The 461373-nt window shown below is 68.3% G+C and carries 377 protein-coding genes, 4 tRNA genes, 6 pseudogenes and 1 riboswitch (2 of these 388 running past the window's edge); of the genes and pseudogenes, 196 read left to right on the top strand and 191 right to left on the bottom strand.

Going from position 1 to position 461373, the window contains the following annotated elements:
• Together cysI and ASE10_RS03505 are read right to left on the bottom strand one after the other, a co-directional pair.
• Positions 1 to 1349, bottom strand: the 5' portion of a protein-coding gene (gene cysI / locus ASE10_RS03510; protein WP_055903205.1) for an assimilatory sulfite reductase (NADPH) hemoprotein subunit. 406 nt of this gene lie to the left of the window's left edge; the window shows 1349 of its 1755 coding nt (coding positions 1–1349); its start codon is at positions 1347 to 1349; the stop codon falls past the left edge of the window.
• Position 1350: 1 nt separating this feature from the next.
• A complete protein-coding gene (locus ASE10_RS03505; protein ID WP_056305011.1) occupies positions 1351 to 3168 on the bottom strand; it encodes an assimilatory sulfite reductase (NADPH) flavoprotein subunit in 1818 nt (605 codons plus the stop codon).
• Positions 3169 to 3435: 267 nt separating this feature from the next.
• Between ASE10_RS03505 and cysD the strand changes: the two genes are divergently transcribed.
• Complete coding sequence (cysD, locus tag ASE10_RS03500; RefSeq protein ID WP_055903202.1) at positions 3436 to 4335, top strand: sulfate adenylyltransferase subunit CysD; 900 nt, start codon at positions 3436 to 3438, stop codon at positions 4333 to 4335.
• On the top strand, positions 4335 to 6206 hold the full coding sequence (cysN, locus tag ASE10_RS03495; RefSeq protein WP_055903199.1) for a sulfate adenylyltransferase subunit CysN: 1872 nt from the start codon (positions 4335 to 4337) through the stop codon (positions 6204 to 6206). Before cysD ends, cysN begins: the two co-directional genes overlap by 1 nt.
• Before the next feature lie 318 nt (positions 6207 to 6524).
• On the opposite strand, the gene ASE10_RS03490 is transcribed toward cysN, so the two are convergent.
• Together ASE10_RS03490 and ASE10_RS03485 are read right to left on the bottom strand one after the other, a co-directional pair.
• Positions 6525 to 6767 carry a GlsB/YeaQ/YmgE family stress response membrane protein gene (locus ASE10_RS03490; RefSeq protein ID WP_055903196.1) on the bottom strand — a complete coding sequence of 81 codons (243 nt, stop codon included), beginning with the start codon at positions 6765 to 6767 and terminating at the stop codon, positions 6525 to 6527.
• Positions 6768 to 7128: 361 nt separating this feature from the next.
• The gene (locus ASE10_RS03485; RefSeq protein WP_055903195.1) at positions 7129 to 8619 is read right to left on the bottom strand and encodes a M20 family metallopeptidase; all 1491 of its coding nucleotides are present in this window, start codon (positions 8617 to 8619) and stop codon (positions 7129 to 7131) included.
• 215 nt (positions 8620 to 8834) lie between these two features.
• Here ASE10_RS03485 and ASE10_RS03480 point away from each other — a divergent pair, with 215 nt between their 5' ends.
• Both ASE10_RS03480 and ASE10_RS03475 read left to right on the top strand, forming a co-directional pair.
• The gene (locus tag ASE10_RS03480; protein WP_055903193.1) at positions 8835 to 9182 is read left to right on the top strand and encodes a ComEA family DNA-binding protein; all 348 of its coding nucleotides are present in this window, start codon (positions 8835 to 8837) and stop codon (positions 9180 to 9182) included.
• Positions 9183 to 9417: 235 nt separating this feature from the next.
• The gene (locus ASE10_RS03475) at positions 9418 to 10089 is read left to right on the top strand and encodes a HutD family protein (protein ID WP_055903191.1); all 672 of its coding nucleotides are present in this window, start codon (positions 9418 to 9420) and stop codon (positions 10087 to 10089) included.
• A 205-nt stretch (positions 10090 to 10294) separates the two neighbouring features.
• On the opposite strand, the gene ASE10_RS03470 is transcribed toward ASE10_RS03475, so the two are convergent.
• The 14 genes from ASE10_RS03470 to ASE10_RS03405 form a co-directional block, all read right to left on the bottom strand.
• Complete coding sequence (locus tag ASE10_RS03470; RefSeq protein ID WP_055903189.1) at positions 10295 to 11923, bottom strand: sulfite reductase subunit alpha; 1629 nt, start codon at positions 11921 to 11923, stop codon at positions 10295 to 10297.
• 47 nt (positions 11924 to 11970) lie between these two features.
• Complete coding sequence (locus ASE10_RS03465) at positions 11971 to 13011, bottom strand: FAD:protein FMN transferase (protein ID WP_235565819.1); 1041 nt, start codon at positions 13009 to 13011, stop codon at positions 11971 to 11973.
• A 13-nt stretch (positions 13012 to 13024) separates the two neighbouring features.
• On the bottom strand, positions 13025 to 13831 hold the full coding sequence (locus ASE10_RS03460; RefSeq protein WP_055903185.1) for a DUF4198 domain-containing protein: 807 nt from the start codon (positions 13829 to 13831) through the stop codon (positions 13025 to 13027).
• A gap of 85 nt (positions 13832 to 13916) precedes the next feature.
• On the bottom strand, positions 13917 to 14438 hold the full coding sequence (locus tag ASE10_RS03455; RefSeq protein WP_055903183.1) for a DUF2271 domain-containing protein: 522 nt from the start codon (positions 14436 to 14438) through the stop codon (positions 13917 to 13919).
• A gap of 16 nt (positions 14439 to 14454) precedes the next feature.
• Positions 14455 to 15114, bottom strand: coding sequence for a PepSY-associated TM helix domain-containing protein (locus ASE10_RS03450; protein WP_055903180.1), 660 nt, complete (start codon positions 15112 to 15114; stop codon positions 14455 to 14457).
• Positions 15111 to 15797, bottom strand: a complete 687-nt coding sequence (locus ASE10_RS03445) for a Fe2+-dependent dioxygenase (protein WP_056305013.1) — start codon at positions 15795 to 15797, stop codon at positions 15111 to 15113. Before ASE10_RS03445 ends, ASE10_RS03450 begins: the two co-directional genes overlap by 4 nt.
• Before the next feature lie 78 nt (positions 15798 to 15875).
• Positions 15876 to 18197, bottom strand: a complete 2322-nt coding sequence (locus ASE10_RS03440; protein ID WP_055903177.1) for a TonB-dependent siderophore receptor — start codon at positions 18195 to 18197, stop codon at positions 15876 to 15878.
• A 358-nt stretch (positions 18198 to 18555) separates the two neighbouring features.
• Positions 18556 to 18879, bottom strand: a complete 324-nt coding sequence (locus ASE10_RS03435) for a non-heme iron oxygenase ferredoxin subunit (protein ID WP_055903174.1) — start codon at positions 18877 to 18879, stop codon at positions 18556 to 18558.
• A 70-nt stretch (positions 18880 to 18949) separates the two neighbouring features.
• Positions 18950 to 19498, bottom strand: coding sequence for a GNAT family N-acetyltransferase (locus tag ASE10_RS03430; protein WP_055903172.1), 549 nt, complete (start codon positions 19496 to 19498; stop codon positions 18950 to 18952).
• Complete coding sequence (locus tag ASE10_RS03425) at positions 19495 to 20727, bottom strand: cysteine desulfurase (protein ID WP_055903171.1); 1233 nt, start codon at positions 20725 to 20727, stop codon at positions 19495 to 19497. Before ASE10_RS03425 ends, ASE10_RS03430 begins: the two co-directional genes overlap by 4 nt.
• Entirely contained in the window at positions 20724 to 21929 is a 1206-nt protein-coding gene (gene sufD, locus ASE10_RS03420) for a Fe-S cluster assembly protein SufD (protein ID WP_235567537.1), read from the bottom strand. Before sufD ends, ASE10_RS03425 begins: the two co-directional genes overlap by 4 nt.
• 88 nt (positions 21930 to 22017) lie before the next feature.
• Complete coding sequence (gene sufC, locus ASE10_RS03415) at positions 22018 to 22782, bottom strand: Fe-S cluster assembly ATPase SufC (RefSeq protein ID WP_055903167.1); 765 nt, start codon at positions 22780 to 22782, stop codon at positions 22018 to 22020.
• A 219-nt stretch (positions 22783 to 23001) separates the two neighbouring features.
• Positions 23002 to 24504 carry a Fe-S cluster assembly protein SufB gene (sufB, locus tag ASE10_RS03410; RefSeq protein WP_055903165.1) on the bottom strand — a complete coding sequence of 501 codons (1503 nt, stop codon included), beginning with the start codon at positions 24502 to 24504 and terminating at the stop codon, positions 23002 to 23004.
• Positions 24505 to 24519: 15 nt separating this feature from the next.
• Positions 24520 to 24990 (bottom strand): SUF system Fe-S cluster assembly regulator, encoded by a 471-nt coding sequence (locus ASE10_RS03405; protein WP_055903164.1) that lies wholly within the window; start codon positions 24988 to 24990, stop codon positions 24520 to 24522.
• A 462-nt stretch (positions 24991 to 25452) separates the two neighbouring features.
• Between ASE10_RS03405 and ASE10_RS03400 the strand changes: the two are divergent.
• The 4 genes and pseudogenes from ASE10_RS03400 to ASE10_RS03385 form a co-directional block, all read left to right on the top strand.
• Positions 25453 to 25917, top strand: a pseudogene (locus ASE10_RS03400) (SET domain-containing protein-lysine N-methyltransferase); the annotation flags it as partial.
• A gap of 452 nt (positions 25918 to 26369) precedes the next feature.
• On the top strand, positions 26370 to 27155 hold the full coding sequence (locus ASE10_RS03395) for a 3-hydroxybutyrate dehydrogenase (protein WP_055903162.1): 786 nt from the start codon (positions 26370 to 26372) through the stop codon (positions 27153 to 27155).
• A gap of 9 nt (positions 27156 to 27164) precedes the next feature.
• Positions 27165 to 28385 carry a patatin-like phospholipase family protein gene (locus ASE10_RS03390; RefSeq protein ID WP_055903160.1) on the top strand — a complete coding sequence of 407 codons (1221 nt, stop codon included), beginning with the start codon at positions 27165 to 27167 and terminating at the stop codon, positions 28383 to 28385.
• A gap of 354 nt (positions 28386 to 28739) precedes the next feature.
• A complete protein-coding gene (locus ASE10_RS03385; protein ID WP_055903158.1) occupies positions 28740 to 30995 on the top strand; it encodes a DUF5916 domain-containing protein in 2256 nt (751 codons plus the stop codon).
• Positions 30996 to 31016: 21 nt separating this feature from the next.
• On the opposite strand, the gene ASE10_RS03380 is transcribed toward ASE10_RS03385, so the two are convergent.
• The 10 genes from ASE10_RS03380 to fusA all read right to left on the bottom strand — a co-directional run bounded on the left by ASE10_RS03380 (position 31017) and on the right by fusA (position 40038).
• The gene (locus tag ASE10_RS03380; RefSeq protein WP_055903156.1) at positions 31017 to 31976 is read right to left on the bottom strand and encodes a DMT family transporter; all 960 of its coding nucleotides are present in this window, start codon (positions 31974 to 31976) and stop codon (positions 31017 to 31019) included.
• Between the two features lie 82 nt (positions 31977 to 32058).
• Entirely contained in the window at positions 32059 to 32868 is an 810-nt protein-coding gene (locus ASE10_RS03375) for an AraC family transcriptional regulator (protein ID WP_235565818.1), read from the bottom strand.
• Between the two features lie 69 nt (positions 32869 to 32937).
• Positions 32938 to 33399 (bottom strand): PIN domain-containing protein, encoded by a 462-nt coding sequence (locus tag ASE10_RS03370; protein ID WP_055903154.1) that lies wholly within the window; start codon positions 33397 to 33399, stop codon positions 32938 to 32940.
• A 15-nt stretch (positions 33400 to 33414) separates the two neighbouring features.
• Positions 33415 to 34161: a hypothetical protein gene (locus ASE10_RS20685; RefSeq protein ID WP_055903152.1), complete on the bottom strand. Its 747-nt coding sequence runs from the start codon at positions 34159 to 34161 to the stop codon at positions 33415 to 33417.
• The gene (locus ASE10_RS03360; RefSeq protein WP_055903150.1) at positions 34158 to 34868 is read right to left on the bottom strand and encodes a hypothetical protein; all 711 of its coding nucleotides are present in this window, start codon (positions 34866 to 34868) and stop codon (positions 34158 to 34160) included. The genes ASE10_RS20685 and ASE10_RS03360 overlap by 4 nt, the downstream gene beginning before the upstream one ends.
• A gap of 1 nt (position 34869) precedes the next feature.
• On the bottom strand, positions 34870 to 35457 hold the full coding sequence (locus ASE10_RS03355; protein ID WP_055903148.1) for a DUF1439 domain-containing protein: 588 nt from the start codon (positions 35455 to 35457) through the stop codon (positions 34870 to 34872).
• Between the two features lie 201 nt (positions 35458 to 35658).
• Complete coding sequence (locus ASE10_RS03350; protein ID WP_055903145.1) at positions 35659 to 36387, bottom strand: tellurite resistance TerB family protein; 729 nt, start codon at positions 36385 to 36387, stop codon at positions 35659 to 35661.
• 112 nt (positions 36388 to 36499) lie between these two features.
• Complete coding sequence (locus tag ASE10_RS03345) at positions 36500 to 37144, bottom strand: LysE family translocator (protein ID WP_162250442.1); 645 nt, start codon at positions 37142 to 37144, stop codon at positions 36500 to 36502.
• A gap of 204 nt (positions 37145 to 37348) precedes the next feature.
• Positions 37349 to 37738, bottom strand: a complete 390-nt coding sequence (locus ASE10_RS03340; protein WP_055903142.1) for a thioredoxin family protein — start codon at positions 37736 to 37738, stop codon at positions 37349 to 37351.
• 224 nt (positions 37739 to 37962) lie between these two features.
• Positions 37963 to 40038: an elongation factor G gene (gene fusA, locus ASE10_RS03335; RefSeq protein ID WP_055903140.1), complete on the bottom strand. Its 2076-nt coding sequence runs from the start codon at positions 40036 to 40038 to the stop codon at positions 37963 to 37965.
• Between the two features lie 269 nt (positions 40039 to 40307).
• On the opposite strand from fusA, the gene ASE10_RS03330 reads away from it, so the two are divergent.
• The 3 genes from ASE10_RS03330 to ASE10_RS03320 all read left to right on the top strand — a co-directional run bounded on the left by ASE10_RS03330 (position 40308) and on the right by ASE10_RS03320 (position 42322).
• Complete coding sequence (locus ASE10_RS03330; RefSeq protein ID WP_055903137.1) at positions 40308 to 40739, top strand: OsmC family protein; 432 nt, start codon at positions 40308 to 40310, stop codon at positions 40737 to 40739.
• An 83-nt stretch (positions 40740 to 40822) separates the two neighbouring features.
• Entirely contained in the window at positions 40823 to 41521 is a 699-nt protein-coding gene (locus ASE10_RS03325) for an alpha/beta fold hydrolase (protein ID WP_055903136.1), read from the top strand.
• A gap of 102 nt (positions 41522 to 41623) precedes the next feature.
• Positions 41624 to 42322, top strand: coding sequence for a hypothetical protein (locus ASE10_RS03320; protein WP_055903133.1), 699 nt, complete (start codon positions 41624 to 41626; stop codon positions 42320 to 42322).
• A gap of 147 nt (positions 42323 to 42469) precedes the next feature.
• Here the strand turns inward: ASE10_RS03320 and ASE10_RS03315 are convergent, their stop codons facing one another.
• The 3 genes from ASE10_RS03315 to ASE10_RS03305 form a co-directional block, all read right to left on the bottom strand.
• The gene (locus ASE10_RS03315) at positions 42470 to 42763 is read right to left on the bottom strand and encodes a hypothetical protein (RefSeq protein WP_055903132.1); all 294 of its coding nucleotides are present in this window, start codon (positions 42761 to 42763) and stop codon (positions 42470 to 42472) included.
• A 70-nt stretch (positions 42764 to 42833) separates the two neighbouring features.
• A complete protein-coding gene (locus tag ASE10_RS03310; protein WP_055903130.1) occupies positions 42834 to 43712 on the bottom strand; it encodes a PhzF family phenazine biosynthesis protein in 879 nt (292 codons plus the stop codon).
• 40 nt (positions 43713 to 43752) lie between these two features.
• Positions 43753 to 44640 carry a PhzF family phenazine biosynthesis protein gene (locus ASE10_RS03305; RefSeq protein ID WP_056305016.1) on the bottom strand — a complete coding sequence of 296 codons (888 nt, stop codon included), beginning with the start codon at positions 44638 to 44640 and terminating at the stop codon, positions 43753 to 43755.
• Positions 44641 to 44932: 292 nt separating this feature from the next.
• Between ASE10_RS03305 and ASE10_RS03300 the strand changes: the two genes are divergently transcribed.
• From ASE10_RS03300 to ASE10_RS03280, 5 genes are all read left to right on the top strand, one after another.
• A complete protein-coding gene (locus ASE10_RS03300) occupies positions 44933 to 47548 on the top strand; it encodes a bifunctional aspartate kinase/diaminopimelate decarboxylase (protein ID WP_082586040.1) in 2616 nt (871 codons plus the stop codon).
• Positions 47548 to 48909: a UDP-N-acetyl-alpha-D-muramoyl-L-alanyl-L-glutamate epimerase gene (murL, locus tag ASE10_RS03295; protein ID WP_056305018.1), complete on the top strand. Its 1362-nt coding sequence runs from the start codon at positions 47548 to 47550 to the stop codon at positions 48907 to 48909. Before ASE10_RS03300 ends, murL begins: the two co-directional genes overlap by 1 nt.
• Positions 48890 to 50278: a UDP-N-acetylmuramoyl-L-alanine--D-glutamate ligase gene (gene murD / locus ASE10_RS03290; RefSeq protein ID WP_056305020.1), complete on the top strand. Its 1389-nt coding sequence runs from the start codon at positions 48890 to 48892 to the stop codon at positions 50276 to 50278. The genes murL and murD overlap by 20 nt, the downstream gene beginning before the upstream one ends.
• A 77-nt stretch (positions 50279 to 50355) precedes the next feature.
• Entirely contained in the window at positions 50356 to 51144 is a 789-nt protein-coding gene (locus ASE10_RS03285) for a dienelactone hydrolase family protein (protein WP_055903121.1), read from the top strand.
• Between the two features lie 52 nt (positions 51145 to 51196).
• Entirely contained in the window at positions 51197 to 51673 is a 477-nt protein-coding gene (locus ASE10_RS03280; protein WP_056305021.1) for an SRPBCC family protein, read from the top strand.
• Positions 51674 to 51718: 45 nt separating this feature from the next.
• On the opposite strand, the gene ASE10_RS03275 is transcribed toward ASE10_RS03280, so the two are convergent.
• Entirely contained in the window at positions 51719 to 52717 is a 999-nt protein-coding gene (locus ASE10_RS03275; RefSeq protein WP_055903117.1) for a polyprenyl synthetase family protein, read from the bottom strand.
• A gap of 565 nt (positions 52718 to 53282) precedes the next feature.
• Between ASE10_RS03275 and ASE10_RS03270 the strand changes: the two genes are divergently transcribed.
• The 5 genes and pseudogenes from ASE10_RS03270 to ASE10_RS03255 all read left to right on the top strand — a co-directional run bounded on the left by ASE10_RS03270 (position 53283) and on the right by ASE10_RS03255 (position 70294).
• Entirely contained in the window at positions 53283 to 54617 is a 1335-nt protein-coding gene (locus ASE10_RS03270; RefSeq protein WP_056305024.1) for a DUF11 domain-containing protein, read from the top strand.
• A gap of 1641 nt (positions 54618 to 56258) precedes the next feature.
• Positions 56259 to 60389, top strand: a pseudogene (locus tag ASE10_RS20910) (CARDB domain-containing protein); the annotation flags it as partial.
• A gap of 58 nt (positions 60390 to 60447) precedes the next feature.
• Positions 60448 to 66000, top strand: coding sequence for an Ig-like domain-containing protein (locus tag ASE10_RS03265; RefSeq protein WP_056306718.1), 5553 nt, complete (start codon positions 60448 to 60450; stop codon positions 65998 to 66000).
• A gap of 10 nt (positions 66001 to 66010) precedes the next feature.
• Positions 66011 to 69694, top strand: coding sequence for a hypothetical protein (locus ASE10_RS03260; RefSeq protein WP_200945837.1), 3684 nt, complete (start codon positions 66011 to 66013; stop codon positions 69692 to 69694).
• 189 nt (positions 69695 to 69883) lie between these two features.
• Positions 69884 to 70294, top strand: coding sequence for a tetratricopeptide repeat protein (locus tag ASE10_RS03255; RefSeq protein ID WP_162255240.1), 411 nt, complete (start codon positions 69884 to 69886; stop codon positions 70292 to 70294).
• Between the two features lie 366 nt (positions 70295 to 70660).
• On the opposite strand, the gene ASE10_RS19420 is transcribed toward ASE10_RS03255, so the two are convergent.
• The gene (locus ASE10_RS19420; RefSeq protein WP_082559673.1) at positions 70661 to 70831 is read right to left on the bottom strand and encodes a DUF1508 domain-containing protein; all 171 of its coding nucleotides are present in this window, start codon (positions 70829 to 70831) and stop codon (positions 70661 to 70663) included.
• Between the two features lie 347 nt (positions 70832 to 71178).
• Here ASE10_RS19420 and ASE10_RS03250 point away from each other — a divergent pair, with 347 nt between their 5' ends.
• The 4 genes from ASE10_RS03250 (at position 71179) to ASE10_RS03235 (ending at position 72892) form a co-directional block, all read left to right on the top strand.
• Positions 71179 to 71547 carry a DUF2277 domain-containing protein gene (locus tag ASE10_RS03250; RefSeq protein WP_327037116.1) on the top strand — a complete coding sequence of 123 codons (369 nt, stop codon included), beginning with the start codon at positions 71179 to 71181 and terminating at the stop codon, positions 71545 to 71547.
• A gap of 12 nt (positions 71548 to 71559) precedes the next feature.
• Positions 71560 to 71958 carry a hypothetical protein gene (locus ASE10_RS03245; protein ID WP_055903102.1) on the top strand — a complete coding sequence of 133 codons (399 nt, stop codon included), beginning with the start codon at positions 71560 to 71562 and terminating at the stop codon, positions 71956 to 71958.
• Between the two features lie 2 nt (positions 71959 to 71960).
• Positions 71961 to 72419 (top strand): hypothetical protein, encoded by a 459-nt coding sequence (locus ASE10_RS03240; RefSeq protein ID WP_055903100.1) that lies wholly within the window; start codon positions 71961 to 71963, stop codon positions 72417 to 72419.
• Positions 72420 to 72535: 116 nt separating this feature from the next.
• A complete protein-coding gene (locus ASE10_RS03235) occupies positions 72536 to 72892 on the top strand; it encodes a DUF2185 domain-containing protein (protein WP_055903098.1) in 357 nt (118 codons plus the stop codon).
• A 336-nt stretch (positions 72893 to 73228) separates the two neighbouring features.
• Here the strand turns inward: ASE10_RS03235 and ASE10_RS03230 are convergent, their stop codons facing one another.
• The 6 genes and pseudogenes from ASE10_RS03230 to ASE10_RS03210 all read right to left on the bottom strand — a co-directional run bounded on the left by ASE10_RS03230 (position 73229) and on the right by ASE10_RS03210 (position 76067).
• Positions 73229 to 73912, bottom strand: a complete 684-nt coding sequence (locus ASE10_RS03230) for an MIP/aquaporin family protein (protein ID WP_055903096.1) — start codon at positions 73910 to 73912, stop codon at positions 73229 to 73231.
• Positions 73909 to 74313, bottom strand: a complete 405-nt coding sequence (locus ASE10_RS03225) for an arsenate reductase ArsC (RefSeq protein WP_055903095.1) — start codon at positions 74311 to 74313, stop codon at positions 73909 to 73911. The genes ASE10_RS03230 and ASE10_RS03225 overlap by 4 nt, the downstream gene beginning before the upstream one ends.
• Positions 74310 to 74795, bottom strand: coding sequence for an arsenate reductase ArsC (locus ASE10_RS20905; protein ID WP_055904003.1), 486 nt, complete (start codon positions 74793 to 74795; stop codon positions 74310 to 74312). Before ASE10_RS20905 ends, ASE10_RS03225 begins: the two co-directional genes overlap by 4 nt.
• Positions 74796 to 74822: 27 nt before the next feature.
• A pseudogene (gene arsN2 / locus ASE10_RS20900) lies at positions 74823 to 75230 on the bottom strand (arsenic resistance N-acetyltransferase ArsN2); the annotation flags it as partial.
• A 10-nt stretch (positions 75231 to 75240) separates the two neighbouring features.
• The gene (locus ASE10_RS03215; protein WP_055903093.1) at positions 75241 to 75729 is read right to left on the bottom strand and encodes an ArsI/CadI family heavy metal resistance metalloenzyme; all 489 of its coding nucleotides are present in this window, start codon (positions 75727 to 75729) and stop codon (positions 75241 to 75243) included.
• Complete coding sequence (locus ASE10_RS03210) at positions 75726 to 76067, bottom strand: metalloregulator ArsR/SmtB family transcription factor (protein WP_055903091.1); 342 nt, start codon at positions 76065 to 76067, stop codon at positions 75726 to 75728. The genes ASE10_RS03215 and ASE10_RS03210 overlap by 4 nt, the downstream gene beginning before the upstream one ends.
• A gap of 279 nt (positions 76068 to 76346) precedes the next feature.
• Between ASE10_RS03210 and ASE10_RS03205 the strand changes: the two genes are divergently transcribed.
• Both ASE10_RS03205 and ASE10_RS03200 read left to right on the top strand, forming a co-directional pair.
• The gene (locus ASE10_RS03205; RefSeq protein WP_235565816.1) at positions 76347 to 77657 is read left to right on the top strand and encodes a serine hydrolase domain-containing protein; all 1311 of its coding nucleotides are present in this window, start codon (positions 76347 to 76349) and stop codon (positions 77655 to 77657) included.
• Between the two features lie 164 nt (positions 77658 to 77821).
• Positions 77822 to 78328: a nuclear transport factor 2 family protein gene (locus ASE10_RS03200; protein ID WP_082559670.1), complete on the top strand. Its 507-nt coding sequence runs from the start codon at positions 77822 to 77824 to the stop codon at positions 78326 to 78328.
• Positions 78329 to 78431: 103 nt separating this feature from the next.
• Here the strand turns inward: ASE10_RS03200 and ASE10_RS03195 are convergent, their stop codons facing one another.
• Positions 78432 to 79736 (bottom strand): PQQ-dependent sugar dehydrogenase, encoded by a 1305-nt coding sequence (locus ASE10_RS03195; protein ID WP_235567532.1) that lies wholly within the window; start codon positions 79734 to 79736, stop codon positions 78432 to 78434.
• 197 nt (positions 79737 to 79933) lie between these two features.
• On the opposite strand from ASE10_RS03195, the gene ASE10_RS03190 reads away from it, so the two are divergent.
• From ASE10_RS03190 to ASE10_RS03175, 4 genes are all read left to right on the top strand, one after another.
• Positions 79934 to 80404, top strand: a complete 471-nt coding sequence (locus tag ASE10_RS03190) for a group II truncated hemoglobin (protein WP_055903089.1) — start codon at positions 79934 to 79936, stop codon at positions 80402 to 80404.
• Between the two features lie 78 nt (positions 80405 to 80482).
• The gene (locus ASE10_RS03185) at positions 80483 to 80866 is read left to right on the top strand and encodes a DUF1801 domain-containing protein (RefSeq protein WP_055903087.1); all 384 of its coding nucleotides are present in this window, start codon (positions 80483 to 80485) and stop codon (positions 80864 to 80866) included.
• Positions 80867 to 81222: 356 nt separating this feature from the next.
• Complete coding sequence (locus tag ASE10_RS03180; protein ID WP_157488342.1) at positions 81223 to 81528, top strand: hypothetical protein; 306 nt, start codon at positions 81223 to 81225, stop codon at positions 81526 to 81528.
• Positions 81529 to 81725: 197 nt separating this feature from the next.
• Positions 81726 to 82178, top strand: a complete 453-nt coding sequence (locus tag ASE10_RS03175) for a hypothetical protein (RefSeq protein WP_055903082.1) — start codon at positions 81726 to 81728, stop codon at positions 82176 to 82178.
• 207 nt (positions 82179 to 82385) lie between these two features.
• On the opposite strand, the gene ASE10_RS03170 is transcribed toward ASE10_RS03175, so the two are convergent.
• From ASE10_RS03170 to ASE10_RS03060, 23 genes are all read right to left on the bottom strand, one after another.
• Entirely contained in the window at positions 82386 to 84899 is a 2514-nt protein-coding gene (locus tag ASE10_RS03170) for a vWA domain-containing protein (protein ID WP_082559669.1), read from the bottom strand.
• 16 nt (positions 84900 to 84915) lie between these two features.
• On the bottom strand, positions 84916 to 86643 hold the full coding sequence (locus tag ASE10_RS03165; RefSeq protein ID WP_055903079.1) for a DUF6519 domain-containing protein: 1728 nt from the start codon (positions 86641 to 86643) through the stop codon (positions 84916 to 84918).
• Positions 86644 to 86668: 25 nt separating this feature from the next.
• Positions 86669 to 87208, bottom strand: coding sequence for a hypothetical protein (locus tag ASE10_RS03160; RefSeq protein WP_055903077.1), 540 nt, complete (start codon positions 87206 to 87208; stop codon positions 86669 to 86671).
• 55 nt (positions 87209 to 87263) lie between these two features.
• Positions 87264 to 91349 (bottom strand): hypothetical protein, encoded by a 4086-nt coding sequence (locus tag ASE10_RS03155; protein WP_055903074.1) that lies wholly within the window; start codon positions 91347 to 91349, stop codon positions 87264 to 87266.
• Positions 91350 to 91359: 10 nt separating this feature from the next.
• The gene (locus ASE10_RS03150) at positions 91360 to 92964 is read right to left on the bottom strand and encodes a baseplate J/gp47 family protein (protein ID WP_055903072.1); all 1605 of its coding nucleotides are present in this window, start codon (positions 92962 to 92964) and stop codon (positions 91360 to 91362) included.
• A 15-nt stretch (positions 92965 to 92979) separates the two neighbouring features.
• Entirely contained in the window at positions 92980 to 93339 is a 360-nt protein-coding gene (locus tag ASE10_RS03145; protein ID WP_055903070.1) for a GPW/gp25 family protein, read from the bottom strand.
• Positions 93340 to 93353: 14 nt separating this feature from the next.
• Positions 93354 to 93599 carry a hypothetical protein gene (locus tag ASE10_RS03140; protein ID WP_055903068.1) on the bottom strand — a complete coding sequence of 82 codons (246 nt, stop codon included), beginning with the start codon at positions 93597 to 93599 and terminating at the stop codon, positions 93354 to 93356.
• Between the two features lie 4 nt (positions 93600 to 93603).
• On the bottom strand, positions 93604 to 93846 hold the full coding sequence (locus tag ASE10_RS19935; RefSeq protein ID WP_056099342.1) for a hypothetical protein: 243 nt from the start codon (positions 93844 to 93846) through the stop codon (positions 93604 to 93606).
• A gap of 13 nt (positions 93847 to 93859) precedes the next feature.
• Positions 93860 to 94657, bottom strand: a complete 798-nt coding sequence (locus ASE10_RS03130; RefSeq protein WP_055903064.1) for a phage baseplate assembly protein V — start codon at positions 94655 to 94657, stop codon at positions 93860 to 93862.
• A gap of 6 nt (positions 94658 to 94663) precedes the next feature.
• On the bottom strand, positions 94664 to 95785 hold the full coding sequence (locus tag ASE10_RS03125; RefSeq protein WP_055903062.1) for a hypothetical protein: 1122 nt from the start codon (positions 95783 to 95785) through the stop codon (positions 94664 to 94666).
• Between the two features lie 9 nt (positions 95786 to 95794).
• Positions 95795 to 96115 (bottom strand): hypothetical protein, encoded by a 321-nt coding sequence (locus ASE10_RS03120; RefSeq protein ID WP_156087603.1) that lies wholly within the window; start codon positions 96113 to 96115, stop codon positions 95795 to 95797.
• Positions 96116 to 96128: 13 nt separating this feature from the next.
• A complete protein-coding gene (locus tag ASE10_RS03115; RefSeq protein ID WP_055903058.1) occupies positions 96129 to 96875 on the bottom strand; it encodes a hypothetical protein in 747 nt (248 codons plus the stop codon).
• A 13-nt stretch (positions 96876 to 96888) separates the two neighbouring features.
• Positions 96889 to 98730, bottom strand: coding sequence for a hypothetical protein (locus ASE10_RS03110; protein WP_055903056.1), 1842 nt, complete (start codon positions 98728 to 98730; stop codon positions 96889 to 96891).
• Positions 98731 to 98733: 3 nt separating this feature from the next.
• Positions 98734 to 100707, bottom strand: a complete 1974-nt coding sequence (locus ASE10_RS03105; protein ID WP_055903053.1) for a hypothetical protein — start codon at positions 100705 to 100707, stop codon at positions 98734 to 98736.
• A 5-nt stretch (positions 100708 to 100712) separates the two neighbouring features.
• Positions 100713 to 102509: a hypothetical protein gene (locus ASE10_RS03100; RefSeq protein WP_157480868.1), complete on the bottom strand. Its 1797-nt coding sequence runs from the start codon at positions 102507 to 102509 to the stop codon at positions 100713 to 100715.
• Between the two features lie 211 nt (positions 102510 to 102720).
• A complete protein-coding gene (locus ASE10_RS03095; protein ID WP_055903050.1) occupies positions 102721 to 103542 on the bottom strand; it encodes a hypothetical protein in 822 nt (273 codons plus the stop codon).
• Positions 103539 to 104009, bottom strand: coding sequence for a phage tail protein (locus ASE10_RS03090; protein WP_055903048.1), 471 nt, complete (start codon positions 104007 to 104009; stop codon positions 103539 to 103541). The genes ASE10_RS03095 and ASE10_RS03090 overlap by 4 nt, the downstream gene beginning before the upstream one ends.
• 30 nt (positions 104010 to 104039) lie before the next feature.
• Positions 104040 to 106148 (bottom strand): phage tail sheath subtilisin-like domain-containing protein, encoded by a 2109-nt coding sequence (locus ASE10_RS03085; RefSeq protein ID WP_055903046.1) that lies wholly within the window; start codon positions 106146 to 106148, stop codon positions 104040 to 104042.
• Positions 106145 to 106453 (bottom strand): hypothetical protein, encoded by a 309-nt coding sequence (locus ASE10_RS03080; protein ID WP_055903044.1) that lies wholly within the window; start codon positions 106451 to 106453, stop codon positions 106145 to 106147. The genes ASE10_RS03085 and ASE10_RS03080 overlap by 4 nt, the downstream gene beginning before the upstream one ends.
• The gene (locus tag ASE10_RS03075; protein WP_055903042.1) at positions 106446 to 107477 is read right to left on the bottom strand and encodes a hypothetical protein; all 1032 of its coding nucleotides are present in this window, start codon (positions 107475 to 107477) and stop codon (positions 106446 to 106448) included. Before ASE10_RS03075 ends, ASE10_RS03080 begins: the two co-directional genes overlap by 8 nt.
• Before the next feature lie 34 nt (positions 107478 to 107511).
• The gene (locus ASE10_RS19925) at positions 107512 to 108117 is read right to left on the bottom strand and encodes a hypothetical protein (RefSeq protein ID WP_157480870.1); all 606 of its coding nucleotides are present in this window, start codon (positions 108115 to 108117) and stop codon (positions 107512 to 107514) included.
• Positions 108117 to 109145 (bottom strand): sigma-54 dependent transcriptional regulator, encoded by a 1029-nt coding sequence (locus tag ASE10_RS03065; RefSeq protein ID WP_055903037.1) that lies wholly within the window; start codon positions 109143 to 109145, stop codon positions 108117 to 108119. Before ASE10_RS03065 ends, ASE10_RS19925 begins: the two co-directional genes overlap by 1 nt.
• A 491-nt stretch (positions 109146 to 109636) precedes the next feature.
• Positions 109637 to 110362 carry a nuclear transport factor 2 family protein gene (locus ASE10_RS03060; protein WP_055903035.1) on the bottom strand — a complete coding sequence of 242 codons (726 nt, stop codon included), beginning with the start codon at positions 110360 to 110362 and terminating at the stop codon, positions 109637 to 109639.
• Positions 110363 to 110743: 381 nt separating this feature from the next.
• Between ASE10_RS03060 and ssb the strand changes: the two genes are divergently transcribed.
• On the top strand, positions 110744 to 111289 hold the full coding sequence (gene ssb, locus ASE10_RS03055) for a single-stranded DNA-binding protein (RefSeq protein ID WP_055903032.1): 546 nt from the start codon (positions 110744 to 110746) through the stop codon (positions 111287 to 111289).
• A 223-nt stretch (positions 111290 to 111512) separates the two neighbouring features.
• On the opposite strand, the gene ASE10_RS03050 is transcribed toward ssb, so the two are convergent.
• Entirely contained in the window at positions 111513 to 112421 is a 909-nt protein-coding gene (locus ASE10_RS03050) for a universal stress protein (protein WP_055903030.1), read from the bottom strand.
• Positions 112422 to 112517: 96 nt separating this feature from the next.
• Between ASE10_RS03050 and ASE10_RS03045 the strand changes: the two genes are divergently transcribed.
• Together ASE10_RS03045 and ASE10_RS03040 are read left to right on the top strand one after the other, a co-directional pair.
• On the top strand, positions 112518 to 113072 hold the full coding sequence (locus tag ASE10_RS03045; protein WP_235565814.1) for a GNAT family N-acetyltransferase: 555 nt from the start codon (positions 112518 to 112520) through the stop codon (positions 113070 to 113072).
• 56 nt (positions 113073 to 113128) lie between these two features.
• A complete protein-coding gene (locus tag ASE10_RS03040) occupies positions 113129 to 113500 on the top strand; it encodes a low affinity iron permease family protein (protein ID WP_055903028.1) in 372 nt (123 codons plus the stop codon).
• On the opposite strand, the gene ASE10_RS19405 is transcribed toward ASE10_RS03040, so the two are convergent.
• Both ASE10_RS19405 and ASE10_RS03035 read right to left on the bottom strand, forming a co-directional pair.
• Entirely contained in the window at positions 113464 to 114216 is a 753-nt protein-coding gene (locus tag ASE10_RS19405; protein WP_157480871.1) for a DUF4010 domain-containing protein, read from the bottom strand. The two genes, ASE10_RS03040 and ASE10_RS19405, sit on opposite strands and share 37 nt — an antisense overlap.
• Positions 114217 to 114362: 146 nt before the next feature.
• Positions 114363 to 115400, bottom strand: a complete 1038-nt coding sequence (locus ASE10_RS03035; protein WP_056305040.1) for a zinc-dependent alcohol dehydrogenase — start codon at positions 115398 to 115400, stop codon at positions 114363 to 114365.
• 138 nt (positions 115401 to 115538) lie between these two features.
• On the opposite strand from ASE10_RS03035, the gene ASE10_RS03030 reads away from it, so the two are divergent.
• Positions 115539 to 116294: a response regulator gene (locus tag ASE10_RS03030; RefSeq protein WP_235567531.1), complete on the top strand. Its 756-nt coding sequence runs from the start codon at positions 115539 to 115541 to the stop codon at positions 116292 to 116294.
• Complete coding sequence (locus tag ASE10_RS03025; protein ID WP_055903025.1) at positions 116291 to 118324, top strand: PAS domain S-box protein; 2034 nt, start codon at positions 116291 to 116293, stop codon at positions 118322 to 118324. Before ASE10_RS03030 ends, ASE10_RS03025 begins: the two co-directional genes overlap by 4 nt.
• Here ASE10_RS03025 and ASE10_RS03020 read toward each other — a convergent pair.
• A complete protein-coding gene (locus ASE10_RS03020) occupies positions 118318 to 119190 on the bottom strand; it encodes a helix-turn-helix domain-containing protein (protein ID WP_156087607.1) in 873 nt (290 codons plus the stop codon). The two genes, ASE10_RS03025 and ASE10_RS03020, sit on opposite strands and share 7 nt — an antisense overlap.
• A 68-nt stretch (positions 119191 to 119258) precedes the next feature.
• On the opposite strand from ASE10_RS03020, the gene ASE10_RS03015 reads away from it, so the two are divergent.
• Positions 119259 to 120155, top strand: a complete 897-nt coding sequence (locus ASE10_RS03015; protein WP_055903020.1) for a hypothetical protein — start codon at positions 119259 to 119261, stop codon at positions 120153 to 120155.
• A gap of 44 nt (positions 120156 to 120199) precedes the next feature.
• Here the strand turns inward: ASE10_RS03015 and ASE10_RS19920 are convergent, their stop codons facing one another.
• From ASE10_RS19920 to ASE10_RS03005, 3 genes are read right to left on the bottom strand one after another with little or no spacing between them, the layout of a single operon-like run.
• On the bottom strand, positions 120200 to 120448 hold the full coding sequence (locus ASE10_RS19920) for a hypothetical protein (protein WP_157480872.1): 249 nt from the start codon (positions 120446 to 120448) through the stop codon (positions 120200 to 120202).
• A 35-nt stretch (positions 120449 to 120483) separates the two neighbouring features.
• Complete coding sequence (locus ASE10_RS03010) at positions 120484 to 120813, bottom strand: hypothetical protein (RefSeq protein ID WP_157480873.1); 330 nt, start codon at positions 120811 to 120813, stop codon at positions 120484 to 120486.
• A 40-nt stretch (positions 120814 to 120853) separates the two neighbouring features.
• Positions 120854 to 121690: a universal stress protein gene (locus ASE10_RS03005; RefSeq protein WP_055903016.1), complete on the bottom strand. Its 837-nt coding sequence runs from the start codon at positions 121688 to 121690 to the stop codon at positions 120854 to 120856.
• 220 nt (positions 121691 to 121910) lie between these two features.
• On the opposite strand from ASE10_RS03005, the gene ASE10_RS03000 reads away from it, so the two are divergent.
• From ASE10_RS03000 to ASE10_RS02945, 13 genes are all read left to right on the top strand, one after another.
• A complete protein-coding gene (locus ASE10_RS03000) occupies positions 121911 to 122558 on the top strand; it encodes a BON domain-containing protein (protein WP_055903014.1) in 648 nt (215 codons plus the stop codon).
• The gene (gene cydP / locus ASE10_RS02995) at positions 122555 to 122761 is read left to right on the top strand and encodes a cytochrome oxidase putative small subunit CydP (protein WP_055903012.1); all 207 of its coding nucleotides are present in this window, start codon (positions 122555 to 122557) and stop codon (positions 122759 to 122761) included. The genes ASE10_RS03000 and cydP overlap by 4 nt, the downstream gene beginning before the upstream one ends.
• A gap of 6 nt (positions 122762 to 122767) precedes the next feature.
• Positions 122768 to 124345, top strand: coding sequence for a cytochrome ubiquinol oxidase subunit I (locus ASE10_RS02990; RefSeq protein ID WP_055903011.1), 1578 nt, complete (start codon positions 122768 to 122770; stop codon positions 124343 to 124345).
• On the top strand, positions 124345 to 125484 hold the full coding sequence (cydB, locus tag ASE10_RS02985; protein ID WP_055903985.1) for a cytochrome d ubiquinol oxidase subunit II: 1140 nt from the start codon (positions 124345 to 124347) through the stop codon (positions 125482 to 125484). Before ASE10_RS02990 ends, cydB begins: the two co-directional genes overlap by 1 nt.
• On the top strand, positions 125484 to 125609 hold the full coding sequence (cydX, locus tag ASE10_RS19400) for a cytochrome bd-I oxidase subunit CydX (protein ID WP_082559664.1): 126 nt from the start codon (positions 125484 to 125486) through the stop codon (positions 125607 to 125609). The genes cydB and cydX overlap by 1 nt, the downstream gene beginning before the upstream one ends.
• A complete protein-coding gene (locus ASE10_RS02980) occupies positions 125609 to 125863 on the top strand; it encodes a cyd operon YbgE family protein (RefSeq protein WP_055903009.1) in 255 nt (84 codons plus the stop codon). Before cydX ends, ASE10_RS02980 begins: the two co-directional genes overlap by 1 nt.
• Before the next feature lie 155 nt (positions 125864 to 126018).
• Positions 126019 to 126441: a universal stress protein gene (locus ASE10_RS20505; protein WP_055903007.1), complete on the top strand. Its 423-nt coding sequence runs from the start codon at positions 126019 to 126021 to the stop codon at positions 126439 to 126441.
• A 52-nt stretch (positions 126442 to 126493) separates the two neighbouring features.
• Complete coding sequence (locus ASE10_RS02970) at positions 126494 to 128173, top strand: AarF/UbiB family protein (RefSeq protein ID WP_056305043.1); 1680 nt, start codon at positions 126494 to 126496, stop codon at positions 128171 to 128173.
• A gap of 242 nt (positions 128174 to 128415) precedes the next feature.
• On the top strand, positions 128416 to 128772 hold the full coding sequence (locus ASE10_RS02965) for a hypothetical protein (RefSeq protein ID WP_055903002.1): 357 nt from the start codon (positions 128416 to 128418) through the stop codon (positions 128770 to 128772).
• A 133-nt stretch (positions 128773 to 128905) separates the two neighbouring features.
• Entirely contained in the window at positions 128906 to 130453 is a 1548-nt protein-coding gene (locus tag ASE10_RS02960; protein WP_055903000.1) for a thymidine phosphorylase family protein, read from the top strand.
• The gene (locus tag ASE10_RS02955) at positions 130450 to 131361 is read left to right on the top strand and encodes a ribose-phosphate diphosphokinase (RefSeq protein ID WP_055902999.1); all 912 of its coding nucleotides are present in this window, start codon (positions 130450 to 130452) and stop codon (positions 131359 to 131361) included. The genes ASE10_RS02960 and ASE10_RS02955 overlap by 4 nt, the downstream gene beginning before the upstream one ends.
• Entirely contained in the window at positions 131358 to 133850 is a 2493-nt protein-coding gene (locus ASE10_RS02950; RefSeq protein ID WP_082559662.1) for a xylulose 5-phosphate 3-epimerase, read from the top strand. Before ASE10_RS02955 ends, ASE10_RS02950 begins: the two co-directional genes overlap by 4 nt.
• Positions 133843 to 134967: a hypothetical protein gene (locus tag ASE10_RS02945; RefSeq protein WP_055902998.1), complete on the top strand. Its 1125-nt coding sequence runs from the start codon at positions 133843 to 133845 to the stop codon at positions 134965 to 134967. The genes ASE10_RS02950 and ASE10_RS02945 overlap by 8 nt, the downstream gene beginning before the upstream one ends.
• Positions 134968 to 134972: 5 nt before the next feature.
• Here the strand turns inward: ASE10_RS02945 and ASE10_RS02940 are convergent, their stop codons facing one another.
• The 3 genes from ASE10_RS02940 to ASE10_RS02930 all read right to left on the bottom strand — a co-directional run bounded on the left by ASE10_RS02940 (position 134973) and on the right by ASE10_RS02930 (position 138492).
• Positions 134973 to 137504: a cation-translocating P-type ATPase gene (locus ASE10_RS02940; RefSeq protein ID WP_055902997.1), complete on the bottom strand. Its 2532-nt coding sequence runs from the start codon at positions 137502 to 137504 to the stop codon at positions 134973 to 134975.
• A 169-nt stretch (positions 137505 to 137673) separates the two neighbouring features.
• Entirely contained in the window at positions 137674 to 137931 is a 258-nt protein-coding gene (locus tag ASE10_RS02935) for a DUF6868 family protein (protein ID WP_055902994.1), read from the bottom strand.
• Positions 137932 to 137940: 9 nt separating this feature from the next.
• Positions 137941 to 138492, bottom strand: coding sequence for a GNAT family N-acetyltransferase (locus tag ASE10_RS02930; protein WP_055902993.1), 552 nt, complete (start codon positions 138490 to 138492; stop codon positions 137941 to 137943).
• A gap of 144 nt (positions 138493 to 138636) precedes the next feature.
• Here ASE10_RS02930 and ASE10_RS02925 point away from each other — a divergent pair, with 144 nt between their 5' ends.
• Both ASE10_RS02925 and ASE10_RS02920 read left to right on the top strand, forming a co-directional pair.
• A complete protein-coding gene (locus ASE10_RS02925; RefSeq protein WP_162250440.1) occupies positions 138637 to 139470 on the top strand; it encodes a universal stress protein in 834 nt (277 codons plus the stop codon).
• Positions 139471 to 139516: 46 nt separating this feature from the next.
• Positions 139517 to 140971, top strand: coding sequence for an MBL fold metallo-hydrolase (locus ASE10_RS02920; protein ID WP_082559661.1), 1455 nt, complete (start codon positions 139517 to 139519; stop codon positions 140969 to 140971).
• A 666-nt stretch (positions 140972 to 141637) separates the two neighbouring features.
• Here the strand turns inward: ASE10_RS02920 and ASE10_RS02915 are convergent.
• From ASE10_RS02915 to ASE10_RS19910, 3 genes are all read right to left on the bottom strand, one after another.
• Positions 141638 to 141991 (bottom strand): YkgJ family cysteine cluster protein, encoded by a 354-nt coding sequence (locus ASE10_RS02915; protein ID WP_055903980.1) that lies wholly within the window; start codon positions 141989 to 141991, stop codon positions 141638 to 141640.
• A gap of 83 nt (positions 141992 to 142074) precedes the next feature.
• Positions 142075 to 142278, bottom strand: a complete 204-nt coding sequence (locus ASE10_RS19915; RefSeq protein WP_157480875.1) for a hypothetical protein — start codon at positions 142276 to 142278, stop codon at positions 142075 to 142077.
• Positions 142279 to 142330: 52 nt separating this feature from the next.
• Positions 142331 to 142588 carry a helix-turn-helix domain-containing protein gene (locus ASE10_RS19910; RefSeq protein ID WP_055902989.1) on the bottom strand — a complete coding sequence of 86 codons (258 nt, stop codon included), beginning with the start codon at positions 142586 to 142588 and terminating at the stop codon, positions 142331 to 142333.
• Between the two features lie 529 nt (positions 142589 to 143117).
• Here ASE10_RS19910 and ASE10_RS02900 point away from each other — a divergent pair.
• A complete protein-coding gene (locus ASE10_RS02900) occupies positions 143118 to 143612 on the top strand; it encodes a hypothetical protein (RefSeq protein ID WP_055902987.1) in 495 nt (164 codons plus the stop codon).
• Positions 143613 to 143642: 30 nt separating this feature from the next.
• Entirely contained in the window at positions 143643 to 145346 is a 1704-nt protein-coding gene (locus tag ASE10_RS02895) for a SulP family inorganic anion transporter (protein ID WP_055902985.1), read from the top strand.
• A 363-nt stretch (positions 145347 to 145709) separates the two neighbouring features.
• On the opposite strand, the gene ASE10_RS02890 is transcribed toward ASE10_RS02895, so the two are convergent.
• Positions 145710 to 146036 (bottom strand): DUF190 domain-containing protein, encoded by a 327-nt coding sequence (locus tag ASE10_RS02890; RefSeq protein WP_055902983.1) that lies wholly within the window; start codon positions 146034 to 146036, stop codon positions 145710 to 145712.
• Positions 146033 to 146434 (bottom strand): fluoride efflux transporter CrcB, encoded by a 402-nt coding sequence (gene crcB, locus ASE10_RS02885; RefSeq protein ID WP_055902981.1) that lies wholly within the window; start codon positions 146432 to 146434, stop codon positions 146033 to 146035. The genes ASE10_RS02890 and crcB overlap by 4 nt, the downstream gene beginning before the upstream one ends.
• A 73-nt stretch (positions 146435 to 146507) precedes the next feature.
• Positions 146508 to 146583, bottom strand: a riboswitch (Fluoride riboswitch).
• Between the two features lie 322 nt (positions 146584 to 146905).
• On the opposite strand from crcB, the gene ASE10_RS02880 reads away from it, so the two are divergent.
• Positions 146906 to 147679 carry a sulfite exporter TauE/SafE family protein gene (locus tag ASE10_RS02880; RefSeq protein WP_055902979.1) on the top strand — a complete coding sequence of 258 codons (774 nt, stop codon included), beginning with the start codon at positions 146906 to 146908 and terminating at the stop codon, positions 147677 to 147679.
• Between the two features lie 257 nt (positions 147680 to 147936).
• Here ASE10_RS02880 and ASE10_RS20500 read toward each other — a convergent pair whose 3' ends face one another.
• The 3 genes from ASE10_RS20500 to ASE10_RS02865 are packed head-to-tail and all read right to left on the bottom strand — an operon-like array spanning position 147937 to position 153190.
• Complete coding sequence (locus tag ASE10_RS20500) at positions 147937 to 149478, bottom strand: CHASE2 domain-containing protein (protein WP_162250439.1); 1542 nt, start codon at positions 149476 to 149478, stop codon at positions 147937 to 147939.
• Positions 149479 to 149516: 38 nt separating this feature from the next.
• Positions 149517 to 151109, bottom strand: a complete 1593-nt coding sequence (locus ASE10_RS02870; RefSeq protein ID WP_055902975.1) for a FecR domain-containing protein — start codon at positions 151107 to 151109, stop codon at positions 149517 to 149519.
• Between the two features lie 38 nt (positions 151110 to 151147).
• Complete coding sequence (locus ASE10_RS02865) at positions 151148 to 153190, bottom strand: sensor histidine kinase (protein ID WP_162255239.1); 2043 nt, start codon at positions 153188 to 153190, stop codon at positions 151148 to 151150.
• 197 nt (positions 153191 to 153387) lie between these two features.
• Here ASE10_RS02865 and ASE10_RS02860 point away from each other — a divergent pair, with 197 nt between their 5' ends.
• The 4 genes from ASE10_RS02860 to ASE10_RS02845 all read left to right on the top strand — a co-directional run bounded on the left by ASE10_RS02860 (position 153388) and on the right by ASE10_RS02845 (position 167242).
• Positions 153388 to 154065, top strand: a complete 678-nt coding sequence (locus tag ASE10_RS02860; protein ID WP_055902972.1) for a response regulator transcription factor — start codon at positions 153388 to 153390, stop codon at positions 154063 to 154065.
• A 362-nt stretch (positions 154066 to 154427) separates the two neighbouring features.
• The gene (locus ASE10_RS02855) at positions 154428 to 162854 is read left to right on the top strand and encodes an SdrD B-like domain-containing protein (RefSeq protein ID WP_055902970.1); all 8427 of its coding nucleotides are present in this window, start codon (positions 154428 to 154430) and stop codon (positions 162852 to 162854) included.
• Positions 162851 to 166231, top strand: a complete 3381-nt coding sequence (locus tag ASE10_RS02850) for a hypothetical protein (RefSeq protein WP_055902967.1) — start codon at positions 162851 to 162853, stop codon at positions 166229 to 166231. The genes ASE10_RS02855 and ASE10_RS02850 overlap by 4 nt, the downstream gene beginning before the upstream one ends.
• A 12-nt stretch (positions 166232 to 166243) precedes the next feature.
• Positions 166244 to 167242, top strand: coding sequence for an OmpA family protein (locus ASE10_RS02845; RefSeq protein WP_055902965.1), 999 nt, complete (start codon positions 166244 to 166246; stop codon positions 167240 to 167242).
• 129 nt (positions 167243 to 167371) lie between these two features.
• Here ASE10_RS02845 and ASE10_RS02840 read toward each other — a convergent pair whose 3' ends face one another.
• The 6 genes from ASE10_RS02840 to ASE10_RS02815 are packed head-to-tail and all read right to left on the bottom strand — an operon-like array spanning position 167372 to position 174002.
• Positions 167372 to 168616 (bottom strand): cation:dicarboxylase symporter family transporter, encoded by a 1245-nt coding sequence (locus ASE10_RS02840; protein ID WP_055902962.1) that lies wholly within the window; start codon positions 168614 to 168616, stop codon positions 167372 to 167374.
• Between the two features lie 39 nt (positions 168617 to 168655).
• The gene (locus tag ASE10_RS02835) at positions 168656 to 169417 is read right to left on the bottom strand and encodes a L,D-transpeptidase family protein (RefSeq protein ID WP_055902957.1); all 762 of its coding nucleotides are present in this window, start codon (positions 169415 to 169417) and stop codon (positions 168656 to 168658) included.
• Between the two features lie 18 nt (positions 169418 to 169435).
• A complete protein-coding gene (locus ASE10_RS02830) occupies positions 169436 to 170287 on the bottom strand; it encodes a MurR/RpiR family transcriptional regulator (RefSeq protein ID WP_055902955.1) in 852 nt (283 codons plus the stop codon).
• An 18-nt stretch (positions 170288 to 170305) separates the two neighbouring features.
• Positions 170306 to 171403 carry a dipeptide epimerase gene (locus tag ASE10_RS02825; protein ID WP_055902952.1) on the bottom strand — a complete coding sequence of 366 codons (1098 nt, stop codon included), beginning with the start codon at positions 171401 to 171403 and terminating at the stop codon, positions 170306 to 170308.
• A gap of 33 nt (positions 171404 to 171436) precedes the next feature.
• The gene (locus ASE10_RS02820) at positions 171437 to 172840 is read right to left on the bottom strand and encodes an SH3 domain-containing protein (RefSeq protein ID WP_055902949.1); all 1404 of its coding nucleotides are present in this window, start codon (positions 172838 to 172840) and stop codon (positions 171437 to 171439) included.
• A 4-nt stretch (positions 172841 to 172844) separates the two neighbouring features.
• Positions 172845 to 174002 carry a DUF819 family protein gene (locus ASE10_RS02815; RefSeq protein ID WP_055902944.1) on the bottom strand — a complete coding sequence of 386 codons (1158 nt, stop codon included), beginning with the start codon at positions 174000 to 174002 and terminating at the stop codon, positions 172845 to 172847.
• Positions 174003 to 174236: 234 nt separating this feature from the next.
• Between ASE10_RS02815 and ASE10_RS02810 the strand changes: the two genes are divergently transcribed.
• The 19 genes from ASE10_RS02810 (at position 174237) to ASE10_RS02720 (ending at position 204431) form a co-directional block, all read left to right on the top strand.
• Positions 174237 to 175655: a transglutaminase-like domain-containing protein gene (locus ASE10_RS02810; protein ID WP_235565832.1), complete on the top strand. Its 1419-nt coding sequence runs from the start codon at positions 174237 to 174239 to the stop codon at positions 175653 to 175655.
• A gap of 39 nt (positions 175656 to 175694) precedes the next feature.
• A complete protein-coding gene (locus tag ASE10_RS02805) occupies positions 175695 to 178646 on the top strand; it encodes a TonB-dependent receptor (RefSeq protein WP_055902942.1) in 2952 nt (983 codons plus the stop codon).
• A gap of 72 nt (positions 178647 to 178718) precedes the next feature.
• Positions 178719 to 179972: a diaminopimelate decarboxylase gene (gene lysA, locus ASE10_RS02800; RefSeq protein ID WP_055902939.1), complete on the top strand. Its 1254-nt coding sequence runs from the start codon at positions 178719 to 178721 to the stop codon at positions 179970 to 179972.
• The gene (locus tag ASE10_RS02795) at positions 179969 to 181528 is read left to right on the top strand and encodes a serine hydrolase (protein ID WP_082559657.1); all 1560 of its coding nucleotides are present in this window, start codon (positions 179969 to 179971) and stop codon (positions 181526 to 181528) included. Before lysA ends, ASE10_RS02795 begins: the two co-directional genes overlap by 4 nt.
• Before the next feature lie 184 nt (positions 181529 to 181712).
• On the top strand, positions 181713 to 182561 hold the full coding sequence (locus ASE10_RS02790) for a CoA ester lyase (protein ID WP_055902936.1): 849 nt from the start codon (positions 181713 to 181715) through the stop codon (positions 182559 to 182561).
• A complete protein-coding gene (locus ASE10_RS02785; RefSeq protein ID WP_082586037.1) occupies positions 182558 to 185062 on the top strand; it encodes a sodium:solute symporter in 2505 nt (834 codons plus the stop codon). Before ASE10_RS02790 ends, ASE10_RS02785 begins: the two co-directional genes overlap by 4 nt.
• Before the next feature lie 59 nt (positions 185063 to 185121).
• Entirely contained in the window at positions 185122 to 186003 is an 882-nt protein-coding gene (locus ASE10_RS02780; RefSeq protein WP_055902933.1) for a LysR family transcriptional regulator, read from the top strand.
• A gap of 306 nt (positions 186004 to 186309) precedes the next feature.
• The gene (locus tag ASE10_RS02775) at positions 186310 to 188586 is read left to right on the top strand and encodes a TonB-dependent receptor (protein ID WP_055902930.1); all 2277 of its coding nucleotides are present in this window, start codon (positions 186310 to 186312) and stop codon (positions 188584 to 188586) included.
• Between the two features lie 224 nt (positions 188587 to 188810).
• On the top strand, positions 188811 to 189950 hold the full coding sequence (locus ASE10_RS02770) for a serine hydrolase domain-containing protein (protein ID WP_056305052.1): 1140 nt from the start codon (positions 188811 to 188813) through the stop codon (positions 189948 to 189950).
• Complete coding sequence (locus ASE10_RS02765) at positions 189947 to 190864, top strand: ribokinase (protein ID WP_055902925.1); 918 nt, start codon at positions 189947 to 189949, stop codon at positions 190862 to 190864. Before ASE10_RS02770 ends, ASE10_RS02765 begins: the two co-directional genes overlap by 4 nt.
• Before the next feature lie 50 nt (positions 190865 to 190914).
• Positions 190915 to 193107 carry an SUMF1/EgtB/PvdO family nonheme iron enzyme gene (locus tag ASE10_RS02760; protein WP_055902922.1) on the top strand — a complete coding sequence of 731 codons (2193 nt, stop codon included), beginning with the start codon at positions 190915 to 190917 and terminating at the stop codon, positions 193105 to 193107.
• A 4-nt stretch (positions 193108 to 193111) separates the two neighbouring features.
• Positions 193112 to 194968 (top strand): beta-L-arabinofuranosidase domain-containing protein, encoded by a 1857-nt coding sequence (locus tag ASE10_RS02755; RefSeq protein WP_055902919.1) that lies wholly within the window; start codon positions 193112 to 193114, stop codon positions 194966 to 194968.
• Between the two features lie 114 nt (positions 194969 to 195082).
• Positions 195083 to 196282: a CoA transferase gene (locus tag ASE10_RS02750; RefSeq protein WP_235565813.1), complete on the top strand. Its 1200-nt coding sequence runs from the start codon at positions 195083 to 195085 to the stop codon at positions 196280 to 196282.
• Positions 196283 to 196827: 545 nt separating this feature from the next.
• A complete protein-coding gene (gene rfbB, locus ASE10_RS02745; RefSeq protein WP_056305055.1) occupies positions 196828 to 197880 on the top strand; it encodes a dTDP-glucose 4,6-dehydratase in 1053 nt (350 codons plus the stop codon).
• 8 nt (positions 197881 to 197888) lie between these two features.
• Positions 197889 to 198773 carry a glucose-1-phosphate thymidylyltransferase RfbA gene (rfbA, locus tag ASE10_RS02740; RefSeq protein ID WP_055902913.1) on the top strand — a complete coding sequence of 295 codons (885 nt, stop codon included), beginning with the start codon at positions 197889 to 197891 and terminating at the stop codon, positions 198771 to 198773.
• Positions 198770 to 199327: a dTDP-4-dehydrorhamnose 3,5-epimerase gene (rfbC, locus tag ASE10_RS02735; protein WP_055902911.1), complete on the top strand. Its 558-nt coding sequence runs from the start codon at positions 198770 to 198772 to the stop codon at positions 199325 to 199327. The genes rfbA and rfbC overlap by 4 nt, the downstream gene beginning before the upstream one ends.
• The gene (gene rfbD / locus ASE10_RS02730; protein ID WP_055902908.1) at positions 199324 to 200214 is read left to right on the top strand and encodes a dTDP-4-dehydrorhamnose reductase; all 891 of its coding nucleotides are present in this window, start codon (positions 199324 to 199326) and stop codon (positions 200212 to 200214) included. Before rfbC ends, rfbD begins: the two co-directional genes overlap by 4 nt.
• A 112-nt stretch (positions 200215 to 200326) precedes the next feature.
• On the top strand, positions 200327 to 202333 hold the full coding sequence (locus tag ASE10_RS02725) for a S9 family peptidase (protein ID WP_055902905.1): 2007 nt from the start codon (positions 200327 to 200329) through the stop codon (positions 202331 to 202333).
• Positions 202334 to 202442: 109 nt separating this feature from the next.
• Positions 202443 to 204431 (top strand): S9 family peptidase, encoded by a 1989-nt coding sequence (locus ASE10_RS02720; RefSeq protein WP_055902902.1) that lies wholly within the window; start codon positions 202443 to 202445, stop codon positions 204429 to 204431.
• 113 nt (positions 204432 to 204544) lie between these two features.
• Here the strand turns inward: ASE10_RS02720 and ASE10_RS02715 are convergent, their stop codons facing one another.
• Positions 204545 to 206272 (bottom strand): oligopeptide:H+ symporter, encoded by a 1728-nt coding sequence (locus tag ASE10_RS02715; protein WP_055902899.1) that lies wholly within the window; start codon positions 206270 to 206272, stop codon positions 204545 to 204547.
• 151 nt (positions 206273 to 206423) lie between these two features.
• On the opposite strand from ASE10_RS02715, the gene ASE10_RS02710 reads away from it, so the two are divergent.
• Positions 206424 to 208502: a S9 family peptidase gene (locus tag ASE10_RS02710; RefSeq protein ID WP_055902896.1), complete on the top strand. Its 2079-nt coding sequence runs from the start codon at positions 206424 to 206426 to the stop codon at positions 208500 to 208502.
• A gap of 116 nt (positions 208503 to 208618) precedes the next feature.
• Here ASE10_RS02710 and ASE10_RS02705 read toward each other — a convergent pair whose 3' ends face one another.
• The 6 genes from ASE10_RS02705 to ASE10_RS02675 form a co-directional block, all read right to left on the bottom strand.
• Positions 208619 to 208855 carry a YbdD/YjiX family protein gene (locus tag ASE10_RS02705; RefSeq protein ID WP_055902881.1) on the bottom strand — a complete coding sequence of 79 codons (237 nt, stop codon included), beginning with the start codon at positions 208853 to 208855 and terminating at the stop codon, positions 208619 to 208621.
• Positions 208827 to 210887, bottom strand: coding sequence for a carbon starvation CstA family protein (locus ASE10_RS02700; RefSeq protein WP_055902879.1), 2061 nt, complete (start codon positions 210885 to 210887; stop codon positions 208827 to 208829). Before ASE10_RS02700 ends, ASE10_RS02705 begins: the two co-directional genes overlap by 29 nt.
• 356 nt (positions 210888 to 211243) lie before the next feature.
• Entirely contained in the window at positions 211244 to 212236 is a 993-nt protein-coding gene (gene corA / locus ASE10_RS02695) for a magnesium/cobalt transporter CorA (RefSeq protein ID WP_235565812.1), read from the bottom strand.
• 47 nt (positions 212237 to 212283) lie between these two features.
• The gene (locus tag ASE10_RS02690; RefSeq protein WP_082559709.1) at positions 212284 to 213498 is read right to left on the bottom strand and encodes a DUF4105 domain-containing protein; all 1215 of its coding nucleotides are present in this window, start codon (positions 213496 to 213498) and stop codon (positions 212284 to 212286) included.
• 447 nt (positions 213499 to 213945) lie between these two features.
• Positions 213946 to 214806, bottom strand: a complete 861-nt coding sequence (locus ASE10_RS02680) for a transporter associated domain-containing protein (protein ID WP_055902869.1) — start codon at positions 214804 to 214806, stop codon at positions 213946 to 213948.
• 219 nt (positions 214807 to 215025) lie between these two features.
• The gene (locus ASE10_RS02675) at positions 215026 to 215559 is read right to left on the bottom strand and encodes a GspH/FimT family pseudopilin (RefSeq protein WP_055902866.1); all 534 of its coding nucleotides are present in this window, start codon (positions 215557 to 215559) and stop codon (positions 215026 to 215028) included.
• A gap of 263 nt (positions 215560 to 215822) precedes the next feature.
• On the opposite strand from ASE10_RS02675, the gene ASE10_RS02670 reads away from it, so the two are divergent.
• Positions 215823 to 216323 carry a hypothetical protein gene (locus ASE10_RS02670; protein ID WP_200945836.1) on the top strand — a complete coding sequence of 167 codons (501 nt, stop codon included), beginning with the start codon at positions 215823 to 215825 and terminating at the stop codon, positions 216321 to 216323.
• A gap of 335 nt (positions 216324 to 216658) precedes the next feature.
• Here the strand turns inward: ASE10_RS02670 and ybeY are convergent, their stop codons facing one another.
• The 3 genes from ybeY to ASE10_RS02655 form a co-directional block, all read right to left on the bottom strand.
• Complete coding sequence (gene ybeY / locus ASE10_RS02665; RefSeq protein WP_055902859.1) at positions 216659 to 217141, bottom strand: rRNA maturation RNase YbeY; 483 nt, start codon at positions 217139 to 217141, stop codon at positions 216659 to 216661.
• Between the two features lie 28 nt (positions 217142 to 217169).
• Positions 217170 to 218156 (bottom strand): PhoH family protein, encoded by a 987-nt coding sequence (locus ASE10_RS02660; protein ID WP_055902856.1) that lies wholly within the window; start codon positions 218154 to 218156, stop codon positions 217170 to 217172.
• A 101-nt stretch (positions 218157 to 218257) separates the two neighbouring features.
• Positions 218258 to 218491, bottom strand: coding sequence for a hypothetical protein (locus ASE10_RS02655; RefSeq protein ID WP_055902852.1), 234 nt, complete (start codon positions 218489 to 218491; stop codon positions 218258 to 218260).
• Between the two features lie 554 nt (positions 218492 to 219045).
• Between ASE10_RS02655 and ASE10_RS02650 the strand changes: the two genes are divergently transcribed.
• The 6 genes from ASE10_RS02650 to ASE10_RS02625 all read left to right on the top strand — a co-directional run bounded on the left by ASE10_RS02650 (position 219046) and on the right by ASE10_RS02625 (position 226218).
• A complete protein-coding gene (locus ASE10_RS02650; protein WP_055902850.1) occupies positions 219046 to 219726 on the top strand; it encodes a TetR/AcrR family transcriptional regulator in 681 nt (226 codons plus the stop codon).
• Between the two features lie 42 nt (positions 219727 to 219768).
• Positions 219769 to 220779 (top strand): HlyD family efflux transporter periplasmic adaptor subunit, encoded by a 1011-nt coding sequence (locus tag ASE10_RS02645; protein ID WP_157480878.1) that lies wholly within the window; start codon positions 219769 to 219771, stop codon positions 220777 to 220779.
• A 53-nt stretch (positions 220780 to 220832) separates the two neighbouring features.
• Complete coding sequence (locus tag ASE10_RS02640; RefSeq protein WP_055903963.1) at positions 220833 to 221768, top strand: ABC transporter ATP-binding protein; 936 nt, start codon at positions 220833 to 220835, stop codon at positions 221766 to 221768.
• The gene (locus ASE10_RS02635; RefSeq protein WP_055902845.1) at positions 221765 to 222880 is read left to right on the top strand and encodes an ABC transporter permease; all 1116 of its coding nucleotides are present in this window, start codon (positions 221765 to 221767) and stop codon (positions 222878 to 222880) included. The genes ASE10_RS02640 and ASE10_RS02635 overlap by 4 nt, the downstream gene beginning before the upstream one ends.
• A gap of 134 nt (positions 222881 to 223014) precedes the next feature.
• The gene (locus ASE10_RS02630) at positions 223015 to 224805 is read left to right on the top strand and encodes a DUF1800 family protein (RefSeq protein ID WP_162250435.1); all 1791 of its coding nucleotides are present in this window, start codon (positions 223015 to 223017) and stop codon (positions 224803 to 224805) included.
• Between the two features lie 18 nt (positions 224806 to 224823).
• Entirely contained in the window at positions 224824 to 226218 is a 1395-nt protein-coding gene (locus ASE10_RS02625) for a DUF1501 domain-containing protein (RefSeq protein WP_055902839.1), read from the top strand.
• A gap of 15 nt (positions 226219 to 226233) precedes the next feature.
• Here ASE10_RS02625 and ASE10_RS02620 read toward each other — a convergent pair whose 3' ends face one another.
• Both ASE10_RS02620 and miaB read right to left on the bottom strand, forming a co-directional pair.
• Positions 226234 to 226731 carry a GNAT family N-acetyltransferase gene (locus ASE10_RS02620; protein ID WP_055902834.1) on the bottom strand — a complete coding sequence of 166 codons (498 nt, stop codon included), beginning with the start codon at positions 226729 to 226731 and terminating at the stop codon, positions 226234 to 226236.
• An 18-nt stretch (positions 226732 to 226749) separates the two neighbouring features.
• Positions 226750 to 228195, bottom strand: coding sequence for a tRNA (N6-isopentenyl adenosine(37)-C2)-methylthiotransferase MiaB (gene miaB, locus ASE10_RS02615; RefSeq protein ID WP_055902831.1), 1446 nt, complete (start codon positions 228193 to 228195; stop codon positions 226750 to 226752).
• 139 nt (positions 228196 to 228334) lie between these two features.
• On the opposite strand from miaB, the gene ASE10_RS02610 reads away from it, so the two are divergent.
• The 6 genes from ASE10_RS02610 to ASE10_RS02585 all read left to right on the top strand — a co-directional run bounded on the left by ASE10_RS02610 (position 228335) and on the right by ASE10_RS02585 (position 233688).
• Positions 228335 to 229297, top strand: coding sequence for a lytic transglycosylase domain-containing protein (locus tag ASE10_RS02610; RefSeq protein ID WP_055902829.1), 963 nt, complete (start codon positions 228335 to 228337; stop codon positions 229295 to 229297).
• Between the two features lie 235 nt (positions 229298 to 229532).
• Positions 229533 to 230144: a ubiquinol-cytochrome c reductase iron-sulfur subunit gene (petA, locus tag ASE10_RS02605; protein ID WP_055902826.1), complete on the top strand. Its 612-nt coding sequence runs from the start codon at positions 229533 to 229535 to the stop codon at positions 230142 to 230144.
• Between the two features lie 3 nt (positions 230145 to 230147).
• Positions 230148 to 231407 carry a cytochrome bc complex cytochrome b subunit gene (locus tag ASE10_RS02600; RefSeq protein WP_055902823.1) on the top strand — a complete coding sequence of 420 codons (1260 nt, stop codon included), beginning with the start codon at positions 230148 to 230150 and terminating at the stop codon, positions 231405 to 231407.
• Entirely contained in the window at positions 231400 to 232245 is an 846-nt protein-coding gene (locus ASE10_RS02595) for a cytochrome c1 (protein ID WP_200945835.1), read from the top strand. The genes ASE10_RS02600 and ASE10_RS02595 overlap by 8 nt, the downstream gene beginning before the upstream one ends.
• Before the next feature lie 177 nt (positions 232246 to 232422).
• Positions 232423 to 233058, top strand: coding sequence for a glutathione S-transferase N-terminal domain-containing protein (locus tag ASE10_RS02590; RefSeq protein WP_055903960.1), 636 nt, complete (start codon positions 232423 to 232425; stop codon positions 233056 to 233058).
• Between the two features lie 126 nt (positions 233059 to 233184).
• Positions 233185 to 233688, top strand: a complete 504-nt coding sequence (locus ASE10_RS02585; RefSeq protein WP_082559648.1) for a ClpXP protease specificity-enhancing factor — start codon at positions 233185 to 233187, stop codon at positions 233686 to 233688.
• Positions 233689 to 233987: 299 nt separating this feature from the next.
• Here ASE10_RS02585 and ASE10_RS02580 read toward each other — a convergent pair whose 3' ends face one another.
• A complete protein-coding gene (locus tag ASE10_RS02580; RefSeq protein ID WP_055902819.1) occupies positions 233988 to 234311 on the bottom strand; it encodes a DUF3301 domain-containing protein in 324 nt (107 codons plus the stop codon).
• A gap of 79 nt (positions 234312 to 234390) precedes the next feature.
• On the opposite strand from ASE10_RS02580, the gene ASE10_RS02575 reads away from it, so the two are divergent.
• Positions 234391 to 235188: an FHA domain-containing protein gene (locus ASE10_RS02575; RefSeq protein ID WP_055902817.1), complete on the top strand. Its 798-nt coding sequence runs from the start codon at positions 234391 to 234393 to the stop codon at positions 235186 to 235188.
• A gap of 97 nt (positions 235189 to 235285) precedes the next feature.
• Here the strand turns inward: ASE10_RS02575 and nadC are convergent, their stop codons facing one another.
• Positions 235286 to 236161: a carboxylating nicotinate-nucleotide diphosphorylase gene (nadC, locus tag ASE10_RS02570; RefSeq protein ID WP_055902814.1), complete on the bottom strand. Its 876-nt coding sequence runs from the start codon at positions 236159 to 236161 to the stop codon at positions 235286 to 235288.
• Entirely contained in the window at positions 236158 to 236427 is a 270-nt protein-coding gene (locus ASE10_RS02565; protein WP_055902811.1) for a Trm112 family protein, read from the bottom strand. Before ASE10_RS02565 ends, nadC begins: the two co-directional genes overlap by 4 nt.
• A gap of 64 nt (positions 236428 to 236491) precedes the next feature.
• Here ASE10_RS02565 and purE point away from each other — a divergent pair, with 64 nt between their 5' ends.
• From purE to ASE10_RS02550, 3 genes are all read left to right on the top strand, one after another.
• A complete protein-coding gene (purE, locus tag ASE10_RS02560; protein ID WP_055902808.1) occupies positions 236492 to 237025 on the top strand; it encodes a 5-(carboxyamino)imidazole ribonucleotide mutase in 534 nt (177 codons plus the stop codon).
• Positions 237022 to 238170 (top strand): 5-(carboxyamino)imidazole ribonucleotide synthase, encoded by a 1149-nt coding sequence (locus ASE10_RS02555; protein ID WP_055902806.1) that lies wholly within the window; start codon positions 237022 to 237024, stop codon positions 238168 to 238170. The genes purE and ASE10_RS02555 overlap by 4 nt, the downstream gene beginning before the upstream one ends.
• A gap of 74 nt (positions 238171 to 238244) precedes the next feature.
• The gene (locus ASE10_RS02550; RefSeq protein ID WP_055902804.1) at positions 238245 to 238748 is read left to right on the top strand and encodes a DUF2314 domain-containing protein; all 504 of its coding nucleotides are present in this window, start codon (positions 238245 to 238247) and stop codon (positions 238746 to 238748) included.
• Between the two features lie 112 nt (positions 238749 to 238860).
• Here ASE10_RS02550 and sodB read toward each other — a convergent pair whose 3' ends face one another.
• Entirely contained in the window at positions 238861 to 239439 is a 579-nt protein-coding gene (gene sodB, locus ASE10_RS02545) for a superoxide dismutase [Fe] (RefSeq protein ID WP_055902801.1), read from the bottom strand.
• Positions 239440 to 239609: 170 nt separating this feature from the next.
• Between sodB and grxD the strand changes: the two genes are divergently transcribed.
• From grxD to ASE10_RS02485, 12 genes are all read left to right on the top strand, one after another.
• The gene (gene grxD / locus ASE10_RS02540) at positions 239610 to 239930 is read left to right on the top strand and encodes a Grx4 family monothiol glutaredoxin (protein WP_055902796.1); all 321 of its coding nucleotides are present in this window, start codon (positions 239610 to 239612) and stop codon (positions 239928 to 239930) included.
• Complete coding sequence (locus ASE10_RS02535; protein ID WP_055902793.1) at positions 239927 to 240685, top strand: SDR family oxidoreductase; 759 nt, start codon at positions 239927 to 239929, stop codon at positions 240683 to 240685. The genes grxD and ASE10_RS02535 overlap by 4 nt, the downstream gene beginning before the upstream one ends.
• Positions 240682 to 241278: a YhgN family NAAT transporter gene (locus tag ASE10_RS02530; protein WP_055902790.1), complete on the top strand. Its 597-nt coding sequence runs from the start codon at positions 240682 to 240684 to the stop codon at positions 241276 to 241278. Before ASE10_RS02535 ends, ASE10_RS02530 begins: the two co-directional genes overlap by 4 nt.
• Before the next feature lie 335 nt (positions 241279 to 241613).
• A complete protein-coding gene (locus ASE10_RS02525; protein ID WP_055902786.1) occupies positions 241614 to 244877 on the top strand; it encodes a TonB-dependent receptor in 3264 nt (1087 codons plus the stop codon).
• Between the two features lie 99 nt (positions 244878 to 244976).
• Positions 244977 to 246380 carry a nucleotide 5'-monophosphate nucleosidase PpnN gene (gene ppnN / locus ASE10_RS02520; RefSeq protein ID WP_200944132.1) on the top strand — a complete coding sequence of 468 codons (1404 nt, stop codon included), beginning with the start codon at positions 244977 to 244979 and terminating at the stop codon, positions 246378 to 246380.
• 326 nt (positions 246381 to 246706) lie between these two features.
• The gene (locus tag ASE10_RS02515; protein ID WP_082559645.1) at positions 246707 to 247243 is read left to right on the top strand and encodes a GspH/FimT family pseudopilin; all 537 of its coding nucleotides are present in this window, start codon (positions 246707 to 246709) and stop codon (positions 247241 to 247243) included.
• Positions 247240 to 247725: a type IV pilus modification protein PilV gene (gene pilV, locus ASE10_RS02510; RefSeq protein ID WP_082559644.1), complete on the top strand. Its 486-nt coding sequence runs from the start codon at positions 247240 to 247242 to the stop codon at positions 247723 to 247725. Before ASE10_RS02515 ends, pilV begins: the two co-directional genes overlap by 4 nt.
• Positions 247722 to 248981, top strand: a complete 1260-nt coding sequence (locus ASE10_RS02505; protein ID WP_056305057.1) for a PilW family protein — start codon at positions 247722 to 247724, stop codon at positions 248979 to 248981. Before pilV ends, ASE10_RS02505 begins: the two co-directional genes overlap by 4 nt.
• 12 nt (positions 248982 to 248993) lie before the next feature.
• A complete protein-coding gene (locus ASE10_RS02500; protein WP_055902770.1) occupies positions 248994 to 249467 on the top strand; it encodes a PilX N-terminal domain-containing pilus assembly protein in 474 nt (157 codons plus the stop codon).
• 11 nt (positions 249468 to 249478) lie between these two features.
• A complete protein-coding gene (locus ASE10_RS02495) occupies positions 249479 to 253348 on the top strand; it encodes a PilC/PilY family type IV pilus protein (RefSeq protein ID WP_056305058.1) in 3870 nt (1289 codons plus the stop codon).
• A 22-nt stretch (positions 253349 to 253370) separates the two neighbouring features.
• Entirely contained in the window at positions 253371 to 253781 is a 411-nt protein-coding gene (locus ASE10_RS02490) for a type IV pilin protein (protein WP_055902764.1), read from the top strand.
• Positions 253782 to 254193: 412 nt separating this feature from the next.
• Complete coding sequence (locus ASE10_RS02485) at positions 254194 to 254856, top strand: hypothetical protein (RefSeq protein WP_157488341.1); 663 nt, start codon at positions 254194 to 254196, stop codon at positions 254854 to 254856.
• A gap of 100 nt (positions 254857 to 254956) precedes the next feature.
• On the opposite strand, the gene ASE10_RS02480 is transcribed toward ASE10_RS02485, so the two are convergent.
• Together ASE10_RS02480 and ASE10_RS02475 are read right to left on the bottom strand one after the other, a co-directional pair.
• Positions 254957 to 255033 (bottom strand) — tRNA-Asn (locus ASE10_RS02480).
• 70 nt (positions 255034 to 255103) lie between these two features.
• On the bottom strand, positions 255104 to 255634 hold the full coding sequence (locus ASE10_RS02475; protein WP_055902757.1) for a GspH/FimT family pseudopilin: 531 nt from the start codon (positions 255632 to 255634) through the stop codon (positions 255104 to 255106).
• Positions 255635 to 255783: 149 nt separating this feature from the next.
• On the opposite strand from ASE10_RS02475, the gene uvrB reads away from it, so the two are divergent.
• From uvrB to ASE10_RS02410, 13 genes are all read left to right on the top strand, one after another.
• Positions 255784 to 257814: an excinuclease ABC subunit UvrB gene (gene uvrB, locus ASE10_RS02470; protein WP_056305284.1), complete on the top strand. Its 2031-nt coding sequence runs from the start codon at positions 255784 to 255786 to the stop codon at positions 257812 to 257814.
• 132 nt (positions 257815 to 257946) lie between these two features.
• A tRNA-Val gene (locus ASE10_RS02465) sits at positions 257947 to 258021 on the top strand.
• A gap of 469 nt (positions 258022 to 258490) precedes the next feature.
• Complete coding sequence (gene thrS, locus ASE10_RS02460) at positions 258491 to 260392, top strand: threonine--tRNA ligase (protein WP_055902753.1); 1902 nt, start codon at positions 258491 to 258493, stop codon at positions 260390 to 260392.
• Positions 260393 to 260480: 88 nt separating this feature from the next.
• Positions 260481 to 261005, top strand: a complete 525-nt coding sequence (infC, locus tag ASE10_RS02455) for a translation initiation factor IF-3 (protein WP_235565829.1) — start codon at positions 260481 to 260483, stop codon at positions 261003 to 261005.
• Positions 261006 to 261419: 414 nt separating this feature from the next.
• Entirely contained in the window at positions 261420 to 262094 is a 675-nt protein-coding gene (locus tag ASE10_RS02450; protein ID WP_055903951.1) for an ankyrin repeat domain-containing protein, read from the top strand.
• Positions 262095 to 262159: 65 nt separating this feature from the next.
• Positions 262160 to 263401 (top strand): XVIPCD domain-containing protein, encoded by a 1242-nt coding sequence (locus tag ASE10_RS02445; protein ID WP_055902750.1) that lies wholly within the window; start codon positions 262160 to 262162, stop codon positions 263399 to 263401.
• A gap of 218 nt (positions 263402 to 263619) precedes the next feature.
• Positions 263620 to 263817 (top strand): 50S ribosomal protein L35, encoded by a 198-nt coding sequence (gene rpmI / locus ASE10_RS02440; RefSeq protein WP_055902747.1) that lies wholly within the window; start codon positions 263620 to 263622, stop codon positions 263815 to 263817.
• 13 nt (positions 263818 to 263830) lie between these two features.
• On the top strand, positions 263831 to 264190 hold the full coding sequence (gene rplT, locus ASE10_RS02435; RefSeq protein WP_055902745.1) for a 50S ribosomal protein L20: 360 nt from the start codon (positions 263831 to 263833) through the stop codon (positions 264188 to 264190).
• Between the two features lie 158 nt (positions 264191 to 264348).
• Positions 264349 to 265374 carry a phenylalanine--tRNA ligase subunit alpha gene (gene pheS / locus ASE10_RS02430; RefSeq protein WP_055902743.1) on the top strand — a complete coding sequence of 342 codons (1026 nt, stop codon included), beginning with the start codon at positions 264349 to 264351 and terminating at the stop codon, positions 265372 to 265374.
• 97 nt (positions 265375 to 265471) lie between these two features.
• Complete coding sequence (gene pheT / locus ASE10_RS02425; protein WP_055902740.1) at positions 265472 to 267877, top strand: phenylalanine--tRNA ligase subunit beta; 2406 nt, start codon at positions 265472 to 265474, stop codon at positions 267875 to 267877.
• A gap of 35 nt (positions 267878 to 267912) precedes the next feature.
• The gene (gene ihfA / locus ASE10_RS02420; RefSeq protein ID WP_055902738.1) at positions 267913 to 268212 is read left to right on the top strand and encodes an integration host factor subunit alpha; all 300 of its coding nucleotides are present in this window, start codon (positions 267913 to 267915) and stop codon (positions 268210 to 268212) included.
• Positions 268193 to 268549, top strand: a complete 357-nt coding sequence (locus tag ASE10_RS02415) for a MerR family transcriptional regulator (protein WP_055902735.1) — start codon at positions 268193 to 268195, stop codon at positions 268547 to 268549. The genes ihfA and ASE10_RS02415 overlap by 20 nt, the downstream gene beginning before the upstream one ends.
• A 53-nt stretch (positions 268550 to 268602) precedes the next feature.
• Positions 268603 to 268679, top strand: a tRNA-Pro gene (locus tag ASE10_RS02410).
• A 60-nt stretch (positions 268680 to 268739) separates the two neighbouring features.
• On the opposite strand, the gene ASE10_RS02405 is transcribed toward ASE10_RS02410, so the two are convergent.
• From ASE10_RS02405 to ASE10_RS02350, 12 genes are all read right to left on the bottom strand, one after another.
• Complete coding sequence (locus tag ASE10_RS02405) at positions 268740 to 269750, bottom strand: TraB/GumN family protein (RefSeq protein ID WP_055902732.1); 1011 nt, start codon at positions 269748 to 269750, stop codon at positions 268740 to 268742.
• 451 nt (positions 269751 to 270201) lie between these two features.
• Positions 270202 to 270582: a hypothetical protein gene (locus tag ASE10_RS02400; RefSeq protein WP_157480880.1), complete on the bottom strand. Its 381-nt coding sequence runs from the start codon at positions 270580 to 270582 to the stop codon at positions 270202 to 270204.
• A gap of 7 nt (positions 270583 to 270589) precedes the next feature.
• A complete protein-coding gene (dxs, locus tag ASE10_RS02395; protein WP_055902729.1) occupies positions 270590 to 272497 on the bottom strand; it encodes a 1-deoxy-D-xylulose-5-phosphate synthase in 1908 nt (635 codons plus the stop codon).
• 118 nt (positions 272498 to 272615) lie between these two features.
• Positions 272616 to 273782, bottom strand: a complete 1167-nt coding sequence (locus ASE10_RS20495; protein ID WP_162255233.1) for a hypothetical protein — start codon at positions 273780 to 273782, stop codon at positions 272616 to 272618.
• 187 nt (positions 273783 to 273969) lie between these two features.
• Entirely contained in the window at positions 273970 to 274584 is a 615-nt protein-coding gene (locus tag ASE10_RS02385) for an HNH endonuclease (RefSeq protein WP_235565810.1), read from the bottom strand.
• A 193-nt stretch (positions 274585 to 274777) separates the two neighbouring features.
• Positions 274778 to 276568 (bottom strand): acyl-CoA dehydrogenase C-terminal domain-containing protein, encoded by a 1791-nt coding sequence (locus tag ASE10_RS02380; protein WP_055902720.1) that lies wholly within the window; start codon positions 276566 to 276568, stop codon positions 274778 to 274780.
• A 102-nt stretch (positions 276569 to 276670) separates the two neighbouring features.
• Positions 276671 to 277147, bottom strand: a complete 477-nt coding sequence (locus tag ASE10_RS02375; RefSeq protein ID WP_055903945.1) for an LEA type 2 family protein — start codon at positions 277145 to 277147, stop codon at positions 276671 to 276673.
• A gap of 284 nt (positions 277148 to 277431) precedes the next feature.
• Complete coding sequence (locus tag ASE10_RS02370; RefSeq protein ID WP_055902718.1) at positions 277432 to 278082, bottom strand: response regulator transcription factor; 651 nt, start codon at positions 278080 to 278082, stop codon at positions 277432 to 277434.
• 45 nt (positions 278083 to 278127) lie between these two features.
• A complete protein-coding gene (locus ASE10_RS02365) occupies positions 278128 to 278844 on the bottom strand; it encodes a sensor histidine kinase (protein WP_055902712.1) in 717 nt (238 codons plus the stop codon).
• Between the two features lie 9 nt (positions 278845 to 278853).
• Positions 278854 to 282177: a serine/threonine-protein kinase gene (locus ASE10_RS02360; RefSeq protein ID WP_082559641.1), complete on the bottom strand. Its 3324-nt coding sequence runs from the start codon at positions 282175 to 282177 to the stop codon at positions 278854 to 278856.
• Complete coding sequence (locus ASE10_RS02355; protein ID WP_055902710.1) at positions 282174 to 283049, bottom strand: FHA domain-containing protein; 876 nt, start codon at positions 283047 to 283049, stop codon at positions 282174 to 282176. The genes ASE10_RS02360 and ASE10_RS02355 overlap by 4 nt, the downstream gene beginning before the upstream one ends.
• 44 nt (positions 283050 to 283093) lie before the next feature.
• Positions 283094 to 283900, bottom strand: coding sequence for a DUF6689 family protein (locus ASE10_RS02350; RefSeq protein WP_327037115.1), 807 nt, complete (start codon positions 283898 to 283900; stop codon positions 283094 to 283096).
• Positions 283901 to 284158: 258 nt separating this feature from the next.
• Here ASE10_RS02350 and ASE10_RS02345 point away from each other — a divergent pair, with 258 nt between their 5' ends.
• Positions 284159 to 285550: a S8 family serine peptidase gene (locus ASE10_RS02345; RefSeq protein ID WP_055903942.1), complete on the top strand. Its 1392-nt coding sequence runs from the start codon at positions 284159 to 284161 to the stop codon at positions 285548 to 285550.
• A gap of 261 nt (positions 285551 to 285811) precedes the next feature.
• Here ASE10_RS02345 and ASE10_RS02340 read toward each other — a convergent pair whose 3' ends face one another.
• The 3 genes from ASE10_RS02340 to ASE10_RS02330 form a co-directional block, all read right to left on the bottom strand.
• Positions 285812 to 286579 carry an anti-sigma factor gene (locus tag ASE10_RS02340; protein ID WP_056305062.1) on the bottom strand — a complete coding sequence of 256 codons (768 nt, stop codon included), beginning with the start codon at positions 286577 to 286579 and terminating at the stop codon, positions 285812 to 285814.
• Complete coding sequence (locus tag ASE10_RS02335; protein WP_055902703.1) at positions 286576 to 287151, bottom strand: sigma-70 family RNA polymerase sigma factor; 576 nt, start codon at positions 287149 to 287151, stop codon at positions 286576 to 286578. The genes ASE10_RS02340 and ASE10_RS02335 overlap by 4 nt, the downstream gene beginning before the upstream one ends.
• A 444-nt stretch (positions 287152 to 287595) precedes the next feature.
• Positions 287596 to 287671: transfer RNA gene (locus tag ASE10_RS02330), tRNA-Phe, on the bottom strand.
• A gap of 169 nt (positions 287672 to 287840) precedes the next feature.
• Between ASE10_RS02330 and ASE10_RS02325 the strand changes: the two genes are divergently transcribed.
• Positions 287841 to 288329, top strand: coding sequence for a DUF6491 family protein (locus ASE10_RS02325; protein WP_055902697.1), 489 nt, complete (start codon positions 287841 to 287843; stop codon positions 288327 to 288329).
• A 20-nt stretch (positions 288330 to 288349) separates the two neighbouring features.
• Here the strand turns inward: ASE10_RS02325 and ASE10_RS02320 are convergent, their stop codons facing one another.
• The 4 genes from ASE10_RS02320 to ftsY all read right to left on the bottom strand — a co-directional run bounded on the left by ASE10_RS02320 (position 288350) and on the right by ftsY (position 292316).
• Positions 288350 to 288622: an oxidative damage protection protein gene (locus ASE10_RS02320; protein ID WP_055902695.1), complete on the bottom strand. Its 273-nt coding sequence runs from the start codon at positions 288620 to 288622 to the stop codon at positions 288350 to 288352.
• Positions 288623 to 288691: 69 nt separating this feature from the next.
• Complete coding sequence (gene mutY / locus ASE10_RS02315) at positions 288692 to 289726, bottom strand: A/G-specific adenine glycosylase (protein ID WP_055903939.1); 1035 nt, start codon at positions 289724 to 289726, stop codon at positions 288692 to 288694.
• An 86-nt stretch (positions 289727 to 289812) separates the two neighbouring features.
• Entirely contained in the window at positions 289813 to 291096 is a 1284-nt protein-coding gene (locus tag ASE10_RS02310) for a hypothetical protein (RefSeq protein WP_056305218.1), read from the bottom strand.
• 20 nt (positions 291097 to 291116) lie between these two features.
• Positions 291117 to 292316: a signal recognition particle-docking protein FtsY gene (gene ftsY / locus ASE10_RS02305; RefSeq protein WP_055902690.1), complete on the bottom strand. Its 1200-nt coding sequence runs from the start codon at positions 292314 to 292316 to the stop codon at positions 291117 to 291119.
• Between the two features lie 92 nt (positions 292317 to 292408).
• Between ftsY and rsmD the strand changes: the two genes are divergently transcribed.
• The 8 genes from rsmD to ASE10_RS02265 all read left to right on the top strand — a co-directional run bounded on the left by rsmD (position 292409) and on the right by ASE10_RS02265 (position 299116).
• Positions 292409 to 292984 carry a 16S rRNA (guanine(966)-N(2))-methyltransferase RsmD gene (rsmD, locus tag ASE10_RS02300; protein ID WP_055902687.1) on the top strand — a complete coding sequence of 192 codons (576 nt, stop codon included), beginning with the start codon at positions 292409 to 292411 and terminating at the stop codon, positions 292982 to 292984.
• Between the two features lie 207 nt (positions 292985 to 293191).
• A complete protein-coding gene (gene coaD, locus ASE10_RS02295) occupies positions 293192 to 293698 on the top strand; it encodes a pantetheine-phosphate adenylyltransferase (RefSeq protein WP_055902681.1) in 507 nt (168 codons plus the stop codon).
• A 22-nt stretch (positions 293699 to 293720) separates the two neighbouring features.
• Positions 293721 to 294224: a hypothetical protein gene (locus tag ASE10_RS02290; RefSeq protein ID WP_055902678.1), complete on the top strand. Its 504-nt coding sequence runs from the start codon at positions 293721 to 293723 to the stop codon at positions 294222 to 294224.
• A 240-nt stretch (positions 294225 to 294464) separates the two neighbouring features.
• Positions 294465 to 294713 (top strand): YfhL family 4Fe-4S dicluster ferredoxin, encoded by a 249-nt coding sequence (locus ASE10_RS02285; RefSeq protein ID WP_055902675.1) that lies wholly within the window; start codon positions 294465 to 294467, stop codon positions 294711 to 294713.
• Between the two features lie 9 nt (positions 294714 to 294722).
• Positions 294723 to 296432, top strand: a complete 1710-nt coding sequence (gene ggt / locus ASE10_RS02280; RefSeq protein WP_055903936.1) for a gamma-glutamyltransferase — start codon at positions 294723 to 294725, stop codon at positions 296430 to 296432.
• 103 nt (positions 296433 to 296535) lie between these two features.
• Entirely contained in the window at positions 296536 to 297138 is a 603-nt protein-coding gene (locus tag ASE10_RS02275; RefSeq protein ID WP_056306705.1) for a hypothetical protein, read from the top strand.
• Between the two features lie 320 nt (positions 297139 to 297458).
• Positions 297459 to 298349: an MBL fold metallo-hydrolase gene (locus ASE10_RS02270; RefSeq protein WP_055903933.1), complete on the top strand. Its 891-nt coding sequence runs from the start codon at positions 297459 to 297461 to the stop codon at positions 298347 to 298349.
• On the top strand, positions 298346 to 299116 hold the full coding sequence (locus tag ASE10_RS02265) for a TMEM43 family protein (RefSeq protein ID WP_055902669.1): 771 nt from the start codon (positions 298346 to 298348) through the stop codon (positions 299114 to 299116). The genes ASE10_RS02270 and ASE10_RS02265 overlap by 4 nt, the downstream gene beginning before the upstream one ends.
• Before the next feature lie 350 nt (positions 299117 to 299466).
• Here the strand turns inward: ASE10_RS02265 and upp are convergent, their stop codons facing one another.
• The 3 genes from upp to ASE10_RS02250 all read right to left on the bottom strand — a co-directional run bounded on the left by upp (position 299467) and on the right by ASE10_RS02250 (position 302181).
• Positions 299467 to 300102 carry a uracil phosphoribosyltransferase gene (gene upp, locus ASE10_RS02260; RefSeq protein WP_055902665.1) on the bottom strand — a complete coding sequence of 212 codons (636 nt, stop codon included), beginning with the start codon at positions 300100 to 300102 and terminating at the stop codon, positions 299467 to 299469.
• Between the two features lie 219 nt (positions 300103 to 300321).
• Complete coding sequence (locus ASE10_RS02255) at positions 300322 to 300633, bottom strand: hypothetical protein (protein ID WP_055902662.1); 312 nt, start codon at positions 300631 to 300633, stop codon at positions 300322 to 300324.
• A gap of 54 nt (positions 300634 to 300687) precedes the next feature.
• A complete protein-coding gene (locus ASE10_RS02250) occupies positions 300688 to 302181 on the bottom strand; it encodes an aminotransferase class III-fold pyridoxal phosphate-dependent enzyme (RefSeq protein ID WP_055902660.1) in 1494 nt (497 codons plus the stop codon).
• Positions 302182 to 302631: 450 nt separating this feature from the next.
• On the opposite strand from ASE10_RS02250, the gene ASE10_RS02245 reads away from it, so the two are divergent.
• The 8 genes from ASE10_RS02245 to secF all read left to right on the top strand — a co-directional run bounded on the left by ASE10_RS02245 (position 302632) and on the right by secF (position 312336).
• The gene (locus ASE10_RS02245) at positions 302632 to 304413 is read left to right on the top strand and encodes a CIA30 family protein (RefSeq protein ID WP_056305222.1); all 1782 of its coding nucleotides are present in this window, start codon (positions 302632 to 302634) and stop codon (positions 304411 to 304413) included.
• A gap of 133 nt (positions 304414 to 304546) precedes the next feature.
• Positions 304547 to 305716 (top strand): sensor histidine kinase, encoded by a 1170-nt coding sequence (locus ASE10_RS02240; protein WP_055902655.1) that lies wholly within the window; start codon positions 304547 to 304549, stop codon positions 305714 to 305716.
• Positions 305713 to 306315, top strand: a complete 603-nt coding sequence (locus tag ASE10_RS02235; RefSeq protein ID WP_055902652.1) for a response regulator transcription factor — start codon at positions 305713 to 305715, stop codon at positions 306313 to 306315. Before ASE10_RS02240 ends, ASE10_RS02235 begins: the two co-directional genes overlap by 4 nt.
• Before the next feature lie 256 nt (positions 306316 to 306571).
• A complete protein-coding gene (gene queA / locus ASE10_RS02230) occupies positions 306572 to 307648 on the top strand; it encodes a tRNA preQ1(34) S-adenosylmethionine ribosyltransferase-isomerase QueA (RefSeq protein WP_055902650.1) in 1077 nt (358 codons plus the stop codon).
• Positions 307649 to 307671: 23 nt separating this feature from the next.
• Complete coding sequence (gene tgt, locus ASE10_RS02225; protein WP_200945839.1) at positions 307672 to 308769, top strand: tRNA guanosine(34) transglycosylase Tgt; 1098 nt, start codon at positions 307672 to 307674, stop codon at positions 308767 to 308769.
• Positions 308770 to 309088: 319 nt separating this feature from the next.
• Positions 309089 to 309442 carry a preprotein translocase subunit YajC gene (yajC, locus tag ASE10_RS02220; RefSeq protein ID WP_055902644.1) on the top strand — a complete coding sequence of 118 codons (354 nt, stop codon included), beginning with the start codon at positions 309089 to 309091 and terminating at the stop codon, positions 309440 to 309442.
• 58 nt (positions 309443 to 309500) lie between these two features.
• Complete coding sequence (secD, locus tag ASE10_RS02215; RefSeq protein ID WP_055902642.1) at positions 309501 to 311369, top strand: protein translocase subunit SecD; 1869 nt, start codon at positions 309501 to 309503, stop codon at positions 311367 to 311369.
• A gap of 13 nt (positions 311370 to 311382) precedes the next feature.
• Entirely contained in the window at positions 311383 to 312336 is a 954-nt protein-coding gene (gene secF / locus ASE10_RS02210) for a protein translocase subunit SecF (protein WP_056305223.1), read from the top strand.
• Positions 312337 to 312725: 389 nt separating this feature from the next.
• Here secF and ASE10_RS02205 read toward each other — a convergent pair whose 3' ends face one another.
• Complete coding sequence (locus ASE10_RS02205) at positions 312726 to 313544, bottom strand: inositol monophosphatase family protein (RefSeq protein ID WP_055902636.1); 819 nt, start codon at positions 313542 to 313544, stop codon at positions 312726 to 312728.
• 121 nt (positions 313545 to 313665) lie between these two features.
• Between ASE10_RS02205 and ASE10_RS02200 the strand changes: the two genes are divergently transcribed.
• The 3 genes from ASE10_RS02200 to ASE10_RS02190 all read left to right on the top strand — a co-directional run bounded on the left by ASE10_RS02200 (position 313666) and on the right by ASE10_RS02190 (position 317583).
• Positions 313666 to 314412, top strand: coding sequence for an RNA methyltransferase (locus tag ASE10_RS02200; protein ID WP_056305290.1), 747 nt, complete (start codon positions 313666 to 313668; stop codon positions 314410 to 314412).
• Between the two features lie 154 nt (positions 314413 to 314566).
• The gene (locus tag ASE10_RS02195) at positions 314567 to 315454 is read left to right on the top strand and encodes a phosphate/phosphite/phosphonate ABC transporter substrate-binding protein (protein ID WP_055902633.1); all 888 of its coding nucleotides are present in this window, start codon (positions 314567 to 314569) and stop codon (positions 315452 to 315454) included.
• Complete coding sequence (locus tag ASE10_RS02190) at positions 315451 to 317583, top strand: EAL domain-containing protein (RefSeq protein ID WP_055902631.1); 2133 nt, start codon at positions 315451 to 315453, stop codon at positions 317581 to 317583. The genes ASE10_RS02195 and ASE10_RS02190 overlap by 4 nt, the downstream gene beginning before the upstream one ends.
• Positions 317584 to 317756: 173 nt before the next feature.
• Here ASE10_RS02190 and ASE10_RS02185 read toward each other — a convergent pair whose 3' ends face one another.
• Both ASE10_RS02185 and ASE10_RS02180 read right to left on the bottom strand, forming a co-directional pair.
• Positions 317757 to 318392 carry an exopolysaccharide biosynthesis protein gene (locus ASE10_RS02185; RefSeq protein ID WP_055902627.1) on the bottom strand — a complete coding sequence of 212 codons (636 nt, stop codon included), beginning with the start codon at positions 318390 to 318392 and terminating at the stop codon, positions 317757 to 317759.
• Positions 318376 to 319713, bottom strand: coding sequence for a hemolysin family protein (locus ASE10_RS02180; RefSeq protein WP_055902624.1), 1338 nt, complete (start codon positions 319711 to 319713; stop codon positions 318376 to 318378). Before ASE10_RS02180 ends, ASE10_RS02185 begins: the two co-directional genes overlap by 17 nt.
• Before the next feature lie 347 nt (positions 319714 to 320060).
• Between ASE10_RS02180 and ASE10_RS02175 the strand changes: the two genes are divergently transcribed.
• Together ASE10_RS02175 and ASE10_RS02170 are read left to right on the top strand one after the other, a co-directional pair.
• Positions 320061 to 320687, top strand: coding sequence for a DUF47 family protein (locus ASE10_RS02175; RefSeq protein WP_055902623.1), 627 nt, complete (start codon positions 320061 to 320063; stop codon positions 320685 to 320687).
• A gap of 10 nt (positions 320688 to 320697) precedes the next feature.
• Positions 320698 to 321825, top strand: coding sequence for an inorganic phosphate transporter (locus ASE10_RS02170; protein WP_055902620.1), 1128 nt, complete (start codon positions 320698 to 320700; stop codon positions 321823 to 321825).
• A 141-nt stretch (positions 321826 to 321966) separates the two neighbouring features.
• On the opposite strand, the gene ASE10_RS02165 is transcribed toward ASE10_RS02170, so the two are convergent.
• Complete coding sequence (locus ASE10_RS02165) at positions 321967 to 322374, bottom strand: hypothetical protein (protein WP_055902613.1); 408 nt, start codon at positions 322372 to 322374, stop codon at positions 321967 to 321969.
• A 53-nt stretch (positions 322375 to 322427) separates the two neighbouring features.
• Between ASE10_RS02165 and ASE10_RS02160 the strand changes: the two genes are divergently transcribed.
• Entirely contained in the window at positions 322428 to 322763 is a 336-nt protein-coding gene (locus ASE10_RS02160) for an MGMT family protein (protein WP_327037114.1), read from the top strand.
• An 82-nt stretch (positions 322764 to 322845) separates the two neighbouring features.
• Positions 322846 to 323502: a rhomboid family intramembrane serine protease gene (locus ASE10_RS02155; RefSeq protein WP_055902608.1), complete on the top strand. Its 657-nt coding sequence runs from the start codon at positions 322846 to 322848 to the stop codon at positions 323500 to 323502.
• Between the two features lie 77 nt (positions 323503 to 323579).
• Here ASE10_RS02155 and ASE10_RS02150 read toward each other — a convergent pair whose 3' ends face one another.
• Both ASE10_RS02150 and ASE10_RS02145 read right to left on the bottom strand, forming a co-directional pair.
• Complete coding sequence (locus ASE10_RS02150) at positions 323580 to 325601, bottom strand: M13 family metallopeptidase (protein ID WP_056305225.1); 2022 nt, start codon at positions 325599 to 325601, stop codon at positions 323580 to 323582.
• A gap of 353 nt (positions 325602 to 325954) precedes the next feature.
• Complete coding sequence (locus tag ASE10_RS02145) at positions 325955 to 328012, bottom strand: M13-type metalloendopeptidase (RefSeq protein ID WP_082559705.1); 2058 nt, start codon at positions 328010 to 328012, stop codon at positions 325955 to 325957.
• A 363-nt stretch (positions 328013 to 328375) separates the two neighbouring features.
• On the opposite strand from ASE10_RS02145, the gene ASE10_RS02140 reads away from it, so the two are divergent.
• The 3 genes from ASE10_RS02140 (at position 328376) to ASE10_RS02130 (ending at position 332169) form a co-directional block, all read left to right on the top strand.
• Positions 328376 to 329392 (top strand): hypothetical protein, encoded by a 1017-nt coding sequence (locus ASE10_RS02140; RefSeq protein WP_055902602.1) that lies wholly within the window; start codon positions 328376 to 328378, stop codon positions 329390 to 329392.
• Positions 329393 to 329695: 303 nt separating this feature from the next.
• Positions 329696 to 330682 (top strand): hypothetical protein, encoded by a 987-nt coding sequence (locus ASE10_RS02135; RefSeq protein ID WP_055902599.1) that lies wholly within the window; start codon positions 329696 to 329698, stop codon positions 330680 to 330682.
• 113 nt (positions 330683 to 330795) lie between these two features.
• On the top strand, positions 330796 to 332169 hold the full coding sequence (locus ASE10_RS02130; protein WP_055902597.1) for an MBL fold metallo-hydrolase: 1374 nt from the start codon (positions 330796 to 330798) through the stop codon (positions 332167 to 332169).
• A gap of 60 nt (positions 332170 to 332229) precedes the next feature.
• Here ASE10_RS02130 and ASE10_RS02125 read toward each other — a convergent pair whose 3' ends face one another.
• Positions 332230 to 333423 (bottom strand): low temperature requirement protein A, encoded by a 1194-nt coding sequence (locus ASE10_RS02125; RefSeq protein WP_055902594.1) that lies wholly within the window; start codon positions 333421 to 333423, stop codon positions 332230 to 332232.
• Positions 333424 to 333438: 15 nt separating this feature from the next.
• Positions 333439 to 333795 carry a DoxX family protein gene (locus ASE10_RS02120; RefSeq protein ID WP_056305227.1) on the bottom strand — a complete coding sequence of 119 codons (357 nt, stop codon included), beginning with the start codon at positions 333793 to 333795 and terminating at the stop codon, positions 333439 to 333441.
• 729 nt (positions 333796 to 334524) lie between these two features.
• Between ASE10_RS02120 and ASE10_RS02115 the strand changes: the two genes are divergently transcribed.
• The 4 genes from ASE10_RS02115 to ASE10_RS19900 all read left to right on the top strand — a co-directional run bounded on the left by ASE10_RS02115 (position 334525) and on the right by ASE10_RS19900 (position 337940).
• Positions 334525 to 335856 (top strand): DEAD/DEAH box helicase, encoded by a 1332-nt coding sequence (locus ASE10_RS02115; protein ID WP_055902587.1) that lies wholly within the window; start codon positions 334525 to 334527, stop codon positions 335854 to 335856.
• 121 nt (positions 335857 to 335977) lie between these two features.
• Positions 335978 to 336349: a hypothetical protein gene (locus ASE10_RS02110; RefSeq protein WP_055902584.1), complete on the top strand. Its 372-nt coding sequence runs from the start codon at positions 335978 to 335980 to the stop codon at positions 336347 to 336349.
• A 57-nt stretch (positions 336350 to 336406) separates the two neighbouring features.
• On the top strand, positions 336407 to 336721 hold the full coding sequence (locus ASE10_RS02105; protein ID WP_055902581.1) for a hypothetical protein: 315 nt from the start codon (positions 336407 to 336409) through the stop codon (positions 336719 to 336721).
• Between the two features lie 112 nt (positions 336722 to 336833).
• Positions 336834 to 337940, top strand: coding sequence for a hypothetical protein (locus tag ASE10_RS19900; RefSeq protein WP_156087621.1), 1107 nt, complete (start codon positions 336834 to 336836; stop codon positions 337938 to 337940).
• A 301-nt stretch (positions 337941 to 338241) separates the two neighbouring features.
• On the opposite strand, the gene ASE10_RS02095 is transcribed toward ASE10_RS19900, so the two are convergent.
• A complete protein-coding gene (locus ASE10_RS02095) occupies positions 338242 to 339099 on the bottom strand; it encodes a PA4780 family RIO1-like protein kinase (protein ID WP_055902576.1) in 858 nt (285 codons plus the stop codon).
• Positions 339100 to 339195: 96 nt separating this feature from the next.
• Here ASE10_RS02095 and ASE10_RS02090 point away from each other — a divergent pair, with 96 nt between their 5' ends.
• On the top strand, positions 339196 to 339906 hold the full coding sequence (locus ASE10_RS02090; protein WP_055902572.1) for an rRNA pseudouridine synthase: 711 nt from the start codon (positions 339196 to 339198) through the stop codon (positions 339904 to 339906).
• A 113-nt stretch (positions 339907 to 340019) separates the two neighbouring features.
• Positions 340020 to 341246, top strand: coding sequence for a WG repeat-containing protein (locus ASE10_RS02085; protein ID WP_162250434.1), 1227 nt, complete (start codon positions 340020 to 340022; stop codon positions 341244 to 341246).
• Positions 341247 to 341415: 169 nt separating this feature from the next.
• On the opposite strand, the gene ASE10_RS02080 is transcribed toward ASE10_RS02085, so the two are convergent.
• The 7 genes from ASE10_RS02080 to trxA all read right to left on the bottom strand — a co-directional run bounded on the left by ASE10_RS02080 (position 341416) and on the right by trxA (position 350091).
• Positions 341416 to 343221, bottom strand: coding sequence for a DUF885 family protein (locus ASE10_RS02080; RefSeq protein WP_055902566.1), 1806 nt, complete (start codon positions 343219 to 343221; stop codon positions 341416 to 341418).
• Between the two features lie 125 nt (positions 343222 to 343346).
• Positions 343347 to 344153, bottom strand: coding sequence for a queuosine precursor transporter (locus ASE10_RS02075; RefSeq protein ID WP_235565808.1), 807 nt, complete (start codon positions 344151 to 344153; stop codon positions 343347 to 343349).
• Entirely contained in the window at positions 344150 to 345355 is a 1206-nt protein-coding gene (locus ASE10_RS02070) for a PQQ-dependent sugar dehydrogenase (RefSeq protein ID WP_055902563.1), read from the bottom strand. The genes ASE10_RS02075 and ASE10_RS02070 overlap by 4 nt, the downstream gene beginning before the upstream one ends.
• Positions 345356 to 345360: 5 nt before the next feature.
• Positions 345361 to 346026: a DUF502 domain-containing protein gene (locus tag ASE10_RS02065; protein ID WP_055902560.1), complete on the bottom strand. Its 666-nt coding sequence runs from the start codon at positions 346024 to 346026 to the stop codon at positions 345361 to 345363.
• A 304-nt stretch (positions 346027 to 346330) separates the two neighbouring features.
• A complete protein-coding gene (locus tag ASE10_RS02060; protein ID WP_082586035.1) occupies positions 346331 to 348352 on the bottom strand; it encodes a bifunctional serine/threonine-protein kinase/formylglycine-generating enzyme family protein in 2022 nt (673 codons plus the stop codon).
• Between the two features lie 268 nt (positions 348353 to 348620).
• Complete coding sequence (locus ASE10_RS02055) at positions 348621 to 349073, bottom strand: DUF4442 domain-containing protein (protein ID WP_056099712.1); 453 nt, start codon at positions 349071 to 349073, stop codon at positions 348621 to 348623.
• A gap of 142 nt (positions 349074 to 349215) precedes the next feature.
• On the bottom strand, positions 349216 to 350091 hold the full coding sequence (gene trxA / locus ASE10_RS02050) for a thioredoxin (RefSeq protein ID WP_055902550.1): 876 nt from the start codon (positions 350089 to 350091) through the stop codon (positions 349216 to 349218).
• A gap of 132 nt (positions 350092 to 350223) precedes the next feature.
• Here trxA and ASE10_RS02045 point away from each other — a divergent pair, with 132 nt between their 5' ends.
• Genes ASE10_RS02045 through ASE10_RS02035 form a run of 3 tightly spaced genes read left to right on the top strand, consistent with a single transcriptional unit; the run spans position 350224 to position 351679 of the window.
• Positions 350224 to 350853, top strand: a complete 630-nt coding sequence (locus tag ASE10_RS02045) for a hypothetical protein (protein ID WP_056305233.1) — start codon at positions 350224 to 350226, stop codon at positions 350851 to 350853.
• A 23-nt stretch (positions 350854 to 350876) separates the two neighbouring features.
• On the top strand, positions 350877 to 351077 hold the full coding sequence (locus ASE10_RS02040) for a helix-turn-helix transcriptional regulator (protein WP_200944138.1): 201 nt from the start codon (positions 350877 to 350879) through the stop codon (positions 351075 to 351077).
• Entirely contained in the window at positions 351074 to 351679 is a 606-nt protein-coding gene (locus ASE10_RS02035; RefSeq protein WP_235566457.1) for a DUF998 domain-containing protein, read from the top strand. Before ASE10_RS02040 ends, ASE10_RS02035 begins: the two co-directional genes overlap by 4 nt.
• Before the next feature lie 30 nt (positions 351680 to 351709).
• On the opposite strand, the gene ASE10_RS02030 is transcribed toward ASE10_RS02035, so the two are convergent.
• Both ASE10_RS02030 and ASE10_RS02025 read right to left on the bottom strand, forming a co-directional pair.
• A complete protein-coding gene (locus ASE10_RS02030; RefSeq protein ID WP_157480894.1) occupies positions 351710 to 351961 on the bottom strand; it encodes a SemiSWEET transporter in 252 nt (83 codons plus the stop codon).
• Positions 351962 to 352073: 112 nt separating this feature from the next.
• A complete protein-coding gene (locus ASE10_RS02025) occupies positions 352074 to 353381 on the bottom strand; it encodes an amidohydrolase family protein (protein ID WP_055902537.1) in 1308 nt (435 codons plus the stop codon).
• A 177-nt stretch (positions 353382 to 353558) separates the two neighbouring features.
• On the opposite strand from ASE10_RS02025, the gene ASE10_RS19895 reads away from it, so the two are divergent.
• From ASE10_RS19895 to rsfS, 6 genes are all read left to right on the top strand, one after another.
• The gene (locus ASE10_RS19895) at positions 353559 to 353726 is read left to right on the top strand and encodes a hypothetical protein (protein WP_156087626.1); all 168 of its coding nucleotides are present in this window, start codon (positions 353559 to 353561) and stop codon (positions 353724 to 353726) included.
• Positions 353727 to 353904: 178 nt separating this feature from the next.
• Positions 353905 to 356664, top strand: coding sequence for a leucine--tRNA ligase (gene leuS, locus ASE10_RS02020; protein WP_055902535.1), 2760 nt, complete (start codon positions 353905 to 353907; stop codon positions 356662 to 356664).
• 259 nt (positions 356665 to 356923) lie between these two features.
• Positions 356924 to 357571 carry an LPS assembly lipoprotein LptE gene (lptE, locus tag ASE10_RS02015; protein ID WP_082559639.1) on the top strand — a complete coding sequence of 216 codons (648 nt, stop codon included), beginning with the start codon at positions 356924 to 356926 and terminating at the stop codon, positions 357569 to 357571.
• Positions 357572 to 357573: 2 nt separating this feature from the next.
• Positions 357574 to 358620: a DNA polymerase III subunit delta gene (holA, locus tag ASE10_RS02010; RefSeq protein ID WP_055902533.1), complete on the top strand. Its 1047-nt coding sequence runs from the start codon at positions 357574 to 357576 to the stop codon at positions 358618 to 358620.
• 49 nt (positions 358621 to 358669) lie between these two features.
• A complete protein-coding gene (gene nadD / locus ASE10_RS02005) occupies positions 358670 to 359335 on the top strand; it encodes a nicotinate-nucleotide adenylyltransferase (RefSeq protein ID WP_055902530.1) in 666 nt (221 codons plus the stop codon).
• Between the two features lie 40 nt (positions 359336 to 359375).
• Positions 359376 to 359801: a ribosome silencing factor gene (rsfS, locus tag ASE10_RS02000; RefSeq protein WP_055902527.1), complete on the top strand. Its 426-nt coding sequence runs from the start codon at positions 359376 to 359378 to the stop codon at positions 359799 to 359801.
• 246 nt (positions 359802 to 360047) lie between these two features.
• On the opposite strand, the gene ASE10_RS01995 is transcribed toward rsfS, so the two are convergent.
• A complete protein-coding gene (locus ASE10_RS01995; protein ID WP_055902525.1) occupies positions 360048 to 361595 on the bottom strand; it encodes an alkaline phosphatase PhoX in 1548 nt (515 codons plus the stop codon).
• Positions 361596 to 361737: 142 nt separating this feature from the next.
• On the opposite strand from ASE10_RS01995, the gene rlmH reads away from it, so the two are divergent.
• The gene (gene rlmH / locus ASE10_RS01990; RefSeq protein ID WP_055902522.1) at positions 361738 to 362208 is read left to right on the top strand and encodes a 23S rRNA (pseudouridine(1915)-N(3))-methyltransferase RlmH; all 471 of its coding nucleotides are present in this window, start codon (positions 361738 to 361740) and stop codon (positions 362206 to 362208) included.
• Positions 362209 to 362350: 142 nt separating this feature from the next.
• Here rlmH and ASE10_RS01985 read toward each other — a convergent pair whose 3' ends face one another.
• From ASE10_RS01985 to ASE10_RS01980, 3 genes are all read right to left on the bottom strand, one after another.
• Positions 362351 to 363022, bottom strand: a complete 672-nt coding sequence (locus tag ASE10_RS01985; protein WP_055902521.1) for an energy transducer TonB — start codon at positions 363020 to 363022, stop codon at positions 362351 to 362353.
• A 284-nt stretch (positions 363023 to 363306) separates the two neighbouring features.
• Positions 363307 to 363477: a hypothetical protein gene (locus ASE10_RS19890; RefSeq protein ID WP_156087627.1), complete on the bottom strand. Its 171-nt coding sequence runs from the start codon at positions 363475 to 363477 to the stop codon at positions 363307 to 363309.
• Positions 363474 to 364253, bottom strand: coding sequence for an SIMPL domain-containing protein (locus ASE10_RS01980; protein WP_055903916.1), 780 nt, complete (start codon positions 364251 to 364253; stop codon positions 363474 to 363476). The genes ASE10_RS19890 and ASE10_RS01980 overlap by 4 nt, the downstream gene beginning before the upstream one ends.
• Before the next feature lie 123 nt (positions 364254 to 364376).
• Here ASE10_RS01980 and ASE10_RS01975 point away from each other — a divergent pair, with 123 nt between their 5' ends.
• The 4 genes from ASE10_RS01975 (at position 364377) to tldD (ending at position 372233) form a co-directional block, all read left to right on the top strand.
• Positions 364377 to 364946: a Maf family nucleotide pyrophosphatase gene (locus ASE10_RS01975; RefSeq protein ID WP_055902520.1), complete on the top strand. Its 570-nt coding sequence runs from the start codon at positions 364377 to 364379 to the stop codon at positions 364944 to 364946.
• 66 nt (positions 364947 to 365012) lie between these two features.
• On the top strand, positions 365013 to 366500 hold the full coding sequence (rng, locus tag ASE10_RS01970) for a ribonuclease G (protein WP_055902519.1): 1488 nt from the start codon (positions 365013 to 365015) through the stop codon (positions 366498 to 366500).
• Between the two features lie 114 nt (positions 366501 to 366614).
• Complete coding sequence (locus ASE10_RS01965) at positions 366615 to 370484, top strand: YhdP family protein (RefSeq protein ID WP_055903914.1); 3870 nt, start codon at positions 366615 to 366617, stop codon at positions 370482 to 370484.
• A gap of 306 nt (positions 370485 to 370790) precedes the next feature.
• On the top strand, positions 370791 to 372233 hold the full coding sequence (gene tldD / locus ASE10_RS01960; RefSeq protein ID WP_055902517.1) for a metalloprotease TldD: 1443 nt from the start codon (positions 370791 to 370793) through the stop codon (positions 372231 to 372233).
• 331 nt (positions 372234 to 372564) lie between these two features.
• On the opposite strand, the gene yjgA is transcribed toward tldD, so the two are convergent.
• Complete coding sequence (yjgA, locus tag ASE10_RS01955; RefSeq protein WP_055902515.1) at positions 372565 to 373137, bottom strand: ribosome biogenesis factor YjgA; 573 nt, start codon at positions 373135 to 373137, stop codon at positions 372565 to 372567.
• A gap of 119 nt (positions 373138 to 373256) precedes the next feature.
• On the opposite strand from yjgA, the gene pmbA reads away from it, so the two are divergent.
• Positions 373257 to 374618, top strand: coding sequence for a metalloprotease PmbA (pmbA, locus tag ASE10_RS01950; RefSeq protein ID WP_157480916.1), 1362 nt, complete (start codon positions 373257 to 373259; stop codon positions 374616 to 374618).
• Between the two features lie 227 nt (positions 374619 to 374845).
• On the top strand, positions 374846 to 375208 hold the full coding sequence (locus ASE10_RS01945) for a DUF4870 domain-containing protein (RefSeq protein WP_055902510.1): 363 nt from the start codon (positions 374846 to 374848) through the stop codon (positions 375206 to 375208).
• Positions 375209 to 375930: 722 nt separating this feature from the next.
• On the opposite strand, the gene ASE10_RS01940 is transcribed toward ASE10_RS01945, so the two are convergent.
• Genes ASE10_RS01940 through tilS form a run of 3 tightly spaced genes read right to left on the bottom strand, consistent with a single transcriptional unit; the run spans position 375931 to position 378427 of the window.
• On the bottom strand, positions 375931 to 376812 hold the full coding sequence (locus ASE10_RS01940) for a farnesyl diphosphate synthase (RefSeq protein ID WP_055902508.1): 882 nt from the start codon (positions 376810 to 376812) through the stop codon (positions 375931 to 375933).
• Positions 376805 to 377071, bottom strand: a complete 267-nt coding sequence (locus ASE10_RS01935; protein ID WP_055902506.1) for an exodeoxyribonuclease VII small subunit — start codon at positions 377069 to 377071, stop codon at positions 376805 to 376807. Before ASE10_RS01935 ends, ASE10_RS01940 begins: the two co-directional genes overlap by 8 nt.
• A 57-nt stretch (positions 377072 to 377128) precedes the next feature.
• Positions 377129 to 378427 (bottom strand): tRNA lysidine(34) synthetase TilS, encoded by a 1299-nt coding sequence (tilS, locus tag ASE10_RS01930; protein ID WP_055902504.1) that lies wholly within the window; start codon positions 378425 to 378427, stop codon positions 377129 to 377131.
• 103 nt (positions 378428 to 378530) lie between these two features.
• Between tilS and ASE10_RS01925 the strand changes: the two genes are divergently transcribed.
• Positions 378531 to 379592, top strand: a complete 1062-nt coding sequence (locus ASE10_RS01925) for an NADH:flavin oxidoreductase/NADH oxidase (protein WP_055902502.1) — start codon at positions 378531 to 378533, stop codon at positions 379590 to 379592.
• Positions 379593 to 379614: 22 nt separating this feature from the next.
• Here the strand turns inward: ASE10_RS01925 and ASE10_RS01920 are convergent, their stop codons facing one another.
• The 18 genes and pseudogenes from ASE10_RS01920 to ASE10_RS01840 form a co-directional block, all read right to left on the bottom strand.
• Positions 379615 to 380115 (bottom strand): protein-tyrosine phosphatase family protein, encoded by a 501-nt coding sequence (locus tag ASE10_RS01920; RefSeq protein WP_055902501.1) that lies wholly within the window; start codon positions 380113 to 380115, stop codon positions 379615 to 379617.
• Between the two features lie 63 nt (positions 380116 to 380178).
• Entirely contained in the window at positions 380179 to 380868 is a 690-nt protein-coding gene (locus ASE10_RS01915; RefSeq protein WP_055902499.1) for a transglycosylase domain-containing protein, read from the bottom strand.
• A 13-nt stretch (positions 380869 to 380881) separates the two neighbouring features.
• The gene (locus ASE10_RS01910; RefSeq protein WP_055902497.1) at positions 380882 to 381841 is read right to left on the bottom strand and encodes an acetyl-CoA carboxylase carboxyltransferase subunit alpha; all 960 of its coding nucleotides are present in this window, start codon (positions 381839 to 381841) and stop codon (positions 380882 to 380884) included.
• Between the two features lie 130 nt (positions 381842 to 381971).
• The gene (dnaE, locus tag ASE10_RS01905; RefSeq protein WP_055902496.1) at positions 381972 to 385493 is read right to left on the bottom strand and encodes a DNA polymerase III subunit alpha; all 3522 of its coding nucleotides are present in this window, start codon (positions 385491 to 385493) and stop codon (positions 381972 to 381974) included.
• A 163-nt stretch (positions 385494 to 385656) separates the two neighbouring features.
• A complete protein-coding gene (locus ASE10_RS01900) occupies positions 385657 to 386286 on the bottom strand; it encodes a hypothetical protein (protein ID WP_056305235.1) in 630 nt (209 codons plus the stop codon).
• A 384-nt stretch (positions 386287 to 386670) separates the two neighbouring features.
• Positions 386671 to 387264: pseudogene (gene rnhB / locus ASE10_RS01895) on the bottom strand (ribonuclease HII); the annotation flags it as partial.
• A gap of 13 nt (positions 387265 to 387277) precedes the next feature.
• Entirely contained in the window at positions 387278 to 388501 is a 1224-nt protein-coding gene (gene lpxB / locus ASE10_RS01890; protein WP_055902489.1) for a lipid-A-disaccharide synthase, read from the bottom strand.
• Positions 388498 to 388986: a hypothetical protein gene (locus tag ASE10_RS01885; RefSeq protein WP_056305237.1), complete on the bottom strand. Its 489-nt coding sequence runs from the start codon at positions 388984 to 388986 to the stop codon at positions 388498 to 388500. The genes lpxB and ASE10_RS01885 overlap by 4 nt, the downstream gene beginning before the upstream one ends.
• A 2-nt stretch (positions 388987 to 388988) precedes the next feature.
• Entirely contained in the window at positions 388989 to 389786 is a 798-nt protein-coding gene (gene lpxA / locus ASE10_RS01880) for an acyl-ACP--UDP-N-acetylglucosamine O-acyltransferase (protein WP_055902484.1), read from the bottom strand.
• 19 nt (positions 389787 to 389805) lie between these two features.
• On the bottom strand, positions 389806 to 390261 hold the full coding sequence (gene fabZ, locus ASE10_RS01875; protein ID WP_055902482.1) for a 3-hydroxyacyl-ACP dehydratase FabZ: 456 nt from the start codon (positions 390259 to 390261) through the stop codon (positions 389806 to 389808).
• Positions 390258 to 391295 (bottom strand): UDP-3-O-(3-hydroxymyristoyl)glucosamine N-acyltransferase, encoded by a 1038-nt coding sequence (lpxD, locus tag ASE10_RS01870; protein ID WP_055902480.1) that lies wholly within the window; start codon positions 391293 to 391295, stop codon positions 390258 to 390260. The genes fabZ and lpxD overlap by 4 nt, the downstream gene beginning before the upstream one ends.
• Positions 391296 to 391323: 28 nt before the next feature.
• Positions 391324 to 393015 (bottom strand): annotated as a pseudogene (bamA, locus tag ASE10_RS01865) (outer membrane protein assembly factor BamA); the annotation flags it as partial.
• A 2-nt stretch (positions 393016 to 393017) separates the two neighbouring features.
• Positions 393018 to 394063 (bottom strand): annotated as a pseudogene (gene bamA / locus ASE10_RS01860) (outer membrane protein assembly factor BamA); the annotation flags it as partial.
• Position 394064: 1 nt separating this feature from the next.
• A partial coding sequence (locus tag ASE10_RS20895; protein ID WP_056305616.1) for a hypothetical protein occupies positions 394065 to 394341 on the bottom strand: 277 nt, incomplete at its 3' end.
• A complete protein-coding gene (locus ASE10_RS01855) occupies positions 394341 to 395468 on the bottom strand; it encodes a hypothetical protein (RefSeq protein ID WP_055900143.1) in 1128 nt (375 codons plus the stop codon). The genes ASE10_RS20895 and ASE10_RS01855, both read right to left, overlap by 1 nt.
• Positions 395469 to 395713: 245 nt before the next feature.
• Positions 395714 to 398812 (bottom strand): efflux RND transporter permease subunit, encoded by a 3099-nt coding sequence (locus tag ASE10_RS01850; protein WP_055900140.1) that lies wholly within the window; start codon positions 398810 to 398812, stop codon positions 395714 to 395716.
• Complete coding sequence (locus ASE10_RS01845) at positions 398809 to 399927, bottom strand: efflux RND transporter periplasmic adaptor subunit (protein WP_200945810.1); 1119 nt, start codon at positions 399925 to 399927, stop codon at positions 398809 to 398811. Before ASE10_RS01845 ends, ASE10_RS01850 begins: the two co-directional genes overlap by 4 nt.
• A 3-nt stretch (positions 399928 to 399930) precedes the next feature.
• Positions 399931 to 401373, bottom strand: coding sequence for an efflux transporter outer membrane subunit (locus ASE10_RS01840; protein ID WP_055900137.1), 1443 nt, complete (start codon positions 401371 to 401373; stop codon positions 399931 to 399933).
• A 132-nt stretch (positions 401374 to 401505) separates the two neighbouring features.
• Here ASE10_RS01840 and ASE10_RS01835 point away from each other — a divergent pair, with 132 nt between their 5' ends.
• The 4 genes from ASE10_RS01835 to ASE10_RS01820 all read left to right on the top strand — a co-directional run bounded on the left by ASE10_RS01835 (position 401506) and on the right by ASE10_RS01820 (position 404982).
• Positions 401506 to 402201 carry a response regulator transcription factor gene (locus ASE10_RS01835; protein ID WP_082559535.1) on the top strand — a complete coding sequence of 232 codons (696 nt, stop codon included), beginning with the start codon at positions 401506 to 401508 and terminating at the stop codon, positions 402199 to 402201.
• Position 402202: 1 nt separating this feature from the next.
• Positions 402203 to 403249, top strand: coding sequence for an ATP-binding protein (locus ASE10_RS01830; RefSeq protein ID WP_055900131.1), 1047 nt, complete (start codon positions 402203 to 402205; stop codon positions 403247 to 403249).
• Positions 403250 to 403407: 158 nt separating this feature from the next.
• On the top strand, positions 403408 to 403797 hold the full coding sequence (locus ASE10_RS01825) for a hypothetical protein (protein ID WP_157480963.1): 390 nt from the start codon (positions 403408 to 403410) through the stop codon (positions 403795 to 403797).
• Positions 403798 to 403857: 60 nt separating this feature from the next.
• Entirely contained in the window at positions 403858 to 404982 is a 1125-nt protein-coding gene (locus ASE10_RS01820) for a hypothetical protein (RefSeq protein ID WP_055900125.1), read from the top strand.
• A gap of 123 nt (positions 404983 to 405105) precedes the next feature.
• Here the strand turns inward: ASE10_RS01820 and ASE10_RS01815 are convergent, their stop codons facing one another.
• Complete coding sequence (locus ASE10_RS01815; RefSeq protein WP_055900122.1) at positions 405106 to 407973, bottom strand: type 2 lanthipeptide synthetase LanM family protein; 2868 nt, start codon at positions 407971 to 407973, stop codon at positions 405106 to 405108.
• A 97-nt stretch (positions 407974 to 408070) separates the two neighbouring features.
• On the bottom strand, positions 408071 to 408256 hold the full coding sequence (locus tag ASE10_RS01810) for a DUF6229 family protein (protein ID WP_055900119.1): 186 nt from the start codon (positions 408254 to 408256) through the stop codon (positions 408071 to 408073).
• Positions 408257 to 408886: 630 nt separating this feature from the next.
• Between ASE10_RS01810 and ASE10_RS01805 the strand changes: the two genes are divergently transcribed.
• From ASE10_RS01805 to radA, 3 genes are all read left to right on the top strand, one after another.
• Positions 408887 to 409192, top strand: coding sequence for a hypothetical protein (locus ASE10_RS01805; RefSeq protein ID WP_055900116.1), 306 nt, complete (start codon positions 408887 to 408889; stop codon positions 409190 to 409192).
• 181 nt (positions 409193 to 409373) lie between these two features.
• Positions 409374 to 409661, top strand: a complete 288-nt coding sequence (locus ASE10_RS01800; RefSeq protein WP_055900113.1) for a hypothetical protein — start codon at positions 409374 to 409376, stop codon at positions 409659 to 409661.
• Between the two features lie 178 nt (positions 409662 to 409839).
• Positions 409840 to 411249 (top strand): DNA repair protein RadA, encoded by a 1410-nt coding sequence (gene radA / locus ASE10_RS01795; protein WP_055900110.1) that lies wholly within the window; start codon positions 409840 to 409842, stop codon positions 411247 to 411249.
• A 35-nt stretch (positions 411250 to 411284) separates the two neighbouring features.
• Here the strand turns inward: radA and ASE10_RS01790 are convergent, their stop codons facing one another.
• Positions 411285 to 412280, bottom strand: coding sequence for an ankyrin repeat domain-containing protein (locus tag ASE10_RS01790; protein WP_055900107.1), 996 nt, complete (start codon positions 412278 to 412280; stop codon positions 411285 to 411287).
• 117 nt (positions 412281 to 412397) lie between these two features.
• Between ASE10_RS01790 and ASE10_RS01785 the strand changes: the two genes are divergently transcribed.
• A complete protein-coding gene (locus tag ASE10_RS01785) occupies positions 412398 to 414863 on the top strand; it encodes an XVIPCD domain-containing protein (protein WP_055900104.1) in 2466 nt (821 codons plus the stop codon).
• Positions 414864 to 415151: 288 nt separating this feature from the next.
• On the top strand, positions 415152 to 416858 hold the full coding sequence (locus ASE10_RS01780; RefSeq protein WP_200945809.1) for an enoyl-CoA hydratase-related protein: 1707 nt from the start codon (positions 415152 to 415154) through the stop codon (positions 416856 to 416858).
• A gap of 78 nt (positions 416859 to 416936) precedes the next feature.
• Here the strand turns inward: ASE10_RS01780 and ASE10_RS01775 are convergent, their stop codons facing one another.
• From ASE10_RS01775 to ccsA, 6 genes are all read right to left on the bottom strand, one after another.
• Entirely contained in the window at positions 416937 to 418499 is a 1563-nt protein-coding gene (locus ASE10_RS01775) for a DHA2 family efflux MFS transporter permease subunit (protein WP_055900101.1), read from the bottom strand.
• 148 nt (positions 418500 to 418647) lie between these two features.
• Positions 418648 to 419832, bottom strand: a complete 1185-nt coding sequence (locus tag ASE10_RS01770) for an efflux RND transporter periplasmic adaptor subunit (RefSeq protein WP_055900098.1) — start codon at positions 419830 to 419832, stop codon at positions 418648 to 418650.
• The gene (locus ASE10_RS01765) at positions 419829 to 421352 is read right to left on the bottom strand and encodes an efflux transporter outer membrane subunit (protein ID WP_055900095.1); all 1524 of its coding nucleotides are present in this window, start codon (positions 421350 to 421352) and stop codon (positions 419829 to 419831) included. The genes ASE10_RS01770 and ASE10_RS01765 overlap by 4 nt, the downstream gene beginning before the upstream one ends.
• Positions 421353 to 421355: 3 nt before the next feature.
• Entirely contained in the window at positions 421356 to 421811 is a 456-nt protein-coding gene (locus ASE10_RS01760) for a MarR family transcriptional regulator (protein WP_055900092.1), read from the bottom strand.
• A gap of 163 nt (positions 421812 to 421974) precedes the next feature.
• Positions 421975 to 422643, bottom strand: a complete 669-nt coding sequence (locus tag ASE10_RS01755; RefSeq protein WP_056305613.1) for a CPBP family intramembrane glutamic endopeptidase — start codon at positions 422641 to 422643, stop codon at positions 421975 to 421977.
• 26 nt (positions 422644 to 422669) lie between these two features.
• A complete protein-coding gene (gene ccsA, locus ASE10_RS01750; RefSeq protein ID WP_055900086.1) occupies positions 422670 to 423458 on the bottom strand; it encodes a cytochrome c biogenesis protein CcsA in 789 nt (262 codons plus the stop codon).
• Between the two features lie 152 nt (positions 423459 to 423610).
• On the opposite strand from ccsA, the gene ffh reads away from it, so the two are divergent.
• The 7 genes from ffh (at position 423611) to ASE10_RS01715 (ending at position 429945) form a co-directional block, all read left to right on the top strand.
• Positions 423611 to 424978, top strand: coding sequence for a signal recognition particle protein (gene ffh / locus ASE10_RS01745; RefSeq protein ID WP_055900082.1), 1368 nt, complete (start codon positions 423611 to 423613; stop codon positions 424976 to 424978).
• A gap of 695 nt (positions 424979 to 425673) precedes the next feature.
• Positions 425674 to 426573, top strand: coding sequence for a hypothetical protein (locus ASE10_RS01740; protein ID WP_056305611.1), 900 nt, complete (start codon positions 425674 to 425676; stop codon positions 426571 to 426573).
• Between the two features lie 376 nt (positions 426574 to 426949).
• A complete protein-coding gene (gene rpsP / locus ASE10_RS01735) occupies positions 426950 to 427207 on the top strand; it encodes a 30S ribosomal protein S16 (protein WP_055900076.1) in 258 nt (85 codons plus the stop codon).
• A 54-nt stretch (positions 427208 to 427261) separates the two neighbouring features.
• The gene (rimM, locus tag ASE10_RS01730) at positions 427262 to 427777 is read left to right on the top strand and encodes a ribosome maturation factor RimM (RefSeq protein WP_055900073.1); all 516 of its coding nucleotides are present in this window, start codon (positions 427262 to 427264) and stop codon (positions 427775 to 427777) included.
• 150 nt (positions 427778 to 427927) lie between these two features.
• Entirely contained in the window at positions 427928 to 428767 is an 840-nt protein-coding gene (trmD, locus tag ASE10_RS01725; protein ID WP_082559526.1) for a tRNA (guanosine(37)-N1)-methyltransferase TrmD, read from the top strand.
• 108 nt (positions 428768 to 428875) lie between these two features.
• Positions 428876 to 429268 carry a 50S ribosomal protein L19 gene (gene rplS, locus ASE10_RS01720; protein WP_055900070.1) on the top strand — a complete coding sequence of 131 codons (393 nt, stop codon included), beginning with the start codon at positions 428876 to 428878 and terminating at the stop codon, positions 429266 to 429268.
• 260 nt (positions 429269 to 429528) lie between these two features.
• A complete protein-coding gene (locus tag ASE10_RS01715) occupies positions 429529 to 429945 on the top strand; it encodes an RNA-binding S4 domain-containing protein (RefSeq protein ID WP_055900067.1) in 417 nt (138 codons plus the stop codon).
• A gap of 372 nt (positions 429946 to 430317) precedes the next feature.
• Here ASE10_RS01715 and ASE10_RS01710 read toward each other — a convergent pair whose 3' ends face one another.
• The 8 genes from ASE10_RS01710 to ASE10_RS19885 form a co-directional block, all read right to left on the bottom strand.
• Positions 430318 to 430944 carry a DUF937 domain-containing protein gene (locus tag ASE10_RS01710; RefSeq protein WP_055900064.1) on the bottom strand — a complete coding sequence of 209 codons (627 nt, stop codon included), beginning with the start codon at positions 430942 to 430944 and terminating at the stop codon, positions 430318 to 430320.
• Positions 430945 to 431440: 496 nt separating this feature from the next.
• Complete coding sequence (gene katG, locus ASE10_RS01705) at positions 431441 to 433621, bottom strand: catalase/peroxidase HPI (protein ID WP_055900061.1); 2181 nt, start codon at positions 433619 to 433621, stop codon at positions 431441 to 431443.
• 466 nt (positions 433622 to 434087) lie between these two features.
• Complete coding sequence (mutS, locus tag ASE10_RS01700) at positions 434088 to 436703, bottom strand: DNA mismatch repair protein MutS (protein ID WP_055900058.1); 2616 nt, start codon at positions 436701 to 436703, stop codon at positions 434088 to 434090.
• Positions 436704 to 437201: 498 nt separating this feature from the next.
• A complete protein-coding gene (locus tag ASE10_RS19370) occupies positions 437202 to 437483 on the bottom strand; it encodes a hypothetical protein (protein WP_235565764.1) in 282 nt (93 codons plus the stop codon).
• A 166-nt stretch (positions 437484 to 437649) separates the two neighbouring features.
• Positions 437650 to 438438 (bottom strand): His-Xaa-Ser repeat protein HxsA, encoded by a 789-nt coding sequence (gene hxsA / locus ASE10_RS20890; protein WP_082559524.1) that lies wholly within the window; start codon positions 438436 to 438438, stop codon positions 437650 to 437652.
• Positions 438423 to 439619: a His-Xaa-Ser system radical SAM maturase HxsC gene (gene hxsC / locus ASE10_RS01690; RefSeq protein WP_055900054.1), complete on the bottom strand. Its 1197-nt coding sequence runs from the start codon at positions 439617 to 439619 to the stop codon at positions 438423 to 438425. Before hxsC ends, hxsA begins: the two co-directional genes overlap by 16 nt.
• Positions 439619 to 441130 (bottom strand): His-Xaa-Ser system radical SAM maturase HxsB, encoded by a 1512-nt coding sequence (gene hxsB, locus ASE10_RS01685; RefSeq protein WP_235565763.1) that lies wholly within the window; start codon positions 441128 to 441130, stop codon positions 439619 to 439621. The genes hxsC and hxsB overlap by 1 nt, the downstream gene beginning before the upstream one ends.
• Positions 441127 to 441432 carry a hypothetical protein gene (locus ASE10_RS19885; RefSeq protein WP_156087736.1) on the bottom strand — a complete coding sequence of 102 codons (306 nt, stop codon included), beginning with the start codon at positions 441430 to 441432 and terminating at the stop codon, positions 441127 to 441129. Before ASE10_RS19885 ends, hxsB begins: the two co-directional genes overlap by 4 nt.
• A 446-nt stretch (positions 441433 to 441878) precedes the next feature.
• Here ASE10_RS19885 and ASE10_RS01680 point away from each other — a divergent pair, with 446 nt between their 5' ends.
• Positions 441879 to 442592 (top strand): hypothetical protein, encoded by a 714-nt coding sequence (locus ASE10_RS01680; protein WP_055900051.1) that lies wholly within the window; start codon positions 441879 to 441881, stop codon positions 442590 to 442592.
• Positions 442593 to 442956: 364 nt separating this feature from the next.
• Complete coding sequence (locus ASE10_RS01675; protein WP_056101815.1) at positions 442957 to 444351, top strand: TIGR03013 family XrtA/PEP-CTERM system glycosyltransferase; 1395 nt, start codon at positions 442957 to 442959, stop codon at positions 444349 to 444351.
• Between the two features lie 34 nt (positions 444352 to 444385).
• Here ASE10_RS01675 and ASE10_RS01670 read toward each other — a convergent pair whose 3' ends face one another.
• On the bottom strand, positions 444386 to 445126 hold the full coding sequence (locus ASE10_RS01670; protein WP_055900048.1) for a hypothetical protein: 741 nt from the start codon (positions 445124 to 445126) through the stop codon (positions 444386 to 444388).
• A gap of 144 nt (positions 445127 to 445270) precedes the next feature.
• On the bottom strand, positions 445271 to 445681 hold the full coding sequence (locus tag ASE10_RS01665) for a J domain-containing protein (protein ID WP_055900045.1): 411 nt from the start codon (positions 445679 to 445681) through the stop codon (positions 445271 to 445273).
• A 216-nt stretch (positions 445682 to 445897) separates the two neighbouring features.
• On the opposite strand from ASE10_RS01665, the gene ASE10_RS01660 reads away from it, so the two are divergent.
• The 6 genes from ASE10_RS01660 to ASE10_RS01635 are packed head-to-tail and all read left to right on the top strand — an operon-like array spanning position 445898 to position 460056.
• Positions 445898 to 454261, top strand: coding sequence for a hybrid non-ribosomal peptide synthetase/type I polyketide synthase (locus ASE10_RS01660; RefSeq protein WP_056305609.1), 8364 nt, complete (start codon positions 445898 to 445900; stop codon positions 454259 to 454261).
• 49 nt (positions 454262 to 454310) lie between these two features.
• Positions 454311 to 455114: a hypothetical protein gene (locus ASE10_RS01655; protein ID WP_056305607.1), complete on the top strand. Its 804-nt coding sequence runs from the start codon at positions 454311 to 454313 to the stop codon at positions 455112 to 455114.
• Positions 455111 to 455953 (top strand): hypothetical protein, encoded by an 843-nt coding sequence (locus ASE10_RS01650; RefSeq protein WP_055900036.1) that lies wholly within the window; start codon positions 455111 to 455113, stop codon positions 455951 to 455953. Before ASE10_RS01655 ends, ASE10_RS01650 begins: the two co-directional genes overlap by 4 nt.
• A complete protein-coding gene (locus ASE10_RS01645) occupies positions 455950 to 457731 on the top strand; it encodes a hypothetical protein (protein ID WP_156087733.1) in 1782 nt (593 codons plus the stop codon). The genes ASE10_RS01650 and ASE10_RS01645 overlap by 4 nt, the downstream gene beginning before the upstream one ends.
• A gap of 38 nt (positions 457732 to 457769) precedes the next feature.
• Positions 457770 to 459290 (top strand): oligosaccharide flippase family protein, encoded by a 1521-nt coding sequence (locus tag ASE10_RS01640; RefSeq protein WP_055900030.1) that lies wholly within the window; start codon positions 457770 to 457772, stop codon positions 459288 to 459290.
• A 1-nt stretch (position 459291) separates the two neighbouring features.
• A complete protein-coding gene (locus ASE10_RS01635) occupies positions 459292 to 460056 on the top strand; it encodes a YdcF family protein (RefSeq protein ID WP_157480962.1) in 765 nt (254 codons plus the stop codon).
• Positions 460057 to 460170: 114 nt separating this feature from the next.
• Here the strand turns inward: ASE10_RS01635 and ASE10_RS01630 are convergent, their stop codons facing one another.
• Positions 460171 to 461373: the 3' portion of a choice-of-anchor Q domain-containing protein gene (locus ASE10_RS01630; protein ID WP_162250418.1), read on the bottom strand. Its footprint extends 780 nt past the window's final position; only the last 1203 of its 1983 coding nucleotides appear in the window; its start codon lies off the right edge, out of view; its stop codon occupies positions 460171 to 460173.

Raw genomic sequence — 461373 nt, 5'->3', positions numbered from 1 at the left:
TCGGCCATGGCCAGGCCGCAGGTCGGCAGGGCGACGCAGGCCAGGGCGTTGCGACGCAAGGAGCTGGCCTCGCGATAGCCGTCGAGCGCGTACTGCGCGATCAGCGCGTCGACGCGCTCGCGCAGGCTGGGCGCGACCCCGGCCACGGTCAGGTTCTGGTTGGGCGTCATGCGGAATTCCGCGGTCGCGCCGTCGTCGTGTCCGCTCAGCAATTGCGCGAGTTCGCGCAGGCCGCTGAGGTGGCGCACCTGGCTGCCGTCGGCCGATTCGCCGTCGACGATGCGGCCGGCGGGGATGCGCAGGGTCAGGTGCGCGCGCCCGTCTTCGCCCTCGACCCAGCCGAAGCGGTCGCCGTTGTGGATGAAGGCGAACGGCCGCGCCGGGGAGAGAGGGAACCCGGCGCGGCGTTCGACTTCGGCCTGGAACCAGTCCAGCCCATGGTCGTCGATGGTGTACTTGAGGCGCGCGCGCTTGCGCACCGCGCGGTTGCCGTGATCGCGCTGGGCGGTGACCACCGCTACGCCGACCGCGACGACCTGGTCGGGCGTGACGAAGCCGATTACGTTGCCCAGGCGCGGATAGGTCTCCGGATCGCCGTGGGTCGCGCCCATGCCGCCGCCGACGCTGACGTTGTAGCCGAGCAGTTCGCCGGCCTCGTCGAGCACCGCGATGTAGCCCAGGTCCTGGGCGAACACGTCGACGTCGTTGTAAGGCGGTATCGCGAAGCCGATCTTGAACTTGCGCGGCAGGTAGGCGTTGCCGTAGATCGGCTCTTCCTCGCCGCCGCTGCCGGCGACGCGCTCCTCGTCCAGCCAGATCTCGTAGTAGGCGCGGGTGTTGGGCAGCAGGTGTTCGGACAACGCGGCGGCCTGCGCGTACACCGCCGCGTGCGCCTGCGAGCGCTGCGGATTGGCGGCGACCGCGACGTTGCGGTTGACGTCGCCGCACGCAGCCAGGGTGTCGATCAGCGTGGCGTTGATCGCCTGCATGGTCAGCTTGAGTTCGGTCTTGATCACGCCGTGGAACTGGAACGCCTGGCGCGTAGTGATGCGCAGGCCGCGTTCGGCGTAGGTGGTCGCGATGGCGTCCAGCTTCAGCCACTGCGCCGGGCTGACCACGCCGCCCGGGGTGCGGGTACGGATCATGAAACTGTAGGCCGGTTCCAGCTTGGCCAGGCGGCGTTCCTCGCGGATGTCGCGGTCGTCCTGCTGGTAGCTGCCGTGGTACTTGATCAGGGTCTGGTCGTCCTCGCGCAGGCTGCCCGTGACCGGGTCGGCCAGGCTGTCGAGCAGGCTGCCGCGCAGTCGCAAGCTTCCGCGCTTGATGTCTTCGACCGAATGCGCGGCCATATCAGTACACGTCCCGGGCGTAGCGGCCCTGTTGCTGCAAGGTGTTGAGGTAGTCTTCGGCGTCTTCGGCGCTCTTGCCGCCGTGTTCGGCGATGACCGCCAGCAGCGCGGCGTGCACGTCGCGGGCCATGCGCGTGGCATCGCCGCAGACGTACAGGTGGGCGCCGCCTTCGAGCCAGTCGTAGAGATCGCGGCCGGCCTGGCGAAGCCGGTCCTGGACGTAGATCTTGTGGGCCTGGTCGCGCGAGAACGCCAGGTCCAGGCGATGCAGCTGGCCGGACTTGAGCGCCGCCTGCCATTCGGTCTGATAGAGGAAGTCGCTGCGGAAATGCGGATTGCCGAACAGCAGCCAGTTGCGGCCGTCGGCGCCGTCGGCGGCGCGTTCCTGGACGAAGCCGCGGAACGGCGCGACGCCGGTCCCGGGGCCGATCATGATCACGTCGCGAGCGCCGTCGCGGGGCAGGCGGAAGCGTTCGTTGTGTTCGACGAAAACCGGCAGGCGCGCGCCTTCTTCGCTGCGAGCGAGCAGGTGCGAGGCGGCGCCCCAGCGAGTGCCGCCGGCTCTGGCGTATTCGACATGGGCGACGGTCAGGTGGACTTCGTCGCCGACCAGCTTCTGGCTGGACGCGATCGAGTACAGGCGCGGCGTCAGTGGACGCAGCGCGGCGACCAGTTCCTCGCCGGACCAATGGCCTTCGTAGCGCTGCAGCAGGTCGATGACCTGACTGTCGGCGAGCAGGCGGGTGAATGCGGCGGCGTTGTCCGGCGCCAGCAGGCGGTTGAGTTCGTCGCTGCGCGCATGGGCGGCGTGACTGGCGACGAAGGGCCGCGCCAGCTTGGTCAGTTCGCGCTTCTCGCCCAGCCACCGGCGCAGCGGCAGGCGCTGGCCGCCGTGTTCGACCTCGCCGTCGCCGTCCAGCTCGAGGCTGCGCAGCACCGCTTCGACCAGCGCCGGCGGATTGCGCGGCCACAGGCCGAGCGCATCGCCGGGCGCGTAGCTGAGGCCGGAGCCTTCCAGCGACAGCTCGATGTGGCGCACGTCCTTGTCGCTGCCGCCCACGGTCAGACGCTGGTTGACCAGCAGCTCGGCCGCGTACGGCGCCTCGCGGCTGTAGACCGGCGTGGCCGCCAGCGGGCGCAACGGCGTCACCGTGGCGCGCGGCGCGCTCGGCTTCAGCGCTTCCTTGGCCGCGGCCAGAGCGCTCTGCACCCAGGGCGTGGCGACGGTTTCGATGTCGAGGTCGGCATCGGCGCGGGCCAGCAGCCGGGTCGCGCCCAGTTCGGCCAGGCGCGCGTCGAGCTTGAGCCCGATCGCGCAGAACTGCGGATAGCTGGAGTCGCCCAGGCCGAGCACCGCGTAATGCAGTTGCTTGAGCTCGGGGGCGCGCCTGCCGGCGATGAACTCGACCAGGCCGCGTGCGTCGTCGGAGGGATCGCCGTCGCCCTGGGTGCTGACGACCAGGTAGAGGTGGCGCTCGTTCTTGAGTTCGCGGGTCGGGTAGGCGTCGGCGCGCAGCAGGCGCACCGACAGGCCGGCCTGTTCGGCTTGGGCCGCGAGCTGTTCGGCCAGGCGCTTGGCATTGCCGGTCTGGCTGCCGTAGACCACGGTCAGGCGCTCGCCGGTGCGGGCCTCGGGCGCGAGCGGGGACGGCGCCGGAGCGCCGCCGGCAGTGCGCGCGGCCAGGCCGGCGGCGTAGCCGGACAACCACCACAGGCCGTCGCGGTCGAGGCCGTCGGTCAGGCGCAGCAGCGCAGACTGCCGGTCCTCGGTCAGCGGGGAGGCTGGGTTGGCGAGTAGCGCGGACGCGGGCGCGGGCATGGCGGGGGCGGGCTCGGGGCAGGGAACGGCAAGGTTCGGAGCCTGCAGGCTAGGACCCGGGCGGCGCGCGCGGAAAGGATGCTCGGTTATGCGTTCATGCCCTGCGCTCATTTCCGGCCCAGGGGGGCGCGACCGCCTAATGGCAGCCCGTTCGCTGGTACGTCGTCCTCTGGCATGTCTCCCGATTCCCTTCTGTGGTCAGATAGTCCCGGTCGCGCCGGGCCCCGGCGCGGCGACTTCGCACGTCCCACAGCCACGAGCCCGACCTTGGATCTGAGCCATCTCGACCGCCTGGAAGCCGAGAGCATCCACATTCTTCGAGAGGTAGCGGCCGAGTTCCGCAACCCGGTGATGCTGTATTCGGTCGGCAAGGACAGCTCGGTGCTGCTGCACCTGCTGCTCAAGGCCTTCTACCCGGCGCGCCCGCCGATCCCGCTGCTGCACGTGGACACCGGCTGGAAGTTCCGCGAGATGATCGCCTTCCGCGACCGCCGCGCCGCCGAAACCGGCGTCGATCTGCGCGTGCACACCAATCCCGACGGCCTGGCCCGCGGCATCGGCCCGATCAGCCACGGCGCCAACGTCCACACCGACGTGATGAAAACCCAGGGCCTGAAGCAAGCCCTGGACGCGGCGCGCCACGACGCCGCGATCGGCGGCGCCCGCCGCGACGAGGAGAAGTCGCGCGCCAAGGAGCGGATCTTTTCGTTCCGCAACGAACAGCACCGTTGGGACCCGAAGAACCAGCGCCCGGAACTGTGGAACCTCTACAACACCCGCATCCGCAGCGGCGAGAGCGTGCGCGTGTTCCCGATCTCGAACTGGACCGAACTCGACGTCTGGCTCTACATCTACCGCGAGAGCATCCCGGTGCCGTCGCTGTACTTCGCCGCCGAGCGTCCGGTGGTCGAACGCGACGGCGCGCTGATCCTGGTCGACGACGAACGCCTGCCGCTCGAGCCGGGTGAACGCCCGCAACTGCGCCGGGTGCGCTTCCGCACGCTGGGCTGCTATCCGCTGACCGGCGCCATCGAATCCGAGGCCGACAACCTGGAGAAGATCATCGCCGAGATGCTGGTCGCGACCACCTCCGAGCGCCAGGGCCGGGTGATCGACCACGATCCCTCCGCGTCGATGGAGAAGAAGAAGCAGGAGGGCTATTTCTGATGGCCGCCGCCGAAGACATCGCCGCCTACCTGCATCTGCACGAATCCAAGGGCCTGCTGCGCTTCATCACCTGCGGCAGCGTCGACGACGGCAAGAGCACCCTGATCGGACGCCTGCTGCACGACACCCGCCTGCTGTTCGACGACCAGCTCGCCGCGCTCAGCGCCGACAGCCGTCGTCACGGCACTCAGAACGGCGAGATCGACTACGCGCTGCTGGTCGACGGCCTGGCCGCCGAGCGCGAGCAGGGCATCACCATCGACGTCGCCTACCGTTACTTCGGCACCGAGCGGCGCAAGTTCATCGTCGCCGACTGCCCGGGCCACGAGCAGTACACCCGCAACATGGCCACCGGCGCCTCCACCGCCGACCTGGCCGTGGTCCTGGTCGATGCGCGCAAGGGCCTGCTCACCCAGACCCGTCGCCACACCTATATCGCGGCCCTGCTCGGTATCCGCCACGTCCTGCTCGCGGTCAACAAGATGGATCTGGTCGGCTACGACCAGGGCGTGTTCGAAACCATCGCCGGCGAGTACCGCGAACTCGCGGCCCAGCGCGGCATCACCCAGGTGACCGCGATTCCGCTGTCGGCGCTGCGCGGCGACAACCTGCTGCAGCGCTCGCAAGCCATGCCCTGGTACCGCGGGATCAGCGTGCTCGAGCACCTGGAAACCGTCGACGTCGGCCGCGACGAAGCCGACATCGGTTTCCGCCTGCCGGTGCAGTGGGTCAACCGGCCGAACCAGAACTTCCGCGGCTTCGCCGGCACCGTCGCCGCGGGCGAAGTGCGGCCCGGCGACGAGATCGCGGTGCTGCCCTCGGGCCGGCGCTCCAGGGTCGCGCGCATCGTCGCCGCCGACGGCGACCTCGCCGTGGCCGGCGTCGGCCAGGCGATCACCCTGACCCTGGACGACGAACTCGACATCAGCCGCGGCGACGTGATCGCCTCGGCGGCCGCGCCGGCCCAGGTCGCCGACCAGTTCGCCGCGCACCTGCTGTGGATGGGCGAGAGCCCGCTGCTGCCCGGGCGGCCGTACTGGCTGAAGATCGGCACGCGCACGGTCAGCGCCACGGTCACCGAGATCAAGCACAAGATCGACGTCAACACCCAGGCGCAGCTCGCCGCCAAGCATCTGGAACTCAATGAGGTCGCCTACTGCAACCTCAACCTCGACCAGCCGGTCGCGTTCGAGGCCTACGGCGACAACCGCGCGCTCGGCGGCTTCATCCTGATCGATCGCGAAGACAACGCCACCGTCGCCGCTGGTACCCTCGATTTCGCATTGCGTCGCGCCGGCAATATCCATTGGCAGCACGTCGACGTCGACAAGGCCGCACGCGCGCGCAGCAAGGCGCAGACGCCGCGCTGCGTGTGGTTCACCGGCCTGTCGGGCTCGGGCAAGTCGACCATCGCCAACCTGGTCGAGAAGCGTCTGCACGCGCTCGGCCACCACACCTACATCCTCGACGGCGACAACGTCCGCCACGGCCTCAACAAGGATCTGGGCTTCACCGACGAGGACCGGGTCGAAAACATCCGCCGCGTCGCCGAAGTCGCGCGCTTGATGACCGACGCCGGCCTGATCGTGCTGGTCAGCTTCATCTCGCCGTTCCGCGCCGAGCGGCGCATGGCGCGCGAACTGTTCGGTCCGGACGAGTTCGTCGAGGTCTACGTCGACACGCCGTTGGCGGTGGCCGAGCAACGCGACGTCAAGGGCCTGTACGCCAAGGCCCGCGCCGGGCAGATTCCCAATTTCACCGGCATCGATTCGGCTTACGAAGCGCCGGAGTCGCCGGAGCTGGTGCTGAGCACGGTGGAGCAGGATGCCGAGGCATTGGCGCAGCGGGTGATTGATCGGTTGCTGGGGTGAGCGGGCGGCGCATGGCTCCGCGAGCCCGAGCCTCGCTCACCGCCGACTCTGCAATCGCGTGCTCCCTCTCGAACGATTGCGCACCTGAGCCCCTCTCCCGCTTGCGGGAGAGGGGTTGGGGTGAGGGCAGCGCCGCAAGTGCGCAGATCAACCTCGCCCCACCACCCTCATCCGCCCTCCGGGCAGCTTCTCAGCCTTGCACACCCTTCGGGCGCCGCTAGCGGGAGAAGGGGGCGCTGCAGCAGCGCGATAACTCCCCCCAAAAACGCAAACGCCCCGACCAAAGCCGGGGCGCCCGTATCGCCGCGCGAACCGCCGTCAGCGTTTCGCGGTCTTGCTGCGGATGATCTCGTAGAGGAACAGCAACACGATCGCGCAGATGATCGAGACGATGAAGCCGATCAGTCCGGCGCCGCCATAGAGCAGGCTGCCGATGTAGGCGCCGGCGATGCCGAGCAGGATGGTCAGGATCCAACCCATCGGGTCGGCGCCCGGTTTGAAGAAACGAGCCAGCACACCAATGACCGCACCGATGATGATCGTATAAACGATACCGCCCATAGCCTTCCCCTCCTCAGGGTCGTGGTGATGCCAGGCGATCCTAGCAGTCAGGAGGGTGAGCGCGGTGTCGCGGCGCGGCGCTTCGGGGGCGCGATCTCCGTGCGGGCACTACAAGCGTGCCTGTCGCCGGCGAGCTGCCTGGCGATCGGCCGTTCATCGGCACCAACCTGATGCCGCCAACGCCGGCCGCGTCGTCTCGCTCCACGACCGCAGCGGCGGGCCCGTGCAGTGACCCCGGTGCGCCGCGATCCATCGCAAGCCGACGCATACCGTGCACCGCTTCATCCGACCGCGCCGGACCTGTCGGCTCCGGCACGGCGCATCGCGCCGATCGGTGGTCTCCGGATCGGCGCTGTCGCGATCAGCAGCAGCCGTGATCGCCGTGCTGCTCGCCGCCGGCCACCGCGGCCACGCCGCTGGTTTCGCCGCGCTGGCTGGCCGCATGGTGCTCGGCGACCACGCGCGCGACGCAGGCGGTCACGCGCTTGCCCATCGGGATGTGCAGGAACTCGTTCGGGCCGTGCGCATTGGAATGCGGGCCGAGCACGCCGGTGATCATGAACTGCGCGCCCGGGAACTTCTCGCCGAGCATGCCCATGAACGGAATCGTGCCGCCTTCGCCCATGTACATCGCCGGCTGGCCGAAGAACTCGCGGCTGGAGGCGTCGATGGCGCGCGTCAGCCAGCCCGATTGCGCCGGCGCGTTCCAGCCGGTCGAGGCCTTCTCCAGCTCCATCGTCACCTGCGCGCCGTACGGCGGGTCGCGTTCCAGCACTTCCTTGAGCAGCTCGCCGGCGCGCTTGCCGTCCAGGGTCGGCGGCAGGCGCAGGCTGAGCTTGACCGAGGTGTGCGGGCGCAGCACGTTGCCGGCCGACGACAGCGGCGGCATGCCGTCCACGCCGGTGACCGACAGCGCCGGGCGCCAGGTGCGGTTGAGCACCAGTTCCGACAGCTCACTGGCCATCGGCTTCATGCCGGGCAGGAACGGGAACTTGTCGTAGACCGCGTTGCCCAGCACCTTGGCAGCCTGGCGCGCCTGCTCCAGGCGTTCCTCGGGCACGTCCACGTACAGGCCTTCGACCAGGATCTTGCCGCTGGTCTCGTCTTCCAGGCGCGACAGCAGCTGGCGCAGCAGACGGAAGCTCGACGGCACGATGCCGGACGCGTCGCCGGAGTGCACACCTTCGCTGAGCACCTTGACCGTGAAGTTGCCGCCGGCCAGGCCGCGCAGCGAGGTCGTGCACCACAGCTGCTCGTAGTTGCCGCAGCCCGAATCCAGGCACACCACCAAGGAGGGCTTGCCGATACGGTCGGCGAGGTGATCGACATAGGCCGGCAGGTCGTAGCTGCCGGATTCCTCGCAAGCCTCGATCAGGATCACGCAGCGCGCGTGCGGCAGCTGCTGTTCCTGCAGGGCCATGATCGCGGCCAGCGAACCGAAGATCGCATAGCCGTCGTCGGCGCCGCCGCGGCCGTACAGGCGGTCGCCCTTGATGACCGGGTTCCAGGGGCCGAGGTCGGCGTCCCAGCCGGTCATTTCCGGCTGCTTGTCGAGGTGGCCGTACAGCAGCACGCAATCCTCGTTGCTGCCGCCCTGGGAGGCCGGGATGTCGATGAAGATCAGCGGCGTGCGGCCTTCCAGGCGCACCACCTCGATCTGCATGCCCGGGATGGTCTGGGCGCGCGCCCAGGACTCCATCAGCTTGACCGCGTCGTCCATGTAGCCGTGCTTGACCCAGTCCGCATCGAACATCGGCGATTTGTTGGGAATACGAATGTATTCAACCAGTTGCGGGACGATTTCGTCGTCCCATTTTTCGCTGACGTAGCGGTCGACCTTGCTGGCGTCCATGGATAGCCTCGAGCTGGGGATTAGACCGGCAAGTTTACGCCTCCGCGCCGTGTAGGACTTTTCCTACCCTGCGGTGCGGCTTTCACTGGCTTTTTCGCGGCCGGTGCGGCGATACGCTGGCCCCGTCGAGTTGCGGAGACTGTTTCCACCGGCGGACACCTACGGAAAGCCCCGCCGGCACCGGAACGGAATCCCACCTCAAGGAGCTGAACAATATGAAATCTTTCGCAATCGCCGCCCGCTCGCTGGTCCTGTCCCTGCTGCTCGCCGGCAGCGCCTATGCCGCCGAACAGGTGAACATCAATAGCGCCGACGCCGCCACTCTGGACCGCGTCCTGCTGAACGTCGGCGCCTCCAAGGCCGAGGCCATCGTCGCCTACCGCAAGGCCAACGGCGCCTTCCGCAGTCCGGAACAGCTGGCCGAGGTCAAGGGCATCGGCCTGAAGACCGTCGAGAAGAACCGCGACCGCATCGTGGTCGGCGGCGCCGGCCCCGCTCCCAAGCCGGCCGCGCCTGCCGCCGCCGGTGGCGGCAACGCCCAGCGCGCGGCCAGCCGCCGCTGACGGACCGTCGGCCCCGCATGGATGCGCGGACCGGCAACGCACGGGCAGGGACGCCCGACGAATGCAGGGGGAGACCCTGGACAAGGATGTGAGCCGCCCGTTCGCGGAAGGATCCGCGGGCGGCGGCGCTTTTTTTGGGCATAGACAAAGGCCTGCCCCGCCAGGCCCCGCGCTCCGGCCTGCTGCGCGTGGCCATCGCTGGTTAGACTCTGGCCATCCCGGCAGACGAAGCGCCATGGCACAGAGCAACGAAGCGGACGGCGGCAGCCGTTCCTGGGTGATCCCCGCCAACGAGTACCGGCGCGAGCGTTGGCGCAACCAGCTCGGCTGGACCCGCGAGATCCTGCGCCTGGACGCCGCCGCGCGGCCCGCGGCCGGCGACGACTGGGACTGGCGGCTGTCGATCGCCGAGATCGAGCAGGATGCCGCGTTCTCCGCGTTTCCCGGGATCGAGCGCGAACTGGTGCTGCTCAGCGGCAACGGCCTGCGCCTGCGCTTCGACGACGGCGAACTGCACGAGCTGCATCCGCCGCACGACAAGCTGCGCTTCGCCGGCGAACGCGGCGTGCACGGCGAACTGGTCGATGGCACCACCCACGACTTCAACCTGATGTGGCGGCGCGAGCGCGTGCAGGCGCAGCTCTGGCACCGGCCGTTGGTCGGGCCGATGGTGATCTTCGCCGAGCCCGGCCAGACCTGGGCCGTGCACCTGATGGCCGGCCATGCGCGTTTCGCCGACGACACCGGTCTGCCGCCGCTGGCGGCGGGCGACACCGCGGTGCTGGCTGCGGGCGGGGAACGCCTGCGCGCGGTGCTGGAAGGCGGTGGCGAGGTGTTGCTGGTGCGGGTGGCTGCGGTCGCCGAACAGGCGGGGCCTCTCTCCGGCTTGAATCCCTTGCCCGCTTAGGCCCGCTTAGGCCTGCTCCCGCTCGCGGCTGCGGGTGTGGGTGAGCGCACGTCGCACGCGTGCGGACTCACCGGAATCGTGCCGCTCTCATCCACTCTTTGGGATCCGCGCTTCGGGCGCTTTCTCCCGCCAGCGGAGATGGAAGTCGACGTTAGCCTGTTGCGGGCATCTTCAACCGGTCCCACAGCCCGCGCAAAGTGCTCGCTCAGTACACGTCGCGCCGGTAACGCCCGTCCAACGCCATCGCTTCCAGCATTTCCAGGCCCACGGTTTCGCGCAGCACCGCATCGACCCCCGGCGCCATGCCTTCCAGGCTGCCGCAGACGTAGACCGCCGCGCCGGCGTCCAGCCATTCGCGCAGGCGTGCGCTCTGCTCGCGCAGGCGCTGCTGCACGTACACGCGCTCGGCGCTGTCGCGCGAGAACGCCAGGTCGATGCGCTCGATGCGGCCTTCGCGCAGCCAGCCCTCGAGCTCGTCGCGGTAGTGGAAATCGTGGGCCGCGCTGCGCTCGCCGAACAGCAACCAGTTGCGCGTATGACCGGCGGCGGCGCGGGTCTTGAGCAATGCGCGCAGGCCGGCGATGCCGGTGCCATTGCCGATCAGGATCATCGGCCGGGCGTCGGCGGGCGCATGGAAGGACGGGTTGCGGCGGATGCGCAGGTCGATGCGTTCGCCGTAGCCGGCGTGCGCGCTCAGCCAGCCGCTGCCGCTGCCCAGGCGTCCATCGGGCTGACGCATCTGCCGCACCAGCAATTGCAGACTGCCGTCGGCCGGCAGCGATGCGATCGAATACTCGCGATGCGGTAGCGGCTGCAGCGCCGCGACGATGGCCTGCGGCGACGATGCGCGCATCGTCGCCGGATCGGGCAGGCGCGAGCGCCGCAGCAGCGCGGCGAGCGTGTCGGTTTCATTGCCGATGCCGACCGCGGCCGCGCCGTCCTGGTTCGCCGCGAGCAACCATGCCGCCACGTCCGCCTCGCCGTTGCGTGGGCCGATCTCGGCGATGTCGCCGGCCAACCACTGCGGATCGGCCGCGTCTTCCGGTGTGAGCGCGACATGGAACGCGGGGCCGCCGGCGCTGCCCGCGTTGAGGTGCACGCGCTCGCTCAGCCGCCACGGCCGGTACGAGGGCGAGCTCCAGTCGGGCAGTTCGGTATGCCCGGCGAGCAGGCCCAGGTGGTGCTGCCAATGGCGCAGCGCGCCGGCGTCGCCGTCGTCGACTTCGACCAGGTCGAACATCGATTCGGCGCCGGCATGGCGCAGCCAATGATCGAGGCGGTGGCCGAAGCTGCAGAACTGTTCGTACTGGCGGTCGCCCAATGCCAGCACGCCATAGCGCAGGCCGGGCAGGGCGGCCGAGGCGCCCAGCACGACGCGCACGAAACGCGCAGCCGAGTCCGGCGCGTCGCCCTCGCCGGTGGTGCTGACCACGAACAGGACTTGGCGGTAGCGCGCGAGCGCGTTTGCGTCCAGCGCGCCCAGCATGAGGAGGTCGGCGCCGACGCCGCTGTCGGCCAGGGTCTGCCAGCTGCGGCGCGCCAGGAATTCGGCGTGCCCGGTCTGGCTGGCGAACGCGACCAGCCATTGGTTGGCGCCGTCGGCGGCCACGCGCGGCAGCGCCTGCGCGCGTCTGCGGCGTGCGCGCACCCAGGCGACGCCGCCGACGAAGCCGGCGTAGGCCGTCGCCAGTCCCGTCGCCCACAGCAGACGGTCGCGTCCCGGCGCGAGCCAGCGCACCGGTTCGGCCTGCCAATGCAGCAGCAGGTAGGCGAGCGCGATCAGCGCGAGCAGCACCACTGCGTTGCCGACGGTGCCGGCGTCGATGCGCCGCATGGCGGAGGAGGATTCGGACGCTTGCATCTGCGACGGTGCTCGCGTGCTCAGGCCGCGCGCTGGCGCGCGATGAAGGCCGGCGTCATCCGGGTCAGGAAGCCGTCGCCGTCGTGCAGCACGAACATCGCCGCGAGCTGGCGGCGGTTGGCGTAGGCCATGCCGGCCTGCGGCCCGAGCACGGCCAGCACGGTGGCCAGCCCGTCGGCCTGCATGCATTGCGGGTGCAAGACGCTGACCGAAGCCAGCGCGTGCGTCACCGGGCGACCGCTGCGCGGATCGACGGTATGCGAATAACGCCGGCCGTCGTGATCGAAGTAACGCCGGTAGTCGCCCGAGGTCGCGATCGCATAACCGTCCAGCGCCAGCACCGCGGCGCCGTCGTCGTCGCGCGCATCGCCCGCGGGGCGTTCGACCGCGATCCGCCAGGCGCTGCCGTCGGGTTTGCGGCCGCGTCCGTAAAGTTCGCCGCCGACTTCGACCAGGAATGCAGCGACACCGCGTTCGCCCAGCCACTCGGCCACGCGGTCCACACCGTAACCCTTGGCGATCGAGGAAAAATCCAGATAGAGGCCGCCGCTCTGGGTCGCGGTACGCGCGAGCGGATCGAAGCCCACCCGTTGCCAGCCCACGCGCGACTGCGCCTGCGCGATGGCTGCGTCCGACGGGGCCGCAGCGCGCGCGCCGTCGGGGCCGAAGCCCCACAGATTGACCAGCGGCCCGATCGTGGGGTCGTAGGCGCCGCCACTGTCGGCGGCGAGTTTCAGCGCCGCGTCCAGCACCGCGTAGAAGCCGTCGGGGAGCGCCTGCACCGTGCCGGCCTCGGCGCGGTTGTAGCGGCTGATCTCGGAGTCGGCTTCCCAGGGGCTCATCTGGGCGACGACTTCGTCCAGGCGGGCCTGGATGCCGCGCTCCAGTTCCGGCAGCGCGGCCGCGTCGGCGACCAGCTTCACCGACCATTGCGTGCCCATGCTGCGCCCGGCCAGCGCATGCACGCCGGTCGTGGCCGTGGCCGCCTGGGCTGCGGCGGGCTGGGGCGCGACGCCCCAGCTCGTGCCGCTCCATGTCATGCGGATGGTGGGCGGTTGCACGGCGTGTCGCGGCTTACTGCGCCAGCACTTCGAACACGGCGACGTAGCTCAGGCGACGCTGCTTGGCGTCCGGCAGCGTGGTCTTGGCGTCTTCGCTGGCGGTTTCCAGCCAGTACATGCCGGCCTGCGGCCAGGTCAGTTCGAACTTGCCGTCGGCGCCGGTGGTGAGCTGCATGTCGTTCTGCTGATCGCGGTAGCGGGTCGCGCCCGGCACCACTTCGATCTTCAGGCCCGCGGCCGGCTTGCCGTCGACCAGCAACTGGAACGTCGCCTTCTCGCCCGCGAACAGATCGTTCGGGTGAGTGACCGGGACCAGCTCGATGCCCTTGCCGCTGGTCTTGAACACGGTGGTGGTCGGCGAGCCGACCGTGGCGAAGGTCTCGACCCGGCCCAGGCTTTCCGACGCGCTGACTTCGGTGGCGCCGGCCGGGATGCCGGTCCTGAAATCCTCGGCCTTGCCGCGCCAACGCTTGGCTTCGCCGCCGAGCTTGTAGCTGGCGAACATGCCTTCGTTGACCATCGCGATCTTGTAGGTGCCTTCCTGCGCCAGCTCGACGTCGAACACGCTGCGCAGCTTGCCGGTGGACGCGTTCTGCGGCTGCACCGCACTGCCGTCCGGCGCGGTGATGCGCAGGCGTTCCAGCGGCAGCGGCACGTGGTTGAAGTAGAACAGGTCGTTGGACACGGCCGCATCGACCGTGAGCCAGGCGCCCTTGTCGGAGAACACGGTCTGCGACGGCTGCAGCCAGGCCTTGTGCGCCTGCGCGGAGGTGGCGAAGCCGAGCGCGGCGAGCGCGACGGCGGCGAGTTTGATCTTCATGGCGCAGCTCCTGAAATGGTGATGGTTCGTCGTAAGCGAAACAGGTGCGAGGCGGCGGCGCGGGCGCGCGCTGCCTCGCTGCGGATCAGGGCTTCACCGCCAGGCGCACCGCGCCCAGCTCGGTCTTGCCTTGCGCCGACAAGGTCTGCGCGCCGCCCTTGGCCGGCCACTGGAACGGGATGCTGAGCAGTTCGCGGCCGCCGACTTCGCGCGCGGCTTCGACCACCAGGGTGTACTGACCCGGCGCCAGCCCGGCCAGCGGCTTGCTGCCGCCCTTGAAGTTCAGGCTGTGCTGGCCGACCGCGCGGGTCGCGCCGCTGACGCCGTCGACCGGCATCTTCAGGCTGCGGCCGCTGCGTCGCCACCACTGGCGGATGTCCTTCAGCCATTTACTGCCTTCGCCGTTCTTCATGTCGACGTCGTACCAGACCGCGAGGTCGGCGGCGACGCTGTTGTCGGGGCGCTCGATCCAGGCCGCGACGTAGGGGCGGTGGTACTCGGCGACTTTCAGGCGCGGGATCTCGATGCTGAGCTCGAGGTCGGCGGCGATCGCCGCCACCGGCATCGCCAGGGCGACGATCAGTGCGGTACGGGGCAACAACTTCATCGCAGGCTCCAAAGGGTCAATGCATGAAAAGGACGATCAGCAGCGCCGGCAGCGCCAGGCCGGCCGCGACCAGCGGCCAGGTCTTGCCGCGCTGGCGCGCATGCAACTGCAGCAGCCACAGACCGGTCAGCGCGAACAGCAGGCAGGCGACCGCGAACAGGTCGATGAACCAGCGCCAGACCGCGCCGGTGTTGCGGCCCTTGTGCAGGTCGTTCAACCAGGCGATCCAGCCGCGGCGGGTGACTTCGTACTCGATGGCGCCGCTCTCGCGGTCGATGCTGAGCCAGGCGTCGCCGCCGGGACGCGGCAGCGAGACGTAGACCTCGCCGTCCGACCATTCCACGCTGCGGCCTTCGGTGTTCACGCCCAACTGCGTCGTGAGCCAGTCGCGCGCGCCGGCCGGCAGCGGCGCATCCGTCGCACGTTCGCCCTGCAGGCTGCGCAGAGCGCTCGCGGGCAGGGTGTCCTTGACCGTGACCACCTGCGGCTCGGCTTCGATCTGCGCGGCGTGGTTGAGGGTGATGCCGGTCGCGGCGAACACCAGCAGCGCGAACAGGCTCAGCGCGGCGCTGATCCAATGCCAGCGGTGCAGGGTCTTGAGCCAGTACGCGCGCCGGTTCGGATCGCCGGCCTGGCTCGCGGATTCGCGCGCGCGCGCGGCGTCGCTGGCGTTCAAGGCTCGCTCCAGCGCCGCAGCAGGTTGTGGTAGACGCCGGTCAGCTGCACCAGCGCGGGGTGCTCGGGCACATCCGCGGTCAGGCGCCGGATCGACACGTCGAGTTCGAACATCAGCCGGCGTTGCGCATCCTCGCGCAGCAGGCTCTGGATCCAGAAGAACGAAGCCAGGCGCGCGCCGCGGGTGACCGGGGTGACCTTGTGCAGGCTGGTGCCGGGGTACAGCACCAGATCGCCGGCGGGCAGCTTGATGCTGTGGCTGCCGTAGGTGTCCTCGATGACCAGCTCGCCGCCGTCGTAATCCTCCGGCGCGCTCAGGAACAAGGTCGCCGACAGATCGGTGCGCACCGTGTCCATGCCGCCGCGGCTGCGGTCGTAGCGGATCGCGTTGTCGACGTGGAAGCCGAACGCCTGGCCGCCTTCATAGCGGTTGAACAGCGGCGGGAACACGCGCTGGGGCAAGGCCGCGGAGAAGAGGGTCGGGTTCTTGGCCAGGGCGTCGAGGATGATCGCCCCGAGCTCGCGCGCGACCGGATCGTTCTCGGGCAGCTGCGCGTTGTCCTTGGCCTTGGCCGACTGGTAGCCGGCGGTGATCCGGCCGTCGGCCCAACCGGCCTGCGCCAGCCGTTCGCGGCAATGCGCGACCTGTTCGACGCTGAGGACTTTGGGCACGTGCAGCAGCATGGTTTTCCTCAATGCGGCCGCCCGGGAGGTCCCGGGCGGCGCGCGCGGACGGTGGGTCCGAGAGTATGACGTCCGGGATTAGAACGTGAAGTTGGCGCTCAATACCACCTGGCGCGTTTCGCCCGGCGTCGCCCAGCCGTTGTTGCGGATGCGGGTGTAGTACTCCTCGTCGGCCAGGTTGCTGACGTTGAGCTGCAGGGCGGCATTGCGGTTGATCTTGTAATTGACCATCGCGCGGTGGGTCCAGTAGCTGTCGGCCGTGACCAGGGCGCCGTTGGGGTTGGTCGCGCTGTGCTGGGTCAGCCAGATCTTGCCCTGGTAGGTCGCGCCGTAGCCGATCTGCCACTTCGGCGACAGGTCGTAGGTGGTCCACAGGCTGAAGGAATGCTCCGGCACGTTCAGGAGGCGGTCGCCCTTGGCGTAGTCCAGACCCAGGCCGGCCTGGCGGTCGGACACGCCCTGCAGCACTTCGCTGTCCAGGTAGGCGTAGTTGGCGTAGACCGCCCAACGATCGGTGATCAGGCCGGACACGCCGAGCATCGCGCCGTCGACGCGCGCGCGGCCGTCGAGCTGCTGTGTGCCGGTCGGATTGCTCGGGTTGCCCGGATCGGAGACCTTGTAGTTCTTACGGTCGTTGCGGAACAGCGAACCGGTCAGCGCCAGACGGCCGTCGAACAGATCCCACTTGGTGCCGATTTCGTAGTTGACCGCAGTTTCCGGATCGACCGTGCAGTTGGCGGTGCCGGTGGTGCTGGTGAGCGTGCACGAACCGTTGACCGAAGCCTTGGACGGCGTCTTCGAGTTGCCGTAGGCGGCGTACACGCTCACGTTCTCGACCGGCTTGTAGACCAGGCCGGCGCGGTAGGAGAACAGGTCGTCGGTGTTCTTGGCCGGTACGCCGTAGCCGGTGACGGTGCCGATCGGCTGCGCCGGCAGCGGCGCGCCCACGGTGGTCGGCGCCAGCACGACGGTGGCGGTGTTGGTCTTGCCTTCGTTGTGCTCGTAGCGCGCGCCCAGGCTCAGCAGCCACTGCTCGCTGAACTTGATGGTGTCGAAGACGTAGAGGGCCTGGTTGTCCAGTTCGCCTTCGGTGCGGCCGGTCAGGGTGCGGTTGATCGGGCCGCGGTAGACGTTGTCCGGATTGAACATGTCCATCGTCGGCAGGCCGGCGATGTACGGGTTGGTGCCGTCGGCGTTGCGGAAATCGCTGGTGGTATCGAGGTCGAAGCTCTCGTGCATCACCGAGAAACCCGCGACCAAGGTGTGCTGCACCGCGCCGGTGTTGAACTCGGTGGTCAGGTCGGTCTGGGTGTAGAGCGTGGTGTTGCGGGTGTCGCGGCCGAAACCGCGCGGACCGCTGGGCAGGTAACGGCCCGGACCCACGCCGGCCGGGCAGGCGACGCCGAGCGGGGTCAGGCCGTTGGGCATGCACCAGGTGCCCTGGACCGCGTCCACCAGCGAGAACTGGTCGACCTGCTGCCAGCGCGTCAGGTTGCGCACCTTCATGGTGTCGCTGAAGTTGTGCTCCAGGATCGAGGTCAGCGAGTCGTACTCGATTTCCTGCTTGTCGATGTTCTTGTAGCCGTAGTAGGTCGACGGATCGATGCCCGGCAGCGGACCGCCGTTGAAGAAGGGCACGCCGTACTCGGGGATGTTGTCGTCTTCCTGGTGGACGTAGTTCAGGGTCCAGGTGGTGTTGCTGCCCAGGCCGAAGCTCAGCGAGGGCGCGATGCCCCAGCGCTCGTTGCGCTCGACGTCGCGTCCCGGGATGTCGTTCTGGTGCGCCATCACGTTGATGCGGAACGCGCTGCTGTCGCCGATCAGGAAGTTGCTGTCGGCGGTGACGCGGGCGTAGCTGTCGGTGCCGGCGGCGATGCTGGCGCGGTTGAACTCGGTCGCGCCGGCCATCTTGCTGACCAGATTGATGGTGCCGGCGACCGAGCCCGCGCCCGAGTACACCGAGTTGGCGCCGTTGATGACCTCGACCGATTCCAGGTTGAACGGATCGGTGCGGCTGTACAGACCGCTGTCGCGCACGCCGTCGACGGTGATGTCGTTGCTGGCGTCGAAGCCGCGCAGGTTGATCTTGTCGCCGAAACCGCCGCCGCCTTCGCCGGCGCCGAAGGTGATGCCCGGCAGGGTAGCCATGATGTCCTGCAGCGACAGCAGGTTCTGGCCGTCGATGGTGCTGCGGTCGATCACGGTGATCGTCTGCGGCGTGTCGCGCAGCGGCGCGGTGTACTTGCCCGAGCTGGCCTTCTGGACCTTCACGCCGCGGACTTCGACGCCGTCGAGGTCCTTGGCCTGGGGGTCGGGCGCCGGTGCAGCGGCGGCGGGAAGGCTGAGAGCGAGAGCAAGTGCGCCGGCGAGCGGCGACACGACGAACTTCGTGGTCGACATGGGGGATTTCCGTGAACCGAGGGGTGCGGCGGCCTGGGCCGCGTCAACCGGGAATATTAATGAGATCGATTCGCATTTGCAACGGAAAGTGAACAGGCGGATCGCAGCGAGCGGAGCGGAATAGCTCGGGGAGCCGCGGTCCGGCATGGGGCCGCATTGGGGAGGTGCTCTGCCGACTGTCGGAGAGCTATCGCGACGAAGCCATTCGGCGAGCGGCCGTGGCTAAAACCCGACCTTGCGCGGACGCACGGCCGGCCGGATTGCGCGCCGTCGCGCGCCTCGCGCGTGGGCTAAGCGAGGTCAGGGTGCGAGCGGGCAGCCGCCGATCGGGAGACGGTGCCGGGGCCCGGGGAACGCATCAGGCGCGGTCGTCGCGGGTCCAGATCCCGTCGTTCTCGACCTTGACCGGGAACTTGGTCACCGGGCTGTAGGCCGGCGCGCATAGCGGGCGACCGTCGCGGATGTCGAACTTGGCTCCGTGCAGCACGCACTCGACCGTGGCTTCCTCGCCGTCGTAGTTGCCAGCCGAGAGTTCGAAGTCCTCATGCGAGCACTTGTCCTCCAGCGCGTAGTAGTCGCCGTCGTAGTTGCAGACCAGGATCGGCGTGTCGCCGTCCCAGGCCACGGTGGACTCGCCCGGCAGCAGCTGCGAGGTGGCGCAAACGAAAACCCAGTCGCCCATGGCGTGCTCTCGAAAATTGGGGATTCGGGATCGGCGGCGGACTCGCTCGGCGAATCCCGGCTCCCGACGCTTAGAAGGTTTTTTCCAGAACCTCGAAACGCAGATCGTCGCGCTTGGGCAGGCCGAAGCGCGTATCGCCGTACGGGAACGGCTTGATCTGGCCGGTGCGGCGGTAACCGCGGCGCTCGTAGTAGGCGATCAGTTCGCTGCGGATGTCGATCACGGTCATGCGCATCGCCGGCAGCTTCCAGTCCTCGCGCGCGATGCGTTCGGCCTCGTTGATGACGATCTTGCCGATGCCGCCGCCCTGCAGGTTCGGGCGCACCGAGAACATGCCGAAATAGCCGGCGCCGTCCTCGATCGCGACATGCGCGCAGGCCAGCAGTTCCGGCGCAGCGCCGTCGGCTCCCGGGCGCTCGGCGATCAGCAGCACGCTCTGCGGGCGATCGATGCACTCGGCGATATCGTCGGCGCCGGTGCGGCGGCCGTCGAGGTAGTCGGCTTCGGTGGTCCAGCCGGCGCGGCTGCTGTCGCCGCGGTAGGCGGACTCGACCAGCGCGACCAGGGCGTCGGTGTCGGCGTGGGTGGCGGGACGGAAACTCAGGGTCGTGTCGTTCATGCGAGCAGTTTGCGGACTTTGTTCAAGGCGGCGACGAAGGCATCGACCTCGTCGAAGGTGTTGTAGTACGCCAGCGAGGCGCGGCAGGTCGCGGGCACGCCGAAATGATGCATCAGCGGATGCGCGCAATGATGGCCGGAGCGGATCGCGACGCCTTCCAGGTCGAGCAGGGTCGCCAGATCGTGCGCGTGCGCGCCCTCGACCAGAAAGCTGATCACCGCGGCCTTGTCCGGAGCCTGGCCGAAGATGCGCAGGCCGGGCACTTGGGACAACGCGCGGGTGGCGTGGTCGAGCAGGGCCTGCTCGCGCGCTTCGACGTGGTGCATGCCCAGCGCCGACAGATAGTCGACCGCCGCGCCGAGGCCGATGAAGCCGGCGATGTTGGGCGTTCCGGCTTCGAACTTGTGCGGGGCGTCGTTGAACACGGTGCCTTCGAAGCGCACTTCCTTGATCATCTCGCCGCCGCCGAGGAAGGGCGGCATCTCGGCCAGGTGCTCGCGGCGCGCCCACAGCGCGCCGGTGCCGGTCGGGCCGCTCATCTTGTGGCCGGTGATGGCGTAGAAATCGCAGCCGATCGCGGCGATGTCGAGTGCACGGTGCGGCGCGGCCTGCGAGCCGTCGACCACGCTGACGATGCCGCGCTTGCGCGCTTCGCGGCAGATCTCGCGCACCGGATTGACCGTGCCCAGCACGTTGGAGACGTGGGTCAGGGCGAGCAGCTTCACTTCCGGGGTCAGCAATGAATACAGCTGCGCCAGGTCCAGCCGGCCGAGCTCGTCGATCTCGGCGACCTTGATGATGGCGCCGGTGCGCTGGGCGACCAACTGCCAGGGCACGATGTTGGCATGGTGCTCCATGCGGGTGAGCACGATCGCGTCGCCCGGCCGCAGCCGCGGCAGCGCCCAGGAATAGGCGACCAGGTTCAGGGCGAAGGTGGTGCCGCTGCACAGCACCAGCTCGTCGGCGCGCACGTTGAGGAACCTGGCGAGCTTGCCGCGCGCACCCTCGTAGGCCTCGGTGGCTTCGGTGCCTAGCGCGTGCACCGCGCGGCTGACGTTGGCGTTGTGGTGGCGGTAGAAATCGTCGACCGCGGCGATCACGGCCTCGGGCTTCTGTCCGGTATTGGCCGAATCCAGATACACCAGCGGCTTGCCGTGGACTTCGCGGCTCAGCAGCGGGAAGTCGGCGCGGACCGCGGCCCAGTCGATTGCGGCGGCTGGGGCGTTCATGCGCTTGCGACCTCTTCCAGCGCCGTCAGTGCGGCGTCGAGGCGCGCTTCCAGGGTCGCGCGCAATTGCGGTTCTTCGAACACGGACAGGGTTTCGCGGCAGAACGCGGCGGTCAGCAGCGCGCGCGCCTGCTCGGCGGGCAGGCCGCGCGAACGCAGATAGAACAGGGCATTGCCGTCGAGCTGGCCGACGGTGGCGCCGTGCGCGGCCTGGACTTCGTCGGCGTGGATCTCCAGGACCGGCTGGGTGTCGATCTCCGCGCCTTCGGACAACAGCAGGTTCTTGTTCGACAGCATCGCGGCGGTGCCGTCGGCGCCTTCGCGGATGAGGATGCCGCCGTGGAACGCGGCGCGCGAGCGGCCCGCGCCCATACCGCGCCAGACCAGATCGCAGCGGCTATCGCGGCCGACGTGGTCGATGCCAAGGCGGGTGTCGAGGTGGCGCTTGCCGGTCGCCAGCAGCACGCCGTTGGCGTGCAACTGCGCGGCCTCGCCGTGCAGGGCGACGTTGAGCTCGTGCCGCGACAGCGCGGCGCCCAGTTCCAGGTCGAGGCGGCGGTAGACCGATTCGCGCGACAGCACCGCGTCGGTGCGCGCGATCGCGACGGCGCTCGCGGCCTCGTCCTGCACGCGTGCGTGCGAGAGCGTCGCGCGCGGCGCCAGGTGCACGTGGCTGAGGCTGTTGCCGAGATGGCTGTGGCTGCCGGCACCGAGCGTATGCTCGATCAGGGTCAGGGCCGCGCCTTCCTGCAGTTCGATCAGGTTGCGCAGGTGCCAGGCGATGTCGCCCGCGACCGGCGCGCCGACGAAGACCAGGTGCACGGTGCCGGCCTGCACGCCGGCCTCGACCCGCAGCACCGCGCCGTCGTCGACGAGGGCGGCGTTGATCCGGGCGAAGATCTCTTCGGGACGCTCGAAGCGGCGCTCCAGGAAATTGGACGCGCGCGCGTCGTCGCCGGCCAGCAGCTGCGACAGCGGCCGCAGCGAAACACCGGCGGCGAGGCCGCCTAGGTCGGAATGCGCGGCGTCGTAGCGACCGTTGTTGAACACCAGCCGCGGCGCCGGGATCGTCGCCAGCAGCGCATCGTCGAAGGCGCCGGCCTGCGGCTGCGCGTAGCTGCGTCGCTCCAGATTGCGCAGAGGGGTGTACTTCCAGGCTTCGCTGCGCGCATGCGGCAGGCCGGCCTGGAGCGCGCTTTCCATCGCCTGCACGCGCGCAGGGCCGTGCAGGGGCTGGCGTTGCAGCAGCGGGTTCAGCGCTTCGGAGAAGGAATCGAGCAGTGCGCTCATGTCAGGCCACCGCGGTCGGCGCGATGCGGTCCTTGAGCCAGGCGTAGCCGTGCGCTTCCAGCTCCAGCGCCAGCTCCGGCCCGCCGCTCTCGACGATGCGGCCGTCGGCGAGCACGTGCACCACGTCGGGCTTGATGTAGTCCAGCAGGCGCTGGTAGTGGGTGATCACCAGGAACGCGCGGTCGGGCGCACGCAGGGCGTTGACGCCCTCGGCGACGTTCTTCAGCGCGTCGATGTCGAGACCGGAGTCGGTCTCGTCGAGGATCGCCAGCTTGGGTTCGAGCACGGCCATCTGGAAGATCTCGTTGCGCTTCTTCTCGCCGCCGCTGAAGCCTTCGTTGACGCCGCGGTTGAGCAGTTCGTCCTTCAGGTGCAGCACCGCCAGTTTTTCGCGCACCAGCTTCAGGAACTGCATCGAGTCCAGCTCGGCCTGGCCGCGCGCCTTGCGCTGGGCGTTGAGCGCGGCGCGCAGGAAGTAGGTGTTGTTGACGCCGGCGATCTCGACCGGGTACTGGAAGGCCAGGAACACGCCTTCGGCGGCGCGTTCTTCCGGCTCCAGCGCGAGCAGGTCGCGGCCCTGGAACGTCACCGAGCCCTCGACCACCTCGTAGCCTTCGCGCCCGGCGATGACGTTGCCCAGGGTCGACTTGCCGGCGCCGTTGGGCCCCATGACCGCGTGCACCTGGCCCGGCTGCAGTTCCAGCGAGAGGCCCTTGAGGATGTCCTTGCCGGCGACTCGGACGTGGAGGTTTTCGATCTTGAGCATCTTCTTCGTATCCAGTGGTGGAGCGGCATCCCGGTTGCCGGGAGCCGCTTTTGGCCCCTCTCCCGCGTGCGGGAGAGGGGTTGGGGTGAGGGTCGCGGCGGTCCGCTTGCCCTCATCCGCCCTTCGGGCACCTTCTCAGCCTTGCACACCCTTCGGGCGCCGCTCGCGGGAGAAGGGCAAAGCAAACTCCTGCTCGCGGGAGCAGGCACAGCAGAATCGTCAGCCGACCGAACCTTCGAGGCTGACTTCCAGCAACTTCTTGGCCTCGACCGCGAACTCCATCGGCAGTTCCTTGAACACCGACTTGCAGAAGCCGTCGACGATCATCGACACCGCGTCTTCCTGGCCGATGCCGCGGCTGCGGCAATAGAACAACTGGTCGTCGCTGATCTTGGAGGTGGTGGCCTCGTGCTCGACGGTGGCGTTGGGGTGGCGGACTTCGATGTAGGGGAAGGTGTGGGCGCCGCACTTCTTGCCGATCAGCAGGCTGTCGCACTGGGTGTGGTTGCGCGCGCCTTCGGCGCTGCGCTCGACCTTGACCAGGCCGCGGTAGGTGTTCTGGCCGCGGCCGGCGCTGATGCCCTTGCTGACGATCTTGGACTTGGTGCGCTTGCCGACGTGGATCATCTTGGTGCCGGTGTCGGCCTGCTGGCGGTGGTGGGTCAGGGCCACCGAATAGAACTCGCCGCTGGAGTCGTCGCCGATCAGCACGCAGGACGGATACTTCCAGGTGATCGCCGAACCGGTTTCGACCTGGGTCCAGCTGATCTTGCTGCGCGCGCCGCGGCATTCGCCGCGCTTGGTGACGAAGTTGTAGATGCCGCCGACGCCGTTCTCGTCGCCGGGGTACCAGTTCTGCACGGTCGAATACTTGATCTCGGCGTCTTCCAGCGCGACCAGCTCGACCACCGCCGCGTGCAGCTGGTTCTCGTCGCGCATCGGCGCGGTGCAGCCTTCGAGGTAGCTGACGTAGCTCTTGTCCTCGGCCACGATCAGGGTGCGCTCGAACTGGCCGGTGTTGAGGGCGTTGATGCGGAAGTAGGTGCTCAGCTCCATCGGGCAGCGCACGCCCTTGGGGATGAACACGAAGCTGCCGTCGGAGAACACCGCCGAATTGAGCGCGGCGAAGTAATTGTCGTGGGTCGGCACCACGCTGCCGAGATACTTCTGCACCAATTCGGGGTGCTCGCGGATCGCCTCGGACATCGAGCAGAAGATCACGCCCTTCTCGGCCAGTTCCTTGCGGAAGGTGGTGCCGACCGAAACCGAGTCGAACACCGCGTCGACCGCGACGCCGGCGAGCTTGGCGCGTTCGTGCAGCGGCACGCCGAGCTTGTCGTAGGTGTCGATCAGTTCCTGCGGCACCTCGTCCAGCGAGGCGTACTTGGCCTTGGGCGCGGAGTAGTAGCTCACGCCCTGGAAGTCGATCGGGGCGATGTTGAGCTTGGCCCAGTGCGGCATCGGCATGGTCAGCCAATGCCGGTACGCGGCCAGGCGCCAGTCCAGCATCCACTGCGGCTCTTCCTTCTTGGCCGAAAGCGCACGGATGATGTCTTCGCTGAGCCCGGGCGGCAGGCTGTCGGATTCGATGTCGGTGACGAAGCCGGCCTCGTAGCGGCGGCCGAGCTGCTCGTGGATCGCCTCGTTCTGGAGCGGGCGGTCGGCGAGGTCGGTGGCGGGCGCGGCGATGGGGGCGGTCTTTTCGATGATGTCGGTGGCCATGGGGCTGCCTACTGTCTATGCGTTGGCCAGGTGCAGTGCGATGCGCCTGGTTTCGGGTTCGGGCGGCGACGCGGGAGGCGCCAGCATCTGCGCCAGGGTCACGCTGCGCAGGGCTTCGACCACGACGTCGTTGATGCGGCGCCAGTTGGCGCGCACGCCGCACTGCTGCTCGATGCCGCAGTTGCCGGCGTGGACGCTGCACTCGGTCATGCCGAGCGGACCCTCCATGGCCTCGACGATTTCGATCAGGCCGATCTCCTGGGCCGGGCGCGCCAGGCGATAGCCGCCGTTGGCGCCGCGGAAGCCCTCGACCAGGCCGGCCTGGGCCAGCGGCTTGAGCAGCTTGCTCACGGTCGGCGTTTCCAGGCCGGCGCGCTCGGCCAGTTCCGAGGCGCTGAGCACGGCATCGGGCACGCCTTCCAATTGGGCGGCGAGCACGGTCAGGACGACCGTCGCGTAGTCGGTGAGTTTGGTGACGCGGAGCATCGGCGTGGGGTCGGTTTAATCCGTACCGGAATTGTACGGTTTAAGGCCGGCCAGGGCCAGCACCCGCATTCAGGTAGGGCGGGGCTGGCGAGCCTGGGCTGCGGGATCGTCCCGCTCAGGCGGCAGGTTGGGGTGGCCGGGTGCCAGGGATTCTCCGGGGCGGGCGTTCGACCCGGCCGGGAGGGGGCCGGTGTCGGTCGTGGCCGGCACTTATTGCGTGACCCGAGCCGAGGCGTCTGCGAGCGATGGGTCTCCTGCACAGGATTGCGTGTGTGGCGTGGCCGAACGGTGCGGGCATCGGCCCTTGGGCGATGCCGTGCACAGCACAGGCCCGCGGAGCAGGCGAGTTGCGCCGAGCGTCGCGACGAAAGCGGAACAGTCGTCGCGGCCGGTGCATGCGGGCGATGGCCGCGGACCTGCATTTGCGGTCAAAATGCCGGCTCGTCTCTTCTGGATTACCGCATGCCGCGCAAGATCGCCGCCCGCCGTTCCGCCATCCACGGTAACGGCGTCTTCGCCGTCAATCCGATCGCCAAGGGCGAACGCGTAATCGAATACAAGGGTAGCCGCCGTACCCACGAAGAGGTCGATGCGGGCGATTCCGGCGACACCGACTCCGGTCATACCTTCCTGTTCACGCTCAACGACGAGTACGTGATCGACGCCAACTTCGAAGGCAACAGCGCGCGCTGGATCAACCACAGCTGCGCGCCGAACTGCGAAGCCGTGCTGGACGAGGACGAGGGCGACGACCGCCGCAAGGACCGGGTCTTCATCGAGGCGATTCGCGCCATCGCGCCGGGCGAGGAGCTGTCCTACAACTACGGCATCACCCTGGCCGAGAAGCACACCAAGCGTCTGAAGAAGATCTGGGAATGCCGCTGCGGCGCGGAAAACTGCACCGGCACCATGCTGCAGCCGAAGAAGGACAAGAAAGACAAGAAGAATAAGAAGAAGGACAAGGACAAGAAGAAAAAGAAGGACAAGAAGAAGTCCAAGAAGGATTGAGGCCTCGCGCCCGTTAGCACGGGCGCGGCGGCTGGGATCGGACGGCTTTGGGGTAGGAGCGGCGTGAGCCGCGACCGCGCCCTCCGCTTGCGACGCCCTCTCGATGTCGCGATCGCGGCTCACGCCGCTCCCACAGGAAGCGATCGCGGCTCACGCCGCTCCTACAGGAAGCGTCCGCGGCTCACGCTGCTTTTGCAGGGGGCCGCCCCAGGGCCGGCTGGTACCAATGGCCGATGGCCGCCGCGGCTGCGCCCGCGGGACACTGCGGTCCCGCGCCGCAACACCGCGATAACGCACGGCGGCGACAATGGCCGCCCACGCGTCCGCAGCGGCCGCGTCCCCCCATCCGCATCGCATCCCCAGGAGTCGCCATGAGTTCGATCCAAGGCCAGGTCGCCGTCGTCACCGGAGCCGCCAGCGGCATCGGCAAGGAAATCGCCCACGAACTGGCCCGCGCCGGCGCCGCGATCGCGATCGCCGATCTCAACCAGGCCGGTGCCCAGGCCGTGGCCGACGAGATCGTCGCCGCAGGGGGCCGAGCGATCGGCGTGGCCATGGACGTCACCGACGAGGCCGCGGTCGACGCCGGCATCGCGCGCGTGGTGGCCGAGCTCGGCGGCATCGACATCCTGGTGTCCAACGCCGGCATCCAGATCGTCAATCCGATCGAGAACTACGCCTTCGGCGATTGGAAGAAGATGCTGGCGATCCACCTCGACGGCGCCTTCCTGACCACCAAGGCGGCGTTGCCGCATATGTACAAGGACAACAAGGGCGGCACCGTGATCTACATGGGCTCGGTGCATTCGCACGAGGCCTCGCCGCTGAAGTCGGCCTACGTCACCGCCAAGCACGGCCTGCTGGGCCTGTCGCGGGTGCTGGCCAAGGAAGGCGCCAAGCACGGCGTGCGCAGCCACGTGGTCTGCCCGGGCTTCGTGCGCACCCCGCTGGTCGACAAGCAGATTCCGGAGCAGGCCAAGGAACTGGGCATCAGCGAGGACGAGGTGATCCGCAAGGTGATGCTGGGCAACACCGTCGACGGCGTGTTCACCACGGTCGAAGACGTGGCCAAGACCGTGCGCTTCCTGTCCGAGTTCCCGAGCGCGGCCCTGACCGGGCAGAGCATCGTGGTCAGCCACGGCTGGTACATGCAGTAAGGTCGGGGCATGGCGACGACTCCCGGCAAGCGTGCTTCCTCCGCGCCGCGCAAGCGCGCGGCCGCGAAACCCAGGCCCGCGAAACCCGATCCCGCGGCGGTGCCGCCGCAGCAGCGCCGGCCCGAGCGCACCGCCCTGGTCCTGCAGGGCGGCGGCGCGCTCGGCGCCTACCAGGCCGGCGTCTACCAGGGCCTGGACGAAGCGGGGATCGCGCCGGACTGGCTGGCCGGCATCTCGATCGGCGCCTTCAATACCGCGATCGTGGCCGGCAACGCGCCCGGGCGCCGGGTCGAGGCCCTGCGCGAGTTCTGGGACACGATCTCGCAGCCGACCCTGCTGCCGGCGACCACGCTGGGGCAGGAAGCGCGCTATGCCGGCCTCGGCGACGACCTGCGCGCCTGGCTCGACACCTGGGAGGCCTGGCGCGCCCTGGTCGAGGGCCAGCGCGGCTTCTACCGACCGCGCGGCCTGGAGTCGCTGGCGCCCGGCCCCGGCGACTCCAGCTGGTACGACACCTCGCCGATGATCGCGACCCTGGAGCGCATGGTCGATTTCGATCGCCTCAACGACGGCGGCATCCGGGTCTCGGTCGGCGCGGTCAATGTGCGTACCGGCAACCTCGAATACTTCGACAACACCCAGATGCGCCTGGACGCACGCCATATCCTCGCCTCCGGCGCGCTGCCGCCGGCGTTCCCGGCGGTCGAGATCGACGGCGAGTACTACTGGGACGGAGGTCTGGTCTCGAACACGCCGCTGTCGCAGGTGTTGGCCAGCGAGCCACGCCGCGACACCTTGGTGTTCCAGGTCGACCTGTGGAGCGCGCGGGGCGAGCTGCCGCAGACCCTGCTGGACGTCGCCGAGCGCCAGAAGGAGATCCAGTACTCCAGCCGCACCCGACTGATCACCGAGACCCAGCGCGTGGCCCAGCATTACCGCCGGCTGCTGCGCGAGCTGCTCGAGGAAATCCCCGAGGACGTGCGCCGCAGCAATCCCTGGGCGCAGTACGCGGCGCAGTTGGCCTGCGACCGCCGCTACAGCGTGATCCACCTGATCTACCGCGATCGCGCCCGGATCGGGCACTTCAAGGACTACCAGTTCGGCCGGGTCGCGATGCGCGAGCACTGGCTGTCGGGCCGGGCCGACATCGCACGCGCGCTGGCCCATCCGGAATGGCTGGAACTGCCGACCGGCGAGGCGGCCTTCGTTTCGCACGACGCGACCGCCTGAGTCCCTGGCCTGCAATCTTCCCCGCCCCCCGCGGGAGCAGGGCGCGCGCAGCGCCGGATGAGGGCGGGGATGAAATTCCCCTGAACGCGATGCCGCGGATTTCCCGATCATGCGCGCGCGAATGCGCGGCAAAAACCCTGCCTGCAGCGGATGCGCAACGACTGCGAAGGGTTGCCATGACTTTTGCCATTCGGTAACTGCGTGCGCGCCGTCTAGGCTTCGCCACGCTCGGGCGCCGCGACCGCCGGGGCCCGCTCCACACGCAACCTTTCGGTCGGCGTTCGCATCCCACCGATGCCGAACGTCCGCGCGGCGGTTCGTGCCGACATCCCCATAAGTACCGAGGCACCCGCGATGCGCGCACCCCTGACTCTGTCCATCCTCGCCGCGCTTGCCGCCGCACCGCTCGCGCAGGCGGTCGAAATCGACGGCCGCATCGACCCGGCCGAATGGGAAGGCGCGCAACGCATCACCGACTTCCGCCTGACCCAGCCGCTGTCGCGGGCGCCGGCGCCGCAGCCGACCGAGGCCTTGGTGCTGGCCACGCAGCAGGGCCTGGCGATCGGCTTCCGCAATACCCAGGCGCAGAGCATTCCGCGCACGCGCCAGTTCGCCCAGCGCGATGAGGGCGGCCCGGTCGACCGGGTCAACCTGTACGTCGATTTCGACGGCGACGGCCGCAACGGCTACAACTTCACCGTGTTGCTGTCCAACAGCATCAACGACACCACGATCGGCAACGAGAACCAGTTCAACGACGACTGGGACGGCGACTGGCGCCACGCCACCAGCGAGGACGAGACGGGCTGGTACGTCGAGATGCTGATTCCCTGGCATATAGCGCCGATGCGCGCGGCCAGCGCCGACGGCAAGCGCACGCTGGGACTGTCGCTGGACCGGGTGATCGGCGCCACCGGCGAGCGCGCCTCATGGCCGGCGGTGAGCTTCAACGAAAGCCGCTTCCTGACCGCGCTCGAGCGCATCCAGGTGCCGGCCTACAGCCAGTCGCTGCTCGCGATCACGCCCTACGTATCCGGCATCTACGACGCGGTCGGCCGGGGCAGCGACTTCGACGGCGGCGTCGACTTGTTCTGGAAGCCGAACGGCCGTTTCCAGCTCAGTGCCACGCTCAACCCGGATTTCGGTCAGGTCGAGAGCGACGAACTTACGGTCAACTTCAGCGCCACCGAAACCTTCTTCAGCGACAAGCGCCCGTTCTTCACCGAGAACCAGGGCTTCTTCGACGTGCCCTTCGGCGCGCTCAACAACAACAGCCGCCTGATCTACACCCGCCGCGTCGGCGGCAGGAACGACGATGGTGTCGGTTCCGGAGACGTCACCGCCGCGGTCAAGGTCAACGGCAGCGCCGCCGGTTTCAACTACGGCGTATTCGCGGCCACCGAAGCCGACGACATCGGCCGCGACTTCTATGCCGTGCGCGCCAGCCGCGACTTCGCCGCGCAGGGCGTGGGCGCGATGGTCACCCGGGTAAACCGGCCGTTCCTGGACCGCGAGGCGACGGTGTACGAGTTCGACCACCGCTGGACCCCGAATTCGCAGTGGTCGATCCGCAGCACCCTGGTCGGTTCCGACGTCGACCAGGCCGGCCGCAGCAGCCGCGACAGCGGCGCCCAACTGCGCATGGACTACGACATGGGCAAAGGCTGGCGCCAGCAACTGTACGCGCTGCACCTGGGGCGCGACCTGCAGCTCAACGACTTCGGCTACCTCGAGCGCAACAACTTCAACTACCTGCGCTACGACCTCGGCCACCGAGTCACCGATCTGCCGGCCGACTCGGCCTACGCCGGCAAGGATTTCCACTACGCGGTTTCGCGCCGCTACAACGATCAGGGCGTACACATCGCCGACGCCTTCGCGATCAACCGCCGCAGCGATCTGCGCGACGGCGGCAACGAATTCGCCGAAATCGCGGCCTGGAGTTCCGGCCACGACGACCTGATCACCCGCGGCAACGGCGTGGTCGACGTGCCGTCCAAGCTGTACCTGTACTACGAACGTTTCCGCCCGCGCCAGAACGGCGGGCGCTGGGCGTTCTACGGCGAAGCCCAGTATGCGGCCGAAGGCCTGGGCGGCATGGACGAGGGCAAGTCGCGGCTGTACTTCGAGCCGCGCTACCACGTCAGCGACCGTCTGAGCTTCTTCAGCGGCATGGAGGTCTCGCACAACCCGGACTGGCTGCTGTGGCGCGGCGGCAACCTGCTCGGCAGCTTCCGCTCCGACATGATCACGCTCAACGCCGGTTCGGTGTGGCTGATCGACGACAAGCAGGAGCTGCGCGTGCGGCTGGAGGCGATCGGCCTGGACGCGCACAGCCGCCAGGCCTACCGCGTCGCCGCCGACGGCCGGCCGCTGAAGGTCGCCGAGTCGATTCCGGACTTCAATCTGCGCAACCTCGGTTTCCAGATCCGCTACCGCTACGAGCTGGCGCCGCTGTCGCACCTGTACATCGCCTACGTGCGCGGCGGCGATCTGTTCGAAGAAGGCCTGAACCAGGAAGGCAGCGCCGGGCGCGAGTTCCGCGACGCGTTCGATCTGCGCGACAGCGAACAGCTGCTGGTCAAGCTGTCGTATCGCTTCGAGATCTGAGCCGGCGCCCGGCGTCGGCGCTCAAGGCGCCGGTGCGACCGGCACCGGTTTCACCCGCAGCGCCCACAGCACGCCGGCGATCAGCAGGCCGATGCCCAGGAACGTCAGCGGACGCGGCATCGCGCCGCGCAGCATGAAGGCGTAGGCCAGCGCGAACAGGGTCTCGAATACGATCAGCTGCCCGGCCAGCGCGGTCGGCAGCCGCTGGCTGGCTTCGTTCCAGCACAGCGTGCCGACCCAGGACGCGAGCAGGCCGATGGCGGCCATCAGGCCGATGAAGAAACCTGGCCTGGGGCCGAACGGCATCGCGAATTCGCTGTCGCTAGCGGCCATGCCGGTCCACAGCACGGCGTAGCCCAGCAAGGCCAGCGGCAAGGTCGCCAGGCCCTGCGAGGTGGCCCAGGTGCGCGGGTTGCGGCCGGGATGCGCGCGCAGCCAGTCGGCGTTGCGCAGCGGGTACCAGGTCCAGCAGGCCAGGGCGCCGAGCGCGAGCAGGCCGCCGCTGAGGTAACGCCGCAGATCCGCCCGGCCGTCGCTGAGCAGCGCGTCGAGTTCGACCTGGTTGACGCAGGCGATGCCGGCGGCGATCAGCAGCAGCGACGGCGCCAGCCGCGCCCACGGCAGGCGGCCGTCGCGCCGGGCGTTGCGGCGGTTGGCGGCGATCGCGATCACCACCGGCAAGGTGCCGATGATCATGGTCGGCAGCGGTCCGCCGGCGCGTTGGATCGCGCTGGCCAGGCACAGGTAATAAAGCAGGTTGCCGATCGCGCACAGCTTGAGCGCCTCGATCCAGTCGGCGCGGCTCAACTGGCGCAGCGCCGCGCGGTCCAGCCAGGCCAGCGGCAAGGCGATCAGGCCGAAGGCGAGGTAGCGCGCGACCGACTGCAGCGCGGCGGGGTATTCGGGCAGCAGCAGCGGGCCGACGAAGACCAGGCCCCAGATCAGGCCGGCCAACAGCGCGTAGAGGGTTCCGATCAGCATGGCCGCAGGGTGCCGCAAGCGCGGCCGCGGTTCTTGTACGAGATTGCGATGCCGGTTTGCGGCTTGCGGCTCGCGGACCTGCTCAGCCGCGCAGCTGCTTGCGATAGCGCGCCGGAGTGACGCCGTAGCGGCGGGCGAAGGCGCGGGTGAGGTGGGCCTGATCGGCCAGCCCGGTCTCGGCCGCGACCTGCGCCGGCGCCATGCCCTGGGCGAGCCGGCGCTTGGCCTGGTGCAGGCGCAGCGCCATCAGCATCTGCTGCGGGGTGACGTGGTAGTGATCGCGGAAGCGGCGCAGGAAGTGGAACGGGCTGAGGCCGGCGACGGCCGCCAGTTGCTCCAGGCTGAGCCGTTCGGCCAGGTGCGCGCGCAGGTAGTCGAGCACCGGGGCGAAGCGCGGCTTCGCCTCGGCGCGATTGCGTTGGGGCACGCGGGCGTGGTCGCGGAATTCGTCCAGCAGCGCGGCGAGCTGGCTGTCGAAGGCCAGCGGTTCGCGCGCCTGCCATAGCGCATCCAGGCGCGCGCTGATCCGGCGCGCGCGCGCCGGATCGTGGCGCACCGCATCGTCGAACCACCAGCCGGACTCGCCGGTGACTTCCGCGGCCAGATCGGGATCGACGTAGGCCATGCGGTAGCGCCAGCCGCCCTCGGTTTCGGCGCGGCCGGTGTGCAGCACGTCGGGATTCATCATCACCAGCGAATCCGGAGGCGCGAGGTGATCGCTGCCGCGGTAACGGAAGCGCTCGACGCCCGATTCGATCGCGCCCAGGCCGTAGGCTTCGTGGGTGTGCGGCTCGAAGGCGTGGCGGACGATATGCGCGCGGTAGAGCTCGATGCCGCCGCGATGCGCGGGCTGCCGGAACTCGGCGGCGTCGTGGACGTGGGCGAATTGCACGGGTACGCCTTGCATGGAATCGAGTATCGCATGCGCTGCCACATCGCCAGATCGGCGGCCGGCGCGGGGTTAGGGATTGCCGTTGCGGAGCGCTTCCACGCTGGCCCAGGCCTGCGGCGTCATGATCTCGAACAGGCCGGCGCGCGCGCTGCGCCGGCCGAGCATGGTCAGGGCATGATCGCGGCTGAGCAGGCAGCTCGCGTCGGCGGCGTAGGCGAGTTCCAGGAATTTCTGATCGTCCGGATCGGCGCAGCGCGGTAGCGCGGTCTGCGGCGGCGGGCGGCGCTCGGCTTCCGGCAATACCGGCACGAGGGCGTCGTAGGCCTGCAGCGCCTGGGCCTGCGCCTGCGGGTCCAGGCCGAGCTGCGGATAGGCGAGCACGCGCTGCCACTCGTCGCGGCAGTCGCTGTCGCTGACCGCCCGGTAGCGCCCGCTCGCGAGCGCGTCGGCGAGCGCGCTCGCGCGCGGGTCGCGGAACACGAACAGGTCGAGGCAGACGTTGGTGTCCAGCACCAGCCGCGGCGTCGTCATCGCAGGCTCCGCCGCTTACAGATCGTCTTCGCCCGGAAACGACGCCGACAGCTCCGAGATCACGATCCACTTGCCTTGCTCGGGGTACTTGGGATCGTCGCTGGAATAGGTGCCTTCGCCGACCGGCGTCTTGCCCTGCGGAATGCCCTGGCCACCGTTGTCGAGCAGTCCCAGGCTGGCGCTGCGGCCGACCTGTTCGTCCTTGCGCGCGTCGAGCTTGCCGCCGTGGTAATCGACGATGGTGCCGCCGTAGTCCCACTCCAGGCCGTAGAACGAAATCGGTTTGCCGTTGAGCTCGACCATCTCGGCCAGCGGCATGCCCATACGCAGGCCGTTGTCGAGGGTCCACCTGGATTCGCGGTCGAGCACGCGCACCAGCGACAGGCCCTGCAGGGTCTGATCGTTCTGGAAGTACAGATAGGCGCGCCGGGTCGGATCGTCGGGGAACAGGATCACGCCCGGGAACTCCTCGCCCTCGGCGCCCGGCACCTTGCCCAGGCGCACGTTGGCGGCGCCGTAGCGCTTGCGCAGTTCGTCGGGGCTGGTGTCGGGAGCGAAATCGCCGGGCAGCACCAAGGCGGCAGTCGCCGGTGCGGCGACGTTGTCCGTCGCGGCCGGCGCAGCGGGCGCTGGCGTCGCGTTCCGTGGCGCGGTCGCGGCGGAGGGCGCCGGCGCCGGCGTGTCCGCGGTCGACGCGGAAGGCTCGCAGGCGCCCAGCGCCACGACGATCAACGAGGACGACACCAGCGCGCGCAGCTTCATGGCTTCACTTCCCTCAGGTCGGCGCTGCCGATGCGCCAGGCGCGCTGTTCCGGCGTCGCGCCGTCGACCACGGCGCGGCGCAGCACGTAGGCGCCGATGTATTTGCGCTGGCTGCCGTCGCGCTGGGTCGCGGTCAGCGCCACCGGCACTTCCAGGTAACGCGAGCCGGCGCCGGCATCGACCCGGCCCGGCGGCAGGATCTCGGCCGAGACGCCGTTGATATCGGCGAAGCCGTCGGCGAACTGCTGCGACGACTGGCCGCTGGCGCGGCCGCCGTCGGACCATAGCGCGTAGGCGCGGGCATACTGGCGGGCGTTGATCGCGGCGTAGTAGTCGCGCACGACCGCGACCGCGTCCTCCGGCGTGGGTTCGTCGGCCGGGGCTTGGGTTCCGTCTTCGACCGGCGCGGTACCGTCCTGGACGAGCGCCGCCTCGGTGCCGTCCTCGGGCGTGGCCGGCAGGATCGGATTGCCGTTCTCGTCCAGCGTCACTTCCGTCGACAGCTCGGCGCCGCTGGGCGGGCCGACCTGACCGGGACCGGGCTGCGTAGGCATGCCGGTGACGCCGCCGCTGGCGCCCTGCGGCGCTGGCAGCAGTTCGCCGGGCTCGCCGTTGGCGGCGCGCGCCTGCGGGTCGTCGTCCTTGCCGCAGGCGGCGAGCGCGAGCGCGGCGGCGAGCAGCAGGCTGGCGTGACGGAGCGTGCGCATGTCAGCGGTCGAGATGGACGACGACGCGGCCGTGTTCGATCTGGGTGCTGCCGATGCGGCGCGAACCCAGCTTGTCGAGCAGGCTGTTGTCGAAGCGGTAGACGGGTTCCTGGCGCGCGTAGTCGCTGAGCCAGGCATTGAGCAGTTCGCGCGAGGCGCCGGTCATCATGCCGCCCAGTTGCGGCACGTCGACGTAGTCGATGCGCGGATCGAGCAGGTGCAGGCCCTGGGTGGTCGCGTCGTAGCGCAGCGCGCTGGTCAGGGTGAAGCGTCCGGACGGACGCTGCGAGGAGCCGGCGCCGAGCGCGGCCAAGGCGATGTCGAAGTCCAGGCGCAGGCGCTCGCCACCATCGGGGATCGACAGGCGCGGGTTCATCAGGGTCACCGCGACCAGGCCGCCGAGCTTCTCGTAGCGCTTGGGGAAGTTGCGGCTCAGCGACTGCTGCAACTGCGGCGCGGTGAACGCGACCTCGTTGCCGAGGTAGGCGCTGACCGCGTTGAGGGTCGAGCAGGCCGCCAGCGCCAGCAGGGCGGCGGCCAGCAGCAGGGAGCGCAGCAGGGTGGAGCGAAAGCGCGGTCGGGCGGGCATCGGCAGGTTCCGTGGTCGATTCGCGCACGATACCCGGACCGTGTGAACGGCGACACAGGGGCGACGGCTTGCGCTGCGGCAGGGCGGCGTATGCCGCGGCCACTCACCTTAAGTCGCCGACGCAAACGACGCCGGTTTGCGCGGCTTGCGGTCGCGGCTTACGCCGCTCCTACCCCAAGGCAGGTCGCCGTGGGACGGGGCTCAGCCCTCGCGAGCGCCCTGCAACTGCGCTTCCAGGCGCGCCTTGAGCGCATCGTCGATCTTGAGCTGGCGCGCGAGCTCGTCCAGGTAGGCGCGCTCCATGAAGCTCTGCTCGTCGGCGGCGAGCAGGCTGGCCAGATACATCTCGGAGGCCATTTCCGGGGTGCTCGCCGCGCGCGCGACTTCGGCCGGGTCCAGGGGCTTTTCCAGTTCCGCGTGCAGCCATTGGCGCAGGGCCGGGTCGTTGTCGATGCGGGTGAACTCGCCTTCGATCACCTCGCGTTCGCGCTGATCGATATGGCCGTCGGCCTTGGCCGCGGCGACCAGGGCCTTGAGGATGGCCTGGCTGTGCAGTTCGGCCTGCGGCGGCGGCAGGCGGTCGACGGTCTGCGGCTCGGCGGCGCTGCCGTCCTGCTGCTTGCGGTACTCGCCGTAAGCCTTGTAGGCCAGCACGCCGACCGCGGCGACGCCGCCGTACAGGGCGAGCTTGCCGCCCATCTTGCGCATCTTCTTGTTGCCCAGCAGCAGGCCGAGCGCACCGCCGGCCAGCGCGCCCTTACCGAAATCTCCTCCGGGAAAGCCGGCGTCGAGCAGGCCGCGCTTTTCCTCTTTGCCTTCGTAGCGCGCCGGCGGTTTGCCGCCGCCCAGCAGTCCCTCGAGCCCGCCGGCGCCGCCTAGGCTGTTCTGGGCGGTTTTCAGCAATTGGTCGAGCAAACCCTGGGTCTTCATGCGCGCAACTCCGTGGATTAGGTCGTGAATCCACGAGTTGAGGGCGCGCGTGCCGGGCTTCAAGCGCGCCGGGCGAATGCGGCGCGGCTTCGGTTCACTTCGACGGATGCGCTCAGCCGCGCTGCTGCACCGCCAGACGCAGGCCCAGGGCGATGAACACGCTGCCGGTCACGCGTTGTTTCCAGCGTCCGGCGCCGGACGAGAAATGCCGGCCGAAGCGCCGGCCGAAGCGGCCGACCGCGAAGCTCAGCATCAGGCTGTGGCTGAAGCCGATCAGCGACAGCAGCGCGCCCAGCACCAGGAACTGCAGCCAGACGTAGCCGCGCTCGGGATGCACGAACTGCGGCAGGAAAGCCAGGAAGAACAGCGCGACCTTGGGGTTGAGCACGCCGGTGATCACCGAGCGCAGGTAGACGTCGGACGTGGCAACGGCCGGCGCGTCGGTTTCGGCGGCGGTCGGCGCGGCGTCCTCCTTGCTGCGCCAGGCCTTGATGCCCAGCCAGATCAGATAGGCGGCGCCGGCGTACTTGAGCACCTCGAAGGCCATCGCCGAGGTTGCCAGCAGCGCCGACAGGCCCAGGCCCGCGGCCAGGGCGTGGATCAGGGTCGCGGTCTCCAGGCCGAACGCGGCGAGCACCCCGCGCGCGGTGCCGCCGGTCGCGGCCTGGGTCACGATCCAGGCCGTGCCCGGGCCCGGAATCAGCACCAGCACGGCGGCGGCGACCAGATAGGCGGCGAGGGTGGCGGTGTCGAACATGGCGGCGTGGTCGGGGTTGCGGACTTGCAGTCTGCGCCGCGCATCCATGGGCGCCAAGTGCGCGAGGCGCTCCGATGCGGGATGCAGCGTTGCGCGCACCGCATTGCCTTGGGGTAGGAGCGGCGTGAGCCGCGACCGTGAACCCTCGCATCCCGTCGAAACATCGTCGGCCCGCGCAGCCGGCGGTCGCGGCTCACGCCGCTCCTACCCCAAAGCGGGGCTGGCGGGTTCGGCGGCGCGTAGTTTCTCGATCGCGGCGACGAAGGCGTCGCTGCCCGGCCATTGGCCGATCCGGCCCAGCTTTCTGGAACCGCGGAACACCAGGAAGGCGGGGATGCCGTGCAGGCCGAAGCGGGTGCCCATCTGCGCGTCTTCGTAGACGTTGTCGTGCAGCCATTCGACATCGGGCCAACGGAAACGCTCGGGCGCGAGCAGGATCTGGCCCTTGGCGATATCGCAGTTCGGGCAGTCCTTGCCCCACAGGAACAGGATCCGCAGCAAGCCGTCGTCGGGCAAGGCCTCGTCCAGCCTCGTCTCGCGCACCAGCCGCATCGGGAAGGTCCAGAAAAAGCGCGGGATGGTGGTGTCGCTCACGCGGCCATCCTACTCCCGCATTCGGGTTGTGCGTGGCGCCCCGGCGGCGACGCGGCGCGCTCAGGCGCCGCTACGTCGCCGTAGTCGGGCGGATGCGCAGCCCCGCTGGAGCGACGGCGGGAATGCCCCAGCCGGCGCCGGCCGCGACGGCGACCGGCGCTGCGCTCCGCATCGTCCGGCCCCGGCGGTCCGGCGCGGCAGGCCGTACCGCGCCGGCGCTGCGCTCAGTCTTCCTCGGCGCGCGGCTTGAAGGCCTCGACCAGTTTCTGCTGCACGTTCGCCGGCACCGGCTCGTAATGGCTGAAATCCAGCGAATAGCGGCCGCGGCCGGCGGTCACCGATTTCAACTCGGCGGCGTAGCCTTCCAGTTCCGACAGCGGCACCTGCGCCTTGACCACGATCTCGTGGCCACGCGCCGCGTCGGTGCCGTTGATGCGCGCGCGCTTGCTGGCCAGACCGCCGCTGATGTCGCCCATGTGCTGCTCGGGCGCGTTGACCTCCAGGTCGACGATCGGTTCCAGCACTTGCGGGCGAGCCTTGCTGATCGCGTCCAGGAAGGCCTTCTTGCCGGCGGCGACGAACGCGACCTCCTTGCTGTCGACCGGATGGTGCTTGCCGTCGTAGACGATCACCCGCACGTCCTGCATCGGGTAGCCGGCCAGGGCGCCGTGGTGCAGCACCTGGCGCACGCCTTTCTCCACCGCCGGCAGGAACTGGCCGGGGATGGTGCCGCCCTTGACCTCGTCGACGAACTCGAAGCCGCTGCCGCGCGGCAGCGGTTCGACGCGCAGGAACACTTCGCCGAACTGGCCGGCGCCGCCGGTCTGCTTCTTGTGGCGATGGTGGCCCTCGGCCTTGCCGCTGACGGTTTCCCGATACGCGATGCGCGGCGGCCGCGACGTCACCTCGACCCCGTACTTGTCGCGCAGGCGATCGATGTTGATCCGCAGGTGCAGGTCGGACAGGCCGCGCACCACGGTTTCGTTGGTCTCGGTCTCGTGCTCGACATGGAAGCAGGGATCTTCCTCGGACAGTTTGTACAGCGAGGTCGCCAGCTTCTGCTCCTGGCCCTTGCTGGCCGCTTCCACCGCCAGGCCGAACATCGGCTTGGGGAAGTTCAGGGGCGCCAGATGGATCTGATCCTCGTCGTGGCTGTCGTGCAGCACCGCGTCGAAGTGCAGATCCTCGACCTTGGCCACCGCGGCGATGTCGCCGGGTATGGCCTGATCGATCTCGATGTGGTCCTTGCCCTTGAGCTTGAACAGGTGGCCGACCTTGAACGGTTTCTTGCCGTCGTCGACGAACAGCTGAGTGTCGCGTTTGAGCGTGCCCTGATAGACGCGGAACACGCCGAGCTTGCCGACGAAGGGGTCGTTGATGATCTTGAATACGTCGGCGATCACGTGCGCCGCGGGATCGGGCGCGGCCACGATCGGCTGCGCGTCCTCGCCCACGCCCTTCACGAATGGCGGCGGGTTGGCCTCGGCCGGGTTCGGGAACAAAGCCTCGGCCGCGTCCAGCAGTTCCTTGACCCCGACCCCGCTGCGCGCCGAGCAGAACAGCACCGGCACCAGGTGGCCTTCGCGCAGGCATTGCTCGAACGCATCGTGCAGCTCGGCGCCGGACAGGCCGCTTTCGCCCAGGTCGAGGTAGTGCTCCATCACCGTTTCGTTGATCTCCACGACCTGATCGATGATCTTCTGATGCCAGTCGGCGACCGCACCCAGATCGCTGGTCTCGCTGCTGCCGGCGGCGGAGGCGCCGAAACAGTCGGCCACGCGCTGGCCGCCATCGGCGGGCAGGTTCAGCGGCAGGCATTCGGGGCCGAAGGTCTCGCGCAGGTCGTCGAGTACGCGCGCCGCGTCGGCGCCTTCGTGGTCGATCTTGTTGACCACCAGCACCCGGCAGAGATTGCGCGCCTTGGCGTGCTCCATCATGCGGCGGGTGCCGTATTCGACCCCGGTGTCGGCATCGACCACGATCGCGACCGTTTCCACCGCCGCCAGCGCCGACAGGGTCGGGCCGCGGAAGTCGGGGTAGCCGGGGGTGTCGATCAGGTTGACGTGGACATGCTTATCGGAGCCCGCAGCACGATCGATGCTGGCGATGGCGGCGTCGAGGGAATGGCCGCGCTGTTTTTCGATCGGGTCGAAATCGGAAACGGTGCTGCCGCGTTCGATGCTGCCTGCCGTCTGGAGTGCGCCGCCGGCTTGCAGCAGGGCTTCGAAGAGCGTGGTTTTGCCGGCGCCGGGGTGGCCTGCCAAGGCCACGTTGCGGATGGATTGTGTGCTGTAGGACATGAGCGGACTTCTCCCTGGGTGAGGGTGGGAAGGCCGTCATGGCTGTCCGCGCTGCGCGCCCGAGCGTGGAGCGCTCGGCGGGCGGTCATGGCGGGTGCCGGCGTTCGGGGGGCCGGGAGGCAAGACTCCCGCAGGCGTGCGGACGGGTCAAGCCCGGCGCGTCCGGGTTGCGGTGCAGCATCGCGTAATCGGGACGGCTGCCCGTTCGCGATGTGGAACTAACGAACCCGCGGTTACCCTGGGCGCCCCTCATCCACCGGAGTCAGGCCATGGGCATTTCGCGTCACGCCACCGCGCATTGGGAAGGCGACCTCAAGAGCGGGCAGGGCCGCCTCAGCACGCCCCAGAGCGGTGTGCTGGAGAACACGCGTTACGCCTTCAACAGCCGCTTCGGCGACGAGAAGGGCACCAACCCGGAAGAACTGATCGCGGCCGCGCATGCGGGCTGCTTCACCATGGCGCTGTCGGCCAAGCTGACCGAGGCCGGCCACCCGCCGGCGCGGCTGGACACCCGCGCCGAGGTCGACCTGTCGATGGAGGGCGGGCCCAGCCTTTCGCAGATCCGGCTCAAGGTGAGCGCGGAGGTGCCCGGCATCGACGCGGCCAAGTTCCAGGCGATCGCCGAGGACGCCAAGGCCAACTGCCCGGTATCCAAGGCGCTGAGCGCGGTGCCGATCAGTCTGGAGGCGACGCTGGCCTGAGCCGGCGTCGGGTTCCTCAAGCGGCCTGCCCGCGCGACGTCGCGGGCGGGCAGGACCACCTCGATCCGCTGGACTGCCTAGGTTTGCCTCCCGAGCGCGATACCCCGATCCGCCACGTCCTGCTGATCCACGGCGCGGGCGGTGGCGGCTGGGAATGGAACCTGTGGTGCGAACTGCTGCGCGCGCGCGGGCTGGCTGCGCACGCGCCCGACCTGCAGCCGGTCGCCGCCGGACTGGCCGCGACCGGTTTCGACGACTACGCCGCCCAGGTGCGCGCCGCGCTCGCAGCGCTGCCGCGACCGCGCGCGCTGATCGGCGCCAGCCTCGGCGGCTTGCTCGCGCTGCATTGCGCCGCTGCCGCCGACGCCTTGGTGCTGGTCAATCCGCTGCCGCCCGCGCCTTGGTCGACGCGCTTGCCGGCGCGCGACTGGCCGGCGCTGGTCCCCTGGCGCCGCGATGCGCGCCTGGCCTCGACCCGACGCGCGCTGCCCGACGTCGACGCCGCGACCGCGCTGTACGCCTACCGCCGCTGGCGCGACGAGTCCGGCGCGGTGCTGCGCGCCGCCCAGGCCGGCATCGCCGTCGCCGCGCCGGCCTGTCCGACCCTATGCGTGGCTTCGGCCCAGGACGAGGATGTGCCGCCCCAACTCTGCGCAGAACTGGCGCAGGCCTGGGACGCAGAGCTGTTGCGGGCGCCGTCGCCCAGCCATGTCGGCCCGCTGCTCGGGCGCGGCGCGGCCGAATTGGCGGGCCGGGTGGCCGACTGGCTGTCGGCCAGGTAAACGCCGCCAGCTCCGGCACCGAAACCCCGTCCCGATTCAGCCAGCGTTGACCGCTGCGATCCGAGGATGCGATCCACGCCATCCCGGCGTGTGGAGCCCGCCATGAAGCGCCTGTCCGTTACCGCCCTGAGCCTGGTTCTCGCCGCCGCCACCGGCGTCGCCTCGGCGCAGTCCTACCCGCAGAACGGTTACGGCTCGGCCTATCCGGATTCGTACCCGTCCAGTTCGGGCTCGCAATACGACTACGCGCGCGTGCTGCGTGTGGATCCGGTGTTCGATTCCTACGCCAACAACCAGTACGGCGGTCAGCGTTGCTACGAGCGCCCGACCTACGTCAACGGCGGCGACGACGGCTACTACGACGATCGCGGCTACAGCGACGGCTACGGCAGCGCTCGCCGCGACGACGGTTACTACGACCAGTACGGCAGCTACCGCCGTTCGGCCGGCACCGAAACCGGACGCACCGTGGCGACCGTGATCGGCGGCATCCTCGGCGCCGCGGTCGGCAGCCAGGTCGGCGGCGGCAGCGCGCGCTACGCGACCTCGGCGATCGGCTCGATGGTCGGCGGCATGGCCGGCCGCAGCGTGTACGAGCAGAACAAGCGCAACAGCAGCCGCGACCGCGTCGGCACGGTGCGCGTCTGCGACCCGGTGCAGAACACCGGCTACGGCGGCGACGACCGTGCGGTCAGCGCCTACGACGTGACCTACGAGTACGCCGGCCGCAGCTACCGCACCCGCACCAACTACCACCCCGGCGACAAGATCCGCGTGCGCGTGGACGTGCGTCCGGAGTAAGGCCGCCGCGACGGTCGGATGCGGCGACGCAGCTGCGACCGTTAAATCAGCTACAGAGCGAGGGCCAGCGCGAGCTGGCCCTTTTTCGTCCGCGGCGCGGATCCGCTACGCCGCTGCGTGTGCCGCTGCCTCGGATCGGGCGACAGGTCAGGCACCATATCGAACGCCCAGGACCAGGGCGAGGGCTGCCGTCAGACCCAGCAACGCGCCTGTGGTCTCCACGCGCACCTGCCGCCAGCGCGAGCCGAAGCACATGCCAAGGGCCAAGGCTGCAGCGGCGACGAGTATGCAAACGGCCGCAGCCATGCCGGCGCTTCCGTAAGAACCGCCGTTGTTTTGTAGCACGGTGATGGTTCGATCGCTGATAACCACCCAACCGAAGGCTCCCAACAGCGCGCCGAGAAAGCCAGCGAGTTTGCCGGGGCTGCGATTGCGGATCACGGCAGCGCTCTGTGCAGCCGATCGGGTCGTCGGCGTCCCCTCGGATGACCGACGGGAGCCTTGCGCCGACTCACCAATCGATATGCCCGCTCACGATCGGATGCACCTGGCCGCCGGACCAGACGTCGCCCTCGCTATCCACGTGCAGTTGCAGGCGCGCATCGAAGCCGACCTCGCGGCCCTGGCTGACGGTGTAGCGGCCGTCGCGGCCGGGCAGGGCGCCGTTGTGCTGCAGCCAGGCGGCGAGGGTGGCGTTGGCCGCGCCGGAAGCGGCGTCCTCGAACTGCGCCGGTGCGCCGACGAAGGCGCGCACCACCAGGTCGTAGTCGCGGCCGGCGTCGGCCCGCGCGAATGCGCACAGGCCCATGCTTTCTGTGGATTCGGCGAGCGCGCCGATCGCGGCCCAGTCCGGGCTGGCGTTGCGCAGCGCGGTTTCGTCGCGCAGTTCGGCCAGCCACCAGCGCCGGCCGCCGTCCATCAGGGCCGGAGGCAGGGCGCCCAGGGGCAGATCGCGCAAGGCCGCGGCCAGGCGCGGGTCGGCCGCCGTGGCGGTTTCCAGCACCCGTGCGCGCGGCGTGCGCACGGCGATGGTGCGCGCGGCGCCCACGCCGTCCACCGCCAGCGGCAGCAGGCCGGCCACGCCTTCCTGCAGCAGACGGCCGTCGACCGGCGCGGCCAGGCCGGCGTCCAGCACCACGTGCGCGGTGCCGACGCTGGGATGTCCCGCGAACGGCACCTCGCGGCGCGGGCTGAACATGCGGATGCGGTAGCTCGCGCCCGGTGCGTCCGGTGCGAACACGAAGGTGGTCTCGGGCAGGCGGGTCCAGCGCGCGATCGCCTGCATCGCGGCGTCGTCCAGGCCTTCGGCATCCAGCACGACCGCGAGCGGGTTGCCGGCGCCAGGCCGGTCGGCGAATACGTCCAGTTGCAGGTAGCGGCGTTTCATCATGAGATCGCGTCGCGGCGTGGGGTCCGCTGGGCCGCGCAGCTTACCAATCGGCGCGGCCGCGGATAACCGCCTGCACCCGCCCGCCGATCCAGATCTCGCCGTCGTCGTCGAGCGCGACCTCGACCCGGCCGTCGCGGCCGAGTTCGCGGCCCTGGCTGGCGACATAGCGCGACCCGCCGCCGGGCAGGCCGCCGCTGGCCGCCAATTGCGCGCCGATCGAGGCGTTGACGCTGCCGGTGACCGGGTCCTCGGGGATGTTGTCGGCCGGGCAGAACGCGCGCACGGCGAGTTGGTGGTCGCTCGCGTCGGCGGTCGCGTACACCGCCAGGCCGACGGCGTTGCAGGCGCGGCTCAGGGTAGCGATCGCGGGCAGGTCGGGGCTCAGCGAGCGGACCGCGGCGGCGTCGCTCAGCTCCAGCACCCACCAGCGCGCGCCGTTGTCCCACAGCGCCGGCGGCCGCCCGCCCAGGGGCAGCGGCGCGGTCACCGTGGCCAGGGCGGCCTCGACCGCGGCCGGATCGGCGAGGTCGGCGAGCTCGATGCGCTGCGAGCGCGGCGCCCGCACCGAAACCAGGGCGCGCGGACCGGTGCCGGCGACCTTGACCGGCAGCAGGCCGGCGGCGCAGTCCTGCACCAGGGCGCCCTCGCGCGGCGTGGCCAGGCCGGCATCGATCGCGGCCCAGGCGGCGCCGACGCTGGGGTGGCCGGCGAAGGCCAGCTCCTGGCGCGGGGTGAAGATCCGCACCCGGTAGTCCGCGCCCTCGACCGGCGGCAGCAGGAAGATGGTTTCCGAGAGGTTGGTCCAGGCCGCGAAGGCCTGCATCGCGGCCGAGTCCAGGCCGTCGGCGTTCAGCACCACGCCCAGCGGGTTGCCGGCGCCGGGCCGGTCGGCGAACACGTCCAGTTGCAGATAGCGGCGCAGCGTCATCGTGGCCTCGGGCGTGGGATGGGCGGGTCAGTAGAACCGTTCCGCTGCGGTGGTTCCAGTGTGGCGTAAGCGTGGCCGGCCTGCGCCGGTGCGATCCCGTTTGGACAATCCGTTTAGAATCGCAGCTTCATGCCCGCGATGCGGGCGAGCGCGAACTTCCCGACTCCGACCCAGTACGGCTGCCCTGGCACGCCCGCGGGCCCGGTCGTCGCGCCCGCCGGCCGCGGCATGGTCCCCAAAACACGCCCGGCGACCGCCGGGCATCGATCAAGAGCGACAACAACCGAGGATAGTGGCGGTGGCGGAAGCAACTCGTTGGGTAGTACTCAAGTTCGGCGGCACTTCGGTGTCCCGCCGCAACCGTTGGGACACCATCGGACGCCTCGCCTCCAAACGCATGCACGAGGACGGCGTTCGCGTCGTCGTCGTGGTCTCGGCCTTGTCGGGCGTAACCAACGAACTTCAGGCGATCGCCAGCGCGCCGCCGGGCGCCGAGGCCGACATCGCCGCACGCGTGCAGGCGCTGGTCGAACGCCACCGCGCCTTCTGCGCCGAACTCGACCTCGATCCCGACGTCGTGCTGGGCGCGCGTCTGGCGGCGCTGCAGGCGCTGGGCACGGATGCGCGCGCCGCGAGCCGCGCGCTGGATTGGCAGGCCGAAGTGCTGGCGCAGGGCGAACTGCTGTCCTCGACCATCGGCACCGCCTACCTGCGCAGCCAGGGGTACGACTTCGGCTGGTGCGACGCACGCGACTGGCTGGATGCGGTGTCGCTGCCCAACCAGAGCGCATGGGCGCGACGCCTGTCGGTGAACTGCCGGCGCGAGCCCGACCCGGAATTCGCCGCGCGCTTCGCGCAACAGCCGGCGCGCATGCTGCTGACCCAGGGCTTCATCGCCCGCCATGGCGACGGTGGCACCGCCGTCCTGGGGCGCGGCGGCTCGGATACTTCGGCCGCGTACTTCGGTGCGCTGCTCAAGGCTCAGCGCGTGGAGATCTGGACCGACGTGCCCGGCATGTTCAGCGCCAATCCGCGCGAAGTGCCGGACGCGCGCCTGCTCGCCCGCCTGGACTACGCCGAAGCCCAGGAAATCGCCACCACCGGCGCCAAGGTGCTGCATCCGCGTTCGATCGCGCCCTGCCGCGACGCCGGCGTGCCGATGGCGATCCTCGACACCGAGCGCTTCGACCTGCCCGGTACCCGCATCGACGCCAGCGCGGCGACCGTGCCCGGGGTCAAGGCGATCAGCCGCCGCAACGGCATCGTGCTGGTGTCGATGGAAAGCATCGGCATGTGGCAGCAGGTCGGCTTCCTGGCCGACGTGTTCGAGCGTTTCAAGCGCCACGGCCTGTCGATCGACCTGATCGGTTCCTCGGAGACCAACGTCACCGTGTCGCTGGACCCGAGCGAGAACCTGGTCAACAGCAACGTGCTCGAAGCGCTGTCGGCCGACCTGGCCGAAGTCTGCCGGGTCAAGGTGATCGCGCCCTGCGCGGCGATCACCCTGGTCGGCCGCGGCATGCGTTCGCTGCTGCACCGCCTGTCCGACATATGGGCCGCGTTCGGGCGCGAGCGCGTGCACCTGATCTCGCAGTCCTCCAACGACCTCAACCTGACCTTCGTGATCGACGAGGCCGACGCCGACGGCCTGCTGCCGCACCTGCACCACGAGCTGATCCGCAGCGGCGCGATGCCGGTGCGCGACGGCAGCGTGTTCGGCCCGAGCTGGCGGGAGATCGCGCACGGCAAGCCCACGCGTGCGCCGGCCTGGTGGCGCGGCGCACGCGAGCGCCTGCTCGAAGCCGCCGCGGCGGGCACCCCGCGTTACGTCTACGACCTGGCGACGGTGCGCGAACGCGCGCGTGCGCTGCGCGAGACGCCGGCGATCGATCGCTGCTACTACGCGATCAAGGCCAATTCGCATCCCGAAGTGCTGCGTACGATCGCCGGCGAAGGCTTCGGCCTGGAATGCGTGTCGCTGGGCGAGATCGAACGCGTGTTCGAGTCTCTGCCGCAGATCGAACCGGCGCGGGTGCTGTTCACGCCCAGCTTCGCTCCTCGCCGCGAGTACGAGGCCGCGTTCGCGCGCGGCGTCACCGTCACCCTCGACAATATCGAGGCGCTGCAGCGCTGGCCGGAGGTATTCCGCGGCCGCGCGATCTGGTTGCGCATCGACCTGGGTCACGGCGAAGGCCATCACGAAAAGGTCCGCACCGGCGGCGTCGCGGCCAAGTTCGGCCTGCCGATGTCGCGTTTCGATGCCTTCGTCGACCAGGCGCGCTGCCTGGGCGTGCGCATCGCCGGTCTGCACGCGCACCTGGGCAGCGGCATCGACGATCCGCAGCACTGGCGCGGCGTGTATGCGCAGCTGGCCGGGCTCGCCGACGGCATCGGCACCATCGAGACCATCGATATCGGCGGCGGCCTGCCGATCGCCTACACCCCGGAGGCGGCGGAGTTCGACCTCGCCGCCTGGCGTGCCGGCCTGGCCGAGATCAAGGCCGCGTATCCGCGTTACGGGCTGATCGTCGAGCCGGGCCGCTACCTGGTCGCCGAAAGCGGCGTGCTGCTGCTGACCACGACCCAGGTGGTTGAAAAGGACGGCGTGCGCCGGGTCGGCGGCGACGCCGGCATGAACGCGCTGATGCGTCCGGCCATGTACGAGGCCTACCACGGCATCCACAACCTCAGCCGCCTGGACGACGCCGACAGCGCCGTCTTCGATGTGGTCGGCCCGATCTGCGAGAGCAGCGACGTGCTCGGCCGCGGCCGTCCGCTGCCGCGCGCGACCGCCGAGGGCGACGTGCTGCTGGTCGCCGACGCCGGCGCCTACGGCATGGCGATGGCGCACACCTACAACCAGCGGGCGCTGCCCGCCGAGCAAGTTCTGCAAGAAGGTGATCTGTAATGACTGATTGGCGTTTCCAGCGCGATGCGATCCGCGCATTCCGTTTCGTGCGTTGCGGTTTCGACGCGGCGAGCGGCGTGGCGCAGCTGGTGTACGCGTTCGACGACGGCCCGGAACTGATCGAGACGATCACCGTGCCCGGCGCGCCGTTCGCGCTCGACGACGCGCGCGCGGCCGCGGTCGAACGCGCGCTGCGGCTGCTGCATCTGATCGCAGGCGTGAGCTACTACAAGGCCGCGGTGCCGGAGCAGATCCGCATCGATTCCTACGCGATCGACGCCGACACCGCTGCGCTGCTGGAACTGATCTACGTCAACGGCCTGGGCGAGTTCGCCTATCGCAACGGCTTGAACCTGCACGGCAAGATCCGCTTCCCGGTCGACGCTGCGGCGGACGCCGCCGCGCCCGCGCTCGGCCTGCACGAGCATGCCCTGGTCGCGATCGGCGGCGGCAAGGATTCGTTGGTCAGCATCGAAGCCCTGCGCGCGCTCGACGTCGCGCAGACCGTGACCTGGATCGGCGGCTCGCAGCTGATCGCCGCCTGCGCTCAGCGCACCGGCCTGCCCACCTTGAACCTCGGCCGCGCGCTGGCGCCGCAATTGTTCGACTACAACCGCGAAGGCGCCTGGAACGGCCATATCCCGGTCACGGTGGTGAACTCGGCGATCATGGCGCTGGCCGCGTTGCTGCACGGCGTCGATCAAGTGGTGTTCTCGAACGAGCGCTCGGCCAGTTACGGCAGCCTCATCGAAGGCACCGGCGAGGTGAATCACCAATGGTCGAAGGGCTGGGCCTGCGAGCAGGCGTTCGGCGACCATCTGCAACGCTATGTCGCGGCCGACCTGCGTTACTACTCGCTGCTGCGTCCCTTGAGCGAGCTCGCGGTGGCGCGCCAGTTCGCGCGCAGCGACCGCTACGACGCCCACTTCAGCAGCTGCAACCGCAACTTCCATATCCTCGGCGAGCGCCCGGCCAACCGTTGGTGCGGCGTTTGTCCGAAGTGCCACTTCGTGTTTCTGGCGCTGGCGCCGTTCATGCCCAAGCCGCGTCTGGTCGGCATCTTCGGCCGCAACCTGCTCGACGACGCCGGCCAGATCGGCGGCTACGACGCCTTGCTGGAATACCAGGACCACAAGCCGTTCGAATGCGTGGGCGAAGGCCGCGAGTCGCGCGCCGCGATGGCGGCGCTGACCGAGCGCCCCGAATGGCGCGAAGACACCCTGGTCGAGCGTTTCGCGCGCGAGATCCGGCCTCAGCTCGACGCCGCCGAGCTGCGCATCGAACCGCTGCTGGTGATCGACGACGAGCAACGCATTCCGCTCAAACTGTGGGAGCGCCTGCGTGCGTATCTCGCAGCTTGAGGGACGCCGCACCGCGCTGTGGGGCTGGGGCCGCGAAGGCCGCGCCGCCTACCGCGCGCTGCGTTCGGCGCTGCCGGAACAGACCCTGACCCTGTTCTGTTCGCACGACGAGGCCGCCGATGCGCGCGGGCTGGGCGATGCGCGCCTGCTGATCGAGACCGCGGCCAACGCCGAGCGCCTGGCCGCGTTCGAGTTCGTGATCAAGTCGCCCGGGATCAGCCCGTATCGCGCCGAGGCCATGGCCGCGGCGGAGCAGGGCACGCGTTTCCTCGGCGGCACCGCGCTGTGGTTCGGCGAGCATCCCGATGCGCGCACGGTCTGCGTGACCGGCACCAAGGGCAAGAGCACCACCACTTCGCTGCTCGCCCATCTGCTGCGCGCGGCCGGGCATCGCACCGCGCTGGCCGGCAACATCGGCCTGCCCTTGCTGGAGCTGATGGCGCCGCCGCAGCCGCCCGAGTTCTGGGCGATCGAGCTGTCCAGCTATCAGACCGGCGATGTCGCCGCCGGCGGCGTGCGGCCCGAGGTCGCGATCGCGCTCAACGTGTTTCCCGAACATCTGGACTGGCACGGTTCGCACGCGCGCTACGTCGAGGACAAGCTGCGCCTGCTGACCGAGGCCGAGCCGCGCATCGCCGTGCTCAACGCCAACGACGCGACCCTGGCCGCGCTGACGCTGCCCGGCAGCGAAGTGCGCTGGTTCGGTCGCGAGGACGGCTGGCACCTGCGCGGCGATCTGCTGTATCGCGGCGACGCGCCGATCATGGACACCGCCGCGCTGCCGCTGCCGGGCCGCCACAACCGCGGCAACCTGTGCGCCGTGCTGACCGCGATCGAAGCCTTGGGCCTGGACGCCGCGCCGCTCGCGGCGCACGTCGCCAGCTTCCGGCCGCTGCCGCACCGCCTGCAGCTCTTGGGCACGCGCGACGGCATCACCTACGTCAACGATTCGATCAGCACCACGCCGCACGCGAGCCTGGCGGCGCTGGACTGCTACGACGGCCGCCGCATCGCGATCCTGGTCGGCGGTCACGACCGCGGCGTGGAGTGGGGCGCCTTCGCCGATGCGATCCGGCGCAAACCGCCGCTGGCGATCGCGACCATGGGCGAGAACGGCCCGCGCATCCACGAGCTGCTGGCGCCGCTGGCAGCGCAGTCCGATTTCCGCCTGAGCGCGGCGCAGGACCTGGCCGAAGCGATGGCGCAGGCGCGCGCGGCCCTGGCCGGCGACGGCGTCGTGCTGTTGTCGCCGGGCGCGCCCAGCTTCGGCCCGTACCGCGACTACGTCGCCCGCGGCCGTCATTTCGCCGAGTTGGCCGGGTTCGACCCGGACGCGATCAGCTCGATCCCGGGGCTGGGCATCGCCTGAGCCGGCCGCGACCGCCTTCACATCTCGGCGTCATTCCCGCGGGGTAGGCTGCGCGCTTACCTCAGGGAGAATCCGTCATGCGCCGTCGTCTCGTAGCCGCGATCGTTCTCGTACTATGCGCCTCGCCCGCGTTCGCGGCGATGCAGGCCAAGCCGGTCACGTGGAAGATCGGCAAGGAATCCTTCACCGGCGTGCTGGTCTACGACGACGTCAATGCGATCAAGCGCCCGGGCCTGGTGATGGTGCCGAACTGGAAAGGCGTGTCGCCGGCCGCCGTCGAACGCGCCAAGCACATCGCCGGCGACGACTACGTGGTCCTGGTCGCGGACGTCTACGGCAGCAAGATCCGTCCCAAGGACGACAAGGCAGCCGGCAAGGTCGCAGCCCCGCTGCGCGCCGACCGGCCCAAGCTGCGCGCGCGCATCGAGGAGGCGGTCAAGGTGCTCAAGGCGCAGGCGGGCAAGGCGCCGGTGGACGCGTCCAGGATCGGCGCGCTGGGCTACTGCTTCGGCGGCAGCACGGTACTGGAACTGGTGCGCGGCGGCAGCGAGCTGGCCGGCGTGGTGACCTTCCACGGCGGCCTCGCGACCGATCTGCCGGCCCAGGACGACGGCGTGCGCACGCCGGTGCTGGTGCTCAACGGCGCCGACGACCGCGGTATCACCGACCAGGACATCGCCGACTTCGAGAAGGAAATGGACGCCGCCGGCGCCGACTGGCAGTTCGTCAATTTCAGCGGCGCGGTGCACTGCTTCGCCGAGCCGGAAGCGGCCAATCCGCCGGGCTGCGTCTACAACGAGCGTGCGGCCAAGCGCGCCGAGCGCATGATGCGCGACTTCTTCGCGGAACGGTTCGCGAGCCCGTAACCTCGATGGACGCGGCGCAGGCGCAAAACGATTTGCGTGTTTCGATCCCCGGGTGGGCGGGCCGGTGAGCGTGATCGAGCACAGCGAAACGCTGCCCGGTTCGGCGGAGGCCTTGTTCGATCTGACCCAGGACTACGCGGTGCGTCTGCGCTGGGATCCGTTTCCGCAGAGCTACCGCTTCCTCGCGCCGGCCACCGGCCCGGAGGTCGGTGCGGTCGTGGTGGTGCGCGCACACAACGGCCAGTCCATGACGGTGCGCTATGTCAGCTACAACCGCCCGCGCGCCGCCGCGATCGACATGGTCGATGGTCCCTGGTTCATTGCGGCGTTCGCCGGCGCCTGGTCGTTCAAGCGCGTTTCGGAACAGGAGACGTGCGTGAGCTTCAAGTACCGCGTCGTCGCCCGGCCGCGTGCGCTGGCCTGGCTGATCCAGCCGCTGTTGAACCGGTCGTTCCTCCGGCATGCCCGCAGGCGCCTGGGGGCGCTGCGGGCGTATGTCGCAGCTGGCGGTCTGGAGCGGCCGGCTTAGCCGGGTGCGGCTAGCTAGTGCCGTCGCCGCAACGCGCCGCTGCGATCAGTGATCGCGACTGACCGCGTAATGGGCCAGGCCGCGCAGCGCGGCGGTGTAGTCGTTCTCTTCCAGCCCATCCAGCGCGGCTTCGGCGGCGTTGGCGTAGTCGTGCGCGCGCTTGCGGCTGTACTCGAGCCCGCCGGTGGCGTGGATCGCCGCCATCACTTCCGGCATGGCGTCGGTGTCGCCGTGCTCGACCGCCGCGCGCAGGCGTGCACGGGTGACGTCGTCGCTGTGGGCGATGGCATGGATCAGCGGTAGCGTGGCCTTGCCTTCGGCGAGGTCGTCGCCGAGATTCTTGCCCAGGGTCTGCGCGTCGGAGGCGTAGTCGAGCACGTCGTCGGCGATCTGGAAGGCGTAGCCCAGGTTGAGGCCGCAGTCGTGCAGGCGCTGCTGGGTCGCGGCGTCGGCGCCGGACAGCAGTGCGCCCAGTCGGGTCGCGGCCGCGAACAGCACGGCGGTCTTGCGCTCGATCACGCGCAGGTAGGCGGCCTCGTCGGTGTCCGGGTTGCGCACGTGCAGCAACTGCAGGACTTCGCCCTCGGCGATCTGGTTGGTGGTGTCGGCGAGGATCTTCATCACTTCCATGCGGTCCAGTTCGACCATCAGCTGGAAGCCGCGCGAATACAGGAAGTCGCCGACCAGCACGCTGGCGGCGTTGCCCCAGACCGCGTTGGCGGTCTTGCGGCCGCGGCGCAGGTCGGACTCGTCCACCACGTCGTCGTGGAGCAGGGTGGCGGTGTGGATGAACTCGACCACGGCCGCCAGCTGGTGCGCATCCGGGCCGCGGTGGCCGAGGGCGCCGGCGGCCAGCAACAGCAGCATCGGGCGCAGGCGCTTGCCGCCGGCGCCGACGATGTATTCAGCGACCTGGTTGACCAGGACCACGTCCGAGGCCAGCCGGCGTCGGATCAGGGCATCGACCGCCGCCATGTCGTCTCGGGCCAGGGATTGGATGGTCGCCAGGTCTGGGACGGACAGGGATGCTGCGCTGGAAGGCATGGGACGGCCGGTACGGTGGGGGAAGAAAGTATAGGGCGAGGCCGCGCCGAGCCGAACGACCGGGCCGCCATGGGCCCGTCGCGGGCCATGGTCCTACGGCCGGATTATGGGTTCTCTATGCGCTTTATATGTGCGATTGACGCCCGCGTGCTCTACGCAATCGGTGGGATATGGGGGTATTCCCTGATTCAACGGAACACAAAGGTGACGTACAAGGACCGCATGTGACCCGAAAGCTCCCGAACGGGGCGCGTTTCGATTTGGGGCCCAGTTCTGGTCGGTAGTGTGCTGTTGGTTGCGCAAGTAATGTGATGGATGGCACACTATTTGCAAGAGACCTCCGAAGCCAAGGCTGACGGGGTCACGCAGTGCGGAAGGGGATCGAGGGAAAGGTCGCTAGCAGCGTCCGCGCGCTCCGTAGCTCGAACACAGGGTCGGGCACGGCGTTGGCATATGTGGGGCACCGGGTTGGTGCTCAGGGGATCAAGCAAAGGTCACACAGCTCGAGTACGCGCGACGGGAAGTCGGGCGTGGTCGGCGTGATGGCGCGCAGGTTCGAAATCGTATGACCCATACAGTGCTCACCGGCGCCGTCGCTCGCGAACGCGCCTATCGCCGTATCCGCCGGTTGATCGCGCTGTGCGCGTCGTCGGCGTTGTTGCTCGTCGCCGGTGGCGTTTCGGCCGCGACCACCGGCACCTGGACCACCACCGGCACGACCGTCACTTCGCCTGCGGTCGGGGTCACGGTGACCTGGTCGGGCGCAATCGGCGGCGCCAATCCGTATAGCAACGGCACGTTCAACACCACCAACTTCTGGAACAACCCCTACACGGGCACGGTCGCCGGCGCCAACGCGCTGAACATGACGATCCCGCCCAACACTTACACCATCACCGTCACCTTCAGCAAAGCCGTGGACAACCCGGTGCTGCATTTGGACCGCGTCGGCGGTTCTTCGGGCGGTCAGAACAACTCCTCGCTTTGGACCTTGAGCGGCAGCGTCTCCACCGGCGGCAGCGTCGGTCTGACCCGGCTCAGCGGAAACTCGGTCTTCATCGTCTCCGGCAACACCTTTCAGCGCACGACCGGTGGCGCTGCCGCGGGCAGCACCGAATGCAGCACCACGGCCGCCAACGGCACCGGTTGCGGTTCGATCCGCTTCGACGGTACCGGCATCACCAGCCTGACCTTCACCGTGACCGCCATCGATCCGGGCGGCGGCAGCGCCGGCGACGGCCTGGAAGCGATCTGGTCGCTCGCTGGTTCCGACCTGCGCATCGTCAAGCAGACCCTGGCCAATACCGGCAGCTTCCCGTTCGCCGGCAGCAACGGAGTGGGCCCGGCGACGCTCAACACCGCGACCCTCAATCCGGCGACGTCCGCGTTTTTCCCGATCGCCAATCACAGCCAGGCGATCACCGTCACCGAATCCGCGGTCACCGGTTTCGCGCTGCAGTCGGCGATCTGCCGCGACCAGAGCAACGCCGTCGTGACCTCGTCGCTGGCCGGCAACGCGCTGACCATCGCCGCGGCCAACTACCGCGCCAATCAGAACATCACCTGCACCTTCGTCAATGCGACCACGTCCGATCTGACGATCGCCAAGAGCGACGTCGCCGCCAGCTACACACCGGGCGGCGGCACCAGCTACACGCTGATCGCGCGCAACTTCGGCGCGGTCACGATCAGCGCCGCGCAGATCAGCGACGCGCTGCCCGCCGGCGCGACCTTGTCGGGCCCGTGGAGCTGCCTGGCCAGTGCCGGCTCCAGCTGCAGCGCCGCCAACGGCGGCGCCGTCGGCGGCAACACCGTTTCGCTCACCGTGAACCTGCTGGCGAACGGCACGGCCACCATCACCGTACCGGTGGCGTTCAACGCCAACGCCGGCGCTTACTGACCCTGTCTGGGCTTACGCATGAAGACCGTCAACACCCATCCGACCGCCCGCCCGCAGCAGAACTGCCGCGAGGAGCATGCCGGATCGCGTTTGTCCCGGACCGTGTCGCGTATCGCGCTGGCCGCGATGCTGATGCTCGCCGCGCCGCTGGCGCTGGCCCAGACATTTCCGCCTTCGCTGAGCAATACCGCGAGCATCTCGCCGCCCAGCGGCGTCACCAACAGCGGCGCCTCGTGCACCGGCGCCGGCCGCGTCTTCAGCGCCGGCGTCTGCTCCTCGACCGACACCAACACCCTGGCCGCTTCGTCCGATCTGGCGATCAGCAAGACCGGTACCGCCACCGTCAACCAGGGCGGCACCGTCACCTACACGATCCGCGCCTGGAACAACGGCCTGAGCAGCTCGCTCGGCGCGACCATCACCGACACCGTGCCGGCCAACCTGACTTCGGTCAGCTGGACCTGCGCCGGCACCGGCGCGGGTTCGACCTGTAGCGCCGCCAGCGGCACCGGCAACAGCATCAGCCTGACCGCGAACCTGCCGGTCGACACCGGCGCGGCCACCACGGCCGATACCGCGTTCGTGACCGTGACCGTGACCGGCACGGCGACCACGCCGGGCGCGATCACCAACACCGCTTCGATCGCGGTGCCCGCCGGCGCGACCGATCCGACCCCGGGCAACAACAGCAGCTCGGCCAACACCGCGATCACCGCGCTGGCCGATCTGGCGATCGCCAAGACCGGCACCGCGACCGTCAACCAGGGCGGTGCCGTCAGCTACACGATCCGGGTTTGGAACAACGGCCCGAGCGCGGTCGCCGGCGCGAGCATCGCCGACACCGTGCCGGCCAACCTGACCGCGGTCAGCTGGACCTGCGCCGGCACCGGTGCGGGTTCGACCTGCAGCGCGCCCAGCGGCACCGGCAACAGCATCGGCCTGACCGCGAACCTGCCGGTCGATACCGGCGCGACCACCAGCGCCGACACCAGCTTCGTCACAATCACCGTCACCGGCACGGCGACCACGCCGGGTGCGATCACCAACACCGCGACCGTTGCGGCGCCGGCCGGCACGACCGATCCGACTCCGGCCAACAACAGCAGTTCGGCCAACACCACGATTGCGGCGCAGGCCGACCTGGCGATCACCAAGGGCGTGTCGAATGCGACCCCGGCGGTGGGCACCAACGTCACCTTCACCCTGACGGTCACCAACAACGGCCCGTCGACTGCGGCAGCCGTGTCGGTCGCCGACCTGCTGCCGAACGGCTACACCTATGTCTCGGACAACGGCGCGGGCGCCTATGTGTCCGGCACCGGTGTGTGGACCATCGGCAGCCTGGCCAATGGCGCTTCGGTTTCGCTGCAGATCGTCGCCACCGTGCGCGCGACGGGCACCTACGCGAACACGGCGACGGTCAGCTCGACCACCGGTGATCCGACGCCGGGCAACAACACCAGCACCTCGACCCCGACGCCGGTGGCTTCGGCGGATCTGTCGATCGTCAAGGGCGTGTCGAACAGCACCCCGACCGTCGGTACCAATGTCACCTTCACCTTGACGGTCACCAACAACGGTCCCTCGGCCTCGGCCGGTGTCTCGGTCAACGACCTGCTGCCCAACGGCTACACCTACGTNACCAATGTCACCTTCACCTTGACGGTCACCAACAACGGTCCCTCGGCCTCGGCCGGTGTCTCGGTCAACGACCTGCTGCCCAACGGCTACACCTACGTCTCCGACAACGCTGGCGGCGCTTACGTGCCCGGCACCGGCGTGTGGACCATCGGCGCGCTGGCCAACGGCGCCTCGACCGCACTGCAAATCGTCGCGACTGTGCGCGCCACGGGCACCTACGCCAACACGGCGACGGTGACCTCGACCACCACCGATCCGACCCCGGGCAACAACACTTCGACCTCGACCCCGACCCCGGTGGCTTCGGCGGATCTGTCGATCGTGAAGGGCGTGTCGAACAGCACCCCGACCGTCGGTACCAATGTCACCTTCACCTTGACGGTCACCAACAACGGTCCCTCGGCCTCGGCCGGTGTCTCGGTCAACGACCTGCTGCCCAACGGCTACACCTACGTTTCGGATAACGGGGCGGGCGCCTACGTGTCTGGTACCGGCGTGTGGACCATCGGTGCTCTGGCCAACGGCGCTTCGACCGCACTGCAGATCGTCGCCACCGTGCGTGCGACCGGCACCTATGCCAACACGGCGACGGTGACCTCGACCACCACCGATCCGACCCCGGGCAACAACACCTCGACCTCGACCCCGACGCCGGTGGCTTCGGCGGATCTGTCGATCGTGAAGGGCGTGTCGAACAGCACTCCGACCGTCGGCACCAATGTCACCTTCACTCTGACCGTCACCAACAACGGTCCGTCGGCCTCGGCCGGTGTTTCGGTCGCCGACCTGTTGCCCAACGGCTACACCTACGTCTCCGACAACGCTGGCGGCGCTTACGTGCCCGGCACCGGCGTGTGGACCATCGGCGCGCTGGCCAATGGCGCTTCGACCGCACTGCAGATCGTTGCGACTGTGCGTGCGACCGGTACCTACGCCAACACGGCGACCGTCACCTCGACCACCAATGACCCGACCCCGGGCAACAACACTTCGACCTCGACCCCGACGCCGGTGGCTTCGGCCGACCTGGCGATCGTCAAGAGCGTGTCCAACGCGACCCCGGTCGTTGGCACCAATGTCACCTTCACCCTGACGGTGACCAACAACGGTCCGTCGGCCTCGGCTGGTGTCTCGGTCAACGACCTGCTGCCCAACGGCTACACCTACGTTTCGGATAACGGGGCGGGCGCCTACGTGTCTGGTACCGGCGTGTGGACCATCGGCGTCGCCACCGTGCGTGCGACCGGCACCTACGCCAACACGGCGACGGTGACCTCGACCACCACCGATCCGACCCCAGGCAACAACACTTCGACCTCTACGCCGACGCCGGTGGCTTCGGCCGACCTGTCGATCGTGAAGGGCGTGTCGAACAGCACTCCGACCGTCGGCACCAATGTCACCTTCACTCTGACGGTCACCAATAACGGTCCGTCGGCCTCGGCCGGTGTCTCGGTCAACGACTTGCTGCCTAACGGCTACACCTACGTCTCCGATAACAGTGCCGGCGCTTACGTGCCGGGCACCGGCGTGTGGACCATCGGTGCGCTGGCCAACGGCGCCTCGACCGCGCTGCAGATCGTCGCGACCGTGCGCGCGACCGGCACCTACGCGAACACGGCGACCGTCACCTCGACGACCACCGACCCGACGCAGGGCAACAACACCTCGACCTCGACGCCGACGCCGGCGGCTTCCGCCGACCTGGCGATCGTCAAGAGCGTGTCCAACCCGACCCCGGTCGTCGGCGGCAATGTCACCTTCACTCTGACGGTCACCAACAACGGCCCGTCGGCCGCGGCCGCGGTGTCGGTCGCCGACCTGCTGCCGAATGGCTACACCTACGTTTCGGATAACGGCGCGGGCGCCTACGTGCCCGGTACCGGCGTGTGGACCATCGGCAACCTCGCCAACGCGGCCTCGACCTCGCTGCAGATCTCCGCGACCGTCAACGCCACCGGCACCTACCTCAACACCGCGACGGTCAGCTCGACCACCACCGATCCGACCCCAGGCAACAACACCGGTACCGCGACCACCACGCCGACCGCTTCGGCGGATTTGGCGATCCAGAAGACCGGCCCCGCGACCGTCAATCAGGGCGACGCCGTCACCTACACGATCCGGGTCTGGAACAACGGCCTGAGCGAAGTCGCCAACGCGAGCGTCGAAGACACCGTACCGACCAATATCACCTCGGTCAGCTGGACCTGCGTCGGCACCGGCGGCGCGAACTGCGTCGCACCCTCGGGCACCGGCAACCTCAACATTGGCGTCGATCTGCCGGTCGATACCGGCGCGAGCACCAGCGCCGACACCAGCTTCGTCACCATCACCGTGACCGGCACGGCGACCACGCCGGGCACGATCACCAACACCGCCACGGTCGCGGTGCCGGCTGGCGCGATCGACCCGACCCCGGGCAACGACAGCAGCTCGGCCATCACCAATATCGTGGCGCAGGCCGACCTGGCGATCGTCAAGGGCGTGTCGAACGCGACCCCGATTATCGGCACCAACGTCGTCTTTACCCTGACCGTCACCAACAACGGTCCGTCGGCCGCGGCGGCGGTGTCGGTCGCCGACCTGTTGCCCAACGGCTACACCTACGTCTCCGACGACGGCGCCGGCGCCTACGTGCCGGGCACCGGCGTGTGGACCATCGGCAGTCTCGCCGACGCGGCCTCGACCTCGTTGCAGATCACCGCCACGGTCAACGCGACGGGTACCTACGCCAACACCGCCACGGTGTCGTCGACCACGAACGACCCGACGCCGGGCAACAACACTTCGACGTCGACCCCGACCCCGGTGGCTTCGGCCGACCTGGCGATCGTCAAGGGCGTGTCGAACGCCAACCCGAATGTCGGCGACAGCATCACCTTCACCCTGACCGTGACCAACAACGGCCCGTCGGCCGCGGCCGGCGTGTCCGTCGCCGACCTGTTGCCGGCCGGTTACACCTACGTGTCCGACAACAGCGCGGGTGCGTACGTGCCCGGTACTGGCGCCTGGACCATCGGCAACCTCGCCAGCGGCGCCAGCACCGCGCTGGACATCGTGGTGACCGTCAACGCTGCCGGCCCGTATGCGAACACCGCAACGGTCGGCTCGACCACCAACGATCCGAACCCGGGCAACAACACCTCGACCTCGACGCCGGGCCCGGTCCCGACGGCCGACCTGGCCATCGTCAAGGGCGTGTCGAACGCGAATCCGGTGGTCGGTACGAACGTCGTGTTCACGCTGACGGTCACCAATAACGGCCCGTCACCGGCGGCTGCGGTGTCGGTCGCGGACCTGCTGCCGAACGGCTACACCTACGTCTCTGACAACGGTGCGGGCGCTTACGCCTCGGGCACCGGCGTGTGGACCATCGGCAGCCTGGCCAACGCGGCTTCGACCTCGTTGCAGATCACCGCAACGGTCAATGCCACCGGTACCTACCTCAATACTGCGACCGTTTCGTCCAGCACCAACGATCCGACTCCGGGCAACAACACCGGCACGGCGACCACGACTCCGGTGGCTTCGGCCGATCTGGTCATGGCTAAGTCGGTCGACAACGCTTCCCCGGTCGTCGGCACTAACGTCGTCTTCACCCTGACGGTGACCAACAACGGTCCGTCCGCCTCGGCCGGCGTCTCGGTCGCGGACCTGCTGCCGAACGGCTACACCTACGTGTCCGACAACGGCGCGGGCGCCTACGTGTCCGGTACCGGCGTGTGGACCATCGGCAGCCTCGCCAACGCGGCCTCGACGTCGCTGCAGATCACCGCAACCGTCAACGCTACGGGCACCTACCTCAACACCGCCACGGTCAGTTCGGCCTCGACGTCGCTGCAGATCACCGCAACCGTCAACGCTACGGGCACCTACCTCAACACCGCGACGGTCAGCTCGACCACCAACGATCCGACTCCGGCCAACAACACCAGCACCGCGACTACGACCCCGGTGGCTTCGGCCGACCTGGTCATGGCGAAGTCGGTCGACAACGCGACCCCGGTCGTCGGCACGAGCGTCGTCTTCACCCTGACGGTGACCAACAACGGTCCGTCGGCCTCGGCCGGCGTCTCGGTCGCCGATCTGCTGCCGAACGGCTACACCTACGTGTCCGACAACGGCGCGGGCGCCTACGTGTCCGGTACCGGCGTGTGGACCATCGGCAGCCTCGCCAACGCGGCACGTGTCCGACAACGGCGCGGGCGCCTACGTGTCCGGTACCGGCGTGTGGACCATCGGCAGCCTCGCCAACGCGGCCTCGACGTCGCTGCAGATCACCGCRACCGTCAACGCTACGGGCACCTACCTCAACACCGCGACGGTCAGCTCGACCACCAACGATCCGACTCCGGCCAACAACACCAGCACCGCGACTACGACCCCGGTGGCTTCGGCCGACCTGGTCATGGCGAAGTCGGTCGACAATGCGAATCCGGTCGTCGGCACGAACGTCGTGTTCACGCTGACCGTGACCAACAACGGTCCGTCGGCCTCGGCCGGCGTCTCGGTCGCCGACCTGCTGCCGAACGGCTACACCTACGTTTCGGATAACAGTGCAGGCGCCTACGTGCCCGGCACCGGCGTGTGGACCATTGGCAGCCTCGCCAACGCGGCCTCGACCTCGCTGCAGATCACCGCAACCGTCAACGCCACGGGCACCTACCTCAACACCGCCACGGTCAGTTCCACGACTAACGATCCGACCCCGGCCAACAACACCGGCACTGCGACCACCACGCCGACCGCTTCGGCCGACCTGTCGATCGACAAGGACGACGCCGGCGCCTCGGTCGTGCCGGGCAACAACCTGGTCTACACGATCATCGTCGCCAACGCCGGCCCGTCCGCGGCGTCGAACGTCGTGGTCAGCGATCCGATCCCGGCCGGCCTCAACTTCGTCAGCGCCGCCGGCGCCGGCTGGGCCTGCGTCAACAACGCCGGTACCGTCGAGTGCTCGCGTCCGACCTTGGCCGCCGGCAGCAACGCGGCGATCGCCCTGACCCTGGCCGTGCCGGCCAATTACGCAGGCGCGTCCTCGATCAGCAACACCGCCAGCGTCGGCAGCGCCACCGCCGACCCGAACAGCGGCAACGACAGCGATACCGAGACCACCCCGGTGTCGATCTCGATCGATGCCGTCGACGATGCGGCCACCGTGCTGCCGTTCGCCGGCGGCACCGTGCCCAACGTCACCGTCAACGACACCACCAACGGCGTCGCCGTGGTCATCGGCGTCAATGCCACCGCGCCCAGCATCGTCAGCAACGGCGGCCTGACCGGCCTGATCGCCAACCCGGACGGCAGCTTCACCGTGCCGGCCGGCACGGCTCCGGGCGCGTACACCGTCGGCTATCGCATCTGCACGCTGCCGGCCACCACGCCGGCGACCTGCGACGACGCCAACGTGCCGGTCGTGGTCGGCCCGAACGCCGACGACGACAACGAGACCACGCCGCAGAACGTGGCCTTGAACGGCAACGCGTCGACCAACGACACCGCGTCCGCCGGCTCGGTCTACTCCCTGGTGTCCGGCCCGGCCAGCGGCACGTTGACCTTCAATGCCGACGGCAGCTACGTCTACACGCCGAACACCAACTTCAACGGCAGCGACAGCTTCAACTACCGCGTCTGCCTGCCGGCGCCGAACGGCACGGTCTGCGACACCGCGACGGTGAACATCACCATCACGGCCGCGACCATCGTTGCCGTGGACGACACCGCGGCCACGAACTTCAACACCCCGGTCGCGACCAACGCCGTCGGCAACGACACCACCAGCGGCGGCGTCATCGATCCGGCCTCGGTGGTTGCGACCAGCGGCGCCAACGGCAACGTGACCTGCGCGGCCGGCAGCTGCACCTACTCGCCGAACCCCGGTTTCGCGGGCGTCGACAGCTACGACTACACCGTCTGCCTGGCGGCGCCGAACGGCACCGTCTGCGATACCGCGACCGTGAACGTCGTGGTCGGCCCGAACGCCGGCGACGACAGCGAGACCACGCCGCAGAACACCGCGCTCAACGCCACCGTGACCGGCAACGACAGCGCACCGGCGGGTGCGGCCTACACCCTGGTCGGTGGTACCGCCAACGGCACGCTGACCTTCAACAGCGACGGCAGCTACGTCTACACGCCGAACGCCAACTACAGCGGTCCGGACAGCTTCAACTACAGCGTCTGCCTGCCGGCGCCGAACGGCACCGTCTGCGACACCGCGACCGTGACCATCACCGTCGGCGGAAATACCGTCACCGCGGTCGACGACAGCGCCAGCACGCCGCAGAACACACCGGTGGGCATCAGCGTGATCGGCAACGACACCACCACCGGCGCTCCGCTCAATCCGGCCTCGGTCAGCGTCGTCACTCCGCCGACCAGCGGCAGCGTGAGCTGCGACAGCGCCGGCTTGTGCACCTACACGCCGACCGCTGGTTTCAGCGGCAACACCAGCTTCGTCTACCGCGTCTGCGACGTCTCCACGCCGACGCCGGTGTGCGCGAACGCCACCGTCACCATCACCGTGGCGCAGGCGGTGATCGTCGCCAACGACGACGACTACAGCGGCTCGCCGGTCAACGGCACCAACGGCTCGGCCAATGTCGGCAACGCCCTGACCAATGACAGCCTCAACGGTGGCGCGATCGATCTGGCGTTCGTGACCCTCACCGTCAACGATCCGAACCCAGGCGATGGCGTTGCGGTCGCGTCCGACGGTACGGTTTCGGTCGCCGCGGGCACTCCGGCCGGCAGCTACGTGATTCCGTACCAGCTGTGCGAGACCTTGCATCCCAGCAACTGCGATCCGGCTACGATCACCGTGGTGGTCAATGCCGCGCCGATCGATGCGGTCGACGACCCGGTCGCCACGCCGGTCAACGGCAGCACCGGCGGCACGGGCGTGATCAACGTGTTCGGCAACGACACCCTCAACGGTGCTGCGGCTACCACCACCAACGTCGTCCTGACGCCGGTCAGCAACGGCCCGCTCACGGTCAACGCCAACGGCACGGTCGATGTCGCGCCCAACACCCCGGCCGGCGTCTACACCGTCAGCTACCGGATCTGCGAAGTGCTCAACCCGAGCAACTGCGACACCGCCCTAGTCACGGTCACGGTCAACGCCGCACCGATCGACGCCGTCGACGACGTGGTCGCCACGCCAGTCAACGGCAGCACCGGCGCGACCGCCGTGGTCAACGTGCTCGGCAACGACACGCTCAACGGCAGCACCGTGAACCCGGCCGACGTCACCCTGACGCCGGTCACTAGCGGCCCGCTGACGGTGAATGCCAACGGTACGGTCGATGTCGCGCCGAACACTCCGGCTGGCACCTACACCGTCACCTACCAGATCTGCGAGATGCTGAACCCGAGCAACTGCGACACCGCAGTGGCGACGGTCACCGTGGTCGCTCCTGCGATCACCGCGGTCGACGACCCGGTCGGCGGCGGTAACGGCGTCACCCCGCAGAACACCCCGCTGGTCACCAGCGTGCTGGGCAACGACACCCTCAACGGTGCGCCGATCGACCCGACCCTGATCAACATCACCATCGCCAGCAACCCGGCGAACGGCACGGTCACGGTCAACAGCAACGGCACCATCGTCTATACGCCCAACCCGAACTTCAGCGGCAACGACAGCTACACCTACACGATCTGCGAGAAGCTCAACCCGGCCAACTGCGCCACCGCCACCGTTTCGGTGCTGGTCCAGCCCAACCTGGTCGTGGCCACCGACGACGTCACCACCACCAACCAGCAGGTGCCGGTGACGATCAGCGTGCTCGGCAACGACACCGTGACCAGCGCGCCGCTGGACCCCGCCTCGGTCTTCGTGACCGTCGCTCCGGCCAACGGCACCGTGAACTGCGCCGCGGGCGTGTGCACCTACACGCCGAACCAGTTCTTCGCCGGTACCGACAGCTTCACCTACCGCGTCTGCGACACCTCGGTGCCGACCCCGGTCTGCGACATCGCCGTGGTCACCATCACCGTGGCCGCCAACGCCCCGGTGCTGCGCCTGAGCAAGCAGTCGGCCCAGCGCTCGGTCAAGATCGGCGACCTGGTCCGCTACACCGTGATCGCCGAGAACGTCGGCGACTCGCCGGCGCGCAACGCGACCCTGGTCGACACGCCGCCCGCGGGCTTCACCTACGTCGACGGCTCGCTCAGCGTGGACGACGAGGACGACGCGGCCAGCATCGGCGGCACCAACCCGCTGCGCATCAACGGCATCGACGTCGCCATCGGCCAGCGCGCCACCATCGTCTACTTCCTGCGCGTCGGCGCCGGCGTGGGCAAGGGCGTGCACAGCAACAGCGTCACCGCGCTCGACAGCAACGGCAGTTCGATCGGCAACGTCGCCACCGCCGATGTCGACATGGCCGGCGATCCGCTGCTCGAGGACAGCCTGATCATGGGCTCGGTCTACGACGACCGCGACGGCGACGGCTGGCAGGACCCGGCCAAGGCCGGCGGCGTGCGCGTGCAGGGCGGCTTCGCCCCGGGTGCTTACGTCGCCGGTTCGACCACGGTCGACCGCGGCACCGGCCCGCAACCGGAGCCCGACACCAGCGCACCGCTGCTGCACGGCATCGCGATCGGCGACATCGTCGGCCGCAGCTCCAGCGCCGACGACGCCCAGCGTCATCAGGTCGTGGTGCGCCAGACCCTGCGCTCGCTCGACTTCAGCGACGACTTCGTCCTGACCACCGACGAGGGCAGCTCCGTCCGCATGAACGCCGCCGGCCAGACCACGGTCGACCGCGTCCGCGGCGACGCCGCCAAGGGCCTGACCGCGCAGGACCTGCAGGTCACGCGCCAGGTCAGCCAGGTCGCCGACGGCTACGAGGTGTCCTACACCATCCGTAACGAAGGCATCGACGAGCGCGGCATCCCCGGCGTGCGTATCGCCTCGGTGGAAGGTCTGATCATGCAGACCGACGCCTACGGCCGTTACCACCTCGAGGGCATCTCGGGCGGCGACGCCGCACGCGGCCGCAACTTCATCCTCAAGGTCGACCAGGCCACGCTGCCGCCGGGCTCGGTGTTCACCACCGAAAACCCGCGCGTCCGCCGCGTGACCCAGGGCGTGCCGACCCGCTTCGACTTCGGCGTCAAGCTGCCGGCCGGCGAGATCCGCGGCGGCAGCAGCGAGACCGACGTCGAACTGGGCGAGGTGATGTTCGAAGCCGGCAGCGACCAGGTGAAGAGCGATTACGCGCCGATGTTCGGCAAGATCGCCCAGCGCCTGCGCGACGCCGACGGCGGCAGCGTCACCATCGCCGCCCAGGCCGAAGCCGAGGCCCTGGCCTTCGCCCGCGCCCATGCGGTGCGCGCGGCGCTGAGCAAGGAACTGGAGCCGGCGCTGGCCGCCAAGGTTCGCATCGACGTGGTCGCCGGCACCGACGCTTCGGCGCTGGTCAGCCTCGACCAGGCGATCAAGCTCGGCGAACTGCTGTTCGACACCGACCAGGACACGATCCGCCCGCAGTACCGCGGCCTGATCTCGGAAATCGCCAAGACCCTCAACCGCGAAGGCCGCGGTGTGATCGGTATCGTCGGCCGCGCCGATCCGCGCGGCGCCAACGCCTACAACGTCCAGCTCGGCCTGCGCCGCGCCAAGGCCGTATTCGAGGCGATATCGGCCGAACTCGAGCCGAAGGTGAAACAGAAGGTGCGTGTGGACATAACTGACGATACCAACGCCCCCGTCGGCGTGGGCGGGCGCTGAGGACATGGCCATGAAGATGAAGATGAAGCTTCTGGACATGACCCTGATCGGCCTGCTCTCGGCCGGCGCCGGCTCCGCGCTGGCCCAGGACGCGACGCCGAAATCCGGCGAAGGCGAGGGCAATGCGGCGCGTTGCGACGGCGGCGAATGCCGCAGCGACGAAGGCCTGCTGTTCCGCATCCGCACCCGCGGCGAGGAACGCCCGATCGCGCAAGGCGAAGACAGCGACGCCCTGCAGCGCAACCGCCGCGTCGATGTGGTGCGCGAGGACGTGCTGCCCGGCAGCGCCAAGATCGCCGGCCGCTTCAGCATCGACCTGCCCAACGGCGGCGTGATCTGGGCGACCGAAGATCCCACCCTCGGCCGTCCCGTGCTGGACGTGCAGGGCGGTTCGACCGTGCCCTTCGAGAACGGCCGCATCGCCAAGCCGCTGCGCTTCCACGGCTACACCAACTACGCCTCGTTCATCGACAAGATCGAAGTCACCGTGTACCGCGGCAGCGATGCCGACCTGGTCACGCCGCTGGCCAGGATCGAGCTGCCGGTGGCCAACGTCACCGACCAGGCGTGGGACGGCGCTCTGCCGGCCGACCTCAACCTGCAGCCGGGCGACGAATTGATCTACGTCACCCGCGCCTACGGCAAGGACGGCGCCTTCGACGAAACCGTCGGCAAGCGCGTGCAGCTGGTGCGTCCGGAAGACTACGAACGCGGCATCCAGGTGCTGCGCGACGAGAACCAGCGCACGCTCGGCAAAGTGCTGGACGGCGACGAAGCCGAATCGCAGGGCATCGAGAACGCGATCTACGGCCGCAGCTCGCTGCGCATCCAGAACATCCCGATCTACGGCTCGCGGGTGCGCATCTACGGCCGCGACATCCCGCGCGACACCCAGCTGACCATCAACGGCGAAACCTTCCCGATCGACCTCGAACGCAAGTTCGTGGCCGAGTTCCTGGAGCCGATCGGCCGCCACGGCTACGACGTGGCGATCGAGCCCCGCGGCGGCGCGCCGCTGCAGCACCGCCTCGACGTCGACGTCACCGGCAAGTACGCCTTCCTGGTCGCCCTGGCCGACGTCACCGTGTCGCAGAACAACGTCAGCGGCAACATCGAACCGCTGGCCGGCGACGAGCGCTACGACAAGGACTTCATCAGCGAGGGCCGGCTGGCGTTCTATTTGAAGGGCAAGGTCAAGGGCAAGTACCTGATCACCGCCCAGGCCGACACCCGCGAGCGCGAGATCAAGCAGCTGTTCAACGGCTTCTTCGACGCGGACGCCCAGGACGTGTTCCGCCGCCTCGACCCGGATCTGTACTACCCGGTCTACGGCGACGACTCCAGCACCTACCGCGACGTCGATACCCAGGGCCGCTTGTACGTGCGCGTGGACTGGGACCAGAACCAGGCGCTGTGGGGCAACTTCAACACCGGCATCACCGGCACCGAGTACGGCCAGTACGACCGCTCGCTGTACGGCGCGGCGCTGTCCTGGCGTTCGCGCGCCACCACCCAGCTCGGCGATCCGAAGAGCGAGGTGCGCGCGTTCGGCTCCGAAGCGCAGAGCGCCTACGGCCACACCGAGTTCCTCGGCACCGGCGGCAGCCTGTACTACCTCAAGCACACCGATGTGCTGCCGGGCTCGGACAAGGTCACCCTGGAAATCCGCGACCGCACCACCGGCCGCACCGAGAGCCGCGTGGACCTGCAGCGCGGTGCCGACTACGAGATCGACGAACTCCAGGGCCGCCTGATCCTGACCCGTCCGCTGGCCCAGGTCACGCGCGAGAACGTGCGCACCTTGACCCGCGACCAGCCGCTCGACGGCTACACCCAGCTGCTGCTGGTCGACTACGAATACGTGCCGGTCGGCTTCGACGCCGACGACGTCAGCGCCGGCTTCCGCGGCAAGCAGTGGTTCGGTGAGCACGTCGCGGTCGGCGGTACCTATATCGACGAGAACCGCCGCGGCGACGACTACAGCCTCAAGGGCGTCGACCTGACCCTGCAGGCCGGTCGCGGCACCTACCTCAAGCTCGAACAGACCCGCAGCGAGTCCACCGTCGCCCCGATCTTCTATTCGGACAACGGCGGCCTCAGCTTCGTCCAGCGCAACCCGGCCACCGCCGCGCGCAGCGGCGATGCGCGCGCGGTCGAAGCCCGCGCCAACTTCAAGGAACTGGGCTGGACCGAGCGCGACTGGAGCGTCGGCGCCTGGTGGCGCGATGTCGATGCCGGCTTCTCGGTCGCGCGCGCCGACACCGGCCTGGACATCGAAGAGTACGGCGCCGAGTTCCTCGGCTACTTCACCGAAAACTTCAGCCTGTACGGCAAGTACTCGCGCGCCGAGCGTGGCGCCGAGGCCTTGGAGCAGAGCCAGCTGACCGCCGACTGGCGCATCACCAACGACGCCCAGCTCGGCGCTGAACTGCGCCGCGTGCGCGAAGAGCGCCTCAGCGGCAGCGCCGATGCCTTGTTGGCGGCTGTGAGCTACCGCCGCCGCTTCGGCACTTCGCTGGAGCTGTACGGCGTCGGCCAGTTCACCGCCGACGACGACGGCGGCGCCTACGACCGCAACAACCTGGTCACCCTCGGCGCCAAGTACCTGTTCGGCGACCGTTCCAGCGTCGGCGCGGAAGTCAGCAGCGGCAGCCGCGGCCACGGCGGCAAGGTCGAGGCCGAATACCGCCTCAAGCCCGATCACACGATCTACGGCGCCTACAGCTACAGCACCGACACCACCGCCACCGACCCGCTGTTCAACCGCGATCTGCAGAACGGCTGGACCCTCGGCCAGCGCTGGCGCCTGACCAACCAGGTCAACCTGTTCAACGAAAGCCAGTTCCTCAAGGACCCGAGCGACAACAGTCAGGGCATCGTCCACACCTACGGCATGGACTTCTATCCGGCCGAAGGCTGGAACATCGGCTTCACGCTGATGGACGGCGAACTCGACGCCAGCACCGGCCGGGTCGACCGCCGCGCCTACAGCGTCAGCGGCGGCCGCACCGACGAAGTCGCCCAGTGGAACAGCAAGCTGGAGTACCGCAAGGACACCGGCGCCGAACAGCGCGAGCAGTGGGTCACCACCAACCGCCTGTTCTACAAGGTCAACGAAGACCTGCGCCTGGCCCTGCGCGCCAACTACGCCGATACCCAGGACGAGCTCAACCCGGCCGAAAGCGCCAAGCTGGCCGAAGCCAACCTCGGCTTCGCTTACCGCCCGCACGACAACACCCGCTGGGGCCTGTTCGGCAAGTACACCTACCTGTACGACCTGGCCACCCTCGGCCAGGACGGCGGCGCCACCTACGACCAGCGCTCGCAGGTGCTGTCGTTCGAAGGCGTCTACCGCCTCGACGACAAGTGGGAAGTGGCCGGCAAGCTCGCCAGCCGCTGGGGCGACTACCGCATCGGCCGCGGCGAAGGTCAGTGGCTGGACAGCCGCGCCGACTTCGTCGCCGGCCAGTTGCGCTATCACCTGATCGCCAAATGGGAAGGCCTGGCCGAGTACCGCTGGCTGCAGGTCAAGGACGGCGGCGACAAGCGCGGCTGGCTGATCGGCCTGGACCGCCAGATCGGCGACAACTTCAAGGTCGGCGTGGGCTACAACTTCACCGACTTCAGCGACGACCTGACCGATCTGAAGTACGACAACAAGGGCTGGTTCTTGAATCTGGCGGGTTATTACTAAGCCGCCGGACCTTGGAACTCACGAAAACGCCGCGGATTCCGCGGCGTTTTTTGTTTTGGGCGGGGCGGCATGCAGGCTGGCTGTCGTTCATTGACAAGGCCCCTTGCGCGCCCGAACATCCGCCGCAACGCCCCGAACCTGTGGGCGATCTCGGGGCAGAGGTCGACCTTGGAATCTGTTGAGCCACTGTTGCAACAACTCAGCGCCATCAAGTGGTTGCTGGTTTTCATTGCGGCCGGCGTCTTTCTGCTCGTGATGACCTTCGCCGTCCTTGCGGTGAACATGATCGCCATGGTGAAAGAGACCCGGCGAAGCAACAGCAGCCAGTCCAAACAGGCCGAACTGGAGGATCTTCTCGCCTCGGGCCAGAGCACCGCGGCCAAGTTCACTGCAATGGAATGGGTGCAGACCCAGCCCAGGCGCGCGGAGGCGCATTGGGCCTTGGCCAAGGCGCACTACCAGTTGGGGGAATTGTCCGAAGCCAAGCAGGTGCTGAAAGGCCTGACCAAAGTCGCGCCCGAGGAACACTATCGGGTGGACGCATGGCTGGAACTGCTGGAGTCGGAGTTCGCTCAAAAGCGCCCGAAACCGGTGGACTAGGGCGGGCCGATGGATGCCCATCAACCCAGGAAGCATCGCGTCTGGGCTGAGCGGTTGTGGGAGGTGGTTGCTTCCACATGTGCGCCCAAGCCATAGGCAATGATCCGGAAGGGATGGATCGGGCGAGCGAGTACGAGGACAGGACAGCACAGGCATGCACAGGCCCGCGCTTCCGTCCGATGGAAAAAGAAAAAACCGCTGGCTCGGCAGTGTAGTTGGCGACCAGCCATGTAGGCTGCGGTGAGCGCAACGAACCGCGCCGTCACGACAGCGATCATGCCCGCGATGTATCCCGCGCAGCGGATGCCCGAGCCGCGATTGAAGGTGGAAGGCGGGGCGCAGAGGTTTCTGTGCCCCGCCGTTCGATCACTCTTTGATGGGCGTCGATGCCGTAACCGACTTGACGAGATCGATGCCGTCCTCGCAGTCCGACTTGTTGTTGTAGCCCTCGGCCGAGTCGGCAATCTTTTTGTGGTTGGCGGCGTGCAGCGTCCAGCGCCAGTCGCCCTGTTTGTCTTCGTAGAGCTTGAAGTACATCGCGGTAGTCCTTTGCCGAGCGCCTGATTGGCGCGTGTTTAGTTCACCACGAGAGCGTTGAGCCGTTCTTACCGTTCGTCACTAGGGTGGCTGGCCCCCCACGCAGGTTCGGCTTTGGGGTAAGAACGGCGCAAGCCGCGACCGCGACCCTGCGGCGGCCATGCGGCCTTTCGCTAGGCGGCTGGAGGTTTTCGCCCTGCGAGGACGCAACGCCTTGCGTTCGAGGCGATTTCGCTGGTCGGCCCGGGCGTCTGTGCTGCGCAGGGCGGGCAGAGCTGGGCCATGCACAAAGGCAGGCCGTTGACAGCGCCGAAGCGGCCGCCCGACACTCCATCGCGACGCCCGGCATGCGCGGGCGGTTCGCAAGCGCTCGGACATCCGGGCTTGGAGGCGGTATGTGCCGAAACATTCGTACCTTGTACAACTTCGAGCCCCCGGCGACGGGCGACGAGATCCGCGCGTCGGCCTTGCAGTTCGTCCGCAAGCTCAGCGGCTTCAACGCGCCGTCCAAGGCCAATGAGGCGGCCTTCAATCTGGCCGTGAAGCAGGTCAGCGATGCGGCGACCATGCTCATCAATTCGCTGACCACGTTCACGCCGCCGAAGAATCGCGAACTCGAGCGCGTCAAGGCCGCCGAGCTTTCCGCCAAGCGTTTCGGCAAGCCGGGCCCTGCACCCAAGCCGAAAGCGAAGGCGTCACGCGCCCCGGTCCGATAGAGGCTTGCGGCAATGACGGAGCTGATGACAACCCCGAAGACCTTCCTGAGCCGATTCGCAGCCATGTTGCTGCTGGCGCTTACGGTCATGCATCTGGTCCTTGCGCTCGATCTGATCTTCGGCCTGTTCCAGAACTCCGCGGAGCTCGATGCCCTGCGGGCCGTTGCGGCTGGGGTAAAGGGGCTGTGGCTGGGCCTGTGCGCAGTGGGCGGGGCCGCCGTAGTCGCTCTGTACCGCCGCCCATGGTTGGGCTTTCTGCTGTCCGTCGTCTTCTGCGCGTGCTTGTACGTCGCGAGCCATCAGCTATGGGGCGAGGTCAAGGGCGGATTCTGGCTGGCCGTCGCCGCCAGCCTAATCGCGGCCGCGGGCGCCAGCACATCCAGTTCGCCTTCCAGTCGGACGCTTTCCTGACGATGGCGGTCCTTACCGGTCTGGCGTACCGCGACGAGCTCGCCGGCTTGATCCGACGGTCCGATCGGATCGTGGTCACCGAGCATTCCTACCTGTACGACGCCTACGACGCCGACGCCGGTAAATCGCTGATCCAGAACGAAGTCGTATACGGCAGCCATCCGCTCAGCCCGTCGCAGAAGGATTTCTTCCTGTCGACCGTAGAGGCGCTGGACCCGACGACGCAGGACGCCTTCGCCGCCTGCATTTTCGAGCCGCACCACCGGATCGAGTTTTACGCCTCGGGCGAGCGGATCAGCGCCATGGCGATCTGCTTCAAGTGCTCGCAGGTGAAGTGGGACGCAACGAGCGCAATCCCTCCTTGGTCCCTGTATCCCGGTCTTGCCGCACTCATGGAAGAGGTCGGATTCTCGTCCGAGCGGGATTGGGTTGCCTTGGCCAAGCAGCATCTGGGGAACTGACGTGCGGCCGGCCCTGCCGTGCCAGGACCTGCCTATGCGCCTTGCTCATCGCGTTCGCGGTAGGGTGGACGAATCGCGACCGGCATGCGGATCGCTTCGGTCGGAGGGTGTTTTGGATGGCTAAGAATTTTCGATTGTCCGCAACCGAGATCAAGCCATTGGTCGGGGGTTACGGCAGCTGCATCGCCACGGATCGCATCGTCGTGGAGGGGTATCCCGTCCGCTTCATGTATCGCGAGGCACCGGACAACGAGATCGATAGCGGCTGGCGCTTCATGTCCGGCTATGAAGACGACGAGTACATGGGCGACCCGGACAATCTGGGCATCTACGATGTCAACACCATCGCCAACTACGACCCCGGGATCATCGCTTTCCTCGACGCGAAGGAGGGCAGCGCCTTCGAGAAGACCCCCGAGTCCGAGCGATTCCTCGAAATAGTGGGTTGGTCTTTGCCGGATGAGCCCGAGTAGCGCCGGTGAATATAGCGGCGCAGCTGCCCGCATTCTTCTACGCATGGACGGGTGCGCCAGACAGGTCGGCGGTGTTGCTTCCACGCGAGCGGCTATGGAGTCGGCACGATCTGCTGCTGCGCGAAGCCAGCCTTGGGGTAGGAGCGGCGTGAGCCGCGACAGCGTTCCTCCGGCGGGTTGCGCAATCGCGGCTTACATCGCTGCCACGACAGCCGACGCTAGCTCGCTGCAGCAGCCCTCCGCTCTCTGTGGGAGCGGCGTGAGCCGCGATCGCGGATCCTCGCTGTGCTGCGCGGGTCGCGACTTACGTCGCTCCTACCCCAAAGCGGGCGGCTGTCAGTTGTCGGCGCCGTCCGCCGCTGCTGCAGATGGCGCCAGCAACTTCGGCGCTATCCACAATGCGACACCCGCGCCGGCCAGCTGCGCCAGCACGAAACCGCCTACGTCCGTCGGGCGAATGCCGGCGAAGGTCTGGGTCAGCGAGCGCGCCAGCGTCACCGCCGGATTGGCGAACGAAGTGCTGGCGGTGAACCAGTAGGCGGCGAAAATGTAGCCGGCCACCAGGGCCGGCACCGCGACGGGGCGGTGGCGCGCGCCGAGCAGGATGGTGAGCAGCAGGCCGAAGGTCGCCACCGCTTCGCTCAGCCATTGCGCCGCGCCGCTGCGCACGCGGGTGCCGGGCTGCCACAGCGGCAGGTCGAACATGGCGTGCGCGAGCAGCACGCCGGCGACGGCGGCGACGATCTGCACGGCGATGTAGGCGATCGCCTCGCGGGTGTCCAGCTCGCCGCGCAGCCGCATCGCCAGGGTCACGGCCGGGTTGAAGTGCGCGCCGGACACCGGGCCGAGTACAGCGATCAATACGTACAGGATGCCCGCGGTCGCGGCGGCATTGGCGAGCAAAGCGATGCCGTCGTTGCCTCCCGACAGGGCCACGCCCATGACGCCGGAGCCGACCACGGTGGCCAACAGCAGGGCGGTACCGACGAACTCGGCCAGTAGTTTGCGGCCCAGGGTCATTGCAGCGAGGCCAGCAGTGCGCGCACCCGCGTCGAGATTTCGTCGCGCACGGCGCGGTAGGCGTCGTCGTCCAGGTGCTTGGGATCGGGCAGTGCCCAGTCCTCGCGCAGTTGCGCAGGCACCCAGGGGCAATTGTCGCCGCAGCCCATGGTGATGACGGCATCGAATGCGCCGTCGATCTCGTCCAGCGACTTGGATGCGTGCGTGCTCAGGTCGTAACCCAGTTCGGCCATGTACTGGATGGCCTTGGGGTTGATGCGGCCCGACGGCGCCGAGCCGGCGCTGTGGGCCTCGACGCGGTCGCCGCCGTGGATGCGCGCGAAGGCTTCGGCCATCTGGCTGCGGTTGGAGTTTTCGACGCAGACGAATAGGACGCGCTTCTTGGGGGGTGTGGATGTCATGGGGTCTGGCCGATCTGATGGAGGTGTTGTTCGCGGGCAAGGCGGTCCAGCTTGTCCAAGGGCAAGGCCAGCAGCAGTTCGATGCGGCGACGCAAGGCCAGCCAGGCCTGCTTGAAGGCATTCGGATCGTCCGGGGTGCGCGCCGGGTCCGCCACGCCCCAGTGGGCCAGCGCAGGATGTCCCGGCCATAGCGGGCAGGTTTCGCCCGCGGCGTTGTCGCAAACGGTGATGACGATATCCATGGCCGGAGCATCCGGGACGGCAAACTCGTCCCAGGATTTGGGGCGTAGGGTATCGGTCGGATAGCCAAGGTCCGCGATGAGTTGCGCGGCGAGCGGTTGCACGTTCGGCGCGGGGTGGCTACCGGCGCTGTAGGCGCGGATGCGTCCCTTGCCCATGTCGTTGAGCAGGGCTTCGGCCATCTGACTGCGCGCCGAGTTGCCGGTGCATAGGAACAGAACGTTGTAGCTGCGTGCGTTCATGGACGGGTCCAGAGATTTGGTCAGACAGGCAGCGGACGCCGGGCACAGCGACAAGAACTCGGCACTGTTTTGCACGGCGACCGGTGCCTGGGTGCGGTCGATCGTGCGATAGCCTCGGCTGGCGAAATAATCCGCCGCCGTTTGTGTCAGTAGTACGAGTTGTCGCAGGCTGAGTGCCTGCGCTTCGCGTTCGATCGCGGCGACCAGGCGGCTGCCGGTGCCGCTGCGGCGATACTCGGCGCGCACCGCCAGCGAGCGCAGCAGGCCGATGTCGCCGAATACCTGCAGGCCGACCACGCCGGCGATGGGGCCGCCGTCGTCGGCCACCAGGAAGGCGACGACGGCGCTGTCCAGGTCCTGCACGGGCAGGTCGTTATCCGTCAGCAGTGCGCGGATGGCGGCGTGTTCGGACGGCAGGGCCAGGCGGATCGGCATGGTGCGTGCCTCAGCAGCAGGTCGAAGACGTGGCGCAGCAGGACGATGCGGCCGTTGGCTTCGCGACGATCTGCGGGCTGGGCGCGCAGGCGGCGGCGCCTTCGCCGGCGCAGCCGATCTCGGCGTCGTAGTAGGTGGTGGCATCGCCGAAGGTGTGGAACGACTCCCAGCGCGTGCCCTGCGGGTCAGCGGTCCACAGCTTGTCGGACTGCGCGTAGCAGCACACGGCCGCTTCCTCCGGCGCCACGGTGCCGCCGGCGGCGTCGAGGCGTCGGCCCAGCGCGGTGAGCTCTTCGCGGCTGTCGACCTGCAATCCCAAATGATCGACGCCCGGTGCGCGGCCGGTGTTGGAGATGGCGAAGTTGATGCGCGGGTCGTCCAGCATCCACTTGGCGTAGTCGGCCTTCTGCACGGTGGGCGGCATGGCGAACAACTCGTTGTAGAAGCGGATGCTGGACGCCAGGTCGGCGACGTTCAGATGTACGTGGAAACGGTTCATCGGCGGGCTCCTTTCGGGCGTGGAGTGCAAGCGGCGGTCGGTGCGCAGGCTTCGGCGCCGGCGCAGCAGTTCTCAGTGAGATAGGCGAGCAGGGCGTTCATCTGCAGGTAGTTGGCGCGCACCCGGATCACCCGGCCCTCGCGCTGGTCGCTCACCAGTGCGGCGCTGCGCAGCACGTTGAGGTGGGCGCTGAGCGTGGCCGGCGGCAGGTCCAGCCGTTCGCGCAGTTCGCCGACCGACATGCCCTGCGGGCCGGCCTGCACGAGCTGGCGGAACGCGGCCAGGCGGGATTCGTGGCTGAGGGCGCTGAGCGCGCCCAGGGCGGTTGATGTTTCCATAATTCCAGTATTTTGGAATTATTGGACCTTGTCAAGCGTTGCGACGGACCGCTGCTCCGGAGTTGTTTGCTTCACGCGCCATTTGGCTCGGCACGCCGCCTAGCCGTCGCCCGCGATTGAGACCGCCCGGTTCTCGGGCATCGGGATCGCAGCGCAATCGGACCCAGGGTCCGGCGGAATACCGACGCTGCGACCGCCTAAACCAAACCCACCGGCCGCGCATCCTAGCTGGGTCTGATCTTTGCATCGCACATGCGGTGCAGGCGCGGCGCCAGGGGGTTGGCCGCGGGACCGCCTTACTCAATCGCGTCGTTTCGTGTCCGCGCAGGCATCGCTCTCGCGGAGCGTTGCGCCGTATCCAAAACTTTTCAGCCAAGCCAGGACGCCATGCGCAACGGACACTCCGGATACATTCTCAACGGCGCGGCCAGCGCCGCATCGATCAAGCCGCTCGCAGTGCTGGCGCTGATGGGCGCGATTACGGTCGGTGCACAGGCTTCGGCGGCCACTCCCGCGCCTGCGCCTCCGTTCGCTAAGGTCATCGAGCGCGAAGTACCGGCCATCATGAAAGAGGCCAAGGTTCAGGGCGCGGCCGTGGGACTGATCGTCGACGGCAAATTGGTCTACGCCCGTGGCTTCGGCTATGCCGACCACGCCGGCAAGGTGCCGGTGACGCCCGACACGGTGTTCGTCGCGGCCTCGCTGTCCAAGCCGATCGCGAGCTGGGTGACGATGCGCCTGGCCGAGCAGGGGCGTATCCAACTGGACCAGCCGGTGGCCGACATGGTGTCGCCGTGGCCGCTGGCGCAGAACCAGTTCGATTATCGCCAGATCACGATCCGACGTTTGCTCTCGCACACCGCGGGCACGACCTTGGGCGGATACCAGGGCTGGCTCGATTTCAAGGAGCTGCCGACCCTGGAGGAATCGCTGGCCGGCAAGACCAACGGGCGCGGCGCGGTCGAGCTGTTCGCGCCGGTCGGGGCCAAGTTCCAGTATTCCGGCGGCGGCTACACGCTGATGCAGTTGGCGATCGAGCGGACCACGAAGCGCAAGTACTCTGACTTGGCGCGTGAGTTGGTGTTCAAACCCTTGGGCATGAAACACACCAGCGTCGCCATGACGCCGAAGGTGCTGGCCGGCGCTGCGCAGGGCCATGGCGACGACGGCGGGCCGGTGCCGATGCGCTACTACGTCGAGCAGGCGCCTTCGACCCTGACCACCACCGTCAACGACTTCGCTCGCTGGATGATAGCCGGCATGGCGAGCAGCCCCGGCGCGCATCCGCTGACGCAGGCGCAACTGACTCTGATGTACACGCCGACGGAGCTGAGCACGCCGCGCGCACCCGAGGACGCTGTCTACGGTATGGGCCATTTCATCGAGCGCCTGGCCGACGGCAGCACCGCCGTGGGCCATGACGGCCGCAATCAGGCCGGGTTCCGCGCCAAGTTCCTGATGCGTCCGCAATCCGGGGACGGCATCGTGTTCTTCAGCAACTCCCGCACGGGTCTGGCGCTGGATCGGATCGTCTGCCTGTGGGGCGCAGACGCGGCCAAGGCCGATCCGGCGGCGATCTGCAAGAAATAAGCTTCCTCTTTGCCCTGGGGCCGCGACGCGCAGCGTATGTTGTGCGCACGAACGCGGTCATTGTCCGGCAAAACGTTCCATCGGCATCCTGGTCTCCGCCACGCTGCGGCCAGGGGCCGGATCGATTCAAGCCCCATCTTCCATCGCGTTTCCTGGAGATCTGCATGAAGAAACTCACCCTGCTGACGGGCGCCATGCTCGCGTTCGCTGCGTTGGCGGCCTCCGCTGCGCCGCCCACCGGCACCCCGGCGACTGGCGACACGCCTGCCGCCGATGCTTTGTTCGACACCATTTCGGCGCTGGATGCGGCGGTGTTCGACGCTTTCAACCATTGCGACGCGCCGGGTCAGCTGGACAAGCACGCCGGCTACTTCTCGCCCGACGTCGAGTTCTATCACGACACCGGCGGCGTGACCTGGTCGCGCGACGATATGATCGCGAACACCAAAAAGTACGTATGCGGAAACTTCCGTCGCGAGCTGATCCCCGGCAGCCTGCGGGTGTATCCAATCAAGGACTTCGGCGCCATCGCCCAGGGCTCGCACCGCTTCTGCCAGTTTGCCAGCGGCAAGTGCGAGGGGCTGGCCGATTTCGCGATCGTGTGGCGCCTGCAGAACGGCAGCTGGCAGATCACGCGGGTGCTCAGCTACGGCCATCGGCCCAGCCCCTGAGTATTGCTGCCCGGCCGATCTGTGCGTGGCTGCGACTGCACGGGCCGCATGGGAAACGCCGCGCGCGCCGCGGCTTTTTTTGTTCCGATTAACCGGCGCGGCGTCAGTAAGGCGTCGGCGTCAGTTTCAAAAGACGCGCGTTGCCGCTGTCTTCCAGCACCCAGATCGCGCCGTCGGGCCCTTGCTCGACCTCGCGGATGCGCGCGCCCATCGGATAGCGCTTGTACTCGCGCGCGCTGGTGCCGTCGAACTGGATCCGCACCAATGCCTGCGAGGCCAATCCGCCGATGAAGCCCTGGCCGCGGAAGTAGGGGAATAGGTCGCCGGTGTAGATGATGAAACCGGCCGGCGCGATCACCGGATTCCACCAGGCTTCCGGTGCGTTGAATTCCGGGCGCGTCGGATGATCGGGGATGGGCGTGCCGTCGTAGTGGTCGCCGTTGGAGACGATCGGCCAGCCGTAGTTGGTGCCGCGTTCGATCAGGTTGAGTTCGTCGCCGCCGGCCGGGCCCATCTCATGGGTCCACAGGCGCCCGGCCGGATCGAAGGCGATGCCCAGCAGATTGCGATGGCCCAGTGTCCAGACCTGCGCGGCGACACCGCCGACACCGACGAAGGGATTGTCGGCAGGTATCGTGCCGTCGTCGTTGAGGCGGATCAGCTTGCCCAGGTTCTGCTGCATGTCCTGGGCCGGGTCGAATTTTTGCCGGTCGCCGGAGGTGATCCACAACTTGCCGTCGCCGCCGAAGGCGATGCGGTGGCTGTAGTGGCCTTCGCCGGTGACCTTGGGCGTCTGCCGCCACACCACCTGCAGGCCCGACAGACTGCCGCCGTTGCCGTCGGCATTGAGCGTCAGTTGCGCGCGCGCGACGGCGGCGCCGCGCGTGCTGTTGGCGCCGGCCTCGGCGTAGCTGAGGTAAACGTAGCGGTTGCTGGAAAATTGCGGGTGCAGGACCACGTCGCCCAAGCCGCCTTGTCCGCCGTAGGCGACCGCCGGCACGCCACTGATTTCGCTGGTTTGCTTGGTGGCGGTGTTGAACAGCCGCAGACGGCGGTTTTTCTCGGTCACCAGCAAACGGCCGTCGGGCAGGAAGGTCATCGCCCATGGCTCGTTGAAACGTCCGAACTCGGTGGCGACGAAAGGCGGATCGGGTTCGGCGGCGGCGGGATTGGGGCCGCCGGTTTGCATCGGAGGATCGGCCAGCGGCTGCACCGAGGCGGTGGCCTGCGGCGGCGTCGGTTGCGCGGCGGTAGGCGCTTCCGGCGTCGTTTTCGAGACGACGATGAACGTAGCCGGCGCGTCCCGACTCTCCGAGTCGTTCGACTGAGCGCCGGTGAGCTGGCCGGCGCCCGGGGTGCAGGCGACCAGCAGCGTGAGCGCGGACAACGTCGTCAGTGACCTGTTCATGGAGCGCCTCCAGCGAATCCGTCTCGGGTTTTAACGCAAGGTGGGCTACGAAGACGTGACGGATACGGCGGTTCCGGTTCGACGTGCGGGGCGCGGATCGGCAAGGCCTTCGCGGGCTCCTCTAGCGAACGCCGGCGAACCGCTGCACGATGTGCCGCCCATCGGCATCGACGCTTCCCACCCGAGACGGACCCACCATGCAGAATCCGAACGTTCCGACCCTCTACGAATGGCTGGGCGGCATCGATGCGCTCAACCGCCTGACCGCACGCTTCTACCAGCACGTTCGCGGCGACGCGTTGCTGGGGCCGGTGTTCGCGCACATGGGCGACGACCATCCCGCGCATGTCGCAGCCTTCCTGGCGGAAGTGCTCGGCGGGCCGGACGACTACTCCCGCCGGCATGGCGGTCATCCGCAGATGATCCAGCACCACCTCAACCGCCACCTGTCGCAGGAGCAGCGGCGGCGCTGGGTGAGCCTGTTGCTGGAAACGGCGGATGAGCTCGGCATGCCGGACGACCCGGAATTCCGCTCCGCACTGGTCGGTTATCTGGAGTGGGGTTCGCGTCTGGCGGTGATCAATTCGCAGCCGGGTGCCACCGTCGACCAGGACGCGCCGATGCCGAAGTGGGGCTGGGGCGAGGTCAAGGGGCCGTACGCGGGTTGAATCGCGCTCGCGGGACAAGCCGGGGCGGGCGTGTTTGCTAGGCTCACATTGGACCTAATCCCGTCTCTGGAGGTCGCCGTGCTGAAGACCCCGCCCGCCGCCAATCCCGACGCCTACGTCGCCGCGCTGGACGGCTGGCGACGCGACCTGGTCGAACATCTGCGTGCGAGCGTACTCGGCGCAGCGAAGCTGGAGGAAGTGGTGAAGTGGGGCCATCTGGTTTACTTCAGCAACGGCCCCGTGCTGCTGATCCGCGCCGAAGCGCAGCGGGTGCTGTTCGGCTTCTGGCGCGGCAAGCGCCTGCTCGAGATCGAGCCCCGGCTCAAGCCTGGCGGCAAGTACGAGTTGGCGACGCTGGATCTGCGCGAAGGCATGACGATCTCCGCCGCGACCGCGCGCAAGCTGGTCAAACAGGCGGTGTCGCTCAACGCAAGCGTGGGCGACCCCACGCGTGCCAGTTAGCGGGCATACGCGCCGACCAAACAACGACATCGATCCTTGGACGCCCTGAACGATCTGTTCTTGCTCAATCTGCAGATCGAACTCGGCCGTTCGGAATGCCGCCGCATCTGGCCGGCGGATTCGTCGCCCTCTAGGCCGCGGCCGTCGATCACGAAGCGGCCTTGATCCAGGCGCCCGAGCGATACGGCAGGGCGACAGCAGCGGGCGCGGTAAACTGTGCCCGCCATTCGATCCTCCCGCCGTAGCCGGGCCGGACCCGGCAGCCATCGGACCAGCGGGTCGAATCAGCGGAGAGCAACGCAGTGCGTCTTACCAAAATACTTTTCGGCTTGTCCGACCTGTGCGCGTGGATGCTGTTGACGGTCGCCGTGCTGGCCGCGGTGGCGGTCCTGTTCGTCGGGCCCGGGCCGGACGGCGCACGCAGCGAGCAATTGTCCTCGACGGCGGCGATGGGCTTGGCGGTGTTCTGGATGCTGGTCGGCGTCGGCGCCTATCTGCTCACGCGGCGGCGGCCGATCGGCCTGGCGCTGGTAGTGCTTCCGGCGATCCTCTGGGCCGTGCAGGGCGCGTTCGCGATGGCGGCGATCTATGCGGCCTTCGCGCTGCTGGTGTTCGCGACGCCGCTGATTCTGGTTTGGCGGGAAGTCCGTCGGGGCGTCTGACGCAGCGCAGGATTCGACCCTCGGGGTCCGACCTTTGCGGCCCGTTCACAGGCGCTAGCCGTGGATAAGCAGTCGTCGGCCACGCTGCCGACGAGCGGTATCGTCGCTGGCTGCGTTCTATGCTTGCCTTGGACGGCCGATGCCGCCCGCGTCCTGAGGCGCGCACTCGTGCGTATCCGCCCACAAGGAGGTCAGGGATGAAGGCGCAGACGAAGTCGCGAGCGACGCTGGCGATCTGGATCGGACTGACGATGCTGCTGGCGATGCCGCCGGCCACGGCCCAGCGCAGTTGCGCGGAGCTGGTCGATTGCGCAGAGGGCGCGATCGTGACCGGCGAGCCGCCGAATTGCGCTTGCGAGAAGGTGACGCCGCGGGTGCCGTTGACCTGCGAGAGCAACTTCGGTTGCGCCGACGGCAACCAGATCGGGGTCGGCGAGTGGCCCGAATGCGGCTGTCGCGACCTGAGCACGCCCGAACCGGCGCCCGGACGCACGCCGCCGCGTCCCGATCGCGACTCGGGGCCCATAGACAGTCTGGGCGGCGTGGACACCTGCAAGCAGTTCCTGCAATGCGCGCCGGGCTTCGAAATGCTGTTGTGGAACGGACGCTGCGTGTGCGGCGAAACCATGTTGCCGCCGCCGGTGCGCTGATGCGCCGCGCGTCGTTCCGGCATGCGATGCGTTGTCGCACGCGGGCTTGGAGCCCGCTTCCTGTGGGAGCGGCGTGAGCCGCGATTGCGCCACCACGTCCACAATCTAGACTTCGTTACCGATCTTCCACGCGAAAACGAAAACGCCGCGATAGCTCGCGGCGTCCTCGTATCCAGGTCCGGGGCGGAGATGCGCGCCCCAGACGGCTTACTTGCGCCGCATCAGCAGGATCAGGATCAGCAGCACCAGCAGCGCGATCAGCCAGACCCACCACTGTTGCCAGATCGGCTTGTCGCCGGTGAGCTTGCCGTCGCTCTTGCCGCCGGTGCCGACCGCGTCGGGCAGGGTCAGGGTCTGGCCATCGATGCGCAGCACCGGCGGGGCCATGCCCTTCTTGTTGTAACCGATCACCAGGGTATAGCTGCCGTCGAGGTTGTCGGTGACGTCGCCGACGATGCCGCCCTCGAAGGGCTGCACCAACTGGAAGCTCGCCGACTTGCCGGGTCCTACGCGATTGCCCTTGGCGTCGACCGGGGTCAGGCTCAGCTGCACGCAGCCGCCTGCGAAGGTCGAGGGGCAGGGGCGCGCGGGCTCGTGCTTGATGGTCTTGGCGGTGGCCTCGGCATCCGGCGCCACTTGCACGTAGTGGTCGGTGGTGTAGACGCGGGTGAAGGCGCCGTTGTCCGAACTGGTGCTGTCGATCCGGTAGCTGACCTGGTACACGCCTTCGGCCAGCGTCGCCGGGTATTCGCCGGTGTAGACGCCCGGGCTGGTTTCCTTGAGTTCGATGCCCTTCTCGGCACCGAGTTCCAGGGCCTTGAGGATCTGGTCGCGTTGCGCCGGGTCGGCCAGCATCGCCTGCACCTTCAAGCCTGCGGCGCTGAGCGGGTCGCCCTGCGGCGCATCGCCCGCCTTGCCCTTACCGTCCGAGAGGATATTGCCCAGGCTCAGCTCGGGGCCGGAGATGAAGGCGCGCACCGTGCCGGCGGGCAATCCCGCCAGCGGCTTGCCGCCTTCGGTCAGCGTGGCCTTGAGTTGCAGCGGTTCGCCGATGCCGGACTTGGTCTGGCTCACGCTGTAGCGCGAGACGATGCTGGCGTTGTCGCCTATCACGAACAGGTTCCAGTGGCCCAGGCCGCGCGGCAGGGTGCGGGCGACCTGCATCTTCCAGTCGCCGTCGCTGGACACGCACTTGCCGTTGACGCCGCAGAACGGCGCGCGCAGGGTCAGGGCGAGGTGGTCCTGGCCGCCGCTGACGGTGAAGCGCGGGTTGTGCAGCGGATCGAAGTCGACGCCGTCCTTGCTCAGCTTGATGTTGGGGCGGCCGTCGGCCTGGAAGGCCTGGTCCCAGCCCAGCAGGATGGTGAAGGCGAGGTCCTTCTTGCTGGTCTTGAAGCTCATGTCCAGCGGCGCGGGCGGCGCACCGGTGCCGGCCCCCGCGGCTTGCTCGCCCTTGGCGGCCTGGATCAGCTCCAGCTTGTCGCCGATCAGGGTGTCGGCCAGCACCTGCAGGAAATACTGGATCGCGCCGGCGGGCGGATTGTCCAGCGTGGTCTCGATGTTGAGCGCGCCGCAGCCGCTGTAGTTGGCGATGTTCTGCAGCAGCGAGCTGGAGTCCGGATCGCTGGGATCGTCCAGGCGCAAGCGGAACGGGCACAGACTCAGTTGCTTGCCGGCCGGACGCACCAGGGTGCCGCCGATCGGGCTGTTGGCGGCATTGAGGCGCAGGTCGGCGCCGTCCCAGACCAGGAACTTACTGGTGTTCTGGGCGCCGTCGGTGAACAGCAGCATGGTGTTGTTGAAGTTGGCGTTGTCGCCGCCGGTGACCGCGCCTTGCAGGTTCTCGATGCCGTCGCCGATCGACGTGCCGCCACCGGGCTGATGAGCCGGCTTGTCGATCTCGGTCAGCACCGCGTCCAGCGTGGGAGTGGTCATCGCGGCGAGGCCGCCGGTATTGGTGGCGTCGTTATCGAAGAACACCACGCCCAATTGATCGCTGGGCAACTGATAGGCCTTGGCGACCGAGATCATCTGCCCGGTCGCGCGCCGCAGCACCTTCCAGCGCTGGCAGTCGGGATTGGGCGAGTACAGCGCACCGCAGACCGGATCGCCATTGAGCTTGGACGACCAGGCCATGCTGCCGGACTTGTCGAACACCAGCACCAGGCGTGCCGGCAGGCGCGACAGCGGCGGGCCCGCGGCCGGCGTCGGCTTCGAACCCGGGATCACGTTGTCGCTGTTGTAGTCATCGACGGTATTGCCGCCGCTGGCGGTGATGCCGGTGGCGGTAAGGGTGATGTCGCCTGAGAGCAGGCCGAGATGGAACACCTCCAGGGTGTCGATCTGGCCGGCGGTGTTGGTCATGCGGAAGGTGCAGCTGCCGCCGTTGGTGCCGCTGAGCACCGGCACGCCGGCGTTGAAGGTGCAGTTGATGGGCGTGCCGCTGGTCTTGGGCCGCAGTTGCACGGTCGCGCCCGCGCCGTTGAGCGGATATACGGCCAGATCGTCGGACAGATAGAAGACCTTGATCGACTTGCTCGAGTTGGGGAAACCCAGTGCGTTGCTGAAGGGCGCCCAGGCGTCGCCGGCGCCGTTGAGTTTGGGTTCGGAAGTGCTGGCGGCGGTGACGTTCGGCGTCGCCGTCGCCGCGACGGCGTCGGCGCCGACGAGCAGGGCGAGTGTCATCGCCCAGGCCCGCAGTAGCGAGTGTTCGCGTTTCATGAGGAGCTCCTTTCGCTCAGATGTGCTGGACCAGGCTGACCTGCTGCAACAGGGCGCCGTTCTGGATGTAGAGGCCGGCGTTGCCGGCGGCGTCGACCGCGAGAGTGGGGAAGCGCGCGGTCTGTTGCGGCGGCAGCAGTTCGCGGGTTTCGGTCACCCCGAGCACCAGCCGGCGCGCGCGCAGGGTGCTGAAGCCCGGTGCGCTGACCGTGGAATAGAACACCCACAGCGAACCGTCGGCGGTGTAGCCCGCCGCCAGGTCGATGAACGTGGTGACCGGAATGGTCAGGGTCGTGTCGGTGAAGTTGGCTTCCCAGGCATTGGCGATGAAACGCTTGGTGAACACGCTCCAGTTCGGCCCCGGGTTCGGATCCTGCGCATAGACCAGTTGCGGCGCGCCGGTGGGATCGATCGTGATCGCATGGTCGCCGGGGCGCACCATGACGCCGGCGGCGGTGACCGCACCGGGCGCGCCGACCAGCGGATACCGCACCGTCTGTGCAGTGAACACGCCTGCGGTGTCGCGCATCCAAGTGGCAATGATGGTGCCGGCGGGGTCGGTGACCGCGCTGACGCGGGTGTTCTGATCGACCGCGTCGACGGCTTCCTCCACGCCCCAGGCACCGGTGAACAGGCGGCTGAAGATGCGGTTGGTGCCCGACAACGCCGAGTAGAACACCCGGATCGAACCATTGGGCTGGGCCGCGGCGGCGATGCTGCTGACGCTGAGCACGCCGGTGAACTGGAAGGCGTCGGCGGGCGCGGTCCACACGCCGGCGATGCGGCGGCTGAAGGACAGGAAGCGATTCGGTCCGGACACGCGTACCCAGAACACCCAGGGCACACCGCTGGAGTCGATCACCGCGGCGGGCGTGTTGTAGGGCCCGGCGTTGAGCACCGTGGTCGGGCCGACTGCGGCCGGGCGTTCGCGCAGCATCGCGTTGATGACATCGCGCATCGGATAGGGCAGCTGCGGCACGCCGCTGCCGTTGACCGCGTAGCCGCCGCCGAAGGTGTCCGCCAGTACCTGGTTGAAATCCATCTGCGAGGGCAGCGAGATGCCGCGGCGGCGACGGTCGACCACGGCCGGCGCATCGATGATGCCGGCCGAGGTCTGGGTGATCGTCGCCAGCGCGGCGTAGCTGTGGCCGGCGATGAAATCGGGATCGCCGTTGACCGGCGGCGCAGCGCCGGTGCGCACGCGCACCGCCCATTCGCGGCGCAGGCGCGAGCAGGTTTCGGTGCCCAGGCCCGGCAGTACCAGCGCCGGATCTTCGGCCAGCGTGACCAGGCGCTCCCAGACGTCGAGGTAGACGGTGAGCGTGCGCGTGGCCGGCGCGACCGGCGGCGCCGGCAAGGCGGCGATCACCGGCACGCCCCAGCTCGCGGCCAGCGCGGCGGCGCCGGCCTGGCCGGCGTGCAAGGCCTGTGCGCTGAAGCCGATGTCGGCGGTGATGAAGGCTTCCAGTCCGTCGACCAGCATGCGGCCGGCCTGCAGGGGCTGCGGACCGCCGCCGGCGACGATGGTGAAGCTGGTCGCGGAATTGATCGCGGCGATGCGGAAACCGTCGTTGCCGACCGGCACGCCGTCGCCGACGAACCAGCGCAGGAAGGCGCGCAGCTCGTAGCGGCGCATGTCGTCGCCTTCGTTCCAGTCGGCATCGGCCAGGGGCACGCCCTGGGCCAGACGCACGCTGACGTAACGGCGGATCGGATCGAAAGTGTTGGGTGAGATGATGGCCATGGCGTGTCCCCGTCGTGTGGTCGTGTCAGAACACGAGCCAGATGGTGCGTTCGAGCGTGCTGGCCGGGTCTTTGGCGACCACCGGATGGCGCACGAGATTGATCTGCATCGGCGCGCCGCCGAGTTGGCCGATCAGGCCGAACTCGCGCAGGTTGCCGGTGGCGTGGCTGCCGTTGGGCCAGGGCGGTACGTTGGGCCCGAGCGTGGCGACGATTTGCAGGCGATTGGTCGGCGTGACCGAGGGCACCGGACCGTTCATGAAGCTAAAGGCCAGCGCCGCGGCAGGTACCACGAACGGCGACGGATCGGTGAGTCCGGTTTCGTTGCCGGTCGGAGGTGGCGGCGGCACCTGATCCCAAGCCGCGAGGCCGGCGCCGACCGCCAGCCCCTGGATGCCGAGCGTTCCGCCCGGCGTGCCGCCCATGAAGGCGGCGAGCAATCGTCGGCAGTCGGTGAGGATCGCGTTCTTGGCCCAGCCGCGGTCCCAGATCACGCGCCCGTCGGCGTCGCGCAGCACGTCGCGGTACATGCCTTGCGGCAGGGGCATCCGGGTGTCCGTGTCCATAGTTCGATTCCTTCGATGAGCGTGGTTCGGTGAAAGACGTGCGGGCGGGCGCCGATCAGATCGGCGGCGGGAAGTACGTGCGTCGGCGCAGCGTGTTCAAGTTGGTCGGATCGGCGCTGACGCCGGCGACCTGGTTGCTGATCAGCACCACCCAGTCCGGCAAGGCGGCAGCGCTGGAATCGGCCAGGTCGAGGAAGTTTTCGACGAAGGGGTAGTCGTCCAGATAGGAATCGCCGAGATCCGCGCCCGGGGCGTACAGCACTTCGGTGGTCAGCGACGGCGACAGCACGATCACCGCGCGCATGTTGATCGGCAGGAACTCGGCCAGCAGTTGCTTCAGGCGCGCGGCGTTGGTCGCGGTCAGGGCCTGGCCGAAACGGCCGCGGGTGACGTAGAGGCCGAGCGTGCCGCGGGTGAAGAACTCGTTCGGCGACAGCGGCGGTTCGTCGTCGCCGCCCAGCGGCCGGTGCGGGGTGTAGGCGAGCAGATCGCCCCATTGGTGATGGCGGCTGTTGCGCGCGGTTTCGGCCATGCGCGGCGTGATCGTGTTGCAGTGCCGGCGCAGGGTCGCGGCCTCGGGTACGCGCGTGGGCGCGGCGGTCGCGGCTGCGCCGGCGAGGATCGGCGCGAGCTGGTCGAGCGCGAGCGAGGCATCGCAACGATGCAGCAGGGTGAGCCCGGCGACGGGCAGGATCAGCGGCAGCGGAGCGATGCGCGCGGTTTCGTTCCAGGGCAGTCCGATCGGCGCCGCCGCGACCAGGGCCGCGTTCAAGGACACTTCCCATAAACCGCGGCCGCCGTTGCGGTCGCTGCTGAAGAACACGCGGGCGCCGCCGCCGCCCAAGGCCAGTGCGGACGGCTGCACATCGGCCGCACCCTGTGCGGGCGCGGTGGTGACGTTCACCGTCGCGCCCCAGCTCAATGCGACCGGATCGTAGCGCCGCGCGCGCAGGGCACGCCGGTCTTCGCCGGCCGCGCCGGCCAGCCAGCGCGACCACAGCAGCAGGATGCTGCCGCCGGCTTCGCGCAGCAGGCAGGGATCGCGGTCGCCGCGATCGCCGCTGGCGACGCCGCCGTCGCTGATCGCGATCGCGCCCGACCACGGCGACGACCAGGCGCTGACATCGTCGCTGGGCAGGCCTTGCGCAGCGCGAACCGCGATGACCGCGTCGTTGCGGTCGATGCGTGCGGCGCCGGCGGCGGTGGCGACCCAGGCATTGCCGGCGCCATCGACGCCGATACGGCGCGCGTCGACGCTGGGCAGGCCGTCGGCCAGGGTCCAACCGCGCCAGCTGCCGTCGCCGGCGCGACGCCAGACGCCGCTGGCGGCGGCGATCCACAGTGCGTTGTCGGCGTAGGCGAGGCCGCGCACATCGTTGCCGATCGGCAACGGCGAGGTCACGGTCGACCAGGTGCCGCCCGCGCTGCGTTCGGCGATGCCGGCGGCGGTGGCGGCCCAGATGCGGCCATCGGCGGCCAGCGCGACATCGCGCACGTCGTCGCTGGGCAGGGTCGGCGCGAGCGTATTAGCGAAGCTGCCATCGCGGTCGAGACGGCTGAGCCCGCCCGCGGTCGCGATCCACAGCGAGCCGTCGGCGGCCAGGGCCAGCGCGCGCACGTCGTCGTCTGCGAGACCGTCGCCGCTGTCGAGCACGGTGATGCTGCCATTGGCCGCGATCCGCGACAGGCCGGCCGCGGTGGCGACCCAGACGCCGGCGTCGGTGTATTGCAGCAGCTGGCGGCAGTCGTCGCTGGACAGGCCGTCGCCGATGTCGAAACTCTGCCAGGTCAGATCGCCGCGGCGGCGTGCGACGCCGGCATCGGTGGCGACCCAGAGCGCGCCCAGCGCGTCGACGTGCGCATGGCGGACGTCGTCGCTGGGCAGGCCGTCGCCGGAATCGAGCACGCTGATCGCACCGTTCTCGCCGCGCAGCGCCAGACCGGCGGCGGTCGCGATCGCGTCCACCGCGCCCAGCCAGGCGCTGGCGCGCAGGCGCCAGCGGCCGTTCTCGTGCTCGCTCCACGCGAGCAGCGCGCCGTTGCCGGAGGCGAGCGCGCTCAGTTCGGTCGGGCGGCCTGGCGTGAGCGCGGGAATGGTTTGCGCCGCGGTGAGGTCCAGGGTGTCGTCCCAACTGCCGAAGCTCGGTGCGGTGGCATGGACGAAGCCGAGCGCGCGCGCGGTGCTCGACAGCGCCAGATCCACCGACAGGCGCGCGGTCGGGCCGAGCGCAGTGCTGGTCAGGCGGATCGATCCGTCGCCGGCGGGGCTGGCGACGGCCTGAGTGAATTGCGCGTTCATCGCAGTCACGACTTCGGCGGTCGTGGCCTGCGCCGGGTTGACGTAGTCGACGGCGTTGACCTGGAACACGTCGTTGCCGCCGGCGGTGCGCAGTGTGAGCCGGGTGCCGACGAGCAGACGGAAGCGCGGCAACTGCCGGCCCTGCAGCACGGCCGGCAGACGCGGACGCGAACTGCCCAGGCTCCAGCGCACGCGCGCGTTCGGGCTCTCGGCGGCTTCGATGCGGGCCAGGAACACGCGACCGTCGGCGAGCGTGGCCGCGGCCGGATGCGCGACTGCGGCATCGTCGGCCGGCCGGGTCGCCAGCAGGCGGGTCGCCCCACGCCATTGGCCGGAATCCCAGGTCTTGCAGACCAGGCCGCCGTAGGGCGCGCGTTCGCCTTCGCGCTGGTCGGGATCGGGTGTGGAGAAGGCATCGCTGGCGAATACGCGCACGCGGCCGAGCGCATCGGCCGCGGCGGTGAGGCGATCGCTGCCGGCCGCGTCCAGGGTCAGCGGTTCGCTTTCGCGCGCGGCCACGCTGATCTGCGATTCCGGACCGACGCTGCGCGTGCGCAGCCGCACCTGGCCACCGACCGCGTCGGCGACGATGTCGTTGGCGACCGCCGCGATCGCGGCCGCGACTTCGGCCGCGGTGGCCGCCGCCGGATTGGCGAACGACGACGAGCCCAGGCGCACGCGGAATGCGGCGCCGCCGTCGACGGCGATGCTGAGCTCGGCGCCGGCGAAGATCGCGTACGGCCCGGCGATGTTGCCGACCAGGGTCGCCGGCGCCGGACCGACGCCGAAGGCTTCGTCGTTGCCGCTGCCGAAGCCGAGCAGCGCGGCAGCGTCCAGCGGCGAGCGCCAGCCCGCGCCGGCCGGCACGCTGGCGTGCAGTTGATAGCGCGGCGCATGGTTGCTGCGCGCCAGGTGCTGGACGAATTCGGCGGTGCGCGTGGTCCAGCCGGTGTAGCGCGTGACCAGCGCGCCGACTGCGGTCACCGTGCCCACCGATTCGTACAGGCGCGGGGTGGCCTTGAGTTCGTTGCGCGCCAGCGGCAGGGCATCGGCGTCGCCCAGGCGCCAGCCCAGCCAGCCGGCCAGCAGCGGCAGGCGGCGGCCGTCGACGCGGTCGACGTCGTGCAGGGTCCACAGGTTCTCGGCGGAACTGCGCGCGCCGTCCATGGCCGCGCCGTAGACGTCGAGCAGGCGCCGCAGCTGGCCCGAACGCGCGGCCATTTCCGGAATCGCCTCCGAGCCCTGCGTGACCGGGCGCAGGTTGACGTCGAACTGGCGATGCACCGCCGGCAGCAAGTCGTACATGCTGCGGTTGAGGCCGTGCGGCGCCGCCGGCGTGGCGATCGCGCGATAGCGTTGCGCTTCGACCGGATCGAAGGCCGCGCTGAACAATTGGTAGTAGCAGGCGTCGCCCGGCGTCAGCGACAAGGGCGCGTCGCCGCCGTCGACGATCTCGATCCGCCGCCGCAGCGGCTGGCCGTCGGCGCCGTAGGTCGTGGCGACGATGCGGCGCATGCGTTCCAGCGGCTGGCCGCCGACATCCTGGGCCACGCAGATCGCTTCATGGACGATGCGCTCGGCGCCGTCGCGCTCTTCCCACGGCGGCAGGTCGATCACGCTGATGCCGCCGCCGGGAATCGGCGGGAACGCGGCGCTGTCGTAGACCAGGTAAGGGTCGGGCGCGAGCGGCGGCTGCGGGAATTCGAAGTCGCGGGTCTTGCGCCGCAGCGTCTGGCGCGGCGCGTCGGCCAGGGTCTCGCCCGGACCCGGCGTCAGCGTCCAGGCCACCCGCACGCGGCGGGCGACCAGGTCGGCGTCTGCGATGAAGCGGTCGATGATCACTCGGGCCCCCTCAACCGATCTGCAGGCTGAGTTCGAGCTGCGACAGCACCGGCAGCTCGTAGGGACCGACATCGACGCGGCTGGCGACGGCGGTGCGCGACAACAGGGCGTTGCGGATGAAGTCCGGCAGATCGGCCATCGACGGCAGGTCGTAGCGGCGCAGGTCGTCGTCCAGTGTCGAGGCGGGCTGGTCGGCGCGGTTGAAACGGTAGATGTCCAGCGACAGCACGCCCGGGATGGCTTCGATCAGCGCGAACAGGTCGCTTGGGTACAGCGCCTGACCGAAATCGACCGCGTCGTAGGCGAGGTAGCGCGCGACCGCATCGGCGATCTGTTGACGCAGCGGATCGGCCTGGTAGCGCGCGTCGTAGCGCACCGTCATCGCGATCGCGACCGGTGCGGGGCTGGCGTCGAGCACGCGCAACTGCGTGCCGGCCATGCGCTTGTCCTCGAAATAGGCCAGCAGCGCGGTGCGCAGGGCTTCGGGCACCGGACGCCAGCTGTCTCCTTGCGGGGCGACGATCAGGTCGATCTGGTTCCAGTTGCGGCTGCGCGCGCGCGCCTTGGCCACGCCGCCGGCGTGATAGGCCAGGGCGACGCAGTCGTCGGGCGTGACCGCGCGACGGCCGCTGCGGTAGACCATGGGTCCGTTGCGGACCGCGATCTCGCTGCTCTCCGAAGCGCTGCCGCCCGCGGCCGGGGCCGGGTTGGTCACCGCCAGCAGGTTCGGCAGCACGGTCACCGCGCGGGTGATGGTGTTGGCCGAGACGTTGGCGCGGGTGCCGCCGCCGACCCGGCAGGTCGCGCGCACGTTGTTGGTTCCGCGCGGCGGAATGCGCCCGAACACGTTGTCGCCGAACAGGATGCTGCACGCGTCGTTCTCGTCGAACTGGCAGATGTAGTCGCGCGAGTCGCGGGTGGACAGCAGGGTGCGGCCGTCGGGGCCGGTGCTGTAGAGGAAGTTGTCGCGCCGGTCCCAGCGCACCCAGCCGGCGCCTTCGTCGACCTCCACCACCAGGCTTTCCAGGATCGGCGGCTTGTGCGGCAGGCGGAAGCTCTGGTTGGGTTCGCCGCTGGAAGAACCGAGCAGGGTCGGCGGCAGGCTGCGGCTGTGCGACACCGGCAGCACGAACTGGGCCTGGCCGGCGACCGCGCCAGGCAGGACCTGATCCGAATGCAGATCGATCGACAGCGCCGGGCCGAGGTATTCGAAGGTCGGCGGGTCGTCGCTGGGCTGGCTGGCGATGAACTGCGCGCCGCTGGGGATCACGATCACCGCCGGGCCGACCGGAACCGAGAAGGTCAGCAGCAGGTCCGCGCGCGCCGGCAGCGGCGGCGTGGGTTCGTAGCCGATCAGGCGTAGCAGCTGCAGCACGCTGCGGCGTTCGCGCGCGGTGCCCGGAAACAACTCGCTGGCGATGCGATCCTGGTAGTACAGGATCACGTCGCCGGTGTAGGCGACCATGTCGGTCAGCACCACGCCCAGGTCGGACGGAGTGTGGTCGGTCCATTCCGGCAGGCGCAGGCGCGCCAGATCGAGCATGGCGCGACGCAAGGACGCGTAGTCCTTGTTGGTGTAATCGATCGCCGGCGGCAACGGATCGGTGACGGCCATGACGGCGCTCCTTGCTCAGGCCAACGGGACCAGCAGCGAATCCGTGCTGGGTTCGCTGGTGTGGGTGTAGTCGAGGCGCACGTACAGCTCGGCCTCGCGGCGTTCGAAGGTGACGTTGGTGACCAGCACGCGCGGCTCCCAGGCCAGCATGCATTCCTGCAGCTGGCGCTTGACCAGGGTGGCCATCGCCTCGTCGTTGGGGTCGTGCACCAGCGAGTGGATGCGGGTGCCGTACTCGCGCAGCATCACGCGCTCGCCGAAACGCGTGGCCAGCAGCGCGCGGATGTTCTGGCGGATCTTGTCCTGGCCGCTGGCGCGCTGGACGCCGCCGTCGGAGAGGGAGAAGGGAAAGGCGAAACCCATGACGTTGTCCATGTCGCTAGTGCTCCTCAGCTCAGTCCGACTTCGCCGGTTTGGGTGGCGGTTCCTATCGGCACGTTGCCGTTATCACGTACTTGCGACTGCACACCGGTCACGCGCGCGCCGCTGACGTAGGCGTGGACCACGTCGGCGATGGCCTTGGCCATTTCGTCGGCGGCGCGCTCCTCGTCCCACTCTTCGTCCACGCCCTTCTTGAAGTTGGTGCGCAGCGTGGTCGCCAGGCTCGATTCCATCGTGTTGCGGTCCAGGGACATGGCGTCAGTCCAGCGGGCAGGGTGGAAGGGTGGGCAATGCGGGCAACGCGGGCAGCGCAGGCGGGATCGGCAAGGGCGGCAACGGCGGCAAGGTGATSGCGATCGGCAGGGTCGGCAGCGTCAGTCCGGGCAGCGACGGCAAGGCCGGCAGCTCGGGCATCGCCGGCAACGACGGTGGCACCGGCAGCGGCGGCAACGGCGGCAGCGATAGCGGGATCGGCAGCTCGGGGAAGGTGCAGCGGCTCATCTGCGCGCGCTCCTCACTTGACCAGCACGGAGGCGGTCTGGTGGGTGGGCAACATCGCCAACGCAGGCGCGATCGGAGTCGGACCGGTCGGTCCCATCGCACTGGGATGCACGTGGGTGATGAACTGCGTCCACAGCAGTTCGAACTGCTTGGCCAGCAGGGTCGGCTCGCTGGCGCCGCTGCCGACCGACACCGTGGTGCCTTCGAGCAGGATGTTGGCCGCGGTGATGCGCACGGTGTCGCCGGTGAGATCGAGGCTGGCGCCGTCCTTGTTCATCAGCACCACGCCGTCGGCGTTCATCGCCATCACGTGGCCTTGTTCGGACATCAGCGAGGCTTCGCCCTTGTCGGCGTTGAGATAGAGCGTGGAGCCGGTCTTGTTGGAGACCACCACGCTGCCTTTGTCGTCGATGGCCAGGAAGGAATTGTCCTTGTGGCGGATCACGATCCGCGCGCTGCCGTCGGTGTCGTCGAGCTCGATGGTGTGGCCGCTGACGGTCTGGATCACCCGGTTGTCGGGCGGCGAGACCCGGCTCTCCTGCGGGGTCGCGGTCTTCGGGTACCAGGCGCCGACCCAGATCGCGAACTCGGGATCGCCGCCTTCGAACTCGACCCAGACCTTGGCGCCCACCGGCGGCACGAAGAAGTGGCCGTAGGGAAAGCACGGACGCGCGTTGACCGCGAGCTCGGCGCCGAAGATCGCCGGCACGTTGACCTTGACGCAGCCCTGCTGTTCCGGGTCTTCGTTGTCGGTGACGGTGCCGCTGTACTTTCCGTACCAGCGTTCGGCGTGGCGGTGGATGGCGTTCATGGCGTCCTAGCGGGTGAGTTCGAATTCGGAGGTGTAGCCCGGCGACATGCCGCCGCCGGAGGCGGTGCGCACCGTGTGCTTGACTTTGCGCACGTACCAGCGCCCGGCGCCCCAGCCGCTGATGCCGGTGACGTCGACCGCGCCCTTGGCGCGCAACATCACCGTGCCCACGCAGGCGCCGCGGGCGGTGAAGCCCAGCGCCATGGTCGGGTCCTGGGCGGCATCGCTGGTCGCGCGCGCGGGGCTGGAGGGCGTGCCCGGGGTGAAGGTCTCCGGGCGTTGGCTTTGCGGCGTTTCGGTGGCTTCGCCGGCGACGGCGAGCGCGCTGTCCAGCGGCGCGCCGCCGGCTTCGGCGACGGTCTCGCTGGGCGCGTGCGCGGGCTCGGCCGGTGCCGGCGGCGGCGTGGTGGTCACGGTGTCGCCGCTGATCGGATCCACCGTGGCGGTACTGCGTCGCGGCGAGGCGGCGCTGGCGGTGCGTTCGTAGGAGAAGCGGGTAATGCGTCCGGCCATGCCGGTGGCGGCCAGTGTGCCCATGGCCTCGCCCTCGGTCAGGCGCGCGAGCGGAATGAAGTAGAACTTCGAGGCGCCGCCGTTGTATTCGACGAAGGCGCGGCAGGAATAGCGCCGCGCCAGCAGCACGATGAAGTCCCAATCGTTCTGGGTGGTCTGGCGCAACGGCGCCGCCTCGGTGAACTCCGGGTCCGGGCTGGGTTCGATCTGGCCGACTTCGATGCCGGTGGTGGGCTCGCGGGTGACGATGCTGCGCAGGATCGTGCTCAGAGTGCCGACGTGGTGGGTGGCGCGGAACGGGCGCTTGCGGATCCGGTACGACAGGTCCAGCGCGGTGATGGTCAGTTGCTTGGGATTGCAGCCCGCCGCCGCGTTCGCGATCTGAGTGACTTCGCCCTCGAACAGCACCGCGTGGTTCTCGCCCCAGCCCAGGTCGACCAGCAGGGTGTTGCCCTCGCGCGGCGCTTCGCTGCCGCTGCCGCTGGGGTCGTTGAGAACCACCACCGCCTTGTCGATCAGGCGATCGTTGTCCTCGACCTCGGCACTGCGCACGTTGGCGCTGATGTCGATGCCCTGCAGGTGCACGCGCTTGTACGGCTGGCGGCTGTCGCTCATGGCGCGTCCTCAGAAGCGCCGGTCGCGCTCGACCAGGCCGGGAGCGCCGGTGCCGGAAGCGATGTCGAGTTTGTCGCCCGGGCGCCATTCCAGCGGAAAGCGCAGCGGGTTGGCGTCGGCCAGGCGCCACCAGGCTTCGCTGGAACCCTGATAGCGCCAGGCCAGGTATTCCAGCGATTCGGCGCCGGTGACCAGGTGCGCGTAACGCGCCGAGCTCGCCGGCACGCCCTCGTGGCGGCGGATCGGCAGCGCGGTGCGCACCACTCCGTCGGCGTCGGGGGCCTGCATCGGCGCCAGGCGGGCGTATCGCGATCGTGCGGAAACGGACATGCGCGCGGTGCTCCTAGAGATCGAAGATGTGTTTGATGACCGACGCGCCTGGCAGCACGTTGACGTAGTCCATGCCGTAGCCGGAGCGGCCCATGGTCCGGGCGACGTTGACGTAGCGCTCGATGGTTTCGACCAGCGGCGAGATCGCCTTGGTCTGCTGCTTCAGGCTGACGCTGATCTCCGCCCGCGAGGGCGAGGTGTCGGCGTTGAAGCGGGTGATCTTGATGCTGAGGTTCTCCATCACGCAGTCGGTGTTGATGCCGCCGTAAATCAGCGTGCACAGCGGCGGCGCGAAGGTCTTCTCGAAACCGCTGCTGATCCACTCGACCAAGCTGCCCACGTCGACGCCGGGATTGACGAAAGAACGCAGCAGGGCGAGATCGGGCGAGATGTCGCCGTCGTAAAGGTTGCCGACGTCGGCGGTGGCGCCTTCCGGACGCACCAGGCCGTCGAGCACGAAATCCAGGGCGAAGGTGCGCGGCTCGCCGCAGCCGGCTTCCAAGGGATGGGTGCGCACCAGCTGCGGGCCGAACTCCTTGAGGTCCTCGAGTGCGCCGGCCGGCGCGGTCGCCAGCTTCACGTACCAGGGCTGGCTGGCGCTCAGCGCCGCCGAAGTCTTGTCGAAGGCCCAATTACCGAAATTCTCGACGTCGGTGTACTTGTAGCCGCGCTTCTCGGTCAGCGACTCGGGATTGAACTGGAAGCGGAACACCAGCGGCGGCAGACTGTTCCAGCAGGCGAGGTATCCGTAGGCGGGCATGTCTCGTCTCCTGTCAGGCCGGCAGCAAGGTGGAATCGTCGGAACCGCGCTGGGCCAGTTCGCGCTGGTAGGCGAGCAGTTGCGCGTACATCAGTTCCGGCGACATCGGCATGGGTGCGCCACCGGGCGCGCCTTCTTCCGTCGCAGGCGGCGTGAGGTCGATGATCACTTCCTGGATCTCGATCGAAGCGCGCGGCCGGTCCACGGTCTCGCCGACGATGGCGCCAGGAATGGAGTCGGTGGCGGTGGGCGGGGTGGCGCGGAACAGGTCGGTGATCCGGCCCAGCAGGCCGCTGAGTCCGTCGCCGGACAGCCATTGTTCGTAGGCCTGCGCGATCGCCTCCAGGCCGGTGGCGGGGCGTTCGCGCACCGCGCGTTCGGCCTCGGCGAAGGCATTGGCGAATTCGGCCGAGCGCTCGCGCACCGCCTGCAAGTTGGCTGCGTAGTCGCTGCGGCTGCGATCCAGTTCGGTCGAGATCATCGAATCGAAGCGCGCCGAGAGCTGGGCGAAACCGGTGGCCACGCTGTTGCTGAGGTCGCCGACGCCGCGGACCAGTCCGTCGCGCAGGCTGTCCATCTGCGTGCGCAGGGTCGCCAGCGCCGAGGCCGGCATGGCCAGGTCGGCGACATCGGGCATGGCCGGCAGCAGCGACGAGGGCAGGGCTCCGGACGGGAACGCCGGGCCCGGCAGGGCCAGCGCGGCGGCATTGTCCAGCGCGGTCTGTTGCGTTGCGGTCAGCGGCGGGCTGCTGCCGCGGATCAGCTCGTACAGCGGCGGCAGCACCGCCGGCAATACCTGGATCAAGTGGGTGATCAGGCGGAAGATGCGCAGGTCGCCGAAGCGGGCCAGCACCACGAACAAGGTGTCCACCAGCCAGCGCAGCATGCCGTTGACCACGCGTTGCAATCCGCCGGCGAGGAATTGGAACACCGCCAGCGCGCCCTGCAGGACGGTGCCGGCGATGTCGAACAGGCTGGTCAGCAGGCCCTGCACCATCTGTCCCACCACTTGCACCAGGCCCGCGGCCAGGCGCGCGGCCACGCCGAGCAGGTCGAACACGGTGACCAGGACTACGCCGCGCAACAGCATCACGTTGCGCAGGATGAACTGGATCATCTCGACGAAGGCCAGCTTGATCGAATCCAGCTTGTCGATCAGCAGGGCCAGGCTGCCGATCAGCATGGGTACGAGAATGATCAAACCCTTGACGATCTGGGTGACGCCGCCGACCACGTTTTCGACCGAGCGCAGCATGCTCATCCAGCGCTCGTGTTGCGGCGTCACCGAACTCTCGAGGCGCTCCGGCGCGGGGCTGCCGTTGCCGGAGGCCTCGAACAGGCCGGTGATCAGGCTCAGGATCTCGCGGAACTCGCCGATCTGGTCGGTCAGCGACTGGCCGGCGACCGAGGCGGTAGGCGAGTCTTCGGGCTCGCGCGTGGCGCCGGGCTGAGCGGGCGTGGCGCCGCCGATGCCGAGCCGGTCGAGAATATTGCGCAGCGTGGTGACGATGGAGTCGACCTTCCAGATCATCACCGGCAAGGCGACGCCGGCAATGGTGCCGCCGATCAATCCGCCGAACAGGCCGCCGAAGAATCGGCCGATGCCGCCGAGCAGGCCTTCGAAGAAGCCGGCGATGCCACTGCTGGCGACCAGGTCGCGCAGGTTGTTGACGTGCACCAGCAGGGCGCCGCCGCGCATCGGCGGCGCGCCGAAACGGCCGCCGGGGGTGAACGCCTCGGCGAAGGCGAAGCCGGCGTAGCGTGCGGTCGCCTGCGCGACTTGGTCCAGCGTGCTGCGCACGCCGCGGATCTGGGTAAGCAGCAGGCCCATCTGGGTGACGATCTCTTCGCTCATGGCTCAGGCCGCTCCCGCGATCTGCGCCAGCTCGCGCTGGCCGTCGGAGTACGCCGTGCGTACGGCGTCGTGGAAATGCTGCGCCAGCTCGCGCACCAGCGCTTCGTCGTGGGCGCGGCCGTTGGCGCGCAGAGTCAGGCGCGGCACCCGCACCCGGCCCAGGCGCACGCGCCTGGCCAGGATGTGCGGCGAGGTCGGAGTGATCTCGACCATGGACTCTTCGCCCGCGCGCGCTTGCTCGCGCCACCAGGTGCGCATCTCGGCGATGTACAGCGGAATCGCGGCCTGGATGATGCGGAAGCCGTCGCCGGCCAGCCAGCGTTCGAACGCGCCGATCGGCTGCGCCTGGATGCGCTCGCCCAGGGTGCGGATCTGGTCGTCGTAGAGTTGGTTGGCGAGCCCGGCGGCGTCGCGGCCGAAACTCTCCATGCGTCCTGCCGGGCCGGTGCGGGCCAGGTCGGCGGCGGTACGCGAGAACACCTCGCCGAGATTGTGCAGCGTGCCCGATATGCGCTCGAACAGACCGCGCACGCTCAGGCCGAGGGCGCGGCCGAATCCGCGCACCTCGTTGGCCAGGTCGGCCGGCGGCGCGCCGAACAACTGGTCGTAGAGGTTCGGCATGGGCGTGATCGTCGGCCCTGCGGTTTCGACCATGGGCCCGCCGGTATCGCGGAACAGCGCGTCGACGATCTGCTCGACCAGGCCCAGCGCCCATAGCGCCTTGCGCCGGGCGCTGTTGATGTCGGATCCGACGAAGGGAATGAAGCGGCTGGGACCGGCAGCGCGCAGGGCGTTGCGTGCGGCGAAGATAGCGGTCTTGAGCGAGGCGTACAGGACGAAGTTGACCGTGCCGGTGCCGACGTCGATGAGGTCGTTGACGGTGAAGCGGATGCCGATCATGTCGATGACCATGCCGGCGACGCCCATGAACGGCTTGATCAGATCGAGAATGTCGAAGTTGAGGATGCTGTCGACCATCGCCAACACCCGGTTGATGGTGGCGATGAAGTCGTTGATGTAGGTGTAGATGCCGCGCACGAAGCGGGTCAGCGCGTCCACCGCGACCTCGAAGTAGATCCGCGCGACCAGCGCGAAGTACTGGATGCTCCACTGCAGCATGGTGGCGACCGCCGAGACCAGGGCGGGCACCTCGCGGAGCAGGCCGGGCAGGGTCTGCAGCATGAATTCCAGCACTTGCCGGCGCAGCTCGAACACGCGCCGCTCGAAGCCCTGGAAGGTATCCAGCAGCCAGTCGCGCCCGCGCAGCCAGGCTGCGTCGAACAGCGTGGAGATCCAATCGGGCAGAGTCGGCAGCAAGGCGATGGCCGCGGTCAGATAGCGCCCGACATCGCCCAGCGTGTCGCCGCCGCCCGACGCGGCAACGGCGTCGCCGCCGGGCGCGGCCGGGGCAGGGGTCACGGCGCTCGCGCCGCCGGGCGTGGCGAAGCGGTCGCGGGCCAGGCCGATGTCGCGCGCCAGCAGGCGCAACTGGCCGGTGCTGGTGGTCAGCCCGCGCCAGGCCATCGCCAGCAGGCCGAACACATCGGAGAAACGCGCGGTGTCGGGGTTGAAGGTGCTCGCGCGCGGCTCGATCAGGCGGTCGACAGAGTCGCGGACCAGGTCGAACACGCCTTCGATCGCGCCGATCAGGTTGGGCAGGATCAGTTCGTCCTCGACCGCCTGCGGAATGCGGGTGAAGCCGCGGCCGAAGGCGACGAACGGCGCCGCCCAGGCGGAACCGGCATTGGCGTAGGCGCGCAGCGCGCCGTGCTGCTGCGGGTCGATCGCCACCGACAACGCGCGGCCTTCGAAGGCGAAGATCGGAAACGCGCGGGTGCGGCGTTCCAGCTCGGCCATGCGGTCGTGGCGCTCGGTCAGCCAACGTTCGAGCAGGCCGGCCATGCCGATGATGCGGCGGCGGTGGACTTCGAAGGCGGTCAGCCAGGTGGCGGTGATCGGGAGCAGATCGATGGGCATGATCGTCAGCCCGCCGGCGCCAGGTAGGTCTGCTCGCGCAGCAGACGGGTCAGATCGGTGGCGATGTTGCGCAGCGAAACCTCGTCGCCGCCACCGGCCGAACGCACCACCAGCCGGCGCACCACCGGACGCAGGCGGCCGTTGTCGGGCAGGTCGCGGACCGGGAACTCGGGCATCCCCTCGGGCGTGTCGCTGCGATCGTAGACGTAGCGGTCGAGCGCGTTGAAAGCGCCCAGCAATTCCGGAATGCGCACGCGCGCCTGCGCCGGCAGCACACGCCCGACGATCGCATAGAGCAGATCGCGGTAGCGCAGCTCGTGGGTGCGCAACGCATCCAGCCCGGCTTCTACCGTGCGCCCGCCCAGCTCCTCGGAGATCGCGCGGCGCTCGCCGGCGAATACGCTGGTCGGCGGCTGGATCAGCTGGCGCGCGAGATCCGCGGTGGCCGGATCCAGTTCGAACGGCGCCGCCATCGCGGTGGTGTAGTCCGGGCCCCAGGGGCTGGTGATCGGCGCGCCGCCGGCGCGCGCTGCGGCGACCATGGCCTCGGCCGCGGCCAGGCTCGGTGGCGGCGGCTCGTTGAGCAGGCTGACGGCGAGCCCGGCCGGCGCCAGCGCGCTGGCGATGGCGCCACCGCTGGAACTGGGCGGCGGAGCCGGCGGTGCCACCGCGCTGGCGCCGCCGCTGAAGATCGAGCGGACCGCGGTCACCATGGCCGCGGCGCCCTGGAACATGCGGATCAGCGGGATATTGCCGATCAGCGCACTGGCGGCGCTGGCGACATGGCGCACATGGCCGGTGGCGGTATTGGAGATGCGCGTCAGCCCCTCGCTGAGCTGGCGACCGACCTCCGACAGCACCGCGTGCGCGCCGGCGACCATGGCCCCGGCCATGGCCATCACGTGGTCCAGCATCGACAACACGATCGCCCACGGCGAGGCGCGCTGGCCCTCGTCGCTGCGCCACAGCTGCGCCAGCGCGTCGAACGCGCCGTGCGCGATGCGCCCGATCAGATCGAAAGCGAACTCGCCCAATCGCTGCATCGCCTGGAATTCGATCGCGTTGCGCAGGATCAGCGGCCCGATCCGGGTCAAGATCCAGGCCGCCGCGCCGATCAGCTGGGCGAACAGAGCCACGACGGTGTCGAGCAGACGCAGGATGCCGCGCAACAGCGGATTGCGGATCGCCTCGCGCGGGCCGGTGAGCAGGTTGATGAAACGGGTCAGGCCCTGGATCACGCGGGCGAGGTCGCCGACCAGCTCGAACACCAGGACCATGCTGCTGTTGGGCCCGCCGGCCGCGGCGATGATCGCGGCTATGAAGCCGCCGATCAGCACGATCGGAAATGCGATCACCGCCACCGCCGTGCCCAGTCCGGTGATCTCGGCCAGAAAGATCGGGCTGTACAGCACGGTCAGCACGCTGGACAGGATCGCGCCCAGCGATTCGCGCAGGCACGCATACAGATACATGATCGCGCCGCTGGGGCTGATGAACATGCCGGCGGCCATGCCGGCCAGCCCCGCCACCGGTTCGAGCAGGTTGGGGCCGGTCTGGCCGCCCTTGGATTGGGCGCGCGCCTCGCGATAGCGCTCGCCCAGAGCGACGATATTGCTGATCACCACGCGCAGGCGGCCATCCAGGCGCGGCAGGCGCACGCCGAACCATTCCACCAGGAATGCACCGCGCGCGCGGTCCATCACCACGGCTTCCAGCCGCAGTACCGCGTTCCACCGCTCGAACGCCGTGGCCAGACCGGCCAACGGCGCAGAGAGCGATGTGAGTAGCAGCCCGATGGGCATTCAACGGCTCCAGTTTAACGACCTGCGATTCGACGGTCCGCGGTTCAACGGCCTCGGGACGATTCGATTTCGGCGTTTTCCCGCTCGATCTGCTCGATCAGCAGACGCGCGAAGCTGCGTCGGTCCTCGGTGGGCATGTCCATCAGCTCGCCGTGCGGCCAGTGAAGGTGGTACGCCAGAAAGAACACCTCGCGACGCAAATCCTCGAGCGTCAGTCCAATGCCAAAAAATGGGACAGATCCAGGCTGGCCTTGAACTCGTGGCCGCAGGCCGGGCATTCCAGCGCGCGGATCAGATCGACGCCGGGAGCGGCCGAATTGAGCGCCCGGTCGATCAGGCGCCGGTCGGTCATGGTCAGCTCGGCCAGCAGCTTCGGTCCGATCGCGTTGAGCCGGTGCTGCGGCACGTCGCCCAGCGACTTCATGCAGCGCGCAAGCAACGCGTTCTTGCCCAGCGAGGCGTTCTTGCGCATCTGCGGGGCGACCGCCGACTCGTCGGCGCCGGTCGGCAGACGCATCACCATCGCGTGGTGAGCCACGCCCTGGTTGTCGATGTAGCCATCCTCCAGGCGGATCCGGATTTCGCCGGCCGATTCCTCTTCGCCCATGCGCCGTACCGGCAGTGCGTCGAGTTCCTCGGTGACCTCGTGGCTGTGGCCGCAGGACGGGCACTTGTAGGTCGCCTGCAGTTCGTTGCCGAAGGTCGCGCCGCGCAGCCGCAGCAACAGATAGTTGCGGTCGGCCGAATACATCTCCGAGACCAGCGAAGGGCCGGTGGACTTGAGTTCGCCCAGGCCGACGATGCAGCTGGCCAGCAGTTCGGTGACCAGCTTGCCGCCGTTACGCTGGTTCTGCGGATCGGCCAGGATCGCCTCGTCGCGGCCGGTCATCTTGCGCAGCATGCCGTGGCGGTGCAGGCGGCCCTCGTCGTCGTAGACGCCGATAGGCAGTTCGAACTCGTAGGTGCGGTGGGTCGTCGACGCGGCCGGGGCCGGCATCGGGACCTCGCGCAGTGCGGTGGCTTCGGTTCTCATTCGACACGCTCCAGTCCTTCGTGTTCGAGGACGATGGTCTGCTTGAAGTGATTGGTGGACCCGGCTTCCAGGTCGGTGAATTTCGACGACTTCACCCAGGCACCGTAGAAGGCGAAGGTCAGCACGTCGGCGCCGTTATGGCGCTTGACGATCATCCCGTCGCGACGCGGCGTGGATGCGCCCTGGTCGTCGCGATTGAGCTTGAAGCACTCCTGGAACCAGTCCTTGAAGCGCTGGTCCTCGGGGCTGCCGTCGACGTAGCGCTCGATCGTGAGCGAGTCGAACTTGACCTTGCCGCCGGCGGTCTTGAACACGCGGAACGAGCCGCCGTGCGGCTGCTCCACGGTTTCCAGCTCGCCTTCGCTGAGCCCGCCGATCTTGCTGACCCCGGGGCTTTCGCGCCCGTCGATGATCAGCACGAACTCGCCGGCGCGATAGCTTTCCCAAATGTCTCCTACTTGTGGCATGACGCCCTCCTGCGTGCGCTAGTGATGAGTTCAGGCTTCGGCCGCCGAAGCCCCGGAGGGCTGCTGGCCGACGGTGATGACGATGGTTTCCGCCGGCTTGGACGGGTAGAAATAGACTTCGACGTTGAGCAGGCCCTGATCGACCTGGTCCGGCGGATTGTTCGAGGCGTCGCAGATGACGGTGAACACTTCCTCCGGCGAGCCGGTGCCGAACGCGCCCTGTCGCCACAGCCCGAGCAGGAACGGGTTCACCGCGTTGAACTTGACCGAGTTCCACAGCGACTGCCGGTTCGGTTCCTGACGCACCCAGCGCAGGCCGTTCTTCAGGCTGCTCTTGACGAAGTTGAAGAGCAGGCGCACGCCGACGTACATCCAGCGCGGGTCGGTGCTGAGCGTGCGCGAGGAATCGATCACGATGCCGGCGCGCGGAATCGCACGGATGCCGTTCACGCTGCCGTCCTTGACCAGCTGGGTGTGTTCGGCGTCGGTGAGGCGGTAAGTGACGTCGAGCACGCCGGCCAGGTTGGCCTCGTCGCCCGCGGGCGCCTTCCACACGCCGCGCGAGCGCTCGACGCGCGCGAACACGCCCAGCACGTGCCCGACCGGCGGCAGGTTGCGGCGCGGGTTGTCGCCGACGCCGGCCGGGTCGGCGATGGTGATCCACGGTGCGTACAAGGCACCGTAGGCTTTCTTGGCCTGGAACGACTGGCCGTAGGCGAGCGCCTGCCCGGCTTCGGTGAAGCCTTCCGGCACCGCGCCGACGTACATGCAGTCGCCGCGGTTCTCGCAGTAGGCCAGGGCGCCGGCGACGATCGCCGGATCGGTGCGTTCGCAGGTCAGCAGCTGGACGTCGTGCGGATCGAAAGCGAAGAAACCGCTGCGCGTCGAGGAGTCGCCGTTGAACTGGGCCGAAGTCGGAGTGCCGTCGCGTCCGGCCGCGAGCGGCGTCCAGGCCAGCACCGCGGGTCGGTCGAGGCCGACCAGGCTGGCGCTGAGCATGTCTTCGGCGACGATGTAGCGCGAGCCGCGGATCGTGTCGTTGATGCGCGCCGGCGCGTAGTTCGGCGTGTCGGCTTCCATCGACAGGTCGGACCAGGTCTCGCGCACGTTCTCGACTTCGGTGCCGCCCTCGGCGACGGTCACGGTGAAGCGCAGGTTGCGCACGCGGATGTTCTGCGCGGTCCAGCCGGCGATGCCGGCGATGGCCGGCGTCCAGGTCACCGCACCGGTCAGCGGGTTGCGCGACAGCAGCTTGACTGTGGCGGTGTTGGCCGGCACGGTCGGATCGAACACTTCGATCGCATCGCCGAGGTCGAAGTCCTCGGTGCGGCGCAGGGTCGCGCCGGTGGTGGCGACCGCGGTCGCGGTGCCCGGCACCGCCGCGGCGATGGCGAAGCCCAGGATGGCGTTGGCGGCGATGACCTGGATCGAGGTCCAGCCGTCGCTCATGCGCGCCACTTCGCCGGTCGAGGTCAACACCAGGTTGCCGGGGCCGGTCAGCGAGGCGACCACGCGGCTCTGGCGGCCGTTGACCGCATCGCGGATCTGTTGCGGAGTGGCATTCGCGGCGCCGCCGGGGAAGTCCGCCGGCAGGAAAGTGATCACGGTGTTGTCGGGCGAGCCGTCCACGCGCAGCGTCAGGCTGGGCAGGGTGCTCATGTCGACCGGTGCGACCATGGCCACCGTGCCGGTGATGGTCGCGGCCGCGGCTTCGCGCAGGCGGGTCGTGGTCGGCGTGGTGCGCGCCACCCTCACCTGCAGACCGTTGCCCCAACTGCCCGGATCTTCGGTGCCGCGGAAGCCGGCCGATACCCGCAGCGTGTCCGCCGGGCTGCCGTCGCGCAGCACCAGCGTTCCGGGTGCATGGCCGGTGGCGGGATCGTTGGAGATCACGCGGTTGACGTAGGCGACCTGGCCGCCGTTGTCGAAATAGCCTTTGACGAGATACGCGCCCAGGCCCCCGGGGAAGTAGCCGCCGAAGCGCTCGACGAAGCGAGCGTAGGAATCGACCATCACGGCCTGATTCGGCGTGCCGCGCCGAGTCAGCACGTTGAAACCCGCGATGGACGTGGGTGCGGCGGCCAGTACCGGCGCGCCCGTTCCGTCGACTTCCCGCACATTGATGCCGATGAAGCTCATGATCCTTTCTTCCTCTTGGGTGGTTGCGGGGGCCGCGCGGATGCTTGGGCGGCTCCCTGGCCGCGCCTGCGCGGAGTAATTGCGGTGCCGGAGGCGATCTCCGCCTCCGACGGCGTGACGGCTCGCAGCGCGAGCGCTTTGCGATCGAGCAGATAAGCCAGTTGCGGGGATGCAAGCTGCGCGGCGTCGAGCTCGATGCCCTGTCCGGCCGCGAGCACGTGCACCGACGAGCCCAGGTGCAGCTCGACCGGCTGCGAGCGCGTATTGATGAGGCGGACGCGGTCGCTCGCCTTGTCTTCAGCCATGGCCGGACTCCTTCCAGTCGATTTGGGTCACCAGTCCCTGCACCGGCCGCACCGACGACGGCGCGTCGTGGTCCTGCCAGGCGTACACGCGGCAATACAGCCGTTGACGCGGCGCGGGATGGAGGTTGGGGTCGTACTCGGATGCGGGCGCGCCGTGGGTCTCGATCGACCACGGCTGCGCCGCCACGCGCAGCGCGCCGCGCGGGCCGATCTGGCGCAGCAGGAAATCCATCAATGCGCCCTGGTCGATGCGGTCGGCGGCGACGGCTTCGATGGCGTAGCAGGCCTCGAACGCGGTCGGCGCCGGGCGCACGCGGTAGCCGTCGGCGACGAAATCGCAACGCTGCGCCGCGCCGGTGCTGCGTTCGGCGAGGTCGCGCACTTCCATCGGCACGATCGCGATGCAGGGCGTGGCGGCGGGCCAGGGCCCGCCGGCGGTCACCAGTTCGGCCGGGACCGGATTGCCGGCCAGGCTGGTCTGTTGGTGCAATCGCGCCAGCAGCGCCTGTTCGAGGTCGGCGAGCATGCTCGGCCGCACCGCCAGCACCTCATCGATGGCCAGGTGGAAGCCTTCGCCGGCGTCGATGCAGTGCAGTTGCGCGACCGTGACCGCGCCGCGCACCGCCGCCGGCAGGTCGGCGAGCGAGAACCGGACCACGTCCCAGCCGCTGCCGCCGGTCACCGGTACGCGCCGGTGCCAGGTGTTGCCGGGCGCGCCGATCGGCAGCGCGACGCTGCCCAGGCGAAGTTCGAGATAGAAGCCCGGCGCGGAGTTGCGATCGCCGCGCAGCACCAGGCGCAGTTCGTCGAAGTCGTCCAGGTCGGTGGCGGCCAGCGGGCGGCGCGCGATGTGGTCCTGCGAAGCCTGCGAATACGCCAGCGTGAGGCTGTGGCCGTCGCCGCTGGGCGTATCGCTGAGCACGTCCTCGCCGATCGCGATCGCCGCCGACGGCGTCACGCCGTCGGCCTGCAGCGCCTGCCAGCCGGCGAGTTGGGTGAAGGCGGCGAGCGTCAGCGACGGCACGAGCGATTCCCCTGCATCCTTGCGTGAGCGGGCGTCATGTCAGACGGCGCCTCGACAGTTCCTGCAGCACGCCGTCGAGTTCGTCCGGGCCGGCGATGCATCGGTAGCGATCGCCGGTGCTGCTGGCGCTGAGCATTTCGACCAGGCCGCGCTCGCGCATCCAATCCAGCGCGTCGAGCAGTGCGCGGCCGTCGACCACGGTCTGTTCGCGGAACCACCACATGGCGATTCCGTCAGCGGTATCTGAACTGTTCGGATTCGCCCGCAGGTAGCGGGCGAGCGCTCTTACGATCGCTAGCATTTCGGGGTAGTCGTCCATGCGTCCCAGCCTTGGACTGAAGAGCGCAAGTCGCATGCCAAGTGCGGATCTGTTGCAAGTGCTTGATTTGGTTGGCTCTAGCAAGCGTGCTTGACTACGCGACTGCTGTGCTTTGTCCTGCGCGCGCACGGCGGATACGGCGCGCGAGCCTGCTGCAACGCGCTGTGCGCGGCCGGGTGTTTTTGTCCATGCGCGCGGACGATTCCGACCGTGCGCGTCGCCGCCGGCCGCGTCCGTATGCGTCGCGAACGCGTGCGGGCCTTGCGCGGGGCGCAGCGCGATGCCGGCGCTGAGCGCCGTGAGGGTGTCGGAGGAGGTCATCAGGGGGCGTCGCTGAAGCGGCGGGTGTCGATATGGTGCTTGCGCACCAGCTCGAAGAACGCGCGCCGGTTTTTCTTGGCTGCGTGCGCGGCATGGGTGAGGTTGCCGTGGTGCAGGGCCAGCAGGGTCTCGATGTACTGGCGTTCGAAGCGGTCGACCACGCGCTTCTTGGCCGATTGGAACGATTCTGTGGACGGGTCGAGGCTATCGGCGCAGGCGCCCGGATCGGCGTCGAGGTCGGCATCGATGGCGATATCGTCGGCCTCGATGCGCTCGCCGACGGCCAGCAGCACCGAGCGCTCGATCACGTGGCGCAGTTCACGCACATTGCCGGGCCAGTCGTGCGCCAGCAGCTTCTGCAGTGCTTCGGCGGTGAGCCGGCGGCCGCTTCCGCCGCAGGCGCGACCCTGGTCGAACAACTGGACGAAATGGCCGGCCAGCAGGGCGATGTCCTCGCGCCGCTCGCGCAGCGGCGGCAGGCTGATCGGCAATACGTTCAGACGGAAATACAGATCCTGGCGGAAGCTGTTCTGGCGGGCCATGACGCGCAGATCGCGATTGCTGGCTGCGATCACGCGCACGTTCGAGCGCTGCACGGTATTGCAGCCGACCGGGCGGTATTCCTGCTGTTGCAGGAAGCGCAGCAGCTTGCCCTGCGCAAGCAGGGGCAGGCAGTCGATGTCGTCCAGGAACATCGTTCCGCCTTCGGCCTCCTTGACCAGACCGTGGCGCGAACTGTGGGCGGTGGTGAACGCGCCTTTGACGTGGCCGAACAGCTCGCTTTCGATCAGTTCGACCGGCACCGCCGCGCAATTCACCGCGACCCAGGGCCCGGCCGAACGCCGCGACAGGTAATGCAGCGCCTGGGCGCAGATTTCCTTGCCGGTGCCGGTTTCGCCGACGATCAGCACGCTGGAATCGCTGCCGGCGATCACCGGTAGGCGCTCGGCGATCTTCGCGCAGGCGTCGCTGGCGTAGATGAAGCCGCGTATGTGGGCTGATCGTCCTGTCGCTTCGCCGTGAGGCATGCGTAATTCCTTCCTTGGGATCGGCGAACGGGCCTGGCGCTGTCGCGGCGGCCTGCCTGGCCATCCGTGGCTCGGGGTACTGGGAGAAGAACGGCGATGGAACGCGTGACCGGACAGCGGATGCGATTTTTTCGCCGCGGCCGGTGCTTCGCACGGCTTGCGTTCCCGCGCGGCATGCGCACGCGAGGTCGCGCGTGAGACTCGCGTTGGCTTGAGATACGTGCGGCGCTGTCCGCTAACCTGTTAGCGTGCCGACGCGGAAACTCAGGCGCGAGCGGTGTCGCGGCCTGAGCGATGCCGTCGCGCGATTCGCCGCGACGCATGGTTCGCGCGACGGTGTCTTGCGCCGCGATGCTGTCGCTCTGCCTTGGGCTGTCGCGGCGCTAGCCGCGACACCATCGCCGCAAGCAGCGGACTCCCGCGCCCCTGCGCTGGCTTCGTTACCGTCGCGCTTCAGTACGACGAATGCGCGCAGCCCGTTCTTGCCGCATTCACTTCACCCGCGTCCAACGGATGTCCAGACCTTCGCGTCGATCCACGAAACCGACGATCCTGCCTTGCGCGTCGCGCTGGAATATCCGCCGCGTGCGCGGCTGTCCGGGCGCGAAGAAAACGTCGGCAATCTCGGCGCGGTAGCTGGTCGGCGCTCGGCCCTCGCGTTCGCCGATCAACACGCCGGTGTCGCAGCGCAGCGTGGCACGGATCTTGTCGGTCAGCCGATAGGTCCCGTTGTAGCCGCACAACTGCGCCGAAGTCAGCGCGACCGTCGGCGGGTCGGTCTGCAGCGCCAATACCTGTTCGCCGACCAGTTTCCAACCGTCGCCGCCGCGGACCCAGGTGTCGGTCTGGCGCCAGCGGCTGCGCAGGGTCTGGCCGTGGTAGTCCAGGGTTTCCAGATCCTCGTGGGTGACCGCCGCGGTGTCGCCCAGGTCGGTCACGGCGAAGCGGTCGATCGCCAGCGAGCCGCCCGGACCGGCCGGCAGCGGCTTGAGTTCCGCCAGGAAATCGGCCTTGTTGCGGGCGATGCCGTTCTCGTCGACGTGCACCAGGCGTTCGTGGGCGTTGCGCTGCCAGACCTCGACCCGGCCCGGCGCGATTGCGTCCAGGTTCTCCTGGGTCAGGCGGCGCAGTTCGGTTTCGGTGGATGTCTGCGCCGCGGCCGGGCTCAGGACGGTGGCGCAGGCGAGGGCGGCGAGCAGGCGCGGGGCGACGGGCATGGCGGGGCTCCGGAGCGGCGCGACGGCGCCGGCCAGCGATGATCGACGCGCCGCTCCTGGCCCAGCAGTGCGGAAGGCCACCCCGGGGCGGCGGGCCGACGGGCGGCGCGCCGCAGGGGCGTCGGATCGGGACGGAAGCGGCTGGCTGAACCGAATCGGAGCCAGTTGGAGCGCGCGAGCGCCCGCCGCGGTGTCGGGCGGCATCGCGCAAAGCCCGTCGCAGCAAGGTTTCCGGCTTTAACGTCCGCGGATCCGGCCCTACCCGCGGCAGCGGCATTCCCTGACAGGGGCCAGGGTCTTGGCCTGACGGTCCCGGACCGACGGGTATACTTAACTACCTATCGCCCGCTTTCGGCGACAACTTCAAGGACCCGCATCCTCATGGCACGTGGCATCAATAAGGTCATCCTGGTCGGCAACCTCGGCAACGACCCCGAAACCAAGTACACCCAGGGCGGCATGGCCGTGACCACGCTCAGCCTGGCCACGACCAGCGTGCGCAAGGACAAGGACGGCAACACCCAGGAGCGCACCGAGTGGCACCGGGTCAAGCTGTTCGGCAAGCTCGGCGAGATCGCCGGCGAGTACCTGCGCAAGGGCCGCCAGGTCTACATCGAAGGCTCGATCCGCTACGACAAATTCACCGGCCAGGACGGCGTCGAGAAGTACTTCACCGATATCGTCGCCGACGACATGCAGATGCTCGGCGGTCCGGGTGGCGAGGGCGGCGGCGGTGGTGGTGGTCGCGAATTCCGCGGCGGCGGTGGCGGTGGCGGCGGCGAGCGCGCCCCGCGTCAGGCCGGTGGTGGCGGTGGCGGGTACGGTGGTGGCGGCGGCCGCCAGGAATCGGCGCCGCGCCGCGATGCGCCCCCGGCCAAGTCCAACGATTTCGGCGACGACTTCGCCGACGACGACATCCCGTTCTAATATCGACCACAGACAAAAAACTTGGATTTAGTAAAAAAAGGCCCGCTTTTGCGGGCCTTTTCCTTTGCCAAGAAGTTGTTGCATGCAACGAGCAGGGCGTAGAGTTCCTGCTGCCACCTGAAGTGTTGGTACATATCCATGAGCCAGAAGTCGGGCCGTAGGATTTCGAGCATCCTGTTCGCGGACGGCGAGCGATATTATGAGCTGGCAGATCCTGACGTGCTCAATGGGAAAGCAGGGTCGGAACCGAAGCGTGCTCCATCAGGAAACGGGTCGCTCCTCCCAGCACTTGTTCCCGCAGTCGCGAATGGCTGTAGCCGCCCGCGACCAACAGATCCGCTCCGACTTCTTGCGCATGGATATCGATGATGGCCCCGACCTGCGCGGCCGGGGCCGAGCGTCTCACCAACTGCGCGCCGACTTGGTTCCGCTCCAGGTGCCCGATCAACATCGCATCCAGCGATTGTGCGTAGGACGATCGAGCGCCCTCGTCGACGATGAGCAGGTCGACCGAACTCATGCGCTGCAGCCAGGGCATCGCATCGTGCAACGCACGCGCCGACTCGCGGGACGACTTCCAGGCGATGACCGCCTTGCCGAACCCGGGCGCGGAATTGTACGACGCCGGGACCACTAACATCGGGCGGCCGGATGAGACCAGTACGCTCGAAGCCAGCCGCTCTCGGGCCTCGCGTTGGTCCCCAGCGATGGCACCGATGACGACGAGGTCGCTCTGTCGCGCCGGCTCGATGCAGATTTCCGCGGGTGTCGACCAGAATTCCTGCGACTGCCGGATCTGGAACGGCACCGATTCGGACTTGAGGCAGTCCGCGGTTGCGTCGGCCATCGCCTGGGTGGTGGCAGCCGCACAATCGCGCATGCTCTCGTAAACGCCCGCGGGATAGTACGCCCAGGTTTCGGCGATGGGCACGGTCTGGCTCACGCCCACGAGCGCGGTGACGTGCCCGCCGCTGATTCGGGCGAGGGCGCAGCCGGCGCGCAGCGCCGCGGACGGAATGTCGCCCATGAGCAGGGGCACGAGGATGTCTTTGAACACAGTGTCGTCCTCGGGTATCGGGTGTCGTGGATCGATACTGACGTGCGCGTCGGCGTCGGTGTTGACGCCGATCAAGAACCCGTGCGGACGGCGGCGCCGGGCTTGATATGGATCAAGGGGCGGAACATCCGAGCGCTTAGCCTGCAGTCGACATCCTCCCAGGAGCCCGCCATGAGGACCCCGTCGATGGCCTCATCCGCCTCGACGCCAGCCCGATCCCTGCGCTGGTCGCAGACGCTGCGCGATCGCAGCCAAGTTCTGATCCGGACGATCGTCCCGCAGGACCGGGCCGCCGAGCGCGCCTTCCTGGAAACGCTTTCGTCGGAGGCTCGGTGTTTCCGTTTTTTCGGCCAGGTCAGAAGCCCCAGCGAGCAGTTGATAGATCGCCTGACGGACCTTGATCCGCATAGCGAGGCTGCGTTCGTGGCGGTAATACCGGAAGGCAGCGCGGAACGCATCGTCGGCGCCGCTCGATACGGCGCTTCGGCCGACGGCGCCGCTTGCGAATGCGCGGTGACGGTGATCGATGAATGGCAGAACAAGGGTTTGGGCGGTGCGTTGATGAAGCATCTGATCGAGCTTGCGCGCGAGCGCGGCATCCATCGGATGTACTCGGTGGATCTGGCCGAAAATCTGCAGATGCGCGATCTGGCCCGCCACCTGGGCTTCCACGTGCGGGTAGATCCGGACGATGACCGCCAGGTCATTCACGAGCTGTCGCTGTAATGCCGCAAGCTTGCCTTCAGTGCCGCCTTTCGATGCCAGGACCGGGGAAAAATGCCGTGAACTCAGCACAAGCCTTCGATCGCTTCTCCAAGCTCGCGGCCCGCTTTGCCGGTCGTTCTGCGGCCTTCATCGCGGCGGTCGCGATCATCGCCGCCTGGCTGGTCAGCGGTCCTCTGTTCGGTTTCAGCGATACTTGGCAGTTGGTGATCAATACCGCGACCACGGTGATCACGTTTCTGATGGTGTTCCTGATTCAGAACACCCAGGGCCGCGATACCGAGGCGATCCAGATCAAGCTCGACGAGCTGATCCGTTCGTCGGGATCGGCCAGTAATGCGCTGATGGACGTAGAGGAACTGGACGACGCGACCCTCGACAGCCATCGCGCGCGTTACGAGCTGTTGGCGCGACAGTCGCGCGAGTCGTGACTGCCGTCGCCGCGACGACGCCCTCTCAGCCGAGCGAAGCGACCACCGCGAACGTCGCGGCCATCGCCAGGATTTCCGCAATCAACCGCTACGCAAAACCACGGCTGCCCTTGAAAGCGGCCGTCAGGCATATGACCAGCGAGTTTGCGATGAAGGAGCCGATCGGGCCTTGTTCGGCCAAGGCCATGTCGCTGGGCGCGCATCGCCGATTGTGCGGATGACGCCGCGCCGGCATGGACGTCGACCAGGCCCGAAGCGGCCAGCACCCAGGGCAGGCTGGCCTCGCCCAGATAGGTTTTGGCGATGGCCGTGGCCAACATGACTGTGGTGAGCAGCGCAACGAACCTTAGCGCAGAGATCGGCTCGAAGGGGCGTTTCGGCACGAGTTTTCGGGCCCTCGATCTGCAACGGCAACGGCCGCGGCAGCGACTGCGACGACGAGGCCCGACGCGATCAGCGCCGGGGCGAGCTTGCAGCATCGCAGGCGACAATGCTCCGATCACCACCGCGAGCCGCACCACCGTGGCTATGTTCGACATCAGCGCGGCGCTGCGCGCCGGGGCGACCAACTCGGGCACCGCGTGGGCGCGGTCAGCCATCGCCGCGACCATCGCCGTGACCAGCGCACTCAGAAATGAGCCGGCAGCCAACAGCGCCATCTGACCGAGGCTGGCCGCGACCGAACCGCTCAGGCCGTACAGGATGAAGCTGCGCACGCCGCCAGGCTCGCGCAAAGGCCGCCGCTCTTGGTGCGCTAGCGTTCCAGGCCGACTGACAGGCCGATGCCCAACGCGACGATCATTCCATTGACCTCGCGTGGGAACAGGTTCATGGCGGTGGACGTCCTCGACAAGACGTCATCTCAGGCCACCAGACTCATATCCAGCACGGCACGCCCTTCGACCTCGCCGACTCGCAGGCGGTCCAATACCACGTTGACCTGGTCCAGCGGATACGGCTCCACCATGGCCTGCACCTTGCCGCTGGCGGCTATCGCGATCGCTTCGGCCAGGTCCTGCCGGTTGCCGACGATCGAACCGCGCAGGGTGATGCGCTTGAGCACCACATCGAAGATCGGGGTCGCGAATTCTCCGGGCGGAAGTCCCACCATGCTGATGGTGCCCTTGCGCCGCACCATGCCCAGTGCCTGGGCGAAGGCGCCGGGCGAGACGGCGGTGACCAGCACGCCTTGCGCCCCGCCGCCGGTGCCGCTGCGTACGTCTTCCAGCGCGCCGAGGTCGTTGGAGTTGACGACGATCTCGGCGCCGAGCGAACGCGCCAGTTCGAGTTTGCTTTCGCGCACGTCGATCGCCGCCACGTGCAGCCCCATCGCCTGGGCGTACTGGATCGCCAGATGACCCAGTCCGCCTATGCCGGAAATGACGATCCACTCTCCAGGACGCACCTCGGTCTCGCGAATGCCCTTGTAGCTGGTGACGCCGGCGCAGAGAATCGGCGCCAAGCCGACGAAGTCGCAGCGGTCAGGCAGGGCAGCGACGTACGCCGCATCGGCGATCGCGTACTCGCCGAAAGTGCCATTTACGCTGTAGCCGCTGTTGCGCTGCTGCTCGCATAGCGTTTCCCAGCCGGTGATGCAATATTCGCAGCGGCCGCAAGCATGGTGGAGCCAAACGATACCGACCGAATCGCCCGGACGCAGGTGCTTCACTCCGGCGCCGATCTCGGCGACCGTACCCGCGCCTTCGTGCCCGGGAATGAAAGGCAACGCGGGCTTGACCGGCCAGTCGCCCTGCACCGCATGCAGGTCGGTGTGACAGACGCCGCTCGCGCGGATCCTGACGAGAATCTCGCCGGGGCCGGGCGTGGGAATGGGCAGGCGATCGACCATCAGCGGAACGCCCAGGCGGTGGGCGACCGCCGCTCGCATCGTGCCGTCCATCGAACGCACCTCGGACTGATTCGTTCTCGACTCTGGGCCTGGCGCGCCATCGGCGCCTTGATATGGATCAATCGACGCCAACCGAGCTTGCGGGCGGCGCCGGATCGGCCCATTCTTTCCCCGTTTCCTACGAGTCCAATGACCGCCATGCCATCGGAAGCAAAGGACGCGACCTCCACGGCGGGTCCCCTGCCCAGGCTGCTGATAATCGACGACGATGCCGACATCGTCGCTTTGTTGTCGCGATACTTCGGCGCGAACGGCTATCGGGTGGTCGGCGCTTCGAGCGCGGCCCGGGCGCGCGCGTTGGTCGCTTCGGAAACGATCGAGCTGATCCTGCTGGATCTCGGCCTTCCCGACGAGGACGGCCTGTCGCTTCTGCGGCACCTGCAGACCGAGTGGCGCGGTCCGGTCATCGTGATCACCGGGCGCGGCGAGGCGGTCGAACGCGTCGTGGGGTTGGAACTGGGCGCCGACGACTATGTGACCAAGCCGTTCGACCTGCGCGAACTGCTCGCGCGGATCAGGTCGGTGTTGCGCCGCTCCACCGCCCAGGCGCCCGCGATGGCGGCATCTGCCGGCCTGGCTTTCGAGGGGTTTCGCCTGGACCTGGGGGCGAGACGCTTGACCGATGCCGCCGGGGTCGAGGTGGCCTTGACCACCGGCGAGTTCGAGTTGCTCAAGGCTCTGCTGGAAAAGCCGCGGCAAGTGCTCAGCCGCGACGAGCTCATGACCCGAATGCACGGCCGGCAGGCCGGCCCGTTCGACCGCAGCATCGATGTGAGCATCGGCCGGCTGCGACGCAAGATCGAACACGACCCCGCCGAGCCGCGATTGATACGCTCGGTCCGGGGGGCGGGTTATCTGTTTGCGGCCGAGGTTCGCAACGCATGAGCGAAAGCGCGCTGTTTCCGGGGTTGTTCGAAGCCGTTCCGGACGCGCTGATCGTCGTCGACGGCGACGGGCGGATCGTGCAGGCCAATGCGCAGGCCGAACGCCTGTTCGGTTATCGACAAGGCGGCCTGGAGCAAGTCGCGATCGAGCAACTCATTCCCGCGTCAGCGCGCGATCGCCATCGCGATCACCGTGCGCGTTACATGAGACAGCCGCATGTGCGGCCGATGGGGGTCACCGGTCAGAGCCTGATCGGTCAACGGCTCGATGGTGCGCAATTTCCGGTGGAGATCGCGCTCAGTCCGATCGAAAGCGACCAGGGGCCGCGCTACTTGGCCTCGGTCCGCGACGTCTCCGAGACCCAACGGGCCCGCCAGGCCCTGGTCCGCGCCCGTTACGATGCGCTGGCCGCCCGAATCGGCCAACTCGCGCTCGAGGCCCAGGACGAATCCGGCGTGGTCGATCACGTCCCGGCGCTGTTGGCGGCTGCACTCGATACCCCGATGGTCGCCGTCGTGTTCGTCACGGATGACCGCCAAAGCGTGGCGACACGGGCCTCGACCGGGCTCGACGAAGCCGCCGCGGCTTCGCGTTCGCCGATCGGTTTCGACCGCGAAGCCCTGCTAGCGCGCATTGCCGAGGGCGAGACCCTGGTCGTGGACGACCTTGCCGGCGATACCGACGGCCGTTTTCCGCTCGTCGTCGCGGGCTCCGGCAGCGCGGTACTGCTGCCGCTGCTGGACCGCGGCCGTCCGATGGGTGCGCTGTTGGTGGTGTCGTCGCAGCCGCGCCATTTCGATCACGACGCGCTGCATCTGCTGCAGTCGGTGGCCAACCTGATCGCCGCGTTCGTGCAGCGGCGACGTACGGAGGAACAACTGGCCCATTCGCAACGGCTCGACGCGATCGGTCAGCTGACCGGGGGCATCGCTCACGATTTCAACAACCTGTTGACGGTCTTGTCCGGCAGCCTTCAGTTGCTGGAGATGGAGCACGAGCAAAGGCCGGAGGCGAGCGAGCTGATCGGCAGCGCCTTGCGCTCGGTGGGCCGGGGCGCGGAGCTCACCGGGAAATTATTGGCCTTTGCGCGCCGGCAACGGTTGATGCCGCAGGCCGTGGCCGTGCCCGCGCTACTGCACGACGTCGAATCGATGTTGCAACGCACCTTGGGCGACAGCGTGCGCCTCTATGTGCGCTGCGAGGACGATCTGCCGCCGGCTTACGTCGATCCAACCCAGTTGGACGCAGCGCTGGTCAATCTGGCCCTGAACGCTCGCGACGCCATGCCGCGCGGCGGCGAAATCACCGTCGAGGCAGGAGTGCATCAGGTCGGGGATCATGCCGGCAGCGGAGAGCTCGCCGCCGGCCGCTATGTGCGCATCAGCGTGACCGATACCGGGCGCGGCATGGCGCCGGAAATCCTGGCCCGCGCGATGGAGCCGTTCTTCACCACCAAGGAAGCCGGGCGCGGCAGCGGACTGGGACTCAGCATGGCCTATGGTTTCGCCAAGCAGAGTGGCGGTCATCTGCGCATCGACAGCACGCTGGGCTACGGCACTCGCGTGGCGTTGTTTCTTCCTGCCGCACAGGCGGTCGCGGCCGCCGCGTCGCCGGTCGCGGCGACCCGCGCTCAAGGCAAGGGAGAGACCGTGCTGGTCGTGGAGGACGATGGGGCGGTGCGCGATATCGCAGTGGCCTTCCTACGTTCGTCCGGCTATCAGGTATCGGCGGTGGCAAGTGCTGAAGATGCGCTTCGGCGGTTGTCGGACGACGAATCGATCGCGTTGTTGTTCAGCGATGTCATGCTCGGCGAAGGCATGAACGGCAAAGAGCTGGCCATCGCCGCGCGCGGGTTGCGGCCGCGATTGCCCATATTGTTGACTTCGGGCTACGAAACCGACGCGACTGGGCCGGCGGTGACAGCGGAAGCCTTCGAGTTGCTGCGAAAGCCTTACCGACGCGAGCAATTGGCCGCGGCGGTCGCGCGGGCGCTCGACCCGCTGGCCGATGAGCGTGCCGCGCCTCAGTGATAGGCCGTGTTGTCGCGCAGCACGGTCTGCAGGCCGTTGCGGTCCTTGATGCAAATCTCCCGGCCGGCGACGCCGATCAGGCCCCGGGCCTGCAGCCTCGAAAGCACGCGGGTGACGGTTTCCAGAGTCAGCGATAGGAAGTTGCCGAGTTCGGCCCGCGTCATGCGTAGTTGCAGGCGGTTCGGACTGAACCCTAATTGTTCCAGGCGCGAAGCCAGGTCGAACAAGAAGGTAACCACGCGTTGATCGGCGCCGAGCGTGCCCAGAGTCAGCATCCAGCTCCAGTCGCGACGGATCTCGCTGGCGAGCAGCGCGGTGACGCGTTCCTGGAACTGCGGCAGTTCGTCGCGCAAGCGGGTATACGGCAGTTCCCAGAGCTCCCCGGTGTCCAGCGCCATGACGTCGCAAGCGTAGGTCGGCATGTCCAAGGCGTCCAGGCCGAGCAGGTCGCCGCGCATGCGGAATCCGGTGATCTTCTCGCGCCCGTCTTCGCTGACCACGGCGGTCTTGAAGAAGCCGGCGTGCACCAGGTACAAGGCGTGCCGGGCCTGGCCCGCGCGGAATACGTACTGTTTCGCGCAAACCCGGCGGCGCTGTAATGGCCAAGCCTGCAACAACCGCTCCAGGCTGTGCGTCTCGTGGACGCGTCCGCTCGCGGATGCGCCGAAGCAGGATTCGCTGGAGGGCTCTGCGTGTTGGAGGACATCGAGCAACATGGCGGCATTCCGCGACGGGGTTGAGGCAAGGCTAGCCGCGCGGGCGTAGCGGACGATTCCAAACCGGTAACTGCCGGTAACCGTTTGTAACAGCCTCGCGAGCCTGGCAATGCGCGAGCGCGGCGAAGCGGCAAGCTTGATCCCGGTCAAGGCGGACCTGCCCGGCAAGGGCACAGTGACAGAGCAGACAATCCGGCCTCGAGCCGTCAGGAACTACCTTGACTCTTCTCACGCGATTCACAGACCCGCAAGCGGTCGATCTCTGGGACAGCCGCTTTCGTTGGCGCAGCGGCGATCGACTGTGCGACCGGACCATCGATGCGACCTGGCAAAGGGTCGCCGAGGCGCTGGCCGCGCCCGAAGGCAATGACGGCGCATATTGGCGCAGCCGCTACGCGTTCGCGTTCGGAAGTTGGCAGATACTGCCCGACCCACGGCTGCTGCGCCACGCAGGTACCGACACACCGGTACCGCTGCTGACCGAACCACGGGCGGTGGTCAACGCCGGACTCTTCGTCTCCGATCCGCATACGCGCCAGGCCCGCTTCGATCACAAGCGCTTCGGCTCGGCGGCCGCCCTGGCGGTGCGCATGCTCGACGATGCGGCGATGGCCTACGGTCCCAGCGGCGATCAGCCGCTGCGATTCGGCATCGGCGTGATCGGCGTCGGCGATGCATTGGATCGTCTCGGCCTGGCGTATACCTCGGGCCGCTCTCCATCAGTGGCGCAAGCGATCGCGCGGAGTCTGGCGTTTGGCTGCCTGCATGGGGCGCTGCAATTGGCCGAGGAGCGCGGCAGCCCTGCCAGCGGCGTCGGGCTTGCCAGCCTGTGGATGCATCGGGGTTTGCCGGCTTCGCTGGCGGAAGCGGCAGAGCGAGACCGGCGCCACCAATCCTTGACCCGGATCGAGCCGCAGCCCGAACTGGCCTGCCTGGCCAACGGTGCGAGCGATGCACTGGAGCCGGCGCGGACTCCGGAGACGACCGCGCTGGAACGCGAAGGGTCGGGGCTGCAACTGGCGACACGCGCGATTCGTGCTGCCGTCCAGCCGTGGATCGATGCGCCGGTTTGCGCATCGACGCAAGCCCGTGGGGCGGTCCAGGGCGTGGGCTGAGCGAAGCCCCGCGCGGATGCCGCAGGACGCGCCCTGGATGGGCCTCAGGGCCTTCGCAACAACCTCCGCAGCAATGCGGCCGACCGATCGCGCAGACGCGCAAGCATGGTATGCGCGCCCGGCGCTGCCGCGATGTCTGGGCGCTGCTCGCCCGCGTCCGCAGGTGCCGCGGCCGGACCGGGCTCCGGGCCGAGCAGGGCGGTTGTGACATCGTCTTCGATCCATCGCAACTGGCGCCGCAGCGCCGCTTCGAGATCGGCGGATTCTTGAGAAGGCGGATCAACGCGATGCATGCTGGACACCTCAGAAGGACGAGCGGTCGACTGCCTCACGGTCGGCTGTCGAAGCGGGCAAAGGCCTGTTGGCCAAGTCCGCCCAGGCGCGCCGCGATGCCTGCGGAAAATCCTCGCAGCCACGGGGAACCGCTGCCGGACCGAGGCGAGGGCGGCAGGGTGTCGATCGCGAAGGCTTTGTATATGCCGGCCAGATCGAGGTGGCGCAATTTCAGGCGGCGCGCCTCGCCGTGCACGCTTGGCCGGCGTTCTCGCTGCAATGGCAAGCTGTCCTTGCAGACCTGCCGGCGCAGCGCTCGGATCGTGGCGGCAGCATGCGCCAGGGCGGCACGCGCATGTCCGCGTACGCGTTCGGTGGCGCACATGGGCGGAGGCCACGGGAAAGTGAACGCATGGCCGGCCATGTCAGTGCCCGAACAGGACGGGAAGATCGGACGCGATCAGCAGCTCGCGCGTGACGCCGCCCAGCGCCCATTCGCGCAAGCGCGAATGCCCGTAGCCGCCCGCTACCAGCAGGTCCGCACGAATTTCGCGCGAGTAATGCAGCAACGCGGTGGCGACGGTCTGGCCGAGGGCCGGCCGTACGAGGCGCGACACCTGGACTCCGTGGCGCTCCAGATGCTCGACGATGCGGCGTGCGGACGGTTCGCTGTCCTGGCCGGGGTCGGTTTCCACCGTAAGCACCGCCACACTCTCGGCGGCGATCAACAACGGCAGCGCGTCATGAACCGCGCGCGTGATTTCGCGGGTAGGTTGCCAGGCGATCACCACGCGGCGCGGCGGCACCGTCAAGACGCAGTGTGGGGGGACCATCAGCACCGGCCGCCCGGATTCGAATAGCAAGGCGACGAAATAGTCGTGCGGCAGTATCGAATCGACCGTGTCGCCGACGGCTCCGGTGACGATCGAGAGGTCGGCGTCGTAGGCCTGCTTGGCGGCCAGGCGAGGCGCCTCGGAGTACAAGGCCTCCACCAGTCGGGCTTCCGCCGAAATGCGTTCGCCCGCCAACCTAAGTTCGAGCTTCGTCAGGTTGATCCGGCCGCGCTCTCGCAAAGCGGCGTGAAGGTCGGCCGTCGCCGCATCGGGCGTCAGGCCCCATGGATGGGTCATCGGCATGGGCAGGTCGACCATTTCCAGCGCGGTCAGGCGGGCACCGCTCGATTTCGCGAGCGCCATGGCGAAGGTCAGCGCGTCGTCGTCGCCGTCGCTGCCGGTCATCGGGATCATCAGGTCCTTGTACATGAGCGTTCTCCGCAGCCGCGATCGGCATCACGCTCATTCCAATCCGGCGCCGGCCGCGCGTATTGATCTGGGTCAACGCTCGGTGTCGGAGCGCGCATGGTGCGGCCCCCATCTAACCCGGGCAGGCCGGATCACCGCCATGCGGCGGGCACTTGATCTGGATCAACCCGACCGGTCGCCGGCTTGGGCGTAATGCCCTCGGGTTTATCCGGAGTAGGCCATGAACAGCGAGCGGTTGCGTAAGTACGTCCTGGAAGAATTGGCATTCGATCCCCGAGTCGATGCTTCGGGCATCGGAGTGAGCATCGACGAGCGCATCGTCAAGCTGACCGGCCATGTCCACAGCCTCGCCGACAAGATCGCAGTCGCCGAGGCCGTGGAACGGGTCAAGGGCGTGCGCGGAATCGTGCTCGACGTCGAGGTGCGTTGCCCGGACTCGCCTGTCTCCGATGAGGTTCTGGTCAAGCGCGCGACCGATGTACTCGATTGGGACACCACGCTGCCACGCGGGGCGGTGAAGGTCAGCGTCGATCAAGGATGCCTGACCTTGAGCGGCACCGTCGATTGGCAGTTCCAGCGCAGCGAGATCGAGAAGGATCTTCGCTGCCTTGCCGGCGTGGTCGACATCGACAACAAGATCGCGATCCGCAGCATTTCCTGCAAGCAGGACGTCAAGCGCTCGATCAAGGACGCGATGCACAGGCGGGCCGACGTGCAAGCCTCGAACATCCGGGTCGACGTGGACGAAAACGGCAAGGTCACCCTCAAAGGCAAGGTCGAGGACTGGCAGGCGCGAAATACCGTGGAGGACGCGGCCTGGCTGATCGCCGGGGTCAAGGATGTCGACAATCTGGTGCGCGTGCGGTGATCGAATCCGGCCCGCGGTGCGGATCGACGCGCGGGCTGGATGCGCCGCCGCGGCTCAAGCGTGCGCTGGCGCGTCGCGTCGCCGCGACGATCGCGGCGAAGCTGGCGCTGCTGATCGTGCTGTATCTGCTGTTCTTCTCGCCGTCGAGCCGCCCGCATATTGACGATGCGGCGATCGATCGGCACCTCTTGCCAACTAGGTGAACCGCCATGCCGGACTTACACGTCGTCGACCTGTCCAGATTGCAATTCGCGCTCACTGCGCTGTATCACTTTCTGTTCGTTCCGCTGACCATCGGCTTGGCCGTCATGATTGCGATCATGGAAAGCGTTTACGTGATGACCAACCGGCCGATCTGGAAGCAGATGACGCGCTTCTGGGGCTTGCTGTTCGGCATCAACTTCGCCATGGGCGTGGCCACCGGCATCACCATGGAATTCCAGTTCGGAACCAACTGGGCGTACTACTCGCATTACGTCGGCGACATCTTCGGCGCTCCGCTGGCGATCGAAGGGCTGATGGCATTTTTTCTCGAAAGTACCTTTGTCGGCTTGTTCTTCTTCGGTTGGGACCGATTGAGCAAACTGCAGCACCTGACCGTGACCTGGCTGACCGCCTTGGGCGCGAATCTTTCGGCATTGTGGATACTGATCGCCAACGGCTGGATGCAGAACCCGGTTGGGTCGGAGTTCAATTTTAAGACGATGCGCATGGAGATCACCGATTTCGCCGCGGTGGTGTTCAACCCGGTCGCGCAGGCCAAGTTCGTGCACACGGTCAGCGCGGGCTACGTCACCGGTGCGATGTTCGTGCTGTCGATCAGCGCCTGGTACCTGCTGCGCGGACGTAACGTCGAGATCGCGCGTCGCTCGATGGCTGTTGCGGCCAGCTTCGGCCTGGCCGCTGCGCTGTCGGTGGCGGTACTCGGCGACGAGAGCGGGTACACCGCCTCGGAAAATCAGAAGATGAAGGTCGCCGCGATCGAAGCCGAATGGCGGACCCATCCGGCGCCGGCCGCATTCACGGTGTTCGGCCTGCCCGACATGAAGCGTCGCGAGACGGCCCATGCGCTGCGCGTTCCCTGGGCGCTGGGCCTGATCGCGACGCGGTCGCTGGACAAGGAGGTTCCCGGCATCCACGAGTTGGTCGAAAGCAATCGAGAGCGCATTCGTCGCGGCATTTCCGCCTATGCCGCCTTGCGCGAGCTTCGCGCCGACCGGAACGATCCGGACAAGGCAGCCGCCTTCATGGCATTGCGCGAGGATCTCGGCTTCGGCTTGTTGACCCTGCGCTACACCTCCGATCCGACCACCGCCGACGAGTCCATCATCGACCGCGCGGCCTGGAGCACGGTGCCGAACGTGCCAGTACTGTTCTGGTCGTTCCGGATCATGGTCGGCTTGGGCATCTTCTTCATCGCGCTGTTCGCCGCCGCCTTCTATCTGTCGGCGCGCGGACGGTTGGAGCGGCCGCTATTCCTGCGGGTGGCGTTGTGGAGCCTGCCGCTGCCATGGGTCGCGGCAGAACTGGGCTGGATCGTAGCCGAGTACGGCCGCCAGCCGTGGGCGATCGACGGGGTGCTGCCGACCTTTCTCGGCGTGTCCTCGACCAGCTCCACGCAAGTGCTCGCGAGCCTGGTCGGGTTCGTCGTGCTCTACACCGGCTTGGCCGTGGTCGACGTGATGCTGATGCTGCGGGCGATCCGTTCCGGGCCCGACCGGCTTAATTTCTGGCCGGCGTCGCGAAACGACGCCGAACGCCGCCTGCCGCTGAGTACCGCGCCATGATCGACCTTATCGACTACTCGCTGCTACGCGAGATCTGGTGGGTTCTGCTCGGCGTGCTGCTGATCGGTTTCGCCTTGACCGACGGCTACGACCTGGGCCTGGGCGCGATTCTGCGCTTGATAGGCCGAGACGACATCGAACGCCGCATGGCGCTGGAATCGATCGAACCCAATTGGGAAGGCAACCAGGTCTGGTTCGTTCTCGGCGGCGGCGCCGTGTTCGCCGCCTGGCCATTGCTGTACGCGGCGTCGTTTTCGTCCTTCTATTTCGCCATGCTGCTGCTGTTGGTGGCCCTGATTCTGCGGCCGGTGGGCTTTGCCTTCCGTAACCGTCTGCCACAGGCGAAATGGCGCGAAGCCTGGGACTGGGCGCTGACGATCGCCGGCGCGGTGCCGTCGCTGGTGTTCGGCGTCGCATTCGGCAATCTGCTGCTCGGCGTGCCGTTCCATTTCACTCCTGAGCTGCTGCCGATCTACGACGGCGACTTCATCGGCCTGTTCCGCCCGTTCGCGCTGTTGGCCGGTCTGATCAGCCTGGCCATGCTGGTGATGCATGGCGCGTGTTTCGCCGCTATGCGGGTCGAAGACCCGGTCGGCGCCCGTGCCAGGCGGATCGCGCGTATCGCCGCCGCCGTCGCTGCCGCAGCCTTCGTCGGGGCCGGCGTGTGGCTGCGCTCCCTGCCGGCACCGGCCATCGTCGGCGGCATGCGCGTCGACGCACCGTCGGATCCCCTCGTCAAGCACGTGTTGATGATCGACGGCGGATGGTTCGCGAACTACGCCCTGAACCCCTGGATGATTGCGGTGCCGGTGGTGACGGTGGCGGCATTGATCGCCGTGGTGTTGATCGGCAAGCGATGGATGGCTTTCCTGGCCAGCGGAACCGCGGTGGCCGGCATCGTCCTGACCGCGGGCCTGGCGATGTTTCCGTTCCTGATGCCGTCCTCCACGTATCCGGCGCACAGTCTGACCGTCTGGGACGCCTCTTCGAGCGAGCGCACCCTGGGGATCATGCTGGTTGCCGCGGCGATCTTCCTGCCGCTGATCCTTGCGTACACCGGCTGGGCCTTCAGGGTCATGCGCGGTACGGTGACGCGCGCCCATGTGGAATCGCAAGACGACGCCGGAGACGCCTACTGATGTGGTACTTCGCCTGGATACTGGGTTTGGCCCTGGCCTGCAGTTTTGGCGTGCTCAACGCCATGTGGTTCGAGTTGCGCAGCGACGAAGAGCGCGATCGCCGCGAAGTGCTGGAGGACGACTGATGGCGCGCGCCGTATCGCTGCTGCTGGCATCGGCCCTGGCTTTGGCATTGCTGTTCGTGCCGGCGATGCGCGGCGGGGAGATGACGGCGGCGGCGCACGGGTGGCTGAGCCCGTTGATGCTGTCGATCTGTGCGGGCTTCGTCCATGGCGTGGGCTACCGACCCACGCGTCCATGGGCAAGGGCGTTGCTGCACCCGCTGTTGTTGTGGCCGGCGATGGCGGCGCTGGCGGTGATGTGGGCGCGCAGTTTCTAGGCCAACCGCGGGGGGCGATGCAACCGCGCGGCGGTCGGACCGGTCATGCCGGACTCCGGCCGGGCCGACGGCGAGCGCTTGCGTTGATCTCGATCAAGACACAGGACGGGCGCCGGTCGGATCCTGTGGGCATTCAAACCTCGAGGAGAACCGTCATGCGCATCCTGGTCGCGATCGACGGCAGCGAGGCCGCGCTGCGCGCCGTCCGCCATGCGATAAGGCTCGCGGGCGAGCTCGCAGAACCGCCCGAGATGCACTTGCTGTATGCCGACGAGCCGCTCATGCGCAGCGTCGCGCTCAGTCTGGGACTGCAGGAGACCGCCCGCTACCACGCCGACAACGGCAAAGCCGCAACCCAAAAGGCCAGGGCCATGCTCAAACGGGCCAAGGCCGTTTGCGAGGAGCATCTGCTGGTCGGCGATCCAGCAGCCACCATTCTCAAGCTCGCCAAGGCGAATCGATGCGACCTGGTGATCATGGGATCGCACGGCCGTTCGGCGCTGAAGAGTCTGTTTCTCGGTTCCGTGACCAGCAAAGTGCTGGTCAGTTGCTCGGTCCCGCTGACGATCGTGCGCTGACCGGCCTGCGGCCAGGCTTGCGCTGCAGCGATACTACGAGGAGCCCTCGCGCATGTGGGAGACGCTGATCGCCAGCCATGACCTCGGCCGCTTGCACGGCTTAGGCGCCATCCTGGTGCGATACGGGTTCGGCGATCTGGTGCGTCGGCTGGGGCTCGCGCAAACGCTCGCGCGCGCGGGCAAGGTCTTGCCACTCGCGCACCTCGAGGAACTGGTAGCGCTGCCGCCGCATGTGCGGGTGCGCTGCGCGCTCGAGGAAATGGGGCCGACGTTCGTCAAGCTCGGCCAAGTCCTGGCGACGCGGGTGGATCTGTTTCCTCCGCAATGGATCGCCGAGTTCAGTCGTCTGCAGAATGGCGTCCCGCCGGTGCCTTTCGAGGCGATCCGCTCGGAGATGTCGGCGGCGCTGGGGCAGGTCCCCGAGTTGGCATTCGCCTGGCTCGATCCCTCGCCGTTGGCGGCGGCGTCGATCGCTCAGGTGCACCGGGCGCGCTTGCCGGACGGCCGCGACGTCGTCGTCAAGGTTCGGCGTCCTGGCATCCGTCCGCTCATCGAGGCCGACCTGCGGCTGTTGCAGTACGTGGCAGGCAAGATCGAGGCGAAATTCCCGGATATGCGCCGTTACCATCCCGCCGGCATGGTGCGGCAGTTCCATGCATCGCTGCTGGGAGAGCTAGATCTCGCCGCCGAGTGCCGGCATGCCGAGCGTATCGCCGCCCATCTTTCCGGCGATGAACGCCTGGTCGTTCCGGCGGTGCACTGGCCTTATACCAGTGAACGGATGAACGTGCAGGACTTCGTCGACGGCATTGCCGTAGCCGATGTGGTCGCACTCGACATCGCCGGACTGGATCGCGCTCGGGTGGCGCGTGTCGGCGCGCAGATCGTCTTGAAAATGATGCTCGACGACGGTTTCTTCCATGCCGATCCCCATCCGGGCAACGTGTTCGTGTTGCGCGACGGGCGCATCGCCTTGATAGATTTCGGTATGGTGGGGCGGCTGTCGCCGGCGCGCCGCGCAGAAGTGGTGAGCCTGCTGTTCGGGTTGGTCGAGCGAGATCCCGAGCGCGTCACCGAGGTATTGCTCGACTGGACCGGACGGGCCGATGTGGACGAGGCGCAACTGGCCATCGACATCGACGCGTTCATCGACCGCTATCACGGAGTCCCGTTGGGGCAGCTCGACCTGGCAGGGATGTTGCTCGAAGTGGTGAGCTTGCTCCGATCGCATCGTTTGGCCTTGCCTTCCGACCTGGCTCTGCTGATCAAGGTCTGCCTTACCCTGGAAGGAATGGGGCGCAGTCTCGATCCGCAATTCGATATGGCGCTTCAGGCGCGGCCGTTCCTGCGCCGCGCCATGACGGCGCGTTTCCATCCTCGCCGGGTCGCGCGGCGCGGCGTGCGGTCGCTGGCCGATACCGTTGAGGTGCTGGCGACCTTGCCTCAGGACCTTCGGCGCGTGCTGCGTGCGATGCGCACCGGCGGAGCCCGGCTGCATATCGGGATGGACGAACTGCGCGATTTCGGCAGCCAGATGGCGCACTCGGCCAATCGTCTGGCGGGTAGCATGGTGATCGCCGCGCTGATCGTCGGTTCGTCCATCGCGATGACGGTCGAGGGCGGCCCCACCCTGTTCGGCCTGCCTTTATTCGGTCTGGTCGGCTTTGCCGGGGCCTCGCTCGCCGGCATCTGGCTGCTGCTGTCGATATTCCGTAGCGGCGGTGGACGCTAGCCCCTGTCGGTCTGCCAAGGCGACAGCGCAGCGCCGCGACAGCCCACCGGCGGGATATCGACGCTGCCCGCGGCGGCGATATCGCGATCCCATGCCTCCCGCTTGATCTGGATCAGCCCTGGCCCATGACGGCGGACTTAGCCTTGGGACATCTGCCCGAGTTCCCATCGGCGCCGACAGCCTCCAAGTCGTTCTATCGCGGCGGCGAACGCGCTCCGCGCGGCCATCCAGGAGTATCGATCATGAACAGGCTGTTGTTTCCCGCGTTGGCGGCCTTGTTGACTGGCTGCGCATCGCAGATATTCCTCGACGGAAGCCCCAGTGGCGATACGCACATCGCGGGCACTGCAGTCGAGAAGCGCGTTTATGCGATATCCAGCGATATGTGCGGTCGGCAGGAGCCCGTCCTACCGTACCAATTGGTCGAACGGAGCCGGGACGGTTGGGTGCGCTCGTGCGCGCAAGTCGAAGGTTTCGCATTCCGACCCGGTAACGATTATTACCTGCGGGTCACCGAACATCGGGCAGCGGGCGAATCCCCGCTCGTTCGCCTGATACTGAAGAGTGTGATCGAGCAGCGTCCGCATACGCGGAATTGACCTGACGGCGCGGGCGGGGCGGGAACGTCATGGCGGCCGACGCTCGTTGCCCGCACCGCCCTGCATTGATCGAGATCAATGCCGACTGGCGCAACCGCTCTAGGGTGGGATCGGGCTTTCCCGGGATCCCGGCATGCGATCGACCCAATGCGACGACCGCTCCGACGTCGAGCAGCCGAGTGCCAGGCTGCCCGTGCGGCGAGCCGGTATCGACACCTATCGGCAGCCGGTTCTGTATCTGCACCGCGATTGCACCGTGTCCCGCGCCGAGGGGTTCGCGGCTTTGACCCGGGTCAGCGTGAAGTGCGGCGGGCAGGAGGTCGTCGCCGTCCTGAACATCGTCACCGGCGACTGGCTGGGCAAGGACGAGGCCGCGCTGTCCGATGCCGCGTGGCAAATGCTCGCCCCGGAGCCCGGCGCCATCGCCACCCTGGCCCACGCCGAACCGCCCGGGTCGGCCAGCGTGCTGCGCGCCAAGGTATTCGGGAAGCGTTTGAACGAGGCCCAGTTCGAGGCGGTGCTGCGCGACACCCTCACCGCCCGATTGTCGGATATCGAGCTGGCGGCATTCGTGACGGTCTGCGCCGGCGACCGGCTGGACCTCGACGAATCGGTCGCGTTGACGCGCGCGATGGTATCGGTAGGGGACCGGATCGATTGGGGCGCGGGACCGGTGCTCGACAAACATTGCGTCGGCGGCCTGCCTGGCAACCGGACCACCCCGATCGTGGTATCGATCGTCGCCGCGCTTGGCCATCGCATTCCGAAAACCTCGTCGCGGGCGATCACTTCGCCCGCCGGAACGGCCGACGTCATGGCGACCATGACCGACGTCGATCTGGACATCGGCGCGCTGCGGGACGTCGTGGATCGGGAGGGAGGCTGCATGGCCTCCGGTGGGCGCATGCGCTTGAGTCCCGCCGACGACATTCTGATCCAGATAGAACGCCCCCTGGACCTGGATGGCGACGGCCAGATGGTCGCGAGCATCCTGTCGAAGAAGGCCGCGGCGGGTTCCACCCATGTATTGATCGACATCCCGGTGGGCGCGACCGCCAAGGTGCGCACCATGGCCGCCGCCGACGCGGTCGCCCGGCGCCTGTTTTTCGTCGGGGAGGCCCTCGGCTTACGTCTGGGCGTGCACATTTCCGACGGCCGCCAGCCGGTCGGGCGCGGGATCGGCCCGGCGCTCGAAGCGCACGACGTGCTCGAGGTCCTGCGTAATTCGCCGCAGGCGCCGAACGAGCTGCGCGAGCGAGCGCTCGATGTCGCCGGAGCGGTGCTTGAACTGTTGCCCGGCATCGCCCCGGGGAGTGGGCGAATACAGGCTGCCGGCGCGCTCGCATCGGGCGCCGCGATGAGGAAGTTCTTCGCCATCTGCATGGCCCAGGGCGGCTTCCGCGAGCCCGGCAAGGCGCGCTTCGTCGAACCTTTCGTTGCGTCGTTCGACGGACAACTGGGCTGCATCGATAATCGCCAATTGGCGCGCATAGCCAAGCTGGCGGGCGCGCCCCGCACCCCGACGGCCGGCGTCGTATGCACCCTGCGCGAAGGCGATTCGATCCGCCGCGGAATGCCCTTGTTCCTGGTGCACGCCGGGTCGAAAGGCGAGCTGGCCTACGCGCTGGATTACGCCAGGGCGCACCCGGACACGTTGAGCGTGCGGGGGGCGCGATCATGATGCCGATGGTGCTGCCCTTTCCCGAGGATGGCGCGCTTGCGGGTTCGGTGAGCCGGGACTTGCGCGCCCGGGTGGGGCTCCTCGAGTGGCGGCATTTCCCCGATGGCGAATCGCTGATCAGGATCGACGACGATATCGAAGGCGCAGATGTCGTCGTCTTCGCGGGCCTGTCCGATCCGGACCGGAAGGCATTGCCTGTGCGGTTCGTCGCTCAGACCGCGAAAGAGCTCGGCGCGCGCAGCGTCGGCCTGGTGGCTCCGTATCTCGCCTACATGCGCCAGGACGCTCGTTTTCGTCCGGGCGAAGCCGTGGCGGCGAGCGTGTTCGCCCGGTTCCTCGATCAATGCCTCGACTGGCTAGTGACCGTAGACCCTCATCTGCATCGCATCGCCAGGCTCGACGAGCTCTACCGGATTCCGGTCTCGTGCGTCGATTCGGCGCCGGAGTTGGCGAACTGGATACGACACGAGGTGAGTAACCCGATCCTGATCGGACCCGATGAGGAGAGCGCGCAATGGGTCGCGGAAATCGCCCGGGAGGCACATATACCCTGTGAGGTGCTGCACAAGCGACGCCGCGGCGATCACGAGGTCGAAGTGAGCGCGCCCGATCCGGACCGTCTGCGCGGGTTCACCCCGGTGCTGGTCGACGACATCGTCTCGACCGGGCGAACCCTGGCCGCCGCCGCGGACCATCTGCGAAGACTCGACCTGCCGCCGCCGGTATGCGTGGTCATCCATCCTCTGTTCAGCGGCAATGCGCATGAGCTGCTGAAGCGGGCCGGGGTGGAACGCATCGTAAGCACCGACAGCATTCGCCATTCCAGCAACGCCATCGGTCTGGCCAAGCCCATCGCACATGCCGTCGCCGAACACCTGGCACGGATTCAGAGAGGAACCGGTCCATGATCTACGACGAAACGCCGGAAGAGCTGGTTCTCGCCTGCGGCACGAGCGAAGAATTGGACGCCCCGCTGCGGCGCCGGATCGAAGCCGAAGCGGCGGATCGACGCGCGAAGAATTCCGATTTCGCTTATTGGGCCGCAGGGTACGGTGCGATCGTTCACGATGCGCTTACCCAGGTGCGAATTCACGCATTGATCGGTGCTTTGACCGGGCAGGGCATCCTCCCCGACGCAGCCACGGGCTATCGCCGCTTGGCGGCGGCCGATCGAGTCGCCAGCGCCGCGATGTGGCTGGTCGTTCACATGACCTATGCCCAGACGGTTCGTCTGGACGGCCGGCCCTTGAACGCGGAGGACTTCAAACTGCATCCCGAAGGGCATACCGGCGGCTCGTTGAATATGGTGCCGGCCTACGCCGGCTATCTCGCGATCAATGCGCTGACCGGACATACGCGCGCGTGGTTGATGGGGCAAGGGCATTGCGTCGCCGCCGTGGATGCGCTGAACCTGCTGACGGCGAACATGACGCCCGAGCACGCCGGCCGGTACGGGCTGGACGACCAGCGCTTATCGGACTTCGTCGGTGATTTCTATTCGTACGGCGTGACCTGCGACGGCTACCCGACTTCGCTACTGGGTTCGCACGTGAATGCCTTTACCGCCGGCAGCCTGCAGGAAGGCGGCTACCTCGGTTTCGCGGAGCTGCACTACGTGCACGCGCCGCTCCCGGGAGAACGCCTGGTGGCCTTTCTCAGCGATGGCGCCTTCGAGGAACAGCGCGGCAGCGACTGGGCGCCGCGATGGTGGCGTCCGCAGGACTGCGGTTTGGTGGCGCCGATCATGGTGCTCAACGGGCGCCGGATCGAGCAGCGCAGCCAGATCGCACAGGAGGGTGGAGAGCGCTGGCTGCATACGCATTTGCGGCTCAACGGCTTCCAACCGATCGGGCTCGATGGCCGCGACCCGGCCAGCATCGCCTGGGGCATCCACGCGATCGAGCTGCGCGAACAGACCCGTATCGACGCCTGCGCCTCCGCCGGTTTCGATACCGGCGCGCCGTTGCGCTATGGGGTCGCACAAGCGCCCAAGGGCTATGGCTTCCCCGGCGCCGGCAGCAACCGGGCTCATAACTTGCCGTTACCGGGAAATCCCGCGAGCGATGAGGACTCGCGCAACCAGTTCAACCTCGCCTGCAAGACATTGCATGTCGCCGAACCGGAGTTGCGGGACGCGATCTCCGCCCTGGCCACCCACCGCCAGCAGCGGCGCCCGATGGAGCGGGACCACGCGCTGGCCACGCGCCAGATTCACCCACCCATCTCGCCTGGGCCTCAATGGCGCGCCCCGGGAGAGTCGGTCTCGCCCATGTCGGCCCTGGACGAATACTTCGTCGCGACGCTGGCGGCCAACCCCGGGCTGCGCGTGCGCGTCGGAAATCCCGATGAGCTGCGCAGCAATCGCCTGGACCGTACCCTGGACCTGCTCAAGCATCGCGTGCAATCGCCCGAGCCGGGCGTGGCCGAATCCCACGTCGGCAGCGTCATCACCGCCCTCAACGAGGAAGCGGTGGTATGCGCGGCCCTGGCCAACAAGGGCGGCATCAACCTCGTCGTCACCTACGAGGCGTTCGCGGCGAAAATGCTCGGCGCGCTGCGACAGGAATTGACCTTCGCCCGTCAGCTTCGCCACGCCGGGCGGGCGCCCGGCTGGTTGTCGGTTCCGATCGTGTTGACCTCGCACACCTGGGAGAACGCCAAGAACGAGCAATCGCATCAGGATCCGACCGTGGTCGAAGCGCTGATGGGAGAAATGCAGGACTCGGTGCGGATCGTCTTCCCAGCGGACGCGAACAGCGCTTGCGCCGCCCTGCAGACGGTCTATGCCGATCGCGGCAGGCTGTTCGCCCTGGTGGTGCCGAAGCGGGAACTGCCGGTGGTGCTGGAGGCCGAGCAAGCGATGGCCTTGCAACACGACGGGGCTATTTTCCTGGCGAACGCGGTCGACGCGGAGATCGATGTGGTGGCCACCGGGGCCTACCAATTGGCCGCCGCGCGCAAGGCCTGGCGTCGGCTCGGCTCGCACGGCATAGCCGCCAACCTGATCTATCTTGCCGAGCCCGGCCGGTTCAGGACGCCTCGCGACGAGGAAGAGGCCGAATACGTACACGATGATGAGGCCGTCGGGCGCTGGTTCGCGCCGGGCCGGCCGAGAATCTTCCTGACCCATACGCGCCCGGAGCCGTTCCTGGGAGCGCTGCGCAGGCTGGACAACGGCCCCGGTCTTACCGCTGCCTTGGGCTATCGGAATCGCGGCGGGACCCTCGACGTCGACGGCTTGATGTTCGCCAATCGTTGCACCTGGGCGCACGTTCTGTTGGCCGCCGCCACGCTCCTGAAACGCAGCGCCGGCGCCTGGCTGACGTCCGAAGAGTACGATGCCGCCCTGGGCCGGCGCGCGCCGGCGGTGTTGTGGCAAGGCGCATGCGATGAGTGAGCCCGGCCATCGGACGTTGTTGGTGCTCAACCTGGGGTCGGCCACGCTTAAGGCGGCGCGATATGAAAGGAGCGGCTCATCGGTAACGCGGCTCTCGCAGCGGGTAGAGATCGCATTGAGCCATCCGGCCCCGGACCTGGACGCCGCGTTGGCCCAGGTCGTCGACACTCTGGGTTTGGCCGCGGCCCCGGCGCTGGTCGGACACCGCATCGTTCACGGCGGCGATGCCGAGCAAGCGCGGGCCCTCGATGCCGCGGAGCTCGAGCGATTGCGCGCGCTGTCGGGCTTTGCGCCGCTGCATCAGCGGGCGGCCCTCGGACTGGTGTCTGCGGTGCAAGGCCGCTGGCCGCAGACCCGGCAGTACGCCAGCTTCGATACCTTGTGGCATGCCCGTCTTCCCGCGAACACCCGGCGGCTCGCGGTGCCGAAAACATGGCATGCGCTCGGCATCAGGCGTTACGGTTTCCATGGGTTGGCCTTCGCCTCGGCGATGCGTCAGGCGCGGGAGGCTCATCCCCCTGTGGGCCGTGAGAGAGTCGTGTTGGCTCACTTGGGCAGCGGTTGCAGCCTTTGCGCCGTGCGCGACTCGCAAAGCCTCGATACCACCATGACGAGTACTCCGCTCGACGGGCTGCCGATGGCGACGCGCAGCGGGGCGCTCGATCCCGGCGCGGTGCTCTATCTGTTGCGGGCCGACGAGCTCAGCGTGGACGCGCTCGAAGAGGCGCTGTACCACGAGTGCGGTCTGCGCGGGCTATCCGGGCTGAGCGGCGACGTGCGGGATCTGCTCGCCGCGGGCAGCGCCGAGGCGGCCTTGGCCTTGGACATCTTCGCTTTGCGCATCGCACAGGGCATCGCATCCATGGCGACCCGGTTGGGCGGCATCGACCATCTGATATTTTCCGGCGGCATCGGAGCCAATGCCCCGCGAGTGCGCACCGCGATCGCCGTCTACCTGGGCTGGCTCGGCATCGGACTGGACGGGGCCGCCAACGACCGCGGCGACGTCCGGCTCGAAAGCCCGGAAAGCCGGGCGAGGGTGTGGCGCGTGGACGTGGACGAAGAAGCCGAGATCGCAGCGGCCTGCGTCGTTGCGACTGCCTTGCCCCGGTCCTGAACGTTTCATCCCGGTTGACTGCGATGCCGTCGCTTCGTTCCGAGCGCCCTGCGGGCGAGCTCGATGGCGCCCAATGCCGCCAGCGGCATCAGCAAGGCCAGGCAGGAAAGGCCGATCGGCGGCGGCGTAAAGCGGAACCAGACGCCGGGGCCTTCGAATCGCGTGATCAGAAACAGCATGCCGAGCGCAGACAAGACCAAAACCCAGAATGCCTTGCTGGTTCGGCCGAGCCAATGCGCTTGGGTGAAGCCGCGGTTCACTACGATCAGCCCGAGGTTCCCCGCTATCAGCGCAGTGAAGGAAAGCGCCGCGACCTGTTCGGTGGGCATAACCGCGCCCAGCCCGATGAAGTAAACAGCCGCGACCGCGCCCAGGACGACCGCGCCCTGGCCCAGGCTCCCCAACAGCGTCGGCATGTCCAGCAAGCGCTGCGAAGGCGGCCTCGGAGGCCGGCGCATGATATCGGCGGACGCGGGCTCTCGCTCGAATACCAGCGCGGACGCGGGATCGATGATCAACTCCAGAAACACGATGTGCAAGGGCATCAGCAGCAACGGGGCGCCGAGGACGAGCGGTAACAGGGCCAGGCCGGTGATGGGCACATGGACGGCCAAAATGTAGCGGACCGCGCGCAGTATGTTGTCGTAGATGACTCGCCCCTGACGCACGGCCCTCACTACGGTCACGAAATTGTCGTCGAGCAGGACGATGGATGCGGCCTCGCGTGCGACATCGGTGCCGCGCTTTCCCATCGCGATGCCGACGTGGGCCGCCATCAGCGCGGGGGCGTCGTTGACGCCATCGCCGGTCATGGCCACGATCTCGTCGTTTCGCTTCAATGCGTCGATCAATCGCAGTTTATGTTCGGGCTTTACCCGCGCGAACACGTCGGTGTCGCGCACGCGTCGGGTCAAGGCTGCCGCATCCAGCGCCTCCAGCTCGGTCCCCAGCATGGCGGCCTGCGGACGCTCCAGCCCGGCCTGCGCGGCGATAGTTCGCGCGGTATCCGGATGATCGCCGGTCAGCATGATCACCCTGATGCCGGCGGCCTTCGCCTCGGCGACCGCATCGCGAACGCCCGAGCGCAGCGGGTCCGCGAATCCGAGCAGGCCGCGCCACTCGAAGCGAAATCCGCGCGGGGTGGCCGGAAGCGCCTGGTGGCCGTCGGTCCATACGGCCGAGGCCGCGGCGAGAACCCGCAAGCCTCGACCCGCCATTTCCTTGGCGAGCTGCATGACCGCGGTGCGTTCGTCGCAGGGCAGATCGCACAGATCCGCGATGGTTTCCGGAGCGCCCTTGCTGGCGATTTCCAACCCGGGCTCGTCCCGGATCCGCCAGGCCTGGGCGACGGCGAGCAGGTCTTTGGACAGAGGGTATTCGCGTACCGGCTTCGTACCGGGCTGCGCGTGCGCCGCGGACGAGCCCGCGATCGCGGTACGGATCGCCTTGTCGATGGGGTCGAACGAGTGCTCCGGGCAAGCGCGCTCGGCGCAATGCAGCAGCGATTCGAGCGCGGGAGAATGCAGTTCCGCCGGCTCCGAACGCTCACTGCCCAACGCCAGTTCGACCAGGGACATCTCGTTGGCGGTCAAGGTGCCGGTCTTGTCGGTGCACAGAACGGTGACCGAGCCCAGTGCTTCGATTGCCGGCGAGCGGCGAATCAGAGCGTTGTGACGGGCCATGCGCCAGCTGCCCAAAGCCAGGAATACCGTCAACACGACCGGAAATTCCTCGGGAATATTGGCCATCGCGAGCGTGACCCCGGCGAGTACTCCTTGCAGCCAATCGCCCCGAGTCCAGCCATACCACAATGCGACCAACAGGCTGACGCTCAGGCCGAGCACGGCGAAGATCAACACCGCATAGCGGATTTCCCTCTGCATGGGCGTGGCCGGCGCTCGCAGCGTATGCAGCGCCTCGCCTATCCTGCCCACGGCCGTGGCGGCTCCGATGGCGACCACCCGTGCGGCGGCATGGCCGCGCACGACCAATGTACCGGCATGAACGAGATCTGTGTCCGGCCCGGAGACCGCAGCCGCGCCCCGCTGCACCGGCATTGATTCGCCGGTGAGCATGGACTCGTCGAGCATCACGTCGCCGTCGTCCAGCACCCGCGCATCCGCCGGAATGCGGTCGCCTTCGGCGATCAGAATCACGTCGCCGACCACGAGTTCCGACGAGGGAACCGATCGGGCCTGGCCGTCCCGGATCACCCGCGCCTGCGGTGTGCTCAGGTCCCGCAGAGCCTGCAACGCGCTCTCCGAGCGGTAGTCCTGGTACACGGTCAAGCCGACCACGAGCGTGACCGAGGCGGCCAGCGCCGCTGCTTCCCGAGGATCGCCCAACAGCAGGTAGACGGTCGAGGCGAAGATCAGCAGGAGCAGCATCGGCTCGCGTAGCACTCCCGACGCGATGCGCAGCCAATTGCGCCGATCCGGTTCCGGTAGCCGGTTCGGTCCGTCGACACGCAGGCGGTGCGCGGCCTGATCGCTCGACAGTCCTGTCGGGTGGGCTGGGGCGTCCTGGCTGGACTCCATATCGTTCGTCCTCGGGTGGTACGACGGCGCTCGTGCGGAAGGCAGACCGAAATCGCGGAACCATCGGCGCATCAAGGCGCTGCGCCCCGTGCATGCGGCCCGGAGCCATGCAACGTCGAAGCCCGGCCCACGCGCCGTGCGCGGCCGGGCCGCCCCGATCCGCTCTGCCTCAGAAGTACGGGGTATGCCGGACGAAGCGAAGCACCAGGTAAGGAACGATGATGAGCATCCATATGGCGATCTTGTACAGCCCGAACAGGAGATAGGCGGTCGCATCGAATCGGGCCGCCGATAACTTGAACCAGCGGCGATGCAGTCGATACATCGGTTCGTGAAACATCACGAACGCAACGAATCCGAGCAGCAACAGGCCGTAGTTGAAGATCGCGCACCACTTCAGGAAGGCGGGCCACAGTGCCGGGTCCATGGCGCAGCCTCACAAAGTCAGTTCATGGATGACTTGGCTGGTGTCGTCGGGATCCGTTCGAGTGCGGAAGCCCAGATGCGCGGCGAGTTCCTGCATGCGGTGATTCTCGGCTGAATCGAACGAATGCATCTTGTGGATGTCGCGCTGCCGCGCGACCTGGATCAGGTGCTTCATCAATGCCGTTCCAAGGCCCCTGTTCTGCCATTCGTCATCGACAGTGACGGCGCATTCGCATTGCGCGCCGTCGCTCGTAGTGCTGTACCGGCTGACGCCGACGAGCCGGTCGTCGTCGGCACCGTCGAAGGCGCCAAAAGCTACGTCGTGGCTGTAGTCGATATCGGTCAGTCGACGGATGAGATCATCGCTGGGATGACGGGTTTGCCCGAGGAAGCGAAAGCGCCTGCTCTGGTCGGACAGTCCTTCGATGAATGCCCGCTCGGCCGCGCCGTCGCTCGCTCTGATGCAGCGAATCGCCACTTGGCTGCCATCGTGCAGGGTTTCCGACCAGCGCGGCGTGTCGGGGCCGATAATGAATGAGGCGGACAAGGACTGGGTGGTCATGGCGTTCTCCTGGGATGCCCGCTCAGAGTAGGTCGGAGGCACCGGACTTCATTGATCGAGGTCAAGTCTTTTGGCCTGCAAGCTGATCCAGATCAGTATGGATCGATGGACCGGACGGCAATCTGGCCGCTTATGGAGGCCGCCATGTTCAAGGACATTCTGGTTCCCCAACTGTGGGGCGATATCTCGATGGCGGCTCTGCGGGTCGCCTGCTCGATCGCGGTTCCATTGCAAGGGCATGTCACCGCACTGGTGGGCGGCAGCGTCGCTTCGTCCATTGCGGACGCTCGCGAGTACCGTCCCGCGGGCGACTATCGGTCCATGTGCGACAGCCTCGAGGTGACGGCCGACGAGGTGGCTCGCGGGATCGAAGACGAGCTCAAGTTCTCCGGCGTTTCCTGGGGCATCCGCAGGAACTCGGCGTATTGGCTGACCGCCTCGGAGATCGCGATCCGCCACGCGCGCTATGCGGATCTGCTCGTTATCGAGCAACCCCAGGCCGGCTTGAGCCCCAGGCGCCGGTTCTTCTCCGAGGTGCTTTCCGGTGCGGGGCGCCCGGTGCTGCTGGTGCCGGACTCGACCGTTACCTCGGCGGTTGCACCGCACGTCATGGTCGCCTGGAACGACTCCCGCGAGGGCACGCGTGCGCTGCACGATGCGATGCCGCTGCTTCGTTCAGCCGGTTCAGTCGAGGTGTTGATGGTCGATGAAGGTCTGGAAGAACGGACGGACGCCGGTCATTCGGCGGCCGAACTCATGGCGCATCTCGCGCGCCACGGTGTGAACGTCGAAATTGTTCGGCGTATGCGCTCCGGCGCGTCGGTCGGCCAGATCATCGTCGAGCGGGCACGGGAGGCCGGCGCGGATCTCGTCGTCGCCGGCGGATATAGCCATCCGCACTTGATGGAGCAAAGGTTCGGCGGGGTCACCCAATATCTGTTGGAGAACACCCGCGTTCCGGTGTTCTTTTCGCATTGACTCGATCTGCGTGTCTGTGGATACGCGTGACATAGGGGTAAGCGCCATGGGCATCGTGTCGTCGAAACCGCCGGTATTTCGTTTGACGTTCCTGGGTGCGACGGGAACCGTCACCGGATCCCGGTATCTTGTGGAGGCCGGCGACAAACGGCTGCTGGTGGATTGCGGATTGTTCCAAGGGTACAAGGCGCTGCGCTTGCGCAATTGGGCGGTGTTTCCGGTGGATCCCGCATCGATCGACGCGGTGGTTCTGACGCATGCGCATCTGGACCACAGTGGTTACCTTCCCAAATTGGTGGATGAGGGATTCGAAGGGGTAGTCTGGTGCACGCCGGCCACGCGGCGACTGTGCGGGATCTTGCTTCCGGATTCCGCTCATTTGCTGGAGGAGGAGGCCGGATACGCCAACCGAACCGGCACGTCCAAGCACCATCCGGCCGAGCCGCTTTACCGGGTGGCCAGCGCTCACGAAGCCGTGCGGCGGATGCGCAACTGGGATTTCGACGCGCCATTCGAACCCGTACCCGGCGTGACCGCGCGCTTCAGAAGCCAGGGGCATATCCTCGGTGCGGCTGCCGTTACCCTGAGTTACCGAGGCGTGAGCGTGACTTTCAGCGGCGATATCGGTCGTTATCATGACCCGGTAATGCAAGCGCCGAACCGACCCGCGGCCAGCGAGTGGATCGTCACCGAGTCGACCTACGGCGATCGCGAGCATCCGCCGGGCGGCATGAAACAGGAGCTGTGCGACGCTCTCAAGCCAGTGTTACAGCGAGGCGGCGTGGCGGTCATCCCCGCATTCGCGGTAGGCCGGGCCCAGTCCTTGCTGCATGTGATCGCGCAATTGCAGGAAGAGGGAGAGCTTCCCGCCGCTCCTGTCTATCTGAACAGCCCAATGGCGACCGACGTCACTTCCCTGTACCGCCAGTATTCTGGCCAGCTGCGCCTCGACGAGGCGGCTTTGGAAAAGATGTACCGCAACACGCGGATCATCAACAGCCCGGAAGAATCCAAAGAGCTCAATCGGCGCAAGGGCCCGATGGTGATCGTATCGGCCAGCGGCATGGTGACCGGCGGGCGAGTGCTCCATCACCTGATCGCGTTCGCTCCCGATCCGCTCAACGCGATCATTCTGTGCGGCTTCCAGGCCGGCGGCACGCGGGGAGCGCTGCTGGCCGGCGGGGCCGGCCATGTGCGCATCTACGGGGAGGACATTGCGATCGGAGCGCAGGTCAAACAGCTGGCATCGGCATCCGCGCACGCCGACGCTACCGAGATCATCGCCTGGTTGAGATCCGCAGAGACCCGCCCGCGTGGGGTATTCGTCACGCATGGTGAACCGCATGCGGCGGACAGGTTGCGAGTTCGGATCGAGCACGAATTGGGTTGGTCCGCCTTTGTCCCGGAGTTCGGCGCGACATTCGATCTCATGTCAGGGGGCTTGGATGTCGGATTGATGGCTCGCGGTCCCCTGGGGATCGAGAAGTTCAATACGTCGTAATCTTACGAATTGCATGCGTTATCCTTTACAGCACACCGGAGACCTCCAGCATTGGGCATTTAACGCCGGGCACAGCCGAGGCGATCCTGTAGCAACTGGAGCCGCAGACTCAGGTGCTGCACTCGGTTGGATGCGTTGAAGCCAGCCAACGATTGGTCAGCGCTGTCGGCGACGTCAGTTTCCAGGTGCTCGTAGCCTAGGACGCCGCCTTGGATGGGCAGATCATGGCCGAGGATCCGGGTAATGAGATTGGGATTCAGCCGGCCTTGGCGGGGTTCGGCCGAGCTGGCTCACGCTTGTACGACTGCGCTAGCGCATGCGCACAATTGACCTTACGCCCACTTTCTCCGTCACCTGCCACTGGGCTCCGTCGCGAACAATCAGCCCCCTCTCCTCCAGGCTGCGCGTTATGTCATCCGTCAGCGCATCCCGCTCCCACTTGAACAATGGTCGCCGATTCAAAAGCATGTATAGCGCAGCACGTTCAATCGGACTAAGAGCAAGCCTATGCACGGTTCTCGACCTCGCAGATGGTCTCAAGAACGCCTCCCGCATGCGCGTCGCGGACTACCCGAGCGCTTGGAGGACTGGCAAGCAGGGCAGACATAGAGCCAAAGCCCGTCGCATTGCCCCGACGGCAGCAGTTCATTGCGGTCGATTCGCCCATCAAACGAGCACCTGGCGCGTCTGCCTAAGGAATCGAAACACTTCGTCCTCGGTCTTCGTATCCACCATGTACACCGGGCGCCGACCATTGGGACACAGCAGCCGCGGGGTCGTACCGAACAGGCGACATATCAAGGGGCGCTCGCTGTAGACCTCGCAACCATGCGCGCCCAAGTGCGGACAATTGAGCTCGGCCAGTGCCGCCTCGTGTTCGGCCTCGGTCTTGATGGGAAGCCGAGCCACCTCTTCCGACGAGGCGGTAACCGGTCCGCAACAGTCATGGCAACCCACGACGCAGGTGAATGACGGAATGCGCCGGCGCAGATCCTCGATTATGTGATCGTTGCGAGTCATCAATATCGCCTTCTTCTCCGCATCGAGACCCTCCGCGCCGTCCCGTTCCAACCGGCCGGCCAGGACAGCTCCAGTGCCCTGTGCTACTGATCGCTCGAGCGTTCTTTGACGAGATTCCGCATTTTTCTGTCGAACTGCGTCAGATAGCTGGGGACCGCATTTCGGTACTCGTCAATGTCCCGCGATCCAACAGGCTCGATTTCCAGCTTACGGCGAATCTCCTGAAGTTCCAGGAACAGCAATACGCACATCCGCTTGAGTTCGTCGATGTCTGCATCAGTCGCCACGTCGCCTCCGTTTACATCGCCCTGGGTTCCCAAGGCGAGAGCCGCGTCGGGATCAGAGGGGGCTGGGGGTCTTGAGCCGAACTCCCCGCCCTGTGCCCTGACTCGGTGCGTTCTCGCCGATCAATTCGATTCCGGCCGCGTCGAGTGCCGCGATGATCTTCGTCAGCGTCTCGACCACGCCGCGGACGTTGCCGGTACTGGCCTCCATGCGCTGGATGGTCGGCAACGACACGCCCGCCTTCTCCGCCAGCGTCTTCTGATCCATCCCGGCCAAGGCACGGGCCGCCCGGAGTTGGGCTGCGGTGATCATGGCCGGCACCCCGACAAACCTTTCAGCCAAGAGGTGCAGAGCATTTCATTTGATGCGTGGGGCATCACCTACTTCCGTTTGTCACCGGCCTAAGCGGCCTGGACGCGCATCATCTTGAAGCGCCGCGAAAAAAGCCACTCCTGTTAATGTTAAGACATGTATTTTGATGCACAATGCATCATATAGAGCGCATGAGACATCATCTCGTGATGCTTTTCAAGCCTCTTCCTGATTGGACGTTTGCAGGCAAATGACACATTCCACGGCACCACGTGCATCCCGATCCCGCCCGGCGGTCAGAGCCCAGAAGCCGCAGGTCTCGCGCATTGCATTCCTGGGTTCCGCACGCGTATCGACCGATGCCGGCGAAACGGTCTTTGTGCAATCGCTGTGCTGGCCCGCCTTGCCAACGGCCTGGATTGACCTCACGCACGCGTTGCATGCCCTGTGGACGGGCCGAGGCAATCCCGGTCCGCATGTGCCAGGTCTCGACCGGCCACCGACATGGGTCAGGACGTGCGCTCCGCAATTGGCCGCTCCGTTCGCCGGCACCGTAGCGGCCGAGGAAAGCTCGATTGCCACGCTACTGGCCCGCACGCCGATGCGGGCCGCCATTTCTGTCTTCGATTCCCGCGACCGCAAAGCGACCCATGGAACGTCCCAGCAGGCGCTGTCCCAATGCCTGTCGGTCTATGACCAGTTCCTCAGGACGCCGCTGCAACAATCCTGCACCCTGCTGGTGTCCCGCAGTCAAACGGAAGCGGTCGACCAGCAGTGTCTGGAGGAGCTGGGGCGTTACCGGACGCTGATGCCGGAGGCGTCTTGGCTGCGCGACCTGCAACTGCAGTTCTGGAACGAGACGCTCGAACCGTTGCCTCTGGAACTGGCCCAGGTGGTGGCCGCCTCCGCCGCCAGGCACGTGCTGGCCGAAGACACCGGCAACGATCCGCTCTTTGAAGCAATATTGACGAAGTTGGCGCATAACCCGATCCAGCGAAGGCGCTCTGCACCCAAGCGCCGTTGACCGACGCGTTGCCCACTGACCGGGGGAGTCATGGCATCCCACACCGTCAAGCAGTACGCGCATCAGTTCGAACCCAAGCTCCTGACGGTACTGCGGGAGGGATATTCGCTCTCCGACCTGCGAAGGGACGCAATCGCCGGGCTCACCGTCGCCATCGTGGCTCTGCCGCTGGCCATGGCACTCGCCATCGCCAGCGGGACGGCCCCGCAGACGGGCCTGTACACGGCGATCGTGTCGGGCTTCCTGATCTCGGTGTTCGGCGGCTCGCGCGTGCAGATCGGCGGGCCCACCGCGGCGTTCATCCCAGTGGTATTCGTAGTGATCCAGAAGTTCGGCTTCGGCGGACTTGTGCTTTGCACACTGTTGGCGGGTCTAATGCTGATCGCCGCAGGGCTGATGCGGCTCGGCACGCTGATGAAGTACATGCCGCAGCCGGTGATCACGGGATTCACGGCCGGCATTGCCGTGAGCATCGTTTCCAGCCAGATCAAAGACCTTTTCGGCCTGCAGATGGGCAGCGTCCCGGCCGAATTCCTGGCGCGTTGGGCCGCCTACGCAGATCACGCGACGACGGCCAACCCGGCTGCCGCGTCCCTGGCACTGGTGTCCATCGCCATCATCGTGACACTGCGCCGGGGCTGGCCGCACTGGCCGGCGTTCCTCGTCGCGCTGGTCCTCTGCACGCTGGCTTCCAGCGCGTTCATGCTGCCGGTGGAGACCATCGGCAGCCGTTTTGGCAGTCTCCCCACATCGTTGCCAAGCTTCGAGTTTCCGAACATTCCGTTCGAGCGAACCGCGGAGCTTCTGCCAAGTTCGTTCACCATCGCCTTTCTCGCAGGCGTCGAGTCATTGCTATCGGCCGTGGTGGCCGATGGGATGACCGGCGGCCGCCATCGGTCCAACGGCGAACTCGTTGCGCAGGGCCTCGCCAACGTCGGCGCGGCGCTGTTCGGGGGGCTTCCGGCCACGGGCGCCATTGCGCGGACGGCCACCAACATCCGCGCAGGCGGGCGTTCGCCGATCGCCGGCATACTGCACGCGCTGTTCCTGCTCGTGTTCCTCGTGTCGCTCGCCCCGCTGATGCGCTACGTGCCTTTGGCCGCATTGGCGGCCGTGCTCCTGGTCGTGGCATGGAACATCTGCGAGTACGAGCACTTTCGACACACTCTGTCGGCCCCGAAGGGAGATCGATTGGTGTTGCTGCTGACCTTCTTCCTGACCGTGCTGTTCGACCTGACGCTCGCGATAGAAGTCGGCCTTGTCGTGGCCGCATTCGTCTTCATGTTCCGCATGGCCGACGCCGTGGAAGTGACGTCGGGCATCCGGCTCATTGAGGAGAACGGTGAGGTGTCCGCCGACTTGACCCAGCGCGATCATCTGCCTGCCGGCGTCGAAGCCTTCATGATCAATGGGCCGCTGTTCTTTGGCGCTGCCAATCGGCTCGACAACCTCCTCGATCAGTTCCGAGACCCGCCGAAGGTCTTCATCCTGCGGATGCGGCTGGTGCCAATCATTGACGCCAGTGGCGTACATGCGCTCAAGGCCCTGCTCGAGCGGTGCCGGCGCCGCGGGATTGTGCTGATTATTTCCGGCCTTCAGTCGCAACCCCGCCGAGTGATCGATGGCATGCATCTGCGCCCCAAGCACGGCGAACTTCATTTCGTTGGCGATTTCGAGTCCGCGCTGGGCCTTGCGCGAAGGCTCGTTGGGGATGCTCCCGATGTGCTGGCCTGATCCGGCCGCGTAAGCAAGCCTGCGGCTTGGGTGGCCCAGGCGCCATGGCATTTAGCTACATGCCGCCCACTCGAGCACAAGCAGCCGTGGATAAGCCTCACCAGACCGTTCAGAGCCAAGCGGCACTGGCGCCAATTGAAACGGAATCCGCACCTCGGCGCCGTTGAATATTTACGGATCGAAGTAGCGGTTCTGTCTTTGCGAACGTCCGTACTCTGCTGGGGTCGATCGACCGGGTCGGGTGACTAGCCCCTCGCTGCTCGCCCAACGGTGCGGTCAGGGTCAACGCACGCCTTCATGCGCTGAAACTTCGCGTTTGGCGGGGTGCCTTGAAGAGTCGATGCAGGACCCCGCTCGGCAGCGCTAGGGATCGAGCTTCCCAACCACACCATACTCAGTTGGCAGCTTCGCGTAGAACAGGTGCAGGCCCTCAGTCTCAAGCAGTTCCAGAAACTGCAGCGCCTGAGTGTCGGTGACGATGAACTCCACCAGGACCGGTTCTTCACCGGCCAGCTCGAAAAAGTGCGCCTCATGCAGGCGGCCGTGTCGGCCGAATCCTGCCATGGCGCGAAACGCCGAGCCGCCGTGGATGCCCATGCGCTTGGCCTGATCCAGCAGCCATTGATAAACGAGTTGGCCGTCGTGCCGGCGGATCTCGTAGGTGTAGAGCCGCAAGTGAATGCCGATCATGGAGTGCCTCCCAGCGTCCGGAGTATGGCTTGGCTGACGAACATCCCGGCGAACGTCGCCGCGAGGGACGCGCCGACGTGCGCGGTGATGTGCAGGGTCGCCCAGCCGTACTCGCCACGTACCAGCAAGGTTACGGCCTCGGCCGAATAGGTCGAGAATGTCGTCAACCCGCCCAGAAAGCCGGTGGCAATGGCCAGCCTCCATGCTGGCGAGAGCGCATCGAACTGGGTGAACAAAGCTAAAGCGACGCCCATCAACAGGCCGCCGATGACGTTGGCGGCCAACGTGCCCAGCGGCAGCCACGGCACGATGGGGTTGAGCGCGAGGCTCAGCCCCCATCGCGCCAAGGCCCCAAGGCCAGCGCCACAGAAGATCAGCAAGGCAGGCAGTATCGGCACGTGCGCACTCCCAATTGGGGTGACACGGGGCGCACGAAGTGGCGGTGATGCCCACAGCCTGCGCCCCGGAGCGGGGTCAGCAGGCATCATCAGCCAAGGCGGCGGTTTGCCCCGGTGGGGACAGGAGGAATGCCATCTCCTGCACCGATGCTACGGCGCCGGTTCGGCGCGCGCAAATGCGGATGCGCTGGGTCTGCTGCGCCTGGTCCAAATCGCCCGTGAGGTCACAAATGTCGCCCTTCCCAAGGCAACGATCCAGGCAGAGGGCGTTAAGGCCCGCATCCCGGGCTCGCGCAAGCGCTCGCCATCGTCAAATGGGGCCTCATCGTCGCGTCGATTTACGCTGGGTCGATGTGTGTCCAGTGGAATAGCTTCGGCTGGTTGATTCATTAGGGGCGCGAGAGGGTGTCGTGAGCCGGGCGGCTATCGTCAAGGTGCGACAATGTGTCGCTCCCAAGATCTGGACCGCCCGTGACCCTGATCATTATTTGCGTCGTGGCGTTTCTTGCGTCGGGCTTGACGTTCTTCAGCGGCTTCGGCCTCGGGACCTTGCTGTTGCCGGCGTTCGCCTTGTTCTTCCCGATCGAGCAGGCAGTTGCGCTTACAGGCGTCGTGCACCTCCTCAATGGCTTGTTCAAGCTCGGGCTGGTGGGGCGAAAAGCCGACAAGGGGGTCCTGATTCGGTTCGGGCTGCCGGCATTCGTCGCCTCATTCGTCGGCGCGCTGGTATTGAGCCGACTGGCCGACGTGCCGCCGATCGCGTCGTATGTGATTTTCGGCAAGCTGGCGGTCGTGACCCCCGTGAAGCTGGCCATCGGCGGACTGTTGCTCGCGTTCGCAGGGCTTGAGGTCTCCGAGCGCTTCGGCAGGGTCGCGCTCCCTCCCAGATATCTTCCCGTTGGGGGCGTGCTCAGCGGCTTCTTCGGCGGCCTGGCCGGCATGCAGGGCGCCCTGCGCTCCGCATTTCTAGTTCGAGCTGGCCTTACCAAGGAGGCATTTATCGGAACCGGCGTTGCCATCGCCGCGCTCATCGACCTCTCGCGGATTGGCGTGTACTCGGCTGAGCTGGGGAGCCAGGCCGGTGAACTCGACTATCTGCTGCTAGCTGGCGCCGTGTTGTCCGCGTTCGCGGGCGCGTTCTTGGGGAACCGCTACCTCACCAAGCTCACCATGCAGCACGTTCAACGCATCGTGGCTGGCCTGCTGTTTGCGGTCGGTCTGGGCTTGGTCTTCGGAGTTCTCTGATCCGCCCGTGACGGCCGACGCCCTAGGTTCAAGGCTGTCGCGGCGAGTTATTCAACGTAATAGCTCGGAAGCAGCCATTGATACGCACGCCGCCAACCAAGTTCTAGAGGCCAGAGAAAAACTTGCTATGCCATTGACATGATGGTGGCTAGAGCCGTTCTGAAAGACCTCCGGGAAATAACCGGTTTATAAGCGAAAAGCCCTGCTTTCGCAGGGCTTTTCGCTTTTCGACCGGCGATGGCCTGCGGGAACCGCGGTCAGGCGCGCACCGCCGGCCTGCGTCCGTCCGCCGCCGCGCGGCGCAACAGGGGAAGCCAGGCATCCGACGTCGCGCGTGCGCGACCGACGTGCACCTGCAGCGCCGTGGCGCCGTCGTCGCCCTCGGCATTGCGCACGACAGCTGCGGCCTGGGTTCGAAGGCGGTCGACCATCGCGTCCACGGCTGCGTCCGATCGGTGGAGCACGACGCTGGCCAAGCCGGCATCGGAGGTTCGGCCGGCGAAATCGCCAGCGCCGTCCAGCTCGGCGTGCATGAGTTTCGCGAGGCGCGCCAGCAGCACGGCGGCTTCGAGTTCTCCTGCGCGCGCGCGGTATCGCTCGAAGCCGGAGAACTCCAGGCTGATCACGGCCAGCGGCTCGCTGGTGTCGGCCGCATGCGCGATGGCGCCGCGGAGGCGATGCAGGAAGCGTCTCCGCGACAACAGGCCGGTGACGCCGTCGAGGTGCGCGCGGTCGGTGCTCCGGCGCAGATCGACGACGAGGGAAACGGCGCCCAGTACGACGACCGCTACGACCGCGGCCGACGGTCCCCACCACGTCTGGGCCGCGGATACGGCCAGCAGGCTCACGGCGACCAGGCCCATGACGACGACCGCATTGACCAGCAGGCGCGCACGAAGCGCAGGTTGTAGCGCCAGGCCCGCCGCCAGCGTCGTGGCGAGGAAGGCGAGCAGCGCGCACGTCGCCGGGTCCAGTGCATGAACCTGGGCGCGTTGCGCGAGCGTTTCGGTCGCATTCGCCAGGTACTCGAGCGTCGACATCCGACCGCCGGGCATCGGCGTGGCGATCACGTGACCCAGTCCCGCCGCCGTTGCGCCGACGATGATGCGACGGCCGCGGAATGCATCGTCCGGAACCCGGCCGTCGAGCACGTCGGCATACGAATACTGCGGATACGTACCGGCCGGGCCCGAGAAGCGCAACAGCACGCGATCCGCTCGCTCCCAGGCCCGCGATGCATTCCGCCCGGGCTTGGGAGGCGCGGCGAGGTCGTTGCGCTCGACGCCCAGCAGCGCGCGCGGCAGAGCGGGCCAGCGGGGCGCGCCTATGCCGGCCTTGAGGTACAGCGCCGACGCCGAATCCCGTCCCGATTCCAGATCGGTGTGGCCCAAGGCCCGGGCCGCGTCGCCCAGCGGCGCGACCGGCACCAGTTCCTCCGCCGGAGCGCCGGCCGCCGCGGTGCCGGCGTTGACCGGCAGCACCACGCGCCCGCTCGTCCGCATCGCCTGGGCGAGGGCGTCGTCGCTGCCGGGATCCCGGTCGCGTTCGGGCATCAACAGGTCGAGCGCGACGCTGCGCGCACCGGCCGCATCGAGCAGATTCACCAGGCGAGCGTGAGTGCGCCGCGGCCATGGCCATTGCCCCAGCGCCTGCAGGCTGCGATCGTCGATTGCGATCAGGACGGTCTCGCCGTCGCGCGCCAAAGGTGCGTTGCGGACATACGCTGCGTACAGGGCGTCGTCGACCGGCGCCATCGCGCCGGATGCGCTCAGCATCATTGCGCACAGGCCGGCGACCAAGGCGGCCGCCCATCGATACCACCCCGGGCCGAGGCGCCTCATAGCACCAGCAACAGCAGCGCGACCGACGCGGCGCCGCCTGCGTAGCAAAGCATGCAGGGCAGACGTATCTCCTGGACGCTCCCCAGCTCCATGGCCGCACCGTCCTCGTCCAGCGCGTGGACGCGCACGTACCAGCGGCCGCCGCGCGGCTTCTTCATGTGCAGTTCCGGCGTTTCGACGGTCGTATCGATCAGCGGTTCGCGCAGATCGGCATGGCGCGACACCTCGACGCGGTAGCGCGTGATCTCCGGCACGCTGCGCCAGCGCAGCACGAGTTCGCCTTCCTTCACCGAGGGCGCCGCGATCTGCGCATCGGACGGCATCGCGCGCACGTCGAACGGAAGCGCGCCGCCGAAGAGCCCGAGGCGCCCGCGTGCATCGCGTGAGGCGACGCGCCACCAGTACGTGCCGGGAGGCAGCGACACGGTCGGACGAGCGCGGGTCGAGGCGGAATCGATCTCCTGCACGAGGTCGCCCATCGACGCATCGCGCGCGATCTGGATGTGCGCGCCTTCGGCCCCTTCGCTGCGAGACCATTCGAATCGCGGCTTGGGCAGGTAGGACACCTCGGCATTGGCCGGACGGATCGTCAGCGGCGGCGCCGGTCCCTCGGGGACCTCGATCGGCAGGTTCGCGTCCAGGCCCGCGACGCCCTCGGCATCGACGGCGCGCACGCGGATCAGATGATGGCCCGGCGGGAGTGTGCCGATGCCGGCTTTCGGCGCCGCCGCCGCCGCTTCGAACAGCTGTACTTCGGGCGCATCGGCGCGGACCACGTCGATCTGATAGCCGCTCGCGCCCGGCACCGACGGCCATTCGAGCACGATGGGCAGGCTGTCGAAGGCCCTGGCGGGCAGCGCGGGCGCGGGCAGCAGGGCGCGTGCGCGCACGCTGCCGTCGTTGCGGCTGCCGTAGCCGGCCCGGAGCTCCGCGGAGCCCGATCCACCGCCGACACCGACGTGGCCTTCGACGACTTCGGTGGTTTCCCGCCCGTCCTCGTACGCAACGCGGAACCGGGTGCCGCGCACGCTCGATGTCGCCGACGGCGTCGAGACCTCGTAGCGCGCCGCCGGGCCGTTCTGCGGCGCGACCCGGTGCGTCGCCCGTCCGCGCTGGAGCCGGACCTCGCTGTCGACCATGCCCGTCCGCCCGAAGCTGCTGAGCCGGTCGAACACGACGCGGCTGCGGCTGGCGAGCAGTAAGCGCGAACCGTCGGCGAACTCCACCGTCGCACTGGCGTTCTCGCCGGTTTCGACCCAGCCATCCGTAGCGATCCGCATGTCCACCGTTGCCGCGCGCGCCGGCGCGCGACCGTCCATTGCGATCTGGACCGCACCGCGCACGGCGACGATGCGCACGCGCTCGGGCTGCACGCGCAGCCATTCGACCGGAAACCGCAACCGCTGCCCGGGGGGAAGATGTTTCGGATGCGGCACGCGGTTGTAAGCCTGCAGGCGCGACCAGGGTATGTCGGCCTTCAGGTGTGCCGAGGCCAGATCCCACAGATTGTCGCCGGGCCGCACCCGATAGACCCAGTCCGCGGCCGACGCGTTGCCGAATCCAGCGCACGCAATAGCCGCGATCAGCAAGGCGCGCCGCCAGGCGGCTCCGATGTTCCTCACACCCATTACTGCACCCCTAGTTGATCCATCGTCGCGACGTTGCGCGTCGGCTCGACGTGCTCGACGGGCGCTGCGGGCACCGTCAAGACGAACGTCGATCCCGCCAGGTCCGTCTGTTCGATCGTGATGTCGCCACCGTGGAGCCTGGCGATCTCCTGGGCCAGATGCAGGCCCAGTCCGGCGCCGCCCCGACCGCTGCTCGCCGACCCGCGCACGTAACGCTGAAAGATGCGCTCCCGTTCGGACTCGGTCACGCCCGTGCCCTCATCGGCCACGCGGAAGTACAGCATGCCCGTTTCCCAAGTCGTCGTGACCCGCACTGGGGCGGGGGCGACGGAGTACTTGAGGGCGTTGTCGATCAGATTGGCAAGCGCCACCGTGAGCAGGCCCAGGTCGCCATCGATGTCGGGCGCGTCTTCGGCCGTGGCGAGCCTGATACGCGAATCGGCGTTGCCGCCGTGGTGTTCGACGGCGGCCGACACGAGCGCGGCCGCGGGGAATCGGCTGGTCCGACGCTCGCGCTCGGGCGCGCGCATCCGGTCGTCCGCCAGATACGTCTCCATCATCGCCGTCATCCGCGTGGTCGCGCGATCTACCCGGCCCAGGCGGTTCTGGAGATCGTCGTCCTGCAGCGCCGAATGCGACCGCAGGCGCTGCGCCACCGCCTTGATCACCGCCAGCGGCGTGCGGAATTCGTGCGACACCATCGCGACGAAATCGCGCTGTGCGTCCAGCATCTTGCGCTCGGACTTCAGCGAGCTAGCCAGTTCCGTCTGGGCGGCCCGGCGCTCGGCGATCTCCGACATCAGGCGACGGTTGGCGTCGGCCAGTTCGGAGGTGCGTTCGCCGACCTTGCGGTCCAGGCGCTCCTCCGATTCCCTGGCGAGCAGCAGCGCACGCCGCTCCGAGTCGCGCACCCGGCGCATGAGCGCCAGGCTCAGCACCACCATATGCACGATGCCCGTCGCTTCCAGCGCATGCGACGACCAGAAACCGGCGGGCACCGCGCCGACATGCCGCAGCACCGCGATCGCCAGGCCCACCATTTGCGGCGCGAACGCGACGATCACCGGTCGCAGGTCCGGCCGGCGATGCCATTGATAGCGAAGCAACACGAAGAAGATGGGCTGCCATGCGAGCGCCGCGACCAGCGCTGTTCGCAGCACCACGCCGTCGTTCACGAACAGGATGGCGAGCGCACCGCCGGCCTGCGCCAGCGACAGCGCGGCCGCGATGTGGTGGAGCAGCGGGAATCTGCGCTCCAGTTCCAGCAGCTTCAGGCTGAACCACAGGGTGTAGCCCATCGCGACCAGGGCGATGGCCCTGGTCAGATAGATCGCGGTCTCCGGCGAATCGGGCAACAGCCATTGCGCACCGAAACCTTCCAGCAGCCAGAGCACCGCGAAGAACGCGCCGAGGTAGAGCGAGTAGCGCAGGTACGCGGCGGAGCGGAATTCCAGCCAGAAGAACAAGGTGAACGTGATCAACAGCATGAGGATGCCGAAATACGCGCCCCATAGCGCGTAATCGCGCTCGGCCATGGCCACGAAGGCCGCCGGCCGCCACATCACCGGTTCGACCTCATGCGTCGTGCTTCGCCCGGAAACACGCAGATAAAGCGTGCGCGCGTCCGGCGTTGCCGCGAGCCGCAACGGAAACACCGGTAGCCGGAAACGTACCGGGCGACCCGCGAACGGTGTCGACGCGCCGAGTTCGCGCATGGTCAGGCGACCCGATGCATCCGGCGCGTACAAGGTGACGGAGGTGACCGTCGCCGGGCCCACCGAAAGCCACCACTCGCCGCCGGCGACCTGGCGCGGGACATCCAGGCGGATCCAGGCCGCACTGTCGCGCGCGCTCAATCCGAGCGAGGTACCGAACCCGCGGGCCGCGCCGAAATCCGCGCGCGCGAGCCGGCGCACGGTGGCGATATCGAAATCGCCTTCGGGGTCGTAGAGGTAGACGGCACCCGCCGACAGATCGACCGGCGCGTCCGTCGCGTCATCGGAGGAGTGCGCTGGGACCGGGCCCGCCAGAGCGACGGACATGGACAGCACCAACAACAAAAGCACGAGCCGCCTCATCTGGGACAGGATGCTGAACGGGGGCGCGCGCTTGCGGCGAGGTTACGCCGTCCCCCGGAGCCGTATACTCCCCGCGGTGTGCGCGCAGGGGGCGCGTACGCGCAGGGGGAGCGACGATGGAGCAAGGGATGCAGGGGCGCGGGCCTCGAGAGCGGGTGGCTGTGATCGAAGACGATCCGGATCTTCTCGAAGAACTCGCAGCCGGACTGGAAGAACATGGTTTTCGCGTCATCGCCTGCCCCAGCGCCGAAGCGTTCTGGCGCGCCAGCGCACAAATGGAATTCGACCTCGTGGTGCTCGACGTCGGGCTGCCCGGCGAAGACGGCTATTCCGTCCTGCGGCGCCTGAGCGATCGCATGGACATCGGAAAGGTCATGCTGACCGCGCGTGCGCTGCCGGCCGAGCAGGCGCTCGGTCTGAGCAGCGGCGCCGACGCGTATCTGCCCAAGCCCACGGATCTGATCGTACTTGCGGCCACCCTGCGCAGCGTGGCGCGTCGCATGCGAAACGCAGCGCCGACGCAGGCGCAGACATGGCGGCTCGCCGACGGCGGTTGGTCGCTGCGGGCGCCCGATGGCCAAGCGTTCGAACTCTCGGGCAGCGAGAAGATCTTGCTGGAAAGTCTCATGGAACGGCCCGGCGAGGCGATCGCGCGCGATGCGCTGATCGAACGCCTGTCGGATGGCACGTCGGATTTCGATCCCCATCGTCTGGACGTTCTCGTACACCGTTTGCGGAAAAAACTGTCGAACAGGCAGCTGCGCCTCCCCGTGCGCGCAATCTACCGCGGGGGCTTCGTGTTTTCCACCGAAGAAGAAACCGCGCCGACCCCGGCGTGAAGATTTGAAAGTTTTCTTGAAGATCGGTCATTGAGTTGAACCCGATCGGCCTCTACGGTGCCGCCACTGGGCGTCGCTGATCGCATCGCGCGCCGTACATCGCGAAGGGGATTTCACCGGTTACCGGTGAATCAGATAAGGGCAGGGCGCCGCACTCGCTGACGCGATGCGGCCATGCCTGCGTTCGCGCCAAAGCTGTGCATATCGACGACCTGCGGTTACCGGGCGGATTGGGGATTCGAAACATGAAATGGACGATGTGGTCGCGCCGTGCCGGCGCGAAAGCTGCGGCTTGCAATGACGCCGATAGCGGCCTGGAAGGCGGATCCTCGCCCCGCTACGCACGCCGCTGCGGTCATGCCATGCGCGCCGCCGGCGCGGTGCTGGTATTGATGCTCGTCGGCTGGGCGCCCGCTGCGCTCGCCGTCGATCTGCAGATCACCGATCTCTCCGACGGCGCGTCCGACCCGACGCCCGCCGGCGGCATCGTCACCTACGACTACACGATCCAGAACGGCGCGGCTGATACGGCGGCGAACGTCGTCGCGCTGTTCGACATTCCCGCGGGCACGACGGCGGTGAACCTGCCTGCGTTCTGCGCCGCGGACGTCGGCACGCCGACGCGCATCCGCTGCAACGTCGGCACGCTCGTCGGAACGCTCGGCGGCGGCGCGCCAATGAGCTTCCAGTTGCAGGTCTCGACGGTCGGCCTGAGTCCCGGGGTCATTACGGTGCGCAGCGCCATCGGCCGCGCGCCGGTGCCGCCGGCGTCCACGCCGCTCGCAGGCCTGAGCCCGGCCGATCCGTTTTTCGCCGGCGACACCAACGCCGCGAACAACAGCGCGGTACAGGTCACGACCTTGACCAACGCGGGCAATCTTTCGATCGCCAAGACCGCCAACCCCGATCCCGTAGTCGCCGGCGCCGAGATCACCTACACGATCCAGGTCCGCAACAACGGGCCGTCCGCCTCGACCAATTTCAACGTCGTCGACACGCTGCCCTCGGGCACGACGTTCGTGGCGGGTAGCGCGACGGGCGCCGGCTGGACGTTCTCGGGCGCCAACGGCACGTTCGCGGGCACGCTGGCGGTCAACGCCACGGCCAGCTACACGTTCCGCGCACGGGTGACGGCCAGCGGCGGCACGATCGTCAACAGCGCGACCGTCAACGCCAGCGGCACCCCCGATCCGATTCCGGGCGACAACACCGACGATGTCGGCACAGCCGTCGTCCCGGGCGCGGACCTGGACATCGCCAAGACGGCGGCGCCGGCCCCGGCGATTTCCGGTCAGGCGATCACCTTCACCCTGACCACGCACAACAGCGGCCCGAACGCGGCGGCCAACGTCAGCTTCTCCGACACGATGCCGGCGGGCTTCCTGATCACCGGCCATGTCGCACCGGCGGGCTGGACTTGCGCGGTCTCGTCGGGCGACACCGTCATCACCTGCAGCCGTGCGAGCAACTACGCCAGCGGCGCCACCGATACCTTCACCGTGCAGGCCTTGGTGCCGGCCAGCGGCCCCGGCAGCAGCGGCAATCAGACCAATACCGCGACCATCACCTCCACGACCGCCGATCCGAACCCCGCGAACAATACCGGCAGCGCGACGTTCACCGTGCTTACCGACGGTGCCGATCTGCAGCTCAGCGGCAAGACCAAAGTGCCGGGCGTGGTCGCGGTGTGGAACGGCATCGGCTCCGATGCCGACAGCCGCATGACCTCGACGATCAACCTGCGCAATATCGGCCCGCGTCCCAGCACCGGGCAGGTGGACATCGTCGACACGCTGGCGCCCGGCGAGGAATTCGTCAGCGCCTCCGGCCCTTGGACCTGTTCGGCGAACGCCTATGGCGGCCCGCCCGCGCAGCAGATCGTGACCTGTTCGCTCAATGCGTCCGCGTTGCCGCTGGTAGCCGGAGCCAATGCGCCGGCACTTGCGCTGGTGACCCGGGCTCGCGCGCCCGGCACGCTCACCAACAATGCCTGCACGGGTGGCTCCGGCGGCTCGCGCGAGCCGTTGACCGGCGGCGGTCTGGATATCGATCCGAACACCTCGAACGACTGCGCCGGCGCCGGCGTCCGCACCACCGATGCGCGCGCCGATCTCTCGATCACGAAGCAGACCAACGGCCCGGGCGACGCCGACAACACCTTGCCGACGACGTACACGACGATGAGCTACACGCTCGTCGTCTCGAACGCCGGCCCCGATGCGACTGCCGGTGTGGTCGTCAACGATCCGGCCATTCCGGGCTGGATCAACGGGCGCTCCAGCGCCACGGTGAGCGGGCCGGCGGGTTGGACCTGCGGCGTCACCGCCGGCGGCAGCGTGACCTGCCGCTCGGGCGCCAACGCGCTTGCCGCGGGCGCGAGCGCGACCATCACGGTCGACGTTACCGGGCCGCTGACCGACAGCGTCGGCCAGAATCCGAACTGCAATGGCGCGATCCGCACCGGCGCGCGCTGCAACACGGCGGGCGTGGGTGTGGACGCTGCGGTGGCCGGCTCGGTCGGCGAAATCGACGCCAGCAACAACAGCGCGCAGGACTTCGTGCGGATTCCGCGCGTGGCCAACGTGCAGACGACGGCCAAGGTCATCACCTCCGGTGCGGTCGGCCAGGAAGGCGTGAACTCGACCTATCGCATCGACTATCGCAACGCCGGTCCGTCCGCGGCCAACGGCGTCGTCTATCGCGACATCATCACCCTGCCAGCGACCGATGCGGGCTTCGTGCTGATTTCCGCGACGCGCACGCCCGGTACCACCGCGTGCACGGTCGCTGCCGATGCGGGCGTGAGCACCGCGCCGGCCGCCGGCGGCACCTCGTATTTCACCTCCGGCGCCAGCGGCACCGTGACGGTGACGTGCCCGGCGCTGAATATGGCCAGCGGCAACACCCAGAGCCTCAACCTGGTCATCCGGCCGAACAACAATCCCGGCGGCAGCGCGGGCCGGCAGTTCACCAACGTCGCCGATTTCGCGTTCTCGGGCCCGAGCAGCGGCACCGACGCCTCGGGCGACTTCGAATACAACGCGGTCGCGACGGCGGCCGACGACCAGAAGTCGGCCACGCTGACCTTCTCGGGCAATGCGGTCGACCTGTTGACCAACAAGGTCGACACCGGTTTCGCCGGCGGTCTCGATCCGCTCGGTTTCGATCCGAACGACCTGAGCCGCAACGCCCTCACGTACCGGGTGCGCGTCACCAACAACGGCCCCTCGGTCGCCAACGGCGTGGCCATCACCGACACGATGACCCCGCCGGTCGGTCGCACGGTGCGCTTCATCGGCGCCTCCGCCACCCCGGGCGGCCCGTTCTCCGTGGCCGCTTGCACCATCACCGCCGGCACCAACCCCATGGTCGGCGCGCCGCTGACCGTGGTGTGTCCCGTGCCGGGCGCGGGTTTCGCCAGCAACGTGGAAGGCGTGGTCGCCGCGGGCGCGACCGGCGCACTGTACCTGCGCTACCAGTACGAAACGCCGCCGGGCGCGGCGGGCGACACGCTGCAGAACATCGCGGTCGCGTCTTCCGTCGAATCGGACACCAACCCGGCCAACAACGAAGAGGGCGAGTCGACCACGATCCGCTCGCGTTCGGACCTGCGTATCGCCAAGCGCATCGTGCTGGCGGCGCCTGCGCCGAGCAACGACCCCACCGTCGCATTGCCGGCTCAGGTCGCCACGGTCACCGTGCGCCAGCCCTTCGTCTATGTGGTGGAAGGCGCCAACGCCGGGCCGGGCTCGAGCCTTTCGCTCGACCGCTCCGGTTCGAGCCCGCTCAACGGCACCGGCACGGTGATCGCCGATACGCTGCCGGCGGGTCTGGTGGTGACCGGCCCGATTACCTGGCAGAAGGTCGGTCCGAGCCTGGGCGGCGACGAGGTGCCCAACGGCACCGGCACCTGCGTGCTGGCGGGCAGCACCGTCACCTGCAACCTGGGCGATCTCACCTTCACCCCGGGCGACCTCGGCCGCGTGCGCGTCCTGGTGCCGTCGCGTTGGGACGTGGTCCCGGCCGGTGGAACGGCGAACAACACGGCCACGGTCACGACCGAGCAGGTCGAAGAAGATCCGAGCAACAACACGACCACCGTGCCGCTCGCGGTCACGGGCTCTTCGCTCGCCGGCACCGTATTCAACGACCGCGACCGCGCGGGCAGCAACGGCGGCACGCCGCAGGCCGCTGCGGGCGAGCCGCGCCTGGCCGGTGTAGCCATCGCACTGACCGGCGTCGACGCTTACGGCAACCCGGTCAACCTGACCGCCACCACCGATGCGGACGGCAACTATCGCTTCGACAATCTGGCGCCGTCTGGCGGCGCCGGCTACACGATCACCCAGTCGCAGCCGACCGGCTATAACAACGGCCCGGTCGATCCCCCTAGCGCGGGCCCGGATGCGCCGTCGCTCGGCGGCAGCTACGCCGCCGGCACGCCGAATTCGGCCTACACCGGCATCGTGGTCGGCGCCGACGTCGACGGCGTGCGCTACAACTTCCCCGAGTTGCGGCGCGCGAGCCTGTCGGGCTTCGTCTATGTCGACAACGACTTCAACAACGTGCGCAACGCCGGCACCGACAGCCCGATCGCCAGCACCCCCGTCGAGCTGCTCAACGCCGCCACCGGTGCGGTGATCACCACCGCCGTCACCGATGCGAACGGCTTCTACCAGTTCAGCGATCTCGATCCGACGATCGTCTACACGCTGCGGGAAACGCTGCCGGCCGGGAATTACATCAATCGTCCGACCGCGGTGAATCCGGGCCTGATCGACGGCGTCGCCTGCGCCACAGGCTGCGCGCCCGGCACCGGCGTGTCGCCGGACGCGGCCACCACCGACCGCATTTCGCAGATCGACCTGAGCACCGGCGCCAGCGCCACCGAATTCAACTTCGGCGAGACGCCGAGCGGCTCGTCGCTGGCCGGCCGCGTATGGCTGGATCCCGACAACGACGGCGTCATCGACGCCAGCGAGGCGGGCATCGCCGGGGTGACGATCGTCCTCAGCGGCACCGACCAGGACGGCAACCCGGTCAACCGCACCACGACGACGGCGCCGGACGGTTCCTACAGCTTCACCGGCCTGCTGCCGGGCAGCTACGTGGTGACCGAGCCGAGCCAGCCGACCGGCACGCTCAATGGCCGCACCGTGGCGGGCAGCGTCGGCGGCGCCGCGACCGTGCCGTCGGTGACTCCGTCGGCGATCACCGCGATCGCGCTCGGCGTCAACCAGGCTGCGGTGGACTACAACTTCGGCGAGATCATGCCCGCGAGCCTCAGCGGCCGCGTGTACTTCGACCACGACGACGACGGCACGATCGACAGCGGCGAAACCGGTATCGCGGGCGTCACCGTCACGCTGACCGGCACCGATGCCGATGGCGCCGCGGTCAGCCTCACCACCACCACCGACGCCGACGGCGCCTACGTCTTCTCGGGCCTGCGCCCCGGCACCTACACCGTGACCGAGCCGACCCAACCGCCGGCGACCTCCAACGGCCTCGCCACGGCGGGCACGGTAGGCGGCGCCACCAGCGGCACTGCGACGCCGCGCGGCACCCTGCCGTCCGCGATCAGCGCGATCGTGCTGCCTGCGGGGCAGTCGTCCATCGACAACAATTTCGGCGAGATCGCCGATTCCCCCGACCTGCGCGTGACCAAGGCCGCCACTCCGGGGACCTTCACCGTCGGTACCGAGAGCCACTACACGGTGCGCGTGCGCAACGCCGGCAACGCGGCGACCGTCGGCTCGTATACCGTCGACGATCGCCTGCCTGCGGGCGTCGTGCTCGCCGCCACGCCCGGCGGCACGGGCTGGACCTGCACGGGCGCCGCCGGTGCGGTGAGCTTCCAGTGCGCCAGCACCCAGGCGCTCGCCGCGGGCGACACGCATCCGGGCGACATCGACGTGCGCGTGGACGTCACCGCCGCCGCGGCCGCCGCTTCGCCGCTCATCAATGCGGTGATCGTGCGCGGCGGCGGCGAATCGCCGGCGCGCCTGCCCACGCCGACGGAACAGACCGATTTCGACGGCAACGTCGGCGGCCTGCCCGTGTGCGATCCGGCGATCACCCAGAACGCCTGCCGCATCGAGACCCCGGTGCAGGCGTCCAGCGCCATCAGCGGCCGCGTGTACTTCGACAACGACAACGACGGCGTGATCGACAGCGACGAGACCGGCATCCCGAACGTGACCGTGGTGTTGACGGGCACGGACGACCTGGGCGCCGCCGTCAATCTGACCGCGACTACCGATGCCGACGGCCGCTACGCATTCCCGACCCTGCGTCCGGGCACGTATATCGTCACCGAACCGACGCAGCCGCCGGGCAGCACCAACGGCATCACCACGCCGGGCACGATCGGCGGCGCCTCCACCGGCACCTCGACCCCGCAAAGCACCACGCCCTCGGCCATCAGCGGCATCGTGCTGGCGCCGGGCGCGCATTCGATCGACAACAACTTCGGCGAGGTCGCCGATTCGCCGGACCTGGTGGTCGGCAAGACCGCCGACCCGGCGCGCTTCACCGCCAACAACGCGGCGCGTTACACCATCACGGTGCGCAACGTCGGTCCGAAGGCCAGCTCGGGCGACTACACTGTCGAGGACCGTCTGCCGCCGGGCGTCACCTTGACCGCGACGCCGGTCGGCAGCGGCTGGACCTGCACCGGCGCCGCCGGCGCGGACCGCTTCGCCTGCACCAGCGCGGTCGTGATCGCCAGCGGCGCCACCCGCGCCGATCGCATCGATGTTCCGGTGCTGGTCGGCGCGAACGCCGGCGCGAATGGGACGATTCACAACGCCGTGCTGGTCGAAGGCGGCGGAGAAGACGCTGCGCACCGTCCGACCGCCGTGGAACGCGGCGGCTTCGAGGGCGATGTCGCCACGCTGCCCGTTTGCGACCCCGCGATCACGCAGAACGCCTGCCGCCTGCCGACGCAGGTGCAGGTCGCCGCTGCGGTGTCGGGTACCGTGTGGTACGACATCGGCGGCGACGACACGCTGCTGGACGGCGGCGACCGCCGTCTCGACGGGTGGACCGTGGAACTGGTCGACCCGGCAACCGGCATCGTGGCGAAAACCACGACCACCGGCGCCGGCGGCCGCTACCGTTTCGCCGACGTCGTGCCCGGCGTGCGCTGGACCATCCGCTTCCGCGATCCCGACACGCGCGCGGTCTGGGGCCTGCCCGTCAGCGGCGAGACCGCCGCGGGCCCGGCCGCGCCTTGCGATGCGGCCGCGGCGATCGCCGGCGGCACCCAGAGCAGCTGCCGCATCACCGATGGCAACCTGACCCAGCTCGAGGTCGTGCTCGCGCCCGGCCGGGAACTGCCGCAGCAGAGTCTGCCAGTGGATCCGAACGGCGTGGTCTACGATGCGGTCACGCGCGACCCGGTTCCGGGCTCGATCGTGACGCTGACGCCGGTCGGCACCTGCGCCGGCTACGACCCGGCCACGAGCATCCTCAATGCGGCCGGCGGTGGTTACACGCTCAACGGCGCGTCGATCTCGATGACCGTCGGCAGCCAGGGCTTCTACCAGTTCCTGTTCGCGCCCGGCGCGCCGAGCCGCTGCGAGTTCCTGCTCGCGGTGACGCCGCCAGCGGGCTACACGTTCCGCTCGACGCTGATTCCGGTCGAGACCACAACACTGTCGCCGCCAGGTGCGCCCGGCACGACCTACCAGGTGCAGCCGAACCCGACCGCGCCGACCGCTCCGGTGGGCACGGGCACGACCTACTACCTCACCCTGAGCACCGGGTCGGGCACCGCGGGCGTGGTCCACAACCACATTCCGCTGGACCCGGCGATCGCACCGGGCCTGGTGATCGTCAAGACCGGCGACCGCCGCATCGCGGAAGTGGGCGACACCGTGCTCTACACGATCACCATCCGCCAGACCGCGGGCGCCGCCGTGCAGACCGTCAACGTCCTCGACCGCCTGCCGCCGGGCTTCACCTACATCGCCGGCACTGCGCGGGCCAACGGCGCGGCGATCGCCGAACCGCTCGGCCGTCCGGGCCCGACCTTGTCGTTCGATACCGGTCCGCTGGCCGTCGGCGGCCAGACCGTACTGACCTACCGCGTCCGCGTCGGCGTGGGCAGTCAGCAGGGCGACGGCATCAACCGCGCGCAGGCCTTCGGCTGCTCGATCGCCGGCGGCTGCGTGGACCCGGCGACGCTGCAACCCAGGCCGTCGGTGATCCCGTCCAACCGTGCGGAGTACCGCGTGCGCGTCACCGGCGGCGTGTTCTCCGACGAGACGCTCGTGCTCGGCAAGATCTTCGTCGACTGCAACGCCAACCACGTGCAGGACCGCGAGGAACTGGGCATCCCCGGTGTGCGCCTCTACTTCAGCGACGGCACCTGGATGATCAGCGACTCGGAAGGCAAGTACAGCTACGCGGGCCTGCCGCCGATGAGCCACACGCTGAAGGTCGACGCGGCCACGCTGCCGGTCGGCGCGCGCCTGACCACCAGCAGCAACCGCAACCTGGGCGATGCGGACAGCCTGTTCCTCGACCTGAAGAACGGCGAACTGCATCGCGCCGACTTCGTCGAGGGCAGTTGTTCGAACCCTGTGCTCGAGCAGGTCAAGGCCCGGCGCACGCAGGGCGAAGTGAGCGCACCGGAAACCGAGACCAGAACGCGCCCGCTGCGCCTGGAAAGCAAGCCCGCGCGCAGTCCGCAGCAGGGCACCGATTCCGCCAACCAGCACCCCATCGTCGACCCGAGGCCGACGCCGCCGCGGGATGCGACGCACGAGGAGGGCCGCCCATGAGCCGCATGAACCCGGGCCGCGCCGCCGCGCGCGCACACGCCCTTCCGCTGCCGCGCGCCACCGCGCTCGCACTCGCCCTGACGCTGGCCCTGCCGGCGTTCGCCCAGGACGTGGCGGACGGTCGCCGCTTCACTCCGGTGCTGGGCACGGCCGATTCCCTGCACCCCGCGACGGAATCCAGCCGGAACCTGCCGCCGCAAGTCACGCCGGTGCGTTCGGGCGCCGTGGACTACGCCGCCAACGGCGTCGTCGATCGCATCGAGGTCGAACTCGACCGCGCTGCGGCGCCGGCCGATGGCCAGACGCCCGTGCACGTCCGTGTCCGGCTGCTCGACGCAGCCGGCCGGCCGATAGCGGGCCAGGCTTACGCCACCATCGAACACAGCGGCGGGCGCGTCCGTCTTGAGCGCGCGGGCACCGACGAGTTCGGCCCCGCGCGCCTGGACGCCGATCGCGCCACCCCCGGCGTGCAGCTTCCGCTGCGCGACGGCGTGGCTGCGTTCGACCTGCTGGCGCCCAACGACGCGCAGGACGTCACCCTGCGCATCACCGCCGGGGCCGAGACGGTGGAGGGCGTGGTGAGCTTCGTGCCGGAAATGCGCGAACTGATCGCCACCGGCCTGATCGAAGGCATCGTCAATTTCCGCAGCGGAAGCGGTTCCGGCGTGATCGATCCCGCGCGCCGCGACGACGGCTTCGAGCGCGACCTGCGCCGCTGGGAGCGCCAGTTCAACAACGGCAAGGCCAATGCGGCCGCGCGTACGGCGTTCTTCGTCAAGGGCCGGATCAAGGGCGAATACCTGCTCACCGCCGCCTACGACTCCGACAAGGACACCCGCGAGCGCCTGCTGCGCGACATCCGCCCGGACGAGTTCTATCCGGTCTACGGCGACAGTTCGCTCACCGGCTTCGACGCGCGTTCGGCCGAGCGCCTGTACGTGCGCGTGGACAAGGGCCGCAGCTATGTCCTCTACGGCGATTTCCAGACCGGCGACACGCTGGCGACGTCGACGGGCGTCGGCGCCCGCGGGCCCGTGCCGCAGCGCAGCCTAGGTGTCTACAACCGTACCGCGACCGGCCTGGGCTGGCATTTCGAGAACGCAGGTGTGCGCGGCAACGTGTTCGCCGTTGAGGACTCGCTGCGCCAGGTAGTGGAAGAGTTCCCCTCCCAGGGCAGCGGCCCGTACGGCCTGCGCAACAACGCGGTCCTGGAAGGCAGCGAGCGGGTGGAAGTCGTCGTGCGCGATCGCAACCAGCCGTCCCGCATCGTCTCGGTGCGGCCGCTCGGCCGCCTCGTCGACTACAGCTTCGAGCCGTTCTCCGGCCGGATCCTGCTCAACACCTTCCTGCCGGGATTCGACAGCGACCTCAACCCGGTGTCGCTGCGCATCACCTACGAGGTGGACCAGGGCACCGAGAAGTTCCTGGTGCTGGGCGCCGATGCGCAGATGAAGCTGGGCGAGCGCTTCGAGATCGGCGGTGCCTATGTCGACGACCGCAATCCGTTCGCCGGCTTCGAGATGGGCAGCGTGAACGCGGGTCTGCGCTTCGGCCCGAATACCTATCTGGTCGCCGAGTTCGCGCGTACGCGCAGCGAGGTCAACACCAATCCGGTCAACCAGTATGCCACTCCGGCGCTGCAGGGATTCAGTGGCGAAGCCGAAGGCGACGCCTGGCGCGTCGAGTTCGGCCACGACGGCGAGCGATTCGATGCCAGCATCTTCGCGGCGCGCACGGATCCCGCGTTCAACAACGCTGCCTCGCCGCTGTACGGCGGACGCGGCGAGTACAACGTCGAACTCGGTTGGCGCGCTGGAGAGCGCGTCGAACTGTACGCCGAGGCGATCCGCAGCGAGGACCGGAATCCCAACGGCGGCGAACGCGACGCGGCCTCCGCGGGCGTCAAGCTGCAGGCCACGCCGCGTCTGAGCCTGGACTTCGGTTACCGCGCCATCCGCGAGACGGTCGGAGCGTATTCGCCATGGTCGAGCGGGTCCCCGTTCGGCGACACGCTCGGCCTCGGCGGCTCCCTCGGCAGCGGGGCGGGCGGCGGGGCGCTCGGTTACGGACAGCAGCCGCTCGATCCCCTGACCGGTCTGCCGATCATCCGCAGCGGCGGCACCGTTCCCACCAGCGATCTGCCGGTGGGAACCGAACTGTCCAGCGACACGGTGCGCATCGGCGCGGGCTACAAGGCCGGCGAGCGCCTGGTGGTAGGCGGCGAGATCGAGCAGGACGTGAGCGGTGAAGAGCGCAACCGGATCGCACTCGGCGCGGACTACCAATGGCGCGAGCGCAGCCGGCTGTACGGCCGTTACGAGCGCCAGACCGGCCTGACCAGCGCGTTCGGAGTGACCACCCGCGACCGCGAGGCCGACGCGCTCGTGCTGGGCGTGGATACGACCTTCCTCAAGGACACGCAAGCGTTCACCGAGTACCGCATGCGCGATGCCATCGCCGGTCGCGACCTGCAGGCCGCTTCCGGCATCCGCAACACCTGGGATGTCGCCGAAGGTGTCCGCCTCACCAGTTCGGTCGAGCACGTGAACGTGATCGACGGTGCCACGGGCGATGCCACGGGGCTCGCCTTCGGCCTGGACTATAGCGCCAGCCCGCTGTGGCGCGGGGCGATCCGCCTGGAGCACCGGATATCCGGCGATGTCGAGCGCACCGCCGGCGACGAGGCCTTCGACACGACGCTGCTGCAGTTCATGGCGGCGCGCAAGATGAGCCGCGACTGGACCCTGCTGTTGCGGAATTACCTGCTGCGCACCGACTACGCTGCGCGCGGCGACGTGCTGCAGGATCGGTTCCAGATCGGCGTCGCCTATCGCGACACCGACCGCAACCGCGTCAACGCCCTCGCACGCTACGAATACAAGCTCGAGCGCGACGAGAGCGGCACGGGCCTGGTGCAGGCCGGGGACGACCTGGAAATGCGCGCGCACATCGTGTCCGCCCATGCCGACTGGCATCCGAGCCGTCCCTGGTGGCTCACCGGCCGGGTGGCGGGCAAGTGGCAGGAAGATCGCTTCGCCTATGCCGACGGCGGCACGGTCGAAAGCCGCTTCCGCGGCGTGCTGTTGTCCGGGCGCGTCGTGTACGACGTGACCGAAAACTGGGACGTCGGGGTGATGGGCGCGACCTTCCGCGGCGACTTCGGCGCGAATCAGTACGCCTACGGCATCGAGGTCGGCCGTCTGCTGCGGCAGAACCTCTGGCTGTCGGCCGGCTACAACTGGGCCGGCTTCGCAGGCGACCCGGACCTCAATGGCTACGAATACACCCGCGACGGCGTCTATCTGCGTCTGCGGTTCAAATTCGACGAAGATCTTTTCCGGCGGGATGACGTGCGCTACCGCGATCCGGTGCGCTGACGGAGCATGACGATGAAACCCATTCTTACCTACACCCTTCCTCTTCTCGCGGCTCTGCTGCCGGCGGCCCAGGCGCAGACGCCCGTCCTGGCGCCACCGGCCGAGCGCATCAGCGACGAAGCGATCTATCGCGATCATTCGGTCTACGAGGGCACGCAGGACCGCATCCGTGCGCTCAACGACAGCGGCCGCCCCGTTCGCGACTATCACCTCGCCAAGGCGCAGTGCTGGCTCGACGTGTCGTTCCACGAATACTCGCGCAACGACCGTAGCGCCTTCCCGCAGGCCGCGCTCGAACAATCCGCGCGGCTGATCGGGCTGATGGAGCAGGGCGCATCGCCGTTGCCGACCGACACGCCGCTGGTGAACGACGCCGCACGCGTCCGCGAGGACCTGTGGAAGCGCCTGGGCGCGATCCACGGCACGCCCGGCTTCGCCTGCGCGCAGCAGGCGGTGGCCTGCGGCGAGGTCGAACTGGTGCACGCCGGCAACGAACTGAACCAGCAGCAATGGCGCCACGCCAAGCCCTACATCCAGATCGCGGAGGATCTCGTCGGGGATGCCGAGGCGCTGGCGCGGACCTGCGGCATGCCCGCGCAGGCCGTCCCGAACGCGCAGAACATGGACCTGACCGCCAACATTCTGTTCGAGTTCGACCGCGACGGCCGCGGCGATATCCGCGGCTACGCGCTGCAGAGCCTCGACCGTGCGTTCGCACGCATCCGCGAAGAGGGCCTGCGCATCGATTCGGTAGCGCTGGAAGGCCATGCCGACCGTCTGCAGGGCCGCGGCGCGCAGTACAACGTCGACCTGTCCAAGCGTCGCGCCGAGACGGTGCGCGCGCTATTGATCGAACGCGGTGTGCCTGCCGACTCGATCCGCTACCAGTACAAGGGCGACACCGAGCAGGTGCAGGACTGCTCCGGCGTGAGGCAGCCGGAGGCGCTGCGTGAATGCCTGCTGCCGAATCGCCGCGTCGCGGTGGTCTTCCAGGTGTCGCCAGCCCCTTGAACGGGCGGCGGCAGGGATTCAGGCCGCTGCAGCGACACGAACGACGCCCCGGAGCGCGAGCCACGGGGCGTCGGTTTTTGTGGCGTCGATTCGCAACGACGAGCAGCGACGCCCGCGCCGACCCCGAACTCAGCCCGTGCCGTCGCCCGTCGTCGCAGCGCGCTCGCGTCCGGCCACCACGCCGGTCGCGGCGATGTCGCCGGTGACGTTGCCCAGGGTCGCGAACACGTCGGGCAGGGTGTCGACCGCGAGCAGCAAGCCCAGCGGCTCCACCGGCAGGCTCGCGGCCTGCACCACCGGCATGTTGGTCGCCATGAAGCTGACCTGGCCGGGCAGGCCCACCGACCCCAGACTGATCACCACCGCCAGCGCGGCGCAGCCGGCCAGTTGCGCCGCGCCCAGGTCGATGCCGTAGATCCAGGCCACGAACGCGGTCACGCCGATGTACTGGATCGGGCTGGTGATGCGGAACAGCGATACCGCCATCGGCAGCACCAATGAAGCGATCTCCAGCGGATAGCCGAGCCGCATCCGCGCGCTGTCCACCATCGCCGGCAACGAGGCTAGCGAAGATTGGGTGCTGGCGGCGATGGTCTGCGCCGGCAGCACGCCGGCGGCGAAGCGCCGCAACGGCGTGCCCGAGGCCGCGGCGACCAGATACAGCATCAGCGTGACCGAGATATACAGCGTGCACTGCAGCGCGATGTAGTAGCCGACCGCGCCCAGCATGCCCACGCCGACGTGGGCGCAGACCGCGAACATCAGCGCGAACACGCCCAGCGGCGCGATCCACAGCAGCCAGCGCACGATCACGATCATGGTGTCGGCGATGGCCTGGAACAGTTCGACCAGGCGCGCGCGCCGGGCCGGATCGATGCGGGTCAGGGCGAAACCGAAGAACAGCGCGAACACCACCAGCGGCAGCATCGCGCTGGCCGCGGCGGCCGCGATCACGTTGCTGGGAATCACCGCCGACAACCAGTCGCCCAGCGCCGGCGGCGCGGCCGTCGGTACCGACGTGGCGGTGCGGAACGACTGCACCAGCGCCTCGTCGCGCGGCAGCAGCGACAGCAGGGCCGGCGCGGCGATCGCGGCGAAGGCGGCGCCCAGGCTCAGCAGCACGATGAAGACCACGATCGCGCGCCGCGCCGTGCGTCCGGAGGCCGCCGCATCGCTGGCCGAGGTCACCCCGATCACCACCAGCGACACCACCAGCGGCACTACCGTCATCTGCAGGGCATTGAGCCAGAGCTTGCCGATCGGCTGCATCACCGCCGCGGTACTTTGCGCGACCTCGGGCGCTAGCGCGACCAGGATCAGGCCGGCGGCGGCGCCGGCGATCAGCGCGAGCAGGACGCGGGTGGTCATCGACATGCGGGGCGGGGCTCTGTGTGGTGGTGGACGGAGGGCGGCTCAGGGCGCCGGCAGATGCCAATCCTGCCGCAGACGGCGCAGTTCCGCCTGCGGCAGCAGCACGAATACCGGATGCTGCTGCGGGCGCAGCCAGGCCAGCAGGGCTTCCATCGCCGGATCGGCCATCGCGGTGCAGCCTGCGGTGGGCTCGCCGGGTGCCTTCCACAGGTGGGCGAAGATGCAGCTGCCGGCGCCGGGAACGCGCTGCGGGTTGTGATCGATCACCAAGCCCAGCCGGTAGCGCTGGTCGCCGCCGGCGTGCAGGTCCCGGCGCATGGGTTCGGTGGATTCGGCGACGGCGGCCTGGCCGACCTCGCCGGCATCGACGATGCGGTTGTACAGCGGCGAGGCGTTGACGTCGATGCAGTAGTCGTCGGCGCCCATGGCCTGGTAGGGCATCGGCGTCGCCGCGCTGGCGCCGTAGCCGAACGCGGTGCCGAGCGCGAACACGCCGGCCGGCGCGCGGCCGTCGCCTTCGCGCTTCTGCGGCCCGTCGGTCTGGCTGGGATGCAGGCCCAGGCCCCAGGCACTGCCGTTACGCCCGACCGTGACCGAGCTCGCCGAGCCGACCTCGCGCCAGCCGCCGCCGTCGCGTTGGTAGCGGCGCAGGCGGCCCTCGCTCGCGTCCCAGCCGTCGGTGGTCACCAGCACGAGCTGGCGCGCGTTGCCCCAGGGCGTCGATGCGCTCGGCGCGGACATGCCGGCACAGGCGGCCAGAGCGAGGGCAGGCATCAGCAGGGCGGTGCGGAGCAGGGTGCGCATGCGGTCTCGTCCCGGCGGTCAGCTGTCGAGCAGATCCTGCATGCGCTCGAGGTTGAGGTCGAGCTGGCGGCGCCGGGCTTCGCTGGCGTCGCACAGCAGCACGAAGATCAGGTCGAGCAGGTGCTGCAGCGCCGATTGGTACAGCAGCGGCTCGATATGCCGGCGCTCGTCGTGCGCCGACACCACCAGGGCCGCGTCGGCATGCGCGCGCAGCGGGTTGGGAGTGTGACGGGTCACGGTGATGACCTTGCCCACGCGCTCGCGGAAGCGCCGGCCGATCTGGCACAGCGCCGGCTGGCGGCCGTGCTCGGAGAACACCAGCAGCACATCGCCGGCCGCGGCGCTGGAGATGCCGGCCTGCATCAGCATCGCATCGACGTAGTGCACGGTGACGATGCCCAGCATCGACAGCCGGGTCGCGAACGCGCGCGCCGGGATGCCGTCCTCGCCGAGGCCGATGATGTAGACCTTGCCGGCCTGCTCGATCGCCGCGGCGATCGCGTCGATGCGGTCGGCCGGATTGATCAGCCGGGTCTCGGCCTCGGCCAGGGCCTTGAGGTGCCACAAGTCCTCGGCCAGCGCGGTGTGCGGATCGTCCGCGGCCGCGGCGGTCGGCAGGTGGTCCTCGCCGTTGCCGTTGCCGCGCGCGACCGCTTCGCCGATCGAATACTTGAGGTCCGGGTAGCCCTTGAAGCCCAGCTTCTGGCTGAACTTGACCACGCTGGACTGGCTGATCCCCAGCGCGTTGGCCAGCTGCTGCGAGGAGTAGTCGCGCAGCAGATGGGCGTTGTCGAGCAGGAAATCGGCGATGCGGCGCTCGATCGCCGACATGCGATCGCGCTCGGCGCGGATTTTGAGTAGCGGCGACATGTCCTGACGGTCCTGGGCTCAGCCGGGCAGGGCTTCGAGGCCGCGGATCTCGCGGATGCCCAGGCCGGGCGCATCGGCGACCGAGATCTCCGACTCGTTGAAATTCACCCCGCCGTCGACCGGGTTGAACGCGCACAGCGACGGCCCGTCCAGATCGACCTTGGTAATGACGTTGGACTTGGCCACCGCCACGTGCACGGCCGCGGCCACACTGATGCTGGTCTCGATCATGCAGCCGATCATGCATTCCACCCCGTACAGCGCGGCGATGTCGGCGATGCGGATGGCATTGGAGATCCCGCCGGTCTTCATCAGCTTTATGTTGATGATGTCGGCGGCGCGCATGCGGATCAGATCGATGACCTCGGTGGGGCCGAACACGCTCTCGTCGGCCATGATCGGAGTATGCACGCGCTCGGTCACGTACTTCATGCCGTCAAGGTCCTGCGCCTTGACCGGTTGCTCGACCAGCTCCAGGCGCACCCCGGCGTCCTCCAGTTGCTGGATCGCGTACACCGCCTGCTTGGCGGTCCAGCCCTGATTGGCGTCCAGGCGCAGCAGGGCACGGCCCTCGACCGCGGCGTAGATCGCCTTGACCCGCTCGATGTCGACGCCGATGTCCTTGCCGACCTTGATCTTCAGCGATTCGAAGCCGCGTTCGACCGCGCTCATCGAGTCGGCCACCATCTTGTCGATGTAGTCGACGCTGATGGTGATGTCGGTGGCGATGACCGGGTCGCCGCCGCCGAGCATCTTGTACAGCGGTGCCCCGTACAGCTGGCCCCACAGGTCGTAGATCGCGATCTCGACCGCGGCCTTGGCGCTGGTGTTCTTCTCCAGCGCGCTCTGGATCAGCTGGGTCAGGCGGTTGAGGTCGGCGATGTCCTCGCCGATCAGGCGCGGCGCGATGAACTTGCGGATCGCCTCGACGATGGAGCCGTGGGTGTCGCCGGTGATCACCGCGGTCGCCGCGGCCTCGCCGTAGCCGACCTGGCCGCTGTCGGTATGCACCGACACGACGATGTCCTCGACCGTGTCGACGGTGCGCAGCGCGGTCTTGAACGGCGTCTTCAGCGGGACGCGCAGCATGCCGAACCGGATATCGGTAATTTTCATGGAGCTCCGATCGCTTCGTAAGTAGTGGGGCGCTCAGGGGCGGATGCGCTGGATGCTGGTGATGCGGTCGACGTAGCTATGCGCCTCGTCGAACAGCAGCGGAGTCAGCGGCGACACCGATACCCCGTTGAGATGGGCGCGGGCCATGCGGCCCTCGGCGTCGCGATAGCTGATGCCGGTGGTGTCGTGGATCACGTAGGGCTCGCCGTGCTGATCGCCGATCACCATCATCACGTGACCGGGGATATAGATCAGGTCGCCGACTTGCAGCTCGCGCACCGCTTTCATGCGCGCCGCGCGGTCGTCCCGATCGCCGAAGGCGATACGGTTCAGCGCCGGGCTCACCGCCTGGTCGCGGGTATTGCGCGGCAGCGTCACTCCGAAGCTGCGGTAGACGTCGGACACGAAGCCGCTGCAGTCGCGCGCGTTGTAGGAATGGCCCCAGCCGTAGCGCTCGCCGAGGAACTTGAAACCCTGGCGCAGCAGGTTGGCCTTGGTCAGCGGCAGGTAGCGCTCGGCGGTGTCCTGATTCTTGGGCAGCAGCGCCGGCGCGAAGCTCAGGCGGCCGTCGTCGCCGCGCACCGGCAGTTCGATCACGTGCGCGGTGTAGGGATGCTGGCCGTTGACCGGACGGTCGGCCGGCCAGTCGGCCAGCAGGGGCGCGCGTACGCCCATGTCGAGCTGCAACTGCGACAGCTTCGGCTGCTCCGGCGTGTACACGGTGCGCGCGGTCGCCCCGGTGACGATCAGTTGCGGCGTGCGCTGCCCGTAACCGAACACCGCCGCCGCATCGCCCTGGGCGACGTAGCGCTTCTCGACCCAGGCCGTATACAGCGGGCTGACCACGAACCACCACTGGCGGTCGCGGCTCTCGTGGGCGATCGCGACCGGATCGCCGGGGAACAGGCCGCTCTCCTGGAAACGGTCGATGTCGTGATCGTCGGGCGAATTGAACACGCGCAGCGGCGTCGGAAACGCGCGCAGATCGGCGCGGTGCACGATCAGGCCGTAGCGCAGCGGCTGCCGCTCCGGGATCGCGCCCAGGTCGAGCGCGTCCTGAAGATCGTCGAGCACGCCGCTGGCGATGGGCCGGCCGCGCTCGTCGTACAGCGCCTGGGTCGGGCGCTCCGACACCGACGCTATCCAGCTTCGGATCTGCTCGCGGGTCACCGTTTCCGGCAGGGCCTGCAGATCGTGCACCGACGCGTCCAGTTCGCGCAGCTTGGCGTTCTGCGCCGCGATCGCGGCTGTGTTCAATATCACGCGATCCGCGCGCGCCTGGCGCTGGATCCAGAATTCCGCATTCAATTGGCGTTCCTCCACGCCGATTACGCCGTGGGCGGGGATGGGGAGCGCAGCGGGCGGAGCCGCCGCGAGCGGCTGCAGCGCGGCGCCGAACAGGCCGGCGGCGGCGAGCAGGACGAGGAGCGGACGCATCGGATCAGCCTCCCGTGGGCGAAAGGCCGGACAGCACGCCGGCCATGAACAAACCGATGCCGGTGCCCAGCACCAGGCCCAGCATCGCCAACAACACCGCCGCCGGCACCAGCGCGCGCGAGTAGGTCGCCGCCAGCACCGGTGCGGTGGCCATGCCGCCGATCTGGGCCAGCGAAGAGATCCCGCACAGGTACAGGTCGAAACGGAACGCCCGCGCCGCCAGCGCGAACAGGCCGACGTGCAGCACCAGCACGGTGAAGCCGACCAGCACGAACAGCGGTGCGGCCGACATTCCGGCGAAGTTGCTCTGCGAGGCCAGCACTGCGACCAGGCAAGCCAACAGCGCGCCGGCCAGCGGCGCCGGCACCGGCGATGCCGCCAGCGGCGTGCGCGCGAGTGCCAGCCCGGCGACGGTCGCGATCAGCACGGTCCACGCGGTGACGGTCAAGAAACCTTGCGTCGGTAGCAAAGCGGCCAGCGCCATGGCGCCATTGCCGACCAGCAGGGCGATGCCCAGCCACAGCAGCACGCCGCCAGCGCCGGCTTCGCTGTTCGCGCGCGGAGCGGCCGCGACCGGCAGCGCGCGCTCGTTGGCGCGGGTCCAGCGATTGAACGCGGGCGCGAAGCGCACCGCCGAGAACAGCAGCACCACCCACACCGAATAGCACAGCGCGTCGGCCAGCAGCACCGGCGGCAGCAGGTTGTCGGGCAGGCCGATCGATTGCTTGACCGCGACCAGGTTGGCCGAACCGCCGGTCCAGGTCGCGCTGAGCGCGGCCAGCATCTTCCAGCCGTCGGCGGGCAGGGCGTTCCGGTAGATCAGGTAGGCCAGCACGATCGCGGCCAGGATGCTGGCCATCGCACAGACGAATACCGCCAGCATGCGCGGCCCCAGCGCCAGGATCGCGCGCAGGTCGCAGCCGACCATCAACAGGAACAGCAGCGCCGGCAGCAGCTGCGAGGTCAGGTGGCGCTGGGCGGCGGCGATCTCCGTCGTGCTCTGCCACAGGCCCGCCACCGCCAGCGCGGTCACCAGCAGATAGGTCAGCACGATCGGCGGCAGCACCGAGAACAGCCGCCAGCCGTAGCGCCGCTCCAGCGACGGAAACAGCCCGGCCGCCAGCAGCACCACCGCCAGATAAGGCCAGACCGTTTCGATCATCGCGTCCCCTCGTTCGCGCCGGCGATCATCGCGACCGGCTCAGTGGGAATACATACTTCACAACGAGAATTTGTCAAGAATAAATTATTGACCAGCCCGTCCGGCCATGTTACACAGCCGTGACTCGGTCCTCAGATGGTCGGCTGCGACGTGGAACGTTCCGTGCTTCCGCTCGATTCGGCGATGCCCCGCGCTTGGCGCCGGGCTGCGCGCAGCCTGTGCCTGGCCGGGCTGATGCTCGCGCTGCCCGCGGTCTGGGCCGGCTACGACCGCGGTCCCAGCGACATCGTCGCCATGATCGACGCCGGTCATTTCCGCGACGCCGGCCTGGCGATCGACGCCGCGCTTGCGCAGCCGGGCTTGAGCGCGGACCAGCGCGCGGCCCTGGAATTCCAGCGCGAGCGCATGCGCCGCATCCGTCTCGACTTCCCGCTGACCGAAGCCGACGCCCGGCGCAAGCTCGGCGAACTGGTGCCCGATCTGCGCGACGACGAGTTCGTGGCCTGGAAGCGCGCGAACCTGCTCGAACACCTGGTCATCGACGGCCAGCCGTATTACTTCAGCCGCGCCGTCTCCAACCTGTTCCTGCTCGATCCCGTCGCCGATGCGCGCCGGCGTCCGCCGCGCAAGCCCAGCAGCGGGCCGATGGAAAGCGCCAACGCCTATCACGACGAAGCGCTGCGCGAGGCGCGCGCGAGCGGCAAGACCAGCGTCGCCCCGCGCCGGGTGCGCGTGACCCAGTCCATCGTCGTCGATGCCGATGCGGTGCCGGCCGGCGAAACCCTGCGCGCGTGGATCCCGTACCCGCGCCTGCGGCCGGGCCAGCAGGAGGGCCTCGTCTTTCTGGCCAGCACGCCCGCCACGCACCGGATCGCGCCCGAATCCACCCAGCAGCGCACGGTCTACCTGGAGCAGGCCGCGAAAGCCGGACAGCCGACTACGTTTTCGATCAGCTACGAACTCACCGTCTACGGCCAGGTCCATCGCATCGACCCGGACCGGGTCCAGGCGCTGGGCGACCGTCCCGACCTCGCGCCCTACCTGGGCGAGCGCGCGCCGCACATCGTCTACACCGACGCGCTGCGCCGCTATTCGCGCGAAGTCGTCGGCGACGAGACCAATCCGGCGCGCATCGCGCAGAAGCTGTACGCCGCCGTCGACCGCATTCCCTGGGCCGGCGCGCGCGAGTACTCGACGCTGTCCAACATCAGCGACTACGCCCTGCACGCCGGCCACGCCGATTGCGGCCAGCAGACCTTGCTGCTGATGGCCCTGCTGCGTTTGAACGGTATTCCCGCGCGCTGGCAGTCGGGCATGGTCTATTCCGACGGCGACTACGACAACCTGCACGACTGGGGCTGGCTGTACCTGGCGCCCTACGGCTGGGTCCCGATGGACGTCACCACGGGACGGTTCCAAGACGCCAAGGATCCCGGCGTCGAGTGGTTCTATCTCGGCGGACTCGATGCCTACCGCATCGCGTTCAACGACGACTACGGGACCGACCTGGTCCCGGCGAAACGGCACTTCCGATCGGAAACCGTGGATTCGCAGCGCGGCGAAGTGGAGTGGGCGGGGGGCAACCTCTACTTCGACCGGTGGGATTACCGCTTCAAAGCACAAGTACTGCCGCTGCCCGGCCACGCGCCGTAGCGGCAGCTCACACGGCCATGCTCTAGGGGAAATGGAAACATGCGCGCAACAACGATGAGGAAGACCGCGCTCTGCATCGCGATGGGGCTCTGCTTCGGTTCGATGTCCATGAGCGCGCTGGCGGCCAACAACGACGGCTCGCTGGCCGGCCGTACCACGCCCGGCGCCGAAGTCACGATCCGCAGCCCGGACACCGGCTTCACCCGCACGGTCAAGGCCGACGAACAGGGCAACTACCGCTTCCCGTTCCTGCCGGTGGGGCAGTACACCTTGCAGACCAGCGTCGGCGGCGCGGCGAGCGAGCCTACGCCGGTGAGAGTTCTGCTGGGTACGACGACCAACGTGAATGCGGGTTCGCAAGCCGCGACCGACCTTGCGGCGGTGCAGGTCGTGGGGACGCGCGGGATCAGTCCGGTGGACGTGTCCTCGACGGAGTCGGCGACCAACGTTACCCGTGAGGAAATGGCGCGACTGCCTGTGCCGCGGGACATCACTGACGTTGCGACCTTGGCTCCCGGTGTAAACCGCGGTGAGTTCGGCGGTGTGTCGTTCGGTGGTTCGTCCGTGGCCGAGAATTCGGTCTACGTCAACGGTCTGAACGTCACGGACTTCTACAACCGGGTCGGCTTCTCCTCGATGCCGTTCTCCTTCCTCCAGGAATTCCAGGTCAAGACCGGCGGCTATTCGGTCGAGTTCGGGCGCACCACCGGCGGTGTGATCAACGCCGTGACCCGCAAGGGTTCCAACGAATTCCACGGCGGTGTCGATCTGCTGTTCGACAATCTGGCGCAATCGGATGCGAAGAATCACCCAGGACGCGTCGCCAAGTACGACGAAAACGAACAGAACAACTACGCGGCATGGGGTTCGGGCGCGCTGGTTCAGGACCGTCTTTTCTTCTTCGGCATTTACGAAAAGCGCGATCTCGACGGCCAGAGCACCGACGACGGCGGCAGGAACCTGTTCATCGACAGCGGGAACAACGATTTCTGGGGCGCCAAGCTGGACTGGCAGATCAACGACAAGAACTTGCTGGAGCTGCTCGCGTTCTCCGACAAGAGCGAAACGGTCCAGGACAACTATGTGTTCGATCCGATCACCGGTAAACGCACTTCGGGTCGCGAGAATCGAACATTTACCAAGAACGGCGGCGACAACTGGGCGCTTACCTACACGGGTTACTTGACCAACGACCTTTCGATGAAGGCAATGTACGGCGAGAACGAACGGGCTGCTTCAGTCAGTAGCCTGAACGACGCCGCCTGCAATCTCGTTCAGGACCGCCGTGTAGGGAGCAGTTTCATCGGCTGCTCCAGCAATACCGCGGTGATTGACCGAAACGACAAGCGCAAAGCCATGCGCCTGGACTTCGAGTGGACGCTGGGCAATCACTACCTGCGCTTCGGCGCGGATCACGAGAACAACACGTCGGACTATTCCAGTCACTACCCAGGTAATGGCCTGCGCTACGAGGTCAGCAACGTACCTCTCAGTCGACGCGTAAACGGCGTTCGCGTGCGCGACGGGTTAGATGCCTACGTACGTACGCGCCAAGTTGCCAACCAGGGTACGTTCGAAACCGAGAACGAAGCCTATTACATCGAAGACAACTGGTCGGTTACCCCCAACCTGGTGCTCAACCTGGGTGTGCGTTGGGAGGCTTTCGACAACAAGGACGCCGACGGACGCAGCTACATCAAGATGGACGACATGGTCGCCCCACGTTTCGGGTTTTCCTGGGACGTCAACGGCGACGGCCGCACCAAGCTGTACGGCAATGTGGGCCGCTACTACCTGCCGGTGGCCAACGTCATCAACATCAAGCAGGCCGGACCGTTCCTGGATGCGCGCACCTTTTACGAATTCAACGGCTTTGGCACCTTCACCAACCCGGCCACCGGCCAGGTCTATCCTGATCCGATCCTGGGCCCGCAGATCGGTGCGGTGGACGACTCGCAGGGCAACGGCCAGGTCGGCGACCTGAGCGGCGAAGTCGACAGGGATATGGATCCGGTCTATCAGGACGAGGTGATACTCGGGTTCCAGTCGATGTTCGGGGACAATTGGTCCTGGGGCGTGCGCGGCATATATCGGCGGCTGCACGAAGCCATCGATGACATGCAGATCACCCACAACGGCCATTGCGAGATCGATACTTTCGTGATGGGCAATCCCGGCAAGAATCTGACCTTCTTCACCGACACCGATCCGACCTGCGACGGTGTGAACGATGCCTTCGTCACCATCGACACTTCGAAGGAAGGCTGGGCTTTGTACGACGATGACGGCAATCTGGTCGGCCAGCGCGGCTGGGGCAAAGCCAAGCGCACCTATCGCGCCCTGGAGTTCATGATCGACCGCGCCTGGGACGAGAAGTGGGCATTCAATGCTTCGTATACGCTGTCTTACAGCAAGGGCAATGCCGAAGGCCCGGTCAACTCGGACACCGATTTCTCCGATAGCGGTCGTACCGAGGCTTTCGACAATCCCTTCGTCGAGATTGGCAGCTACGGCTTTCTGCCGAACGATCACCGCCATCAATTCAAGTTCCGAGGCGCGTATGCGTTCGACGACCATTGGTCGGTCGGTGCGACCCTGGACGTGCAGTCCGGACGTCCGGTCAGCGAGTTCGGTACCGGCAATCCCTACGACGCCACGGAGTTTCTCAGCTACTACATCTGCGAGAGGAACTGCTCGGAAGACTTCGCCCCATCCGAGCGCGTCTATCGGCTGTCTCGCCGCGGCGCTTACGATCGGCTGCCCTGGACCTATTCCCTGGGCGCCAGCGTGTCCTACAACGCGACCTTCGGCCGGGCCAAACTCAATGCCAAGTTGGCCGTCTATAACTTGACCAACGAGCAGCGAGTGACCGAGGTGAACGAGGTGCGCGAGGCGCAGAACAGCATCGGCACTCCGAATCCGTTCTTCGGCGACGGAACGGACTATCAATCGCCACGCTACGTCCAGTTCATTCTCTCGGTTGCGTTCTAACCCCCTCGGCGGACTGCAGGCGCAGTCCGCCTCTTTTGGCGGGTAAATCGTCAGACCCGATCCAGGCGCCGAATGATCGAAGAATATGCTGTTTTCGGTGGCGTCGATCTGCGGGCTCTGGCCGAGCAGATCGCCACGCCTTGCTACGTGTATTCCGCCACTGCGATCCGCGAGCGTGTTCAGGGCCTGCAAGCGGCACTACTGGGGCTGGACGCGCGCATCTGCTACGCAGTCAAAGCCAATTCCAATCTCGCCATCCTGCAGCTGATGGCCGAGCAGGGCGTCGGCGCGGATATCGTGTCGGCCGGCGAGCTCAGACGAGCGTTGCGGGCCGGCATTTCGGCAGAGCGCATCGTGTTCTCGGGCGTGGGCAAGACCGCCGACGAGATCGCCGAGGCCTTGGACGCCGGCGTTTGGCGCTTCAATGTCGAATCCCGCGACGAACTGCAAACCATGCAGCGCGTCGCGGCCGGCCGGGGCGCGATCGCCCGCGCCTCGGTCCGCATCAATCCGGACGTGGATGCGGGCACCCACGCCAAGATCTCCACCGGAAAGTCGGAGAACAAGTTCGGAGTGTCCATCGAAGAGGCCCGGAGTTGGTTCGCCGACTCCGCGCAGTACGCGAACGTCCGCCTCGATGGCCTGCACGCGCATATCGGTTCGCAGATCCTGAGCCTGGAGCCGTTCCGGCTGGCCCTACAGCGCGTGGCGGCGTTCGCTCGAGAGCTGGCCGGGCATGGCCACGCCCTGGCCTGTATCGACGTCGGCGGCGGTCTCGGAGTGCGTTACCGGCAGGATCAGGATCCGCCGCTGACCGCCGGCGAGTACGCAGCCATGCTGCGCGAGATCTTCTCGGGATTCGCCGGCACCTTGATCCTGGAGCCCGGTCGTTACCTGGTCGCCGAGGCCGGGCTGCTGCTGACCCGGGTAATCCGGATCAAGCCCGGCCAGCAGCGCGATTTCCTGATCGTCGACGCGGCGATGAACGATTTGCAGCGGCCGGCGCTGTACGACGCCTGGCACGACATCCTGCCCCTGCACGGTCGCGCAGCCGAGTCGGTCGCCTACGACGTGGTCGGACCGGTCTGCGAAACCGGCGATACCTTCGCGGTGCAGCGGCGAATGCCGGCCTGCCGGGCCGGCGACCTGATCGCGATCGCGGGCGCCGGCGCTTACGGCGCGGCCATGGCTTCGACCTACAATTCGCGGCCGCTGGCCGCCGAGGTCATGCTCGACCGCGGCCGCTATGCGGTGGTGCGGCAACGCCAGGATTTCGATGCCATGATCGCCGACGAGCGCCCGGCGCAGGAGTGGCTGACCGCATGAAACGTATTGGGTGGCTTCTGGTTGCGGCGGTCGGCTTCGCGACCCCCGCTTTCGCGCAGACGGCGACGGCGTCGCGGCCCGAGCTCGATGCCATCGTCGACGAGGTGGTCGCGCGCTACCGATTGCCCGGGCTCGCGATCGGTGTGATCGAGCACGGCGAGGTTGTGTACCGGCGCGGCGTGGGCGAGCTGGTCGCCGGCAGCGGTGAACCGGTCACGCCCGAGACCCTGTTCAAGATCGCTTCCAACAGCAAGTCCATGACCACCGCACTGCTCGCGCGCCTGGTCGACGCCGGCAAGCTGCGCTGGGACGACCCGGTCACCAAGCACTTGCCGCAGTTCCGCATGTACGACGACTGGGTCACGCGCGAGATGCAGGTGCGCGACCTGCTGATCCACGACAGCGGTCTGCGCGCGGGCGCCGGCGACCTGATGCTGTGGCCCGAGCCCAACAGCTTCAGCCGCGCCGACGTGATCCACGGCCTGCGCTATCTCAAGCCGGTGCACAGCTTCCGCTCGCGCTACGACTACGACAACCTGATGTACATCGTCGCCGGCGAAGTCGCGGCCGCGGCGGGCGGCGCACCCTACGAAATCCTGCTGCAGCGCGAGGTATTCGAGCCGCTGGGGCTGCAGCGCTGCCGGATCGGCGAGTGGAATCGCGACAGCGTCGGCAACGTCGCCCAGCCGCACCGGCGCGAAGGCGACCGCAACCTTCCGGTGCGCGAGGACGGCGCCGTCGTCGCCAATACCACCATGGCCGCGGCCGGCGGCGTGCGCTGCAGTCTGGACGACATGCTGACTTGGGTCCGCACCTGGTTGCGCCCTGACAACGCCGCCGCGCCCTGGCTGTCGGCAGAACAGCGCCGCGCGCTATGGTCGGCGCAGATGTCGATGCCGGTCTCGCAGCGCCAGCGCGATTGGGACGGCAGTCATTACAGCGCCTATGGCTACGGCTGGCGCCTGGCCGACGTCGACGGCACTTTCAAGGTCTCGCACACCGGCACCCTGATGGGCATGTACTCGGTGGTAACCATGCTGCCGGAGCGCGACGTCGGCTTCGTGGTCCTGATCAACGGCGAGGCCGAGGAAGCGCGGACGGTGCTGAACCAGGTGCTGGTCAAGCGCTACAGCGCGCCCGCACAGCGCCGCGATGTCGCTTACTACGCGCAGGCATTGGAGCGCGAGCGCGCCGCGACCCCGCCCGCGCAGCGCGCGCCCGACACCTCGGCGCGCAAACCGGCCACGACCGACGCCATGCGCCCCTGGCTCGGCCGCTATGGCGACCCCTGGTTCGGCGAAGTCTCGCTGTGCGCCCAGGGCGCACGGGTGCGTTTCGTTTCGCGGAAGTCGCCGATGCTCAGCGGCACCGTGCAGCGCGTCGACGCGCGCTGGCTGGTCGACTGGGACGACGTCAGCGTCGACGCCGAAGCCTGGCTGGACTTCGGCGCCGCACCGGATACGGGAACCATGAAGATGGCCAAGGTCGATCCAGAGGCCGACTTCAGTTACGACTACGAGGACCTGGCCTTCGTTCGCGTGGGCGGCTGCGACTGAGCGTCGTGCCTGCCGCGCTGCAACGGCCTTGATTCGACGAGATTTTTGCAGCAGCGCCGATGCAGGGCGATGCAGGAATAGAAACAAAACCTATCGTTTGAACATGCCTGCCCTGTGCGTCCGCTATCTTTGCCTTGGCGCACACTTCGGGCCATGACCCAGACGACCCAGGCCCGGCCGCTCCATGCGTAGCAAACTGTTCGTGCCCGGGACGCGGCCGGAGCTGTTCGCCAAGGCGCTGGCCGGCGAGGCCGATGCGCTGTCGTTCGATCTGGAGGACGCGGTCGCCGCCGAACGCAAGGGCGCCGCGCGTGCCGCGGTCGCCGAGTTCGTCGGCTCCGACGCGGTGGCGGCCAGCGCCAAACTCGCGATCGTGCGCGTCAACGCGCCGGACTCGCCCTGGTTCGCCGCCGACCTGGCCGCGGTCGCGCGCCCGGGCGTGGACTTGCTCAACCTGCCCAAGATCGAATCGGGCGTAGCCTTGCTGGCCGCGGTCGCGCAGATCGAAGTCGCCGAGGCCGGCAATGGCGTCGAACGCCCGATCGGCCTGCTGATCAATATCGAAACCCCGCGCGCGCTCGCCGCCGCGGCCGGGATCGCGGCCGCGCATCCGCGCGTGGCCGGGCTGCAGTTGGGCCTGGGCGATCTGTTCGAGCCTGAAGGCGTGGAGCGGAGCGACCGGGCCAACGTGCACGCGGCGATGTTCGCCCTGCGCATGGCCGCGGCTCAGGCCGGAGTGTTCGCACTGGACGGCGCGTACGCCGATCTCCACGACGACGACGGCTACCGCGCCGAGGCCGCGATGGCGCGGCGGTTGGGCTTCCTCGGCAAGACCTGCGTGCATCCGCGCCAGGTCGCCCTGGCCAACGCCGCCTTCGCCGCGACCGAGGCCGAGCTGGAAGCGGCGCGGCGCATCGTCGAAGCTGCGGCGCGGGCGCCGGAACGCGGGGTGTTCGTGGTAGATGGACGCATGGTCGATCTGCCGTTCCTGAAACGCGCGCAGGCGCTGCTCGCCACGGCGGGCCGCCGATGAGCGCGCGTCCGTTGTCTGGCCCTCGGGTCTCCGCGTTCGCGACGCTGGCCTCATGGCGCGCTCTGTTGTTCCTGTTGCTGTTGAGCGTGATCGGGCCATTGCAGGCCGAGGCCCTGACGCCGATGCGTCCGGACCGCTTGCCGGCTCTGGCCGGCACCAACTCGCTGACCGGCATCGCCCGCATCGATGGTCGCGCGGTCGCGATCTCGGCCGACGGCGCCTGGTCGCTGGAAGAGGGCGGTCGGGCCTGGTCGCCGCTGCGGTGGCCGGCGGATGTCGTCCCGACCCAGATCGTCGCCGTGGTTCAGGACGGTCAGCGCGCTTATCTGCTGCTGAGCCAGGGCGAGGATCGCGCGGCGATGCGGGTCGGGCAGCTGAGCGTGAACGAGGGCGCGCTCGCCATGCAACCGCTGCCGTCCCTGCCGGTCGCGTTGCAGGAGCCGCGCGGTGCTTTGTCGGCGGAGGCCTTCTATATCGCCGGCAAGGCCGGCGACGGCACGACCCGTCTACTGCAACTGCGCTTCGACGACGAGCGCCCGCATTGGGCGCCGCTGACGGTATGGCCGGGCGGTGCGCCCGCGAGTTCGCTGGTCGCACAGACCAGGGCGCTGTTCGCGGTGGTGCCGGAAGCCGGCGGCAACGACCGCATGCTGCGCTGGTCGACCGACCAAGGTTGGACCGAAGCGGGCCGCGCTCCGGGCCGCGTCGTCGCCGGCTCGGGCCGCGCGACGGGACAGGCGCACATCCTCTATCTGGTGGGCGACGGTGCCGATGCGCGTGCGCCAGCGAAGTTCATGACCTACCAGACCATCACCGCCGGTTGGGCGACGCTGCCCGGCGCGCAGACCGGCGCCACGATCGCCACGGCCGCCTGGCCCGACGGCCTGGTATGGGCTCAGGCCGGCACCGGAGGCCGCGGCATCGCCTTCGCCACCGCGCAGGTTCAGTCCAGCAAGCTGCGCCTGCACTGGCTGGACTGGGTGGTGATCGTGTTCTACCTGGCCGGCATGATCGGCATCGGCCTGTACTTCTATCTGCGCGAGAAACGCAACTCGACCAGCAACTTCTTCGTCGGCGGCCGCACCATTCCGTTCTGGGCCGCCGGCATCAGCCTGTACGCGGCCAATACCAGCTCGATCAGCTTCATCGCGATTCCGGCCAAGGCTTTCGAGACCAATTGGCAGTACATGGCCAACAATGTCATCGCGGTGTTCGGCCTGATGTTCGTGGCGGTGTGGATCGTACCGCTGCTGCGGCGCCTGGACCTGATGTCGGTGTTCTCCTACCTGGAAACGCGTTTCCATCCCTCGATCCGCATGCTCGCCAGCGCCTTGTGCGTGTTCGTGCAGATCGGCAGCCGGATGAGCGTGATCCTGTTCCTGCCCGCGCTGGCGATCGCCACCATCACCGGCATCAGCGTGTTCTGGAGCGTGATCCTGATGGGCGGCTTCACCATCGTCTACACCGCGATGGGCGGCATGAAGGCGGTGATCTGGACCGATTTCGTCCAGGTGATCGTCAAGATGGGCGGCGCGATCTTCGCCATCGGCTTCATGATCTGGAGCCTGCGCGGCGGATTCGGCGAGTTCTGGTCCACGGCCATGGCCCAGGACAAGATGCACACCTTCGATTTCAGCTTCGACCTGACCAAGGCCACGGTCTGGGGCTTCATCTTCCTGGTCCTGTTCGAAGTCGTGCTGACCTTCCCCAAGGACCAGGTGCTGATGCAGCGCACCCTGTCGACCAAGTCCGACCGCGAGGCCGGGCGCTCGATCTGGGCCTTCGCCGCGATCATGATTCCCGGCGGCATCATCTTCTACACCATCGGCACCGCGCTGTTCGTCTACTACAAGGCCAACCCGGAGCGGATGAACCCGCTGCTGCCGATAGACGCAACCTTTCCGATGTTCATCGCCGCCGAACTGCCGGTCGGCGTGACCGGACTGATCATCGCCGGCATCTTCGCCGCGGCCATGGCGACTTTGTCGGGGATCATGAACTCGGTGGCGACCCTGATCTCGGTCGACTTCTACGAGAAGCTGGCCAAGAACCGCACGCCGAAGAAGAGCGTGTTTTTCGCCGAGCTGATGACGGTGGTGGTGGGCCTGGTCGGCATCGGCACCGCGCTGCTGCTGTCGCGCTTCGACATCCATTCGCTGTTCGACGTCTCGATCGAACTGGCCGGCCTGCTCGGCGGCGGTTTCGCCGGGGCCTACACCCTGGGCATGTTCACGCGCCGGGCCAATTCGCCGGGCGTGGCGATCGGCATCGGCGCCAGCATCGTGCTGACCCTGGTGATCTGGTCGTTCCATCTGGTCCATCCGTACTTCTACCTGGCGATATCGATCCTGCTGTGCATCGTGATCGGCTACCTGGCCAGTCTGATGTTCCCGGCACCGACCCGTTCGCTGGAAGGGCTGACGATCTACGGCCGCAAGCAAGCGGCCGCGGCCGCGGCGGCCGCCGCAGCTGCCGCCGAAGCCGAGGCGTCGCGGCCCTGAGCGCACTCGCGCCTGCGCGAGCCCTCGTGTAGCCTGCCGGACAGCAGCAGCGAGCCGCCGTGGAAACCCAGTTCCTCAACACTTTCGTGACCGTCGTCGACCAGGGCTCCATGGCCGCGGCGGCGCGCGTGCTGGGCATTACTCCGGCCGCGGTCGCGCAGCAGATCCGGACCCTGGAGCGCGAGATCGGCGCCCCGCTGATCGCCCGCGTCGGCCGCACGGTCAGTGTCACCGAGGAGGGTTCGCGGATCCTGCCGCGCACGCGCGAACTGCTGCGCAGCGTCGCCGACCTGCGCAGCGTGGCCAACGAAAGCGGGGTCTCCGGCGAGCTGCGCCTGGGCGCCTGTCCGACCGCGCTGGCCGGCATGCTGCCCGACGTGCTCGCGCGCATGGTCGAGACCTTTCCGCAGATCAACGTGTTCATCAAGCCGGGCTATTCGGCCGATCTCTATCATGCGGTGGAAAAGGGCGACCTCGACGCTGCGGTGGTGTTGCAGGCGCCGTTCCCGCTGCCCAAGACCTGCGAATGGCAGCTGCTGCGCGAGGAGCCGCTGATCGTGCTGGCGCCGCAGAGCATGGCCGAGCGCGACCCGCACGAACTGCTCGCGACCCAGCCGCTGATCCGTTACGACCGCCACCAGTGGGGCGGGCGCCAGGCCGACGAGTACCTGCGCGCGGCCAACATCGTTCCGCGCGAGCGCTTCGAACTCAATGCGCTCAACGCGATCGCGGTGATGGTCGATCGCGGCCTGGGCGTGTCGCTGGTTCCGGACTGGGCCAAGCCCTGGCCGGAAGGCCTCAAGCTCGCGCGCATCCCGCTGCCCGACGCTTCGGCCACGCGCCGTATCGGCATCGTATGGTCGCGCTCGAGCGTGCGGGTGCGGCTGGTGACGGTGTTCCTGCAGGAAAGCCGAAAGGCGATGCAGGTGCAGAAGGGCTGATCCCGCGCAGCGGTCGTGCGTGTCGCGCCGAACGCGGTCCGCGTGGAAATGTTGCAATGCGACATTTTTCCTGCGCACTCAAGCAACAAAACCTAGTCTCTGAACATAGCCCGCAGCGGTTCTATGCCCGCGGCCTAGCGCATACGCTCGCTTGCACTACAACGGACTGCCGGGACGTCGGGGGGCGTCGCCAGAGCGAAGCGCGGCCAGCGCGGTTCCAACGCATTACCGATCACGCAGCATCGATCACGGACAACGCCGCGACGGCGCGATCCGTCGCCATCCGAACCCATTACGAGACACGACATGGTCAAGCCACTCAGCGCCGCGATCGGCAGCATCCTGCTGCTCTCCGTCATCTCCGGACAAGCCCGTGCGCAGGACGCCGAAACGGCCGCCGACAGCGAAAGCAAGGACAGCTCCGCGGTCGACCTGGACAGCGTCGTCGTCACCGGTACGCGCAGCCCGAAGGCGGTCGACAAGATCCCGGGCGCGATCACCCTGGTGTCGAAGGAAGAAGTGCAGCGCAGCCTGGTCCTGACCGAGGACGCGACCGCGGTGCTGGCGCGCTCGGTGCCGGGCTACGCCGAATCCTCGCAGGCGATGAGCAACACCGGCGAGAACCTGCGCGGCCGCGTCGCGCTGCGTCTGTTCGACGGCGTGCCGCAGGGCTCGCCGCTGCGTGAGGGCACCCGCAACGCCACCTTCACCGATATGGGCATCGTCGGTCGGATCGAGGTCATCAACGGTCCCTCGGCCTCCGAAGGCATCGGCGCGGCCGGCGGCATCATCAACTATCTGTCGGCGGCGCCGACCAAAGAAGGCAACGAGGTCACCCTGATCTCGCGCTACTCGACCCAGTTCGGCGACGACAGCGACGGCTGGAAGCTGGGCCTGAACTTCGCCCGCAAGGACGGCGAGTTCGACATGCTCGCCAGCGCCTCGATCATCGACCGCGGCATCAGCTACGACGCCGACGGCCGCCGCGTTGGCATGAACACCAGCGGCTCGGTCGCCGACTCCGAAGCGCGCAACCTGTTTCTCAAGGCCGGCTACAACTTCGGCGCCGACGGCTCGCAGCGCATCGAAGGTTCGGTCAGTCACTTCAAGATCGAAGGCAAGGCCAACTACATCCAGGTGCTGGGCTGCCGGCCCGAAGAGTTCGCGATCTGCGGCGAGACCCGCACCAACACGTCCGAGCCCGGGCAGATCTTCGGCTCCAAGGCCGCGTTCAACGATTTCAAGCAGTATCAGCTGACCTACAGCCACTTCGATCTCGGCGGCGGCACCCTGCTGGTCAACGCCTACAAGGCCGATCAGGCGATGCGTTACCTGGTCGAGAATTCGTCCGACCGCCAGGACCCGCTGATCGCGCCGATCGGCACGATCTACGATCAGTCCGAAATCGTGACAAACAAGAAGGGCCTGCGCACGTCCTGGACCCGGCCGTCGCTGTTCTCGGTCGCCGGGCTGGAACTGCGCGTCGGCCTGGACCTGGTCGAGGACACCGCCGAGCAGCGCCTGGCCCTGACCAACCGGGTCTGGGTGCCGCCGATGGAATACAAGAGCCGGGCGCCGTGGATGCAGCTGTCCTGGGACGTCGGCCCGCTGACCTTCAGCGGCGGCATCCGCCGCGAGGACGGCGAGCTGCACGTCGACGACTACACCACCACCTGGTTCCGCGACCGTCGCTTCGTCAAGGGAGGCACCCTCGACTACCAGGAAAACCTGGTCAACGGCGGCGTGGTCTGGCGCATCAACGAGGGCTTCTCGGTGTTCGGCTCTTACGGCGAGGGCTTCACCCTGGCCAATGTCGGCATCCCGCTGCGCAACATCCAGTGCTCCAACGACAACCCGGACGGCACCCAGCCCGACGGCTGCCCGAACGATCCGCAGATCAGCGTCGGCGACCTGCTCGACCTCAACGCGATCGTGGTCGACAACACCGAGTTCGGCTTCAACTGGCGCGGCAGCCGCGGCTCGCTGAGCGCCTCGCACTACGATTCCAAGTCCGACTTCGGCCAGTCGCTGTCGATCGATCCCATCACCAACGACTTCGTGCTGCTGCGTGCGCCGGTGCGGATCAAGGGCTACGAGCTGGCCGGCGATTACCGTTTCTCCGAGGCCTGGAAGTTCAGCGCGGTCTATTCGCATACCCGCGGCAAGACCTCGTTCTGGTCCGCCGACGCGGCCGGCCGTTATCCGGCGGGCGGCCTGAACCGGCCCATGGGCGTGCTCGACATCAATCCCGACAAGTTCGCCTGGTCGGTGACCTGGAACTTCGTCCCGCACGGCGACATCACCCTGGGCGCGACCACGTTGTTCTCGCGCAAGTTGTCGGGTACCGACGTGCGGGCGTTCGACGGCCAGAACTTCAGCTTCACCGAGAAGACCAACGGCTACACCTTGTTCGACCTGGGCATGAACTACGAGACCGAACGCTGGGGCCGTTTCTCGCTGGGCATCGAGAATCTGCTCGACAAGCAGTACATCCTGAGCTGGTCGCAGCCGCCGGGCGGCTTCCAGAACTACTGGGCCGGTCGCGGCCGCATGGTCTCGCTCACTCACACGATCAAGTTCTGACACAGAAAGTGGCGCGACACCTTCGAATCGCCGCCGTCGGGTCCCCGTCCCGCGGCGGCTCTTTTTTCCGCGTTGCCGGGCGCCGCGGGATGGCGATGGGCATGGCGGCGTGGTGCGCGTTCGCCATGGCGTCCGGGCATGCGGCGGAGCTTGCGGCCCTACCACAGGTGGCACCGGCCAGCGAGGGCTATTCGGCGCCACGCCTGGAGCGGTTGCACGAGTTTATGGCTCAGGCCACCGACGAGCGCGGCTATCTCGGCGGCGTGACCCTGATCGCTCGCAACGGCCGCATCGTCGATTGGCGCGCCTACGGCTATCGCGATCTGGCACGCAGCCAGCCGATGCGGCGCGACGACATCTTTCGCATCTACTCCATGACCAAGACCGTCACTTCGGTCGCGGTGCTGATGCTGATGGAGGAGGGCAGGATCTCGCTGGACGATCCGATCTCGCGCTATCTGCCGGATTTCGATGCATCGCAGGTGGTCGCCGGCGGCAGCGCCGACGCGCCGCAGCTGCGCCCCGCAGCCCGGCCGATCACGATCGAGCACTTGCTCACCCACACCGCCGGCTTCGCCGCCGGGCGTCCCGGCGACGATATCGCCTTGCAACTATTGCGGCGCGCCGATCCGCACGCGGCCGGCGATCTGCGCGGCTTCGTCGAGCGCCTGAGCCGGGTGCCGCTGGCTGCCGACCCGGGCACCCGCTTCGGCTACGACGGCGCGGCGCTGGAAACCGCGGCGCGCCTGGTCGAGGTCGTGAGCGGTCAGCCGTTCGACGTGTTCCTGCAGCAACGCGTCTTCAGCCCTTTGCGAATGCGCGACACCGGCTTCCAGGTGCCGATGGCGCAGCGGGCACGCGTGGTCGATATCAGCACGATGGGCGACGACGGCCGTTTGCGCCTGGACGACGGGCCCAGCGCGCGCGAACCCGGGGCGCCGCTCAATGCCTACAGCAGCGGCGCCGGCGGCCTGTATTCGACCGCCGGCGACTACGCGCGCTTCTGCCAGATGCTGCTCGACGGCGGCACGCTGGACGGCGAAACCCTGCTCGGCCGCAAGACCGTCGAGCTGATGCTGCGCAATCATCTGACCATGCTCGATCCGCCGGTGACCCAGTTCAGCGATGCCGAGGGCTTCGGCCTGGGCGGCTATGTGGTGCTGGATCCGGCGCGGCGCGGCCAGGCGGGATCGGTGGGGCAATTCGGCTGGTCGGGTGCGGCCTCCACCAGCTACACCCTCGATCCGCAGGAGAAGCTGGTCGCTATCCTGATGCTGCAACATTTGCCGCGCGAGGACCGCGTCGATCTGCCGCGGATCGCGCGACGCTTCTATGCGCTGGTCTATCAAGGACTGGCGCCATGAGCGGTACCGTGCTGGTGGCCGGCTCGGCCAATCTGGACTTCGTGGTCCGCGCCGCGCATGTGCCCGCACCGGGCGAGACCGTACTCGGGCGCGATTTCGCGACCTATCCCGGCGGCAAGGGCGCGAACCAGGCCGTGGCCTGCGCGCGCGCGGGCGCGCCTACCCGCATGCTGGCTGCGTTCGGCGACGACGACCACGCCGCAGTGATCGAACGTTCGCTGCAGGCGGCCGGGGTGAACCTGCACGCACTGCGCATGGCCGGCTGCGCGACCGGCACCGCCTTCATCTGCGTGTCCGACGACGCCGAGAACGCGATCACCGTGGCGCCGGGTGCGAACGCCGCGCTGCGTCCCGAGCACCTGCCGAACCTGGGTGGGGTCAGCCACCTGCTGCTGCAGTTGGAAACGCCGCTGGCGACGGTCGAAGCCTGGGCTCGGGCCGCGCGTGCCGCCGGGACGACGGTGATCTTGAACGCGGCGCCTGCCGGCGCCCTGCCTCCCGGTCTTCTGCAAGCGGTCGACGTACTGGTGGTCAACGAAGGCGAACTCGCTGCGATCACCGGCGTGCGCGGCGATCTGGAAGCCGCGCTGGCGCGCCTGGACATACCGTGCGTGATCGTCACCCTGGGCGCGCGCGGCTGCTGCGCGCGTGTCGGCGGCGAGTTTCTGCATCAGGCTGCGTACCCGGTCGCGGCGGTGGATACGACCGCCGCCGGCGACACGTTCTGCGGCACACTGGCAGCGGCGCTGGCCGCGGGCGAGGACTACGCCGCCGCGCTGCGCCGGGCCAGCGCAGCGTCGGCGCTCGCCTGCACGCGCGCGGGCGCACAATCCAGCGTGCCCGCGCGCGCCGAGGTCGATGCCTTGCTCGCAGGCGAACAGGCGGTGCCGGCAGCTGCCGCCGCGCCGCCCTGATCCCGATTCGTATCGTCCCCCTTTCCGTTCTTTCGATGCCGCCCGAACCGATGAATCCCAGCCCCGACCAACCCGCATCCGACCCCAACGGCACAGACAGCGACGAGCGCCGCCCGGTGCGCAGCGAGTACAAGTTCTCGCACGTCACCACCCAGCGCTACCTGCCGCTGCCGGGCAAGGCGCCGGGCTGGCCATTCGCCGAGATCGGGCATTGGAAGATGGATGTCGACGGCTCGGTCGACGACTGGATCGCCGAGCTGATCGACTGGCGCCGCGAGCACCTGACCCGGATCGGCTACGACGACGCCAATTACCGCCGCCCCGAGCTGCAATGGGCCCAGCGCAACTTCGTCCATGCCCAGATGATGGCCGAGGACCGCTACTTCTACGATCCGGTCGAAGGCCGCTATACCGTCGAGCGTTACCTCGACGACCTCAAGCGCCGCTACGGCGGCATCGACAGCGTGCTGATCTGGCACGTGTATCCGAACATCGGCGTCGACGATCGCAACCAGTTCGACCTGGCCGGCGACCTGCCGGGCGGCATCGAGGGCCTGCGCGGCGCCATCGCCGAATTCCATCGCCATGGCGTGCGCGTGCTGCTGCCGACCATGCCCTGGGACAACGGCACCCGCGACGACGGCCGCAACGACTGGGAGTCGATGGCCGAGCTGGTCAAGGCGGTCGGCGCCGACGGCATCAACGGCGACACCTACAACGGCGTGCCGCGCGCCTTCTTCGACGCCTGCGATGCGCTCGGTCACCCCGTGGTACTGCAACCGGAATCGACCATCAGCGCCGAGGAGGCGTTGATCTGGAACGTGCAGAGCTGGGGCAAGAAGGCGCCGAACGAAGTCGTGCCGCCGGTGGCCAAGTTCAAGTGGCTGGAACCGCGCCACATGATCAACTACGAGAACCGCTGGGGCCGCGACCGCAACCACGACCTGCAATACATCTTCTTCAACGGCGTGGGTTACAACGCCTGGGAAAACATCTGGGGCCTGTGGAACCAGCTCACCCCGCGCGACGCCGAGGCATTGCGCGGCATCGCCGCGATCGAGCGCCGCTTCGCCGACTGCATGGTCAGCCTGGACTGGCGCCCGTACGAGCGCACCTTGCAGGCAGGCGTGTTCGCCAGCCGCTTCCCGCGCGACGGCGTGACCCTGTGGACGCTGGTCAACCGTAACGAGTACGAAGTCGCGGGCGAGCAGTTGGCGGTGCCGCACATCGAAGGAACGCGTTACTACGATGCCTGGAACGGTGTCGCTCTGGCGCCGCGGATCGATGGCGGCCGCGCCGTGTTCGAGTTCGCGATCGAAGGCCGCGGCTTCGGTGCGGTCGCGGCGCTGGCGCCCGGTGCCGAAGTCGAGGGGCTCGGCGCCTTCCTCGCCGGCATGGCCGAACGCGCGGCCACGCCCTTGCGCGACTATTCGAACCAGTGGCGCGCGTTGGCTCAGGTGCTGGTGCCGATCGAGTCGACCGCGCCGGCGCAGACGCCGCCGCCGGGCATGATCGCGATCCCCGCCGGCGACTTCGACTTCGTGGTCGGCGGCGTCGAGATCGAGGGCCAGACCTGGGAAGGCGTGGACGTGCAATACCCCTGGGAGTCCAGCGCGCGTCGCGGTCATCGTCAGCGCATGCGCATGCGGCCGTTCCATATCGACCGCACGCCGGTGACCAACGCTGAATACCGGCGCTTCGTCGAGGCCAGCGGCTATCGCCCGCGCGATTCCCACAATTACCTGCGCGACTGGATCGACGGTGCGCCGCCGCCGGGCTGGGAACGCAAGCCGGTGACCTGGGTCGGGCTCGAAGACGCACGCGCCTACGCGCACTGGGCCGGCAAACGCCTGCCGCACGAATGGGAGTGGCAGTACGCAGCGCAGGGCGGCGACGGCCGTCGCTACCCCTGGGGCGATGCCTGGCGCGAGGATGCGGTGCCTGCTACGAACCGCGGCCGACATCTGCGTGCGCCCGACGATGTCGACGCGCATCCGGCCGGGGCCAGTCCTTTCGGCGTGCTCGACCTGGTCGGCAACGTCTGGCAATGGACCGACGAGTACCAGGACGAACACACGCGCGCGGCGATCCTGCGCGGCGGCAGCTCCTACCAGCCGCAGACCTCGCATTGGTATTTCCCGCAAGCGCACCGGCTGGACCAGCACGGAAAATATCTGTTGATGGCGCCGAGCAAGGACCGCTCGGGCTGCATCGGTTTCCGCTGCGTCGTCGATGCGGCCTGACGCGATGAGCCGGATTCCCGCCAGCAACGCGGCGATCGCCGTCCACCTCGACGGCTTGCTCGGCGACGCGCTCGACGCCAACCTCGCCGGGCGCCTGTCGCGTTTCATCGTCGACGAACATAGCCCCGCGATCGCGATCTTCGCCCCGGAGCTGCGCGCGCAGAACCGCGAAGGCGACTGGTACGGCGAACACGCGGGCAAGTGGATGGTCGCCGCCGCCAAGGCCGCGGCGCGCTCTGGCGATGCCGACCTGCTGGCGCGGCTGCGGCGCGTGGCCGATTTCCTGGTCGCGAGCCAGGAGGCCGATGGCTATCTCGGCACCTATGCGCCCGAGCGACGCTTCATGCGCAAGCAGCCGCCCAAGCCGATCAGCTGGGACGGCGCGCCCAGCGTTCGCACCTGGGACATCTGGACCCACGCTTATCTGATCCTGGGGCTGCTGGAAATCAACCGCCATTTCCCGGAGGCGCGTTATCTGGAGGCCGCGCGCCGCATCGGCGACTTGTGCGCGCGCACGCTGGGCGAGGGCGGCATCGACATCACCGAACTGGGCAACCACCACGGCATGTCGGCGACGGTGCTGATGGACCCCGCCACCGAGCTCTACTTCGCGACCGGCGAGCGCCGCTATCTAGACCTGGCGACGACGGTGCTGGAGCAGGCCGACCGGCATCCGCAACTGGCACTGCTCAGCCGTGCCCTGGCCGGCGCCGATGCGGCCGAGATCGCGACCGGCAAGGCCTATCAGCTGGCCTGGAACCTGGTCGGCCTGGCCAAGCTGCATCGCGCCACCGGCATTTCCGCCTATCGCGAAGCGGTCGAGCGCCTGTGGCGCAGCATCCGCGAACAGCATCTGACTCTGGGCGGCGGTCCCTGGGGCGGCGTCGCGCATCGCTCGCGCGAAGTGTTCAACGCGCCGGGCGCATTCAGTCCGCACGGCTACGTCGAGACCTGTTCGACCCTGGCCTGGATTCAGTTGAACCGCGAGCTGCTCGCGATCGACGGCGACCCGCGCTACGCCGAGGAGATCGAGCGTTCGGCCTATAACGACCTGCTCGGCGCGCAGGCGCCCAACGGCGAGGACTGGTGCTATTACGTGTACCCGAACGGGCGCCGCGTGCATACCACCTATTGGCGCTGCTGCAAGTCCAGCGGCGCGATGGCGCTGGAGGAACTGCCGGCGATCGCCTATGCGCGCATCGACGAGGCCACCCTCGCGGTGAATCTGTACGGGCCGGGCCGGGCCGAGATCGAGCTGGGCCCGGCGGGCCGCGTGCGCCTGGAGCAGGCGACCGGCTACCCGTTCGAGGGCGACGTGCAGCTGCGCGTCAGCGTCGAGCGCGAGGCGCAGTTCACTTTGAAGTTGCGTGTGCCGTCCTGGGCCGAAGGCGCGACCGTGCGCGTCGACGGCGAAACGGCCAGCGCCGCGGTCGAGCAGGGCGCCTATGCCGTGCTCGACCGCGTCTGGCGCGACGGCGACGTGGTGAGCCTGCATTTTCCGATGGCGCCGCGCAGTCATCGCGCGATCAACCGCAACGTGCAGGAATCGCGCGCGCCCGACGGCAGCCCGGTGCGCCAGGAAGTGCTGCATTTCGAATACCTGGGCATCAGCCGCGGACCGCTGGTCTACGCATCCGGCTTGATCGACGGCTTCAAGACCGAGGAAACGCTGCGGCTGCCCTCGACGCCGGAGGAGAACTGGCTGTTGCCGGCGCAGGACAGGGACGGCGAGCCGACCATCGAGCTGCGCCTGGGCTACCGCTCGCCGCTGGTGTTCGCGCCTTATTACCGCGCCGGCGGCCGCGTCGACGGCGCCTGGCGGCTGACCTGGATGTCGCTGGCGCCGGAGCCGACGCCATGAGCGCAGGCGCGCGAATCGCCAAGCAAGATTTTGTGGCGCCAGAACATATGCGGCCTGTCTGGTTCGGTTCGCGCCCAAGGCGCAAAGTGCATCGGGCACCACGTCAGGAGTTTCATGGATACGCAGCGTATGGACGCATTCCCACCTGATCCGGGCGCCGCGCGCGCCAATCCGTCCGGTCCGCTCGCCGGCGTGCGCGTGCTCGACCTGAGCGCCTATATCGCCGGTCCCTACGGTTGCGCCTTGTTGGCCGACCAGGGTGCGGACGTGATCAAGATCGAGCCGCCCGACGGCGACAACCTGCGCCAGTACCCGTCGACGCTGCCCAGCGAAAGCCGCGCCTTTCTCGGCGTGAACCGCAGCAAGCGCGGCATCGTGCTCGACCTCAAGCAGGCTGCCGACCATGCCGTCCTGCTCAAGCTGGTGCGCGACGCCGACGTGCTGGTGCATAACTTCCGCCCGAGCGTGCCGCAGCGGCTGGGGATCGATTTCGAGCGCCTGAGCCTGATCAATCCGCGCCTGATCTATTGCGCGGTGACCGGCTATGGCGAGACCGGTCCGATGAAGGACAAGGCCGGCTACGACCAGGTGCTGCAGACCATGACCGGCATGTGCGCGCTGCAAGGCCGGCGCGGCGGGCCGCCGGAAATCATCTACGGCTCGGTCGTCGACTACTACACCGCGGCCTTGCTGGCCGCCGGCGTATCCTCGGCGCTGTTCGAGCGCGAGCGCAGCGGTCAGGGCCAGTTCGTCGGCGTGTCCTTGCTGCGCAGCGCCCTGACCATGCAGTCGGCACGGATGATCTGGGCCGAGGGCGAGTCCCTGGACATCGGTCGCGACATGCGTTCCGGCGGCGTCACCGGCATTCATCCCACCCGCGACGGCCACATCTACATCTCCGCCAACACCCCGCGCTTCTGGAAGGCGCTATGCGAGAAGACCGGGCTGGACGACTTTGCGGCGCAGGCGCGCTACGACAGCGTGCGCAAACGCGCCGAACATGCGGCCGAGATCGTGCCGCGCCTGCACGAAGCACTGGCGCAGCGCGGGGCGATGGAATGGGAGACGCTGTTCGGCGATGAGGTGCCGTGCGCGGCGGCGCGCCGCATCGAAGACATGTTCGAGCATCCGCAGGTGCTGGCCGAGGGCATCGTCGGCACCATCGAGCACCCGCGCGTCGGCCGCTACCGCGCGGTCGCGCAGTCGATCAAGTTCGGCCGCACGCCGGGGCCGGCGCCGTTCGCCGCGCCGATGCTGGGGCAGGACACCGAGGCTGTGCGGGCGGCGGTCGAGGCCGGTACGGACGCCGACTGAGCGCTGCCCGCTGCGGCGGCAGCGCATCCCGCCGAATCGTCGGCCCCGGAAACGCGAGCGCCGTCGCAAAGCCTGCATTCCGTCGGCGGGCAGGGGCCCAGGCCACAGCTTCAGCACCGAATCGCCATATTTTCCGTGGGTTGGCGCCTGAATTCGCGTACCCGCAGCGTGCATGGGTGTCCGAGTCCTTCGTTCAGGCAGGCCCGTCCCTGGCTGCCGGATCCTCGTCCCCGGGCCTTGCCGCGCAAGGCTTTGCCCCCGTGGCGATGCCTGAACGAGCCCGCTGGCCGGCCCGCGGGGCGCGCGCCGAAACGGCGCCCAGGCCGGCCCTGCGCGGCATCGGCCGTAAAAAGAAAGTATTAGAATCATTCGCTTGCATGACTCGGGCGCTGCCGGACCCCGGCTGCTCACCGGTGTGATGGGTCCTTTCAGGTCGCCTGCCGTATCGTTCCGGCGGTTTCCGATCCGGCCCGGTCCGCGCCATAGGGGTGGGCCGGTCACGGCGGGGACGTACGGTCTAATTTTCTTGAGCAGGGAGTGGTTGAGTGTCTACTTGGTTGGTGACCGGCGGCGCCGGGTTCATTGGCGGTAATTTCGTACTCGAAGCGGTGCAGCGCGGCGTCAAGGTCGTGAACCTGGACGCGCTGACCTATGCGGGCAACCTCGACACTCTGGGCCCGCTGGACGGCGACGAGCGCCATGTGTTCGTGCAGGGCGACATCGGCGATGCCGAACTGGTCGCACGCCTGCTGCGCGAGCACCGTCCCGACGCAGTGATCAACTTCGCCGCCGAGAGCCACGTCGATCGTTCGATCGACGGCCCGGCCGCGTTCGTGCATACCAACGTGGTCGGCACCCTGAGCCTGCTGGAGCAGAGCCGCGACTACTGGAAATCGCTGGATGCGCCGGGCCGCGACGCGTTCCGTTTCCTGCACGTGTCCACCGACGAGGTGTACGGCACCCTCGGCGATACCGGCAAATTCACCGAGACCACGCCTTACGCGCCGAATTCGCCGTACTCGGCGTCCAAGGCCGCGTCCGATCATCTGGTGCGGGCCTTCCACCACACCTACGGCCTGCCGGTGCTGACCACCAACTGCTCGAACAACTACGGTCCGTACCAGTTCCCGGAAAAGCTCATTCCGCTGATCATCGCCAAGGCGCTGGCCGGCGAGCCGCTGCCGGTCTATGGCGACGGCCTCAACGTGCGCGACTGGCTGTACGTCGGCGACCACTGCGCCGCGATCCGGCGCGTGCTCGAAGCCGGTCGCCTGGGCGAGACCTACAACGTCGGCGGCGACGCCGAGCGCCAGAACATCGTCGTGGTCAAGACCGTCTGCGCCTTGCTCGACCAGCGTCGCCCGCTCGCCGACGGCCGCAAGCGCGAGTCGCTGATCACCTACGTCAAGGATCGCCCGGGTCACGACCGCCGCTACGCGATCGACGCTTCCAAGCTGCAGGGCGAACTGGGCTGGGCGCCGACCGTGACCTTCGAGGAGGGCATGGCGCGCACCGTCGACTGGTACCTCGAGCAGCAGCCGTGGGTGCAGCGCGTGCTCGACGGCAGCTACCGACTCGAACGCATCGGCCAGGCTTGAGGACGACCATGAATCGTAAGGGCATCATCCTCGCCGGCGGCTCCGGCACCCGGCTGTATCCGATCACCCAGGCGATCAGCAAGCAGCTGCTGCCGGTGTACGACAAGCCGATGATCTATTACCCGCTCAGCGTGCTGATGCTGGCGGGCATTCGCGACGTGCTGATCATCAACACCCCGCACGAGCAGGCGCTGTTCCGCCACTTGCTCGGCGACGGTTCGCGCTGGGGCATGAACATCGAATACGCCGCGCAGCCCAGCCCCGACGGCCTGGCGCAGGCGTTCCTGATCGGCCGCGAGTTCCTGGCCGGCGGTCCCAGCTGTCTGGTCCTGGGCGACAACATCTTCCACGGCCCGGGCCTGACCGCGATGCTCAAGCGCGCCGACCAGCGCGAACAGGGCGCAACCGTATTCGGCTACTGGGTCAACGATCCGGAGCGCTACGGCGTGGCCGAGTTCGATGGCGAGGGCCGGGTGATCGGCTTGGAAGAAAAGCCGGAGCAGCCGCGTTCCAACTATGCGGTGACCGGCCTGTACTTCTACGATGGCCGCGCCAGCGACTTCGCCGCCGATCTCAAGCCTTCGCCGCGCGGCGAGCTGGAAATCACCGATCTCAACCGCCGCTATCTCGAAGAAGGCTCCTTGCATCTGGAGCAGCTCGGCCGCGGTTATGCCTGGCTCGACACCGGTACCCACCAGTCGCTGCTGGAAGCGTCCAACTTCATCGAGACCATCGAAGCGCGCCAGGGGCTGCGCATCTGCTGTCCCGAGGAGATCGCCTGGAACAACGGCTGGATCGACGGCGACCGCCTGATCGAACTGGCCGCGCCGCTGGCCAAGAACGGCTACGGCCAATATCTGCTGGGCCTGGCCAAGCGGGGGTTCGTGCCGTGAAAGTGATCGAAACCGATCTGCCGGGCTGCGTGGTCATCGAACCGCAGGTGTTCGGCGACGCGCGCGGCTATTTCTTCGAATCGTTCAACCGCGACAAGCTCGCCGAGCACGGTCTGTCGCCGAACTTCGTCCAGGGCAACATGTCCTCGTCGGCGCGCGGCGTGCTGCGCGGCCTGCACTACCAGTGGCCCAATCCGCAGGGCAAGTACGTGTCGGTGATCGAAGGCGAAGTCTGGGACGTCGCGGTCGACATCCGCCGCGGCTCGCCGCACTACGGCCGTTGGGCCGCGGTGCTGCTGAGCGCCGAGAACAAGCGCCACTTCTGGATACCGGAAGGCTTCGCCCACGGTTTCGCCGTGCTCAGCGAGCGCGCGGTGTTCACCTACCTGTGCACCGCGACCTACGATGCCAAGGCCGACGCCGGCATCCGCTGGGACGACCCGGCGCTGGCGATCGACTGGCCGATCAGCGAGCCGAGCCTGTCGGACAAGGACGCGCGCGCGCCCTTGCTGGCCGAGGTCCCGGCGGACCGCCTGCCTGTCTATTCCGCATGAAGATCCTGCTGCTGGGCGGCAACGGCCAGGTCGGCCAGGAACTGCGGCGCAGCCTGGCCCCGTTGGGCGAGGTCGTGGTCACCACGCGCAGCGGCGAGCTGCCCGACGGCGGCCGCTGCGAGGCCTTGGACCTGGCCGAACTCGACGCGATCGCGCCGTTGTTCCAGCGGGTCGCGCCCGACATCGTGGTCAATGCGACCGCGCATACCGCAGTCGACCGTGCCGAGGACGAACCCGAGCTGGCGTTTCGCATCAACGCCGAGGCGCCGGGGCGCATCGCGCGGGCCTGCGCGATGCGCGGCGCGCCGCTGCTGCATTACTCGACGGACTATGTGTTCGACGGCAGCGGCACGCGCCCTTATCGCGAAGACGACGCCACCGCGCCGCTGGGCGTGTACGGCGCCAGCAAGCTCGCCGGCGAGCGCGAAATCACGGTCAGCGGCACGCGTCATCTGATCCTGCGCACGGCCTGGGTCTACGCCACCCACGGCGCCAATTTCCTGCGCACCATGCTGCGGGTCGGCGCCGAGCGCGACGAACTGCGCGTGGTCGCCGACCAGATCGGATCGCCGACGCCGGCCTGGCTGATCGCAGACGTCAGCGCGCAGATCCTGCGCCAGGGCGTGGCCGAGTCCGGCATACGGCATCTCGTCGCGGGCGGCGAAACCACTTGGCACGGCTTCGCCGAGGCGATCTTCGAAAGCGCTTTCGAGCGCGGCCTGATCGCACGCCGGCCGAGCGTGCATCCGATCGCCACCGCCGACTACCCCACGCGTGCCCGGCGTCCGGCCTATTCGGTGCTGGACACCACGCGCCTGCGCCGCGATTACGGTCTGGACCTGCCGGACTGGCGCGCGGCCCTGGACCGTACTCTGGCGACAGATTAGGCAAAGTCTCCGTGTCGGCGCGCTTGGGGTAGGGGGCCGGGTGCCCAAGCGCGTTGGATGCGGTAGGCTAGGCGCGAGCCGTTTTTTCGCGTCGTTTTAGGGGATAACCGAAATGAAAAAGCTGCACCTCGCGGTGCTGGGCCTGGCGCTGTGCGCGGCCTCTGCGCAAGCCGCCGATGCGCCGTCCGGCGCGCCCTCGATCGCCGACTTCGTCCGCCATCCGACCTACAGCGGCGCCAAGATCTCGCCCAGCGGCGAGTATCTGGCGCTGACCGTCGACCGCGGCGACCAGGACGTCCTGACCGTGCTGCGCACCAAGGACCTGAGCGTGGTCAAGGTCAATCAGCTGCCGGACGAGAAGAGCGTGGGTCAGTTCGAATGGGTCAGTCCCGAGCGTCTGATCTTCAATTCGGTCAAGAAGCTCGGCCGCTATGCCCAGCCCTTCGGTACCGGCGAGTGGTACGGCGTCAACGCCGACGGCACCCAGCCGCGACCGCTGGTGTTCTACGGCACCCGCGACGCCACCCAGCGCGGCAAGCAGGTCGGTAACGAGCGCTTCCAGTTGCTGGACACGCTGCGCGACGACGACGTCAATGTGATCATGGCGGTGACCTCGCCGCGTTCCAGCGAAGGCTCGGGCACCGAACTGGTACTGTTCGACACCCTGACCGGCCGCCGCAAGTCGCTGGCGCGCGCGCCGCGCGAGAATTGCGAGATCGCGCTGGATGCCGCCAAGGCGCCGCGCTTCGCCATCTGCTACGACGACGAAGACGCCCAGGGCAATTTCGACAGCCAGAACGAGCTCTACCGCCGCGGCGACGACGGCAAGTGGACCTTGATCAACAGTTCCAAGAGCTCGGGCAAGCACCTGAGCGTGATCGGCACCTCCACCGACGGCCTGATCTACGCCAACCAGAGCGACGGCAAGAAGCCCGAAGCCCTGGGCACCATCGACCCAGCCACCGGCGTCTTCAATAGCCTGTTCGAAGACGCGGTCTCCGACCCGGCCGGCTACATCACTTCGGCCGACGGCGACACCATCCTCGGCGTGATCACCGAGGCCGGCGCGCCGCGCGTGACCATGGTCGATGAAAAGCATCCCGACGCCGAGATCTACGCCTCGCTCGCCGGCGCGTTCCCGGGCCAGCTGGTGCGTTTCTCCAGCGCGACCAAGGACGGCAAGAAGATCGTGGTCTCGGTGGTCAGCGACAAGAACCCGGGCGAGCTCTATCTGTACGACCGCGACACCGGCAAGGCGCGCTTCCTGATGCAGGGCCGCAAGTGGCTGGACCCGAAGAAGATGGCGAGCGTCAAGCCGTTCTCGATGACCACCCGCGACGGCCTCAAGATCCATGGCTACCTGACCATCCCGAACGGTTCCGACGGCAAGAACCTGCCGATGATCGTCAACGTGCACGGCGGCCCGATGGGCCCGCGCGACGACTGGGCGTTCAATTGGGAAACCCAGATGCTCGCCAGCCGCGGCTACCTGGTGATGCAGATCAATTACCGCGGCTCGGGCGGCTTCGGCAAGGGCTTCCAGGACATGGGCTACGGCACCTGGGCCACCGGCATCATGAACGACATCATCGACGCCACGAAGTGGACCATCAACCAGGGTTACGCCGACGGCGACCGCGTCTGCATCTACGGCGGCAGCTTCGGCGGCTACGCCTCGCTGATGGCGCCGACCATCGACCAGACGCTGTTCAAGTGCTCGTTCGGTTACGTCGGCGCCTACGACATCGACGTGCAGCTGACCAAGAGCGATACCTCCGACCGCGAAAGCGGCCGTCGCTACATGGCCCGTGCTTTCGGCAAGACCAAGGCCGAGCAGGACGCGATGTCGCCGGTCAAGCACGCCGACAAGTTCAAGATTCCGGTCTACCTCGCCGCCGGCGCGCGCGATCCGCGCTGCCCGCCGGAAAACACCGAGTCGATGAACAAGGCGCTGATCGCGGCCGGCAATCCGCCGGAAGGCATGATCATCCAGTCCGGCGAAATGCACGGTTTCTATAAGGAAGAGAACAACCAGCGTCTGTACACTGAGATGCTGAACTTCTTCGACCGCCATATCGGCGGCAAGGTCAAGGTCGGGGGCGCGTCGAAGGCCAATTGAGCCCTTCGCGCGCGTTCGTCCGTTGCATCTGCGGCCACCCATCCGGGTGGCCGCAGTCGTTTTCCGCAGGGCGTGCCTACAGGTACATAGAAATCAGGGGAGTTAGGAAATGAAGCAGTGGTTGAGTGCGGCCGCGCTGTGCGCCGGCCTGATTGCGGCGCCGATGGCGTCGGCGGTCAATGTCGATGCCTACATCAAGAAGGATCAGTTCAACGACGTCAAGATTTCGCCCAACGGCGATTACCTGGCCGCGACCGTTCCGTTCGAGGACAAGACCGCGCTGGTGATCCTGCGCCGGGCCGACAATAAGGTCACGGCGAACTTCCGTCTTGAAAAGAACACGCACGTCGACGATTTCTGGTGGGTCAATCCGGATCGCGTGGTGATCAGCATGGCGCGCAAGATCGGTGCGCTCGATCAGCCGCGGCTCGACGGCAACCTTTACGCGATCAATGCAGACGGCACCCAGCCGGGCTTGCTGGTGGGCCAGAGCGTGCAGGGTGCAGGGCTCGGCACCAAGATCCAGCCCAAGAAGGTCGAGCAGATCGCAGCTTTCGTGGTCGACGACCTGCCGAACGACGACAAGAACATCATCATCTCGGTGCAGCCGTTCGCCGACGATCCCTATACCCGGGTCGAAAAGATGGACGTCTACACCGGCCGCCGCTTGCCTCTCGCGCGCGCGCCGGTGCGCAACGCCGATTTCATCACCGACAACCAGGGACTGGTGCGTTTCGCCAGCGGTTTCGGCATCGACCGTATCCGCAAGCTCTACTACCGCAAGAGCGAGAGTGCGGAATGGGAGATGATCAGCGCCGAGAACACCGGCGAAGGCATCGAATACCCGATCGGTTTCTCTGCCGACGACAAGACGGCCTACTTCCAGGCTGAGCGCAAGAATGGGCCGGACGCGATCGTCGCCTACGACATCGCTACCCAGAAGCGCACCGATTTGCTACAGGATGCCAAGGTCGATCCGGCCGGTTTCATTTACCGCAGCAATTCGGCGACGCCGGTCGGCGCGTTCTTCGTCGACGGCAAGCGCATCACCAAGTTCTTCGATACCGCCGCGCCGGAATCGCGCCTGTACAAGAGTCTGGAATCTGCGTTCGGCGGCGATCCGGTGCGCATCACCTCGCGCACCAGCGATCAGCGCCTGGCCCTGGTCGAAGTGTCCGGCGGCAACAATCCCGGCGACTTCTTTTTGTTCGACACCACCGCGAAGAGGGCCGAGCACCTGCTCAGCCGGCGCGACTGGTTCGATCCGGCGGAAATGGCGGAGAAGCGCAGCATATCGCTCAAGGCGCGCGATGGCCTGGCATTGCAGGGTTACTTGAGCATTCCCAAGAGCAGCAGCGGCAAGAATCTGCCGATGGTGGTAATGCCCCATGGCGGACCGTATGGCATCCAGGATCCGTGGGGCTTCGACGAGGAAGCGCAGATGCTGGCCGCCGCCGGCTATGCGGTGCTGCAGGTCGATTTCCGCGGTTCGGGCGGGTATGGCCGCGCCTTCGTCCACGCCGGCGCGCGCGAGTGGGGCGGCAAGATGCAGGACGATGTCACCGACGCGACCCGTTGGGCGATCCAGCAGGGCGTCGCCGACAGCGGCCGCATCTGCATCTACGGTGCCAGCTACGGTGCCTATGCGGCCTTGATGGGTGCGGCCAAGGAGCCGACCCTGTACAAGTGCGCGGCCGGCTACGTCGGCGTCTACGACCTGCCCAGCATGCACAACACCGGCGATATCCAGCGTCGCGGTTCGGGCGAAACCTACTTGCGCGAGTGGATCGGCAGCCGCGAGGAACTCGGCGCGGTGTCGCCCACGCGCATGGCCGACCGGATCAAGGTACCGGTGTTTCTGGCCGCGGGCGGCGAGGACGAGCGCGCGCCGATCTCGCACAGCAAGATGATGGAGCAGGCGCTACGCAAGGCCGGTACGCCGGTGGAAACGCTGTACTACGACACCGAAGGCCACGGCTTCTACACCGCTGCCCATCAGCGCGAGTACTACACCAAGCTGCTGGCGTTCCTGGCGCGCAGCCTCGGCGGCCAGGTCGCGACCGCGCCTGCGGCGGCGAAGCCCGCTGCGGGGAAGTAAGCGGCCGGGCCGAAAGTCGGGTTCGCTTCGAGTCCGGCTGCAGCGATCCGCCACAAAAAAACGGCGCCGCGAGGCGCCGTTTTTCTTTGGATCCTGCGCGGAAGGCCGGGCCCTTACTTCACCCCATGCATCCACTTGCGCAGCAGCGGCGAGATCACGAAGTACAGCACGCCCGAGCCGATGCCGATCCACATCATCAGCTGGAACAGGTCGCCGTACTTGGCGCTCGCAGTGGCGAAGTCGACCGCGGCGCCTTCCGGCAGGTCCAGCGAGGCCAGCTTGCCGAACTGCGCGGCCAGCACTTCCGAGTACGCGGTCGCGAGCCAGAAGCCGCCCATCATCAGGCCGACCACGCGCGCCACCGACAGCTGGGTGACCGCGGACAAGCCGATCGGCGACAGGCACATCTCGCCGACTTCCAGCACAAAGTAGGCCAGCACCAGCCACCACACGCTGGCCATGGCGCCGCCGGCGGTGGCTTGCGCGGCCAGCATCAGCGGCACGAAGGCCAGGCCGGCGACGATCAGGCCGATCGCCATCTTGGCCGGTTTGCTCGGGTTGAGCCCGCGATTTTCCAGCCACGGCCACAGCCAGGCGAAGATCGGCGAGAGCACGACGATGAAGAACGCGCCCAGGAAGGTCAGCGAGCCCGCGGTTTGCGGGACCAGCACCACGTCGTGGAAGCAGGCCACGCCCAGGCCCAGCGTCAGCAGCGCCACCATGCCCTTGGCCAAGCCGGCGTTGTTATTGTCGCTGGCCTTCAGGGCCACGATCATCAGGAACGGGCTGGCCGCGAGCAGGAACAGCGACCACGGCAGCGTGCTGGTGCTCACGTTGCTGAGGCTGGGGAACAGGTCCTTGGTCAGCAGACGGTCGGTGAACGTGATCCAGCTGCCGTAGGTCTGCTCGTACAGGGTGAAGAAGATCAGCACGCCGACGATCATCAGCACCAGCGAGATCATCTGTTCACGCTGGACCTTGTTGCACTTGGCGACCAGGAACCAGATGAACCAGGCCAGGAATCCGGCCGCGATCAGATGCATGGCGCCGTGCACGGTCCAGGTGCGCTGGATCAGCTGCCACACCACCGCCACGCCGCCGATGGCGCCCAGGTAGATCCACCACTCGCGCGCCAGGCCGGCGACGCGCTCGCGCAGCAGCGCCGGGTTGTTCGGTTCGGCGTGGCCGTAGAGGTACTTCTGGCCCCAGATGAACATGATCAGGCCGGCGACCATGCCGACGCCGGCGGCGCCGAAGCCGTACTTCCAGCCGTAGGTCTCGCCCAGGAAGGCGCAGATCAGGCTGGCGAACAGCGCGCCGATGTTGATGCCGGCGTAGAACAGGGTGAAGCCCGAATCGCGGCGCGGATCGTTTTCCGGGTACAGCTTGCCGACGATGGTCGAGATGTTCGGCTTGAGGAAGCCCACGCCCATGATGATCAGCGCCAGCGACAGGTAGAACACCTGCAGCGCGCCCTGGTCGCGGTGGACCACGCCGTTGACGACGGTGGCCGCGTGGCCCTCGTAGGCCATGCCCAGGTGGCCCAGGACCAGCAGCACGCCGCCCAGCACCACCGCCTTGCGCATGCCCAGGTAGCGGTCGGCCAGCAGGCCGCCGATCACCGGCATGGCATAGACCAGGCCGCCGTAGGCGCCGAGCAGGTCGTAGCCGTCGTCGTCGGTGAATCGGTGGTACTTCAGCAGGTACAGCAACAGCAGCGCCTTCATTCCGTAGAACGAGAAGCGCTCCCACATTTCGGTGAAGAAGCAGACGTACAGGCCTTTGGGATGGCCGAAGAACTCGCCGTGGACCGGCGGAGGTGCGGTTGCGGGTACGGTCACAACGGGCTCCGTAGGGAGGGGCATTCGGGACAATCGATGGAGTATAGCGGCGCGGGCGGGGCCGGCCGGACCCGCCCCGACCCGGCTGCGGCCTTTGCGGCCCCCGGCCCGGACCCCTACCATCGGCGTTTTGGCCCCGCCCGGAGTTCCCATGAACCTGCGTCACGCCGTCCTGCCGCTGCTGATCGCGGCCGCGCTGCCCGCCACCGCCGCTCAGCGCGGCTTTGAAATACGCGATCTGGCCACCCTGGACCGGGTGTCCTCGCCGACCGTGTCCGAGGACGGCCGCCGTCTGGTGTTCGCCAAGCGCAAGGTCGACTTCGCCGCCAACAAGTCCAGCACCGGCCTGTACGTCGAGGACCTGTTCGCGCGCGACGCGGCGCCGCCGCAGCCGCTCACGCCCGCCGGCTGGAGCGTGAACACGCCGAGCTTCTCGCCCGACGGCCACACCGTGTACTTCCTCAGTGCGAAATCCGGCAGCCAGCAGCTATACGCGATTCCGGCCAGCGGTGGCACGCCCAAGCAGCTGACCGCGTTCGCAGCCGATGTCGGCAGCTACCAGCTCTCGCCCGATGGCAAGCGCGTGGCGTTCAGCGCCGAAACCTTCGCTGACTGCGCCGCCGACCTGGGCTGCAGCAAGAAGCGCCTCGACCAGCGCGCCGCCAACAAGGCCAGCGGCGTGGTCTTCGACCGCATGTTCGTGCGCCATTGGGACGCCTGGAACGACGGCCGCCTGAACCGCGTGTTCGTGGCCACGCTGCCGGTGGCGAACAAGCAGGGTGCGATCAAGCCGATCGCCAGCGCGACCCTGATCGGTGCCGACGTCATCGGCGACGTGCCCTCGCGTCCGTTCGGCGACAGCGCCGAATACGCCTGGGCGCCGGACGGCCAGTCGTTGGTGCTGAGCGCGCGCCAGGCCGATGCCAAGGAACCTTGGTCGACCAACTTCGACCTGTACCGCGTCAACGCCGACGGCACCGGCGCGGCGAAGAACCTCACGCCCGACAATCCCGCCTGGGACACCGGACCGGTGTTCAGCGCCGACGGCAGCACCCTGTACTACCGCGCGATGAAGCGTCCGGGCTTCGAGGCCGACCGCTTCGGCCTGATCGCGCTGGACCTGAGCGGCGGTCAGCGCCGCGAGATCGCGCCGAAATGGGACCGCTCGGCCGAGAACATCGTCCTGTCCAAGGACGGCAAGACCATCTACGCCACCGCCCAGGACATGGGCCAGCTGCCGGTGTTCGGCATCGGTATCGAGGACGGCAGCGTGACCCGCCTGATCGGCGGCGGCAGCGTGTCTTCGCTGGTGCGCGGCGGCCCGACCTTCGCCTTCACCCGCAACAGCCTCAAGAGCGGCGACCAGATCTTCGTCGGCGGCGTCGACGGCGCGCCGGAGCGCGCGATCACGCCCAGCGCCGGCGAGATGCTCAAGGACGTGGCCTTCGGCGATTACGAGCAGTTCGAGTTCAAGGGCTGGAACGGCGACACCGTGCGCGGCTACGTGGTCAAGCCCTGGAACTACCAGGAGGGCCAGCGCTATCCGGTCGCGTTCCTGATCCACGGCGGTCCGCAGGGCAGCTTCGGCGACGGTTGGAGCTACCGCTGGAATCCGCAGACCTACGCCGGCCAGGGTTACGCGGTGGTCATGATCGATTTCCACGGCTCCACCGGCTACGGCCAGGCTTTCACCGACGCGATCAGCCAGCATTGGGGCGATCGCCCGCTGGAAGACCTGCAGAAGGGCTGGGCCGCGGCGCAGAAGAAGTACGCTTTCCTCAACGGCGACAAGGCCTGCGCGCTGGGCGCGTCCTACGGCGGCTTCATGGTCAACTGGATCGCCGGCAACTGGAACCAGCCGTGGAAGTGCCTGGTCAACCACGACGGCGTGTTCGACCAGCGCATGATGGGCTACGCCACCGAAGAGCTGTGGTTCACCGAGTGGGAGCAGGGCGGCACGCCCTACGCGGTGCCGAAGAACTACGAGCGTTTCAACCCGGTCAACCACGTCGACAAGTGGCGCGTGCCGATGCTGGTGGTGCACGGCCAGCTCGATTTCCGCATCCCGGTCGAGCAGGGCCTGGGCGCGTTCACCGCGCTGCAGCGCCAGGGCATCGAGTCCAAGTTCCTGTACTTCCCGGACGAGAACCACTGGGTGCTGAAGCCGCAGAACAGCGTGCTCTGGCACGACACGGTCAACGGCTGGTTGAAGCAGCACATCGGCCAGTGATGCCAGGCTCCCTCTCCCGCGATGCGGGAGAGGGTTGCGGCGAGTCCTGCGGATCGCATACGAACTCAAAGAAAAGGCCGCCCTGGGGCGGCCTTTTCCGTTGCTGCGCGATCACCTCAACAGCAGCGCGACCGGCCTTTCCCGTACCGCGCCAACATCCGTTCGTGGAAGAAGGCGTCGCGTGACATCGGCTCCAGCCCGGGGTGGGCGCGGCGCATATGCTCGACGTAGTAGTCGTAGTCCGGTATCCCGATCGCCAGGCGCGCGGTCTGCGCTGCCGTGCGCCACCAGCGCGACAGCAGCGACCAGACCAGCAAGCCGGCGTCAGCGAGCCAGCGATTCGAGCGCGACATAATCGCTCTCCCTCGCTGTGGCCGCGGCGTTGCGACGCGCCGCGAACGCGGCACGCAGGCCGAAGAACACCGTCGCGATCACCACCGCCACGAACAGCGCGGTCAGGCCGGCGTCGAGGTAGTTATTGAACACCACCCGCTGCATCTCCTCGACCGATTTCGCCGGCGCCAGCACCTCGCCGCGCGCGGCGGCGTCGGCGAACTTGCGCGCATTGGCGATGAAACCGATCTTCGGGTTGGGATCGAACAGCTTCTGCCAGCCCGCGGTCAGGGTGCAGATCAGCAGCCACACGGTCGGAATCAGCGGGATCCACAGGTACTTCTCGCGCTTCATCTTGACCATGACCACGCAGCAGAACACCAGCGCCAGGCCGGCGAGCATCTGGTTGGCGATGCCGAACAGCGGCCACAGCGTGTTGATGCCGCCGAGCGGATCGACCACGCCCTGGTACAGGAAATAGCCCCACATCGAGACCGCGAGCAGGGTGCTGGCGATGTTGGCGACCCAGCTGTCGGTGCGCTGGAACGGCGCATAGGCCAGGCCGACCAGCTCCTGGATCATGAAGCGCGCCACGCGGGTGCCGGCGTCGATCGTGGTCAGGATGAACAGCGCTTCGAACAGGATCGCGTAGTGGTACCAGAACGCCATCATGCCTTCGCCCGGGATCAGCCCGTGCAGGATCTGGGCCATGCCCACCGCCAGGGTCGGCGCGCCGCCGGTGCGCGAGAGGATCGTGGTTTCGCCGATCTCCTTCGCGGTCGCGGTCAGCACGTCGGGGGTGATCACGAAACCCCAGTTGGAGATCGCGAGGGCGGCCGATTCGGCGGTGGTGCCGATCAGGGCGCCCGGCGCGTTCATCGCGAAGTACACGCCCGGCTGCAGCACGCAGGCGGCGATCAGGGCCATGATCGCGACGAAGGCCTCCATCAGCATGCCGCCGTAGCCGACCAGGCGGATGTCGCCTTCGCTGGAGATCATCTTGGGCGTGGTGCCCGAGGAGATCAGCGAGTGGAAGCCCGAGACCGCGCCGCAGGCGATGGTGATGAACAGGAACGGGAACAGCTTGCCCGAGAACACCGGGCCGGTACCGTCGACGAACTGGGTCATCGCCGGCATCTGCAGCTGCGGCGCCGCGATCACGATGGCCAGCGCCAGCACCAGCACGGTGCCGATCTTGAGGAAGGTCGACAGGTAATCGCGCGGCGCCAACAGGAACCACACCGGCAGCACCGAGGCGATGAAGCCGTAGCCGATCATCAGCCAGGCCAGGGTCGTGCCCTTGAGGTGGAAGACAGCGCTCCAGGTCGGATCCGCGGCGACCCGGCCGCCGAGCCAGATTGCGAGCAGCAACAGGGCGAAGCCGATGATCGAGACCTCGAGGATGCGGCCGGCACGGAAGTAGCGCAGGTACACGCCCATCAAGATCGCGATCGGGATGGTCATGGCGACGGTGAAAGTGCCCCAGGGGCTTTCCGCCAGGGCCTTGACCACGACCAGCGCCAGCACCGCGAGCAGGATCACCATGATCATCAGGATGCCGATCATCGAGATCACGCCGGCCGCGGGCCCCATCTCGGCACGGATCATCTCGCCCAGCGAACGACCGTCGCGGCGGGTGGAGAAGAACAGCACCAGCATGTCCTGGACCGCGCCGGCCAGAACCACGCCGAACAGGATCCACAGCGTGCCGGGCAGGTAGCCCATCTGCGCGGCCAGCACCGGGCCGACCAGCGGGCCGGCGCCCGCGATCGCCGCGAAGTGGTGGCCGAACACCACGCTCTTCTCGGTCGGCACGTAGTCCAGACCGTCGTTGCGGCGCCAGGCCGGGGTCGCGCGCGAGGGATCGACCATCAGCGCGCGCTGGGCGATGTAGCGGCCGTAGAAGCGGTAAGCGATGGTGAACGTGGATACCGCCGCGACCACCAGCCACATCGCGCTGATGGATTCGCCGCGGTTCAGGGCCACGGTGCCGAGGCAGAACGCCGCCAGCACCGCCATCAGCCCCCAGCCGAGCCAGGACAGACCTTTCATGACGACCCTCCGAATGGACTCCGGCAGCGTCGCCCCTGCGTCCGCGCGGGTCAATGCGCGGTGCGGCATCGAGGCTAGTACTTTGGTCTAAGGGGCCGCGTCCCGCTATTCATCGGCGCGTCGCGAGGCATCGCCCGCGCCGGGGCTGTGGGGTAGGAGCGGCGTAAGCCGCGACCGCGCAGTGGAATGCCGGGGTTACGGCCAGGCAGCGACGCGAGCCGCGATTGCGCAGCGGAATCATCGAGCTGCTGTGGGAGCGGCGTAAGCCGCGATCGCGAGGCTTCGGCTACTACGTGATCGCGGCTTGCGCCGCTCCTACCCCAAAGCGGTGTTGCGGTTGGCCCGGACAGCCGGCGCTACAGCCACTTCGCCCGGCGCAGAAAACCGAACAGTACGACGCAGACCACCAGGGTCACACCGATCACGATCCAATAGCTGTGCTCGCCCGCGAGTTCCGGCATGTGGGTGAAGTTCATGCCGTACCAGCTCGCGATCAGGGTCGGCGCGGCCAGCAGCGCGGCCCAGCCGGCCAGGCGCTTGACCACTTCGCCCTGGCGGATGGTGACCAGCGACAGATTCACGCTCATCGCCGCGGTCAGCATCTCGCGCAGGGTATCGGTGGTTTCGTTGATGCGCACGGCGTGATCGAGCACGTCGCGGAAGTAGAGCTGGCTCTCCTCGTCGATCAGCGCGCTGCGCGAACGCGCGAGCTGGCCGAGGATGTCCTGCAACGGCGATACCGCCATGCGCAGGCGGGTGAGTTCGCGCTTGAGGTCGTAGAGCTTCTCGACCGTGCCCTTGCGGAAATCTTCGGCGAAGACGTCTTTTTCGAGCTCGTTGAGCTCCTGGCTGAACTCGTCGACGATCGGGCTGAAGTTGTCGACCACCATGTCCAGCACCACGTACAGCGCCGAGGCCGGGCCGTGGCGCAGATCCTCGGATTCGCGCTCCAGGCGCATGCGCGCGGCGGCGTAGCTGCTGGACGCGCCGTGGCGCACCGAGACCAGGTAGCGCGGGCCGACGAACAGATGGGTCTCGCCGAAACGGATATGGCTGTCGACGGTCTGCGCGGTGTGCACCACGATGAACAACGAATTGCCGTAGCTTTCGATCTTGGGCCGCTGGTGCGCGTTGTGCGCGTCTTCGATGGCCAGGTCGTGCAGGCAGAACTCTTCCTGCAGCTTTTCCAGGATGCCCTCGTCCGGCTCGTACAGGCCGACCCAGACGAAACTGCCGTCGTCGACCGCGAGCACGTCGCTGATCTGGTCGAGGCTGATGTCGCGCCGCACGCCTTCGCGGCTGTAGGCCGCGCAGTTGATCACGCACTGGGGCAGGTTGGGATCCTTCATGCCGCGCATCGTGCCCGTGCGCGGCGTTGCCGGCAAGCCGCGCGCGCTCAACGCTTGCGCAGGCCCAGCAGCAGGCCCAGGTGCAGCGGCAGCAGCAGGCTGATCCAGTGCAGGTTGCGCTGCGGCTGCATCGGCAGCCAGTGCGCGAACAGCGCCAGCACCGCGCAGGCCGCGACCGCCGCCAGGATGCGGCCGAACCATGGCCCGGCTTCGCGCCCGCGCAGGACGCGCCAGCCGCCTAGCCAGAGCAGCCAGCACAGCGGATTGAACAACAGCAGGTTCTGGTTGGCCCAGCCGTAGGTGTGCTGGGTGCCGAACCAGATGAACAGCATCAGCGCGGCCAGGATGCCGCACAGGGTCCAGAACGGCAGCGCGATCGCGGCCAGCAGGCGCGGACGGCGCCGGCCCAGCCAGGCCAGGCCCAGGCCGATGACCACGCCCGACAGCGCCCAGGGGGTCCAGACGATAGGCGCATCGGCGGGCTCGGGCGCGATCCGGTGCGGCAGGATCTCCTGTTCGGCCAGGACCAGCGGCCGGCCCTGGGTATTCTTGACCCCGCGCAGGGCTGCGGCCAGGCGCATCGGCACGTAGGACTCGTTCCACACCGGCAGAGGACGGTCGGCCGACGGACCCAGGCCGATGTCGAAGCCCAGCCACATCCACGGTGCCGGTGAGGCCAGCCGCACCGCTTCGCTGCGGAAGGTGCTGCCATGCGATCGGCTCTCTATCTGCCGGCGCAGCGCGCCGCCCAGCGCCCGATCCACGGCGTCGCGCACGCGGGTGGCGCAGTTGTCGTCGAAATACTGGTAGCGGTAGTAGGCGTTCTCGGGCTTGGCGTTCTCGGCCAGGGAGGCGGCGAGCGCGCGCGCCTGGTCGTCGTCCAGGTCCAGCCATTGCACCGAAACGCCACGGCCTTCCTCGCGGTACAGCGCCAGGTCCTGTTCCAGCGGCAGCGCGGCCAGGCGGTAACGCATGTCGTTGCGGACGAAGCGGGCGATGAAGTCGGGGGCTTCCGGGTCGAAGAAGCCGAAGTTGTACGAAGTCGCGGCGCCGGTGTCGGGGTCGAGCACCACGATCGAATCGTGGCCGAAGCGCTCCCAGAAGATCTCACCGGGCTGCATGGTCGCCATGCCGATGCGCGGGACCGATGGGGACTGCGACGGTGCCGCGGCGGTCGGCGCCTGGGTTGCCGGTGCTGAGTCCCGCGTTGCCGCGGCTTGCGACGGCGGCGCGGCGAAGGCGGCGGTGGCGCTCAGCCACATTGCGGCGATGGCGAACAAACGGGGCAGGGCGCGGCGAATGGGGTTCAATGCGGATGGCCGGTCGACGGGTCGGAGCATTCTAAGCGGCGTATGCGACACCGGGCATGACCGGGTCCGCGACCGCGCGTGCGGATCGCAGGGGTTCAGGCGCGGCACGGCTGTGGGGTGGATTCGGCATAAGCCGCGACCGGCGATTGCCGCAGCGATGATCTAGCGGGATGCTCGCGACCGTCTGTGGGCCGAACCGGCATGGCAAACAGGTGACGATGCTGGCTTTGCGCATGCGCCAGGGATCGGTCTTGCTTCGTTGGCGGCGTGGCGCGGTCGCGGCCGACGCCGCTCCTGCATTCGGATCATTGCTTCCGATGCGGGGTGGGCGTCGTCGCGTGCAGCCGTAGCCGAGGGGGCACGGGCGCGCGCTCGGGGGCGCGCACCACGGCAGGTCGGTCAGTCGTTGCCCAGCACGCCGACGTGGAAGGCGTGGACGCGGCGCGCGTCGGCACTGGCGACCCGGAACACGAAGCGGCCCAGAGTGAGTTCCTCGCCGGCCTCGGGCAGATGCCCGATCGCAGCGGTGACCAGGCCGCCGATGGTGTCGTACTCGTCGTCGTCGAAATCGGCGCCGAAACGCTCGTTGAAATCGGCGATCGGGGTCAGCGCATCGACCACGTACTGGCCGTCGGCCTGGGCCGCGATCAGCGCGTTCGGGTCCTCGGCGTCGTCGTGCTCGTCGTCGATCTCGCCGACGATCTGCTCCAGCACGTCTTCGATGGTGAGCAGGCCGGCGACGCCGCCGTGCTCGTCGATCACGATCGCCATGTGGTTGCGCGACTGGCGGAACTCGCGCAGCAGCACGTCCAGACGCTTGGACTCGGGAATCAGCACCGCCGGACGCAGCAACTCATGGATGCTGCCCGGGCCGTTGTCGGCGACCACGCCGCGCAGCAGGTCCTTGGCCAGCAGCACGCCGAGGATCTCGTCCTTGTCTTCGCCGTGGACCGGGAAACGCGAATGGCCGGATTCGACCACCAGCTTCATCAGGTCCAGGAACTTGGCGTCGGCCGGCAACACGACCATCTGCGAACGCGGAATCATCACGTCGCCCACGGTCAGGTCGGACACGGCGATCGCGCCTTCCATCATCCGCAAGGTGTCGGCGGCGATCAGCCCGTCGGCCTGCGCGTCGCGCAGCAATTCGACCAGGTCTTCTCGGGTCGTGGGCTCACCGGACAGCGCCGAGCTGATCCGTTCCAGCCAAGAGCGCCGCTTCTCGGGCTGCTCGGTGTGACTACTGTCGTCCTCGGACATTCGATGCTTGCACTATGCCCGTCGGGGGAAGGGCGAGGTCTCCAGTCTAACCCGGATGGTTTGCCCGGGTGCCAGGGCGGGCACCGGCCAGGGGCCGCAGACAGCGCCGGGCGGCGGTTTCGGACCGACGGCCGGCTGTGGGCGGCGGCCGCCGTCCGGCCGTCATCTGGCGGAGACCGGTCCGGCGTCCTCCTGTAGTTCACTGTAATTCATCGCCCCTCAGCCGCCCTGGCATCTCTGGCGCTGGCGACCGGTCGGTTGTGCGAGGCGGAAACGGCCGGCGTTGGACAGCACCAGCGAACCGACCTGCTCGCCGCTGTCCGCGCACAAGGTGAAGCTGACATTGCTGCCCTCGTTGCCGCCGTCGGACTGGAACACCACCCGTCGGCGTCCTTGCGTGCTGTACATGCGCAGCCCGCCGGCGAGGGCTTCGGCGCGTTGGATCACCGGTTCGTGCGGATCGTAGCGGCGGTTGCCGTCGATGTCGGCGTAGAGCATCCAGCCGCGGCTCCATTCCACACTATCGTCGCAACCGGCACCCTGCGGCGCCGGACAGATGATGACGGCGCTGCCGGTGGACACGGCCACGCGCGCCGACGTCAGGAAGCTGTCGGTCATCGCCATCGCGACGCCGGAGATGCGCGCCTTGGCCATGGCGTTCGCCGCGGTCGGTATCGCGATGCCGGCCAGGACGGCGGCGATCACGAGCGCGATCAGCATTTCGAGCAGAGTGATTCCGTGCATGCGGTTCATGCGGCCGTCCTTTGCGGTGGTGATGCAGTGTCGGCCGCGTTTCGAGACGGGGCAGTAGGGAATCTCCCCGATGGCGTGTCGGGCAACTGCGCGATCGGTAGATGTGCCGAATAGCTGCTTGTCGGGCATGCAAAACGCATGCGGCGATTTCCTACATCCGGATGGGCAACGGCCTGATGGATCCGCCATCGCCGTGGCCGCAGTCTGTGCATGCCGAGCGGCGGTTCGCGCTCGGCGATCTCATCACTCAAGGAGGAGCGCACATGCACCGTTACGATTTTCGGCTGATGTCGATGGCGGGGGCGACGGCCCTGTCCTTGCTTGCCGCGTCGCCGGCATCCGCGACCGCCGAACCGGCGCGCGACTACATCGAAGCCAGCAGCTATCTGCGCAGCGACGCCGAGTTCGAAGCCTGGTACGGCCTGGTCCATCGCCTGCGCCGCGATTTCGACGATATCTGCGGCGACACCTTCTGCGAGGGCGATTACAGCAACATCCAGTCCTTGAGCTTCCGCTGCTCGGTGGAGCGTTCCAGCGGCCGCATCGGCCAGTGCCTGTGGCTGTTCGCCGCCAGCAACGAGGACATCGACCCGGCGACCGGCCGGGTAAACGTCCAGTTCCAGCACTGGCGCTGCCGCGCGCCGCTGGCGTCGCGGACGACGATGGAAGCCCTGCTGGGCGCGCTTGCAGGCGATACCCCGATGCGCGCGCCGCTGCCGGGGACGCCGCGCACGCTGTACGACGGGCTGATCGACTGTCTGTGATTCCTGGCAGGCGCCTGCGGTGGGCGCGCGGACCGGGGCTGGGGCTGGGGCGCGGCTGCAAGACTCGCCGACGTGCCTTTGGCCCTGGTCCACCCTCCGCAGGCGGTGCTGGCGTAGTCGTGGGAAGTCCGCTGGAGGCGACGAACTGGCGCGGTTCGTGGTCGCCGACCTGAAGACGATCGAGGCCGGGGGGCGAGTTGAACTGCAGCGAGGTGAGTGCGAGGGCAGGTGGATCAGGGCGCGGGCTTACGACTCCGGCCGAACGATGCGGAGTCGGTTCGGCTGGTCCCACTCAGGGGCGATCGGGCCCGCGCCGACCGGGCCGGCTTCGGCGCTCAGTCTTCCAGGTACGGATCGGCGATGCCGAGCCCGGCCAGGATTTCGCGCTCCAGCTGCTCCATGCATTCGGCTTCGCGTTCGTCCTCGTGGTCCCAGCCCAGCAGGTGCAGGGCGCCGTGGACGGTGAGGTGGGCGTAGTGGGCGACCAGCGGCTTCTTCTGTTCGCGCGCTTCGCGTGCGACCACCGGGGCGCAGATCACCAAGTCGCCCAGCAGCGGGAACTTGACGCCCTTGGGCAGGCCCTCGGGCACTTCGGCTGGAAAACTGAGCACGTTGGTCGCGTAATCGCGGCCGCGGTAGTGACGGTTGAGGGCGCGGCCTTCCTTGCTGCCGACGATGCGGATCGCCAGGTCGGCTTCGCGGATGCGGCTGTCGAGCGCCGCCGCGACCCACTTGCGGAAGCTCACCGCGGCCGGAATGCCGGTGCGCGGGACCGCATAGTTGATCGCGACATCGAGACGGACGGGACCTTTGGTCATCGTAGTGTCGAAATGAAGTGGGGGTGGCTCAGGCGGACGGTCCGGTCTGGACGTCCTGGGCGTCGCGTGCGTCGTAGGCGCTGACGATGCGCGACACCAGCGGATGCCGGACCACGTCGCGCGCCTCGAAGAAAGTGAAGCTGATGCCGTTGACGTTGCGCAGTACGTCCAAGGCGTCTTTCAGCCCCGACTTCACGTGCTTGGGCAGATCGACCTGAGTCAGATCGCCGGTGACGACGGCGGTGCTGCCGTAACCGATGCGGGTCAGGAACATCTTCATCTGCTCGATCGTGGTGTTCTGCGCCTCGTCGAGGATCACGTAAGCATCGTTAAGCGTGCGTCCGCGCATATAGGCCAGCGGCGCGATCTCGATCACGTTCTTTTCCAGCAGCTTGACCACCTTCTCCACGCCCAGCATCTCGTAGAGCGCGTCGTAGAGCGGGCGCAGGTAGGGGTCGACTTTCTGGCTCAGGTCGCCGGGCAGAAAACCGAGCTTCTCGCCGGCCTCGACTGCGGGGCGCACCAGGATCAGGCGCTGCACGCGCGCTTCGTTCAGCGCTTCGACCGCGCTGGCGACGGCTAGGAAGGTCTTGCCGGTGCCGGCCGGGCCGATGCCGAAGTTGATGTCGTGGCCGGCGATCGCGTGCAGGTACTTGGCCTGGTTGGCGCCGCGGCCGCGGATGGTGCCGCGCTTGACCCGGATCGCGACTTCCTGCGGTTCGATGTCGTCGTTGACCAACTGGTCGGAGTCGGCCTCGGTCAGGGCGAGGTGGATCGTGCCTTCGTCGAGGGTTTCCTCGGCGGCGTCCCGCCACAGCTGGCGCAGCAGCCGTTCGGCCTTGCCGACCGAGGTCTGCGGGCCGACCACGCGGAACACATTGCCGCGGTTGGCGATCTCCACGCCGAGGCGCAGTTCGATCTGGCGCAGGTGACCATCGAACGGGCCGCTGAGGTTGGCCAGGCGTTCGGTTTCGGCCGGTTCGAGGACGAATTCGGAGGCGGTACGTGCTTGCATCGTAGGGACGGGTCTTCCAGGGGCCGCGCGGCGTAGTCGCGCGTGGGGTGCTCAGCTTGCGCCCGCAGGCGCGGTTTCGCAAAGGCTGACGGCTGCGACGTTCAGGCCGTGTCGTCGTCGCGGCGCCTGCGTGCGGCGCGTGCGATCGCGAGCGCGCCCACCAGCACGAGGATCGCCGAGCCGATCAGCCAGACCCAGGTGACGGTGTCGGCGGCGAAGGGGCCGTGCCGGAACGCGCGCATCGCGCCTCGCAGCAGGCCGAGCGCGCCCAGGCCGAGAAACCAGAAGCCGACGGCGCCGCGGGCGAGCAGACTGGGGTGGCGAGTGGAGGGCATGGTGGAGGGCATGGTGGAGGGGCGCAGATTGGCTGGCGACAGCTTAGCGGGAGGGTTGCTGGGGAGGTGGTTGGGAAGCTTGCCGGAATGGCCGGGTTCGGGCCCGGCGAAATCTCGCCGTCGCTCCCGCGGCCGCTGCCGATGTTGTTGCCGCGGCAATGCTGCGGCGGCCGGTCGTGGTCGCGTCGGTCGTGAGGGTCGTTGCCGTTTGCTGTCGGCGGCTACTGCTTCTCTCGCTGGCGGGAGAGGGTGGGGTGAGGGAGTGCAGCGCCGATGTGCAACTGCCGCAGCAGTTGAGCTTGCATGGTCGTTGGATCGGGATCGGGGCTTCGGTTTGCGGTGCGCCGCGCTTCGAGTTCGAGCGATCAAGACGTTCGCGGGGCTCGGAGCACGCAAGAGGCAGGCCTGGCCGTGCCCAGACAGTCCCAATGCTCCTCTTTAGCAGCGGCCAAGGGAGCAGGCGGCCTTAGTTCCCTTCCGCCGCGCCCGGTTCCCGCCGACCGTTCGTCGGCTCGCCCTTGCCAACTAATTAATCATTGAATTAAATATGAGCCATGCCCACCGACAAGCCCCAAGCCTCCCGCCGCCCCCGCAAAACCGTTCCCGCCGGGCGCGCCCCCGGCCGCCCGGTAGCGGACGGTCCCGATCTGCGTTCGCGGCTGCTCGACGCGGCGATCGTCTGCTACACCCGCCAAGGCATCGCCGCCACCGCGTTGCGCAGCATCGCGGTCGAGGCCGGGGTCAATCCGGCGTTGCTGCATTACTACTTCGGCGACAAGGAGCAACTGCAGCAGGCGGTGATCCAGGAGCGGGTAATGCCGGCGATCGCGACCCTGCGCGGCCATCTGATCGCGGCCGGCGACGACGTCGCCAAACTGATCGCGGGCTTCGTGCGCGGGGTCGGCGAAACCGTCGGCCAGTATCCGTGGTTCCCGTCGCTGTGGGTGCGCGAGGTGCTGTGCGAGGGCGGGGCGTTGCGCGATCTGCTGGTCGACCAGATCGGCCCGCAGCTGCCGCAGATGCTGGCGCAGAAGTTCGCGCTGGCGCAGCGCGAGGGCCAGCTCAACGCCGATCTCGATCCGCGTTTCCTGGTGGTGTCCCTGGTCGGTCTGACCCTGTTCCCGATCGCGGGCGCACCGGTCTGGCAACGCGTGTTCGGGATCGAGACCTTCGACACCGTCGCGCTGCGCGAGCACACCGTCGCCTTGCTAGACCGCGGCCTGGGCTGCGGCTGAGGCCTTGAGCCCATGAACGTTCATGCCTACCGGAGCGATCCGATGAAACCGAAATCCCGCTGGGCCGTGCCGCTGCTGCTGGCGCTCGCGTTGTCCGCTTGCGGCGACGATCGCCCGCAGGCGCTGGGCACGCTGGAATGGGATCGCATCACCCTGCCGGCGCCGGCGGCGGAACGGGTCGTGCGCATCGACGTGCGTGAGGGCCAGCGCGTCGCGGCCGGTGCGTCGCTGCTGCAGTTGGAGCTCAGCCGCACCCAATCGCAGCTCAACGCGCTGCAGGCACAGGCGCGCCAGGCCGGCGATTCCCTGGCCGAACTGCAGGCCGGGCCGCGCAGCGAAGCGATCGCGCAGGCACGGGCCAACCTGAGTGCGGCCCAGGCGCAGGCCGCAGACGCTCGCGCCTACTACACGCGCTTGCAGCCGCTGGGCCGGCAGAAGCTGGTCGCCGCATCCGACGTCGACCGCGCCCGCGCCGCCGCCGGCAATGCCGAAGCGCAGGTGCGCGCGGCGCAGGCGGCGTTGCTGGAACTCGAGCATGGTACCCGCAGCGAACGACTCGCACAGGGCGAGTCGGCGCTCGCCGCCGCGCAGGCGCAGGCCGCCGCGCAGGCGGTGACCTTGCAGAAACTGGACGTGGTCGCGCCGCGCGCCGGCGTGGTCGACAGCCTGCCGTACAAGCTCGGCGACCAAGCGCCGGTGGGCGCGCCGCTGGCGGTGATGCTGGTCGGCGCCGCGCCTTACGCACGCGTCTACGTGCCCGAGCCGATCCGCGCCAAGGTCCGCATCGGTCAAACGGCACGCGTCTACATCGACGGCCGCGAGCAGGCCATGAGCGGACGCGTGCGCGCGATCCGTAGCGATCCGAACTTCACTCCCTATTACGCCCTGATCGGCGAAGACGCCGCGCGCCTGAGCTACCTGGCCGAGGTCGAGCTGACCGGCCGCGACGCCGCGCAACTGCCGGCCGGCCTGCCGGTGCGGGTCGAGTTCGACGAGAGCGGCTCCGACGGGAGCAGTTCCGAAGCGACCAAAGCGAGCGAGAGCCGGCCATGAACGCCGCCGCCGATTCCACGCTCGCGCGCGGTGCCGGCGCCGACGAACCGGCCATCCGCGCCCGCGGCCTGACCAAGAAATTCGGCGCGCTGACCGCGGTCGACAAGGTCGATCTGACCGTGCCGCGCGCGCACGTCTACGGCTTCCTGGGTCCGAACGGCTCGGGCAAGTCGACCACCATCCGCATGCTGTGCGGCCTGCTCACGCCCACCGCCGGCGACATCGAGGTGCTGGGGCTGCGCATCCCGGAACAGGCCGAGGCGCTGCGCAAGCGCATCGGCTACATGACCCAGAAGTTCTCGCTGTTCGAGGACCTCACCGTGCGCGAGAACCTGGAGTTCCTGGCCGCGGTGCAGGACATCCCGCGCAGCGAAGCGCGTCGCCGCATCGACGAACTGGTCGAGCAATACCATTTCCAGGACCGGCAGAAGCAGTTGGCCGGAACCATGAGCGGCGGCCAGAAGCAGCGCCTGGCCCTGGCCGGCGCGGTGATCCAGAAGCCCGAACTGCTGTTCCTGGACGAACCCACCAGTGCGGTCGATCCGGAATCGCGCCGCGACTTCTGGGAGAAGTTGTTCGACCTCGCCGATGCCGGCACCACTCTGCTGGTGTCTACCCACTACATGGACGAAGCCGAGCGCTGCCACCGCATCGCGATCCTCGACCGCGGCGTGCTGGTGGCCGATGGCACCCCGCAGGAACTCACCGACGAACTGGCCGGACGCACGGTGGAAGTGCTGGCGCCGCAGCCGCGTCGCGCGCAGAAGGCGCTGGTCGCGGTGCCCGGGGTGCTCAGCGTCGCCCAGATCGGCAACAGCCTGCGCGTGCTCACCGATCGCGACGGCGACACCGCCGCGCGCCTGCGCGGCGTGCTGGCCCAGGCCGGCATCGAGGCCCAGGTCGAACCCTCGCATCCCAACCTTGAAGACGTGTTCGTTTCGGCCACCCAGGGCCGGGACGAGGACCCGCCCGCGGAGCGTGCCGCATGAACATGCGCAGACTGTTCGCGATCGTGTTGAAGGAACTGCGGCAGATGCGCCGCGACCGGGTCACCCTGGCGATGATCGTCGGGATCCCGGTGATGCAGTTGGTGCTGTTCGGTTACGCGATCAATCTCAATCTGCGCGGCCTGCAGACCGGCGTCGCCGACCAGGCCAATACTTCGGCCTCGCGCGCCTTGGTGATGGACATGGTCGCCACCGGCGTGATCGACCCGGCGGTCGCCGCGCGCACGCCGGAGGAGCTGATGCAGCGCCTGCGTCGCGGCGAGATCAGCATCGGCGTGGTGATTCCGCCCGACTTCGAGCGCCGCCGTTACGAGGGGCGCGAGTCGGTGCAGGTGCTGGTGGACGGCAGCGATACCACGGTCCAGGCCGCGGCCGCTCAGTTGGCGCAGTTGCCCTTGAACGCGACCCCGACCAGCAACGACCGTCCGCTGCGCGCCGGTCCAGGGCAGGGCGGCGGCCAGATCGCCGTGGTCGCGTTCTACAACCCCGAGCGGCGTTCGGCGGTAAACATCGTCCCCGGCCTGATCGGCATCATCCTGACCATGACCATGGTGATGTTCACCGCGGTGGCGGTGGTGCGCGAACGCGAGCGCGGCAACATGGAGCTGTTGATCGCCACGCCGCTGAGCCGCAGCGAGCTGATGGTCGGCAAGGTCCTGCCTTACGCGGGCATCGGCTTCATCCAGACCACTCTGGTGCTGCTGCTGGGCCTGTGGCTGTTCGACGTGCCGATCCGCGGCAACGTGTTCGAGGTGTACGGTGCCGCGGTCCTGCTGATCGTCGCCAATCTGAGCCTGGGCCTGCTGATCTCGACCAAGGCGCAGTCGCAGTTCCAGGCCATGCAGATGACGTTCTTCGTGTTCCTGCCGTCGATCCTGCTGTCGGGTTTCATGTTCCCCTTCGCGGGCATGCCCAAGGTCGTGCAGTGGCTGGCCGAGGTGCTGCCGCTGACCCATTTCCTGCGCCTGATCCGCGGGGTGATGCTGCGCGGCGCGAACCTGTGGGAGTTGTGGCCCGATGTGCTGGCGCTGCTGGTCTTCATCACGGTGATGATGAGCTTGGCGATCCTGCGCTTCCGCAAACGCCTGGACTGAAGTCGCGCCCGAACCGGCGGTCAAGACCGATCCGGCGCAGGCCGCATCGATTACTGTGCGTGTAGTCATGAATCCGAATATGCCGTCGCGTTAGCATCGCGTCCGTTCAGCCAGTCGGGGGCGGCATGAGATGGATGGCATTGCGTGCGGCATGGGCGACTCATTGGTCGCGCGTGCTGCTGTTCCTGCTGGTGTTGGGGTTGGTGTTCGTGCCGGATCGCTGGCTGCGCGTGCCGCCGCCGCCGGCATCGGGCGCCGTCGCTACCGCGGCCAAGCCGGCGCCGCCTAAGTCCGGACCGCTGCCGGCCTTGCCGGTGGTCGACGACGACGCGGCGGCCGCACGCTTCCTGGCCCAGGCGACCTTCGGTCCGACCTGGGAGGACATGGCCCGGGTCGAGCGACTGGGCTACAGCGGCTGGATCGACGAGCAGGTCGCGCTACCGATGTCCTCGCAGTTGCGCTTCCTCAACGCCGCCAGCGCCGTGTCCGGCGGCGAGATGCGACGCGAATGGCGCATGGACGCGTGGTTCCTGCACGCCATCGGCGGCCGCGACCCGTTCGATCCGCAACTCATGCACCGCGACCAGCTGCGCCAGCGCGTGGCGTTCGCGCTCAGCGAAATCTTCGTGCTGTCCGACGCCAACTCGGACCTGCTCGGCAACGCCCCGCACGGGGTCACCGACTACTACGACACCTTGGCGCGCGGCGCCTTCGGCAACTTCCGCAAATTGCTCGAGGACGTGACCCTGCACCCGGCGATGGGCATCTACCTGTCGATGATGCAGAACCAGAAGCCGGACCCGGCGCGCAACATCCGCCCCGACGAGAACTACGCGCGCGAAGTGCTGCAGTTGTTCAGCGTCGGCCTGGTGCGGCTGAATCCCGACGGCAGCCCGATCCTGGAGAACGGCGCCAAGGTGCCGACCTACGGCCAGGAAACGGTGAAGGGGTTCGCGCACGTATTTACCGGATGGACCTTCAACGGCTGCGGCCAGTTCGATTGCTACTTCTACGATTCCGACGCGCCGGCTTGGGTGCGGCCGATGCAGAACCACGCGGCCTACCATGCGTCGGCGCAGGCCAAGCAATTGCTGGTATATCCGGGCGTGGCGCTGCCCGGCGGCGTGCTGCCGGCCGGCGGCGACGGTCCGTCGGATCTGCGCGCTGCGCTGGACAACATCTTCTACCACCCCAACGTCGGGCCCTACATCGGCCGGCAGCTGATCCAGCGACTGGTGACGAGCAACCCCAGCCCGTCCTACGTCGCGCGCGTGGCGGCGCGCTTCAACGACAACGGCCAGGGCGTGCGCGGCGACATGAAGGCGGTGGTCACTGCCGTGCTGCTGGACCCGGAGGCGCGCGAAGCGGCCTACCGTCCGGCCAATTTCGGCAAGGTGCGCGAGCCCTTGCTGCGCCTGACCCATGTCTGGCGCGCGATGAAGGCGCGTTCGCAGTCGGGCTTCATGGACGAGTTCTGGACCATCGGCTACGGCATGGGTCAGGCCCCGCTGTCCTCGCCGTCGGTGTTCAACTTCTTCAGCCCGAGCTATTCGCCGATCGGCGAGCCCGCGCAGCTGGGCCTGGCCGCGCCGGAGCTGCAGCTGGCGACGGACTTCATGCTGCCGGGCACCGAGGGCTATCTGGGCGCCAAGATCTACGAGGTCTACGTCGGCGCGCCGGACCTGGACGAGCACGAGGTCGCGATCGATCTGACCGACGAGTTGCCCTATGCGGTGCGTCCGGCCGACCTGATCCAGCGCTACAACACCTTGTTCCTGTCGGGTCAGATGTCGGCGCGGATGCGCAACGTGCTGCTGCAGCGCTTGAACGGCATGCCGGCCGACAGCGAGGAAGAGCGTCGCGCGCGGGTCCAGGAAGCGCTGTACATCATCGTCAACTCGCCCGAATACGTGGTGCAGAAATGAATACACGAGGAGACGGTCATGAGGCGTCGTGAGTTCCTGAGCCGCGCCATTCTCGCCGGCCTGGGCGGCGCCGGCCTGTATTCGGCGCGCGGCAACCTGCGGATGCTGGAGTCGGCGACGCGCGCCTACGGCCCCAATGCGTTCTCCGACTACAAGGCGCTGGTGTGCGTATTCCTGTTCGGCGGCAACGACGGCCTGAACATGGTGATACCGCGCAGCAATCTGCACTACCAGCGCTACGCGGCCGCGCGCGCGACCCTGGCGGTGCCGCAGGCGCGGCTGCTGGCGCTCACTCCGCAGGCCGGCGGCGGCGCGTCCGACGGCGCCGACTACGGCCTGCAGGTTTCGACCGGCGGCGACGACAGCATCGGCATGAGCGGCCTGCAAGGCCTGTTCAACACAGGCAAGGCCGCGATCCTGGGCAACGTCGGCACCCTGATACGGCCGGTGACGAAGGCGCAGTACCAGAGCGGCGGGGCCGAGGTACCGCCGCAGCTGTTCTCGCATAACGACCAGCAGTCGTACTGGCAGGTCTCGCGCGCCAACGACGGCAGCGGCCTGGGCTGGGGCGGCCGCATCGCCGATCTGCTGCACGATGCCAACCCCGGCGCTTTCATTCCGATGAACGTCGCCTTGAACTTCGAGAGCATCCTGCATCGCGGCCAGAGCGGCAGCCAGTACGTGATCGGCAGCGACGGCCCGCGCAGGTTCAGTTATTTCGAATGGGACGGCGACACCCGGGAGGCGATGCTGGCGCTGATGCAGCAGGGCACCCAGACGCACGTGTTCGAACGCAGCTACGCGGACGCGGTCCGGCGTGCGCGCGAGAATGCGGAGGCCGTGTCCACCGCGCTGGAGACATCGGCGCCGCTGACCACGGCGTTCCCCGACAACGACTTGGGGCGGCAGCTGAAGATGGTCGCGCGCCTGATCAAGGTGCGCGGGGTGCTGGGGCTGAAGCGGCAGGTGTACTTCGTGTCGATGGGCGGCTTCGACCACCACGACCGCTTGTTGGACGAGCAGCCGGCGCTGTTGTCGGGGCTGTCGCAGGCGATGACCGCGTTCCATCAGTCCACGGTGGAACTGGGAGTGGCCAACAACGTCACCGCGTTCACCGCCTCGGACTTCGGGCGCACCCTGTCGTCCAACGGCGACGGCTCCGACCACGGCTGGGGCAGCCACCATTTCGCGGTCGGCGGCGCGGTCCGCGGCGGGCGCTTCGTCGGCACCATGCCGACGCTGCAGAACGACGGCCCCGACGACGCCGGCTGGGGCCAGATCATCCCGACCACTTCGGTCGATCAGTACGCAGCGACCCTGGCGCGCTGGTTCGGGGTGGGCGAGACCGAGCTGGACCTGATCTTCCCGAACCTGCGCAACTTCCCCACGCGCGACCTGGGCTTCATGGCCTAGCCTGCAGCCCGCGCCTCACAGCATCCGGTGCATCACGTACACGTCGACCAGGCCCAGGCTGACGTGGCGGAACGCGCCGGGGATCTGGCCCACGATCTGGAAACCGTGCTTGAGCCACAGGTGCACCGCGGCCGCATTGGTGCTGACCACGTAGTTGAACTGCATCGCTACGAAACCGGCTTGCTGCGCCTGCACCAGCGAGTGCCTGCATAACGCCGCGCCGACGCCCTGGCCCCAGCAACGCTCGGCGACCATATAGCTGGCGTTGGCGACGTGGTCGCCGCGGCCGGCATAGTTGGGGCCGAGCTTGTAGCCGCCCAGGGTTTCGCCGTCGTCGCCCTCGGCGATGAAGCAGCGGTAGGGCGGGGCCGTCCACATCTCCCGCGCGTGTTCCAGCGACAGCTCGGCCGGGTAGTTGTAGCTTTCGCCGCGCGCCAGCACTTCGTGGAAGATCGGCCAGATCCGTTCGAACTCGTCCGGGCCGATCTCGCGGATGTTGAAGTCGCGGTCCATGCGGAGCGGCTCTCCAGGTCAGGCGGCGTCGAGGGTCTGGTCGGTCAGTACGCGGCCGCGCAGGGAGTTGGACAGAGCCTCGGTGATGACCACGTCGACGAACTGGCCGATCAGGCGCTTCGGCGCGGGGAAGTTCACCGAGCGCATGTTCTCGGTCTTGCCGGTGAGTTCGTTCGGATCCTTGCGCGAGGGGCCTTCGACCAGCACGGTCTGGACGCTGCCGACCATGGATTCGGAGATCCGCATCGCGTTGGCGTTGATGGTCGCCTGCAGGCGCGACAGGCGCGCGTGCTTCTCGGCGTCGCTGACTGCGTCCTCGAGGTCGGCGGCGGGCGTGCCGGGGCGGCGCGAGTAGATGAAGGAGAACGATTGGTCGAAGCCGACGTCCTCGATCAGCTTCATGGTCTTCTCGAAATCGGCCTCGGTTTCGCCGGGGAAGCCGACGATGAAGTCCGACGAGATCGAGATGTCCGGGCGCACGGCGCGCAGCTTGCGGATCTTCTGCTTGAACTCCAGCGCGGTGTAGCCGCGCTTCATCGCCGCCAGTACCCGATCGCTGCCGGCCTGGACCGGCAGGTGCAGGTAGTTCGCCAGCTGCGGCACGTCGCGGTAGGCCTCGACCAGCGAGTCGCTGAACTCCAGTGGGTGCGAGGTGGTGAAGCGGATGCGGTCGATGCCGTCGATCTCGGCGATGGTGCGGATCAGCAGGCCCAGGTCCGCGACGAGCGGCTCTCCGTCCGGGCCTTCTTCGCCGTACGGGCCGCGGTAGGCATTGACGTTCTGGCCCAGCAGATTGACCTCGCGCACGCCCTGGGCGGCGAGTTGGGCGACCTCGACCAGCACATCCTCGAACGGGCGGCTGACTTCCTCGCCGCGGGTGTAGGGCACCACGCAGAACGAGCAGTACTTGCTGCAGCCTTCCATGATCGAGACGAAGGCGCTGGGGCCTTCGGCGCGCGGCTCGGGCATGCGGTCGAACTTTTCGATCTCGGGGAAGCTGATGTCGACCTGCGGCTTGCCGGTGGCGCGCTTGGCGGCGATCAGCTCGGGCAGGCGGTGCAGGGTCTGCGGGCCGAACACCAGGTCGACGTAAGGCGCGCGCTTGACGATGGCCTCGCCTTCCTGCGAGGCGACGCAGCCGCCGACGCCGATGATGACCGGGCGGTCGCCCTGCTTGTGCTGCTTCCAGCGCCCGAGCTGGCTGAACACCTTTTCCTGGGCCTTCTCGCGGATCGAGCAGGTGTTGATCAGGATGACGTCGGCCTCGGCCGCGTCGGTGGTGAGCTCCAGGCCTTCGCTGGCGGCGAGCACGTCGGCCATCTTGGCCGAGTCGTACTCGTTCATCTGGCAGCCGTGGGTCTCGATGAACAGTTTTTTCGTCGGAGCGCAGGCTGCGACGGGGTTGCCCGGGAGGGCGGGCGCCGCGCCGGCTTCGGGCGCGGCGGGCAGGGCGGTGTCGGTCATGGCGTAGTCCGGGGAGGGCGGCGGTTAATCCGCGCCGGAAAGGGGCGCCAGTTTAGCGCCCGTAGGCCGGTCGCGGGCGGCCGTCACGTTTTCGAATCAAAGACTTGGCAACTTAAGCGCGAAAGGGGACACTCGCCGGATGAGGGGGGGCTCACTGCTGCTGGGAACTATCTGCCTGTTGGCCATGGCGCCCGCCGTGGCCGGCACCGTCTACCGTTGCGACGGCGCGGGCGGCGAACGCAGCTATGTGAGCAAGCGCGTGCCCGGGGCCAAGTGCACCGTGGTCAGCCAGTACCGTCCCAGCCGGGCCTCGGCCTACGTGCCCGCGCGAGCGCCCGGTGGCGCCGGCAGCGCGACGCCGGCCAATCTGGTCGCCGGTTCGCCGGCCTCGATCCATTCCAATCCTCCAGCCACCTTTATGGGCATGCCGGGCGTCGCAGCTCCGGCCGCGACCGCTCCGGCCATGGCGGCTCCGGCTGCGGCCGTGCAGATGCCGGCCGCGCCCCCGGCGCCGGCCTCGCGTCTGGTCCAGGGCCAGGTCTATTCCTATATAAAAGACGGCGTCCGCCATTACACCAGCAAGCGGCCCAAGGGGCTGGCCAATGCCTCGGCGGTGCGGACGATCAAATACAGCTTCATGGAGACCTGCTACGCCTGCTCGGCGCAGCCCGGGGTCAATTTCGGCTCGATCCGCTTGAACGTGGACGCCTTCCGCGACGAGATCGCGGCCGCGGCGCGCCAGCACGGGGTCGAAGAGGCGATCGTGCGCGCGATCATCCATGCCGAATCGGCCTACAACCCCAATGCCCTGTCGCGGGTCGGGGCCCAGGGTCTGATGCAGCTGATGCCGGCCACGGCGCGCCGGTTCGGGGTGTCCAATGCCTTCGACGCCGGCCAGAACATCCAGGGCGGGGTGCAGTACCTGGCCTGGCTGCTCAAGCGTTTCAATGGCGATCTGACCCTGGCCGCGGCGGGTTACAACGCCGGCGAGGGCGCGGTCGACAAGTACAAGGGCGTGCCGCCCTACAGCGAAACCCAGCGCTACGTGCAGCGCGTGGCACTGCTGGCGCAGCGTTACCGCGCCACCCCCGTGGTCCGCTGATCCCCGCCCCATGGACGTTTCCGCGACGATCGCGGCGCGATCGGCGCCCTGCGCGCGTGCCGCGCATGGGTCCGGCGGCGTCGGGCGCGCACCCGCGGGAGGGTTTCGCCGCAGCGGCGGATTGTCGGGCCGTTAACCGTTCCGTTACACTTCCCCGTCTTTTGAGCCGCGAGCAGTCGCCAGTGGCGGCGTGCTGTGCGGCGTAACTTCGAATTGCAGCTTTGCGGAGTGCCGGATGGCCAACCAAGGGGTCAACGATCCTATCAATACGGGCCGCCGTCGGTTCCTGACGGCGACCACGGCAGTGGTCGGCGCGGTCGGGGCCGGTTTTGCGGCGGTGCCCTTCATCAAGTCCTGGAACCCCAGCGCGCGCGCTCAGCTCGCCGGCGCTCCGGTGACAGCCGACATCAGCGCCCTGGAAGAAGGCCAGCGTCTGGTCTTCGAATGGCGCGGCCAGCCGATCTGGATCGTCAAGCGCTCCAAGGCGGTCCTGGAAGCGCTGCCGACTCTGGACAGCCATCTGCGCGATCCGAAGTCGGAAAACCTCGATCAGCAGCCGTCCTACGTCAAGGGCGAGTTCCGCTCGATCAAGAAGGACATCTCGGTCCTGGTCGGCCTGTGCACCCACCTGGGCTGCTCGCCGGAAATGAAGGCTGAGATCCGTCCGGAACCGTTCGATCCGGAGTGGAAGGGCGGTTACTTCTGCCCCTGCCACAAGTCGCGCTTCGACATGGCCGGCCGCGTGTTCCAGGGCGTTCCGGCGCCGATCAATCTGCTGGTGCCGCCGCACCACTACGAAAACGACACCACGATCATCATCGGCGTGGATCCGAAGGGAGCGGCGTAAGTCATGTCCAACATCATTACCCGCACCGCCAACGGCGTCTGGGATTGGGTCAACGCGCGCGCGCCCGGCATGATGCCGGTCTACCGCAAGCACATGACCGAGTACTACGCGCCCAAGAACTTCAACGTCTGGTACTACTTCGGTTCGCTGGCGCTGCTGGTGCTGGTCAACCAGATCCTGACCGGCATCTTCCTGACGATGCACTTCAAGCCGTCCGCGGCCGAAGCGTTCTCGTCGGTCGAATACATCATGCGCGACGTGGAGTGGGGCTGGCTGATCCGCTACATGCACAGCACCGGCGCCTCGCTGTTCTTCATCGTCGTCTACCTGCACATGTTCCGCGGCCTGCTGTACGGCTCGTACCAGAAGCCGCGCGAGCTGGTGTGGATCCTGGGCATGCTGATCTACCTGGTGCTGATGGCCGAAGCCTTCATGGGCTACGTGCTGCCCTGGGGCCAGATGTCGTTCTGGGGCGCCAAGGTGATCATCTCGCTGTTCGGCGCGATCCCGGTGATCGGCAACGGCCTGACCGAGTGGATCATGGGCGACTACCTGCCCGGCGACGCCACCCTCAACCGCTTCTTCGCCCTGCACGTGATCGCGCTGCCGCTGGTGCTGCTGCTGCTGGTCGTGCTGCACCTGGGCGCGCTGCACGAAGTCGGTTCCAACAACCCCGACGGCGTCGACATCAAGAAGGGCCCGAAGGGCAACCGCTGGGATGCGAACAAGCCCAAGGACGGCATCCCGTTCCACCCGTACTACACGGTCAAGGACCTGGTGGGCGTCGGCTTCTTCCTGATCATCGCCGCGTTCATCATCTTCTTCGCGCCGGCGTTCGGCGGCTGGTTCCTGGAGCACGACAACTTCACCGAGGCCAACCGCCTGGTGACGCCGGAGCACATCAAGCCGGTGTGGTACTACACGCCGTACTACGCGATGCTGCGCGTGATCCCGCACAAGCTGTCGGGCGTGCTGGTGATGTTCGGCGCGATCGCGATCCTGTTCCTGGTGCCGTGGCTGGACCGCGCCAAGGTCAAGTCCTACCGCTACCGCGGCATCCTGTCCAAGGTGCTGCTGGGCGTGTTCGCGCTGAGCTTCGTGTGGCTGGGCAAGATCGGCGCCGGTCCGGGTACCGATCCGGTCGAGACCATCGTCGGCCGCGTGCTGACCTTCCTGTACTTCGCTTTCTTCATCACCATGCCGCTGTGGACCAAGCTCGATAAGACCAAGCCGGTGCCGGAACGGGTGACGATGCATGACTAAGACCAGCCAGCCTCTGATGAAGAACCGCATCGTGAAGAAGCTCGCCACCTTCGCCGCCGGCATGCTCGTGTCGGCCACCGCCTTCGCTTCCGGCGGCGGCAACCTGATGCAGTCGGGCACCGACCTGGGCGACCGCGCGTCGCTGCAGCGCGGCGCCCAGCTGTACATGAACTATTGCTCCGGCTGCCATTCGCTGAAGTACCTGCGCTATTCGCGCATCGCCCAGGACCTGGGCCTGAGCGAAGACGAGGTCATGACCAACCTCAACTTCACCGGCGCCAAGTTCGGCGAGCAAATCGAGGTCAGCCTGACGCCGGAACACGCCAACCAGTGGTTCGGCAAGATGCCGCCGGACCTGAGCGTGATCGCGCGCGTGCGCGGCAGCGACTGGATCTACACCTACCTGAAGTCCTTCTACCTGGACGAGGCGCGTCCGCTGGGCTGGAACAACGCCCTGTTCCCGAATGCCTCGATGCCCAATCCGCTGTGGCAGATGCAGGGCACGCAGACGCCGAAGTTCACCGACAAGGTGCCGGCGCACGGCATGTTCGGCGAGAAGAAGGACGACAAGGGCAAGCCGATCCTGGAATGCCCGCACGGCAGCAGCGAAGTCGACGGCAAGTGCTTCACGCACTTCGAAGCCGGCGCCGCGGGCTCGGTCGCGCCGGAGCAGTTCAATCAATCGGTGCGCGATATCACCGCATTTCTCGAGTACGCCGGCGAACCGGCCGCGCTCAAGCGCCAGAGTCTCGGCGTTTGGGTGGTCCTGTTCCTGGCGGTGTTCACCTTCCTGGCCTACCTGCTCAAGAGCGAGTACTGGCGAGACGTCGAACACTGAGTTTTCCCCGCAAGGCCCGCGCAGCGATGCGCGGGCCTTCCTCGTAAGGCCGGCCAGGACGCCGGAGCCTTTCGCGGAAGGGGGGAAAGCGCATACGCTCGGGGACCGTGACGACCGCCCACACGGGGTGGGGGGCGTCTTGCGACCGGCGGATTCCGGTTGCTGGAGAGGTCGATGATGGCGGCGAGTCCACGTATGCGTAATGCCCTGACCCTGTTTTCCTCCACCGACTGCGTGCTGTGTCATCGCGTGCGCCTGGTGTTGGCCGCCAAGGGCGTCACCTACGACCTGATTCCGGTGGATCCGCAGAACCCGCCCGAAGACCTGGTCGATCTCAACCCGTACCACTCGGTGCCGACCCTGGTCGAGCGCGATCTGGTGCTGTACGCGGCCAGTGTGGTCAGCGAATACCTGGACGAGCGCTACCCGCATCCGCCGCTGATGCCGGTCGATCCGCTGTCGCGCGCGCGCCTGCGCCTGGCGACGCTGCGCCTGGAACACGACTGGGTGCCGCAGGTGCAGGCGATCCAGCTGGGCAACAAGGCCCAGGCCGAAGCCGCACGCAAGCGCCTGAAGGAACTGCTGACCGCCTCGGTGCCGCTGTTCAAGGCCAGCAAGTTCTTCCTCAACCCGGAAATGAGCCTGGCCGACTGCGCCATGGCCCCGATCATCTGGCGCCTGGACTCGCTGGGCGTGGCGCTGCCGAAGGACGGCAAGGCGATCGAGGACTACGGCAACCGCATTTTCCGCAATCCCGGCTTCACCCGCAGCCTGACCGACCAGGAACGCAAGCTGCGCGACATGCCGGCCTGACACGCTGGCTGCAGCGGGGCGCCGGCCCTGTATCCGCCGGCCCCGTCCGCCTTGCGCGATCCGGCGACCGCCGGATCGCGGACGACAGGCACGTCGGGATCGCCGGCCAGGCGCTAAACTGGCGGCATGAGTGACGAGAACGCCCCCAGCATGACCAGCCACCGCCCGTACCTGCTGCGGGCGCTGTACGAGTGGATCGCCGACAACGGCATGACCCCGCACCTGCTGGTCGACGCCACCCGGCCCATGGTCCAGGTCCCGACCCATGCGGTGAAGGACGGCAAGATCGTGCTGAACGTGGCCGAGCGCGCGGTCTCGCGCCTGGAAATGGGTAACGACACGATCCGCTTCAGCGCCCGCTTCGGCGGCGTCAGCCATCCGGTCTCGGTGCCGGTGGGCGCGGTGCTGGCGATCTACGCCCGCGAGACCGGGCAGGGCATGGCCCTGCCGGACGAAGGGACCACCCACGAAGGCGGCCACGACGACCCGTCCGAGGATTTCGACGAGCCGATGGCGCCGGGTCACGCGCCCTTGAGCGCGGTCCCCAGCGACCCCCTGTCCGACGGCGACGACGACGGCCCCCACACCCCCACGCCGCGCCGCGGCGGGCATTTGCGGGTGGTGAAGTAAGCCGGAGCAGATCCGGGCACGGATGCACCGCCCGCCCTAGGGTAGGAGCGGCGTAAGCCGCGACCGCGCCAGCCCGATCGGCAGCGCCACTCCCGTTTCCGTTGCAGCGCTGCCGTCCGTCCCGGCGGCGGATGCCGGTCCCAGCGCAGCCCACGGTGCCTTCTGTGGGAGCGGCGTAAGCCGCGATTTCGCCACCGCGAACGGCGTCGCAACCGGATTTCGCGATCGCGGCTTACGCCGCTCCCACAGAAATCGTCGTCCCGCTGCCGTGCCGCTACGGCCCGCTTCGGCGGAGCCCCTCAATGCAACTGCGTCGGCTCCCGCGTCACCGGCCCGCTGAACGCGATCAGGCGCTCGCCGCGCAGGATCATGCGGCCGATGTGGCGGTCCTGGCCGTCCAGCGAGTAGTCGAAGCGGAAGGTCCGCTCTAGCCCGAGCCAGCCGTTGTCGTGACGGCACAGGCGCATGCCGGTGGCGTGCACGCTCTGGTCCAGCCACTGCACCCCGGCGTTGCGGCAGGCGTCGCGGCCCAGGGCCTCGGCGCGCTCGGCGGCGGCGCGCCCGGCGCTCCAGAACGAGAACGCCGCGGCGCCCAGGATCATTAACAGAATCAAAGTAGGCATGTTTTCAATGTGGTCTCGGTATGCGCCACTCGCAAGGCTTATGCCCTACGCTTGCGCAACAGGGGGAAACATACAACTTATGAAACTGGTCTTTCCGGATGGCGAGCATCCGCAGGTATTGCTGGGCCACGGCGTCAACCGGGTCGGCTCCGACCCCGAATCCACCATCGTCCTCGACCGGCCGGGGGTCATGCCCCAGCACTGCCAACTGCACGTAAGCGCGCAGGGCGTGATGCTGGATGTGCCGCCCGGCGCGCAGGTGCGCGTCAACGGCCGCCAGGTCGCGGCCGGGCTGATCGCGCTGCGCCCGGGGGACGACGTCGCTTTCGACGAGGTGCGTGCGCGTCTGGCGGCGATCGGGCCGTCGGCCGTGCGCCACCAGGGCGGCGTCGCCGGCGTGCTGCCGCCGTCGGCCAACGACGACCCCGGCGTGACCGCGGTACGCCCGGTGCTGCCGCGCTACGTGCTGCGCGGCGTGTCCGGCGACCTGTTCGGCCGCAGCTTCCCGCTGCTGGCCGCGACCGTGGTCGGGCGCGCGCCCGAGTGCGGCCTGCAACTGGACCAGAGCGGCCTGTCGCGTCAGCACGCACGCCTGATTCCGACCCACGACGGCCTGCAGATCGAGGACCTGGGGTCGACCAACGGCACCACGGTCAACGGCCGGCGCGTGCTGCGCGCGATCGCCCAGGTCGGCGACGAGATCGGTTTCGACCAGCTGCGCTTCCGCCTGACCGGTTCGCTGCAGGAGGCGCCTGCGGCCGAGGGCGCACCGGCGCCGGCCGCCGCGCCGGTCAAGCTGGGGCGGCCGTCCTGGCATTGGGCCGCGCTCGCCGGTGCGGTGCTGCTGGCGCTGGTGGGGTTCGTGCTGCTGCGTTGAGCGAGGGGCGGTTCGGGACTATGCGGTTCGCGGTGCCCGCCGCGTCCTGCGAGGCCGGGCAAGCTCCGCCAACGCGTTCCGAAGCGTTCGGGCTGGCTCAGGCCTCGCCCGGCGGCGGGCCCAGCTTCAACGACAGATCGATCGCGCGCACATGCTTGGTCAGGCCGCCGATCGAGATGCAGTCGACGCCGTCCTCGGCGATCGCGCGCAGGCCGGGCAGGTCGACGCCGCCGGATACTTCCAGCGGGATCGCGCCGTGGTAGGGCGCGGCGGATGCGATCCGCACCGCCTCGCGCCGGGTCGCGGCGTCGAAGTCGTCGATCAGGATGCGGTCGCAGCCTTCGCCCAGGGCTTCGCGCAATTGCGCGATCGACTCGACCTCGACGATCAGCGGCAGGGTCGGGTGCATGGCGCGTGCCGCATGGATCGCCGCGGTCAGCGAGCCGGCGGCGCGGACGTGGTTTTCCTTCAGCATCACCGCGTCGTACAGGCCGATGCGGTGATTGACGCCGCCGCCCACGCGCACCGCGTACTTCTGCGCCAGACGCAGGCCGGGCAGGGTCTTGCGGGTGTCGAGGATCTTGGCGCGGGTGCCGCGCACGGCTTCGACATAGGCCGCGGTGACGGTGGCCGTGGCCGACAGGGTCTGCATGAAATTCAGCGAAGCGCGCTCGGCGCTGACCAGGGCGCGTGCGCGGCCCTGCAGGGTCGCCAGCACGGTGCCGGCGGCGACGTGGTCGCCCTCGGCCACGCGCCAGGCGATGCGTACGTCCGGGTCCAGAGCGCGGTGGCAGGCGTCGAACCAGGGCCGGCCGCAGACCACCGCCGGCTCCTTGCACAGCAGGTAGGCGCTGTCGGCGATGTCCGGGAGCAGGGCGGCGGTGACGTCGCCGCTGCCGAGGTCCTCGGCCAGGGCCTGGGCGACGTCGGCTTCGACCTGTTCGGCCGGCGGCGGCGCGATCGGTGCGCTCATGCCGACGGGAAGCCGTCGATCTGGGCGGTGGCGACGGCCTCTTCGGCCAGCAGCACCGGGATGCCGTCGTCGATGCGGTAGACGGTCTTGCGGTCGCGGGTGATCAGGCCCTCGCGCAGGGCCTGGGTCTGCGCGGCGCCGTCGCCGCGGACCACGCCGCTGGCCGCGATCGCGGCGTTCAGCGCCTGCAGGCCGCGGTTGTCCAGCGGCAGCAGCGGCTGGCGGGTGACGGGGCAGACGAGCAGGTCCAACAGTTTGCGATCCATACGGTGCGGTGCCGATACGACGGGACAGGGCGTTAGAATACGTCTTTGCGCCAAGGCCCGACCAATGTCCGCATCCGATTCGCCCGGTTCCGACCGCTCCGCGTCCGCCTCGCCGCCGCTGGTCGGCATCGTCATGGGCTCGCGTTCGGACTGGGACACCATGCAGCACGCCGCCGCCAAGCTCGAGGCGCTGGGCGTGCCGCATGAGGTGCGGGTGGTCTCGGCGCACCGCACCCCGGACGTGCTGTTCGAATACGCCGATACGGCGGCCGCACGCGGCCTGCGCGCGATCATCGCCGGCGCCGGCGGCGCCGCCCACCTGCCGGGCATGCTGGCGTCCAAGACCGCGGTGCCGGTGCTGGGCGTGCCGGTGCAGTCCAAGGCGCTCAACGGCATGGATTCGCTGCTGTCGATCGTGCAGATGCCGGCCGGCATCCCGGTCGCCACCTTCGCGATCGGCAACGCCGGCGCCGCCAACGCCGCGCTGTTCGCGGCCGCGCTGCTGGCCCCGGAACACGCCGCGATCGGTCAGGCGCTGAACGCGTTCCGCGCCAAGCAGACCGACGACGTGCTCGCCAACGACGATCCGCGTAAATGACCACGGTCGGCATCCTCGGCGGCGGGCAGCTCGCCCGCATGCTCGCATTGTCCGGCGCGCCGCTGGGCCTGCGCTTCCTGGTCATGGACAGCGCCGACGACGCCTGCGCCGGTCAGTTCGCGCCGATGGTGGTGGGCGACTACACCGACCAGGCCGCGCTGGCCGAGTTCGCGTCCAAGATCGACGTCGCCACCTTCGATTTCGAGAACGTGCCGGCCGAGTCCGGCCAATGGCTGGCCGAGCGCGTACCGGTGTTCCCGAGCCCGCGCGCGCTGGGCGTGGCCCAGGACCGCCTGGCCGAGAAGACCCTGTTCCGCGAGCTCGGCATCCCGGTGCCCGAATTCGCCGACGTCGCCACCCGCGCCGCGCTGGACGCGGCGATCGCCGCGATCGGAACGCCCTGCATCCTCAAGACCCGCCGCCTGGGCTACGACGGCAAGGGCCAGTTCCGGATCAAGACGCCGGCCGACGCCGACGCGGCCTGGGCCGCGCTGGGCGCGCAGGCGGCCACGGTCGGGCTGATCCTGGAAGGCTTCGTGCGCTTCGAGCGCGAGCTGTCGGTGGTCGCCGTGCGCGGCCGCGACGGCGAGTTCCGGGCCTGGCCGCTCACCGAAAACTGGCACGTGGACGGTGTGCTCTCGGCCAGCCTCGCGCCCGCCCAGGCCGACGAGGCGCTCGCGCGCACCGCGCATGCGCACGCGCGCAAGCTCGCCGAAGCGCTGGACTACGTCGGCGTGTTCGCGCTGGAGCTGTTTTGCCGCGACGGCGAACTGCTGGCCAACGAACTCGCGCCGCGCGTGCACAACTCCGGCCACTGGACCATCGAAGGCAGCGAGACCTCGCAGTTCCAGAACCACCTGCGCGCCGTGCTCGGCCTGCCGCTGGGCGACACGCGCATGCTCGGCCATGCCTGCATGCTCAACTGGATCGGCGAGATGCCCGCGGCCGAAGCGGTGTTGCGTGAGGCCGGCGGCCATTGGCACGATTACGGCAAGTCCTCGCGCGACGGCCGCAAGGTCGGGCACGCGACCCTGCGTGCGGACGCGCAGGACGAACTGGCCACGGCACTGGCCCGGGTCGGCGCGGCGCTGGGCCGACAGGCGCAGGTAGCGCCGGTGATCGAGGCCTTGGGCCCGCGCCCGTAAACTCGGGATTCCGTCCAGGCATGCGACGCGCTGCGTCGGCATGCGCTACCGCTCACGCTACTGGGGATGCATGGATGCACAAGATTCTGCTGATCGTCGTACTGCTGGCCGGTTGCTCACAGGCGACCGACGCTAAAACCGTGCTGGAGCGCGCCAAGGACGACGACGTGACCGAGGTGCCGACCGGCGATCCGGCCATGGAAGCCGCGTTCGCCAAGGCGCGCGCGTCGCTGGACGGTTTCCTGACACTCGAAAAGAACCCGCCGCCGCACCTGTCGGCTTTCTCGGTCAAGGTCGGCATCGAGCAGGACGGTTACAAAGAATTTTTCTGGTTGTCCGATCTGGACGAGACCGCCGGCGGCTACTCCGCGACCATCGACAACCAGCCCGAACGCGTGGACCGCGTGCGCCTGGGCCAGCGCTACGAGTTCGCGCGCGGCGAGATCGTCGACTGGACCTACCGCGATGACGAACGCCAGGCCACGCACGGCAACTTCACCGGCTGCGCCTTGCTCAGCCACGAGCCGCCGGAGCAGGCCGAAGCGTTCAAGCGCGAGTTCGGCCTCAGCTGCGACTGAGCGGGCCGATCGCGGCGCGCCGGTTCGCCCGCCGCCCGCACATAACGAAAACGGCCGGGTTTCCCCGGCCGTTTCGCGTATTGCATGTTCGCGTACTGCGTGAGCGCGTCGCTTACTTCAGGTTCGAAGCCACGAAGTCCCAGTTGACCAGGTTCCAGAACGACTCGACGTACTTCGGGCGAGCGTTGCGGTAGTCGATGTAGTAGGCGTGTTCCCACACGTCGCAGGTCAGCAGCGGGGTGTCTTCGCCGGTGAGCGGGGTGCCGGCGTTGGAGGTGCTGACCAGGGCCAGCGAACCGTCCGGACGCTGCACCAGCCAGCCCCAGCCCGAGCCGAAGGTGCCGACGGTGACCTTGGTGAACTCGTCCTTGAACTTGGCGAAGTCGCCGAAGGACTTGGCGATCAGCTCGCCCAGCTTGCCGGCCGGCTCGCCGCCGCCGTTGGGGGACAGGCAGTTCCAGTAGAAGGTGTGGTTCCAGATCTGCGCCGCGTTGTTGAATACGCCGCCCTGCGACTTGCGGATGATGTCCTCGAGCGACATGTCGGCGAACTCGGTGCCGGGGATCATGTTGTTGAGGTTGGTCACGTAGGCCTGGTGATGCTTGCCGTAGTGGAAGTCGATGGTCTCGCCGGAGATGTGCGGTTCGAGCGCGGTGCGGTCGTAGGGCAGGGCGGGCAGTTCGATGGCCATTGGCGGGCTCCTTGCTGGATTCTGGGGGCTGGCTAGGGGGAGGCGACGGGGTGCGTACCGCTGCCGGGTCGCGTGTCCGCTGCCGTGAAGGCTTACAATTGCTCATTCTATCCCCACGCCCTGTTGCCTGAACGTATACGGCGCAACAGAGCATTGCAGGAGTTGCCCCCATGTCCGTTATGGAGCGGATCCAGGCCGAAGTCGAAGGCCATCCGATCGTTCTTTTCATGAAGGGAACCGCGCAGTTCCCGATGTGCGGCTTTTCCAGCCGCGCGGTGCAGGCGCTCAAGTCCGCCGGCGCGACCGTGCTGCATACGGTCAACGTGCTCGAGGATCCGGAGATCCGCGCCAACCTGCCGCGCTATTCCAACTGGCCGACTTTCCCGCAGCTGTTCATCCACGGCGAGCTGATCGGCGGTTGCGACATCACCCTGGAGCTGTTCGAGTCCGGCGAGCTGGCGCGCATGATCAGCGAGACCCAGCGCCAGTGAGCGCGGTCGCGGCATCGGCCGATGCGGCCGCGCTGGCCGATCGCGTGGTCCTGGTCAGCGGCGCGCAGGGCGGTCTCGGCACCGCCGCGGCCCAGGCCTGCGCGCGCGCCGGCGCCACCGTGGTGCTGCTGGGGCGCAAGCCGGCCAAGTTGAACCGCGTCTACGATGCGGTCGCCAAGCTCGGCCCCGAGCCCGTGCTGTACCCGCTGGACCTGGAAGGCGCCGCGCCCGACGACTACGCCGAACTGGCGCAGCGCATCGCCGACGAATTCGGCCGGCTCGACGGCGTGCTGCATTGCGCCGCCGACTTCCCCGGCCTGACCCCGCTGCTGCAGACCGACCCGGCCGCGTTCGCGCGCGCCATCCACGTCAACCTCACCGCGCGCTGGTGGCTGTCGCAGGCCTGCCTGCCGCTGCTTGCGAGGGCGCCGGACGCCGCGCTGGTATTCGCCATGGACGACCCGGCCCGGGTCGGCCGCGCCTACTGGGGCGGCTACGGCCTGGCCCAGCATTCGTTGGCGGCGCTGGTCGGCATGCTGCACGCCGAGCTCGGCAACGGCCCGGTCCGCGTCGCCGGCCTGCAGCCGGGCCCGATGCGCACCGCGCTGCGCGGCAAGGCCTACGTCGAAGAGAACGACCGCGAGGCCCGCGACCCGGCCGATTACGCCGCCGCCTGCGTGACCCTGCTGTCGGCCGCCGGCGCCGCCCACCGCGGCCAGGTCTGGCATCCGCTGCCGGAGCGCGCCGCGCCGTGACCATCGCCTCGGCCGCGCTGCTGCTGTTCCTGATCCTGGACCCGCTGGGCAACATCCCGGTGTTCCTGAGCCTGCTGCGCGGCCTGCCGCCGAAGCGGCAGCGGATCGTGCTGGCGCGCGAGCTGCTGATCGCGCTGGGCGTGCTGATGCTGTTCCTGTGGGGCGGCAAGTACGCCCTGGAGCTGATGCACCTGCGCCAGGAGTCGGTCTCGATCGCCGGCGGCATCGTCCTGTTCCTGATCGGCATCCGCATGATCTTCCCGCCGCCCGAAGGCCTGATGGGCGAGCTGCCCGAGGGCGAGCCCTTCATCGTGCCGATGGCGATCCCGCTGGTGGCCGGCCCCTCGGGCATGGCCGCGGTGATGCTGATGGGCAGCAACGAGCCCACCCGCCTGGGCGACTGGAGCCTGGCGCTGATGATCGCCTGGGGCGCGACCGCGGCGATCCTGTTCTCGGCCACCTTGCTCTATAAGCTGCTGGGCCGGCGCGCCCTGATCGCGATCGAGCGGCTGATGGGTATGCTGCTGGTGGCCATCTCGGTGCAGATGTTCCTGGACGGCCTCGGCACCTACCTGCAGATTTCCCCGCCCTGAGGAACCTCCGGCCCGGCCGCGACCGCGCGCCCGGCCGGTGCCCGCAGGCACGAGCTAAGTGCCTGTCCGGCATCGCAAAGCCACGCGGCGGGCGCCCGGACTTTGCCGCAGTAGCCGGTTCAGCTTGGACCGCGGTCACCGTGTGACAAGCCTTGACGCTGGTCACGTCTCTGTCACACAGCCCACTTAGCCTGTTAAACTGCTGTTAACCCGGCGGGGCTGCACGCGCTGCACCCGGGTAGGGGCGGAACACCACCAGTCTTTGGCGTATGGCGCATAGCGCCCGCCGACGCACGCCAAGAATTCCATGTATCCCACGCACTGAGGCCATCGTAATGACCCATCCGAATAGCGTCCGGTTGTCCAAGCTCACGCTTGGTCTGCTCGCCGTTCTCGCCACCGCGCCCGTATTCGCGCAGAGCACGTCCGCCGGCGTTGCCGGCCGCGTGGTCGGCGCAGATGGTCAACCCGTCGTAGGCGCCGAAGTCACGATCACCCACACCGAGTCGGGCACCGTCAGCCGCGCCGTGACCGACGCCGACGGCCGTTACAACGCGCGCGGTCTGCGTGTCGGTGGTCCGTACGTGATCACCACCACCAAGGAAGGCGCCGGCACCGGCTCGCAGGACGGCGTGTTCCTGAACCTCGACAAGGTCAACAACGTCGACGTGTCCCTGAACAATTCGGTCACCACGCTGGAATCGGTCCAGGCCGTGTCCTACGGCGGCTCGGAAGTGTTCAGCGCGACCAAGATGGGCGCCGGTTCCAACGTGACCCGCCAGCAGCTGGAATCGTTCCCGTCGATCAACCGCAACCTGCAGGACTACGTCCGCCTCGACCCGCGCGTCGCGCAGACCGACAAGTCGCGTAACGAGATCTCGGTCGGCGGCCAGAACCCGCGCTACAACGTGGTCCGCGTCGACGGCATCAGCACCGCCGACTCCTTCGGCCTGGAATCCAACAGCCTGCCGACCCCGCGCCAGCCGTTCTCGATGGACACCATCGACGAAGTGGCGGTCGACGTCGCCAACTACGACGTCACCATCTCCGGCGGCACCGGTGGCGTGATCAACGCCGTGACCAAGTCGGGCACCAACGAGTTCCACGGCTCGCTGTACGGCATCTACCGCGACGGCGACTGGTCGGGCAAGAACCGCAACAACGTCCGTCCCAAGCTGTTCGACAACGAGACCACCTACGGCGCGACCTTCGGCGGCCCGCTGATCAAGGACAAGCTGTTCTTCTTCGCCAACTACGAGAACTACAAGGGCAAGGGCCTGTTCACCGGTAACTCCGGTTTCGGTCCGGTCGGTTCGGGCGAGAGCAACATCGTCAACATCACTCAGGCGCAGATCGACGAAGTCATCCGTCTGGCCGGTCTCAAGGGCTTCAACCCGGGCACGCTGGCCAAGCCGGCGCTGAACTCGGAAGCCGAAGAGTACGGCATCAAGATCGACTGGAACATCACCGACAACCACCGCGCCAGCTTCCGCTACAGCAAGTCCGAGCAGAACACCGCCAACCTGCAGGGCTTCGGCAACACCACGCTGGCGCTGAACACCTACCACTACGTGCGCGATTTCGAGCTCGAGTCGTACACCGCGCAGCTGTTCAGCGACTGGACCGACAACTTCTCCACCGAAGCCAAGGTCTCGTACCGCGACTACTCGGCTGTGCGCAACCCGCTGGCCAACCTGCCGGCGATCGCAATTCGTATCGGTTCGGCCACGCTGAACCTGGGCACCGAAGAGAACACCCACGCCAACGTGCTGGAAACCACCACGAAGAACGCGTTCTTCGCCGGTAACCTGTTCCTCGGCGATCACACCCTGAAGTTCGGTCTGGACTACGAAGAGAACGAGGTCTACAACCTGTTCGGCCGTCGTACCAACGGTGTTTACACCTTCGACTGCATCAACACTACCAGTCCGACCATCCCGGGTAGCTGCGCCAAGTCGTTCGAGAGCGGCATCTCCAGCCGCTACCAGCTGTTCTATCCGCGCGGCGGCGACATCAACAACATGGCCGCCGAGTTCAAGATGAAGAACCTCGGCCTGTTCGTGCAGGACAGCTGGGCGGTCAGCAACAACCTGACCCTGACCTTCGGTCTGCGTTACGACGAACCGATGGTCGACCAGAAGCCGACCTTCAACCAGACCGCGTCGACCCTGTTCGGCTACCGCAACGACAACACCATCGACGGCAACGGCCTGCTCTCGCCGCGCTTCGGCTTCAACTACACCTTCGACAGCGAGCGTCCGACCCAGCTGCGCGGCGGTATCGGCCTGTTCCAGGGTTCGGCGGCGACCGTTTGGTTGGCCAATCCCTACGCCAACAACGGCGTGTCGTACACCGACTACTTCTTCTCGACCGGTATCACCCGCTTCGATCCGGATCCGGCCGATCAGCTCGGCCAGTTCACTCCGGGTACGGGCGGTACGCAGTCGGTGGACTTCATCGATCCGGACCTGGGCCAGCCGGCCGTGTGGAAGGCCAACCTGGCGTTCGATACCGAGCTGCCGTGGTGGGGCGTCGTCGGCGCCGCCGAGATCGTCCTGACCTCGGTCAAGGAAGGTATCTACTATCAGCAGTTGAACCTGGGTAACACGAGCGCAGTGGGTCAGGACGGTCGTTTGATCTACTGGAACCCGGCTGGCCTGCGTCCGGGCAACTGGAGCCAGCTGGGCGTCTCCAGCGGTGGCGCAAGCGCGCGCGGCAACCGCAGTACTGCTCAGAACGGCTTTAACGATGCGATCATCGCCCGCTCGACCAGCAAGGGTGAAAGCCAGCAGCTGACCCTGTCCTTGAACAAGCCGTTCAACGAGAGCGACTGGTCCTGGTTGCTCGCCTACACCTACACCAACGCCAACGAAGTCAGCCCGCTGACCAGCTCGACCTCGGGCTCGCAGCTGGGCAACGTGGCGGTGTTCCAGTCCAACGAAGAGGTTTCGGCCACCTCCAGCTACGAGATCAAGAACCGCTTCACCGCGGCGGTCAGCTGGAAGCACGCCTTCTTCGGCGACTACAACACCAGCGTGTCGATGTTCTACGAAGGCCGTTCGGGCCGTCCGTACAGCTACACCTTCGACAACGACGCCAACGGCGACGGTCGTGCCAACGACCTGCTGTATATCCCCAAGAGCCTGGGCGACGTGATTTTCGGCTCCCCGGCAGAAGAGGCGGGCTTCTGGGCGTTCGTGAACTCGAACGACTATCTGAGCCAGCACAAGGGCGAGATCGCCGAGCGCAACGCCGCGCACGGCCGCTGGGTCAACCAGTTCGACATGCGCATCTCGCAGGAAATCCCGGGCTTCATGGAAGGCCACAAGGCCGAAATCGCCCTGGACATCCTCAACGTCGGTAACCTGCTGAACAAGAAGTGGGGCAGCGTCGAAGAGATGGCATTCCCGGGCTACCGCGGCATCGTCGAGTACGGCGGTATCTGCGGCAATGGCCCGGTTAACACCCAGCCCGCTGCCTGCGCCGGCAACGCCGGCAAGTACGTGTACCGCTACAACGGTCCGGACGCCCTGAACATCTACGACGACAAGGGCATCTCGCGCTGGGCCGCCCAGATCAGCTTCCGCTACAAGTTCTGATCGGAAGCCAGTCTTGCGACACCAGGAAACGGCCGGGGAAACCCGGCCGTTTTCTTTTATGGGGACCCCTGCGCTAGAGTCGCTGTCCAACTATCGACGATGAACACCCAAGAGAAGGCAAGCATGACCGCAACCATCACCACCGCGCTGCCGACGGTGAACGCACGTATCTACCCCAAGGGCGGGCTGGATGTCCTGTCGCGGGACGAGGTCGCGCGCCTGCGCGACGCCTCCACCGGCATGCACGACCTGCTGCGCCGCTGCGCCCTGGCCGTGCTGACCAGCGGCAGCGCCTCCGACGACCCGCGCGCGGCGCGCGAGCTGTACCCGGATTTCGATATCCAGGTCCATCAGCAGGACCGCGGCGTCCGCATCGACCTGGCCTATGCGCCGGCGATGGCCTTCGTCGACGGCGAGATCATCCGCGGCGTCGCCGAGCTGCTGTTCGCCGTGGTCCGCGACCTGGCCTACACCGCGATCGAGCTGTCCGCCGACGCCGGCCGCGACCTCAAGAGCAGCGACGGCATCACCGATGCGGTGTTCGGGCTGCTGCGCAACGCGCGCATCCTGCACCCGGCCGATCCCAACCTGGTGGTCTGCTGGGGCGGCCATTCGATCTCGCGCGACGAGTACATCTACACCAAGCAGGTCGGCTACGAGCTGGGCCTGCGCGGTCTGGACATCTGCACCGGCTGCGGTCCGGGCGCGATGAAGGGGCCGATGAAGGGCGCGACCATCGCCCACGCCAAGCAGCGCAAGCGCCGCATGCGCTACATCGGCATCACCGAGCCGGGCATCATCGCCGCCGAGTCGCCGAACCCGATCGTGAATCACCTGGTGATCATGCCGGACATCGAGAAGCGCCTCGAAGCCTTCGTGCGCCTCGGCCACGGCATCATCGTGTTCCCGGGCGGCGTCGGCACCGCCGAGGAGATCCTGTACCTGCTCGGCATCCTGCTGCGCGAGGAGAACGCGCACCTGCCGTTCCCGCTGATCCTGACCGGCCCGGTGGCGTCGGCGCCGTACTTCGAGCAGATCGACCGTTTCCTGCGCCTGACCCTGGGCGAAGCGGCGACCTCGCGCTACGAAATCATCGTCGGCGACCCGGAGGCGGTGGCCAAGCGCATGTCCGCGGGCATCCGAAAGGTGCGCGAGCACCGCATCGCGCAGAAGGACTCGTTCTACTTCAACTGGTCGATCGACATCCCGGTCGAGTTCCAGCAACCGTTCGTACCCAGCCACGAGGCGATGGCGGCGCTGGACCTGCACCACGGCCGCAAGCCGCACGAGCTGGCCGCGGACCTACGGCGCGCGTTCTCCGGCATCGTCGCCGGCAACGTCAAGGAAGACGGCATGCGCCGCATCGAGGAGTTCGGCCCGTTCGAGATCCACGGCGACGCCGACATGATGCAGTCGCTGGACGCGTTGTTGCGCGCGTTCGTGGAACAGCGCCGGATGAAGATCGCGGGCGAGTACCGGCCCTGCTATCGGGTCGTGACCTGAGCGATCGTGCCCGGTCCACCGCGACCGGGCGTAGGAAGGAGGGGCGTCGCGTGCGGCGCCCCTGGCTCGGCGCGGACAGCGCGACGGGCAGGGCGCTCGCACGAGGCGCCGCTCAATACCGATGCCGCCGAACGGTCGGATGGCAGGCCGATTTCCCGCGTTCGACACGGCCGTGCCGGTTCACGTCGCAGTTTGTTGCCGTTGCTCGTCACAAAATGACGCCGTCAGGGCACGCCTGTACCGACCGCTCGACCGCCCGTCCGGCCAAGACTTGCTACTTGACGGCACTTCTCTAGCATCGCCTTTGTGAATGCTGGGGAGAGAGCATGTCCAGATTGAGTGCCAATCAGGGCTTTACCCTGATGGAGTTAATGATCGCGATCGCCGTTCTGGGCGTGCTGCTGGCCCTGGGCTGGCCGTCGTTCACCGACGCCTTGAGCAACAACCGCCTGGCGGCCGCGTCCAATTCGATGATCGCCGGCGTCAACCTGGCCCGCAGCGAGGCCATGCGCAGCAATCGCGCCGGCGGCGTCTGCCCCAGCGCCGACGGCGCCACCTGCGGCAACGACTGGAGCGCCGGCTGGCTGGTCTGGAACGACGCCAACACCGACGGCGCCAAGGCCGCCGACGAGCCGGCGATCCGCTACTTCCAGGGCAACGCGGCGCAGGTGGCCCTGGCTTCGGCCGGCGCGGCGGTGCCGAGCATCGTGTTCGACCGTCGCGGCCGCATGACCGCCCCGGCTGCCAATGCGGTGTTCACCGCGCACGCCGTGGACTGCACGGCCGGCGCCGCCAACAAGCAACGCCGCCTCACCGTCACCCGCGCCGGTCAGGTGCGCATCCAGAAGGAAAGCTGCTCATGAGTCGGTCCTCTTCGCGCGCCCGGGCGTCGTTGCGGCGCTCCGTGGGCGGCTTCTCTCTGATCGAGGTGCTGATCGCGCTGCTGGTGCTGGCTTTCGGCCTGCTCGGCCTGGCGTTCCTGCAGACCCTCAACATCCGCTACACCCAGAGCGCGAACCACCGCACCACCGCGGTGAACCTGTCGCATCAGGTCGTGGACATGATGCGGACCAATCGCGTGGTCTCGCGCCAGTACGCGGCCCTGACCTTCAACAGCTTCCCGACCGCGCCCGCCGTCGGCGGTTGCGGCCGCGGCGCGGCGACCGACTTCAACGCCAACATGAACGTGTGGCGCTGCGAAGTCAGTTCCAGCCTGCCGGGCGGGCAGGGCCAGGTGGTGTTCAACGGCAATGTCGTGACCGTGACCCTGCGCTGGGCCGACGACCTCAACCAGGCCGCCTTGGGCCAGGCCCAATCGACCTACGTGGTGACCACACGGCTATGACTCGTCATTCGCATATTCGTTACCGCTCGCAGCAGGGCCTGTCGCTGATCGAGCTGATGGTCGCGCTGGCGATCGGCATGGTGCTGATGCTGGGCCTGGTGCAGGTGATGTCGGCCTCGCGCTCGGCCTACCGTCTGGCCGAGGGCATCGGCCGCGCCCAGGAGAACGCGCGTTTCGCGATGGACTCGCTGGAACGCGACCTGCGCATGGCCGGGCACCTGGGCTGCGTCAACGATTCCGCCCTGTTGCAGGCGGCGGTTCCGGCCGAAGAGGGCCTGAACCTGCTGTTTCTGAACCCGGCCGACCGCGTCGCCAGCAACTTCGCCAACGCGCCCTACCTGCTGCGCTTCGACGTCGGCATGCAGGGCTTCGAGGCCGTCAACACGTCGCCCGGCGACACCATCAACGTCACCAGCGGCGCACCCGTGCTGGGCAACGTCAATCAGTGGAACCCGGCGCTGCCTGCCGACATCGGCGCTTTGCAGCCGGTGGCCGGCAGCGACATCCTGGTGCTGCGGTACTTCTGGCCGATCGGTACCGGCATGACCGCGTTCACCGCCGGCGACCCGACCAGCACCGTGACTCCGATCACCACGGAAGTCACCACCGGCGGCTCCGGCTTGTTCGGCATCAGCGACTGCAGGCGCGCCAGCGTGTTCGCCGGCGGCGTCAACGCGGGCACCGGCGTGATCACCGTCTCCTCCGCCGCCGATCCTCTGAACCTGTCCAATTTCATGGGCGACCGCGACTCCTACGACGCGAGCAAGGCCACGCTCTACCGTGCCGAAATCGTCGTGTACTACGTCGGCGTTGGCATGGGTACCGGCGCCGTCGGCACCGCGGCGCCGTCCTTGTACCGGGCGCGCTACACACGCAATGCCGCCGGCGGTTTGCAGGCCGAGCGCGAAGAGCTGGTCGAAGGCGTCGAGTCCTTGCAGTTGCTCTATGGCCAGGATCGGGTCACGGCCGCGGCCACACCGCCCAGCGGCTACATCACCACCAGTTGGACCGCCGATCAGGTCGGCGGCGGCGTGGTCAATCCGAACGGCAACAACGCCAGCCTCTGGCGTCGCATCGGCTCGGTCCAGGTAGGCCTGGTGATGCGCAGCTCCGAAGGCGCCGTGTCGGCGCAGATGGATCCGGCCGTGCAGCGGATGTCGGTGCTGGGCACCTTGGTGACCCCGCAGAACGACGGCTACTACCGCGCCGTCTACGAAACCAACGTTGCCCAGCGCAACCGCCTGTTCGAGAACTGAGGAGACAGGCCCATGAGTCGTTCCGGATTCAACGGTCCGCGCAAGCAACAAGGTGCCGCGCTCTACGTGGCCCTGATTTTCCTGATCATCCTCGCCTTGCTCGGCATCACGGGCATGCAGGTGGCGACGATGCAGGAGCGCATGTCGTCCAACTATCTGGCCACCAACCAGGCGTTCCAGCGTGCCGAGGATCTCGCGCGCGAGGCCGAGGGTCAGGTCGGCGCTTCGACCCGCATGGAAGAGTGCGGCGTGTTCGATCCGGCTGCATTCGGTACGGCGGCGTCGATCGCGCCGGCCGGCAGTCCGGAGCCGGCCGCACGCGTACGCAACATCGACCAGTGCATCGGCGGTGGGCAATTGAACATCGGCGAATTCCCGGCCAGCGAGAAGGTGTTCGTGCGTTATCGCATCACCGCCTACCGCGCCGATCGGGCTTCAGAACCGTCGTCCGACGCTGTCGTCGACACCATTTTCATCGGCCGCTGAGGGCCTTGGCCATGAACGCGAATCGCATACTCATTATCGCCGCCGCGACCAGCCTGGCTGTGCTCGGTATCCGCGCACCGCAGCTGGGCGCGAACACGACCACCCAGGGCGCCGGCACGCTCGCGCAGGCGCCGCTGAACCTGGGCGGCGACGGCGTACCACCGGCCTTCATGATGGCGGTCGACGACTCCGGCTCGATGACCTTCCAGACCATGTTCCCCGGTCAGGACGGCGAGATCTGCTTCGGCCGCGACAGCTCCACCCAGCCCTACGGCCTGTTCTATACCAGCGGCGCCAACGCCGGTAAGCCGCGCACCGACGGCGGTTGCGACCACTTCTACCTGTTGCCCGGTCCGCGTATCGGCAGCGGCTTCCTCGGCCTGCCGCCGCTGGATTCGCTGGGCGCAGCGCGCTCGTCGGACTTCAATCCTTCGTTCTTCAATCCCAACGTGAAGTACGAAGCCTGGCTGACCGCGGCGATGCCGCCGACCAAGGTCCCGTACGACTACAGTCTCGCCAATCCCAACGGCAACGCTTCGACCACCGCCACCAAGATCGACCCGCGGACCGCCGGCACCACGGTCAACCTGGCTGCGAACCGCTACGATACGAACACGGACGTGTTCACCCTGCGCAACGGCATGTTCCTGCCGGCGGGCACCAATTACCGGGTCGTGGGCGGCAACAACAACATCGTCGGCTCCGGCGGCCTGACCTGGAACAGCGGCAACACCAACGTCTACATGCAGTACTACCCGGCGACCTTCTATATGAAGACGACCACGCCGGCTGCGGAACAACCGGTGGGGTACAAGACCGACACGACCTCGCGTCCGGTGATCTCCAATGCCTGCGGCACCGGCTGCAACCTGTGGAAGTACACCATCGCCACGGCCAATTTCGACACCACGGTCAACTACAACGCCATGTTGCAGAATTTCGCCAACTGGTTCAGCTACTACGGCAACCGCAACCGCGCCATGGTCGCCGGCATGAGCCGTTCGCTGGCCGATATCAAGGACATGCGCGTCGGCTTCTTCCCGATCAACTCGCATAACAGCTACAACGACCCGATCAACACGGTCGGCGACCGTGTCTTCATGCAGGACATGAGCGTGCAGGCCCGGCGCGACGACCTGTACACCAACAGCATCTTCAAACTTGGCGCCAGCGGCAGCACGCCCAATCGCCAGGCGGTCAGCGCGGCCGCCAGTCAGTTCCGGCGTACCGATGGGTTGGCCGACGGCAAGGGCGGCGCACCGGTCCAGCGCGTCTGCCAGAAGAATGCGGTGATGCTGTTCACCGACGGTTACAGCAACCAAGGCAGCGTCACCACCGGCAACGTCGACGGCAACATGGGCGCGCCGTTCGCCGACAGCAACTCGGACACGATGGCCGACATCGTCAGTCAGTACTACCTGGGCACCGAAGCCGGCGGCGTCGTTCCGCTGCGTACCGACGGCAACTTCGCCCTCGGCACCGGCGCCGGCCGCGTTCCGGTTCCGGACGAGTGCAAGGGCGTGTCGCCGAGCAAGAAGCTGGATTGCGAGCGCCGCCTGCACATCAACTTCTACGGCATCACGCTCGGCGCCCGCGGCACCATCTTCAACCCGGACGTGACCCAGGATCCGTTCGTGACCAACCCGGCCTGGCCCGGCTGGCAGAACGACAACCCGACCACGGTCGACGACATCTGGCACGCCTCGGTCAACACCCGCGGCGAGTACATCAACGCCAAGACCCCGGCCGACATCACCGCCGCCATGCGCCGCGTGCTGGCCTCGGTCTCCGGCGGCGCCAGCCCGTCCGGCAGCGCCGGCCTCAGCGGTGCGCGCATTTCCACCAACTCGCTGTCGGTGGTGCCGTTCTACGAGGCCAGGAACAACAACACCGACTGGTACAGCCGCCTGACCGCATCGTCGGTCAGCGTCAGCACCACCGGTCAGATCACCTTCACCAGCAAGTGGGAAGCGAGCGCGCAGTTGCCGCGCACCGGCCGCAACCTGCTGTTCGGCACCTCGTCCGGCGGCAGCGTCAAGCCGGTGGTGAAGTCGTTCGCATCCAGCAACCTCGGCGACGTGTTCACCACCCTGTGCGCCGACAGCTTCTCGAACTGCAGCAAGGCTGCGGTCACGACCTTGGGCGTGACCGAGTCCGAGGCCGTGGCCTATCTGGCCGGCCAGGACACCGGCGAGAAGAAGAACGGCGGCAAGATGCGCGATCGCACCACCCGACTGGGCGATATCGTCAACTCTTCGCCGGTGGTGTCCTCCGCGTTCGACAACTACGGCTACATGACCCTGCGTGGCGCCACCGCCACCGATTTCGATCCCTACAACTACGAAGCCTATCTGACGCTCAAGCAGAACCGCCTGCCGATGGTCTACGTCGGCGCCAACGACGGCATGCTGCATGCGTTCCGCGGCGACAACGGCGGCGAGTCCTTCGGCTACATCCCGACCACCGCGGTCGGCCACATGGGCAACCTGCTGTTCCCGTACGATCCCGACCGCAAGAGCGACCAGATCTTCCAGCACCGTTACTTCGTCGACGGCCCGATCACGGTCTCCGACGCCTACAACGGCAGCGGCTGGAACACCGTGCTGGTCGGCAGCTCCGGCGCGGGCGGCCGCAGCGTGTTCGGTCTGAACGTGACCGATCCGACCCTGTTCAGCGCCGGCAACGTGCTGTGGGAAGTCAACGACAAGGTCACCGGCACCACCGGCCAGCGCATCGGCCACGTGCTGGGCAAGCCGCTGGTCGTGCCGGTGCGCACCTCCGGCGGTACCCGCTGGAAGGCGATCTTCGGCAACGGCTACGGCAGCATCAGCGGCAAGGCTTCGCTGTTCGTGGTCGACGTGATCGACGGTTCGGTGGTCACCATCGAAGTCGCCGAGACCCCCGGTACCGGCGTGCCGACCGAGCCCAACGGCATGGGCAACGTGATGGCGCTGGACCGCTATATGTTCGATTCCGCTGGCGGCGGCACCTTCACCGCGGGCAGCGACGGCTATGTCGACACCGTTTACGGCGGCGACCTGCACGGCAACATCTGGAAGTTCGACCTGCGCACCAACACAGCCGCCTTCGGCGCCGACAAGCCCTTCTTCACCGCCAAGGACGCCAACGGCAAGCGCCAGCCCATCACCGGTGGTCTGAACGCGGTCGCGGGTCCGTCCAGCGGCGTGATGATCCTGTTCGGCACCGGCAGCTATTCCTTCGGCGGCGACTCCGACAACAAGGACATGCAGTCGGTGTACGGCGTGGTCGACAGCGGCGTCCGCATCACCGCAGCGCGCGACACCGCGCTGCAGCAGCAGGTGCTGAGCAACGACAACGTCGACGCCACCCGCGAGGTCACCCAGAACTCGGTCAACTTCCTGACCAAGTCCGGTTGGTATCTGGACCTGGCGGTGAAGACCGGGACCGGGGCGCCCGTGCAGACCGGCGAGCGCATGGTCGGTCGTCCGCGCATCCAGGACGGCACCTTCTTCTTCCCGACCTTCGAACCCATCGTATCGACTGCGGCAAACGCGGCCGAGACCGGATGCGCAGCGGGCGGCACCAACTGGCTCTACGGCCTGAGCGCGCTCAGCGGCAGCGCCTACATGAGCAGCGTGCGGCCGGGTTCGCCCACGGGCAGTCCGATGGCCGCCGGTTCGGGCGCGGTGAAACTGGAAAGCGACACCAGCGGTCCGATCACCGACGTGAACATCTTCAGCCCGCCGCCGCCGCCGGATCTGCCGCCGGGAGCGACGCAGGCCGAGATCGACGCTCGCCTGAATCAGCCGCCCTGCACCCGTATCATCAACGCCGCCGGCGGCCCGTCGCTGTACAAATGGGGCATGTGCGGTCGTCAGTCGTGGCGTCAGGTCCGTTAACGCAATCAGGAAGCCCGCAGATATGAACCGTCACAACGCTATCCGAGGCTTTACCTTGATCGAGCTGATGATCGCGATCGCGATCGTCGGCATCCTGGTCGCCGTCGCGGTGCCGGCGTACCAGGACAGCGTGCGCAAATCGCGGCGCGGTCAGGCCAAGGCCGACCTGGTCGAGATCGCCCAGCTGGCCGAGCGCTTCCGCACGGTCAACAACACCTATGTGGGCTTCGCCCTTCCGGCCGGCATGAACGTCTCGCCGCGCCAGGGCACGGCTTACTACAACATCGCGATCGCCAACCAGACCGCCAACGCCTACACCCTGACGGCCACGCCGCAGGGGCCGCAGACGCAGGACACACTGTGCGGCACCCTGGGCCTCAACGCCGCCGGCGTGAAGACGGCGGCCACCACGGATATCGCGCGCTGCTGGTAAGCCGAAACGTGGGTTGCGAACACGAAAGGGCCGCGGGAAACCGCGGCCCTTTCGCTTTGCGCCGCTGAGCGGTAACCGCCCCGCCGTCGTCCGCGCCGGCCGGCATGCCGACGCCAGCGCGTCGATCTTCTGCCAAGATGCAGCCTATACGGAGCACTGGAGCAGGGGGAGCGATGGATTGCGCGTTGTGGATATCGGATATGGGGCATCGCCGTCCTGTCAGCCTGCGGCCGGCCTCCGATAGGGCCGCAGCCGGTTGCGCTCATGACCTGCTTCCGGCCGAACGCAGCCTTATCGCGAAGAGCGCGCGCGTCCCGTGTTGACTAGCATCGCCTTGGTCGCAGCCGCCGCCGCATCGTCATGGACGGTCATCGACGCGCCGCGCCCCGGTATCGAATGGCAGTGCACGAGCATGGTCAAGCAACAGTGGACCACCCAGGTGACCGGCGGAAACCTTCAGTTCTCGCCGCGCACGCCGGCGGCCAAGAATCGCGACCTGGTCTGGGCGATCGGCAAACGCGGCATGCTGGTGGGCCGCAATCGCGGCCTGGCCGGCGGCACCCTGGAATGGGTGACGGATTCGGGCCGGCAACGACGCACCTTGCTCGACATCAGCCCGGTCGCGTTCGCCGAGCATCGCGGCGATATCTTCGTCGCCGCCGGCCTGTCGCACCGTGTGCTCGGCGACGGCTCGATCTATCGCCTGCGTTCGCGCAGCGACGGCCAGTGGCAGATCGAGAAGGTGCTGGACCTGGAGGAGGCGCCGCTCGGCGCCTATGCCCGCAACGGCTCCTGGTACCTGGTCACGGTGCTGGGCGTCACCCGGCTGGACCTGCGCACGCTGCAGACCACGCGCGTGCATCAGAACATGTACTGGTGGCATCTGGACCCGGCTAGCATCGTCGAGCATCGCGACCGCTGGTACATCGGCGCGCGCCGCGGCGTGATCCGGCTCACCCGCGACGGCGATGGCTACCGCGAGCAATGGATGGTGCCGAGCGACTGCAAGACCTTCGTCGGCGACTGCGAATGCTCGCCGGGAGCCGCGACGGCCGGGTCGGGTGCGGGGCGGTAATTGCGCCGTTCGCCGCCCCGATTCGCCTCGCCCGCGGCGGACATGAAAACAAGGGCATAAAAAAAGACCCGCGATCAGGATCGCGGGTCTTTCAGTATTTTGGCGCCCGAAGTTGGACTCGAACCAACGACCCCCTGATTAACAGTCAAGTGCTCTAACCGGCTGAGCTATTCGGGCGGGGACGCATATCCTAGGGGGAGGCCCCCGGAGGGTCAAGCCCTGAGATGCTCTGTCGTGCGCGCTGCGGTCACGGCGGCGGGCAGCGCGGCGGGTGCTTGGGGCGTGTGGTCTGAACGCGGCCGGTGGCGTCGATGCGCATTTCGCCCAGCAATTCATCGCCGCGGCATACCTGCAGCAGTTGGTTGCGATCGATATTGTGGCCGTCGCGGCCGTAACTCAGCACCGGCTGTCCGAGGGTGGAGCGGATGGTGAGCGCGTGGCGGGCGTAGACGACCTCGCGCAGGGGTTTGTCGGTGGCGTCGGGCCGTTGGTCGCCATTGCGGTCGACGAAGATCACCCAGCCTGCCTCCCAGCGCCCGTTCGGGCGGCAGCGCCCGTTCTCGGCACGCGGGCAAAGCACGACTTGAGTCCGGCGGGTGATGGCCGCACCTCTGGCGTAGTCGACATCGGCGCTGAGGGATTGCAGGGTGCTGGCGAGCTCGTAGCGCTCCAGCGTGGGGTTGGCCAGCCCCAGGCTGCCGCTGAGCAGGCCCAGACCGAGCAGGGCCGGAAGGGTGGCGAAGCCGCCGGCGTAGCGCCGGTGTTGTCCTGTGTTCATGTCGACCGATTCCGTTCGGAGGAGGCTCCAGCTTCCGCGCAACGGCGGCTCCGGGCCATCGGAAGGAGCGGCCCGCTCGCGTAGGAAAACCACCCGGCCGCGTGTCGCCGCGTCTGGGTACACTTGAGGATCGACCGCAGCCGATGACCATGAACGAACTCATTCATCCCGCAGGTTTCCAGCTGGTCGCGCCGTATTCGCCGGCCGGCGACCAGCCCCCCGCGATCGAGCGCCTGATCGCCGGTTTCGAGGGCGGCCTGGCCCAGCAGACGCTGCTGGGCGTGACCGGTTCCGGCAAGACCTACACCATCGCCAACGTGATCCAGTCGGTGCAGAAGCCGACCCTGGTGATGGCGCCCAACAAGACCCTGGCCGCGCAGCTGTACGGCGAGTTCAAGGCGTTCTTCCCGCACAACGCGGTCGAGTATTTCGTCAGCTACTACGACTATTACCAGCCCGAAGCCTACGTTCCGTCCAGCGACACCTTCATCGAGAAGGACAGCTCGGTGAACGAGCACATCGAGCAGATGCGGCTGTCCGCGACCAAGGCGCTGCTGGAGCGTCGCGACACCATCATCGTGTGCACGGTCTCGGCGATCTACGGCCTGGGCGATCCCAACGAATACTTCCGCATGGTGCTGCACATGGTGCGCGGCGAGCGCATCGATCAGCGCGAGCTGATCCGCCGCCTGACCGAGATGCAGTACGCGCGCAACGACACCGAACTGCGCCGCGGCACCTACCGCGTGCGCGGCGAGGTGATCGATGTGCATCCGGCGGAATCGGAAATGGAAGCGCTGCGTATCGAGCTGTTCGACGGCGAGATCGAGAACCTGACCGCGTTCGACCCGCTCACCGGCGAGACCCTGCGCAAGCTGCCGCGCTACACCATCTATCCCAAGTCGCATTACGTGACCACGCGCCGCACCGTGCTGGACGCGATCGACGCGATCAAGGACGAGCTGCGGATGCGCCTGGAGCAGCTGTACGCGCAGAACAAGCTGGTCGAAGCCCAGCGCCTGGCCCAGCGCACCCAGTTCGATCTGGAGATGCTGGCCGAGGTCGGCTACTGCAACGGCATCGAGAACTACTCGCGCCACCTGACCGGGCACATGCCCGGCGAGCCGCCGCCGTGCCTGTTCGACTACCTGGCGCCCGACGCGCTGCTGGTGGTCGACGAATCGCACGTGACCGTGCCGCAGATCGGCGCCATGTACAAAGGCGACCGTTCGCGCAAGGAAACCCTGGTCGAGTTCGGGTTCCGGCTGCCCTCGGCGCTGGACAACCGGCCGCTGAAGTTCGAGGAATGGGAAGGGCGCTCGCCGCGCGCGATCTTCGTTTCGGCTACGCCCGGCCCTTACGAGCTGGGCAAGTCGGAAGGGCAGGTGACCGAGCTGGTGGTGCGCCCGACCGGCCTGATCGATCCGGTGGTCGAGATCCGCCCGGTCGCGACCCAGGTCGACGACGTGCTGGGCGAGATCAACCAGCGCGTCGAGATGGGCGACCGCGTGCTGATCACCACCCTGACCAAGCGCATGGCCGAAAACCTGACCGAGTACCTGGGCGAGCACGGCATCCGCGTGCGCTACCTGCACTCGGACGTGGACACGGTCGAGCGGGTCGAGATCATCCGCGACCTGCGCCTGGGCAAGTTCGACGTGCTGGTCGGCATCAACCTGCTGCGCGAGGGCCTGGACATGCCCGAGGTGTCGTTGGTGGCGATCCTGGACGCGGACAAGGAGGGCTTCCTGCGCTCGACCGGCTCGCTGATCCAGACCATCGGCCGCGCCGCCCGCAACGTGCGCGGCAAGGCGATCCTGTACGCCGACCGGATCACCCGCTCGATGCAGGCCGCGATCGACGAGACCGACCGCCGCCGCGCCCGCCAGGTCGAATACAACGCCGAGCACGGCATCACCCCCAAGTCGGTGGCCAAGGCGGTGGTGGACCTGTTCGAGGGCGCGCGTGCCGATCCCGAGACCGTGCGCGGCCGCGGCAAGGGCCGCAAGGTCGCCGAGACCGCGGCCGACTATGCCGCGCTCAGCCCGTCGCAGTTCGCGGCCAGGATCAAGGCGCTGGAACAGCAGATGTACCAGCACGCCCGCGACCTCGAGTTCGAGGAGGCCGCGGCGGTGCGCGACCAGTTGCGCAAGCTCAAGGACGCCGGGTTCGCGGCCTGAATGCGATCCGCCGGCGCTGCCGGCGGACGCGACAGCGGCGACGGCGTTCGCGTCCGCGGATGCTTGTCGGCCGCTCGCCGCTGGGCTACACTGCGCGCCCCTCGCCGGGGAGTTTTAAGCAAGTTCGGCGACGGGCGGTTAGCTCAGCGGTAGAGCACTACCTTGACATGGTAGGGGTCACAGGTTCGAACCCTGTACCGCCCACCAATTCGGTGACGAAAGGCCTGGCGCGAGCCGGGCCTTTCTGTTTTCGGCGCCCGCCGCGGATTCGCTCCCGGGACCGGCGCAGAACGTCCGCCAGCGCCGTCCTCGTTGACTTGGCCCGCTTCGTCCCCAACTATTAGCGCTACCGACACGGCATCCGGCCGCGTCCCGCGAACGAGGTGGCCCGCGTAACCGCCGGCCTAGCGTGCGACATGGACACTACCCGCGCCCATCGTTGAATCGCCCGAGGCACCCGCGAACGCAGGCGCCCTCGTGGCGCTTTTTTCTTGCTTCCGCTCCCCGCTGCGTCCGTTTCGAACCCCTTGCGTGTCCCGTAGTCGCGTCCCGTTCCCTGAACGGTCGTCGGGTGCCCGCGGCGCAGGCCGCGTCCCCGCCGCCCAGGCGACGGTTCCGGCGACTCCGGGGCCGCGGCCCACATCGCTCCATACTCAGAATCCAGATCCCGAACGCCATGATCGCCATTACGCTCCCCGACGGCAGCCGCCGCGAATTCGAACAGCCCGTATCCGTCATGGAAGTCGCCGCCTCGATCGGCGCCGGCCTGGCCAAGGCCACCGTCGCCGGCGAAGTCGACGGCAAGCTGGTCGACGCCAGCGACCGCATCGACCACGACGCCACGCTGCGCATCATCACGCCCAAGGATCCGGAGGGCGTCGAGATCATCCGCCACTCCTGCGCCCACCTGGTCGGCCACGCGGTCAAGCAGCTGTACCCGACCGCGAAGATGGTGATCGGCCCGGTGATCGAGGAAGGTTTCTACTACGACATCTGGTACGAGCGCCCGTTCACGCCCGAGGACCTGGCCGCGATCGAGCAGCGCATGATCGAGCTGATCGACAAGGACTACGACGTGATCAAGAAGGTCACGCCGCGCGACGAAGTGATCGAGGTGTTCCAGTCGCGCGGCGAGGACTACAAGCTGCGTCTGGTCGAGGACATGCCCGACGAGCAGGCCATGGGCCTGTACTACCACGAGGAATACGTCGACATGTGCCGCGGCCCGCACGTGCCGAACACGCGTTTCCTCAAGGCCTTCAAGCTGACCCGCATCTCCGGCGCGTACTGGCGCGGCGATTCCAAGAACGAGCAGCTGCAGCGCGTCTACGGCACCGCCTGGGCCGACAAGAAGCAGCTCTCGGCCTACATCCAGCGCATCGAGGAAGCCGAGAAGCGCGACCACCGCCGCATCGGCAAGCAGCAGGACCTGTTTCACCTGCAGGAAGAGGCGCCGGGCCTGGTGTTCTGGCATCCCAAGGGCTGGTCGATCTGGCAGGTGGTCGAGCAGTACATGCGCCGCGTCTACCGCGAAAGCGGTTACGGCGAAGTGCGCTGCCCGCAGATCCTGGACGTGTCGCTGTGGCAGAAGTCCGGCCACTGGGACAACTACAAAGAGAACATGTTCTTCACCGAATCGGAGAAGCGCACCTACGCGGTCAAGCCGATGAACTGCCCGGGCCATGTCCAGGTGTTCAACCAGGGCCTGCACAGCTACCGCGACCTGCCGATCCGCTACGGCGAGTTCGGCTCCTGCCATCGCAACGAGCCCTCCGGCGCGCTGCACGGCATCCTGCGCGTGCGCGGCTTCACCCAGGACGACGGCCACATCTTCTGCCTGGAAGACCAGATCGAGGCCGAGGTCACGGCCTTCCACCAGCAGGCCCTGGCGGTCTACGGCGATTTCGGCTTCGAGGACATCCAGATCAAGATCGCCCTGCGCCCGGAATCGCGGCTGGGCGACGACGCCACCTGGGACAAGGCCGAGGCCGCCCTGCGCAGCGCCCTGGGCGCCTGCGGGGTGGAATGGCAGGAACTGCCGGGCGAGGGCGCCTTCTACGGCCCCAAGATCGAATACCACCTCAAGGACGCGATCGGCCGGACCTGGCAGCTGGGCACGATGCAGGTCGATTTCATGATGCCCGGCCGCCTCGGCGCCGAGTACGTGGACGAGCACAGCCAGCGCCGGACCCCGGTCATGCTGCACCGGGCCATCGTCGGCTCGATGGAGCGCTTCATCGGCATCCTGATCGAGCACCATGCCGGCCAGTTCCCGGCCTGGCTGGCCCCGGTCCAGGCCACCGTCATGAACATTACCGACGCCCAGGCCGATTATGTGGATGAAGTCCGGAAACTCCTTGCAAATCAAGGGTTCCGGGTCCAGGCCGATTTGCGGAACGAAAAGATCGGCTATAAGATTCGCGAGCACACGCTGCAGCGGGTGCCATACCTGCTCGTAATCGGCGATCGCGAGAAGGAAAATGGCATGATTGCGGTGCGCACTCGGGGAGGGGAGGACCTGGGGACGATGACCGTCGCCGAGTTCGCCTCGCGTTTGCACGACGAGAGCGTCGCTTAAGCCGCGTAGCAGCCAGTTTCAGATCCGTCCCGGAGTGGTCCGGGACGGCCCGACACGGAACGCCGTGTCCACTTTGGAGATTGCAACAATCAGTACCCCCGAGAAGCCGAGCCGTAAGAACCAGGAGATCCGCGTACCGCGCGTGCGCGTGATCGGCAGCGACGGCGAAATGATCGGCGTGCTCACGCGCGACGAAGCGCTGCGCATGGCCGAAGAGGAAGCCCTGGATCTGGTGGAAATCCAGCCGAATGCTGATCCGCCGGTCTGCAAGATCATGGATTTCGGCAAGTTCCGCTTCGAGCAGCAGAAGAAGGCCAACGAGGCCAAGAAGCGGCAGAAGCAGGTCGAGATCAAGGAACTCAAGTTCCGCCCGGTGACCGACGAAGGCGACTACCAGATCAAGCTGCGCAACATGCGCCGGTTCCTGGAAGAAGGCGACAAGGTCAAGGTCAACATCCGTTTCCGTGGCCGCGAGATGAGCCACCAGGAACTCGGCCGTGAGATGGCGGCCCGGATCGAGGCCGACCTGGGCGAAGACATCGTGATCGAGTCGCGTCCGCGCCTGGAAGGTCGGCAGATGGTCATGATGATCGCGCCGAAGAAGAAGACCTGATCCCCGGCGACCGCCGGATCGAGTCCGAAAACCCCCGCCGAGTGCGGGGTTTTTTTGTTTCTGGGCCGTCGCGGTCGCGGGTGGGGCTGCGGAGGCGCCGATCCCGTCCCCGTTCCCAATCCGTGGACCGCAGGCGCGGCTGAGGCCTGGACGAGGCCCGCGCGACCCCCGGGACGGGCCGGGACGGCCGGGAATCTGTGACGCACGACCCATCGCGGGGCGCGTCGCCGCCGCCGCGCGACTTGTCCCGGCCATGTCTTCGCGGCACCATGCGGTGGGGTAGGTGCGCGGTGTGCGCGCCCTGAGGTGCTGATGCGACCGGAACGCGCGAAAGCCCGAAGGATGGCGGGGGCCATCCTGTTGATGATCGCCGCATGCGCGGCATGTACGACTTGCGCCATGGAGAAGAACGCAATGCTCGCAACCCAAGCCCGCCCGCGCGGGCAGGAGATCTTTGCCGACCCCGCGGTCGCGGCCCTGGCCGAAGCGATCGCCGACGGCGATACCGCCCGCATCCGCACGCTCGCGCCCGGCGTCGACCTGTCGGCGCGCGGCGACAAGCAGGTGACCTTGCTGCAATGGGCGCTGCTCAACCAGCGCCTGGACAGCCTGAAAGCGCTGCTCGACGCCGGCGCCGACCCCAGGCAGCCCGGTGTGGACGGCGACACCGTCCTGCATATGGCCGCGGCGGCCAACGACGGCGCCTACCTGTCCGAACTGCTTGCGCGCGGCGCCGATCCGAACGTGCGCAATCCCGAATCCGGCGCCGGCCCGCTGCGCGCCGCGCTGATGGGCGAGCGCGAGGCCCAGTTCCGCGCGCTGCTGGCCGCGGGTGCGGACCCGAACCTCGCCGACCGCCTCGGCAATACGCCGCTGCACATCGCCGGCCAGATCAACGATCCCGCTCGCGCGCTCGACCTGCTCCAGGCCGGCGCCGAGCCGAACGCGCGCAACGCCCAGGGCGCGACGTTCCAGGCTTATCTGTTCATGACCCGGGCGTCGCTGCTGACGGCGCAGGCGCGCAAGCAGCGCGAGGCGGTCGAAGCGTGGTTGACCGGGCATGGCGTCGCGCTGGAGGGCGCGCGCTGAGCACGTAGCAAACGACAGGATGTCGGCCGCGCGGCCGGCCAAATCCGTAACGGGGAGTGGCAAGGATGAATGCACTGATCGATCCGGAGCGCCTGCACGGCCAGCGCCCGTCGTTCGCCGACGAAGTGCGCGGGCAGACCGCGCTGCCGGTGGACATGACCCTGGCGAAGCTGATGCGCGACGTCTACGACTACGACCGCAACGGCCGCCAGGAAGGCGTCGGCGCGTGGAAGCCGATGGGCGAGGACGAACTGCGCCAGGTCGGCATCGATCCGACCCTGCTCAAGAACCAGAGCAGCGGTTTCCTGGCGGTGGTCTACGGCGACGGCCAGGGCCGCCACGTGCTGGCCTACAGCGGCACCGACGAGCCCAAGGACTGGTTGACCAATTTCGGCCAGGGCCTGGGCTTCGAGACCTCGCAGTACAACCAGGCGATGGCGCTCGCCCGCCAGGCCAAGATCGCCTTCGGCCAGGACATGGTCATCACCGGCCATTCGCTGGGCGGCGGGCTGGCCGCGGCGGCGGCGGTCGCCACCGATACCCCGGCGGTCACCTTCAACGCCTCGGGCGTGCACGACAAGACCCTGGAGCGGATCGGTCTGGATCCGGACGCGGTGAAGCACGAAGCCGGGCAGGGCCTGATCCGGCGTTACGCGGTGCAGAACGAAATCCTGACCGAGCTGCAGGAGAACAAGCCGATCATCCGGCACCTGATGCCGGACGCGGTCGGCCACAAGATCGAACTGCCCGATCCCGATCCGCAGACGTTCTGGCAGAAGCTCAACCCGGTCAAATCGATCAAGCACGGCGTGGCGATGCACTACATCGACTCGGTGATCGAGGCGCAGGAAAAGGCCTTCGGCAAGGATTTCGAGGGCAAGGGTCTCGAGAGCAGGGTTTCCGCGAACCAGGCTCCGGAAAGCCGGGGCGCGCGCATGGACGAGCCCTCGCACCCGGCCAATGCCTTGTATCGCCAGTCGTACGGCGGCGTGCAGGACGGCGCCGCCGCGCGCGGCCTGAACGGCGGGCAGACCGAGCAGCTGGCCGGGGCGCTCGCGCTGGAAGCCCAGCGCGGCGGCCTGCAGCGGATCGACCAGGTGGTGTTCGGCGAGGACGGCCGGCGCGCCTTTGCGGTCCAGGGCACCCGGCCCGAGTCGCAGCAGGTCGCCCACGTCGACGTGGCGGCGGCCCGCGAGCAGTCGCTCGCGCTCAGCAGCGAGCAGTCGCTCCAGCTAGCGCACCGGGCGGCCGCGGCCGCGCAGTCGGCGCCGCAGGCCGAGGCCTTGAGTGCGGCCCGGGGCCGCTGATCGCGGCTTCGCCATCCCCGACTAAATCGCTGATTTGCATAAGAATCCCAGGGTCTGCATAATGTGCGGCCCGGTTCGCCGGGTTTGTTGTGCGCAAGACTCAGGACCTGTTGCTGATCTCGTTTCAGATCAATGACTTACAAGCCGGCAAGGGCAGGACGGAAAGAGTGGCCATGCCACCGCCCAGGCCAGTGACATAACTCCGAAAGGACATCGCAATGCCCAAGATCAAGACCAATCGGGCGGCAGCCAAGCGCTTCCGGAAGACCGCTTCCGGCAAGTTCAAGTGCGGCCACGCCAACAAGAGCCACATCCTCACCAAGAAGGCCACCAAGCGGAAGCGCAACCTGCGGCAGACGAACCATGTTCGTCCCGAGGACGCAGGCCGTCTGGTTCGCATGCTGCCGTATCTCTGAGGAGGACTGAACAATGGCACGAGTTAAGCGTGGTGTTACGGCGCGCCGCCGTCACAAGAAAATCCTGAAGCAGGCCAAGGGCTACTATCACGCCCGCCGCAAAGTCTTCCGCGTCGCCAAGCAGGCGGTCACGAAGGCTCTGCAGTACGCCTACATCGGTCGTAAGCAGAAGAAGCGCAATTTCCGTTCGCTGTGGATCACCCGCATCAATGCGGCTGCCCGCATCAACGGCATGAGCTACAGCCGTTTCATGAACGGCCTGCTCAAGTCCGGCATCACCCTGGACCGCAAGGTGCTGGCGGATATCGCCGTGCACGACGCGGTGGGTTTTGCGGCGCTGGCCGAAAAGGCGAAGAGCGCGCTCGCGGCGTAACCTGTTTCCATCCCCGTCCCGAGCCACGTGCCCCGCACTGGTTCGGTGCGAGGGACAACGTGGTTAAGGCATGGGGAAGGGCGCGAGTCCTTCCCCATTGCCGTTTTTGGACTCCCGTAATCCGTTGCTGCGTAAGGCGAACCAGGAAGCAGACCCCCATGGGTGAAATCGAGCAACTCAGCCAGCAATCGCTCGCGCAGATCGCGGCGGCCACCAGCTCCGAAGCGGTCGAGGCCTTGCGCATCGCCCTGCTCGGCAAGTCCGGCAGCGTCACCGCGCAGCTCAAGCAGCTGGGCGCGCTGCCGCCGGAACAGCGCAAGAGCGCGGGCGAGGCGATCAATCGCGCCCGCGACCTGCTGACCGCCGCGCTCAACGAGCGCAAGCACGCGCTGGACGACGCCGCGCTCGACGCGCGACTGGCCTCCGAATCGATCGACGTGACCCTGCCCGGGCTCGCCGCCGACGTCGGCGGCCTGCACCCGGTCAGCCGAACCATGGAGCGCATCGCCGACATCTTCGGCCGGCTCGGTTTCGCGCTCAGCGACGGTCCCGAGATCGAGGACGACTGGCACAACTTCGAGGCCTTGAACTTCCCGCCGCACCATCCGGCGCGGGCGATGCACGACACCTTCTACTTCCCGCCCGACAGCGCCGGCGTCGCCCGCCTGCTACGTACCCACACCTCGGGCGTGCAGGTGCGCTACATGCTGCAGGCCGTCGCCGATAAGAGCGGGCCGCCGCTGCGCATGATCGCGCTGGGCAAGGTCTACCGCAGCGACAGCGACCAGACCCACACCCCGATGTTCCACCAGTGCGAAGGCCTGCTGGTCGACGAGCACGCCAGCTTCGCCGACCTCAAGGGCACCTTGGCCGAGTTCGTGCGCGCGTTCTTCGAGCGCGATTTCGAAATGCGCTTCCGTCCGAGCTATTTCCCCTTCACCGAGCCCTCGGCCGAGGTCGATATCGCCTGGCAGCAGCCCGACGGTTCGACGCGCTGGCTGGAAGTGCTGGGCTGCGGCATGGTCCATCCCAGCGTGCTGCGCAACGTCGGCATCGATCCGGAGAAGTACACCGGCTACGCCTTCGGCCTGGGCGTGGAGCGCTTCGCGATGCTGCGTTACGGCGTCGACGACCTGCGCAGCTTCTTCGAGAACGACGTCCGCTTCCTGAAGCAGTTCGCTTGAGAGCCGATATTCGGGATTCGGGATTCGGGATTCGCAAAGCGATGAGACCCGTTTTTACGAATCCCGAATCCCTAATCCCCAATCCCGGAATTTCAGAATGAAATTCAGCGAAAACTGGCTGCGCCAGCACGTGCCGACCGACGCGACCCGCGAGCAACTGGCCGCGACGTTGACCGCGATCGGTCTGGAAGTCGAAGAGGTGACCGCCCTGGGCGAGTCGCTCGACGGCGTCGTCGTGGGCCGCATCGTCAGCGCCGAAAAGCATCCCGAAGCCGACCGCCTGCAGGTCTGCCAGATCGAGATCGGCGACGGCGCGACCGTGCAGATCGTGTGCGGCGCGCCCAACGCGCGCGCCGGCCTGAAGGCGCCGCTGGCGACCGTCGGCGCGAACCTGCCGGGCGGCATGGCGATCAAGGCCGCCAAGCTGCGCGGCGTCGAATCGTTCGGCATGCTGTGTTCGGCCAAGGAACTGGGCGTGGACCCCGACGCCTCCGGCCTGCTCGAACTGCCGGCCGACGCGCCGGTGGGCGCGCCGCTGGCGCAGTACCTGTCGCTGCCCGACGCCAGCATCGAGATCAAGCTCACTCCCAATCGCGCCGATTGCTTCAGCGTGCGTGGCATCGCCTACGACGTCGCCGCCGCCTGCGGCTCGGCGGTCGTGCCGTTCGACGCCACCCCGATGCCGGCCTTGAACGACGCCACCCTGACGGTCGAACTGGATGCCGGCGCCAAGGTGCCGCGCTTCGTCGGCCGCGTGATCGAAGGCGTCAACGCCGCCGTGGCCACGCCGATCTGGATGGTCGAGCGCCTGCGCCGCAGCGGCGTGCGCCCGATCAGTTTCCTGGTCGACGTGACCCAGTACGTGATGCTGGAGCTCGGCCAGCCGATGCACGCCTTCGACCGCGACAGCCTGACTCAGCCGATCGTGGTGCGACCCGCGCGTGCCGGCGAGGAAACCAAGCTGCTCGACGGCCGCACCGTCGCGCTGGATCCGGATTTCCTGGTGGTGTCCGACAGTCAGGGCGGCCACGCCGCGCGCGCGGTCGCACTGGGCGGAATCATGGGCGGCTACGACACCCGCGTCACCGACGCCACGCGCAACGTATTCCTGGAAGCCGCGCACTGGATTCCGTCGGCGATCATCGGCCGCGGCCGCAAGCTCGGCCTGCACACCGACGCCGGCCACCGCTTCGAGCGCGGCGTCGACCCGGAACTGCCGCGCCAGGCGGTCGAAGTCGCGACCCGGCTGATCGTCGAGATCGCCGGCGGCGCGCCCGGTCCGGTCATCGAAGCGGTGCTGCCGCAACACCTGTCGCAGCCGCAGGCGGTGCCGCTACGACGCGAGCGCCTGGCCCGGGTGCTGGGCCTGCGCGTCGCCGACAGCGACGTCGAACGCATCCTGCAGGCGCTGGGACTGACGGTCGCCAACACGGCCGAGGGCTGGAGCGTCATCCCGCCCAGCCGCCGCTTCGATCTGGCGATCGAGGAAGACCTGATCGAGGAAATCGCCCGCATCCACGGCTACGACGCGATCCCGACCACGCTGCCCGGCGGCGCCGCGCGCCTGATCGCGCCCAGCGAAACCCAGGTCGAATCCGGCGTGCTGCGGCGCCAGCTGGCCGCGCGCGATTATCTGGAAGCGATCAACTACGCCTTCGTCGACGCCGACCTGCTTGCCGCCTGGCAGCTCAGCGACGGCGCGGTGGCACTGGCCAACCCGCTCAGCGCCGAACTCGGCGTGATGCGCACCCAGCTGCTGCCGGGCCTGGTCGCCGCGCTCGCGCGCAACGCCGCCCGCCAGCAGTCGCGGCTGCGCCTGTTCGAACTCGGCAACGTGTTCGCGACGCGTGCCGGCGAAGCGCCGCTGCAGACCGCGCGCATCGCCGCGGCCGCCTGCGGCGACGCCGGCGGCGAGCACTGGAGCGGCAAGAGCCGCCCGGTCGGCTTCTACGACCTCAAGGGCGACCTCGACAGCCTGGCCGCGCTGGCCGGCGCCCGCCTCGAATACCGGCCCTCGCAGCCGGCCTGGGCCCACCCGGGCCGCTCGGCCGACGTCTACCGGCTCGATGAGAACGGTCAGGCCCGCCGCCTGGGCTGGATCGGCCAGCTGCACCCGCGCCTGCAGCGCGCGCTGGACCTGGACGCCGACGTGGTCGCGTTCGAGCTGGATCTGGCACCGCTGTCGCAGCGCGCCGTACCGCGCGCCGGCACCCTGTCCCGGTACCCGTCCGTCCGCCGCGATCTCGCGTTCGTCGTCGCCGAGGACGCCCCCTGGGCGGCGATTTCGGCCTCCGTTCAGGCGGCTGCGGGCCCGTCCCTGCGCGATCTGGTGCTGTTCGACCGCTACCAGGGCAAAGGGGTGGAAACGGGATTCAAGAGTCTCGCTATGGGCTTGATTCTGCAGGATGAATCACGCACCCTGACTGACCGCGATGTGGAAGAAGTAGTGATCGCGGTGATGGCGGCGATCGAGCGCGACCATGGCGCGAAGATCCGCGCCTGAGCTGCGCATCGTCGGTTGAGAACAGGGGAAACGATGTGGCATTGACCAAGGCGGAAATGGCGGAGCGCTTGTTCGACGAAGTCGGGCTCAACAAGCGCGAGGCCAAGGAATTCGTCGACGCGTTCTTCGACGCGTTGCGCGAAGCGTTGGAGCACGGCCGGCAGGTCAAGCTGTCGGGCTTCGGCAATTTCGACCTGCGCCGCAAGAACCAGCGGCCCGGGCGCAACCCGAAGACCGGCGAGGAAATTCCGATTTCGGCGCGGACGGTGGTGACCTTCCGTCCGGGACAGAAACTCAAGGAGCGGGTGGAGGCCTATGCTGGATCCGGGCAGTAATCGCGAACTTCCGCCGATCCCGGCGAAGCGCTACTTCACCATCGGTGAGGTCAGCGAGCTGTGCGACGTCAAACCGCACGTGCTGCGTTACTGGGAAACCGAGTTCCCGACCCTCAATCCGGTCAAACGCCGCGGCAACCGCCGCTACTACCAGCGCCACGAGGTGCTGATGGTGCGGCAGATCCGCGGCCTGCTGTACGAACAGGGCTACACCATCGGCGGCGCGCGCCTGCGCCTGGAAGGCGAGGCCGCCAAGGACGAGTCCGCGCTGAGCTCGCAGATCATCCGCCAGGTGCGGATGGAGCTGGAAGAAGTGCTGCAACTGCTGCGGCGCTGAACCTTTGCGGCTATACTTGCCGCCCGCTCGCCAGAGCGGACATCGCAACACGTCGGGGCGTAGCGCAGCCTGGTAGCGCATCTGCCTGGGGGGCAGAGGGTCGTCGGTTCAAATCCGGCCGTCCCGACCAATATGGTTTTCACCGCAACGCCCGGCCCGCGCCGGGCGTTTTGCGTTTTGGGCCGCGTGCTTACGGCGCCTCGACCGTGTAGCCGCGCGCCTGCAGCCGCGCCAGGTAACCGTCGGGCTTGAGCAGCTCGGCGATCGGCAGGCTGGCGAAGCTGGTGCGGTTGCTGAGCAGGGCCCGGTCGGCGCTGCTCAGCCAGCTCTGGACCACGCGCTCGCGCAGGTCGCCGAAGCCCAGGCGCTGGGCGGCGCCGGAGGCGGTGACGGCGCGCAGGCAGACCTCGTACTGGTCGCCCTGCGGCAGCGCGCGCAGCGCTTCGATGTCGCCGATCGCCCAGGCGTTGGCGCGCGCGCGCATGGTCTCGATGTCGCCCTCGATCCGGCTCAGGGTCTTGGCGAAGCAGTCGGTGTCGCTGAGCGTGGTGTTGGCGAAGTCCTTGAGCGCGGTCTTGGGGTCCTTGATCTTCACTTCAACCTTGGACGAGGTGATCTTGACCTTGTGCTCCTTGGCGCTGCGCTCGACCACCGGCCAGACGACGCCCTTGAGCGAGAGGTCGGAGCGGCGCATCGCGGCTTCGTAGAGTTCCTGCGCGGCGAACACCGGGCGCCATTTCTCGACCCCGCGATCGCTGCCGATGTAGCGCGCCTTGAGCGGCAGCCAGCGCGCGTAGAGCTCGGCGGGCACCACCTCGCGCAGGGTCTTGTCGTCGGGATTGCGGCGCGCCTTCAGCGCCGAGGGGATCAGCAGCATGCTGCGGAACATGCCCAGGTCGGTGCCGATCGACGCCGACGGCGGTTCCAGCACTTCCTGCGATTGCGCGATCGTCGCTTCGACGTCGCGCGACAGCCAGCGCATGTTCTTCGGTATCGGGCTCAGCGTGCCCAGGATCCACAGCACGTGCTCGCCGCGGCTGACCTTCCACATGCCGGGGCCGGGCTGCACGCCGGAGACGACCACGGTGTCGATGTCGCGGATGGTTTCGGCGGCGGGCGCGGCCGGCGGCGTTTGCGCGAGTGCGGCGGGGGCGAGCGATGCGAGCGAGAGCGCGAGGCAGGCGAGCAGGGCAGGGCGCATCCGTTGCGTTTCCGTGGTGACGGGGAGGAGTCCGGAGCCTGCCAGATTCGTGCCTCTCGGCGCAGTGCGGATCGGTGCATGCCGGGTGGGCCGTGCGGATTTCGTTCAGCCAGCGCAAGCGGGGCGTAGCCGCTTCCTGTGGCAGCGACGTAGGTCGCGATTGAGCCCCACCTGATCCGCGCAACCCAGCGACCGGGGGCCGTGCGATTCCAGCCAGCGCAGGCGGAGCGTAGCCGCTTCCTGTGGGAGCGACCTGAGTCGCGATGGGGTTCCACCTGATCCGCGCGACCCGGCGACCGGGGGCCGTGCGATTTCAGCCAGCGCAGGCGGAGCGTAGCCGCTTCCTGTGGGAGCGACGTGAGTCGCGATGGGGTTCCACCTGATCCGCGCGACCCGGCGACTGGGGATCGCGACTTACGTCGCTCCCACAGAGAGCTTGCGTCACTGCAACCTACGGTCGGGGCTGCGTGGCGGCGTAGGCGCGCAAGACCTCGTCGCGCAGGTCGGCGGGTAGGGCGTCGTAGTCCGCCGCATGGGTTTCGAACTTGGATGCGAGGTCGGTTGCGGTGTCGTAGCCGCTGGCCACCGCATGCAGGACCAGCAGGGCGCAGAGGGCGAACTCGCGCGGGTGATCGGGCATGAGCGCGTTCGCGCCGAGCTCGATCACTTCGTAGGGATGCCGATGCTGGCCCGGTCGCAGTGCGCCGTCCTGCTCGAAGATGACTTTCTGCAGGGCGCACAGGTGCGGCTCGGTGTCCTGGCCGTAGTCGAGCGCGGCGATGAAGGCCAGTTCCTCCGCGGTCGCGGTGGCGACCAGGGGGCTGAGCTTCATCGCTGCCTCAGAGCGCCGCGCTGCGCGGCGGCGCTTCCAGCAGTTCCGGCCAGCGCGCGAGCACGGCGCTGCGGATGCCGGCGACGTCGAGGCCGGATTCGGCCAGCAGCTGTTCGCGGCTGGCGTGGTGCTGGAATTCGTCGGGCAGGCCCAGGTGCAGGATCGGCAGGACGATGCCTTCGGCGGCGAGCAGTTCGGCCACGCCGCTGCCGGCGCCGCCGGCGACCACGTTGTCCTCGAGGGTGACGAAGCCGCGGTGGTTCTTGGCCAGCTCGAGGATCAAGCCGCGATCCAGCGGTTTGACGAAACGCATGTTGACCAGGCTCAGGCCGAGCTCGGCGGCGACCTGTTCGGCCGCCGGCACGATCGCGCCGAAAGCGAGCAGGGCGATGTGCTTGCCGCTGCGGCGCAGTTCGGCCTTGCCGATCGGCAGGGTGTCCAGGTTCGGCTGCACCGCGACGCCGGGACCGGTGCCGCGCGGGTAGCGCACCGCGGCCGGGCCGGGATAGCGATGGCCGGTGCTGAGCATCTTGCGGCACTCGTCCTCGTCGGCCGGCGCCATCACCACCATGTTCGGCACGCAGCGCAGGTAGGACAGATCGAGGTTGCCGGCGTGGGTGGCGCCGTCCGGGCCGACCACGCCGCCGCGGTCGATCGCGAACAGCACGTCCAGGTTCTGGATCGCGACGTCGTGGACCAGCTGGTCGTAGCCGCGCTGCAGGAAGGTCGAGTAGATCGCGACCACCGGCTTGGCGCCTTCGCAGGCCATGCCCGCGGCCAGGGTGACCGCGTGCTGTTCGGCGATGGCGACGTCGAAGTAGCGGCTCGGGTATTCCTTGCTGAAGCGCACCAGGCCGGAGCCTTCGCGCATCGCCGGGGTGATGCCGAGCAGGGTGTCGTCGGCCGCGGCCATGTCGCACAGCCATTCGCCGAATACGTCGGTGTAGGTCGGCTTCTTGGCGCCGGGCTTGCTGACCAGGCCCTTCTCGGGATCGAAGGGACCGACCGCGTGGTAGCCGATCTGGTCGCCTTCGGCCAGTTCGTAGCCTTTGCCCTTGGTGGTGATGATGTGCAGCAGCTGCGGACCCTTGAGGGTCTTGAGCGTCTTCATCGCGCCGAGCAGGGCCGGCAGGTCGTGGCCGTCGATCGGGCCGGTGTAATGGAAGCCGACTTCCTCGAAGAAGGTCGAGGGCACGAACATGCCCTTCCAGTGTTCTTCCCAGCGCCGCACGAACTTGGCCGCCGGCTTGCGCTTGTCGCCGAGCAGTTTCTTGCCGCCTTCGCGCAGCGCGTTGAGCGTGCGGCTGCCGGTGAGGCGGCCGAGCATCTTGGTGACGCCGCCGACGTTCTCCGAGATCGACATCTGGTTGTCGTTGAGGATCACCAGCAGGTTCGGCTCGGGATCGGTCATGCCGCCGGCGTGGGCCAGCGCTTCGAAGGCCATACCGGCGGTCATCGCACCGTCGCCGATCACCGCCACGACCTTGCGCTCGTCGCCGGCGCGCTGCAGCGCGATCGCCATGCCCAGCGCGGCCGAGATCGAGGTCGAGCTGTGGCCGACGCCGAAGGTGTCGTACTCGGACTCCTCGCGCTTCGGGAACGGTGCCACGCCGTCCTTCTGCTTGACGGTGTGGATATCGTCGCGGCGGCCGGTGAGGATCTTGTGCGGGTAGCACTGGTGGCCGACGTCCCAGACCAGGCGGTCGGTGGGCGTTTCGAACAGCCAATGCAGTGCCACCGTCAGCTCGATCACGCCCAGGCCCGCGCCGAAGTGGCCGCCGACCAGGGCGACCTGTTCGATCAGGTAGTTGCGCAACTCCTCGGCGATCGCGGGCAGCTCGTCTTCGGCGAACTGGCGCAGGTCGGCGGGGGTTTGGATGCGGGAAAGACGCGGGTAGCGCTGCGAATCGATCATTACCGACGGGTTCTGGCGTTCAGTCGGTCATTGTCCCGCCCCTGTGTGAGGCGGGCAAGAAGCGGGTGCGTGGCGGGTTCAGGCGCGGGCCGCGGCCTCGCGCCTGCGATCGCGGCGATCAGCGGCCGCGCAGGCGTCCGAATAGGCCGCCGGCCTTGGCCGGTTCCGCCGGATCGGGCTCGGACTCGGGCTCGGCGAAACCGGTGGCGAGGTTGGCGTTGACGAAGTCGGCGACGTCGCTGGCCGGCACGCCGCTGGCTTCGGTGATCTCGGCCAGGGTCGCCGGGCCCTTCATCATCACCGTGGCGATGCGGAAGTGCTTGGGGAACTCGCGTTCGGTCTGCGGCCACTTGACCATCTGGTAGCGGCGCTGCGGGTCGTAGCCGGGCGCCAGGGCGCCGTGGCCGGCGAGCAGGCTGCCGAACCAGACCAGGCGCGCCAGCGGCATGGCCTCGCCCAGCGGCGCGATCGCGGCGGCCCAGCTCTTGTCGTCGACGGCTTCGAAATCGGCCGCGGACGGGTTCTTCTCGAAATAGGCCGACAGCGGCTTGAGCGCGGACGGGCCGTAGTACTGGCGCTGCTCGGCGTCGATGAACAGGGGCTCGGCGCCGCGCAGGCGGACCCGGCCGCGCAGACGGCCGGAGGTCAGCCAGACCAGCAGCGATTCGCCGACCGCGGCGGCGGGTGCCGGGGCGGGTGCGGGCTTCGGTGCGGCGGGTGCGGGCGCAGGCGGTGCGGGAGCCGGCGCGGCTGCGACAGGTGCAGGTGCAGGCGCAGGCGCAGGCGCAGGTGCCGCCCTGGGCGCCGGCGCCGGCGTGGGCGCGACCCCGAGCGGAATCTCGACCGCGCGGTCCAGGGTCGGGATCGGTTCGGCCGGCGCGGGCCGGGGCGCGGCGGGAGCGGGGCTGGGCGCGGCGGGTGCCGGGCTCGGCGCGCTGGCGATCGCGGGCGGTGCCGGCGCGGGTTCCAGCGGCTGCCCGGCCTGGGTCGCGATCTCGCGTAACAAATCGCCGATAGCGTTGGCGTCGAACGGCTGGGCGAGGCGGTAGTCGGCCTGGGTGCGCGGGGCGCTGGTCAGCGCGATCACGCTCTTGCCCGCGGCATGCAGGCGCAGCCAGCTCATCGGGCCGTACATGCTGTCCATGTCCACGACGACGTAGTCGGCCTGGCTCTCGGGCAGCAGCTGCCAGCGCGCGCCGAGGCGGGCGTTGGCATCTTTGAAGGCCGCCTGCAGTGCGGTCTCCGTCGCCGGGTCCATTCCGGTCAGACCGAGGGTCAGAGCCATCGTTGCGTCGTCCATCTTTTCTGTGGTGGACGAGTGTTGCGGACAGCCATCACCTCGTCAACGCGCGCAACGCGTCGCAAACCAGCGTTCTTCGGCAGGTGCGCGTTTAGCGAGCGGTAGAGCGCGACGGGCGTCACGGCTTGGCCTTGCGCGGTACGGCCGTATCGACGGCCAGGGCTTGCGCCGTTCAGGCGGGCAGACGCGCCTTCTTGGGCAGCTGGTTGCGCAGGAAGGCCATCTGGTCGGCGAGGATGTTGCGGTTCGACAGGATCAGGTGCTCGACCCAGCTCGGCCGGTACGGCACCGCGAGCAGCGGCATGCCGGCCTGCTGCGGGGTGCGGTTGCCCTTGCGCGAATTGCAGTGGAAGCAGGCGGCGACCACGTTCTCCCAGATGTCGCGGCCGCCCTTGGACACCGGGATCACATGGTCGCGGGTCAGGTGCGGGCGGTTGAAGTCGCGGCCGCAGTACAGGCACAGGTAGTCGTCGCGCGCGAACAGGGCGGCGTTGGTCAGGGCCGGGGTCGGGTCGAGCGCATGGGTACGGGCGTGGCCGCGCGCGGCCACGATCGGATGCAGTTCGATCAGGCTCTGCTCGCCGCTGAGGCGGCTGGTGCCGCCGTGCACGCGCAGGCAGGGGTCGCCCAAGGTCCAGGCCACCGCGCCGCGCACGTAAAGGCAGGTCGCTTCCTGCCAGTTCATCCAGTCGAGCACGCGGCCATGCGCATCGAGCGACAGGAGCCGTACCGCATTGAGGCGGTCGCTGGGCGGGCGTGGGTGCGCGTAGCGCTGGGCGAGGTCCAAGCCAGAGACGCCGAGGACTTCCGGCTCACGCAGCAGTCGCTCTGCGTGGGTTCCGGTTCGGACCAAGCGTAGGCTCGCTCTATGGGTCTCCATCGGGATATCAGCTTATACCCGTTTGATGACGTTTTGGGTAGCTGGCGCGGGCGCGATGCCCGCTGCGCGGCCGTCCGTGGCCGCGCGGGCGCTGTTGCGATCAGACGTCGAAGGCGTCGGCGTCGAGTGCGGTCAGGGTCGAGGCCGGCGCGGCGATCGCCGCGGCGTGGGCGCGGGTACGAGGCAGCAGGCGTGCGAAGTAGAAGCGCGCGGTCTCGCGCTTGCCGGCCTTGAAGCGCTCGGACTGAGAGGAGGCTTCGCTGGCGGCGACGCTGCGCGCCCACCAGTAGGCCAGCGCGACGTAGCCCGAATACATCAGGTAGTCGTAGGCGGCCGCGCCGACCTCGTCGGCGTCGGCGACCGCGCGCTGGCCGATCTGCATGGTCAGTTGCTGCCATTGCGCGGCCTGTTCGCGCAGCGGGCCGATGAATTCGGCGACCGTGGCGTTGTCGGCGTTGGCGGCGCAGAAGGTTTCGATCTCCTCCAGCATCACGCGCAGACCCGCGCCCTGCAGCTGCATGACCTTGCGGCCGAGCAGGTCCAGGGCCTGGATGCCGGTGGTGCCTTCGTACAGGGTGGTGATGCGGGCATCGCGGGCGAGCTGTTCCATGCCGTGCTCGGCGATGTAGCCGTGGCCGCCGTAGCACTGCAGCGCGTGGTAAGTGCATTCCACGCCCCACTCGGTCAGGCAGGCCTTGACGATCGGGGTCATGAAACCGACCAGCGCATCGGCGCGTTCGCGTTCGGCGGCGTCGGGCGCGTGGTGGGCGACGTCGACCAGCAGCGCGCCGTGGTAGCCCATCACCCGGCCGCCTTCGACCAGGGCCTTGCAGGTCAGCAGCATGCGGCGCACGTCGGGGTGGACGATGATCGGATCGGCCGCCTTGTCGGGGAATTTCGCGCCCGACAGCGCGCGCATCTGCAGACGTTCGCGCGAGTAGGTGAGCGCGTTCTGCAGGGCGCGGTCGGACAGGCCCAGGCCCTGCAGGCCCACCGCGAGGCGGGCGGTGTTCATCATGGTGAACATCGCCATCAGGCCCTTGTGCGGCTGGCCGATCAGATAGCCCTGGGCGCCGTCGAAGTTCATCACGCAGGTGGCCGAGCCGTGGATGCCCATCTTGTGTTCGAGCGCGCCGCAACGCACCGCGTTGGCGGCGCCGATGCCGCCGTCGCGGGAGACCTGGACCTTGGGCACCACGAACAGCGAAATGCCCTTGCTGCCGGCAGGCGCGTCCGGCAGGCGCGCCAGCACGAGGTGGACGATGTTGTCGGTGAAGTCGTGCTCGCCGGCGGTGATGAAGATCTTGGTGCCGGTGATCGAATAGCTGCCGTCGGCGTTGGGCTCGGCGCGGGTCTTGAGCAGGCCCAGGTCGGTGCCGCAATGCGGTTCGGTCAGGCACATGGTGCCGGTCCAGCGGCCTTCGATCAGCGGCTTGAGGAACACCTCCTGCTGCCAGGCTTCGCCGTGATGCAGCAGGGCCTCGGTGGCGCCGTGCGAAAGCAGCGGGAAGTTGCCCCAGGCCAGGTTGGCGGCGTCGATCATTTCCTTGAGCGGCACGCCGGCCGCGTGCGGCAGGCCCTGGCCGCCGAATTCGCTGGGCGAGACCAGGCCGGCCCAGCCGCCTTCGACGTACTGCGCATAGGCCTGCTTGAAGCCCGGCGGCGTGGTCACCGCGCCGCTGGCCTTGTCGTAGCTGCAGCCGATCTCGTCGCCGACGCGGTTGAGCGGAGCGAGCACGGTTTCGGTGAAACGCGCGCCTTCGTCGAGTACGGCGTCGAGCACGTCGCGCGTGGCATCGGCGAAGCCCAGGCGTTTGAATGCGGCTTCGGCGCCGAGCACGTCGAACAGGGCGAAACGCATATCGGCGAGGGGGGCTTTGTAGGTGCTCATAGGCTGGGATTCGTGATTAGGGATTCGGGATTGGCGAAAGCGAAGAAGCAGGGGTCAGGACGGGGGTGCGACTCCCGAATCCCGAAGCCCCGATCGCGGCCGTCAGCGCAGCACGCCGGGCAGGCCGGGCGCGGGACTCAGCGCGCTGCTGCGGTCGACTTCGAAGTTGCGCTGCTTCTTGGCTTCGTCCGGGGTGGCGTCGATGCTGCCCTTGAGCGTGTAGGACACGCTGCGGCCGCTCGCGAGCGCGTCGGCGACGGCGAGCTTGGCCGCGCCGGTGGGCCGCAGGTTCACCGCGATCACGTCCGCCGATTCGGGGCCGATCGACAACGCCGGCGTGCCTTGCAGGCGGCCGGCCTCGTCGCTGCCCAGGCTCAGGGCCAGGTCGAAGCGGTCGAAGCGCATCGGGATGCTGCTGAAGTTCTCGATCCGCAGCTCGGCCGACCAGCTGCCGTCGGCGCGCACGGTCAGCTGCTGGATGCGCGCGGACGGCTCGGACACGCGACGTACCGGTCCGCCGACGCAGGCGGCCAGCAGCAAGGCGCAACTCGCCAGGGCCAATCCACGAGTCCAACGCATCGCCTTCATGCTGCCGCTCCGCCGTAAGCCGTTATGGGAGGCCGAGGATACTACGGCGTAGGGTGGGGGATGCTGCCGTGGAGGGGCGATGCAGGCCGGCGAGTGCCGGGCCGATCGCCCTCGGTCCCGCTTTGGATGGGGACGCGGCTGCGGCCGATCCTGGGGGGCGGGCTGCCGTTCTCTTTGGAGGGGCAGTTGCTTCGGCTCCGGAGGCGTTTGCGCGGCCGATCCGGTTGCACCGCCTCGCTGTTCTCCCTTCGCAAAAGCAGGGATTCGCTCCAGCCCTAGTCGACCAAACCCTTGCGCAACGCATACCGCACCAGTTCGGCGGTGTTGCGCACGTCCAGCTTGTCGAGCACGCGGGCGCGGTGGTTTTCGGCGGTCTTGACGCTGATCGTCAGCTCGCGCGCGATTTCCTTGGTGGTGTGGCCTTCGGCGATCAGGTGGAAGACCTCGCGTTCGCGCGCGGTCAGGCGGCCGTAGGGATCGCCGAGGTCGCGCTCGGGATGCTGCAGTTGCTCGGCCAGCGCGCGTGCCGCCTGCGGGCCGAAGTAGCCGTGTCCGGCATGGACGCCGCGCACCGCGGCCAGCAGTTCCGAGGCGGCGCTGTCCTTGACCATGTAGCCGGAGGCGCCGACGCGCACCGCCTGCAGCACGTATTCGTTTTCCTGGTGCATGGTCAGCACCAGCACGCGGGTGTCGGGCAGGGCCTCGCACAGGCGGCGCACGACTTCGATGCCGTTGAGGCGCGGCATCGAGATGTCGGTGATGACCACGTCGGGGCGGGTCGCGACCGCCTTCTCCAGGGTTTCCAGCCCGTCCGCGGCCTGGGCCACGACCTGGACGTCGCCCTCGGCCTGCAACAGCCCGACCAAACTCTCCCGGACCATCGTGTGGTCGTCGGCGATCAGTACGCGCACGGTCTTGGTCCCCATGGCTCTACGCTGCTCGCGTGTCCGACGCGCGTCAAGCGTCGGCGTTCAAGGAGGCGACAAGGGCACGCGCACGCTCAGGCGCAGGCCTTCGCCGGGGGCGCTGCGCAACTGCAGCACCCCGCCGTACAGGCGCAGGCGCTCGCGCATGCCGCCCAGGCCGCTGCCGCCGCCCTGCACGGCCTGTTCGAGCTCGCAGCCGCGGCCGTCGTCGTGCACGCGCAACTGCAAGCCTCCGTCGCGCGCGGTCAGGTGGACGCGAACCAGCTGGGCCTGAGCATGTTTGGCGGCGTTGTTGAGCGCTTCCTGGGCGACCCGGAACAGCAGCGTCTGCAGTTCGCCGTCCAGCGCTGGCAGGGCTTCGATCTCGAGCTCGATGCGCACGCCGCTGGCTTCGGCCTGGCTGCGCACCAGCCAGCGCAGCGCCGCTTCCAGGCCGAGGTCGTCGAGGATCGGCGGACGCAGCAGGCGCGACAGTTCGCGCGTGTCCTGCAGGGTGTCGCCGCACAGCGCCAAGGCCGCGGCTAGGGTGGCGTGGGCGTCGTCGCGGGCGGGCGGCAGGGCGGCGTCGAGCTGGTCCAGGCGGTGCTTGAGCACGGTCAGGTTCTGGCCGATGCCGTCGTGCAGTTCGCGCGCGAGGCGGCGGCGTTCGTCCTCCTGCACGCGCCAGACCGCGCGGCCGAGGCGGCGGAATTCGCGCTCGTTGCGCTCCAGGCGTTCGAGCAGGTCCTGGTATTGCCGGCGCAGGGTCGAGAGTTCGTCCATGGCGACGGCTCAGGGCTCGCGCGCCGGGTGCGCGCGGTCCAGGCGCGCGATCTGCGGCGCGGCATCGAAGCCGCTGCGCAGGGTCGTGGGCAGGTGTTCGCGCACGCGTTGGAGCGCGGCCACGGCGTCGTCGCGGGCGTGGGCGGCGGCGCCGGCATCGCCGGCCAGGCCCAGCGCCTGTGCGCCGAGGTCGTGCAGGCGCAAGGCGCCGGCGTAGTCGCCGCGCCGCAGCAGCGGCACGACCTCGCGATAGCGCTTCACCGCGCCGGCCGGGTCGCGCGCGGCCAGCGCCTGGACCATCGCGGCTTCCGCCCAGTCCAGGCGCAGCGCGGTGTGGCCGAGCGCGACCACGTCGGCGCCGAGTCGGGGTTCGCTGGCGCCGGCTTTCATCGCTTCCAGATCGACCTGCAGCCGCAGCAGGCGCACACCGGAGGCATCGGCGTAGCGGCGCGCCTCGGCCAGGCGCTGCGCCGCGGCCTTGGCGTCGCCGGCGCGGCGGGCGAGTTGCGCGCGCAGCAGCGCATCGATGCCACGTTGTTCGGCGGGCGCCTGCGCGACCGGTTCGGCGATCGCGTCCAGGGCCTTGGCCGCTTCGCCGTCGGCGCCGGCGGCGATCAGGGTTTGCGCGCGCAGCAGTCCGGCATCGGCGATGCCGCGCGGATCCTGGCGCTGGCGGAACAAGGCTTCGGCCTTGCCGGCCTGGGTCAGCGCTTCGTCGTAGCGACCCTGCAGCAGCGCCAGTTCGGCCAGGTTGCGGCGGCTGACCGCGGCTTCCTCGACCATCTGTTCGCGTTCGGCGTCGCTCAATGCGCGTTCCAGCTGTTCGCGCGCGGCGTTCCATTGGCCGCGCGCGATCGCGAGCTGGCCGAGGTTCTGTGCGGTGCGGATGCGTCCGGTCTGGTCGCCGAGTTTTTCGTAGGCGCCGGCCGACTGCGACAGGTAGGCCTGGGCGTCGTCGTAGGCGCCGAGCTGGTAGTGGGCGAAGCCGATGTCGTTGAGCGCCTGCGCGGTGCCCTGGGCGTCGCCGGTCTGCTGCCAGCCTTGCAGGGCGAGCCGGAACGCAGCCAGCGCGGCCGGATAGTCGCCGCGTTCTTCGGCCAGCAGGCCCAGCTCGTTGTCGACCGCGGCCAGGCCGTGGCGGTCGTCCAGGGCCAGGTGCAGTTCGCGCGCCTGCTGCAGGCTGGCGGCGGCTTCGTCGTAGCGGCCCGACAGCGACAGCACGTTGCCGAGGTTGCGCAGGCTAGTGGCCAGGCCGCGGCGATTGCCGACCGCGCGCCGCAGTTCCACGGCTTTGCGGTATTGCTCCTGGGCCTGATCGTTCTGGCCCAGGCGGCTGTAGCCGATGCCGAGCGCGTTGACGGTTTCGGCCTCGCCGTAGCGGTTGCCGCTGCGCTTGTAGAGCACCAGCGCGCGCACCAGGTAGTCGTCGACCGCGCGCCGGGCCTGGCCGTGCAGGATCGAGAACTTGCCCAGTTCGTACCAGGCGCGCGGGTCGTTGGCGTCGCGCGCGGTCAGGCTTTGCAGTTGTTTGACCGCGCCGGCGAGATCGCCGCCCGCGCCCAGGGTGCGGCCGAGTTCGAGTTCGGCGCGGGTGTCGTCGGGGGTGGCCTGCAATTGCGCGCGCCATTGCGCGGCCGCGGCTTCGGCATCGCCGTCGAGCAGGGCGCGTTCGGCGGCGAAGCGGCGGCGTAGCGTTTGCGGCGCATCGGCGGCGACGCGCTGGCCGCGTTCGAGCGCGTCGTAGGCGGCGTCGAGATCGCCGATCGCCTGCGCCGATTCGGCCACGCCCAGCCAGGCCGGAGCGAAGGCGGGTGCGACCTCGGCGGTCTTGCGGAACGCCGCCAGCGCTTCCACCGGTGCGCTGTCCTGGCGCGCGCGCAGGCCGTCGCCGTAGGCGTCGAGCGCGGCTGAGGCGGGCAGGGTCAGGGCGAGCGGTGCGCTCAGGCCGAGATCGCGGCGGAAACCGGCATCCGCCGGCAAGGCTGTGAATGCGGCGAGCGGATCGGCGCCGCGGCCGCTGCTGCGATGAGCGCCGCCGCGCTCGTCTTCGAGTTCGGCGTCGGCCAGCCAACCCTGGCCGTCACGACGCAGCACCACGTGCAGCATGCGGTCGGCGCCGACGGTGCGGCGCAAGGCATCGGAGTCGAGCCGTGCGCTGCCGGTGGGATCGAGCTGGCGCAATGCCTGCTGGGTACGGTCCTCGTCGACCACGGCCAGGCCCGGCACGCCGGCCAGGGCGCTGCGCAATTGCGCGGCGAGGGCGACGCGACGTGCGGGCGCGAGCTGGGCCTCGTCCGGCGCATCGATCGGCAACACCAGCAGGCGGTGCAGCGGCGCGACCGCGGCCACGCCTTCGGGCACGGCCGGAGTTTGCGCGCGCCACAGCCAGACGCCGGCCGCCGACGCCAGCGCCAGCGCCGCGGCCAGCGCGAGCCAGGCGCCGCGGCGCGGCCGGTAGTCGCGCGCGAGCTTGCGCTGTTCGAGCGCGCGCACGACCTCGTCGGCGCTGCGCAGGCGGTGCGCGGGTTGCGGGCGCAGCAGGCGGTCGACCAGGCGCGCCAGCCACGGCGGCGTCTGCGGCCGTTGCCGGGTCACCGGCGCGGGCGCGCGCAGCATGCGTTGCGCCAGCACCTCGTGCACGGTGCCGCCGGCGAAGGGCATGGCGCCGGCGAGCATTTCGTACAGGATTAGGCCCAGCGCATAAAGATCGCTGCGCGCATCGACCGCTTCGCCGCGCGCCTGTTCCGGCGACAGGTAGTCGGGCGTGCCGACCACCGCGCCGGACTGGGTCAGGCCGGTGCTGGCGAGCGAACGGGCGACGCCGAAGTCGGTGATGCAGGCGTCGCCGGCGCGATCGACCAGGACGTTGGCGGGCTTGAGGTCGCGATGGATCACGCCGCGCGCATGCGCGGCCGACAGGCCTTCGCCGACCTGGCGCGCGATCCGGATCGCGTCCTCGATCGGCAGCGGGCCTTCGCGGTCGAGCTTGCGGTCCAGTGCTTCGCCGTCGATGTAGTCCATGCCGATCAGCCATTGGCCGTCGTGCTGGGCGAGGTCGTGGATGCGCACCACGCGCGGGCTCGACACCTGGCGCGCCATCAGCAGTTCCTGGCGGAAGCGCTCGAAGGCGTCGGCGCGGGTGGCCAGTTCCGGGCGCAGCAGCTTGAGCGCGACGGTCACGTCCAGGGTCAGGTCGGTGGCGCGGTAGACCACGCCCATGCCGCCGACGCCCAGCACCGACTCGATCCGGAAGCGCCCGGCCAGCACCGTGCCCGGCGCCAGCCGCTGCTGCGCGTAGAGCCCGGTGGCGGTCGCCGCGGAAGGTTCGGTCATGGTGTGCTTCCGTGCGGGCCTGCGACTATCGTGCTCCAGCGCGGGGCGTCGTCGAGCGCTTCGACCGCGCTGCGCGCCAGCAGCCACAGCGCCGCGCTCTCGGCGAAGGCGCTGAGCAGTTCCAGGTCGAACTCGGTGATCGGTTCGCCCGGGCTGCGGCGGTCGGCGTAGATCGCGCCCAGGGTGCGCGCGCCGTCCAGCAGCGGCAGGCAGACCAGGCTCTTGAGGCCGCCGTCGACGATCGACGCGCGGTCGGCGGCCCAGTCGCTGCGCGCGACTTCGTTGACCACCACCGGCTTGCGCAGCGACAGCGCGCGCTGGACCGCGCCGACGCTGCCGCAGAACACCCGCGAACGCAGCGCGGCCGGGTCCAGCACTACGCTGGCGCGCACCGAGTAGTCGTCGCCGCTGGCCAGGAGCAGGAAACCGCGGCTGCAATCGGCCAGCTCGACCACGCCGCGCAGCACTTCCTCGGGCAGGCGATCGGGGTCGGCTCCGGCTTCGACCCGGCGGGTCAGCGCGAGGGAGAAATCGCGGCGCTGCTGCAGGCGCAGGCGCAGACCCTCGCTTTGGGCTTCGTCGAACTCGGCGAAATCGCAATGGACGTCGCCGAAGCGCAGCCAGGACGGCGCCGCCAGCGCCGAGTCCTCGACTGCGATGCCGTCGGCGTAGCTGCCGTTCTTGCTGCCCAGGTCGTGCAGGCGCCACTGCTTGCCGTCGTGGTGCAGTTCGGCGTGGGCGCGCGAGACCGAGGGGTGCTCCAGGACCAGGTCGCAATCGGCGGCGCGGCCGATGCGCAGACGCCCGCCCGCGGCGATCCAGCAGGTGATCGCTGCGGTTTCGGGCGGGTAAGCGATTAGGCGCGCCGGCATGGGCGCATCTTAAGCGCGGCCGGCGGCCTCATGGCGGATGCGCATCACTGTCCGTAGTCGCGTTGGTAGACCACGCTGAAGCGCAGGGTCGCGGCGCCGGCGATCAGTTCGCCGGCATGGTTGGTGGTGCTGTGGTCGGCCCGCCATTCGTTGGGCAGGGTGGTGCCGGCGTTGGCCTGGGCCAGGCTGCGCACGGCGTCGATCGCGGTCAGCGCGGCCGGGTAGTCGCCGTTGTCCAGGGCATCCTCGGTACTGTCCAGCAGCGCGGTGAACGCCGGCTGCTCGGCGACCGGCAGCAAGGCGACGCGGTTGCGCAGGCGCAGGATCTTTTCGTCGATGACCATGCCGGTGGGGCGCAGGTCGATCAGGATCAGGAACTGCGAGAAGCCGCCATAGGTGCCGCGCGCGCGCACGCTGCCCTGGGCGATCTCGTCGGTGATGTCGTAGAACGGCCCGCCCAGCGATCCTTTGAACAGGCGCAGCGAACTGCCCAGCGCATAGGGCAGGACGTGGGTATGCAGTTCGACCCGCCCGGTGCCCTGGAAGCGCAGGCCGCCGTTGGCCGGCGGCTCGATGGTGATCAGCACCGGCAGGGCCGCGGTCAGCGAGGTCAGGCTGAGGCTGGGCAATCGCCCCTGCAGCAGTGGGCTGAGCGGGCTGACGATCTTGGCGCCGATGCCGAGGCTGTTCGCGTTCAGGCCCTGGGCGTTCTCGAACTCCAGGCTCAGGTCCAGGATGGTCAGTCCGGGCAGGCCGACGAAGGCATTGGCCTCGTTGCCCGAGATGTTGACGCTGACCGGCAGCGATTGCGCATTGGCCGGTCCCGAACCGCCCCACAACACTGCAGCCAACAGCGCACTCCATGCCCAGTTCGCCATGCGACACCCCCCGTGGACCGTGGCCCGGTCGGCGTCCGCCGTGGGCGCAGACAGGGCAACGGCATGCGCCGAGCGTACTCCGCGTGCCAGATGAAGTCTCTAGGGGAATTCCCCCACGGGCCCTGGGCGTTCATCCGGATGGCTGCGCCCGGATCAGGACCGCCATCGTGCGGTTGCCGGCCCCCCGCATCGTCCCCGGCGCCGCCGTCCGTATTCATGGAGAACCCGCGCATGCAACGCACTCGCCGCACCTTCCTCAAGCTGTCCGCGCTGACCGTGGGCATGATGGCCAGCGGCATGGCCCTGGCCGGCGCCCAGCTCGATGCCGCCCTGGACCGGGTGCTCGGCACCGCGTCCGCGCTGGAGCGGCTCGAAGTCGTGGTGTCCTACGACCAGCCCGGTCCGGTGCGCAGCAGCCAGCTGCAGGTGCTGCGTTCGCTCGGCATCGGCAAGGGCATCAGCATGCGCAACCTGCCGATCGCCGGCGCGCTGGCCACGCCGGCGCAGATCCGCGCCCTGGCCCAGCGCAGCGACGTGCGCGCGATCCACCTCAACCGTGCGTTGGAGTACTACAACCAGGAGGCGCGCGAGCTGTCCGGGGTGAACCGGGTCCAGGCCAATCCCGGCGACTTCGGCCGCACCACGCCCTACACCGGGCGCGGGGTGGCGGTGATGATCAACGACTCGGGCATCGACGCTACCCACGCCGACCTCAAGTACGGCCAGCGCGTGATCCAGAACGTGCAGGCCCTGACCAACCTGCACGCGGTGCTGGATTTCCTGCCGGTGGTGGTACTGGAGAACCAGCTCAACACCGATATCAGCTCCGGCCACGGCACCCATTGCGCCGGCACCGTCGGCGGCAGCGGCGCGCAGTCGGCCGGGCTGTACCGCGGCGTCGCCACCGGCGCGGACCTGGTCGGCTACGGCTCCGGCGCGGTGATCTCGATCCTGGACGCGGTCGGCGGTTACGACTATGCGATCAGCCACAAGAACAGCTTCGCCTCGCCGATCCGGGTGATCTCCAATTCCTGGGGCTCCTCGGGCGCGTTCGATCCCACCGACCCGGTCAACCTCGCCAGCTACGAGGCCTACAAGCAGGGCATCGTCAGCGTGTTCGCGGCCGGCAACGACGGCCCTGCCGCCAATACCCACAACCCCTATGCGCAGGCGCCGTGGGTGATCTCGGTCGGCGCCGGCAACAAGGACGGCACGCTCGCCGACTTCTCTTCGCGCGGCAATCCCGGCGAAAGCGCCAGCTTCACCATGCCCGACGGGGTGAGCTGGACTTACACCAATCAGCCCAGCCTGGTCGCGACCGGCGTCGACATCGTCTCGACCCGCGCCCTGACCGGTCTGCTGCCGGTGCTGGCCTTGCCGCAGGATGCCTCGCTCGGTGCCAAAGCGCTGTACTACACGCATATGAGCGGCACATCGATGGCGACCCCGCACGTGGCCGGCATCGTCGCCCTGTTGCTGGAGGCCAATCCGGCGCTGGACCCGATGGAGGTCAAGCAGATCCTCACCGCGACCGCCAACCCCATGGCCGGGCGCCTGCCGTTCGAGGTCGGCAGCGGCCATGTCGATGCGTACGAGGCGGCGCTGGTCGCGCAGTCCTACTGAGTTTCCCGCCTTATCCGGCCAAGGACGGTCCGGGTGGAAAGCAGGCATTCCCTCCCTCTCTTGCACTCTCTAACCGCTCATCGGGGGCATCCGGGTCGTAGCGGGTGCCCATTTTTTTGTCGGTTGTTTGCGGCGCGGATCTGGCCGTTGTCGGCGGCCGCCCGCGTTAGCGCCTTATAGAGGTCGGAATGGACGTCTACGCATCCCCCTCGCCGCAAGGCGAGACTGGCCCGGCCGCTGCCGGGCCATTTTTTGCCGAACTCAGAAGATCGTCTGCAGGCCGCCCTTGGCGACCATGGGGCCGGTGGGCGCGCCCTGCGGGGCGCCGCTGGCTGGCTCCAGGGTGATCGCCAGGATCGTGCCCGGCTTGAGCGCCCACTGGTGCTGCTTGGGCACGGCGACCATGTGCGGCCATTCGGTCGAGACCATGCCCAACGACAGCGGCGCATGCCCGGCCGGGATCAGCCACAGCTCGGGCATGCGGCCCTGGGCGTCGGCCGGCGCGCGCACCGGCACCATCAGCACCTGGCCTTGCTTGAGGTCCAGCGAGGCCATCCAGCCGGGACTGCCGTCGTCGTGGACCAGGGTGGTCACCGGTTTGGCCTGCGCGGCCGGTTGTACCGCGACCGGCGGCGTCGGCGTCACGGCCGGCGGCTGCGGCGGACGGCCAACGAAGATCGCGGCCAGCGCCGCAGCGGCCGCGAGTCCGGTCGCGGCACGCCAGAAGCCCAGGTTCTGCCAGAGGCCGCGGCGCTCGTCGCCGACCGGCGACCAGCCCAGGCGCGTGCGCAGGCGCGGCCACAGGTGCGCGGGCACGTCCGCGGGTGCGATCCCGTCCAGCAGGTCCGCCAGGCGCCGTTCCCAATCGGCGACCGCCTGCGCGAACGCAGGATCGGCGGCGATGCGCGCCTGCGCCTGCAGCCGTTGCCGCGCGTTCAGCACGCCCAGCACGTATTCGGCGGCGAACAGATCCGCCTCGGGCGGCTCGGGCCCGGCGCCATCGTCGAAGTGGGGATCGTGCGCGCTCATGATTCCAGGCACGCGCGCAGTTGGACCAGGCCGCGCCGGATCCAGCTCTTGACCGAACCCAGCGGCGAGCCGATGCGCGCGGCCAGTTCCTCGTAGGTCGCGCCGTCGAAGAACGCGGTGCGGATCAGCGCGCGGCGCCGCGCTTCCAGGCCCTGCATGCAGATATCCAGCCGGCTGCGCTCGTTCGCGGCCTCGGCCTGCTGCAGCGGTGAGGCGGCGTGATCGGCGACGTCGTCGGCGAGTTCGATCGAGGCCATGCGCTGCGGCGCCGGCAGCGTGCGGGCGCGGTCGATGGCCTTGTTGCGCGCGATCATCGCCAGCCAGGTGATCGCGCCGGCGCGGCCGGCGTCGAACTGCACGGCCTTGCGCCAGACGCTGGCGTAGACCTCCTGCAGCACGTCCTCGGCCTCGGCGCGGTCGGGCAGCACGCGCAGGCAGACGCCGAGCAGCTTGCCGGAGGTGGCGCGGTACAGGGCTTCGAAGGCGCCGCGGTCGCCGCCGGCGACCGCGCTCAACAGGCCGTCGAGGCGTTCGCTTTCCGGGGTGGGCTGGCGTTGCGGTAACTCGGGCATTCCTGCACCTGTGTGGCCAAGGCGGATCGAGGTTGCCGCCGCATCGTATCGCAGCGCATGGCGGCGGCCGCGAGGGGCGACGATGAGGCGGGCACGCCGACACCGCGATGATGGGGGCCCGAAAGCCGAATCGATCCCCGGCGCGGTCGGCGTCGCGCGCGCTGGATGGGTAGGGAAGGCGATGCGCAGTCCGAGCATGCGTATCCATACGAGCGCGGGCCGGGAATGGATGCACGCGGCGGTCGGGCGGGTAGGGCGCAGCGGTCGCTCGGGAGCTCGCCCGTAATCGAGCCCGCCGAAATCGCCCTCGGGGAAATCGCGCCGAGGAAATCGCACCCGAGAAAAGCGCCATCGCAGGATCGCCATCCCAGGATCGCGACCCCAGAAACAGAAAACCCCACAGGGCTGGCGCCATGCGGGGTTTACGGTTCAAGACCTGCGAAATGGTGGCCGGGGAGGGAATCGAACCCCCGACACGGGGATTTTCAATCCCCTGCTCTACCAACTGAGCTACCCGGCCATTTCACGGCAGGCCGTGATGAGGAGCGGGATGATACGGAGGGCCGAACGATCTGGCAAGCCGCATGTCCGCTGAACGGCCTGCGCAGGCGCCGACGCAGTGCGCCGGCGGCGGCGCATGATGCTTTCGGAGCAAGCAGATGTGGGCTGTACCAGCCATAGGAGCCGCCATGAAACGCTTACTTTTCGCCGTATCCGCCGCGCTGACCTTGTTCGCGATGAGCGCCTGCGCGACCGATCCCAAGATGCGCGACGCCGACCGCCTCGCGCTGTATCGCGCCCACGCCGGCGCGCCGGTGCCGGCCTTCCAGTACTTCGGCCGCCTCGACGGCTGGACTCCGCTCGGCGACAGCGCGCTCGCGGTATGGACGCGGCCCAACCAGGCGTTTCTATTGGAGCTGCAGGGCCGTTGCCCGGACCTGGATTTCGCTTCGGCGATCACGGTCAGCAACCAGGCCGGCCGGGTCTATTCGCGCTTCGACAAGGTGATGGTGCTCAGCCGCAGCGCGATTCCGTTCCCCTGCCATATCGGCTCGATCCGTCCGCTCGACGTCAAGGCGATCAAGCAGGCGCAGCGCGACATGCGCTCGGCCGGCACGGTGCCGGAAATGCGCGACGACGTGTCGCCGCAGGACGCCAAAGCGCAGGACGGCAAGTAAGCCGCGCCGGGCGGCGTCGCTCAGGTTTCCGGCGCCACGTAACCGGCCGGCTTGTCGGCGCCGCCGCCGAACAGGAACTTCTCCATTTCCGCTTCCAGGAAGGCGCGGTGCTTGGGGTCCAGCGGCGACAGGCGGTTCTCGTTGATCAGCATGGTCTGATGGGCCAGCCATGCCGCCCACGCGGTCTTGCCGATGTTGGCGAATACGCGCTTGCCCAGTTCTCCGGGCCAGGGCACGAAGTCCAGGCCGTCGGTGTCGCGGTGTTCGTATTGGCAATGGACGGTGCGCGGCATCGGAGTTCCTGAGATTGGCGGCCCGCGGCGCAGGCCGCGGGCGTGGTGCGTGGCGGCGAGGCCGCCGCGCTAGTCGTTGCGTTCCAGCAGTTTGCGGATCGGCGCCGGTATGCCCAGCGCGGACAGTTCGGCGCGCGCGACCCAGCGCAGGTCGTCATTGTCGCGCACCGCGCCGTGCGGGGCGATGCCGCGCCAGCGCAGCGGCTGCAGTTCCAGCTTGTAGTGGCTGAACGCGTGCGCGATCGGGGCCAAGGCTTCGGCGCCGGCGAAGTCGCCGCGCACATGGCCGTCGAACCAATGTTGCGCGAGCTGCGCGTCGTCGGCCTGCGGCAGGGTCCACAGCGAGGCCCAGATCCCGGCCGGCGGGCGCCGCTGCAGCAACACCCGGTCCTGCGCGTCGATCAGCCACAGCACCTGCGCGTAACGCTGCGGCGCGACCTTGCCGGGCTTGGGCGTGGGCAGTTCGGCGACCCGGCCTTCGCGGCGGGCGACGCAGTCGTCCTGCAAGGGGCACAGCACGCAGGCCGGATCGGCGCGCGTGCACAGGGTCGCGCCCAGATCCATCTGCGCCTGGGTGTAGTCGGCCATGCGCGCGGCGGGCAGCAGCGGGCTCGAAACGGAACGCTCGGCCAGCGCCCACAGTTGTTTTTCCACCGCCGGCAGGCCGGGATAACCGGTCACGCCGTGATAGCGGCTGAGCACGCGCTTGACGTTGCCGTCGAGGATCGCGTGGCGATCGCCCCAGGCCTGCGACAGGATCGCCGCGGCGGTGCTGCGGCCGATGCCGGGCAGGGCGGTCAGGGCGTCGAGATCGCGCGGCAGCTCGCCGCCGTGCAGTTCGACGCAACGCTGGGCGGTCGCGTGCAGGTTGCGCGCGCGGGCGTAGTAGCCCAGGCCCGACCACAGCGCCAGAACCTGGTCCTGCGGCGCGGCGGCGAGCGTGGGCAGCGACGGCAAGGCGGCGACGAAACGTTCGAAGTAGGGCGCCGCGGTCTTGACCTGGGTCTGCTGCAGCATGATTTCCGACAGCCAGACCCGGTACGGCGTGCGCGGATGCTGCCAGGGCAGGTCGTGGCGGCCGGACACGTCGAACCAGCGCAGCAGCCGCGGCGCGAACGTGTCCGCGCGCTCGCCGTCCGCGCGCTCGTTCGTGGGCGCAGGCGCAGCGGCGGTCGCGCGTGCGGCGCGGCTCACGGCAGATCCTCGTCGCCGAGTTCGACCTCGACCGCTTCCAGGGTCGCGCCGGAGATTTCCAGCTTGGGCGCGACGATCCTGCCGGCCAGCGGCGGCAGCGGTGGGCCGCCTGCGCCGGCGTCGATCCAGGCCAGCACTGCGGGCAGGCGGAAGCGGCTGTCGATGCGGGCAGCGTCGCGGCTCAGGCGCAGTCCGGCGGTTTCCGACAGATCGGGCCGGCCGACGTAGCGCAGCTCGAACGGCAGCGGCGCGGACGAAGTACCCAACGGCGCCGGCAGCGCAGGCCAGGCCTGCGGCCAGCGCGCCAGGCTTCCGTCCAGTTGCAGCACCAGACGCCGGCCCAGCGCGAGCGCGCCGGTCGCGTCCAGGCTCGGGATCGGATTGCTGTCGCCGCTGCGCGCGCGCAGCGCCAGCGCGACCGGTTCCAGCGACCACACCGCCTCGTCGAACTTGAGCGGGCCGTGCAGGCCCAGCGCGAACGGCAGATGCGTATCGCCGGATTCGTAGCTGGCCGCCGCGCCCAGCAGCGCCGGCACGATGGTGAGCTCGTCGTCGCCGATGCGCAGCGGTCCGGACAGCGCGACCGTCGCCGGCAGGCGCCAGCCCGGTTGTTCGATCGCGACGCGGCCGTTGGCGCCGAGCCCGGCCGCCGGCGCGGGCCGCGACAACGCGACCGCGAGATCGAACGGGATCGTCAGCGGCGGATCCAGATAGCGGCCGCGCAGGCGCGCGCGCACCGGCCGGTCGGGATAGAGCTCGGGCAAGTCGGCGCGGATGCCTTCGATGCGCCAGTCGTCGTTGCGGATGCGACCGTCGACGATGCGCAGGCCGTCGGTCAGGGTCGGGATGCGGGTTTCGGTCGAGGGCGGGCGGCTGGCCAGCCAATGCTGCAGCGCGGGCAGGTCCAGCAGCGGCGCGTCGAGTTCGATCCGCTCCACGGTGAGCTGCTCGCCGCGGCTGCGGATCGTCGACCACGGCAGCGACAGCTGGATGCGTTTGGCGCTGAGCAGCGGCGTCGCGGCGCCGGGCTCGCGCACGACCACGTCGCGCACCAGCAGCATCGGGCTGCCGCGCAAACGGTATTCGCCGGCGCCGGACGCGGTGATTTCCAGGCCCAGGGCGGCGCCGACGCGGCCCAGGATCAGCGCCGCGGCGCGGTCCGGGCGCGAGATCCAGCTCAGCGAGAACGTCGCCAGCAGCGCCAGGGCGGCGAGCGCGATGAGCGCGCGCCGCCCGCGCCGTTTCGGCGCCGGATTGGCGGGGGCGGGGTCGGCGACCATGCGCGCGCCGGCGGGCGGGCTCAGGCGCCGAGCGCTTCGGGCAGCAACGCGTCGACGAAGGCTTCGGCGTCGAACACGCGCAGATCCTCGGGACGCTCGCCGATGCCGGCGTAGCGGATCGGGATGCCGAACTCGCGCGCCAGCGCGAACACCACGCCGCCCTTGGCGGTGCCGTCGAGCTTGGTCACCACCAGGCCGGTCACGCCGACCGCGGCGTTGAACTGGCGCAGCTGCGACAGGGCGTTCTGGCCGGTGGTGCCGTCGATCACCATCAGCACTTCGTGCGGCGCGCCGGCGTCGACTTTCTGCAGCACGCGCTTGATCTTGCCCAGCTCGGCCATCAGGCCCTGCTGGGTGTGCAGGCGGCCGGCGGTGTCGGCGATCAGCACTTCGATGCCGCGCGCCTTGGCCGCCTGCAGCGCGTCGAACGCGACCGAGGCGGCGTCGGCGTTCTGGCCCTGGGCGATCACCGGCACGCCGTTGCGTTCGCCCCAGGCCTGCAGCTGCGCGACCGCGGCGGCGCGGAAGGTGTCGCCGGCGGCCAGCATCAGGGCGCGGTTCTCGTCGCGGAAGCGCTTGGCGAGCTTGCCGATGGTGGTGGTCTTGCCGACGCCGTTGACGCCGACGGTCAGCAGCACGAATGGGCGCGCCGCGGTGTCGATCCGCAGCGGCTGCGCGACCGGCCGCAGCAGCGCGATCAGGTCGGCGCGCAGCGCGGCCAGCAGGGCCGTGGCATCGGCGAACTCGCGTGCCTTCATGCGCCGGCGCAGGCCTTCGATCAGGGCGGTGGTCGCGGTCACGCCGACGTCGGCGGTGAGCAGGGCGGTTTCGATTTCGTCGAGCAGGTCGTCGTCGAGCTTGGGATTGCGCGAGAACAGCCCGCCCAGGCTGCGCGCGAAGACGCTGCCGCGCAGGCGCTCGCGCCAGCCGGGTTTGCCGGCGGCGGCGGGCGCGGCGCTGTCGGCGGCGACGGCGGTAGCGGTGGTGGCGTCGACTTCGAGCGCGGCCGCGATCACCTCGGCTGGCACCGGTTCGGCTGCGGCGACGGCGGCAGTGGGCTCAGCGTCAGCGCGCTCGGCGTCGGCGGGCGCGACAGCGGCGGGCTCGGCAGCAGGCTCGACCGGCTGCGCCGACGGGAAGGCGGCGGCCAGTTCCTCGGTGCTGAGTCGGGCTTCGCTGGCGGGAGTTTCGGGCTTCTTGCGGCGGAAAAAACCGATCATCAGGGGGAAGCGTCACGAATGCGCGAGAATGCGCACATGCTAGCACCGGCTCCGCCACGCTCCCGATGAACAAACCCACCGCAGGCCGGCCCATGCGCGCCGCCGCCGGTACGCCCGGACGCATCCGCATCATCGGCGGCCGCTGGCGCGGCACCCGTCTGGACGTGGCCGACGCGCCGGGCCTGCGCCCGACCTCCGACCGCGTCCGCGAAACCCTGTTCAACTGGCTGCTGCCGGCCTTGCCCGGCGCGCGCGTGCTCGATCTGTTCGCCGGCACCGGCGCGCTCGGGCTGGAAGCGCTGTCGCGCGGCGCGGCCAGCGCGACCCTGGTCGAGCGCGACCCGAACCTGGCCGCCGCCCTGCGCGCGACTGTGGCGCGCCTGCCCGGCGGCGAGGCCGCGCAGGTGGTCCAGGCCGACGCGCTGGCCTGGCTGGGAGGGCAGGCCGAGGCCGGCTACGACCTGGCCTTCGTCGACCCGCCGTTCGCGGCCGGTTTGTGGGACGCGGTCTGGCCGGCCTTGTTGCCGAAACTGGCAGCCGGGGCCTGGCTGTACGTCGAAGCGCCGCAGGGCGTGCCGATCGCGCTGCCGCCGGACTGGCTGCGGCACCGCGAAGGCGGCACCAGGGAAGTGAGCTACGCCCTGTATCGGCGGCGCCCGGCGGTCTAGACGGGCCCGAACCAGGCCGAAAACACGACCGAAAATTAAGCCGAAAACAGGCCCGGCGCGGCCGCGGTCGCAACGAACCCTGCGAAAGCGCCCGACTGCTACACTTCGCTCCGTCCCGACGGGCGCGTCGCGACGGTAACGGTGCCCCTGCGGCCCGGACCGACGCCCGCCCGCCGCCATCCGCCAGCAGACGCGAACGAACACTCCATGAGCGTGGCCCGTACTCGAATCGCCGTCTATCCCGGCACCTTCGATCCGATCACCAACGGCCACATCGACCTCGTCGACCGCGCCGCTCCGCTGTTCGAACGTCTGATCATCGGCGTGGCCGCCAGCCCGGGCAAAGGTCCGGCGCTGCCGTTGGAGCTGCGCGTCGATCTGGCCCGTCAGGCGGTGTCCCACCACAAGCACATCGAAGTCCGCGGTTTCGATTGCCTGCTCGCGCATTTCGTCGCCGAAGTCGGCGGCGGGGTGCTGCTGCGCGGCCTGCGCGCGGTCTCGGACTTCGAATACGAGTTCCAGCTGGCGAGCATGAACCGCCACCTGATCCCGGAGGTGGAGACCTTGTTCCTCACCCCGGCCGAGCAGTACGGATTCATTTCCTCGTCGTTGGTACGCGAGATCGCCCGCCTCGGCGGCGACGTCTCCGGATTCGTACCACCGGCGGTAGCCGAAGCGTTGCAGGCCGAATGGCAGCGCAATCAGAAACGATGACTTCCAACACACGGGGATCCCGATGAACACCACCTCCCGCCTGATGCTGATCGCCTGCCTCGCGCTGCCCTTCGTGGCCGCGTGCAAGAAGGAAGAAGCGCCGGTCGCCGCCGTGCAGGCTCCGCTGACCGCGCCCAAGGGCACCGACGACAACGAATGGGGCAAGTACCTGACCGACGTGGTCAAGCGCAAGGTCGAAGCCGAAGGCATCGCCGTCAGCCCGTACCTGTACTACCTGCCGGCCGAAAGCAGCCCGGACTTCCAGGGCTTCTACGACCGCCAGGTCGAGAAGGCCAAGCTCGACATCGCGCGCGGCATCACCGAAGGCAACCTGCTGGCCTACGGCTCGCCGGCCTCGGCCAAGATGGCCGACCTGATCATCGAGGCGTTCCCGGCTCCGACCAAGGACACCCCGCCGATGAAGGGCGTGAAGGTGCTGTTCATCGGCGCCCAGGCCGACAGCGAGCGCGTCAAGGCCGCCGTCGCGCCGTACAACGTCGAATACTCGTTCGTCGAAGTTAAGTAATCGCCCGCGAATGCGGCCGCCGCCCGGCGGCCGCATTCGCCGGTTTACGGACGGTCGGGCGCGGACTGCGTCCCGGCCGTTTCGCCGCCCGCGCGCGGCGACGCGGTCGCCTTGCCCGGCCGGCGCCCGGTTCCCGACGAGCCGGTTGTAGGACGAGCCGGTTGTAGGACGAACCGGTTCTGAAGCGTCCGTTTTCATGGGCCCGTTCTCAAGCGCCCGTTCCGCCCCCATGATGTCCCCATGTCCCTGCGCATCAACGAGCTCTGCGTCAACTGCGACGTCTGCGAACCGGCCTGTCCCAACCAGGCGATCACGCAGGGCGAGAGCATCTATGTGATCGATCCGGCGCGCTGCACCGAATGCGTCGGCCATTACGACGAACCGCAGTGCGTGGTCGTCTGCCCGGTCGAGTGCATCGACAACGACCCGGCCCATCCCGAATCCCACGAACAGCTGCTGGCCAAGCTGCAGCGTTTGCAACAGGAGTAAACGATGCGCATGGCGCCCGTAGTGCACGCCGGTCTGCTGTCCCTGGGTCTGCTGTTCGCATTCTCTCCCTCGCAGGCGGCGCAGGCGCCGCAAGCCGGCGTCGCGCACCCGCCGGGCGCAGCCATCGCCAGCGCGCATCAACTGTCGACCGACGCCGGCCTGGAAGCGATCCGCCAGGGCGGCAACGCCTTCGATGCCGCGGTCGCGGTGTCCTCGACGCTGTCGGTGGTCGAGCCGATCAGTTCCGGCATCGGCGGCGGCGGCTTCTTCCTGCTGCATGACGCCAGGACCGGTCGCGACGTGTTCGTCGACGCGCGCGAGACCGCGCCGGCCGCGGCGACTCCGGCCGCATACCTGGACAAGAACGGCGAACTCGATCGCGACCGCGCCACCAACGGTCCGTGGTCGGCCGGCATCCCCGGCCTGCCGGCGGCGCTGGTGCACCTGGCCGAGCGCTACGGCAAGCTGCCGCTGAAGACTTCGCTGGCGCCGGCGATCCGGATCGCGCGCGAAGGTTTCCCGATCTACCCGCGCCTGGAAAAGGGCTACGCCAGCCGCCGCGAAGTGATGGAGCGCTACGCCGGCACGCGCGCGGTGTTCCTGGCCGACGGCAGCCCGCCCAAGGCCGGCGAAATCCTCAAGCAGCCCGAGCTCGCGCATACCCTGGAGCTGCTGGCGGCCAAGGGCTACGACGGCTTCTACCGCGGCGAAGTCGCCAAGAAGCTGCTGGCCGCGGTCAAGCACGAAGGCGGCCAGTGGCGCGCCGACGAGCTGTCCGGCTACCAGGTGCGCGAACGCGAACCGCTGCGCCTGAAGTACCGCGGCTGGGACATCGTCACCGCGCCGCCGCCGTCCTCGGGCGGCGTGGCCCTGGCCGAAATCCTGCAGACGATCGCGGGCTGGGACCTGTCCAAGCTCGACGACGCCCACCGCGTCCACATCGTGGTCGAGGCGATGCGCCGCGCCTACCGCGACCGCACCCTCTACCTCGGCGATCCCGACTTCGTGAAGATGCCGCTGGCGCGCCTGACCAGCGCCGACTACGCGGCCGGCCTGCGCGCCACCATCCATCCGGACAAGGCCACGCCCAGCGACTTGCTGTCGGGCCAGGCAGCGCCGCTGGAAGACGACGAGACCACCCACTTCTCGATCATCGACGCCGAAGGCAACCGGGTTGCCGCGACCCAGACCGTCAACCTGCTGTACGGCTCGGGCATGGTCGCGCCGGGCACCGGTGTGCTGCTCAACAATGAAATGGACGATTTCGCGCTGCGTCCGGGCACGCCCAACGCCTTCGGCGTGATGGGCTACTCGGCCAATGCGCCGGCGCCGGGCAAGCGCATGCTCAGCTCGATGACGCCCAGTTTCATGGAGTCGAAAGACAAGGTGATCGCGGTCGGCGCGCCCGGCGGCAGCCGCATCATCACCCAGGTATTGCTGGCGATCCTGGCCTACGACGCCGGCCTGGCGCCGCAGCAGGTCGCGGCATTGCCGCGCTACCACCACCAGTGGATGCCCGACGCGATCTCGGCCGAGGCCGGAGCGCTGGACGCGGCCACGGTCGCCGCATTGCAGGCGATGGGCCACAAGGTCAACGCCGGCGAAAGCACCTGGGGCAATCTGCAGACGGTGATGTGGGACAAGACCGCCGGCACGCTGTCCGGCGGCACCGACCCGCGCAATCCGGTCGGCAAGGCCGCGGTGCTGCCCCAGCCCTGAACCGGGCCGCGATCCGATGCGCGGCGGCGCTAGAGCCGTCGCGCGCAGTGCAGTAGATTGCGCCTTCGACACAACGACGCGACAAACAGGGGCGGGGCCGACAGTGACGGATCAACAGGACAAGCCCTGGTACACCCGTGTGCCTGCGATCTCGGTCGCGTTGCTCGCGTTCCTGGTCGGCCTGACCACTCTGGTCAACAACGTCCGTGATTGGCTCAGCGACGACGCGCCGGCGGCGACTGCGGTTCCGGCCAACGCTCCGGCCAACGCGTCGGGCAAGCCGGCCGTCGCGCCGGCGAATTCGCAGCAGGCGCCACGCAAGACCGCGGTACTGCTGACCCTGAAGCAGATCGAAGTGATCGACGACGGCACCAGCGGCAGCACCGCGTGGTCGTTCGAGATCGAAGGCGGCGGTGAGGAACTGTTCTCGCTGGCCTCGCGCGACTACGTCGACACCGGTGCCGACGCGATCGCGCGTCCGCGCGCCAGCGATCCTTCGATCGCGCGCGTCGTGCTGGTGCCGGGCCAGGAAATGACCATCAAGATCACCGGCCGCAGCTCGGGCCTGATCAGCCGCACCGTCGCCACCGGCAGCGCCAAGCTGCGCGCCGACGGTTCCCTGGCGCCGATCCGGGTCACCGCCGACGGCGGCAAGTCGGGCGAGTTCGTGTTCCAGTTCGCGACCGTGGCGGCGCCGCAGGACTAGCCGGCCGTGCCCGCAGCGGGTGGGGCGTCAGGGCGACGATCCCGACCTGTTTCTTCGTTTTCGGGTTCGATCGCGACCTGCGCCGCTCACGGCTTCGGCACGGGCGGCCAGATCACTCCTGCCGTCGGGAGGAGTGTCGCGCATCGTCCGTTTGCGCCAGCCCGCGCTATCGCGGCGCTAACGCCTGCGGAGTTACCCTATGCCTACGACGCGTCGATTGCGCGGCGTGCCTGCGCGATGCGCTTGCGAGCGCCCGCCGGCGCCCGCATCGGTCGCTCGCTCCCCCAGATCCCCTCAGATCCTCCCCCCGGATGGCCGCGATGAAACTTTGGTCCCTATTGGGTAACAGCCAGAAGCTCGACGGCGGCGCCATGTTCGGCAACGCGCCGCGCGCGATGTGGGCGAAGTGGTCGCCGCCGGACGAGCACAATCGCATCGACCTGGCTTGCCGCGCCTTGCTCGCCAGTCCGCTGGCCGGCAAGACGGTGCTGTTCGAGGCCGGTATCGGCGCCTTCTTCGAACCCAAGCTGCGCGAACGCTACGGTGTGGTCGAAGAACGCCACGTGCTGCTCGAGTCGCTCGCCGACGCCGGCTTCGCGCCCGAGGACGTCGACGTGGTGGTGCTGTCGCACCTGCATTTCGATCATGCCGGCGGCCTGCTCGCGCCCTGGGCCGAAGGCCAGGCGCCGCGGCTGCTGTTCCCGAACGCGAGTTACCTGGTCGGGCGCGCGCATTACGAGCGCGCGCGCCATCCGCATGCGCGCGACCGCGCGAGTTTCATCCCGGAATTGCCGGACCTGCTCGAAGCCACCGGCCGCCTGGAGCTGGTCGACGGCGAATATTCCAAGACCCTGGGCGAGAGCGTGCGCTTCCACTACAGCGACGGCCACACCCCGGGGCTGATGCTGGCCGAGATCGTCGGCCCGGACATCGTGGACGGGCGCCCGCACGGCGGCGTGGTGTTCTGCGCCGACCTGATCCCGGGCCGGCCCTGGGTCCACGTGCCCATCACCATGGGCTACGACCGCAACGCCGAATTGCTGATCGACGAGAAGAAGTCCTTCCTCGCCGACAAGCTGGAGCGCAACGTGCATCTGTTCTTCACCCACGACCCGGGCTGCGCGCTGGCCCAGGTGGTGCGCGACGACAAGGGCAAGTTCGGCACCGCCCACGAGGTCCCGGCCTTGCACGCGCGAGCCCTGACTGCATGAGATCGGCGCGGGCGGCGCTGTTGCTGCCGATCGTCTGCTTCGTGGCCGCGGCCGCGGCGCAGGCGGCCGCGGCGCCGACCGCGGCGCCGGTCGTTGCGGCCGAACCGGTCGGCGAGCCGCGCACCGCGGGCGTGCTGCGCGACAGGGAATTCGGCATCGCCAGCCGTCAGTTCGGCCTCGACCGCCGGGTCGAGATGTACCAGTGGCGCGCCACCCCGACCGGTTACGAACGGGTCTGGAACGCGGCGCGGATCGATTCGCAGGGCTATGCGCCCGGCCACGAAAATCCGCCGACGCTGCCGCTGGAAAATCGGCGCTGGTGGTCGGAGTCGGCGAGCCTGGACGGACGCCCGATCGAAGCCGCCGTGCTGCAGGCGCTGGGCGAGTGGCGGGTGTTCCGGCCCAACTTCTCGCGTCTGCCGGCCAATCTGGCGGCGACCTTCCAGCCCGAAGGCGATGGCCTGGGCAGCGCGGAGAATCCGCTGGATCCGCAGATCGGCGATCTGCGGGTGAGCTGGCGCGAGCTGCGCCTGCCGCCGCTGGAAGGCAAGGTCGAACTGGTCGAAGGCCGCTGGCGGATGTCGCCGGCGGTGGCGGCGGCGGCCTTGAACGCGGCGCCGGTGCCGGCGCCCGTGGCCGCGCCGGAAGCCGAAGGCGCGCACCGTGTATGGCCGTGGTTCGGCGGCGGCGCGCTGGTGGTCGCGATCGCCGTGGTCGCGCGGCGTCGGCGCAAGGCCAAGGCGCGCGCTGCGCAACTGCAGGACTGATGCCTGCTTTGAGGTTTTGCGGGGCGCGGTCGCGGCTTACGCCGCTCCTACCCCAAAGCATTGCGCGGTCTTGCGGCGAAAGCGTCGCTGCGTAGCGGGCAAACTTCGCGCACGCCGCTTTCTGTGGGAGCGACGTGAGTCGCGATGAATTCCGGCGGCATGCGTGGGCGGGGATTTCGCGTTGGCCGGCCATCGTTCGAGGGCTGCCGGGCAAAAGGCGCTCGCCAACGTTCGCTGGCATGTGGAGTGCTATCGCGACTCACGTCGCTCCCACAGAAAGCAACATTCAGGCAGCGGATCGGCGATGGGTCGCGTCGCCGCACGCAACGCCGGGTCGGAGCAAGCCGGGCTCAGGTCTCGTGTTTGGTGCCGAAGATCTTGTCGCCGGCGTCGCCCAGGCCCGGCAGGATGTAGCCGACTTCGTTGAGGCGCTCGTCGACCGAGGCGGTGTAAACCTCGACGTCCGGGTGCCGGGCTTGCAGCGCGCGCAGGCCCTCCGGCGCGGCGACCAGGAACAGGCCCTTGATGCGCGTGCAGCCGGCGGCCTTGAGCATGTCCACGGTCGCGATCAGGGTGCCGCCGGTGGCCAGCATCGGGTCCAGGATCAGCGCGGTGCGCTCGTCCATGCGGCCGGTGAGTTTTTCGTAGTAGCCGACCGGCTGCAGGGTGCGCTCGTCGCGCTGCAGGCCGACCACGCCGACCTTGGCCGAAGGGATCAGCTCCAGCACGCCGGTCAGCATGCCCAGGCCGGCGCGCAGGATCGGCACCAGGGTGACCTTGGCGCCCTTGATGCGGCGGATGGTGACCGGCCCGGCCCAGCCTTCGATCGTCGCTTCCTCGGTTTCCAGATCGGCGGTGGCTTCGTAGGTGAGCAGGGTCGCGACCTCGGAGGCGAGCTCGCGGAATTCCTTGGTGCTGTTGCCGGCGCGGCGCATCAGGCCGAGCTTGTGCTGGACCAGGGGATGACGGACTTCGACGATCTTCATGGGCGACCTGGGGACGGTGTGCGGGCGATGCTTGCCGCACAGGATTAATGGTTGCGGAGCGGGGCGCAAGCGCGGCGCGGCGGGATCATCGCCGCCGCTGTTCCCCTTTTTGCAGAGAGGGCGGGCGACGTGCAGCGTCGCGGGGAGTCTCCTTTACTCACCAGGAGTAGGGAATCCCCGAATTCCCGGCTCGAAAGCGCAGCGACGGAGCGGGGGCGTTCAATCGGCCGTGGCGTAAAGATTGTCGCCGTCGGCCATGGCCTGCTCGACGAACCGCGACAAGGCCTGCACCTGGCTGCGATCGCCGAACTTGTCCGCGACCCGAGTCAGTTCGGCATGCAGCGCGCGCAGCTGGCCGAACAGCAAGGTCGTGTCGGCGTAGTAATCGCGCATCTGCTGCAGCAGCGGATACTCGTTGCGCGGAAGCGCCCGCGCCAGCAACTGCGCGTGCAAGGTTTCGTCGATAGCGAAGCACTTGCGCGAGGCGTGGATCTCGCGCTCGTGCCGGGCCTGGATCAGATCGAGCGCCATGGGCGGTAAGCGAGCAGCGGCTTGCGCTCGCTGCTCCAGGTTCGCTTCAGGCCTTCAAGCCGCGGCGGCCTGCTGCGCGCGCGGGCCTTCCTTGAGCGCGCGGCCGACCATCGACACCAGCAGGTCGATCTCTTCGCTGCTGATGTTGAAGTTGGGGGTGAAGCGCAGCGAGTTGACGCCGCCGTGGATCACGCCGATGCCGCGCTCGCGCAGCCATTCCTCGGTCGAGCCGGCGCCGTAGCACTTGAACTGCGGGGCGAGTTCGCACGAGAACAGCAGGCCGGTGCCCTGGACCTTGGTGATCAGGCCGCCGAGCTCGGTCTTGAGCTTCTCCAGCTTCTGCAGCGCTTCGGCGCCGCGCGCGCGGATGTTCTCGCGCAGCTCCGGAGTGACCTGCGACAGCACCGTCACCGCCACGTCCAGCGCGCGCGGGTTGGTGGTCATGGTGTTGCCGTACAGGCCCTTGCGGTAGAGCGAGGCCGCGCGTTCGCCGACCGCGAGCACCGACAGCGGGTACTGGCCGGCGTTGAGGGCCTTGGAATAGGTTTCCATGTCCGGCGGATCCAGGCCTTCGAAGCCCGGGTAGTCGACGATCGACAGCACGCCGTGCGCGCGCAGGCCGGCCTGGATCGAGTCGACCAGCAGCAGCGAGCCGTGGCTGCGGGTGAGTTCGCGCGCGGCGCTGTAGAACGCCGGCGGCACGCTGCGGCCCGGGTCGCCTTCGCCCATCACCGGCTCCAGGAACATCGCCTCGACGAACCAGCCGTTGGCGTCGGCGTCGGCGAAGACCTGGTTGAGCGCTTCGATGTCGTAGGGCTCGACGGTGATCACCGAGTCCTCGTTGCGGAAGCTGGCCAGGTACTGGGTGTAGGCCTTGCGCGAGGAATCCGAGTACAGCGCCGGACGCTCGGTGCGGCCGTGGAAGCTGCCCTTGACGACCACGCGCTTGATCGTGCGGCCGGCGTACTTGGCGCCCGGGTCGGTCATCAGCTTGGTGTTGACGTCGGCGATGCGCGCGGCCAGCGACATCGACTCCGAGCCCGAGTTCAGGCACAGGAAGCGGGTGTAGGGGCAGCCGCGCTCGCCGCCGATCGCGGCGCGCAGGGCGCGCTCGAAGCGTAGCTGCGACAGCGACGGGGTCATGATGTTGGCCATCGCCTGCGGCTTGGCCATGGCCGCGATCACCGCGCCCGGGGTGTGGCCGAAACCGAGCATGCCGTAGCCGCCGGAGTCGTGCAGGACCGCGCCCTTGAGAGTGATCACCCAGGGGCCGCGCGCGACCAGCGCGATGTAGGGATTGACGCCGTCGTCGGTGTAGAAATTGACGTAGCCGGCCTGGACGGCGCGGATCTGCGCGTCTTCGTCCAGGTCCAGCAGGTCGGCGATGTCGGCGCGCACGGCGGCGTATTCGGCCGCGGCGGCTTCGATGGCCTCGACCAGTTCAGGGTGGGTGGCGGCGAAGCGGGCGACGGTGGCGTCGTCCAGGCCGATGGTGCGGCGCGCGCCGGCATGGGCACGCAGCGGCGCGAGGGGGCTGAGCAGGGTCATTACGGGATCTCCAAGGGTCGTCGGCAGTCCGGCCGAAGCATCGTGGGATGAAGAACAGGCTGGGCCTCCGTGGCCTAGCGCTCGCAGTTGCAGCGCCCCGGATCGGTGCCGGGTCGCCAAGCGCCGCCCTTCATGCAAGTCGGCACGCGCAGTTTCGAACGCAGATGTCTGACACACACATATCTGACACATTGCTCGAAACGCGCATGTTCGAAACGAAACCAGCCGCAGGGCCTGCCGTCGCCGGCGTTGCTTTGGTTGTTTTTCGTTTCAATTCAATAGCTTGTGTGAGTTTATCACGTCCAGGGCACGGCGATAACCCCCATCCGCCGGTGCTGGTGACAGCTGTCATCCGGGCCCGGTGACGACGCCCACTGCCGGCCCGCGGCCGGGATCGCGACAGTGGCGCCACCCCGAAACCGGCCGCGCCGGCCCCCATGGAGCTCCACGATGACGATTCCCCGACCCAATTGGCTGAGCGTGCTGGTGCTGGTCGCCCTGAGCGGCGGCGCGGTCGCCGCCGACCCGGGTGCCGAGTCCGGCGACGATGTCGCCATCCGCGACGTGCGCGTATTCGACGGCCAGCGCATGCTGCCGGCGACCACGGTGCTGGTGCGCGACGGCCTGATCGCGCAGATCGGCCCGAAGGTCGCGATCCCGGCCGGCGTGCCGGTGGTCGAGGGCCGCGGCGGCACCCTGCTACCGGGCCTGATCGACGCCCACACCCACAGCTGGGGCGAAGCCCGCCGCGACGCCCTGCGTTTCGGCGTGACCACCGAGCTGGACATGTTCACCGACCACCGCCTGATCGGCGAGGCGCGCAAGGACCGCGAAGGCCACGCGCGCACCGACCGCGCCGATCTGTGGTCGGCCGGCACCCTGGTCACCGCCAAGGGCGGCCACGGCACCGAGTACGGCATGGCGATCCCGACCCTGGACGACCCGGCCCAGGCCGAGGACTTCGTGCGCACGCGCATCGGCGAGGGCTCGGACTACATCAAGCTGGTGGTCGACGACGGCGCCGCCTACGTCGGCCGCCCGCGCATCCCGACCCTGTCGGACGCCTCGATGCAGGCCGCGATCGCCGCCGCGCATCGGCAGAAGAAACTGGCGATAGTCCACGTGGCCCAGGCCGGCGACGCCCGCAAGGTCATCGATGCCGGCGCCGACGGCCTGATCCACGTCTACAGCGACCGCGTCGCCGATCAGGCCCTGGTCGCCGAGATCAAGCGCCGCGACGCCTTCGTGACCCCGACCCTGAGCGTGATGGCGACCCTGTCGCGCAGCGGCGAGGGCGCCAGGCTGGCGGCCGATCCGCGCATCGCGCCGATGCTGCAGCCGGCGCAGAAGGACGCGCTGGGCCAGACCTTCCCGCTGCCCAAGGACATCGACCAGCACCTGCCCAACGCCCTGGAGAACGTGCGCCGCCTGCACGCGGCCGGCGTGACCCTGCTGGCCGGCACCGACGCCGGCAATCCCGGCACCACCCACGGCGCCAGCCAGCACGCCGAACTGGCCCTGCTGGTGCAGGCCGGCCTGACCCCGGTGGAAGCGCTGCGCGCCGCGACTTCGGCGCCGGCGCAACGCTTCGGCCTGAGCGACCGCGGCCGCATCGCCCCCGGCCTGCGCGCCGACCTGGTCCTGGTCGACGGCGATCCGGGCACCGACATCACCGCCACGCGCGCGATCCGCACGGTCTGGAAGAACGGCTACAGCGTGGCCCGCGTCGCCGGCACGCCGGCGGCGCGCGTCGGCGTGGGCGCGGTCGAACTGCTGCGCGGCGGCCAACCGGCGCCGGGCTGGGCGGCGAGCACCGACCAGATCATCGGCGGGCACTCGCAGTCCAAGCTCGCGGCCGGGCAGGGCCGCGACGGCGGTCCGGCGATCGAGGTCGCCGGCGAAGTCGTCGCCGGCGCGTCCAGTACCTGGGCCGGCACCATCCTGTTTCCGGGCGCCGAGCCGATGGCCGCGACCGACGCCAGCGGCGTGCGCGAGCTGGTGCTGCGGGTGCGCGGCGATGGTCGGCCGCTGACCTTGCTGGTGTTCTCCGGCGCCGACATGCACGGCCGTCCCGGCATGCAACAGGTCGAAACCGGCAGCGACTGGCGCGAGGTCAAGGTGCCCCTGGCGAGCATGGCCAATGTCGATCTGACCCGCCTGCGCGGCATCTCGCTGGCGTCCGCCACGCCGGGCGCATTCGCCTTCGCCATCGAGGCGGTCGAACTGCGCTGAGCCGTGGCGCCGGTCGCGCGCATCGGGCCCCCGGCCCGGTGCGCGCGACCGGTTTTGCGCATCCGCGCGCGACGACCCTGAACTTTTGTCCGCGGATTCCTTACAGTCGCGGCAGCGAAGGAAACACCCCCGAATGCGCATCAAGGCCTTCATCCAAGCCCACGAACACCCGCCGGTCTGGCGCTGGGTGTCCTTGCTGTACCTGATCTTCGCGTTCCTGCCGCTGCTCTACTGGCCGCGGGCGCCGGCCTGGGTGCTCGCGACCTTCATCTGCGCCGCGCTGCTGTTCGTGCTGCTGTACTTCGCGCACCACTACGCGGTGTCGCGGCGCCGGCGCACCGCCCTGACCCTGGCGGTAGCCGCGCTGGGCTTCGTCACGATGCCGATCGGCGCCGGCGCGGCCTATGTGATCTTCGCCGTCGGCCTGGCCGCGGCCAGCCTGCCGAGCGGGCGTGCGCTGGCGCTGTGCGTGGCGATGCTGGCGATGGAGGGCTTGTGCTTCTACCGTTTCGTGCCGGCCGCGGCGATGCCCTTGTCGACCTACATCATCAACGTGATCGTGGCGGCGATGGTCTTCGTCGGCGTGGTCAGCATCCGCAACCGCGAGCTGCGCAACGCCGAACTGCGCCTGACCCAGGACGAGGTGCGGCGCCTGGCCAGCCTGGCCGAGCGCGAGCGCATCGGCCGCGACCTGCACGACCTGCTCGGCCACACCCTGTCGCTGGTGGTGCTCAAGACCCAGCTCGCCGCGCGCCTGTTCGAACGCGACCCGCAGGGCGCGCGCGCCCAGATCGGCGAGGTCGAGCGGGTCGCGCGCGAAGCCCTGACCCAGGTCCGCGAAGCGGTGGCCGGGATTCGCGCCAACGGCCTGCAGGCCGAACTGGCGGCCGCGCGCCTGGCCCTGCTGAGCGCCGAGATCAGCCTCGATCACCGACTGGCGCCCGTCGAGATTCCGGAAAAGGTGGAAACCGCCTTGACCCTGGCCTTGCGCGAATCGGTCACCAACGTGCTGCGCCATGCCGGCGCCACCCGGGTCGAGGTCGAGCTGATCGGCGAGGCCCGCGGCGGCCTGAGCCTGCTGATCGCCGACGACGGCCGCGGCGGCGCCGGTCGCGAGGGCCACGGCCTGACCGGCATGCGCGAACGCCTGCGCGAAGTCGGCGGCAGCGTCGAAATCGACAGCCCGGTCGGCGCCGGCACCCGCCTGCGCCTGATCCTGCCGCGCGAGGCCCTGGCCGTCGCGCGCCGCAGCGACGAAGCTGCGGTGCCGGCGCATGCGTTCAGCGAACGGGGGGCGGCATGATCCGGCTGGTGCTGGCCGAGGATCAGGCGATGGTGCGCGGCGCCCTGGCGGCGCTATTGAACCTGGAGTCCGACCTGGAAGTCGTGGCCGCGGTCGGCGACGGCGAGGCGGCCTGGACGGCGGTGCAACGGCTGCAGCCGGACCTGCTGGTCACCGACATCGAAATGCCGCACATGACCGGCATCGAGCTGGCCCAGCGCCTGCGCGAATCCGGCCTGGAGACGCGGGTGGTGATCGTCACCACCTTCGGCCGCAGCGGCTATCTGCGCCGCGCATTGGACGCCGGCGTGCGTGGCTATCTGCTCAAGGACGCGCCCGCCGAACAGCTCGCCGATGCCCTGCGCCAGGTCCACCGCGGCGGCCGCGCGATCGACCCGCAACTGGCGGTCGCGGCCTGGGGCGAGGAAGACCCGCTGACCGAACGCGAGCGCCAGGTCCTGCGCCTGGCGGGCGAGGGCGTGTCGACCGCCGAAATCGGCCAGCGCCTGCACCTGAGCCAGGGCACGGTCCGCAACTACCTGTCCGAGGCGATCGGCAAGCTCGGTGCCGGCAACCGCATCGAGGCCTACCGCCAGGCCCGCCAGAACGGCTGGCTGTAAGGCGCGCGACGGTCGCGGCCTCGGTTCGCGGCCACGCTATCGAACCGAGCCCGCAAACCAGGCCCGCGAACCAGGCTTCGGCGCGCAGCCGCGTCGTTTTTTGCCCCGCGACCCCGAAGGCGCGGATAATGCGCCCCTCCCGCGACCCTGCCGGTGCCCGTCCCAGCGACCGGCCGCCACCGGCCTGCGGCCGCTGCCGCGGCTTCCGTCGCGCCCGTGCGCGCCCGCGCGCCACCCCGCCCAGAATCCGTCTTCCTTGAAAAAATCCGACTTCCATTACGAGCTGCCGCCGGAACTGATCGCCCAGGCCCCGCTGCCGGAACGTTCCGCCAGCCGCCTGCTGCTGGTGCCGCCGGCGCCGGCCGCGTTCGCCGACCGCAGCTTCCGCGACCTGCCCGAGCTGCTGGCGCCCGGCGACCTGCTCGTGTTCAACGACACCCGGGTGATCCCGGCGCGGTTGTTCGGCCACAAGGCCAGCGGCGGCCGGGTCGAGATCCTGATCGAGCGCCTGCTCGGCGGCGCCCAGGCGCGCGCGCAGCTGGGCGTGAGCAAGTCGCCCAAGCCCGGCGCGCGCATCGCCCTGGACGCCGGCGGCGAAGCCGAAGTGCTGGGCCGCGAAGGCGAGTTCTATCGTCTGCAGTTCCACCTCGATGGCCAGCCGCACGGCGATTCGCTGGAGAACTGGCTGCTGCATGCCGGGCGCCTGCCGCTGCCGCCCTACATCCAGCGCGAGCCCGGCAGCGACGACGACGAGCGCTACCAGACCGTGTTCGCGCGCGAAGTCGGCGCGGTCGCCGCGCCCACCGCCGGCCTGCATTTCGACGAGGAACTGCTGGCGCGCCTGCGCGAGCGCGGAGTCGAGTTCGGCCACGTCACCCTGCACGTCGGCGCGGGCACCTTCCAGCCGGTGCGGGTCGACAGCCTCGAACAGCACGTGATGCACAGCGAATGGCTCAACGTCGGCGCCGGCCTGATCGAACAGATCCGCCGCACCCGCGCCGCCGGCGGCCGGGTGGTCGCGGTCGGGACCACGGTGGTGCGCGCGCTCGAAAGCGCCTGGCGCGAAAGCGCGGCGATGCGCGGCGGCGAAGACGGCGAACTGCGACCGTTCGCCGGCGAGACCCGCTTGTTCATCCTGCCCGGCTACAAGATCCGTTCGGTCGATGCCCTGATCACCAACTTCCACCTGCCGGAGAGCACCTTGCTGATGCTGGTTTCCGCCTTCGCCGGCCACGCCCGCGTGTTCGCCGCCTACGAGCACGCGATCCGCGAGCGCTACCGCTTCTTCTCCTACGGCGACGCGATGCTGCTGCTGCCCGAGGCGGACGCATGAGCGCGACCGAAAGCTCCAGCCGGATGTCGTTCGAACTGCTCGGCAGCGACGGCGCCGCGCGCCGCGGCCGGCTGACGTTTCCGCGCGGCACGGTCGAAACCCCGGCCTTCATGCCGGTCGGCACCTACGGCTCGGTCAAGGGCATCATGCCCGAGCACGTCAGCGCACTGGGCGCGGAAATCATCCTCGGCAACACCTTCCATCTGTATCTGCGACCGGGCCTGGATGTGATCGGCGACCACGGCGGCCTGCACGGCTTCGCGCGCTGGAACGGGCCGATCCTGACCGACTCGGGCGGCTTCCAGGTGTTCTCGCTCGCGCACCGGCGCAAGATCACCGAGCAGGGCGTGACCTTCGCCTCGCCGGTCGACGGCAGCAAGGTGTTCCTGGGTCCGGAGGAGAGCATGCACATCCAGCGCGTGCTCGATTCCGACATCGTGATGATCTTCGACGAGTGCACGCCGTACCCGGCCACCGAGGAGGTTGCGCGCAAATCGATGGAACTGAGCCTGCGCTGGGCCGAGCGTTCCAAGAAGGCCCACGAAGGCAACGACGCCGCGCTGTTCGGCATCGTCCAGGGCGGCGTCCACCACGACCTGCGCACGCGCTCGGCGCAGGGCCTGAAGGCGCTGGGCTTCGACGGTTATGCGGTCGGCGGCCTGGCCGTGGGCGAACCCGAGGCCGAGCGCAACGCCATGCTCGAGCACACCTGTCCGCAGCTGCCCGAAGACCGCCCGCGCTACCTGATGGGCGTGGGCCGGCCCGAGGACCTGGTGGAATCGGTCGCGCGCGGCGTCGACATGTTCGATTGCGTGATGCCGACCCGCAACGCCCGCAACGGCCACTATTTCACCGCCAGCGGCACCGTGCGCGTGCGCAACGCCAAGTACGAGCGGGATCTGCGCCCGATCGAGGAAGGCTGCGACTGCTACGCCTGCGTCAACGGTTTCAGCCGCGCCTACCTGCGCCATCTGGACCGCTGCAACGAGATGCTGGGCCCGATGCTGGGCACCCTGCACAACCTGCGCTATTACCAGCGCCTGATGGCGCAGATGCGCGCGGCGATCGAGCAGGGAACCTTTGCCGCCTTCCGCGACTCTTTCTACGCCGCACGCGCCTAGCGCCTGCCTACGCTCCACCGTCGCCTGCGCTCGCGCCGGCGACGGCCCGCACCGCTGTCCCGCCCGGCCCTGCGCCGCAAGGCCGGGCCTGGCGCGGGGCGCGCGACCCTCGGGTCGGGCGCCGCGGATGCGCGGGCAGGGGAGGCGGCCCCACCCGGTGAACGGGGCCGGGGCCGCGTCCGCAGGGGGGGGGCGGCCGCTGTCCGGGCCATCCGCCCGTCCATGCAAAGCGTGCGCGCAGGCCCATTTCGGGCCCGGCCGTGGCCCGTGGCCAGCCATGGCATAATCCCCGGCTATTTTCGTTCCAGGACTTTCTTCAATGAACCTGCTCGACTTCCTGATCGCTCCCGCCTACGCCCAGGCCGCCGCGCCCGCGGCCGGCGGCGGTCTGTTCGGCGGCGGCCTCGGCGGCCTGCTGATGCCCGTCATCCTGATCGCGGTCATGTACTTCCTGATGATCCGTCCGCAGATGAAGCGCGCCAAGGAACACCGCGGCATGCTCGAGAAGCTCGCCAAGGGCGACGAGGTGCTGACCAACGGCGGCATCGCCGGCACCGTGTCCGACATCGGCGAGAGCTTCATCACGGTCGAAATCGCCGACAACGTGCGCATCCGCGTGCAGAAGGGCGCGATCGCCAACGTGTTGCCCAAGGGCACCTTGAAGTCGGCCTGAGCCGACGCCACGACTTTTTGAAGCACGGCGGCCGGGGTGGCCGCCGCAGGGGCAATCGATGCTGACTTACTCGCGCTGGAAATATCTGGCCATCCTCGTAGTCTTGCTGCTCAGCGCGCTGTATGCGTTGCCTAACGTGTTCCCGCAGGATCCGTCGGTGCAGATCACCTCGGCCCGCGGCGCGGCCGTCGACGAGGCGCTGCGCAAGCGCGTCATCGATACCCTGGTCAAGGCCAAGGTGCCGACCAAGTCGGTCGCGATCGAGAAGGAAGGCAACCTGCTGGTGCGCCTGACCGACAACGAGCACCAGATCCAGGCCTCCGACGCGCTGCGCGATCCGCTCGGCAGCGACTACGTGGTGGCGCTGAACCTGGCCTCGACCGTGCCGGACTGGCTGAGCATGCTCAAGGCCAAGCCGATGCTGCTGGGCCTGGACTTGCAGGGCGGCGTGCACTTCCTGATGCAGGTCGATCAGAAGGCCGCGCTGGACAAGCGCCTGGACGCGACCGCCGAAGACGTGCGGGTCAGCTTGCGCGACGGCCACGTGCGCTACGAGTCGGTCGAGCGTCGCGCCAACAACAGCATCGTCGCCACCCTGGGCAACCCTGCCGACGCCGAGAAGGCGCGCCAGATCGTCGCCAAGAGCCAGCCGCTGCTGATCCAGGACGTGAGCGGCAACACGGTCAGCATCCAGGTGCCCGAGGCCGAGCTCAAGCGCATGCAGGCCGAGGCGGTCGAACAGAACGTCGGCACCCTGCGCAACCGCGTCAACGCGCTCGGCGTGGCCGAGCCGATCATCCAGCGCCAGGGCAGCGACCGCATCGTGGTCCAGCTGCCGGGCGTGCAGGACACCGCCCAGGCCAAGCGCATCCTCGGCGCCACCGCGACCCTGGAATACCGCGGCGTGGTCGAGGGCGACGCCCAGGAAGCGCTGCGCAGCGGCAACGTGCCGCCGGAAGCGCGCATCTACTACCGCCGCGAAACCGGTCCGGACGGCAAGCCGCTGCCGATCCTGCTCAACAAGCGCGTGATCGCTTCCGGCGACCAGCTGGTCGGCGCGACCGCGGGCTTCGACCAGCAGACCGGCACCGCCTCGGTGTCGATCCGCCTCAACGGCGTCGGCGGCGCGCGCATGTTCGACTACACCACCGAGCACGTCGGCAAGCCGATGGCGGTGGTCTACATCGAGCGCATCCCCGAGGTGCGCATGGTCGACGGCAAGGAAGTGCGCACGACCAAGATCAACGAGGAAGTGATCAACGTCGCGACCATCAACGGCGTCTTCAGCAAGGAATTCAACACCACCGGCCTGGACAGCTCGCAGGAAGCCTCCGACCTGGCCCTGCTGCTGCGCGCCGGTTCGCTGGCCGCACCGATGGACTTCATCGAGCAGCGCATCGTCGGCCCCAGCCTGGGCGCCGAGAACGTCCAGCGCGGCTTGAAGGCGGTCAGCTTCTCGTTCGCCTTCGCCCTGATCTTCTTCCTGATCTATTACCGCATGTTCGGCGTCATCACCTGTCTGGCGCTGCTGATCAACCTGCTGATGGTGATCGCGCTGATGTCGCTGTTCGGCGCCACCATGACCCTGCCGGGCCTGGCCGGTATCGCCCTGACGGTGGGTATGTCGGTCGACGCCAACGTGCTGATCAACGAACGAATAAGAGAGGAGTTGCGCGCGGGCCTGCCGCCGCAGGCCGCGATCGTCAGCGGTTACGAGCACGCCTCGGGCACCATCATCGACGCCAACGTCACCGCCTTCCTCGCCGGTCTGGCGATGGCGGTGTTCGGCACCGGTCCGCTGCGCGGTTTCGGTATCACCCTGATGCTCGGCATCGCCACTTCCGCCTACACGGCGGTGTCTGTGTCGCGCGGTATCGCGACGCTGATCTACGGCGGTCGTCGCAAGCTGAAATCGATCGCGATCTGACGGAGCACGCGACATGAAACCCTTCAACGTGTTCCCTTACGGCAGCAACATCAACTTCCTGCGCCTGCGCTGGGTGTCGCTGGCGGTCGCGGCGCTGATGATATTCGTCGCGATCGGCGCGATCGCGGTCAAAGGCTTCAACTTCGCGCTCGACTTCACCGGCGGCACCAGCGTCGAGATGAGCTTCAAGAAGCCGGTCGACGTCGACGGCATCCGCGAGCGCCTGGAGACCGCCGGCTACGGCAATGCCCAGGTCCAGACCTTTGGCACCGGCAACGAGCTGCTGATCCGCCTGCAGCCCAAGACCGGCGGCGAGAAGGATTCGAGCAACACCATCAGCGAGGTCCAGGCCGCGGCGTCCACGCCCGACAACCCGGGCCGCGTCGAAGGCGGCGGCTACGTCGGTCCGCAGGTCGGCCGCGACCTCGCCGCCAACGGCGTCTGGGCGCTGCTGTTCGTGGTGGTCGGCTTCCTGATCTACATCTCGTTCCGGTTCGAGAAGAAGTTCGCGGTCGCCGCGGTGCTGACCACCCTGCACGACGTGGTCGTGGTGGCGGGCTGGTTCGCCCTGTTCGGCCTGGAATTCGACCTGACCGTGCTGGCCGGCGTACTGTCGGTGATGGGCTACTCGATCAACGACACCATCGTGGTGTTCGACCGCGTGCGCGAGAACTTCCGCACCATGCGCGCCGATCCGGAGACCATCCTCAACAAGTCGATCAACCAGACCCTGTCGCGTACGGTGATCACCTCGTTCGTGGCCTTCCTGACCGTGCTGGCCCTGTACCTGTATGGCGGCGGTTCGCTGGAAGGCATGGCGATCGCGCAGATGCTGGGTATCGTGATCGGTACCTTGTCGTCGATCTTCGTCGCCTGCCCGCTGCTGACCATGGGTTGGCTCAAGGTCACCAAGCAGGACCTGATGCCCAAGGCCAAGGACGAGGCGGCGCTCGCGCGCCGTCCGTAAGCGCCGAGGCATCCGCCCGGGCCTCGGCTCGGGCAACGAAAAGGCCGCGCGATTGCGCGGCCTTTTCGTTTGCGGCCTTGGGGTAGGAGCGGCGTGAGCCGCGACCCGGAGCCGCAACGATGATCGAACCTGCATAGCGGCCGGAGCTCGCAATCGCGGCTCACGCCGCTCCTACCCCAAGGCAGTGCAAGCGTGGGCGCGCCGGTACCTACTGTGGGAGCGGCGTAAGCCGCGATGGGCTCCGGTTACGGCGACGCGACGGTGGCGCGCGTCGGCTACCGATCGCGGCTCACGCCGCTCCCACAGAAAGCGTCGGCGCACCTGCTTGCCCTCAAACGAAAAGGCCGCGCAATCGCGCGGCCTCTCGTGTGCAGCCGGGGCGCTCCGCCTCAGTCGAACGCGGCCGCGTAGCCGGTGTTGACGATGCGGTTCTGCAACGCGTCGCAGACCTTGAGGTTGCCGGCGACCAATTGCCGGCCGATGGTGCCGCGGGCGTCCATGGGGCCGGTGCCGCGACCGCGGAAGTCGACGACCTTGCCGCCGGCCTCGCGCACCATCAGCGCGCCCGCAGCGATGTCCCAGGGCTTCACGCCGGCTTCGAAATAGGCGTCGGCGCGGCCGCAGGCGACGTAGGCCAGGTCCAGCGCGGCCGAACCGGTGCGGCGGATGTCCTCGGCCTCGGTCAGCAGCGAGTCCACGCACTTGAGGTGGGCGCTGGCGCGCGGGCGCTCGCGCGGCGGGAAGCCGGTAATGACCATCGCGCCGTTCAGGTCCTTGCGCTCGGCCACGCGCACGCGCTTCTCGTTGAGCTGGGTGCCGCTGCCGCGGCTGGCGGTGAACAGCTCGTTGCGCAGCGGGTCGAAGATCACGCCGTGGATCGGCTCGCCGTTCTCGACCAGGGCGATCGAGACGCAGTAGTGCGGAATGCCGCGCAGGTAGTTGCTGGTGCCGTCCAGGGGGTCGATGACCCAGGTGAAACGGCCGCTGCCGATCGAGCCGTTTTCCTCGCCGAGGATCGCGTAGTCGGGGGTGGAACGGCGGAATTCCTTGATGATCTCGGCCTCGGCCAGGCCGTCGACTTCGCTGGCATAGTCCATCCGGTCCTTCTCGACCACGTTCAGGGCGTCCAGCCGGTACATGTGGCGGAGCAACACATTGCCGGCGGCGCGAGCGGCCTTGACCATGAGGGTGACGGCGGGTTTCTGCATGGCGAACGGCCTCGGGAACGGAGGTGGGGGACGGGCTGGCGGGCTGAAAGAACGAACCGGCGCTATGGCCGGGGCGGGGAGTTTACCATTGCGCATGGCGATCGATCCCAACTCTCCCCTAATCGCGTTGTCGCAGCTGCGTATCGTGCTGGTGGGCACCCAGCACCCCGGCAATATCGGCTCCGCGGCCCGCGCGATGAAGACCATGGGCCTGTCCCGGCTGGCCCTGGTCGCGCCCGAAAAGGCGCCCAACCACGAATCCCTGGCCCTGGCCGCCGGCGCCGACGACGTGCTCGCCGCGGCGACCGTGCACGCGACCCTGGCCGAGGCCCTGGCCGACTGCCGGCTGGTGCTGGGCTGCACCGCGCGCAGCCGCCGGGTCGCCCTGGACCAGCTCGACCCGCGCGAAGCCGCCGGGCGGATGCTGGGCGAGGCGGTCGGCGGGGCCCAGGTCGCGCTGGTGTTCGGGCGCGAACGCACCGGCCTGGACAACGAGGAACTGCAGCTGTGCCACGCCGCGGTGCACATCCCGGCCGACCCCGGCTACAGCTCGCTGAACCTGGCCGCGGCGGTGCAGGTGCTGGCCTACGAACTGCGCATGGCGGCGCTGGCGGCCGCGCCGGCGGTGCCTGCGGCCGGGCGCGCCGACCCGCCGGCCTCGCACGCGCAGCTGGAGGGCTTTTTCGCCCAGCTCGGCGAGACCCTGGACGCGATCGACTTCCACAAGGGCCGCGCCCCGGAATCGGCGCTGCGCAAGCTGCGCCGGCTGTTCCTGCGCGCCGAGCTCGACGAGCGCGAGGTGCGGCTGCTGCGCGGCATCCTCGCCGACGCCGAGCGCATGGCGATGCTCGCCGGCCAGCGCCGTTGAGCGGCGAACGGGCCCGGGCCGGCGCGGTACGGATTTCGGTGGTATCGGCCAGGGCTGGTTTCGATTACGCTGCGGCGGGCAGTCCCCACGAGTCACTTTCTTGATCGCTAGCGCGCGTTGCATCGCTGTCCTGCTTGGGCTCGCGTTGGCGGCCATGGGACTGTCGGTGCCGGTTCCCGCGCGATCGGCCGACAACGCCCGCGGCGGGGTGCTGGTGCTGGGCCGGATCAGCGACGACCCCAAGGCCCATTACGAGCAGCTCAAGCCGCTGCTGGACTACGTGGTCCCGCGCATGGCCGATGTCGGCATCCGCGAAGGCCGGATCCTGATGGCCAAGGACTCGCAGCAGATGGCCAGCTACCTGCGCCGCGGCCGGGTCGACTGGGTCACCGAGACCGCCGGCACCGCGATGCTGCTCAAACAGCGCGCCGACGCCGAGCCGCTGCTGCTGACCGAGCGCGACGGCACCAGTCACTATCACAGCGTGTTCTTCGCCCGCCGCGACAGCGGCCTGCGTTCGCTCGACGACCTGCGCGGCCACAGCGTCGCGTTCCAGCGGCCGTCCTCGACCAGCGCCTACTTCGTGCCGGTGGCCGAACTGCTTGAGCGCGGCCTGAGCCCGGAAATCCTGCTGTCGCCGACCGACCGCATCGAACGCGGCGAAGTCGGTTATCTGTTCGCGCGTTCGGAACTCAACATCTCGACCTGGGTGCACAAGCGTCTGGTCGATGTCGGGGTCATGAGCAACCTGGACTGGAACAACCCGCGCCGGATGCCGCCCGCGTTCCGGCGCGACCTGATCGAGATCGGCCGCACCGGCGATTATCCGCGCGCGGTCGAAGTGGTGCGCGGCGATCTGGACCCGCGGGTCGAGGCGCGCCTGCGCGAAGTGCTGCTGGACGCGGCCGGGGATCCGGACGCCGGCGAGGCGCTGCTGCGCTTCTTCAAGACCACCCGCTTCATGCCGATCGATCCGGCGTCGGCCAAAGCGCTGCAGCGCATCGGCAACGGCGTCGCCCAGGTCCGGGCGGAGGTCGAATGAAGCTGCATTTCGGCCTGCAGGCCAAGTTCCTGGCCATGATGGTCGCGGCCGCGCTGGTGGTGCTGGCCCTGATCGCGCTGCTGCTCAACCGCCAGGAGCAGATGCAGCGCGAAGTGGTCGGAGTCAGCCGCCAGGCCATGAGCGGCATGGTCGCCGACAGCCTCAAGCGCCACAGCGAGGGCATGGTCGCGCAGCTGGCCGAATCGCTGGCCAATCCGCTGTACTACTTCGATCTGGACGCGGTCGGCGTGCTCAGCCGCGCGACCCTGCGCAACCCCGGCATCAGCTACGTCCTGGTCTACGACAACGAAGGCAACATCGTCCACGACGGCAGCGAGGAGATCCCCAGCTACGGCAAGCGCATGGACGATCCGATGGCGTTCGAGGTGATCGCCGCGCGCAAGCTGCATACCCAGACCAGCGACACGGTGATGGACGTGTCGGCGCCGATCATGATCGGCGAAGAGCGCCTGGGCGGCGTGCGCGTGGGCTACGACCTCAAGATCGTGCACAAATTCCAGGATCGGGCCGTGAGCAGCCTGCGCGGCCGGCTCGACGCGCTCGCGCAGCGGCACATGATCTGGATCGGCCTGCTGGCGGCCGGCCTGCTGGCGCTGGGCGCGCTGATGGTCTATCTGATTCAGCGCTTCCTGGTGCGGCCGATCCGCCAGCTCGCCGATGCGTCGATGGAGATCGAGGCCGGCCACTTCGACACCAGCACGCCGGCCAGCAACCGTCACGACGAGGTCGGCGACCTGATGCGCGCGTTCGGACGCATGAGCCAAAGCCTGGCGCGCCACGACCGCGATATCCGGCGCATGGCCTATACCGACGCGCTGACCGGCCTGGCCAACCGGCTCGCGTTCCGCGAAACCCTGGACCAGCGCCTGCTGCAACTGCGCGGCGCCGGTCGCCAGCTGGGACTGCTGTTCGCCGACATCGACGATTTCAAGCGCGTCAACGACACCCTCGGCCACGATGCCGGCGACGATGTGCTGCTGCAGTTCGCCAACCGCATCCAGGAGACGGTCAGCCGCCTGGGCGGCGAGGGCGCGCTGCTGGCCCGCTTCGGCGGCGACGAGTTCGTGATCCTGGTGCAGGACGGCGAGGGCCTGGACGGCGGGGTGCGCGCACGCGCCAGCCATCTGGCCGACGTGCTGGTGGCCGAGCTCGGCCAGCCTATCGTGGTCCACGACCGCCAGGTCTTCCTCGGCACCTCGATCGGCGTGACCCTGTTCCCCGAGGACGCCTCCGGCGCCACCTCGCTGATGAAGAACGGCGACATCGCCATGTACCAGGCCAAGGTCGCGGGCAAGAACTGCTATCGCTTCTACAGCCGCGCGATGGACCAGGCGGTGGAGCGCCGCGTGCACCTGGAGCACGAACTGCGCGGCGCTTGGGATCGCGGCGAGCTCAGCCTGGTCTATCAGCCGGTGTACCGCCTGGGCGACGGCGCCATGGTCGGCGCCGAGGCGCTGCTGCGCTGGAAGCATCCCGAACAAGGCCTGGTGGCGCCGTCGGTGTTCATCGACGTGGCCGAGCAGAGCGGCCTGATCGAAACCCTGGGCCCGCAGGTGTTGCGCGCGGCCTGCCAGGACGCGGTGCGCTGGCAGCACCTGCGCCCGGGCGCGGAACCGCTGTTCGTCTCGGTCAACGTCTCGCCGCGCCAGCTGCGCAGCGGCGACCTGCCCAACGTGGTCGCGGCCTGCCTGCACGAAACCGGCCTGCCGGCGCAGCGCCTGCACCTGGAACTCACCGAGACCGCGGTGATCGGCGACGAGATCCACGCCAGCAGTCTGTTGGCGCGCCTGCGCTCGACCGGCGTGAAGGTGTGGCTGGACGATTTCGGCACCGGCTTCTCCGGCCTCAGCCATCTGCGCCGGGTGCCGGTGGACGGGGTCAAGATCGATCGCAGCTTCATCGCCGATGTACTGCGCGACCCGGACGACCTGGCCCTGACCACCGCGATCATCGCGATGGCGCATTCGCTGGGCATCACCGTGGTCGCCGAGGGCGTGGAGAAGGAAGGCCAGTACGCGGTGCTGCGCGAGCGCGGTTGCGACCTGGCCCAGGGCTATTGGCTTGGCCACCCGGTCGGCGCCGAGGAATTCCTGACGCTGTTGGGTTGAGCCGGCGCGCTGGCTCTGCTTTTGGGTAGGAGCGGCGTAAGCCGCGACCCGCAACTGCGGTGGCGGCGATTGAATCCGCCTGGCGCCCCCGGATTCGCGGTCGCGGCTTACGCCGCTCCTACCCCAAATCTAAAGCGTCGATGCATGTTGAGCGCCCGCGCCATCGCGCGAGCTCACATGAGGCGATCGATCCAGCCGCCGATCATCGTCGCCAGACTGCCCGAGAGCACGCCGAACACCGCCACCGCGATCGCGCCGAGCGCCCAGGCCACCGCCATCAGGCGGCCGTCGCGCTCCAGCAATGCCAGCGCGAACAGCAACAGCAGCGCGCCGAACAGGAAATTGGTGAACGGGATCGGCAGCGACAGCAGCACGCCCAGCAGCACCAGCAGCAGGCCGGTGAACGCGCTCGCGGCCGGGTGGTCGAGCAGGCCGGTGGCGCGCGGGCGCACCACGCGTTCCAGCCGCGCCAGCCAGGGCGAGAGCAGGTTGCGGAAGCGGGCCATGGCGTGCCGGTGCGGGCCGCGCCGGGCCAGGAAGCCGGGCAGCCAGGGCTTGCGCAAGCCGATCAGCAATTGCAGACCGATCAGGACCACCAGCGGGCCGCTGACCGCACCGCCGACGCCGGGGATCGGAATGAAGGCCGCGATCGTCGACACGAACAGCAGCATGCCGAACGAGCGTTCGCTCAGGCCGGCCAGCACGTCGCCCAGGCGCAGCACTTCGTCCGGGTCGCCGGCGGCGAAGCCATCGAGCATGGCGCGGGTGCCGGCCTCCTGCGGTTTGTCGCGATCAGCCTGAGGCGTCATCGGCCATCGGTTCCTGGGCTTCCTCGCGCGGCGCGACGATGCGCTGCAGCAGCAGTTTGTCGATGCGCGGACCGTCCAGATCGACGACCTCGATGCGCCACACGCTCCAGTCGAAATGCTCGCCCACGTGCGGAATGCGGCCGAAGTGCGCGATCACCATGCCGGCGGCGGTGTGGAAGTCGTGCTGGTCCTCGTCCGGCAGACGGCCGCCGCCTACCAGCTCGCGCAGGTCTTCCAAGGCCAGCGAACCGTCGAGCAGGTACGAGCCGTCGGCGCGCTGGACCACCGGTGCGGCGTCGTCGGCGGTTTCGTTGGTCTGGATGCGGCCGATCACCGCGCCCATCAGGTCGTTAACCGTGACCAGGCCGGCGACGTCGCCGTATTCGTCGACCACCAGCGCCAGCGACTGCTGTTCCTCGCGGAAGATCTCCAGCAGCTTCAGGGCGTGGGTGGACTCGGACACGAACAGCGGCGGGCGCAGTTCCGGGAACAGATCCGGCGCGGTCTGGTCGAGGCGGTCGAGCAGCGATTTCACCTCGAGCACGCCGAGCACGTCGCTGTCGTTGTCGCGGTAGACGGGATAGCGCGAGTAGGCGTTCTCGCGCATGACCGCCAGGTTCTCGGCGAAGCTGGAGTTCGCATCCAGCCAGGCGATGCGGGTGCGCGGCGTCATCAGGCTTTCCGCGGTGCGGTCGCCGAGGCTGAGCACGCGGTTCATCATCTTGCGTTCGTCGGCGTCGATCACGCCCTGCTCGTGGCTTTCGGTCACCAGCAGACGGATCTCTTCTTCGCTGATCTCGCTGCGGGCGTCGTCCTTGATGCCCAGGATGCGCAGGACCAGGCGGTTGATCGCGCCCAGCGCCCTCACCACCGGCCGGGCGATGCGCGACAGGCCGTACAGCGGCAGCGCGACCGCGCTGGCGATGCGTTCGGGGTTGGTCAGGGCCAGGCGCTTGGGGATCAGCTCGCCGAAGATCACCTGGGCGGCGGTGATCAGCGCCATCGCCGTACTGATGCCGATCGGGCGGGCGTACTGGGAGAAATCGCCGGTCAGCAGATGACCGAGCCAGCCGGTGATGATCAGGCCGATCGACTCGCCGCCGAAGTAGCCGGTCGCCACGCTGATGCCGGTGATGCCGATCTGCACGGTCGACAGCAGGTTGTCCGGGTGCTCGGCCAGCGCCAGGGCCAGGCGGGCACCTCTGCTGGTCTCCGCCATCTGCTTCAAGCGCAGCTTGCGCGAGGTCATCAACGACATCTCCGACACAGCGAAGAAGGCGTTGAGCACGATCAGGGCAGCGACGATCAGCAGCTCCAGCATGTGGGCCGCTCCTTCGTCGGGTCAGTGGCGGGTGCGCCAGGGGCGTAGGCGGAATACCGCGGGCCGGTCGGGGGGGCCGCGGAAGCGCGGGCGGGCGATGTTGGGTCGTCGTCCATGGAATAGGGGTGAGCGGGGGATGCGCAGCGTCGATCTTAACAGGCGCGGCGACGGCGGCCGCGTGAGCGGCCGTTGAGGGTGGGAGGCGGGCGGTTCGGAACCGGGTCCGGGGCCGGTTTTGTGGGCGCGGCCGGTGGGAAAGACGGGCGCAGCTGCCATCAAACGGTCATAATCGCGCCCGCAGACCCATCCCGGGCCGGTCGCGGCCGGCATCTAGAGGCTTTCCACGCATGTTCTCCCTGCAAACGATCTTCGGCCAAGGCAACCAGTTCTACACGCTGCTCGAAGAAGCCGCGGTCGCGGCGCACGACAGCACCAAGGCGCTGCACGCCATGCTCAAGGAGGCCGATCGGCAGCCGGCGCTGGACGCGTTCAAGCTCGCCCGCCAGCGCGAGCGCGAGGCTTCGGACAAGATCAGCCAGGAGCTGGTCGACAGCTTCATCACCCCGATCGAGCGCGAGGACATCGAGGCGCTGGGGACGGCCCTGTACAAGATCCCCAAGCAGGTCGAGAAGTTCGCCGACCGCTATTCGCTGGCCACCCGCCACCTCGAGCACATCGACTTCGCGCCGCGCGCGGCGATGCTGGAGCAGGCCGCCGCCGTGGTCGTGAAGATGGTCCATCAGCTGCGCCAGCTCAAGCTGGAGCCGATGAAGGCGCTCAACGATCAGCTGCGCTCGCTCGAGAACGAGGCCGACCGACTGATGCTGGAGCTGTACCGCGACATCTATTCCGGCCAGCTCGACAACCTGCAGATGTTCCTGCTGAAGGAGTTCTTCGAGATCCTGGAAAAGGCGATCGACCGCTGCCGCGAGGCCGGCGTGGTCGCCTACCAGATCGTGCTGAAGAACTCCTGAGGCGCGCGCGATGCTGACGCTCGTCCTGGTCGTAGTGCTCGTGGCGCTGATCTTCGAGTACATCAACGGCTTCCACGACACCGCCAATTCGATCGCGACCGTGGTCGCGACCAAGGTACTGTCGCCGGCGCAGGCGGTGGGCCTGGCGGCCTCCATGAACCTGGTCGGCGCACTCTGGGGTACGGCGGTGGCCAAGACCGTCGCCTCGGGCATCATCGATGCCGGCATGGTCGACGTCAGCTCGCAGCTGATCCTGTGCGCGCTGCTCGGCGGCATCGTCTGGAACCTGATCACCTGGGCGCTGGGCCTGCCGTCTTCGTCTTCGCACGCGTTGATCGGCGGCCTGTGCGGCGCCGCGGTCGCAGCGGCCATGAACGACCCGCATGCGGTGGTCTGGTCGCAGCCCGCCGACCCCTGGTACAAGAGCGCCGGCGTGTTGTGGAAGGTGATCGTGCCGATGATCAGCTCGCCGGTGCTGGGCTTCACCGCCGGCTTCGCGCTGATGGGCGTGCTGTTCGGGATCATTTCCTTCATGGCCCGCAGCGGCGGCGTGCTGCGGCGCCTGGCGCGTCCGCGCTGGGTCAATGGTTTCTTCGGCAAGGCGCAGCTGGCCAGCGCGGCCTACATGGGTTTCGCGCACGGCTCCAACGACGCCCAGAAGACCATGGGCATCATCGCCCTGACCCTGGTCGCGGCACAGGCCGACGGCACCCTCAACGACCTGCCGGCATGGCTGGCGTTCCTGCATCCCTCGCCGAACGCGCTCGCCAACAACGACATCGACCTGTGGATCAAGCTGACCTGCGCCGTGATCATGGCCGCGGGCACCGCCGCCGGCGGCTGGCGCATCATCAAGACCCTGGGCCACAAGCTGGTCAAGCTGCACCCGATCCACGGCTTCGCCGCCGAGGCCAGCGCCGCGACGGTGATCACCCTGGCCTCGTCGCTGGGCATCCCGGTGTCGACCACCCACAACATCTCCGCTGCGATCATGGGCGTGGGAACGGCCAAGCGCTTCAACGCGATCAAGTGGACCGTGGTCGAGAAGATGATCTGGGCCTGGATCCTGACCATCCCGGCCGCGGGCGGCATCGCCTACGGCCTGTTCGAGGCGATGCGGGCACTGGGCTGGACCTGAGTCCGGCGCATCGTCGGACAGCGAAAAGCCCGCATCGCTGCGGGCTTTTCGCTTTGGGGTAGGAGCGCGCGAGTCGCGACTGCGAACCCCGTCAGGATCGCAGGCTGCGGTTACACCGCACCCTACGGTTTCCCGCGCGGCTTAGAGCAGATCCCCATCCGCCGACAGCATCCGCTCCATGCGATCGCCCAAGCCGCCGATCTCCAGCACCAGGCGGTCGATCTCGGACGCGGCCAGGCCTTCCAGCGGGCGGTTCTCGCACAGCTGCAGGTAAGGCACGCCGTCGAGGTCGCCGATGGCGAGGTAGCCGACGTGGCTCTGCCAGTTGAAGATCAGGGCGCGGCGCGCGTCCAGGCCGGTGGTCGGCGCGATCGCGGTGCTCACGCGCAGAAACGGACGCTGGTCGTCGTCCTCCAGCTCGGACAGGAAGATCGCCTGGTGGCGCGTGCCCTGTTCCAAGGACAGCTCGATGCACAGCACCCCTTCGTCGTGCAGGGTGAGGTGGAAGCCGGACTGGGTGAGGTGCTTGCGGATTTGTTCGAATTTCATGGTCTGCTCCCTGCGGGCTTCTTTGTACGTGCGACCTCGCTATGCTAACCCTCATGGACTCTGAGGTCGCCGCCCAACGCATCCTCGCCGCGATCCGCGCCATTCCCAAGGGTGAGGTCGCCGGCTATGGCGAAGTCGCGCGCCGTGCCGGCCTGCCCGGGCGGGCGCGTCTGGTCGCGCGCCTGCTCAGCCAGAACGAGGACCGCAAGCTGCCCTGGCACCGCGTGCTGCGCTCCGACGGCCGGATCGCGCTGCCGGAAGGCTCCAAGGGCTATCGCGAGCAATGCCAGCGCCTGCGCGCCGAGGGCCTGCGCGTGGAAGGCGGGCGGGTGATCGGCGTTCGCGCCGCCGCGACGCTGGATTCGCAAATCTGGGGGCCGCCGGACTGAGGTCCGGCCCGGCCGTGCGCGCTGCGTTCAAGACGATGCGCGCACGCAACGGCTACCATAGCCGCATCCCCCGGGAGTACCGATGTTCTCCAACCTGCCGCCCGTCACCAAGGCCCTGTTGATCGCCAACGGCCTGGTGTTTCTGTTGCAATTCGCCCTCGGCGACGCCGTTTTCGCCCCTTTCATGCTCTGGCCGCCAGGCGCGGAGAGCGACCCCTACGCCGGCTACGGCTTCATGCCCTGGCAGGTGCTGAGCTACGCCTTCCTGCATGGCAACGTCATGCACCTGTTGTTCAACATGCTGACCCTGCTGATGTTCGGCGCCCAGGTCGAGCACGTGTGGGGCCAGCGCCGTTATCTGACGTATTACTTGGTATGCGTGATCGGCGCGGCCTTGTGCCAGCTCGCGGTCGGTTACTGGACCATGACCCAGGGCGGCGGCGCGTATCCGACCCTGGGCGCGTCCGGCGGCATCTTCGGTCTGTTGCTGGCCTACGGGCTGATGTTCCCGAACCAGCGCGTGATGCTGTTGATCCCGCCGATCCCGATGAAGGCGCGCACGCTGGTGATCATCTACGGCGCGGTCGAACTGCTGCTGGGCGTGACCGGCACGCAGCCGGGCGTGGCCCATTTCGCCCACCTGGGCGGCATGCTGTTCGGCTGGCTGCTGATCCGCTACTGGCGCGGGCAGCCGCCGTTCGGGCGGCCGAAGCCGCCGCGGCCGCGGATCGTGCGCTAGTCCAGCGGCCGCGATACTCGCAAAAGAAAAACGGCGCGGAATCCGCGCCGTTTTTCGTTGCTTCGTCGCCGCGTCGATCAGGGGAAGATCGTGATCCGCTGTTCCGGCTTGGCCTGCATCGGCTGGCCGGCCTTGCAGGCGTACGCCTCGCCGAAGCTGGGCTGGCTGACCAGCGGGCCGTTGGTGCGCCACTGGCCCGGTGCGTGCACGCTGGTCGCGGCGCGCTGGGTGTAGGCCTCGGTGCTGGCCTGCTGCGCCCACAGTCCGGCCCAGGCACGGTAGAAGGACTGGTCGGCGTCCTTGGCCGGGGTCGGGACTTCGGCGCGGAAGGTCTTCCAGGCCAGCTCGATGCCGGCGATGTCGGCGATGTTCTCGTCGCGGGTCTGCTGGCCGTTGACCTTCACGCCCTTCAGGCCCGGGTATTCGTAGGCGCCGTACTGCGCGGCGACGCGATTGCCCAGCGCTTCCCAGGCCGCAGTTTCGGTCGGGGTCCACCAGTCGCGCACTTCCTGCTTGGCGTTGACCAGGCGGCCGCGGCTGTCGAAGCCGTGGCTGAGTTCGTGCCCGACCAGGGCGCCGAACGAGCCGTATTGCGCGGCCGCGTCCTTGCTCATGTCCAGCACCGGCGCCTGCAGCACGGCGGCGGTGACGATCAGGCGGTTCTGGGCGATGTCGTAGGCCAGGGCCGGGTCCTGCGGCAGCACGTCCCAGCGGCGATCGGCGTTGCCGCGGCCGATGCGCTTCATCTCTTCGCGGTGGCGCCAGGTCGAGGCGATCAACATGTTGCTGCCGAAGCTGCCGCGGCCCATCGGCTGCACCGAATAGTCCAGATCGCGGTGCGGGGTGCCGACTTCGATCTTGAGCTTGGCCAGCTTGGCGCGCGCCTCGGCCTTGGCCGAATCGCTGAAGCGGGTATCGGCGTCGATCGCCTTGCCCAGGGTCGCCAGCACTTGCGAGGCGATTTCCTCGGCGCGCTTGTCGGTGCCGGCGGGCAGGTACTTGGCGGCGTATTCGCGGCCGATCATCGGGCCGGCGGCGAGGTTCATGGCGTCGAGCACGGCCTGCTGGCGCGGCAGCGGCGCGGTCATGCCGCGCAGGATGCGGCCGTGGAAATCGTATTGGGCGTCGCGGTAGGGCTTGGCCAGGTAGGGCGCCATCGAATCGCCGACGCGCCAGCGCAGGTAAACCTTCCACTGCTCGGGCTTGAGCGTGCCGACCAGGTTGTCGAGTTCGGCGAACAGCTTGGCGTTGCCGATCGAGACGCTGTCGTCGCTGACGCCCTGGGCCTTTAGGAAGTCGCCCAGCTGCAGGCGCTTGTACTGCTTGGCCAGTGCCGAAACCTGCACCGGGGCGTAGTGGTTGCGCAGCTGGCGCAGCTCCGGCAGCGACTGCGAGGCGCGCGCGATCCGGGTTTCCAGATCGATCACCAGCTGCGACTCGGCCGCCAACTGAGCCTGCGGCGTGCCGGTCAGGGCCAGGATCTTCTGCACGTAGTTGTTGTAGTAACCCAGCAGCTGACGGGTCTCGGCGTCGTTGCGGGTGTAGTAGGCCGGGTCGGGCAGGCCCAGGCCGCCCTGGCCGAAGTAGCCGATGTGGCGGTTGAGGTCCTGCAGGTCGACGTCGGCGGCGAAGTTGAAGACCACTGGGATGCCGACCTGGTGCAGCGCGGCGATCGAGGCCGGGATGTCCTTGGCCTTCTTGATCGCGGCGATGCGCGACAGCAGCGGGGCGATCGGCTGGGCGCCGTCGCGCTCGACCGCGGCCTCGTCCAGGCCGCTGGCCCAGAAATCGCCGAGCAGCTTCTGCACGTTGCCCTGCGGTGCGGTCATGGCGCCGTTGAGCAGGTCCAGGGTCTGTTGGCGGGTGCGCGCGTCAAGTTGTTCCAAGGCCGAGACCGAGGCGACCCCGGACGGCAGGGCATTGCCGCGCAGCCAGTCGGCGTTGGCGTTGGCGTAGAAATCGGTGCAGGCGGTGGCGACGGCGGCGGCCTTGGGCTTGGCGGGCGCCCGCTTCTTCTTGGCGGCATCGGCGGTGGGCAGGGCCAGGCCGGCGATCAGGCTGAGGGCGAGGGCGCAGGTAAGCGGGCGTAGGGTCGTCATCGCGGATTCCGTCCTGGTGATCGGGGCAGTTTAACAAGCGCCCGTCGCTTGCCTATGAACGGGTTTGGCGGTTGCGGAAAGTGGCCGGGGAGGGCCGCGCTGCATCGGAGGGCCGACGGCGACACGAGGCTGGGCGGTCCATCGTCGAGGGGCCTGCGGCTTGCGTCGGCGGTCGAAGGTCGCGGTCGCGGCTTACGCCGCTCCTACCCCAAGGCGGGGCGGTCCGGTGGCCGGAAAAGCGAAGGCCCGGGAAACCCGGGCCTTCGCGCCTGCCGACGAGGGCGGGGATTAAGTGCGCCGCGTAGTTCGCGCGTTCCGCTCACGGTGGCGGAACGCGCGCGCGGCGCGGTGACTCACCAGATCACGACCTGCTTGTCGCCTTCGCGCACCATCGGCTGGCCCGGCTTGCACGAGAACGCAGCGGCGAAGGCCGGCAGGTTCGACGGCGCGCCGATCGCGCGGAAGTTGGCCGGCGCGTGCGGATCGGTGGCCAAGCGCACCTTCAGCTCTTCGGGCTTGAAGTTGCGGCGCCACACGGTGCCCCAGTTGAGGAAGAAGCGCTGGTCGCGGGTCAGGCCGTCGGTCTTCGGATCGGGCTGGCCGGCGGTGGCCTTGACCATCGCGTCGTAGGCCGTGGCCAGGCCGCCCAGGTCGGCGATGTTCTCGCCCAGGGTCAGCTTGCCGTTGACCTTGGCGCCCGGAGCCGCCTCGTAGCCGTTGAACTGGGCGATCAGCTTGTCGGTGCGGCCGCCGAAGCCCTTGGCGTCGGCCGGCTGCCACCAGTTCTCGAAGTTGCCGGTCGCGCCGAAGCGGCTGCCCTGGTCGTCGTAGCCGTGGGTCATCTCATGGCCGATCACCGCACCGATGCCGCCGTAGTTGGTGGCGTCGTCGGCGTTGGGATCGAAGAACGGCGGCTGCAGGATCGCGGCCGGGAACACGATCTCGTTCTGCAGCGGGTTGTAGTAGGCGTTGACCATCTGCGGCGGCATGCCCCACTCGGTGCGGTCGACCGGCTTGCCGATCTTGCCCAGGTTCCACTTGTAGTTGAACTCGGTGGCGGCCATCAGGTTGCCGTAGTAGCTGTCGCGGTTGGTCTGCAGGCCGGCCCAGTCGCGCCACTTGTCGGGGTAGCCGATCTTGGGCGTGAAGGCAGCCCACTTCTCCATCGCCTTCTTCTTGGTCTCCGGGCTCATCCAGTCCAGCTTCTCGATGCGCGCCTTGAGGGCCTCGCTGAGGTTCTTGACCAGGGCTTCCATGCGCGTCTTCGATTCGGGCGAGAACGCGACCTTGACGTACATCTGGCCCAGGGCTTCGCCGGCCTGCTCCTCGATGGTGTCGAGCACGCGCTTGCTGCGCTCCTTGAGCTCGGTCTGGCCGCGCAGGGTCTTGCGGTAGAAGTCGAAGTTTTCCTTGACGAAGTCGTCCGACAGATAGGGCGAGGCGCTATCGACGGTGTGGAAGCGCAGGTAGCTCTGCCACTGCGCGGCCGGCACGTCGGCCAGCATCTTGCTGACTTCCTTGTGGAAGTCCGGCATCGCCAGCGAGAACATTTTCGGCACCGCCACGCCCTGCGACTCGATGAACTTGGTCCAGGGGAAGTTCGGCGCCAGCTTGTCGGCGTCGGCGGGGCTGACCGGGTTGTAGTACAGCTCGGCATCGCGCGAAAGCTGCTCGCTGGTCTTGGAGACCTTGGCCAGGCGGGTTTCGAACGCGACCACGTCCTTGGCCTGCTTGGCGGCGTCGGCGGCGGCCACGCCGCTGAGCTGGAGGACGTTGGCGACGTGCTTCTCGTACGCGGCCAGCTTGTCCTTCTTCTCCGCCGAGGTGTAGTAGGTCGGGTCCGGCAGGCCCAGGCCGCCCTGCGAGGCGTAGGCGATGTTGTTCTTGGAATCCTTGAAGTCGGCCTCGGCGCCGAAGCCGAACAGCACGTTCTGGCCCTTGGCGGCGCTGGTGCGCAGGTAGTCGGCGATCTGGTCCTTGTTCTCGAGCTTGGCGATCGCGTCGAGGTCGGCCTTGATCGGGTTGATGCCCTGGGCGTTGATCTTGGTCGCGTCCATGCCGCTGGCATAGAAATCGCCGACGATCTTGTCCACGCCGGTGGCGTCGGGCAGTTCGGCGGCCTTCTCGGCGAGCTGCTTCTGCACCGCGGTGGAGCGCTCGTCGAGCATTTCGAACGCGCCCCAGGAGGTGCGGTCGCCCGGGATGTTGTTCGCGGCCAGCCACTTGCCGTTGACGTAGCCGCCGAAGTCGGTGCAGGCGTCCTTGCTGGTGTCGAGGTCGCTGACCTGGAAGCGGTTCACGCCCGGCAGCTTGCTGTCGTCGATCTTCAGCGCGGTGGCGTCGGCGGAGGCGGCAGGCTTGGCGGCGTCCGCGGCCGGGGCGGCGTCGTCTTTCTTGGTGCAGGCGACCATCGCCGTGGTGATGGCGAGGGTCAGCAGCAGGATTTGGGGTTTCTTCAGGGTCACAGCGGGCTCCGGCCTAGCGGCGTTTGGGAGTAGGGCATCGTTGCCGCCCCGTGCGGGGCGTGGCAGGACAATAGACCCCTTCGGCCCGGCGAGGGGGTGTCGAAGGTCATGGCGGGGTGTGCGGACGCCGGTACGTTGCGCGCGAGGCGGCCGGGTCGGGGCTGCGGCGGGAGCCGGCGCGCGGACCGGCAAACCCGGCACAGCCCTGGCCTGGACGCAGGGCATACTCTGCGGCGGACGCCGACCAACCACGCGGCGCCGGGACGGGGCAGGATGCCCGCGCCGCGCGTCGCGCCACAGGGAGATCAAGTGAATAAGACGATACTCGCGGCCGCCGCGCTCGCCGTGGCCGCACCCTTGCTGCTCGTTCCGACCCTCGTACGCGGCGCCGACGCAGCGAGCCATTCGCCGCGCGGCCAGCTGGTCTACCAGATCGTGCGCAAGTGGGGCTCGCACGTGCAGGAGGCCTACCGCGCCGACATCGGCGACTGGGCCCGGCAGATGGGCCCGATTTTCGCCAAATCGCCGATGGACGCCCTGCAGCGCGCGGCCGACGCGCGCGATTTCGACGCCATGAACGATGCGTTGCTGGGCCGGGCCGGCGCGCGCGCGACGGCGGCGGGCCAGATCACGCCGAGCGCGATCGGCAATCTGACCGCCGATCTCACCTTCGTGCCGATCGCGCCCTGCCGCATCCTCGACACGCGCCTGGCCGGCGGTGTCATCCCGGCCAACGGCACGCGCGATTTCGACGTGGCGGCGGTGACCGACTACAGCTTCCAGGGCGGCAGCGCGGGCAACTGCAACGGCGTCGGGACCGCCGGAGCGATCGGTGCGGCGATGATCAATTTCACCGTGATCACGCCCAGCATGGCCGGCTACATCACCGCCTTTCCGTACCAGGGCGCGCGTCCGCTGGCGGCGAGCGCGAACTACGCCGGCGGCGACATCGTCAACAACCTGGCCGTGGTCGCGCTGGATACAAGCGCCGCGGCCAGCGACATGAGCGTGTATTCGTACGCGCAGACGCATCTGGTGGGCGACATCGTGGGTTATTTCATCGCGCCGACTCCGACCGCATTGCAATGCACGACGGTGTCGAACGTGAGCACCATGAACGGAAGCGCTTCGTTCACCGGTACTTCGCCGAGCTGCCCGGCCGGCTACACCAAGACGGGCGGTTATTGCCAGGCAGCGGGCACGGCTGGCCGCGTGGTCGCGTCCTATCCCAACGGCACGCTGCACCAATGCGTCTTCGCCAACGAAAGCCCGACCGCCATGCAGGTGACCGTCTACGCCGAGTGCTGTCGTCTGCCCGGACGCTGACCGGTAGCGGCGCGCTTTTGCGTAACCCTCATAAAAAGGCCCGCTTCGTGCGGGCCTTTCGCATTGCTGAGGCGCAGTCGCGGCACCGGTTGGGTGTTTTCCCTCAGGCCGCGGCGGCTGCAAGCGTTTGCATGCGCGGTCCCCTTGGAAACGCGGAGAAGGATGGAGGCCGTTATGCGTATTCCGTCACTGCGATTTTGAGGTGTGTGTCCTGTTTTCGTTTTGGTTCTCGTCCCTTTGGAGTGTCGGCGATCGGGTCCAAGGGGGACCCGACCCGCGAATCGAGCCAAGAGGGGATACACCATGAACAAGTTGATTCTGGCCGCCGGTCTATTCGCGCTTGCGCCTTTGCTGTCGCAGCCTGCGGATGCCGCCGGTCGTGGCGCCCGCGGCGAACTCGTCTATCAGGTCGTCAAGAAGTGGGGGCCGTACGTGCAGGAAGCCTATCGCGCCGACATCGGCACTTGGGCCCAGCAGATGGGCCCGACCTTCGCCAAGGCGCCGCTGAGCGCGCTGCAGAGCGCAGCGGACGCGTCGAACTTCGACGCCATGACCGACGCGCTGCTGGGCGCTCCGGCGGCGAGCAAGGCCGGCGCCGACATCTCGCCGAACAGCCTGGGCGACGCCGCCACCGATCTGGTGTTCGTGCCGATCTCGCCCTGCCGTTTGTTCGACACCCGCCTGGCCGGCGGTGCGATCGCGGCCAACACGGTGCGCAGCTTCGACGTGACGGCGGTGTCCGACTACAGCTTCCAGGGCGGCGCCGCCAGCAACTGCAACGGCGTCGGCGCAGCCGGCTCGTTCGCCGCGGCGGTCATCAACTTCACCACCGTCACGCCCGCGGCCGCCGGCTACATCACCGCTTTCCCGTTCGGCACCACCCAGCCGCTCGCGGCGACGGTGAACTACGCTGGTGGCGACATCCGCGGAAATCTCGCCACCGTCGCGCTCGATCAGGGCGCGTCGGCCAACGAACTGTCGGTGTATACGTTCGCCCAGACGCATCTGGTCGGCGACATCGTCGGCTACTTCATCAACCCGGCTGCCACCGCCCTGAACTGCGTGGATACCGCCGATACCACGGTCAACGTCGCCGCCGGCGCCACCGCCAATGCCGTGGCACCGGCCTGCGCCGCCGGCTACACCCAGACCGCGACCAACTGCGAGTCCTCGACCTGGCAGATGCCGTTCGTCTTCTTCTCCGGCGGCACCTGCTCGGCGCAGAACAACTCCGCCGGCACGGCCAGCCTGCGCGCCTCGCGCACCTGCTGCCGCGTGCCTGGCCGCTGATCGTGACGCAGTTCGTATGCCGTATCCGGGAGGCCCGCGCGAGCGGGCCTTCCTCTTGTGGGCCGCCGAGTCTTCGGCCAAGGTGACCACAGTCCCCGATATGCGGTGCTGAGATGCGAGTTCATTTCCACGGCGCCGCCGGCGAAGTCACCGGCTCCCTGCACGAAGTCGAGGCCGCCGGCCGGCGCGTGCTGCTGGACTGCGGCATGATCCAGGGCAGCCCCGAGGGCGAGCGCCGCAACGCCGATCCGTTCCCGTTCGATGCGGCCGCGCTCGACGCGCTGGTGATCAGTCATGCCCACATCGATCATATCGGCCGGGTCCCGCTGCTGGTGCGTCGCGGTTTCCGTGGCGCGATCCACGCCCAGACCGCGACCGCCGAACTGATGCGGATCATGCTGCTGGACTCGGCCCATATTGCCGAAAGCGAGGCCGAGCGCAGCAATCGCCGGCGTGGCCGCGACGAACCCGAAGCGCTGCCGCTGTACACCCAGACCGATGTCGAAGCCGCGATGGCGCTGGTGCGGCCGCTGCCTTACGACCAACGCAGCGAGATCCTGCCCGGCGTCGAGATCGCGTTCCGCGATGCCGGTCATATCCTCGGCTCGGCCGCGGTCGAAGTCTGGGCCGACGGCCGCAAGCTGGTGTTCTCCGGCGACCTCGGCCCCAAGGGCACGCCGATCCTGCGCGATCCCGCCGGCATCGACAGCGCCGACCTGGTGCTGATGGAATCGACCTACGGCGATCGCCTGCACCGCGACCGCGCCGAGACCATTCGCGAACTCGGCCGCATCCTCGATCAGGCCTGGAACGACGGCGGCAACGTGCTGATCCCCGCGTTCGCGGTCGGGCGCAGCCAGGAGCTGCTGTACTGGTTCGCCAAGCACTGGGACGAATGGCAGATGGCGCGCTGGAAGATCTTTCTCGACAGCCCGATGGCGGCCAAAGTCGTCGCCGTCTACGACCGGCATGCCGGTCTGTTCGACGAGGACGCGCAGCAGGTCTGGCGCGACAAACCCAATCCGTTCCGGTTGCCGAACCTGCAGCTGACCGAGTCCAGCGAGGATTCGATCGCGATCAACCGCATCGAGCGCGGCGCGATCGTGATCGCCGGCTCCGGCATGGCCAACGCCGGCCGCATCCTGCACCACTTCCGCCATCGCCTCGACAACCCGAAGACGCGGGTGGTGTTCGTGGGCTATCAGGCCGAAGGCACGCTGGGGCGTCGCATGGTCGACGGCGCGCAGTGGGCGCGTATCCATGGCCGCGACGTGCGCGTCAACGCGCAGCGCCATACCGTCGGCGGCTTGTCCGCGCATACCGATCAACGCGGGCTGATGGATTGGTACGGTGCGATCGCCGGGCATCCGCCGCTGGCCCTGGTGCACAGCGAAGACAAGGCACGCGAGGCGCTGGCCGGGGAGATCGGCGAGCGTTATGGCATCAAAGCGGCGCTGGCGCGGCCGGGCATGACCCTGGAGGTGTGAGCGCTTCTACGCCGTGGTGTCGCGCGGTCTCGGGCTCCTGTCGGCGACGCTGTCGTTCGTTCAATGCGCCGCCTGCGCCTCGCGCGACAGCGCCAGGCGCTCCCACGTCGCCACCAGTACCAGGATCGCGGTGGTGGCGCCGCCCAGCGCCAGCGCCGACAGATGCAGAGAGCGCGCCGTCAACGACAAAGCCAGCAGCAGGATCAAACCCGCCAGATGCGACAAAGGCGGAGTCCGGCGGTCGTTCGTCGTCCACTTGAACAGCGCGTTGCCGAGCAGGTACAGCGCCGGCCCGCCCAGGATCGCGGCGATGCCGGCGTTGTCGGCATGGCCCGGATGCACCAGCACGATTTCGTCGGCGACCGCGCAGACGATGACGCCGGCCACGATCAGCAGATGCAGGTAGGTATAGCCCATGCGCGCCTGCCGGCCAGGATCGGCGGCATGGACGATGCGCCGGCTCGCGCGCTCGGCGCCGCTGTCGAAATAGATCCACCACATCGCCACGCTGCCGACGAAGGCGAACACGAACGCAGAAGTATGGCTGGCGTCCAACGGTAGCCCGGCAAAGGTCGCGCCGGTGACCAGGATCGACTCGCCCAGGGCGATGATCACGAACAGCGCGCAGCGTTCGGCCAGGTGGCCGCCATCAACGTTCCAATCGCCGATGGTCGAGCGGCCCAGGCCCGGCACCCAGAAGTACGCGATCGGCCCGACGAACTCGATCGACAAAGCGCCCGCCCACCAGGCGACGCGCGCCTCGCCTTCGGCCAGGCCGCCGGCGATCCAGAGCAGGCCCGAGACCAGCAGCCACACCGCGATGCGCAGGAAGCTTCGGAACCATGCGGCGTGCACGCCGTGCAGTGCGTACAGCATGAACAGCGTGCGCCCGACCTGCATCGCCGCGTAGGCCGCGGCGAACAGCAGTCCGCGCTCGCCGAACGCCTGCGGCAGCGAACTCGACAGCAACAGCCCTCCCAGCATCAGCGCGAACAGCAGCAGCCGCACCGGCGCGGTTTCCGGGTCCAGCCAGTTGGTGCACCAGGAGGTGTAGATCCAGACCCACCACACGGCCACGAACAGCAGCACCGTCCGCAGCGCGTCGGCCAGTGTCAGGTGTTCGAGCAGGGTGTGCGAAATCTGGGTGACGGCGAATACGAACACCAGGTCGAAGAACAGCTCGACCATAGTCACCCGGCCGTGCTCGTGCGCGTTGCGGGTGCGCAGCAGGCTGCGTGCGGAGGCGTCGCTCATGGTGCGCGGCCCCGCTCAGCGTCGCGGCGGATGGCCGGCGTGGGCCATCAGCAAGAACAGGCCGCCGATCAGGCCGACGTTCTTCATGAAGTGCAGCAACTGGGCGCCGCGTTCGGCGCCGGCCAGGCTCCAGAACGGGTGCGACATCAGCGCGTCCACGGCCATCAGCAGCGCGGCCAGGCCGGCGGTCCAGCGCAGTTTCCAGCCGCTGGCGATCAGCAGGCCCAGGACCAGTTCGACCGCGCTGAAGACCAGGGTCGCGACCGGCGTTGCCGCACCTCCCCAGGCGGTGAGCAGGCGGTACAGGCCCATGACGCTGAAGACGCTGGCGATCAGCGTGCGTGCGGTCGTGGCTAGGCTGCGGTTGTCCATGGCCTGCTCCCCAGGCTGCGGTGGTGCTGCGCCGCGCGCCCGACGGACGCGCGCCTCCGCCCCTTTCTACCAGTCTGCGCGCGATCATGCATGGCTGTGGGCGACGGCATGCAGGTCGAGTGAGCAAGGGGGCGGCGATGGCTGCGGCGAGCGGGCGCGGTCGTGGAGCGCGAATCCAGGGAGCCTTCCGGCACCGGCTGGCGAAGATCGGCGAAGGCCGGTCGAATCGGCGCGAGCGGTGGCCGCATCCTGAGACTTCGCACCTCTGGTACGTCCGTTGACATTTAACGCAGATTTAACTTTCCGTCCTGGCCAGGGCGGCCTCCACCGGCTTACCGGGCGGGCTGATCGGTACCGCGAGGCCACGGTACCCAGGGCGCCAGGCACCACCCACCGGGCCGGCCGGCGAACCGCCCGTTCCTGCCCAGCGCCCGTTTTCCTAATCCCGACAAGAATTTAGCGCTGGCGGAAGCGCCGGCTTTCGCGTACAGTTCCGCCTGTTCAGCGCACGGCTGCCTCCCCGCAAGGGGTACGTTTCCCAGGTTGCCCGCCGTATCGCAAGAGTCCAGGACTCGCCGATCGGCTTTTATCCCGCACGTCTTTCGTAGCGCCGACACGGTCCGGAGCATCCGGCACCGTCATTTCGATTACTCGCAGCGCGGTTCTAGGGAACGCTCCGAGTGACTCCGCGACTTCGGTCCGCGGATCCTTAGCACTTGGAGTTCCACCATGACGTTTGAATCCCTCGGGCTTGCGCCCGCGTTGCTGCGCGCGCTCGTCGAGCAGAACTACAACACCCCGACCCCGATCCAGTCCGAAGCGATTCCGCTGGCGATGGCCGGGCACGACCTGCTGGGCGGCGCCCAGACCGGTACCGGCAAGACCGCCGCGTTCGGCCTGCCGCTGCTGAACCGCCTGTCCAAGCTCACCGGCGCCAACGGCCCGCGCAAGCCGCGCGCGCTGGTGCTGGTGCCGACCCGCGAGCTCGCGGTGCAGGTCAACGACAGCCTGCGCAGCTACGCCAAGCATCTGCGCCTGAGCATCTGTTCGATCTACGGCGGCGCCGGCATGGGCCCGCAGGTCGACATGCTGCGTCGCGGTGTCGACGTGCTCGTCGCCACCCCCGGCCGCCTGATCGATCACATGGAGCGCGGCACCGCCAAGCTCGACGCGATCGAAGTGCTGGTCCTGGACGAAGCCGACCGCATGCTCGACATGGGCTTCCTGCCCGCGATCAAGCGCATCCTCGGCCGCGTCCCGCCGCAGCGCCAGACCATGCTGTTCTCGGCCACCTTCGAAACCGAGATCAAGAAGCTGGCCCTGGAGTTCATGCGCGAGCCGCAGCAGGTCCAGGTCGCCGCCAATAACACCATCGCCGACACCATCGCCCACAAGGCGCATCCGGTCGACGGCGGCCGCAAGCGCGATCTGCTGGTCCGCATCCTCGCCGAGCGCAGCACCGACCAGGTGCTGGTGTTCGGCCGCACCAAGCACGGCTGCAACCGGCTGGCCGAACAGCTGGAAGACGCCGGCTTCAAGGCCGTCGCCATCCACGGCAACAAGAGCCAGGCCCAGCGCCAGAAAGCCCTGCGCGATTTCAAGGCCAACAAGGCCCGCGTGCTGGTCGCCACCGACGTCGCCGCGCGCGGCCTCGACATCCCCAGCCTGCCGCTGGTGATCAACTTCGACCTGCCGATGGTCGCCGAAGACTACGTCCACCGCATCGGCCGCACCGGCCGCAACGGCGCGACCGGCGAAGCCCTGTCGCTGGTCTCGCCGGACGAAGGCGGCCTGCTGCGCCAGATCCAGCGCATCCTCAAGGACGACATCCAGATGGTCACGGTCGAGGGCTTCGAGCCGAGCCGCCCGATCCGCATGGGTTCCGATGCACCGGGCGCCCGTCGCCCCGGCGGTCAGCGTCCGGGCGGCAACAACGGCCCGCGCAAGCCCTCGCATCGTCCGCACGGCAAGCCGGCCCCGCGCCACGCCCACGCCGGTCCGCAGCACCGCAGCGGCGGCCGCTCGGGTTCGGGCAACGGCCAGCGTCGCGAAGGCGTGTAAGCGTTTCGCAGCGTCGATGAAAAAGGCCGGCATCGCCGGCCTTTTTCTTTGCCGGCGCGCAGGCGGGCAACCTGCCGCGCGCGCTAGGATGGGGTACCTACGGAACGCAAGGAACGCACCGATGAAGCCACTGCTCGCCCTGTTCGCCGCCCTGGTGCTGGCCTTCGCGCCCACGCGGTCCGCGCACGCCACCTCGACCCTGCAGTTCGACGGCGAGGGGTATTCGGTGGACCTGGAAATCGGCGACGACGAACGTCCCGTGATCTCGACCGTCCGCATCGGCCAGCCCGGCGACAAGGACTACCGGCCGGTGCCCAGGCAGCAGGTGCGCGTCAAGGAATTCGATACCCAGCGCAAGCGGCTCGAACTGCATTACACCGCGACCGACCAAGCCCCCGGCATTCCCTCGTTCACGCTGGTCATGACCGCGACCGAGGCGACGTTGACTCTGGAAGGCCGGCGCATCGTGTCGAAGGCGAGCTGGGAGATGTAACCGCAGCGACCCGCTGCGCCGATCTGCGAATTCTGGGCAAGCATCGAAGAGGATCGAATGGACTACCTGTTCCCCATCCTGTTTCTAGGCATCATCGGCTACTTCATCCTGCGCTACGCGCGCAGCGGCAGTCTGGTCGGCGCGCTGTTGGGCGGCACCATCAAGCGCGAGGTGGGCAAGGTCGAACTGACCGGCCGTGTGATGACCTCGCAGACGCTCAACGTGATCCGCATGGAGGAAGCGGAAGGCGAAGATTTCGTTGCGCTGTCCGTGGTGTCCAAGGCGCCGTTGGCGATCAGCATGGTGCCCTACCGGCTGAGCAGGGCTCAGGCGCAAGAACTGGCGAAGTTGTTGCAGCAGGCGGCGGTGTAGGGGTATGGGCGTGATCGCAGGTTTGTTCCTACCCCGCGATTTACGCTGGAAATGTTCGGCAAGATATGGCGCGCCGTGAAACTCATCATCCAAGGAAAAGGACGCATTTCGAATGAAAAGATTGGCTCTTCTGGCGGCATCTATCGCTCTGCTTAGTTATCAAGTCTCCGCTGGAACCTCTGGCGGACAAACGGCCTTAGTCAATCTTGTGGCCCAGGGCGGCGCTGCGGTATCGGTCAATCAGCGAGGGGCTGTTGGTGCACCGGCCTCAGGCGTTTACAGCTACCAAGCACAGTCGCGACACAAAGATGGCAAGGGAAAGCTGCAGAATGAGGGCGCCGAGTTCAGCTACTCCATTGAAGACATCGGTAGTGGACGCGCTCTGGTCAAATTCATTGGTGACGCCAGCGCTGCCGACCCCGGCGGCTTCGGCGGCGTGATGAATGGAACGGTTGAGACCTCCGGCATCGCCACATTCAGCAATGGGGCGTGGGTGCTGAGAGGCAAGAGTGAAGACGGTGAGTGCGAAAGCCGCTTTGTCGTCGAAGGCGCGGCGATCAAGCATCTCGGCGGCCGCTGTAAAGACGCCGGGAACTTGGGAGAGATGGCTTGGCCGCGCGCGAATACCGTACTGCGCTTTACCCGCCCGTTGCGCGATAGCGAACGTGCGGAATTGAAAGGCAGCACTGGCGTAACGCAAAGCGCGATGGCCGGCTCCACGCCAGCCAGGGGCAATGGCGCTGCGTTTTCCGGCCTGATCGGCAAGCGCTTCCCTGCAATGCAACTCCCCTATCAAGCCTTTGGATTCGATGCATACGACGCCGAGCTCGAACCCATTTCCATGAACGAAATGCCGGAAGGCAAGGTCATGGTCTATCCGGTTCGCAAGGGTGGTGGGCGCTATGTGGTCGTGGCCGCTACGGCGGACGACCAAACGCAACGTGTGGTCGACGTACGTCAAGCTGCGCCCAATGCCGGAAAACTGCGCTTTGTCGCGTCGAGTCCCGAGCAGGGAGACGTGATTGTCGGCTGCGCAATCAACGGTAAGCAGGTCGCTCAAGCGTTCGGTTTCGCCCAGGCCGGAAAGAATCGCACTTACACCGGACAAGTCACCGCCTCTGGTGAATCATCCTGGCTGGTGCAGCCCGGCGGCACCAATGTCATTGCCCTTAAGCCAGGCGACAAATTGGTCTGCACGGAAGAGATCTTCGGCGGTTAGTCGCCCGTGTTTTGGCGACGCCACGCCACTGATGCCGCCCACGCAGCGAACGATGACACCCAAGCGGTGCCTGTGTAGAGGCCTTCTTCCGCGAGAACCCAAGCAGCGCCCCGGAAACCGGGGCGCCAGCAATAGCCTGCGTAGGCCACGATCATGTTCTCGCTTCGGACTGCGCCATAGCTCCAGCCGGTGGCGAAACCGGTCGAGACAGGTCGATCACCGAGCGATGTCGTCGAGCGAGCGCTTTGTGATGGCCCATCGCGCTTGAGCGATTCGCCGCGCGATCGCGCGGCGTCGTGTCTCACTCTTCCGCAGCCGCCGCTTCGCGCCCTTGCTGGCGGATCAGGGCTTCATCGCGGGCATCGTTGATCGCATCGCGCACGCTGTTCAGATCGACCGTCGACTCGTCGTGGACGAAGGTCCCGGTGAGTTCGCTGTCGGCATGCAGCTCGCCGGCTTCGAACAGCGCCCACATTTCTTCGGCGTACCAGGTGTCGAGCAGTTCCGGCGCCCAGGCGCCGAGGCTGGCGGTGAGGTTGTTGACGTCGCGTAGCAGCATCGTGCGCGCGGCGTTGTTGCCGGCTGCGCTGACGACCTGGGGGAAGTCGATGATGACCGGGCCGTCGGGCGCGACCAGCACGTTGTACTCGGACAGGTCGCCGTGGATCAGGCCCACGCTCAGCATCTTCACCACCTGGCGGACCAGGAAGCGGTGGAAGCCGCGCGCCTGATCCGGCGCCAGCTCGACCTCGCCCAGGCGCGGCGCGGAGTGGCCGTCGGCGTCGGTCACCAGTTCCATCACCAGCACGCCGTGGAAATAGCCGTAGGGCTCGGGCACGCGCACGCCGGCCTCGCGCAACTGGTACAGCGCATCGACCTCGGTGTTCTTCCAGGCGGTTTCCTGCTGCTTGCGCCCGTACTTGCTGGCTTTTCCGATCGCGCGCGCCTCGCGGCTGCCGCGCACCTTGCGGCCTTCCTGGTACTGCACGCGCTGCTGGAAGCTGCGCTGGGCCATGTCCTTGTAGACCTTGGCGCAGCGCACGTCGTTGCCGGAGCGCACCACGTACACCGACGCCTCTTTGCCGCTTTTCAGCGGACGCATCACTTCATCGATCACGCCGTCGTCGATCAGCGCCTGCAAGCCGGAGGGAGTCTTCATCTAATCCTATGAACGAAATCGGTCCGGCGGAGAAGGGTTTTCCGCCGGGCGCCGGCGTATCTTTACACTTAACGCCTTTCCCGCCGACTTTTTTCCATGTCCGAACCCCTACGTCTAGATAAACGCGTCGCAGAACTGACGGGCTGTTCGCGCGCGCAAGCCCAGCAATACATCGAGGGCGGCTGGGTCCGGGTCGACGGCGAGGTCGTGGAAGAGCCCCAGGCGCCGATCTCGACCCAACAGGTCGAATTGGACCCGGATGCGCGGCTGGAGCCGGCCGAGCCGGCGACGATGCTGCTGCACAAGCCGGCCGGCGTGGACTTCAAGGACGCCCCCGGCCTGGCCCTGGCGGCGGCCCACGCCGAGGGCGACCTGTCCGGCGTGCGCCTGCTCAAGCGCCATTTCCACAACCTGACCCCGCTGATGCCGATCGACGCGGAGGCCTCCGGCCTGGTGGTGCTGAGTCAGGACGGCCGGACCTGGCGCCGCCTGACCGAGGACTATGCGCAGATCGAGCAGGAGTTCGTGGTCGAAGTGAGCGGCGAGTTGGGGCCCTACGGCTTGAAGCGGCTCGCGCACGGCCTGGAGTACCGCGGGCGGCCGCTGGCGCCGTGCAAGGTCAGCTGGGCGAGCGAAACCCGTCTGCGCTTCGCGATCAAGAACGTGATGGGCGGGCAGTTGCGGCATATGTGCGCCCAGGTCGGCCTGGAGGTCGTTTCCAGCAAGCGGCTGCGCATCGGACGCATTTCGCTGAGCAAGATGCCGGTAGGCGAGTGGCGCTACCTGCCGGTGGGCGAGAAGTTCTGAGTCGTCGCGAGAGATGTGGGACGTGCGCGGATCGCCGTGATCGCAGCCATAGGGGCCGCGCGCGGCCCTTTCCGGGCGCGCGTGCGCATGCAAACATCGGACGCATGAGAAAGATGGCCAGGATCGCCTCAGTAGTTCTGCTTTGCCTCTTGGCGGCTTGCGCGCCGGTTCGCTTCTATCAGGCGATGACCGGCAAGGAGAGTCCGGAGCCTGAACCTGTTTCGATATCAGAGCGCGGGAAACGCGCGCCATCGCATCGGAAGGTCGCATCGCTCGGCGGCGGCCTGTATTTGGCCCGGATCGACAGGAAAGGCCGATCCGCCTTCGGCGTGGTGGATCAACGCAATCTCGTCGTCATCCCCATCGGCTATCAGCACATTGCCGATCTGGGCGACGAGGGCCTGCGCGCTATCGGCCTGCAGAGCGTGCGCAAATTCGATCGTCAAGGAAATGAATTGTCGGCCACCTTGTTCGCCAGGGAACTGCATTTCGTCAACGGTCAGGCGGTTGCCATCACCAAGCCTTCGGACGGGGATTTCAGGGACGATCGCTACGGCGTCATCGGCCAGGACGGAAGTACTGTCATCCCCTTCGAGTATCTCAACATCGTCGAAGTCAGCACCAAGTTGCGACCGGACGTCTCCTGGTATCAGGTGCAGCGCGATGTCGCCAAACCGGGAGAGCCGAGAAAGGTCCGCCGGGGCTTGCTCGATGCCCGAGGTCGGGTCGTGCTACCGAGCGAGTACTACGAAGTTTCGCCGGGCTACGCGCTCGATGGTCTGGATAACGGCTGGGCCCGCGTGTCCGAACAGGAGCACAAGAGCATCACTGTGAATTTCATCACCGGCTTGCGCATGCAACGGCCGGGCGGCAGCTATTACGGCCGGACGGTGGGCTATAGCACCCTGCTCAATCCAGAGCCTGAAACGCTCAACCCGTACGAAAAAATTCAGTGGCGCAAGGACCACGACGAACGTTATCGGCTGGAGTTGTTCGATATGTATGGCAAGCTGGTCTACGACCAGGGCGATATCGGCGATACCTGGGACTTGAGCGGACTCACCGCGGTGTGGCGAGCGAACAAGATAGCCCTGCTGGATGCCGATGGCCGGCCGCTGACCGATTTCAAGTACGACGAGATCAAGGACTACGGTGGCGGGCAGGCCCTGATGACCTCTTCCGGCCGTACGGTGTGCATCGATGCCGCCGATCCGCCGGGCACGGAGCGGGCCGCGCGCGACTGCGCGAAGGCCGCCACTAGGAAGGACGCAGGCAAGCGCGAGCGCCGACAACGAGGTCCGATGGCCGTGCCCGCTGGCTATCCCCGGTATGGCGGCTGAACTTCTGAAACGCGTGACGTGAGGTGCAATCCGCTTTTCCGCCGATCCGATAAGTGGCGTGCGTCTGCCGCGCCGGCAGGCGCGCCACCTCGCAGCATCGCCCGCGCTGGTCGCGGACAAAGAAAAAGCCGGGCATGCCCGGCTTTTTCTTGCATCACCGCATTCGCGGTCAGCCCTTCTTGCTGGCGATCCAGCGGTCGACCTTCTGCTGCAGCACTTCCAGCGGCACCGAGCCGTCCTTCAGCACTTCGGCGTGGAACTCGCGCACGTCGAACTTCGTGCCCAGTTCCTTTTCGGCCTTGCGGCGCAGTTCCTGGATCTTCAGTTCGCCGATCTTGTACGCCAGCGCCTGGCCCGGCCAGGCGATGTAGCGCTCGGCTTCGGCGGTGGACTGGGTTTCGCTCTCGGCCGAGTTGTCGAGCATGTACTTGATCACCTGCTCGCGGGTCCAGCCCTTGCTGTGCAGGCCGGTATCGGTGACCAGGCGGATCGCGCGCCACAGTTCGTTCTGCAGGTAGCCGAAGTAGTCGTAAGGGTCGGTGTAGACGCCCAGGTCCTTGCCCAGCGATTCGGCGTACAGGCCCCAGCCTTCGATGAAGGCGGTTTCGCCGCCGAAGCGGCGGAACGCCGGAATGCCGGTCAGTTCCTGCTGCAGCGCGAGCTGGAAGTGGTGGCCCGGGATGGCTTCGTGCAGGTACAGGTCCTCGGCGTCCCAGGTCTTGCGCGTGGGCAGGTCGTAGGTGTTGACGTAGAACACGCCCGGACGGCTGCCGTCCTCGCTCGGGCTGCGGTATTCGCCGCCGGCCGCGGACTGGGCGCGGAACGGTTCGACCGCGCGGATCTCGAACGGCGCCTTCGGCACCAGCGAGAACTGTTGCGGGATCTTCTGGTTGATCTTGGCTTCCAGCGCGCGGTAATGCGCCAGCAGGGCGTCCTCGCTCTTGAAGCCGAAGCGCGGATCGGTCTGCATGAACTTGAAGAAGTCCTGCAGCGAACCCTTGAAGCCGACCTGCGTCATCACCTTGCGGATCTCGCCGTGGATGCGCGCGACTTCGTCCAGTCCGATCTGGTGGATCTGCGCCGGGCTCAGGTCGGTGGTGGTGCGCTGGCGCGCGTTGAACGCGTACCAGGCCTGGCCGTTGGGCAGCTTGTCCAGGCCGACGCTGTCGCGCGTGGCCGGCAGGTACTCGTCGTTGATGAAGGCGCGCAGCTTCTTGTAGGCCGGCATCAGACGGGTGCCGATCATCTCGCGGTAGGCCGCGGTCAGGCGCTGCTTGTCGGCGTCGGAGAAGTCCTTGGGCAGGTTGGTGATCGGGCCCCAGAACAGCGTCTCTTCCGGCTTGTCCTTGATCAGCGCGTCGAACTGCGGGATGACCTTGATCATCAGCGCCTTGGGCTGGACCACGCCGGCCTTCATGCCCTGGCGCATGTTGTCGATCGCGGTGTCGAACAGCCCCGGCAGCTTGCTGCCGCGGGCGAGCCAGTTGTCGTAGTCCTTGACCGTCTTGAACGGCTGCGGGCCGGTGCCCGAACCCATCTGCACGGCGAAGCTGGCCATGCTGCCCATCTGGTTGATCGGCATCATCCAGTCGGGGAACTGCTCGGACTCCAGCGACATCTTCGAGTCGCGCACGAAGGTCTCGTAGCTCAGCAGGTCCTGGCCCTGCAGGCCGGCCGGGCCGATGTCCTGCACGGTCTTGAGCCAGCGCACGGTGAAGTCGTGCGATTCCTGGCGGTACTGGGCGGTGCCGAAGTCGGGCAACTGGTCGTTGTAGCGGTTGTCGCCCTGGAACGTGGCCTGGACCGGGTTGAGCTTGAGCACTTCCTCCCAGTACTGGCCGTACAGCGCGGTCAGTTTGGCGGCCTTGGCCTGGTCGACGGCGGCGGCCTTGGGCGTTTCGGCTGCATGGCCGGGCGCGATGGCCGCGGCGGCGACGGTCAGAGCGAGTGCGAGAGCGAGCGGACGCAAGGTCATTACGGGTTCCCCGGAGCGATGAGTGCCCCAGCATGGCCGAGCGCCCGCTCAGCCGCCCCGGTCGGAAGTCACGGGTCGCTGGCGATGCGCCGCGCCGATGGCCCGAATCGCGGCCTGCGTCGCGTTCAGACGGCGGCTTCGTCGCGCAGCTGTTCGGCGCGGGCCTGGCCGAGGTAGCGCACGATCGCCGCGCGCACCAGGTAGATCAGCGGGATCATCGCGATCGCGGCGAGCATCTTGTAGGCGTAGTTGACCGTGCTCACCGCCAGGAACAGCGAGGTCGGCCACTTCTGCGGCCCCAGCACGAAGGCGATGTAGAGCACCACGAAGCTGTCGACCAGCTGCGAGACCGCGGTCGAGCCGGTCGCGCGCAGCCAGATGTGCTTTTCGCCGGTGACGTTGCGGATGCGGTGGAACACCGCGACGTCGATCAGCTGGCCGAGCATGAATGCGACCAGCGAACCGGCGATGGTCCACAGACCCTGGCCGAACACCGCGGAGAATGCGGCCTGGTAGTCGTCCACGCCCTGCGACTGCGCGGCCTTGACCCACCAGTCGGCCGGCGCCAGCGAGATCGCCGCGAACGCGAACACGAAACCGTAGACGATCAGCAGCGCGGCCAGCCAGGAAATCGTGCGCACGCCGCGGCGGCCGAAGAACTCGTTGATGACGTCGGTCATCAGGAACACCACCGGCCACAGCAGGGTGCCGGCGGTGAAGCTGAGCGAGCCGCTCTGGCCGAACAGGTTCCACTGCAGCGCAGCGATGCCCAGGGTGTCTTCGAGCGCGAAGATCTTGACCCCGATGAACTCGGCCAGCACGGCGTTCACGCAGAAGAACGCCGACAGCACGATGAACAAGCGCAGCGCGCGGTCTTCCAGCGTCTTGGCGCCGATACCGGTCTGCACTTGGTTCATCGTTTCGTGGTTCATCGTTTCGGCCTCACGTAATAGATCACGCCGTACTTGTCGTCGGTGAACAGGAACGCGTCGCGGCCCATGCGGAGCACGCCGCAGGGGCGTCCGTTGACCTTGGCGCCGTCGAGGAAACCGGTGATCAGGTCGCCGCCGCTGCTGCCGTCGGCGTTGACCCGCACCAGTTTGTAGCCGTGGCCGATCTTGGCGTTGGTCGAGCCGTGCAGGGCGACCACGTACTGGCTGGACAGGGTGCTGTCGCCGGCCGGGAACCAGTCGACGCCGAGCGCGGACGCGTGTGCGGGAAACCAGCCGAACGCGCGCGGCACCTTGGCGCAGCCGGCCGGTCGCGGAAACTTGGGATCGGCGTAGACCTTGCCAGCGCTGTGGTAGCAGTGCGGCCAGCCGTAGTCGGCGCCGTCGCTGAGCTTGAAGAAGGTCTCGTCGGGCTTGTCGTTGCCGAGGTGATCGGAGCCCTGGTTTGTCGCGATCAGGCGGTCGTCGTGGGCGATCAGCCCGACCGCGTTGCGCAGGCCGCGCGCATACACGCGCGCGCCGCTGCCGTCGGGGTTGTACTCCATCACCGTTGCGCGCACGGCTTCCTTCTCGATGCAGGCATTGCAGCTGCTGCCGACCGAGACGTACATCTTGCCGTTGTTGGCGAACGCGACCGTGCGGGTGAGGTGCCAGCCGCCGTATTTGTAGCTCAGGCCGTAGTCGGGGTAGGTCGCCAGGGTCTGCGGCGCCGCGCTGGGCTTGAGGTCGCCGGCGCGATAGCGGTAGCGCACCAGCTTGTCGGTCAGGGCCAGGTACAGCCATTGCTGGCCGTCGCGGTCGGTATGGAAGGCCAGGCTGTTGGGATTGCGCTGGTCGGTGAGGTAGGGCGTGATGCTGGCGAACTTGGCCTTCTTCTCGTCCCAGCCGTCGAGGATCAATACCCGGCCTTTGCTGTTGTCGCTGAGGTCGCGCATGTCGGTGAGGAACAGGCGGCCGTCGGGGCTGCGGGCGAAGAAGCGGATGCGCTTGTAACCCTGCGCGACCGGCACGATCTCCAGGTTCGCCGGCAGCTTGAGCTGGAAACTGCGGCCGTCGTCGAGCTTGACGGTCTGCGCGACCAGCGGCGCAGGCGCGGCGGCGGCGGCGGGCGCGGCGATCGCGGCGCACAGCAGCGCGGCGGCGAGCAACAACGGGCGGAAGTGGAAGCGTCCTTGCAGATTCATGCGGGTCAGCTCGCGGCTTTGACGTCGGCGGGGACGGAGAAGGGAATGGTTTCGGGCGAGACCGCGCCGCCGGAGATGATGAAGCTCATCGCCTGATCGACGGTCCAGTCGGTCGGGGTGATCTTTTCCACCGGCACGATTTCCAGATAACCCGAGGTCGGGTTGGGCGTGGTCGGCACGTACACCGCGGCCAGCTCGCGGCCGGTGCCCTGTTCCTTGAGCACGCGGGTGACGAAGCCGATCGACTTCATCTCGGTGTGCGGGAAGTCGATCAGGACCACGCGCTGGGTGCCGTCGGGCTTGGTCTGCAGGATGTCGAGCAGCTGGCGTGCGCTGGAGTAGATCGTGTTCGCCAGCGGGATGCGCTTGATCAACGATTCGAAACCGCGCAGCGCGGTCTGTCCGACCACGCGCCGCGCCATCACCCCGGACAGCAGGATCACGCCCAGCGTCGCGGCCAGGGCCAGCGCGGTGGCGAACCAGCGTTCGGTGAGCCAGCCCAGCGCCTGCGGATTGGTCGCGGCGAGGTTGGCCAGGAGCGGATCGATCAGCGGGCGGCTGGTGTCGGACAGCAGCACGAACACGAACTTGACCACGACCCAGGTCAGCCATATCGGCAGCAGGGTCAGCAGACCGGTGAGGAACAGGCGTTGCAGGCTGGACATGCGCATGGCGCCAGATTGTAGGCGAGCGCGGGCAAGGGCGGCGGTGCGTGGTGGCGATTTGGCGGGAAAAGCGGCTGTGCGGGCCGCCGCGTCGTGGTTCTACAGACTCGGCGCGAACGGCTGGGACGGTGGGGCCGTGGGCTCGCATCGTCGTCGTCCGCCGGATCGCGCGGCATGCGGTTCGCCCTTCGGCTCACCGCCTCCTACGGTGGAGGGTGGGGTGGGCGTGGGACGTAGGGTACGGCGACCACCGCACCATCGTCATCGGCCGGATCGCGCGGCGATACCGGCAATAACGTCGGGACTGCGCCTAGCGCTCGCGTACCAGACGGAAGCCGACGTCGTCGTAGCCGCGCGCGGCGGCCAGCGGGCGCTGGGCCTGGTTGCTGCGCCAGGAGGCGCCGCTGGCCTGGCGCTGCTGGCAGTCGCGGCCGCAGTCGCGCAGCCACATCGACAGCGCGCGGCCGGGGGTGTCGTTGAGGTGTTCGGCTTCGGCCGCGCTGGGCAGGCGGTAGCGGCGGCCGGTCTGCTGGCTGTACCACTGCGCATAGGCTTCGGCGTCGGCCTGCGAGACGCAGACCACCGGTTCGGCGTCGGCCTGCTTGAAGCCCGGCGACTCCCAGTTGCGCGGCGCCAGCACGCGCAGCAGCGAGGCGCGTTCGCGGCACAGCGCCGGGCTGCGGCCGCTGGCGCTGGCGAAGCGCGCGTACTCGGCGCGGCTGACCGGGCGCGGGCTGAGCGCGACGGTGACGCGGCTGTTGTCCTGGATCAGGCTGCCGACCGCGATCGGTTCGCCGGCGGCGACGCCGCCGACGGCCCGGGCCTGGGCCATCAGGCGGGTGGCGGTGGCCTTGGGCAGGTCGAAGCCGGCGGCGAGCGCGGCGGTGCGTTGCGCGTCCTCGCGGTCGTTGCGCTTGGCGTCCAGTTCCAGGCGCGCCTGCAGCGCGGCCGCGGCCTGCTCGCGCAATGCGCGCATCGCGGGCGAGTCGGCGCTGCCGGTCTGCTGGGCCAGGGTGGTGGCGTTGAGCAGGTGTTCGCGCGCGCGCTGGTCGTTGCGTTCGCGCACCGCGACGGCGATCTGGTCGCCGAGCGCGTGGGTGAGTTCGGTCACGCCGGCGCGCACGTCCGGACTGGTGCTGTCGGCGTGCCAGGCGGTGAGCAGGCTGTTATAGGCGTTGCCGTCGGCCGGCGCGGTCAGTTTGCCCTGGCGGATGTAGCGACGCGCTTCTTCCAGCGAGCGTTGCAGCGGCGCTTCCGGCAACGGCGCGAGCATCGCATCGGTGGGATCGCCGGGGGTGGCGACCGCTGCGGCGGCGCCGACCGGCGCGGCGGTGCCGGCCTGGACGCGGAAGAAGCCGTCGTCCTGGCGATTGTTCAGGCCGAAGCCGATCGCGACCACCGCGACCGCGGCGGCCGCGATGCCGGCCCACAGCGGCACCGCCCATTGGCGCAGGCGGCTGGCGCGCGGAATCATGCGCTTGATGGTGTGCTTGAGGCCGCTGCGCTGCACGTCGGCGAGCGCTTCGGCCATCTCGGCGGCGTCCTGGAAACGCTGCCCGGGCTGCTTGCACAGGGCGCGATTCATGAAGCGCTGCCAGTGGCGCAGGTGCTGCGGCAGTTTCGGAATCGGATCCTGGGCGTGCATCACCGCCATCGACAGCGCATCGGCGGCTTCGAACGGCAGGCGCCCTGTGAGCATTTCCCAGCCCAGCACGCCCAGGCTGTAGAGATCGGCGCGGCCGTCGACGTCTTCGCCGCGCGCCTGTTCCGGCGCCATGTAGGCGGTGCTGCCCACGGCCAGGCCGGCGGCGGTCACGCGCGGGCCGAAGCCACGGCGCAGGGCGATGCCGAAATCGGCGAGCAGCGGACGTTCGGCATCGTCGAACAGCACGTTCTCGGCCTTGACGTCGCGATGCACGACGCCGCGCGCATGCGCGTAGTCCAGCGCCGACAGCAGCGTCTCCATGATCGAGATCGCGCGCGGTTCGTCCTTGCTCAGATCGCGCTGGCCGAGGTGGCCGCGCGAGAGGTAGGGCATGGCGTAGTAGGGCAGACCCTCGCGGGTGCGGCCGACTTCGTGGATCACGACGACGTTGGGGTGTTCGAGCCGCGCGATGGTGCGCACTTCGTTCTCGAAGCGGCGGCGGCTGACTTCGTCGGCCAGCGCGATCGGCTGCATGACCTTGATCGCGACTTCGCGCGCCAGGCCGATCTGTTCGCCCAGGTACACGGTCGACATGCCGCCGTGATTGATCACGCGCAGCAGGCGATAGCCGGTGATCTCCGGCAACGGTGCTGCGATTTCGTGCGGGTTTTGTGTAGACCTGGACATCGCGGCCCCCTGTCGCGAGTGCCCAGCATACGCCGATGCGTGCCGGGACTGACCACACTCACATCACGCAAATTACGTGAAGACGCGCCATCCATTGGCGCGCACGCCTATTGTGCCTCGTTGCGAGCGCAAGGCGACAGGCCGCGTGTGGCGGTGCGCCTGCGTCCTGCCGCTGGCGCGTCGGGATTGGCCCCATTGCGTCAGAAATCGACCGTCGCCGGTCTGCGCATCGTGAACGCCGCCACGTCGGGCACGGCGCGGAGGGGCGTCAGCCGCGGCCCGGCTTGCGGCGCACGTAAAGCTGCTTGCGCACGCGTGCGACCACTTCGCCGTCGGCGTCGATCACGTCGGTGTCGAACCAGTGCAGGGTCTTGTCGCCGCCGGCGGTGGCCGCGCGCAGTTGCTCCAGTACCTGTTCGTCGAGCGCGAACTCGGCGTGCATCGTGCCGCGCCCGGGTTTGACGAATTCGATCGTGCCCATCTTGTCCCAGACGATGTAGTCGCGGCCCAGCGCGCTCAGCGTGAGCAGCATCCAGAACGGATCGGTCATCGCGAACAGGCTGCCGCCGAAGTGGGTGCCGACGTAGTTGCGGTTCCACGGCCGCATCCGCAGCTCGACCTGGGCCCGGCGGTAATCGGGCGCGATCTTGCGCACCCGGATGCCGCTGAACAGGAACGGCGGCCACAGGTTGAGGCCGAGTTTGAGGGTGCTGGCTTTCATGCGCGGCCGGGGAGCGGTGAGAGGCGCCCAGCCTGCCATACGCATGCGTATAGTCAAGCCGCGGATGGTCAAGCCGCGCGACGGCGCCGCGCGGGCGCCGCCTCGGGTTTGCGTTCGGGACGGTGCGCCGGGGCGCCGCGTCTCAGAACAGCAGCGACGACATCTTGCGGCGGTAGCGACCGACCAGGTCCTCGTCCTCGACCACCCGGAAGGCGTCGATCAGGACCTTGCGCGGCAGGCCGTCCTGGTAGGCGCGGTCGCGGCGCAGCATCTCGATGAACTGCTCCAGCGCGGCCTCGGACTGGCCGCCGACCAGACGGTGCGCGCCGAGCAGGTGGCGCGCGCGCAGGTCGCTTTCGTCGCTGGCGATCGCCGCCTCCAGCACTTCCGGCGGCGGCGCGTCCTTGAGCACAGCGGCAAAGCCCAGGCGTGCGCGGGCGCGCAGGGCGCGGTCGTCGGTGGCGAGGTTGGCGGGCAGGGCGTCCAGCAGGTGTTCGGCCTCGGTCGCCGCGCCGGTGCGCAGCAGGGCCAGGGCCAGGTCGAGCTTGCGTTCGTCCTGGCCGGGCTCGGCCGCGACCTCGGCGCGCAGGCGCACCACTTCGGCGTGCGGGTCCAGTTCGGCTTCCGCGGCGACCGGCGCGGCTTCCTCGGCGGCCGCGGCCGGCTGGATGCCGTGGTGGCTCAGGAACTCGCGCAACTGGCCTTCGGGCAGGGCGCCGGGGAAACCGTCGACGAGCTGACCGTCCTTGACCAGGTACACGGTCGGGATCGAGCGGATCTGGAACATGCCGGCCAGCTGCTGCTCGGCTTCGACGTCGACCTTGGCCAGGACGAAGGCGCCGTTGTACTCGGCGGCCAGTTTTTCCAGCAGCGGGCCCAGGGTCTTGCAGGGTTCGCACCATTCGGCCCAGAAGTCGACCAGCACCGGCGTCTGCGCGGATTTCTGGATGACGTCGGCTTCGAAACGGTCGGTGGTGGCGTCGAAGACGTGCGGCGAGGCGGTGGCGGAGGCGGTCATGGGTGGTCCCGGAAAGCGATCCAGCGGACATGGTGCCAGTCGCGGGGGAATCCAAGGCATGTAAAAGATACTTGACATGCGCCGCAGCGAATGTAATGTGAAGCGTACATATTGTCTGGCAGGGAAGACATCATGATGACGCGTACCTGGAGTTTGGCCGGGCTGTTGGCGGTGGCGGGGCTGGCCTTGTGGCTGCTGATCGCGAGCCCGTCGGCGGTGCTGGGTTTCGACGGCGGCAAGATCGGCGTGGCCCTGCTGGTCGCCACCGCCTGGGTGTCGCTGTGGCGGCTGCAGCGGGTGCCGCGCGCGGAGTTCGAAGGCCGCGCCGCGCCGGCCGAATGGCGGGCCTGGATCGGCCTGGGCTTCATGGCCGTGGCGGTGGCCTATTACCTGGCCAAGCTGCAAGCCTTCCAGGGCGCGGAAATCTGGCGCAACCCCGAGGCCGGCGCGGTCGGCCGCCATCTGGTCCTGCTGCTGGCGGCATGGGCGGTGCTGTCGCAGTTGCTGAGCTCGCGCTGGCAAGGTGCGGTCGAGGAGGACGAGCGCGACCGCGAAATCGCCCGCCGCGCCGCCGACTGGGGCCGCGGCGCGCTGACCTTGAGCGTGATCGCGATGGCGGTGACGCTGGGTTTCAGCCCCGCCGGGCGACTGGACTGGGCGACGCCGGCGATGGTGTCCAGTCTGCTGGTGTTCGCGTTGATGTGCGGCTGGCTGTTCGAATATGCGGCCAGCGCAGTCCACTATTGGCGCGGCCGGCACTGAGCGCGCGCATGGGCAGCACACCGATCGCGAACCAGATCCGCCGCCTGCGCTTCGAGCGCGGCGAAATGACCCAGCAGGCGCTGGCCGATGCCTGCGGCGTGACCCGGCAGACCATCATCGCGCTGGAGGCCGGACGCTACGCGCCGTCGCTGGAGCTGGCGTTCCGGATCGCGCGCGCGTTCGGGGTCGGAGTCGAAGACGTATTCGCATGGGAGACGACGTGAAATCCTGGAAATCGATCGTGGCCGCGGCGGCGCTGGTGTCGTTCGCGCTCGCCCTGGCCGGCTTCGGCGCGGTCCTGGACGGCTATGCGCACAGCCGCCATCCGGTCGCGCTGTTGGGCGCCGCCGGCGTGCCGTATGCGCTGTGGTTCAACCTGCTGGCGTTCGTGCTGCCGGGCGTGCTCGCCGCGGCGGTCGCGGTGGGCCTGCGCCAGTCGCTGGCCGGCACGCGCTGGAGCGTGCGCGTGGGTGCGCAGCTGGTGCTGCTGTCGGCGCTGGCGTTCGCGGCGCAGGGCCTGTTGCCGCTGGACCCGCAGGATTTCGACGCCGCGCCCAGCCGCCTGCACGCGACCGTGTGGTTGCTGTGGTGGCTGGCCTTCGCCGCCGGTGCGCTGGCGATCGCGATCGGCAGCCGCAGCCGCGCGCGGCCGGAGCTGCGCGGCTTCAGCCAGGCCAGCCTGATCGCGGCGCTGGCGGTGCTGCTGTTCGCCTTGGTGCTGCCGTCGCTGTTGCCGGTGGGCCTGGCCCAGCGCGCGGCGTTCGGCGCCTGGCTGCTGTGGTGGCTGGCCGCGGCGCGCGCGCAGGCGGCGCCGCGCCCATCGTGAGCTTGCGCTGGGGCAGGGCGGCGCGCGGCCTCAGCCGTGCTTGAGCTTGAGCCCGAGGATGGTCGCCGCCAGCACGAAGGTGATCGCGTTGGACACGATCATCGGCCAGGACTGCAGCGCCACGCCGTAGCCGAACCAGAAGCCGACGCCGACGGTGAACACCACGTACATGCCCAGGGAAATGCCGCGCGTGTCGCGGCTGCGGATGGTCTTTACCGCCTGCGGCAGGAACGACAGCGTGGTCAGCGTGGCGCCGACGTAACCCATCCATTCCAGGTCCACGGGCGTTCTCCTGGCTGTCGGTGTGGCTATCGATCCGGCTATCGGTGTGTCTGTTGTCGCGGGCACGGCCGCGACGCCGGCCGGGGCTGCCGGCGCGACGTCGCGACCAGGTTCATTCCGCGGCGCCGGGTTGCTTGTAGACCTTGCCGTCCTTCATCACGAACGCGACCTTCATCACCGCGTTGATGTCGGCGATCGGATCGCCCGGCACCGCGACGATATCGGCGCGCTTGCCGGCTTCGATCACGCCCTGGTCGTCCACGCCCAGGACTTCGGCGGCGCGGATGGTTGCGGCCTGCAGCGCGGTCGCGGCCGGAATGCCGGCTTCGACCATGTAGAGGAACTCGCGCGCGTTGTCGCCGTGCGGGCCCACGCCCATGTCGGTGCCGAACGCGATCTTGACCCCGCCGCGGTAGGCGCGGCCGGCGGTGTCCTGGATCTGCGCGCCGATGCGCGCGGCCTTGGGCCGCACCACTTCGGGGAAATAGCCGTCGATCTTGGCCTTCTCGGCGACGAAGCGGCCGGCGTAGATGGTCGGCACGTACCAGGTCCCTCTCTGCTTCATCAGCGCCATCACTTCCGGGCTCATGTAGGTGCCGTGCTCGATGCTGGTGACGCCTCCTAGCACCGCGCGCTTCATGCCTTCCTCGCCGTGGGCATGGGCGGCGACGCGGTAGCCGTAGTCCTTGGCGGTGTCGACGATGGCCTTGACCTCTTCGACGGTGAATTGCGGCGCGTCGCCGGACTTGGCGTAGGACAGCACACCGCCGGTGGCGGTGATCTTGATCACGTCGCTGCCGTCCTTGTAGCGCTGGCGCACGGCCTGGCGCGCGTCCTCGATCGAGTTGATCACGCCCTCGGTCGGGCCGGGCGGGCCGATCAGGTGCGAGAGCGCGTCGTTGTAGCCGTTGGTCGGATCGGCGTGGCCGCCGGTGGTGGCGATCGACTTGCCCGCGGCCCAGATCCGCGGCCCGTCGACCAGGCCCTGGTTGATCGCGTCGCGCAGGTGCGGGCTGACTTCGCCGCCGAGGTCGCGCACGCTGGTGAAGCCGGCCAGCAGGGTCTTCTTGGCGAAGCCGACCGAGCGGAAGGCGAAGTCGACGTCGTCGAGGCGGAAACCTTCGGAATAGCTCTGCGGGCTGGACTGCGAGGCCAGGTGCACGTGCAGATCGGTCCAGCCCGGGGTGCAGGTGTGCCCGCTGAGGTCGATCGCGAGCGCGCCGGCGACATCGGCGCGGCCCGGCAGCACTTCGGCGACTTTGCCCTCGCGCACCACCACCGTGCGTGCGTCCAGCAACCGGCCGCTGCGCGCGTCGAACAGATGCCCGCAGTGCAGGGCGGTCGGCGCTTCGGCGGCGAGGGTGGGCGGGGCCAGGAGGGCGGCGAGGACGAACGATACGGCGGCGGTCAGGCGGGTCATCGTGGATTCCGGCGGTGCTCGTGGAGGAATCGATGCGCCATACGCTGGCGCACCGGCAAATAGTGCGACCGACTTCGCACATGCGGGGACGAATGCAGGGACAATCGCCCGCGCGGTCCGGGAATGGCCGCCGCAGCATGCAAGCGAACCTTTGCGGAAATCAACTGGAGGTCGTCCATGAAATTGACGCTCTGTCTGCTCGCCGCGTTCGTCGCGATGTCGCTCGCGCCGGTCGTGGCCGTAGCTGCCAATCAGCCGTTGCTGCTCTGTCCGATCGGATACAAGGCCGCGCCTGTATACGACAGCACCGGCAAAGTCGTCACCTGGGTGTGTGTGAAACGCTGACGCCGTCGCCGCGGCCGGCGAGCGCCGCCGGCCGCGGCCATACCCCCTTCGACGCCTCGGGGCGGCCGCCGCGCCGGGTCCGACCCAGGCCAGACATGGGCCCAGGGCCGGCCGCCATGGCGGGCTTTTGTGCACTGCGGTAGGCTTTCCGGTCTTTCCTTGCCCTGCCAGACCCCCTGTGTCCAGCGACGTCGCCCCAGCTCCCACCGACAGCCACGCCTTCGACCCCAAGTCCGTAGAGGTCGCCGCCCAGCAGTTTTGGGACGGCACCCGCGCGTTCGAGGTCGACGAGCGCTCCGACAAGCCCAAGTACTACTGCCTGTCGATGCTGCCGTACCCTTCGGGCGCGCTGCACATGGGCCACGTGCGCAACTACACCATCGGCGACGTCATCAGCCGCTACAAGCGCATGACCGGCCACAACGTGCTGCAGCCGATGGGCTGGGACGCGTTCGGCCTGCCGGCCGAGAACGCCGCGATCAAGAACAAGACCGCGCCGGCCAAGTGGACCTACGCCAACATCGAACACATGAAGGCGCAGCTCAAGACCATGGGCTACGCGATCGACTGGTCGCGCGAGTTCGCGACCTGCCGCCCGGACTACTACGTCCACGAGCAGCGCATGTTCGTGCGCCTGATGAAGCAGGGCCTGGCCTACCGCAAGAACTCGGTGGTCAACTGGGACCCGGTCGACCAGACCGTGCTGGCCAACGAGCAGGTGATCGACGGCCGCGGCTGGCGCACCGGCGCGCTGGTGGAAAAGCGCGAGATCCCGCAGTGGTTCCTCAAGATCACCGACTACGCCCAGGAACTGCTCGACGGCCTGGACGCGCTGCCGGGCTGGCCGGAGGCGGTCAAGACCATGCAGCGCAACTGGATCGGCCGCAGCGAAGGCCTGGAGATCCGCTTCGAGGTGCGCGACGAGGCCGGTAATGCGGTCGAACCGCTGACGGTGTTCACCACCCGTCCCGACACCCTGATGGGCGCGACCTTCGTCTCGATCGCCGGCGAACACCCGCTGGCCCTGGCCGCGGCCGAGGGCGATCCCGACCTGGCCGCGTTCCTGGCCGATCTCAAGCGCGGCGGCGTCACCGAGGCCGAGCTGGAGACCCAGGAAAAGCGCGGCATGGACACCGGCCTGCGCGCCCTGCATCCGGTCACCGGCGAGGAACTGCCGGTGTATGTGGCCAACTTCGTGCTGATGAACTACGGCACCGGCGCGGTCATGGCCGTGCCCGGCCACGACCAGCGCGACCACGAGTTCGCGCTGCGCTACGCGCTGCCGATCAAGATGGTGATCGTGCCCGACGAAGTGCGCGACGCGCTCGACGAGATCGGCCGCCACGTCGCCCGCCACGACGACCCGATGCGCAGCGCGCTGGGCGAAGCCGGTTCGGTCGACGTCTACGACACCGGCGCCGCGGTGCAGGTGGTGGAGGACTTCCAGCGCCGCATCGTCGAGGAATCGGCCTATACCGAGCGCGGCTGGCTGGTGAATTCGGGCGAGTTCGATGGCCTCGACTTCCAGCAGGCGCTGGATGCGATCGCCGCGCGCTACGGCGGCGACGGCCGGGTCGTGCGCCGGGTCAATTACCGCCTGCGCGACTGGGGCGTGAGCCGCCAGCGCTACTGGGGCTGCCCGATCCCGGTGATCCTGTGCCCGAACTGCGGCGACGTGCCGGTGCCGGAGGATCAACTGCCGGTGGTGCTGCCCGAAGACGTGGCCTTCAGTGGGGTGCAGTCGCCGATCAAGGCCGACCCCGAGTGGCGCAAGACCGTATGCCCGAGCTGCGGCGGCGCAGCCGAGCGCGAAACCGACACCTTCGACACCTTCATGGAGTCGAGCTGGTACTACGCGCGCTACACCTCGCCGGGCGCGGCCGCGCAGGTCGACGAGCGCGCCAAGTACTGGACGCCGGTCGATCAGTACATCGGCGGCATCGAGCACGCGATCCTGCACCTGATGTATTTCCGCTTCTACCACAAGCTCATGCGCGACCAGGGCCTGGTCGACAGCGACGAGCCGGCGACCAACCTGATGACCCAGGGCATGGTGATCGCCGAAACCTTCTACCGCGACCTCGAAGACGGCTCCAAGGACTGGATCAACCCGGCCGACGTCGAGATCGCGCGCGACGAGCGCGGCCGCATCGTCGGCGCGACGCTGAAGTCCGACGGCCAGCCGGTGCATATCGGCGGCACCGAAAAGATGTCGAAGTCGAAGAACAACGGCGTCGACCCGCAGTTGATGGTCGGCAAGTACGGCGCCGACACCGTGCGCCTGTTCTCGATGTTCGCCGCGCCGCCGGAGCAGTCGCTGGAATGGAACGAGGCCGGCGTCGAAGGCATGGCGCGGTTCCTGCGCCGGCTGTGGACGATGGTGCACAAGCACGCCGCCGACGGTCCGGCGCCGGCGCTGGACCTGGCGACGATGGACGCCGCGCAGAAGACCCTGCGCCGCCAGTTGCACGAGACCATCCAGAAGGTCGGCGACGACTACGGCCGCCGCCACAGTTTCAACACCGCGATCGCCGCGGTGATGGAACTGCTGAACCATCTGTCCAAGTTCGACGACGCCAGCGGCAACGGCCGCGCCCTGCGCCAGGAAGCGCTGGCCGCGGCGGTGCTGCTGCTCAATCCGATCACCCCGCACGCCAGCCATGCGCTGTGGCAGGCGCTGGGCCACGGCGAAACCCTGCTCGAAGACCTGGCGTTCCCGCAGGCCGACGCCTCGGCGCTGCAACGCGACGCGCTGACGCTGGCGGTGCAGGTCAACGGCAAGCTGCGCGGCACCATCGAGGTCGCGGTCAACGTCGCCAAGGAAGACGCCGAGCGCCTGGCCCTGGCCGAGCCGAACGTGATCAAGTACCTGGAAGGCCTGACCGTGCGCAAGGTGATCGTGGTGCCGGGCAAGATCGTCAATATCGTCGCGAGCTGAGGCCGCGGCGATTCCCTCGCTCCCCGCTGCACGGGGAGCGGGGCCGCGGCGTTCGCGGCACGCGGGCAGGGATGGGGTGTCGCAAGCCCGGGTGTTTCGCAGCGCCCACGGCGGCGCCTGCGAAAATTTCGATTCTTCTGAAACTTGCGGCCCTCCATTCGTGCGGAGGCCGGAGTAGCGGCTCAGACCCCTGAAGCCTCGTTCAGCCGAATCCGGCGCCGCTATTGATGCGCGCGGCCCGCTCGTCCAGACTTCGCGCATGACCCCTCGTCCGTTCATCGCCGTCGCCACGGCCACCCTCGCGCTGGCCTTGTCGGCCTGCGGTTTCCAACTGCGCAGCGCTCTGACGTTGCCGCCGGACCTGGGTCCGGTGCGGGTGGTGTCGGTGGATCGCTACAGTCCGCTGGCCGAATCGCTGGCCCAGGCGCTGACCCGCGCCGGAGCGGTGCCGGCCTCGGCGGACACCGAATCGGCCGCGGTGCTGGACCTGATGTCGGAGCGCTGGGGCGATACCCCGGTCGCGCTCGACCAGCTCGGCCGCGCCCAGGAATACAGCCTGCGCTACGCGGTGATCTTCGAACTGCGCAAGGCCGACGGCAGCCCGCTGGTGCCGCGCCAGACCGTCGAACTGTCGCGGGACTACGTCTCCAACCCGGTGACCTCGCTGGGTACCGAGGGCGAACGCGAAACCCTGCAGCGCGAAATGCGCCGCGAGATGAGCGCCTCGGTGCTGCGCCGCATCGATGCGGTGGTGAAGAAGGTCGACGGCGGTGCCGCCGCGCCCAGCGCGCAGGGCGAGCCTCCGATCGCCACCGACGCCGCGCAGGCGGCGATGGAAGCGGCCGGCTCGGCCGCGCCGCAGGCCCCCGCGAAGACCGAGCCGGCGCCGCCCAAGCCGCCGCGCTGACGATGGAACTCAAGCCGGAACAGCTGGCCGCCCAAGTCGCGTCCGAGCCGCTGCGTCCGGCCTACCTGATCGCCGGCCCCGAGCCGCTGCGCGTGCTGGAAGCCGCCGATGCCGTGCGCGCCGCCGCCCGCCAGCAGGGCATCGCCGAGCGCGAAGTGTTCGAAGCCGAAGGCAACCAGCGCGAACCGGACTGGAACGCGCTCGAGGCCAGCTTCCGTGCGCCCAGCCTGTTCGCCAGCCGGCGCCTGGTCGAATTGCGCCTGCCCACCGGCAAGCCCGGCAAGGACGGCGCCGAGGTAATTTCCGGCTTCTGCGCCGATCCGCCGCAGGACGTGTGCCTGCTGGTGAGCTGCGGCGAATGGAGCAAGCAGCACGGCGGCAAGTGGAGCGAGGCGATCGGCCGGGTCGGCCGGGTCGCGATCGCCTGGCAGATCAAGCCGCACGAATTGCCCGAATGGATCGAGCGCCGCCTGCGCGCGCGCGGCCTGCGCGCCGACCGCGACGCGGTGCAGAGCCTGGCCGACCGGGTCGAGGGCAACCTGCTCGCCGCCGCCCAGGAAGTAGACAAGCTCGCCCTGCTGTCCGACGGCGAAGCCATCGACCTGGCGCGGATGGAATCGCTGGTCGCCGACGCCGCGCGTTACGACGTGTTCCGGGTCGTGGATGCGGCCATGAACGGGCAGGGCGCGCAGGTCTCGCGCATGCTCGCCGGCCTGCGCGCGGAAGGCGAAGCGGTGCCGGCGCTGCTGGGCATGGTGGTGATCGAACTGCAGCGCGGCGCCGCGCTGGCGCGGGTCAACGCGCGCGGCGGCAATCTGTCGGCGGAGTTCAAGGCGCAGCGGGTGTGGGATTCCAAACAGCCGATGTACCGGCGCGCGCTGCAGCGCCACGACGCGCGCCGTTGGGACGCGTTCGTGGCCCAGGCCGGGCGCGTCGATCGCATGGCCAAGGGCCGCGAAGCCGGCGACGCCTGGATCGCGCTGGAACGCCTGTTGCTGGCCGTCGCCGAACCGCGCGCGGCGCGGCTGCTGGTGTCGGGCGGCGCGTGAGCGCGGTCGCCCCGCGCGATCGCCGCCTGCGTTCGACGGCGGCCGGACGATGAGCTTGCGGGTCTACTACGGCGGCACCTTCGATCCGGTCCACGACGGCCACCTCGCGATCGCGCGCGCCGCGCGCGACGCCCTGGACGCGACCATCCGCCTGATGCCCGCGGCCGATCCGCCGCATCGCGCGCCGCCGGGCGCGAACGCCGCGCAACGCGCGCGCATGCTCGATCTCGCGGTGGCCGGAGAACCGCGGCTGCTCGTCGACACCCGCGAACTCGCCCGCGCCGGCCGCTCCTACACGGTCGAGACCCTGCGCGAGCTGCGCCGGGAGATCGGCGACGCCGCGCCGGTCGCGCTGCTGGTCGGCGCCGACAGCTTCCTGGGCCTGCCGCAGTGGCACGAATGGCGGGCGCTGTTCGACCTGGCCCATTTCGTCGTCGCCCAGCGCCCCGGCAGCCCCCTGGAGCAGGGCCTGGCGCCTGAACTGGCGGCCCTGGTCGCCGGCCGCGACGCGGCCGACGCGGCCGCCCTGCGCGCCGCCCCGGCCGGCCGGGTACTGCGCCTGAACCAGCCTCTGCACGCCGAATCGGCCAGTGAGGTGCGCCAGCGCATCGCCGCCGGCCGGCCCTGGCAGGACCTGGTGCCGGCGCCGGTGGCCGTCTATATCGAGCGCCATGGCCTGTACGGAGGCCAGGCGGCGGCCGGCGCTCCGTTATAATCTCCGACGCAACCCCGCTTAGTCCCCCAGAGTCCTTTCCTTGACCAGCCAAGCCCACGTCATCAAGACCCGCATGCCGACCCCTCCCCCGTCGACCGACGCTCTGCTGAGCACGGTGCGCGCGGCGGTCGAGGAACTCAAAGCCAAGGACGTCGTCGAGATCGATGTGCGCGGCAAGAGCAGCGTCACCGACTACATGGTGGTCGCGTCGGGCACGTCGACCCGCCACGTCAAGTCGATCGCCGACGAAGTGGTCAAGTTCGCCAAGAACCTCGATGTCATGCCCCTGGGCGTGGAAGGCGAGCGCGAGGCCGAATGGGTGCTGGTCGATCTGGGCGACGTGGTCGTGCACGTGATGCTGCCGCGCGTGCGCGAGTTCTACGCCTTGGAGCGCCTGTGGACGGTCGGCGATCAGCCGCCGGAATTCGGCGATGCGCTGGAGACCGACGAGGAGGATCGGCTGTAAGGCCGTTCCTCATCCGTAACACCTGATTCGTAACAGACGACGGCGCCCGAGGGCGCCGTTTTCGTTTGCGTCCGCTGCCTGTTGCCATGCGAACGCCTTCGCGTGTGGGAACGACGCGAGTCGCGATTGGACAGCCTCAAGCGACGAATTCTGCCGCGACTGAGGTTTCAATCGCGGCTTACGCCGCTCCTACAGGGCATCCGTCGCCGCAGGGAGCGCCGTGGGCCGGCGCTTCCTGCGCCGGCCTTACAAGGGGCCGCGTTCCCACGGTCCCGTGATCGCCACGGTGATCCCCGGCGTCTGGATATTGACGAACAAGGTGCGCGCGAACGGGTCCCAGCAGGCGCCGCAGAACTCGGTGTCGCGGTAGTCGCCTTCCGGCACCGACTTGCCGGCGTCGGCGATCTGCTGCGAAGTCAGGGCGACGTTGTTCTTGGCGAAATAGAACGATTCGCCTGCGCGGGTCAGGCCGATCAGGCGTGCGCCGGGGCCGTATTCGTCCGGACTTTCGCCGCCGTCCTCGCACAGGATGACGCCGCCGCGCGCGCTGACGCTGACGTTGTCGGGGTTGTGCGCGGCGAGCTGGTTGCCGCTCACGAACAGCGCGCGCAAGCGCTGGCTGGCCAGGTCCAGCACCCATACCGAACCGTTGCCGCGGCCCTTGCGGCCCTGGCTGTCGACGCCGGTGCTGGTGTCGACGATGAACATCTTGCCGTAGCTGTACCAGATGCCTTCGCCGCGGCTCATGCGCAGCGCGCCGTCGCTCCAGGCCTGCGCGAACGTGCCGCTCAGGGTGTCGCCGGCGGAGATGTCGGGGAAGCCGGCCGGGGCGGTGATCGAATCCAGATCCGGATCGGCAATGTCGACCCACTCCAGCGCGTACTCGGTGCCGATGCTGGCGACGGTGAGATCAGCGTTGCGGCGTCCGCGTACGCGCGCGGCCTGCAGGCGGCCGCCGTGCTCGAGCGAGCCGTTGCGGCCGGCGCGGTCGTTGGGAATGAAGCGGTACAGGCCGGCCTTGTTGCGGTCGTCCTCGGTCAGATAGACGATGCCGGTGCGCGGGTCGATCGCCACCGCCTCGTGGCTGAAGCGGCCCAGGCCGATCAGCGGCCGGCCGGTGGTGCGTTCGCTGCGCGGATCGACCTCGAACACGTAGCCGTGCTTGCGGCCGGCGCTGGAGACCGCGTCGCTCTTGATCTCCTCGCAGCTCAGCCAGGTGCCCCAGGGCGTGGGGCCGCCGGCGCAGTTGACCAGGGTGCCGCCCAGGCTGGGTTCCAGGCTGCCCCATTCGCCGTTGCGGTAGCTCAGCGTGGTGGTGCCGCCGCCGGCGAACTTGCCGCCGCCGAGGTCGCCCTTGTCGTACATGCCCGGGGCCTGGATCGGCGTCGCCGCGCCGCGCTCGTGGTTGCGGATCAGCACGTATTCGGGGCCGTGCGGGCGCAGGCGGCCGGCGCCGATCTCGTGCGGCCGGCGCCCGCCCGGACGCACGCCGACCACGGCCATGCCGTCATGGCGGTCGGGGCAGGGCTGGCCGTCGTCCATGCGGTCGCCGCTCCAGCCGAAGGAGCGGTAGCTGAAGCCGCGCGGCAGCTGCAGCAGCGGCAGGCCGGTGCTGCGATCGGCGACCGGGGCGAGCGGGCCGTAGCGGCTGGGAACGGGGGCGAGCCGGGTCGGGTCTTGGGCGGCGAGCGCTTGGCGCGAATACAACGCGCCCAGCGTGCTCATCGCGCCGACCGCCATCGCGGCGGCGCTGCCCTTGAGGACCTGGCGGCGGGAGGGATCGAAAGCATCCATGGTGCAGCTCCTGCTGGCTGGGGGAGCCTGCACGCTAGGTCGGCGCGGTAACCGTTCGATGACGCGAGCGTGTCACAGCGCCCAAATGCGACGCAGGCGCGGTTTGGCCCGTGCATGCGTCGCGGACCGCTACCATGTCGCGATGAAAGCGAAACTGATCGCCGTCGGCGAACGCGCGCCGCGCTGGGTCGCCGAGGGCTTCGGCGAATACCAGAAGCGGCTCTCGCACTGGCTGCCGCTGGACCTGGTCGAGATCGAGCCGGGTCTGCGCGGCAAGGGCCGCGATGCCGCGCGCGCGACCGCGGACGAAGGCGCGCGCGTGATCGCGGCCTTGCCCAAGAACGCCTGCGTGGTCGCGCTGGAAGGGCGCGGGCGGCTGTGGACCTCGGAACAGCTGGCGCAGCGCCTGGAGCATTGGCGCGGCCAGGGTCGCGATCTGGCGTTCCTGATCGGCGGCCCCGAAGGCCATGCGCCCGATGCGCTCGCGCGCGCCGACGAGCAGTGGTCGCTGGGGCCGCTGACCCTGCCGCACATGCTGGTGCGCCTGGTCGCGGCCGAGCAGCTGTACCGCGCGGCGGCGCTGCTGGCGAACCATCCGTACCACCGCGCCTGAGCACACCGCGCCTGAGCACACCGCGCCTGAGCACACCGCGCCGGGGCACACCGCGCCTGAGCATCGCCGCGCCTGAGCGAGGCGACACGCAAAAAAAAACGGCCCGGCCATACCGGCCCGGGCCGCTCCCTCGCCAAGGGACTCAACGTTCCAGAGTGAATTCGATCGGCACCCGTCCGCGCGCCTGCACCGGCTGGCCGCCTTCCATCGCCGGCTGGAAGGTCCAGCGCGACATCACCACGCGGCGTGCGGCCTGATCGAGCACGCGGTGGCCGCTGCTCTTGACCACGGTCACCTCGACCGGCTTGCCGTCGATGCCGACCAGGATTTCCAGCATCACTGTGCCGGTGAGGTTGTTGCGCACCGCCTCGCCGGGATAGCTGGGCGGCGGGTTGTTGACCACCTGCAGGGTCGCGCCGGTCAGGATTTCGCCGCGGCCGATGTCGTTCTTGGCGAACACTTCGGGCTGCTGCGGCGTTTCCGGCACGTAGATGCTGTCGGTCTCGATCGGGTCGACCACGGGCCGCGGCGGCGTCTCCACCAGCACCTGTTTCGGCGCGATCGTCGGGTTCGGCTTGGGCTCCTTGCGGATCTCGCGCTCGACCACTTTCGGCGGCGGCTCGGTCACCTTGGGCTTATCGCGGAACAACACGTCGGTGATGAACTCGTCGGGCTTCTCGATCAGCTGCGGCGCCGACAGCGGCACCAGCAGCAACATCAGCAGCACCGCGTTGACGGCGATCGCCCCGGCGTTGCCGGCGATGCGGTTGTAGTCCAGTTGCGGACGGTCGGGATGCGGGATCGCGTGCGCCATGGAAGCTCTCCTGGTGTGGTCTGCACGGATCGAAACGGGCCGGGATCGCGGGCGGGGTTAAGCCGCGCGGAATTTTTTTCGATGGCGCGTCGGCGCCTCGTCGGCGCCTGGGGACGTGCGGCACGGCGCTGGCGCGGGGACTGCTCCAGCGTAGTGGTCTGGCAGGCAAACACCGCCGCCAAGCCGATCGGCAAAGAGCGCGGCGCGGCCGGTCAGCCGTCTGCGCGCCGCAAAATGAAGAAGGCCCGCTTGCGCGGGCCGTCGGTGCTGCGGGTGCCGGGCGATCACTCCTCGGCCGGATCGGGCGCCGGGTCCGGCTCGCGTTCCAGGCCGCCCTCGTCCGGATTCGGCGGCCGCTTGGGATGCGGCTGGCGCGCGTCGTCCGGGTTGCGCGGCTGCGGCTCGGCGTAGCCGGGCGCGGGTTTGCGCGGGTCGGGGGCGGCCGGGGAGCTCACTTGCCCAGCTCGAAGACCACGTCGAGGTTGATCGACAGCGCGCTTTCGCCCGGCGAGATCGAGGTGTCGGCGGCGGCGCCGGCCTTCTCCATCCGCGCCATCGTCATCATCGGCATCGGCGGGCTGAAACGGCCGCCCTCGCTGACGCTGACGATGCGGCGCACCTTCAGCCCCAGGGTCTTGGCGTACATCTCGGCGCGCGCCTGGGCCTTCTCGATCGCACTGCGGCGGGCTTCGTCGTAGGCGGTTTCCTTGATCTTCTCGTCGATGTCGAAGGTCGGGCCGTTGATCTGGTTGGAGCCGTTGGCGACCAGGGCGTCGAGGATCTTGCCGACCTTGGCGATATCGCGCACGGTCACGTTGACGTTGTTGCTGGCCTGGTAGCCGGTGATCACCGGCGGCTGGTTCTCGGCGTAGCGGTACTGCGGGTTGAGGTTGACGCCGCTGGTCTGGACGTCGCGGTCGGCGATGCCGGCGGCCTTGATCGCGGCCACCACCTTGGCCATCTGCTCGGCGTTGGCGCGCATCGCGCCGTTGGCGTCGGCGGCCTGGGTGACCACGCCGGTGGAGACGGTGGCGATGTCGGGGACGCGCTTGGCCTCGGCCTGGGCCGACACCGAGAGCAGGGTGCCGTCGGTGGCCACGTAGGCCGGAGCGGTCTGGGCGGTGGCGGACATGGCGGTGACGGCTCCGAGGGCGAGAGTGGCGGCCAGCACCAGGGGGCGCAGGGCGAAACGGGATGTGGAGGTACGGTGCCAGCTTGGCGAGGACGACATGTTCAACTCCTGTTGATGTGGGAATAGGGTGTTGCCGAGCTGGTTAACGAACCGTGATCCGCGGCGGGGTTGGCGCCCGTCGCGTCGGCCGGCGCTCAGTCAGCGCGGGTTATGCTTCGCAGAATGCTCTATCTCGCCTCCAAATCGCCACGCAGGCACGAGTTGCTCGGCCGCCTGGGCCTGCCGTTCGGCGTGCTCGACCTCGACATACCCGAGCACCGCCAGCCCGGCGAGCCCGCCGAGGACTACGTGCGCCGGGTCGCGCGCGAGAAGGCCGGCGCCGGTCTGCTGAGCGTGGTCGCCAACCCGAGCGCGCTGGTGCTGGGCGCGGACACCGAGGTCGTGCTCGACGACGAGGTCTTCGGCAAGCCGCGCGATGCGCAGGACGCCGCGGCCATGCTGCGCCGGCTGTCCGGGCGCAGCCACCGGGTGATCTCGGCGGTGTCGCTGGTCTCGCCGGCGCGCGAAGCGCAGGCGGTGTCGGTGTCGGAGGTCGTGTTCGAGACCCTGGACGAGCCGCGCATCGCCGGCTACATCGCCGGCGGCGAGTGGCAGGGCAAAGCCGGCGCCTACGCGATCCAGGGCCGCGCCGAGGCCTTCGTCAGCCGATTGTCGGGCAGCTACTCCGGCGTGATGGGGCTGCCCCTGCACGAAACCGTACGCCTGCTGCGCGAGGCCGGCCTTGATGCGTGACCCGCGCGCGCCGGCCGCCGCGCGACCTTCCCCCACCGTTGACGAACGCAGAGCGCCATCCACGCCATGACCGAAGAAATACTCGTCAACGTCACCCCGCGCGAAACCCGAGTCGCGGTGGTCGAAAACGGCATGCTGCAGGAGCTGCACATCGAGCGCGGCTGGCGCCGCGGCGTGGTCGGCAACATCTACAAGGGCCGGGTCCAGCGGGTGATGCCGGGCATGCAGGCGGCGTTCGTCGAGATCGGCCTGGAGCGCGCCGCGTTCCTGCACGCGGCCGACATCGTCAAGCCGGCCCAGGTCGGCGAGGGCGAGGGCGACCAGGCGCCGCTGCCGCCGGCCCCGACCCGGCCGATCGCCGAGCTGCTGCGCGAGGGCCAGGAAATCATCGTCCAGGTGGTCAAGGACCCGATCGGCACCAAGGGCGCGCGCCTGACCACCCAGCTCAGCATTCCGTCGCGTTACCTGGTGCTGCTGCCGCGCACGCGCGTGGTCGGGGTATCGGCGCGGATCGAGGACGAAAGCGAGCGCCAGCGCCTGAAGTCGCACGTGACCGCACTGGCGCCGGCCGGCGAGAACCACGGCTACATCGTGCGCACCAATGCCGAGAGCCAGCCCGCCGAGGCCCTGGCCGAGGACGTGGCCTACCTGAGCCGGGCCTGGGCCCTGATCGCCGAGAAATCTCAAAGCTCGCGCGTGGGCGAGCGCGTGTACGAGGACCTGAGCCTGCCGCTGCGCGCGGTGCGCGACCTGATGCGGCGCGACGTCGAGAAGGTCAAGGTCGATTCGCGCGAGACCTGCGAACGCCTGCGCGTGTTCGCCGCCCAATACATGCCGGGCCTGGACGAGAAGATCGAGCACTACACCGGCGCGCGCCCGATCTTCGACCTGTACGGGGTCGAGGACGAGATCCAGCGCGCGCTCGACAAGCAGGTGCCGCTGAAGTCGGGCGGCTACCTGGTGATCGACCAGACCGAGGCCATGACCACGGTCGACATCAACACCGGCTCCTTCCTGGGTCAACGCAATCTCGAGGAAACCGTTTACCGGACCAATCTGGAAGCGGCGCAGTCGGTGGCCCGGCAGCTGCGCCTGCGCAACCTCGGCGGCATCATCATCATCGACTTCATCGACATGACCGACGCCGAGCACAAGCGCCAGGTGCTGCGTCAGCTGGAGAAGTCGCTGGCGCGCGACCACGCCAAGACCACGGTCTACGAGTTCTCGCCGCTGGGCCTGGTCGAGATGACCCGCAAGCGCACCACCGAAAGCCTGGAGCGCCAGCTCAGCGAGCCCTGCCACGAGTGCGGCGGCCGCGGCACCTTGAAGACGCCGGAAACGGTGACCTACGAAATCTTCCGCGACATCGTCCGCCAGGTGCGCCAGTTCGACGCGCCGCGGCTGCTGGTGATCGCCTCGCCGAAAGTGGTCGCACGCATCACCGACGAGGAGTCGGCGGCGGTGGCCGAGCTGGAGGAGTTCCTCGGCAAATCGATCCGCTTCCAGCCCGACGACCAGTACGCGCAGGAGCAGTTCGATGTCGTGCTGCTTTAAAGCCGGGATTCGGCATTCGGGATTCGCGATTCGCAGAGGCGAATGCCGGCCCGTGCTTTGCCGAATCCCGAATCCCGAATGCCGAATCCCGGCGGCGCGCGGAGCGCGACGCTGATGCCGACCCCGCTGCGCCGCCGTTTGCGCTTCGCCCGCCGCAGCGTCGCCTATACCGGCGCGGTACTGCTGGTATTGCTGGCGTTGGCGCTGGGCGTGGCCAGCCAGATCCTGCCGATGGCCGAGCGCAATCCGGACCGGATCGCGGCCTGGCTGAGCCAGCGCGCCGGCCGTCCGGTCGCCTTCGACCGGGTAGAAACCCAATGGACCCGACGCGGGCCCTTGCTGCGTCTGGACGGCCTGCGGGTCGGCGAGGGCGCGCAGGCCTTCGTGGTCGGCGATGCCGAAATGCTGGTGTCGATCTACGCCGGCCTTTTGCCCGGTCATTCCTTTTCCGAGCTGCGCCTGCACGGCCTCGACCTGACCCTGGAGCGCGCCGACGACGGCCGCTGGAAGGTACGCGGCCTGCCCGGCCAGGAGCAGCCGAGCAAGGACCCGCTGGCCGCGCTGGAAGGCCTGGGCGAGTTGCAGGTGATCGACGGCAAGCTCGCGGTGATCGCGCCCAAGCTCGGCGTCGATGCGCGCATTCCCAAGATCAACCTGCGCCTGCGCGTGGACGGCAACCGCGTGCGTGCGGGCCTGCGCGCCTGGCCCAGCGTAGGCGTCGCCGGCGCGGCTTCCTCGCCCTTGGACGCGGCCTTGGACTTCGATCGCAAGCGCGGCGACGGCCGCGCCTACGCCGGCGCGCGCCGCGCCGACCTCAGCGCCTGGGCGGCGCTGCTGCAGGTCGCCGGCATCGGCGCCGAAAGCGGGCAGGGCCGCGCCGAGGCCTGGGCCGAATTGCGCGATCACCGCGTCGCCATGGTCACCGTCGACGCCGCGCTGGAGCGGGTCGCGTTGCGCGGCGCGCCGCTGGGCGACGGCGCCGCCGCGCTGCCGCGGATCGAGTTCGACCGCGTCGAAGCGCGTGCGCGCTGGCGCCTGGACCGCGGCGGCTGGCGCTTCGATGCGCCGCATCTGCGCATCGGCGGCGCGCCCAGGCAACAAGTGCTGGACGGCCTCGCGCTGGCCGGCGGCGAACGCTACGCCTTGCTCGCCGACCGCATCGACGCCGGGCCGCTGCTGCAGGCGGCCGCGCTCAGCGACCGCGTGCCCGCCGGCCTGCGCCGCTGGCTGCACCGGACCAAGCCGCAGATGTCGCTGCAACGCATCTCGGTCGCCGGCCGCCGCGACGGGCCGCTGCACGCCAGCGCGCGCATCGACGGCCTGGGTTTCGCCGCGATCGGCACCGCACCGGGCCTGAGCGGCCTGTCGGGCGATATCGAAGGCGACGCCGACGGTTTCAGCCTGCGCCTGGATTCGGCCTCGCCGATGCGGTTCGACTGGCCGGCCGGTTTCGGCGTGGCCCACACCGTGAACCTCGACGGCACCGTCGCCGGCTGGCGCGAGGGCGCGGGCTGGCGCGTCGGCACCCATGCCCTGACGATCAAGGGCGAAGGTTTCGGCGCGCGCGCACGCGGCGGCCTGTGGTGGCAGGGCGATGGAACGCGGCCGTGGATCGACATCGCCGCCGACCTCGACGAGGCGCGGGTGCCGGTCGCCAAGGGCTTCTGGATTCGCCACAGCATGTCGCCGGCATTGGTGAAGTGGCTGGATTCGGCCCTGATCGGCGGCAGCGTGCGCGACGGCCACGCGATCGTGTCCGGCGATCTCGACAACTGGCCGTTCCGCGACCGCAACGGACGTTTCGAGGCGACCGCGAAGCTGCACCAGGCGGTGGTCAAGTTCCAGCCCGAATGGCCGGCGGCCGAGGGCCTGGATGCGGACGTGGCCTTCATCGCCGACGGCTTCAGCGTCGACGGCGTCGCCAGGCTCGCCGGTGTCGGCGTGCAGAAGATCCATGCTGGCATCGATCACTACAAGGACGGCGCGCTGAGCGTGCAGGCGCGGACTACGTCCGACGCCGCGCAGCTGCTAAGCATGCTGCGCCTGAGCCCGCTGCAGAAGCAGCACGCCGACACCTTCGCCAATCTCACCGCCAGCGGTCCGGCCCAGGTCGGCTTTGATATGAAACTGCCGCTGAAGCCGGGCAGCGTCACCGCGATTTCGGGTTCGGTCGAATTGCAGGGCGCCAAGCTCGCCGACGCGCGCTGGAAACTCGCTTTCGACGACGTGCGCGGACGCGCCGAGTACGCGCGCGGCGGCTTCGGCGCCAACGATCTGGCGGTGCGCCACGAAGGCCAGCCCGGCAAGCTCTCGCTGCGCGCGGGCGACTACGTGCGCGACCGCGGCAATGTGTTCGAGGCCGGGTTGGACGCCAGCGTCGGCGCGCAGTCGCTGATCGAACGCGCGCCGGAACTGGGCTGGCTCAAGCCCTATCTGGACGGGCGTTCGAACTGGACCATCGGCATAGCGATCCCCAAGGCGCTCGCCGGCGCCACCCCGCCGACCCTGCTGCAACTGCATTCCAACCTGGTCGGCACCGCCCTGGAACTGCCGGCGCCCTTGCACAAGCCGGCCGCGGGCGGCCTGGCGACGACGGTGGAAACGCCGTTGCCGGTGGGCAGCGGCGACATCCGGGTCGGGTTCGGCAACGTGATGGCGCTGCGCGCGCGCACCGTCAACGGCCGCACCGGCGTGCGCGTCGCGCTCGGCGCCACCCGTGTCGACGAAGTCCCGCCGGCGCACGGTCTGGTCGCGACCGGCCGCACCGGCGTGCTGGACGCGATCGAATGGATGGCGTTCGCCGGCGGCGGCAAGGGCGAAGGCGAGGGCCTGCCGCTGCAGCGCGTGGACGTGACCGCGCAGAAGCTGCAACTGCTGGGCGGTGTGTTCGCCGACACCCGCCTGGTCGTCGTGCCGGCACCGCGCGGCGCCACCGCGGTGCGGGTCGAAGGCCCTGCCTTGGAAGGCGCCGTGCTGGCCCCGGCCGATCCGGCCGCGCCGCTGGCCGGCAAGTTCGAGCGCGTGTACTGGCGCGCGCCCACCGCATCGGTGGCCGACAACGGCACGGCATCGGCTGCGCCTGCCGCCGCGATTCCCGCACCGGCCGCGCGCGCGATCGACGCCGGCTTCGACCCGGCCAAGGTGCCGCCGTTGACCATCGACATCGCCGATCTTCGCCTGGGCGACGCGCGCATGGGCAGCGCCCGCGTCCGTACCCGGCCGACCGCGCTCGGCATGCGCCTGGAACAGATCCAGACGCGCGCCGACAAGCAGAGTATCGACATCAGTGGCGACTGGAACGGCCGCGGCGCGGCGGCGCGCACGCGCCTGACGATGAACATCGACAGCGGCGACACCGGCGCCTTGCTGAGCGGCTTCGGCTTCGGCGGCCTGGTCGCCGGCGGCAAGGCCAAGGTCCGCTTCGATGCGGGCTGGCCCGGCAGCCCGGCCACGTTCGCGCTGGGTTCGCTGGACGGCAGCCTGACCCTGGACGTGCGCGACGGGCGCCTGCTCGAGGTCGAGCCCGGCACCGGGCGGGTGATCGGCCTGCTCAGCATCGCCCAGCTGCCGCGGCGCCTGGGCCTGGATTTCCGCGACCTGTTCTCCAAGGGCTTCGCCTTCAACCGCGTCGGCGGCCACATCGCCATCGGCGGCGGCAGCGCGCGCAGCGACGACCTGGTCATGGACGGCCCCGCGGCGACCGTGAACATCCGCGGCTCCACCAATCTGCGCGCGCAGAGCTACGACCAGACCATCGAGGTCCGGCCCAAGACCGGCAACCTGCTGACCGCGGTCGGCGCGATCGCGGCCGGCCCGGTCGGCGCGGCCATCGGCGCCGCCGCCGGCACCGTGCTGCAGAAACCGCTGAGCCAGATCGGCGCCAAGACCTACCGGGTGACCGGCCCCTGGAAGGAGCCCAAGGTCGAGGTCATGACCCGCGAGCAGACGCGCAGCGCCGGCAACAGCGCGCCTCCGGCCGGCTAGCCGCGCAAGATCAGCCGCTCTCCCGCGGGAGAGGGGTTGGGCGCAGGGCCCGGGCAAGCGCGGTCTCGGCCTGGTTTCGTCCAAAATCCCGGAGTGCGAGGTACCAGTGCGAACCAAAACCGTACTGCTTCCCACCTTTCGTGGGAAATACGCCCCAAACCGATCCACTTGGCGCCAAACCCCACACGGTTGAACCCGCCCCGCCCAGACTCCATCTCTAATTGCACCGCCCCCACCATCCAGCCCGCCAGACCCAGCCCGGCGCTCGTTGGTTAGCATGTCTCCTTCATCGCCCCCGGACACCCCATGACGCTGCCCCTGCAACTCGCCGAAACCCGCCTGCTGCTGCCCGCCGGCCTGGACGCCAACGGCCTGGACCGCACCTTCGGCACCCTGTTGGGACCGGGCGTGGATTTCGGCGATCTGTATTTCCAGCACGCGCGCCGCGAGAGCTGGACAGTCGAGGACGGCATCGTCAAGGACGGTTCGCATTCGATCGAGCAGGGCGTCGGCGTGCGCGCGATCAGCGGCGAGAAAACCGGCTTCGCCTATTCCGACGAGATCAACGGCGAAGCGCTGATCGCGGCCTCGAAGTCGGCGCGGGCGATTTCGCGCGACGGTTCGGCGCACGAGCCGCGCGCGCTGGTGCGCGGCGCAGGGCGTGCCTTGTACCCGGCCGAGGATCCGATCGACGGCATCGGCAACGAAGACAAGGTCGAAGAGCTACGCAAGATCGATCGCCTGCTGCGCGCCGCCGACCCGCGCGTGCAGCAGGTCACCGTCAGCCTGTCCGGCGGCGTCGACACCGTGCTGGTCGCGCGCAGCGACGGCGTGCTCGCCGCCGACGTGCGCCCGCTGGTGCGGCTCAACGTGCAGGTGATCGTCGAGCAGAACGGCCGCCGCGAGAGCGGCTACGCCGGCGGCGGCGGCCGCTACGGCTACGCCGAGCTGTTCGCCGGCGGCAAGCCCGAGTCGCTGGCGCGCGAAGCGCTGCGTCAGGCGCTGGTGAACCTGGAGGCGATCGCCGCCCCCGCCGGCGTGATGCCGGTGGTGCTGGGCAGCGGCTGGCCCGGCGTGCTGCTGCACGAAGCGGTCGGCCACGGTCTGGAAGGCGACTTCAACCGCAAGGGCACGTCGACCTATGCCGGCCGCATGGGCCAGCGCGTGGCCTCGCCCGGCGTCACCATCGTCGACGACGGCACCCTGCCGGGCCGCCGCGGTTCGCTCAACATCGACGACGAAGGCACGCCGACGAACTGCACCACCCTGATCGAGGACGGCGTCCTGGTCGGCTACATGCAGGACACCCTCAACGCGCGCCTGATGGGCATGTCGCCGACCGGCAACGGCCGCCGCGAGTCCTTCGCGCATCTGCCGATGCCGCGCATGACCAACACCTACATGCTGGCGGGCACGCACGACCCGGAAGAAATGATCCGTTCGGTCAAGAAGGGCCTGTACGCGGTCAACTTCGGCGGCGGCCAGGTCGACATCACCAGCGGCAAGTACGTGTTCTCGGCCACCGAGGCCTACCTGATCGAAGACGGCAAGATCACCGCGCCGGTCAAGGGCGCGACCCTGATCGGCAACGGCCCGGAAACCATGCAGAAGGTGCGCATGATCGGCCACGACCTGGCCCTGGACGAAGGCGTGGGCGTGTGCGGCAAGGACGGCCAGAGCGTCCCGGTCGGCGTGGGCCAGCCCTCGCTGCTGATCGATGGGCTTACGGTGGGTGGCACGCAGTCGTGAGTGGTGCCGGCGTCCTGGTCCCGGCGGGAGCAGGTCCAATAGCGCGACGCTTCGGTCCTCCCTTCTCCTGCTTGCGGGAGAAGGTGCCCGCAGGGCGGATGAGGGCAACGCAGGCGGTGGGCGTTCGACGCTCGCGGCGTGCCCTCACCCCAACCCCTCTCCCGCAAGCGGAAGAGGGGCTACTGACTTTTGATCCTCCCTTCTCCCGCTTGCGGGAGAAGGGGCCCGCAGGGCGGATGAGGGCGGCGCAGGCGGTGGGCGTTCAACGCTCGCGGCGGGCCCTCACCCCAACCCCTCTCCCGCAGGCGGGAGGGGGCTCACTGTATGCGGCTCAGTTCTCGTCGTCGCTCGCGAGTTCGTCGCTGTCGTCGTCGCCGGCCTCGTTCGCGCCCAGCACCAGGCTGCGCAGTTCGCGGTACAGCTCGCGGAACGAATGCGGCGGCTTGTTGCGCTTGCGCTCCTCGAGCGTGTTGCGCACCAATTGGCGCAGGCGCTGGCGGTCGGCTTCGGGATACTCATCGAGCAGCGTCGCCAGCGCGGCGTCGCCGTCGGCGAGCAGGCGCTCGCGCCAGGCCTCGACCCGGTGCATCGCCGCGACTTCGCGCCGGCCGGCCTCGCCGTTGACGTCGAGCGCGTCGCGGATCGCTTCCAGGGTGGCGTCGTCCTCGCGCCGCATCTGCTTGGCCAGGAACGCCAGCTGGCGCTTGTGCGCGATGTGCGCGGTGATGCGCCGGCATTCGCGGATGTGCGGCAGCAGGCCCTCCGGGATCGGCAGCCGCGCCAGCTGGGCGTCGGTCAGCTTGGACAGCTGGTCGCCCAGGGCCAGCACCTCCAGCGCCTCGCGCCGGTTCTGGCTGCGGCTGGGGCTGAAGAATTCACCGGTTTCGTCGTCTCTGCCGCGCATCGCAAACCACCTCTCGTACCGTCAAACTGAATCGAAATCCCGTGGCGTCCAGCGCCACGGCAGCCAAGGATAAGACATTGAACGCAGTCGCCCTCCGTCAGACCGCTCCGGCCCACGTCATCGCCGACCCCGAAGCGCGCCTGGACGCCCTGTCCGAGCTGTCCCAGCGCCTGCTCGCCGCCGCGCGCGCGCGCGGCGCCAGCCAGGCCGAGGTCTCGTGCTCGGAAGAGACCGGGCTCAACGTCAACGTGCGCATGGGCGAGGTCGAGACGGTCGAAGCCACCCGCGACCGCGGCATCGCGGTCACTGTCTATTTCGGCCGCCGCAAGGGCAGCGCCAGCACCGCCGACCTGCGCGAGGACAGCCTGGAGGCCACCGTCGAGCAGGCGTGCGCGATCGCGCGCTACACCGAGGACGACCCCGCCGCCGGCCTGGCCGACGCCGAATTGATGGCCGCAGCCCAGGCCGAGGGCGGTTGGCGCGCGTTCGACAGCTGGCACCCGTGGATGCTGGAAGCCGACCGCGCGGTCGACCTGGCCCTGGCCTGCGAAAACGCCGGCCGCGAGTACGACGCCCGGGTCGAGAATTCCGACGGCGCCTCGGTCGGTACCGGCGCCAGCCTGGGCGTCTACGCCAATTCGCACGGCTTCATCGGCCGCGAGGGCAGCACCCAGCACAGCGTCGGCTGCGCCCTGATCGCCGGCCGCGGCGACGCCATGCAGCGCGATGGCTGGTACAGCATCGCGCTGGCCGAAGGCGACCTCGAAGCCACCGCCGCGATCGGCCGCCACGCCGCGCAGCGTGCGGTGTCGCGACTGGCGCCGCGCCAGATCGCCACCGGCGAATACCCGGTGCTGTATGCGGCCGAATCCGCGCGCTCGCTGATCGGCCACCTGCTGGGCGCGGTGTCCGGCGGCGCGCTGTACCGGCGCGCCAGCTTCCTGCTCGATTCCGCCGGCACCCGGCTGTTCCCGGAGTGGTTCTCGATCGAAGAGCGGCCGTTCCTGGTGCGCGGCTTCCGTTCCAGCGCCTTCGACGCCGAAGGCGTGGCCACGCGCGAGTCGGCGCTGGTCCAGGACGGCGTGCTGCAGCGTTACATCCTGGGCAGCTATTCGGCGCGCAAGCTCGGCCTGCAGACCACCGCCAACGCCGGCGGCGTGCATAACCTGCAGGTCGCCGCCAATGGCGGCGACTTCGACGCCATGCTGCGCGGCATGGACCGCGGCCTGCTGGTCACCGAGCTGATGGGGCAGGGGGTCAACACCGTCACCGGCGACTACTCGCGCGGCGCCGCGGGCTACTGGGTCGAGAACGGCCAGATCCAGCACCCGGTCGACGGCATCACCATCGCCGGCAACCTGCGCAGCATGTTCGAATCGATCGAAGCGGTCGGCAGCGACGTCGACCTGCGTTCGCACCTGCGCACCGGCTCGATCCTGGTCGGACGCATGACCGTCGCCGGCGATACCGGCGAAGACTGAGTCCCGCGCCGACGCCGGCCTGTAACGCGGACCGGTCATGCTGCGCGACCGCGCCGGTCCGGCCGTTGCGGGACCGCTGCCGCGTTGCTTCGAAGGCCGCGCCCCGCGGACCATGCGCCGCCGTCCTTGACAGCGGTGGCAACGCGGCTGAGAGTGGGCCGGCTGGGGCGGCCGCCAATGGTCGCCGCAAGGCCATCCAAACTGGAACTGGAAAGGGGAAACAAGGAATGAGCGATATCAACGAATCATCGGTCGACGGTAACTCCGAAGACCGCACCCTGGCGCTGATCACCCATCTGTCGGGAATCTTGCTGGGCTTCATCGTCCCGCTGATCATCTGGCTGATCAACAAGGACAAGCCGGAGAAGGCGTTCCTGATCGATCAGTCGAAGGAAGCGCTGAACTTCACCATCACCTTGCTGATCGTCTATGTCGTGCTGACCGTTCTCGCTCCCTTCACCCTGGGGCTCACCGGTCTGGTGTCGATGCTGGTGTGGGTGGTGTCGCTGATTCTCTTCATCATGGCCGGTCTGGCTGCGAACAAGGGCGAACGCTACCGTTACCCGGTTACGCTGCGTCTGATCAAGTAATCGGCGAGCGGGAATGCGGTATTGCGGGCCCGGCATTGCCGGGCCCGTTTCGTTTTGGGGGCCGATTACCTTTCGCCTGGGGCCCGCCGTCGCTTTCTGTGGGAGCGGCGTAAGCCGCGATTGCGAACTCCGAGGTTCGGCGAAGGTTTCGATTCCCAAGTCAAAGGCTTCCGCCCGCTGCGCATGCGGATCACTTCTCTTGCCACTTGCCTTGGGGTAGGAGCGGCGTGAGCCGCGACCACGACCTCCGGCTGCCGCATGAGTTTCGATGTGGATCGGCTTCGCTTCTGCTTTTTGCTTTCTGTGGGAGCGGCGTGAGCCGCGATCGCTCCGCCCGCTGCGCGTGCGGGTCACTTTCTCTTGCTAGCCCAAGAGAAAGTAACCAAAGAGAAGGGCTTGCCTAGACAACCCTCCCGTGCGAGATCGGAGGTGGCGCTGGGATTTTTCGAAGGAACATCCTGTTCCTCGAAAAACGGCGCGCGTCCTGCGCGCCGCCCTTCGGGTCTACGGTTATTCGTCATGGTGCGGCTCAATGGATTTCAATGCCGCGGCAACGGCAACGGCAACGGCAACGACTAATGCCAATGGCCAATGCCAACGGCGCTGCCGCTGAATGAGTGCTTTGTAGGATGCGGTGAGCCGCAGGCGAACCGCATCGCCGCGCGAGCCGCATCCGCTGCAGGCGCTACGGACAACCTCGCCTGCCGGCCCTCTCGCCGACCTCAGTGATTCCGCTGCGCCGCGAACTCGCCCAACTCGGTCAGCACTGCGGCCTTCTCGCCGAACGGAGCCAGCGCCTCGTGCATGCTGCGTACCAGCGCGTCCAGGCGCGCGCGCGAGCCGTCCAGGCCGATCAAGGCCGGGAACGTCGCCTTGTCCTGGGCCGCGTCCTTGCCCGCGGTCTTGCCGAGGGTGGCGCTGCTGCCTTCGATGTCGAGGATGTCGTCGCGGACCTGGAAGGCCAGGCCCAGCGCATGCGCATAGCGGTCCAGCGCGGTCAGCGCCTGGGCGTCGGCGCCGCCGCAGAGCGCGCCCATGCGCACCGCGGCGCGGATCAGGGCGCCGGTCTTGAGCGAATGCAGGCGTTCCAGCGCGGCCAGGTCCAGCGAGGCGCCGCCGCCGGTGGCGGCCACGTCCAGCGCCTGGCCGCCGCACATGCCGGCGGCGCCGGCGGCGTGGGCCAGCGTGCCCAGCAGGGCGACGCGTACGCCGTCGTCGGTGCGGGCATTGGCCAGCACCGCGAACGCCAGCGATTGCAGCGCGTCGCCGGCCAGGATCGCGGTGGCTTCGTCGTAGGCCACGTGCACGGTCGGCTGGCCGCGACGCAGGGCGTCGTCGTCCATCGCCGGCAGATCGTCGTGGACCAGCGAATAGGCGTGGATCAGTTCGACCGCGGCGGCGGGCGCATCCAGCGCGGCCTCGTCGGCGTCGAACAGCGCGCCGGCGGCGTAGACCAGCAGCGGACGCAGGCGTTTGCCGCCGAGCAGCACGGCGTGGCGCATCGCGGCGTGCAGATCCTGCGGCGGCGAGTCCGGGGCGGGCAGCGCGCGCACGAGCGCAGCGTCGGCGCGTTCGCGCCAGACGACCAGGCGCGGGTCACGCATCGGAGGCGTTGTGCGAGCCGGAGTAGGGTTCGGCGCCGGCCGGGTCCTGCGGATCGCTGAGCAGGCGCACGCGCAGTTCGGCCTGTTCCAGCGCGCTCTGGCAACGGCGGTACAGACCCACGCCGCGTTCGTAGGCGGCGAGCGAGTCTTCCAGGCTCATCTCGCCGTGTTCCATCTTTTCGACCAGTTGTTCGAGCGCGTCCAGGGACTGCTCGAAATCGGTCACGGGCGAGGGCTCGGTGGCGGCTTTGCGGGGCATGCGATTAGTGTGCGGCGCGGGGTCGGCGGGGTCAACGCATGCGCGGCCGGGCGGCGCTCAGGCGCGCCAGACCAGGCGCGCGCCGCGTTCGCGCAGCCAGCGGTCGAGGTCGGCGGAATAGGCCAGATCGGCGGCTGCCAGCAGCACGCCGCCGCGCGACAGCAGTGGCAGCCTGCGGCGCTCCCAGGGCGGCACGCTCAGCTCCTGCAGGACCTGCTTGAGCGCGTGGCTGTGCTCGCGGCCGGGCAGGACCATGCGTTCGCCGCCGACGCGCGCGTGGACCTCGCAGGCGCCTTCCAGCGCGCTCGCGCCTTCCAGGCGCAACTCGCCGCCGCCGGGCAGCGCCAGCGGCGCGCGGCCGTCCCAGGGCGTGCGCCAGCCGGGCGGCAGGGCGGCGGACTGCGTTTGCGCATGCAGCAGGTCGCGCCAGGCGCGGATGCTCGCGCCGTGCCAGCTGAACTCGGCTTCGGCGTCTTCGCGCGCGGTCAGCAGTTCGCGTTCGATCTGGTTGACGCCCACGGCGGGCAATGGCGGCAGGCCGAGTTCGGCGATCCAACGCCGCAGCACCCGGGCGCGGCGCGCGGACGGCAGCGTGCGCAAGCCCGCGCGCGACAGGGCCTGCGGATCGGCGCTGCGCACCTGGGCCAGGGCGAGCGCGTCGCCTTGCTCCAGCAGCGCCGCCGCCTGCGCGTTCAGGCCGGCCGAGGCCGCCAATGCCGCATCGGCCTGCGGCCAGCGTTCGCGCAGCAGCGGCAGCACGCGCCGGCGCAGGAAATTGCGGTCGTAGGCATCGTCGGCGTTGCTGGGGTCTTCGATCCAGCGCAGGCCGCGATCGCGCGCGTAGCGTTCGAGCGCGCTGCGCGGCAGTTCCAGCAAGGGTCGCCACAAGCGGCCGCGGCCGCAGTCGCGCCAGCGCCGCATCGCCGCCAGACCGTCCGGGCCGGAGGCGCGCAGCGCGCGCAGCAGGAAGGTCTCGGCCTGATCGTCGCGATGGTGGGCCAGGGCCAGGGTCTCGCCTTCGCCCAGCCCGCGCTCGAAGGCGGCATGACGCGCGCGCCGCGCCGCGGCCTCAGGGCCGTCGCCGCCGTCGCGGGTCACGTTCACCTGCGACACCGTCAGCGGAACGCTGAGTGCCGCGCACTCCGCGGCGCAGTGCGCGGCCCAGTCGTCGGCCTGCGCGTGCAGCCCATGATGCACGTGCCAGGCGCGCAAGCCGCGCGCGCGCGCGGCCGGCGTCTCGGCCAACAGATGCAGCAACGCGGTCGAATCCAGGCCGCCGCTGTAGCCCACGCAGAGCGGCCCCTGCGGCAGGTCGCGCAGGGCGTCGGCGAACGGGGAGGGCGCATGCGGCGGCATCCGCCGATGGTGCCACGGCGGTGGGACGGAGCAACCCATCGATGGCGCTGTATCCGCCGCGCAGCGGGCTTACTGTCTCGTCACCCCCTATCGAGATGCTGCATTGGCCCGCCTGTTCGACCCGTACCCGCAACGCTCCGTGACCCTGCGCAACCGCATCGCGGTTTCGCCGATGTGCCAGTACTCGGCGATCGACGGCATGCCCGAGAACTGGCACCTGGTGCACCTGGGCAGCCGCGCGGTCGGCGGCGCGGGCGTGGTCCTGACCGAAGCGACCGCGGTCTCGCCCGAAGGCCGGATTTCGCCCAGCGACACCGGCATCTGGAACGACCGCCAGGGCGAAGCCTGGTCGGAAATCGCCTGCTTCATTCGCGCCAACGGCGCCGTGCCGGGCATGCAGCTGGCGCATGCCGGCCGCAAGGCCAGCGTCGAGCCGCCGTGGCTGGGCGGGCGCGCGATCGCGCCGGGTTACGGCGGCTGGACGCCGGTGGCGCCGTCGCCGCTGCCGTTCGCCGATGGTTCGACGCGGCCGCGCGCGCTGGATACCTGCGGTCTGGCCAACGTCGTCGACGATTTCGCCGCCGCCGCGCACCGCGCGCTTGCGGCCGGTTTCCAGCTGATCGAGCTGCATGCCGCGCACGGTTATCTCTTGCACGAATTCCTGTCGCCGCTGAGCAACCGCCGCGACGACGGCTACGGCGGCGATTTCGACAGCCGCACGCGCCTGCTGCGCGAAGTGCTGGCGGCGGTGCGCGAAGTCTGGCCCGAACGCCTGCCGCTGTGGCTGCGGGTGTCGGCGACCGATTGGGTCGAGGGCGGCTGGGACGTCGAACAGAGCATCGAGCTGGCGCGCATCGTCAAATCGCTGGGCGTCGATCTCATCGACGTGTCCAGCGGAGGTCTGATGCCCGAGGTACGCATTCCGGTCGGCCCCGGCTACCAGGTGCCATTCGCCGCGCGCATCCGCCGCGAAGCCGGTATCGCCACCGGTGCGGTCGGCCAGATCACCGATGCCGCGCAGGCCGAACACATCGTCGACAGCGGCGAAGCCGACGTGGTCCTGCTGGCGCGCGAACTGCTGCGCGACCCGTATTTCCCGCGCCGCGCCGCGGCGGAGCTGGGCGCGGAGCTGCATGGGCCGGATCAGTATTTGCGGGCTTGGTAGCCCAGAGACGTGCCTTCGTTCGTCACTTCAGCGACGAACGACGCGCATACTCGCTGACCCAGGTTTCTTGCTCCTGGGTATCGGGCACCTGGACCCGACGCGCCGTGCTGAGCATGGCGAAGGCTTTCGCGCTGCCGATGCCGAGCTCGCAAAGCACGCAGGCCGCGATCAGTCCAGTGCGTCCGATGCCGGCGCGACAGTGCAGAACGATCGCGCGTCCGCAGCGAAGTCGCGTCGCTAGCTCGGCGACGAGGCGACGGGTCTCGTCCACCGACGGAGGTGTCTGCCGATCCGGGATCGGGAACGACAGGTAGTCGATGTCGCAGGCACGGCAAATGCGCTCTTCGTCGGCAAGGCCGAGCCCGCGCGCTTCATCGGGTTCCAGCAATGAGACGACCGTGTCGACACCGGCGCGTCTCCATCCCGCCAATTCGTCTTCCAGCCATTCGCCTGCACGCGGTCGGGGCGCCAAGGCCAGGCGCAAGGGCGACAGGTCGCTCACCCAGTAAAGGTCGGGCATCATTCGTGAGAAATGTTCTGCTTATGCTTTGGGGGGGGCGGAATGCGGGGCATTCCGATAACGCGACTAGCGCGCGGTCGCTGCGGGCTTGAGCCGCGCCAGATCGCGCTCTGGGTCGATGTGCGCCGGATCGATTCCCAACTTGCCGGCTAGATACGCGTAACGCTCGTTGAACCGCTCGCGATCGCGTACGGGATCGCGGGAAGGGAACTTCATCAGTCCCACCAAAGCAATGGCTTCAGCTCTTGTCAGCTGATCCGCGGAAACACCGAAATACGCTGGCGCGGCGGCTTGAAGGCCGCGAGCACCGCGGCCGAACCAAGCCTGGTCCAAGGAGTAATCGGCGATCTGTTCGGGCGTCCACTCGTTGCTCAAGCGGATAGTTGCGGCGATTTCCGCCGCCAAGCGGTTCGTGTTGCGCGTCGGGTTGCCGGGGTTGGACGCGATCGAGCGCGCTGCGAAGGTCGATAACGAGGCCGCTCCAACAGGGCGGCCTGGTGCCGTTGCGCGACTTATTTCGCGGTAGAACTCCCAGCACCATTTGAGCGGATCCAGGCGCTCGACTCGCATCGGGCCTTCGCCGCCTAACGATACCCAGTAGATCGCATGCAGTTCGGCGGGATATCGGTGCTGCACGAGCGGAAGCTCATCGGGAAGCTCGCTCGCACCCTGCCAATAGATGCCGTAAACCAGCGACACGAACGCCGCGATCAGCAGCAAAGCCGCGCCGACGATCCCCTTCAGCCAGCCGCTCATGACGGCCGCGCGCTTACGCGGCCTCGTACGCCCCGTAGCCGCGCAGGCGCTCGTAGCGGCGCTGCAGCAGTTCCGGGGTCGGGATCTGTTCCAGCGCGTCGAGTTCGTTCAGCAGCACGGCCTTGAGCCGGGTCGCCATCTGCTTGGGATTGCGATGCGCGCCGCCGATCGGCTCGCGCACGATCTTGTCGATCAGGCCCAGCTCGAACAGGCGCTTGGCGGTCAGGCCCAGCTGTTCGGCGGCGTCCTTGGCCTTTTCCGCGGTCTTCCACAGGATCGAGGCGCAGCCTTCGGGGGTGATGACCGAGTAGGTGCTGTATTCCAGCATCAGGGTGCGGTCGCCGACGCCGATCGCGAGCGCGCCGCCGGAGCCGCCTTCGCCGATCACGGTGCAGATCACCGGGATCTTGAGTTCGGCCATTTCCAGCAGATTGCGCGCGATCGCTTCGGACTGGCCGCGCTCTTCGGCGTCGATGCCCGGCCAAGCGCCGGCGGTGTCGATGAAGGTCAGCAGCGGCAGCTTGAAGCGCTCGGCCATCTTCATCAGGCGCAGCGCCTTGCGGTAGCCCTCGGGGCGCGGCATGCCGAAGTTGCGGCGGATCTTGCTCTTGGTGTCGCGGCCCTTCTGGTGGCCGATGATGACCACCGAGCGGCCATCGATGCGGCCCAGGCCGCCGACGATGGCGGCGTCGTCGGCGAAGGCGCGGTCGCCGGCCAGTTCCTGGAACTCGTCGCAAAACACCCGGATGTAGTCCAGGGTGTAGGGACGCGCCGGGTGGCGGGCCAGCTGCGAAATCTGCCAGGGGCTGAGGTCGCGGAAGATCTGCGCGGTACGCAGGCGCAGCTTGTCCTGCAGGGCGTGGATCTCGGAATCGATGTCGACCGCCGGCCCGCTGTTGGCGTGGCGCAGTTCCTGGATCTTGGCTTCCAGGTCGGCGATGGGCTGCTCGAAGTCGAGGTAGTTCGGATTCATGCTCGGGCCGGGGCCGGAAAGGGGCACAGTCTAGCCCAGCGACCACGACCGTACCGAGGGGTTGGGTAGCGTATCGCGGTGTTGCGATACGTAAGCGACGGTTTCTGCAGCGGAAAATCCGCGCCGCGGCTCAGTTCGCCCAGGGCTTGGCCAGGGTCAGCTTGACCGCGCGCACGCCGGGCTGGGCGCGCAAGGTGCCGACCAGGTCGGCGTCCACACGCACCGACTGGCTGCCGTTGAGGTCGAGCATGCCGGCCGCGCCGGTGCGCAGCAGGTCCAGGCGGATCGGGGTCTGGCCGGGGCGGTTCTTGGCCAGCAGGGCATCGACGCGCTGCCAGGTGCCGGGCACGCGCAGGTCCAGGCGCATCGACAGGCGTTGGGCGTGCTTGGCGCAGACCTGCGAGTAGTCCCAGCAGCGTTGCGCGCGCAGGGCGAAGCCGCCGCTGAAGGCGTCCTCGCGCAGGCCGCCCTGCACGACCAGCAGACGGTCGCGGGCGAGCATGGACGCGAATTCGCTGTAGGTCTCGGCGAAGAAGGCGCATTCCAGACGGCCGCGGCCGTCCTCGATCTGCACGAACATCTGGCTGTCGCCCTTCTTGCGCAGGCCGACGACCTGGCCGGCGACCACCACTTCCAGCTCCGGGCGCCAACCGCTGCGCGCGCTTTCCGGGCGGTTTTCCCAGATCCGGTCGAGCTCGCCCAGGTCGTTGCCGACCAGGCCGCGCAGTTCGTCGCGGTAGGGATCGAAGGGATGGCCGCTGAGGTAGTGGCCGAGGGTTTCGCGTTCGCCGGCCAGCAACTGCGCCAGCGGCCATTCGTCGGCCTCCGACAGGTCCAGGTGCAGCGCCGGCGCCGCGGCTTCGAAGCCGCCGAACAGCGAGACCTGGCCGGCGTCGCGCTCGCGCGCGAGCTGGTCGGTGGCCTTGAGCACTTCCGGCAATTGCAGCATCAGGCTCGCGCGGTTCTTGCCCAGGCGGTCGAGCGCGCCGGCCTGGGTCAGCGCTTCCAGGGCGCGCCGGTTGAGCTTGCCGCTGTCGACGCGTTTGCAGAAATCCAGCAGATCGTCGAAGGGACCGGCGCGGCGCGCATCGACGATGGCCTCGCAGGCGCCGCGGCCGACGCCCTTCACCGCGCCCAGGCCGTAGCGGATGGTGCGCGCGTCCTTGGCTTCGAACATGTAGGCCGAGGCGTCCACGTCCGGCGGCAGCACGTCCAGGCCCATGGTGCGGGCTTCGTCGAGGAAGCCGACGATCTTGTCGGTGTTGTCCATGTCCGAGGACAGCACCGCGGCCATGAACTCGGCCGGGTAATGCACCTTGAGCCAGGCGGTCTGGTAGGCGACCAGGGCGTAGGCGGCCGAGTGCGACTTGTTGAAGCCGTACTCGGCGAACTTCTCCATCAAGTCGAAGATCGGGCTGGCCTGCTTGGCCGGGATGCCGCGCTCGGCGCAGCCGGCCTCGAACTTGGCGCGCTCCTTGGCCATCTCCTCGGGCTTTTTCTTGCCCATCGCGCGGCGCAGCATGTCGGCGCCGCCGAGCGTATAGCCCGCCAGTACCTGCGCGATCTGCATCACCTGTTCCTGGTACACGATGACGCCGTAGGTCGGCGACAGCACGGGTTCCAGCGAGGGGTGCGGGTAACTGACTTCGGTGTTGCCGTGCTTGCGGTCGACCCATTCGCGATCCATCCCCGAGCCCAGCGGGCCGGGGCGGAACAGCGCGGCGAGCGCGATGATGTCTTCGAAGGTGTCGGGCTTGGCGCGCTTGAGCAGCTCGCGCATGCCGCGCGATTCGAACTGGAACACCGCGACCGTGTCGCCGCGCGCGAACAGCTCGTAGCTGAGCTTGTCGTCGAGCTCCAGCGCTGTGATGTCCAGCGGCGCTTCGCCGGCGGCGGCGCGGCGCACGTTGATCGCCTTCACCGCCCAATCGATGATGGTGAGCGTGCGCAGGCCGAGGAAGTCGAACTTGACCAGGCCGACCGCTTCGACGTCGTCCTTGTCGAACTGGGTGACCGGATTCCTGCCGCGGCCCTCGCCGTCGTGTTCGGCGAACAGCGGGCAGAAGTCGCTCAGCGGCGAGGGCGCGATCACCACGCCGCCGGCGTGCTTGCCGGCGTTGCGGGTCAGGTCTTCCAGGCTCAGCGCCAGGTCGAGCAGGTCGCGCACGTCGTCTTCGGTGCGGTAGCGGTCGATCAGGTCGGCCGAAGCCAGCATCGGGTTCTGCTTGGCCGCGTCGGAATTGCCGAGCGCGTCGTCCAGGCTGATGCCCAGGGTGTTCGGGATCAGCTTGGCGATGCCGTCGACGAAGCCGTACGGATGGCCGAGCACGCGTCCGGAGTCGCGCACCACCGCCTTGGCGGCCATGGTGCCGTAGGTGATGATCTGGCTGACCCGGTCGCGGCCGTACTTGGCGGCGACGTAGTCGATGACTTCGTCGCGGCGGTCCATGCAGAAGTCGATGTCGAAGTCGGGCATCGACACGCGTTCCGGGTTCAGGAAGCGCTCGAACAGCAGGTCGTAGGGCAGCGGGTCGAGGTCGGTGATGCCCAGCGCCCAGGCCACCAGCGAACCGGCGCCGGAACCGCGGCCCGGACCGACCGGGATGCCGTGGTCCTTGGCCCAGTTGATGAAGTCCGCGACGATCAGGAAGTAGCCGGGGAAGCCCATCTTGATGATGACGTCGAGCTCGATCTCCAGGCGCTCGTCGTAGTCCTGGCGGCTCTTGCCCTCGGCCAACGGGGCTTTTTCCAGGCGCTTTTCCAGGCCTTCGCGCGCGGAGTTGCGCAGCCAACTCTCGATGGTGTGCTCGCTCGGCACCGGGAACGCGGGCAGGGCGTATTCGCCGAGCTTGAGTTCGACGTTGCAGCGCGTCGCCAGCGCCAGCGCGTTGTCGATCGCGTCGGGGATGTCGGCGAACAGCTCGGCCATCTCCTCCGACGACTTCAGGTATTGCTCTTCGCTGTAGTCGCGCGGACGCTTGGGGTCGTCGAGCACGCGGCCCGACGCGATGCACACGCGCGCCTCGTGCGCTTCGAAACCGTCGCGGTCGAGGAAGCGGGCGTCGTTGCTGGCGACCACGGCCAGGCCGCGCTTGCTGGACGCATGCAGGGCGAAGGCGTTGAATGCATCCTCGCCGTCGCGGCGGGTACGGGTCAGTTCCAGGTGCAGGCGGTCGTCGAGCACGCTCTGCCAGTCGGCGATCCAGGCCTCGGCCAGCTCGTGGCGTCCGCCGATCGCCAGGCGTCCGCCCAGACTGTGGCGGCCGGCCATGGCGAACAGGCCGGCGTTGTCCTCGCGCAGCCATTCCGGGCGCAGCACCACCCCGTCGATGCGCTGGCCTTCCAGCCAGGCGCGGCTGAGCAGGCGCGACAGGGTCAGGTAGCCGCCGCGGTCGCGGCACAGCAGGGTCATGCGCGAGGGCGTTTCGTTGCCGTCGGCCATGCCGATGTCGGCGCCGATGATCGGCTTCAGGCCCGCGCCTTCGGCGGCCTTGTAGAACTTGACCGTGGCGAACAGGTTGTCGATGTCGGTCAGGGCGACCGCGGGCTGGCCCAGGCTCGCGCAGCGTTTGACCAGCTCGCCGATGCGGATCGTCGAGTCGGCTAGCGAGTATTCGCTGTGCAGGTGGAGATGAACGAAGCGTGCGGACATGCGACAACCGGCGTGACAGCCAGCAGGTTAGCAGCCCGGCCGCCGGGTACAAGGCTTGACATCGCGGCCGCCGTCCGACGCCCGCGCCGGATGGCGCGAATCGCTGCCGTTGCGCGCCGATCGCTGCGCTTTCGCGCGCGTTCGGCCGCGCCCGCCACGGGCGTCAGGTCACCCGGAACGGCGATTCGGCGGCGTGGAACGCCGGCGCATAGTGATAATCGTGGATGCGCACGCGCTGCTGCAACAGGGCGATCTCGTCCAGGCGCTCGCGCACCCAGGCCGCGCGCAGTTCGGCGCCGTTGCCGTCCGGATGGCTGACCTCGCGGTAGGCGCAGAAATCGCGGTAGTCCTCGGCCTCCTCGGCGAAGGCCGGCCAGGCCAATTCGATCAGCAGCACGTCGTCGAGCAGGCCCAGCAGAGGCATCCGGTCGGGGATCAGGCCGTCGTCGTTCTCGATGTAGGCGAACAGCTTGGCCAGGCGCGCGCGCATGGCCTCGTCGCAGTCCCAGTCGGGATCGGCGAGCATGCCGCGCAGCTCCTGCAAGCGTTGCAGGCGCTCGTCGACGACGGCGCGCGCCTGCTCGGTCGGCATCGCGCTCAGCCAGGCGGCCAGGCGCTGCAGGCGGGTGGCGTCGACGCGTGCGGCGTCGGGGTGGAGTTCGTGGACCAGGGCGTCGAAGGCGGCGATCGCTGCAGGCGTGAGCGCCATCGCCGGTTCCGGCGTGGACGCTGCGGCGTGATCGGATTCGAACGGCAGGGGCTGCGAAGTCGGGGTCGGATGGGGCGTGCGCATGGTGCACCTCCGGGGCCGGCCATGGGAGCGGGGCGTCGGGCACGGCCGGAGTGCGTCGACCCTCATCCTTAAGGACGCCGCGGCAGCATGCGTGGTTGCCAAGCCTGGGCGCGCCTGCGGAAAGTCGCCGTGACGTAGGGCATGGGGCGGCTGTTCAGCCGACGGGCGGTCGCCGCGAAGACCGCTCGATCTGTTGCGTAGTGTAGCGCTACTTCCCTGGGCGTCGTCGCGATCGTGGAAGGCTCGCGGAAGGCGCGCGCCGCGGGCGGCTTTGCGGGTGGCGCTAGCCGGGCAGTTCGGCGAAGACGTGGTCGGTGGAGGTTGTGGCGGTGGCGCAGGCCGCGCTCAGCCGACCGCGATCGCTTCGGCGAAGGCTTGCGGCGTCAGCGCCGCGCGCACCGGAGCGAAGCTGCGGCGGTGCTGCGGGCAGGGGCCGTGCGCGGCCAGCGCGGCCAGGTGCGCAGGCGTGCCGTAGCCCTTGTGTTCGTCGAAGCCGTACTGCGGCCACTGCGCATGCAGTTCGCGCATGTGGCGGTCGCGCGAGACCTTGGCCAGGATCGATGCGGCCATGATCGCGCGGTCGCGCGCGTCGCCGCCGATCAGCGCCTCGGCCGGGCAGGGCAGGCCGCGCGGCAGGGCGTTGCCGTCGATGCGCGCCAGTTCGGCGGCGTGCGCGACCGCTTCGACCGCACGGCGCATGCCGGCCATGGTGGCCTGGAAGATGTTGATGCGGTCGATCTCGTCGACTTCGACGTAGACCACGCTCCAGGCCAGCGCGCGTTCGACGATGCGCGCGTACAGCGCTTCGCGGCGCTGCGCGCTAAGTTGTTTGGAATCGTCCAGGCCGTTGACCGGCGTGCGCCCCGGGCCCAGCACCACCGCGGCGACCACCACCGGGCCCGCGAGCGGGCCGCGTCCGGCTTCGTCGACGCCGGCGATGCGTTGCGCGCCGCGCGCCACGGCCAGGTCGAGCGTCATCTGGCCTGGGAGCTCAGTCATGGCCGGTCGGCAGCAGGTCGGCGACCGCGTCGGCGGCGCGCGCGGAGGCGTCGCGGCGCAGGCTGGCGTGGATCCGTTCGAAGCGCGCCGGCAGCGCCGCCGCCAGCGTGCGGTCGCGCAGCAGCGCGAGCGTGGCCTGGGCCAGCTTCTCGGGCGTGCAGTCGTGCTGCATCAGCTCCGGCACCACGCGCTCGCCGGCGAGCACGTTGGGCAGCGAGTAGGTGTCGGTCTTGAGCAGGCCGAAGGTTTTGACCAGGGTGTAGGTCAGCGGCGCGATCTTGTAGGCCACCACCATCGGCCGCTTGGCCAGCATCGCTTCCAGGGTCGCGGTGCCGGAGGCCAGCAGGACCACGTCGCTGGCGACCATCACCGTGCGTGCGCCGCCGTCGGTGACGTGCAGCGCCGGGCGCAGGGCGGCCGCGTCCGGGTGCGCGGCCAGCACGCGCTCGAAGGCGGCGCGGGCCTGGGCGTTGGCCATCGGCGCGACCACGCTCAGGCGCGGCTCGGCCGCGCGCAGGCGCGCCGCGGCGGCGAGGAAGTCGCCGCTCAGGCGTTCGACCTCGCCGACCCGCGAACCCGGCAGCAGCGCCAGCACCGGCGCCTCGTCGTCCAGGCCCAGGCGCATGCGCGCTTCTTCGCGGTCGGGCTGCAGCGGCATCTCGTCGGCCAGCGGATGGCCGACGAAGCGCGCATCGACGCCGTGGCGCTCGTAGATCGCCGGCTCCATCGGAAACAGGCACAGCACGCGGTCGGCGGAACGGCCGATCTTCTCCGCGCGCTTCTCGCGCCAGGCCCAGACCGAGGGGCTGACGTAGTGCACGGTCTTGACGCCGCGCTGCTTGAGCCAGCGTTCGACGCCGAGGTTGAAGTCCGGCGCATCGATGCCGATGAACACGTCGGGCTTCCAGTCGAGCACGCGCTTGCGCAGCTCGCTGCGCAGGCTCAGCAGCCGCGGCAGGTGCTTGAGCACTTCGACGATGCCCATCACCGCCAGTTCGGAGGCGTCGTACCAGGAATCCAGGCCCGCGGCCTGCATCTGTTCGCCGCCGACGCCGACGAACAGCGCGCCGGGATGACGGCGCTTGAGTTCGGCGATCAGGCCGGCGCCGAGCAGGTCGCCGGAGGCCTCGCCGGCGACCAGGGCGATGCGCAGCGGGGGCGGCGGCGGGGCCGGGAAGATGTCTTCGACGGCGGCAGCGGGGGCGGTGGCGTTCATCGGGGGAAATGGCGCTCCAGTTCTTGCTCGTACTGCGCGCGGTCGAACACGAAGCGCGCCACGGGCGTCAGCTCGGGGGCTGAGCTGTCGGCGGCATTGTGCCCTGCCGAGGGGCCATCGTCGTCCTCATGGGTCACATCCTGCCAAAGCACGTGATCGCCGTCCGTTTCCAGGCGGCAGGAGATCACGCCGCAGTAGTCGCTACCGCAGTGGCAGCGGTACAGGACCAGGCGACCGGAGCCGAATTGATTGGGCGCCGGGATGCGGCCCAGGAACGCGTCCCGACCGAGCTCGCGCTCGGGCGGGGGCAGTTCGGGGTCGAGATCGGTGCCGTGGCGCCGCAGGTCGCGGGCGATGCCCAGCCACTGGCACAGCGGGCGTTCGTCGATGAACAGTTCGGTGACCGCCCAGCGCTGCGGCCGGCCGTCGATGCGGTCTTCGGCGACGGCCTCGCCGATGCGCAGGCGATGTACGGCCGCGGCCATGCTCAGCGCAGCAGCGGGCGCTCGCCGGCGTCGATGAAGGCCAGCAGCGCGCGCACGTCGTCGCTGTCGCCGGCCAGCGCGATCAGTTTGCCGCGCGCTTCTTCCAGCGAGGTGCCGGACATGTACAGGGCGCGGTAGGCGCGCTTGATCGCGGCGATGCGCTCGGCGTCGAAGCCGCGGCGCTTGAGGCCTTCGCTGTTGATGCCGCGCGGGCGGCCGTAGCCGTCCTGCGCGACCATCACGAACGGCGGCACGTCGCCGTTGACGAACGCGCCCATGCCGATGAAGGCGTGCGCGCCGATCCGGCAGAACTGGTGGATGCCGGCGAAGCCGCTGAGGATGACGTGGTCGCCGACCGCGACGTGGCCGGCCAGGGTCGCGTTGTTGGAGAACACGCACTGGTTGCCGACCACGCAGTCGTGGGCGACGTGGACGTAGGCCAGCAGCCAGTTGTCGTCGCCGATGCGGGTGGCGCCGCCGCCGTTGCCGGTGCCGCGGTTGACGGTGACGAATTCGCGGAAGGTGTTGCGGTCGCCGATCACCAGTTCGGTGCGTTCGCCGGCGAACTTCTTGTCCTGCGGGTCGCCGCCGATCGCGCACTGGGCGACGAAGTGGTTGTCGCGGCCGATCCGGGTCGGACCGCGGATCACGCAATGCGGACCGACCACGGTGCCGTCGCCGATCTCGACCTCGTCGCCGATGTAGCTGAAGGCGCCCACGCGCACGCCGGCGCCGAGCCTGGCGCCCGGCTCGATCACCGCGCTGGGATGGATCGCGCTGGAGGAGGTCGGCTCACTCATACGATCTTGCTCACGCGGTTCAGGCCTTGGCCTCGGCGCAGACGATCTCGGCGCAGGCGACCTGCTCGCCGTCGACGCGGGCGATGCCGGTGTAGATGGCGACATTGCGGATCACGCGCTTGACCGTCACGTCCAGCTCCAGGCGATCGCCGGGGACGACCATCTTGACGAACTTGGCGCCGTCGATCTTGACCAGGTAGAACAGGCGGCCGTCGGCGCTGGACTGGGTCGACAGCTGGGTCAGGATGCCGCCGGCCTGGGCCAGGGCCTCGACCACCAGCACGCCCGGCATCACCGGGTGACCGGGGAAGTGGCCGTTGAAGAAGGGTTCGTTGGCGGTCACGTTCTTGTACGCGAGCACGCGCTTGAAGGGCTCGAACTCGACCACGCGGTCGACCAGCAGGAACGGGTAGCGGTGCGGCAGCAGGTTCTGGATCGCGGGGACATCGATCGGGAGTTGCACGGTAGGGCTCATTTCGGTTCCTTGTCGGCAGCCGCCACACGCCTTGCGAGCGCGTCGAGCTGCTTGAAGCGGGCGGCGTTCTTGCGCCAACTGCGATTGTCCATCAACGGGGTGCCCGAGGAATACTCGCCGGGCTCGCGAATCGAGCTGGTCACCAGGCTCATGGCGGTGACCGTGACCCGATCGCAGATTTCCAGGTGGCCGAGCACGCCGGCGGCGCCGCCGATCATGCAGTAGCGGCCGATCCGGGCGCTGCCGGCCACCGCCGAGCAGCCGGCCATGGCGCTGTGGGCGCCGATGTGGACGTTGTGGCCGATCTGGATCTGGTTATCGAGGCGGACGTCGTCTTCGAGCACGGTGTCCTCAATCGCGCCGCGGTCGATGGTGGTGTTGGCGCCGATCTCGCAATCGTCGCCGACCGACACGCCGCCCAGCTGCGGCACCTTGATCCAGTGCGGCTCGCTGTCGGGCAGGCGTTCGAAGGCCAGGCCGAAGCCGTCGGCGCCGAGCACCGCGCCGGGGTGCACCAGCACGCGCCGGCCCAGGCGCACGCGCGTGACCAGGGTGACGCGCGCGACGAGCTCGCTGCCGGCGCCGACCACGCAGTCGTCGCCGATCACGCAGCCGGGGCCGATGCTGGCGCCGGATTCGACCCGGCTGCGCGCGCCGATGCTGACGAAGGCGCCGATGTGGGCGTCGTCGGCGACCTGGGCGCTGGGGTCGATCGCGGCGGAAGGGTGGATGCCGGGCTCGCGCAGCGGGCGCGGCTCGAACAGGGCGGCCAGATGGGCGAAGGCGACGTAGGGGTCGCGCGCGATCAGGGCGGTGCCGGCGTAAGCTTCGGCGTCGTCCTCGCGCATCACCACCACGCCGGCGCCGCTGTCGGCGAGCTGGCCGCGGTATTTGGGATTGGCCAGGAACGCGAGCTGGTCGCCGCCGGCACGCGCGAGCGTGCCGACGCCGCGCACGCGCGCCTCGCCGTCGCCGCGCAGGCCGAGCGCGAAACGCTCGGCCAGCTCGCGGGCGGTGTAGTCGGGCGTCAACACGGGGCGGTGCCGGGGGCGACCGCCGCCGTCAGAACGTGCCGCCGAAGGTGAACTGCAGGCGCTCGAGCTCGTCGCCTTCCTTGATCTTCTGGCCGGAGGCGTTGAACACCGCGTCCTCCTTCTTCAACGGGAAGGCGTAGCTGATCGAGATCGGGCCCATCGGCGAACGCCACATCAGCGAGATGCCGGTGGACGCGCGCAGTTCGCCGGCGTCGAAGGCGTCGTAGTTCTTGTAGACGTTGCCGACGTCGATGAAGGCCGACACGCGCGCCTGCGGGGTGTCCAGCAGGGTCGGGAAGTACATTTCCAGCGAACCGACGGTCTTGAACGAGCCGCCGACCGGCTGGGTGAAGCTGCTGGTCGGGGTGGCGCCTTCGCGCGGACCCAGGGTGTTGTCGGTGAAACCGCGCACCGAGCGCACGCCGCCGGCGTAGAAGTTCTCGAAGAACGGCAGGCCGTCGGCGGTGACGGTGCGGCCGGTCAGCGGGCCGGCGCCGTCCGGGTCCGGGATCACGCGGGTGACCGCGTCGCCGTAGCTATCGCCGTAGCCGAGTTCGGCGCGGGTGTTGAGCACGAAGTGGCGCGAGATCGGCCAGAACTTGGAGATGTTGTAGTTGAGCTTGTAGTACTCGACGGTCGAGCCGGGCAGGGTCATTTCCAGCCAGACGCGCTGCTGCATGCCGCGGGTCGGGGTCAGCAGGTTGTCGAGCGAGTTGCGCGACCAGCCGAACTCCGCGCGCCAGGCGTGGAAGGTGCGCGTGCCGAGGGCGTCGATGTAGTCGACCAGGCTGAACGGCGTGCCGCCGCGGGTCACCAGGATCTCGTTGCTGTCGATGCCGAACATCGCCGAGACGGTGTCGGTTTCGGTGATCGGCAGGCCGAGCACGACCTGGGCCGCGCCGCTGGTGGTCGAGTACTGGGCGGTGTTGTAGTCGGAGTTGTCGAACTCGCGCCACCACAGGTTGTAGCCCAGCGACATGCCGTCGTCGGTGAAGTACGGGTTGGTGTACGAGAAGTCGTAGCGCTGCAGGTAGTCGTTGCGGCTGGCCTGCACGGACACGCGGTTGCCGCTGCCGAGAAAGTTGCTCTGCGACAGCTGGATCTGCGTGGTCAGGCCGGTCAGCTGGGAGAAGCCCAGGCCGAACACGAAGCTGCCCGAGGTGGTTTCCTTGACGTTGTAGACCACGTCGACTTCGTCGTTGCTGCCCGCCACCGGCTGGGTCTCGACGTCGACGGTCTCGAAGTAGCCCAGGCCCTGCAGACGGATCTTGGAACGGTCGATCGCGGCCTGCGAGTACCAGCTGCCTTCGAACTGGCGCATCTCGCGGCGCATGACCTCGTCGCCGGTGCGGGTGTTGCCCTTGAACACSACGCGGCGCACGTTGACGCGCGGGCCCGGCACGACCTGCATGTTGATGGCCACGGTCTTGCCTTCGCGGTCCACGTCCGGGATCGGRTTGACCTGCGCGAACGCATARCCGACGTTGCCCAGGGTCGCGACGATCGCGTCGGAACTGATCTCGAGCAGGCGGCGCGAGAAGATCTGGTCGGGCTTGACGATCACCAGMCGCTCGATCTGGTCCTTCGGCAGCACGGTGTCGCCGGTGACCTCGACCTTGGARACCTTGTACTGGTCGCCTTCGCTGATGCCGGCGGTGATGAACATGTCCTGGCGGTCGGGGCTGATCGAGACCTGGGTCGATTCGATGTTGAAATCGACGTCTGCAGACGGATCTTGGAACGGTCGATCGCGGCCTGCGAGTACCAGCTGCCTTCGAACTGGCGCATCTCGCGGCGCATGACCTCGTCGCCGGTGCGGGTGTTGCCCTTGAACACSACGCGGCGCACGTTGACGCGCGGGCCCGGCACGACCTGCATGTTGATGGCCACGGTCTTGCCTTCGCGGTCCACGTCCGGGATCGGGTTGACCTGCGCGAACGCATAACCGACGTTGCCCAGGGTCGCGACGATCGCGTCGGAACTGATCTCGAGCAGGCGGCGCGAGAAGATCTGGTCGGGCTTGACGATCACCAGACGCTCGATCTGGTCCTTCGGCAGCACGGTGTCGCCGGTGACCTCGACCTTGGARACCTTGTACTGGTCGCCTTCGCTGATGCCGGCGGTGATGAACATGTCCTGGCGGTCGGGGCTGATCGAGACCTGGGTCGATTCGATGTTGAAATCGACGTAGCCGCGATCGAGGTAATAGTTGTTGAGCTTTTCCAGGTCGCCGGACAGCTTTTCGCGCGAGTACTGGTCGTCGCGGCGGTACCAGCTGAGCCAGTTGTGCTCGCGCGATTCCCAGCTGTCGACGATGTTTTCCTGCTCGAACTTCTCGTTGCCGATCAGGTTGATGTGGCGGATCTTGGCGGCCTTGCCTTCCTTGACCGTGATGGTCAGGTCGACGCGGTTGCGGTCCAGGCGGGCGACGGTCGGGGTGATCTCGACGTTGTACTTGCCGCGGTTGTTGTACTGCTTGGTGAGYTCCTGGGTGACCTTGTCCAGGGCCAGGCGGTCGAAGGTGTCGCCTTCGGCCAGGCCGGCTTCCTTGAGGCCGCGCAGCAGGTCTTCGCTCTTGATGTCCTTGTTRCCGGTCAGGGTCAGCTTGTTGATCGCCGGACGCTCGGTCACGGTGACCACGACGATGCTGCCCTGGCGGCCGATCTGCACGTCTTCGAAGAAGCCGGTCTTGTACAGCGCGCGGATCGCATCGCCGGCCTTGGCGCCGTCCATGGTGTCGCCGCGTTCGATCGGCAGGTAGGTGAACANCGTCTTCGAAGAAGCCGGTCTTGTACAGCGCGCGGATCGCATCGCCGGCCTTGGCGCCGTCCATGGTGTCGCCGCGTTCGATCGGCAGGTAGGTGAACAGCGTACCGTCCGCGATGCGTCGAAGGCCATCGACACGGATATCGGACACCACGAATGTTTCATCCGTCATGTCGGCCACTGGATCGGCGACGGATGGGGTTTGGGCGCGAGCCGACAGGGAAATGAGGGAAAACGCCATGCAGGCGACCATCAGGTCGCGCGGACCGTTACGGCGCATCAAAGGACCTGCTCGCCTTCGTACGGGGAACCGGCCATCGCTTCGACGGACCATCCGCCTCCCAGGGCCTCGAACAGATCGACCAAGGAGAGGTAGGTGTCGCCGCGGGCAATGATCTCATCGTCCTGGCGTGAGTAACGCGAGCGTTCGAGTTGAAGCCACCAACCTATGGTCGGAAGGTCGAGATCCTGGACGCGCGTCAGAAGATTCTCCAAGTTCAGCGCGGCGGCTCTGACCGGCGTCAGCTCCTCGCAGCGCGAAGACAGTTTCAATAGGGCGGATTCGACTTGCGATACGGCATCGGCGGTTGCGCGCTCGTGTGCCAACCTAGCCTCGCGGACGCCTATCGCGTCCGGGCTGGATTCGAGCGAGCGCCGGGCCTGCACGGCATGGAAGGCCGCTCTGATATCCGGGCGGCGGTGGGGCAGATTCTCCGGACTTCCGGGGTTCGGGGGCTGCGCGGCAGCTGCCGGCAAAAAGCCGGTGCCCATGCGCGCGAAGGTGATCGAAAGCGGCTCGCCCAAAGTTCTGGCCAATGCGATGACGGTCGAGTCGTATTCCTGGCGCAGGCGAATTCGCAGCGCGTGGATTTCGGCGAGCACGGACGGCAGCTGCCGGGACGAGTCCTGCGGCCCACCGGAGGCATGGCGCGTTCGTTCCAGCGCCACGCGCAGGCGGTGCAGGGAGAATTCGACCGCGGCGATACGCTCGCGCAGCATCAGCAAGGTGAAATGGCGGCGCGCCACATCGGCTATGAGCCGGACTTGCGTGGCGTAGAACTCCGACAGGGCCTGCCACGCCTGGTGGAACTGCGCGAGCGATCGAGCGTCCGGCGCGTCCGCGTCGGACGGGGCTTCTAGGGCCACGCACTGTGGCCAATGCGCTTGCAGCTTCAGCTGCGCCGCCGAAATTTCGTGGCTGTATTGCAATGCGCAATCCACCAGGGTGTCCAGCGCGGCATCGCGGAACCGGCGCCACCATTGGTCGATCGGGTCGTCGTGCAGCTCCGCACCGGGTGCTGGGGCATGCACGAACGAGGTCGCGCTTCGCGGACGGCGGGCGGCTTCGATGGATGGGCCGTCGATGGGAAATACGGGGATCTGAGTGGAGTTGGAAGCCGCGATCATCGGGCGCGAAGGCATTGGTGTGGAATCGACAGACTCGCCGAAGCGTGCGTCAAGTACGGTTCGCCACTGTCTAGTTGGGTAAGCGGGTGTAAAGCCCGCACGGTCGACAGCTGCGGTACAGGAAATCGATACGCGCGAACCTTGTCGTTCGGGTGGCCAGGACCGAACGGCCGAGCGGCACGGCGCTGGCCGACGCGGACACGCTCCCGTACGCGGCCATCCGAGTGCGGATGGCCGCCGGTCGGCTAGGCGGGGTTCGGGCGACCCGGCTGGCGGGCGGGTGCCTTCGAGAAACACCGGCGGCCCCACTCCAGCGCGTCGTCGACGTAGGTGAAGACCACCGGAATGACCAGCAGACTCAGCACCGTCGAGGTGAGCAAACCGCCTATGACGACGATGGCCATCGGCTGCCTGAAGCTGGGCTCGGCACCCACGCCGAGCGCATTGGGCAGCATGCCGGCACCCATCGCGATGGTCGTCATGACGATCGGGCGCGCGCGCTTGTGGCAGGCATCTATGAGCGCTTCGAGCCGTGCCATGCCGCGTTCGCGCCGCGCCAGAATGGCGTACTCGACCAGCAGGATCGAGTTCTTCGTCACGATGCCCATCAACATCAGCACGCCAATCACCGCAGGCATGGAGAAAGATTGTTGGCTGACCCACAGCGCCAGCAAGGCGCCGGCCAGGGCCAAGGGCAGGGCGCACAAGATCGTGGCCGGCTGCAGGAAGTCGTGAAACAGCAGCACCAGCACGGCATATATGCAGAAGATGCCGATCGCCATGGCGATTCCGAAGCTGCTGAACAGCTCGGACATGCGCTCCAGCTCGCCTTGTTCGACCAGATAGACCCCGCTGGGCAGGCTGCGCAAGGTCGGCAGGCGCTTTGCTTCCTGCTGCACTTCGCCGATCGAACGGCCGTTCAGCTCCACGCTGAGGGTGACGTTTCGCGATCGATCCAGGCGCGTGATCTGGGCGGGGCCGCTTCCCATCGATACGTCGGCGACGGAGCCGAGGCTGACCGTCCCCTGGCTGCCCTGCACGCGCAACTGCGCGACCGAGCCGATGTCCTCGCGCACGGCAGGATCCATGCGGACGCGGATGGGCACCTGCCGTTCCGGCAGATTGAGTTTCGGCAATGCGGTCGAGTAGTCGCCGTAAGTGGCCAACCGTACCGCGTCCGCCAGCGCTTCGGAGGTGACGCCCAAATCGGCGGCGCGGGCGTCGTCGGGATGCACCTGGATCTCGGGGCGCTGCAACGCGGTGCTGGAGGTGACATTGCCGATGCCCTTGAGCGTGCGCAACTCGGTCTCGGTCTTGTCCGCGATCGACGTCAGCAGCACGGGATCGTCGCTGGCGAGCGTAATGCTCAAGGTCTCGCCGTTGCCGCCGCTGCCGACGGAGACGCGCGCGCCGGGCAACGTGCGCAGCAGGTCGCGCATCTTGGTTTCGACTTGCGATTGCTTGAGCTCGCGCTCGCCCCGCGGCACCAGGTCGGCGATTAGGGTGGCGCTGGTGACGTCGCTCATGGCGCTGGCCGAGAAGCCGCCGTCGGTGGTCGCCGTGCCTGCGGAGACGAAGACGCTGCGCACTTCCGGCAACGACTGCAGGAGCCTCGCCGCACGTTGGCTCGCCGCCGCGGTGGTGTCCAGCGTGCTGCCCGGCGGCAGGGTCAGGGTCACACGCGATTGAGCGTCGTCCTTAGCCGGAATGAAGCCAGTGGGCAGCAAGGGTATGACCGCCATGGACAGGGAGAAGAACACGGCGGTGCCGAGAACGGCGGTCTTGCGCCGCTCCAGCGCCGAGCGTACCCAGCGCAGGTACCGGGTCATGATCGGGCCGTCGGCAAGACCGCGATCCGGCTCGGTCGGCTTAGCCGGCTTGAGCAGGTAGGCCGCCATCATCGGCGTCAACAGACGCGCGACCAGGAGCGAAGCGAGTACCGCGACCGACGCGGTCACGCCGAACTGACGGAAGATCAGCCCCGGAATGCCGCTCATGAAGGCTGTCGGCAGGAACACTGCGACCAGGCTGAAGGTCGTGGCGATCACCGCCAGGCCGATCTCGTCCGCCGCTTCCATCGCTGCCTGGTACGGCGTTTTGCCCATCTTGAGGTGGCGCTCGATGTTCTCGATCTCGACGATGGCGTCGTCCACGAGTACGCCCACCACCAAAGACAGCGACAGCAGTGTCACCGTGTTGAGCGAGTAGCCGGCCAGAGCCATGATCAGGAAGGTCGGGATGATCGAGAGCGGCAAGGCGGTGGCGGAAATGAGGGTGGCGCGCCAGTCACGCAGAAACCACCAGACCACGACGATGGCCAGCAGCGCACCCTCGATCAACAGGTGCATCGAGCCCTCGTAGCTTTCCTCGATGGGCGCTACCGTATTGCTGGCCTCGACGACGGAAACCTCCGGGTGGTCATCGGCGAAGCTTGCGACGGCCGAGCGCACGTCGTCGGCCACGCCGACATCGGAAAAGCCGCGCGAGCGCGTGACCTGGAAGCCGATCACAGGCTTGCCGTCGCGGAAGGCCAGCGTGCTCCTTTCGGCGTCGGTATCGGCGATGCGGGCGATCTGATCCATTCGCACGTAGCGGCCGTCGCTGAGCGGAATGGCGATGGCCGCGATTTCGGCGGCCGAGCCGACGGTGGCGATGGTGCGGGTCGACTGCCGCTGGCCGCCCACCATGCCCTGGCCGCCGGAGCTTTCCTTCTGCACGGCCTTGAGTTGACGGGAGACATCGGAAGGCGTCACGCCCAGGCCGGCCATCAGTGCCGGGTCCAGGTCGACATGCACCTCGCGATCGACGCCGCCGACGCGCGCCACCGATGCCACGCCCTTGACCGCCAGCAAGGTCTTGGAGATTTTGTTGTCGACGAACCAGGACAGGTCGCGCTCGTCCATCCGGGAAGATGCGATCGTGTACGTCACCAACGACGAGCCCGCGGAGGTCAGCTTCGAGACGGTGGGCGACTGCATGCTGCTCGGCATGTCCGCGCGCGCGCTGTCCACCGCATTGCGCACCTCGCTCAGCGCCTCTTCGCCGTCCTTGTCCAGTTCGAAGCTCACGCTGATGCTGACGGCGCCATCGGTGATGGTGGTGTTGATGTGATCCAGCCGGGTCAGCGAGGCCAGTTTGTCCTCGATCTTGCGGGCGACTTCGGTTTCCAGCTGCGAGGGCGCCGCACCCTCCAGCGAGGCCGATATCTGGATCGTCGGCAGATCCATGTCCGGAAAATCCTGGATGTCCAGCCGCTGGAAACCGATCAGGCCCAGCACGGTCAGGAGGATGAACAGGAGCATCGAAGGAACGGGCTTGCGGATGGCCCAGGCCGAGAAGTTCACTGTGCGGTCCTCGTCTTGCCTTGATCCGCCGAAACGACCGTCACCTGAGTGTTCTCGGAAAGGAAAGCGCCGCCGCTGGCCACGACGCGCGTTTTGCCGTCGATGGCGGTGAGGATCTCGACGCGGTCGCCCCGTCGGCGTCCGGTTTCCACCACGCGACTGGCGACCTTGCCTGCGCTATCGACCACAAAGACGTAAGAGCGGCCGTCGCGCGGGACGACAGCCGACTGCGGCAGCGTCAAAGCAGGTTTGACGCCCCGTTCCAGCGTCCCGCTGGCGAACATGCCGGGGCGGGCCGTGCTGTCTGTCGGCAGACTGACATAGACGGTGGCACGGCCAGTCTTTTCGCTGAGCGTGGGGCCGACTTCGCGGACTACGCCGCGCGCCTGCTTGCCACCGGGAAGCAGCGCATTCGCCGACTGCCCGATGCGGATCGCACCCAGCTGTTGGGCGTCCAGTTCCGGCCGCCACTCGACCCGGCTCTTGCGTACCAGGCGGAAGAGCTCGGAGCCGGCGTTGACCACATTGCCGAGCACCGCCGACTTGGACGAAACGAGGCCGTCGTCCGGGGCGACGATACGCGTCTGCCGCAGCTTCAGTATCGTACTGTCCAGGTCTGCCTGCGCCGACGACAGTGACGCGCGCGCGGTGGCCTCTTCGATGCGGTAGTCATCGATTTGCTGCTCGGACAGGGCACCGCTGTCGCCCACCACGCGCGCCCGCTTGAGGTTGGATGCGGCTTGCTCGAACGCGGCGCGCGCCCGCGCCAGAGCCGCCTCCTGCTTTCGCAAGTCCATACGTACGCTGTCGTCCGCGAGCTGCGCGAGCAGTTGGCCGCGCTTGACGCTCGCGCCGACATCGACGAGCAAATCGGCCACACGCAAGCCACCGGTTTCCGGACTGACGATGACCTCCTGCCAGGCAGTGACGGGTCCACTGGCGGTCACGGTCTGAGGCCAGTCGCGGCTTTCCGGATGGACCACTTCGACGGTCAACGCGCTGGAGGCGCCGGTGCCCGAATCGGGTTCGTCGCCGGGCCGGAGCAGCCAGAGCGCAACACCCAAGGCCGTCGCCACCGCCAAGACGGTGGCGCCGATACGATGCTTCCGAGTCAAGATTCAATCCTCTTTGGGTTGCGGGTGCTGCGCCATCGCCTGCGGCGAGGACGCGGGCGTGCCGGGCTGCCAGCCGCCTCCCAGTGCCTTGTACAGCGCGATCCAGTACCCGACGTGGTCGCGTTGCAGGGCGATCTGCTGGATCTGCGCGGAAAGCGCGTTGCGGCGGGCCTCTTCGAGCGTGAGCAGGCTGTCGCGCCCGACGCGCCAACTCGCTTCGGTGGAGCGGAAATAGCGACCGTATTCCTGGGCCGCGGTCGCGGCGTCGTCGGCGCGGCGGCCGGCGCTGTCAAGGTTCACCAGTGCCTGTTCGACTTCTTTCACTACGTTGCGGACGCCTTGTCGATACTCAGCCTGGGCTGCGATGAAGCCGGCACGGGCGCTATCGACGGCGGCGTGTCGCCTGCCGCCGTCGAAGATCGGCACAGACACGGACGGGCCCAACGACCAGGACGTGGCGGAGGACGCCAGGTCGCTTGCTGAAACCGTGATGGAGCCCGACAGCGACAGGCTCGGGTACAGGTCGGCCTGCGCGACGCCGATCTCGGCGCTGGTCGCCGCGAGCTCGCGCTCCAGCGAGGCCAGATCGGGGCGCTGCCGCAGTACCTGTGCGGGAACGCTGGCCACTTCCAGTGCCGGGGGCCGCGGGATATCGGTTCCGGTGCCGGTGATCAGCTCACGCAGGTCGGGTTCCTTCATTCCGGTCAGGCTGACCAGGGACTTCACCAGCAAGTCGCATTGGGCTTGCTGCGAGACCACGCTGGAGCGGGCGCTGGCGGAGGCCGCGCGAGCCAGGCTGCCGTCGGATGGAGACCGAAGGCCGGCCCGGACCAGCGAGGTCGTGGCCTGCTCCGTCTGCATCGTGGACGCCGACTCGCGTTCGTACGCTTCGGCCAGCAGCACGCAGGCGCGATGTTGCACGTAGGTGTCGGCCACTTCCGCGGCCAAGGAAACGCGGGCTTCATGCCAATCGCTAACCCGGGCGTCAGCACGCGCCTGCGCGGCCTCGGCGCCGCGGCGGATCTTGCCGAACAGATCGAGTTCCCATGAGGCATCCAGGCCGTGGCTGCGGGTGTCGGCGACTTGGTCCGAGCCGCCCTGCGACTGGGTGCCGCGGGCGGCGGAGCCCCTCGCCGTCGCCGAGGGACGACCGCCGGCGCTTGCGGACGATAGTGCGGCGCGCGCCTTTTCGATGTTGGCCCAGGCCTTGGCCAGGGACGGGCTGTCGGCCTCGGCGGTCGCGATCAAGCGTTCAAGCACGGGGTCGTCGAACTGGCGCCACCACTCGGCGATGGCGCTTACGTTGCCCGCATGCGGCAGTTCCGCGTTCCAGGAAGACGGAGCTTGCGGAACCGGTTCGCGATAATCGGGGCCGACCGCGCAGGAGGCGAGCGCTAGACTCAGGCTCACCGTCGCCGCGGCGCGGCGAAGGACAACTGCCTGCATGCGCACAAGACCTGGGAAAGTGTCGACGCATCCTAGAATCCCGAACCGTTGGCTGCCGTTCGGGGAGGTTAAGTTGGGTAAATAGCCGGGGAAACGAGTGTTTTTCGGCGTCGTGGGATGGATACTGCCCGCATGATCAAGATCCTGCTCGTCGACGACGATGTCGATCTCACCTCGCTGCTCTCGCAGTACTTGGCGCGAGAAGGATTCGAGGTGACCACCGTCCAGGACGGTGAAGCCGGGGTGTCCCAGGCGATCTCCAATGACTACGCGCTGGTCGTGTTGGACATCATGATGCCGCGCCTATCGGGCATCGAGGCATTGCGTCGGATACGCGCCGCCAGCGCAGTGCCCATCCTCATGCTCACCGCGCGCGGCGACAACATCGATCGCATCGTCGGGCTCGACATGGGCGCCGACGACTACGTGCCCAAGCCTTGCACGCCCGGTGAACTGGTGGCGCGCATACGCGCGATTCTGCGGCGTGCGGAAGGCCGCGGGTCGCCAGGCGGCGCAAGCTTGCAACGCATGTTGCGGGTTGGGGACCTCACGCTGTGGCCGGGCAGCCGGCGGGCGGCCTGGCGCGGCGCGGCGCTGGAACTGACCGGCACGGAGTTTCGCTTGCTGGAAGTGCTCGCTCGGCATTCCGGTCGGCTGGTCAGCAAACAGGACATTTCCTTACAGGCGTTCGACCGCCCGCTGGCTCGCTTCGATCGCCGTATCGACGTGCACATCAGCAGCATTCGTCAGAAGCTGGGCGCGCGCCCGGATGGCCAATCCTGGATCCAAAGCGTGCGAGGGTTGGGATACCAACTGCTGGAGGACTGAGATGTACAAGTGGAGACCCGGGCGCCTGTTCTGGAAGCTGTTGCTTGCGCTGTGGGTATGCATGATCTTGTCGATCGCCGGTGTGGCTACTTATTTTCAGCTCACCGGTCGGGGTCCGCCCCCGTCCGTCGATGGCATCGCGCGTATCGGTGTCCTGCCGGTAGCGCCCCTGGTGTCGGCGGGAGTCGCGATTCTCGTCACCGGGCTGGCGCTGGCGTGGTATCTGTCTCGCCCACTGCAGCACTTGCGTTGGGCGTTGCGCCGGATCGCCGAAGGCCACCTCGACACTCGGGTTCAACCGCTCATGGGGCGCCGTAGCGACGAGATCGCCGATCTTGCGCACGACTTCGACCGCATGGCGGTACGGCTGCAGCAACTCACCGAATCGCGCAAGGTCCTGCTCCACGACATTTCCCATGAGCTGCGCTCGCCGTTGACGCGCATCCAGGCGGCGATCGGCCTTCTGAGACAGGATCCCGCGCAGAGCGAGGCGATGATCGGCCGTATCGGGCGCGAGGGCGAACGGCTCGACGCCCTGATCGAGGAGTTGTTGACGCTGCATCGCATGGAGGCAGGAGTGGCGGCACGCGAGCGCGTCGATGTCATCGAACTGCTGTATGCGATAGCGGAAGATGCCGACTTCGAGGCGCGGGCGTCGTCGCGTTCCTTGGTGATCGAGGCGCCCGGCCAGTTCGTCGCGGACGTCAACGGCGATCTCATCTACCGGGCGTTCGAGAACGTGATCCGAAACGCCGTGAAGTTCAGCCCGGAAGGCGCGGTGGTGGAAGTGCGCAGCAGAATCGTCGGCGATGGGCGCGTACTCGAGACGGTCGTGAGCGATCGCGGGCCAGGCGTGCCGGAGCACATGCTGGAGTCGATATTCCAACCTTTCACCAGAGTCGAAGGCCAGGAACCCGTCCATGGAGCCGGTTTGGGGCTCGCGATCTCCCGGCGCGCGATGGAAATGCACGGCGGCCAGGTCGTCGCGGCCCGGCGCGCGGGCGGTGGGCTTGAGGTGGTGCTCACGCTGCCGCTGCGCGACGCCTGATGGATATTGGCGCGGCCGCGCTGCGCCATCCCTGTCGAACCCAACCCAGGATTGGCGGCGAAGCCGCGTCGAACGCGCAGGTCCCACGGTTTCACGAGGACCAGCAATGGCCGTGCTAGGCTCGCGCCATCGGACGCCAGCCACTCCAGGGACGGTTCATGAGCAAGCCATCGATCACCTTGGGGGTTTCGCCCCGCCTCGCGCTGCAGCGAGCGCGAATCGGCGTTCTGTTGATTCCCTTCCTACTATCGGCGTGCCCCATGCAAGAGACCACGAACTTCGATTCGGCTGCCTGGAAATCGCAACGCGGCGCGAAGCCGCTGGACAACCAACGCGGTTCGATGGTGCCCGCGCTGGCGAAGCTGGTCGCCGACGGCATGCCGCGCGAGGACGTGATCGGCCTGCTCGGCGAGCCGGACTCCAGCAATGCGGCGACGGGCGTCGACATCTACGAACTCGGCGTTTCCGATGCCGGCATCGACGAAGAGTATTACGAGGTCCGCTACCAGGACGGGCGCGTGGCATCGCGCCGTTGGGCGCGCAGATAAAGCGCGCGGCGCGCGCGATCGCGCGGTAGCGAACGAAACGCAAGCGAAAAGGAGAGCGCGATGGCGGATCCACGTCCCAACCTCAACGACATTCGGACGAACTACCAGGTCGCCGACGACGAGGTCATCACCTACCATCCCCGGGCGTTCGGTGCGATCGATATCCCGTTCACCGACGGCCGGCAGATGACCAAGACCGAGGGCGCCTTGCTCGATCGCCTCACCCGCGATCGCGGGCTGGCCGGTCTGAGCGGCTTCCGCGATATCGCGCGCGAGGCCTTCGCCGAGGGCGAGCGGCGCTTTCCGGACAATGCGGTGCCGGCCGGGGTTCCCGCCGACCGCGCGCGCGAGTGGCAGGGTAACGACGGTCATCGCGACGCGTTCCGGCACGCTTATTGGAGTGCGCGGCTGGCGCAGGAGTACGGGCCGGAGTGGGGCAAGGCCTTCACCACCGCGCACGAAGGCCTGCCCGGCAACTGGGCCAATCGCGAGGCGATGGACCTGTACAACAATTCCATCGGCAACCAGATCGGCGCCGCCAACCGCAATGCCACGCCGGAGCAACTGGCCAATCTGATCGGGCAGTCGCTCGATCAGGGCAAGCTGGTGCTGATGAACAGCAGCGGCAACTTGGAATGGAGCGACCGCGTGCGCGTGGGCCAGCACGGCCTGTCGCCGGAGGATGTGATCGGCCCGAAGCTGCCGACGCCGGGCACCGTATCCACCGACAGCCACGCCAGTCTGCGCACGCCCGATGCGGCACCCGGCGAGGCCCGCACCGCGCTGGCCGCGCTGGACCCGAACGTCGCACGCATGCGCGAGGATCCGATGTACCAGCAGGTCGTCGCCGCGATGCGCACGCACGGCATGGCCGACGACCAGCTGGCGGCCAATCTGTACGCGGGCGCGAAGCAGAAAGGCTTCGACGGCGTGACCTGGATCCAACCCGGCCATCCCATCGTCGACGCCAGCGGCAATCCGGATCGCAATGTGTTCGTGTTCGACGGCAGCAAGGGGCCGTCCGGTCCGAATTACGCGATGGTCAGCGAGAACCAGGCGCGCGGGGTGCGCGAACAGGACGCCGCGACCGTCGCGGTGCAAACCCAGGCCCAACCGCAGGCGCAGACCCAGCTGGCGGCCGCGCAGACGAACGAGCAACCCGAGCATCGCAAGGCGATGGGATAGTCGTGCGCATGGAGCCGTTGCCGGCACCGTCTTTCCGAAGCCCCGCGATGCGGGGCTTCGTCGTTTTCGGGCATCGACGCATCGCCACGTAGTCCGCTTTCGGCTGGAACCGGCGCTCGCCGCCTACGAGATCGCAAGCGCCTCCAGCGTCGTCGCCACGCTCGCTTTCGGCGCGGCGGTCCGCTTGCATTCCAGCAGCAGCGGCGAGGCCAGGTCGCAATCGGGGTGCATGCGATTGAGGCCATGAATCGCGCCGGCCAGGCCGGTCATCAGGCCGGGGGTGAACGCCTGGCGGGTGATGCCGCCGACGATGCCGTGTTCCTCGATCGCCGAGACGACTTGGGCGGTCGCTTCGTCGTGGTCGATGGCCGAGGCATCCGGGTCGAGCATCGATGCGCGCACCAGCAGTTCCCATAGCGAGAAATCGCCATGGCACAGGGTATGGGTAAATCCCCATTGCCCGCGCGACGCCGCCACCGCGCGACGCATGTCGCGCAAATCGCGAGGATCGCCGCTGCGCGCGTACAGATCGGCGGCCGCCAGACCGATCCCGACGCCGCCGTTGCACCAGGTAGGGAAGTTGACGGCGTCTTTGATGCGAATGTCGCGCCAGTTGCCGGCCGATGCGTCGAACAGCGAGTCCTGGAACGCGAATGCGGCGACGGCGAGTTCGTTCCAGCGCCGGCGTTCGGCCTGGCTGCCTGCGTCGGTGCGCGCCAGACGGGCCAGGGCCCATCCGATGCCATAGCCGCCGTGGGCGAAGCCGCCGATCGGATCGGCAAGCTCCAGCGTTTGCCAATAGGTTCCCTGTTCGTCGGTGCGCGCCTTCGATTCCAGATGCGCGGCGGCGCGCGCAGCCAGCGCCAGCCAACACGGATCGGCGGTCGCCTCGGCCAGGCCCAGCAGGGGCGCGATCGCGCCGCAGCTGCCATCGGTGATGTCGAGGCTGCGGTCGTCCTCGAAGCCCTTTCGCTCCAGCGCCGCCGCGCAAGCGCAGGCGTTGGCGAGCAGTTCTGGGCGCCCGAGCAGATCGTGCAGAACCAGCCAGGCCCAGATGCGGCTGCCATCGCCGGTGAAGCCGCCCACGGTTGCCGGCGCTTCGGCGTCGATAAACGTTTGCAAGGCGAGCAGGGCACCTTCAAGCGCCTCGTCGACACCCGCTACCGGGTCGGCGCGTCCGTTTTCGACTTCATGGCGATAGCCGGCCAAGGCGACGGCCACGCCGCCCAGGCCGAAATAACCGTCCGCGCCCAAGGGCTGCACGTGCCAGCCCTTGTCGCCGAAGCTTTCCGGTGTGATCCAGGTGACCGAGCCATCTTCGCCGCGCACGGCGAGTCGCAGCAGGCGTTCGGTGGTTTCGGCGGCCAGCTTGCGCCTGCGTTGGTCGAGCTTGTCGCGATGCGGACGGCGGGCGAAATGCGAGCGGCTGTCGCGTTGGCCCGGTCCGTCGGTACCGCTGTTGAGCTGGGTGACGACCAGCGAGCTGCGGATGGTCATTTCCTCAAGCTCGATCCGCATTGTGCGCCAGTTGTCGAGGGTTTCGGCAATGCGCTCGGGCGTCAGCGACACGACGAAGATCGGTATGTCGCCATAGCGCAAGTCGTCGATTTCGCCGGCGATTTCCTGCTGCGTTGGGGCCATGCCCGCGGTGCTGCCGGAAAACAAGGTGCGTGCGCGCTCGATGGCCTTGGCTTCCTCGTGCAACGATGCCGGATGCCAGAGCATGCGGCCGATCTCCACGTAGATCTGGGTCGCGCGCCTGACCTCGCGTGCCCGGCAGCCTTCGAATGCGGACAGCAAGGGCACCAGCCTGCCCTCCGCATCGAGCTCGCGCAGCCGCAGCGAGGCCTCGAGAAAGGCGTCGGTAATGTCGTCCCAATAGCGCGACACATCGGGATTCGGGCTGGGATGGTTTTGCGAGGTCGCCATGTCCGCTTCGACCAGCTCCACCCGCGCGGCGGTGGTGCCGTCGTCGGCGATGACGGGCACCTGCAATTGCGGCTGTTCGCCCGGCAGCGAGCCGGCGGCGGACAGGTCGGCGCGGCCGAACCCCAGGGCCCGCGAACGGAACGGCACGATGCCGGTGCGCAGCACGGAACTCAGGATCAGCGTTTGGGCGAGATCGTAGGCCCGGCCGTAATTCGACGGCGCCACCGGATGGGCGGCGGCGAACAGGCTCTCGACATCGACCACCGTCGGTACAGGGCCTGCGGCGACCAGATTCTCCAGGTGGATGTCGGTGCCGCCGAGCAGGCGCAGCACCGCCAGCCAGTGGCCCAGGCCACGATAGAAGACGCGCAATTCGTCGTCGTTTTCGCAATAGCGATGTTCGATGAAGGTGGCCCAGCCGTAGTCGCCACGGTCGAGCACGGCGGGCACGCGGATGCGCAACGCGCCTTCGAAGATGTGGGCGAGAAATTCATCGAATACCGCGTCGATGCGCAGCGAACGCGGCTTGTACATGACCTGTCCGGCTTCGAATGTGAGCCGGGCCACGGTCTGGCCACCGTCGTGCAGGTCGCCTTGGCCGAGACTGAGCTTGATCAAGCGTCCAGGCGCCGCACCCAGTAATTCGGCCAGCGCCGCGCGGTCGGCGATCAGGCGCGCCACCAGCGTTTCGATGGCGGCGCATTGTTGGCCCAGCGCGCGCTGCAGGCGCTCCAGCAGCGGCGGATAACGGTGATGCAGGAGTTCGGTGAATTCGCTGCGCAGCGTCTTGGCGACGAACTGTGCGAAGCGGCCGGGCTCGTCTTCGGCGGTGAGTTCGCCGCCCAGCTTCGCGGCGTGTAGTTCGAGCAGGAGGACGCGATTGAGCTTGAGCCGCGCGTTCTCGTACAAGGCCTGGGTCAAAGCCGCGCGGACCAGTTCCGATTCCTGGGCGTCGATGCCGGCGGACAAGGCGGCAAGCCGGGTTTCGAACGCGTCGCGCGCAGCGGCGGTGAAGTGATCGATGATCGGACCGAAGCCCTCGTGTATACGGCTTTCGGTCATTGCGGCACCGGCTTGGGATTCGAGTGTGCGGCGCGTGGACGGCGCCGAGACGACGCGCAACCCGGCTGGGGTGCGCGCCGATGACTGCGTGACTGCCTCAGATGCAGCAGTAGCAGCGCCCGCTCGGGCAAGTCGATATCGACGTGGAGTGCGTCAGGGGCGACCTCATCGCGTCATCGACAGCGACTTCCCCTTCGATAAACAGCGGTCCCGCCGGATTCATGTAGCCGTCGGCGCTGTTGGCGCCGGTGAGCCAAGCCGAGACGATGTCGTTGCTTTGCATTGCGGATCCTCCTTGAGTGCTGATGTCGTCCAGCGGACAGCAGTTCCAATGGCGAAGGGCTGTCGCACGGGACACCGATTTCGAGCCTCGCGGCCTCTCATCGCGAACCGACTCGCATCGGCGACGCACCTCAAGAGGTACCGCCCCGGCACTCTAAACAGGCGCCTCAACGGCTGTCAAATGAGCGGTATGGATATCTTCAGACCGCTCCAAACGCGCCGAACACGACGGTCCGCAAGGCTGTGGCGCCTGCGAACTGTGATGCACTACCGGTCTGCGCCGAATTGTTCTCCATCGATCGTCCATGAATGCACGGGCCCAACCAGACGCACGGACACCGGCGACGGTGGCGCGCTTGCGTAGCGCAGGGCCTGGAGTCGGCGCGACGCTCGACCGCCGAGATCATTCATGGCTGCGTCGCAGCATTGCATGAGGTCGAGCGCCGTCGCGCCTCATCGTGACGCGCGTCTGAACCGCCGCCTGCCGCGCCACGGAACCTGCCCACGCTTCCCGGGTCACATACGCAATCGCCTAAGTGCCCGCCGCCGTTGCAGTGTCATCCGGTGAGACGAGCGCTGCCTAGTCTCGTCGCCCGTCGTCGCCGACGCGCCCTCACAGGAATCGCCGCCCATGCATTACACATCCGCGCAGATCGAAGGCGAGTTCCAGCACCTGGACGCGACGCTCGCGCGTGCGATCGCGCGGGCGGGACGCGGACTGGACTACGAGATCGAACGCCGTCTCGACGCGCACCGGCGCACGCTCAGCGACATGGTCGGCGCCGATGGCGCGGTGCTGGTGCTGGACACGGTCAACGCCGCCAAGCACGTGATGGGGCAGGAGCGCCCGGGCGATTATCTGGTGGCGATGGAGACGTCGCGGCGCACCCTGGCGTTGGTCGTACGGCGCATGCTCAGCCGCCTCGAAGCGGCCTGAGGCGGGGCTGCGCGAATCGCATGCGCCGATAACGGATCGTTCTGTAGTGCAGTGCGCGCCCGCGCCTACGATTCACCGTTCCGCCATCATTCTTTCACGAAATTTTTCTTGCGCGATCGCCACCATGGCGCGCCATCGAGCGGCGAGGCCGTTCTGGCGCGGTAGGCTGAGGAGACAATAGATGCGTGTGGACGTGTTCGTGGTCGGCGACGAGGAAGGTTACGTGGTCGCACCCGCGGGGCGGCCGTTGCCGCTGGACGAGATGTTCGCGCTGGGTGCGCTGCGCTTCGGCTGGACCATCGAGAGCACGATGGCCGCGCCGCGCCTGGACTGGCGCAGCATCGCCGCCGATATCGACGCGCGTGGCTACGGGATCGTGCCGCGCGCCGATGTGCCGGGGCTGCTGGCGACGCCGCAGCGCTGGCTGCCGGCGCTGTACCCGGAGCATCACCGGCCGTTGGCGGCTTGAGGTTCCGCGTGGCGCCGTAGCGGTCGGTGCCCGCGCTGCATTCATCTGGATAAGGCCGGGCAGGGCGGAGTCCTACCTGCTGGCGCGGCATCGGCTTACGCGCCTTTCGGCCGTCCGGTCTCGCGCGCTGCGACGCCGTCCCGGTACAGTGCAGGCCGGTTTCCGCACAGCGCCCCCCATGTCCAAACCCGCCAGCAAGCCCGCCGCCAAGGCGCGCACCGCCTATGTCTGTTCAGAATGCGGCGCCGACCACACCAAGTGGCAGGGCCAGTGCGGCGAATGCGGGGCCTGGAACACGCTCAGCGAGTTCGTGGTCGAGCCCGCGGCCAAGGGCGGCGGGGTCGCCGCGACCCGGCGCAGCAGCTGGGCCGGCCGCGCCGACGCGCCGGCGGTCACCGCGCTCAAGGACGTACAGCACGGCGAGGAATCGCGGGTCAGTACCGGCATCGGCGAGTTCGACCGCGTGCTCGGTGGCGGCCTGGTCCACGGCGCGGTGGTGCTGGTCGGCGGCGATCCGGGCATCGGCAAGTCGACCCTGCTGCTGCAGGCGATCGTGCGCATGGCCCAGACCCTGCCGGGCCTGTACGTGACCGGTGAGGAATCGCTGGCTCAGGTCGCCGGCCGCGGTGCGCGCCTGGGCCTGCCGCTGGACGGCGTGCACGCGCTGGCCGAAACCGGAGTCGAGCGCATTCTCGAGCATGCGGTGAAGATGAAGCCGGCGCTGATCGTGGCCGATTCGGTGCAGACCCTGTGGACCGAACAGCTCAGCGCCGCGCCGGGCTCGGTCAGCCAGGTCCGCGAAAGCGCGGCGCGGCTGGTGCGCTACGCCAAGGAGACCGGCACGGCCGTGTTCCTGGTCGGCCACGTGACCAAGGAGGGCGGCATCGCCGGCCCGCGCGTGCTCGAACACATGGTCGACGCGGTGCTGTATTTCGAAGGCGAAAGCGGCAGCCGCTTCCGGGTGCTGCGCGCGTTCAAGAACCGCTTCGGCGCGGTCAACGAGTTGGGCGTGTTCGCGATGGGCGACAAGGGCCTGCGCGAGGTGCCCAACCCCTCGGCGATCTTCCTGTCCGGCAGCCGCAGCCCGCAGCCGGGCAGCTGCGTGATGGTGACCCGCGAGGGCACGCGGCCGCTGCTGGTCGAGGTGCAGGCGCTGGTGGATTCCTCGCCGCTGTCGAACCCGCGCCGGGTCGCCGTCGGCATGGAGCAGAACCGGCTGGCGATGTTGCTGGCGGTGCTGCACCGCCACGGCGGGGTCGGGGTCGGCGACCAGGACGTGTTCGTCAACGTGGTCGGCGGCATCCGCGTGCAGGAAACCGCGGCCGACCTGCCGGTGCTGCTGGCGGTGTTGTCCTCATTGCGCGACCGGCCGCTGGCCGAGCAGACCGTGGCCTTCGGCGAGGTCGGCCTGTCCGGCGAAATCCGCCCGGTGCCCAACGGCGAGGAGCGGCTGAAGGAAGCGGCGACCCACGGCTTCAAGCGCGCGATCGTGCCCAAGGCCAATGCGCCCAAGAGCGGGCGGGTGGGGGAGATGACGGTGATCGCGGTGGAGCGTCTGGCCGATGCCCTGGAGGCATCGGCGGACTGAGCGCGCGGCGCGCGCCTGGCGCGCCACCGACTGCGTCAGCGGGCAGGTGTGGGAGTGGGCGCGGGCGACTGCGTCGGTGCCGAGGCCTGCGCACGCTTGGCTTCCTCCAGCGTCGGCAGCGGAATGTCTTTTTCCTCGGTCGGCAGGCCGAGGCCCTTGCGGCTGAACTTGATGGCCTCGGGCATCGGCGGCGGTTTCAGGCCGCGTGCCAGCGCGAACATCTGGCATTTGCGCTGCCATTCGACCATATGGGGTTTTACCGGCAGCCAGAAGATTTCCTCGAGGATCGGCATGCGCTCGCGTTGGTCCGCGAACTTCGGATCGTCGGAGGCGCGCAGCTTCAGGGCGGGATCGGCGCCGTGCTGCAACAGCCAATAGGCTTTATCGAAGTTGCCCAGGCTGGCGTACCAATTCAATACGGTGTTGTGGCCGGGTTTGTCGTTGAGCGTGGAGTACAGCCCGTCGTTGACGCGCGCGCCGCGCTGGACCAGCAACTGCACGTTCTGCCATTGCCCGCGCAGGTAGGCCACGTACAGCAGCGATTCGTCGTTGGAGTTGAGCGTGTTGGGATCGCCGCCGTGGTCGAGCAGCAGTTTGAGGTAGACCGGGTTCTTGCTGCGCGCCGCCAGCACCATCGCATTGTTGCGGTACTGCCCGCGCTTGCGCTGCGGCTGATGCATGCGTGCGTTGGGATCGGCGCCGTTTTCCAGCAATAGGCGCAGCCCTTCGGGGTTCTCGTTGAACACCGGCCAGGCGACCAGCGGCATGTCGCCCTTGTCGAACAACTTGTCCGGGTTGATGCCCTTGTCGCGGATCATCCAGCGGATCTGCTCGGCCTTGCGCCGGTCGCTGGCCAGCGCCAGCTGCAGCGCCGGGCCCTCGAAGTAGTCGCCCGGGTCCCAGGGCAGCCGGTCGCCGCCCGGGGGCGGCATCGCCCAGCACGCGGTCAGGGCGCACAGCATCAGGCCGGCGAGCGCCAGCCCGGCGAGCAGCCGGCGGCGCAACGGCGGGGGCGGAAGCGGCAGCATCATGGCGGCGGTCGTCCTTGGCGTGGGGCGGTCCGAATGTAACAAAGCCGACGTTTGACAGGGGCGGGGCGAAGTGGCAGTTTCGGGCCGAGCTTAGCGCCGTTCAGGGATAGAACCGCCATGTCCACGCCCGAGCAGGACCTCCCGTCGCAAACCCCGCGTACGGCCGAGGAAAAGATCGCACAGTTGCGCGATCAGCAGGCCCTGCTGACATCGATGCGCGAGCGCTCGGCGACCAGCGGCGACCGCGAACTGGGCGCCCAGGCCGATGCCCTGCAACGCCAGTACCATGCCCGCGAAATGGCCGGGCTGGCGGCCGATGTCTATCGCTCCGCCGAACACGCCGGCCAGCCGCCGCCGGGTTGGTTGCGTGGCAGCGAGCATCCGGATCTGTTGCGCAAGGCCGGGTTCGATATGAGCGATCGCGAAATCGATCGCTTTCTGCAACCCGATGATTCCGCTTTCCGTGCCGAGATCTACCTTCCCGATCCCAAGGTGCTGGGGCCCGAGGCCAAGCCGGTGCTCAGCTACAAGGGCTCGAACGGTCCGGTCGTGTTCGACGAGGGTGGCAAGCAGGTCACCCGTGAATCGGCCCCGGAAGACTGGATGAACAACGGGCGCCAGGGCCTGGGTCTGGAAAGCGATTACTACACTCGGGCGATGTCGTTGGCCACGGCGGTCAATCAATCGTCCATTCGCGGCAACTTCGAAATCGTCGGCCATTCCCTGGGCGGCGGCCTGGCCTCCGCCGGCTCCGCCATCACCGGCGTGCCCGCGACCACGTTCAATGCCGCCGGCCTGCACCAGGCCACGGCGCAGCGTTACGCCGACCAGAACGGCTTGAGCGTCCACAACCCCAACCAGACCGTCGTCGCCTACCAGGTCACCGGCGAAGTGCTGACCGACGTGCAGACCAGCATCGACCGCATGAATGGTCTGCGCCGGGCCGAACTCGGCCGCGTCGCCAACCAGGCCTCGGAACTGATGCGCCTGCCGGGCGCGAAGGAACTGCTGGGCCAGCAACTCGCGCAGCACCTGCCTTACAGCCGCGAGGCGCAGGCGGATGCGCGTGGGCTGGTCGATGCCCTGGCCACCCAATCGGGCAACCGCGCCTTGCGCGACATGCCGCTCGCGGCGGGCCAGGTGCAGCCCTTGCTGACGCCGAAAACGCGCGATGCGCAAGGCAGCCTGATCGACCGCCCGCAGGCGATGTCGCTGGGCCAGGCCGGCGAATTCGCCGGGCCGCTGCTGCGCGTCGCCACGGTGTCGCTGGCCGGCGCCCAGGTCGGTCGCCAGGCCGGCGAAGTGATCGCCGGGGGCGGCCGCGTGGTCGATCGCGGATTGGATCTGGCCGGCGACGGCGCGCGCGTGAGCTTGCAGACGACCGGTCGCGCGGCCCAGGTCGGCACGCATACCGTCGGCCAGATCACCGGCTGGCAGGTGCGCACCGGCGGCGAAGCCGTGGCCCAGGTGCAACTGGTCTCGGGCCGCGCCGCAGCCGCGGTCGATATGGTCCAGTGCGAAGGCGCCAAGTGGACCAACAGCGCCACCAACACCTTCCTGCGCGGCGCCGGACGCTGGGTGCCGATGCTCAACGACATCGCCGACCAGCGCGACCGCGCCACGGCGCAGTACTGCGAGACCCAGCGCGGCGAGGCGCGCGCGGCACTGAACGGTTCGCAGCAGGCCGCCAACCACACCCGCAGCGGCGCCCAGCAGGGCGCGCGCGCGATCGAGCAGACCGCCGATGCGGTCGGCGCCAATGTCCGCCGCGCCGCCGACGGCGCCGGCCATTCCATCGACGCCACGCTCGACGCCACCGGCTACCAGGTCCGCCGCACCACCAGCTATGCGCCGCTGGGTTTCGCCCTGACCGGCGCGACCGTGGCCGGCGTCGGCGGCGCCGCGGTCACCTTCGACCCGACCCACCCGGGCGGCATCCGCAACATCGTCCAGACCAAGGTGCTGTTCGACAACATCGGCCAGGCCGCGGGCGAGGCGGTGCAGCGCCACGGCATGGTCGACACCGTGCTGCCCAGCCTGGACTTCCGCACCCGCCAGATGGAGCAGTCGGCGCTCAAGCGCATGCCGGCGATCGCACCGCCCGCGCAGGATGCGCCGGTGCTGCCGCAGGCCCAGCCGGCGCAACGCGGCGCATCCGCGACGCCCGATGGCGACGGCGTCCTACTCAACGACCCGCGCCATTCGCAGTACCCGCTGTACCGCGGCGCCGCCCAGGGCGTGTATGCGCTCGACGCGCGCTTCGACCGCACGCCCGATCCGCGCAGCGACCAGCTCGCCGGTTCGCTCGCGGTCGCGGCGATGCGCAGCGGCATGAACGAGATCAATCACGTCGAACTCAGCCGCGACGCCAGCCGCGTGTTCGCGGTACAGGGGCGGCTGGACGATCCGGCGCGGGTCAACGCCAGCGTCGAAACCGCTCGCGGCATGGACACGCCCTTGCGCGAGAGCACCCAGCGCGCGGCCGAGATCGAAGCCGCGCGCGCGCCTGCGCTGGCCCAGAACCCGCAGCTCGAACAAAGCCAGGATCCGCAGAGCGCCGAGCGCGCGATGCGCCGCGCCTGAGTCGCTGCATACGGGGTCCGCGACGCGCCGTCGTCGCGGAACCGGCCTGCGTCGATCTCGCTGTGCGCGGGTTGCCGCGCCGCCGCCGCCACGCCCGAACTCCCCATGGCCGGATGCACGAACGCGCGCTTGCGCCGGTTCGCGGCATCGGCTGAGCTTCAAGATCCGACCGCCGTCCAACTTTGACCGGTCCGGCTGCGACCATTCGCAGGAAATGTGACTAGGGAGCGAGTTTGTCCCTCGGCCTTGGCCGAGAGTGAATTCACACGGACGAACAAGGAATGTTCGATGGCACTGCGCATATTGCTGTTGTGCACGGCGTGCAATGGACTGTCGCAGCTGGCCGCATGCCGGCTGTCGGAACTGGGCCACGACGTCGTCATCCAGGTCGCGACCGACCCCGAAACCATGCAGCAGGCGGCGCAGCGCGAGCGCCCCGACCTGATCGTGGCGCCGATGCTGAAATCGGCGATCCCCGAGGCTGTCTGGAATCGCTATACCTGCCTGATCGTGCACCCCGGCATCGTCGGCGACCGCGGTCCGTCGTCGCTGGACTGGGCGATCCTGGAAGGCGAGCGCGAGTGGGGCGTGACCGTGCTGCAGGCCGCGGCGGAGATGGACGCCGGCGATATCTGGGCCAGCGCCGGTTTCGCCATGCGCGAGGTCGGCAAGAGCGAGCTCTACCGTCACGAAGTCGCGCAGGCGGCGATGCGTGCACTGCTGTCGGCGATCGATCGCTACGCCTCCGGTCTGTACCAGCCGCGCGCGCTCGACTATTGCGACGCCGAGGTGCGCGGACGTCTGCGCCCGTCGATGCGCGCGGCCGATCGCGCGGTCGACTGGGACCTGCCGAGCGCGACCATCCTGCGCCGCGTGCGCTGCGGCGACAGCACGCCGGGCGCGCGCGCGACGCTGGCCGGGCTGGCCTGCCAGCTCTACGGCGCCTGGCCGGAAGCGTTGCTACGCGGGCGTCCCGGCGAGCTGCTGGCGCAGCGCGAGGGCGCGGTCTGCGTCGCCAGCGGCGACGGCGCGCTGTGGCTCAGCCATCTGCGCGCCAAGGACGGGATCAAGTTGCCGGCGGCGCAGGTGCTGGGACCGCAACGCATGGCGCGCGTGCCCGAACTGCCTTTGGAGATCGACGCGCCGGAAGGCCCGGCGACCTGGCGCGACATCCGTTACCGCGAAGACGGCGACGTCGGCTATCTGCATTTCGATTTCTACAACGGCGCCATGTCGACCCGGCAGTGCGAGCGCCTGCGCGCGGCGTTCATGCATGCGCGCCAGCGCCCGACGCGGGTGATCGCGCTGATGGGCGGCACCGATGTCTGGAGCAACGGCATCCACCTCAACCAGATCGAGGCCGCGGACGATCCGGCCTTGGAATCGTGGCGCAACATCCTGGCGATGAACGCACTGGTGCGCGAAATCGCGATCACCGACAGTCACCGCGTGGTGTCGGCGATGCAGGGTAATGCCGGCGCCGGTGGGGTGGTGCTGGCGCTGGCCGCGGACGAGGTCTGGGCGCGCGGCGGCGTGGTCCTGAACCCGCACTACAAGGGCATGGGCGGCTTGTACGGTTCGGAGTACTGGACCTATCTGCTGCCGCGCCGGGTCGGCGCGGCGCGCGCGCAGGAACTCACCGAAAGCCTGCGACCGCTGACCAGCGAGCACGCGGCGCGCATCGGCCTGATCGACGCGGCGTTCGGCGAGGACGGCGAGGCCTTCCGCGCGGAGGTGGAGGCGCGCGCGCAGGCGCTGGCCGAGCCGGCGGCGTGGCGCAAGGCGTTGGGACTCAAGCGCCGCCGCCGTAGCAGCGACGAACGCCGCAAGCCGCTGGAGAGCTACGCGGCCGAGGAACTCAGCCACATGTACCGCAACTTCTTCGGCCCCGACCCGGCCTACCACGACGCCCGCCGGCGTTTCGTGCGCAAGGGCGCGCCCGTGCCCGCGAGCGAACCCGCGCGCGACCTGAGGGATTCGCGCGAGACCGCCTAGCGGTTCCGTGAGCGCGATCGACGCAAACGAAAAGGGCCGGGAAATCCCGGCCCTTCGTTCTTGCGCGTGTCGCCGCGCTTAGTGGCCGCCGCCCGCGGGCGCGCCGGCCTTGGCCTGGAACGGCGGCTTGGCGAACCATACGAACACGATCACCGACAAGAAGATCAAGCCGAGCAGGTGGAAGATCTCATTGAAGCCGATCTGCGCGGCTTGGTTGGAGATCATCCGCTCCAGCATCGCCGCGCCGGCCTGCAAGTTGCCGCCGCCCATGCGGGTGGCGGTCTCGATCAGGTTGGGATCGTAGGCCGAAAGCTTCTCTGTCAGGTGGGCATGGTGGACCGCGCCGCGTTCGGTCCAGGCGTACGTGGTCAGCGAGGCAGCGAAACTGCCGCCCAGGGTGCGCATGAAGGTCGCCAGGCCGGAGCCGGCGGCGATCTCGTGCGGCTGCAGGTCCGACAGCAGGATCTGCAGCACCGGCATGAAGAACAGCGCCACACCGAAGCCTTGGAACAACTGCACCATGGCGATGTGGTTGAAGTCGACGTCCAGGTTGAAGCCCGAACGCGCGAAGCTGGTCAGCGACATCGCGACGAAGGCCAGGGTGGCCAGCCAGCGCAGGTCGAACTTGTGCGCGTACTTGCCCACGAACGGCGTCAGCAGCACCGGTAGGATGCCGATGGGCGCGGTCGCAAAGCCGGCCCAGATCGCGGTGAAGCCCAGGTTGCGCTGCAGCCACAGCGGCACCAGGATGCCGACGGCGAAGAAGGCCGCGTAGGCGATCACCATGGCCGCGGTGCCGGCGGCGAAATTGCGGTGCCGGAACAGGCGCAGGTTGACGATCGGGTCCTTGTCGGTGAGCTCCCAGATCACGAACACCGCCAGCGCGATCGCCGACACGATCGCCAGGATCACGATCAGGTTGGAGCGGAACCAGTCCTCGTCGTTGCCCAGGTCCAGCAGGATCTGCAGCGCGCCGACGCCGATCACCAGGGTGATCAGGCCGACGTAGTCCATCTTCGGCTTTTCCAGCTTCTCCGGGCGGCCGCGCAGCTGGCTGCCGACCACCAGGCTGGCGAAGATGCCGATCGGGACGTTGATGAAGAAGATCCACTCCCAGCTGTAGTTGTCGGTGATCCAGCCGCCCAGGATCGGGCCGGCGATCGGCGCGACCACGGTGACCATCGCCAGCAGGGCGATCGCCTGTCCGCGTTTGTGTGGTGGATAGATCGAGATCAGCAGGGCCTGGGTGATCGGGTACATCGGGCCTGCGACGAAGCCCTGCAGCGCGCGCGCGGCCACCAGCAGGCCCATGCTGCTGGCCAGGCCGCACAGCAGGGACGCGATCACGAACAGGAAGGTCGCCCACACGAACAGCTTGCGTTCGCCGAAATGGCGGGTCAGCCAGCCGGTCAGCGGCAGCGCGATGGCGTTGCTGACCGCGAACGAGGTGATCACCCAGGTCGCCTGGTTGGCGCTGCCGCCGAGGTTGCCGGAGATGGTCGGCAGCGAGACGTTGGCGATGGTCAGGTCGAGCACCTGCATGAACGACGCCAGCGCGAGGCCGAGCGTGGTCAGCGGAATGTTCGGTGGCCGGAAGCCGGCTTGCGGGGCGGGCGCGGCTGCGGTGGCGGTGGCGGACATGGAACGGCCTTGAGAAGGAGTGGCGCGGCGTTCGTCGCTATCGGGCCGGCGCCGTCGTCAGCGGCGGCGTCGGGTGGCGGCTGGGCGAGGCCGCCCGGCGCGGTCGCGCCGGGCAGCGGAGGCGAGCGCGGAGCCGCGCTCGCTGCGCTCAGCCGTGACGGTTCGGCAGGTTGTCGTTGACGATCTTCTCGATCAGCGCGTCGGCGTCGGCGAGCTGCTTGGCGTAGGCATCGGTGCTCAGCACCGGCTTGACCGGCGTCGAGTTGGCCAGCATCGCGCCGTCCTGGCCGCGGATGTTGACGTCGACGTGCATGCTCAGGCCCAGGCGCAGCGGGTGCTCGACGACCTGCTTGCGGTCGACTTCGATGCGCACCGGCACGCGCTGCACGATCTTGATCCAGTTGCCGCTGGCGTTCTGCGCCGGCAGCAGGGCGAAGGCGCTGCCGGTGCCCATGCCGATCGCGGCGACCTTGCCGTCGTAGGTCACGTCGGAGCCGTACAGGTCGGAATGCAGTTCGACCGGCTGGCCGATGCGCATGCTGTTGAGCTGGGTTTCCTTGAAGTTGGCGTCGATCCAGACCTGTTCCAGCGGCACGATGGTCATCAGCGTCGAGCCCGGCTGCACGCGCTGGCCCAACTGCACGTTGCGCTTGGCGACGTAGCCGGACACCGGCGCGACGATCGCGGCGCGCTGCAGGTTGAGGTAGGCCTGGCGCAGTTGCGCGGCGGCGGCGGCGACCTGCGGCTGCTTGCCCAGGGTGGTGGCGTCGACCAGCGCACGGTTGCGCGACAGCGAGCCGCGCGAAGACGACAGCGTGGCCTCGGCGGCGGCGAGTTCGTCGCGGGCGTGGGCCAGTTCCTCGGCCGAGACCGCACCGCTGGCGACCAGGCCCTCGCGACGCTTCACGTCGGCGCGCGCCTTCTGCACCGCGACTTCGCGGGCGTTGAGGTCGGCCTGGCCGGCGTCGACCGCGCTGTACAGGCCGCGCACCTGGCGCACCGTGTTGGCGAGGTTGGCGACCGCCTGCTCGTAGGCGACCTGGGCGTCGTTGGGATCGAGCTGGACCAGCACCTGGCCGGCCGTCACCTTCATGCCGTCGTCGGCGCCGATGCTGACCACGGTGCCGACCGACTGCGGGGTGATGCTGACGATGTTGCCCTGGACATAGGCGTCGTCGGTGTCTTCATGCCAGCGCGCGACCAGCAGGTACCACGCGGTCCAGGCGATCGCGGCGATCACCACCACGGCCAGCAGGATGAGCAGGAACTTGCGGCGCTTGCCGTTGCTGGGCGCGACGGCGGCCGCGGCTTGCGGATTGATCTCGGTGGTCATGGCGTGGAGGCCTTGGCGGTATCGGAATTGGAGACAGTGGTGGAAGCGACGGTGGCGGGAGCGGTCAGTACGAGTCCGCCGCCGAGCGCGCGGTCGAGTTCGATCGACGCGCTCAGCCGCTGCGCGCGCAGCGCGGTGATCTGCTGGTCGAGCTGCAGCAGCGGACGCTGCGCGGCGAGCACGTCGAGCTGGGTGCCCAGGCCGCCGCGGTAGCGCGCCGTGGCCAACTGCCAGGCCGACTGCGCGGCGTCGCGCGCCTGCTGCGCGGAGACCAGCTGCGCGTCCAGCGAACGTGCGGCCTGCAGCGCATCGGCGACTTCGCGCAGGGCGCCGACCAGGCTCTGGTTGTAATTGGCGACGGCCAGATCGTAGTCGGCGTCGCTCTTGGCGAGCTGGTTGCGCAGGCGGCCGCCGTCGAAGATCGGCATGCTGATCGCGGGGCCGCCCTGCAGCAACAGCGCGTCGCTGCTGAACAGATCGGACAGGCCGCCGGAGGCCAGGCCGATCATGGCGCTGAGGTTCACGGTCGGATAGAAGTCGGCCTTGCTCGCGTCGATGCCGTGCGCGGCCGCTTCCACGCGCCAGCGCGCGGCGACCACGTCGGGGCGGTGGCCGAGCAGCTCGCTGGACGCGACCGCCGGGATCGCCGGCGCGGACGCGCTCAGCAGCGCCGGCTTGGCGATGCTCAGGCCGCGGTCCGGGCCCTTGCCCAGCAGCGCGGCGATCGCATTGCGGGTGGCGTCGATCTGCTGCTGCGCCGCTTGCGCCTGCTGTTCGGCGGCGGCGACCGTGCTTTCGGCGTTGCGGATCTGCAATTGATTGTCGAGGCCGGCCTTGACGCGCTGACGGCCGAGGCCGAGCAGGCGGCTGGCGCGTTCCTTCTCGGCGAGCGCGACGTCCTGCGCCGCGTGCGCCTGCGCCAGCGACACGTAGGCGCGAGCGATGTTCGACGACAGGGTCAGACGCGCGGCCTGGCCTTCGACTTCGGCGGCGCGGGCCTGGCCCAGGGCCGATTCCCAGCGCGCGCGGTGGCCGCCCCACAGGTCGGGGCTGTACTTGAAGCTCAGCGACAGCAGCTCGACGCCGCTGTAGTGGCCGCCCAGCGGTTCCGGAGCGACGGTTTCGGGGATGCGCACACCGGCGTATTGGGCGCTGGCGCCGACCGTGGGCTTGCGCGCGGCGTCGGCCAGGCCGGCCTGGGCGATCGCTTGGCGCACGCGCGCGTCGGCCGCGTCCAGGCCGGGCGTGCCGGCCAGGGCTTCGGCGATCAGGCCGTCGAGCTGCGGGTCGCCGAGCGCGGTCCACCAATCCTGTTTCGGGAAGGCGGCGTCCGATACCGCGTACGCGCCCAGGCTGCGCTGGCTTTCCAACGCATCGGCGTCGAGCGCGCGGCCTTCAGGGGACAGGCCGTGGGTACTGGCGCAGCCGGCCAGGATCAGCGCGGCGGCCAGGGCGGTGAGCAGGGGACGCAGGATGCGCCGCGGCGCGGCTGCGTTCGCTGTCGAGGCAGGAATGTTCATGGCTCAGGAACCAGAGGGAGTGAGGTTGTCGCGCACCTGTTCGAGCAGGCGCATCAGGGTATTGCGTTCGTCGTCGCTCATGCCGCTCAGGGCCTGCTCGCGCACGCGCTGGCCGCATTTGTTGATGTCTTGCCAGATCGCTATGCCGGCGTCGGTCAGCAGGATGTTGAGGGCGCGGCGATCGGTGGGGTCGGCGACGCGGGCGACGTAGCCGCGCGCTTCGAGCCGGTCGAGCAGGCGGGTCATCGCTCCGGGGTTGAGCTCGGCGGCGCGGGCCAGATCGGTCACGCCGGCGCTGCCGTCGGAGAGCTTCTTGAGGGTGATGTACTGGCTGAACGTGAGCTCGTGGCCGGCGGCAGCCAACTCGCGCTCCATCTGCGCCCACATCGCGTCGCGGACTTGACGGAACAGCAGGCCGAGGGTGGATCCGCTGCAGGCGGGGGCGGAGGAGGTTTTCATGGGGCGGCATATTGCTACCCCATGCAATAGTTGTCAATGCAAATATTGTTACGTCAATGTAATTCTGCGTCCTGGCGATCGCACGGGCGCGCGTCGCCATCCCCGGAACCGGGCGGTCCTGAATTTAATTCAACAAAATCAGTTGGATGCGTGGGTTCGGTGCTCAGGCCAGCGCCGCCAGGCCGATTACATCCAGGGCGAAATGGGCCAATACCAACGGCCACAGGCGGCCGGTACGGGCGTACCAGCCCGCGAAGATCAGCCCCATCGGCACGATCCCCAGCACCCCGGTCGAGCCCTGGTAGAGGTGGTAGGCGACCCGGATCGCGGTGCTGACGTGAATCGCCGGCCACAGGCCCCAGCGTTCGCGCAGGACCACGATCACGTAGGCGCAGACGAAGATTTCCTCGTAGAAACCATTTACCGCCGAGGCCGCCAGGATCGCGGTCCAACCCACGCCCGGCGACATCGCCGCCGGCTTGAGTTCGACCCCGCCCGACAGCGCCAGCACTGCCAGCACCTGGTAGGCGACGATGGACGCGGCCATCAGCACCAGCCCGGGCAAGACATCGTGCCTTTGCGGCGGCGGTCCGAAATGCGACAACGCCCAGCCGCGTGCGCGCAGGAACCAGGCCAGCGTCGCCAGCACCATCAGTTCGATGATCAGCACGCTCCACAGCGCGGCCGCGCTGAAGGTGAACGCCGCGTCGGTCTGCGCCGACGCGCCCGACAGCACGCTCTGCAGGCTCGACAGCAGGGCCCAGCCGAACGCCAGCCCGATCACCACCACGAACTCGCTGCGCGGCGACAGCGACCGGATCCAGTGCAGCATGGGGGGCGTTCCGAGCCGGGTGGGGGTCAGGTCCGCTGCAGGACCAGTTCGAGCACGAACTTGCTGCCGAAGAACGCCAGCACCAGCAGGCCCATCGCCGCCAGCGTCCAGCGCACCGCGATGCCGCCGCGCCAGCCGTAGCGCCAGCGGCCGATCAGCAGGCCGCCGAAGGCCAGCCACGACATCACGCTGAACACGGTCTTGTGCAGCAGGTGCTGGACCAGCAGGTTCTGGACGAACAGCAGGCCGGTCAACAGGGTCGCGGTCAGCAATACGAAGCCGACCGCGATGGTGCGGAACAGCAGCGTTTCCAGTTCCACCAGCGGCGGCAGCGCGCGCAGCCAGCCGTGGAACTCGCGCCGGCGCAGGGCGCGCTCCTGCAGCCACAGCATCAGCGCCAGCAGCGCCGCGATCGCCAGGGTCGCGTAGGCCAGCAGGGCCATCCAGGCGTGCAGTTGCAGGCGCCAGTCCAGCGGCTCGGCGACCACGTGGCCGTAGGCGTGGTAGCCGATCAGGGTCAGCGCGGCCAGCGGGAACACCACCACGCCCAGCGCCGCCATGCGCCCGGACGCTCCGACCACCGCGGTCAGCGCCGCCATGCCCAGCCCGACCAGCGACAGCGCGGCGAAGAAATGCATGTCGGCGCCGCCGGCCAGCTTCCAGGCCAGCAGGTGCGCGGCGCCGTGCAGCAGCACCGCCAGATCGGCCGGCAGCAGCCACAAGCGGGCGCTGCGCCCGCCGTCCTGGCGCACGGCCGCGACCAGCAGCCCGGTGGCGACCAGATAGAGTGCGACGGCGATGAGAACGATTGTCATCGCCGCAGTGTGGCATAGCGCGGTGCCGATCCGCAGCGGCCATCGTCCGCGCGGCCGCGCCGCGCCGGCCCGGCTATACTTCGCGGCCCCGACCGTTCCCCCAGGCGCGCCGCGCTCCGGCCCGCCGCGTCCAGCCCGCAGGTGCCTCACCCATGTTCGAATCCCTGACCCAACGCCTGTCCGGCACCATCGAGCGCCTGCGCGGCCGCGGCCGTCTGAGCGAGGAGAACATCCGCGAAGCCACCCGCGAGGTCCGCATCGCCCTGCTCGAGGCCGACGTCGCCCTGCCGGTGGTGCAGGCCCTGATCGAGCGCATCAAGGTGCGTGCGGTCGGCCAGGAAGTGCTGAAGTCGCTGACCCCGGGCCAGGCCCTGATCAAGGTCGTGCGCGACGAGCTGACCGCGGTCATGGGCTCGCAGGCCTCCGATCTCAACCTCAACGTGCCGGCGCCGGCGGTGATCCTGATGGCCGGCCTGCAGGGCGCGGGCAAGACCACCACCGTCGCCAAGCTCGCCAAGCACCTCAAGGAACGCCGCAAGAAGAAGGTCATGGTGGTGTCGGCCGACGTCTACCGCCCGGCCGCGATCGAGCAGCTCAAGACCCTGGCCGAACAGGTCGATGTGCTGTTCTTTCCGTCCAGCGCCGACCAGAAGCCCGAAGCCATCGTGCGCGCCGCGATCGACGACGCGCGCAAGTCCTACGCCGACGTGCTGATCGTCGACACCGCCGGCCGCACCAGCATCGACGACGCGATGATGGCCGAGATCAAGGCGCTGCACGCCGCGGTCGCGCCGGTCGAGACCCTGTTCGTGGTCGACTCGATGACCGGCCAGGACGCCGCGGTCACCGCCAAGCACTTCAGCGACGCGCTGCCGCTGACCGGCGTGGTCCTGACCAAGACCGACGGCGACGCGCGCGGCGGCGCCGCGCTGTCGGTGCGCTACGTCACCGGCCGCCCGATCAAGTTCATCGGCGTCGGCGAAAAGCCCGACGGCCTGGACGTGTTCCACCCCGATCGCGTCGCCAGCCGCATCCTCGACATGGGCGACGTGCTGTCGCTGGTCGAGCAGGTCGAGCAGCAGGTCGACAAGGACAAGGCGCAGAAGCTCGCCGAGAAGGTCGCCAAGGGCAAGAAGTTCGACCTCAACGACATGAAGGACCAGCTCGAGCAGATGCAGAACATGGGCGGCCTGCACGGGCTCATGGACAAGCTGCCGGGCATGGGTCAGATCCCGGACGCGGTCAAGAACCAGGTCACCGGCAAGGAAGTGCCGCGCATGGTCGCGATCATCAACTCGATGACCAAGAAGGAGCGCCGCAACCCAGCGCTGCTCAACGGCTCGCGCCGCGCCCGCATCGCCAAGGGCTCGGGCATGACCCCGGCCGACGTCAACAAGCTCATGAAGCAGTTCCAGCAGATGGAAAAGATGATGAGCAAGCTCTCCGGCGGCGGCATGAAGGGCTTGATGCGCGGCATGAAGGGCATGATGGGCGGACGCGGCGGCATGCCGTTCCGCTGATCGCTTCGGCGGCGCGGCATCACGACGAAACGGCGGCCGGTGGCCGCCGTTTTCGTTTGTCCGCCGGAAGGTTCTGCTGCCCATGAAGCGCGCGCCGGTCGCCGCTCATCGCAGCGCTCGTCGTCGCAGCGCTCGTCGTAGTTGCATCAGCGCGATCGCGGCTCCCACAGAAAGCGGCGCCCGCCCGCTTCGGGGTAGGAGCGGCGTAAGCCGCGACCCGATGCAGATCGCGCCCCGACATCTTCGTGGGCCTGGCCCGCGCGATCGCCGCAATGGCGGCGCCTATGGAATCGACACAAGCCGATTCGATACAGGTCGGATTCGATTCGACATAGGTCGGATTCTGGCCGCGGCCACGCCACCGCCTTCTGTGGGAGCGGCGTAAGCCGCGATCCGCTACAAGCCGAATCCCAACCGCATCGCCACCACGACACCGCCTCGTCCGCATAGGTACACCACACCCGTATCTCCCGCTGCGATTGCGCACACCGCGCGTCGCCCGATAGGCGGCGCGCGCCGTCTCGTCGAGGGAGACGCCGGAAGCCCATCCTGTTTCGGCAGCGCGATGCAGGACCGCATCGCAACGCAGAGTCCGCAGCGACTCGTCGCCGCCGCAGTCGCGCCGGTGCATTCGCCATAGGCCGAGCCGCCCCATTCCGGGGCGTGCCGGCCGCCCTCAAGGAGTGAACGAGCCCATGACGAAGTTCCACACGCAAGCCATTGCCGCCGCCCTCGCGTTCGCGGGCTTCCTCGCCGCGCCCGCGCAGGCGGCGACGATGTTCTCCACTTACAGCCAGCCCGGCGATCCGATCGGCGAAGGCCAGTCGGCGGTCTATACCGACAGCGACTCGACCCTGTCGCTGGATGCCGACGCGCGTTCGATCCGCCTCAGCGTGTCGCGCGGCGACGACAGCTGGTACGTCTCGCTGGGCGCGCCGCGCGAGCGCAAGTTCGAGGTCGGGCGTTATTACGACGCCGAAAACCCGACCCGCCGCACCGGTCGCGCGCCCTATGTCTATCTGGCCAGCAACGGCCGCCGTTGCGACGACGCCTGGGGCGAGATCCACATCCAGCAGTTGCAGCTGGACGCGGACGAGCGCGTGGTCGCGTTGGAGGCGACGGTACTGCAGCACTGCGACAGCGCCAGCGCACCGGTGCTGGCCGCAGTGATCCGCCACAACGTCGCGCCGCTGTCGCTGAAGATCGACAGCGACCCCGGCGACGTGGTCGGCGAGGGCCTGCAGAAGTCCTACTACGGCGATACCTCGGTGTTCGAACTCTGGGGCGGCGGGCAGTCGGCGATGCTCAACGTGCACGGCCAGCGCGACTACTGGCGGGCCAGCCTGTTCGCGCCTTACGGACAGATCTTGCAGGTCGGCACCTATCCCATCGGCGACGCCGCGCCGGCCGGCAGCGCCGTGTTCGTGTTCGAACGGCCCAGCCGTCCCTGCATGCGGGTCAGCAGCGGCACGCTGCAGATCCTGGCGGTCGAGTACGACCCGGACGGCGTCATCACCGCGCTGCATGCCGACTTCGTGCAGCACTGCGACGGCGCCGCCGAGGCGGTCCGCGGCACGATCCGCTACCGCGCCTGATCGGCTACGGATGAGGCCCTGCCAGGAAGGCGGGGCCGGCCAGGGAGGGCCGCGGCAAGGGCAGGGCGGTGGGCCAGGGAAGGCCCGCCGTCCCCGCTGTTGGGGGGCAGACGAAGGCGCCGGCGCCGGATCGGCTTTCGATGGGGTCCGAGGACGGGCGAGCCCATTCAGGCCCGGAAAGACCGGGCGACAGGAATCGAAGAGGGCGTTGAGGCCGGCAAGGAGGCCCCAAACCGCCGATCGAGGCGTCCGGAGCCCGCCCGGAGGCGCCTGGGCAAGGGGCCAGCCGGCCGGAGTTTGCCTAAGCCCTCGGATCCGCTACAATTTCCGGCTTACCTCGCCAATCCGGCGACTGGGCAACACAGGAACTGTAAAGATGGTCAAGATTCGCCTGACTCGTGGCGGCGCCAAGAAGCGTCCGTTCTACCACATCATCGTCACCGACAGCCGCAGCGCGCGCGACGGCCGCAACATCGAACGCCTGGGCTTCTACAACCCGGTCGCGATGGGCAACGAAAAGCGCGTCGAGCTCGACCTCGAGCGCGTCAAGCATTGGGTCAGCCAGGGCGCTCAGCTGACCGACAAGGTCGCCGCTCTGTACAAGCAGGCCGGCAAGGCCGCTCCGGCCGCCTAAGCCGTTTCGCCGCGCGCCCCGCGCGCGCGGCGACCGCCTCACGGCCGCATCAAGATGACCGAGACCACGCGCCGCATCCTGTTGGGCAGGGTGCTGAGCGCCTTCGGCGTGCGTGGCGAGCTCAAGCTCGAGTCCTGGACCGAGCCGCGCAGCGCCATCTTTCGCTACCAGCCCTGGATCGTGCGCGACCCGCAGGGCCGCGAGCGCGAACTGTCGGGCGTGCGTGGCCGCGAAAGCGGCAAATACCTGATCGCCAGCTTCCCCGATGTCGCCGACCGCGACGCGGTCGAAGCCTTGCGCGGCACCGAAATCTACGTCCCGCGTTCGGCGCTGCCGCCGCCCAGCGAGGGCGAGTACTACTGGGTCGACCTGGAAGGCCTGCGCGTGGCCACGGTCGACGGCGTCGACCTGGGCACCGTGTCGCATCTGTTCGCCACCGGCGCCAACGACGTGCTGGTCGCGCGCGACGACGAGCGCGAGCGCATGATTCCGTTCGTGATCCCCCAATACGTGGTGTCGGTCGACTTCGAGGCCGGACTGGTTACGGTCGACTGGGACCCCGAGTTCTAGGAGCGAGTCGGGGAGCGGGAAGCGAGCAGAAGCTTCCGGTCTCTACATTCGTTCGCAGGCTCCGGGCCGTTCCGCCGAATTCAGCCGAATTCAGCCCGATCGGCCGTACCTTTACGCTCGCCACTTACTCCTCGCCGCCCACTGCTGCCCATGCGCATCGATATCGTCAGCCTGTTCCCCGAATTCGTCGCCCAGTGCGCGGCCTTCGGCGTGGTCGGGCGCGCCGGCGAGCGCGGCCTGCTGTCGCTGCACGGCTGGAACCCGCGCGACTACGCCGAGGGCAATTACCGCCGCGTCGACGATCGCCCGTTCGGCGGCGGCCCCGGCATGGTGATGCTGATCGACCCGCTGCGCGCCAGCCTGCGCGCCGCGCGCGCGGCGGACCCGGCGCCGGCGCGGGTGATCTACCTCAGCCCGCAGGGCGCGCGCCTGACCCAGGCCAAGGTCCGCGAGCTGGCGCAATCCGAGCGCCTGATCCTGCTCTGCGGCCGCTACGAGGGCGTGGACGAGCGCCTGATCCGAGCCGAAGTGGACGAGGAGCTGTCGATCGGCGACTACGTCCTGTCCGGCGGCGAACTGGCCGCGGCGGTGGTGGTGGACGCGGTCGCGCGCTTGCGCGAGGGCGTGCTCAACGACGCCGAATCCGCGGTCCAGGACAGTTTCGAGGACGACGGCCTGCTCGACTGCCCGCATTACACCCGCCCGGTCGAGCACGAGCTGGGCCCGGTCCCGGAAGTGCTGATGTCCGGCAACCATGCCCGGATCGCGCGCTGGCGGCGCCAGCAGGCGCTGGGCCGGACCTCCGAGCGGCGCCCCGATTTGCTCGACGAAGCCGGCCTATCCAAGGACGATCGCGCCCTGTTGGCCGCATATCGCGCTGAAAGGGCGGCCACGGCCATCGTCGAGACGGGGCCGGATCGGGGCGAGGCCGGCGGCTCGGGCCCGGCGGCCCCGGCCGACGCGGCCCCGACTGAAGCGGCTAAGCCCTAGCCATGCAACGAAAAACGCCGTTATAATGCACGGCTTCATTTTGCTCCATCCATGCCATGACGCGGGTCCACGTGCACTCGCGCAACAACTAATCCAACAGGCCGTGCCATGAACAAGCCCTCGCTCAATACCCTGCTGCAGAATTTCGAAGCCGAACAGGTCCAGCGCCAGCTGCCGGACTTCGGCCCCGGCGACACCATCGTCGTCAACGTGAAGGTCAAGGAAGGCAACCGTGAACGCGTCCAGGCCTACGAAGGCGTGGTCATCGCGAAGAAGAACGGCGGCCTGAACTCCTCGTTCACCGTGCGCAAGATCTCGCACGGCTTCGGCGTCGAGCGCGTTTTCCAGACCCACAGCTCGATCATCGACTCGGTCGAAGTCAAGCGCCGCGGTAAGGTCCGCTCCGGCAAGCTGTACTACCTGCGTGGCCTGGAAGGCAAGAAGGCGCGCATCAAGGAAGACCTGGCCGCCTACGCGCGCGCCAAGAACGCCGCCGAGTAATTCCGCGTCGCGCGCACTGCGCGCAGCGCAAGAAACGGCCGCCGCGAGGCGGCCGTTTTCGTTTGCGACGCCCTGTTTGGGGCGTCGCATTTGCGATGCTGCGTTTGCGCTGCGATGCGCGGCAGCGAGCCGCCGCGCCCGCTTGTGATTCCGCAATCGCGGTCCTACGTTAGCCATGGGCGCGGCCTTCCTGTGCCCCAGCGCCCCCAACGCAGGAGCGAGCGCCCAACGCGCGAGACCCGATGAAAGCATCCACCGCAATGCCGACTTCCGCCGACACGGCCGCCGCATCCGCCAGCGTTCGCCTGGACCTGTGGCTGTGGGCAGCGCGTTTCTACAAGACCCGCAGCCTGGCCCGCAGCGCGGTCGAGACCGGCAAGGTCGACATCGGCGGCCAACGCGCCAAGGCCGCGCGCGCGGTGCGCGTCGGCGACGCGTTGCGCATCACGCGCGGCGAGGAACAGTTCGAAATCGGCGTGCTCGCGCTCAGCGATACCCGCGGCCCGGCCAGCGTGGCCCAGACCCTGTACGCCGAAACCGAGGCTTCGCGCGCCGCGCGCGAGGCCGCACGCGCGCTGCGCATGGCCGAACGCAACGGCTACCGCGCGCCGGAGACCAAACCCGACAAACGCGCGCGGCGTTTGATCCGCGCGCTGGGCGATATCGACGCGTTGTAGCGCGGGCGGGCCGGTTGCGACCGGCTCGCCCCACAGTCAGCGACGAGCCGCCCCTGCTTTGGGTAGGAGCGGCGTAAGCCGCGATCGGTGCCAGGTCGCCATTCGGGCCGATTGTGATTCCGATGCGATCGGCGATGTCCCGCTTGCCGGCTTTCGCCGTTACCGCGCTTGCGCATCGCGGCTCACGCCGCTCCCACAGAAAGCGACGAGCCGCCCCGGCTTTGGGTAGGGCCGGCGTAAGCCGCGAACCGATACCGACGGACTCACCCCTGTGGGAGCGGCGTAAGCCGCGATCGGTATCCGATCGAACCCCAAAACGACTGCGGCCGCGTCGAAACGCGGCCGCAGTGGCATCGAATGATCGGCTAAAGCTCAGCGATTGCCGCCGCCCAGCAGGCCGCCGCCGATCTTGAGCAGATCGCCCAGACCGAGCTGGCCATCGCCGTCCTGGTCCAGTACCGAGCCGAGCAGCCCGCCGGCGCTGCTGTCCTGCTGAATGCGCTGGTGTTCCTGGCCGAGCACGTCGCCCAGCGCCTGCGGCGAGGCCACGGCCTGACCGCCGCCGGAGAACATGCGCTGGGCCAGATACGACAGCACGATCGGGGCGAGGATCTTGAGCAGGGTGTTGGCCTGGCCGCCGCCGAGGCCGGTGGCCTGACCCAGGCCCTGGGCCGCGGTTTCCTGACGGCCGCCGAAGATGTGACCCAGGATGCCGGCACCGTCGGTCTGACGGCCGCCGCCGCCGCCGAGCACCGCACCCAGCACGCTGCCGATATCGAGACCGCCGGCGGCGCCGGCATGGTCGCGCTGCAGTGCGCCGAACAGCGCCTCGGCGCCCTGCGGCTGGCTGGCGTTGCGGCCGAGCGCGCCCAGCAGGAGCGGCAGCGCCGCCGACACCGCACCGGCGGTCTGCGACTGCGACAGGCCGAGCTGGCTGCTCATCTGTTCCAGCGGCTGACCCTGGAGTTGGCGGAGGAGGTCGTCGGTCAATGAGCTCATGGGGGAGTGTCCTTTGGGCAGTGGAAACCGATCCTAGCGCCGTTTCGCCCGACCGTGGTGACGCCGCGGCGCCGCTCGTCCGGTGCCGGCACATGCGGTCAGCGCGCGCGGCATACGAAAGCGGTATGCGCAGCGCCGTTTCGCGCTTGCGTGCATGCGACCGGGCCGTTCGTCCGCCCAATCGGTTCGAGGCCCGCGTGACCGGCCTGCCGTCTGGGGATCGTCGCTGAGGCCGGGGCGCAGCCGCACGCGCGGCTGCGATGGATTGCCGCCCTGCGCCTCGTCGGCGGCCTGGCATCTGCAGGACGACGATGACGACGAGACGGCGCTGCCGTCGGCGGCGTCGCGCCGGGCGCGAAGGACGCGAGCGACCGATCGCGGCGCGCCGCGAACAAAAAAAGACCCGGCGATCGCTCGCCGGGCCAGTCGTTGTCACACGGGAGTTACAGGGTAGGCCGGTGCGTGGGGCACACCGGCATTGATCAGCGGGCGACGATCACGCCGCGGCGAATCGGTCGAGGTTCATCACCTTGTCCCAGGCCGCGACGAAGTCCTTGACGAACTTCTCCCCGGCGTCCGAGCTTGCATAGACCTCGGCCAGCGCGCGCAGCTGCGAATGCGAGCCGAAGATCAGGTCGGCGCGGGTGGCGGTCCATTTGAGTTCGCCGGTCTTGCGGTCGCGCCCTTCGAAGGTCTCCTTGTCGGTATCCGAGGCCGTCTTCCACTGCGTGCTCATGTCGAGCAGGTTCACGAAGAAGTCGTTGCTCAGGGTGTCGGCGCGCTTGGTGAACACGCCGTGCCGGGTCTGCCCGACGTTGGTGTTCAGCACGCGCAGGCCGCCGACCAGCACCGTCATTTCCGGCGCGGTCAAAGTCAGCAGCTGCGCCTTGTCCACCAGCAGGGCTTCGGTCGACACCGCGAACTTGCTCTTGAGGTAGTTGCGGAAGCCGTCGGCGAGCGGTTCGAGCACGGCGAAGGAATGCTCGTCGGTCTGCGCCTGCGATGCGTCCGTGCGGCCCGGGCTGAAGGGCACCTTGACCGGATGGCCGGCGTTCTTTGCGGCCTGCTCGACGCCAGCGGCGCCGGCCAGCACGATCAGGTCGGCCAGCGACACCTTCTTGCCCCCGGTCTGCGCGGCGTTGAAGTCGTTGCGGATCTGCTCCAGCGCTGCCAGCACCTTGGCCAGTTGCGCGGGCTGATTGGCTTCCCAATCCTTCTGCGGGGCCAGGCGGATGCGCGCGCCGTTGGCGCCGCCGCGCTTGTCCGAACCGCGGAAGGTCGAGGCCGACGCCCATGCGGTCGACACCAGCTGCGAGATCGGCAGGCCGGTGGCCAGGATCTTGGCCTTGAGCGCGGCGATGTCCTGCTCATCGATCAGGGCGTGATCCACGGCGGGAACCGGGTCCTGCCAGATCAGCTCTTCGGCGGGAACTTCCGGGCCCAGGTAACGGGCGCGCGGGCCCATGTCGCGGTGGGTCAGCTTGAACCAGGCGCGTGCGAACGCATCGGCGAGCTGATCCGGGTTCTCCAGGAAGCGCCGCGAGATCTTTTCGTAAGCCGGGTCGAAGCGCAGCGACAGGTCCGTGGTCAGCATGGTCGGCTTATGCCGCTTGTTCGGGTCGAACGCGTCCGGAATCGCGTCGTCGGCGCCGTTCTTGGCGACCCACTGGTGCGCGCCGGCCGGGCTCTTGCTCAGTTCCCATTCGTGGCCGAACAGGCTTTCGAAGAAGTAGTGGCCCCATCGGGTCGGCGTGTTGGACCAGGTGACTTCCAGGCCGCTGGTAATCGCGTCGCCGGCGATGCCGCTGTTGAAGCTGCTGCGCCAGCCCAGGCCTTGTTGCTCGATATCGCCGCCTTCGGGCTCGCGTCCGACGTGCGACTCGGGGCCGGCGCCGTGGGTCTTGCCGAAGGTGTGGCCGCCGGCGATCAGGGCGACGGTTTCCTCGTCGTTCATCGCCATGCGCGCGAAGGTTTCGCGGATGTCCCTGGCCGCCGCGACCGGGTCCGGGTTGCCGTTCGGGCCCTGCGGATTGACGTAGATCAGGCCCATCTGCACGGCGCCCAGCGGATTTTCGAGCTCGCGGTCGCCGCTGTAGCGCTTGTCGCCCAGCCAGGTGGTTTCGGCGCCCCAGTACACGTCTTCTTCCGGCTCCCACACGTCGGCGCGGCCGCCGGCGAAACCGAAGGTCTTGAAGCCCATCGATTCCAGCGCGACGTTGCCGGTGAGGATCATCAGGTCGGCCCAGGAGATCTTGTTGCCGTACTTGCGCTTGATCGGCCACAGCAGGCGGCGCGCCTTGTCGAGGTTGCCGTTGTCCGGCCAGCTGTTGAGCGGTGCGAAGCGCTGCTGACCGGCGCCGGCGCCGCCGCGGCCGTCGGCGATGCGATAGGTGCCGGCGCTATGCCAGGCCATGCGGATGAACAAGGGACCGTAGTGGCCGAAGTCGGCGGGCCACCATTCCTGCGAGTCGGTCATCAGCGCGGTCAGGTCGCGCTTCACGGCGGCCAGGTCGAGGCTCTTGAAGGCCTCGGCGTAGTCGAAATCCGGGTCCATGGGATCGGACACGGGCGATTGCTGGTGCAGGATCTTCAGGTTGACCTGGTGCGGCCACCAGTCCCGGTTCGAGGTGCCGCCGCCGGCGGTGTGGTTGAACGGGCATTTCGCTTCGTTTGACATGGGTTTTCTGCCTTAGACGGTGTGGATCCAACGACCCGGTGCGATGAGGAGTACGGGGGATATCCGAACGGGCCCGAGGCTGGGCCGGCTCGGATCGGTACTTAGTGGGGCACCAGCTTTACGACCCGGCGATCGTGCTGAAGCGGCGCGGCGGTCGCGCCGTGGCGGTGGTCGGGAGCCGCGAATCGGCTCGGCTTGTCGTCGTCCTGCTGGCTCATGGGCTGGCACTCCGTGTCAGGGGTTAAGTCGCCCACCGACGATAGGCCGGGCCGATCGCCATGTGAAATCGATCCTTTCGACCTATCTGATAGGGCGAGGCTATGGAGCGGGTCGCGGCGGCTCGCTCGGAACCGCGCGCGCAGTTTGGGCACGGCGGTCTTACGCCGCCGTGATCGCTGCGGGCCGGGCCCGATCTAAATGTTCGCCAGCCGGCCGGGCCGCCCGCAGGCGGCCTCGGTCCGAGGGATCAGGTCAGCGCCTTGATCCGGTACAGCGCTTCCAGGGCCTGCTTGGGCGTCAGTTCGTCCGGGTCCACCGCGGCCAGCGCGTCCAGCGCCGCCGAGGACGGCGCGAACAGGCCGAACTGCTGCGGCTGGTCGAGCGCGGCCTGGGCGAAGGAAGGCATCGGCGCGTCGCGGCCCTGCTGCTCGAGTTCGATCAGGCGTCCGCGCGCCTGCTTGACCACCGACTTGGGCAGGCCCGCGAGCGCGGCGACCTGCAGGCCGAAGCTGCGGTCGGCCGGGCCGTCCTTGACCGCGTGCATGAACACCAGTTGCTCGCCGCCGTTCTTGTCGTGATGTTCGACCGCGTCCAGGTGCACGTTGGCGATGCCGCTGCCGGGCTCGGCGAGCGCGGTGAGTTCGAAGTAGTGGGTCGCGAACAGGGTGTAGGCGCGGTTGTGCTGGGCCAGGTGGCGCGCGCAGGCCTCGGCCAGGGCCAGGCCGTCGTAGGTCGAGGTGCCGCGGCCGATCTCGTCCATCAGCACCAGCGACTGGTCGCTGGCGTGGTGCAGGATGTAGCTGGTCTCGCTCATCTCGACCATGAAGGTCGATTGCCCGCGCGCCAGATCGTCGCCGGCGCCGATGCGGGTCAGGATGCGATCGATCGGGCCGAGGATCGCGCGCGTGGCCGGCACGAAACTGCCGATATGCGCGAGCAGCACGATCAGCGCGTTCTGGCGCATGTAGGTCGATTTACCGCCCATGTTGGGGCCGGTGATGACCAGCATGCGGCGGCCGTTGGCTTCGTCCAGGATCAGATCGTTGGGTTCGAAGGGCTCGCTGCGCACCGCCTCGACCACCGGATGGCGGCCGCGTTCGATGCGCAGGCCGGGCTCGTCGCGCAGTTCCGGCGGCGACCAGTCCAGCGCCTGTGCGCGCTCGGCGAAACCGCACAGCACGTCGAGCTCGGCCAGCGCCGCGGCGCAGCGCTTGAGCGGCGCCAGACGTTCGTTGAGCGTGTCCAGCAATTGTTCGTAGAGCAGGCGTTCGCGGCTGAGCGAGCGTTCGCGCGCCGACAGCACTTTGTCCTCGAACTGCTTGAGCTCCTCGGTGATGTAGCGCTCGGCGTTGCTCAGGGTCTGACGGCGGGTGTAATGGGTGGGCGCCTTCTCGGCCTGGGCCTTGCTGACTTCCAGGTAGTAGCCGTGGACGCGGTTGTAGCCGACCTTGAGAGTGGGGATGCCGCTGGCGATGCGTTCGCGCGCTTCCAGGTCGACCAGGAACTGATCGGCGTTGGTCGACAGCGTGCGCAACTCGTCGAGTTCGGCATCGAAGCCGGTCGCGAACACGCCGCCGTCGCGCGCCAGCACCGGCGGCTGGGTCACGATCGCCTGGGTCAGCAGCTGCGCGTGCTCGGCGTGTTCGCCCAGTTCGGCGGACAGTTCGCTCAACAACGGCGCGTCCAGCGGCGCCAGCAGGGCGCGCACGTCGGGCAGCAGGCACAGGCCGTCGCGCAGGGTCGACAAGTCGCGCGGGCGCGCGCTGCGCAGGGCGATGCGCGAGAGGATGCGTTCCAGATCGCCGAGCGCGCGGAAGCGTTCGCGTACGCCGTCGCCGGCGCGCGAGTCGATCAGGGTCGCGACCGCCTGGTGGCGCAGGCGCAGGGTGGGGCGGTCGCGCAACGGACGGTGCAGCCAGCGCCGCAGCAAGCGCCCGCCCATCGGCGTGACCGTGCTGTCGAGCACACCGAGCAGGGTGGTGCGGCTGTCGCCGTCGATGCGGCTGTCGAGTTCGAGGTGGCGACGGGTCGCGGCGTTCATCGCGATCGCGCCGTCGCCGGATTCGACCGCGATCGAGGTCAGGTGCGGCAGGCGCTGCTTCTGGGTTTCTTCGACATAGCCCAGCAGGGCAGCGGCGGCGGCGATCGCGAGCGGACGGTCTTCGAGGCCGAAACCGCTGAGGTCGTGCAGGCCGAAGAAACGCAGCAGCTGGCGGCGGCCGCTGTCGACGTCGAACAGCCACGGCGCGCGCCGGCGCAGGCCATTGCGTTCGGACACGAACGGCGCCCAGCCGTCCTCGTCGGCGATCAGGGTCTCGGCCGGTTCCAGGCGTGCGAGCTCGGCTTCGAGCGCGTCTTCGCTGGCGACTTCGTTGACCAGGAAACGGCCGCCGGCCAGATCGGCCCAGGCCACGCCGTAACCGTGCTTGCCGCGCGCGATGGTCAGCAGCAAGGTGTCGCGGCGTTCGTGCAGCAGGGCCTCGTCGGTAACCGTGCCCGGAGTGACGATGCGCACCACCTTGCGCTCGACGATGCCCTTGGCCAAGGCTGGGTCGCCGATCTGTTCGCAGATCGCGACCGACTCGCCCAGTGCGACCAGGCGCGCCAGATAGCCCTCGGCCGCATGGTGCGGCACGCCCGCCATCGGAATCGGCTGGCCGGCCGAGTTGCCGCGCTGGGTCAGGGTGATGTCGAGCAGCCGCGCCGCCTTGCGGGCGTCGTCGTAGAACAGTTCGTAGAAGTCGCCCATGCGGAAGAACAGCAGCACGTCCGGGTGCTCGGACTTGGCGGCGAAGAACTGGCGCATCAACGGCGTGTGCTCTTCGGAGCTCTTTCCAGTGCTGGGCTTTTGGACTTTATGCATTTGATTCAATGATTTATGGCTCTTGAGCTCAGCGGAGTATGGACAAATTTGGACAAGTGAGGGCAGATGGACACACCGGCCTGTAACGCCAGTGTGCCGCGGTGCGCCAACGTCCAGCCAGCAAGGCGGGCCTTGGAGCTACATATGGAAGGTAGGCCGTCCAGGAAGGTGGCACTCACGCCCATCATGATCAAGGAACAGCTCTCGTTCAGCCGCATCCCGGTCGTCGGCGCCACGGGCAAGATCGTTAATTTTGCCCCGAATACGGAGCAGAAGCGCTATGTGATCTTTGACAGTCACCGGGACGTCCCCGCGGGGTTCGGGGTGGCCGTAATCGAACCAACAGCGGATGCATGCCCCAGTGTCTCAGGGCCCATAAGGGCAATCCACCGCTATAGAGCCCGGGGTCTACGGGCTAAGACACGAGAAACCGACGATCCATCGCTGGATGGATACTGATCGCGGCTTGGAAGGTCAGTAGGCCTGTTTACCAAAAGCTCAGGGCACATCGCTCCGAGCTACCTTTTGATCCCATGCCGCGTCGTAGGTCTTCCAGTTCTTGATCAACCAGTCGCGGACTTTGGCGCGGCTGCGAACGTCCGACGGGAAATAGTCATGGATGAGCCATTCGAGCTTCAGGCCACTTCTTTTCTGCTTCCATTTCTGCGCTTCGGCGAACCGGTTGATGAAGCGAGCACCTCGTAGCCCTCTCGCCGCCTCAGCAGAGCGGAATCGGGGTTGCCTGTGAGGCGAGGGTCGTCGCCTTTCAGTGCCGTCCATGAGTAGTCATACGGCAGGTCGTTTTCTGGAGCAGGGTGCTCGAAGATACTTCCTTGGGTTGAGTTGATTTACTGATTGGGCTTTCAGGACGGCTAGGTGCGTGCGGTAACGACAATGCTGGGAACACCCATTGCTCTGACTTGATCGGCGGACCTATGAAGCAAGATCACCGAACCAACGCCACCCCCAGCGCGTTGAGTGTTTCCGTCGTCATCTGACCTGTTGGCACCAGGCCATAGGCTTCCTGAAACTGCTGCAGGGCCGAGACCGTGCGCACACCCAGCACACCGTCGATGGCCCCGGGGTCGTAGCCCTTGGCGTAAAGCGCAGCCTGCACGCGCATGATCATGAGGCGAAGCTGATCCGCGTTGGCTCTGGTGGACCCCGTCGCGGGCGTTGAGCGGTTGCGATCGGCCCAGCGCATCCAGCCGTTCTGCGGCGATGAGCTGGGCGCGGGTGTGGTGTCGGTCCCATGGCCGGCGGAAGGATGGGTTGAGGCGGCATCCGCCGTCGGTGGATCGTATGCGTCGACATTCAGCGGCGCATAGGTCCGTGGCGAAGGGAGCCGTCGGGTAGGCGCTTTCCTGGTGCGCGGTGTCGAGCGCACGGGAGCCGCCGGTGCGACATAGGGGCTCGACGTGGGCGCAACATAGGAACTGGGAGCGGGCGGGGTGTAGGTGGAGGCCGGCGCACGATAGGAACCGCCGCTGCCCGAGTAGTGCGAGCTGTGGGAACTATGGGAGCTGTGCGAGCGATGCGAGCTGTGAGACCGGTGCCCCGCGTAGAGATTGTCGATATCCGCGTTAAGAGGCGCCACCAGCGTAGTGGTGTAGTTCGCGTCTTCTTGTGCAAGCGCCATCAATGCGGACTGCTTGCCCGCCTGGCCTTCGGTGTCCTGGAAGGAGCCATGCAGCGCCGACAGCGCGCCACCGGCCAGGGTCAGTGCCTTGCGCATGAGAAATCGTCCTTAGCGGTAACTGGGGCGATGGCGCGGCTGGTCCACTCGGGGGTGATCCAGCCGAAAAAGCCGCCACATCGGTCTTTCAGCGCGCAGCCCTCGCACGCCGGCAGGTAGTGTTGTTTCCAGTCGGAGATGCTGCGCCGAGCGAATGGCCACAGATCGGCGGGCAGAGTGCATAGCGGCAGGTTGTAGAGGGATACCGCCATGCCGCGCCGATCCAGGAACTGCGCGGCTTCCAGCAACGCCGGCGCAAGATCCACGGGATCGATCCACAACGCCTCGCGATGGGCTTTAGCGAAGCCAATGGGCTCCGTGCCCATCAGCGCCACATGTTCAACAAAAGGCAGGTTGCGGTAGAGATAGCGCGCCAATTCCGGCAGCCGTTCTGCCACCGGCTTGGTGAGCACCACCCGCACCTCGACCCGTTGCCCGGCAGCATGAAGGGCATAGAGCCCGCGCACGGTCTGGGCGAAGGCACCTGGGCTCTGGACAATGTAGTCGTGCAAGCGGTGGTGATCGCCATACAGCGGCACGCCCCAAGTCAGCGAGGGGTGGGCGTCGGTGAAGGTGTTCGCGTAGGCCTGATCCTCGAAACGGCGGCCGTTGGAGAGGACATGGATGTGCGTGTCGGGCAGCATCTCGGCGCAGCGCCGGATGACCCGTTCGAGGCCGGCGCCCAGAAGCGTGGGCTCGCCACCACTGATGGCAATGGAAGGTTCGTCCTTGTCGATCAATCCCGCCAGGTCGCACAACTCCTCCACGCGCCAGCCGTCGTCGATCTCACGAGGCGGCTGGGAGCACATCAGGCAGAAGCTGTTGCACCGCTCGGTCGCAAACAGGACATTGCCGTTGTCGCCCCGACGGTAGCGCACGGCGATTTTGGAACTGCCTGGACGAAGCTCGACCACATCGCCCGGGCGGACAGTGGCTGGGTCGCCCAGGAGCGCGACCTCTCGATGTCCAACAGGCGGAGGGCCATCGGCGCCGACGAGCACGCCGGCCCAAGGCAGGTCCAGCAGCGAGGCAGCACCGGCAGTCTCCGGAGTGCGCAGGTCCAGCAGCATCCGCTTCAGCGGGAATTCGCCCGCAGCGAACTCGCGCAGTCCCGCGACTTTGAGCAGAGTGGGCTCCTGCCACTCCGGGCTCCAGCGGGCCTTGGCGTCCAAGGGCAGCATCAGGCGGCCACCTCCAAAGAAGCGTCCGGAGCGATAGCAGGAGCTGCGCCGGGTCGCCGTATGGCCCAAGCCTCAAACACGGCTCGGTCGGCCGGCGAGCTGTCCTGCCATCGCTGCAAGAGCAAGTCGAACATGCCCATCTGTTTCGCGCAGAAGTCGCTGGTCGGCCGGTGCCCGACCGAATCGCCCTGTCGGGCGTAGTGGTCGATGGGATCGGCGCCGCACAGCGGCACATACGCGCAGTCGGCACAGGTAGGCAGGGCCTCGGCGATCCCGGCGGCCAGCACCTGCTGCATGGCCGGCGACTGAAGCCATTGGGCGACCGGTTCGTCGACCCGACCCATGGCGAAACTGTGGTCGCCCATGGCAGCCAGCATGCGTGCTTCGTCCGAGGGGTAGACCTGACCGTCGTAGTCATAGACGACCGTGCCCAGGCCGGCGCCTGTGGGGGAGCGCAGGTCCACATAGCCGTGGGAGAAGGGCGTCAGCAACTGGGACAGCAGCAAGCTGGCATAAGCCTCTTCGAGCTCAAAGCCATCGTGGTTGACGCTTAGGATGTGGTCCAACGCGACGACGTAGAACTTCAGGAACTCGGCGATCGGATAGCCCTGGCGCGCTTGGGTCTTGCGGGCGAAGCCGTAGGGGCTGAGCGGCCGCAGAAAGATCGAATGCAGCCCGTGTTTACGGTATTCATCGATGATCTCGCGTGGTGCGGTGAGGCTGCGTGCGGTCAGTGTCGTCAGGGCCGACACCGCATCCTCGCCCAACGCCCGCCGTCCACGCTCGATGCCTTCTATTGTGCGCTGATAGCTGTCTCGCTCCGGTCGCGGTCGATTGGCATTGTGCAGCCACTCGGGGCCGTCCAGCGAAGTGGACAGCTGAAAACGGTGCTCCCGCATGAAAGCCAATTGGTCGTCGGTCAAGTCGTGCAGGGTCGACGCGATGACGAAGCGCAACGATCGGCCTTCCGATCGGTTGCGATCGACGATGGCTTCGGTGAGCGAGCGCACGCGATCGAAATGCAGCAACGGCTCGCCGCCCTGAAACTCGACGGTGAGTTTGTCGGATGGCCACTCGAACAGTCGTTCCACCGCATGGCGGCCCGCGGCGCCGCTCATATCGAAGGTGGTTTCCGATGTGGGGCGCCGCGACACCTGGCAGTAGGAACAGGTGTGATGGCAGCGCAAGGACACCACGAAGATGTGTAGAGCCGGTCCGGCTTGGAGATAGGCCTTGCGGGTCCGATATTGGGACAACAAGGGCGCCAGCGTGGAACGCGCTGGATCAGCCAGGATGAGGTGGCGTGCCTCCATCGACGCGAAGAGAGCTTCGTCCTGCTGTAGCTCGCCGCCCACGACCCGGTCCAAGTCGGACCGTGGTATGACGAGCCAATCGCCGGCCAGTGAGGTCACCAAGACTTGGGTCTCATCCCAAGGCAAGCGACGAAAGCGCATCGGCAGCAGCCGGTAGCTGGAGGCGCTATTGAAGTCAGAGCGCTGAGCGAACCTCATGGCACTGCCTTTGGATCGCGTGGCGTGGCCTCGCGTAGCGCAGCTTGCACCAGTGCCGTTTGAAGATCGGCGGTTTCTCCGCGAATCAGGTCGCGCAACCGTTCGTCGAGTAGATCGTTGTTGAAGCGCGATGCTAGCCGGGTCGTATCTACGTCTGCATGCTTGGGCGTCAACACCACATGGCTTGACGCTGCGGACAGCGCCAAGTCGACGAAGCAATCACCGGTGTGTCGATGTGCGGCGCGCGCGATCACATCGGGCGAAAACACGCCCACATCAACCATAATATGTATGGCATCCATTGCCACCAGCCTCCCCCAGGCTTGGTCAGGGGCATCGTGCACCTGGAATTGCCTGCCATGCAAGCCAGGCCCGGCAAGGACGTGCCCGTGGGGAACATCCCGGCGGATGAATGGGGCGCCCTCGATCGCACTCCAACTCTTGGCCGGGCTTCGACGGCCACCGGGACGCATCGATCAGTTCGGAGGGCCGTCGATTGGGCGCGCAGGGGCATCGTTTTCGTCGAAAGCCCTGATCCGCTGCACTGCATAATACATACGTATGCGTATGGTTTGATTCCTGCCGATGCGGGCAAGCTGGGAAAGTCTGGTCGGCGCAGCCAGCAGAGCCATCCGCCATGCGTGCCGTTTTCTCAAGGCTCACAGCCAAAGGCGCCGCCGCCATTCGTGTTGCTCCTCCAGTGCCCTGCGGTCCGAAACCATCCCGGGACCGCGTTGTTCTTGACGTCATGCGCCAGAAACTTCAAGCCGCCGTGCTGCTGGCCTGCTCCTGGGCCGGCGGCAATGCGGCTGCGCAGCCGGCATCGCAAGGGGCGGTCCTGGCGGACGCATCGTCGCGTGCGATGGCTGGATCCGCTACGACCCACAATATCGACGCTATCCGCGACTCGATTGCGGGTCCCCTGATCGAGGCGATATCGGCGAGGCTTGGCGGTCGCGCCGTGGACTTGCGACTGGATGTTGTCGATGTCCGCACGATCAACGCCAATGAACGTGCGATCAGCGGTACCGGCGACGCCCAGATCGTGGGCAGGCAGGACTGGATCGGTTTTCGATTCGGCTTGCTGTACGACGCTCGCCTGCGCAGATTGAGCTATCCCGATGTCAGCATCGACCGCGTCGCGGCGGGAGAGCGCGACATCCCCAACGCACCGATCCTGGTCCAGCAACTTGAGGCCCTGGTAACCGCGGATCTGGCCCGGGAGCATCGCAAACCGTCGGCCCGGCTCCATCTCGACCGGGTCGCCACCGTCGAAGGCGACGGCCAGCGCCTGCGGATCGACGCACAGGCCACGGCCTACCTCGATCGCTATGGCCCGGGCATGCCGTTGACTATCGTGGCCCTCTACGATCGTTCCAGCGGTGCCTGGCTGAAGCTCGAATATGGCCCCGGCCACGATGCCGCAAGCCGCCCCTGGGATAGGCGATCGTCGGCCCGTTGACGCCCTACGGCGCACGCTGGCCGTTGCCATTGCGGGTGCGCCGGATGTTTCCCACACGAGCACCTGGCTGCGCCCCGTCTGCAACTGAATGATTCACGGGCCGCTGCGTCCGATCGGCGATCCGACCGCATTCGACGGCCGGAGCGCCGCGATTCTGTCGTTGCTCTGGTTGAGCCAGCCCGTTTGGAGAGCGAGCGTCCTTTGCCCGGAAACGGGGTAGCCAGGAGTGAGGGCTACGCATCGGCAGGTAAAGCGTCATGAAGGATCACCCGGTAGCGTGCCTTCGCTTCGATCCTAGTCCAGCGCGTAAATCGAACAGGGGACACCCGTCGTCGCGTGCGTTGCACGAGAGGCGGGTGGCGCCGTGAGCATCGCACTGGCCAGTCGCAAGAACCGCGCATTGCTGCTGCTTTGGCTGGGCGAGACCTGGCTGCTGATCCTGTCGGTCATGGTGGCGGCATGGCTGCGCTTCCTGGATACCTCGCAGGGTTTGTTCACCTTCTTCCAGTGGGCGCCGGTGCGCGCGTTCGTGTTCGCCGCCTTCATCACCGTGTCGATGGTGGCCTTCGGCCTGTACCAGGTGCACGTGCGCCACAGCCGGATGGAGTTCTTCATCCGGCTGTTGCTGTCCTTCGCATTCGGCGGTATCGCGTTGCTGGTGCTGTACTACTTGGCGCCCGCCGCCTATATCGGCCGCGGCGTGCTGGCGATGGCGCTGGCGATCGGTCTCGTCGCGGTGACGGCGCTGCGCCTGATCGTCGAGCGGGTGTTCAAGACGGATGTGTTCAGGCGCCGGGTATTGGTGTTCGGTGCGGGCAAGAACGCCGATCTCATCAACACTCGCCTGCGGCGGGGATGCGACCGGAGGTCTTTCGTGGTGGTGGGCTTCGTGCCGGTTCCGGGGCAAGCCGTACAGGTGCCCGAGCAGCTGCTGCTCAGTACGGATTTCGCGCTGTCCGAAATCGCCGAGTGGCTGCACGTCTACGAGATCGTCGTCGCGCCCGACGAGCGGCGCGGCGCGCTGCCGATGGAGGAAATGCTGACCTGCGCGCAGCGCGGAGTCACCGTGACCGATCTGTCGACGTTCTTCGAGCGCGAGGCCGGCATGGTGAAGCTGAACGTGGCGGATCCGTCATGGCTCGCGTTCTCGGGCGGCTTCGACCACTCGATGCCGCGTCGCCTCAACAAGCGGTTCTTCGACCTGGCCGCGGCGTGCGCCCTGTTGCTGGTCGCCTGGCCCTTCATGCTGCTGGTCGCGGCGTGCATCACGCTGGAGTCGCGTGGTCCGGTCCTGTACCGGCAGACGCGCATCGGCGAGAACGGACGCACGTTCGAGCTGATCAAGTTCCGCAGCATGCGCGTGGACGCCGAATCCGATGGCGTGGCGAGGTGGGCAACCCAGAACGACGATCGCACCACCCGGGTCGGACGGATCATCCGCCTGTCGCGTCTGGATGAGCTTCCCCAGTTGTTCAACATCCTGCTCGGGGAGATGAGCTTCGTCGGTCCACGGCCCGAACGGCCGCAGTTCGTCGAGATGCTCAGCCAGGAAGTGCGCTACTACAACGTCCGCCATTGCGTGAAACCGGGCCTGACCGGCTGGGCGCAACTGCGCTATCCCTACGGCGCCTCGGTGCGCGATGCCGAGGAGAAGCTGACGTTCGATCTGTTCTACGTGAAGAACCACGGCCTGGTGTTCGACCTGTTGATCCTGTTGCAGACGGTCGAGGTGGTTCTGTTCCGCCGCGGTTCGCGCTGACGCCGCCGCTGCGCGACGGCGTCTGGTTCACGGCTTATTTCGCAGGCTCGGATGCGCTCAGCTTGTCCCGCGTACCGGCGAAAGCGAATCGCACTTCGCCGAAACGTCCCGCGACATAGCGCAGCAGCGCATGGATGAAAGCGATGACGCCCGCCATCTCCATGCCTTCTTCCAGGCTGACCAGGACGTGATAGATGAGGTTCTTGTGCCCGTGCGCCTCGCGCCACCATCCCTCGAGCAGTTCGACGCCCAAGGCGCCGCCAAGGTAGATCGCGGCGGAAACGACGAAGGCGATCGCCGTTCTGCGGGGCAGGCGCAACAGAAAGCGCAGGAAGAACGCGCCCAGGAAGAAGACCAGCGCAAAGCCGGGGATCACCCATGCAAAGAAGAAGATCCCAAGGTGCTGGCCGCCCAGCAGCGCGCGTAGTGGCGCGATCGCCTTTTCGTGGAACGACAGGGACTCGTCCATGGCCATCAGCATGAAACCGGCGGCGAGAATCGCCCACTTCGACACGTCGATGCCCTCGTGCCGCCTTTCCAGCACGGCGATCAGCGCGAGCAGCAGTGAAGCGCAGAACAGCAGCAGGGTCGAAAACAAGGCCGGGAGGTTGTTTTCTCCATCCATGCTCATCATCGCCAGGCCGACGACATGCTCCTGGTGCGCGATCAGCCGGTAGGCCTGCATGCTCATGTTGGCGGCCACGAGCAAGACGGTCGCGACGGACAGGGGCCAGGTGATGGCCCATGGGTTGAGCGGGATCTTCCTGGCGTCCATCGTTGATTTGTCGCCTGTGGTGCGGTCGCCGGTTCGCGCCTGCCTATTAAGAACGGGCCCAGGCCAGGTCTGCGGACATCGCGGGCCAAGCTGCGCTTCCGTGCAGGTGGATGCTGGCAGGCGCGGACGTGTGGCCCGGGGCTGCTACCTCAGCCATTCCCCGGAGGCGAGCGCCAGCAGGCCGAACAGGACGATCAGGAGCGCGACGGCCAGCACCAATGCGATCCGCGCCGGCGCGGGCGGGGGTTGGTCGGAAGCGCGCTGGCTGTAGGCGACATAGGTCCGCGACACGCCGGCGTGCGATGGGCTGCCGCCTCCGATCCGGTGCGGGGCTTCCCCGGGCAGGCGCCCGTAGCGGCGATGGAAGCGGGTGGCCGTGGTGTACAGGCCGATCAAATCGCACAGGTCCGCGGATTCCCGCGATGGCGGCTTCGCGCCGGGACGGCTGGGGTGCAGCTCGGAAATCCGCCGGCGATAGGCAAGCTGAAGCTCCTCGAAGCTGCAGTTGGGCCTCAGCCCCAGTTCGGAGTACAGCAACGTCAGGTCGGCTTTCATCGGGGACCTCCCATGACCCTATCGTAGCGCGCGGAACGGGCGGGGGAAGCAATTTTCCCTGCAATTCGTGCATGGCCGCATGACCACCCCTGCGCCGTTTGTCATGACATCAACGCGCGATCTTTACCCTGCCGGGTGCCGAACCGGGGGCTACGACTGGGATGTCATCACGGTGGGGTCGCCAGTGCTGCGGGCGCGGGTAGGGGAAACATGGGTATGAACAAGTTATCCGATGGTTCTTCGCAGTACCGTCCGCTCGCCTGCATACCGCAACTGGTCGAACAGCAAGCATCCACGAGGCCGGATGCCATCGCCGTTACCTGCGAGGGCGCCAGCCTGACCTATCGCGAACTGAACAGTCGAGCCAACCAGCTCGCCCATCGCCTGCGTGCGCTGGGGGTAGGGCCGGAGACGCTGGTCGCGATCGGCTTGGAGCGCTCGCTGGAAATGGTGGTCGGGCTGCTCGGCATCCTGAAGTCCGGCGGGGCCTACCTGCCTGTCGATGCCTCCTATCCGCGCGATCGCGTGCAGTTCATGTTCGAGGACGCGCGCCCCGCCGTGCTGCTGACATCGACGGGACAGAGGGGCGCGTTGCCTGCGACCGACGTCGCGATCTTGTTGCTGGACGGAGACTGGGCGGAGTTCGCCGCGGAGCCGGTTCACGACCCCGAGCCGCTGGCGCAACTCGATAATATCGCCTACGTCATCTACACCTCCGGTTCGACGGGCAAACCCAAGGGCTGCCAGGTCACGCACGCCAACGTCGCGCGGCTGTTCGTCGCGACCCAGCCCTGGTTCGAATTCGGTCCCGACGACGTGTGGACCTTCTTCCATTCCCACGCCTTCGATTTTTCGGTGTGGGAAATATGGGGCGCCCTGATCTACGGCGGCCGCGTCGTGGTCGTGCCGTTCCTGGTCAGTCGCTCGCCGGACGCGTTCCATGCGCTGCTGGTGCGCGAGCGCGTGACCGTGCTCAACCAGACGCCATCGGCGTTCCGCGGGCTCATCCATGCCGATCTCGCGTCCGCCAGCGAGCCTTCGGCGTTGGCGCTGCGCTACGTCGTGTTTGGAGGCGAAGCCCTGGAGCTGCAGATGTTGCGCCCGTGGTTCGAGCGTCACGGCGACCGGTACCCGCGGCTGATCAACATGTACGGCATTACCGAAACCACGGTCCATGTCACCTACCGGCCGGTAGCTCGCACGGACCTGGAGCGCAATGCAGGCAGCGTGATCGGCGAACCCATTCCCGATCTGCGCCTGTATGTGCTCGATCCCGAACTCGTACCGGTCGCCGCCGGCGAAGTCGGCGAGATCCACGTCGCAGGCGCCGGCGTAAGCCGCGGCTATCTCAATCGCCCGGACTTGACCGCCGAGCGGTTCTTCGACTGGCAGTCGCCTCAAGGCGAGCGTGTGCGGCTCTACAAGACCGGCGACCTGGCCCGTTCGCTCGCCGATGGCGATCTGGAATACCTCGGCCGCAGCGACCACCAGGTCAAGATCCGCGGCTTCCGCATCGAAACCGGCGAAATCGAGAGCGTCCTTGCGAGGCACGAATCCGTCCGCGCGTGTGCCGTGATCGCACTCGACGACCGCGCAGGTGGCGAGGCGCGGCTGGTGGCCTACGTGGTTCCCGCCGACGTGCACGCTTCCCAGGCATCCCTGCGCGCCCATCTCGCGACTGTCCTGCCGGACTACATGGTTCCCGGCGCATTCGTCGAACTCCAGGCGCTGCCATTGACCGAAAACGGCAAGCTCGATCGTCGCGCGCTGCCGGCACCGGCCCGGCAGCGACCCGAACTCGCCCATGCCTTCGAGCCCGCCATCGGAGCGCTGGAGGCATCGCTGTGCGCCGCATTCGGCGAAACTCTCGCCGTCGACAACGTCGGACGGCACGACAATTTCTTCGAGCTGGGCGGCGATTCGCTATCGGCGGCAAGGCTGCTGCAACGGCTCAAGCAGACCGGCGCGCATGCCAGTGCCATACCCACCGCGCAGCTGTTCCGCCATCCGACGCCGGCAACGCTGGCCGGCTCGCTCGAAGGCCGCGGCGCCGCGGAGATCGATCCTGCGCGTTATGCATCGGCGCGCCGCAGGGAAAGCGGCGGGATAGCCGTCGAGCCGATCGCCATCGTCGCCATGGCGGGACGCTTCCCCGGTGCTGCGGATGTCGAGGCGTTCTGGCGCAATCTCTGTGAGGGGCGCGATTCGATCACGGTTTTCGATCCGCAGGATCTGGATCCCGCCGTCAGTGCGCAGGATCGCGACGATCCGGCGTATGTGCCCGCACGCGGCGTGATCGACGGCGTCGAGCAGTTCGACGCGGCGTTCTTCGGCATCGGTCCGAGGGAAGCCGAATTGATGGACCCGCAACAGAGGATTTTCCTCGAACTTGCGTGGGAATGCCTGGAACGCGCCGGCCACGTGCCCGACGCCACCTCGGCTCCGGTGGGCGTGTTCGGAGGTATGTTCAATGCAAGCTACTTCCAGCGGCATGTGTCCGCGCATCCGGACCTGGTCGACAAGGTCGGCGCTTTCCAGGTGATGCTGAACAATGAGAAGGATTTCATCGCCACTCGGGTTGCGCACAAGCTCAACCTGACCGGTCCGGCGGTCAGCGTGCATACCGCGTGTTCGACCTCGCTGGTGGCGATCTGCCAGGCCGTCGACAGCCTGACTCTCGGCCATTGCGACATGGCCCTGGCCGGCGGCATCACCGTCACTTGCCCGCCGCGCAGCGGCTACTTCTACCAGGAAGGATCGATGCTGTCGCCCGACGGCCATACCCGGCCGTTCGATGCCAGCGCACAGGGCACCGTGTTCAGCGACGGCGCGGCGATCGTGCTGCTCAAGCGCCTTTCCGATGCCGTGGCCGACGGCAACCAGGTATTCGCGGTGATCCGCGGCGGCGCGGTCAACAACGACGGCGGCGGCAAGGCCAGCTTCACCGCACCCAGCAGCGAAGGCCAGGCGGCGGTCATCTCCATGGCCCACGATCGCGCGCAAGTGGATCCGCGCAGCATCGGCTATGTCGAAACCCATGGCACCGCCACGCCGGTGGGCGATCCGATCGAGATCGAGGGCCTGACGCGCGCATTCCGTCGGGGCACCGAAGAGCGGGGGTTCTGCAGAATCGGCTCGGTGAAGAGCAACATCGGTCACCTGGTCATAGCCGCGGGCGCGACCGGCGTGATCAAGACCGCGCTGGCGTTGGCCGAGCAACGCATTCCGGCGACCGCGCATTTCAAGTCGCCCAACCCAGCCATCGATTTTTCCGGATCGCCGTTCGTCGTCAACGACGCCCTGACGGACTGGCCTGTCACGGACGTCCCACGCCGCGCGGGCGTGAGTTCGTTCGGCGTCGGAGGCACCAATGCGCACGTCGTGCTGGAAGAGGCGCCGAAGCTGCCGGCGTCGGACGCGGCGCAAGGGCCGCAATTGCTCATGCTGTCCGCGCGCACGCCGACGGCGCTTTCGCGTGCGGCGACGCAACTGGCCGACCGTCTCGATGCCGATCCGGACATCAATCTCGCCGACGTGGCGTGGACGCTCGCCGTGGGCCGCAAGGCGTTCGCGCATCGCATCGCGGTCGTCGCCGACGACGTTGCCGGTGCGGCGGCGCAACTGCGCAGTCCGGAGGTCGCCGCTGCTGCGGCACGCGGAAAACCGGTGCGGCAGGGGGATGTCGTCTTCCTGTTTCCAGGACAGGGCGCGACCTACCCGGGCATGGGGCGCGGTCTGTACGACACTGAACCGGCATTCCGGGCGGCATTCGACGCTTGCGCCGATGCGCTGCTTGCGGAACTCGGTTTCGACCTGCGCGAACGCGTTTTCTCGAGCGACCCGGAGGCGTTGCTGCCCACCGCGATCATGCAGCCGGCGACGTTCGCCATCGAGTACTCGGTCGCGCAGCTATGGATAAGCCGCGGCATAGTACCGGCGGCGATGATCGGACACAGCATCGGCGAATTCGTCGCCGCGACGCTGGCCGGGGTATTCGCCTTGCCCGACGCGCTGAAGCTCGTTGCGCGGCGTGGCGCGCTGATGCAGGCGCAGCCGGCTGGCGGCATGCTTTCGGTACGGCTGGCCTGGGACGAACTGCTGGCCAGGCTGCCCGCGGATCTGTCGCCGGCGGCCGAGAACGCACCGGGCAGCGTCGTCGTATCGGGTACTTTGGAAGCGATTGCGCGTTTCCAGGCCGAGCTGGAGGCCGATGGCGTTGCCTGCCGCGCGCTGCGCACGTCGCATGCCTTCCACTCGCAGATGATGGAACCGGTGGTGGCGCCGTTCCGCGCCGAAGTAGCCGCCTTGCAGCTGTCGGCGCCGCTGATTCCTATCGTCTCGACCGCGACCGGGGATTGGCTGGAAGAAGCAGCCGCAAGGTCCCCCGACTACTGGGCGTCGCACCTGCGCGATCCAGTACGCTTTGCCACGGCCGTGGGCAAGGTGCTCGAAACACCGTCGCGCGTGCTGCTCGAAGTGGGCCCGCGTGCCACCTTGAGCGGCCTGTCGCGCCAGCATCCGGCCCTGCTGAAGCAGCAGGCCACGGCGGTATCGTCGCTGGCCGACGACCCCGCGACCGAAGCTTCCAGTTTCCTTTCCGCGGCAGGCCAGTTGTGGTGTCGCGGCACGCCGATCGACATCGCCGCGTTCGATCGCCGCCACTCGCGTAAGCGGGTGTTGTTGCCCACCTATCCGTTCGAACGCCAGCGCTTCTGGGTGGAGGCTGCGGCCAGCTCGAACGTCGTGCAGCTCCCCAGCGCGAGTGCCGTGCATCCGGTTGCGATCGTGCCTGGGCCCGCATCCGCTGCCGAAGATGCGACCGTACCGGCCACGTCGGGTGCGCCGGATCGCCACGCACGGCTGGTCAGCCAGCTCTCGGACATCTTCGAGGACGTAGTCGGGCTCGACCTTTCCGAAGTCGATGACGAAGCCAATTTCATGGAACTCGGCCTGGACAGCTTGATGCTGACCCAGGTGGCGCTGCGCCTGCAGAAGATATTCTCGGTCAAGCTGACGTTCCGGCAGCTGATGGGCGAATGCAGCAGCCTGCAGCGCCTCGCGACGATGCTGGATGCGCAGCTGCCGCCGGAACCTGAAGCCATGCCCGCATCGGCGGCGGAGTCCGCGGCACCAGCCGGGGCGTCCGAGTCGGAAAGTGGGGAAAACCTGGCGCGCCGATTGTTGGAGCAGCAGATGCAATTGCTGCAACAGCAACTTTCCGAACTCGATACTTCGCAGGGCGCGACGGCAGTTGCGATGCCCGGCGACGAAGCCGCGCAGCCCATGCATACCGGCCACGATCCGTTCGCCGGCGGTGCTCCAGCGCTACTGGCGCCGACCACGGAACCGCAGCGCGAGATATGGCTTGCCGATCAGCTCGGTCCGGAAGCGTCTTTGGCCTTCAACCTTTCGGTATCGCTGCAGTTCCACGGCGATCTGAACCTGGAGTTCATGCGCGACGCCCTGCAGGAGCTGGTGGATCGGCACGAATCATTGCGCGCAAGCATCGGGGCGGACGGCGAAACCTTCTGTGTGCTGGAACGATCCGCATTGCTGTTGCCGATCGCCGATCTTTCGTCGTTGAATCCAATCGACAGACAGATGGCCGTCGACGAGCGCATCCGGCTCACGGTGGAAACGCCGTTCGCGCTCGACCAGGGGCCGCTGTTTCGCGCCGAACTGCTGCGCTTGGCCGAAGACGAGCATCTGCTGCTGCTGACGGCCCACCACATCGTCTGCGACGGATGGTCCTGGTGGACCATCGTGCGCGAGCTCGGAGCTTTGTACGGGAAGCGTTTCGAGATGACGGCGCAGCCGCTCCCCGACGCGGCCTCGTTCGTCGGTTACGCACTGGCGGAGGCAGGGCGCCAGGGCGACGAGAGCCAGGCAGCCGATGAGGCGTATTGGCTTTCGCGCTTCGCCACTGGTACGCCCGTGCTGGAACTGCCCACCGATCGGCCGCGGCCGCCGAACCGCAGCTTCGCTTCGGCCCGCCTGGATCACGTACTCGATTCCGGTTTGCTGGAGGCCCTGCGCCGGACGGGCGCGGCCCGGGGCGTCGGTATGTTCGCCACGCTGCTCGCCGGCTTTTCGGCGCTGCTGTCGCGCCTGTCGTCGCAATCGGACGTGGTGGTCGGGATTCCCGCGGCGGGGCAGGCGGTGTGCGGTGCGGACCACCTGGTGGGGCACTGCGTCAATCTGCTGCCGCTGCGCTTCGAGCTCGACTCGACGAAGTCGTTCGCGCATGCGATCGATGACGCGCAAGCCATGCTGCTCGATGCGCTGGAACACCAGCGTTACACCTTCGGCACGCTCCTCAGGAAGCTGCGGCTACGACGGGACCCCGCGCGGATACCGCTGGTCAGCGTGCTGTTCAACCTCGACCAGGCCATGGACCAGGAATGCACCGCGTTCCGCGGCGTGTCCATGGAATTCGACAGCAATCCGCGCAGCTTCGAGACTTTCGAGCTGTTCGTGAACGCTGTGCAGGCCCATGGCCAGTTGCGACTCGAATGCCAGTACAACCGCGACCTGTTCGATGCCGCGACCATCCGGCGCTGGCTGCGCGCCTACGAAGCCTTGCTGCGCGCCGCGATCGAGCGCGAGACTGCGGACTTCGCCAGCCTGCCGCTGGTCGATGCAGTTGCGCGTACCGAGTTGTCGTCGTTGCAGCCGGCCGCGGTCGCCTACGACCGCGAATGCAGGATGCACGAGTATTTCGAGGCCCAGTGCGATCGCACGCCGGATCGGGTCGCATTGCGCGCAGGCCCGACGTCCCTGAGCTATGCCGAGTTGGAGGCGCGCTCGAACCGCGTCGCCCATGTGCTGCGCGAGCATGGCGTCCGCCGTGGCGCGCTGGTCGGCCTGGCGCTCGATCGCGGCCCCGACATGCTGGCTGCGTTGCTGGGCATCCTCAAGGCCGGCGCGGGGTATGTGCCGTTGGATCCGCAGTTCCCGACGGAACGCCTCGCCTACATGGCCGCCGACGCCGGACTGGCCATGCTGCTGACCACGCGCGAGCATGCCGCGCATTTCGATCTGCGTGGCAGGCCGGTGCTGTTGTTCGACGAGCATGCGCCCCAGCTTGCGACGGCCGCGGCAACGCGGCTCGGCCGCGACGAGTACGCCGCACAGCCCGAGGATCCGGCCTACGTGATCTATACGTCGGGCTCCACCGGCCGCCCCAAGGGCGTCATCGTGCCGCACCGTGCCGTGTCCAACTTCCTCGACAGCATGCGCCGCGAGCCGGGACTGGCTGCGCAGGACCGGCTGATGGCCGTGACCACGCTGTCGTTCGACATCGCGGTGCTGGAACTGCTGCTGCCGTTGGCGGTGGGGGCACAGATCGTGCTGGCCGATCGCGAGACCGCCGGCGACGGTGCCGCACTGCGCAGGTTGCTGGAAAGCAGCGGCGCTACGGTGATGCAGGGCACGCCTTCGAGCTGGCGCCTGCTGATCGATGCGGGCTGGAACGGGAACGACGGGTTCAAAGCCCTGTGCGGCGGCGAACCGATGGCCGTCGACCTGGCCACATCGCTGTTGTCGCGTTGCGGCTCACTGTGGAACGTCTATGGGCCCACCGAGACCACGGTGTGGTCTACCTGCGCGCGCATCGCCGCCGATCCCGATGGACAGGCGCCCGACATCCATATCGGGCGACCGATAGGCAATACCAGCGTGTGGATATTGGATGCGCATGGCGAGCTTTGCCCATTCGGCGTGCCGGGCGAGATATGCATAGGCGGCGAAGGCGTCACTAAGGGATATCTGGAGCGCCCGGATCTGACCGCCGAGCGCTTCGTCGCCGATCGCTACACGGCGACGGCCGCAGGCGCGCCGGGACACGATGGCGTCGCCTTGCTGTATCGCACCGGCGATCGCGGTAGTTGGCGCGCGGACGGCAACCTCGAGCATCTCGGGCGTCTCGATCACCAGGTCAAGGTGCGCGGCTATCGCATCGAGCTGGGCGAGATCGAGGCCAATCTCGCCACGCGCGAGGAGATCGCCCGTGCGCTCGTGATCGTGCGCGAGGATCGCGCGAACGACCAGCGCCTGGTGGCTTATGTGGTCGCCACGCCGGGGGCGACCATCGAAGAGGCGGCGTTGCGCGCACACCTGCGTGAACTGCTGCCGGCCTACATGCTGCCGCAGCACTTCGTCGTGCTCGATGAGATTCCGCTCTTGCCGAACGGCAAGATCGACCGGAACGCGCTGCTGCCGCCAGTCGCTAAAGAGGAGGCCGTTTCGCCTCCTCCGAGCGCGACTGGGGCGGCAGCCGACCCACGCGTCCGTTACCTGTCGGAGATCTGGTCCGAGTTGCTGGGTCTGCCCGCCGGCCCAGACGACAACTTCTTCGAATTGGGCGGCCATTCGATGCTCGCAGTACAGATGGCCAATCGCGTCGAACGCGATACCGGCAGGCGGATCAAGCTGATTCGCCTGGGCGCGGAGACCCTGGCCCAGGTCGCGGCGGGCCTGCCCGCTGCCACGGAGGACGCCGTACCGGCGGGCGGCGTGGGCGGGCGCATCAGCAGCGGCTTGCGACGCCTGTTCGGATTGAACCAGGGATCCAGCCCATGAACTTCGCCGCATTCGACTGCTGTCCCGCAATTGCACGGAGGCGCTCGCCATGAGCCTCGATGGCTGGGAACCGTTCTGGCTTGGACCGTCGTCGCACCGCTTGTATGCAGCGCTGCACGCCGCATCGGGCGCGTCTTCGACCGGCATCGTCCTGGTGCCGCCGTTGCTGCATGAACTGCCGCGCAGCCGCCGGTTCATCACCGAAGTCGCCAGCGAACTTGCGGGCCTGGGCTTGCCGACCCTGCGTTTCGACTTCCATGGCACCGGTGATTCCGGGGGCTCCGGGGAGGAGCTGGATCTGGCCTCGATGCATCGGGATCTCGAATTGGCGGTGGCCGCGCTGCGCGAACGGACCCGGATCAAACGACTGGTTCTGGTCGCATGGCGGGGAGGCGCGCTGGCATTGCGCGGATGGCTAGAGAGCGGCGGCGCGGCCGACCTGATCCTGCTTTGGGAACCGATCGTCGATGGCGGTGCCTGGGTGCAGGAACTGGTGGAGACCGATGCGCGCGAACGTGCGCTGCGCCCGCCGCCGCGTGCCGGCGTGCCCCGCATCACCGATCCCTCGGACGGCCAACTGATGGGCTTTCCCGCGCCCTCGCGCCTGCGCGCGGACCTCGGGAAAACGCGTCTGGACAAGGGCATGCATCGCGACGATGTGCCCATGTGGGCGATCGTTCGCCATGATCTGGCGGAGCTTCCCATGGACATCGCGAGAACCCTGCCGCTGCCTGCGAATGCCCCCAGTTTCAATGTCGGCGCCGCGATGGATGCGACGTTCTTCCTCACGCCTCCGGTTCGCGAGCTGGTCGGGAAGCTGGGACAGGCCGTACGCGAGGAAGCATGGGCATGAATGCATTGCTGGATGCCAATCCTATCGAAGCGGCCGTGGCAGACGATGTGTTCGTGCGCTTCGGTCCGGACGGGCGATTGCATGGCGTGCTCAGCGGCGCATCCGGAACAGGGCCGACGCTGCTGTTGCCCAGCGCGGGTTTGCAGCCCCGGTCCGGGCCGTTCCGCTTGCACGTGCTGCTGGCCCAGCAGCTGGCGGCGCACGGGATCCGAACCTTCCGTTACGACATCCCTGGCGTGGGAGAGGCGCCGCGCATGCCGGAGTGCGATGCCACCCAGGCGACGATCGCCGCCTTGGACCAGCTCGAGGCGATGCACGGCTGTCGCACCTTCGCGGTGGGTGGAATCTGCAGCGCCGCCGATACCGGCTGGGACGTCGCCAATATCGATACGCGCGTGTCGGCGGTACTGCTGTTGGACGGGCTGTGCTTCACCGGCCCCTGGTACTACTACGCGCGCGGGCTGGAACTGCTGCGTCGCCTGCCCAGGGAATGGCGGCATTTCGCCCGCAAGCTGCGAGGGCGCATGCGCGGAAACGCCAGTCTGGATTCGAATGCCTTCCGCACCTGGCCCAGCCATGCGCATGCCCGCGAGCAGTTCGCGGCGATGGTGGCGCGCGATGTCCGCTTGCTATGGATCTTCAGCGGTGGCTTTGCCGACCGGTTCCTGCATGCGCGCCAGTTCGAGTGGGCCTTCGGCGCTGCGGCGCGCGACCCGCGCGTGACCATGCATTACTGGCCCGATTGCGACCACACGTATTTCGGGCGGGCACAGCGTGAGCGCCTGATCGAAGCGATCACGGGCTGGATGAGCCGACTGCCGGGGCGCCAGGGCGGATGAAAGAGATCGGCACGCAAGCACGGACCCCTCTCTATCCCGCGCCTCCGGGAGCCACGCGGCCGTTGCGCGTGGCTCTGGTGGGGCCGCCACAGGTACCTGCCTGGGTGCAGGCATTCCACGGCCTGGTCGCTGGCTACGACTGGATCGAGCTGACGACGCTGGCCGCCGCCGACGCGACGCTGCCCAAGGTCTCCGGGATTCCCAGGGGCGTCCGCGCCTTGCTTGCGTTCGAGCATGCCCTGCTCGGCGGCACCCGCAGCCTAGCGGCGATGCCGATGCCGTCCGATCCCCCACAGGATGCCGGCCATGCGGCAGCAGGTCCTGGGGACGGCGTCTCCCTGCTTGATCGCATCAGCAGCTCGCGCCCGGACCTGGTCATCGTGCTCGGTACGAAATCCTGGGCGTCCGCGCTGGCTGGCCAGATCGAGTGCGCCTGCTGGCATGTCGACGCGAGCCTGCTCGACCCTCGCCATGCGGGGTTCTCGCTGCTCGGCCCGATGATGCGTCGTGAAACAGCGACGCGGATGGCCCTGATCCTGCACGAGCCGGACCAGGCTCCCATCGACCTGGCAGCCAGCTGGGGCAAGACTCGGGCGACTTCGTTTCTCAAACAGCGCGAGGACGCGTTCCGCAAGCTGCCTGCCTTGCTGCTGCGCGCCTTGCATCGCGTCGCCCAGGGAGGCCTCGCTGCGGGCTCGCTTTCGATGGCGACGCTGGAACTGCAGTCGCAGGCGCCGGTCGGGCGGGCTGTCGGACTGCGCGCCTTCCTGTCGATCGTGCGCGCTTCTCCGCGTTGGCTGACAGGCTGGTTCAGGAACGCTCGCGTCGGCTGGACGCTGGTGCTGCGCCTGGGCGGGGCGCCGCTCGATCCGCAGTCGCCGACGATCGGATCGCACGCGCTGCTGAAAGCGCCGAAAGGATGGTGGGGCGATCCCTTCGTCGTGATGGCGCAGGAACGCAGGCTGCTGTTCGTGGAGGAAATGCTGGACCCGCGACTCAAGAAGGCCACGATCGCCTGTGTGGAATTGACCGCGGGCGGAGCGCGCGCGCTCGGCGTCGCGCTGGACGAACCCGGCCACCTGTCCTTCCCGCAGGTCTTCGCATGGGAGGGGCAGTGGTACATGACGGTCGAGTCCGGCTACGACCGGCGCGTCAGCCTGTATCGGGCCACCGACTTCCCCTTGGGATGGGCCCGGGTGAAGGATCTCGTCACCGGGCGCGTCTGCGTGGATCCGACCCTGCATCATCACGAGGACCACTGGTACCTGTTCGCCAACGTCGCCGAGAACCAGAACAACACCTGCGACGAATTGTTCCTGTTCGTCGCCGATAAGCTCGAGGGGCCGTATGCGCCGCATCCGGCGTCCCCCATCGTCTGCGACGTACGCCGCGCCCGAATGGCGGGAAAGCTGTTCCATCGCAACGGCAGGTTGATCCGGCCGGCCCAGGATTGCGGACCCGGCTACGGCAACGCCGTCGTGTTCAACGAGGTATTGGAACTGGGGCCCACGACCTACCGCGAGCGGCAACTTTCTAGGCTGGCTCCCTACCTGAAGCGCAGTGTCGATGGCTGCCATACCTACAACGCTGCGGGCGGCGTCGAAGTCCTGGATGTCCTCGGTCGTCCGCCGAACAGCGCGTACGTGGAAGTGCTCGATGCGCGGTCCGCAACGGACGCACGTGTCCGCGCGCCTTTATCCGATTCGACGGAGCCGGTGGTTTCCTCCGGCCCGCCTTCTACCGGCGGCCCGGTTCATCGGGGCGCCGCCCCGCGGTGATGCGTAATGATCCTCCATGGCGATCGAGGTTGCGCGGGATGAACAGTTCGACGGGACGCGCCTCGGGCGCGGACGAGAGCATTCGCGAGCTGCCGCGGGAACGGCCCGGCATCGTGACGCATTACCTGCGCTACTCGATCTCCAATGGCCTGGTGATGCTGGCGGGTTTCATCTCGTTCCCGATCCTGACCCGCTTTCTCGACAATACCCAGTTCGGCATTCTCAGGTACTACGACACGCTGATGCTGCTGGGCGTCGCGATCATCAAGCTCGGCACGCCGCACGCGATCGTGCGTTTCTACCCATACGACGGAAACGAGCGACGAATGCAGGAGTTCGGCACCAACATGGTGCTGATGCCGCTAATGCTGTCCGGAACGATATGGCTCGCGGGCGTGTCGGTGATCGTGCTCTGGTCCTGGCTGGGGGAGGGTACGTTCTCTCCCCTGGTCTGGTGCGCGGTGCTGATGATGCCGATGTTGGCGGCCGTCAACATCGTGCAGATGGTGATACGTGCCAGCGAGCGTTCGGACATCGTCATGGCCGTTCGCGTCATCGGCCGCATGCTCGAACTGGTGCTCGTGCTGGGCGCCGTGATCCTGGTGCAAAGAAGCGCGCTGGCGGTATACGGCGGCAAGATCGTCGCCACGATACTGCTGTTGGCGTGGCTCGCGCACTGGATGTACCGCAACGTCAACGTAGCGCGCGACGCGGTCGACTGGCATACCGTCCGTAGCGGCCTGGTCTACGGGCTTCCGCTGATGGCGCATGAGCTGGCTTTCAGCATCCTGGCCAACGTGGATCGTGTTCTGCTCAAGCAGCTCACCGGCGATTTCGCGGCCGTCGGCATCTATGCCATCGGCTATTCGCTCGCGATGCAGCTGAACGTCTTCATAGACGCGACCCTGTCCGAGGCGTTCACGCCAGTGGTGATGCGTGCCTACGAAACCGGCGGCAGCTCCGCGGTGCGTGCGCTCAAGGAGAGGGTGCTGCTGCCGATGACCTACGCGGTGGCGGCCATCATCGGAATTTTGCTGGTGTCGGGCGAGGACATGCTGGTGGCGCTCAGCGGGCACGACAAGGCAGCGTCGGGCGAAGTGTTCATCGTGATCGGAATAACCGTGTCGACCTATTCCATGCTCGCCATCTCGAACTACGGCCTGCAATTGAAGAAGCGGACGATGCAGGTGCTGATCATCACCTTGGGCGCGGCGCTGCTGAACGTGGTCATGAACCTGATTCTGATTCCGCGCATGGGCTACATGGGCGCCGCATGGTCAACCGCGATCGCTTACGGCGCGTTGGCCCTCGCGCAGTTTGCGATCTGCCCGAAGGGATTGGCGCGCCTGCCGGACGCGCATGCGATCGCCGTGTCGCTCGCGTGCTTGCTGGTGCTGGTGGGGGTGGCGCGCGGCACCGACCTGTTCGGACTGCACGCCATCTGGGCGCGGCTGTCTGTCGCCGGTTTGCTGTTCGTATTGCTGTATGCCTTGCCGGTCATGGCGCTGGATCAGAAACTGCGCCGGATGACGATGGGCCTGATGACGCGGTCGCGATGAGGTGACGACCTGGTTGCTATCTCCGCTGGCATGGCTGTTGCTTGCGGGTGCGGTGATGCCCTGGGCATGGGCCCGTCGTCGGCGCCAGCGCTGGCCGTTGATCGCGAGCGTTTCGCTGGCGGTCGTTGCGCTCGCGGCCATGACGCCGCTGGTGGCCAATCTGCTCGGAAAGTCGCTGCAACGTCCGATCGCCGCGCCGCTCGCATGCCAAACCGCGCCGCCGTCGATCGCCGTCGTGTTGGGGGGCGGTACCGACGGGCGCCCGCGGAGCCATGCCGATTTCTCCGTGCTCAACCTGGCTTCCCGGCGACGAATGGATCGCGCAGTAGCCTGGTGGCATGCGCGCGAAGGGCGCGCGCTGGTGCTGGAGGGAGGTGGGCCGCAGGGAGGCATCGCTGTCGCCGAACTGATGGCAGCGTACGCGCGAATGCAGGATGTCCCGGTGGCGGCCCTGCGCGTGGAAAGCCGATCCGACGATACCTGGGGCAATGCTCGTCATGCCGCAGGGATGACGCCGCCGCTGCCCCGACGCATCGTCCTGGTGACCTCGCTGATCCACATGCCGCGCGCTCGCGCGGCCTTTGCCAGCGCAGGCTTCGAAGTGTGTCCGCTGGGTGCGGATGCGCGCAGCCTGCCGTCGCGCGTGCCGTGGGCGCTCGTTCCGCGAACCAGCGCGCTCGTCAATACGGAGCTTGCCCTGCACGAATGGGTGGGGCTCGCGTATTACCGCTGGCGCGATCGCCGCGATGAGGTCGTGAATCGCTGAGGCTCGCGTGCCCGCTTGGGCTGCCGCCGATCCTCCGACGAACGGATCGTCCGGCATCGCAGAAAAAAAAGAGCCCCGGATATCCGGGGCTCTTCGTTGGGGCGGGGAGGACTATTACTTGTAGACCGAGAAGGTCGTGGTCGCCGTCTTGGTCAGGCTGCCGGAGGTGGCCACCGCCGACAGCTTGTAGGTGCCGATCGAGCTGGGACCCACGCCGGAGGTGAAGGACACGCGGGCATAGCCGTTGGCGTCGGTGGTGGCGCTCAGGATCACGTGGTTGACGCCGTTCGGCTTGAGCGCGTCGAACGCGACCTTCGCACCCGAGACCGCCACGCCGTTCTTGAGGACGCGGGCAGTGATGGACACGACTTCGCCGGCCTTGTAGGAGGCTTTGCTCGTGCTGACGGTTTCCGTCAGGCCGGCAGTGGCGACGGAGTAGGTGGCCGACGCATTGCCGGTATGGACCGAGCCGTTGGCGCTGCTGACGCCCAGGCCGATGCCGTAGCTGCCGGCGGCAGCCGTGGTGGTCGACATCACGGCAAGGGTCGCAGAGCCGCTGGCGCCAGGAGAAAGCGCGATCGCGGTCGTCGACAACTCGCCCGTCCAGCCGGTCGGAACACTACGAGCGAGAGCGAACGAGGTGTTGGCGCAGTCGCTGCTGTCGTTGTTCTTCAGGCTCACCGTGTACTTGTTCTCCGTGCCTGCGGCGACGGCGGCGGTCGGGCCCGTCATGGTCACGGTCGGCGCTGCGCGGGTGCAGGTCGGAGTCGGCGGCGGAGGCGTGGAGCCGGCCTGGATTTCGTAGGCGCCCACGTCGTTGGCGGCGCCCGAGGGGCGCGGCTGCAGGACGAAGTCGGTGGACATGCCGCTGATCATCGGGGCCTTGTCGGTCACCGGGCTACCGGCGAGCGGTTCGGCATCGAAGGCGGCCAGGGTCATGTTGGTCAGCTTCGGGTCCTGGGTGCAGGTGGTTCCCGTCTGGCAGGTACGCACCTTCCAGGCCATGTTGCCGGAGAAGGACTTGGCCGCCGGAGCGCTGCCGCCGCTGAACAGCGTCGCGGTGGAGCTGTTGGCGTAGTACGGGAAGCCGACCACCAGGTTGTTCTGGATGTTGATCTTGTCGGTGGAAGCGCCTTCGCCATAGGCGATCTGCGCATCGCCTTCGCCGGCGATGGTGTTGTGGCGCACGGTCGCGGTGTCGTTGCCGGTCAGGATCAGCAGCAGCGTGCTGCCGTAGGCGCGGCACAGATCGCCCTCGGCCATGTAGTACTTGCCGTGGAAATAGGTGCAGTTGCCGACCAGGACCGAGTTCTCGAT

Origin of the sequence: Lysobacter sp. Root76 (assembly GCF_001428685.1) — a bacterium.
Lineage (GTDB): Bacteria > Pseudomonadota > Gammaproteobacteria > Xanthomonadales > Xanthomonadaceae > Lysobacter.
This window is presented reverse-complemented; position numbering and strand designations above follow the sequence as displayed.

What these genes read in the sequence shown, in the direction of transcription:
- ASE10_RS02925 (WP_162250440.1), top strand. Translation starts at nt 138,637, where the DNA reads ATGTTCAAGGACATTCTGGTTCCCCAACTGTGGGGCGATATCTCGATG.
- ASE10_RS01915 (WP_055902499.1), bottom strand. Translation starts at nt 380,868, where the DNA reads ATGAGCGGCTGGCTGAAGGGGATCGTCGGCGCGGCTTTGCTGCTGATC.
- ASE10_RS02935 (WP_055902994.1), bottom strand. Translation starts at nt 137,931, where the DNA reads ATGGACCCGGCACTGTGGCCCGCCTTCCTGAAGTGGTGCGCGATCTTC.
- ASE10_RS02165 (WP_055902613.1), bottom strand. Translation starts at nt 322,374, where the DNA reads ATGAAATTCGAACAAATCCGCAAGCACCTCACCCAGTCCGGCTTCCAC.
- ASE10_RS03000 (WP_055903014.1), top strand. Translation starts at nt 121,911, where the DNA reads ATGAACAGCGAGCGGTTGCGTAAGTACGTCCTGGAAGAATTGGCATTC.
- ASE10_RS03170 (WP_082559669.1), bottom strand. Translation starts at nt 84,899, where the DNA reads ATGAAACGCGAACACTCGCTACTGCGGGCCTGGGCGATGACACTCGCC.
- ASE10_RS02565 (WP_055902811.1), bottom strand. Translation starts at nt 236,427, where the DNA reads ATGGATCGCAAACTGTTGGACCTGCTCGTCTGCCCCGTCACCCGCCAG.
- ASE10_RS02475 (WP_055902757.1), bottom strand. Translation starts at nt 255,634, where the DNA reads ATGAACACAGGACAACACCGGCGCTACGCCGGCGGCTTCGCCACCCTT.
- hxsC (WP_055900054.1), bottom strand. Translation starts at nt 439,619, where the DNA reads ATGCTGCCCTTGGACGCCAAGGCCCGCTGGAGCCCGGAGTGGCAGGAG.
- ASE10_RS03285 (WP_055903121.1), top strand. Translation starts at nt 50,356, where the DNA reads ATGCGCCGTCGTCTCGTAGCCGCGATCGTTCTCGTACTATGCGCCTCG.
- ASE10_RS02105 (WP_055902581.1), top strand. Translation starts at nt 336,407, where the DNA reads ATGGACTACCTGTTCCCCATCCTGTTTCTAGGCATCATCGGCTACTTC.
- yajC (WP_055902644.1), top strand. Translation starts at nt 309,089, where the DNA reads ATGAACCTGCTCGACTTCCTGATCGCTCCCGCCTACGCCCAGGCCGCC.
- ASE10_RS03065 (WP_055903037.1), bottom strand. Translation starts at nt 109,145, where the DNA reads ATGCCTCACGGCGAAGCGACAGGACGATCAGCCCACATACGCGGCTTC.
- ASE10_RS02625 (WP_055902839.1), top strand. Translation starts at nt 224,824, where the DNA reads ATGAGGCGTCGTGAGTTCCTGAGCCGCGCCATTCTCGCCGGCCTGGGC.
- ASE10_RS02205 (WP_055902636.1), bottom strand. Translation starts at nt 313,544, where the DNA reads ATGCAGAAACCCGCCGTCACCCTCATGGTCAAGGCCGCTCGCGCCGCC.
- ASE10_RS02655 (WP_055902852.1), bottom strand. Translation starts at nt 218,491, where the DNA reads ATGCCCTCCACTCGCCACCCCAGTCTGCTCGCCCGCGGCGCCGTCGGC.
- ASE10_RS03275 (WP_055903117.1), bottom strand. Translation starts at nt 52,717, where the DNA reads ATGCCTTCCAGCGCAGCATCCCTGTCCGTCCCAGACCTGGCGACCATC.
- ASE10_RS02245 (WP_056305222.1), top strand. Translation starts at nt 302,632, where the DNA reads ATGACGATTCCCCGACCCAATTGGCTGAGCGTGCTGGTGCTGGTCGCC.
- ASE10_RS02760 (WP_055902922.1), top strand. Translation starts at nt 190,915, where the DNA reads ATGAATCCCAGCCCCGACCAACCCGCATCCGACCCCAACGGCACAGAC.
- ASE10_RS02070 (WP_055902563.1), bottom strand. Translation starts at nt 345,355, where the DNA reads ATGAATCTGCAAGGACGCTTCCACTTCCGCCCGTTGTTGCTCGCCGCC.
- ASE10_RS02690 (WP_082559709.1), bottom strand. Translation starts at nt 213,498, where the DNA reads ATGTGGCTGAGCGCCACCGCCGCCTTCGCCGCGCCGCCGTCGCAAGCC.
- ASE10_RS02775 (WP_055902930.1), top strand. Translation starts at nt 186,310, where the DNA reads ATGGTCAAGCCACTCAGCGCCGCGATCGGCAGCATCCTGCTGCTCTCC.
- uvrB (WP_056305284.1), top strand. Translation starts at nt 255,784, where the DNA reads ATGAACGAACTCATTCATCCCGCAGGTTTCCAGCTGGTCGCGCCGTAT.
- ASE10_RS02965 (WP_055903002.1), top strand. Translation starts at nt 128,416, where the DNA reads ATGAACAGGCTGTTGTTTCCCGCGTTGGCGGCCTTGTTGACTGGCTGC.
- ASE10_RS02785 (WP_082586037.1), top strand. Translation starts at nt 182,558, where the DNA reads ATGAGCGCGCGTCCGTTGTCTGGCCCTCGGGTCTCCGCGTTCGCGACG.
- ASE10_RS03305 (WP_056305016.1), bottom strand. Translation starts at nt 44,640, where the DNA reads ATGACGCTGCGCCGCTATCTGCAACTGGACGTGTTCGCCGACCGGCCC.
- ASE10_RS02890 (WP_055902983.1), bottom strand. Translation starts at nt 146,036, where the DNA reads ATGATCGGCATTCACTTGCGGCTCTACACCTACGAGATCCGCCGGCAC.
- ASE10_RS03385 (WP_055903158.1), top strand. Translation starts at nt 28,740, where the DNA reads ATGCGCGCACCCCTGACTCTGTCCATCCTCGCCGCGCTTGCCGCCGCA.
- ASE10_RS02405 (WP_055902732.1), bottom strand. Translation starts at nt 269,750, where the DNA reads ATGCGCCCTGCCCTGCTCGCCTGCCTCGCGCTCTCGCTCGCATCGCTC.
- ASE10_RS02680 (WP_055902869.1), bottom strand. Translation starts at nt 214,806, where the DNA reads ATGTCCGAGGACGACAGTAGTCACACCGAGCAGCCCGAGAAGCGGCGC.
- ASE10_RS02835 (WP_055902957.1), bottom strand. Translation starts at nt 169,417, where the DNA reads ATGCGCACCCTGCTCCGCACCGCCCTGCTGATGCCTGCCCTCGCTCTG.
- katG (WP_055900061.1), bottom strand. Translation starts at nt 433,621, where the DNA reads ATGTCAAACGAAGCGAAATGCCCGTTCAACCACACCGCCGGCGGCGGC.
- ASE10_RS03345 (WP_162250442.1), bottom strand. Translation starts at nt 37,144, where the DNA reads ATGTTCGACACCGCCACCCTCGCCGCCTATCTGGTCGCCGCCGCCGTG.
- ASE10_RS01740 (WP_056305611.1), top strand. Translation starts at nt 425,674, where the DNA reads ATGACGAAGTTCCACACGCAAGCCATTGCCGCCGCCCTCGCGTTCGCG.
- ASE10_RS19895 (WP_156087626.1), top strand. Translation starts at nt 353,559, where the DNA reads ATGAAATTGACGCTCTGTCTGCTCGCCGCGTTCGTCGCGATGTCGCTC.
- ASE10_RS02075 (WP_235565808.1), bottom strand. Translation starts at nt 344,153, where the DNA reads ATGAACCACGAAACGATGAACCAAGTGCAGACCGGTATCGGCGCCAAG.
- ASE10_RS02990 (WP_055903011.1), top strand. Translation starts at nt 122,768, where the DNA reads ATGCCGGACTTACACGTCGTCGACCTGTCCAGATTGCAATTCGCGCTC.
- ASE10_RS02450 (WP_055903951.1), top strand. Translation starts at nt 261,420, where the DNA reads ATGCTCGCAACCCAAGCCCGCCCGCGCGGGCAGGAGATCTTTGCCGAC.
- ASE10_RS01785 (WP_055900104.1), top strand. Translation starts at nt 412,398, where the DNA reads ATGTCCACGCCCGAGCAGGACCTCCCGTCGCAAACCCCGCGTACGGCC.
- yjgA (WP_055902515.1), bottom strand. Translation starts at nt 373,137, where the DNA reads ATGCGCGGCAGAGACGACGAAACCGGTGAATTCTTCAGCCCCAGCCGC.
- ASE10_RS02250 (WP_055902660.1), bottom strand. Translation starts at nt 302,181, where the DNA reads ATGACCCTGCTCAGCCCCCTCGCGCCGCTGCGTGCCCATGCCGGCGCG.
- ssb (WP_055903032.1), top strand. Translation starts at nt 110,744, where the DNA reads ATGGCACGTGGCATCAATAAGGTCATCCTGGTCGGCAACCTCGGCAAC.
- ASE10_RS02145 (WP_082559705.1), bottom strand. Translation starts at nt 328,012, where the DNA reads ATGGTCGCCTGCACCAAGAAAGACGACGCCGCCCCGGCCGCGGACGCC.
- upp (WP_055902665.1), bottom strand. Translation starts at nt 300,102, where the DNA reads ATGAAGATCGTCGAAGTCCGTCATCCCCTGGTCCAGCACAAGCTCGGC.
- ASE10_RS02755 (WP_055902919.1), top strand. Translation starts at nt 193,112, where the DNA reads ATGAGCCGGATTCCCGCCAGCAACGCGGCGATCGCCGTCCACCTCGAC.
- thrS (WP_055902753.1), top strand. Translation starts at nt 258,491, where the DNA reads ATGATCGCCATTACGCTCCCCGACGGCAGCCGCCGCGAATTCGAACAG.
- ASE10_RS01835 (WP_082559535.1), top strand. Translation starts at nt 401,506, where the DNA reads ATGATCAAGATCCTGCTCGTCGACGACGATGTCGATCTCACCTCGCTG.
- ASE10_RS02955 (WP_055902999.1), top strand. Translation starts at nt 130,450, where the DNA reads ATGATGCCGATGGTGCTGCCCTTTCCCGAGGATGGCGCGCTTGCGGGT.
- ASE10_RS03350 (WP_055903145.1), bottom strand. Translation starts at nt 36,387, where the DNA reads ATGAAGACCCAGGGTTTGCTCGACCAATTGCTGAAAACCGCCCAGAAC.
- ASE10_RS02380 (WP_055902720.1), bottom strand. Translation starts at nt 276,568, where the DNA reads ATGAGCACCTACAAAGCCCCCCTCGCCGATATGCGTTTCGCCCTGTTC.
- secD (WP_055902642.1), top strand. Translation starts at nt 309,501, where the DNA reads ATGCTGACTTACTCGCGCTGGAAATATCTGGCCATCCTCGTAGTCTTG.
- rlmH (WP_055902522.1), top strand. Translation starts at nt 361,738, where the DNA reads ATGAAAGCGAAACTGATCGCCGTCGGCGAACGCGCGCCGCGCTGGGTC.
- cysN (WP_055903199.1), top strand. Translation starts at nt 4,335, where the DNA reads ATGGCCGCCGCCGAAGACATCGCCGCCTACCTGCATCTGCACGAATCC.
- ASE10_RS19885 (WP_156087736.1), bottom strand. Translation starts at nt 441,432, where the DNA reads ATGGATGCCATACATATTATGGTTGATGTGGGCGTGTTTTCGCCCGAT.
- ASE10_RS03145 (WP_055903070.1), bottom strand. Translation starts at nt 93,339, where the DNA reads ATGGACAACGTCATGGGTTTCGCCTTTCCCTTCTCCCTCTCCGACGGC.
- cydX (WP_082559664.1), top strand. Translation starts at nt 125,484, where the DNA reads ATGTGGTACTTCGCCTGGATACTGGGTTTGGCCCTGGCCTGCAGTTTT.
- ASE10_RS03490 (WP_055903196.1), bottom strand. Translation starts at nt 6,767, where the DNA reads ATGGGCGGTATCGTTTATACGATCATCATCGGTGCGGTCATTGGTGTG.
- rfbA (WP_055902913.1), top strand. Translation starts at nt 197,889, where the DNA reads ATGAATCGTAAGGGCATCATCCTCGCCGGCGGCTCCGGCACCCGGCTG.
- ASE10_RS03430 (WP_055903172.1), bottom strand. Translation starts at nt 19,498, where the DNA reads ATGAACGACACGACCCTGAGTTTCCGTCCCGCCACCCACGCCGACACC.
- ASE10_RS02630 (WP_162250435.1), top strand. Translation starts at nt 223,015, where the DNA reads ATGGCATTGCGTGCGGCATGGGCGACTCATTGGTCGCGCGTGCTGCTG.
- ASE10_RS02555 (WP_055902806.1), top strand. Translation starts at nt 237,022, where the DNA reads ATGACCACGGTCGGCATCCTCGGCGGCGGGCAGCTCGCCCGCATGCTC.
- ASE10_RS02265 (WP_055902669.1), top strand. Translation starts at nt 298,346, where the DNA reads ATGAGATCGGCGCGGGCGGCGCTGTTGCTGCCGATCGTCTGCTTCGTG.
- ASE10_RS01965 (WP_055903914.1), top strand. Translation starts at nt 366,615, where the DNA reads ATGCCGACCCCGCTGCGCCGCCGTTTGCGCTTCGCCCGCCGCAGCGTC.
- ASE10_RS19420 (WP_082559673.1), bottom strand. Translation starts at nt 70,831, where the DNA reads ATGTACTTCAAGCTCTACGAAGACAAACAGGGCGACTGGCGCTGGACG.
- pilV (WP_082559644.1), top strand. Translation starts at nt 247,240, where the DNA reads ATGAGTCGGTCCTCTTCGCGCGCCCGGGCGTCGTTGCGGCGCTCCGTG.
- pheS (WP_055902743.1), top strand. Translation starts at nt 264,349, where the DNA reads ATGGGTGAAATCGAGCAACTCAGCCAGCAATCGCTCGCGCAGATCGCG.
- ASE10_RS02920 (WP_082559661.1), top strand. Translation starts at nt 139,517, where the DNA reads ATGGGCATCGTGTCGTCGAAACCGCCGGTATTTCGTTTGACGTTCCTG.
- rpsP (WP_055900076.1), top strand. Translation starts at nt 426,950, where the DNA reads ATGGTCAAGATTCGCCTGACTCGTGGCGGCGCCAAGAAGCGTCCGTTC.
- ASE10_RS02710 (WP_055902896.1), top strand. Translation starts at nt 206,424, where the DNA reads ATGAACCTGCGTCACGCCGTCCTGCCGCTGCTGATCGCGGCCGCGCTG.
- ASE10_RS02310 (WP_056305218.1), bottom strand. Translation starts at nt 291,096, where the DNA reads ATGGTCGCCGACCCCGCCCCCGCCAATCCGGCGCCGAAACGGCGCGGG.
- ASE10_RS01770 (WP_055900098.1), bottom strand. Translation starts at nt 419,832, where the DNA reads ATGACCACCGAGATCAATCCGCAAGCCGCGGCCGCCGTCGCGCCCAGC.
- ASE10_RS03080 (WP_055903044.1), bottom strand. Translation starts at nt 106,453, where the DNA reads ATGGCTGAAGACAAGGCGAGCGACCGCGTCCGCCTCATCAATACGCGC.
- ftsY (WP_055902690.1), bottom strand. Translation starts at nt 292,316, where the DNA reads ATGATCGGTTTTTTCCGCCGCAAGAAGCCCGAAACTCCCGCCAGCGAA.
- ASE10_RS02720 (WP_055902902.1), top strand. Translation starts at nt 202,443, where the DNA reads ATGAAGCAGTGGTTGAGTGCGGCCGCGCTGTGCGCCGGCCTGATTGCG.
- lpxA (WP_055902484.1), bottom strand. Translation starts at nt 389,786, where the DNA reads ATGAGTGAGCCGACCTCCTCCAGCGCGATCCATCCCAGCGCGGTGATC.
- grxD (WP_055902796.1), top strand. Translation starts at nt 239,610, where the DNA reads ATGTCCGTTATGGAGCGGATCCAGGCCGAAGTCGAAGGCCATCCGATC.
- ASE10_RS02345 (WP_055903942.1), top strand. Translation starts at nt 284,159, where the DNA reads ATGCAACGCACTCGCCGCACCTTCCTCAAGCTGTCCGCGCTGACCGTG.
- ASE10_RS01800 (WP_055900113.1), top strand. Translation starts at nt 409,374, where the DNA reads ATGCGTGTGGACGTGTTCGTGGTCGGCGACGAGGAAGGTTACGTGGTC.
- ASE10_RS03120 (WP_156087603.1), bottom strand. Translation starts at nt 96,115, where the DNA reads ATGTCCGTTTCCGCACGATCGCGATACGCCCGCCTGGCGCCGATGCAG.
- ASE10_RS03235 (WP_055903098.1), top strand. Translation starts at nt 72,536, where the DNA reads ATGGCTAAGAATTTTCGATTGTCCGCAACCGAGATCAAGCCATTGGTC.
- dnaE (WP_055902496.1), bottom strand. Translation starts at nt 385,493, where the DNA reads ATGTCCGCACGCTTCGTTCATCTCCACCTGCACAGCGAATACTCGCTA.
- ASE10_RS03100 (WP_157480868.1), bottom strand. Translation starts at nt 102,509, where the DNA reads ATGCCCATCGGGCTGCTACTCACATCGCTCTCTGCGCCGTTGGCCGGT.
- ASE10_RS03200 (WP_082559670.1), top strand. Translation starts at nt 77,822, where the DNA reads ATGAAGAAACTCACCCTGCTGACGGGCGCCATGCTCGCGTTCGCTGCG.
- ggt (WP_055903936.1), top strand. Translation starts at nt 294,723, where the DNA reads ATGGCGCCCGTAGTGCACGCCGGTCTGCTGTCCCTGGGTCTGCTGTTC.
- fabZ (WP_055902482.1), bottom strand. Translation starts at nt 390,261, where the DNA reads ATGAGCCCTACCGTGCAACTCCCGATCGATGTCCCCGCGATCCAGAAC.
- ASE10_RS02750 (WP_235565813.1), top strand. Translation starts at nt 195,083, where the DNA reads ATGGATACGCAGCGTATGGACGCATTCCCACCTGATCCGGGCGCCGCG.
- ASE10_RS03245 (WP_055903102.1), top strand. Translation starts at nt 71,560, where the DNA reads ATGACGGAGCTGATGACAACCCCGAAGACCTTCCTGAGCCGATTCGCA.
- ASE10_RS02115 (WP_055902587.1), top strand. Translation starts at nt 334,525, where the DNA reads ATGACGTTTGAATCCCTCGGGCTTGCGCCCGCGTTGCTGCGCGCGCTC.
- ppnN (WP_200944132.1), top strand. Translation starts at nt 244,977, where the DNA reads ATGAACACCCAAGAGAAGGCAAGCATGACCGCAACCATCACCACCGCG.
- sodB (WP_055902801.1), bottom strand. Translation starts at nt 239,439, where the DNA reads ATGGCCATCGAACTGCCCGCCCTGCCCTACGACCGCACCGCGCTCGAA.
- ASE10_RS01855 (WP_055900143.1), bottom strand. Translation starts at nt 395,468, where the DNA reads ATGATCGCGGCTTCCAACTCCACTCAGATCCCCGTATTTCCCATCGAC.
- ASE10_RS02580 (WP_055902819.1), bottom strand. Translation starts at nt 234,311, where the DNA reads ATGCCTACTTTGATTCTGTTAATGATCCTGGGCGCCGCGGCGTTCTCG.
- ASE10_RS01710 (WP_055900064.1), bottom strand. Translation starts at nt 430,944, where the DNA reads ATGAGCTCATTGACCGACGACCTCCTCCGCCAACTCCAGGGTCAGCCG.
- ASE10_RS02940 (WP_055902997.1), bottom strand. Translation starts at nt 137,504, where the DNA reads ATGGAGTCCAGCCAGGACGCCCCAGCCCACCCGACAGGACTGTCGAGC.
- ASE10_RS01985 (WP_055902521.1), bottom strand. Translation starts at nt 363,022, where the DNA reads ATGGCGCACGCGATCCCGCATCCCGACCGTCCGCAACTGGACTACAAC.
- ASE10_RS02505 (WP_056305057.1), top strand. Translation starts at nt 247,722, where the DNA reads ATGACTCGTCATTCGCATATTCGTTACCGCTCGCAGCAGGGCCTGTCG.
- ASE10_RS01660 (WP_056305609.1), top strand. Translation starts at nt 445,898, where the DNA reads ATGAACAAGTTATCCGATGGTTCTTCGCAGTACCGTCCGCTCGCCTGC.
- ASE10_RS19900 (WP_156087621.1), top strand. Translation starts at nt 336,834, where the DNA reads ATGAAAAGATTGGCTCTTCTGGCGGCATCTATCGCTCTGCTTAGTTAT.
- ASE10_RS02255 (WP_055902662.1), bottom strand. Translation starts at nt 300,633, where the DNA reads ATGGCGCTCGATCTGATCCAGGCCCGGCACGAGCGCGAGATCCACGCC.
- ybeY (WP_055902859.1), bottom strand. Translation starts at nt 217,141, where the DNA reads ATGACCAAAGGTCCCGTCCGTCTCGATGTCGCGATCAACTATGCGGTC.
- ASE10_RS03370 (WP_055903154.1), bottom strand. Translation starts at nt 33,399, where the DNA reads ATGACGACGCCGCGGCTGGTGCTGGACACCAACGTCTGCCTCGACCTG.
- ASE10_RS03045 (WP_235565814.1), top strand. Translation starts at nt 112,518, where the DNA reads ATGAGGACCCCGTCGATGGCCTCATCCGCCTCGACGCCAGCCCGATCC.
- ASE10_RS02360 (WP_082559641.1), bottom strand. Translation starts at nt 282,177, where the DNA reads ATGACCGAACCTTCCGCGGCGACCGCCACCGGGCTCTACGCGCAGCAG.
- ASE10_RS01900 (WP_056305235.1), bottom strand. Translation starts at nt 386,286, where the DNA reads ATGCGCACGCCCCATCCGACCCCGACTTCGCAGCCCCTGCCGTTCGAA.
- ASE10_RS02270 (WP_055903933.1), top strand. Translation starts at nt 297,459, where the DNA reads ATGAAACTTTGGTCCCTATTGGGTAACAGCCAGAAGCTCGACGGCGGC.
- ASE10_RS03195 (WP_235567532.1), bottom strand. Translation starts at nt 79,736, where the DNA reads ATGAACAGGTCACTGACGACGTTGTCCGCGCTCACGCTGCTGGTCGCC.
- ASE10_RS03190 (WP_055903089.1), top strand. Translation starts at nt 79,934, where the DNA reads ATGCAGAATCCGAACGTTCCGACCCTCTACGAATGGCTGGGCGGCATC.
- ASE10_RS03270 (WP_056305024.1), top strand. Translation starts at nt 53,283, where the DNA reads ATGACCCATACAGTGCTCACCGGCGCCGTCGCTCGCGAACGCGCCTAT.
- ASE10_RS01655 (WP_056305607.1), top strand. Translation starts at nt 454,311, where the DNA reads ATGAGCCTCGATGGCTGGGAACCGTTCTGGCTTGGACCGTCGTCGCAC.
- ASE10_RS03005 (WP_055903016.1), bottom strand. Translation starts at nt 121,690, where the DNA reads ATGTACAAGGACCTGATGATCCCGATGACCGGCAGCGACGGCGACGAC.
- ASE10_RS03395 (WP_055903162.1), top strand. Translation starts at nt 26,370, where the DNA reads ATGAGTTCGATCCAAGGCCAGGTCGCCGTCGTCACCGGAGCCGCCAGC.
- ASE10_RS01935 (WP_055902506.1), bottom strand. Translation starts at nt 377,071, where the DNA reads ATGCCCCGCAAAGCCGCCACCGAGCCCTCGCCCGTGACCGATTTCGAG.
- ASE10_RS02830 (WP_055902955.1), bottom strand. Translation starts at nt 170,287, where the DNA reads ATGTCGCCGCTACTCAAAATCCGCGCCGAGCGCGATCGCATGTCGGCG.
- hxsB (WP_235565763.1), bottom strand. Translation starts at nt 441,130, where the DNA reads ATGAGGTTCGCTCAGCGCTCTGACTTCAATAGCGCCTCCAGCTACCGG.
- ASE10_RS02855 (WP_055902970.1), top strand. Translation starts at nt 154,428, where the DNA reads ATGCGCGCCGCCGGCGCGGTGCTGGTATTGATGCTCGTCGGCTGGGCG.
- ASE10_RS02190 (WP_055902631.1), top strand. Translation starts at nt 315,451, where the DNA reads ATGAAGCTGCATTTCGGCCTGCAGGCCAAGTTCCTGGCCATGATGGTC.
- ASE10_RS01715 (WP_055900067.1), top strand. Translation starts at nt 429,529, where the DNA reads ATGCCGACTTCCGCCGACACGGCCGCCGCATCCGCCAGCGTTCGCCTG.
- ASE10_RS03025 (WP_055903025.1), top strand. Translation starts at nt 116,291, where the DNA reads ATGAGCGAAAGCGCGCTGTTTCCGGGGTTGTTCGAAGCCGTTCCGGAC.
- ccsA (WP_055900086.1), bottom strand. Translation starts at nt 423,458, where the DNA reads ATGACAATCGTTCTCATCGCCGTCGCACTCTATCTGGTCGCCACCGGG.
- rplS (WP_055900070.1), top strand. Translation starts at nt 428,876, where the DNA reads ATGAACAAGCCCTCGCTCAATACCCTGCTGCAGAATTTCGAAGCCGAA.
- ASE10_RS03125 (WP_055903062.1), bottom strand. Translation starts at nt 95,785, where the DNA reads ATGAGCGACAGCCGCCAGCCGTACAAGCGCGTGCACCTGCAGGGCATC.
- ASE10_RS02960 (WP_055903000.1), top strand. Translation starts at nt 128,906, where the DNA reads ATGCGATCGACCCAATGCGACGACCGCTCCGACGTCGAGCAGCCGAGT.
- ASE10_RS01885 (WP_056305237.1), bottom strand. Translation starts at nt 388,986, where the DNA reads ATGGCCGCGGCCGTACATCGCCTGCGCATCGGCGAGGCCGTCGCCGAA.
- ASE10_RS01820 (WP_055900125.1), top strand. Translation starts at nt 403,858, where the DNA reads ATGGCGGATCCACGTCCCAACCTCAACGACATTCGGACGAACTACCAG.
- ASE10_RS02320 (WP_055902695.1), bottom strand. Translation starts at nt 288,622, where the DNA reads ATGCCGCGCACCGTCCATTGCCAATACGAACACCGCGACACCGACGGC.
- ASE10_RS19920 (WP_157480872.1), bottom strand. Translation starts at nt 120,448, where the DNA reads ATGCATCGCGTTGATCCGCCTTCTCAAGAATCCGCCGATCTCGAAGCG.
- ASE10_RS02725 (WP_055902905.1), top strand. Translation starts at nt 200,327, where the DNA reads ATGAAAAAGCTGCACCTCGCGGTGCTGGGCCTGGCGCTGTGCGCGGCC.
- sufD (WP_235567537.1), bottom strand. Translation starts at nt 21,929, where the DNA reads ATGGAAAGCGCGCTCCAGGCCGGCCTGCCGCATGCGCGCAGCGAAGCC.
- tgt (WP_200945839.1), top strand. Translation starts at nt 307,672, where the DNA reads ATGTCGTTCGAACTGCTCGGCAGCGACGGCGCCGCGCGCCGCGGCCGG.
- ASE10_RS01840 (WP_055900137.1), bottom strand. Translation starts at nt 401,373, where the DNA reads ATGCAGGCAGTTGTCCTTCGCCGCGCCGCGGCGACGGTGAGCCTGAGT.
- ASE10_RS02660 (WP_055902856.1), bottom strand. Translation starts at nt 218,156, where the DNA reads ATGCAAGCACGTACCGCCTCCGAATTCGTCCTCGAACCGGCCGAAACC.
- ASE10_RS02065 (WP_055902560.1), bottom strand. Translation starts at nt 346,026, where the DNA reads ATGCGCATGTCCAGCCTGCAACGCCTGTTCCTCACCGGTCTGCTGACC.
- ASE10_RS03440 (WP_055903177.1), bottom strand. Translation starts at nt 18,197, where the DNA reads ATGTCGACCACGAAGTTCGTCGTGTCGCCGCTCGCCGGCGCACTTGCT.
- ASE10_RS03095 (WP_055903050.1), bottom strand. Translation starts at nt 103,542, where the DNA reads ATGAGAACCGAAGCCACCGCACTGCGCGAGGTCCCGATGCCGGCCCCG.
- radA (WP_055900110.1), top strand. Translation starts at nt 409,840, where the DNA reads ATGTCCAAACCCGCCAGCAAGCCCGCCGCCAAGGCGCGCACCGCCTAT.
- lpxB (WP_055902489.1), bottom strand. Translation starts at nt 388,501, where the DNA reads ATGAACGCCACCGCCCCCGCTGCCGCCGTCGAAGACATCTTCCCGGCC.
- ASE10_RS03505 (WP_056305011.1), bottom strand. Translation starts at nt 3,168, where the DNA reads ATGCCCGCGCCCGCGTCCGCGCTACTCGCCAACCCAGCCTCCCCGCTG.
- petA (WP_055902826.1), top strand. Translation starts at nt 229,533, where the DNA reads ATGGCCAACCAAGGGGTCAACGATCCTATCAATACGGGCCGCCGTCGG.
- ASE10_RS02550 (WP_055902804.1), top strand. Translation starts at nt 238,245, where the DNA reads ATGCACAAGATTCTGCTGATCGTCGTACTGCTGGCCGGTTGCTCACAG.
- miaB (WP_055902831.1), bottom strand. Translation starts at nt 228,195, where the DNA reads ATGACCGACACCGCCCTGCCCGCCGCGCCCGAAGCCGGCGCGGCGCCC.
- ASE10_RS02175 (WP_055902623.1), top strand. Translation starts at nt 320,061, where the DNA reads ATGTTCTCCCTGCAAACGATCTTCGGCCAAGGCAACCAGTTCTACACG.
- ASE10_RS03455 (WP_055903183.1), bottom strand. Translation starts at nt 14,438, where the DNA reads ATGAAGTTGTTGCCCCGTACCGCACTGATCGTCGCCCTGGCGATGCCG.
- rsmD (WP_055902687.1), top strand. Translation starts at nt 292,409, where the DNA reads ATGCGCGCCGCCGCCGGTACGCCCGGACGCATCCGCATCATCGGCGGC.
- ASE10_RS02495 (WP_056305058.1), top strand. Translation starts at nt 249,479, where the DNA reads ATGAACGCGAATCGCATACTCATTATCGCCGCCGCGACCAGCCTGGCT.
- ASE10_RS02085 (WP_162250434.1), top strand. Translation starts at nt 340,020, where the DNA reads ATGGCCAGGATCGCCTCAGTAGTTCTGCTTTGCCTCTTGGCGGCTTGC.
- ASE10_RS01940 (WP_055902508.1), bottom strand. Translation starts at nt 376,812, where the DNA reads ATGCGTGACCCGCGCCTGGTCGTCTGGCGCGAACGCGCCGACGCTGCG.
- rplT (WP_055902745.1), top strand. Translation starts at nt 263,831, where the DNA reads ATGGCACGAGTTAAGCGTGGTGTTACGGCGCGCCGCCGTCACAAGAAA.
- ASE10_RS02970 (WP_056305043.1), top strand. Translation starts at nt 126,494, where the DNA reads ATGTGGGAGACGCTGATCGCCAGCCATGACCTCGGCCGCTTGCACGGC.
- ASE10_RS02155 (WP_055902608.1), top strand. Translation starts at nt 322,846, where the DNA reads ATGTTCTCCAACCTGCCGCCCGTCACCAAGGCCCTGTTGATCGCCAAC.
- ASE10_RS02335 (WP_055902703.1), bottom strand. Translation starts at nt 287,151, where the DNA reads ATGCCCGAGTTACCGCAACGCCAGCCCACCCCGGAAAGCGAACGCCTC.
- ASE10_RS03215 (WP_055903093.1), bottom strand. Translation starts at nt 75,729, where the DNA reads ATGAACCGTTTCCACGTACATCTGAACGTCGCCGACCTGGCGTCCAGC.
- ASE10_RS03475 (WP_055903191.1), top strand. Translation starts at nt 9,418, where the DNA reads ATGGCACAGAGCAACGAAGCGGACGGCGGCAGCCGTTCCTGGGTGATC.
- coaD (WP_055902681.1), top strand. Translation starts at nt 293,192, where the DNA reads ATGAGCGTGGCCCGTACTCGAATCGCCGTCTATCCCGGCACCTTCGAT.
- ASE10_RS02355 (WP_055902710.1), bottom strand. Translation starts at nt 283,049, where the DNA reads ATGCCGGCGCGCCTAATCGCTTACCCGCCCGAAACCGCAGCGATCACC.
- ASE10_RS02415 (WP_055902735.1), top strand. Translation starts at nt 268,193, where the DNA reads ATGCTGGATCCGGGCAGTAATCGCGAACTTCCGCCGATCCCGGCGAAG.
- ASE10_RS01680 (WP_055900051.1), top strand. Translation starts at nt 441,879, where the DNA reads ATGCGCCAGAAACTTCAAGCCGCCGTGCTGCTGGCCTGCTCCTGGGCC.
- ASE10_RS02865 (WP_162255239.1), bottom strand. Translation starts at nt 153,190, where the DNA reads ATGTCCGTCGCTCTGGCGGGCCCGGTCCCAGCGCACTCCTCCGATGAC.
- murL (WP_056305018.1), top strand. Translation starts at nt 47,548, where the DNA reads ATGACTGATTGGCGTTTCCAGCGCGATGCGATCCGCGCATTCCGTTTC.
- ASE10_RS03035 (WP_056305040.1), bottom strand. Translation starts at nt 115,400, where the DNA reads ATGGACGGCACGATGCGAGCGGCGGTCGCCCACCGCCTGGGCGTTCCG.
- ASE10_RS02195 (WP_055902633.1), top strand. Translation starts at nt 314,567, where the DNA reads ATGGGACTGTCGGTGCCGGTTCCCGCGCGATCGGCCGACAACGCCCGC.
- ASE10_RS03380 (WP_055903156.1), bottom strand. Translation starts at nt 31,976, where the DNA reads ATGCTGATCGGAACCCTCTACGCGCTGTTGGCCGGCCTGATCTGGGGC.
- ASE10_RS01980 (WP_055903916.1), bottom strand. Translation starts at nt 364,253, where the DNA reads ATGTCGTCCTCGCCAAGCTGGCACCGTACCTCCACATCCCGTTTCGCC.
- ASE10_RS19910 (WP_055902989.1), bottom strand. Translation starts at nt 142,588, where the DNA reads ATGATCACCGCAGCCCAACTCCGGGCGGCCCGTGCCTTGGCCGGGATG.
- ASE10_RS02150 (WP_056305225.1), bottom strand. Translation starts at nt 325,601, where the DNA reads ATGACGACCCTACGCCCGCTTACCTGCGCCCTCGCCCTCAGCCTGATC.
- ASE10_RS02845 (WP_055902965.1), top strand. Translation starts at nt 166,244, where the DNA reads ATGAAACCCATTCTTACCTACACCCTTCCTCTTCTCGCGGCTCTGCTG.
- ASE10_RS01945 (WP_055902510.1), top strand. Translation starts at nt 374,846, where the DNA reads ATGAGCGATATCAACGAATCATCGGTCGACGGTAACTCCGAAGACCGC.
- ASE10_RS02585 (WP_082559648.1), top strand. Translation starts at nt 233,185, where the DNA reads ATGAGTGACGAGAACGCCCCCAGCATGACCAGCCACCGCCCGTACCTG.
- ASE10_RS02235 (WP_055902652.1), top strand. Translation starts at nt 305,713, where the DNA reads ATGATCCGGCTGGTGCTGGCCGAGGATCAGGCGATGGTGCGCGGCGCC.
- ASE10_RS02130 (WP_055902597.1), top strand. Translation starts at nt 330,796, where the DNA reads ATGCGAGTTCATTTCCACGGCGCCGCCGGCGAAGTCACCGGCTCCCTG.
- ASE10_RS03480 (WP_055903193.1), top strand. Translation starts at nt 8,835, where the DNA reads ATGAAATCTTTCGCAATCGCCGCCCGCTCGCTGGTCCTGTCCCTGCTG.
- ASE10_RS03090 (WP_055903048.1), bottom strand. Translation starts at nt 104,009, where the DNA reads ATGCCACAAGTAGGAGACATTTGGGAAAGCTATCGCGCCGGCGAGTTC.
- ASE10_RS02850 (WP_055902967.1), top strand. Translation starts at nt 162,851, where the DNA reads ATGAGCCGCATGAACCCGGGCCGCGCCGCCGCGCGCGCACACGCCCTT.
- ASE10_RS03250 (WP_327037116.1), top strand. Translation starts at nt 71,179, where the DNA reads ATGCGCGGGCGGTTCGCAAGCGCTCGGACATCCGGGCTTGGAGGCGGT.
- ASE10_RS02400 (WP_157480880.1), bottom strand. Translation starts at nt 270,582, where the DNA reads ATGAAGCTCAGCCCCCTGGTCGCCACCGCGACCGCGGAGGAACTGGCC.
- ASE10_RS02930 (WP_055902993.1), bottom strand. Translation starts at nt 138,492, where the DNA reads ATGACCACCCAGTCCTTGTCCGCCTCATTCATTATCGGCCCCGACACG.
- ASE10_RS02500 (WP_055902770.1), top strand. Translation starts at nt 248,994, where the DNA reads ATGAGTCGTTCCGGATTCAACGGTCCGCGCAAGCAACAAGGTGCCGCG.
- lptE (WP_082559639.1), top strand. Translation starts at nt 356,924, where the DNA reads ATGACCCCTCGTCCGTTCATCGCCGTCGCCACGGCCACCCTCGCGCTG.
- ASE10_RS03110 (WP_055903056.1), bottom strand. Translation starts at nt 98,730, where the DNA reads ATGAGCGAAGAGATCGTCACCCAGATGGGCCTGCTGCTTACCCAGATC.
- corA (WP_235565812.1), bottom strand. Translation starts at nt 212,236, where the DNA reads ATGAAGGATCCCAACCTGCCCCAGTGCGTGATCAACTGCGCGGCCTAC.
- rpmI (WP_055902747.1), top strand. Translation starts at nt 263,620, where the DNA reads ATGCCCAAGATCAAGACCAATCGGGCGGCAGCCAAGCGCTTCCGGAAG.
- ASE10_RS02575 (WP_055902817.1), top strand. Translation starts at nt 234,391, where the DNA reads ATGAAACTGGTCTTTCCGGATGGCGAGCATCCGCAGGTATTGCTGGGC.
- ASE10_RS03060 (WP_055903035.1), bottom strand. Translation starts at nt 110,362, where the DNA reads ATGCCCGTCGCCCCGCGCCTGCTCGCCGCCCTCGCCTGCGCCACCGTC.
- ASE10_RS03130 (WP_055903064.1), bottom strand. Translation starts at nt 94,657, where the DNA reads ATGAACGCCATCCACCGCCACGCCGAACGCTGGTACGGAAAGTACAGC.
- hxsA (WP_082559524.1), bottom strand. Translation starts at nt 438,438, where the DNA reads ATGCGCAAGGCACTGACCCTGGCCGGTGGCGCGCTGTCGGCGCTGCAT.
- ASE10_RS01780 (WP_200945809.1), top strand. Translation starts at nt 415,152, where the DNA reads ATGGCACTGCGCATATTGCTGTTGTGCACGGCGTGCAATGGACTGTCG.
- ASE10_RS03435 (WP_055903174.1), bottom strand. Translation starts at nt 18,879, where the DNA reads ATGGGCGACTGGGTTTTCGTTTGCGCCACCTCGCAGCTGCTGCCGGGC.
- ASE10_RS01765 (WP_055900095.1), bottom strand. Translation starts at nt 421,352, where the DNA reads ATGAACATTCCTGCCTCGACAGCGAACGCAGCCGCGCCGCGGCGCATC.
- ASE10_RS03165 (WP_055903079.1), bottom strand. Translation starts at nt 86,643, where the DNA reads ATGGCCATCATCTCACCCAACACTTTCGATCCGATCCGCCGTTACGTC.
- ASE10_RS03175 (WP_055903082.1), top strand. Translation starts at nt 81,726, where the DNA reads ATGAAGGCGCAGACGAAGTCGCGAGCGACGCTGGCGATCTGGATCGGA.
- ASE10_RS03115 (WP_055903058.1), bottom strand. Translation starts at nt 96,875, where the DNA reads ATGCCCGCCTACGGATACCTCGCCTGCTGGAACAGTCTGCCGCCGCTG.
- sufB (WP_055903165.1), bottom strand. Translation starts at nt 24,504, where the DNA reads ATGGCCACCGACATCATCGAAAAGACCGCCCCCATCGCCGCGCCCGCC.
- rimM (WP_055900073.1), top strand. Translation starts at nt 427,262, where the DNA reads ATGACCGAGACCACGCGCCGCATCCTGTTGGGCAGGGTGCTGAGCGCC.
- ASE10_RS02045 (WP_056305233.1), top strand. Translation starts at nt 350,224, where the DNA reads ATGATGACGCGTACCTGGAGTTTGGCCGGGCTGTTGGCGGTGGCGGGG.
- ASE10_RS02285 (WP_055902675.1), top strand. Translation starts at nt 294,465, where the DNA reads ATGTCCCTGCGCATCAACGAGCTCTGCGTCAACTGCGACGTCTGCGAA.
- ASE10_RS02365 (WP_055902712.1), bottom strand. Translation starts at nt 278,844, where the DNA reads ATGGACGAACTCTCGACCCTGCGCCGGCAATACCAGGACCTGCTCGAA.
- ASE10_RS01910 (WP_055902497.1), bottom strand. Translation starts at nt 381,841, where the DNA reads ATGAATCCGAACTACCTCGACTTCGAGCAGCCCATCGCCGACCTGGAA.
- ASE10_RS20685 (WP_055903152.1), bottom strand. Translation starts at nt 34,161, where the DNA reads ATGAAGCTGCGCGCGCTGGTGTCGTCCTCGTTGATCGTCGTGGCGCTG.
- ASE10_RS01775 (WP_055900101.1), bottom strand. Translation starts at nt 418,499, where the DNA reads ATGTCCGCCACCGCCACCGCAGCCGCGCCCGCCCCGCAAGCCGGCTTC.
- ASE10_RS01805 (WP_055900116.1), top strand. Translation starts at nt 408,887, where the DNA reads ATGCATTACACATCCGCGCAGATCGAAGGCGAGTTCCAGCACCTGGAC.
- ASE10_RS02025 (WP_055902537.1), bottom strand. Translation starts at nt 353,381, where the DNA reads ATGACCCGCCTGACCGCCGCCGTATCGTTCGTCCTCGCCGCCCTCCTG.
- ASE10_RS02620 (WP_055902834.1), bottom strand. Translation starts at nt 226,731, where the DNA reads ATGGACCGCGACTTCAACATCCGCGAGATCGGCCCGGACGAGTTCGAA.
- ASE10_RS02180 (WP_055902624.1), bottom strand. Translation starts at nt 319,713, where the DNA reads ATGCTGGAGCTGCTGATCGTCGCTGCCCTGATCGTGCTCAACGCCTTC.
- ASE10_RS01650 (WP_055900036.1), top strand. Translation starts at nt 455,111, where the DNA reads ATGAATGCATTGCTGGATGCCAATCCTATCGAAGCGGCCGTGGCAGAC.
- ASE10_RS02810 (WP_235565832.1), top strand. Translation starts at nt 174,237, where the DNA reads ATGCTCGCGCTGCCCGCGGTCTGGGCCGGCTACGACCGCGGTCCCAGC.
- ASE10_RS03390 (WP_055903160.1), top strand. Translation starts at nt 27,165, where the DNA reads ATGGCGACGACTCCCGGCAAGCGTGCTTCCTCCGCGCCGCGCAAGCGC.
- ASE10_RS02090 (WP_055902572.1), top strand. Translation starts at nt 339,196, where the DNA reads ATGTCCGAACCCCTACGTCTAGATAAACGCGTCGCAGAACTGACGGGC.
- ASE10_RS02600 (WP_055902823.1), top strand. Translation starts at nt 230,148, where the DNA reads ATGTCCAACATCATTACCCGCACCGCCAACGGCGTCTGGGATTGGGTC.
- ASE10_RS02160 (WP_327037114.1), top strand. Translation starts at nt 322,428, where the DNA reads ATGGACTCTGAGGTCGCCGCCCAACGCATCCTCGCCGCGATCCGCGCC.
- ASE10_RS02445 (WP_055902750.1), top strand. Translation starts at nt 262,160, where the DNA reads ATGAATGCACTGATCGATCCGGAGCGCCTGCACGGCCAGCGCCCGTCG.
- ASE10_RS03310 (WP_055903130.1), bottom strand. Translation starts at nt 43,712, where the DNA reads ATGATGAAACGCCGCTACCTGCAACTGGACGTATTCGCCGACCGGCCT.
- ASE10_RS03470 (WP_055903189.1), bottom strand. Translation starts at nt 11,923, where the DNA reads ATGCGGCGCATCGACGCCGGCACCGTCGGCAACGCAGTGGTGCTGCTC.
- ASE10_RS02595 (WP_200945835.1), top strand. Translation starts at nt 231,400, where the DNA reads ATGACTAAGACCAGCCAGCCTCTGATGAAGAACCGCATCGTGAAGAAG.
- rfbD (WP_055902908.1), top strand. Translation starts at nt 199,324, where the DNA reads ATGAAGATCCTGCTGCTGGGCGGCAACGGCCAGGTCGGCCAGGAACTG.
- ASE10_RS02650 (WP_055902850.1), top strand. Translation starts at nt 219,046, where the DNA reads ATGCCCACCGACAAGCCCCAAGCCTCCCGCCGCCCCCGCAAAACCGTT.
- ASE10_RS02635 (WP_055902845.1), top strand. Translation starts at nt 221,765, where the DNA reads ATGAACATGCGCAGACTGTTCGCGATCGTGTTGAAGGAACTGCGGCAG.
- ASE10_RS19370 (WP_235565764.1), bottom strand. Translation starts at nt 437,483, where the DNA reads ATGGACGGCACTGAAAGGCGACGACCCTCGCCTCACAGGCAACCCCGA.
- nadD (WP_055902530.1), top strand. Translation starts at nt 358,670, where the DNA reads ATGAGCTTGCGGGTCTACTACGGCGGCACCTTCGATCCGGTCCACGAC.
- ASE10_RS02375 (WP_055903945.1), bottom strand. Translation starts at nt 277,147, where the DNA reads ATGCGTTGGACTCGTGGATTGGCCCTGGCGAGTTGCGCCTTGCTGCTG.
- rng (WP_055902519.1), top strand. Translation starts at nt 365,013, where the DNA reads ATGACCGAAGAAATACTCGTCAACGTCACCCCGCGCGAAACCCGAGTC.
- ASE10_RS03225 (WP_055903095.1), bottom strand. Translation starts at nt 74,313, where the DNA reads ATGACATCCACACCCCCCAAGAAGCGCGTCCTATTCGTCTGCGTCGAA.
- ASE10_RS01975 (WP_055902520.1), top strand. Translation starts at nt 364,377, where the DNA reads ATGCTCTATCTCGCCTCCAAATCGCCACGCAGGCACGAGTTGCTCGGC.
- mutS (WP_055900058.1), bottom strand. Translation starts at nt 436,703, where the DNA reads ATGCATAAAGTCCAAAAGCCCAGCACTGGAAAGAGCTCCGAAGAGCAC.
- ASE10_RS01830 (WP_055900131.1), top strand. Translation starts at nt 402,203, where the DNA reads ATGTACAAGTGGAGACCCGGGCGCCTGTTCTGGAAGCTGTTGCTTGCG.
- ASE10_RS01760 (WP_055900092.1), bottom strand. Translation starts at nt 421,811, where the DNA reads ATGAAAACCTCCTCCGCCCCCGCCTGCAGCGGATCCACCCTCGGCCTG.
- ASE10_RS03160 (WP_055903077.1), bottom strand. Translation starts at nt 87,208, where the DNA reads ATGGACACGGACACCCGGATGCCCCTGCCGCAAGGCATGTACCGCGAC.
- ASE10_RS02790 (WP_055902936.1), top strand. Translation starts at nt 181,713, where the DNA reads ATGCGTAGCAAACTGTTCGTGCCCGGGACGCGGCCGGAGCTGTTCGCC.
- ASE10_RS02490 (WP_055902764.1), top strand. Translation starts at nt 253,371, where the DNA reads ATGAACCGTCACAACGCTATCCGAGGCTTTACCTTGATCGAGCTGATG.
- ASE10_RS02770 (WP_056305052.1), top strand. Translation starts at nt 188,811, where the DNA reads ATGGCTCAGGCCACCGACGAGCGCGGCTATCTCGGCGGCGTGACCCTG.
- ASE10_RS03320 (WP_055903133.1), top strand. Translation starts at nt 41,624, where the DNA reads ATGAAGCGCCTGTCCGTTACCGCCCTGAGCCTGGTTCTCGCCGCCGCC.
- ASE10_RS02895 (WP_055902985.1), top strand. Translation starts at nt 143,643, where the DNA reads ATGGCATCCCACACCGTCAAGCAGTACGCGCATCAGTTCGAACCCAAG.
- ASE10_RS03105 (WP_055903053.1), bottom strand. Translation starts at nt 100,707, where the DNA reads ATGCCCATCGATCTGCTCCCGATCACCGCCACCTGGCTGACCGCCTTC.
- ASE10_RS19925 (WP_157480870.1), bottom strand. Translation starts at nt 108,117, where the DNA reads ATGACCTCCTCCGACACCCTCACGGCGCTCAGCGCCGGCATCGCGCTG.
- ASE10_RS20505 (WP_055903007.1), top strand. Translation starts at nt 126,019, where the DNA reads ATGCGCATCCTGGTCGCGATCGACGGCAGCGAGGCCGCGCTGCGCGCC.
- tilS (WP_055902504.1), bottom strand. Translation starts at nt 378,427, where the DNA reads ATGCCGCCGCATGCGCCCTCCCCGTTCGCCGACGCCCTGCGCGACCTG.
- ASE10_RS03210 (WP_055903091.1), bottom strand. Translation starts at nt 76,067, where the DNA reads ATGGAAACATCAACCGCCCTGGGCGCGCTCAGCGCCCTCAGCCACGAA.
- nadC (WP_055902814.1), bottom strand. Translation starts at nt 236,161, where the DNA reads ATGAGCGCACCGATCGCGCCGCCGCCGGCCGAACAGGTCGAAGCCGAC.
- ASE10_RS03425 (WP_055903171.1), bottom strand. Translation starts at nt 20,727, where the DNA reads ATGAACGCCCCAGCCGCCGCAATCGACTGGGCCGCGGTCCGCGCCGAC.
- ASE10_RS02670 (WP_200945836.1), top strand. Translation starts at nt 215,823, where the DNA reads ATGCACCGTTACGATTTTCGGCTGATGTCGATGGCGGGGGCGACGGCC.
- ASE10_RS01920 (WP_055902501.1), bottom strand. Translation starts at nt 380,115, where the DNA reads ATGATGCCCGACCTTTACTGGGTGAGCGACCTGTCGCCCTTGCGCCTG.
- ASE10_RS03240 (WP_055903100.1), top strand. Translation starts at nt 71,961, where the DNA reads ATGGCGGTCCTTACCGGTCTGGCGTACCGCGACGAGCTCGCCGGCTTG.
- ASE10_RS02815 (WP_055902944.1), bottom strand. Translation starts at nt 174,002, where the DNA reads ATGATCGAAACGGTCTGGCCTTATCTGGCGGTGGTGCTGCTGGCGGCC.
- ASE10_RS03360 (WP_055903150.1), bottom strand. Translation starts at nt 34,868, where the DNA reads ATGCGCACGCTCCGTCACGCCAGCCTGCTGCTCGCCGCCGCGCTCGCG.
- ASE10_RS02825 (WP_055902952.1), bottom strand. Translation starts at nt 171,403, where the DNA reads ATGAAAATTACCGATATCCGGTTCGGCATGCTGCGCGTCCCGCTGAAG.
- ASE10_RS02340 (WP_056305062.1), bottom strand. Translation starts at nt 286,579, where the DNA reads ATGAGCGCGCACGATCCCCACTTCGACGATGGCGCCGGGCCCGAGCCG.
- ASE10_RS01815 (WP_055900122.1), bottom strand. Translation starts at nt 407,973, where the DNA reads ATGACCGAAAGCCGTATACACGAGGGCTTCGGTCCGATCATCGATCAC.
- ASE10_RS03010 (WP_157480873.1), bottom strand. Translation starts at nt 120,813, where the DNA reads ATGTGCGCCACCGAACGCGTACGCGGACATGCGCGTGCCGCCCTGGCG.
- ASE10_RS02610 (WP_055902829.1), top strand. Translation starts at nt 228,335, where the DNA reads ATGAGGGGGGGCTCACTGCTGCTGGGAACTATCTGCCTGTTGGCCATG.
- ASE10_RS03140 (WP_055903068.1), bottom strand. Translation starts at nt 93,599, where the DNA reads ATGTCCCTGGACCGCAACACGATGGAATCGAGCCTGGCGACCACGCTG.
- ASE10_RS02820 (WP_055902949.1), bottom strand. Translation starts at nt 172,840, where the DNA reads ATGCGTCCGCTCCTCGTCCTGCTCGCCGCCGCCGGCCTGTTCGGCGCC.
- ASE10_RS02135 (WP_055902599.1), top strand. Translation starts at nt 329,696, where the DNA reads ATGAACAAGTTGATTCTGGCCGCCGGTCTATTCGCGCTTGCGCCTTTG.
- ASE10_RS02980 (WP_055903009.1), top strand. Translation starts at nt 125,609, where the DNA reads ATGGCGCGCGCCGTATCGCTGCTGCTGGCATCGGCCCTGGCTTTGGCA.
- ASE10_RS02525 (WP_055902786.1), top strand. Translation starts at nt 241,614, where the DNA reads ATGACCCATCCGAATAGCGTCCGGTTGTCCAAGCTCACGCTTGGTCTG.
- ASE10_RS02590 (WP_055903960.1), top strand. Translation starts at nt 232,423, where the DNA reads ATGGCGGCGAGTCCACGTATGCGTAATGCCCTGACCCTGTTTTCCTCC.
- ASE10_RS02185 (WP_055902627.1), bottom strand. Translation starts at nt 318,392, where the DNA reads ATGACGCCTCAGGCTGATCGCGACAAACCGCAGGAGGCCGGCACCCGC.
- ASE10_RS03445 (WP_056305013.1), bottom strand. Translation starts at nt 15,797, where the DNA reads ATGCTGCTGCACGTGCCCAAAGTCCTCAGCGTCGAACAGGTCGCGCAT.
- ASE10_RS02765 (WP_055902925.1), top strand. Translation starts at nt 189,947, where the DNA reads ATGAGCGGTACCGTGCTGGTGGCCGGCTCGGCCAATCTGGACTTCGTG.
- ASE10_RS20905 (WP_055904003.1), bottom strand. Translation starts at nt 74,795, where the DNA reads ATGAACGCACGCAGCTACAACGTTCTGTTCCTATGCACCGGCAACTCG.
- secF (WP_056305223.1), top strand. Translation starts at nt 311,383, where the DNA reads ATGAAACCCTTCAACGTGTTCCCTTACGGCAGCAACATCAACTTCCTG.
- pheT (WP_055902740.1), top strand. Translation starts at nt 265,472, where the DNA reads ATGAAATTCAGCGAAAACTGGCTGCGCCAGCACGTGCCGACCGACGCG.
- ASE10_RS03405 (WP_055903164.1), bottom strand. Translation starts at nt 24,990, where the DNA reads ATGCTCCGCGTCACCAAACTCACCGACTACGCGACGGTCGTCCTGACC.
- ASE10_RS02120 (WP_056305227.1), bottom strand. Translation starts at nt 333,795, where the DNA reads ATGGACAACCGCAGCCTAGCCACGACCGCACGCACGCTGATCGCCAGC.
- trmD (WP_082559526.1), top strand. Translation starts at nt 427,928, where the DNA reads ATGCGCATCGATATCGTCAGCCTGTTCCCCGAATTCGTCGCCCAGTGC.
- ASE10_RS01755 (WP_056305613.1), bottom strand. Translation starts at nt 422,643, where the DNA reads ATGCTGCACTGGATCCGGTCGCTGTCGCCGCGCAGCGAGTTCGTGGTG.
- ASE10_RS02060 (WP_082586035.1), bottom strand. Translation starts at nt 348,352, where the DNA reads ATGTCCAGGTCTACACAAAACCCGCACGAAATCGCAGCACCGTTGCCG.
- dxs (WP_055902729.1), bottom strand. Translation starts at nt 272,497, where the DNA reads ATGATCGATTCGCAGCGCTACCCGCGTCTTTCCCGCATCCAAACCCCC.
- ASE10_RS03230 (WP_055903096.1), bottom strand. Translation starts at nt 73,912, where the DNA reads ATGACCCTGGGCCGCAAACTACTGGCCGAGTTCGTCGGTACCGCCCTG.
- ASE10_RS02240 (WP_055902655.1), top strand. Translation starts at nt 304,547, where the DNA reads ATGCGCATCAAGGCCTTCATCCAAGCCCACGAACACCCGCCGGTCTGG.
- ASE10_RS02945 (WP_055902998.1), top strand. Translation starts at nt 133,843, where the DNA reads ATGAGTGAGCCCGGCCATCGGACGTTGTTGGTGCTCAACCTGGGGTCG.
- ASE10_RS01645 (WP_156087733.1), top strand. Translation starts at nt 455,950, where the DNA reads ATGAAAGAGATCGGCACGCAAGCACGGACCCCTCTCTATCCCGCGCCT.
- ASE10_RS02515 (WP_082559645.1), top strand. Translation starts at nt 246,707, where the DNA reads ATGTCCAGATTGAGTGCCAATCAGGGCTTTACCCTGATGGAGTTAATG.
- ASE10_RS02700 (WP_055902879.1), bottom strand. Translation starts at nt 210,887, where the DNA reads ATGAAAGGTCTGTCCTGGCTCGGCTGGGGGCTGATGGCGGTGCTGGCG.
- tldD (WP_055902517.1), top strand. Translation starts at nt 370,791, where the DNA reads ATGACGCTGCCCCTGCAACTCGCCGAAACCCGCCTGCTGCTGCCCGCC.
- ASE10_RS01995 (WP_055902525.1), bottom strand. Translation starts at nt 361,595, where the DNA reads ATGGATGCTTTCGATCCCTCCCGCCGCCAGGTCCTCAAGGGCAGCGCC.
- ASE10_RS02915 (WP_055903980.1), bottom strand. Translation starts at nt 141,991, where the DNA reads ATGACTCGCAACGATCACATAATCGAGGATCTGCGCCGGCGCATTCCG.
- ASE10_RS03460 (WP_055903185.1), bottom strand. Translation starts at nt 13,831, where the DNA reads ATGAAGATCAAACTCGCCGCCGTCGCGCTCGCCGCGCTCGGCTTCGCC.
- ASE10_RS02795 (WP_082559657.1), top strand. Translation starts at nt 179,969, where the DNA reads ATGAAACGTATTGGGTGGCTTCTGGTTGCGGCGGTCGGCTTCGCGACC.
- ASE10_RS03485 (WP_055903195.1), bottom strand. Translation starts at nt 8,619, where the DNA reads ATGGACGCCAGCAAGGTCGACCGCTACGTCAGCGAAAAATGGGACGAC.
- holA (WP_055902533.1), top strand. Translation starts at nt 357,574, where the DNA reads ATGGAACTCAAGCCGGAACAGCTGGCCGCCCAAGTCGCGTCCGAGCCG.
- ASE10_RS01790 (WP_055900107.1), bottom strand. Translation starts at nt 412,280, where the DNA reads ATGATGCTGCCGCTTCCGCCCCCGCCGTTGCGCCGCCGGCTGCTCGCC.
- ASE10_RS03260 (WP_200945837.1), top strand. Translation starts at nt 66,011, where the DNA reads ATGAAGATGAAGATGAAGCTTCTGGACATGACCCTGATCGGCCTGCTC.
- lysA (WP_055902939.1), top strand. Translation starts at nt 178,719, where the DNA reads ATGATCGAAGAATATGCTGTTTTCGGTGGCGTCGATCTGCGGGCTCTG.
- fusA (WP_055903140.1), bottom strand. Translation starts at nt 40,038, where the DNA reads ATGTCCTACAGCACACAATCCATCCGCAACGTGGCCTTGGCAGGCCAC.
- ASE10_RS02805 (WP_055902942.1), top strand. Translation starts at nt 175,695, where the DNA reads ATGCGCGCAACAACGATGAGGAAGACCGCGCTCTGCATCGCGATGGGG.
- ASE10_RS01670 (WP_055900048.1), bottom strand. Translation starts at nt 445,126, where the DNA reads ATGGACGCCAGGAAGATCCCGCTCAACCCATGGGCCATCACCTGGCCC.
- ASE10_RS01825 (WP_157480963.1), top strand. Translation starts at nt 403,408, where the DNA reads ATGAGCAAGCCATCGATCACCTTGGGGGTTTCGCCCCGCCTCGCGCTG.
- ASE10_RS20495 (WP_162255233.1), bottom strand. Translation starts at nt 273,782, where the DNA reads ATGGCTCTGACCCTCGGTCTGACCGGAATGGACCCGGCGACGGAGACC.
- ASE10_RS02485 (WP_157488341.1), top strand. Translation starts at nt 254,194, where the DNA reads ATGGTCAAGCAACAGTGGACCACCCAGGTGACCGGCGGAAACCTTCAG.
- ASE10_RS03150 (WP_055903072.1), bottom strand. Translation starts at nt 92,964, where the DNA reads ATGGCCGTCACCGATCCGTTGCCGCCGGCGATCGATTACACCAACAAG.
- purE (WP_055902808.1), top strand. Translation starts at nt 236,492, where the DNA reads ATGTCCGCATCCGATTCGCCCGGTTCCGACCGCTCCGCGTCCGCCTCG.
- sufC (WP_055903167.1), bottom strand. Translation starts at nt 22,782, where the DNA reads ATGCTCAAGATCGAAAACCTCCACGTCCGAGTCGCCGGCAAGGACATC.
- ASE10_RS02325 (WP_055902697.1), top strand. Translation starts at nt 287,841, where the DNA reads ATGAAACGCTTACTTTTCGCCGTATCCGCCGCGCTGACCTTGTTCGCG.
- ffh (WP_055900082.1), top strand. Translation starts at nt 423,611, where the DNA reads ATGTTCGAATCCCTGACCCAACGCCTGTCCGGCACCATCGAGCGCCTG.
- ASE10_RS02645 (WP_157480878.1), top strand. Translation starts at nt 219,769, where the DNA reads ATGAAACCGAAATCCCGCTGGGCCGTGCCGCTGCTGCTGGCGCTCGCG.
- ASE10_RS02055 (WP_056099712.1), bottom strand. Translation starts at nt 349,073, where the DNA reads ATGAAAGCCAGCACCCTCAAACTCGGCCTCAACCTGTGGCCGCCGTTC.
- ASE10_RS03085 (WP_055903046.1), bottom strand. Translation starts at nt 106,148, where the DNA reads ATGAGCTTCATCGGCATCAATGTGCGGGAAGTCGACGGAACGGGCGCG.
- ASE10_RS01665 (WP_055900045.1), bottom strand. Translation starts at nt 445,681, where the DNA reads ATGAAAGCCGACCTGACGTTGCTGTACTCCGAACTGGGGCTGAGGCCC.
- ASE10_RS03330 (WP_055903137.1), top strand. Translation starts at nt 40,308, where the DNA reads ATGGGCATTTCGCGTCACGCCACCGCGCATTGGGAAGGCGACCTCAAG.
- ASE10_RS02370 (WP_055902718.1), bottom strand. Translation starts at nt 278,082, where the DNA reads ATGGGGACCAAGACCGTGCGCGTACTGATCGCCGACGACCACACGATG.
- ASE10_RS02080 (WP_055902566.1), bottom strand. Translation starts at nt 343,221, where the DNA reads ATGACCTTGCGTCCGCTCGCTCTCGCACTCGCTCTGACCGTCGCCGCC.
- ASE10_RS02110 (WP_055902584.1), top strand. Translation starts at nt 335,978, where the DNA reads ATGAAGCCACTGCTCGCCCTGTTCGCCGCCCTGGTGCTGGCCTTCGCG.
- ASE10_RS02125 (WP_055902594.1), bottom strand. Translation starts at nt 333,423, where the DNA reads ATGAGCGACGCCTCCGCACGCAGCCTGCTGCGCACCCGCAACGCGCAC.
- ASE10_RS02705 (WP_055902881.1), bottom strand. Translation starts at nt 208,855, where the DNA reads ATGTCGCGCTCGAATCGCTGGCTCGCTGACGCCGGCTTGCTGGTCTGG.
- ASE10_RS01810 (WP_055900119.1), bottom strand. Translation starts at nt 408,256, where the DNA reads ATGCAAAGCAACGACATCGTCTCGGCTTGGCTCACCGGCGCCAACAGC.
- ASE10_RS03355 (WP_055903148.1), bottom strand. Translation starts at nt 35,457, where the DNA reads ATGCCCGCCCGACCGCGCTTTCGCTCCACCCTGCTGCGCTCCCTGCTG.
- ASE10_RS02170 (WP_055902620.1), top strand. Translation starts at nt 320,698, where the DNA reads ATGCTGACGCTCGTCCTGGTCGTAGTGCTCGTGGCGCTGATCTTCGAG.
- ASE10_RS02950 (WP_082559662.1), top strand. Translation starts at nt 131,358, where the DNA reads ATGATCTACGACGAAACGCCGGAAGAGCTGGTTCTCGCCTGCGGCACG.
- ASE10_RS02290 (WP_055902678.1), top strand. Translation starts at nt 293,721, where the DNA reads ATGAACACCACCTCCCGCCTGATGCTGATCGCCTGCCTCGCGCTGCCC.
- ASE10_RS02840 (WP_055902962.1), bottom strand. Translation starts at nt 168,616, where the DNA reads ATGTCGATGACCACCCGCGTCCTGCTCGCGCTGATCGCCGGCGCCGCC.
- ASE10_RS03030 (WP_235567531.1), top strand. Translation starts at nt 115,539, where the DNA reads ATGACCGCCATGCCATCGGAAGCAAAGGACGCGACCTCCACGGCGGGT.
- ASE10_RS01640 (WP_055900030.1), top strand. Translation starts at nt 457,770, where the DNA reads ATGAACAGTTCGACGGGACGCGCCTCGGGCGCGGACGAGAGCATTCGC.
- ASE10_RS02095 (WP_055902576.1), bottom strand. Translation starts at nt 339,099, where the DNA reads ATGAAGACTCCCTCCGGCTTGCAGGCGCTGATCGACGACGGCGTGATC.
- trxA (WP_055902550.1), bottom strand. Translation starts at nt 350,091, where the DNA reads ATGACCGCCTCCGCCACCGCCTCGCCGCACGTCTTCGACGCCACCACC.
- ASE10_RS02675 (WP_055902866.1), bottom strand. Translation starts at nt 215,559, where the DNA reads ATGAACCGCATGCACGGAATCACTCTGCTCGAAATGCTGATCGCGCTC.